This is a genomic window from Undibacterium sp. WLX3042 (assembly GCF_049544825.1).
GTDB lineage: Bacteria > Pseudomonadota > Gammaproteobacteria > Burkholderiales > Burkholderiaceae_D > Undibacterium.
Window position 1 is genome coordinate 3,342,626 of the sequence record NZ_CP186698.1, and the last position, 461,373, is coordinate 3,803,998.

The 461,373-nt window shown below is 48.8% G+C and carries 423 protein-coding genes, 11 tRNA genes, 2 rRNA genes, 3 other RNA genes and 29 pseudogenes (2 of these 468 only partly in view); 262 read left to right on the top strand and 206 right to left on the bottom strand.

The window, feature by feature from the left end:
• The 7 genes and pseudogenes from aceB to ACPAOP_RS15135 all read left to right on the top strand — a co-directional run.
• A protein-coding gene (gene aceB / locus ACPAOP_RS15105; RefSeq protein ID WP_423679954.1) for a malate synthase A crosses the window boundary here: on the top strand, positions 1-1,141 show its 3' portion. 446 nt of this gene lie to the left of the window's left edge; 1,141 of the gene's 1,587 nt are visible here — the last part of the coding sequence; its start codon lies off the left edge, out of view; it ends in the stop codon at positions 1,139-1,141.
• 215 nt (positions 1,142-1,356) lie between these two features.
• Positions 1,357-1,923, top strand: coding sequence for a DUF1415 domain-containing protein (locus ACPAOP_RS15110; protein WP_423679955.1), 567 nt, complete (start codon positions 1,357-1,359; stop codon positions 1,921-1,923).
• A 487-nt stretch (positions 1,924-2,410) separates the two neighbouring features.
• The gene (locus ACPAOP_RS15115; RefSeq protein WP_423708557.1) at positions 2,411-3,661 is read left to right on the top strand and encodes an aspartate kinase; all 1,251 of its coding nucleotides are present in this window, start codon (positions 2,411-2,413) and stop codon (positions 3,659-3,661) included.
• Between the two features lie 118 nt (positions 3,662-3,779).
• Positions 3,780-3,871 (top strand) — tRNA-Ser (locus tag ACPAOP_RS15120).
• 533 nt (positions 3,872-4,404) lie between these two features.
• A complete protein-coding gene (locus ACPAOP_RS15125; protein WP_423679958.1) occupies positions 4,405-4,608 on the top strand; it encodes a helix-turn-helix transcriptional regulator in 204 nt (67 codons plus the stop codon).
• 341 nt (positions 4,609-4,949) lie between these two features.
• Positions 4,950-5,279, top strand: coding sequence for a hypothetical protein (locus tag ACPAOP_RS15130; protein WP_423679959.1), 330 nt, complete (start codon positions 4,950-4,952; stop codon positions 5,277-5,279).
• Between the two features lie 1,242 nt (positions 5,280-6,521).
• Positions 6,522-6,782 (top strand): annotated as a pseudogene (locus ACPAOP_RS15135) (IS3 family transposase); the annotation flags it as partial.
• A gap of 1,366 nt (positions 6,783-8,148) precedes the next feature.
• Here the strand turns inward: ACPAOP_RS15135 and ACPAOP_RS15140 are convergent.
• Complete coding sequence (locus ACPAOP_RS15140) at positions 8,149-10,314, bottom strand: EAL domain-containing protein (protein ID WP_423708558.1); 2,166 nt, start codon at positions 10,312-10,314, stop codon at positions 8,149-8,151.
• Between the two features lie 83 nt (positions 10,315-10,397).
• Entirely contained in the window at positions 10,398-12,062 is a 1,665-nt protein-coding gene (locus ACPAOP_RS15145; protein WP_423708559.1) for a methyl-accepting chemotaxis protein, read from the bottom strand.
• Between the two features lie 415 nt (positions 12,063-12,477).
• Here ACPAOP_RS15145 and ACPAOP_RS15150 point away from each other — a divergent pair, with 415 nt between their 5' ends.
• Complete coding sequence (locus ACPAOP_RS15150; RefSeq protein WP_423708561.1) at positions 12,478-12,747, top strand: ATP-binding protein; 270 nt, start codon at positions 12,478-12,480, stop codon at positions 12,745-12,747.
• 134 nt (positions 12,748-12,881) lie between these two features.
• Positions 12,882-15,116 (top strand): TonB-dependent receptor plug domain-containing protein, encoded by a 2,235-nt coding sequence (locus ACPAOP_RS15155; RefSeq protein ID WP_423708562.1) that lies wholly within the window; start codon positions 12,882-12,884, stop codon positions 15,114-15,116.
• A 63-nt stretch (positions 15,117-15,179) separates the two neighbouring features.
• Here the strand turns inward: ACPAOP_RS15155 and ACPAOP_RS15160 are convergent, their stop codons facing one another.
• On the bottom strand, positions 15,180-15,668 hold the full coding sequence (locus ACPAOP_RS15160; protein ID WP_423708563.1) for a pilin: 489 nt from the start codon (positions 15,666-15,668) through the stop codon (positions 15,180-15,182).
• Positions 15,669-15,818: 150 nt separating this feature from the next.
• Here ACPAOP_RS15160 and pnuC point away from each other — a divergent pair, with 150 nt between their 5' ends.
• A complete protein-coding gene (gene pnuC / locus ACPAOP_RS15165; protein ID WP_423708564.1) occupies positions 15,819-16,427 on the top strand; it encodes a nicotinamide riboside transporter PnuC in 609 nt (202 codons plus the stop codon).
• Positions 16,415-16,951, top strand: a complete 537-nt coding sequence (locus ACPAOP_RS15170) for an AAA family ATPase (RefSeq protein ID WP_423678798.1) — start codon at positions 16,415-16,417, stop codon at positions 16,949-16,951. Before pnuC ends, ACPAOP_RS15170 begins: the two co-directional genes overlap by 13 nt.
• Before the next feature lie 70 nt (positions 16,952-17,021).
• On the opposite strand, the gene rpoD (ACPAOP_RS15175) is transcribed toward ACPAOP_RS15170, so the two are convergent.
• A complete protein-coding gene (gene rpoD / locus ACPAOP_RS15175; protein WP_423708565.1) occupies positions 17,022-19,913 on the bottom strand; it encodes an RNA polymerase sigma factor RpoD in 2,892 nt (963 codons plus the stop codon).
• A 482-nt stretch (positions 19,914-20,395) separates the two neighbouring features.
• Between rpoD (ACPAOP_RS15175) and ACPAOP_RS15180 the strand changes: the two genes are divergently transcribed.
• From ACPAOP_RS15180 to ACPAOP_RS15205, 6 genes are all read left to right on the top strand, one after another.
• Positions 20,396-21,112 (top strand): c-type cytochrome, encoded by a 717-nt coding sequence (locus ACPAOP_RS15180; protein ID WP_423708566.1) that lies wholly within the window; start codon positions 20,396-20,398, stop codon positions 21,110-21,112.
• Positions 21,113-21,311: 199 nt separating this feature from the next.
• Positions 21,312-22,637: a cytochrome c gene (locus ACPAOP_RS15185; protein ID WP_423708567.1), complete on the top strand. Its 1,326-nt coding sequence runs from the start codon at positions 21,312-21,314 to the stop codon at positions 22,635-22,637.
• Positions 22,638-22,737: 100 nt separating this feature from the next.
• Positions 22,738-23,634, top strand: a complete 897-nt coding sequence (locus ACPAOP_RS15190; RefSeq protein WP_423708568.1) for a hypothetical protein — start codon at positions 22,738-22,740, stop codon at positions 23,632-23,634.
• A 255-nt stretch (positions 23,635-23,889) separates the two neighbouring features.
• Complete coding sequence (locus tag ACPAOP_RS15195) at positions 23,890-24,249, top strand: hypothetical protein (RefSeq protein WP_423708569.1); 360 nt, start codon at positions 23,890-23,892, stop codon at positions 24,247-24,249.
• A gap of 193 nt (positions 24,250-24,442) precedes the next feature.
• The gene (locus ACPAOP_RS15200) at positions 24,443-25,204 is read left to right on the top strand and encodes a GNAT family N-acetyltransferase (RefSeq protein WP_423708570.1); all 762 of its coding nucleotides are present in this window, start codon (positions 24,443-24,445) and stop codon (positions 25,202-25,204) included.
• Between the two features lie 5 nt (positions 25,205-25,209).
• Positions 25,210-26,079: a UDP-2,3-diacylglucosamine diphosphatase gene (locus ACPAOP_RS15205; protein WP_423708571.1), complete on the top strand. Its 870-nt coding sequence runs from the start codon at positions 25,210-25,212 to the stop codon at positions 26,077-26,079.
• Positions 26,080-26,151: 72 nt separating this feature from the next.
• On the opposite strand, the gene ACPAOP_RS15210 is transcribed toward ACPAOP_RS15205, so the two are convergent.
• Positions 26,152-26,631, bottom strand: coding sequence for a SixA phosphatase family protein (locus ACPAOP_RS15210; protein WP_423678806.1), 480 nt, complete (start codon positions 26,629-26,631; stop codon positions 26,152-26,154).
• The gene (gene ppk1, locus ACPAOP_RS15215; protein ID WP_423708572.1) at positions 26,631-28,841 is read right to left on the bottom strand and encodes a polyphosphate kinase 1; all 2,211 of its coding nucleotides are present in this window, start codon (positions 28,839-28,841) and stop codon (positions 26,631-26,633) included. Before ppk1 ends, ACPAOP_RS15210 begins: the two co-directional genes overlap by 1 nt.
• A gap of 198 nt (positions 28,842-29,039) precedes the next feature.
• Here ppk1 and pstS point away from each other — a divergent pair, with 198 nt between their 5' ends.
• From pstS to ACPAOP_RS15260, 9 genes are all read left to right on the top strand, one after another.
• Positions 29,040-30,083, top strand: coding sequence for a phosphate ABC transporter substrate-binding protein PstS (gene pstS, locus ACPAOP_RS15220; RefSeq protein ID WP_423678808.1), 1,044 nt, complete (start codon positions 29,040-29,042; stop codon positions 30,081-30,083).
• Between the two features lie 217 nt (positions 30,084-30,300).
• The gene (gene pstC / locus ACPAOP_RS15225) at positions 30,301-31,245 is read left to right on the top strand and encodes a phosphate ABC transporter permease subunit PstC (RefSeq protein WP_423682287.1); all 945 of its coding nucleotides are present in this window, start codon (positions 30,301-30,303) and stop codon (positions 31,243-31,245) included.
• Entirely contained in the window at positions 31,245-32,117 is an 873-nt protein-coding gene (gene pstA, locus ACPAOP_RS15230) for a phosphate ABC transporter permease PstA (protein WP_423678809.1), read from the top strand. The genes pstC and pstA overlap by 1 nt, the downstream gene beginning before the upstream one ends.
• A gap of 13 nt (positions 32,118-32,130) precedes the next feature.
• Positions 32,131-32,910 (top strand): phosphate ABC transporter ATP-binding protein PstB, encoded by a 780-nt coding sequence (gene pstB / locus ACPAOP_RS15235; protein ID WP_423678810.1) that lies wholly within the window; start codon positions 32,131-32,133, stop codon positions 32,908-32,910.
• A gap of 38 nt (positions 32,911-32,948) precedes the next feature.
• The gene (gene phoU, locus ACPAOP_RS15240) at positions 32,949-33,659 is read left to right on the top strand and encodes a phosphate signaling complex protein PhoU (RefSeq protein ID WP_423708573.1); all 711 of its coding nucleotides are present in this window, start codon (positions 32,949-32,951) and stop codon (positions 33,657-33,659) included.
• A gap of 17 nt (positions 33,660-33,676) precedes the next feature.
• On the top strand, positions 33,677-34,363 hold the full coding sequence (gene phoB / locus ACPAOP_RS15245; RefSeq protein ID WP_423678812.1) for a phosphate regulon transcriptional regulator PhoB: 687 nt from the start codon (positions 33,677-33,679) through the stop codon (positions 34,361-34,363).
• A gap of 177 nt (positions 34,364-34,540) precedes the next feature.
• Positions 34,541-35,836, top strand: a complete 1,296-nt coding sequence (gene phoR / locus ACPAOP_RS15250; RefSeq protein ID WP_423708574.1) for a phosphate regulon sensor histidine kinase PhoR — start codon at positions 34,541-34,543, stop codon at positions 35,834-35,836.
• A 163-nt stretch (positions 35,837-35,999) separates the two neighbouring features.
• Entirely contained in the window at positions 36,000-37,046 is a 1,047-nt protein-coding gene (locus tag ACPAOP_RS15255; protein WP_423708575.1) for an HD domain-containing phosphohydrolase, read from the top strand.
• Between the two features lie 158 nt (positions 37,047-37,204).
• Positions 37,205-40,783 carry a PAS domain S-box protein gene (locus ACPAOP_RS15260; protein ID WP_423708576.1) on the top strand — a complete coding sequence of 1,193 codons (3,579 nt, stop codon included), beginning with the start codon at positions 37,205-37,207 and terminating at the stop codon, positions 40,781-40,783.
• Position 40,784: 1 nt separating this feature from the next.
• Here ACPAOP_RS15260 and ACPAOP_RS15265 read toward each other — a convergent pair whose 3' ends face one another.
• On the bottom strand, positions 40,785-41,849 hold the full coding sequence (locus ACPAOP_RS15265) for a YeiH family protein (RefSeq protein ID WP_423708577.1): 1,065 nt from the start codon (positions 41,847-41,849) through the stop codon (positions 40,785-40,787).
• Between the two features lie 129 nt (positions 41,850-41,978).
• Here ACPAOP_RS15265 and ACPAOP_RS15270 point away from each other — a divergent pair, with 129 nt between their 5' ends.
• Complete coding sequence (locus tag ACPAOP_RS15270; RefSeq protein ID WP_423678817.1) at positions 41,979-42,896, top strand: LysR family transcriptional regulator; 918 nt, start codon at positions 41,979-41,981, stop codon at positions 42,894-42,896.
• 48 nt (positions 42,897-42,944) lie between these two features.
• Here the strand turns inward: ACPAOP_RS15270 and ACPAOP_RS15275 are convergent, their stop codons facing one another.
• The 4 genes from ACPAOP_RS15275 to ACPAOP_RS15290 all read right to left on the bottom strand — a co-directional run bounded on the left by ACPAOP_RS15275 (position 42,945) and on the right by ACPAOP_RS15290 (position 48,640).
• Positions 42,945-44,783 (bottom strand): aminopeptidase P family protein, encoded by a 1,839-nt coding sequence (locus tag ACPAOP_RS15275; protein ID WP_423708578.1) that lies wholly within the window; start codon positions 44,781-44,783, stop codon positions 42,945-42,947.
• Between the two features lie 78 nt (positions 44,784-44,861).
• Positions 44,862-45,341, bottom strand: a complete 480-nt coding sequence (locus ACPAOP_RS15280; protein WP_423708579.1) for a GNAT family N-acetyltransferase — start codon at positions 45,339-45,341, stop codon at positions 44,862-44,864.
• A gap of 12 nt (positions 45,342-45,353) precedes the next feature.
• On the bottom strand, positions 45,354-47,399 hold the full coding sequence (gene metG, locus ACPAOP_RS15285) for a methionine--tRNA ligase (RefSeq protein ID WP_423708580.1): 2,046 nt from the start codon (positions 47,397-47,399) through the stop codon (positions 45,354-45,356).
• A 200-nt stretch (positions 47,400-47,599) separates the two neighbouring features.
• Positions 47,600-48,640, bottom strand: a complete 1,041-nt coding sequence (locus ACPAOP_RS15290) for a hypothetical protein (RefSeq protein WP_423678821.1) — start codon at positions 48,638-48,640, stop codon at positions 47,600-47,602.
• Between the two features lie 274 nt (positions 48,641-48,914).
• Here ACPAOP_RS15290 and ACPAOP_RS15295 point away from each other — a divergent pair, with 274 nt between their 5' ends.
• Positions 48,915-50,156: a flippase gene (locus tag ACPAOP_RS15295; RefSeq protein WP_423678822.1), complete on the top strand. Its 1,242-nt coding sequence runs from the start codon at positions 48,915-48,917 to the stop codon at positions 50,154-50,156.
• A gap of 73 nt (positions 50,157-50,229) precedes the next feature.
• Positions 50,230-51,204 (top strand): glycosyltransferase family 2 protein, encoded by a 975-nt coding sequence (locus tag ACPAOP_RS15300; RefSeq protein ID WP_423708581.1) that lies wholly within the window; start codon positions 50,230-50,232, stop codon positions 51,202-51,204.
• A gap of 37 nt (positions 51,205-51,241) precedes the next feature.
• On the opposite strand, the gene ACPAOP_RS15305 is transcribed toward ACPAOP_RS15300, so the two are convergent.
• On the bottom strand, positions 51,242-51,691 hold the full coding sequence (locus tag ACPAOP_RS15305) for a thiol-disulfide oxidoreductase DCC family protein (protein ID WP_423708582.1): 450 nt from the start codon (positions 51,689-51,691) through the stop codon (positions 51,242-51,244).
• A 225-nt stretch (positions 51,692-51,916) separates the two neighbouring features.
• Between ACPAOP_RS15305 and apbC the strand changes: the two genes are divergently transcribed.
• Both apbC and ribD read left to right on the top strand, forming a co-directional pair.
• Positions 51,917-53,005, top strand: coding sequence for an iron-sulfur cluster carrier protein ApbC (gene apbC, locus ACPAOP_RS15310; RefSeq protein WP_423708583.1), 1,089 nt, complete (start codon positions 51,917-51,919; stop codon positions 53,003-53,005).
• Between the two features lie 18 nt (positions 53,006-53,023).
• A complete protein-coding gene (gene ribD / locus ACPAOP_RS15315; RefSeq protein ID WP_423708584.1) occupies positions 53,024-54,133 on the top strand; it encodes a bifunctional diaminohydroxyphosphoribosylaminopyrimidine deaminase/5-amino-6-(5-phosphoribosylamino)uracil reductase RibD in 1,110 nt (369 codons plus the stop codon).
• A gap of 125 nt (positions 54,134-54,258) precedes the next feature.
• Here ribD and ACPAOP_RS15320 read toward each other — a convergent pair.
• From ACPAOP_RS15320 to ACPAOP_RS15330, 3 genes are all read right to left on the bottom strand, one after another.
• Positions 54,259-54,335 (bottom strand) — tRNA-Pro (locus ACPAOP_RS15320).
• An 88-nt stretch (positions 54,336-54,423) separates the two neighbouring features.
• A tRNA-Pro gene (locus ACPAOP_RS15325) sits at positions 54,424-54,500 on the bottom strand.
• Between the two features lie 72 nt (positions 54,501-54,572).
• A complete protein-coding gene (locus ACPAOP_RS15330; RefSeq protein ID WP_423678827.1) occupies positions 54,573-55,457 on the bottom strand; it encodes a pseudouridine synthase in 885 nt (294 codons plus the stop codon).
• A gap of 59 nt (positions 55,458-55,516) precedes the next feature.
• Between ACPAOP_RS15330 and ACPAOP_RS15335 the strand changes: the two genes are divergently transcribed.
• The 16 genes from ACPAOP_RS15335 (at position 55,517) to ACPAOP_RS15410 (ending at position 68,325) form a co-directional block, all read left to right on the top strand.
• Positions 55,517-56,044, top strand: coding sequence for a DUF3305 domain-containing protein (locus ACPAOP_RS15335; RefSeq protein WP_423678828.1), 528 nt, complete (start codon positions 55,517-55,519; stop codon positions 56,042-56,044).
• A gap of 1 nt (position 56,045) precedes the next feature.
• The gene (locus tag ACPAOP_RS15340) at positions 56,046-56,675 is read left to right on the top strand and encodes a DUF3306 domain-containing protein (RefSeq protein ID WP_423708585.1); all 630 of its coding nucleotides are present in this window, start codon (positions 56,046-56,048) and stop codon (positions 56,673-56,675) included.
• Between the two features lie 28 nt (positions 56,676-56,703).
• A complete protein-coding gene (locus ACPAOP_RS15345; RefSeq protein WP_423708586.1) occupies positions 56,704-58,707 on the top strand; it encodes a 4Fe-4S binding protein in 2,004 nt (667 codons plus the stop codon).
• A 42-nt stretch (positions 58,708-58,749) separates the two neighbouring features.
• Positions 58,750-59,358 carry a TorD/DmsD family molecular chaperone gene (locus tag ACPAOP_RS15350; protein ID WP_423708587.1) on the top strand — a complete coding sequence of 203 codons (609 nt, stop codon included), beginning with the start codon at positions 58,750-58,752 and terminating at the stop codon, positions 59,356-59,358.
• 272 nt (positions 59,359-59,630) lie between these two features.
• The gene (locus tag ACPAOP_RS15355; protein WP_423708588.1) at positions 59,631-59,822 is read left to right on the top strand and encodes a hypothetical protein; all 192 of its coding nucleotides are present in this window, start codon (positions 59,631-59,633) and stop codon (positions 59,820-59,822) included.
• A gap of 15 nt (positions 59,823-59,837) precedes the next feature.
• Entirely contained in the window at positions 59,838-62,798 is a 2,961-nt protein-coding gene (locus ACPAOP_RS15360; protein ID WP_423708589.1) for a formate dehydrogenase subunit alpha, read from the top strand.
• A gap of 17 nt (positions 62,799-62,815) precedes the next feature.
• On the top strand, positions 62,816-63,451 hold the full coding sequence (fdh3B, locus tag ACPAOP_RS15365; RefSeq protein ID WP_186898039.1) for a formate dehydrogenase FDH3 subunit beta: 636 nt from the start codon (positions 62,816-62,818) through the stop codon (positions 63,449-63,451).
• A 3-nt stretch (positions 63,452-63,454) separates the two neighbouring features.
• Positions 63,455-63,688, top strand: coding sequence for a hypothetical protein (locus ACPAOP_RS15370; protein WP_423708590.1), 234 nt, complete (start codon positions 63,455-63,457; stop codon positions 63,686-63,688).
• 14 nt (positions 63,689-63,702) lie between these two features.
• On the top strand, positions 63,703-64,842 hold the full coding sequence (locus ACPAOP_RS15375; protein WP_423708591.1) for a formate dehydrogenase subunit gamma: 1,140 nt from the start codon (positions 63,703-63,705) through the stop codon (positions 64,840-64,842).
• A 17-nt stretch (positions 64,843-64,859) separates the two neighbouring features.
• Positions 64,860-65,219: a hypothetical protein gene (locus ACPAOP_RS15380; RefSeq protein WP_423708592.1), complete on the top strand. Its 360-nt coding sequence runs from the start codon at positions 64,860-64,862 to the stop codon at positions 65,217-65,219.
• A 138-nt stretch (positions 65,220-65,357) separates the two neighbouring features.
• Positions 65,358-66,221, top strand: coding sequence for a formate dehydrogenase accessory sulfurtransferase FdhD (locus tag ACPAOP_RS15385; RefSeq protein ID WP_423708593.1), 864 nt, complete (start codon positions 65,358-65,360; stop codon positions 66,219-66,221).
• 153 nt (positions 66,222-66,374) lie between these two features.
• Positions 66,375-67,775, top strand: coding sequence for a glutamate--tRNA ligase (gene gltX / locus ACPAOP_RS15390; RefSeq protein WP_423710030.1), 1,401 nt, complete (start codon positions 66,375-66,377; stop codon positions 67,773-67,775).
• 72 nt (positions 67,776-67,847) lie between these two features.
• Positions 67,848-67,923 (top strand) — tRNA-Ala (locus ACPAOP_RS15395).
• 48 nt (positions 67,924-67,971) lie between these two features.
• A tRNA-Glu gene (locus ACPAOP_RS15400) sits at positions 67,972-68,047 on the top strand.
• 68 nt (positions 68,048-68,115) lie between these two features.
• A tRNA-Glu gene (locus ACPAOP_RS15405) sits at positions 68,116-68,191 on the top strand.
• A gap of 58 nt (positions 68,192-68,249) precedes the next feature.
• Positions 68,250-68,325 (top strand) — tRNA-Glu (locus tag ACPAOP_RS15410).
• Positions 68,326-68,342: 17 nt separating this feature from the next.
• Here the strand turns inward: ACPAOP_RS15410 and ACPAOP_RS15415 are convergent.
• A complete protein-coding gene (locus ACPAOP_RS15415; protein ID WP_423708594.1) occupies positions 68,343-68,525 on the bottom strand; it encodes a hypothetical protein in 183 nt (60 codons plus the stop codon).
• Positions 68,526-68,635: 110 nt separating this feature from the next.
• Between ACPAOP_RS15415 and ACPAOP_RS15420 the strand changes: the two genes are divergently transcribed.
• The 8 genes from ACPAOP_RS15420 (at position 68,636) to ACPAOP_RS15455 (ending at position 75,594) form a co-directional block, all read left to right on the top strand.
• A complete protein-coding gene (locus tag ACPAOP_RS15420; RefSeq protein ID WP_423708595.1) occupies positions 68,636-69,169 on the top strand; it encodes a hypothetical protein in 534 nt (177 codons plus the stop codon).
• 317 nt (positions 69,170-69,486) lie between these two features.
• Complete coding sequence (locus tag ACPAOP_RS15425) at positions 69,487-70,668, top strand: hypothetical protein (protein ID WP_423708596.1); 1,182 nt, start codon at positions 69,487-69,489, stop codon at positions 70,666-70,668.
• Positions 70,665-71,702 (top strand): hypothetical protein, encoded by a 1,038-nt coding sequence (locus ACPAOP_RS15430; RefSeq protein WP_423708597.1) that lies wholly within the window; start codon positions 70,665-70,667, stop codon positions 71,700-71,702. Before ACPAOP_RS15425 ends, ACPAOP_RS15430 begins: the two co-directional genes overlap by 4 nt.
• 89 nt (positions 71,703-71,791) lie before the next feature.
• Entirely contained in the window at positions 71,792-72,409 is a 618-nt protein-coding gene (locus tag ACPAOP_RS15435) for a hypothetical protein (RefSeq protein ID WP_423708598.1), read from the top strand.
• Positions 72,410-72,499: 90 nt separating this feature from the next.
• Positions 72,500-73,498, top strand: coding sequence for a hypothetical protein (locus ACPAOP_RS15440; RefSeq protein ID WP_423708599.1), 999 nt, complete (start codon positions 72,500-72,502; stop codon positions 73,496-73,498).
• 40 nt (positions 73,499-73,538) lie between these two features.
• Positions 73,539-74,876, top strand: a complete 1,338-nt coding sequence (locus tag ACPAOP_RS15445; RefSeq protein ID WP_423708600.1) for an SPFH domain-containing protein — start codon at positions 73,539-73,541, stop codon at positions 74,874-74,876.
• An 18-nt stretch (positions 74,877-74,894) separates the two neighbouring features.
• The gene (locus ACPAOP_RS15450; RefSeq protein WP_423708601.1) at positions 74,895-75,260 is read left to right on the top strand and encodes a DUF4339 domain-containing protein; all 366 of its coding nucleotides are present in this window, start codon (positions 74,895-74,897) and stop codon (positions 75,258-75,260) included.
• Entirely contained in the window at positions 75,250-75,594 is a 345-nt protein-coding gene (locus ACPAOP_RS15455) for a hypothetical protein (protein WP_423708602.1), read from the top strand. The genes ACPAOP_RS15450 and ACPAOP_RS15455 overlap by 11 nt, the downstream gene beginning before the upstream one ends.
• A gap of 1,089 nt (positions 75,595-76,683) precedes the next feature.
• Here the strand turns inward: ACPAOP_RS15455 and ACPAOP_RS15460 are convergent.
• Positions 76,684-78,405 carry an ArnT family glycosyltransferase gene (locus ACPAOP_RS15460; RefSeq protein WP_423680062.1) on the bottom strand — a complete coding sequence of 574 codons (1,722 nt, stop codon included), beginning with the start codon at positions 78,403-78,405 and terminating at the stop codon, positions 76,684-76,686.
• Positions 78,406-78,501: 96 nt separating this feature from the next.
• Positions 78,502-78,768 carry a type B 50S ribosomal protein L31 gene (locus ACPAOP_RS15465; RefSeq protein ID WP_423680063.1) on the bottom strand — a complete coding sequence of 89 codons (267 nt, stop codon included), beginning with the start codon at positions 78,766-78,768 and terminating at the stop codon, positions 78,502-78,504.
• A gap of 314 nt (positions 78,769-79,082) precedes the next feature.
• Between ACPAOP_RS15465 and ACPAOP_RS15470 the strand changes: the two genes are divergently transcribed.
• Positions 79,083-79,712 carry a trimeric intracellular cation channel family protein gene (locus ACPAOP_RS15470; RefSeq protein ID WP_423680064.1) on the top strand — a complete coding sequence of 210 codons (630 nt, stop codon included), beginning with the start codon at positions 79,083-79,085 and terminating at the stop codon, positions 79,710-79,712.
• Between the two features lie 38 nt (positions 79,713-79,750).
• Here the strand turns inward: ACPAOP_RS15470 and ACPAOP_RS15475 are convergent, their stop codons facing one another.
• A complete protein-coding gene (locus ACPAOP_RS15475) occupies positions 79,751-80,395 on the bottom strand; it encodes a TetR family transcriptional regulator (protein WP_423680065.1) in 645 nt (214 codons plus the stop codon).
• 429 nt (positions 80,396-80,824) lie between these two features.
• Here ACPAOP_RS15475 and ACPAOP_RS15480 point away from each other — a divergent pair, with 429 nt between their 5' ends.
• The 3 genes from ACPAOP_RS15480 to ACPAOP_RS15490 all read left to right on the top strand — a co-directional run bounded on the left by ACPAOP_RS15480 (position 80,825) and on the right by ACPAOP_RS15490 (position 86,837).
• Positions 80,825-82,138 (top strand): efflux RND transporter periplasmic adaptor subunit, encoded by a 1,314-nt coding sequence (locus ACPAOP_RS15480; RefSeq protein ID WP_423708603.1) that lies wholly within the window; start codon positions 80,825-80,827, stop codon positions 82,136-82,138.
• Between the two features lie 101 nt (positions 82,139-82,239).
• Positions 82,240-85,407, top strand: a complete 3,168-nt coding sequence (locus ACPAOP_RS15485; protein ID WP_423680067.1) for an efflux RND transporter permease subunit — start codon at positions 82,240-82,242, stop codon at positions 85,405-85,407.
• A 2-nt stretch (positions 85,408-85,409) separates the two neighbouring features.
• Complete coding sequence (locus ACPAOP_RS15490; RefSeq protein WP_423708604.1) at positions 85,410-86,837, top strand: efflux transporter outer membrane subunit; 1,428 nt, start codon at positions 85,410-85,412, stop codon at positions 86,835-86,837.
• Between the two features lie 153 nt (positions 86,838-86,990).
• On the opposite strand, the gene rho is transcribed toward ACPAOP_RS15490, so the two are convergent.
• Both rho and trxA read right to left on the bottom strand, forming a co-directional pair.
• Positions 86,991-88,253 (bottom strand): transcription termination factor Rho, encoded by a 1,263-nt coding sequence (gene rho / locus ACPAOP_RS15495; RefSeq protein WP_212679292.1) that lies wholly within the window; start codon positions 88,251-88,253, stop codon positions 86,991-86,993.
• Positions 88,254-88,468: 215 nt separating this feature from the next.
• The gene (gene trxA / locus ACPAOP_RS15500; RefSeq protein WP_423708605.1) at positions 88,469-88,795 is read right to left on the bottom strand and encodes a thioredoxin TrxA; all 327 of its coding nucleotides are present in this window, start codon (positions 88,793-88,795) and stop codon (positions 88,469-88,471) included.
• 441 nt (positions 88,796-89,236) lie between these two features.
• On the opposite strand from trxA, the gene ACPAOP_RS15505 reads away from it, so the two are divergent.
• The 5 genes from ACPAOP_RS15505 (at position 89,237) to ybiB (ending at position 91,581) form a co-directional block, all read left to right on the top strand.
• Complete coding sequence (locus tag ACPAOP_RS15505; RefSeq protein ID WP_423708606.1) at positions 89,237-89,458, top strand: DUF904 domain-containing protein; 222 nt, start codon at positions 89,237-89,239, stop codon at positions 89,456-89,458.
• Between the two features lie 11 nt (positions 89,459-89,469).
• Positions 89,470-89,781: a cell division protein ZapA gene (locus tag ACPAOP_RS15510; RefSeq protein ID WP_423682348.1), complete on the top strand. Its 312-nt coding sequence runs from the start codon at positions 89,470-89,472 to the stop codon at positions 89,779-89,781.
• Between the two features lie 77 nt (positions 89,782-89,858).
• Positions 89,859-90,038: non-coding RNA, 6S RNA (ssrS, locus tag ACPAOP_RS15515), on the top strand.
• Positions 90,039-90,128: 90 nt separating this feature from the next.
• Entirely contained in the window at positions 90,129-90,584 is a 456-nt protein-coding gene (locus tag ACPAOP_RS15520) for an EVE domain-containing protein (protein WP_423680071.1), read from the top strand.
• Between the two features lie 4 nt (positions 90,585-90,588).
• Complete coding sequence (gene ybiB / locus ACPAOP_RS15525) at positions 90,589-91,581, top strand: DNA-binding protein YbiB (protein WP_423680072.1); 993 nt, start codon at positions 90,589-90,591, stop codon at positions 91,579-91,581.
• 104 nt (positions 91,582-91,685) lie between these two features.
• Here the strand turns inward: ybiB and ACPAOP_RS15530 are convergent, their stop codons facing one another.
• On the bottom strand, positions 91,686-93,932 hold the full coding sequence (locus ACPAOP_RS15530; protein WP_423680073.1) for a TonB-dependent receptor: 2,247 nt from the start codon (positions 93,930-93,932) through the stop codon (positions 91,686-91,688).
• Positions 93,933-94,406: 474 nt separating this feature from the next.
• Here ACPAOP_RS15530 and ACPAOP_RS15535 point away from each other — a divergent pair, with 474 nt between their 5' ends.
• The 4 genes from ACPAOP_RS15535 (at position 94,407) to dnaG (ending at position 98,532) form a co-directional block, all read left to right on the top strand.
• Positions 94,407-95,603, top strand: coding sequence for an NAD(P)/FAD-dependent oxidoreductase (locus ACPAOP_RS15535; protein ID WP_423708607.1), 1,197 nt, complete (start codon positions 94,407-94,409; stop codon positions 95,601-95,603).
• A 298-nt stretch (positions 95,604-95,901) separates the two neighbouring features.
• Positions 95,902-96,114, top strand: a complete 213-nt coding sequence (gene rpsU / locus ACPAOP_RS15540; protein ID WP_005877634.1) for a 30S ribosomal protein S21 — start codon at positions 95,902-95,904, stop codon at positions 96,112-96,114.
• A 127-nt stretch (positions 96,115-96,241) separates the two neighbouring features.
• Entirely contained in the window at positions 96,242-96,688 is a 447-nt protein-coding gene (locus tag ACPAOP_RS15545) for a GatB/YqeY domain-containing protein (protein WP_212679297.1), read from the top strand.
• A gap of 50 nt (positions 96,689-96,738) precedes the next feature.
• Positions 96,739-98,532: a DNA primase gene (gene dnaG, locus ACPAOP_RS15550; RefSeq protein WP_423708608.1), complete on the top strand. Its 1,794-nt coding sequence runs from the start codon at positions 96,739-96,741 to the stop codon at positions 98,530-98,532.
• A gap of 234 nt (positions 98,533-98,766) precedes the next feature.
• Here the strand turns inward: dnaG and ACPAOP_RS15555 are convergent, their stop codons facing one another.
• Complete coding sequence (locus ACPAOP_RS15555) at positions 98,767-99,363, bottom strand: hypothetical protein (RefSeq protein WP_423680077.1); 597 nt, start codon at positions 99,361-99,363, stop codon at positions 98,767-98,769.
• Between the two features lie 136 nt (positions 99,364-99,499).
• Here ACPAOP_RS15555 and rpoD (ACPAOP_RS15560) point away from each other — a divergent pair, with 136 nt between their 5' ends.
• The 3 genes from rpoD (ACPAOP_RS15560) to ACPAOP_RS15570 all read left to right on the top strand — a co-directional run bounded on the left by rpoD (ACPAOP_RS15560) (position 99,500) and on the right by ACPAOP_RS15570 (position 103,439).
• Positions 99,500-101,749, top strand: coding sequence for an RNA polymerase sigma factor RpoD (gene rpoD / locus ACPAOP_RS15560; RefSeq protein ID WP_423708609.1), 2,250 nt, complete (start codon positions 99,500-99,502; stop codon positions 101,747-101,749).
• Positions 101,750-101,918: 169 nt separating this feature from the next.
• Positions 101,919-101,996: transfer RNA gene (locus ACPAOP_RS15565), tRNA-Ile, on the top strand.
• A gap of 6 nt (positions 101,997-102,002) precedes the next feature.
• A complete protein-coding gene (locus ACPAOP_RS15570; RefSeq protein WP_423708610.1) occupies positions 102,003-103,439 on the top strand; it encodes a DEAD/DEAH box helicase in 1,437 nt (478 codons plus the stop codon).
• A 73-nt stretch (positions 103,440-103,512) separates the two neighbouring features.
• Here ACPAOP_RS15570 and ACPAOP_RS15575 read toward each other — a convergent pair whose 3' ends face one another.
• The 5 genes from ACPAOP_RS15575 to ACPAOP_RS15595 all read right to left on the bottom strand — a co-directional run bounded on the left by ACPAOP_RS15575 (position 103,513) and on the right by ACPAOP_RS15595 (position 106,460).
• On the bottom strand, positions 103,513-104,478 hold the full coding sequence (locus tag ACPAOP_RS15575) for an ornithine cyclodeaminase family protein (RefSeq protein WP_423708611.1): 966 nt from the start codon (positions 104,476-104,478) through the stop codon (positions 103,513-103,515).
• Positions 104,479-104,585: 107 nt separating this feature from the next.
• On the bottom strand, positions 104,586-104,777 hold the full coding sequence (locus ACPAOP_RS15580; protein WP_423680081.1) for a helix-turn-helix transcriptional regulator: 192 nt from the start codon (positions 104,775-104,777) through the stop codon (positions 104,586-104,588).
• Positions 104,774-105,166, bottom strand: coding sequence for a hypothetical protein (locus ACPAOP_RS15585; RefSeq protein WP_423680082.1), 393 nt, complete (start codon positions 105,164-105,166; stop codon positions 104,774-104,776). The genes ACPAOP_RS15580 and ACPAOP_RS15585 overlap by 4 nt, the downstream gene beginning before the upstream one ends.
• A 282-nt stretch (positions 105,167-105,448) precedes the next feature.
• The gene (locus ACPAOP_RS15590) at positions 105,449-105,868 is read right to left on the bottom strand and encodes an organic hydroperoxide resistance protein (protein WP_423680083.1); all 420 of its coding nucleotides are present in this window, start codon (positions 105,866-105,868) and stop codon (positions 105,449-105,451) included.
• A 139-nt stretch (positions 105,869-106,007) separates the two neighbouring features.
• Positions 106,008-106,460, bottom strand: coding sequence for a MarR family winged helix-turn-helix transcriptional regulator (locus ACPAOP_RS15595; protein WP_423680084.1), 453 nt, complete (start codon positions 106,458-106,460; stop codon positions 106,008-106,010).
• A 158-nt stretch (positions 106,461-106,618) separates the two neighbouring features.
• Here ACPAOP_RS15595 and pyrF point away from each other — a divergent pair, with 158 nt between their 5' ends.
• Both pyrF and ACPAOP_RS15605 read left to right on the top strand, forming a co-directional pair.
• The gene (gene pyrF, locus ACPAOP_RS15600) at positions 106,619-107,461 is read left to right on the top strand and encodes an orotidine-5'-phosphate decarboxylase (protein WP_423680086.1); all 843 of its coding nucleotides are present in this window, start codon (positions 106,619-106,621) and stop codon (positions 107,459-107,461) included.
• A 624-nt stretch (positions 107,462-108,085) separates the two neighbouring features.
• A complete protein-coding gene (locus tag ACPAOP_RS15605; protein ID WP_423708612.1) occupies positions 108,086-110,575 on the top strand; it encodes a bifunctional diguanylate cyclase/phosphodiesterase in 2,490 nt (829 codons plus the stop codon).
• 123 nt (positions 110,576-110,698) lie between these two features.
• Here the strand turns inward: ACPAOP_RS15605 and ACPAOP_RS15610 are convergent, their stop codons facing one another.
• The 7 genes from ACPAOP_RS15610 to ACPAOP_RS15640 form a co-directional block, all read right to left on the bottom strand.
• A complete protein-coding gene (locus ACPAOP_RS15610) occupies positions 110,699-111,451 on the bottom strand; it encodes a LytR/AlgR family response regulator transcription factor (RefSeq protein WP_423680089.1) in 753 nt (250 codons plus the stop codon).
• Positions 111,448-112,524, bottom strand: coding sequence for a sensor histidine kinase (locus ACPAOP_RS15615; protein WP_423708613.1), 1,077 nt, complete (start codon positions 112,522-112,524; stop codon positions 111,448-111,450). Before ACPAOP_RS15615 ends, ACPAOP_RS15610 begins: the two co-directional genes overlap by 4 nt.
• A 23-nt stretch (positions 112,525-112,547) precedes the next feature.
• Positions 112,548-113,243 (bottom strand): LiaI-LiaF-like domain-containing protein, encoded by a 696-nt coding sequence (locus tag ACPAOP_RS15620; protein ID WP_423680091.1) that lies wholly within the window; start codon positions 113,241-113,243, stop codon positions 112,548-112,550.
• A gap of 36 nt (positions 113,244-113,279) precedes the next feature.
• Positions 113,280-113,633 carry a LiaF transmembrane domain-containing protein gene (locus ACPAOP_RS15625; RefSeq protein WP_423708614.1) on the bottom strand — a complete coding sequence of 118 codons (354 nt, stop codon included), beginning with the start codon at positions 113,631-113,633 and terminating at the stop codon, positions 113,280-113,282.
• A 328-nt stretch (positions 113,634-113,961) separates the two neighbouring features.
• The gene (locus tag ACPAOP_RS15630; protein WP_423680093.1) at positions 113,962-114,333 is read right to left on the bottom strand and encodes a hypothetical protein; all 372 of its coding nucleotides are present in this window, start codon (positions 114,331-114,333) and stop codon (positions 113,962-113,964) included.
• Between the two features lie 189 nt (positions 114,334-114,522).
• Positions 114,523-115,452, bottom strand: coding sequence for a methyltransferase domain-containing protein (locus tag ACPAOP_RS15635; RefSeq protein WP_423708615.1), 930 nt, complete (start codon positions 115,450-115,452; stop codon positions 114,523-114,525).
• Between the two features lie 22 nt (positions 115,453-115,474).
• Entirely contained in the window at positions 115,475-116,320 is an 846-nt protein-coding gene (locus tag ACPAOP_RS15640) for a hypothetical protein (RefSeq protein WP_423708616.1), read from the bottom strand.
• Positions 116,321-116,567: 247 nt separating this feature from the next.
• Between ACPAOP_RS15640 and ACPAOP_RS15645 the strand changes: the two genes are divergently transcribed.
• Together ACPAOP_RS15645 and ACPAOP_RS15650 are read left to right on the top strand one after the other, a co-directional pair.
• The gene (locus ACPAOP_RS15645; RefSeq protein WP_423682350.1) at positions 116,568-116,813 is read left to right on the top strand and encodes a hypothetical protein; all 246 of its coding nucleotides are present in this window, start codon (positions 116,568-116,570) and stop codon (positions 116,811-116,813) included.
• Positions 116,814-116,829: 16 nt separating this feature from the next.
• A complete protein-coding gene (locus ACPAOP_RS15650; protein WP_423708617.1) occupies positions 116,830-117,675 on the top strand; it encodes a PA4780 family RIO1-like protein kinase in 846 nt (281 codons plus the stop codon).
• Positions 117,676-117,778: 103 nt separating this feature from the next.
• Here the strand turns inward: ACPAOP_RS15650 and phaP are convergent, their stop codons facing one another.
• Positions 117,779-118,777 (bottom strand): TIGR01841 family phasin, encoded by a 999-nt coding sequence (gene phaP / locus ACPAOP_RS15655; protein ID WP_423708618.1) that lies wholly within the window; start codon positions 118,775-118,777, stop codon positions 117,779-117,781.
• Positions 118,778-119,092: 315 nt separating this feature from the next.
• Here phaP and ACPAOP_RS15660 point away from each other — a divergent pair, with 315 nt between their 5' ends.
• The gene (locus tag ACPAOP_RS15660) at positions 119,093-119,479 is read left to right on the top strand and encodes a nucleotide pyrophosphohydrolase (protein WP_423708619.1); all 387 of its coding nucleotides are present in this window, start codon (positions 119,093-119,095) and stop codon (positions 119,477-119,479) included.
• A gap of 36 nt (positions 119,480-119,515) precedes the next feature.
• Here the strand turns inward: ACPAOP_RS15660 and ACPAOP_RS15665 are convergent, their stop codons facing one another.
• A complete protein-coding gene (locus tag ACPAOP_RS15665; RefSeq protein ID WP_423708620.1) occupies positions 119,516-119,986 on the bottom strand; it encodes a hypothetical protein in 471 nt (156 codons plus the stop codon).
• Between the two features lie 136 nt (positions 119,987-120,122).
• The gene (locus ACPAOP_RS15670; RefSeq protein ID WP_423708621.1) at positions 120,123-121,394 is read right to left on the bottom strand and encodes an MFS transporter; all 1,272 of its coding nucleotides are present in this window, start codon (positions 121,392-121,394) and stop codon (positions 120,123-120,125) included.
• A 473-nt stretch (positions 121,395-121,867) separates the two neighbouring features.
• Between ACPAOP_RS15670 and ACPAOP_RS15675 the strand changes: the two genes are divergently transcribed.
• Positions 121,868-122,443 (top strand): outer membrane beta-barrel protein, encoded by a 576-nt coding sequence (locus ACPAOP_RS15675; RefSeq protein ID WP_423708622.1) that lies wholly within the window; start codon positions 121,868-121,870, stop codon positions 122,441-122,443.
• Between the two features lie 28 nt (positions 122,444-122,471).
• On the opposite strand, the gene ACPAOP_RS15680 is transcribed toward ACPAOP_RS15675, so the two are convergent.
• The 19 genes and pseudogenes from ACPAOP_RS15680 to ACPAOP_RS15770 form a co-directional block, all read right to left on the bottom strand.
• Positions 122,472-122,684: a hypothetical protein gene (locus ACPAOP_RS15680; RefSeq protein ID WP_423708623.1), complete on the bottom strand. Its 213-nt coding sequence runs from the start codon at positions 122,682-122,684 to the stop codon at positions 122,472-122,474.
• A 71-nt stretch (positions 122,685-122,755) separates the two neighbouring features.
• The gene (locus ACPAOP_RS15685; protein WP_423708624.1) at positions 122,756-123,265 is read right to left on the bottom strand and encodes a DUF4124 domain-containing protein; all 510 of its coding nucleotides are present in this window, start codon (positions 123,263-123,265) and stop codon (positions 122,756-122,758) included.
• A complete protein-coding gene (locus ACPAOP_RS15690) occupies positions 123,265-123,672 on the bottom strand; it encodes a hypothetical protein (protein WP_423708625.1) in 408 nt (135 codons plus the stop codon). The genes ACPAOP_RS15685 and ACPAOP_RS15690 overlap by 1 nt, the downstream gene beginning before the upstream one ends.
• Before the next feature lie 13 nt (positions 123,673-123,685).
• Positions 123,686-124,084, bottom strand: a complete 399-nt coding sequence (locus tag ACPAOP_RS15695; protein ID WP_423708626.1) for a Mor transcription activator family protein — start codon at positions 124,082-124,084, stop codon at positions 123,686-123,688.
• Positions 124,081-124,512: a gp16 family protein gene (locus ACPAOP_RS15700; protein WP_423708627.1), complete on the bottom strand. Its 432-nt coding sequence runs from the start codon at positions 124,510-124,512 to the stop codon at positions 124,081-124,083. The genes ACPAOP_RS15695 and ACPAOP_RS15700 overlap by 4 nt, the downstream gene beginning before the upstream one ends.
• Positions 124,513-124,520: 8 nt before the next feature.
• Positions 124,521-124,591: hammerhead ribozyme type II (locus ACPAOP_RS15705), an RNA gene on the bottom strand.
• Positions 124,590-125,024, bottom strand: coding sequence for a hypothetical protein (locus ACPAOP_RS15710; protein ID WP_423708628.1), 435 nt, complete (start codon positions 125,022-125,024; stop codon positions 124,590-124,592). The genes ACPAOP_RS15705 and ACPAOP_RS15710 overlap by 2 nt, the downstream gene beginning before the upstream one ends.
• 10 nt (positions 125,025-125,034) lie before the next feature.
• Positions 125,035-125,105, bottom strand: an RNA gene (locus ACPAOP_RS15715) — hammerhead ribozyme type II.
• 8 nt (positions 125,106-125,113) lie between these two features.
• Positions 125,114-125,389 (bottom strand): HU family DNA-binding protein, encoded by a 276-nt coding sequence (locus ACPAOP_RS15720; RefSeq protein ID WP_423708629.1) that lies wholly within the window; start codon positions 125,387-125,389, stop codon positions 125,114-125,116.
• 135 nt (positions 125,390-125,524) lie between these two features.
• A complete protein-coding gene (locus tag ACPAOP_RS15725) occupies positions 125,525-126,142 on the bottom strand; it encodes a DUF3164 family protein (RefSeq protein WP_190481023.1) in 618 nt (205 codons plus the stop codon).
• Positions 126,143-126,193: 51 nt separating this feature from the next.
• On the bottom strand, positions 126,194-126,850 hold the full coding sequence (locus ACPAOP_RS15730; protein WP_423708630.1) for a hypothetical protein: 657 nt from the start codon (positions 126,848-126,850) through the stop codon (positions 126,194-126,196).
• Position 126,851: 1 nt separating this feature from the next.
• A complete protein-coding gene (locus tag ACPAOP_RS15735) occupies positions 126,852-127,094 on the bottom strand; it encodes a hypothetical protein (protein WP_423708631.1) in 243 nt (80 codons plus the stop codon).
• A 23-nt stretch (positions 127,095-127,117) separates the two neighbouring features.
• Positions 127,118-127,345: pseudogene (locus tag ACPAOP_RS15740) on the bottom strand (hypothetical protein); the annotation flags it as partial.
• Positions 127,342-127,839 carry a MarR family transcriptional regulator gene (locus ACPAOP_RS15745; RefSeq protein WP_423708632.1) on the bottom strand — a complete coding sequence of 166 codons (498 nt, stop codon included), beginning with the start codon at positions 127,837-127,839 and terminating at the stop codon, positions 127,342-127,344. The pseudogene ACPAOP_RS15740 and the gene ACPAOP_RS15745, both read right to left, overlap by 4 nt.
• A complete protein-coding gene (locus ACPAOP_RS15750; protein WP_423708633.1) occupies positions 127,826-128,464 on the bottom strand; it encodes a hypothetical protein in 639 nt (212 codons plus the stop codon). The genes ACPAOP_RS15745 and ACPAOP_RS15750 overlap by 14 nt, the downstream gene beginning before the upstream one ends.
• Before the next feature lie 2 nt (positions 128,465-128,466).
• Positions 128,467-129,117: an AAA family ATPase gene (locus ACPAOP_RS15755; protein WP_423708634.1), complete on the bottom strand. Its 651-nt coding sequence runs from the start codon at positions 129,115-129,117 to the stop codon at positions 128,467-128,469.
• Between the two features lie 139 nt (positions 129,118-129,256).
• Entirely contained in the window at positions 129,257-131,455 is a 2,199-nt protein-coding gene (locus ACPAOP_RS15760) for a Mu transposase C-terminal domain-containing protein (RefSeq protein WP_423708635.1), read from the bottom strand.
• Entirely contained in the window at positions 131,452-131,940 is a 489-nt protein-coding gene (locus ACPAOP_RS15765) for a hypothetical protein (RefSeq protein ID WP_423708636.1), read from the bottom strand. Before ACPAOP_RS15765 ends, ACPAOP_RS15760 begins: the two co-directional genes overlap by 4 nt.
• 59 nt (positions 131,941-131,999) lie before the next feature.
• Complete coding sequence (locus ACPAOP_RS15770; protein WP_423708637.1) at positions 132,000-132,305, bottom strand: helix-turn-helix domain-containing protein; 306 nt, start codon at positions 132,303-132,305, stop codon at positions 132,000-132,002.
• Positions 132,306-132,511: 206 nt separating this feature from the next.
• Between ACPAOP_RS15770 and ACPAOP_RS15775 the strand changes: the two genes are divergently transcribed.
• The 4 genes from ACPAOP_RS15775 to ACPAOP_RS15790 all read left to right on the top strand — a co-directional run bounded on the left by ACPAOP_RS15775 (position 132,512) and on the right by ACPAOP_RS15790 (position 135,758).
• Positions 132,512-132,967: a hypothetical protein gene (locus tag ACPAOP_RS15775; RefSeq protein ID WP_423708638.1), complete on the top strand. Its 456-nt coding sequence runs from the start codon at positions 132,512-132,514 to the stop codon at positions 132,965-132,967.
• 94 nt (positions 132,968-133,061) lie between these two features.
• Entirely contained in the window at positions 133,062-133,409 is a 348-nt protein-coding gene (locus ACPAOP_RS15780; RefSeq protein WP_423708639.1) for a hypothetical protein, read from the top strand.
• Positions 133,410-133,733: 324 nt separating this feature from the next.
• Positions 133,734-135,335, top strand: a complete 1,602-nt coding sequence (locus ACPAOP_RS15785) for a methyl-accepting chemotaxis protein (RefSeq protein WP_423708640.1) — start codon at positions 133,734-133,736, stop codon at positions 135,333-135,335.
• A 12-nt stretch (positions 135,336-135,347) separates the two neighbouring features.
• Positions 135,348-135,758, top strand: coding sequence for a bacteriohemerythrin (locus ACPAOP_RS15790; RefSeq protein ID WP_423708641.1), 411 nt, complete (start codon positions 135,348-135,350; stop codon positions 135,756-135,758).
• 99 nt (positions 135,759-135,857) lie between these two features.
• Here ACPAOP_RS15790 and ACPAOP_RS15795 read toward each other — a convergent pair whose 3' ends face one another.
• Positions 135,858-136,892, bottom strand: coding sequence for a sulfate ABC transporter substrate-binding protein (locus ACPAOP_RS15795; protein ID WP_423708642.1), 1,035 nt, complete (start codon positions 136,890-136,892; stop codon positions 135,858-135,860).
• Positions 136,893-137,119: 227 nt separating this feature from the next.
• On the opposite strand from ACPAOP_RS15795, the gene ACPAOP_RS15800 reads away from it, so the two are divergent.
• The 4 genes from ACPAOP_RS15800 (at position 137,120) to ACPAOP_RS15815 (ending at position 141,419) form a co-directional block, all read left to right on the top strand.
• A complete protein-coding gene (locus ACPAOP_RS15800) occupies positions 137,120-138,694 on the top strand; it encodes a thioredoxin family protein (RefSeq protein WP_423708643.1) in 1,575 nt (524 codons plus the stop codon).
• Between the two features lie 202 nt (positions 138,695-138,896).
• A complete protein-coding gene (locus ACPAOP_RS15805; protein WP_423708644.1) occupies positions 138,897-139,919 on the top strand; it encodes a methionine ABC transporter ATP-binding protein in 1,023 nt (340 codons plus the stop codon).
• On the top strand, positions 139,919-140,578 hold the full coding sequence (locus tag ACPAOP_RS15810; RefSeq protein WP_423708645.1) for a methionine ABC transporter permease: 660 nt from the start codon (positions 139,919-139,921) through the stop codon (positions 140,576-140,578). Before ACPAOP_RS15805 ends, ACPAOP_RS15810 begins: the two co-directional genes overlap by 1 nt.
• A gap of 31 nt (positions 140,579-140,609) precedes the next feature.
• A complete protein-coding gene (locus ACPAOP_RS15815; RefSeq protein ID WP_423708646.1) occupies positions 140,610-141,419 on the top strand; it encodes a MetQ/NlpA family ABC transporter substrate-binding protein in 810 nt (269 codons plus the stop codon).
• A gap of 113 nt (positions 141,420-141,532) precedes the next feature.
• Here ACPAOP_RS15815 and ACPAOP_RS15820 read toward each other — a convergent pair whose 3' ends face one another.
• The 3 genes from ACPAOP_RS15820 to gloB form a co-directional block, all read right to left on the bottom strand.
• Entirely contained in the window at positions 141,533-142,108 is a 576-nt protein-coding gene (locus ACPAOP_RS15820) for an elongation factor P (protein WP_423678846.1), read from the bottom strand.
• Positions 142,109-142,228: 120 nt separating this feature from the next.
• Positions 142,229-143,416, bottom strand: coding sequence for an elongation factor P maturation arginine rhamnosyltransferase EarP (gene earP, locus ACPAOP_RS15825; RefSeq protein ID WP_423708647.1), 1,188 nt, complete (start codon positions 143,414-143,416; stop codon positions 142,229-142,231).
• Between the two features lie 66 nt (positions 143,417-143,482).
• Complete coding sequence (gene gloB / locus ACPAOP_RS15830; RefSeq protein ID WP_423678848.1) at positions 143,483-144,268, bottom strand: hydroxyacylglutathione hydrolase; 786 nt, start codon at positions 144,266-144,268, stop codon at positions 143,483-143,485.
• An 8-nt stretch (positions 144,269-144,276) separates the two neighbouring features.
• Between gloB and ACPAOP_RS15835 the strand changes: the two genes are divergently transcribed.
• Both ACPAOP_RS15835 and rnhA read left to right on the top strand, forming a co-directional pair.
• Positions 144,277-145,038, top strand: a complete 762-nt coding sequence (locus ACPAOP_RS15835) for a class I SAM-dependent methyltransferase (protein WP_423708648.1) — start codon at positions 144,277-144,279, stop codon at positions 145,036-145,038.
• Between the two features lie 2 nt (positions 145,039-145,040).
• Positions 145,041-145,487, top strand: a complete 447-nt coding sequence (gene rnhA / locus ACPAOP_RS15840; protein ID WP_423678850.1) for a ribonuclease HI — start codon at positions 145,041-145,043, stop codon at positions 145,485-145,487.
• Here the strand turns inward: rnhA and ACPAOP_RS15845 are convergent.
• The 11 genes from ACPAOP_RS15845 to ACPAOP_RS15895 form a co-directional block, all read right to left on the bottom strand.
• The gene (locus ACPAOP_RS15845; protein ID WP_423708649.1) at positions 145,463-145,600 is read right to left on the bottom strand and encodes a hypothetical protein; all 138 of its coding nucleotides are present in this window, start codon (positions 145,598-145,600) and stop codon (positions 145,463-145,465) included. The genes rnhA and ACPAOP_RS15845 overlap by 25 nt on opposite strands.
• A 7-nt stretch (positions 145,601-145,607) precedes the next feature.
• Positions 145,608-146,249, bottom strand: coding sequence for a CatA-like O-acetyltransferase (locus tag ACPAOP_RS15850; RefSeq protein WP_423678851.1), 642 nt, complete (start codon positions 146,247-146,249; stop codon positions 145,608-145,610).
• Positions 146,250-146,408: 159 nt separating this feature from the next.
• Entirely contained in the window at positions 146,409-147,344 is a 936-nt protein-coding gene (gene tal, locus ACPAOP_RS15855; RefSeq protein ID WP_423708650.1) for a transaldolase, read from the bottom strand.
• Between the two features lie 22 nt (positions 147,345-147,366).
• Entirely contained in the window at positions 147,367-148,425 is a 1,059-nt protein-coding gene (selD, locus tag ACPAOP_RS15860; protein ID WP_423708651.1) for a selenide, water dikinase SelD, read from the bottom strand.
• 182 nt (positions 148,426-148,607) lie between these two features.
• The gene (locus tag ACPAOP_RS15865) at positions 148,608-150,041 is read right to left on the bottom strand and encodes a DEAD/DEAH box helicase (protein ID WP_423708652.1); all 1,434 of its coding nucleotides are present in this window, start codon (positions 150,039-150,041) and stop codon (positions 148,608-148,610) included.
• Positions 150,042-150,397: 356 nt separating this feature from the next.
• Entirely contained in the window at positions 150,398-151,516 is a 1,119-nt protein-coding gene (gene bcsZ / locus ACPAOP_RS15870) for a cellulose synthase complex periplasmic endoglucanase BcsZ (RefSeq protein ID WP_423708653.1), read from the bottom strand.
• Between the two features lie 317 nt (positions 151,517-151,833).
• Entirely contained in the window at positions 151,834-152,628 is a 795-nt protein-coding gene (gene fabI / locus ACPAOP_RS15875; RefSeq protein ID WP_423678856.1) for an enoyl-ACP reductase FabI, read from the bottom strand.
• 613 nt (positions 152,629-153,241) lie between these two features.
• Positions 153,242-154,957: an ABC transporter ATP-binding protein gene (locus ACPAOP_RS15880; protein ID WP_423708654.1), complete on the bottom strand. Its 1,716-nt coding sequence runs from the start codon at positions 154,955-154,957 to the stop codon at positions 153,242-153,244.
• 9 nt (positions 154,958-154,966) lie between these two features.
• Positions 154,967-156,073: an ABC transporter permease gene (locus ACPAOP_RS15885; RefSeq protein WP_423708655.1), complete on the bottom strand. Its 1,107-nt coding sequence runs from the start codon at positions 156,071-156,073 to the stop codon at positions 154,967-154,969.
• Positions 156,074-156,085: 12 nt separating this feature from the next.
• A complete protein-coding gene (locus ACPAOP_RS15890) occupies positions 156,086-157,024 on the bottom strand; it encodes an ABC transporter permease (protein ID WP_423678859.1) in 939 nt (312 codons plus the stop codon).
• Between the two features lie 34 nt (positions 157,025-157,058).
• Positions 157,059-158,915: an ABC transporter substrate-binding protein gene (locus ACPAOP_RS15895; protein WP_423708656.1), complete on the bottom strand. Its 1,857-nt coding sequence runs from the start codon at positions 158,913-158,915 to the stop codon at positions 157,059-157,061.
• A gap of 1,148 nt (positions 158,916-160,063) precedes the next feature.
• On the opposite strand from ACPAOP_RS15895, the gene ACPAOP_RS15900 reads away from it, so the two are divergent.
• The 3 genes from ACPAOP_RS15900 (at position 160,064) to ACPAOP_RS15910 (ending at position 161,359) form a co-directional block, all read left to right on the top strand.
• A complete protein-coding gene (locus ACPAOP_RS15900) occupies positions 160,064-160,330 on the top strand; it encodes a hypothetical protein (protein ID WP_423708657.1) in 267 nt (88 codons plus the stop codon).
• A gap of 73 nt (positions 160,331-160,403) precedes the next feature.
• Positions 160,404-161,183 carry an NYN domain-containing protein gene (locus ACPAOP_RS15905; RefSeq protein ID WP_423680271.1) on the top strand — a complete coding sequence of 260 codons (780 nt, stop codon included), beginning with the start codon at positions 160,404-160,406 and terminating at the stop codon, positions 161,181-161,183.
• A complete protein-coding gene (locus ACPAOP_RS15910) occupies positions 161,180-161,359 on the top strand; it encodes a hypothetical protein (RefSeq protein WP_423680272.1) in 180 nt (59 codons plus the stop codon). Before ACPAOP_RS15905 ends, ACPAOP_RS15910 begins: the two co-directional genes overlap by 4 nt.
• On the opposite strand, the gene ACPAOP_RS15915 is transcribed toward ACPAOP_RS15910, so the two are convergent.
• The 3 genes from ACPAOP_RS15915 to ACPAOP_RS15925 all read right to left on the bottom strand — a co-directional run bounded on the left by ACPAOP_RS15915 (position 161,342) and on the right by ACPAOP_RS15925 (position 162,897).
• Positions 161,342-162,092, bottom strand: a protein-coding gene (locus tag ACPAOP_RS15915) for an IS5 family transposase (RefSeq protein WP_423708658.1) whose coding sequence is annotated in 2 segments (ribosomal slippage) — positions 161,342-161,965 and positions 161,967-162,092 — 750 coding nt in all. Because the reading frame shifts where the segments join, the coding sequence is not laid out codon by codon here. The two genes, ACPAOP_RS15910 and ACPAOP_RS15915, sit on opposite strands and share 18 nt — an antisense overlap.
• A gap of 137 nt (positions 162,093-162,229) precedes the next feature.
• Positions 162,230-162,622 (bottom strand): type II toxin-antitoxin system VapC family toxin, encoded by a 393-nt coding sequence (locus tag ACPAOP_RS15920; protein WP_423680137.1) that lies wholly within the window; start codon positions 162,620-162,622, stop codon positions 162,230-162,232.
• 5 nt (positions 162,623-162,627) lie between these two features.
• A complete protein-coding gene (locus ACPAOP_RS15925) occupies positions 162,628-162,897 on the bottom strand; it encodes an AbrB/MazE/SpoVT family DNA-binding domain-containing protein (RefSeq protein WP_423680138.1) in 270 nt (89 codons plus the stop codon).
• A 520-nt stretch (positions 162,898-163,417) separates the two neighbouring features.
• On the opposite strand from ACPAOP_RS15925, the gene ACPAOP_RS15930 reads away from it, so the two are divergent.
• The 9 genes from ACPAOP_RS15930 to ACPAOP_RS15970 all read left to right on the top strand — a co-directional run bounded on the left by ACPAOP_RS15930 (position 163,418) and on the right by ACPAOP_RS15970 (position 174,536).
• On the top strand, positions 163,418-163,897 hold the full coding sequence (locus tag ACPAOP_RS15930) for a hypothetical protein (protein WP_423680139.1): 480 nt from the start codon (positions 163,418-163,420) through the stop codon (positions 163,895-163,897).
• An 83-nt stretch (positions 163,898-163,980) separates the two neighbouring features.
• Positions 163,981-165,420 carry an O-antigen ligase family protein gene (locus tag ACPAOP_RS15935; protein ID WP_423708659.1) on the top strand — a complete coding sequence of 480 codons (1,440 nt, stop codon included), beginning with the start codon at positions 163,981-163,983 and terminating at the stop codon, positions 165,418-165,420.
• A 206-nt stretch (positions 165,421-165,626) separates the two neighbouring features.
• Positions 165,627-167,567 carry a bifunctional diguanylate cyclase/phosphodiesterase gene (locus ACPAOP_RS15940; protein WP_423708660.1) on the top strand — a complete coding sequence of 647 codons (1,941 nt, stop codon included), beginning with the start codon at positions 165,627-165,629 and terminating at the stop codon, positions 167,565-167,567.
• 47 nt (positions 167,568-167,614) lie between these two features.
• Entirely contained in the window at positions 167,615-168,682 is a 1,068-nt protein-coding gene (locus ACPAOP_RS15945; protein ID WP_423708661.1) for an MraY family glycosyltransferase, read from the top strand.
• An 8-nt stretch (positions 168,683-168,690) separates the two neighbouring features.
• Positions 168,691-170,079 carry an outer membrane beta-barrel protein gene (locus tag ACPAOP_RS15950; protein WP_423708662.1) on the top strand — a complete coding sequence of 463 codons (1,389 nt, stop codon included), beginning with the start codon at positions 168,691-168,693 and terminating at the stop codon, positions 170,077-170,079.
• A gap of 74 nt (positions 170,080-170,153) precedes the next feature.
• Entirely contained in the window at positions 170,154-170,744 is a 591-nt protein-coding gene (locus tag ACPAOP_RS15955) for a polysaccharide biosynthesis/export family protein (protein ID WP_423708663.1), read from the top strand.
• A gap of 62 nt (positions 170,745-170,806) precedes the next feature.
• Positions 170,807-173,056 (top strand): GumC family protein, encoded by a 2,250-nt coding sequence (locus tag ACPAOP_RS15960; protein ID WP_423708664.1) that lies wholly within the window; start codon positions 170,807-170,809, stop codon positions 173,054-173,056.
• Positions 173,057-173,092: 36 nt separating this feature from the next.
• A complete protein-coding gene (locus tag ACPAOP_RS15965; RefSeq protein WP_423708665.1) occupies positions 173,093-173,866 on the top strand; it encodes a tyrosine-protein phosphatase in 774 nt (257 codons plus the stop codon).
• Between the two features lie 34 nt (positions 173,867-173,900).
• The gene (locus ACPAOP_RS15970; protein ID WP_423708666.1) at positions 173,901-174,536 is read left to right on the top strand and encodes a hypothetical protein; all 636 of its coding nucleotides are present in this window, start codon (positions 173,901-173,903) and stop codon (positions 174,534-174,536) included.
• 57 nt (positions 174,537-174,593) lie between these two features.
• Here ACPAOP_RS15970 and ACPAOP_RS15975 read toward each other — a convergent pair whose 3' ends face one another.
• Positions 174,594-175,313: a transglutaminase-like cysteine peptidase gene (locus ACPAOP_RS15975; protein WP_423708667.1), complete on the bottom strand. Its 720-nt coding sequence runs from the start codon at positions 175,311-175,313 to the stop codon at positions 174,594-174,596.
• A gap of 485 nt (positions 175,314-175,798) precedes the next feature.
• Here ACPAOP_RS15975 and ACPAOP_RS15980 point away from each other — a divergent pair, with 485 nt between their 5' ends.
• The 16 genes from ACPAOP_RS15980 to ACPAOP_RS16055 all read left to right on the top strand — a co-directional run bounded on the left by ACPAOP_RS15980 (position 175,799) and on the right by ACPAOP_RS16055 (position 192,622).
• A complete protein-coding gene (locus ACPAOP_RS15980) occupies positions 175,799-177,097 on the top strand; it encodes a nucleotide sugar dehydrogenase (RefSeq protein WP_423708668.1) in 1,299 nt (432 codons plus the stop codon).
• A gap of 14 nt (positions 177,098-177,111) precedes the next feature.
• Entirely contained in the window at positions 177,112-178,059 is a 948-nt protein-coding gene (locus ACPAOP_RS15985) for a Gfo/Idh/MocA family oxidoreductase (protein ID WP_423708669.1), read from the top strand.
• Complete coding sequence (locus ACPAOP_RS15990) at positions 178,056-178,640, top strand: acyltransferase (RefSeq protein WP_423708670.1); 585 nt, start codon at positions 178,056-178,058, stop codon at positions 178,638-178,640. Before ACPAOP_RS15985 ends, ACPAOP_RS15990 begins: the two co-directional genes overlap by 4 nt.
• A 14-nt stretch (positions 178,641-178,654) precedes the next feature.
• Positions 178,655-179,740 (top strand): DegT/DnrJ/EryC1/StrS family aminotransferase, encoded by a 1,086-nt coding sequence (locus ACPAOP_RS15995; RefSeq protein ID WP_423708671.1) that lies wholly within the window; start codon positions 178,655-178,657, stop codon positions 179,738-179,740.
• 31 nt (positions 179,741-179,771) lie between these two features.
• Entirely contained in the window at positions 179,772-181,127 is a 1,356-nt protein-coding gene (locus tag ACPAOP_RS16000; protein ID WP_423708672.1) for a lipopolysaccharide biosynthesis protein, read from the top strand.
• 5 nt (positions 181,128-181,132) lie between these two features.
• Complete coding sequence (locus tag ACPAOP_RS16005; protein WP_423708673.1) at positions 181,133-182,314, top strand: hypothetical protein; 1,182 nt, start codon at positions 181,133-181,135, stop codon at positions 182,312-182,314.
• Complete coding sequence (locus ACPAOP_RS16010; RefSeq protein WP_423708674.1) at positions 182,311-183,501, top strand: glycosyltransferase family 4 protein; 1,191 nt, start codon at positions 182,311-182,313, stop codon at positions 183,499-183,501. The genes ACPAOP_RS16005 and ACPAOP_RS16010 overlap by 4 nt, the downstream gene beginning before the upstream one ends.
• A 112-nt stretch (positions 183,502-183,613) precedes the next feature.
• On the top strand, positions 183,614-184,639 hold the full coding sequence (locus ACPAOP_RS16015; protein WP_423708675.1) for an acyltransferase family protein: 1,026 nt from the start codon (positions 183,614-183,616) through the stop codon (positions 184,637-184,639).
• 21 nt (positions 184,640-184,660) lie between these two features.
• Entirely contained in the window at positions 184,661-185,794 is a 1,134-nt protein-coding gene (locus ACPAOP_RS16020) for an N-acetyl sugar amidotransferase (RefSeq protein WP_423708676.1), read from the top strand.
• Positions 185,791-186,405, top strand: coding sequence for an imidazole glycerol phosphate synthase subunit HisH (gene hisH / locus ACPAOP_RS16025; protein WP_423708677.1), 615 nt, complete (start codon positions 185,791-185,793; stop codon positions 186,403-186,405). Before ACPAOP_RS16020 ends, hisH begins: the two co-directional genes overlap by 4 nt.
• Positions 186,406-186,408: 3 nt before the next feature.
• Positions 186,409-187,200 carry an AglZ/HisF2 family acetamidino modification protein gene (locus tag ACPAOP_RS16030; RefSeq protein ID WP_423708678.1) on the top strand — a complete coding sequence of 264 codons (792 nt, stop codon included), beginning with the start codon at positions 186,409-186,411 and terminating at the stop codon, positions 187,198-187,200.
• A gap of 12 nt (positions 187,201-187,212) precedes the next feature.
• Positions 187,213-188,241: a polysaccharide biosynthesis protein gene (locus ACPAOP_RS16035; RefSeq protein ID WP_423708679.1), complete on the top strand. Its 1,029-nt coding sequence runs from the start codon at positions 187,213-187,215 to the stop codon at positions 188,239-188,241.
• Positions 188,242-189,345 (top strand): UDP-2-acetamido-2,6-beta-L-arabino-hexul-4-ose reductase, encoded by a 1,104-nt coding sequence (gene wbjC / locus ACPAOP_RS16040; protein ID WP_423708680.1) that lies wholly within the window; start codon positions 188,242-188,244, stop codon positions 189,343-189,345.
• A gap of 2 nt (positions 189,346-189,347) precedes the next feature.
• On the top strand, positions 189,348-190,484 hold the full coding sequence (wecB, locus tag ACPAOP_RS16045; RefSeq protein ID WP_423708681.1) for a non-hydrolyzing UDP-N-acetylglucosamine 2-epimerase: 1,137 nt from the start codon (positions 189,348-189,350) through the stop codon (positions 190,482-190,484).
• A gap of 105 nt (positions 190,485-190,589) precedes the next feature.
• Positions 190,590-191,408, top strand: coding sequence for a hypothetical protein (locus tag ACPAOP_RS16050; protein WP_423708682.1), 819 nt, complete (start codon positions 190,590-190,592; stop codon positions 191,406-191,408).
• Between the two features lie 17 nt (positions 191,409-191,425).
• Complete coding sequence (locus ACPAOP_RS16055) at positions 191,426-192,622, top strand: glycosyltransferase family 4 protein (RefSeq protein WP_423708683.1); 1,197 nt, start codon at positions 191,426-191,428, stop codon at positions 192,620-192,622.
• A 579-nt stretch (positions 192,623-193,201) separates the two neighbouring features.
• Here ACPAOP_RS16055 and ACPAOP_RS16060 read toward each other — a convergent pair.
• The 30 genes from ACPAOP_RS16060 to ACPAOP_RS16205 form a co-directional block, all read right to left on the bottom strand.
• Complete coding sequence (locus ACPAOP_RS16060) at positions 193,202-193,993, bottom strand: DNA adenine methylase (protein ID WP_423708684.1); 792 nt, start codon at positions 193,991-193,993, stop codon at positions 193,202-193,204.
• Entirely contained in the window at positions 193,941-194,150 is a 210-nt protein-coding gene (locus ACPAOP_RS16065; protein WP_423708685.1) for a Com family DNA-binding transcriptional regulator, read from the bottom strand. The genes ACPAOP_RS16060 and ACPAOP_RS16065 overlap by 53 nt, the downstream gene beginning before the upstream one ends.
• Before the next feature lie 125 nt (positions 194,151-194,275).
• Entirely contained in the window at positions 194,276-194,497 is a 222-nt protein-coding gene (locus tag ACPAOP_RS16070; protein WP_423708686.1) for a hypothetical protein, read from the bottom strand.
• Positions 194,490-196,367: a hypothetical protein gene (locus tag ACPAOP_RS16075; RefSeq protein WP_423708687.1), complete on the bottom strand. Its 1,878-nt coding sequence runs from the start codon at positions 196,365-196,367 to the stop codon at positions 194,490-194,492. The genes ACPAOP_RS16070 and ACPAOP_RS16075 overlap by 8 nt, the downstream gene beginning before the upstream one ends.
• Positions 196,364-196,750: a hypothetical protein gene (locus tag ACPAOP_RS16080; RefSeq protein WP_423708688.1), complete on the bottom strand. Its 387-nt coding sequence runs from the start codon at positions 196,748-196,750 to the stop codon at positions 196,364-196,366. The genes ACPAOP_RS16075 and ACPAOP_RS16080 overlap by 4 nt, the downstream gene beginning before the upstream one ends.
• A complete protein-coding gene (locus ACPAOP_RS16085; RefSeq protein ID WP_423708689.1) occupies positions 196,747-197,109 on the bottom strand; it encodes a hypothetical protein in 363 nt (120 codons plus the stop codon). Before ACPAOP_RS16085 ends, ACPAOP_RS16080 begins: the two co-directional genes overlap by 4 nt.
• A gap of 1 nt (position 197,110) precedes the next feature.
• The gene (locus ACPAOP_RS16090) at positions 197,111-198,274 is read right to left on the bottom strand and encodes a hypothetical protein (protein ID WP_423708690.1); all 1,164 of its coding nucleotides are present in this window, start codon (positions 198,272-198,274) and stop codon (positions 197,111-197,113) included.
• A 17-nt stretch (positions 198,275-198,291) separates the two neighbouring features.
• Positions 198,292-201,936, bottom strand: a complete 3,645-nt coding sequence (locus ACPAOP_RS16095) for a hypothetical protein (RefSeq protein ID WP_423708691.1) — start codon at positions 201,934-201,936, stop codon at positions 198,292-198,294.
• Between the two features lies 1 nt (position 201,937).
• Positions 201,938-202,339 carry a hypothetical protein gene (locus tag ACPAOP_RS16100; RefSeq protein WP_423708692.1) on the bottom strand — a complete coding sequence of 134 codons (402 nt, stop codon included), beginning with the start codon at positions 202,337-202,339 and terminating at the stop codon, positions 201,938-201,940.
• Positions 202,336-206,289 carry a hypothetical protein gene (locus ACPAOP_RS16105; RefSeq protein ID WP_423708693.1) on the bottom strand — a complete coding sequence of 1,318 codons (3,954 nt, stop codon included), beginning with the start codon at positions 206,287-206,289 and terminating at the stop codon, positions 202,336-202,338. The genes ACPAOP_RS16100 and ACPAOP_RS16105 overlap by 4 nt, the downstream gene beginning before the upstream one ends.
• Positions 206,290-206,438: 149 nt before the next feature.
• Positions 206,439-206,927: a hypothetical protein gene (locus tag ACPAOP_RS16110; RefSeq protein WP_423708694.1), complete on the bottom strand. Its 489-nt coding sequence runs from the start codon at positions 206,925-206,927 to the stop codon at positions 206,439-206,441.
• Positions 206,928-207,032: 105 nt separating this feature from the next.
• Positions 207,033-207,788 carry a hypothetical protein gene (locus tag ACPAOP_RS16115; protein ID WP_423708695.1) on the bottom strand — a complete coding sequence of 252 codons (756 nt, stop codon included), beginning with the start codon at positions 207,786-207,788 and terminating at the stop codon, positions 207,033-207,035.
• A 47-nt stretch (positions 207,789-207,835) separates the two neighbouring features.
• Positions 207,836-208,012: a DUF7210 family protein gene (locus ACPAOP_RS16120; protein ID WP_423708696.1), complete on the bottom strand. Its 177-nt coding sequence runs from the start codon at positions 208,010-208,012 to the stop codon at positions 207,836-207,838.
• Complete coding sequence (locus ACPAOP_RS16125; RefSeq protein ID WP_423708697.1) at positions 208,009-208,470, bottom strand: phage tail terminator protein; 462 nt, start codon at positions 208,468-208,470, stop codon at positions 208,009-208,011. The genes ACPAOP_RS16120 and ACPAOP_RS16125 overlap by 4 nt, the downstream gene beginning before the upstream one ends.
• A complete protein-coding gene (locus ACPAOP_RS16130) occupies positions 208,464-208,877 on the bottom strand; it encodes a gp436 family protein (protein WP_423708698.1) in 414 nt (137 codons plus the stop codon). The genes ACPAOP_RS16125 and ACPAOP_RS16130 overlap by 7 nt, the downstream gene beginning before the upstream one ends.
• A gap of 20 nt (positions 208,878-208,897) precedes the next feature.
• Positions 208,898-209,140 (bottom strand): hypothetical protein, encoded by a 243-nt coding sequence (locus tag ACPAOP_RS16135; RefSeq protein WP_423708699.1) that lies wholly within the window; start codon positions 209,138-209,140, stop codon positions 208,898-208,900.
• A 93-nt stretch (positions 209,141-209,233) separates the two neighbouring features.
• Positions 209,234-210,127, bottom strand: coding sequence for a Mu-like prophage major head subunit gpT family protein (locus ACPAOP_RS16140; RefSeq protein WP_423708700.1), 894 nt, complete (start codon positions 210,125-210,127; stop codon positions 209,234-209,236).
• Between the two features lie 66 nt (positions 210,128-210,193).
• On the bottom strand, positions 210,194-210,613 hold the full coding sequence (locus tag ACPAOP_RS16145; RefSeq protein WP_423708701.1) for a hypothetical protein: 420 nt from the start codon (positions 210,611-210,613) through the stop codon (positions 210,194-210,196).
• Positions 210,614-210,685: 72 nt separating this feature from the next.
• A complete protein-coding gene (locus tag ACPAOP_RS16150) occupies positions 210,686-211,786 on the bottom strand; it encodes a phage protease (RefSeq protein WP_423708702.1) in 1,101 nt (366 codons plus the stop codon).
• A 233-nt stretch (positions 211,787-212,019) separates the two neighbouring features.
• A complete protein-coding gene (locus tag ACPAOP_RS16155; protein WP_423708703.1) occupies positions 212,020-212,556 on the bottom strand; it encodes a phage virion morphogenesis protein in 537 nt (178 codons plus the stop codon).
• A 121-nt stretch (positions 212,557-212,677) separates the two neighbouring features.
• Entirely contained in the window at positions 212,678-213,676 is a 999-nt protein-coding gene (locus tag ACPAOP_RS16160) for a phage minor head protein (RefSeq protein WP_423708704.1), read from the bottom strand.
• A 134-nt stretch (positions 213,677-213,810) separates the two neighbouring features.
• The gene (locus ACPAOP_RS16165) at positions 213,811-215,355 is read right to left on the bottom strand and encodes a DUF935 domain-containing protein (RefSeq protein ID WP_423708705.1); all 1,545 of its coding nucleotides are present in this window, start codon (positions 215,353-215,355) and stop codon (positions 213,811-213,813) included.
• 10 nt (positions 215,356-215,365) lie between these two features.
• Positions 215,366-217,024 (bottom strand): phage terminase large subunit, encoded by a 1,659-nt coding sequence (gene terL / locus ACPAOP_RS16170; RefSeq protein ID WP_423708706.1) that lies wholly within the window; start codon positions 217,022-217,024, stop codon positions 215,366-215,368.
• 3 nt (positions 217,025-217,027) lie between these two features.
• Positions 217,028-217,528: a DUF1804 family protein gene (locus ACPAOP_RS16175; RefSeq protein ID WP_423708707.1), complete on the bottom strand. Its 501-nt coding sequence runs from the start codon at positions 217,526-217,528 to the stop codon at positions 217,028-217,030.
• 3 nt (positions 217,529-217,531) lie between these two features.
• The gene (locus ACPAOP_RS16180) at positions 217,532-217,741 is read right to left on the bottom strand and encodes a hypothetical protein (RefSeq protein ID WP_423708708.1); all 210 of its coding nucleotides are present in this window, start codon (positions 217,739-217,741) and stop codon (positions 217,532-217,534) included.
• Complete coding sequence (locus ACPAOP_RS16185) at positions 217,738-218,040, bottom strand: hypothetical protein (protein ID WP_423708709.1); 303 nt, start codon at positions 218,038-218,040, stop codon at positions 217,738-217,740. Before ACPAOP_RS16185 ends, ACPAOP_RS16180 begins: the two co-directional genes overlap by 4 nt.
• Positions 218,037-218,264, bottom strand: a complete 228-nt coding sequence (locus tag ACPAOP_RS16190; RefSeq protein ID WP_423708710.1) for a TraR/DksA family transcriptional regulator — start codon at positions 218,262-218,264, stop codon at positions 218,037-218,039. Before ACPAOP_RS16190 ends, ACPAOP_RS16185 begins: the two co-directional genes overlap by 4 nt.
• Positions 218,257-218,826 (bottom strand): hypothetical protein, encoded by a 570-nt coding sequence (locus ACPAOP_RS16195; RefSeq protein WP_423708711.1) that lies wholly within the window; start codon positions 218,824-218,826, stop codon positions 218,257-218,259. The genes ACPAOP_RS16190 and ACPAOP_RS16195 overlap by 8 nt, the downstream gene beginning before the upstream one ends.
• Positions 218,823-219,446 (bottom strand): transglycosylase SLT domain-containing protein, encoded by a 624-nt coding sequence (locus ACPAOP_RS16200; RefSeq protein ID WP_423708712.1) that lies wholly within the window; start codon positions 219,444-219,446, stop codon positions 218,823-218,825. The genes ACPAOP_RS16195 and ACPAOP_RS16200 overlap by 4 nt, the downstream gene beginning before the upstream one ends.
• A 13-nt stretch (positions 219,447-219,459) precedes the next feature.
• The gene (locus ACPAOP_RS16205; RefSeq protein WP_423708713.1) at positions 219,460-219,813 is read right to left on the bottom strand and encodes a putative holin; all 354 of its coding nucleotides are present in this window, start codon (positions 219,811-219,813) and stop codon (positions 219,460-219,462) included.
• Positions 219,814-220,776: 963 nt separating this feature from the next.
• Between ACPAOP_RS16205 and ACPAOP_RS16210 the strand changes: the two genes are divergently transcribed.
• Positions 220,777-221,280, top strand: coding sequence for an HAD domain-containing protein (locus ACPAOP_RS16210; protein ID WP_423708714.1), 504 nt, complete (start codon positions 220,777-220,779; stop codon positions 221,278-221,280).
• Here ACPAOP_RS16210 and ACPAOP_RS16215 read toward each other — a convergent pair.
• Positions 221,277-221,360 carry an H-NS family nucleoid-associated regulatory protein gene (locus ACPAOP_RS16215; RefSeq protein WP_423710031.1) on the bottom strand — a complete coding sequence of 28 codons (84 nt, stop codon included), beginning with the start codon at positions 221,358-221,360 and terminating at the stop codon, positions 221,277-221,279. The two genes, ACPAOP_RS16210 and ACPAOP_RS16215, sit on opposite strands and share 4 nt — an antisense overlap.
• Before the next feature lie 271 nt (positions 221,361-221,631).
• Here ACPAOP_RS16215 and ACPAOP_RS16220 point away from each other — a divergent pair.
• Positions 221,632-221,709: pseudogene (locus ACPAOP_RS16220) on the top strand (Tn3 family transposase); the annotation flags it as partial.
• 242 nt (positions 221,710-221,951) lie between these two features.
• A pseudogene (locus ACPAOP_RS16225) lies at positions 221,952-222,029 on the top strand (Tn3 family transposase); the annotation flags it as partial.
• Here the strand turns inward: ACPAOP_RS16225 and ACPAOP_RS16230 are convergent.
• Positions 222,025-222,300: a site-specific integrase gene (locus tag ACPAOP_RS16230; protein WP_423710032.1), complete on the bottom strand. Its 276-nt coding sequence runs from the start codon at positions 222,298-222,300 to the stop codon at positions 222,025-222,027. The pseudogene ACPAOP_RS16225 and the gene ACPAOP_RS16230 sit on opposite strands and share 5 nt — an antisense overlap.
• 150 nt (positions 222,301-222,450) lie before the next feature.
• A complete protein-coding gene (locus tag ACPAOP_RS16235; RefSeq protein WP_423708715.1) occupies positions 222,451-222,681 on the bottom strand; it encodes a hypothetical protein in 231 nt (76 codons plus the stop codon).
• 885 nt (positions 222,682-223,566) lie between these two features.
• Between ACPAOP_RS16235 and ACPAOP_RS16240 the strand changes: the two genes are divergently transcribed.
• The 3 genes from ACPAOP_RS16240 to ACPAOP_RS16250 all read left to right on the top strand — a co-directional run bounded on the left by ACPAOP_RS16240 (position 223,567) and on the right by ACPAOP_RS16250 (position 225,932).
• Entirely contained in the window at positions 223,567-223,983 is a 417-nt protein-coding gene (locus ACPAOP_RS16240) for a hypothetical protein (protein ID WP_423708716.1), read from the top strand.
• 565 nt (positions 223,984-224,548) lie between these two features.
• Entirely contained in the window at positions 224,549-225,220 is a 672-nt protein-coding gene (locus tag ACPAOP_RS16245; protein WP_423708717.1) for a DUF6088 family protein, read from the top strand.
• Positions 225,204-225,932 (top strand): Fic/DOC family protein, encoded by a 729-nt coding sequence (locus ACPAOP_RS16250; protein ID WP_423708718.1) that lies wholly within the window; start codon positions 225,204-225,206, stop codon positions 225,930-225,932. The genes ACPAOP_RS16245 and ACPAOP_RS16250 overlap by 17 nt, the downstream gene beginning before the upstream one ends.
• A gap of 208 nt (positions 225,933-226,140) precedes the next feature.
• On the opposite strand, the gene ACPAOP_RS16255 is transcribed toward ACPAOP_RS16250, so the two are convergent.
• The gene (locus tag ACPAOP_RS16255) at positions 226,141-226,656 is read right to left on the bottom strand and encodes a hypothetical protein (RefSeq protein ID WP_423708719.1); all 516 of its coding nucleotides are present in this window, start codon (positions 226,654-226,656) and stop codon (positions 226,141-226,143) included.
• Between the two features lie 145 nt (positions 226,657-226,801).
• On the opposite strand from ACPAOP_RS16255, the gene parA (ACPAOP_RS16260) reads away from it, so the two are divergent.
• From parA (ACPAOP_RS16260) to ACPAOP_RS16270, 3 genes are all read left to right on the top strand, one after another.
• Positions 226,802-227,431, top strand: coding sequence for a ParA family partition ATPase (gene parA / locus ACPAOP_RS16260; protein WP_423708720.1), 630 nt, complete (start codon positions 226,802-226,804; stop codon positions 227,429-227,431).
• On the top strand, positions 227,428-227,658 hold the full coding sequence (locus tag ACPAOP_RS16265; RefSeq protein WP_423708721.1) for a hypothetical protein: 231 nt from the start codon (positions 227,428-227,430) through the stop codon (positions 227,656-227,658). The genes parA (ACPAOP_RS16260) and ACPAOP_RS16265 overlap by 4 nt, the downstream gene beginning before the upstream one ends.
• A gap of 274 nt (positions 227,659-227,932) precedes the next feature.
• Positions 227,933-228,202, top strand: coding sequence for a hypothetical protein (locus ACPAOP_RS16270; protein WP_423708722.1), 270 nt, complete (start codon positions 227,933-227,935; stop codon positions 228,200-228,202).
• Between the two features lie 57 nt (positions 228,203-228,259).
• Here ACPAOP_RS16270 and ACPAOP_RS16275 read toward each other — a convergent pair whose 3' ends face one another.
• The 6 genes from ACPAOP_RS16275 to ACPAOP_RS16300 are packed head-to-tail and all read right to left on the bottom strand — an operon-like array spanning position 228,260 to position 233,906.
• Complete coding sequence (locus ACPAOP_RS16275) at positions 228,260-229,747, bottom strand: efflux transporter outer membrane subunit (protein ID WP_003056103.1); 1,488 nt, start codon at positions 229,745-229,747, stop codon at positions 228,260-228,262.
• On the bottom strand, positions 229,734-230,207 hold the full coding sequence (locus tag ACPAOP_RS16280; RefSeq protein WP_003056106.1) for a cytochrome c: 474 nt from the start codon (positions 230,205-230,207) through the stop codon (positions 229,734-229,736). Before ACPAOP_RS16280 ends, ACPAOP_RS16275 begins: the two co-directional genes overlap by 14 nt.
• A gap of 28 nt (positions 230,208-230,235) precedes the next feature.
• The gene (locus ACPAOP_RS16285; RefSeq protein ID WP_186886022.1) at positions 230,236-230,946 is read right to left on the bottom strand and encodes an ABC transporter ATP-binding protein; all 711 of its coding nucleotides are present in this window, start codon (positions 230,944-230,946) and stop codon (positions 230,236-230,238) included.
• Between the two features lies 1 nt (position 230,947).
• Positions 230,948-232,153: an ABC transporter permease gene (locus ACPAOP_RS16290; RefSeq protein WP_423708723.1), complete on the bottom strand. Its 1,206-nt coding sequence runs from the start codon at positions 232,151-232,153 to the stop codon at positions 230,948-230,950.
• Entirely contained in the window at positions 232,150-233,301 is a 1,152-nt protein-coding gene (locus tag ACPAOP_RS16295) for an efflux RND transporter periplasmic adaptor subunit (RefSeq protein WP_186886024.1), read from the bottom strand. Before ACPAOP_RS16295 ends, ACPAOP_RS16290 begins: the two co-directional genes overlap by 4 nt.
• Complete coding sequence (locus tag ACPAOP_RS16300) at positions 233,298-233,906, bottom strand: TetR/AcrR family transcriptional regulator (RefSeq protein WP_423708724.1); 609 nt, start codon at positions 233,904-233,906, stop codon at positions 233,298-233,300. Before ACPAOP_RS16300 ends, ACPAOP_RS16295 begins: the two co-directional genes overlap by 4 nt.
• 271 nt (positions 233,907-234,177) lie before the next feature.
• Here ACPAOP_RS16300 and ACPAOP_RS16305 point away from each other — a divergent pair, with 271 nt between their 5' ends.
• Positions 234,178-234,738 carry a hypothetical protein gene (locus tag ACPAOP_RS16305; RefSeq protein WP_423708725.1) on the top strand — a complete coding sequence of 187 codons (561 nt, stop codon included), beginning with the start codon at positions 234,178-234,180 and terminating at the stop codon, positions 234,736-234,738.
• 49 nt (positions 234,739-234,787) lie between these two features.
• Here ACPAOP_RS16305 and ACPAOP_RS16310 read toward each other — a convergent pair whose 3' ends face one another.
• On the bottom strand, positions 234,788-234,937 hold the full coding sequence (locus ACPAOP_RS16310; RefSeq protein WP_423708726.1) for a hypothetical protein: 150 nt from the start codon (positions 234,935-234,937) through the stop codon (positions 234,788-234,790).
• A 918-nt stretch (positions 234,938-235,855) separates the two neighbouring features.
• Between ACPAOP_RS16310 and ACPAOP_RS16315 the strand changes: the two are divergent.
• The 7 genes and pseudogenes from ACPAOP_RS16315 to ACPAOP_RS16345 all read left to right on the top strand — a co-directional run.
• Positions 235,856-236,320: pseudogene (locus ACPAOP_RS16315) on the top strand (integrase core domain-containing protein); the annotation flags it as partial.
• A 197-nt stretch (positions 236,321-236,517) separates the two neighbouring features.
• Positions 236,518-236,787, top strand: a complete 270-nt coding sequence (locus ACPAOP_RS16320) for a type II toxin-antitoxin system Phd/YefM family antitoxin (RefSeq protein ID WP_423680265.1) — start codon at positions 236,518-236,520, stop codon at positions 236,785-236,787.
• Positions 236,787-237,116: a type II toxin-antitoxin system RelE/ParE family toxin gene (locus ACPAOP_RS16325; RefSeq protein WP_423680263.1), complete on the top strand. Its 330-nt coding sequence runs from the start codon at positions 236,787-236,789 to the stop codon at positions 237,114-237,116. The genes ACPAOP_RS16320 and ACPAOP_RS16325 overlap by 1 nt, the downstream gene beginning before the upstream one ends.
• Before the next feature lie 283 nt (positions 237,117-237,399).
• Positions 237,400-240,876: a DEAD/DEAH box helicase gene (locus tag ACPAOP_RS16330; protein WP_423708727.1), complete on the top strand. Its 3,477-nt coding sequence runs from the start codon at positions 237,400-237,402 to the stop codon at positions 240,874-240,876.
• A gap of 15 nt (positions 240,877-240,891) precedes the next feature.
• Entirely contained in the window at positions 240,892-241,668 is a 777-nt protein-coding gene (locus tag ACPAOP_RS16335; protein ID WP_423708728.1) for a hypothetical protein, read from the top strand.
• 300 nt (positions 241,669-241,968) lie between these two features.
• Positions 241,969-243,053: pseudogene (locus tag ACPAOP_RS16340) on the top strand (IS3 family transposase); the annotation flags it as partial.
• 1,174 nt (positions 243,054-244,227) lie between these two features.
• Positions 244,228-244,419 carry a hypothetical protein gene (locus ACPAOP_RS16345; protein ID WP_423710046.1) on the top strand — a complete coding sequence of 64 codons (192 nt, stop codon included), beginning with the start codon at positions 244,228-244,230 and terminating at the stop codon, positions 244,417-244,419.
• A 78-nt stretch (positions 244,420-244,497) separates the two neighbouring features.
• Here ACPAOP_RS16345 and ACPAOP_RS16350 read toward each other — a convergent pair whose 3' ends face one another.
• A complete protein-coding gene (locus ACPAOP_RS16350; RefSeq protein ID WP_423680150.1) occupies positions 244,498-244,638 on the bottom strand; it encodes a hypothetical protein in 141 nt (46 codons plus the stop codon).
• A gap of 336 nt (positions 244,639-244,974) precedes the next feature.
• Between ACPAOP_RS16350 and ACPAOP_RS16355 the strand changes: the two genes are divergently transcribed.
• Entirely contained in the window at positions 244,975-246,816 is a 1,842-nt protein-coding gene (locus tag ACPAOP_RS16355; protein ID WP_423680151.1) for a DEAD/DEAH box helicase, read from the top strand.
• Positions 246,817-246,863: 47 nt separating this feature from the next.
• On the opposite strand, the gene ACPAOP_RS16360 is transcribed toward ACPAOP_RS16355, so the two are convergent.
• A complete protein-coding gene (locus tag ACPAOP_RS16360) occupies positions 246,864-247,118 on the bottom strand; it encodes a hypothetical protein (RefSeq protein WP_423680152.1) in 255 nt (84 codons plus the stop codon).
• Between the two features lie 2 nt (positions 247,119-247,120).
• On the opposite strand from ACPAOP_RS16360, the gene ACPAOP_RS16365 reads away from it, so the two are divergent.
• From ACPAOP_RS16365 to ACPAOP_RS16375, 3 genes are all read left to right on the top strand, one after another.
• Entirely contained in the window at positions 247,121-248,746 is a 1,626-nt protein-coding gene (locus ACPAOP_RS16365) for an ATP-binding domain-containing protein (protein ID WP_423708729.1), read from the top strand.
• Between the two features lie 79 nt (positions 248,747-248,825).
• A complete protein-coding gene (locus ACPAOP_RS16370; protein WP_423680154.1) occupies positions 248,826-249,407 on the top strand; it encodes a hypothetical protein in 582 nt (193 codons plus the stop codon).
• Positions 249,408-249,996: 589 nt separating this feature from the next.
• Positions 249,997-250,269, top strand: a complete 273-nt coding sequence (locus tag ACPAOP_RS16375; protein WP_423680155.1) for a hypothetical protein — start codon at positions 249,997-249,999, stop codon at positions 250,267-250,269.
• A 15-nt stretch (positions 250,270-250,284) separates the two neighbouring features.
• Here ACPAOP_RS16375 and ACPAOP_RS16380 read toward each other — a convergent pair whose 3' ends face one another.
• The 4 genes and pseudogenes from ACPAOP_RS16380 to ACPAOP_RS16395 all read right to left on the bottom strand — a co-directional run.
• Positions 250,285-250,869, bottom strand: coding sequence for a hypothetical protein (locus ACPAOP_RS16380; RefSeq protein ID WP_423680156.1), 585 nt, complete (start codon positions 250,867-250,869; stop codon positions 250,285-250,287).
• Between the two features lie 95 nt (positions 250,870-250,964).
• Positions 250,965-251,162, bottom strand: coding sequence for a zinc ribbon domain-containing protein (locus tag ACPAOP_RS16385; protein ID WP_423708730.1), 198 nt, complete (start codon positions 251,160-251,162; stop codon positions 250,965-250,967).
• 187 nt (positions 251,163-251,349) lie between these two features.
• Complete coding sequence (locus ACPAOP_RS16390; RefSeq protein ID WP_423708731.1) at positions 251,350-253,506, bottom strand: tyrosine-type recombinase/integrase; 2,157 nt, start codon at positions 253,504-253,506, stop codon at positions 251,350-251,352.
• 93 nt (positions 253,507-253,599) lie between these two features.
• Positions 253,600-253,746: pseudogene (locus ACPAOP_RS16395) on the bottom strand (type I restriction enzyme endonuclease domain-containing protein); the annotation flags it as partial.
• A 203-nt stretch (positions 253,747-253,949) separates the two neighbouring features.
• On the opposite strand from ACPAOP_RS16395, the gene ACPAOP_RS16400 reads away from it, so the two are divergent.
• From ACPAOP_RS16400 to ACPAOP_RS16435, 8 genes are all read left to right on the top strand, one after another.
• A complete protein-coding gene (locus tag ACPAOP_RS16400; protein ID WP_423708732.1) occupies positions 253,950-256,307 on the top strand; it encodes a type I restriction-modification system subunit M in 2,358 nt (785 codons plus the stop codon).
• On the top strand, positions 256,304-257,323 hold the full coding sequence (locus ACPAOP_RS16405) for a PDDEXK nuclease domain-containing protein (protein WP_423708733.1): 1,020 nt from the start codon (positions 256,304-256,306) through the stop codon (positions 257,321-257,323). The genes ACPAOP_RS16400 and ACPAOP_RS16405 overlap by 4 nt, the downstream gene beginning before the upstream one ends.
• The gene (locus ACPAOP_RS16410; protein WP_423708734.1) at positions 257,320-258,588 is read left to right on the top strand and encodes a restriction endonuclease subunit S; all 1,269 of its coding nucleotides are present in this window, start codon (positions 257,320-257,322) and stop codon (positions 258,586-258,588) included. Before ACPAOP_RS16405 ends, ACPAOP_RS16410 begins: the two co-directional genes overlap by 4 nt.
• Positions 258,589-258,629: 41 nt before the next feature.
• The gene (locus tag ACPAOP_RS16415; protein ID WP_423708735.1) at positions 258,630-258,782 is read left to right on the top strand and encodes a hypothetical protein; all 153 of its coding nucleotides are present in this window, start codon (positions 258,630-258,632) and stop codon (positions 258,780-258,782) included.
• Positions 258,779-259,117: a DUF1016 N-terminal domain-containing protein gene (locus ACPAOP_RS16420; protein ID WP_423708736.1), complete on the top strand. Its 339-nt coding sequence runs from the start codon at positions 258,779-258,781 to the stop codon at positions 259,115-259,117. The genes ACPAOP_RS16415 and ACPAOP_RS16420 overlap by 4 nt, the downstream gene beginning before the upstream one ends.
• 94 nt (positions 259,118-259,211) lie before the next feature.
• Positions 259,212-260,240, top strand: a complete 1,029-nt coding sequence (locus tag ACPAOP_RS16425) for a PDDEXK nuclease domain-containing protein (protein ID WP_423708737.1) — start codon at positions 259,212-259,214, stop codon at positions 260,238-260,240.
• A 65-nt stretch (positions 260,241-260,305) separates the two neighbouring features.
• Positions 260,306-263,554 carry a type I restriction endonuclease subunit R gene (locus ACPAOP_RS16430; protein ID WP_423708738.1) on the top strand — a complete coding sequence of 1,083 codons (3,249 nt, stop codon included), beginning with the start codon at positions 260,306-260,308 and terminating at the stop codon, positions 263,552-263,554.
• A gap of 132 nt (positions 263,555-263,686) precedes the next feature.
• Positions 263,687-263,818, top strand: coding sequence for a hypothetical protein (locus tag ACPAOP_RS16435; protein ID WP_255423076.1), 132 nt, complete (start codon positions 263,687-263,689; stop codon positions 263,816-263,818).
• On the opposite strand, the gene ACPAOP_RS16440 is transcribed toward ACPAOP_RS16435, so the two are convergent.
• Positions 263,815-264,081 (bottom strand): hypothetical protein, encoded by a 267-nt coding sequence (locus ACPAOP_RS16440; RefSeq protein ID WP_423708739.1) that lies wholly within the window; start codon positions 264,079-264,081, stop codon positions 263,815-263,817. The two genes, ACPAOP_RS16435 and ACPAOP_RS16440, sit on opposite strands and share 4 nt — an antisense overlap.
• A gap of 83 nt (positions 264,082-264,164) precedes the next feature.
• Between ACPAOP_RS16440 and ACPAOP_RS16445 the strand changes: the two genes are divergently transcribed.
• The 4 genes from ACPAOP_RS16445 (at position 264,165) to ACPAOP_RS16460 (ending at position 267,051) form a co-directional block, all read left to right on the top strand.
• Positions 264,165-264,842, top strand: a complete 678-nt coding sequence (locus ACPAOP_RS16445; RefSeq protein ID WP_423708740.1) for a hypothetical protein — start codon at positions 264,165-264,167, stop codon at positions 264,840-264,842.
• Between the two features lie 57 nt (positions 264,843-264,899).
• The gene (locus ACPAOP_RS16450) at positions 264,900-265,382 is read left to right on the top strand and encodes a hypothetical protein (protein ID WP_423680267.1); all 483 of its coding nucleotides are present in this window, start codon (positions 264,900-264,902) and stop codon (positions 265,380-265,382) included.
• Positions 265,383-265,782: 400 nt separating this feature from the next.
• A complete protein-coding gene (locus tag ACPAOP_RS16455; protein WP_423708741.1) occupies positions 265,783-266,097 on the top strand; it encodes a hypothetical protein in 315 nt (104 codons plus the stop codon).
• Positions 266,098-266,421: 324 nt separating this feature from the next.
• Positions 266,422-267,051: a glycine zipper 2TM domain-containing protein gene (locus ACPAOP_RS16460; protein ID WP_423708742.1), complete on the top strand. Its 630-nt coding sequence runs from the start codon at positions 266,422-266,424 to the stop codon at positions 267,049-267,051.
• Between the two features lie 228 nt (positions 267,052-267,279).
• Here ACPAOP_RS16460 and ACPAOP_RS16465 read toward each other — a convergent pair whose 3' ends face one another.
• Entirely contained in the window at positions 267,280-267,765 is a 486-nt protein-coding gene (locus tag ACPAOP_RS16465; protein WP_423710033.1) for a hypothetical protein, read from the bottom strand.
• Between the two features lie 364 nt (positions 267,766-268,129).
• Between ACPAOP_RS16465 and ACPAOP_RS16470 the strand changes: the two genes are divergently transcribed.
• A complete protein-coding gene (locus tag ACPAOP_RS16470) occupies positions 268,130-268,564 on the top strand; it encodes an Hsp20/alpha crystallin family protein (RefSeq protein WP_423708743.1) in 435 nt (144 codons plus the stop codon).
• 146 nt (positions 268,565-268,710) lie between these two features.
• On the opposite strand, the gene ACPAOP_RS16475 is transcribed toward ACPAOP_RS16470, so the two are convergent.
• The 5 genes from ACPAOP_RS16475 to ACPAOP_RS16495 all read right to left on the bottom strand — a co-directional run bounded on the left by ACPAOP_RS16475 (position 268,711) and on the right by ACPAOP_RS16495 (position 272,540).
• Positions 268,711-269,136 carry a DUF6691 family protein gene (locus ACPAOP_RS16475; protein ID WP_423708744.1) on the bottom strand — a complete coding sequence of 142 codons (426 nt, stop codon included), beginning with the start codon at positions 269,134-269,136 and terminating at the stop codon, positions 268,711-268,713.
• A 13-nt stretch (positions 269,137-269,149) separates the two neighbouring features.
• On the bottom strand, positions 269,150-269,578 hold the full coding sequence (locus ACPAOP_RS16480) for a YeeE/YedE family protein (RefSeq protein WP_423708745.1): 429 nt from the start codon (positions 269,576-269,578) through the stop codon (positions 269,150-269,152).
• A gap of 118 nt (positions 269,579-269,696) precedes the next feature.
• Entirely contained in the window at positions 269,697-270,071 is a 375-nt protein-coding gene (locus tag ACPAOP_RS16485) for a glutathione S-transferase N-terminal domain-containing protein (protein WP_423708746.1), read from the bottom strand.
• Between the two features lie 255 nt (positions 270,072-270,326).
• On the bottom strand, positions 270,327-270,680 hold the full coding sequence (locus ACPAOP_RS16490; RefSeq protein WP_423680106.1) for a hypothetical protein: 354 nt from the start codon (positions 270,678-270,680) through the stop codon (positions 270,327-270,329).
• Positions 270,681-271,079: 399 nt separating this feature from the next.
• Positions 271,080-272,540, bottom strand: coding sequence for an aminoacyl-histidine dipeptidase (locus ACPAOP_RS16495; protein WP_423708747.1), 1,461 nt, complete (start codon positions 272,538-272,540; stop codon positions 271,080-271,082).
• A 124-nt stretch (positions 272,541-272,664) separates the two neighbouring features.
• Between ACPAOP_RS16495 and ACPAOP_RS16500 the strand changes: the two genes are divergently transcribed.
• A complete protein-coding gene (locus ACPAOP_RS16500; RefSeq protein WP_423708748.1) occupies positions 272,665-272,853 on the top strand; it encodes a hypothetical protein in 189 nt (62 codons plus the stop codon).
• 167 nt (positions 272,854-273,020) lie between these two features.
• Here the strand turns inward: ACPAOP_RS16500 and ACPAOP_RS16505 are convergent, their stop codons facing one another.
• Together ACPAOP_RS16505 and ACPAOP_RS16510 are read right to left on the bottom strand one after the other, a co-directional pair.
• A complete protein-coding gene (locus ACPAOP_RS16505) occupies positions 273,021-273,596 on the bottom strand; it encodes a hypothetical protein (protein WP_423708749.1) in 576 nt (191 codons plus the stop codon).
• A gap of 13 nt (positions 273,597-273,609) precedes the next feature.
• Positions 273,610-274,674 (bottom strand): DUF4157 domain-containing protein, encoded by a 1,065-nt coding sequence (locus ACPAOP_RS16510; protein WP_423708750.1) that lies wholly within the window; start codon positions 274,672-274,674, stop codon positions 273,610-273,612.
• 233 nt (positions 274,675-274,907) lie between these two features.
• Here ACPAOP_RS16510 and ACPAOP_RS16515 point away from each other — a divergent pair, with 233 nt between their 5' ends.
• Positions 274,908-276,407 carry a DUF4157 domain-containing protein gene (locus ACPAOP_RS16515; RefSeq protein WP_423708751.1) on the top strand — a complete coding sequence of 500 codons (1,500 nt, stop codon included), beginning with the start codon at positions 274,908-274,910 and terminating at the stop codon, positions 276,405-276,407.
• Between the two features lie 101 nt (positions 276,408-276,508).
• Here ACPAOP_RS16515 and ACPAOP_RS16520 read toward each other — a convergent pair whose 3' ends face one another.
• Entirely contained in the window at positions 276,509-277,444 is a 936-nt protein-coding gene (locus ACPAOP_RS16520) for a phytanoyl-CoA dioxygenase family protein (RefSeq protein ID WP_423708752.1), read from the bottom strand.
• A 288-nt stretch (positions 277,445-277,732) separates the two neighbouring features.
• On the opposite strand from ACPAOP_RS16520, the gene ACPAOP_RS16525 reads away from it, so the two are divergent.
• The 3 genes from ACPAOP_RS16525 (at position 277,733) to ACPAOP_RS16535 (ending at position 282,558) form a co-directional block, all read left to right on the top strand.
• Complete coding sequence (locus ACPAOP_RS16525) at positions 277,733-278,914, top strand: GGDEF domain-containing protein (protein ID WP_423708753.1); 1,182 nt, start codon at positions 277,733-277,735, stop codon at positions 278,912-278,914.
• A 257-nt stretch (positions 278,915-279,171) separates the two neighbouring features.
• Positions 279,172-281,376 (top strand): OsmC domain/YcaO domain-containing protein, encoded by a 2,205-nt coding sequence (locus tag ACPAOP_RS16530; RefSeq protein ID WP_423708754.1) that lies wholly within the window; start codon positions 279,172-279,174, stop codon positions 281,374-281,376.
• A 690-nt stretch (positions 281,377-282,066) separates the two neighbouring features.
• Positions 282,067-282,558 (top strand): M23 family metallopeptidase, encoded by a 492-nt coding sequence (locus ACPAOP_RS16535; protein ID WP_423710034.1) that lies wholly within the window; start codon positions 282,067-282,069, stop codon positions 282,556-282,558.
• A 370-nt stretch (positions 282,559-282,928) separates the two neighbouring features.
• Here the strand turns inward: ACPAOP_RS16535 and ACPAOP_RS16540 are convergent, their stop codons facing one another.
• On the bottom strand, positions 282,929-283,465 hold the full coding sequence (locus ACPAOP_RS16540) for a hypothetical protein (protein ID WP_423708755.1): 537 nt from the start codon (positions 283,463-283,465) through the stop codon (positions 282,929-282,931).
• 339 nt (positions 283,466-283,804) lie between these two features.
• A complete protein-coding gene (locus ACPAOP_RS16545; protein ID WP_423710047.1) occupies positions 283,805-284,074 on the bottom strand; it encodes a hypothetical protein in 270 nt (89 codons plus the stop codon).
• Between ACPAOP_RS16545 and ACPAOP_RS16550 the strand changes: the two are divergent.
• Both ACPAOP_RS16550 and ACPAOP_RS16555 read left to right on the top strand, forming a co-directional pair.
• A pseudogene (locus tag ACPAOP_RS16550) lies at positions 283,971-285,175 on the top strand (DDE-type integrase/transposase/recombinase); the annotation flags it as partial. The gene ACPAOP_RS16545 and the pseudogene ACPAOP_RS16550 overlap by 104 nt on opposite strands.
• Positions 285,176-285,252: 77 nt before the next feature.
• Positions 285,253-285,884 (top strand): annotated as a pseudogene (locus ACPAOP_RS16555) (transposase); the annotation flags it as partial.
• A gap of 307 nt (positions 285,885-286,191) precedes the next feature.
• Here the strand turns inward: ACPAOP_RS16555 and ACPAOP_RS16560 are convergent.
• Positions 286,192-286,509, bottom strand: coding sequence for a hypothetical protein (locus ACPAOP_RS16560; RefSeq protein WP_423680232.1), 318 nt, complete (start codon positions 286,507-286,509; stop codon positions 286,192-286,194).
• 86 nt (positions 286,510-286,595) lie between these two features.
• On the opposite strand from ACPAOP_RS16560, the gene ACPAOP_RS16565 reads away from it, so the two are divergent.
• The 4 genes and pseudogenes from ACPAOP_RS16565 to ACPAOP_RS16580 all read left to right on the top strand — a co-directional run bounded on the left by ACPAOP_RS16565 (position 286,596) and on the right by ACPAOP_RS16580 (position 289,118).
• The gene (locus tag ACPAOP_RS16565) at positions 286,596-287,201 is read left to right on the top strand and encodes a type IV toxin-antitoxin system AbiEi family antitoxin domain-containing protein (RefSeq protein ID WP_423680231.1); all 606 of its coding nucleotides are present in this window, start codon (positions 286,596-286,598) and stop codon (positions 287,199-287,201) included.
• The gene (locus tag ACPAOP_RS16570; protein ID WP_423680229.1) at positions 287,198-288,088 is read left to right on the top strand and encodes a nucleotidyl transferase AbiEii/AbiGii toxin family protein; all 891 of its coding nucleotides are present in this window, start codon (positions 287,198-287,200) and stop codon (positions 288,086-288,088) included. The genes ACPAOP_RS16565 and ACPAOP_RS16570 overlap by 4 nt, the downstream gene beginning before the upstream one ends.
• Before the next feature lie 130 nt (positions 288,089-288,218).
• Positions 288,219-288,453, top strand: a pseudogene (locus ACPAOP_RS16575) (IS3 family transposase); the annotation flags it as partial.
• Positions 288,454-288,530: 77 nt separating this feature from the next.
• Positions 288,531-289,118 (top strand): IS3 family transposase, encoded by a 588-nt coding sequence (locus ACPAOP_RS16580; RefSeq protein WP_423682358.1) that lies wholly within the window; start codon positions 288,531-288,533, stop codon positions 289,116-289,118.
• Between the two features lie 11 nt (positions 289,119-289,129).
• On the opposite strand, the gene ACPAOP_RS16585 is transcribed toward ACPAOP_RS16580, so the two are convergent.
• Complete coding sequence (locus ACPAOP_RS16585; protein WP_423680228.1) at positions 289,130-289,570, bottom strand: phage integrase N-terminal domain-containing protein; 441 nt, start codon at positions 289,568-289,570, stop codon at positions 289,130-289,132.
• A gap of 1,293 nt (positions 289,571-290,863) precedes the next feature.
• Between ACPAOP_RS16585 and ACPAOP_RS16590 the strand changes: the two are divergent.
• Positions 290,864-291,103: pseudogene (locus tag ACPAOP_RS16590) on the top strand (IS3 family transposase); the annotation flags it as partial.
• Between the two features lie 370 nt (positions 291,104-291,473).
• On the top strand, positions 291,474-291,683 hold the full coding sequence (locus tag ACPAOP_RS16595) for a hypothetical protein (protein WP_423680227.1): 210 nt from the start codon (positions 291,474-291,476) through the stop codon (positions 291,681-291,683).
• 2,596 nt (positions 291,684-294,279) lie between these two features.
• Here the strand turns inward: ACPAOP_RS16595 and ACPAOP_RS16600 are convergent.
• On the bottom strand, positions 294,280-295,281 hold the full coding sequence (locus ACPAOP_RS16600; protein WP_423680192.1) for a ParB/RepB/Spo0J family partition protein: 1,002 nt from the start codon (positions 295,279-295,281) through the stop codon (positions 294,280-294,282).
• A complete protein-coding gene (locus ACPAOP_RS16605) occupies positions 295,278-296,357 on the bottom strand; it encodes a ParA family protein (RefSeq protein ID WP_423680193.1) in 1,080 nt (359 codons plus the stop codon). Before ACPAOP_RS16605 ends, ACPAOP_RS16600 begins: the two co-directional genes overlap by 4 nt.
• Before the next feature lie 1,040 nt (positions 296,358-297,397).
• Between ACPAOP_RS16605 and ACPAOP_RS16610 the strand changes: the two genes are divergently transcribed.
• From ACPAOP_RS16610 to ACPAOP_RS16625, 4 genes are all read left to right on the top strand, one after another.
• Positions 297,398-298,720, top strand: a complete 1,323-nt coding sequence (locus ACPAOP_RS16610; protein WP_423680194.1) for a replication initiation protein — start codon at positions 297,398-297,400, stop codon at positions 298,718-298,720.
• A gap of 484 nt (positions 298,721-299,204) precedes the next feature.
• Positions 299,205-300,209 (top strand): tyrosine-type recombinase/integrase, encoded by a 1,005-nt coding sequence (locus ACPAOP_RS16615; RefSeq protein WP_423680195.1) that lies wholly within the window; start codon positions 299,205-299,207, stop codon positions 300,207-300,209.
• Between the two features lie 377 nt (positions 300,210-300,586).
• Positions 300,587-300,904: a FlhC family transcriptional regulator gene (locus tag ACPAOP_RS16620; RefSeq protein ID WP_423710035.1), complete on the top strand. Its 318-nt coding sequence runs from the start codon at positions 300,587-300,589 to the stop codon at positions 300,902-300,904.
• Positions 300,905-301,096: 192 nt separating this feature from the next.
• On the top strand, positions 301,097-302,191 hold the full coding sequence (locus tag ACPAOP_RS16625; RefSeq protein WP_423708756.1) for a CAP domain-containing protein: 1,095 nt from the start codon (positions 301,097-301,099) through the stop codon (positions 302,189-302,191).
• Between the two features lie 821 nt (positions 302,192-303,012).
• On the opposite strand, the gene ACPAOP_RS16630 is transcribed toward ACPAOP_RS16625, so the two are convergent.
• Entirely contained in the window at positions 303,013-303,234 is a 222-nt protein-coding gene (locus ACPAOP_RS16630; RefSeq protein ID WP_423710048.1) for a hypothetical protein, read from the bottom strand.
• A gap of 120 nt (positions 303,235-303,354) precedes the next feature.
• Between ACPAOP_RS16630 and ACPAOP_RS16635 the strand changes: the two are divergent.
• Positions 303,355-303,516: pseudogene (locus ACPAOP_RS16635) on the top strand (IS6 family transposase); the annotation flags it as partial.
• 58 nt (positions 303,517-303,574) lie between these two features.
• On the opposite strand, the pseudogene ACPAOP_RS16640 reads toward ACPAOP_RS16635, so the two are convergent.
• The 3 genes and pseudogenes from ACPAOP_RS16640 to ACPAOP_RS16650 form a co-directional block, all read right to left on the bottom strand.
• A pseudogene (locus ACPAOP_RS16640) lies at positions 303,575-303,721 on the bottom strand (class II glutamine amidotransferase); the annotation flags it as partial.
• Positions 303,722-303,796: 75 nt separating this feature from the next.
• On the bottom strand, positions 303,797-304,150 hold the full coding sequence (locus ACPAOP_RS16645; protein WP_423680251.1) for a carboxymuconolactone decarboxylase family protein: 354 nt from the start codon (positions 304,148-304,150) through the stop codon (positions 303,797-303,799).
• Between the two features lie 340 nt (positions 304,151-304,490).
• A complete protein-coding gene (locus tag ACPAOP_RS16650; protein ID WP_423680250.1) occupies positions 304,491-307,559 on the bottom strand; it encodes a Tn3 family transposase in 3,069 nt (1,022 codons plus the stop codon).
• Between the two features lie 288 nt (positions 307,560-307,847).
• Between ACPAOP_RS16650 and ACPAOP_RS16655 the strand changes: the two genes are divergently transcribed.
• Together ACPAOP_RS16655 and ACPAOP_RS16660 are read left to right on the top strand one after the other, a co-directional pair.
• Positions 307,848-308,855 (top strand): ISL3 family transposase, encoded by a 1,008-nt coding sequence (locus ACPAOP_RS16655; RefSeq protein ID WP_423710036.1) that lies wholly within the window; start codon positions 307,848-307,850, stop codon positions 308,853-308,855.
• Between the two features lie 210 nt (positions 308,856-309,065).
• Positions 309,066-309,305 carry a hypothetical protein gene (locus ACPAOP_RS16660; RefSeq protein ID WP_423708757.1) on the top strand — a complete coding sequence of 80 codons (240 nt, stop codon included), beginning with the start codon at positions 309,066-309,068 and terminating at the stop codon, positions 309,303-309,305.
• Between the two features lie 54 nt (positions 309,306-309,359).
• Here ACPAOP_RS16660 and ACPAOP_RS16665 read toward each other — a convergent pair whose 3' ends face one another.
• Positions 309,360-309,758 (bottom strand): MbcA/ParS/Xre antitoxin family protein, encoded by a 399-nt coding sequence (locus ACPAOP_RS16665; RefSeq protein ID WP_423680247.1) that lies wholly within the window; start codon positions 309,756-309,758, stop codon positions 309,360-309,362.
• A 93-nt stretch (positions 309,759-309,851) separates the two neighbouring features.
• Positions 309,852-310,936, bottom strand: a pseudogene (locus tag ACPAOP_RS16670) (IS3 family transposase).
• Positions 310,937-311,184: 248 nt separating this feature from the next.
• Here ACPAOP_RS16670 and ACPAOP_RS16675 point away from each other — a divergent pair.
• Positions 311,185-312,477 (top strand): type II toxin-antitoxin system HipA family toxin, encoded by a 1,293-nt coding sequence (locus tag ACPAOP_RS16675; RefSeq protein WP_423708758.1) that lies wholly within the window; start codon positions 311,185-311,187, stop codon positions 312,475-312,477.
• On the top strand, positions 312,478-312,759 hold the full coding sequence (locus ACPAOP_RS16680) for a helix-turn-helix domain-containing protein (RefSeq protein ID WP_423680245.1): 282 nt from the start codon (positions 312,478-312,480) through the stop codon (positions 312,757-312,759).
• A gap of 67 nt (positions 312,760-312,826) precedes the next feature.
• Here the strand turns inward: ACPAOP_RS16680 and ACPAOP_RS16685 are convergent, their stop codons facing one another.
• From ACPAOP_RS16685 to ACPAOP_RS16695, 3 genes are all read right to left on the bottom strand, one after another.
• A complete protein-coding gene (locus tag ACPAOP_RS16685; protein WP_423680244.1) occupies positions 312,827-313,069 on the bottom strand; it encodes a hypothetical protein in 243 nt (80 codons plus the stop codon).
• Between the two features lie 263 nt (positions 313,070-313,332).
• Entirely contained in the window at positions 313,333-315,744 is a 2,412-nt protein-coding gene (locus tag ACPAOP_RS16690; protein WP_423708759.1) for a VIT and vWA domain-containing protein, read from the bottom strand.
• Positions 315,745-315,819: 75 nt separating this feature from the next.
• Positions 315,820-316,242, bottom strand: coding sequence for a MerR family transcriptional regulator (locus tag ACPAOP_RS16695; protein WP_423708760.1), 423 nt, complete (start codon positions 316,240-316,242; stop codon positions 315,820-315,822).
• A gap of 75 nt (positions 316,243-316,317) precedes the next feature.
• Here ACPAOP_RS16695 and ACPAOP_RS16700 point away from each other — a divergent pair, with 75 nt between their 5' ends.
• From ACPAOP_RS16700 to ACPAOP_RS16710, 3 genes are all read left to right on the top strand, one after another.
• A complete protein-coding gene (locus tag ACPAOP_RS16700) occupies positions 316,318-316,737 on the top strand; it encodes a hypothetical protein (protein ID WP_423708761.1) in 420 nt (139 codons plus the stop codon).
• A gap of 6 nt (positions 316,738-316,743) precedes the next feature.
• On the top strand, positions 316,744-317,079 hold the full coding sequence (locus ACPAOP_RS16705; protein ID WP_423708762.1) for a hypothetical protein: 336 nt from the start codon (positions 316,744-316,746) through the stop codon (positions 317,077-317,079).
• A gap of 264 nt (positions 317,080-317,343) precedes the next feature.
• Entirely contained in the window at positions 317,344-317,673 is a 330-nt protein-coding gene (locus ACPAOP_RS16710; RefSeq protein WP_423708763.1) for a hypothetical protein, read from the top strand.
• Positions 317,674-317,908: 235 nt separating this feature from the next.
• Here ACPAOP_RS16710 and ACPAOP_RS16715 read toward each other — a convergent pair whose 3' ends face one another.
• The 6 genes from ACPAOP_RS16715 to hsdR all read right to left on the bottom strand — a co-directional run bounded on the left by ACPAOP_RS16715 (position 317,909) and on the right by hsdR (position 328,130).
• The gene (locus tag ACPAOP_RS16715; protein WP_423708764.1) at positions 317,909-318,982 is read right to left on the bottom strand and encodes a dsDNA nuclease domain-containing protein; all 1,074 of its coding nucleotides are present in this window, start codon (positions 318,980-318,982) and stop codon (positions 317,909-317,911) included.
• A 413-nt stretch (positions 318,983-319,395) separates the two neighbouring features.
• Positions 319,396-320,397: a DUF5655 domain-containing protein gene (locus tag ACPAOP_RS16720; RefSeq protein ID WP_423708765.1), complete on the bottom strand. Its 1,002-nt coding sequence runs from the start codon at positions 320,395-320,397 to the stop codon at positions 319,396-319,398.
• On the bottom strand, positions 320,394-321,854 hold the full coding sequence (locus tag ACPAOP_RS16725) for a restriction endonuclease subunit S (RefSeq protein WP_423708766.1): 1,461 nt from the start codon (positions 321,852-321,854) through the stop codon (positions 320,394-320,396). The genes ACPAOP_RS16720 and ACPAOP_RS16725 overlap by 4 nt, the downstream gene beginning before the upstream one ends.
• Positions 321,851-323,308 (bottom strand): N-6 DNA methylase, encoded by a 1,458-nt coding sequence (locus tag ACPAOP_RS16730; RefSeq protein WP_423708767.1) that lies wholly within the window; start codon positions 323,306-323,308, stop codon positions 321,851-321,853. The genes ACPAOP_RS16725 and ACPAOP_RS16730 overlap by 4 nt, the downstream gene beginning before the upstream one ends.
• Before the next feature lie 55 nt (positions 323,309-323,363).
• Complete coding sequence (locus ACPAOP_RS16735; protein ID WP_423708768.1) at positions 323,364-324,524, bottom strand: Fic family protein; 1,161 nt, start codon at positions 324,522-324,524, stop codon at positions 323,364-323,366.
• A 117-nt stretch (positions 324,525-324,641) separates the two neighbouring features.
• Positions 324,642-328,130 (bottom strand): type I restriction-modification system endonuclease, encoded by a 3,489-nt coding sequence (gene hsdR / locus ACPAOP_RS16740; protein ID WP_423708769.1) that lies wholly within the window; start codon positions 328,128-328,130, stop codon positions 324,642-324,644.
• A 748-nt stretch (positions 328,131-328,878) separates the two neighbouring features.
• On the opposite strand from hsdR, the gene ACPAOP_RS16745 reads away from it, so the two are divergent.
• From ACPAOP_RS16745 to ACPAOP_RS16755, 3 genes are read left to right on the top strand one after another with little or no spacing between them, the layout of a single operon-like run.
• Positions 328,879-329,328 carry a hypothetical protein gene (locus ACPAOP_RS16745; RefSeq protein ID WP_423708770.1) on the top strand — a complete coding sequence of 150 codons (450 nt, stop codon included), beginning with the start codon at positions 328,879-328,881 and terminating at the stop codon, positions 329,326-329,328.
• Positions 329,328-329,663: a hypothetical protein gene (locus tag ACPAOP_RS16750; RefSeq protein WP_423708771.1), complete on the top strand. Its 336-nt coding sequence runs from the start codon at positions 329,328-329,330 to the stop codon at positions 329,661-329,663. The genes ACPAOP_RS16745 and ACPAOP_RS16750 overlap by 1 nt, the downstream gene beginning before the upstream one ends.
• A 33-nt stretch (positions 329,664-329,696) precedes the next feature.
• Entirely contained in the window at positions 329,697-330,689 is a 993-nt protein-coding gene (locus ACPAOP_RS16755) for a DUF2569 family protein (RefSeq protein ID WP_423708772.1), read from the top strand.
• A 187-nt stretch (positions 330,690-330,876) separates the two neighbouring features.
• Here the strand turns inward: ACPAOP_RS16755 and ACPAOP_RS16760 are convergent, their stop codons facing one another.
• Positions 330,877-331,344: a hypothetical protein gene (locus tag ACPAOP_RS16760; RefSeq protein WP_423708773.1), complete on the bottom strand. Its 468-nt coding sequence runs from the start codon at positions 331,342-331,344 to the stop codon at positions 330,877-330,879.
• A 7-nt stretch (positions 331,345-331,351) separates the two neighbouring features.
• Positions 331,352-331,768 (bottom strand): helix-turn-helix domain-containing protein, encoded by a 417-nt coding sequence (locus tag ACPAOP_RS16765; RefSeq protein WP_423708774.1) that lies wholly within the window; start codon positions 331,766-331,768, stop codon positions 331,352-331,354.
• 108 nt (positions 331,769-331,876) lie between these two features.
• On the opposite strand from ACPAOP_RS16765, the gene ACPAOP_RS16770 reads away from it, so the two are divergent.
• From ACPAOP_RS16770 to ACPAOP_RS16820, 11 genes and pseudogenes are all read left to right on the top strand, one after another.
• Positions 331,877-332,077 (top strand): DNA-binding protein, encoded by a 201-nt coding sequence (locus ACPAOP_RS16770; protein WP_423708775.1) that lies wholly within the window; start codon positions 331,877-331,879, stop codon positions 332,075-332,077.
• A 226-nt stretch (positions 332,078-332,303) separates the two neighbouring features.
• The gene (locus ACPAOP_RS16775) at positions 332,304-333,071 is read left to right on the top strand and encodes a Tn7 transposase TnsA N-terminal domain-containing protein (protein WP_423708776.1); all 768 of its coding nucleotides are present in this window, start codon (positions 332,304-332,306) and stop codon (positions 333,069-333,071) included.
• 16 nt (positions 333,072-333,087) lie between these two features.
• Complete coding sequence (locus tag ACPAOP_RS16780) at positions 333,088-334,899, top strand: hypothetical protein (protein ID WP_423708777.1); 1,812 nt, start codon at positions 333,088-333,090, stop codon at positions 334,897-334,899.
• Between the two features lie 4 nt (positions 334,900-334,903).
• On the top strand, positions 334,904-335,761 hold the full coding sequence (locus ACPAOP_RS16785; RefSeq protein ID WP_423708778.1) for a TniB family NTP-binding protein: 858 nt from the start codon (positions 334,904-334,906) through the stop codon (positions 335,759-335,761).
• On the top strand, positions 335,761-336,720 hold the full coding sequence (locus ACPAOP_RS16790) for a hypothetical protein (RefSeq protein ID WP_423708779.1): 960 nt from the start codon (positions 335,761-335,763) through the stop codon (positions 336,718-336,720). The genes ACPAOP_RS16785 and ACPAOP_RS16790 overlap by 1 nt, the downstream gene beginning before the upstream one ends.
• Before the next feature lie 3 nt (positions 336,721-336,723).
• Positions 336,724-337,290, top strand: coding sequence for a TniQ family protein (locus ACPAOP_RS16795; RefSeq protein ID WP_423708780.1), 567 nt, complete (start codon positions 336,724-336,726; stop codon positions 337,288-337,290).
• A 195-nt stretch (positions 337,291-337,485) separates the two neighbouring features.
• Positions 337,486-338,041, top strand: a pseudogene (locus ACPAOP_RS16800) (recombinase family protein).
• A 20-nt stretch (positions 338,042-338,061) separates the two neighbouring features.
• Entirely contained in the window at positions 338,062-339,027 is a 966-nt protein-coding gene (locus ACPAOP_RS16805; RefSeq protein WP_423708781.1) for an ABC-three component system protein, read from the top strand.
• Positions 339,011-339,259: an ABC-three component system middle component 8 gene (locus ACPAOP_RS16810; RefSeq protein WP_423708782.1), complete on the top strand. Its 249-nt coding sequence runs from the start codon at positions 339,011-339,013 to the stop codon at positions 339,257-339,259. The genes ACPAOP_RS16805 and ACPAOP_RS16810 overlap by 17 nt, the downstream gene beginning before the upstream one ends.
• A gap of 64 nt (positions 339,260-339,323) precedes the next feature.
• Positions 339,324-341,042, top strand: coding sequence for a DUF2326 domain-containing protein (locus ACPAOP_RS16815; protein WP_423708783.1), 1,719 nt, complete (start codon positions 339,324-339,326; stop codon positions 341,040-341,042).
• 321 nt (positions 341,043-341,363) lie between these two features.
• Positions 341,364-341,921 (top strand): annotated as a pseudogene (locus ACPAOP_RS16820) (IS3 family transposase); the annotation flags it as partial.
• Between the two features lie 170 nt (positions 341,922-342,091).
• Here the strand turns inward: ACPAOP_RS16820 and ACPAOP_RS16825 are convergent.
• Together ACPAOP_RS16825 and ACPAOP_RS16830 are read right to left on the bottom strand one after the other, a co-directional pair.
• Complete coding sequence (locus ACPAOP_RS16825) at positions 342,092-342,454, bottom strand: winged helix-turn-helix domain-containing protein (protein WP_423708784.1); 363 nt, start codon at positions 342,452-342,454, stop codon at positions 342,092-342,094.
• Positions 342,455-342,470: 16 nt separating this feature from the next.
• Positions 342,471-342,887: a GNAT family N-acetyltransferase gene (locus tag ACPAOP_RS16830; RefSeq protein ID WP_423708785.1), complete on the bottom strand. Its 417-nt coding sequence runs from the start codon at positions 342,885-342,887 to the stop codon at positions 342,471-342,473.
• A 369-nt stretch (positions 342,888-343,256) separates the two neighbouring features.
• On the opposite strand from ACPAOP_RS16830, the gene ACPAOP_RS16835 reads away from it, so the two are divergent.
• Positions 343,257-343,538: a type II toxin-antitoxin system RelB/DinJ family antitoxin gene (locus ACPAOP_RS16835; RefSeq protein WP_013124611.1), complete on the top strand. Its 282-nt coding sequence runs from the start codon at positions 343,257-343,259 to the stop codon at positions 343,536-343,538.
• Positions 343,510-343,839 carry a type II toxin-antitoxin system YafQ family toxin gene (locus tag ACPAOP_RS16840; protein WP_423708786.1) on the top strand — a complete coding sequence of 110 codons (330 nt, stop codon included), beginning with the start codon at positions 343,510-343,512 and terminating at the stop codon, positions 343,837-343,839. Before ACPAOP_RS16835 ends, ACPAOP_RS16840 begins: the two co-directional genes overlap by 29 nt.
• 93 nt (positions 343,840-343,932) lie before the next feature.
• Here the strand turns inward: ACPAOP_RS16840 and ACPAOP_RS16845 are convergent, their stop codons facing one another.
• Genes ACPAOP_RS16845 through ACPAOP_RS16855 form a run of 3 tightly spaced genes read right to left on the bottom strand, consistent with a single transcriptional unit; the run spans position 343,933 to position 345,548 of the window.
• Positions 343,933-344,343: a Rap1a/Tai family immunity protein gene (locus ACPAOP_RS16845; protein ID WP_423708787.1), complete on the bottom strand. Its 411-nt coding sequence runs from the start codon at positions 344,341-344,343 to the stop codon at positions 343,933-343,935.
• Complete coding sequence (locus ACPAOP_RS16850; protein WP_423708788.1) at positions 344,327-345,142, bottom strand: abortive infection family protein; 816 nt, start codon at positions 345,140-345,142, stop codon at positions 344,327-344,329. The genes ACPAOP_RS16845 and ACPAOP_RS16850 overlap by 17 nt, the downstream gene beginning before the upstream one ends.
• A gap of 22 nt (positions 345,143-345,164) precedes the next feature.
• Positions 345,165-345,548, bottom strand: a complete 384-nt coding sequence (locus ACPAOP_RS16855; protein ID WP_423708789.1) for a type ISP restriction/modification enzyme — start codon at positions 345,546-345,548, stop codon at positions 345,165-345,167.
• A gap of 36 nt (positions 345,549-345,584) precedes the next feature.
• Here ACPAOP_RS16855 and ACPAOP_RS16860 point away from each other — a divergent pair.
• Positions 345,585-346,768, top strand: a protein-coding gene (locus ACPAOP_RS16860; protein ID WP_423708790.1) for an IS3 family transposase whose coding sequence is annotated in 2 segments (ribosomal slippage) — positions 345,585-345,852 and positions 345,852-346,768 — 1,185 coding nt in all. Because the reading frame shifts where the segments join, the coding sequence is not laid out codon by codon here.
• Positions 346,769-346,774: 6 nt separating this feature from the next.
• Positions 346,775-346,990 (top strand): annotated as a pseudogene (locus tag ACPAOP_RS16865) (cupin domain-containing protein); the annotation flags it as partial.
• A 166-nt stretch (positions 346,991-347,156) separates the two neighbouring features.
• Here ACPAOP_RS16865 and ACPAOP_RS16870 read toward each other — a convergent pair.
• Entirely contained in the window at positions 347,157-348,473 is a 1,317-nt protein-coding gene (locus ACPAOP_RS16870; protein ID WP_423680296.1) for an ATP-binding protein, read from the bottom strand.
• Positions 348,474-350,208: 1,735 nt separating this feature from the next.
• On the opposite strand from ACPAOP_RS16870, the gene ACPAOP_RS16875 reads away from it, so the two are divergent.
• From ACPAOP_RS16875 to ACPAOP_RS16885, 3 genes and pseudogenes are all read left to right on the top strand, one after another.
• Positions 350,209-350,616 (top strand): hypothetical protein, encoded by a 408-nt coding sequence (locus ACPAOP_RS16875; RefSeq protein WP_423708791.1) that lies wholly within the window; start codon positions 350,209-350,211, stop codon positions 350,614-350,616.
• 154 nt (positions 350,617-350,770) lie between these two features.
• Positions 350,771-351,097 (top strand): annotated as a pseudogene (locus tag ACPAOP_RS16880) (fasciclin domain-containing protein); the annotation flags it as partial.
• Between the two features lie 81 nt (positions 351,098-351,178).
• Positions 351,179-351,322 carry a hypothetical protein gene (locus tag ACPAOP_RS16885; RefSeq protein WP_423710049.1) on the top strand — a complete coding sequence of 48 codons (144 nt, stop codon included), beginning with the start codon at positions 351,179-351,181 and terminating at the stop codon, positions 351,320-351,322.
• A 628-nt stretch (positions 351,323-351,950) separates the two neighbouring features.
• On the opposite strand, the gene ACPAOP_RS16890 is transcribed toward ACPAOP_RS16885, so the two are convergent.
• Entirely contained in the window at positions 351,951-353,297 is a 1,347-nt protein-coding gene (locus ACPAOP_RS16890) for a sigma-54 interaction domain-containing protein (RefSeq protein WP_423708792.1), read from the bottom strand.
• A gap of 78 nt (positions 353,298-353,375) precedes the next feature.
• Between ACPAOP_RS16890 and cydP the strand changes: the two genes are divergently transcribed.
• The 11 genes from cydP (at position 353,376) to ACPAOP_RS16945 (ending at position 363,724) form a co-directional block, all read left to right on the top strand.
• Entirely contained in the window at positions 353,376-353,651 is a 276-nt protein-coding gene (cydP, locus tag ACPAOP_RS16895) for a cytochrome oxidase putative small subunit CydP (RefSeq protein ID WP_423708793.1), read from the top strand.
• A complete protein-coding gene (locus ACPAOP_RS16900; RefSeq protein ID WP_423679964.1) occupies positions 353,648-355,216 on the top strand; it encodes a cytochrome ubiquinol oxidase subunit I in 1,569 nt (522 codons plus the stop codon). The genes cydP and ACPAOP_RS16900 overlap by 4 nt, the downstream gene beginning before the upstream one ends.
• Before the next feature lie 12 nt (positions 355,217-355,228).
• The gene (gene cydB, locus ACPAOP_RS16905; protein WP_423708794.1) at positions 355,229-356,365 is read left to right on the top strand and encodes a cytochrome d ubiquinol oxidase subunit II; all 1,137 of its coding nucleotides are present in this window, start codon (positions 355,229-355,231) and stop codon (positions 356,363-356,365) included.
• Between the two features lie 78 nt (positions 356,366-356,443).
• Positions 356,444-356,566 (top strand): cytochrome bd-I oxidase subunit CydX, encoded by a 123-nt coding sequence (gene cydX, locus ACPAOP_RS16910; RefSeq protein WP_423679966.1) that lies wholly within the window; start codon positions 356,444-356,446, stop codon positions 356,564-356,566.
• A complete protein-coding gene (locus ACPAOP_RS16915) occupies positions 356,563-356,850 on the top strand; it encodes a cyd operon YbgE family protein (protein ID WP_423708795.1) in 288 nt (95 codons plus the stop codon). Before cydX ends, ACPAOP_RS16915 begins: the two co-directional genes overlap by 4 nt.
• A gap of 5 nt (positions 356,851-356,855) precedes the next feature.
• On the top strand, positions 356,856-357,461 hold the full coding sequence (locus tag ACPAOP_RS16920; RefSeq protein WP_423708796.1) for a hypothetical protein: 606 nt from the start codon (positions 356,856-356,858) through the stop codon (positions 357,459-357,461).
• Between the two features lie 128 nt (positions 357,462-357,589).
• Positions 357,590-357,979 carry a group II truncated hemoglobin gene (locus ACPAOP_RS16925; RefSeq protein ID WP_423679969.1) on the top strand — a complete coding sequence of 130 codons (390 nt, stop codon included), beginning with the start codon at positions 357,590-357,592 and terminating at the stop codon, positions 357,977-357,979.
• Between the two features lie 324 nt (positions 357,980-358,303).
• Positions 358,304-360,040: a type I restriction-modification system subunit M gene (locus tag ACPAOP_RS16930; RefSeq protein ID WP_423708797.1), complete on the top strand. Its 1,737-nt coding sequence runs from the start codon at positions 358,304-358,306 to the stop codon at positions 360,038-360,040.
• Positions 360,033-361,472 carry a sterol desaturase family protein gene (locus tag ACPAOP_RS16935; protein ID WP_423708798.1) on the top strand — a complete coding sequence of 480 codons (1,440 nt, stop codon included), beginning with the start codon at positions 360,033-360,035 and terminating at the stop codon, positions 361,470-361,472. Before ACPAOP_RS16930 ends, ACPAOP_RS16935 begins: the two co-directional genes overlap by 8 nt.
• A complete protein-coding gene (locus ACPAOP_RS16940; protein ID WP_423680211.1) occupies positions 361,469-362,068 on the top strand; it encodes a hypothetical protein in 600 nt (199 codons plus the stop codon). Before ACPAOP_RS16935 ends, ACPAOP_RS16940 begins: the two co-directional genes overlap by 4 nt.
• A 108-nt stretch (positions 362,069-362,176) precedes the next feature.
• The gene (locus ACPAOP_RS16945) at positions 362,177-363,724 is read left to right on the top strand and encodes a transposase (protein WP_423708799.1); all 1,548 of its coding nucleotides are present in this window, start codon (positions 362,177-362,179) and stop codon (positions 363,722-363,724) included.
• Positions 363,725-364,137: 413 nt separating this feature from the next.
• On the opposite strand, the gene ACPAOP_RS16950 is transcribed toward ACPAOP_RS16945, so the two are convergent.
• The 3 genes and pseudogenes from ACPAOP_RS16950 to ACPAOP_RS16960 all read right to left on the bottom strand — a co-directional run.
• A complete protein-coding gene (locus ACPAOP_RS16950) occupies positions 364,138-365,583 on the bottom strand; it encodes an OmpP1/FadL family transporter (protein WP_423708800.1) in 1,446 nt (481 codons plus the stop codon).
• Between the two features lie 158 nt (positions 365,584-365,741).
• Positions 365,742-366,656 carry a putative bifunctional diguanylate cyclase/phosphodiesterase gene (locus ACPAOP_RS16955; protein WP_423710037.1) on the bottom strand — a complete coding sequence of 305 codons (915 nt, stop codon included), beginning with the start codon at positions 366,654-366,656 and terminating at the stop codon, positions 365,742-365,744.
• 30 nt (positions 366,657-366,686) lie between these two features.
• Positions 366,687-367,931, bottom strand: a pseudogene (locus ACPAOP_RS16960) (putative DNA modification/repair radical SAM protein); the annotation flags it as partial.
• Between the two features lie 52 nt (positions 367,932-367,983).
• Between ACPAOP_RS16960 and ACPAOP_RS16965 the strand changes: the two are divergent.
• A pseudogene (locus tag ACPAOP_RS16965) lies at positions 367,984-368,379 on the top strand (transposase); the annotation flags it as partial.
• Between the two features lie 47 nt (positions 368,380-368,426).
• On the opposite strand, the pseudogene ACPAOP_RS16970 reads toward ACPAOP_RS16965, so the two are convergent.
• The 7 genes and pseudogenes from ACPAOP_RS16970 to ACPAOP_RS17000 all read right to left on the bottom strand — a co-directional run.
• Positions 368,427-368,528: pseudogene (locus tag ACPAOP_RS16970) on the bottom strand (IS6 family transposase); the annotation flags it as partial.
• A 4-nt stretch (positions 368,529-368,532) separates the two neighbouring features.
• A pseudogene (locus ACPAOP_RS16975) lies at positions 368,533-370,293 on the bottom strand (DUF3141 domain-containing protein); the annotation flags it as partial.
• A gap of 85 nt (positions 370,294-370,378) precedes the next feature.
• A complete protein-coding gene (phbB, locus tag ACPAOP_RS16980; protein ID WP_423708801.1) occupies positions 370,379-371,125 on the bottom strand; it encodes an acetoacetyl-CoA reductase in 747 nt (248 codons plus the stop codon).
• Positions 371,115-371,576: a phasin family protein gene (locus ACPAOP_RS16985; RefSeq protein WP_423708802.1), complete on the bottom strand. Its 462-nt coding sequence runs from the start codon at positions 371,574-371,576 to the stop codon at positions 371,115-371,117. The genes phbB and ACPAOP_RS16985 overlap by 11 nt, the downstream gene beginning before the upstream one ends.
• Positions 371,577-371,625: 49 nt before the next feature.
• Complete coding sequence (locus tag ACPAOP_RS16990) at positions 371,626-372,756, bottom strand: ABC transporter permease (protein WP_423708803.1); 1,131 nt, start codon at positions 372,754-372,756, stop codon at positions 371,626-371,628.
• 1 nt (position 372,757) lies between these two features.
• Positions 372,758-375,520: a ribosome-associated ATPase/putative transporter RbbA gene (gene rbbA / locus ACPAOP_RS16995; protein ID WP_423708804.1), complete on the bottom strand. Its 2,763-nt coding sequence runs from the start codon at positions 375,518-375,520 to the stop codon at positions 372,758-372,760.
• Positions 375,521-375,523: 3 nt separating this feature from the next.
• Positions 375,524-375,802: pseudogene (locus ACPAOP_RS17000) on the bottom strand (hemolysin D); the annotation flags it as partial.
• Positions 375,803-376,340: 538 nt separating this feature from the next.
• Here ACPAOP_RS17000 and ACPAOP_RS17005 point away from each other — a divergent pair.
• The 6 genes from ACPAOP_RS17005 to ACPAOP_RS17030 all read left to right on the top strand — a co-directional run bounded on the left by ACPAOP_RS17005 (position 376,341) and on the right by ACPAOP_RS17030 (position 386,545).
• On the top strand, positions 376,341-377,891 hold the full coding sequence (locus tag ACPAOP_RS17005; RefSeq protein WP_423680189.1) for a type I restriction-modification system subunit M: 1,551 nt from the start codon (positions 376,341-376,343) through the stop codon (positions 377,889-377,891).
• Complete coding sequence (locus ACPAOP_RS17010) at positions 377,881-379,263, top strand: restriction endonuclease subunit S (protein ID WP_423680188.1); 1,383 nt, start codon at positions 377,881-377,883, stop codon at positions 379,261-379,263. Before ACPAOP_RS17005 ends, ACPAOP_RS17010 begins: the two co-directional genes overlap by 11 nt.
• 2 nt (positions 379,264-379,265) lie before the next feature.
• Complete coding sequence (locus ACPAOP_RS17015; protein ID WP_423682356.1) at positions 379,266-382,346, top strand: type I restriction endonuclease subunit R; 3,081 nt, start codon at positions 379,266-379,268, stop codon at positions 382,344-382,346.
• Between the two features lie 812 nt (positions 382,347-383,158).
• Positions 383,159-384,217 (top strand): ParA family protein, encoded by a 1,059-nt coding sequence (locus ACPAOP_RS17020; RefSeq protein WP_423680217.1) that lies wholly within the window; start codon positions 383,159-383,161, stop codon positions 384,215-384,217.
• A 16-nt stretch (positions 384,218-384,233) separates the two neighbouring features.
• Entirely contained in the window at positions 384,234-385,229 is a 996-nt protein-coding gene (locus tag ACPAOP_RS17025; protein WP_423680216.1) for a ParB/RepB/Spo0J family partition protein, read from the top strand.
• 341 nt (positions 385,230-385,570) lie between these two features.
• A complete protein-coding gene (locus ACPAOP_RS17030) occupies positions 385,571-386,545 on the top strand; it encodes a hypothetical protein (RefSeq protein ID WP_423680215.1) in 975 nt (324 codons plus the stop codon).
• A gap of 73 nt (positions 386,546-386,618) precedes the next feature.
• Here ACPAOP_RS17030 and ACPAOP_RS17035 read toward each other — a convergent pair whose 3' ends face one another.
• Positions 386,619-387,749: a tyrosine-type recombinase/integrase gene (locus tag ACPAOP_RS17035; RefSeq protein WP_423680214.1), complete on the bottom strand. Its 1,131-nt coding sequence runs from the start codon at positions 387,747-387,749 to the stop codon at positions 386,619-386,621.
• A 117-nt stretch (positions 387,750-387,866) separates the two neighbouring features.
• On the bottom strand, positions 387,867-388,229 hold the full coding sequence (locus ACPAOP_RS17040; RefSeq protein WP_423680213.1) for a hypothetical protein: 363 nt from the start codon (positions 388,227-388,229) through the stop codon (positions 387,867-387,869).
• Positions 388,230-388,713: 484 nt separating this feature from the next.
• On the opposite strand from ACPAOP_RS17040, the gene ACPAOP_RS17045 reads away from it, so the two are divergent.
• From ACPAOP_RS17045 to yjjJ, 3 genes are all read left to right on the top strand, one after another.
• Positions 388,714-390,039, top strand: coding sequence for an McrB family protein (locus ACPAOP_RS17045; protein ID WP_423708805.1), 1,326 nt, complete (start codon positions 388,714-388,716; stop codon positions 390,037-390,039).
• A complete protein-coding gene (locus tag ACPAOP_RS17050) occupies positions 390,036-391,331 on the top strand; it encodes an McrC family protein (protein WP_423708806.1) in 1,296 nt (431 codons plus the stop codon). The genes ACPAOP_RS17045 and ACPAOP_RS17050 overlap by 4 nt, the downstream gene beginning before the upstream one ends.
• Before the next feature lie 792 nt (positions 391,332-392,123).
• Positions 392,124-393,482, top strand: a complete 1,359-nt coding sequence (yjjJ, locus tag ACPAOP_RS17055; RefSeq protein ID WP_423680253.1) for a type II toxin-antitoxin system HipA family toxin YjjJ — start codon at positions 392,124-392,126, stop codon at positions 393,480-393,482.
• Positions 393,483-393,891: 409 nt separating this feature from the next.
• Here the strand turns inward: yjjJ and ACPAOP_RS17060 are convergent.
• From ACPAOP_RS17060 to ACPAOP_RS17085, 6 genes and pseudogenes are all read right to left on the bottom strand, one after another.
• Positions 393,892-396,766: ribosomal RNA gene (locus tag ACPAOP_RS17060) — 23S ribosomal RNA — on the bottom strand.
• A 389-nt stretch (positions 396,767-397,155) separates the two neighbouring features.
• Positions 397,156-397,232: transfer RNA gene (locus ACPAOP_RS17065), tRNA-Ile, on the bottom strand.
• Between the two features lie 5 nt (positions 397,233-397,237).
• Positions 397,238-397,313 (bottom strand) — tRNA-Ala (locus ACPAOP_RS17070).
• Between the two features lie 108 nt (positions 397,314-397,421).
• Positions 397,422-398,952 (bottom strand): 16S ribosomal RNA (locus ACPAOP_RS17075).
• The 16S and 23S rRNA genes sit together here with 2 tRNA genes alongside, the layout of an rRNA operon.
• A gap of 137 nt (positions 398,953-399,089) precedes the next feature.
• Positions 399,090-400,007 (bottom strand): annotated as a pseudogene (locus tag ACPAOP_RS17080) (HlyD family secretion protein); the annotation flags it as partial.
• 14 nt (positions 400,008-400,021) lie between these two features.
• A complete protein-coding gene (locus ACPAOP_RS17085; protein ID WP_423680165.1) occupies positions 400,022-401,509 on the bottom strand; it encodes an efflux transporter outer membrane subunit in 1,488 nt (495 codons plus the stop codon).
• 451 nt (positions 401,510-401,960) lie between these two features.
• Here ACPAOP_RS17085 and ACPAOP_RS17090 point away from each other — a divergent pair, with 451 nt between their 5' ends.
• The 8 genes from ACPAOP_RS17090 (at position 401,961) to ACPAOP_RS17125 (ending at position 408,965) form a co-directional block, all read left to right on the top strand.
• Complete coding sequence (locus ACPAOP_RS17090; protein ID WP_103738602.1) at positions 401,961-402,599, top strand: TetR/AcrR family transcriptional regulator; 639 nt, start codon at positions 401,961-401,963, stop codon at positions 402,597-402,599.
• 8 nt (positions 402,600-402,607) lie between these two features.
• On the top strand, positions 402,608-403,642 hold the full coding sequence (locus ACPAOP_RS17095; RefSeq protein ID WP_423710038.1) for a DUF4105 domain-containing protein: 1,035 nt from the start codon (positions 402,608-402,610) through the stop codon (positions 403,640-403,642).
• The gene (locus ACPAOP_RS17100; protein ID WP_423708807.1) at positions 403,639-403,881 is read left to right on the top strand and encodes a hypothetical protein; all 243 of its coding nucleotides are present in this window, start codon (positions 403,639-403,641) and stop codon (positions 403,879-403,881) included. The genes ACPAOP_RS17095 and ACPAOP_RS17100 overlap by 4 nt, the downstream gene beginning before the upstream one ends.
• Positions 403,882-404,332: 451 nt before the next feature.
• Positions 404,333-406,258 carry a bifunctional diguanylate cyclase/phosphodiesterase gene (locus ACPAOP_RS17105; protein WP_423708808.1) on the top strand — a complete coding sequence of 642 codons (1,926 nt, stop codon included), beginning with the start codon at positions 404,333-404,335 and terminating at the stop codon, positions 406,256-406,258.
• Between the two features lie 192 nt (positions 406,259-406,450).
• Positions 406,451-406,816, top strand: coding sequence for a hypothetical protein (locus tag ACPAOP_RS17110; RefSeq protein WP_423680260.1), 366 nt, complete (start codon positions 406,451-406,453; stop codon positions 406,814-406,816).
• Positions 406,817-406,929: 113 nt separating this feature from the next.
• Positions 406,930-407,014, top strand: a tRNA-Leu gene (locus tag ACPAOP_RS17115).
• A gap of 172 nt (positions 407,015-407,186) precedes the next feature.
• The gene (locus ACPAOP_RS17120) at positions 407,187-408,392 is read left to right on the top strand and encodes a tyrosine-type recombinase/integrase (protein WP_423708809.1); all 1,206 of its coding nucleotides are present in this window, start codon (positions 407,187-407,189) and stop codon (positions 408,390-408,392) included.
• A gap of 300 nt (positions 408,393-408,692) precedes the next feature.
• Positions 408,693-408,965: a hypothetical protein gene (locus ACPAOP_RS17125; protein WP_423710050.1), complete on the top strand. Its 273-nt coding sequence runs from the start codon at positions 408,693-408,695 to the stop codon at positions 408,963-408,965.
• Positions 408,966-409,186: 221 nt separating this feature from the next.
• On the opposite strand, the gene ACPAOP_RS17130 is transcribed toward ACPAOP_RS17125, so the two are convergent.
• From ACPAOP_RS17130 to ACPAOP_RS17140, 3 genes are read right to left on the bottom strand one after another with little or no spacing between them, the layout of a single operon-like run.
• Complete coding sequence (locus ACPAOP_RS17130) at positions 409,187-409,543, bottom strand: cupin domain-containing protein (protein WP_000215515.1); 357 nt, start codon at positions 409,541-409,543, stop codon at positions 409,187-409,189.
• A complete protein-coding gene (locus ACPAOP_RS17135; protein WP_423708810.1) occupies positions 409,533-409,934 on the bottom strand; it encodes a DUF86 domain-containing protein in 402 nt (133 codons plus the stop codon). Before ACPAOP_RS17135 ends, ACPAOP_RS17130 begins: the two co-directional genes overlap by 11 nt.
• Entirely contained in the window at positions 409,931-410,221 is a 291-nt protein-coding gene (locus tag ACPAOP_RS17140) for a nucleotidyltransferase family protein (RefSeq protein WP_044396754.1), read from the bottom strand. The genes ACPAOP_RS17135 and ACPAOP_RS17140 overlap by 4 nt, the downstream gene beginning before the upstream one ends.
• A 159-nt stretch (positions 410,222-410,380) precedes the next feature.
• Between ACPAOP_RS17140 and ACPAOP_RS17145 the strand changes: the two are divergent.
• From ACPAOP_RS17145 to bla, 12 genes and pseudogenes are all read left to right on the top strand, one after another.
• Positions 410,381-413,182, top strand: a pseudogene (locus ACPAOP_RS17145) (Tn3 family transposase); the annotation flags it as partial.
• Between the two features lie 327 nt (positions 413,183-413,509).
• Positions 413,510-415,036 (top strand): IS21 family transposase, encoded by a 1,527-nt coding sequence (gene istA, locus ACPAOP_RS17150; protein WP_423680284.1) that lies wholly within the window; start codon positions 413,510-413,512, stop codon positions 415,034-415,036.
• Positions 415,026-415,814 carry an IS21-like element helper ATPase IstB gene (gene istB / locus ACPAOP_RS17155; protein ID WP_423680285.1) on the top strand — a complete coding sequence of 263 codons (789 nt, stop codon included), beginning with the start codon at positions 415,026-415,028 and terminating at the stop codon, positions 415,812-415,814. Before istA ends, istB begins: the two co-directional genes overlap by 11 nt.
• 124 nt (positions 415,815-415,938) lie before the next feature.
• Positions 415,939-417,459 (top strand): tetratricopeptide repeat protein, encoded by a 1,521-nt coding sequence (locus ACPAOP_RS17160; RefSeq protein ID WP_423708811.1) that lies wholly within the window; start codon positions 415,939-415,941, stop codon positions 417,457-417,459.
• Between the two features lie 657 nt (positions 417,460-418,116).
• A complete protein-coding gene (locus tag ACPAOP_RS17165; protein ID WP_423708812.1) occupies positions 418,117-418,353 on the top strand; it encodes a helix-turn-helix transcriptional regulator in 237 nt (78 codons plus the stop codon).
• A 97-nt stretch (positions 418,354-418,450) separates the two neighbouring features.
• On the top strand, positions 418,451-420,868 hold the full coding sequence (locus ACPAOP_RS17170; protein WP_423708813.1) for a DUF3987 domain-containing protein: 2,418 nt from the start codon (positions 418,451-418,453) through the stop codon (positions 420,866-420,868).
• 2 nt (positions 420,869-420,870) lie between these two features.
• On the top strand, positions 420,871-421,290 hold the full coding sequence (locus ACPAOP_RS17175) for a hypothetical protein (RefSeq protein ID WP_423708814.1): 420 nt from the start codon (positions 420,871-420,873) through the stop codon (positions 421,288-421,290).
• A 652-nt stretch (positions 421,291-421,942) separates the two neighbouring features.
• A pseudogene (locus tag ACPAOP_RS17180) lies at positions 421,943-422,137 on the top strand (hypothetical protein); the annotation flags it as partial.
• Entirely contained in the window at positions 422,134-422,634 is a 501-nt protein-coding gene (locus ACPAOP_RS17185; RefSeq protein ID WP_003100856.1) for a hypothetical protein, read from the top strand. The pseudogene ACPAOP_RS17180 and the gene ACPAOP_RS17185, both read left to right, overlap by 4 nt.
• Positions 422,631-423,002 carry a hypothetical protein gene (locus ACPAOP_RS17190; RefSeq protein WP_003100853.1) on the top strand — a complete coding sequence of 124 codons (372 nt, stop codon included), beginning with the start codon at positions 422,631-422,633 and terminating at the stop codon, positions 423,000-423,002. Before ACPAOP_RS17185 ends, ACPAOP_RS17190 begins: the two co-directional genes overlap by 4 nt.
• Positions 422,996-423,553, top strand: a complete 558-nt coding sequence (locus tag ACPAOP_RS17195) for a recombinase family protein (RefSeq protein WP_423708815.1) — start codon at positions 422,996-422,998, stop codon at positions 423,551-423,553. Before ACPAOP_RS17190 ends, ACPAOP_RS17195 begins: the two co-directional genes overlap by 7 nt.
• Positions 423,554-423,558: 5 nt before the next feature.
• Entirely contained in the window at positions 423,559-424,440 is an 882-nt protein-coding gene (bla, locus tag ACPAOP_RS17200; RefSeq protein ID WP_011270171.1) for a class A beta-lactamase, read from the top strand.
• Positions 424,441-424,462: 22 nt separating this feature from the next.
• Here the strand turns inward: bla and ACPAOP_RS17205 are convergent, their stop codons facing one another.
• The 5 genes from ACPAOP_RS17205 to ACPAOP_RS17225 all read right to left on the bottom strand — a co-directional run bounded on the left by ACPAOP_RS17205 (position 424,463) and on the right by ACPAOP_RS17225 (position 428,584).
• Positions 424,463-425,542 (bottom strand): ATP-binding cassette domain-containing protein, encoded by a 1,080-nt coding sequence (locus ACPAOP_RS17205; RefSeq protein ID WP_423708816.1) that lies wholly within the window; start codon positions 425,540-425,542, stop codon positions 424,463-424,465.
• Positions 425,543-425,883: 341 nt separating this feature from the next.
• Positions 425,884-426,288: a hypothetical protein gene (locus tag ACPAOP_RS17210; RefSeq protein ID WP_423708817.1), complete on the bottom strand. Its 405-nt coding sequence runs from the start codon at positions 426,286-426,288 to the stop codon at positions 425,884-425,886.
• Between the two features lie 345 nt (positions 426,289-426,633).
• On the bottom strand, positions 426,634-427,242 hold the full coding sequence (locus ACPAOP_RS17215) for an RES family NAD+ phosphorylase (RefSeq protein WP_423708818.1): 609 nt from the start codon (positions 427,240-427,242) through the stop codon (positions 426,634-426,636).
• Position 427,243: 1 nt separating this feature from the next.
• Complete coding sequence (locus ACPAOP_RS17220) at positions 427,244-427,999, bottom strand: hypothetical protein (protein WP_423708819.1); 756 nt, start codon at positions 427,997-427,999, stop codon at positions 427,244-427,246.
• A gap of 252 nt (positions 428,000-428,251) precedes the next feature.
• Positions 428,252-428,584, bottom strand: coding sequence for a DUF3085 domain-containing protein (locus tag ACPAOP_RS17225; protein ID WP_423708820.1), 333 nt, complete (start codon positions 428,582-428,584; stop codon positions 428,252-428,254).
• Positions 428,585-428,663: 79 nt separating this feature from the next.
• Between ACPAOP_RS17225 and ACPAOP_RS17230 the strand changes: the two genes are divergently transcribed.
• Positions 428,664-428,807, top strand: coding sequence for a hypothetical protein (locus ACPAOP_RS17230; protein ID WP_423710049.1), 144 nt, complete (start codon positions 428,664-428,666; stop codon positions 428,805-428,807).
• Between the two features lie 288 nt (positions 428,808-429,095).
• Here the strand turns inward: ACPAOP_RS17230 and ACPAOP_RS17235 are convergent, their stop codons facing one another.
• Entirely contained in the window at positions 429,096-430,859 is a 1,764-nt protein-coding gene (locus ACPAOP_RS17235) for an SIR2 family protein (protein WP_423708821.1), read from the bottom strand.
• A gap of 924 nt (positions 430,860-431,783) precedes the next feature.
• Between ACPAOP_RS17235 and ACPAOP_RS17240 the strand changes: the two genes are divergently transcribed.
• Genes ACPAOP_RS17240 through ACPAOP_RS17255 form a run of 4 tightly spaced genes read left to right on the top strand, consistent with a single transcriptional unit; the run spans position 431,784 to position 434,537 of the window.
• A complete protein-coding gene (locus tag ACPAOP_RS17240) occupies positions 431,784-432,692 on the top strand; it encodes an HAD family hydrolase (RefSeq protein ID WP_423680236.1) in 909 nt (302 codons plus the stop codon).
• On the top strand, positions 432,689-432,901 hold the full coding sequence (locus tag ACPAOP_RS17245; RefSeq protein WP_423680237.1) for a hypothetical protein: 213 nt from the start codon (positions 432,689-432,691) through the stop codon (positions 432,899-432,901). The genes ACPAOP_RS17240 and ACPAOP_RS17245 overlap by 4 nt, the downstream gene beginning before the upstream one ends.
• Positions 432,898-433,635 (top strand): HAD domain-containing protein, encoded by a 738-nt coding sequence (locus ACPAOP_RS17250; protein ID WP_423680238.1) that lies wholly within the window; start codon positions 432,898-432,900, stop codon positions 433,633-433,635. The genes ACPAOP_RS17245 and ACPAOP_RS17250 overlap by 4 nt, the downstream gene beginning before the upstream one ends.
• The gene (locus ACPAOP_RS17255) at positions 433,632-434,537 is read left to right on the top strand and encodes an exonuclease domain-containing protein (RefSeq protein ID WP_423708822.1); all 906 of its coding nucleotides are present in this window, start codon (positions 433,632-433,634) and stop codon (positions 434,535-434,537) included. The genes ACPAOP_RS17250 and ACPAOP_RS17255 overlap by 4 nt, the downstream gene beginning before the upstream one ends.
• Here ACPAOP_RS17255 and ACPAOP_RS17260 read toward each other — a convergent pair.
• The gene (locus ACPAOP_RS17260; protein ID WP_423708823.1) at positions 434,534-435,745 is read right to left on the bottom strand and encodes an RNA-guided endonuclease InsQ/TnpB family protein; all 1,212 of its coding nucleotides are present in this window, start codon (positions 435,743-435,745) and stop codon (positions 434,534-434,536) included. The genes ACPAOP_RS17255 and ACPAOP_RS17260 overlap by 4 nt on opposite strands.
• A gap of 21 nt (positions 435,746-435,766) precedes the next feature.
• Here ACPAOP_RS17260 and tnpA point away from each other — a divergent pair, with 21 nt between their 5' ends.
• The 3 genes and pseudogenes from tnpA (at position 435,767) to ACPAOP_RS17275 (ending at position 437,049) form a co-directional block, all read left to right on the top strand.
• A complete protein-coding gene (gene tnpA, locus ACPAOP_RS17265) occupies positions 435,767-436,183 on the top strand; it encodes an IS200/IS605 family transposase (RefSeq protein ID WP_176804534.1) in 417 nt (138 codons plus the stop codon).
• Positions 436,125-436,685 (top strand): annotated as a pseudogene (locus tag ACPAOP_RS17270) (HD domain-containing protein); the annotation flags it as partial. The gene tnpA and the pseudogene ACPAOP_RS17270, both read left to right, overlap by 59 nt.
• A gap of 91 nt (positions 436,686-436,776) precedes the next feature.
• Positions 436,777-437,049 (top strand): hypothetical protein, encoded by a 273-nt coding sequence (locus ACPAOP_RS17275; RefSeq protein ID WP_423708824.1) that lies wholly within the window; start codon positions 436,777-436,779, stop codon positions 437,047-437,049.
• Between the two features lie 371 nt (positions 437,050-437,420).
• Here the strand turns inward: ACPAOP_RS17275 and ACPAOP_RS17280 are convergent, their stop codons facing one another.
• A complete protein-coding gene (locus ACPAOP_RS17280; RefSeq protein WP_423708825.1) occupies positions 437,421-439,061 on the bottom strand; it encodes a GAF domain-containing protein in 1,641 nt (546 codons plus the stop codon).
• Between the two features lie 314 nt (positions 439,062-439,375).
• Positions 439,376-439,834: an acyl-CoA thioesterase gene (locus ACPAOP_RS17285; protein ID WP_423708826.1), complete on the bottom strand. Its 459-nt coding sequence runs from the start codon at positions 439,832-439,834 to the stop codon at positions 439,376-439,378.
• A 272-nt stretch (positions 439,835-440,106) separates the two neighbouring features.
• Between ACPAOP_RS17285 and ACPAOP_RS17290 the strand changes: the two genes are divergently transcribed.
• The 6 genes from ACPAOP_RS17290 (at position 440,107) to ACPAOP_RS17315 (ending at position 443,606) form a co-directional block, all read left to right on the top strand.
• Positions 440,107-440,775, top strand: coding sequence for an energy transducer TonB (locus ACPAOP_RS17290; RefSeq protein WP_423680273.1), 669 nt, complete (start codon positions 440,107-440,109; stop codon positions 440,773-440,775).
• A gap of 192 nt (positions 440,776-440,967) precedes the next feature.
• Positions 440,968-441,834, top strand: a complete 867-nt coding sequence (locus ACPAOP_RS17295) for a MotA/TolQ/ExbB proton channel family protein (protein ID WP_423680275.1) — start codon at positions 440,968-440,970, stop codon at positions 441,832-441,834.
• A gap of 96 nt (positions 441,835-441,930) precedes the next feature.
• Positions 441,931-442,368 carry an ExbD/TolR family protein gene (locus ACPAOP_RS17300; protein ID WP_423708827.1) on the top strand — a complete coding sequence of 146 codons (438 nt, stop codon included), beginning with the start codon at positions 441,931-441,933 and terminating at the stop codon, positions 442,366-442,368.
• Positions 442,369-442,383: 15 nt separating this feature from the next.
• Positions 442,384-442,836, top strand: a complete 453-nt coding sequence (locus ACPAOP_RS17305) for an ExbD/TolR family protein (RefSeq protein WP_423708828.1) — start codon at positions 442,384-442,386, stop codon at positions 442,834-442,836.
• Positions 442,837-443,074: 238 nt separating this feature from the next.
• Positions 443,075-443,338, top strand: a complete 264-nt coding sequence (locus tag ACPAOP_RS17310; protein ID WP_186886053.1) for a type II toxin-antitoxin system RelB/DinJ family antitoxin — start codon at positions 443,075-443,077, stop codon at positions 443,336-443,338.
• A complete protein-coding gene (locus ACPAOP_RS17315; RefSeq protein ID WP_186886052.1) occupies positions 443,325-443,606 on the top strand; it encodes a type II toxin-antitoxin system YafQ family toxin in 282 nt (93 codons plus the stop codon). The genes ACPAOP_RS17310 and ACPAOP_RS17315 overlap by 14 nt, the downstream gene beginning before the upstream one ends.
• 136 nt (positions 443,607-443,742) lie before the next feature.
• On the opposite strand, the pseudogene ACPAOP_RS17320 reads toward ACPAOP_RS17315, so the two are convergent.
• Positions 443,743-443,811 (bottom strand): annotated as a pseudogene (locus tag ACPAOP_RS17320) (recombinase family protein); the annotation flags it as partial.
• A 103-nt stretch (positions 443,812-443,914) separates the two neighbouring features.
• Here ACPAOP_RS17320 and ACPAOP_RS17325 point away from each other — a divergent pair.
• Together ACPAOP_RS17325 and ACPAOP_RS17330 are read left to right on the top strand one after the other, a co-directional pair.
• On the top strand, positions 443,915-444,745 hold the full coding sequence (locus ACPAOP_RS17325; protein WP_423708829.1) for a hypothetical protein: 831 nt from the start codon (positions 443,915-443,917) through the stop codon (positions 444,743-444,745).
• A complete protein-coding gene (locus tag ACPAOP_RS17330) occupies positions 444,742-444,864 on the top strand; it encodes a hypothetical protein (protein ID WP_423682383.1) in 123 nt (40 codons plus the stop codon). The genes ACPAOP_RS17325 and ACPAOP_RS17330 overlap by 4 nt, the downstream gene beginning before the upstream one ends.
• Here the strand turns inward: ACPAOP_RS17330 and ACPAOP_RS17335 are convergent.
• The 7 genes and pseudogenes from ACPAOP_RS17335 to ACPAOP_RS17365 form a co-directional block, all read right to left on the bottom strand.
• A pseudogene (locus tag ACPAOP_RS17335) lies at positions 444,841-445,263 on the bottom strand (ABC transporter ATP-binding protein); the annotation flags it as partial. The gene ACPAOP_RS17330 and the pseudogene ACPAOP_RS17335 sit on opposite strands and share 24 nt — an antisense overlap.
• A gap of 425 nt (positions 445,264-445,688) precedes the next feature.
• The gene (locus ACPAOP_RS17340) at positions 445,689-445,898 is read right to left on the bottom strand and encodes a hypothetical protein (RefSeq protein ID WP_423708830.1); all 210 of its coding nucleotides are present in this window, start codon (positions 445,896-445,898) and stop codon (positions 445,689-445,691) included.
• Between the two features lie 24 nt (positions 445,899-445,922).
• Positions 445,923-446,552 (bottom strand): ParA family partition ATPase, encoded by a 630-nt coding sequence (gene parA / locus ACPAOP_RS17345; protein WP_423708831.1) that lies wholly within the window; start codon positions 446,550-446,552, stop codon positions 445,923-445,925.
• A 75-nt stretch (positions 446,553-446,627) separates the two neighbouring features.
• A complete protein-coding gene (locus ACPAOP_RS17350; protein WP_423710039.1) occupies positions 446,628-446,936 on the bottom strand; it encodes a type II toxin-antitoxin system RelE/ParE family toxin in 309 nt (102 codons plus the stop codon).
• Between the two features lie 5 nt (positions 446,937-446,941).
• Positions 446,942-447,424, bottom strand: coding sequence for a hypothetical protein (locus tag ACPAOP_RS17355; RefSeq protein ID WP_423708832.1), 483 nt, complete (start codon positions 447,422-447,424; stop codon positions 446,942-446,944).
• A 921-nt stretch (positions 447,425-448,345) separates the two neighbouring features.
• On the bottom strand, positions 448,346-448,642 hold the full coding sequence (locus tag ACPAOP_RS17360) for a helix-turn-helix domain-containing protein (RefSeq protein WP_374316195.1): 297 nt from the start codon (positions 448,640-448,642) through the stop codon (positions 448,346-448,348).
• 96 nt (positions 448,643-448,738) lie between these two features.
• On the bottom strand, positions 448,739-450,343 hold the full coding sequence (locus ACPAOP_RS17365; RefSeq protein WP_423708833.1) for an esterase/lipase family protein: 1,605 nt from the start codon (positions 450,341-450,343) through the stop codon (positions 448,739-448,741).
• A gap of 315 nt (positions 450,344-450,658) precedes the next feature.
• Between ACPAOP_RS17365 and ACPAOP_RS17370 the strand changes: the two genes are divergently transcribed.
• The 3 genes from ACPAOP_RS17370 to tnpC are packed head-to-tail and all read left to right on the top strand — an operon-like array spanning position 450,659 to position 452,975.
• Positions 450,659-451,057, top strand: a complete 399-nt coding sequence (locus tag ACPAOP_RS17370; RefSeq protein WP_423710040.1) for a transposase — start codon at positions 450,659-450,661, stop codon at positions 451,055-451,057.
• Entirely contained in the window at positions 451,054-451,401 is a 348-nt protein-coding gene (gene tnpB, locus ACPAOP_RS17375) for an IS66 family insertion sequence element accessory protein TnpB (RefSeq protein WP_070346880.1), read from the top strand. Before ACPAOP_RS17370 ends, tnpB begins: the two co-directional genes overlap by 4 nt.
• A 29-nt stretch (positions 451,402-451,430) precedes the next feature.
• A complete protein-coding gene (tnpC, locus tag ACPAOP_RS17380; protein WP_423708834.1) occupies positions 451,431-452,975 on the top strand; it encodes an IS66 family transposase in 1,545 nt (514 codons plus the stop codon).
• Between the two features lie 175 nt (positions 452,976-453,150).
• Here the strand turns inward: tnpC and ACPAOP_RS17385 are convergent, their stop codons facing one another.
• A complete protein-coding gene (locus tag ACPAOP_RS17385) occupies positions 453,151-453,495 on the bottom strand; it encodes a hypothetical protein (RefSeq protein WP_423708835.1) in 345 nt (114 codons plus the stop codon).
• A gap of 474 nt (positions 453,496-453,969) precedes the next feature.
• Here ACPAOP_RS17385 and ACPAOP_RS17390 point away from each other — a divergent pair, with 474 nt between their 5' ends.
• From ACPAOP_RS17390 to ACPAOP_RS17410, 5 genes are all read left to right on the top strand, one after another.
• Positions 453,970-454,815, top strand: a complete 846-nt coding sequence (locus ACPAOP_RS17390; RefSeq protein ID WP_423708836.1) for a hypothetical protein — start codon at positions 453,970-453,972, stop codon at positions 454,813-454,815.
• Between the two features lie 126 nt (positions 454,816-454,941).
• Complete coding sequence (locus tag ACPAOP_RS17395; RefSeq protein WP_423708837.1) at positions 454,942-455,133, top strand: hypothetical protein; 192 nt, start codon at positions 454,942-454,944, stop codon at positions 455,131-455,133.
• A gap of 562 nt (positions 455,134-455,695) precedes the next feature.
• Complete coding sequence (locus ACPAOP_RS17400; protein WP_423708838.1) at positions 455,696-456,475, top strand: hypothetical protein; 780 nt, start codon at positions 455,696-455,698, stop codon at positions 456,473-456,475.
• A gap of 107 nt (positions 456,476-456,582) precedes the next feature.
• A complete protein-coding gene (locus ACPAOP_RS17405; RefSeq protein WP_423708839.1) occupies positions 456,583-456,789 on the top strand; it encodes a helix-turn-helix transcriptional regulator in 207 nt (68 codons plus the stop codon).
• A gap of 39 nt (positions 456,790-456,828) precedes the next feature.
• On the top strand, positions 456,829-457,428 hold the full coding sequence (locus tag ACPAOP_RS17410) for a hypothetical protein (protein WP_423708840.1): 600 nt from the start codon (positions 456,829-456,831) through the stop codon (positions 457,426-457,428).
• Between the two features lie 963 nt (positions 457,429-458,391).
• Here the strand turns inward: ACPAOP_RS17410 and ACPAOP_RS17415 are convergent.
• Both ACPAOP_RS17415 and ACPAOP_RS17420 read right to left on the bottom strand, forming a co-directional pair.
• Complete coding sequence (locus ACPAOP_RS17415) at positions 458,392-458,697, bottom strand: hypothetical protein (RefSeq protein WP_079437282.1); 306 nt, start codon at positions 458,695-458,697, stop codon at positions 458,392-458,394.
• On the bottom strand, positions 458,694-459,320 hold the full coding sequence (locus ACPAOP_RS17420) for an AAA family ATPase (RefSeq protein WP_423680234.1): 627 nt from the start codon (positions 459,318-459,320) through the stop codon (positions 458,694-458,696). Before ACPAOP_RS17420 ends, ACPAOP_RS17415 begins: the two co-directional genes overlap by 4 nt.
• Before the next feature lie 193 nt (positions 459,321-459,513).
• Between ACPAOP_RS17420 and ACPAOP_RS17425 the strand changes: the two genes are divergently transcribed.
• Both ACPAOP_RS17425 and ACPAOP_RS17430 read left to right on the top strand, forming a co-directional pair.
• Positions 459,514-460,077 (top strand): hypothetical protein, encoded by a 564-nt coding sequence (locus ACPAOP_RS17425; RefSeq protein WP_423680235.1) that lies wholly within the window; start codon positions 459,514-459,516, stop codon positions 460,075-460,077.
• A gap of 1 nt (position 460,078) precedes the next feature.
• On the top strand, positions 460,079-460,282 hold the full coding sequence (locus ACPAOP_RS17430) for a hypothetical protein (protein ID WP_136774625.1): 204 nt from the start codon (positions 460,079-460,081) through the stop codon (positions 460,280-460,282).
• A 101-nt stretch (positions 460,283-460,383) separates the two neighbouring features.
• On the opposite strand, the gene ACPAOP_RS17435 is transcribed toward ACPAOP_RS17430, so the two are convergent.
• Together ACPAOP_RS17435 and ACPAOP_RS17440 are read right to left on the bottom strand one after the other, a co-directional pair.
• Complete coding sequence (locus ACPAOP_RS17435; protein ID WP_423708841.1) at positions 460,384-460,869, bottom strand: hypothetical protein; 486 nt, start codon at positions 460,867-460,869, stop codon at positions 460,384-460,386.
• Positions 460,866-461,373 carry the 3' portion of a hypothetical protein gene (locus ACPAOP_RS17440; RefSeq protein ID WP_423710041.1) on the bottom strand. The gene runs 326 nt beyond the window's last position, so only the last 508 of its 834 coding nucleotides appear in the window; its start codon lies off the right edge, out of view — the gene reads right to left on this strand; the stop codon is at positions 460,866-460,868. Before ACPAOP_RS17440 ends, ACPAOP_RS17435 begins: the two co-directional genes overlap by 4 nt.

The following is a 461,373-nucleotide window of genomic DNA, read 5'->3' on the forward strand; positions in this document are numbered from 1 at the left end:
TAAGTCTTACAAGCTCAACGACAAGATCGCAACGCTGGTTGTCCGTCCGCGTGGCTGGCATCTGGATGAAAAACATGTGCTGGTCGATGGTAAGCGTATTTCCGGCGGTATCTTTGATTTTGCGCTGTTTCTGTTCCATAACGCCAAGGAGCAACTGGCACGCGGTGCTGGCCCTTATTTCTACCTGCCAAAAATGGAATCGCATCTGGAGGCGCGTCTGTGGAACGATATTTTTGTCATGGCACAAAATGAAATCGGTATTCCACAAGGCACAATCAAAGCGACTGTCCTGATCGAAACCATCGTTGCTGCATTTGAGATGGATGAAATTCTGTATGAACTGCGTGAGCACAGCTCTGGTCTGAATGCCGGTCGCTGGGATTACATTTTCTCTTGCATCAAAAAATTCAAGAATAACAAAGATTTCTGTCTCGCAGACCGCGCGAAAGTCACGATGACGGCACCATTTATGCGTTCATACGCGTTGCTGCTGCTGAAAACCTGTCACAAGCGTAACGCACCGGCAATCGGCGGTATGGCTGCGCTGATCCCGATCAAAAATGATCCGGAAAAAAATGACATCGCGATGGGTGGCGTACGCAACGATAAAGCGCGTGACGCAACCGACGGCTACGATGGTGGCTGGGTTGCTCATCCTGGTCTGGTGGATCTGGCGATGGCGGAATTCAAAAAAGTGTTGGGCGATGCACCGAATCAGATTTCCAAGCAGCGTCCGGATGTTGAAGTAACGGCGAAAGACTTGCTGAATTTCCAGCCTGAAACACCGATTACTGAAGCAGGTCTGCGTTACAACATCAACGTCGGTATTCATTACCTCGGCGCATGGCTGGCAGGCAATGGTTGCGTACCGATTCATAATCTGATGGAAGATGCGGCAACGGCAGAGATCAGCCGTTCCCAGGTCTGGCAATGGATACGTTCAGCCAAGGGTAATCTGGAAGATGGCCGCAAAGTCACAGCCGACATGGTGCGCGCGATGATTCCTGAAGAATTGGCGAAGGTTAAAGAAGTGGCTGGTAACGGTGCAACGTATGACCGCGCAGCACAGATTTTCGAAGAAATGTCGACTTCTGCAGATTTTGCAGAATTCCTGACACTGCCTTTGTACGAAGAAATTTAATCTGCCTGTAATCGCTGATATGCCGCTGAATATACAGTCGGATATGCGGCAGATAATGCGACGAATCCTTGCCTGATGGCAGCGCATAGTCGCACATTGAGTAAGCGGCCCGGGACCTTTCCGGGCCGTTTTTTTGGGTGTTTCTTGTTGGCGCTCACCTGCTGGCATCTTGCTGCGTGCTATCCTTGCGCTCTTTCAGACGATCAAAATTTCCTATGTCACAAGCAAACCCTCTTACCCACGACGACATCATTGCGCAAACCACCGAGTGGTTAGAAAAAGCGGTGATCGGTCTGAATTTATGCCCGTTTGCAAAATCCGTTCATGTTAAAAAACAGATCCGTTACGTCGTCAGTGAAGCGACAACACCGGAAGCTTTAGTCGAGGATCTGCAACGCGAGCTGGAGGTGCTGGCTGAAGCGAATCCGGAAAAAATCGACACCATTCTGTTAATTCACCCGTATGTACTGAAGGATTTTCTCGATTTCAACGATTTCCTTGATGTCGCCGACGGCTTGCTGGAAGAGCTTGATCTGGACGGTATTCTGCAGATTGCGAATTTCCATCCGGATTATCAGTTTGCCGACACCACTATCGATGACATCGAAAACTATACCAACCGTGCGCCATTTCCGACTTTGCATTTATTGCGCGAAGAAAGTATCGATCGTGCCGTGGAGTCGTTCCCGGAAGCGGAAATGATCTATGAAAAAAATATCGAGACCATGCAAAAACTTGGCATAGAAGGCTGGCATCAGCTGTTTTCCGGAAGCAAAGATTAACTGGGAAGGGCGTGTAGCTGTATTGTTTGTGCCGCGCTGCCGCAGTCGTCGCTGCGATATGACTATTTTCTACAATCAGCCACCTTCCTCCACAGCTAGATACACCGTTGTGGTTCTCTTTCAGCCAGATGGCTTCGCAGCGCTGGCAAGTGCAATTTTCGGTGAAAATATACTCCCCGGAGTATATTTAAAGCCCTATATTTCATGCTGAGGTTAAGGCAATATCGGCACATACTCCCCTGAAAATGTAAATTTCAGGATGCAAAAGTAAATTTTTTTAAGTCGTTGATGAAAACGCTGTGCATATGCATTATTCGGTTTTTAGTTGATTTTTTTTCTTGAAACGATAGAAAATTTGTCGGAAATAACGTGATTGCCACGTATTCTTCAGCATTCATGTCGCATCGCTCCTTGTTATTTTGCAGAGCAGCATGTACAGTAAGGGATTGATTTACCTCATTTTTTACTCCTTCAGTCTTATATATCTATGGCTTTAATCGTCCACAAATACGGCGGGACTTCGATGGGTTCAACTGAACGCATCAAGAACGTCGCCAAGCGCGTCGCCAAATGGCATGATGCCGGTCACCAGATAGTCGTGGTGCCCTCAGCAATGTCCGGCGAAACTAATCGCATCATCGGTCTCGCGAAAGAGATCATGGCGCAACCTGATCCTCGTGAGCTCGACATGATTGCGTCGACTGGTGAACAAGTGTCAGTCGGTTTGCTCTCCATGGCATTGCAGGCTATCGGCAAACAAGCCGTGTCTTACGCTGGCTGGCAAGTCCCGATCAAGACCGATTCCGCTTACACCAAAGCGCGTATCGAATCGATTGACGATGCCAAAGTCAAAGCCGATCTCGCTGCTGGCAAAATTGTCGTCATTACCGGTTTTCAGGGTGTGGATGAGCAGGGCAATATCACAACGCTGGGACGTGGTGGTTCAGATACCTCGGCCGTCGCGATTGCGGCTGCGCTGAAGGCACAGGAATGCCTGATTTATACCGACGTTGATGGCGTCTATACGACTGATCCACGTGTGGTTTCCGACGCGCGCCGCCTGAACACCGTGACATTTGAAGAAATGCTGGAAATGGCGTCGCTCGGTTCTAAAGTTTTGCAGATACGCTCTGTTGAATTTGCCGGTAATTACCGCATGCCTACCCGCGTTTTATCGTCGCTGACAGACCCTTTAATTCCGCTGGAAGAAGAAGCGAATTCCGGCACCCTGATTTCGTTTGAGGAAGATACAAATATGGAACAAGCCACCATCACTGGCATCGCGTTCAGTCGTGATGAAGCAAAAATCACCGTGTTAGGCGTACCTGATAAACCAGGCATCGCTTATCAGATCCTTGGCCCGGTCGCGGACGCGAATATCGAAGTGGATATGATTATCCAGAATCAGTCCGTTGAAGGTAAAACCGACTTTACTTTCACTGTACCGCGCGGTGAATACGCCAAAGCGATGGCGGTGCTCGAAGGCAGCGTGAAGGCACACATCGGTGCGGCAAGTATTGCCGGCGATACCAAAGTTTCTAAAGTGTCTGTGGTCGGCGTCGGTATGCGCAGCCATGTTGGTATCGCATCGCAGATGTTCCGTACTTTGTCAGAAGAAGGTATCAATATTCTGATGATCTCGACATCCGAAATCAAAATCTCAGTGCTGATCGACGAGAAATATATGGAGCTGGCAGTGCGTTCGCTGCATAAGGCTTTCGGTCTGGAAAGTGCCTGATTATTTAGTTAGCGAAAAAACTGTTTTTGTTTATCTGAGTAGTTGACCAAAAGCAGTTCAGCAGCTATGATCTTGGTCTCGATTGCAGCCAAGTTGTATGACTTGGTTGTGAAAGTGTGGAGACGTGGCCGAGTGGCCGAAGGCACTTCCCTGCTAAGGAAGCATCTGGGGTAACCTGGGTCGTGAGTTCGAATCTCACCGTCTCCGCCAGTAATATAACAAAATCAATGACTTATAGCACGTTTTTGATTTTGTCCCACTTAAAAACCCACAATAGATTTTCTGTTGTGGGTTTTTTTCTATCCATGGTTTTGTGTGGTGATCGGTAGTTCGTCCAGTCTTTATTTTTGTGTGTGGTTTCCATTTGAAGCATCCTTAATACTATCTCTCCAAGAGAACTGATGTCACCTCGAAAGCCGAATTCTTTCTGCATACGTTTAACTTCTGGTTATTACGTCGTACACTTCGTTAAAAAATAAGTCCAAGAAAGATGTTTTGTAAATTTGTTATGTGATCAGATGTATTGGTGTTTTAGGCGTGCATTTACCTCAATGAAGATGCTCATTTCTTTGGCTGTCTGCAGGCATCTAATCCTATCGAAAAAATAAATCAACCATTCTTAATAGTTTTAACTATACGTTCTTAGACATCATTTGCTGTCTCCGGACTTGGTAGGACGACCCATCTGCCACTACTGATTATTTCAATCAAATTCCGGCTTGACCACTGGGGATGGAATTATTATGGAATCCACTGCAAAAAAATTCATACGCTTGCGTCGTGTGCTCGAGATCATGCCGGTCTCTCGCTCGACTTGGTACGCAGGTATTAACTCTGGCCGTTTCCCCAAACCTTTCAAGATAGGCCCTCGCGCCGTAGCTTGGCTGCAGAGCGACATTGACAAACTGGTCGAATCCCTGTGCCTTCAATCTGACAGAGGGCACTAATCTTCTGCCGCTTGCAGTGAGAGAAAGTGCCTATGAAAGATGGGAGCAAATTCATCTTCATGCGGCACTCTCTCAGAGACTGTAGCGCGTAGGAACAGGGTCTTCATTCTGGTGAAATGATCGATATAGCACTGGCGTCATCTCGTTATTTGTTTAAGTCAATTTGCTGCTGACCTGCGCCCAGAAAAAACTGTCTGCAAATTGATTTGCTGTCATATAACGTCTTTTTGACATATCAAACACTTATTTTCAGACTATTTTATAGATGAAATCTGGGCTTCTGATCAGGCAGATGCTTTATTCTTGCAAGACATTACTACAACCTATTTTGGAGATACTGAATGGCAATCGAACAAAAAATACGCTCTCTGCATTGCGGGCTACAAGCCGGATTAAATTTCGAAGATATTTTAGGAAAAGACGGCAATATTATGAAAGTTTTGAACTTTTCTCACATTCCATACGAGCTTCAATCTATCGTTGAACGATGGCTTTACGCGATACCTGACGATCTACGCGTCGAACTGATTTATGAAGAAAAATTGACAGAAATTGGATGGAGTGCATTCGTGTCGTGGATGATTTCTACGCTTGATGAAGTGCAGCGCAGCGAGTCTTTTGAGAACGAAACACAAACACAGTTGCTTGAATGGCTCAGTCATCTGTCTTAACCATAAATAATACTAGATGTGACTCGCGACCAAGAGCGCGTAGAACTGGAACTAATATTTGAACAGACGAACTGCTTCCTTTCATTTTAGATTGCTTTTGGCGAAGCGTGATTAGCTGCCTACTTGGTCACCTGCCTGGTAGACTCTTGAGCACCTGGCTTGGCGACTCGGGAGGTGCCTCATGGGTTCCTAAACGCGCCATTTGTCGATCCCTGTTGGGTGCCCGCGTCACTCTCTTAGGTAACCACTTCAGACGTCACTTAGGATTCGCCGCGCTTGCTACCTGTGTCAACAGAGTGGCTCCTTGAACAGCGCCTTGACCAGCGCCTGTAATGATGTGAGCAGGGGAGACAACACTGGAACCATGAAGTCAGCACACTGATGCCTTTCTGTGACGACTCGTCAGGCACTTAGTCGTAACGAGACCCCAAACCTCCTATTGACCGACTTTTGTATTTTCCATTGCACAGTGTTTCTCCTACCAGACATGCCTTTGCTGTACTCCGCCTTCTGTTATTCAGATTGCTTGTGTCGTAGTTTGTGACGGGCAGCCATGAAGAGGTTTGTCGTAAAATGAATTCATAATTATTATTTAATTGATAATTATATAATCTCAGCTCGTTTCACTTTATTACCAACTTTTATGAAGTCGGACAGCGACCAGGGGTTACATGACTCTTCTCTAACGTCGGAGAGCCCACCCATCCTGCACAGAAATTTGAATTTTTAAAATTAACTTATTGATAATTTATCCGTCGCTGCTTGATAAAAGTGGAATAAGAGGGGATTCTGGCTCAATGACGTATGAGCATGGTCCTCTCCAGGGCTTCGCTAGTCCAACTCGTGGCGGCGTCGACCTTCTGGTCTGTATCTGCTTGCCACTGTGTAGGCATTCATTTTTCGCATTACTCACTTGTACAGTCTGTCCCCTAGGCAAAAAAATTCAACAGGCCTAACGCACTTCAAGCTGACAAATAACGAGCTTGTCTGAGACTATAAAACATCAACGTTTCGCACAAATGTGAACCAGGTTAATCCGAAACACAAGACGCAATTTGGCTAAAACACTTCAGTGGAACACGTGTTCAATGAAAAAGCTGGATCTCAGCGGCGTGACCTTTTTCATTAATTCGCTGAAGTGTTTTCGTAGGACACTTTGCTGATGAGGGCAAAAAACGAGAGTGTCAGCACCAGTGACTTCATTGGTCAATGGCGATGACACTCAATAACAAATGGTGTTGAGGGTGGCTGTCGCGGATCGAAAATACGAAGCTGATTCGCTCCATGTCGCACAAAGGATATTCGCCTGACAATGCTGCATGTGAAAGCTTCTTCGGGCGGTTGAAAACGGAGATGTTCTATCTTTGGGACTGGCGAACAGCAACAATTGAGTAGTTCATTCAGGTACTCGACTCCTACATTCGCAGGTACAACGAAAAACGGATTAAAATCTCCTTTAGCTCTCGCAGTCCACTAGAATACCGAGATAGTCTCGGATTAACGGCATCAAACAGTCCAAGTTTTGTCCGCATTCCCCAGCACCCCCAAAGACAGGTTTCACGCGTGAAAGTCAAATACAAGACCTTCCAATCACCTCTAAATCGAACTAAATTACAAGAAAAAGACAATTATCCCAAACGAGGGAAGCATGCCCCGAACTGGTCACATTGCCTGACTTTCGGTGATTATAAATTGGGTCTACTCAGCCACGTGCCTAATAGGTCTTAATTGCAAAGAAACAGGCATAGTTTGCAGCAAATAAAACAGTTACAGATATGATCCGCTTCCCGGTCGATCAATTTTCACGGGTGAAAGTTGATCAAGGTAATAAGCGGGCAGTAGAAAACTGCGACTTATAAATTTAAATCTTAGGCTACGTCACGGCAGACATCCTGCTAAGCGGAGCGTGTCATTACAAATTACAAATGCACGCAGATGAATACAGTATGATTGGCTTCGCGGTTGATCTACTTTCACGGGTGAAAGTAGATCAAAGTAAAAATAGGATATTAAAAAAAGCTACGACCAACAAATTTAAATCTTAGACTGCGTCACCACGGACATCCTGCTAAGCAGAGCTTGTAATTACAAATGCACGCAGATGAATAACAGTATGATTGGCATCCCGGTTGATCAACTTTCACGGGTGAAAGTTGATCAAGGTAATAATCGGGCAGTAGAAAACTGCGACTTACAAATTTAAATCTTTGACTACGTCACGGCAGACATCCTGCTAAGCGGAGCGTGTCATTACAAATTACAAATGCACGCAGATGAATACAGATATGATTGGCATCCCGGTTGATCAACTTTCACGGGTGAAAGTTGATCAAGGTAATAATCGGGCAATAGAAAACTGCGACTTACAAATTTAAATCTTTGACTACGTCACGGCAGACATCCTGCTGGGCGGAGCGTGTCATTACAAATTACAAATGCACGCAGATGAATACAGATATGATTGGCTTCCCTGTTGATCAACTTTCACGGGTGAAAGTTGATCAAGGTAATAATCGGGCAATAGAAAACTGCGACTTACAGATTTAAATCTTAGACTACCTCACCGCATACGTCCTGCTATGCAGACCTTATAATTACAATAATAAAGTATCTTTTACTTTTACTGTATCAATCAATGTTGGGAATCGAACTCCTTTCTAGTACGAAGCGTTGGACTTGAAGCTGGATCGAAAAACCTGACGCATCTCCGTTAGAACCATTTTATAGGCAAGAATAAGACTCACTCACCCAAGGATTAAGGAGGGCGCAGTTTCCTGGTGATCTTCCTGATGAGGTGGCAAAGCTCAGCCGAAATTTTCCTTTGGCTTATAAGTTTGTCTCATGAACTCTGTTTATCTGCGGCTCGATTTTAAGGGAGGGTTATGCCCGGAAACGCGAGACCTTTGTCGAGCAGTAATGACTGCTGCCGGTTATTCCACTCTTTGCACCATTGTTCAAACTTATCTTCCGGCATTGGCTTAGCGATTCCATAACCTTGAATTACACGGCATCCAAGATTGACCAATAAATTTGCCTGGTCGTACGTCTCTACACCCTCAGCAATCACTTCTCTGTTGAACGCACTGGCCAGCCCGAGAATGGCTTTTACAATCAGGAGGTCATTCTGACTTTCGTTCATGCCGGTGATGAAACTTCGATCTATTTTCAGAGTCTCGGCAGGGAGTTCCTTGAGGTACAGAAGTGAGGAATAACCAGTGCCAAAATCGTCAAGAGAGAACCTAGCTCCCATTTCAGAGCATGAATGCATGATGTTTGAGACACTGGAAAGATCGAAAAATTTCTGAGTTTCGATAATTTCTATTTCAAGCAAGCGTTTTTCGATTATAAATTTCTTGCGGGAATTTAAAATATCACGCAAGGTTTCAGGGAAATCTTTTTCCAGAAAATGTCTTGGAGCGATGTTGACGCTGATTGGAAATTCATATCCGACTGCCTGCAGCCTTTCGAGTAAATTAAGAGTTTTTTCGATAACCCAATATCCCACCGTATCAATGATAGGCAAGTCCTCAATTGGTCTGATAAATTCATTAGGATAAAGTGTTCCTCTTTCAGGATGTGCCCACCTTATCAATGCTTCAGCCCCAATGATATCTCCATTCGTGACATCAACTTTTGGCTGGAATTCTAAAAATAATTCATCATTTTCAATTGCCTTTGAGAGCCCGTTGATCAGCGAGTAGGTTTTTTGGACCCTTTGATCACGTTTAGTATCGAAGCACTTGATTTGATCCCTGCCGGCTTGTTTTGCTTCATACATAGCCTGGTCAGCGTGCCTTAATAACAGATCAGGACTTGCATCGTCGTTCGGATAGACGGTGACGCCTCCGCTTACAGAAAGAACGACTTCGACTCCATCCACAATGACGGCTTGCTTACATACCGTTAAAATTCGATGAAGCGCAGTTAAATACTCTTCTGAGCCATGCTCGAACTCGATGAGAAGAACGAATTCATCTCCTCCGATACGAGCTAATGTATCAGTTTCCCTTATTGTGGCGGACATGCGACGTCCGATAGCCTCCAGTACCTCATCACCAATAGAATGACCGAGCTTATCGTTGATCTCTTTGAAGCCATCCAGATCAAGGTACGCTACCGCAAGTTCGGCTTTATGCCGGTCGCACTTCTTGATGCTTTGCTCTAATCGTTCCGCGAGAAGAATCCGGTTCGGGAGATTGGTCAGCAGATCATAGTGCGCCATTCGTTCCAGCAATTCTTGTTGCTCGCGAATCGTTGTGATATCTGCGAACATGGCGATGTAGCGGCCTGGCGAACCATCTTGCTCGTCCACGCGGCTGACGCTGACAAGCGCTGCAAAAGCCTCTCCTGTCTTTCGTCGGCTCCATACTTCACCTTGACAATGTCCCTGAGATTTTAAATCTGCCAGCATCTGAACCGACACATCCGGTCCCTGCCGACTTGATTTAAAAAGTGTAGGGGTCTTACCAATGACATCTTCCAGGCCATAACCAGTTATCTCTGTGAAAGCTTTGTTCACGTGAATGAACTTGCCATCGTTGTCGGCAACAATGATCGCTTCATTTGCGTATTCAAAAACTTTCGCAGAGAGCCGCATCTGGTCTTCCAGTGCACGCCTCAAAGAGACATCTCTGACAATTTTAGAGGCGCCAATTATTTGATTATTTTTATCAACGATTGGAGAGACAGTGACGGATGCAGGAAATACGCTCCCGTCTCTTCTTTTGCGAATTGTCTCGTAGTGCTGTAATTGCTCTCCGAGCATAATGCGGGAGATGATTTTTCCTTCCTCGCCTATAAGATTATCAGGAAATAGTTTCAGAACGGATTGACCAAGAATTTCGCTGGATTTGTATCCGAACATTCTCTCGGCTGCCGGATTCCATCCTGTGATTTTGCCGTCAAGTGATTTCGAGATAATGGCGTCGTTGCTTCCGTTAACCAAGGACTGGAGGAATTCAAAAGATGCCTCCGGCGTAAATCCTGGCAACCTCTCATTTTTTTCTATTTCAAGGTGATCTGAGTAGTTTTTCATTTTTTCGATAAGCGAGCTGGTATCAAATTAATTAGTATTTTTGAGTCTCTTCGGCACCTCCTCACTGGTTGTGCCTTCTGCTTTTATTCAACGAGAAGTGGAGATGGGGAAATGATCGAATTGCTTTTGGCAATATACCGTGAGCTCTTGCTGTCAGATATTTTGAAACTCGACACTGCAACCACCAAATCTTGTGCTTCTGTGTTTAGGCTGGATGTCGCCGCGGCTAAGTGCTCTACCAAAGCGGCATTTTGTTGGGTAGCTTGATCTATCTCTGAGACCGCCTCTCCGACCTGATTCACTCCGAGACTCTGCTCTTGAGTGGATGACGAAATTTCTGCAACGATCGCGCTCACTCGCTTAATCGACTCGACGACGTCGTACATGGTTTTACCCGCCTCGTTGACGAGCCTGGAGCCATCGCTGACTCGCTGGGTGCTGGCAGAGATAAGCGCTTTGATTTCCTTCGCTGCGTCCGCACTTCTTCCGGCAAGGCTCCGCACCTCTCCGGCCACCACCGCAAAACCACGCCCTTGCTCTCCCGCTCTCGCTGCTTCAATAGCGGCATTCAAAGCAAGAATGTTGGTCTGGAATGCGATATCGTCAATAACCGAAATAATCTCGGTGATCTGCTCGCTCGCCGCCTGAATCTCGTTCATGGTCTGCACGACATCACCGACAACTTTTCCGCCTTGGCCGGCGACTAAGGAGGCTGCTTGTGCCAACTCATTGGCGTGATTGGCATTCTCAGCGTTTTGCCGCACCGCAGAACCCAATTCGTCCATAGACGCAGCGGTTTCTTCAAGAGAGCTCGCCTGACTCTCTGTATGGTCAAACAGTTCAAGGTTGTCCTTAGCAATTACAGAGCTTGCTTTGGCAACGGTGTCTGCCCCGTGTATAACTTTCTTTACTAAGGTGGAAAGACTATGTTGCATCATATCTAACGCGGAGAGCAGTTTTCCAAATTCATCCTGACGCTTTAAGCTTATTTCTGATACGAGGTCACCGTTCGCTACCCTAGTGGCAACCGTTACAGCATCTTTCAATCCGTCAGATATGGAGCGTGTGATAAAGAGGCCGGCAGCGACTGCAATGCCGATCGCGAGGAGGCAACCAGCAATTAACAAGTTCCTTCTCTGTTCATAATGTATTTTTGCCTCGGTCATCAAGTTTTGTGATCGTTGACTGGCGTATTGTGCATAATCCTGCTGGGCGAGTGACAGAGCTTCTAAGAGAGGGCGACAGTTCGTAACAATTTTTTCGGATGCTTCCTGCTTTTTGCCTTTCAGAACCAAGTCAGCAATCTCAGTGGCAACAACGGCATATTGCTTTTCTATTTCCCCGATGCGTTGAATTTTTTTCTTGGCTTCAAGATGGACGTCATCGCGCTGGGCTAAGGTATTCAGCTTTGAGAGATTGTCATTTACTTCTTGAAATGCCCGGTCTAAAGCTTGCTTTTCTTTGGCTATTTCTTCCGGAGACGAAACGAGAACCAGGTTTCGCGCTGCAATGGCCCGCGCATCCGCCGCAGTTCTGACACTGGCAACAGCAAGTGCCCTAGCATTTACGCCTTCGACGTAAGCGACAAACTCGGAGCTTCCTTGGGACAATGAAAATATCGAAAAAATGGAAATAGCAAACACAACTGCACTTGTGATACCGAAACTCAAGAATAACTTCGTTTTAATTGTTATATTGAAGCCATTCCTATGATTCTTATAAGCCGAAATTTGTGATGGTGTTTTCATATTTATGATATGTAAGATCGTTTCGATAGAGTGTCTTGAACCCTAGTAATGCCGGAATTACTTTTCGTTACTATTTGTTACAATTGCGCCGCATTGTATCTTATTTGAATGATGTGCATTCAAGGCACGACGGACTGCGCCAGTGGATCCGCTTAACCTTCAATATCAACTAGGCTCGTGCGTGAAATCTCATTGCTAATAGGAATATTTTATAGTTCTCTTTTGCAGGAGCCTGTAAGAATTTCTGTGTGAACCGGGGTCATGAAATAATACCGAAAGGGATTTGCCATGACCGATACGATGACCACGAAAAAACCTCGCAAAAAGAAAGAACCATACTTTGCCAAAGCTTTCAGTTTTTCTCTATCCATTAAAATGTCCATCGGTAATTCCTCGCTCGAGAGGTTAATAGACCGTGGACATTTACACAAATTTATTTACAGGCTCTATTTCTGATGCAGACCAGAAGCGTGTTTTTGATCCTTTTTTTACCACCAAGCTCGGACAAGGTGGATCAGGCCTGGGTATGCATATAGTTTATAACCTCGTCACTGACGTCCTCGGTGGTGAAATTCGTCTGCAAAGTACACCTGGCGCAGGCACCAGCTTTACTCTGCGAATCCCCCTCGTCGCCCCTCATATATCACCTGAATCACGTGAAACTGATCTCATTACTAACGTGTGACAGGTATTTATCTGTTTGTGAGCATGCAGTTTAAGACAAAGATATGCAATTTATCTTTGCGCTGAACTTTATTTGTTGATAATGGTCAGAGCAGTACTTTTTTATTTACCGCTTCCTTAATTTCCCCTATTTCTATGCGTACTCCAGGTTTCCCATTAAGCATTATTGCTGTTTCTATTTTGTTAGGTTTTCACACCCTTGCCAGCGGCCAGGAAACTGGTAATGCTGCCCCGGAGTCCGATTCTTCCAGACTGCCTAAAAAAGCACCGGTCAAAGCCCAGGAGGCGCCTATACAGAAGGTGGAAGTGCAGGGAGCTCGCAATTATGATGAGCGTCGTCAGGATACCGCGACCAAAATCGTCGTCACGCAGGAGGACATTGTTCGTTATGGCGATACTACGGTCGGTGATGTGTTAAAACGTTTGCCTGGCATCACCGTCGGAGGCGTGCAGGGACGTGGCGGCGAGATCCGCATGCGGGGGCTGGGCTCTGGTTATACTCAGATCATGCTCAATGGAGAACCCAGTCCACCGGGGTTTTCGCTGGATTCGATCTCGCCGGATCTGATCGAACGCATAGAAATTATTCGTGCCGCGACGGCCGAACTCAGTACGCAGGCGATTGCAGGAGCCATCAATATTGTACTGAAGCGTGCGGTGCAGACCGCACAGCGCGAGATTAAGTTTGGCGGATCGGAGGATGGAGGAAAGTTTGCCGAGAATGTGAATCTGCAAATTTCGGATAAATCCGGGCGTTATTCTTATTCTGTATCCGGTAACTTCAATCATGGTCAGTATGAGCGACCATCGACGATAGTAGAGACAGGTACGGATGTCAGCGGCAAACCGAATAAGCTGACCAGAACCGATCAGCTGGGGTGGGGAACGTTCAATGGCATAGGCCTGTCGCCGAGAGTGAATATTTCGTTGGCGAATGGGGATACGCTGACCAGTCAGAGCTTTGTGAATGCCAGTCGTTTTGCAGGCTACACCAGCGAGGTAAGTCAGCCTTTACTTGAGAAGTTACCGACTTATTTCAGTGATTTACAGCGTATAGAGTCCGATTTTGCAATGATCCGTAGTGATCTGAACTGGATACACAAACTGGCTGACAGCGCTAAACTTGAAGTGAAATTTGGCGTGAACGTTAACCGCCGTAATTCCGACGTTGGCTTGCTGGGATATGACAGGAATAAAAATCAGATATTGGACAGGAAAAGCACATCCGATGCGTCGGATAAAGGGCTGACTTCGAGTGGTAAATATTCTGCTCCGTTCATTGAAGATCATGCGTTTGTTTTCGGATGGGATGGCGCTTACAGCAAACGTAATGAGCATCGCCTGCAGACGGATGTCGTTACACCCGGCAGCGGTCTGGTCGCTTTGCCGCTGAATGAAAATTATGATGCAGATGTGACGCGTATAGCCTTGTTTGCACAGGATGAATGGAATGTGACGAAACAATGGTCGGTCTATGCCGGCTTACGCTGGGAGGCAATCGAGACACGAAACGAAGGAACCGGCTACGCTGAAGTTACAAATAAATCGAGTGTGGTAAGCCCGATATTGCAAACCCTGTGGAAAATTCCGGGTAGTAAAAATGATCAGGTACGTTTAGGGCTGACACGTACTTACAAGGCGCCAAGCAGCGGTCAGTTAATTCCACGTCGCTATCAATCCAATAACAATAGCGAGACCAGTCCCGACAGCATCGGTAATCCAAATCTGAAACCTGAGCTGGCATGGGGTATTGACGCTGCGTTTGAACACTACCTCGCTGATGGCGGGATGCTGAGTGCCAGCGTTTACATGAGAAAGATTGACGATATTATCCGCACCAAACTGGATCAGATCAATGGGATCTGGTTTACGTCCCCTGCGAATGACGGGCAGGCGACGACAAAGGGAATAGAACTCGATGGTAAGTTTCCATTACGCTCTTTGATCAGCGATGCGCCAGCGATCGATTTCCGTGCCAATCTCTCGCTGAACTGGTCAGATCTGAAAACTGTACCAGGACCGAATAATCGTCTGGACTCACAAACGCCTGTCAGTGCAAATATCGGGATGGATTACAAATTATCGAAAGTGCCTCTGACTATCGGTGGTAACGCCAGTTATCAGAGCGGCGGAATGGTGCGGGTATCTGCGGAACAGACCAGATACTCTGTGCCCAAGCGGGTACTGGATTTGTATGCGTTATGGAAGTTTGATCCTAAGACCAATTTAAGAATTTCGGTAGCGAACCTGCTGCATCAGGATAACGTTTCATCCAATACAGTGGTTAACCAGTTGAGCGGAACATCGCAGCAAATCACATACACGCCAACGACGGTCGCAGTCCGTGCGATGCTCGAGCATAAGTTCTGAGAGCGCTAACGATCTGAATTTGCTTTTGTGGAGAAAAACGCCGGAGTATTTAGTCGGCGTTTTTTATTTTGCTCTACTGCGGCAAATCAGGGGCAGATATTGTGTCGGCAGCGTTGTTTTGTCTGTGCCTTTGACTATCATTTTGTCAGGTGCCTGTGCATTGGCGCACACCCAGGTCACCGGAACGACATGTGCATCTTCAACGACAGCCGGGCGCAAGGAGAGCACCTTACCTTTAATAGAGTTACTGGCACGATTGCCGAAGGTGATGTGAACGACACCATCTTCGACACTGACGGCGCTGACGAAATTATTGACGATTTTGTCGGAGGACGGTAAGCCTGCGGCTGCATTATCCGCAGGGAATTTCTGTCCGGCCAGCCATGCCAGTTCTACCGGTTTTTTTGCAACATCAGCCAACGGTATCGCTGCATCGATTTGTTCACGGATGACTTTGTATAAATACGATGGGGCGGCCATCACTGCAAGTATGCCGATGATCGCAACAACGGCCAGAACTTCTAACAAGGTGAAGCCAGATTGTTTTTTCATATTGCATGATAAGAAGGATTTTTCAGCAATATAAAGGAAAAATGCAGATCCGCGTGATGAATTCAAGCCTGATCGCGGTATTTTTATGTTTTTGCCTGATCAGCATGACACGAATTTTTCTATCGTTGATAATGCGGGCTCTTATTCATAATGAAGTTTCTCCTGCCTATGAACGACGCTGTGCAGTTTTTTGGTTTGACGACAAGTTTGCTTGAGCTGCTGTCGTTCATCTTGTCGGTGATGACTGTTGTGCTGAACATTCGTCAGATACATTGGGCTTGGTTATTTTCAATCTTATCTTCAGGGTTGTACGCCAGCGTTTTTTTCGAAGCCAGGTTGTACGGAGATATGGGTTTGCAATGGGTCTTTATCATTGTCTCCGTTTGGGGCTGGTTTTTGTGGTGGCGCGGTATTGACGGAAGCAGTCAGTTACCTGTATCTGCGCTGGCGAGTCGTGAGCGCGTGGTTGCGCTGATTGCATGGGGGCTGGGATTCATTGCCTTAGCGTGGTTTTTAAAGAAATTTACGGATACCGATGTTCCTGTGGCGGATGGTTTTCTTACCGCTGGCAGTTTGCTCGGGCAAGTTTTGTTATCCAGAAAAAAAATTGAGAACTGGCTTATCTGGATTATTGTCGACGTCTTGTATGTTGGTTTATACCTATATAAAAATCTGATGCTGACAGCAGCCTTGTATGCGGTCTTTGTCATCATGGCAATCATGGGGCTGCGTGCCTGGAGTAAAACATGTCAGAAGTAAAATCCAAAGTCCAGCGTGTCGCTATCCTGGGGGCAGAATCTTCTGGCAAGTCTGCACTGGCAGAGGCGCTGGCGCAACGCTATCAGACCTTATGGGTACCCGAGTATTTGCGCGAGTTTGTTGAAACTCAGCAGCGCGTTCCGCGTGAAAGTGAACAGATAATGATTGCACGGACGCAACTGGAACGGGAACATGCGATGGCGCTCAAGGCGAATGGCTGGTTGTTTTGCGATACGACGCCGTTAATGACGGCCATCTACAGTGAATACTATTTTTCGGCTGCCGGTGATGATTTGCTGGCACTGACAGATCAGCACTATTATGATTTCACTGTGGTGACCGCACCCGATTTGCCGTGGATTGCTGACGGCTTGCAAAGAGAGTCACCGGCAGTTCGTCAGGCCATTCACGAGCGCGTCTTGGTGGAACTGGAAGAGCGTGACATCTCCCATTTGCTGGTTGAGGGCAGTCTTGCCCAAAGAATAGAACAGGTGGAGTTCGCTTTGACTTTTTTGATGGCATAAAAAATGCCGCTGGTATCAGCGGCATTTTCCATGTAACGTCTAAGGTATCAGTATCTAAACCAGATTCTGCTTACTGATTTTCCATCAGACCTTTCAGGTGATCGGCTTTTCCGGGATGGCGTAACTTCTTCATTGCCTTTGCCTCGATCTGGCGTATCCGTTCGCGTGTGACTTCAAATTGTTTACCGACTTCTTCCAGGGTAAATTCACTCGCGGTTTCAAGGCCGAAACGCATACGCAATACTTTGGCTTCACGCGGGCTTAATGAGTCCAGTGCTTCTTTCAGTTTTTGCTGCACAGAGGCCTGCATTGCCGCAGCCATCGGTGACATCGTCATACTGTCTTCAATGAAATCGCCGAGCTGTGAGTCACCATCGTCACCGATAGGCACATCCAGAGAAACAGGTTCTTTGGCGATTTTCAGAATCTCGCGTACTTTCACTTCCGGCAAACCCATTTTCTCTGCAATTGCGGCTGGCTCAGGCTCCAGTCCGCTGATTTGCAAGAGCTGACGTCTGACGCGGTTCATCTTGTTGATGGTTTCTATCATGTGTACCGGCACACGTATTGTCCGCGCCTGATCCGCGATGGCACGTGCGATTGCCTGACGTATCCACCAGGTTGCATAAGTGGAAAATTTATAACCGCGGCGGTATTCGAATTTATCCACTGCTTTCAGCAGACCGATATTACCTTCCTGAATCAGATCGAGAAATTGTAAACCTCGGTTCACATATTTCTTTGCGATGGAAATCACCAGACGCAAGTTCGCTTCCGTCATTGCGCGCTTCGCTTCGCTGGAACGTTTTTCACCGGCGATCATCTGTTTATTGATGTCGCGCAGGGAACTCAACGGCAGCTCGACACGCTCTTCCAGTTGAATGAGCTTTTGCTGTAATTCTCGGGCAGCGTGGATGTGACGTGATAAGGCAGTGGCGTATGGCTGGGCCGATTGCATTTCTTGTTCGAGCCAGGCAGTATTGGTTGCATGTGTACGCAGCATCTCGACGAAATACGCACGGGGCATACCGCATTTATTCACCAATAATTCCAGCATCTGCTTTTCAGTATTGCGCAGATCTTTCATTTGCTTACGCAGCGTGTCGCAGAGTTTTTCTGCTGTTTTTACCGTAAAACGCATTCCTTGCAGTTCGCGGGAGATCGCCTGTTGTGCTGTGACATATGCAGCTGAGCCATAGCCGTCTTTGGCTCTCGCTGCCTGCATATCATCAAAGCGCTTCGCCACAACTGTGAATTTTTGCAGCGATCCGGTCTTTAGCTGTTGTAATTGTTCATCGCTGATACCACCAACGTTGTCACTGACAGAGTCATCATCGTCATCGACTTCATCCGTGTCATCGCTATCGTTGATCAACAAGACCGGAGCTTCATTTTCTTCAGGACTGATCAGACCATCAATAATGTCGTCTATCCTTACTTCGTCTTTTTCAATTTTGTCTGCAATCTGCAGAATTTCCTTGATCGTGCCAGGACAAGCGGAAATCGCCTGCACCATGTCTTTCAGGCCGTCTTCTATGCGTTTTGCGATTTCGATTTCACCGGTTCTGGTCAGTAGTTCGACGCCACCCATCTCGCGCATATACATACGAACCGGATCCGTCGTACGACCGAAGTCAGAGTCCACCGTCGCCAGCGCTGCCGCAGCCACTGATTCAGCTTCATCATCACTGACGACGATCGTGACATTATCAGTCAGTAACATCATTTCAGCGTCAGGAGCTTTGTCGTACACCGCAATGCCCATGTCATTGAGCGTGCTGATGACATCTTGAATCATTTCCGGATCAGCGACTTCTTCCGGTAAGTGATCGTTAATTTCAGCATGGGTCAGATATGAACGGTCTTTACCGAGGCGGATTAACTTGGTTAACTGCTTGCGATAATGTTCCAGTTGCTCTTCGTTGACAGCACCACCTGATTTTTTACTTTTTGCTCTGGCCGCCCGTTTCAATTCTGCAGACTCAGCAGCATTCAATGCCTGAATTTCATCATTTTCAAACTGAAATTCTGATGGCTTACGCCCCCTCTTTGCAGGTTCTTTGCTGCCGGACAGGACATAAGCTGAGGTATCGATATCGCTGAATGGGGTCGCGATATTGGCCGCCGGCTCTGATTTTGCCGATGCAGGAGCTGTCGTCGCAGGCCGGACCTGAACCGGTGCTGCAGACACAGGAGCCTGACGTGCCGGGGACGTTGCGACTCGCGGTGCATCAGCTAAGACAGGCTTGTCAGTAATACTGGCTGCGCGCGCAGCAATAGCCACGGGTGCTGGAGCAGGTGCGACGGGCTTCAGTGTTGTAACAGGGGTCGCTGGTGCAAATTTTCCCGAGCCTATGCGTGCTTCGCGTTTGACGGTCGCTACTGCAGGTTTTGTGCCTGGCTGATCTGATAGTAGTAACTTCTTTGCGACTTTCGGTTCTGTTTTACGAATGACAGCCGCGCGCGGCTTTGCGATGTCGGCCCCCGATAATGTTTGCAATCCGGCTTTCAAATCAGCACGAATCTCCGTTTTCACTTCTGGCTTTACCGGCGTTTCTGCTGTTTGCCCTGTTTGTTCAGTCAGGGCTTCTGTGTTTTCACTGACGCTCAGTGATTCTGTGACGACGTTCGCGTTATCCGGTGTTGTCTGCGCAGTTTCATCGAAAGGCATATTACTCATCGCCTCGATATCTTCTGCTGTTAAGGCTTTTGCGGGGGCGATAATAGCCTCCGCTATGATGGGTTGCATGCGTGAACGACGTTTCGTCACGACCATGACCGGTACTGCAGTTGCGCTAGTTTGAGGTTCTTCCATTTTTTCCGCTGTTGGCGTCGCGGGCGTGTCTGCGTTGGATGGCGCAGCCGCCGCAGCACGATTCAACTGCAGGGTCTTTTTACCCAGAGTGAGCGTGGCGCCAGTTTTTTGAGCGGGAATAGTTGAGTCAGTTAAGCTGGTTTTCATGTAACAAAGTCGATTGTGACAACAAAATCTTGTCAATAGTGTATGGCGATGGCAACGGTGATAGGCTGTTGATTATCTGCATGGTTAATCAATGGCATCCCGGATGAAAAAGCCCGCTGGTAAAAGCGGGCTACGCTGGTGAAAGCGATTCAATCATGTTTGCTCAAACTGGTTCTCGGAACGAGACGCGAGGGCGAGATTATCCTCGGCTTGGCACCGCTTGACAAGTTTTGTATGCGTTTCCTGAAAATAAAAATGAGGTGCGCATTGTAGCGTTTAATTTGTACATCATGGGGGAGCCTTATGAGTAAAGGCTTTGCGGATGGGTAAATAAAATGAAGAAAGAAAAATCAGACATATTTTTTAATTAATACTGATAATAGAACTGCAGCTTTATGAGGTCTCAGGGCAAGCGGAAATACGAAGTGGCCGGCATGCGGCTTAAGCATAAAAACGATGACTAAACTATTCAGAGATACACCATGTTCAATCACCGGAATTTTTTAAATTGCATTTTGCTGGCGGGAGGAATGGTTTCGTTCTCTTTGCAGGCGCAGAACATTCCCGACACACTTACTCAGCGTTTGAAAGCTTGCACTTCGTGTCATGGAGCACAAGGCAAGGCGACAAGTGATGGCTACTATCCGCGTATCGCCGGAAAGCCAGAAGGATATTTACTGCATCAGCTTAAAAATTTCAGAGACGGCAAACGCCGGTATCCATTGATGAATGCCTTGCTCAGCAACATGAGTGATGACTATTTAAAGGAAATTGCAGCTTTTTTTGCAGATCAGCATCCGCCTTATGCACTTCCGCAGAATACCGATGCCAGCCGGGTATTAATGGCACGCGGACGTGAGCTGGTAATAAGCGGTGATCAGCAGAAAAAGTTAGCCGCATGTGTGTCGTGTCACGGTGAAAAGCTGACCGGGGTTGCGCCCTATATTCCCGGTGTGCTGGGCTTGCCTCGGGATTATATTGTCGCCCAGCTTGGCGCCTGGCAGACCGGAAGCCGGCGTGCGAAGACGCCGGATTGTATGCAGCAGGTGGCAAACAAACTGACACCGGTTGACATTGCGGCTGTGTCGGCCTGGCTGGCCTCTAAAACGGTGCCGGACAACGGGATTGCGATAAGTGTCGTGAATATTCCTCAGTTTCGCCTGCCGATGCAATGTGGCAGCGTTTCTGATATGCAGTAAATTAAATCCATCCCTCCGCCTGTTGAATTGGTGATTGGCGAACAATGTCGGATTCCGCGTTATATATCATTGAATGCTAAAAAATACTCAGTGAAATTGTGACTGGTGTTGAATATGACAAGATATAGACGAGATAGCTCACTTATTTGCTGATGCGTAATGTTAAAGCAGTCCCGGAGGTCAGATCTGAATGAAGAGAATGTTTATCAGAATTTTTGTTTTCGCACTGTTTCTGCTGATCGGAGTCAGCTTATACGCATATTTTTTTGGTTACAGGGTTGATGAGGGGGCGTCGTCACTTTCTGCAGTGAAGACCAGAGATACTGCGTCGGATCAGGCTGCACTCATCAGGCGCGGTGAGTATCTGACCCGCGCTGCAAACTGTTTCGGCTGCCATACAGCCAGAGGTGGCGCAGCCTATGCCGGTGGGCGGATATTGCGTTCGGAATATGGCAATTTTGTTTCGCCGAATATTACCCCGGATATTGTGAGTGGCATCGGAAGCTGGACGGCGGATGACTTCTGGCTTGCTTTGCATTTTGGTAAGGCGAAAGATGGTCGCCTCTTATATCCTGCTTTTCCTTATCCGAATTACACCCAGATACGCAGGCCAGATGCGGATGCGATGTACGCTTATCTGAAAACGATTCCTGCGATCTCTCAGAAAAATCCGGATCATGAATTACGCTTTCCCTATAACCAGCGGCGTTTGCTGGCATTCTGGCGTGCCATGTATTTTAAGCCTGCGGAATTTGCAGAAGACAAAACAAAATCACCTGAGTGGAATCGTGGCGCTTATCTGATACAAGGATTAGGGCATTGCAGTGCATGCCATAGTCAGCGCAATAGTTTCGGGGCAAATGGTGGTGGTACCAGCGATTTTTCCGGTGGAGAGCTCGCACAGATGCAATGGTATGCCCCCTCACTACAGCACGCCAGCGAAGCGCACTTGCTGAACTGGACGCAGAATGAGGCGGCGGCTTTGCTCAAAGCTGGCGTTAATCGCAACGCTGCCATGAGTGGGCCGATGGCGGAAGTGGTTTTTGACAGCCTGCAATATCTGACTGATGCAGATATCAGTGCTATGACCAGTTATTTGCGAGCCATTCCCGTGAAGAAAGCGGGTGAGGACAGCTGGCTTGACCAGATCTTGAGCACGGCGGATAGTAATGAAGCGATGCAAAAGGAGATCATGCTACAGGGTGGCGTGTTGTATAAAACCCATTGCATGGATTGCCACGGCAGTCAGGGTGAAGGATTTGCTCTAGCTTATCCATCACTCAGAGGTAATCACAGCCTGCAGACGAATTCGATTACTAATTCATTGCGGATTATTCTTGCTGGAGGGTTTGCGCCAGCAACGCAGTTAAATCCCAGGCCTTACAGTATGCCGCCGTTTGGGCCTGTCTTAACGGATGCAGAAATTGCCGCTGTTCTCAGTTATGTAAGGAATAGCTGGGGAAATAAAGGCGCCATTGTGACGTCGTCAGAGGTGAATCATTACAGAACCGTGCCTTTGGATTAAGCATGCCCCCGCATCAATCCTCTGTTGTTTTAATAAAAAGAATGAGACTAAAGAGTATGAAACTGGCGTCTTCACATGAAGTGATTATTGAAAAATGAGTATGCTGCATTCTTTTCTCTTATTCCTTGCCGTTGTGATCACTGGCATTCCTGTTCTGCATGCGGAAACGGCTGATCAGGTGGGGATCATGCGTTCCAGCGCTGCCGGTAAAGAAATCAGTCTCGATACTACGCTGAATGCTCGCCAGATCGTCAGTGCGATTCCTGCCGAGTTTTTGCGTGAGCGCTTTGAGGTCATTGATACGAAAGGCCATACTATTGCCTACATGGCTTTAACTGAGGGTGATATTGGTGGTTTGATTTTTGTGGACAACAAACTGAGTGCGCAGGTATCCAGACAAGATGCGATGGCATTCTACAGTTGCCGCGGCTATGCAACCGCGGTTCAGCACCATTGGGGCAAGGATGCTGACGGCTGGACGGCAGGTTTGTTGCAGGCCAGTACTCCGGTCAGTACGGTTGAGCTGCATTTCACCGGTAAGTCCAGTCTGCGCAGTATCGTTGAGGTCGTCAATGATCCTACGCTGTCACAGGTAAGTTCTCTGGTGGATATGGGGACTAATCCTCTGAGTATTTTTAAGAAACTAAGTTCAGCCTGGGATTCTTCAGTCGATCGTGAGAATTTTCAAAAGACCTTGTTGCGCTTAAAAAATGTACTGACCGGAGCGACTGAAGCTGAGGTTGCAGAGATTGTGAAACCAGAGGATGTGTCATTTGTAAGCGGAGGACTGGTGATGGCGTATCCTCGATTTTCGCTGGAATATTTTGTCAGTAATGGTGTGGTGAAGGTAGTCCAGCAACCCTCTTTTTATCATTTGTCGAGAACCCAGGCAGCATTGTTTTACGCCCCGAACGTGCGCTGGGAGTTATGTACTCCTGCAGACTGGCGGAAGGCGATGCCTGAATTATCCCTTTCAGAGAGTGGCACAAAAAAATAAGCTGATAATCATGATTAAAGACAGCGACCTTGTTTGTGACTTGTCATCAAAAGAACGCTGATGCCAGCAGTTATCAGACATGTCGCATATCGGTAATGCCCTTGTCATGTCCGGAAGTTATTCTTTACCTTTCTTGTTTAACGATATATTGTTTATATTATTTTTTTAAGTATTTAATTGGGGGCTGAAATGGCAACGGTTACATCTAAAAAAGCAGTAAGTACTTCGCGAACCTCTGTTACTAAGAAAGTCCCGGTGCAAAAGCTCGCTGCCGCAGCGACAGTAAAGAAAGCGGTGAATGTAAAAGCACCCGCAAAAGCAGAAGCGGTAACGCTGCCAGTGAAAAAGCCAGCGACAGCGAAATCGCTACCGCCGGTAGAAGAAAAATTGAAAAAGCCGAAACTGGTACGTGACAGTTTTACCATGCCAGAGGTGGAATACGCCGTGCTCGGTCAGGTTAAAAAAGCCTGTCTGAAGGCTGGTATTGAAGTCAAGAAGAGTCAGTTGTTGAGGATAGGTCTGGTTTTACTCAATAATACCGATATCCCCAGCCTCAGAAAACTGATCAATGATTTATCTCCTTTGAAGGCAGGACGCCCTAAAAAAGAGAAGTAATTTCTGCTTCTGGCGGACGATTTCCCCCTTTTTTCTGAGTTGAGCAGCGCTGAAGATGACAGGTTTGTCTTCAGCGCTGTTGTATTTTTGTCTGTCATAAAACCGACATCTAACTGTCATCTTGTTGAAGTAATCCTCCTCTATTCTTCGTTCGTCGGATGAATGACATCTTGAGACTACACAAGGACGAGGAATGCGATTACTCACGATACCAGCGGATGCTAATCCCAGCTTTTCTAAACTCAATCTGAGTTTGGCGACGACCGCAGAAGAGGTCAAAGAAGTTCAACGTTTGCGTTATAAGGTATTCATTGAAAGCATGGGCTTGTCGGCGTTGTCCAATCCCGAAGGGCTGGATAAAGATGAGTTTGATGCCTATTGCGATCACCTGATTGTTCGTGACAGCAAAACGCTGAAAGTCGTTGGTACATACAGAATTCTTGGCCCCAATGCTGCACGCGAGATGGGACGTTATTACTCCGAAACCGAATTTGATTTATCGCGTTTGCAGCATATCCGCAGCAGTGTTGCAGAAGCAGGGCGCGCCTGTATTCACCCTGACTACCGCAGTGGCGCTGTTATTATGATGTTATGGGCTGGGCTGGCCGCTTATATGCGCCGTGAACGTTGTTCTCATCTGATCGGCTGCGCAAGTATCAGTCTGACTGATGGCGGTCAGAACGCGGCAGCAATTTACCGTAGCTTATCAGCAGGTGATTTCTGCCCGCTTGAATACCGTGTGACTCCGCATGTTCCATTTCCTTTAGATGAAATTGACACCAGCAATGTTGTTGCCAGAATTCCTCCGCTGCTCAAAGGGTATTTGCGTGCAGGTGCGTGGGTATGCGGAGATCCAGCCTGGGATCCTGATTTCCACAGCGCAGATTTGTTTGTGATGCTGCCATTGTCCAATCTGGATAATCGCTATGCTCGTCACTACGGTACTGAGGAGTAAGCAGATTGAAACCCGCTGACCAGTTCCTGAATAAGAAATTACATCATACGAAAAAGCGTGATATCAAGCATTTCCGCACGATATGGATTTCAGATCTGCATTTGGGAACTAGCGGCTGTCAGGCGGCAAAACTCCTGGAATTTTTAAAAGCGACAGAATCAGAAACACTCTATCTGGTTGGCGACATTATTGATGGCTGGCAGCTGAAACGACGCTGGTACTGGGATCAGACGCACAATAATGTCGTACAGACTGTATTAAAAAAAGCGCGTAAGGGAACAAATGTCATTTTTGTTCCAGGTAATCATGATGAATCTATCCGTCAGTTCATTGATCTGGATTTCGGCGGTATCAAGGTGCGCGACGAACTGGTACATACAACGGCGGATGGCAAACGTATGCTGGTTTTGCATGGCGACAGATTTGACGGTGTGATCGCTTGTGCCAAATGGCTTGCGTATGTTGGCGACAGTTTGTATACAGTGATTTTGAAGTTCAATCAGGTCTATAACAACTGGCGTGCCAGAGCCGGGCTGCCATACTGGTCACTGTCGCAATATCTTAAATTAAAAGTCAAAAACGCGGTAAGTTATATCACTCAGTTTGAAGATGCTCTGGCTGATGAAGCACGCAGAAACGGTGTCGATGGCATTATCTGCGGACATATTCACAAACCAGAAATACGAGATATCGGTGGTATTCTGTATTGTAACGATGGTGATTGGGTTGAGAGCTTATCTGCTTTAGTTGAAGATGCAAAAGGGGAGTTACGCCTGATTACCTGGCATGACGTGATGCATCCGACAGATACTGATGCAGCAGAACATATCGACAATATCCAGCTCGATGTCAGCGTGACGAGTGTAACTGCCTGATGAGCTGAGCGTCGATTGTCGCTGTGATAATTACTGCTTCCCCTCGGGATATTTATTCACTCATCATTTCATTTATTTGACAACCAGATCAGGCGACATGATAGCCTTAAGATAGGTCGTCACTTCTTCTGCTTCACGTTGTTTCTGTGACAGCCACCACACATTTCCTTTTCGTATGCTGTATCCCGGTGACGTTTGACCCAATACCTGGCTGACGACTTGGCCCAGACATGGTTGATGAGCGACGATGACGACCGGTTCCCGGCTATTTGGCCAGTTGGCAATACGCAGAATATCCTGCGCTGAAGCCTGTGGCCCTAATTCAGGAATAATCTTGATTTTTCGGCCGCGCGAAACAAGGGCATCGGCAGTATCTCTGGTACGTATGGTCGGGCTGACGAGAATGCGGCTTGTTTCCGGAAGCGTACTATCGAGCCAGTAAGCGATTTTGCCAGCCTGTTTAATCCCTTTGCCTGTCAGTTTTCTGAATTCATCTGTTATTTCTTCAGTTGCCTGTTCGGCTTCTGCGTGACGCCAGAGTATTAAATCCATTATTCATCTTCCGAAGCTGACAATGAACCAAGTTGTTGCATCAGGTATTGTTGTGCACCGAAACTGGCTTGCTTGCCACGTGCCTTTTTGCGTTCATACTGACCGTCAGAGTCAAGTATCCAGGCGTTGGTATTGTCTTTTAAATAGGGATCGAGTCCCTCTGAAATAACGCGTTTTTTCAGAGATTTTTCCAACACAGGAAATGCAACTTCAATGCGCCGGAATAAATTACGGTTCATCCAGTCGGCGCTGGCGAGGTGAACATCGTGCGCGAGGTCGTTACGGAAATAGTAAATCCTGCTGTGTTCAAGAAAACGTCCGATGATGGAGCGAACGCGAATATTCTCCGATAAGCCGGGTACTCCCGGACGCAGTGCGCATGCACCGCGGATAATCAGGTCAATTTTTACGCCATCTGCGGAAGCAGCGTAAAGGGCGCGTATGACAGATTCGTCGAGCAACGCATTCATTTTCGCGATAATGCGCCCCGGCCGGCCTTCGCGTGCAATACGCGCTTCGTTGCGAATGGCTTTGATAATTTGTGGTTGAAGGGCAAATGGTGCCAGCCACAGGTACTCGAGTTTTTTTGGTTTGGTCAGACCTGTCAGGTGAATGAATACTTCGTTCACCTCTGCCGCGATGCCCGGATGCGCCGTCAACAGACCAAAATCTGTATAAAAGCGGGTGGTTGAAGGGTGGTAATTGCCTGTCCCTAAATGCGCGTAATGTCTGAGTGTGCCGGCTTCCTCACGACGGATGACCAGAGCCAGTTTTGCGTGCGTTTTTAATCCCACTACGCCGTACACCACCTGCGCGCCCGCACGTTGCAGTTTGTCCGCCCAGTTGATATTCGCTTCTTCATCAAAACGCGCCATTAATTCGACGATGACAGTCACTTCTTTACCTAAACGGGCCGCTGTGATCAGCGACTCCATCAGATCTGAGTTCATGCCGGTACGATAAATGGTTTGCTTGATCGCGACCACATTCGGGTCCAGAGATGCTGAGCGTATAAAATCAATAACAGTCTGGAATGGCTGAAAAGGATGATGCAGCAAAATATCCTGTTTGCGCAGCAAGGTGAAGATATCTGTGTGGGAATACTTACCGATAGCTTTTGCGGAGAATGGCGGAAAGCGCAGACTTGGTTGTTTGACATGATCGACAATTTCTCCCAGGCGAACCATATTCACTGGCCCATCAACAGGGTAAAGCCTGTCATGGTCGAGAGAAAATTGTTCGAGTAAAAAACGCGACAGGTCTTCAGGGCAGTTCTTTGCGACTTCCAGCCGAACTGCTGCGCCAAATTGTCTGGTTTGTAACTCGCCCTGTAAGGCCTGACGAAGGTTTTTCACTTCTTCTTCATCTACCCATAAGTCGCTGTCGCGGGTAACGCGGAACTGCGAATAATTGATGACATCTCTGCCATTGAATAAATCCGCAATGTGGGAGTGAATGACGGAAGAAAGCAGACAAAACGACAGTCCATCGACCGACAATTCATCCGGAAGTTTAATAATGCGGGGTAAAACCCGTGGTGCTTTCACGATGGCGATGGCTGTTCCGCGCCCAAACGCGTCTTTGCCTGCCAGCGAGACTATGAAATTCAGACTCTTATTGACGACCTGAGGAAAAGGGTGGGCCGGATCCAGACCTATTGGTGTCAGTAAGGGACGAACTTCACGCTCAAAATAAGATTTCACCCACGCTCTCTGCGCTTCATTGCGCTCGGAGTGGCGAAGCAGATGTACACCTTTTTTGGATAACTGCGGCAGAATTTCCTGATTCAGAAGTTCATACTGCCGCTCAGTTAATTGGTGACATTCGGAACTGATCCGTTTCAGTGTTGACAGAAAAGCAGGGTGCTGGACCAGTTCGCCGTCAATTGTATTTTGTGCCAGCAAACTGGCGACCCTGACTTCAAAGAATTCATCTAAGTTGCTGCCGACAATACATAAATATTTGAGCCGCTCAAGTAATGGAATGCTTTTGTCTTCCGCCTGGGCCAATACACGCCAGTTGAATGCAATCTGCGACATTTCCCGGTCAAGAAAAATCGCGGTTCTGGCAAGTTCAGAAGAGGCGGATTTGCCTGTACGGGCAATCCGGGGCAGTTTTGTACCCGGAGCAGCGTTTTTCAGAGGATTGACTGTGCTGGCCTCGTTTGCATCACCGTCATTTGCGGGGTTAATTACATCTTGATTCTGCATGTCGTTTGCATGTCATAAAGACTGTCATATATATGTAATTTCTGATTCTATTGGAACGGTATTACAAGTTTATGACATAAAATCACTGCGGAATTAAATATTTCAGCGTTATTTTTGCAAGTCATTATCTTGTCATAATTCGATTGTAAAGTCCGTCTCGTAGTAACGAATACCTGTTATTTAACCTTAGAGGTGAACATGCAAATCAATCGTGTCATTAAATCCCTGGTCGCTGCAGTTGGTTTAGCTGCAACATTCTCCGCTGCTCACGCAGCTGATATTACTGGTGCGGGCGCTACATTTCCTTACCCAATTTATGCGAAATGGGCGGAAGCTTACAAAAAAGCGACTGGCGTTGGTCTGAATTATCAGTCCATTGGCTCTGGTGGCGGTATCAAGCAAATCAAGGCGAAAACTGTTGATTTCGGTGCCTCTGATATGCCTTTGAAGCTCGAGGAACTGGACGCAGAAGGTTTGATGCAGTTTCCAGCGATCATCGGTGGCGTTGTGCCTGTCGTGAATATCGACGGTATCGCTCCTGGTAAATTGAAGATGACCGGCGATCTTCTCGCGGGTATCTACATGGGAAAAATTACAAAATGGAATGCGGCTGAAATCGCTGCGGTTAATCCAGGTGTGAAATTGCCAGCGGAAGACATCACAGTCGTTCACCGTTCTGACGGTTCTGGTACTACATTCTTGTGGACTGATTTCCTGAGTAAAGTGAATGCTGAGTTCAAGACCACAGTTGGTTCATCCACTGCAGTTAAATGGCCAGTTGGCTTGGGTGGTAAAGGTAACGAAGGTGTTGCAGCCAACGTTCAGCGTATTAAAAACTCAATCGGTTATGTTGAGTATGCTTATGTGAAAAAGAACAAAATGACTTACACCACATTGAAAAATGCGGAAGGTCAGTTTGCTGAGCCTGATGATGAGAACTTCAAAGCAGCGGCTGCTGGTGCGGACTGGAGTAAAGCGCCAGGTATGTATCTGGTGTTGACAAATCAGCCAGGTAAAATTACATGGCCTATCACTGGCGCATCTTTCATCCTGATGCACAAAACTCAGGCTGACGCAGCCAAAGGCAAAGAAGTGTTGAAATTCTTTGACTGGGCGTTTAAAAACGGTGGTGCAATGGCCGCTGAGCTGGAATATGTTTCTTTGCCAGCGCCAGTTGTCAAGTTGATTGAAGATAGCTGGAAAGCGAAAATCAAAGACGCTTCTGCAAAAGCTATCTGGTAATTTACGCAGTAAATGAAGTAGTTCAGGTTCACTGATTCGGCTGATGAATCAGTGAACTATTTTAAGTGAGGCGATCCTGCTTTTCTGCGGATCGCCTTTCGGTGGAAAGACACCTATGCCTACACCAACGATTTCCGTCAATATGACAGCACCATCATCAAGCCAGAATATATCGAACGCTGAGAGCACTCAACCAGCACAACTGAGTGCAGCAAGAATGGCGGCAGTTATGCGTCGTCAGCGCTGGCAGGATTTTTTCTTTCACAAGTTGACTCTGGGTTTTGCGGCTCTCGTTTTAGTCGTTTTGCTCGGTATTATCGTCTCCTTGTTTTTGCGTGCGATCCCTGCCATGCAGGAATTTGGTTTCGGATTTATCACCACGGTAGAGTGGGATCCTGTGAACGATAAATACGGCGGTCTGATTGCTATCGTCGGAACCCTGGTTACCTCGGTTATTGCGTTGCTGATTGCTTTTCCCGTTAGTTTCGGCATTGCACTGTTCCTCACTGAAATATGTCCTCCATGGCTGAAGCGCCCGCTTGGTACTTCAATTGAACTTCTGGCCGGCGTGCCTAGTATCATTTACGGCATGTGGGGCTTGTTTGTTTTTGCACCTTTGTTTTCCGAATATATACAACCTGCGCTGGCCGCCACTCTCGGTAAATTGCCAGTGATTGGTGTTTTGTTTTCCGGGCCTATGATAGGCCTGGGTATCTTATCTGCCGGTGTCATCCTGGCGATCATGATTATTCCCTTTATTTCTTCCGTGATGCGCGACGTTTTTGAAGTTGTTCCTCCGGTACTGAAAGAGTCAGCATATGGACTCGGATGCACGAAGTGGGAAGTGGTCAGAAAAATCGTTTTGCCTTACACAAAAATCGGCGTTGTCGGCGGTGTTATGCTGGGCTTGGGACGCGCGTTAGGTGAAACGATGGCAGTGACTTTTCTGATCGGTAACGCACATAAACTGTCATGGTCCTTATTTGCCGCTGGTAACAGTATTGCCTCGACGCTGGCGAATGAATTTGCAGAAGCTGAGACAGTTCTGCATACATCCTCTTTATTTCTGTTGGGTTTAATTTTGTTTGTGATTACCTTCATCGTGTTATCTGCTGCTAAATTGATGTTGCTCGGTTTGAGCCGGAAAGAAGGTACAAAATAATGGATATGTCTAAAGCTCAGGCAGCGCAAAATCCTGTCTATCGCCGTCGCTTACTGGTACACCGGCTTGGTATTACCTTGTCTTCCATTGCGATGGTGTTTGGCGTATTTTTCCTGATGTGGATACTCTTTACATTGTTAATCAAAGGGTTTTCTGCAATTAATCTTCCTATGTTCATCGAGTCCACGCCGGCCCCGGGCAGCGATGGCGGTGGTTTGATGAATGCGATCGTCGGTAGTTTTCTGATGGTTGGTTCAGCAACATTGATATCCACTCCTATTGGTATCCTCGCCGGCATTTACCTTGCTGAATACGGTGATAAGAGCTGGTTTGGCGGTCTTACTCGGTTTGTGACCGACATTATGTTGTCGGCACCTTCTATCGTGATCGGTCTGTTTGTTTATGCAATTTATGTTGCCAACGTTAAACATTTTTCCGGTTGGGCTGGCAGCGTGGCGATTTCACTGATTGCGATTCCCGTCGTCGTTCGCACTACCGACAATATGTTGGGACTGGTTCCGGCAAGTCTGCGTGAAGCAGCATTCGCACTGGGTGCGCCGCGATGGAAAGTCGCGCTGCTGGTCAGGCTGCGTGCAGTGAAGGCCGGTGTTGTGACTGGTATTTTGCTTGCTGTGGCCAGGATTTCCGGTGAGACCGCGCCCTTACTTTTCACTGCGTTGAATAACCAGTTTTTCAGTGCCAACATGAACAGTCCGATGGCAAATCTTCCGGTCGTCATTTATTCGTTTGCAATGAGTCCCTACGATAACTGGCGTGAGCTGGCGTGGGGTGGTGCACTGCTGATTACGTTCAGCGTTCTGCTTCTGAATATTTTGTCGCGTACCTTGTTTAACCAAAAGACACAGCATTAATCCGAGTATCGATATGACAACCACTACAGCAAATACACAGAAAAAAGCAATCGAGATCGACGGGCTGAATTTTTACTACGGCGCCACCCGTAGCCTGCGCGATATTAAACTGAATATTTTTGATAAAAAGGTCACTGCATTTATCGGACCTTCCGGTTGTGGCAAATCAACTTTGTTGCGTACATTAAATCGTATGTACGATTTATATCCTGGTCAGCGCGCGGAAGGCAGAATCATTTATAACGGTAAGAATATCCTCGACCCTGATCAGGATATTAATTTGCTGCGCGCTAAAGTTGGCATGGTATTTCAGAAGCCGACTCCTTTTCCCATGTCCGTTTACGACAATATCGCTTTCGGTGTGCGTTTATATGAAAACCTTTCCAAAGGTGAGATGGACGAACGCGTTGAATGGGCTCTGAAAAAAGCGGCGATCTGGACAGAAGTCAAAGATAAGTTGAATAAAAGCGGCTTAAGTCTGTCTGGCGGTCAGCAACAGCGTTTGTGCATCGCACGTGGCGTTTCGGTTAAGCCGGATGTACTCTTACTTGATGAACCAACTTCTGCGCTCGACCCGATCTCAACTGTAAAAATCGAAGAGCTGATCAATGAGTTGAAAGAGGAATACACGATCGCCATCGTTACGCACAACATGCAACAGGCGGCACGCTGTTCCGACTATACCGCATACATGTATCTGGGCGAGTTGGTTGAGTTCGGCGAGACGGATCATATTTTCATGAATCCGGTGAAAAAAGAAACTCAAGACTATATTACCGGTCGTTTCGGTTAATTACATCCATAGCGATTACAAGAATTCAGGAGAAACCTGTGACAGGCGAACACTCTTCAAAACAATATGACAGTGATCTGGAAACAATCCGTTCCAAGGTCTTGTTGATGGGCGGTTTGGTAGAAAGTCATTTCCATGATGCGATGTCATGTTTTCGTACAGGCAATGCAGAACAGGCTGAGATCGTGATTCAGTCTGATCTGGAGGTGAATCGCTTAGAGGTTGCACTGGATGATATGTGCAGCCAACTGATTGTGAAGCGTCAGCCAGCGGCAAATGATTTACGTACTGTCGTCGCTACCGGCAAGGTGATTACCGATCTTGAGCGCATTGGTGATGAGTCGACAAAAATCGCCCGCATCGCAAAAGAAGGTCAGCTTAACCGGCGCAGTATTCCTATGTTCAACGGCTATGACACCGTGCGTGTACTGGCGGCCAGCGTTGCGGACATGCTGCATCAGGCGCTTGATGTTTTTGCCCGTCTTGATGGCGAGAAAGCGGTCCAGCTGATCGCTCAGGATGAAATCATTGACAATGATTTCCGCTCCATTATGCGTAATCTGATTACTTTCATGATGGAAGATCCAAGCACAATTTCTTCGGCGCTTGACACTTTGTGGGTCGCAAAAGCGATAGAGCGGATTGCTGATCACGCAAAGAATATTGCTGAATATACGGTCTACATCGTTGAGGGTAAAGATATCCGTCATTCAGACTACGTCGCCGTCAAACAAGATCAGAAAAACTGAGAAACAGATTACAAATAATGGCTGCTGATACCACAATATTAATTGTCGAAGACGAACCAGCAATCGTTGAACTTGTCAGCTTTACTTTGCGTGCGGCTGGCTGGAATACTTTTGCCGTCAACAACACAGCTGAAGCTTGGGATTTTATTCAACGCCGGACTCCTCAGTTGATTCTGCTCGACTGGATGCTGCCCGACCAGAGCGGTTTGCGTTTACTTTCCAAAATCCGCTCTGACCGCCAGTTCAATGAGATTCCTGTCATTATGCTGACGGCGAAAAGTATGGAGGAAGATAAGATTGCAGGACTTGATCATGGTGCAGATGATTACATCACAAAGCCATTTTCTCCACGTGAACTGACCGCACGGATGAAGGCCTTGTTGCGTCGCAAGAGCCCTGAGCATGCACAAACCGCGCTGTCAGCAGGTAACGTCGTACTGGATCCGGTCAGTTGTACCGTCAAAATCGATGATCAGAAGGTCGATATCGGTCATGCCGAATATAAATTGCTGAAGTTTTTCATGGCGCATCCCGAACGCGTTTTTTCACGTAGCCAGTTGCTTGACAAAGTCTGGGGCGATCACGTTGTGATTGAGGAGCGTACTGTCGATGTACATGTGCTGCGCCTGCGTAAAGTATTGAAATCTGCGGAATCACTGATTAAAACGGTACGTAGTGTGGGTTACATGCTGTCTGAAAAGTAATATGCTCTTGTTGTGGCAGCAGTACTGAAATATAAAAACAACCACATTCAAGATGTTATGGATGTGGTTTTTTTATGTTCAGATGTATTGGTGTCAGAGATCAGTATACGTTTTGACCGGCTTGAATATTGCTCGCCATAATTTATACCCAAAATTAAAAAAATATCAGGGATTTTCATGTCTCCACGTCTCATCTTCTGGATTTCCAGCTCTGTTCGCGCCTTACTTATTTTGATGGCTACTGGCGTCGCCGCATATCTGTGGGGACCGGTTATTGGATTATTACTCGGCTTTATTGCGATGTCCGGGCTGGTTCTGCTGCAACTGTTTTATCTGCAAAGGCTGGCAGACTGGCTCGATAACCCCAGCAGCTCCCGTTTGCCGGATGGCTGGGGCGCGTGGACGGATATTTTTTCACGACTCTACAAATCACGGCGGGGCGATGAAAAAAATCAGGCAGAGCTGACGGAATGGCTGGCACGTTTTCGTCAGGCGATGACATTGTTACCGGATGGCGTTGTCATTATGGACGACGTTTTATTTCTGGAGTGGTGTAATCCTGCAGCCGAAAATCATCTGGGCCTGAGTCTGGAGAAAGACAAAGGCATGCGTGTCACGAATCTGGTACGCACACCTGAGTTTATGGACTACATTATTCTGGGCCGTTACGAAACGCCGCTGACTTTGTCATTTCGTGACCGCAAGCTGATCGCACATATTATTCCGTTTGAAAACCGTCGCCAGATTCTGGTAACGCATGATATTACCGAATCTGAACGTATTGATATGATGCGTCGCGACTTTATTGCCAATGCATCGCATGAGCTACGCACACCGTTAACTGTCATTAACGGTTTTTTAGAAATCGCTTCTTTACAACCGGATCTGGACATCACGATCCGGCGTTCGCACCTGAAACTGATGACGGAGCAGGGTGAGCGTATGCAGCGTCTGGTTGAGGACATGCTGACGCTGACACGTCTGGAATCGATGGACTATCTGTTACGTGTCGAAACCGTTGATATGCGTGGCTTGCTGGAGCAGATTTTGCAGGAAGCAGAGGCGCTTTCTGCTGGACGCCATCAGATTACGCTGGAAATTGATGGCCCTGATATCCGTGGCAGCAAAGATGAGATACGCAGTGCACTGACCAATCTTGTCACTAACGCGATCCGTTACACACCGGAAAAAGGGACGATTCACATCAGTTGGATCAACACCCCGCAAGGAGCCAGATTTTCTGTCACGGATAATGGCATAGGCATTAGTCCGGAGCATATTTCCCGTCTGACAGAGCGGTTTTACCGGGTTGATAAAAGCCGCTCGCGTGAAACGCAGGGCACCGGTCTTGGACTCGCCATTGTTAAGCATGTATTGTTGCGACACAAAGCGCAACTGCTTATCGATTCCACACCTGGTGCTGGCAGCAAATTCACTGTGCAGTTCCCCGCAAATATCGCCATTGAAGAGTAGCAGTCTGTTTGCTTTTGTCGTCTGAATTATTTATCCCGTGAAAGGATAAATTTTGTTATTCCCCATTTGTCCTGAGGACAGATAAGTTAAACTCGTCTGTATTGCTGCTGACATAAGTTTCGCAGAGGGTTTACTGACCAGATATGCTCTGGGGGGATGTTGAATGGAAATGAACGTATTGGTGCTGGATGATGCACAAATCAACGTTACATTGCTGTGCTTGCTATTAAAAAAAATAGATAAATGTAAATCGGTGAGTTTCAGTGAGCCGGAAGCTGCGCTTGCATGGTGTACCAGTAATGTGCCAGACCTGATTATGGTCGACTATATGATGCCGGACATGAATGGCATTGAGTTTATCCGACGTTTTCGTGAGTTGGACGGATGTCACGACATTCCCGTCCTGATGATCACTGCCAACAATGAGCTGGAATTACGCTACCAGGCACTCGATGCCGGAGTGAACGATTTTCTGATCAAGCCGATTGATAAAATAGAATTTCTCGCCAGAACCCGAAATATGCTGGCCTTACGCAAAAGCCAGCGTTTTCTCGAGGATAAAGCGATCTGGCTTGATGAGTCAGTAAAAAAAGCAACGGCTGAAATTTTGGAACGGGAAAGAGAGACGATTTTTCGCTTGTCAAAGGCAGCGGAGTCCCGCGATCCTGAAACTGGCGCACATATTGTCCGTATGGCCAATTACTCGAAAATCATTGCCGAGCAATTAGGTCTTTCTGCGGCTGACCAGCAGCTCATTCTGGAAACGGCACCGATGCACGATGTCGGTAAAGTCGGTATCCCGGACAGCATTTTACTGAAGCCGGGCAAGCTGACAGCAGATGAATTCTCTGTTATGAAGCAGCATACCCGTCTTGGTTATGAAATTCTGGCGGGAAGCTCCTCGAACTTATTGACCGCTGGTGCCGAGATAGCATTGGCACATCATGAAAAGTTTGATGGTAGTGGTTATCCCAATGGACTGGCCGGTGAGAATATTCCGCTGTTTGCGCGCATCGTTGCTGTTGCTGACGTCTTCGATGCGTTGACATCTGAGCGTCCGTATAAAAAAGCATGGGATAACGAACTGGCGCTCGCCCATTTGCGGGAAGGGGCTGGCAAGCATTTCGATCCATTATGTGTCGATGCATTCTTTGCCGGATGGGACAAGATATTAGAGATCAAGAATCTGTATCAGGATGACCAGTATTAGGAATCAATGTTTTTACACGGCCACATGCTCGATGCACAGTTGCATTAAAAATAGCGGTCAATGTTTATTTCAGAAAAATACTGTTCTACCTTTTCAATAAAAATTTCCCGGATCCACAGTCAGATCATGATCAATACGGCTATCGCAGAGAGCATTTGATGCGACATCAATTATCTTTGCTTCAATATAAGAACTCGCTTGGCATACAAAGTGAAGAGCAATTAGAAAAACTGCTGACGGAACTGGAGCAGTTATCGCAACAGTCTGATTCGTCCGTGATGAGTGACAGCACGAGACAGGCATTGCGCGGGATGAGGAATTTATTTACTCAGATTGATCAGGCGTATCAACGCTCAGAGCAGGATTTTTCAGAGTGCAGACGCAGGCTCGCGTCAAGTTCAGAAGCGCTGCAACAGGCGAATGATCATTTTCATCCGGGGAGTGGTGAGCGTGATCATGTGCTGGCAACCCTGAAAGCAACGACAGATCAGCTGCTTTTCTCTCTAGGAAAAACTTCTCAGGAAGAAATTACTCTGGATAAACTGAGTTATTTATTATCCGATCTGGTTTCTGAACTGGTGGCTGCCAGAGCGGATCTGGAATCAGCCCTGGCGAAGCTGCAGAAACAGAAGTTTGCTTTAGATCAGCATGCGATAGTCAGTGTCGCAGATGCGAATGGCGTGATTTTGTACGCCAATGAAAAATTTTGCCAGATCAGCAAATACAGTTCTGCTGAACTGGTCGGGCAAAATCACCGTATCGTGAACTCTGGTCTGCATACCCCCGCTTTTTTTCAGAATATGTGGGATACGATTACCAGTGGCCGTGTCTGGCATGGCGAAGTGCGTAATAAAGCGAAGGATGACAGCTTTTACTGGACGAATGCGACGATTGTTCCTTTTTTGGATAACAGTCAGCAGCCATATCAATATATTTCTATCCGCACTGACATTACAGAACAACGACGCTTACGTGAAAAGATCGAATCCAGTCAGTCTCTGATGGAAAGCATGATGCGTAATATCGGGCAGGGCGTGTACACATTGGATGCGCAAGGAGTGTGCACGTTTTTGAATCCTGAGGGAGAGCGTATTCTCGGACGAAATCTGGTCGATTTAAAAGGAAAAATACTGCACGACCTTGTGCATTCTATACGTCCTGACGGCGCGCATATCAGGAATCACGATTGCCCTATAAATAACGCTATCTTATCCGGTGAAGTTTTTCGTTCTGATCTCGAATACTTCCAGCATCAATCAGGTAGTTTGTTCCCGGTTTCGATTGTTGCCTCTCCGATTGTTGACCAGGGAAAAGTGGTCGGTTCCGTTGCTGTTTTCCAGGATATATCGGAACGTCTGGCAATCGACAGGGCGCTGCGCGACAGCGAGGCAAGGCAAAGAATGTTGCTTGATAACGCCGCCGATGCGGTGTTTGTTGCTAACGCGAATCAGCAATTAGTTTATGTCAATGATCTCGCTTCTGACATGCTGGGCTACTCCAGAGTCGGGCTGCTGGGCAGCAGCATGTATCACTTACTACCTCTGGCGGATCGGGATCTGGCGATGCAGAATTTTTTATGCCATATCCAGGAGGAGAAACGTTTCCGCGCCGAGATTGCCCTGCTGAAAAAAGACGGTGATACCGTTCCTGTTGAATTGAATGCCGCGCTGTTGCCAGATGGCAGCATTTACGGATCTTGTCGTGACATTACTGAGCGATTGCGGTTTGAGACGGATTTACTGCAGGCGAAGAATGATGCGGAGGCAGCGAATAAAGCCAAAGGTGAATTTCTGGCGACCATGAGTCATGAAATCAGGACGCCGATGAATGGCATTATTGGCATGACTGAGCTGACGCTTGATACCGATCTGAGCAGCGAACAGCGGGAATATCTCGAGCTGGTGAAATTATCTTCTCAGTCTCTGATGAGTATCATCAACGATATTCTGGATTTTTCCAAAATTGAATCGGGGAAAATCGAGCTGGAAAAAATCGAGTTTTCTTTGCGGGAATTAATTGCTTCATCCTTGCGCGCACTGTCAGTCAGAGCATCGGAGAAGGGTATAGAGCTTGTTTATAAAATCGATGCAGCAATTCCGGAAATTGTCGTGGGAGACCCCGGTCGCTTGCGTCAGATCATGACGAATCTGGTCGGTAATGCGATTAAATTCAGTGAAAAAGGTGAAGTGATCATCGATGTCCAGCTCGCGCATGAGAGCGCAACCCGGCTGGATATTTATTTTGCCGTGACGGATCATGGCATTGGTATTCCAAAGGCAAAGCAAAGCAGTATTTTTGAAGCTTTCAGCCAGGCAGACACATCGACAACACGTAAATACGGAGGCACAGGCCTCGGTCTGACAATTTCTTCCCGGCTGGTACAGTGCATGAACGGTCTGCTGGCACTCAATAGTGAACCCGGAAAAGGCAGTACCTTCTATTTCACGATAGGATTGGCAAGAGCCGAAAAAGACAATTCTGCAAAACGGCCGATGGATTTTTCCGGCGTAACGGCACTGATTGTTGACGATAATGCCGTTAACCGCTTATTTTTTTCCGACACATTAAGAAAATGGAAAATAAAACCAATCGTTGCCACATCTGCCACTGAGGCTCTGCAGTTGCTGTCGCAGATGCAGTCGGACGGGATATACATCGATTTGATTCTTCTCGATGTTTGTATGCCTGGTATGAGCGGATTTGAGTTTCTGAACCGACTGGCCCCGGAACATGAAAAATTAAAGTCAAAAACTGTCTTGCTTTCGTCTGCCGGTTCGCGTGAAGACTTCCTGCATTTGCAGGAACTCGGGATGAAAAATTACGTTTTAAAGCCGGTGAACCAGTCGGAACTCTATGATGCCATTACGACAGTCGTGAGTGGTAAGAAAAAAATAATGACGCATGACACTCAGGTCTGGCCAGATACGCGACAATTTACAGCGGCGTTACGAATCTTGGTCGCAGAGGATAATCCGGTGAATCAGAAACTGATTCTGGCGCTATTGAGTAAGTGGAATCACGTTGCAACTTTGGCGGAAAACGGACTGGACGCGCTTAAGTATTTTTCACGAGAGCCGTTTGATGCCATTTTGATGGATATGCAGATGCCCAAAATGGGAGGTATCGAGGCGACGCAACATATCCGCGAAGCGGAACGTGCGCTGGGCAATGGCAGACGCACGCCGATTATTGCAATGACCGCCAATGCTATGCCAGGCGACTGGGAACGATGTCATGAAGCAGGTATGGATCATTATTTGTCCAAGCCGATCAAGGCAGAGTTATTGCGTGAATTGCTGGAAAAGTTAGCGCAGAATACCGACCTGACCTCAGATGGTCTGAAGCCAACTGCAACGACTGATATGAATAACCCACCTTTAAAGACAGATATGTCGACAGAAAACACATCATTCGATTATTCGGCCGCTTTGCTGAATGCCGACACAGAGATCGTCAGTATTATCGGACATTCTTTTCTTGATGCCTGCGATCAGTATAAGGACGAAATTGCCGATGCGGTGGCGCGGCAGGATAGCGAGTTGCTCTACCGTTCCGCACACACTATGAAGGGGCTTGTTGGTAATTTCTGTGCAGTTCCGGTTGAGACGCTGGCAAGGGAGCTGGAGCATTTCGGTAAGACCAATGATTTGAGTCTGGCCGCAGCAAAGCAAGCGGAATTATTCGTGCAGTTAGAGCAGATGAATGCGGCGCTGAAAAAGTTTCTGGCGTCAAATTAGCCTAAAAAAGCGGAGTACTGTTCACCAGATAGTTGATGGCGGCTCCGCCAGCGACCAGCCACAGCCACAGGCTCATGGCGAGCAACACGGGTTTTATTCCCGCTTGCCGCACGCTGCTGATATTGGTAGTTAAGCCCAGAGCAACCATAGACATTGCAAGTATAAAATTGTCCGTGCTTATCAGCAGGGTTCTGATTTCTGCAGGGATATGTAATGCAGTGTTGAGTAAGGCGGTAGCAATAAAAATGAACGCAAACCAGGGAATCGTGATTTCTGTTGTCTCATCCATGTCTGCTTGCAACGATGGCTTGTCATGACGCTGTTTCAGCAAGCGCATTACCATTGGCAGTAGTAGCAGAAATGGTGCCAGCATCATGACCCTGAGCATTTTTGTGATGACAGCAGCATCGCCCGCAGTATCACTCACCGCCTTGCCGGCCACGATTACTTGTGCAACTTCATGCATAGTTGAACCAACATACATGCCGAAACCGGATGTTGGCAGCGGAATGAATTGAACATGCTTGTTCCATTCAAAAACAACCGGATAGAGCAGCATGCTCAGCGTGCCAAATATCATTACCCCGGAGATTGCAATACTTGCGTCATCTGATCTGCTTTTAATTACGGGGCTCGTTGCCATGATTGCTGCTGCACCGCAGACAGAACTGCCTGCGCCTATCAGGATAGTTAATTTATTATCCAGTGCAAAGACTTTTTTACCCAGAAATAAGGCAATAGCAAACGTTGTGCTGAGGACGAGCGCATCAATCGCGACAGCCTTAGTACCAAGCTGTTGAATGTCGTGCAAGCTCAGACGCAGGCCATACAGAATAATTCCTGTTCGTAATAAGGCTTGCTTGGATATCGACATACCATGCTCGAACCGATGATGCTGAAATACAGAATGGCTGTTCCCGGCGATTATACCCAGCAAGATGGCCGTAGTCAGACTGCTGAATCCATGTGTCTGCATCCAGCTGTGTTGGCTGAGTAACATGGAGATGACTGCCAGTAATGCACATAAGAGTAAGCCGGGAAGATAGCGACGCAAAGAAATTTTCATGGACGGGATTGTGGAATTGTAGTGGCTCATCATGTTCTTTTTTTTTGAAGTGAGCGCAGCATATCGATTTTCAATAAACTAATAAAACGAATTAATTTTGTATAATTAAGCAAAAAAACAGGTTAATTTATGAAAATCAGTCTGCGTCAATTACAAGTATTCATTGCTGTCGCCGAACAAGGCAGCACGATGATGGCGGCGAATGTCGTGGCTCTCTCTCAGTCGGCAGCCAGTGCTGCGTTGAATGAACTGGAAAATATACTTGGTACGCAGTTATTTGATCGTATCGGTAAGCGCCTGCTGTTAAACGATAATGGTCGCTTATTATTGCCACAGGCACGCCTGATACTCGATGCCGCACATTCGATAGAACTGCAGTTTTCATCGGCGGACACCAACTGGTCCTGTATCCGGATCGGAGCCAGCACCACGATAGGTAGTTACTGCCTGCCGGCTTTGCTGGCCGCCAGACCTCTGGCAAATATGCAGACATCATCTGCTCATCAGGCGATGTCTCATCCCCAGATGACAATTGCCAATACAGCCGATATCGCCAGCGCTGTAGCGAATTACGATGTTGATTTTGGCTTCATTGAGGGACCATGTCATCGTGCAGACTTGATGGTCGAGCCCTGGTTTGAGGATGAAATGGTAATTGTCTGCTCGCCGCAGCACACGTATGCCCAAAAAGATGGTGACGTCAGCATCAAGGAGTTGCGATCTGCAACCTGGTTGCTGCGGGAACGCGGTTCCGGTACGCGGGAAAATGTCGAGCAGGTGTTACTACCGCATCTGAAAAACTTCAAACTGGCGGGCGAGTTCGGCACATCGGAAGCGATCAAGCATGCCGCTGCTGCGGGTCTTGGCATCGCTTGTCTGTCACGCGTGGTTGTTGCAGACTTGCTGGCGCTGGGCAAGTTGTGTGAATTAAAAACGAAACTTCCGCCATTGAAGCGTCGTTTTTATCTGATTTACAGTCCGCACAAATTACTGTCCCGACATATACAGGATTTTTTGCAGTTTTGCCGTGGTTGGCGACCCGGATAAACGAAGGCCACATCATCTGACGTGGCCTCCATTCTTCATATTCAGGTTTTATTTACTGATTGCCTTGGTGCGCTCTTGCAGCCAGTTGAGCGCCGCACCGGTGACTCTCGATGCCAGTCGCGCATACACCGTCTTATGATAATCATTGAGCCAGTCGATTTCGTCATCACGTAACAAATGAACGAGAATGCAGCGTGTATCGATAGGACATAAAGTCAGGGTTTCAAATTTCAGATACTCCCCGAATTCGGTTGTGATTGCAGGTACGGTCAGTAAGAGATTTTCAATTCGTACACCCCATTGACCTGGACGGTAAATACCCGGTTCGTTGGATGTGATCATGCCGGCTTCCATTGCGGTGTGCGCCTCCGCTAATGCACCTGAAATTGATTGTGGCCCTTCATGCACATTCAGGAAGTAGCCGACTCCGTGACCAGTTCCGTGACCGTAATTGATGCCTTCCCGCCATATCGGTGCGCGCGCGACGGTATCCAGCATAGGGGAGGGCGTACCGCGAGGGAATTGCATTTGCGACAGATTGATCATGCCTTTCAGTACCAGCGTGAAATCACGCTTTTGCGCTTCCGATACCGATCCTATCGGCATCACCCGCGTGATATCCGTAGTGCCATTCAGATATTGCCCGCCTGAGTCAATCAGCAATAAACCATCACCTTTTATTTCAGCATGCGATTCTGCTGTTGCGCGATAGTGCGGCATCGCGCCGTTGCCATTAAAGCCGGCGATCGTACCGAAGCTTGGTGAGATGAAATGGGGCTGACGAGCGCGTGCCGCGCAGATTTGCTCGTCAATCGTGATTTCTGTGATCGTTTGTTTGCCCAGACTGGCTTCGAGCCAACTGAAAAATTCACACAAAGCGGCACCGTCCTGCTCCATGGCTTCTCTGACGAATTGTGCTTCTTCCGCTGTCTTTCTCGACTTGGCAAACACCGACGGATTAATTGCTTCCACAACGGTGACGGAAGCCGGAATCGCTTCACGGAAGCCATATGTGATACGGCGCGGGTCGATCAGTATGCTGTCTGTTGCAGGTAAATTCCGCAGGGCGTTTTGAGCCTCGGAATATTCTGCAATTTCTATGTGATCAAGCGCCAGAACCGCAGCCAGATCAGGGCTGATCTTTCCGTTAGAAACAAACAAAGTCGCTTTGTCTGTACCGATCAGGGCGTGTGCAACAAACACCGGATTGTAACTGACGTCGGCACCGCGTAAATTGAATATCCAGGCGATATCATCAACCGTGGAGACAAAATGCCAGTCGGCCGCTTTCAATCGCATTTGTTCGCGTATCTGCGTCAGCTTAACTTTACGGCTGATCACAGCAAATGGTGCTTTGTGTTCATATACTTGTGAGAGCGGCAAGGCGGGGCGATCCCGCCAGATTTCTTGCAGCAGGTCTTTGCTAGTATTGAGTCTGATCGCTTTTGCCTGGAGTGCCGACGTCAGCGCACGGGCGGTTGCCAGCCCGAGTACGAAGCCGTCTGCACCGACGGTTTGTCCGCTTGTCAGGTTATTTGCCAGCCACTCAATATGCAAGGCAGACGCGGCAGACGCGATTTTCATCATCTGTATGCCTGTTGGTACCAACTCTTTTTCGGCCTGACTCCAGTAGCGGCTGTCGACCCACAAGCCAGCGAAATCAGCCGTGACCACCAGTGTACCGACAGAACCCGTAAAGCCTGAAAAATAGGTACGGCTTTGCCAGTGTTCGGGCAGGTATTCGGATAAATGCGGATCGGCAGAAGGGATGATGTAGGCATCGAGACCATTTGCCTTCATAGCGCTACGGAGTTGTTGCAAGCGTGCCGGAACCGGGGAAATTATTGTAGATGCTGGATTGCTGTTTGTGCTGATGATGCTGTTCATGAAGTTATTTCCGGGTAGGGAGATGTATCAAGACATCAGATATTGGTAAAAGTTCTGAATTGGCATAGTTAAACGCGGTCAGCTCTTCAAAAAGCGACGCATGACATAAGGTGCAGGCTCGTTGGGATTCGCATGCGCATAATCGAGTTCAGGTGCCAACTCGAATTCGTATGCCGTGTACAAATCCAGTAAGCGTGGCTGATCGGTCCTGACGCCTAATCTGAGTTCAGTGACGCCAGCGTTTTGCGCGGCATGAATGACTGCTTCCAGCAGATGTTGTGACAGCGACTGATTGCGAAAGGCAGGCAATATGCCCATACGCCGGATTTCCCATACATTTGTATCGGTATCGAGAGCCGTCCAGCGCACGGAGCCAACTGGATTTTGATCGATTAACAGCAAAAAGCCGCCACCATGGCAAAGATCAGCAATTACATCTTCCGTATTTTCATGGTGGCCGGCAGAGCTGACGGCGACTTTATTTGCCCAGCAACTACGGGTCAGATGCGCAATCAGCTGCGCATCTTCTGGAACTGCTTCACGTAGGGCTATATTCATGCTGGCAGAAAATTAACGTACGCGCATTCCTGGTTGAGCGCCCGGCCAGGCTTCAAGAATATACAGACCGGGATTAGCTTTTTCATCAGCCGCTGAAGCTGCCAGCACCATCCCTTCGGAAATACCGAATTTCATTTTTCTTGGCGCAAGATTTGCCACCATGACAGTGAATTTGCCTATCAGTTGTTCTGACTGATAGGCGGATTTGATGCCGGAAAACACATTGCGGGTGCGGCCTTCGCCGACATCGAGCGTCAGTCGCAGTAATTTGTCTGAGCCATCAACGTGTTCGCAATTAACGATTTTAGCGATACGCAGATCCACTTTGGCGAAGTCATCGATCTTAATTTCTTCTGCGAGTGGTTCGATAGCGGATGCGGTGGTGGCGGCATCAGTGGTCGGAGCTGGTGGATCGAACAGGTTGTCGAACACTTTAGGATCAACACGCTGCATCAGGTGTTCATACGGATTGATCTTGTGCTGATCCGGCAGCGGACGGCTGACATCCGCCCATTTCAGCTCGCCGATATTCAGTTGCGCTTCGACTTTCGCCGCCAATGCAGGCAGTACCGGTTTCAGATAAATTGTCAGGATACGGAAGGCTTCCAGCAGGCGGCTGCAGACTTCCTGCAAGCGTGCATTGTTGTCCGGGTTTTTGGCCAGTTCCCACGGTTTGTTGGCGTCCACATAGGCATTGATGTAATCAGCCTGCTCCATCGTGGCGCGCAGGGCGCGACCGTATTCACGGCCTTCATAGTACTGGCGGATATCGGCAGCAGCGCTGCGGACATGGCACAGGAATTCATCGCTGTCGCTTGCCCAGGTGCCTGACACTGCTCCGTCGAAACGCTTGGTGATAAAGCCGGCGGCGCGGCTGGCGATATTGATGTATTTGCCGATCAGATCAGAATTCACGCGTGCTACGAAATCGTCCGGATTCAAATCCAGATCTTCTACCTTGGCATTCAATTTTGCTGCGAAATAGTAGCGCAGCCATTCTGGATTCATGCCGATGTCGAGGTAACGCAAAGGTGAAATACCGGTTCCGCGTGATTTCGACATTTTTTCACCGGAAACAGTGACGAAACCGTGGGCATACACATTATCCGGCGTTTTGTAGCCGGAAAATTTCAGCATCGCAGGCCAGAACAAGGTATGGAAATACGTAATGTCTTTGCCGATGAAATGGATTTGTTCTGTGGTCGGATCGGCCATGAACGCATCGAAATCGCGACCGGTTTTGTCGAAATAATTTTTCAGCGATGCCAGGTAGCCGACTGGCGCATCCAGCCAGACATAGAAATATTTACCCGGCTGATCAGGGATTTCAATCCCGAAATACGGGGCATCACGGCTGATATCCCAGTCACCTAAACCACCATCGCCCTCCAGCCATTCTTTACATTTATTGGCGACCTCCGATTGCAGGCGATTATCTTGCAAAGCCCAGCCACGCAGGAAGTCCACGCATTTTTGATTCGATAACTGAAAGAAAAAGTGCTCGGATGATTTCATCACCGGCGTCGCACCAGTGAGAGTGGAGTATGGGTTTTTCAGTTCAGTCGGCGCATACACAGCACTGCAGACTTCGCAGGAATCGCCGTACTGATCCTTGGCGCCACACTTAGGACATTCGCCTTTGATGTAGCGATCCGGCAAGAACATGTTTTTGACCGGATCATAGAATTGCTCAATAGTTTTGCTGATGATGAAGCCCGCAGCCTTGAGTTTGCGGTAAATGTCCTGTGAAAAAGCATGATTTTCCGGGCCGTCAGTTGAATGCCAGTTATCAAACCGAATATGAAATCCATCGAGATATTGCTTACGACCAGCCGCAATTTTTCCAACGAACTCTTGTGGCGAAATACCGGCTTTTTCTGCCGCAATCATAATCGGCGCACCATGCGCATCGTCAGCACCGACGAAATGCACTTCGTTACCCGACATTCGCTGATGCCTTACCCAGATATCAGCCTGGATGTATTCCATGATGTGACCAAGGTGGAACGGCGCATTTGCGTAAGGAAGGGCGGTGGTAACGAAGAGCTTGCGAGTCATGGTTGATGCACTTTTTTAATTTACGGACAAGGACATTATTCTACCAGCGAAACTCTGGCTGAATGCGGCTTTGCCGGAATGCATACGGAGCCTGAATGTATTTTCGCGTTCGTTTCGCTGCATCCGGGCTTACCGGCATTCTCATTTTCAGCTAATTTTTGCCGAGACGGGCCGCTATTGCTGATTATGTGCCTGCCTGGTCAGACGACCCAGGTGCCATCCCGGTACACCTCCTCATCGCCCAGTCTGACTGATTCGGTAATGGCGAATACGTCAACGTGATGTCGTCCCTCGCCCCGTTTGATATGCGGCTTTGCATAGCTGCCGTGTTTGGAGCCTAAGGAGAGATGAATGCCGCGCATACGTTCATAGGTCCCGATGTCACGTACGGTGCGGTCTTTAGAAAAAGCCGGGTTCATGCCCAGGCCTAACTCTCTGACCCATACTACGCCATCGTCAGCACGTATATTGGCTAATACTCGATCAAATTCCGGCGTGGAATCAAGCGCATCGATGACCTGACCTTTGTTGATAACGAGCGTGATCGGTTTTTCCGGCCGGTTAACAGTAAATGTGGTGTCTCCGAACACAAAAATCCGCACACGTCCGTTCACGGCTTCGAGATCCACGGATTCCGTGAATACCTCACCGATAGGAAACTGTCCGCCGATATTTTTCATCTCACGGTAGTCGCCGATATTCATTTTTGCTGGTTCAAACTTGCCACTGAAAATAAGTTGTTCGCCACCACTGTCAATCACGCCACCAGCGGCTACGTCAATTTTTGCCTTGAGCGCAGGGCCGACCATCCGGTAATAGCCGGGGTCGTATGCCAGAGAGTCAATGTAATAATCCACTTCTTTACCATCCATGCGTCCCAAGTGCGGATGTTCTATCACTTTCAGCCCTTTTTTAAACAGCTCCACACGCAAACGGTAAGCTTCCAGCCGGAAATTTGTTGATTGAATCAAAATAACCAGATCCGACGCCTGCAAATGTTCCAGCGTTTCTAAAATAAATGCCGGTGCAACCGCGTCAAAGTTGATGCAGGTTGCCGTTGGCAGGCATGTACGGTAAGCCTCTGTCAGTATGCTTGCGAGGGCGGAGTTATGGTCGTAAACGATGACGGCGGTGTGTGCCGGGGTGTGCTCAAACGCAATGGACAGGATATTTTTTAAGTGGCTGGCAGCGATATTGACAGCGCTAATCAGCGAGAGAGGCAACGTGGACGGAGTAGACATAAATTTGTAGCGACAATCCGGCGCTAATGTGTGCGTCCGGTGTGGTGAGTGCGTATGAATGGCGTATTTTAGCAAGCTGCCTGCATCCTCAGCATTTTTTCCGTTTGCTTTGCAACAAACCGGTGTCAATTATTTCGGGGTAGAAAAAAATCCTGCTTTTTTTGCCGGCGGCAATATTACCGGCACCGTGACAAGGTATGATCACGTCTCTCATGAGACGCTTCTATCTAATATGCCGCGAGGTCGGTGATAGTCCGGTGCGCGAAGCTTAATAATGACATCAATAACAAAAAATATACTTTATCTTGTTTTTGTACAGGGCTTGATTTATCTGGCGCCACTGGTGACTCTTCCTTATCTCACGAGGGTGTTGAGCGTGCCGGATTTTGCAGCTCTGGGTTTTGCGCAGGCAGTCATACAGTATTTTATTTTGATTACCGATTATGGTTTCGGAATCACTGCGACCAGACTGATTGCAATCAACAGTGGTGACAAGTTCACCGTGTCTGGTGTTGTCGCCAATACGCTGGCCGTGAAACTGATTTTGTCTGCCGCAGGTGGCTTGGCTTGTCTGCTGCTGATTCTTATTTTTGCAGACGTGCAGCAGCACGCAGTGTTGTTTCTTGCATGTTTTATCGGCGTTTTAGGCAATGCACTTTTTCCGACCTGGTTATTTCAGGGCTTAGAGAGAATGCGGGCACTCGCCTTGATTACGGCAGCATCGCGCCTGTTGCCTTTGCCACTGGTTTTTATCTTGGTGAAAACCAGCGATGATGTGGTGATCGCGGCTGTACTGCAAAATATCCCCGGCTTGATTGCCGCTCTCATGTCTTTTTACTATGCCCGGCAGACCCAGATTCTGGTTCGTGCCAGGATTAGTCTGAGCAGCATAGGTTCTATGCTGAAAGAGGGCTGGCCCGTCTTTTTGTCGAATATTTCCACCAGCTTTTATACGACGATCAATATCATTTTATTGAAGTTATTTGCCGGTGCCGATCAGGTCGCTTATTTTGCCGCGACCGATAAAATCCGTGTCGCCGCACAAGGATTCATTCAGCCTGTTGCTGCAGCATTATTTCCGCGTATCGCTGCACTGCACCAGGAACCCGGTAAACGTGAAGAGTCGCGCTCACTGATACTACGCGGCTCCTGCATGCTACTGGGAGTACAACTGGCAGGAGGCCTTATCCTGTTTTGTTTTGCCGATGTCATCGCGTTGCGCTATCTTGGGGGCAGCTTTGCGCCGGCAGCAATATATCTGAAAGCACTGGCTTTTCTGCCACTGGTCATTGGCTTTGCGACGATTATTTCGCAGTGGCGTTTTCTGGCGATGGGTGAAAGTCGTGTTCTGAGTAAGATTTACCTGATCGCGGGGCCGCTGCATGCGCTGTATGCCTGCTATCTGACCTATCACTATCAATCGACAGGTTTAATTGCCAGCCTGTATTTAACGGAGATTCTGATCACCGTCGCGATGATAGTCGCAGCGAAAAAAAAGGGCATAGACTTATGGTGATGCTTTTCTTACGGATGCATCGCTGCACCTTAGTCCCGTTGTTTGTTGATTTCACCTCACCCCGCGCCGCCTTATGCCGACGATAGATATTGCTTTAGCTTCTTACAACGGAGAGAAATATATCTCTGCACAGATTGCTTCAATTTTTGCCAACGATGTATCCGGTGCGGAAGTCTCGCTTGGCAAACTGATTGTCTCCGATAATGTTTCGACCGATAAAACTGCAGAAATCGTGAGTGACATCTGTTGCGCTCACCCTGAGCTGCGATTACACATTAATCACCGGCGTGGAGTCATTCATAATTTCAATTATGCTCTGGCGCAGACGGATGCAGGCTATGTCATGCTGGCAGATCAGGATGATGTCTGGCACAACAATAAAATCGCCCTGAGCTTACAGAAAATGCAGGAACTCGAGCGTCAGTTCGGCACAAACGTACCGCTGCTGGTATTTACTGATCTCGCGGTCACGGATCATCAGCTTACTGTGATTTCACCGTCTTTTTTTGCGTATCAGAAAATTGATCCGGTCGCTTACGTCAGACCTGAGTCCTTGTTTCTGTATAACGTGGCACCGGGTTGTACCATGATGTTGAACCGGCGCTTATTGGAAATGGCTTTGCCTGTACCTGATGGTGCTGTGATGCATGACTGGTGGCTGATGCTGGTGGCGGGCGTTTTCGGACATATCGGCCATGTCGGTCAGGCGACGATGTATTATCGGCAGCACGACAATAACCAGATCGGTGCCAGTGTCAGCAGTTTTTGGGAAAAGCTCTTTTCTCCGCGCAGAAAATTACAACTGGCACAAAAAAATTTACAGGATGCGGTGCGCCAGGCAAGGCTGTTCAGCGCGCAATTCCCGGTGATTCCTGTGGAATTTTCATCGACACTCGGATTTCTGACTGAATTTAATCATCTGTCTCGCTGGCGGCGTGTGCGAGGCTTGATGCAAGAAAAAATCATCGGCCCGACGTTCTGGGGGCGAGTCTTACTCTATGCAGTAGCGGTATTTTCTCCGGTTCTCAGTCGCGTGTCGCAGCGATGATGCGTTGCATTCAGCTTGCCCGTCTCGTGCCGCTTTGTTAATGTATGTCCTGTTTTACTTCGCATTGATCATTTTTGCAGCGACGGCTGCGTTTTTCCGCACGTCTCGCAGCCACCTCGAATAAGTATCCGGTAACGCGGTTTGAAAGCCGGTAACGATTGTCTGCAAAGCGGAGATACAGCCAGTCAAATAAGGGCTTCAGCAGTGGCCATCCGGTTGGTGCGATGATCCAGCCCAGCCCGATAGCTTCATAAGCCAGCCGGAACACGGCAACCCCGGTCACGATGCTGTTATCAGGTTTTATGGCGTGGATAATCCGCATTAGTTCTGCCTGTGGTATCCCGTAAGTGCGGGGGTCGAAATCTTTGCCGGAGATATCAACAAATCTCAGCAAATTTTTTTCATTACGTGCTCTCAGATTATCGATTTCGAGTTTGCATAAAGGACAGGATTCATCGTATAGCAAAGTCAGCGGGTAATTGCTCATCGGCTTCTCAGTGAAAACGGATTGGTACTTTAAATGCGCTAAGCATACCCTTGATCAGTTGTATCTGCAGAGCAAGCGCATCTACTCCTTCCTCACGAATTTTTTAAAAGAGTTTTATCTTTAAACGGGATTGGGCAAGAGCGCGAAAACTCAGTCTCTGCGCAGGGCTATCCGCAGTCTTTTCCCGTTTTGCGCTAGACTTGCGGACATTGAATGGAGAATCACATGACACTTACTGTTGAAGATATAAAAAATGCTTTATCAAAAGTTATTGATCCTAATACTCAGCTGGATCTGATCAAAAGCAAATCCGCGAAAAATATCAAGCTTGACGGCGATGCTGTGAGTCTGGATGTGGAGCTCGGCTATCCTGCGAAAAGTCAGTTTGATCTGATACGCAAAAACGTGATTGCTGCGCTGCGTGCGTTGCCGGGCGTAGGTAATGTCAGCGTCAATGTGACGTCGAAAATTGTTGCGCACGCGGTTCAGCGCGGTATCAAACTGATGCCGAATGTGAAGAACATTATTGCGGTAGCGTCAGGCAAAGGCGGTGTCGGTAAATCGACAACGGCAGTCAATCTCGCGCTGGCGCTGGCTGCAGAAGGCGCTGCAGTCGGTATTCTGGATGCGGACATTTATGGGCCGTCACAACCGATGATGATGGGGATTAATGGTCGCCCTGAGACGGTGGATGGCAAAACCATGGAGCCTCTGGAGAATCACGGTCTGCAAGTGTCATCCATCGGTTTCATGATTGATCCGGATGAGCCTATGGTCTGGCGCGGCCCTATTGTGACGCAGGCTTTGCAGCAATTGCTGGAACAGACCAACTGGCGCGATCTGGACTATCTGATTGTCGATATGCCACCAGGTACAGGTGACGTGCAACTGACCTTGTCGCAGAAAGTACCCGTGACCGGAGCCGTGATAGTGACAACACCGCAGGACATCGCGTTGCTGGATGCGCGTAAAGGTTTGAAAATGTTTGAAAAAGTCGGCATTCCAATTCTGGGCATTATCGAAAATATGAGTACGCATATCTGCTCTAATTGCGGACATGCTGAAGCGATTTTTGGTGAAGGTGGCGGACAAAAAATGTGCGCCGATTACGGTGTTGATTTTCTGGGCGGTCTGCCATTGACGATGGTGATACGCGAACAGGCGGATTCCGGTAAGCCAACTGTGGTTGCTGATCCTGACGGAAAAATCGCGCAGATTTATAAAGAAATCGCCCGTAAGCTGGCCGTGAAAGTCGCTGAGAAGGCGAAAGACATGACCAGTAAATTTCCGAATATCAGCATTCAGCACACCTGATCACATTGGTGACGATGGATGTCTTGTGTAGATAAACAAACTGACAGGTACTGGCTGGAAGTGGCGCTGGATCTTGCTTCCCGCGCCACGATAGAGACTTCGCCGAATCCTAAAGTTGGCTGCGTTATTGTGTGCGACGGTGTTGCCATTGGACGTGGCTGGACGCAACCAGTGGGGCAGGCACATGCAGAAGTGCAGGCCTTACGCGATGCTGCTGCCAATGGCATGGATGTTCGCGGTGCGACGGCGTACGTCACGCTGGAGCCTTGCAGTCACTTCGGGCGCACGCCTCCGTGTGCAAATGCGCTGGTTGATGCCGGGCTGGCGCGGGTCGTTGCAGCGATTAGTGATGCCAATCCGCAGGTAGCTGGACGCGGGCTGGCGATCTTGCAGGCTGCGGGCATTGAAGTAGAGTGCGCGACCCACGCTGACTTAGCAAATCGTGCCCGCGAGATGAATATCGGTTTTTTTACACGCATGGAAACTGGCAAGCCTTGGGTGCGCATGAAGGCGGCCGCAAGCCTTGATGGGAAAACAGCATTGCCGAACGGTCAGAGTCAGTGGATTACCGGAGCGGAAGCCAGACACGATGGTCATGTCTGGCGTGCTCGGGCAGATGCGATACTGACGGGTATAGGCACGGTATTGGCAGATGATCCCTTACTTAATGTGCGCGGCATTGATACGCCGCGTCAGCCCTTACGCATCGTGCTGGATTCGAATTTAAGAATCCCCGTATCTGCAAAAATATTGCAAGGCGGTGTGCTGGTGATCTGCGCTATCGACGACCTGCCAAAGCGTCTGGCGCTGGAGGCATCGGGAGCGGAAGTGCTTTGTCTGCCAGATTCCAGCGGGCGGATTAGTCTGCCCGCATTGATGCTCGAGCTGGGGCGACGACAAATCAATGAATTGCATGTGGAGGCTGGTGCAACACTCAACGGCGCGATGATTGCGGCCGGTTGTGTTGATGAATTGCTGGTCTATCTGGCACCTAAATTACTAGGTGAAGGCTCTGGAATGTTCGCTCTGCCAGTGTTGTCACATGTTGATCAGGCGTTGAAACTGATATTTCATGATGTTGCGAAAGTCGGTGACGATGTCAGGCTGCTGGCGAGATTTTCCAAATAACATGTTTGCTTGCAAGTGAAATGCCGGGCCGTGGTGCCCGGTCATTAATGTCGTTCGTTATAAGCGAGAGTTAGCCGACGCAAAACGAAAAAAGGATCGTTGAAATTCAACGATCCTTTTTTAACTGGTCGGAGTACAAGGATTCGAACCTTGGACCCTCTGCTCCCAAAGCAGATGCGCTACCGGGCTGCGCTACACTCCGAAAAAACTGAACTGCATTTATCTTTTTGCTGACAGGTTAATATTGTCTGCTTGAAGATGAAAAACCAAATATATGATTTTTAAAATTCTGGTCGGAGTACAAGGATTCGAACCTTGGACCCCCTGGTCCCAAACCAGGTGCGCTACCGGACTGCGCCACACTCCGAAGACCAACATATTAGCCTTGTGACGCCTTGATGTCAATAGATTTGTCCCTGAGAGACTATCCGTTGCATGCTTAAAGTTCTCGATGGCTGAAGAATTCGCGGTGTTCGCCTGTTAGTGGATCATCAAAAGCGATGCTCTTTGCCAGTAATTGCAAAGGTGTAGAGAAATCGTCGCCTTTACATGCTTGTGCAGTCGGATAAAAGCTGTCATTGCAGATCGGTGCTCCCAGGCTTGCCATGTGGACTCTTAGCTGGTGTTTCTTGCCGGTGACTGGCATTAGCCGGTAAAGGTTAATGTCGCCGCGCTGCTCCTCAATGTCGATCAGGGTTTCCGAGTTGATTTCGCCTTCGCTTTCACACATCGTGAAAAAGCGTTCACCCTCTGTCATGCAACTTCGGTGGATCAGAGGAAATGTCAGGGCAGGTAAGGCTGGTGCCAGCGCATGGTAGATCTTTGTGATGCTGCGTTTCTGAAATAGTGACTGATAATGTCCCCGTGTTTCCGGGTTATGAGAAAACAGGATGATGCCAGCGGTTTCCCGGTCGAGCCGGTGAATGGGGGTCAGATGTGCCAAACCGGTCTTCTTTTTTAGCCGGACCAGCAGTGTTTCGTGCAAAAATCGTCCGCCTGGCGTGACCGGTAAAAAATGCGGTTTGTCAACGGCAAGTAAGTGTTCATCCTGATGCAAGATCTGCTCTTCAAATGGAATAATGCTTTCGTTATCGATTTCGCGATAGTAAAAAATACACATTCCACGCTTGGCTGAACTGTTCTTCCGTAATGGGTTACCATGCGCATCGACCACTTCATTTCTTTCCATGCGGGACAGCCAAGTCGCTTCCCCGATATCAGGGAAATGCGAGGTCAGGAAACTGATCATATTACTCCACTGGCCTTCAGGTAACCATAAATAACTTGGCGCGATGCCATCGCGCACGGGGAGTGGTGCTTGCATGGAAGATGATGGGTCTTTATTCTGGAAACTTAACTCTGTTTTTCTATAATACCAGCACGATGGAAAAAAATACCGAGCTACCTTTTACGCTGAGTGTGATCATGCAGCGTGTGCCGATGAATAATCGGTGGCAGCCATATCAATGGAAACCACTGGAAATTCTGGCAGACACTCCGGGCGCCAGAATACATCAGTTGATGAGTGGTGATGGTGAACAGCGCTGGCTGTTTCCAGGTTTTTCCGCAAGCCTGCATGTTGATGAGACACCCGGGTATTTTCTGAATCTCAGTTCTGAAACGCCATGCTGGTTTGTCATGTGGCGCATGGAAGAGATAGATGGTGTCGAGCTGGCTGTGCCTAAATCCGTTTCCCTTTCGTACGATGAGGCTGCGCGCCAGATTGATGGCGGCGAACAGGTAGATATTTTGCCTTTGTCAGAAGATGTGGCCGCCTGGCTAGCAGAATACACGCAACAGTATTTCCGATACGAAGGCAAGAAGCCACGAAAGCGTCCTTCGTTTGAGGGAGGTGAAGGCGTACAGAAAATGGCTCTTGCGGAAGCGGCTTTGCACAGGAAGGCGAACTGATATGGCAGCCAGCGATTTTTTCAGCCGCTGGAGTAAGCGTGCTGCTGAAAAAGAGGCGCCACAGGAGCCCGCATTGGACGAGCCTGCAGAACAAGTTGTCAGACATCATGACGAGGCCAGTACCGCTGCTAGCATACCTGACAAGGTACCGGATATGGCTGATGTGGCGGCCTTAAGCAATGAATCTGATTTCTCGCGCTTCTTGGCAAAAGATGTGGACGAGTCCGTGCGACGTTCAGCGATGAAAAAACTGTTTTCGAACCCGCATTTCAATATTATGGACGGCCTCGACATTTATATTGATGATTACGGGAAAGCCGATCCTTTGCCGCTAGGCATGCTGGAATCTCTGACCCATGCAAAGACTTTACTGAATCCTTTGGCGCATCTGGAGCAAGATCTGCAGCGTTTGCTTGATCCTGATCCTGTCGAGGAGGAGGTGGTAGTTGGTGAAGCGGAGAGCGGAGCAAGTGCGTCGGCGGAAGAACCTGTGATTGATGCAGAAAATATCAGATTGCCCCAGTCAGAAGAAATGCCGCAGTTGCGGCAAGCCAGCGTTTTAAATCAGCAAAAAGACGCCGTAAAAAATGATGAGAACGATCAGAATGAATCCACAAATAAAAATCTGTAGTTGCAATAAAACCCTGCCTTTAAATTCCATGGCAGCCGCGCATTTGGCGCAGGCAATTGGCGCGGAACATGTGCAGGTCAGTGACATGCTATGCCGCCGCGAAGTGGGAAATTTTTTAAGCGCGGTGGAAGGCGTTGATGACGTGATCGTCGGTTGTACTCAGGAGCGTGCTTTGTTTTCTGAGTTGGCGCAAACCAGTGTTGCACCGATAAAATTTGTGAATTTACGTGAGAGTGCCGGCTGGTCCGAGGAGGGTAAGCAGAGCCTGCCAAAAATGGCCGCCTTGCTGGCGGCGGCCAGCTTACCCGCGCCCGAGCCAGTACCCACTGTCAATTATGAGTCGCAGGGAAATCTGTTGATTATCGGTTCAGCAGATGTTGCTTTGCCTTGGGCGCGTCGCTTGTCTGCTCAAATGGCGGTGAGTGTGTTACTGACAGACGGCGCGGCACATGGTGAGCGACTTGCAGACAGGACATTTCCGGTCTGGTCCGGTAGTTCGATCAAGCTGCGTGGCTTTCTTGGTAAGTTTGAAGTGAGCTGGCAGCAAAGCAATCCGATTGATCTGGAGACCTGTACCCGTTGCAATGCCTGTATTGATGTTTGCCCGGAAAATGCGATCGACTTCAGTTACCAGATCGATCTGGATAAATGCAGTAATCACCGTGATTGCGTCAAGGCTTGCGGTGTCATCGGTGCGATTGACTTTGAGCGTATGGCTGTCACGCGAGATACTGCGTGCGATCTGGTATTGGATTTGTCACGACAAGCCTTGTTGTCAATGTCGGATAAACCGCAAGGATATTTTGCGCCGGGCAACGATGTGGCGGCGCAGTTTGATGCGGTATTGAAATTATCACAGTTGATCGGTGAGTTTGAGAAACCAAAGTTTTTTGTATACAAAGAAAAACTCTGCGCGCACAGCCGCAGCGGCAAGCTGGGATGTAATGCCTGTCTCGATGTTTGCTCTACGGATGCAATATCGGCTGCGGGCGACAAGGTATCGGTCAATCCTAATTTGTGTGCCGGATGCGGTGCCTGCACCACGGTTTGCCCTACCGGAGCGATGAGCTACGCCTATATGCGGGCGCCGGATACCGGTCTGCACATCAAGACCATGCTGGCAGCGTATACCAAAGCGGGTGGTCAGGAAGCGGCAATCCTTTTTCATAGCAAAGAAGCTGGCGCCGATTTATTGCAGCAGACGGGGCAATCTGTGCAGGCGGGCGGGCGTGGTTTGCCTGCGCGGGTGATTCCTATGGCGTTGCATCATACGGCATCGACAGGCATTGAAGTCTGGTTGTCCGCGATTTGTTATGGCGCGACTTCCATCGTGATTCTGATGACGGATGAAGAAGCGCCGGAATACAGGCTTGCCCTGCAAAAGCAAATACAGATTACGCAGACGATTTTGTCCGGACTTGGTTATCGGGGGGTACATATTCATCTGTTGGAAGCAAATACGTCTGCTGAGTTGTCGTCGTTTTTGTATGCGTTAAAGCCGGCACAAGTGCCGCCGCCGGCATTATTTAACGTCGCTCAGGATAAGCGGGTCAGTATGGACTTTGCGCTTGATCATTTACTCAAATATGCGCCGGAAGCAGTGCAAGAGGTCGCGTTACCGGCTGGTTCTTTATATGGCTCGGTTGCGATCAATAAGGATGCCTGTACTTTGTGCATGTCATGCGTTGGAGCATGTCCTGCTTCGGCGTTGATGGATAACGCGAATTCTCCACAGATACGTTTTATTGAGCGCAATTGTGTACAGTGTGGCTTATGTGAGGATACCTGTCCGGAAAGTGCGATAACACTGACGCCAAGATTATTGCTGAGCGATGCTGCCAAGCAGGTGCGCGTGTTAAACGAAGCGCAACCATTTCACTGCATACGCTGCAGTAAGCCGTTTGCAACGGCACAGATGATAGAGAATATGCTGCAAAAACTCGGCGCCCATAGCGCATTTGCGGGGCATCTCGATCGTATACGCATGTGCCCGGATTGCCGTGTTATCGATATGATGAAAAATGCTGAATGACAGCGTCCATACTCAACGTGGACGATAAACGGAAATAGATCAATGGAAACACAGATTAAATTTGAAACTGCAGATCAGGGTGAAGAGACAGCGAGAGCTGATTTATACGGCTTGCTCGCGACCCTGATGTATGCGCCGCCATCACAAGATTTACTGCAGGTGCTCAGCAACGCAGAAACAAATGGCGAGGGAGTGCTGGGTGAGGCCTGGACGCATTTCATTGAAACTGTAAGAAAGTCCGATGCAGACGAGGTCAGGGATGAATATGAGCAGTTGTTTGTTGGTACAGGCAAGCCTGAGATTTTGCTTTACGGATCCTATTATCTGAGCGGCTTTCTGATGGAAAAGCCGCTGGCGGCATTAAGGACTGATTTACAGAACCTGGGCCTGGAGCGTGCCGAGAATATTGTCGAATCTGAAGATCATATCGCTTCGCTCTGTGAAGTCATGCGTTACCTGATTGCTTCGGACGACATATTGCAGGCAAATCTGGCAACACAAAAACAGTTCTTTGCAACCCATATGCAAAGCTGGGTTGTGACAATGTGCGACATCATTATTGATCATCCACAAGCCGTTTTTTATGCAAGTCTCGCTCAGCTGGCAAAAGTTTTTTTTGATGTGGAGATGCAATCTTTTGATATGGAATAAGGGTTACTACTTATTTTTCTGGTGTAATCAAAAATTTTTGCGTCACGATTGTTAAATTGTATTAAATATTGATTTTCCTGCCGGGAATCTTTTTTTGGGATAGAGTAGACTACTAAAAGTTCGGAGACGCGCGCACTTCATTTGCTCCAATTCAAAGAGTAAAGAAGCTGCGAAACTGGTTGCAGTATTTTTTACGATACCGGTTTCAGCGATCAGTGTTTGATCGCCTTTCAATCAGTCTCCAGGTTTAGTTGTCGACATCGGAGACGAACATGGATCAAAAAATTAAACGTCGTAGCTTGCTGGGTGGCTTAGGTGTAGCTGCAGCAGGCTTGTTTGCGCTCAAAGCTGCGCCAGTGGTACAGGAGAAGGTCGAAGCGCTTGCTGCTCCGGCTGAGCCTGAAGGCACAGGCTACCGCCTGACCGAGCACGTTAAAAAATACTACCGTACCACGACCATTTAATCCTGAGGTGAAGATATGTTGTTAACTCGTAAAGGCGATGCGGCGACGCGCGCGCAGACACGTTTTTCTTCCGGCCTTGCAGATTCCCTCGCCCGTGCGTTACCTACGATGGATAGACGCGGCTTTCTGAAGCGGTCAGGGATAGGCGTTGGTGCAGGCATTGCGGCATCACAGTTAGGTCTCATTAAAAAAGCCAAAGCATCCGCTTCCGGTGCTGCATCTGGTGGAAAAATTGAAGTGCGCCGCACGGTTTGTACTCACTGTTCCGTTGGCTGTGCAGTCGATGCAGTGGTTGAAAATGGCGTATGGGTCAGACAGAATCCGGTATTCGATTCACCGATTAATCTTGGCGCGCACTGCGCGAAAGGTGCGGCTCTGCGTGAGCATGGTCATGGTGAATATCGCCTGAAATACCCTATGAAGCTGGTCAATGGTAAATATCAGCGTATCAGCTGGGATCAGGCATTGACTGAAATCGCCGACAAATTGCTGGAAGTTAAAAAGACATCCGGTCCGGATTCGACTTTCTTTGTCGGTTCGTCGAAACACAACAATGAGCAGGCGATGTTGTTGCGTAAGTTTGTGTCTTTTTACGGTACTAATAACACCGATCATCAGGCGCGTATCTGTCACTCGACGACGGTTGCAGGTGTCTCGAACACCTGGGGCTATGGCGCGATGACCAATAGCTACAACGATATGCAGAATGCCAAGGCTGCGCTGTATATCGGCTCAAATGCGGCAGAAGCGCATCCAGTGTCAATGCTGCATTTGTTGCATGCCAAAGAAAACGGTTGCAAAGTCATCGTAGTCGATCCTCGCTATACCCGCACTGCGGCAAAATCAAATCAATATATCCGCATTCGTTCCGGCTCAGACATTCCGTTTTTGTACGGCATGATGTACCACATTTTCAAAAACGGCTGGGAAGATAAGCAATACATCCATGACCGTGTGTACGGCATGGAAAAAATCAAAGAAGAAGCGCTGAAGTGGACGCCGGAAAAAGTAGAAGAGGCATGCGGCGTACCTGAAGATCAGGTTTACAAAGCGGCGGAAACGATGGCCATGAATCGCCCTTCGACCGTCGTCTGGTGTATGGGGCAGACTCAGCACACTATCGGTAATGCGATCGTGCGCGCATCCTGCTTGCTGCAGTTGGTGTTAGGGAACATCGGTAAGGCTGGTGGCGGTACGAATATTTTCCGTGGCCACGACAACGTGCAGGGTGCGACAGACGTTGGCCCAAATCCAGATTCGTTACCGGGCTATTTTGGTCTCGCAACGGGTGCTTGGAAACACTGGTGTAATGTCTGGGGTGTGGATTACGAATGGGTCAAGAAGCAGTTTGCTTCCCAAGCTATGATGGAAAAATCCGGGACCACGGTATCGCGCTGGATTGATGCGGTTCTGGAAAAAAATGAACTGATCGATCAGGAAAACAACGTCAAAGCAATGGTGTTCTGGGGTCATGCTCCGAACTCCCAGACCCGTGGTCTGGAGATGAAAAAGGCGTTCGATAAGCTGGATCTGCTCGTTGTGATTGATCCTTATCCATCTGCGACTGCTGCGATGGCTGCGATGAAAACGGAAGATCAGCAGCTGAATCCTAAGCGTCAGGTTTATCTGCTGCCAGCAGCAACGCAGTTTGAAACATCGGGCTCTGTCACCGCATCGAACCGTTCGATTCAATGGCGTGAAAAAGTCATCGAACCTCTGTTCGAATCCCGCACTGACCACATGATCATGTATCAGCTGGCAGAAAAACTTGGCTTTGCAAAAGAGCTGGTGGCGAAGCTGAAAATGGTGCCGGGTAAAGGTGGCATGATGGAGCCGGAACCAGAATCCATGTTGCAAGAGATTAACCGAGGAACCTGGACGATAGGTTACACCGGGCAGTCACCTGAACGCTTAAAGGCACACATGCGTAACATGCATCTGTTCGATGTGAAAACGCTCAAATGCAAAGGCGGAAAAGATCCGGTCAGCGGTTACGATATGACGGGCGATTATTTCGGTCTGCCATGGCCTTGTTACGGCACGCCGGAACTCAAACATCCGGGCTCGCCTAATTTGTACGACACGTCCAAGCATGTGATGGATGGCGGCGGTAACTTCCGTGCGAACTTCGGTGTTGAGCGCGAAGGCGTCAGTTTGCTGGCAGAAGATGGTTCACATTCTCTCGGTGCTGAGATCACGACCGGTTACCCGGAATTTGATCACATCCTATTGAAAAAGTTGGGTTGGTGGGATGACCTGACAGAAGCAGAAAAGAAAGCAGCAGAAGGTAAAAACTGGAAAACTGACTTGTCCGGCGGTATTCAGCGTGTGGTCATGAAAGTGCATGGTTGCCATCCTTTCGGTAATGCGAAAGCACGTGCGGTCGTCTGGAATTTCCCCGACCCTGTTCCTCAGCATCGCGAGCCTTTGTTTGGCACGCGTCCTGATCTGGTTGCGAAATATCCTACCCACGATGACAAGAAGGCGTTCTGGCGTATGCCGACGCTGTATAAGTCTGTGCAGCAGAAAAACATTGAAGCAAAACTGTATGAAAAATTCCCTATCATTCTTACTTCAGGTCGTCTGGTGGAGTACGAAGGTGGTGGTGAGGAAACCCGTTCCAATCCGTGGCTGGCTGAGTTGCAACAGGAAAATTTTGTTGAACTCAATCCGAAAGCAGCGGCTGACCGCGGTATCCGTAATGGTGAATATGTGATTGTTTCCACGCCGACTGGTGCGCGCATCAAAGTCAGAGCATTGGTGACACCACGTGTAGCTGAGGACACGGCGTTTATTCCATTCCACTTCTCAGGCTGGTGGCAGGGCAAGGATATGAAAGAGTTTTATCCGGAAGGTGCGATGCCTATCGTGCGCGGTGAGGCAGTAAATACAGCAACGACATACGGCTACGATTCGGTCACGATGATGCAGGAAACCAAGACCACGATTTGTAATATCGAACGGTTTGCAGCGTAATTTCACAGGAGAAAAAAATGGCAAGAATGAAATTTATCTGTGATGCAGAGCGCTGTATCGAATGCAACAGCTGCGTGACAGCATGTAAGAATGAACACGAAGTACCATGGGGTGTTAATCGCCGCCGTGTGGTAACGGTTAATGACGGTGTGATTGGTCAGGAAAAATCGATTTCCGTCGCCTGTATGCATTGCTCTGATGCGCCTTGTATGGCGGTATGTCCGGTCGATTGTTTTTACCGTACCGACGAAGGCGTGGTTTTACACAATAAGGATATCTGCATTGGTTGCGGCTACTGTTCTTATGCCTGCCCGTTTGGCGCGCCGCAGTTCCCTTCGAACGGAACTTTTGGTTTGCGCGGCAAAATGGACAAATGTACTTTCTGCTCCGGCGGACCAGAAGAAGACGGCTCTGAAAAAGAGTTTGAAAAATATGGTCGTAATCGTCTGGCTGAAGGTAAGTTGCCTTTATGTGCGGAGATGTGTTCGACCAAAGCCCTGCTTGGTGGCGATGGCGACGTGATCGCCGACATTTTCCGTACCCGTGTGGTCAAGCGTGGCAAAGGCAGTGAAGTCTGGGGTTGGGGCACCGCTTATGGCAAGGGCAATAATCCAGAAGCGAAACCTGAGTTGCAGCCAGCTACGGAGAAATAAATCATGAAAAAAACAGTGATGATTATTTCAGGTTTGCTTGCGCTGATGAGTTTGTCCGCCTGTGGCGAACGTGATCAGGCAACTACAACCAAGCGTGGTCTGGTCGATGAAAAAGCGTGGAAGGGTGCGCACAACGGTTTCGTTGCGAAGGAGTGGACTCCCGGCGATAAAACGGCGTGGGAAAATCAGATCCGTGCCCGTAATCAATACCAGAACGAGTATGTCAAAACCAATTAAACCAAGGAGTTGACATGAGATCTTTGATTCTTTCGCTGACTCTGGCGCTGGCAGCGACACTGGCATCCGCGCAGAATGCCGGGCAGACCGCTGCACCGGCGAATGCGGTTACGGCGACTGCACCCGCAGAAAAACTGCTGGGCGTTGAGTCGGTTGATATTCTGAAACAAAATCAGGCCGAACGTACCCAAACGCAACCTGGCAATCTGGCGCCGACATACCGTCTGGTGGCCGATGGCACCAAGCACTATTCGAGTCTTCCAGCGCTGGAAGCAGGCGTGCTGATACAGGGGAAAACGCAATTCCCGGGTCAGGCACGGGCGACGACCGCAGGTGAGGCATGGCGTCAATACCGGAACGGTCCACTGACGATGATCGGTGGAGGTATTTTGTTAGCGGCTCTGGCGGCGACGGCGGCGATGTATTTCTTCCGAGGACAGATTCGTCTCGACGGGCCGCGCACCGGTCGCCTGATTGAGCGTTTCACACCGACCGAACGCACGTTGCACTGGAGTATGGCACTGAGCTTCGTCACGCTGGCTCTGTCCGGTATTGTGATGCTGTTCGGTAAGCATGTCCTGTTGCCAGTCTTCGGACTGACGCTGTTTGGCTGGCTGGCCTTTTTATGCAAGAACATTCATAACTTTGTCGGCCCCATTTTCACTGTGTCCATCATTCTGTTTTTTATTAAATTTGCCCGCGACAATTTACCGTCGGCATCTGATATTAAATGGATGTCGAAACTCGGTGGATTGCTGAGTGGTTCACACGTGAGTTCGCATCGTTTTAATGCGGGTGAGAAGATCATTTTCTGGGGTGGTGTGGTCGGTCTTGGTCTGATCGTCAGTGCGTCCGGCTTTGTGCTTGATAAACTGGTACCGGGATTTGAATACACCCGTGCTTACATGCAGATTGCAAGTGTGGTGCACATTGCCGCTGCCATGCTGGCAGCCGGTATGGTGATCGGTCACATCTATCTTGGTACGATAGGGATGGAAGGAGCTTATGAATCCATGCGTACCGGCTATGTTGATGACGTCTGGGCGAAAGAGCATCACGATCTCTGGTATGCCGATATCGAGCAAGGAAAAATTCCGCGCGTGCGCAGTACAACGGCGTCGCCGGAGTCGAAGGCGACCGTGGTTAACGCCTAGTTGAGTGGGAGAGAAAAATGAAGTCAAAGAATGTATTGTCTGTTTCATCGCTCTGCATAGCGCTGCTGTCATGCTTGTTGGCAACGTCCAGCTTCGCTAAATTGCCTGAGCCTTCTGCAGAAGCCAAGGCAAAGGCGGCGGAAGCGAAGGCGAAGGCTGCCTGGTCTGATAAAGTGGCTGCATATCAGCTGTGCAAGGCGCAGGATAAAGTTGCTGCAGCTTATCTGAAAGGAAAAGACACCAAGGCGGTGGTGGCAACACCAGCATGTACCGATCCTGGTCCGTATGTGCCTGAAGTTGCTGCGGCTCCAGCCGGTGCATCTGCTGTTGCAACGACAGCGCCTGCAAGCACTGCTCCTGTTGCAGTCAAGAAGTAAGTCCTGCCTTATAAAAAACACATACTCCCCCTCGAAAATGGCATTTAACCCTTAACGTCCTTATAGATGTTGGGCTGCCAGATATACTCCGGGGGAGTATATTTTTACCGATTTATGCCCTTCTGGCCGGAAAAAATAATGTCTGACCATCCGTATATGCCAGTATTGTCCAGATCGTCCGTCGCGCTGACCAAAGAAGTGCTGGTTACCGATGAGCGTGGTCGCGTTAATCTGATCTCCATTCCTGCTGAGCGCCCGTTAACCGTTTATCTTGATAAGCGTGAATTGGTGACGCTGATGACCATGGGCGGCAACCCGGAAGCACTGGTACTTGGTTATTTGCGGAATCAGCGTTTGCTGCGCCGGATCACTGATATCGCCTCGGTACAGGTGGACTGGGAAGTGTCTGCGGCGGCGGTCGTCACGCATACTGGCGTGACCGATATTGAAGAGCGCACATCGAAACGTGTTGTGACGACGGGGTGTGGTCAGGGCACCGTGTTTGGTGGGCTGATGGATGAGGTTGATCAGATTGTGTTGCCGGACCACGCCCGTATCCGCCAGTCCGCACTGTATAAAATCATCGATACCATCCGCACTCAGCAGTCGGTGTATAAAAAAGCCGGCTCGGTTCACGGCTGCGCTTTATTCTCGAATCAGGGGGAACTTTTATACTTTGTCGAAGATGTCGGTCGTCATAATGCAGTCGATGCGATTGCTGGAAAAATGTGGCTAGATAGGGTTGATGGCGGCGACAAAATTTTTTACAGCACCGGTCGTCTGACTTCTGAAATGGTGATTAAAGGAGCGCAGATGGGTATCCCCATTTTATTGTCGCGCTCCGGAACCACAGAGATGGGGCACCAGGTCGCTTCGCAGATAGGCATGAGCTTGTTTTCCCGTTGCTCTGGGCGACATTTCCTGTTGCTGACGCATCCTCATCGCCTTGAGTTCGAGCCGGAATTGTTTGCTGATACAACGCCGGCTCCCATTTCTGCCTGAACCTAAGGCTTCCTCTTCAGTTTTTGAAGCGCGGCGCGGCCGTTGCCGGTATCCTCGTTGCGCTGAAAACGGTAAAATGCTGGTTTTAACTTTATCCGCATACTGGTGTTGCTTCTGCGATCAGCAGATGCTGCACGCGGTGCAATTCATCTCATGACTGTCGTCCGTACCCGTTTTGCTCCCAGCCCGACTGGCTATCTTCACGTTGGCGGTGCCCGTACCGCTTTGTTCAGCTGGGCGTTTGCGCGCCATCATGGCGGCACCTTTGTTTTACGTATTGAAGATACCGATCTTGAACGTTCCACTCCGGAAGCGGTGCAGGCGATTCTGGATGGCATGAACTGGCTGGGTCTGCAGCATGATGAAGGTCCGTTTTATCAGATGCAGCGTATGGAGCGTTATCGTTCAGTGCTGGCGGAAATGCTGGCCAACGGCACAGCCTATTATTGCTATTCCTCACCCGAAGAAGTCGAGGCGATGCGCGAGCGTCAACGTGCTGCCGGCGATAAGCCGCGTTACGACGGTACATGGCGTCCGGAAGTCGGTAAAACGCTGCCAGCGATACCGGCAGACCGTAAGCCAGTGATCCGTTTTAAAAATCCGCTGGACGGCGAAGTCAGCTGGAATGACGTCGTCAAGGGAACGATCACGATCAGCAATAAAGAGCTGGACGATCTGGTCATTGCGCGTCCGGATGGCACGCCAACTTACAATTTTTGCGTCGCTGTGGATGACTGGGATATGCAGATTACCCACGTCATTCGTGGCGATGATCACGTGAATAACACGCCGCGTCAGATCAATATTCTGAATGCGCTCGGTGCGACACTGCCGCAATACGGGCACGTTCCTATGATTCTGGGGACGGATGGGCAAAAGTTGTCCAAGCGCCGCGATGCGGTCAGCGTGATGGATTACTTCGACAAAGGTTACCTGCCTGAGGCCATGCTGAACTATCTTGCTCGGCTGGGCTGGAGTCATGGCGATGATGAAATTTTCTCGATGGAGCAGATGTGCAGCTGGTTTGATCTGACCCACTTGTCGGGTTCTGCGGCGCAGTTTAATCCTGAAAAACTGGCCTGGATTAATAACCACTACATTAAAGCAGCTGATAATCAGCGCCTTGCTGATTTAATTCGTCCACAGATGGAAAAAGATGGCGCCGTGTTTACTAATGCGCCGGCTTTACCTGCAGTGATTGCCTTGCTGAAAGAGCGCGCGAATACCACGGTAGAGCTGGGGCAGGCAGCGATGCTGTTTTATCGCCAGCCAGCGGCGGACGCTGCTTTAATGGCGCAGCATGTGACTGCTGCAGTATTGTCTGCATTGCGTCAGTATGCGGATGCTTGCAAAACAGTCGAATGGAATAAAGCTGCTTTGTCTGCTGCACTGAAGCAGGTGCTGGCAGATCATGCGCTGAAGATGCCGCAACTTGCGATGCCATTACGTCTGCTGTTAACCGGGCAGTTGCAGACGCCATCCATTGATGCTGTTGTCGAATTGTTTGGTCGCGAAGTTGTTTTACAGCGTCTTGCTGTGATCGCTGCTGATTAATCGATAGTGAGAGTGGGTGAGGGCTTTACAATAAAGCGTTCATCCCCTATAATCTCGCTTCTATTCTGTGTCGGGGGTATAGCTCAGCTGGGAGAGCGCTTGCATGGCATGCAAGAGGTCAGCGGTTCGATCCCGCTTACCTCCACCAAAAAAGTGCACTGTCATTAGGCAGTATGCGAAACAGAAAATACTTGCTGTCCCCATCGTCTAGAGGCCTAGGACATCACCCTTTCACGGTGAGTACAGGGGTTCGAATCCCCTTGGGGACGCCAATAAATTTAGTATGTTTATTGTGGGCAGCAAGTAAAGCAGTATCAGGTCAGTAACAAGGACAGAATATGTCCCCATCGTCTAGAGGCCTAGGACATCACCCTTTCACGGTGAGTACAGGGGTTCGAATCCCCTTGGGGACGCCAGCTTTAAATCCACTTCCTGTGGTCAGGTAAGTGCGGGTCAGTAACAAGGACAGAATATGTCCCCATCGTCTAGAGGCCTAGGACATCACCCTTTCACGGTGAGTACAGGGGTTCGAATCCCCTTGGGGACGCCAGGTAAAAGCCAGCTTAATCAATTAAGCTGGCTTTTTTTTCGGAATTTACCTGCACGCTGAAGTGTACCGTCGCGGCGAGTTTGTCCCTCATTTGCAGTTATTTTGTCGCCGCCTACAATGGTTTGCTTTGCAAGAGATTTGTCGCTTAATGGGCAAAATAACGTTTCAACACCTTCCAATATCCCCGTAACAACATCCATCCGTAAAAACGCGTTAAATTAATTCAATTTCAATTCAATTTAAATATGCATAAGTTACAATAAAACTTCTACTTACCAGTGATTAACTCTACTAGGGTTAGCCGTGGAAAATGAAGAATACACTAGCAAAAAGAAATAGAATTACAAGACGCAATAATCTCGCTTCAACTAAATCGAAGCAAAAAGATATCGCTCAAACTTCCTTTCAGCTAAAGGACGTCGAGTACTATGCAGCAAGTACAAACGCTTGGTACAACACATCCTTAGAGCATGATAAAGGGCTACTTTCCCTTTCTTCAGGAGGAATCGGTCTACTGATAACGTTATTAACCACGATTGGTATCACAACGTTTTTAATATTGATTTTATATGGCTTAGCTCTAATATCGTTTCTAGTTTGCGTTGTATCGATATTAAGAATTTTTAACAATAACAAGAAACATTTAACGGACATTATTGAAGAAACGCCGGAGGAAGATAGTTCAGCGAAATCTCTCCGAAGGTTAGATGGAATAGCATTTTATTCATTTTGTTCTGGCGCAACTTTATGCGTAGTGATTGGAATAGCATCAGGAATTATTTCGCTTAACAAGAAGGAAGATGAAATGGCAAAGAAAAATGAAAATCAAAAATCGGACGTGTAAGAAATTCTGTGTGTGCGGGGCCGGGTTTTAGTTAATCGCGTTGGTGAAGCGTTCGCCAAACATGATGGCAAACTGATTGGCCGCCAGCTTCCAAGTGCGCTCTGTGCCGCACAGCTCCCCTCAGCCTAAACAACACGCCGCTTCCCAGCGGTGTGATGCCATCATCTAGCAAATCAACATCCGGCTCAAGACGGCGTTGGCTTTACGCTTACCATTTACATTTTGTTGCTTAAATATATTTTACTAATTAGACTACCAAAAGAGAGTTACATAAGTTCAACGATAGCAATCTATTTATAGTTAAAGGAGAAGTGTTTTTGCGTCACTATAAATTGGTATTTTTAAAAATAATTGGTGTTTTAATTAGTTTATCTTATTGCACTTTACCAGCTTACGCGATCGAAGTCTCAATTGCAGGGTTCGCTTTTTCGGGTGATTTTCAGAGTGCTTCTGAGAGATTTCCATACACTTTCAAACAGTTTAGAGATCAACAAAAAAAAGAAGATGGCGCAAATACGTTTTCACGCCTAGTTGTTGACCAAGCGAACAAAATCAAAAATCTTGAGTATGAGTTTAAACCTGGGTCAAGCATGACCTTGGCAAATGATCGCGCTTTGATGGCAGTGTTAGTTTTGACGGGTGAGACCGTAGCAATTGAAAACTATGGAAACTATTACAAAACCTTTGTTAATTTAAGAGGCGACACTCTTATTTTTGATTACAAAAGTCAAGTTATTGTTCGCAGTTGTCCTATAAGTGTAGCCCTATTCGATGCAACCCCAATCCAGCCATCTAGTGAACGAATTTCAGGCTTTGTAGATAATCTGATTCGTAGACCAGATACGAAAGGATTGATTACACAATTCGCCAAGTGCCTAGAGCAGGCAACACCTCCACATGAAGGTCATCACACGGTACAGATCCGGAAAAGTGAAATTAGCCCAGAAGCGTTGGCTCTATTTCCCGAATCATTGCGTGCCAACCCAGATGCAATTCAAGCAATGCTTGCTGATTCTCTTGGGTCAATATTAGCATCCAGACTAGGGATATCCATGTTACCGAATAACATTGGACATGCGATAGGTGGCGTAATGTCCATGCGCTTAGAGAATGGAGCCGATATCAAGTTGAAGTTGAGTGAAGGCGATTATGTATTCGATCTCAAACTAAATAAATTTGCAAAGATAAAAACCGCAGAAACAAACGTCAGCTCTACTTATGTGTACGGCGCTTATATGAGCCTAAATTTTTTAGAGCCTCAGTTGAATACGTCGTTCATTGCGACGGATATAAAGAATGGCGAAACCGCAGTTTTACCAACTGGTCAGACCAATAGCGATGATTTTGCAGCATATCAAGATGCTATTCGTGGCTTATTCACCAAATTTTCAGATGCTTTGAAACAACCAGGTTCTAAGTGGTTGGAAACTGCCGCATCTGTCAAACCAATCGAACCACAAATGGCATCTGCCAGAGAAACGCTGAGGAACTGTAAATGAAAAAAATAATGATATTGGCTATCTTGCTAATGAGTACGCTATTAGCACAAGCGCAGGTTGTTCAAGTAAAAGGTGTCGGCACCCTCTCGTATAGCGGGACACTGCAGCAAGATGTTAAAGATAAGGCCTATGTAAAAGCACAACTTGCAGCGGTAGAGCGCTATTTTGCAGAAAATGGCGAGGCTGAATCGCAGAATTTTGAAAACATTGAAGCTAAGGTTCAGGAAAATCTTGATAAATTCATCCTTAATACGACGGTTATTAATGAACAAGATCAGGCAAGTTTGCACAAATATTCAGTAGCCGTGCGCGTAGATTTGAATGTCGCAAAACTTCGGAATACATTGCGTAGTTCTAGCAATGTCAGCAAAGCAAATCAAGCCGCTAAATCTCAATTGGTTTATATATTTGTGGGGCGGGAGCTTGCTAGCGCTACATCGTATGACGCTCGCTTATTCAAACGCTCAGCGGCAGAGGTGGAGTCTACAGCGTCAACTAAAAGTGGAACACAAAAGGCAGCAATTCAAGTTGAAACTGGTGGAAGCTCCACCCAGAAAACCGATGAACTTGCTTATCGCCTCCTACCAATTACTAATGTTGCCACATCCATTACAAGTTTATTTTCTCAAGGTGGTTTTATAGTAGTTGATCCTGCCTACTCTATCGGGGATAAGGATTTTAAATCAATTAATAAAGACTTCTCTTCAGGCAATGACTTACTTCCATCAACTATGCGTTCAATTGTTACGACGCTTAAAAAGGCCCAAATACCACTACTTGTAATTGCAACACTTGACGTAGGTACGCCAGGAAAAGATCCTGCTACCGGTATGGCCCGCGTGGCTGTGAATGTAACTGGTCGGGTGTTAGACCTCAGCAATACAATGCCCCGTGAAGTGGCATCCGTGCCATTGACCCAAGTTTATGGTATCGCGGCAGAAAATATTGTGGCACGTGACAAGGGATTAAAGGATGCAGCTTTGATAGCAACTCGTGAAATTATCAGTCGACTCAATGCATCGGGTATCCAATAAACGCACCTAGTATCTTCATAGATATTTATGGATATGTTTTTATGCTGACGGGATATATCTAATTTTTTTAGTCGGTAGGAGAATCAAATATGAGTAAGAAGTTTATTGGAACAGTTCTGTGTTTGGCTATCACTACACTCACTACTCCGTCGTTCGCACAATTTGGCGGACTGGGAAATGTCCTCGGTGGTAGTAGCAATAGTAGCAACAGTGTTTCAGCAGAGACACTTGTCCAGAGTTATGTTGGTGGTACTCAGCACGTAATGAGTGCAGATGTAAACTTACTCAAAGCTATGGGCTTGAAAGAGCAAGCAGAACGAGAAGAGCTCGCTGCAAAGAACTTGACCCAGGGTGCTACTGCATCAGGACTTGAGGATGCTGCAAAAGTGCAAACGGATAGCAGTAAAGCACTTGAAGAAGCTATGGGTGCAAAAAAAGTTACTATGAGTGCAGATAGTAAAAAACTCTATGTTGCTGGAGTGGTTGACCTTGTTAAAGGTATCAAATCTTATACGGGTATGGCCAATGATGTGAAGAATTTCAAGCCAAGCATTACATCCATTGGATCTTCAGCTGGTGCTGCTTCGTATGTTATCAAATCGTTGCCAAATTCAATCACTGGTTTAAAAGATACCCTGAAGCGAACAATCGATTTCGCTAAGGAAAATAAAATCGCTCTCCCTGCCGACGCGACTAGCGTGCTGTAAAACAATGAATGTGCCATTCGACCATTCTTCGATGGTCAAATGGCACATTGTTATTTCTACTCATCTCCCTGTAATACCAGGATATTCGACATGAACCAATCTTCAGATACACCTACCTTTCAAAAAAAAGGAACAGTTAATAAATGCCCTAGCTGCGGGGCACAATTAGGTGCTTTTGCTTCCGCTTGTGAAGCGTGCGGCCATGAATTTACCGACGTTGATGCCAATCGCTCAATTACCTCACTGGTAGCACGCTTTGAAGAGATTGAACAAGAAATCGATGCCAAGGGAATTAAAGGAAAAAACAGAGAAAAAGCCATTATCGACAAACGTGCGCGAGTGATCCGAGATTTTCCGGTACCCAATTCAAGGGAGGATCTGCAGCAACTAATGTTTTTTATTCAGCCAAAAATTGTTCAAAGCGTACAGCCAGATCCAAACATCGAAGACTGGCGTAGTAAATTCATGGAAGTATTGAATCGTGCAAAGCATGCCTATAAAAATGACGCAAATGCACTGGCCGAATTCGATCGGATAGAAAAGAGTTTAAGCAGTACAGTTGCTGACACCTTACAAATTAAAGCAAGGCGTAATCCATTATTCGTTGTTCTGGCTGGTGGTGCTATTGTGTTAGCACTCATTGGTTTCGTGAACTCACAAATGGAGCAGCACAAGCAGCAACAGTGCGAAGAACAATATACATTGAGTGCTCAGACAGAAAAGTCGCGACTAGAAAAACTTATTGAAAGTATTACTCAAGTCTATCAAGGTAAACGCTATTCAGAAGCACTCGCCATGATAAGCAAAGTACATTGGGATCTTCCGGATGCGGCTTGTAAAAACAATGACAGTCAACAGGCCCGGTCTGCGTGGGATGTTAAGCGTAATGAATTGACTGTGTTAGTTCAAAAAGCCATCGATACTGAAGCAGCAGAAAAATCTGCGGAAGCTGATCGTATTTCAGCTGAAAAAATGGCGGAAGCTAACCGAATTTCCGAAGAAAAACAGGCTACCGAACGTAAAGTTGCAGAAATTGCGCGAATCGCAGCCGACAAGGAAAAAGCAAAAGCACTTGAAAAAAAATGGTAAGTACAACAAGTGCGATAACGAATATCTAGAAGGAGAATAGATGGGTATCTTTGGAAAAAAGAGCGAGGGTGGCATGTTAGATGTCATTCGTTGCGATGAGGAAAATTACCTTATTTGGAAATGGCGCCCAAGTGGAGGCGCCAACAGCACTAACAAAGAAAATGCGATTCGTTGGGGTAGCAGTCTGCGTGTCAAAGACGGTGAAGTCGCCGTTTTTGTTTACAAACAAAAAGACGGTGCGAATCAAGACTTTATTGAGGGACCGTTTGATGACACTATAAAAACATCAAATTTCCCGATTATTTCAAATATATTAGGCCTCGCCTATGCCGGGCAGTCACCTTTTCAGGCTGAAGTTTATTTCATAAATTTGCAAGGTCAGCAAGACATGCCGTTCGGCGTGCCTTACTTCGATGTATTTGATAATCGTTTTTTGGATTTTCCAGTGCGTATGGCTGCTCGTGGTTCTATCAAATTCAAATTGACGGACTATCGCGCTTTCATCAAGCTTCACAGATTAATCAATTTCGATTTACAAGAGTTTCGCGTTCTAGTACGAGATGCATTACTGAAATATGTCAAGGGAATCATTAGTAACGCACCGGCTGATCACGGTATTCCTGTATTGCAAATCGAGCGAAAACTACTCGAGGTAAACGACTTGATTGAGCCACGCATTGCAAAGGCATTTCGTGATGACTTTGGTGTGGAATTGGTTCGTTTTGATTTGGCAACAATTGAAGTCGACAAGACCACTGAGGAATACCAACAACTGCGTAGCATTACAGCAGACCTCGAGATAGCGACTCGTCAAAAACAAAATGAAATCAATCTTCGTAACCTGGATCAAACTCAGGAAATTAACGCAGTCAACTTGAGTGAGACGCTACGTATTCAACGCGAAGCAACTGAAAAATTCCAAGCACTACAAACAGAGACTCAGCACCTGGCTGCACATCAAATTAATCAACAAACGCAAGTATTGACTGCAGCGGCCAATAATCTTGGCGAGATGGGCACTATGAACTTGGGTGGTGGAAGTGGAGCCTTTAATCCAGTCGGGATGATGACTGGTATGGCCGTTGGTGGAGCTATGGGCGGACAAATGGCGAATATGATGAACATGGCAGGTCAACCAATCCAACAGCCCCCCCCACCTCCACAGGTACAGTATAACGTCAGTGTTAATGGACAAAGTACGGGACCGTTCGGCTTCGCTCAGTTGCAGGAGATGGCGAGAAATGGGCAACTAGTGGCGTCCACCCACGTATGGAAGCCTGGTATGGAAAACTGGAATATGGCTGGTAATTTACCGGATCTTGCTGAGATACTTGAAGCAGTGCGTCCACCACCACCACCACCACCACCCGCAGCTTGAAATGAAAGGAGCACAAAGATGAACGATGATAATTTTTTCTCTATTAATCGACTTGTAGAGTTTGGGTTAGGGGTAGCCGTTGCCAAGCAAATGACTAACTCAATGAACCAAGCCTTGAACAATACTCATATTGCGGGCGTGCAGACTGCTCAACTTGAGACTCAGCATCACTACCATGTCATCTTGGATGGAAAAACCGCTGGTCCTTTTTCGGCGCCAGAATTATCTCGCCTGATTAACGAGAATAAGGTTACAAAGGATAGTTATGTTTGGCGTCCAGGTATGAGTAAGTGGCAAACAGCAGAGAATTTGCCAGATGTTCTTAGACTAGTTGCGCTGGCTCCACCGCTGTTTATACCAGGGGGCAATAATAATGAAAATTAATTCGCTAAATTGTTTGATTGCCTTAATAATTGGAGCGTTACTGACCTATGGCTTAGTCGCCCTTGACAGCAATACGATGAAGGGAGCGATTGGAATTGGTGCATTTATCTTTCTTGCTTCTACGCTTACTGGCGCGATTGGAATAACCTTTAGTGAAGCGCGAATAGGCGTAAACGTGCGTATTCTGTCATTTGTTTTCTTTATAGTTGCTTTGTTTATCAACCTGTTTTTCGCGATATTGACCACATCACAAACTGGATACGTAGTAACCTGTGGGATAGTATTTTTGATATATGTACTAATAGCGCAGGCAATTTTTTCGGCTAAGCAATAAAAAAAGATTACTTAATCTACTTAGTTTGGAACAGGTAGACACTCGCTTGAAACGAATACTCCTCAACTCATAGATAGCTAGACATTTCCAATGTGTACACATGAATTAAAGTAGTTTTTTGGTATCTCTACATATTATTTATAAAGCGGTTCAGCGTATTAAAGTTGGTTCGTTTACTGATACGCGTACGACCCAACAACTGCTCGGCTTGTGTAATTCTGAATATAGAAGAAATGTGAATGTGAAAATTGAATACGGTACCTAAATTCCAAGTACATTGCTCCCCGTCGGCTAAGGCATAAGTGGTGCGAATGACACCAACGAAGAACTACCGCACCTACGAAGCTAATTTTTTTGCAGGGATCTGCGACCTTTCGAAGGTACGCAGATAGTACGCACAGAAAATGATTGATAATTTGCGCACTTTGCAACGTTGTAAAAATGAACCCATCATTCTTGAGATGGACTTTTCATAAGTAAGCTGATCCGCTTTAACGCTCGGACGAGTAATTAAAACGATGAACTGATTTTATGTTGTAAATTCATAACAAACAGGTGCAGTTAAATTTTTGTTGGTACATTTGTTGGTACTTATATTTTTAATGAAAAATAATTCATTTAATATCAATAACTTATATTAGATTTTCGATTCCGGCTCTCGCACCAAAAGCTTGTTTAAAGCAGTACAAAGTAGTCCAATGACCCGTGTTACTCACTATGAGAACGCGGGTTTTTTGTTTTGTAATGCTTCAATCTATTCATGACCATCCGAGATTATCATCGGCAATCCCGCTGCGCTGCAAACTTGTATAAACGAGGTGCAACAGAGAGGGGTATTCTTTACCTCGGGTTTTTAGAGGCTGATGTGAGCTTCAAGGGTATCGCAGAGTCACACAGTCTCACGAAAGGCTTATTGCAGGGATGGTATTGATCGGAGTATGTTTATGTTCTGATTCTTTTGTCTACCGCATTTCTCAGATTCTAACTTGAACCTTTCCTTGTGAATCTCTGGTTAAGTCTTCCGTGATTGACGCTGCGTCATCTCAATCATATCGGGTCGTCACAGACCCGATATACGCATTTCTGCAATTACTGCAATTTACGACGATACAATATAAATAATTCATCTTTGTCGGCAGCCCTGTGTCCTTTCCAGACAGATTCCCATTGTTCCGGATCAAGATGGGCGGGCATGACGGCTGAGGCAGATTGTTTTCGGCTATTCTGAATCATCAGATAACCACAGTCGTGATCTGAAAATCCGGCAAATTGAATTTTTCCGAAATAAGCAAAAGCGCTTCTCTGCGAGGGGCCTATATACCCATCAATACAGTATGATTTGTTTGGTAGTTGCTGGGCAAGATCTTCTGCAACACTGGCATAAGTTATCCTGTGATTTATCCAGGGCAGCCATAATGTCAGCAGTAATAGCCAGCATAAAATAAGCCCGCCGCTTGACAGCACAACCGCTCGCCAGAGAACCGATGGTTGCCGCGAAATACGCCAGTAAACAAGCAAAAACCACGCAAGCGTTGCAATCGATGCAAGTGCAAATACGAATGGATTGAAGCTGGCTTCAAAGCCGGGTGCGAGTCTCAGAATTTTCTCGCCCAACTTTTCAGGAAAGCCGGTTTGTTCTGCTATCCAGCCCAGCCAGATGAAGCCGGCAGTACCGGTGAGCACTGTCACGGCAAACCAGTCTACGGCGTTGATGGCACTGCGTTTCATTGTAGGCAGGCCGAATGCAGCGAGAATCGCTATCGGTGGCAGCAGAGGTAATAATAAGCTTTCTTCTGAGTTTTGACTCATCAAGGCCAGAACGATAAATCCAATCAGGAATGCTGAGGGTAGCGCTATATGTAACGCCCTTTCTTGTCTGCGCCATGCATAAATAGCCCATGCAGCAAAAGGCCAGGCCGGCCACGCAAACCAGATGCTGTATTTGAAAAAGTAACTGATACTGTCGAGGCTGGGCCAATTAATCTGGCGGTAATTCCACAACATCCAGGCGGGGATTGGGCTGCTGTCGTAGGGATGGTTGATTTTTATTGCGAGCAGCCAAATTGCCACCGGAATTAAGGCAACAGGTAACCCCAAAAAAATAAACTTGATATGCTGAGCTTGTTGACGATAGACACACAATGCGATCAATACCAGAAATAGGGTCGCAGGCAGTACCCATCCTTTTGTCAGGACAAGCAGACCGAGGCCTAGTCCCAGTTGTGCACTGAGAGAAATTTTCGGCTTATCGAGCAGGCGGACGCAAACATACAGAGTGAATGCCACCAGTGAAATTTGCAATGTTTCAGCACCGGTTTCATGGCTGCGTACCAGCAAACCAAGACATCCCAGGTAGATCAGTAAAGCACCGTCTGCAAGTGTCCGCCCGAAATCTTTAGGGTCGGGTTGACCGCCAAAAGCGAGTTTGAGTGGTTGGGCTTCTGCTCGGCGCCCAAGCAGATAGGTTGCATACCAGACCGAAACTGATCCTAGTAAAAAGAAAAAACCGGTTGATAGCCGCGCTGCCATCGGGTCGCCAAGAATACCGCCGAACAATTTGATGCAGATGGCGCCCAGCCAGAACGCTAACGGTCCTTTTTCTGCCATGGGTAACCCAACAATGTGTGGCCACAACCAGTCGGAAAGCGTGCCCTGTGCCATTGTCCACATGATGCCGAAACTTGTCGCATCATCGCCTTTCCAGGGGTCTCGTCCAATCAGGCCTGGCAGGATATAGAGCAAACAGAGTGCCAGGATTCCCCAGCGGGGAAGGGCAATTGTGGCAGAGGCAGGAAGACGAACTGGCTTCATAGCTTTAAGTGTGGGTGGAAAGCGTGCTTATTGTAAGGAAAGAAGAAGTAAAAAAGGCAGCCTGAGCTGCCTTTTTTATTTAAATCATTGCACGAATTAGTTAGCAACAGAAGTCTTGGAACCAACGCTGCCGAACTTTTTACGGAATTTGTCAACGCGACCAGCTGTATCAACGATTTTATGCTTACCAGTGTAGAACGGATGGGATTCTGCGGAAACCTCAATTTTCACCAGTGGGTATTCTTTGCCTTCAAATTCAGCAGTATCTTTAGTGCTGATAGTTGAACGTGTGATGAATTTGAAATCGTTAGAAACGTCGTGGAACAACACTTCACGATAGTTTGGGTGGATGCCTTCTTTCATGCTTGCCTCAATATAAAGTTTGGTAGCCAATAAGCACTTCGTCGGTCGGCTTGCTTCTTGACCCGATTGCGTATCACTTGCCAGAGTTAAAGTAATCATGGATCTTGCGCGTGCAAAATACCAAGCCCGCGATTATACAATAGGATTGGTAATTGATGCCACACGGCTTGTTTCACAATGTTTGCCCGATGACACATTCAGATACTGTTTGCAGATTTCTGCATTGTATTGATCCGGATGATCAGGCTGTTTTAGTTTCGATGTACGGAGACAGCAGTTAAAATTCAGCATTATTGAATGACATGAGAAAAAATATGGCGGCAAGCTATGCAGGGATGAACGCAATGTTGCACACGATTGAAGTGGCTGGCGTCGTGGCTTTTGCCTGTTCCGGATTTATAGAGGCCAGGCGTAAGCGTATGGATCCTGTCGGCGTATTCACAGTAGCCTTCATTACCGCATTTGGAGGTGGAACCCTGCGTGATTTATTACTTGATCGCCGGCCGTTATTTTGGGTCGAAAATCAGGAATATCCTATATTGATTTTCCTGCTGGCTTTGATCGCGACACCTTTATTCCGTCATTTGCGCCATGCTGTGACTGAAAGTGTGATTGAGTGGGCCGATGCTCTGGGGCTGGGATTATTCAGTGTAACAGGTACCTCGCTGGCACTGGAATTGAATATGCCGGCTTTTGTCTGCGCCATGATGGGAGTGATCACCGGTATCTTTGGTGGCGTGCTGCGGGACGTACTCTGTAACGAGATTCCCATGGTATTCCGGCGTGGTCAGTTGTATGCCACCTGTGCTTTCACAGGCTGCTGGGTTTATCTGGGGATGACATACTTTCAGTTCAACGATGCCGCCGCTTTGTTTGCCGGCATCATCAGCACTTTCACGCTGAGGATGTTAGCAGTGAAGTTTGACCTGAAGTTGCCAGCCTGAGCAAGCTGGTAGCGGATGTGTCTTGAGTTGTCCTGCGCTCAGGTTGTCGCACGATTTTTTTTGAGTGGCGGGCGTGTCAGCAGGCCGCTTAAAAACATATCCACCATATCTTCTGCATGTGTATTGATACAATAGGCATCGGTGTCTTCCAGCCATTCACTGATGAGTCCGACCAGAAAGCTGTGATTCGCATGCATCGCAATCCATGTATCGGTTTCTGCTGGTAACTGGCCGGAAGCCACAGCGTTGTTGATAATGATCTGTACTTTATTCAGGCATTCGGTGCGCTTTTCTTTTTCAGTTTCGAAGTAAGGAAGTTCAGCATTACGCTCACTGCGATGAAAAATAATCTCGAATACCTTACGCTGACGGGGGTCGCTGGAAACGAGTTTCAGAAAATGTACGTTCAGCTGTCGCAACGCTGCAATCGGATCTTTCTGGGGCGCATCACTGATTTCGTTTAATAAAGCTTCCATCGGCAGGAAAGCGCGGTCGCACATGGCCTGGAACAGCGCGTTTTTATCTTTGAAGTGCCAATAAATCGCGCCACGCGTCATTCCTGCTGCACATGCAACATCATTCAGCGTTGTGTTGGTGACGCCTTTGGTGGAGAAGACATCTTCCGCAGCATCTAACAGTGCCGTATAGGTTTCCTGAGCTTCTTCTTTCGTCTTTCTTGCCATGATTTTCCTTACTGCTTACCAAGTGCATGTCTTTGAGTTACGAAGGCAACCCGAAGCGCTGATATCACTTTGCTGATACGTTTTTCTCTCTCGCGTTTGGTCGGCATCTTAAGAGGGGTAAACAAATATCGCAATACCAGAATGACTCTATTTAAACGAAGTTTGCGGTAGTACACTTCTTTTACTAAAACTCCATAGTTTGTTACAGCAGGATGAACGCTGTCTGGATGATAATAAGAGTACCTAAGTTCGCACCACAGTTAAGCAAGAGTCATCGTGAATGCCAATGATTTAACTATTCGTAATCAAAATGTCATCGTTATCTGAATATCCCTTGCTAATCTGATAGTCATTTCATAAATTTATTTACAAACATTCGTGTATGTATATAATACCACACCGTCCTTTCATCAATAAGAAAGAATTTCTATGTACTCTTCAGGTATCTCTTCGTCCCGGTCCACAACCCTGTCATCCCAGATATCGCAATTATTTTCTCGCCGTGCCGCCAGCGCGCTGGTGATCACTTTGTCTTTAATGGTGCTGACTGCCTGTGGTAAACAAGGCGGACAAAATGCAGGTCCAGGTAATATGCCTCCGCCAGAGGTTAATGTTGTCACGCTGGAAAGCCGTGATCTGTCGGTTGATTTTGAATATGTTGGGCAGACTGCGGGCTCGAAAGAAACAGAGATCCGGGCGCGTGTTCCGGGTATTCTGGAAAATCGTTTATATGAAGAAGGCTCCCGTGTAAAAGCGGGTACCGTCTTATTTCAGATCGATCCGGCTAATTATCAGACGCAACTCGCTTCTGCTGAAGCTGCCGCCGGCGTTGCAGAAGCAAAGTTGAATCAGGCAAAACGTGAATATGCGCGTCTGGCTCCTCTCGCTGCTGAAAAAGCGATCAGTCAGAAAGAATTTGATGATGCCAAGTCGACGCTGGAAACGGCGGAAGCCAGTTATAAACAAGCGCGGGCACAGGCAAATGAAGCAAAGCTGAATTTGAGTTATACCAAAGTAGTGGCGCCGATAGATGGTGTGACCGGTATGGCGGCGAAATCGAATGGTAGTCTCATTACCAGTGCCGACAGTTTGTTAACGACCATAGTGCAGACAGATACTTTGTATGTGAACTTCAGTATCCCTGAGTCGGATTACCTGAAAATCTCCAAAGAAGTATCGAATGGCAAGGTCGCTGTACCAGGAAAAGCCGGTAAGAATGGCAGCATAGGTTTTGACGTGAAATTGAAACTGGCCGACGGTAGTACGTACCCGACGACCGGCAAAATGAATTTTGTCAGTGAACGCATTAATGCTGCCAGCGGTGGCTTTGACGCGCGTGCGCAAGTGGCCAATTCTGACGGTACTCTGCGTCCGGGACAGTTTGTCCGTGTCATGTTATCGGGTGCGAAGCGCTTAGGCGCGCTGGCGGTACCGCAACGTGCGATTATTGATGGTCCTATGGGCAAGATGGTTTTCGTTGTGACTCCGGATAACAAACTGGCACCACGTCCGGTTGAACTTGAAGGCTGGTCGCACGGAGAATGGATCGTAACCAAAGGACTCAAAGCCGGCGAACGCGTGATGGTTGATGGCGTGATCAAGGCACATGATCCTGGTATGACAGTGAAGCCGGTCGCCGTTTCCGCGCAGGCAGCAAATGCTGCATCAGCGCCGGTTGCCGCTCAGGCGCCTGCAAAAGAAGCGGTTTCCGCTTCCGCAGCTTCCGCAACCGGCACCAGGTAACAGTACCGATAAGCTAGTGAGTTGCAGCGCTGATTATTAATGGCACTCCTTTCTTTATGAACATCCCGCTTCTATGAGAAACGGGCGACAAGGAATCATTCATGTTCTCTAAATTTTTTATTAACCGGCCGATTTTCGCGACTGTCGTCTCGCTGATTATCGTGCTGGCAGGTCTGGCCGCATTACGCGTCCTGCCAATTTCGCGCTACCCGGAAATTTCTCCGCCGGTAGTCAATGTGACGGCGATCTATCCCGGCGCTTCAGCCGAAGTGATTGAGCGCACCGTCGCAGCACCGATTGAAGAGCAGATCAATGGTGTTGAACACATGTTGTATATGGATTCTGTTTCATCTGCTGACGGTCGCGTATCAATTAACGTGACATTTGAAGTGGGGACGAATCTCGATATTGCTGCAGTGAACGTGAATAACCGCGTACGGCAGGCTGATGCTAAGTTGCCACAGGAAGTCCGTCGCCAGGGTGTGACAGTCTCTAAGAGTTCGTCGAATTTCCTGGTGGTTGCCGCTTTGTATTCACCTGATAATCGCTACGATGCATTGTATTTGTCGAATTACGCGACCCAGAATGTACTGGATGCGATCAAGCGGATTCCGGGAACGACAAACGTACAGATTTTTGGTGCGAAAGATTATGCGATGCGGATCTGGATGCGCCCTGATCGTATGGCGCAACTGGGTGTTACCGTAGCCGATATATCAAATGCGGTGAACGAGCAGAATGCGCAGTATGCGGCAGGTAAGATCGGTGCGACACCGAATAATACCGAAGAGCTGACCATGACAGTGACTGCCAAAGGGCGCTTGCTGGAGCCCGAACAGTTTGCCAATATTATCGTGAAGACGGATAAAAACGGTGGAACTATCCGCATTAAAGATGTGGCACGGGTGGAACTGGGATCGAAAGATTACAACCTGTATGGCCGTATTAACGGACATCCGTCCGCCAATATCGGCGTATTTTTACAGACCGGCGCAAATGCGCTGGAAACACGTAAGGCTGTTGAGAAAACCTTGCAAGAGCTGAAGGCAAAATTCCCGGAGGGAATGAGCTACGCAACGCCTTACGATACGACACCTTTCGTGACTGAGTCGATTGCCGAAGTGTTGAAAACGCTGGCAGAAGCGATGGTACTGGTGTTTATTGTGGTTTATCTGTTCTTGCAAAGCTGGCGGGCAACCATCATTCCTACGCTGGCGGTTCCTGTCTCTCTGATTGGTACGATGGCAGGTTTGCATCTGCTGGGGTACAGCATTAATACACTGACCTTATTCGGTATGGTGCTGGCGATCGGTATCGTGGTGGATGATGCGATCGTGGTATTGGAAAACGTTGAGCGCTTGATTAACGAAGAAGGAATGACCCCGAAAGATGCGGCGATTGAAGCAATGCATGAGGTAACGGGACCGGTGATTGCGATTGTACTGGTGCTGGTCGCTGCGTTTGGTCCGATTGCTTTCCTTGGTGGTCTTGCAGGTGAATTATATCGTCAGTTCTCGGTCACGATTTCTATCGCGGTGGTGTTATCCGGTATCGTTGCGTTGACTCTGACACCGGCTTTGTGTGCACTTTTCCTCAAGCCAGGAACAGAAAATCATCATCCGTTTTTTCTCTGGTTTAACGCGGCTTTCCTGCGTTTTACAAAACACTACACCAACGGCGTCAGCTTTTTCCTCAAGAGGGCTCTATTGGGCGTTTGTCTGGTAACGGGTATGGTGGCGTTGACAGGAGTACTGTGGAAGACCGTGCCCGGTGGGCTGGTGCCTGATGAGGATCAGGGCTATTTCCTGGGCGCGACCATTTTGCCTGATGGTGCTTCTCTTGACCGCACTGATGCTGTTGTCAAACAGGTTGAATCGGTGATGAAAACCAATCCGGAGATCGACACAACCTTTGCGTTGGTGGGGCTGGACTTCCTCGGTGGCGGTGGTTTGAAATCTTCCTCTGCGACGATGTTCTTCCCTTTAAAACCATGGGAAGAACGCAGTAAATCAGCGCAACAGCTGGTTGGTGAAAGCTATATGAAAACTGGTCGCATTAAAGAAGGCTTACCTTTGTTTTTTGCTCCGCCAGCGATTCAGGGCTTAGGTCAGACCGGTGGCTTTGAGTTTTATCTGCAGAATGCGGGTGAGGGGGGGGTTAAACGTCTCGCACAGATTTTGCCTTTGCTGATTGCAGAAGCGAATAAGCAGCCAGAGCTGGCCGGGGTAAAAACATTGTGGCAAGCCAATTCACCGCAATTGTATGTCGACGTGGATAATGAAAAAGCCAAATCGATGGGAGTCGCGTTAGCAGATATCTACAATACGCTGGCAGCTACGATGGGTAGTTACTACGTTAACGACTTCAATAAAAACGGTCGTATCTACACCGTGCAGTTGCAGGCTGAAGGCCAGTTCCGCGCGAAACCGGATGATATCGGTGCGATGTATGTACGCTCTGCCAATGGTCAGATGGTACCTATCCGGGCGTTCACTACGATCAAGTTCATCACAGGGCCTGACTCTGTGGAACGTTTCAATGCCTTGCCCGCGATTAAACTCATGGGAGATGCTAAACCAGGCTTCAGTTCCGGTCAGGCGATTGCAGCGATGGAGCGCGCAGCGAAAAATGTGTTGCCAGCCGATATCGTGTATGACTGGGGCGGTGCGTCATTCCAGGAAAAACGCAGCAGCAATGCCGCGGGTCTGGCATTGGGTGCGGGTGTTCTGATGATTTTCCTGATTTTGGCAGCACAGTATGAAAAATGGTCGTTACCATTTTCTGTACTGCTGGCGATGCCTTTCGGTATCTTTGGTGCGCTGCTGGCGGTATATCTGCGTCACTTCAACAACGACGTGTACTTCCAGATCGGTTTGGTCACCTTGCTCGGCTTGTCAGCAAAAAATGCGATTCTGATTGTGGAGTTCGCGGTGATGAAAGTGCATGAAGGTTATGCGCCGGTTGCCGCGGCAGTGGAGGCGGCGCGTCTGCGTTTCCGCCCGATTCTGATGACTTCGCTGGCATTTATTCTGGGGGTGGTACCACTCGCCTTCTCGCATGGTGCGGGTGCTGCGGCACGTCAATCCCTGGGAACCGGCGTTCTGGGTGGCATGCTCGCAGCGACTTTCCTCGCGATCTTTTTTGTGCCTTTGTTCTTTAAGCTGATTAACGATAAACGCTTTAAAACATACCCTGAAGACTTCCATCATCCGGATCACATCCCTCTGGGGCAGCTGATTAAAGAACAAAAAGCAGAAGGGAAGGAATAATTATGTTGAAAACACAATTTGCCCTGAGCACGATCGTTGCCAGTCTGGTGTTGGCAGGATGTGCATCGGTAGGACCAGATTATCAACGTCCTCAGCTTGATGTTCCTGCTAAGCTGGCAGTATCTGGAGCGACGACGAAAACGGATTTTGTTGAATGGTGGAGCACATTCCGTGACCCTGTCCTGCTTGAACTGATACAGGAAGCGGCAAAAAATAATCAGGATTTGCTGCTGGCAGCAGGGCGCATAGAAGAAGCACGTGCCCTTGCTGTTGGTGCAAAATCTAACCGTTATCCCAGCGTGGATGCGACACTGAGTGGCTCTAAAGTCCGCACCAGTGAGAATGCAGGTAAGTTGGCCAGCGGTGCAAATCCTGTCAGTAAGGATTTTCAGCTTGGGCTGACGGCTTCGTATGAAGTCGATTTCTGGGGGAAATTGTCGCGCGCGGATGAAGCGGCGAAAGCCCGCTTATTTGCACAGGAATACAACCGCACGACGGTACAAACCAGTTTGTTCAGCAATCTTGCACAGAGTTATTTCGCGCTGCGTGCCGCTGATGCACAACTGGCGTTAGCTCAGTCAACTTATCAGACACGCGTAGAAAATCTGCGTCTGCAACAGAAGCGATTTGCATCTGGTGCGACTGGAGAGCTTGATCTTCATCAGGCGGAATCTGAAGCTGCTGCAGCAGAAGTCAGCGTATCGCAAGCGAAGCTGGCTGTTTCTAATCTTGAGTCAGCCATTGCCGTGTTGCTGGGCCGCAGTCCGGCTGCCGTCGCCCAGCCAGTGATTGCACGCGGTAAGGATATTCAGGCGTTGTACCAACATCTGAGTCTGCCTGCAGATTTACCCTCCGATGTATTGAATCGTCGTCCTGATATTCTGGCGGCGGAACAAACGCTGATTGCTGCGAATGCTGATATCGGTCAGGCGAAGGCAGCGTATTTTCCCAGTCTTAAGTTGACGACAGGCATAGGCTACGAGTCGCGTGTGTTCAAAGATCTGGTTGATCCTACCTCTTTGTTATGGAATCTCGGCGCCAATCTGGTTCAGCCGGTATTCCGTGCCGGAGCAATTGGTGCCGTGGTATCTGGCGCTGAAGCTCGCAAAACGCAGGCGACTGCGCAGTATGTGCAAGCGGTGCAAGGGGCTTTCCGCGACGTGCATGATGCGTTGAGCAGTGCTGAATCAAATGAGCAGATTTATCGGGCGAACCAAAAGCGCGTTAAGGCATTGAAAGACAGTCAGCGACTGGCGGAGTTACGCTATAAAAATGGTTACAGTAGCTACCTCGAAGTGTTGAATGCGCAACGTGATCTGGCTGCGGTTGAAACTGCGTTGATCGATACTCAGCGTGCCCATCTCAGCGCAGTGGTCAGCCTGTATAAAGCGGTTGGTGGTGGTTGGGAAGTGAAAGCTATCTCACAGTAAATTGTTCGCTTAAAGAAGAAGGCTTCCTGATGTAATTCAGGAAGCTTTTTTTATTTTGGAGATGTGCGTCAGAAGCGTAACTGCAAGGCGTTAAAAAAGCTGACAATTTTCATTGACAGCTTTTTTTAGCACATCCATCAACTATGGACGTACTTAACCACCACGACGCATCATTTCAAAAAACTCCGCATTATTTTTGGTGGCTTTCATTTTATCGAGAATGAATTCCATCGCTTCGATTTCATCCATCGAATACAGCAACTTACGCAGAATCCAGATTTTCTGGAGCTGATCTGGTTTGATCAGTAATTCTTCGCGACGTGTGCCAGATTTATTCAGGTTAATTGCCGGATAAACGCGTTTTTCCGCCAGGCGACGTTCCAGATGTACTTCCATGTTACCCGTGCCTTTGAATTCCTCGTAGATCACGTCGTCCATACGGCTGCCAGTCTCAATCAGCGCCGTGGCGATAATCGTTAACGAGCCGCCTTCTTCGACATTACGTGCTGCACCGAAGAAGCGTTTTGGGCGCTGCAATGCATTAGCATCGACACCGCCTGTCAGCACCTTGCCGGATGCCGGAATAACGGTATTGTAGGCACGCGCCAGACGGGTGATCGAGTCGAGCAGAATGACCACGTCTTTTTTCATTTCGACTAAACGCTTGGCTTTTTCCAGTACCATTTCAGCAACCTGAACGTGGCGTGTTGCAGGTTCGTCGAAAGTGGAGGCGACGACTTCACCACGCACGGAACGCTGCATCTCGGTCACTTCTTCAGGGCGTTCATCGATCAGTAAAACGATTAATGTTACATCCGGATGATTGGTTGTGATGGCATGCGCGATATGCTGCAGCATCACGGATTTACCCGATTTCGGAGAGGCGACCAGCAAGCCGCGCTGACCACGTCCGATAGGGGAAATCATGTCGATAATCCGGCCTGTCGTATTCTCTTCGCCGCGCATTTCGCGTTCCAGCGTCAGCACTTTGTTCGGGTGCAGAGGTGTCAGATTTTCAAACAGAATACGGTGTTTGGATGCTTCCGGTGATTCGCCGTTAACCTTGTCTACTTTCACCAGTGCGAAATAGCGCTCGCCATCCTTAGGAGTACGTACTTCCCCCTCAATCGAGTCACCGGTATGCAAATTGAAACGGCGGATTTGCGAAGGAGAAATATAGATGTCATCTGTCGATGCCATGTAGCTGGCGTCGGGAGAGCGCAGGAAGCCAAAACCATCAGGTAATACTTCAAGTGCGCCATCGCCAAAAATTTGTTCGCCTGCTTTTGCACGTTTTTTCAAAATCGCAAACATCAATTCTTGTTTGCGCATACGCGCAGCGTTGTCAATATCAAGCCCGATCGCCATTTCCAGTAATGCGGATACGTGTAGGGCTTTTAATTCAGATAGATGCATGGTGAGTGTCCCGGGACGGGAATATGAGGTGGGGGAGTGAACAGAGGAACTGCGGAATAAACAGAATCGTTATTTGTCTCTTGAGGTCAGCGACCTGTTAAGTATTCTTTATGTATGTGTACGGTGTGCTCATGACGCATGATGCGCCGGAATTCAATTTCACAGGATTGTACACCATCAGAAAAAGCATCCAGCGCAACAGGCGGAGCAAATGATCAGATATTGCTATCGATAAAAGAAATCAGCTGACCTTTTGCAAGTGCGCCGACTTTTTGTGCCGTAACTGAACCGTTTTTAAACAGTATCAGTGTCGGGATGCCGCGGATACCAAATTGAGCAGGAACTGCTTGGTTAGCATCAACATCCATTTTTGCGACAATAATTTTACCATCGTATTCTTTGGCAACTTCTTCCAGAATCGGCGCGATCATTTTGCATGGACCACACCATTCAGCCCAGAAATCGACCAGCACGGGTTTGTCAGATTTTAATACATCAGCTTCAAAAGAAGCATCGCTTACGTATTTGATGTTTTCGCTCATGGAATCCTCATCGAGAGGGAAAAAATTAAGGGGTAACAGCGCCACAGAATATCGGTCGGGCAGTTGGGAACTCGCCGTATTCAGAGGTTGGATCTGGCGGCGATTTGCTTAATTTCAATAGCGGGAATTTATTCACACCTTGAATATGCCAATGAAGAACCAAGCGTGGTCAGCTATGCGACAAATAATAACCTATTTTCAAAAAAAGTGTGACGCTCAGCGCCAATTTGTATAATTCAGCGCCTAAAATGCCTGGCCGCATACTGATTTCTTTGACGATACGTAGAGTGACACCCGTTTTAGAAGATGTATCCCGATACGGAATAATCCACCCATACACGCAATTTATTGCTTTGACCGCAGATCAAGATGTCAGTGCCGGGGGTTTGCTCGTATAATAAGAAATCAGGTTTGTTGCGCCCCAAAATACATAGACATATGATGATTTCCGATTTCGAATTGCTTGCTGAAAAAGTGGCTAAGCTCGCAGAGCTCACTCATGCCTTGCGTGTGGAAAATGCTGCTTTACGTAATGAAGTAACCGCGTTGACAACGCAAAATCAGGATGCGAAGGAACGTATGCAACAAGCGCACGAACGGATTACTGCTTTACTGATGCAATTACCTGCCGAAGTCCTTAAAGACGAAGAGGTGTCAGTATGAGTGATAAAAAAGTGATCCAGGTCGATGTCACCATCATGGGACAAGCTTATAAATTATCATGCAAAGAAGGTGAAGACCGCGCATTGCGGGAAGCGGCTGCTTATCTCGACGCAAAGATGTGCGCGATTCGCGATTCTTCCCGCGTCAAAGGAACCGACAGGATCGCAGTGATGGCAGCTCTCGGTATGACGACCGAGTTGCTGGCGACCAAATCTCCGGAAGGTCCTTTATCTGGCTTATCTTTGTCAGAGGTGAAGCAAAAAATGGCGCAGATGCACGAGATAATGGACCATGCACTGACTCCGCAAGAAAACCTATTTTGAATTTCAGGATTATTGTTTAATTTAATCAAAATTATTCAAAATAGTTCTCGCTTCAGTCACATTTGGGAGTAAACTTCAGTTCCCTGCCGTGTTCGCCAATGCCATATATTCCTTGAACCATTTATGTGCATAGGCTGTGGGATATTGTTCGATAGGTGTGAGCGTCGCTAGTTCGATGAACCCGAAATTGAACTAACTGCGGCCAACTTGAACCGCTAGGTTCAGGATGCCGGCATAGCGGCATCGGTGGGGACTCATTCTGAAACGACTGTCATTTCTGACAGTCGTTTTTTATTTGGCGCGTCTGAATGTGCGACAATTTACTTTTCTCTTTCACTCAAACGACGATGAATTATTGGCTAATGAAGTCAGAACCTGATGAGATCAGTATCGATGATGTGCTGAAAATGAAGAGCGTGCCGTGGTTTGGTGTTAGGAATTATCAGGCGCGGAATTTTATGCGCGACGCTATGCGGATTGGTGACGGCGTACTGTTCTATCATTCAAGTTGCGCTCAGCCCGGTATTGCCGGAATCGCTGAGGTCAGCAGTACCGCTTACCCTGACCATACTCAGTTCGACGAAGAGAGTAAGTATTACGATCCGAAAGCAAGCAGAGAAAATCCCCGTTGGATGATGGTCGATATAAAAGCCTTGAGGAAAACGCGTTTATTAAGCCTGACAGAGTTGAGATCAGTACCTGAGTTAGAGAGTATGCTGGTGCTGCAAAAAGGTAGCCGTTTATCGATCACGCCAGTGACTCCGCATGAATGGGAAACCATATTAGCCATTCTGGATAAATAAACTGATGACCGACAACCTGACGACAACCTCCGCAGTGGCGTTTCCGTGTGCCAGATTCATCAAGGAAATTGGCCGCGGCAAAGATGGTGCACGCAGCATGTCATCCGAAGATGCTGCGACCTTATACACTGCGATGCTGGACGGTCGTGTCAGCGACCTTGAGCTGGGAGCGATTTTGCTGGCGATGCGGATTAAGGGCGAGTCGATCGATGAGATCGCCGGCTTTTTACGTGCAGCCCGTCCGTTTATGCTGGAGCTGGAGGCGCCTGCCAGCAACAGCTTCGTTCCGGTGCTGATACCGAGTTACAACGGCGCACGCAAAAAACCGAATCTGACACCGTTACTGGCAATCTTGTTGGCCCGTCGTGGCATACCTGTGCTGGTGCATGGCGTTAGTCATGACCCTGGTCGCGTGACGACTGCCGAAATTTTTTCTGCTCTGCATTTTCCAGTTTGCAGTAATGCCGCCGACATCAGCCGTGAAATAGCTTTATCGCGACCAGCATTTATTTCCATAGAATTGCTATCTCCGGCCCTTGCACGTTTACTGGCTTTGAGAAAAATACTCGGTGTCCGTAATTCCACTCATACTTTGGTGAAGCTACTGCAACCATTCACAACACCGGCTTTGCGTCTGACTTCGTACACCCATCCGGAATATCAGCAAATGTTGCAGCATTACTTTAGTCAGCGCGCGCCACATCATGCGGGCGACGCGTTTTTAATGCGCGGTACCGAAGGAGAGACGGTAGCCAGTACCGGTCGTGCGCAGCAGATAGACTGGATACACGAAGGTGAGACGACGACCTTGGCTCATACTCAGTCTGTGATTGTCGGCGAGATTGAGAACATTCCGGAACAATTGGATACCACGACTACCGCAATATGGATACAGCGTGTGCTCAATGATGAGATTCCTGTTCCGGTGAATATTGCAGCACAGGTCGAGCATTGTGTGTTGGTCTCTCGCCTGATCCACCAGCGCTTGCCTGGATAACTGTCGACAACATGATTGCCGCAGACGGCAGAATAGTCTGTCGGTGATACGGATAAAAAAAACGCCGGACGATGAATCCGGCGTTTTTTATGTACGACGGTGTATCAGAAGTTTGCTTTGAACTGCACGCCATAGCTGCGTGGTTCGTTCACGATACCTGTCAGATTGTTGAAGTCGATGGCGGCGATGACCTGTTGCTTATTGGTGATGTTACGGCCATATGCAGCGAGCTCATATTTGCCATCGGCCCAGACGTAACCTACGCGCAGACCACCTTCCAACATCGACTTTGCTTTGTACTCTTTTGCTTCGTACAGGAACATGTTGTAGCTGTCTTTGTAAGCCCAGTCTGTATTAGCGTACAAAGTACCGGCACCGATTTGTGTCGAATATTTCAACGAGAAATTACCTACCCATTTAGGTGCGCGTGGCAACGGGTTGCCGCCGATTAAAACGGTTCCTGCGACAGGGCCTTTCGGATTAGTTACTGTGCAACCGTTACCGCATGGGGCAACGAACAGTTTGTCATCCTTGATCTCAGTATCGTTATAACTCACGCCAACTGTCGTTTTCCAGTTGCGGTTCAAGTTTGCTTGTAAGTCCAGCTCAAAACCCTGACCAACGGCTTTATCTGCGTTAACCAGTTTGTTCTGATTCACACTGCCGCTACCTGCGGTGAGCTGCAAATCCTTCGCGGTGTAATGAAATACTGTGGCACTTACGCGAGCTGTGTTATCCAGAATATCTTTTTTGATACCCGCTTCAAACGACAGCGTTTTTTCTGACTGAGCAACGGAAATCGAGTCGCCGAAAAGAACCCTGCCTTGAACACTAGGGGCGCGATAACCGGTTGCTGCACGCGCAAACAGGGATGTTTCTTTATCCAGGGTGTAATTGGCACCCAGATCCCAGCTGACGTTCGTGGAGGAAGGATGCGCTTGCAAGAAGTCGGTATTTTTCCCGCCAAATGGTGTCTGCGTTCTCTGTGCGTCAAAATCTTTTTTATCGCTGGTGTAGCGTACACCGCCACGCAGCTTCAGTTTGTCGTTAACTGCGTAATTCAGTGTGCCGAATGCAGCCCATGATTTAGCATTCTGATGCTGCACGGCATAGCCATTTTGTGGATTGCCTGCGCTCATGGAATCAAAGTTAAAGCTGTCGACCTGCAGGTCTTCACTGAAGTAATACAGACCTGTGATCCATTGCAGCGGATCTTTGGTATTGGACTCAACGCGCACTTCCTGGGTGACCTGCTTCAGATTCGGCAGGCCATCGGCAGTTTCTGATGCGAACGGAATAAATCCCGGGCCGGAAGTCGCTCCGGCGCTGTAACCGCCGTCAACGTCAGCACGGCTATAAAATTTTGCTTTATCGTACGCCGTGATGGAGTGAACGCTCATTCCCGGTAAATCCCAGCGCAGACGCAGGCTGGCACCGGAAGAGGTCAGTGTTTGCGTATTCAGACCATCGGTAGGGTAGGTGCCGTAATCGAAGCCAGGTACAAGATTATTCGTGCCTTTCTGGATGATATTGGCGCGGAATAAGGTCGCGTTACCAGACATGTCGCGACCATGGAAATTCATCAGAGCGCTGAAGTCAGATGTTTTGTAAGAGAACTGCAGGCGCGCAGCATTGTCGCGGTAACCTTCCAGATTTTTTTCACCAGTAGAACGTGGATTGGTCACGCGGTCATCGCGGCTTTGCGCCTGACCGGAAAAACGCATCGCCCATTCTTTGCTCAGTGGCACATTAATGGCACCTTCCAGATTGACGGCATTGTAATTGCCGTAACCGAGGCTGCCGTATCCTTCAAAGCGGTTGGTTGGTTTTGCCGAGTCAAATTTCAGCACGCCAGCCGGTGAGTTGCGTCCAAACAGCGTGCCTTGCGGGCCGCGTAACATCTCGACCTGATCGACATCAAAGACCGGGAAGCCTTTGAGAATAGGGCTTTCCTGCACAACATCATCAAAAATCAGTCCGACAGGTTGCGATGCATTCAGATCGAAATCAGTATTGCCCAGACCACGGATATAAAAACGTGGGAAAGACCGGCCAAAATCGGATTCAATATTCAGACTGGGAACGCGCGCTGCAAGGAAACGGATATCCTGACCGCTGGCATTGTAAGTATCAAGCGCCTCGCCTTTAATCGCGGAAATCGCCATCGGGACTTCCTTGATGTTTTCGGCGCGGCGGTTTGCGGTGACGATGACTGTTTCCAGTTTGGTTGTATCGTCTTTTTTAGCTTCCTGTGCCCATGCTGTCTGCATGGGAAATGCAGACGCGATTGCCAGTGCAATCAGGCTGCGGACTTGTACTTGTCGAGCAGATTTCGAAGTAAAGGTTGGCATGAAGAGAGTCCCCGTAGTGGTTGATCGGTGATCAGATTGAGTGCATAAGTGAGCCAGAAGTGTGCTTGGCGATGATGATCTTGTTTGTCTTATCGTCGCTGCGCAAACGTTTGCTTGAGGCTGTGATCAGTTATCTCTTTTGATGTAAATCAAGTCAAGTATTAAGTCTTTTATGACAAAAATAAGTTGAGATATACGCAAAATCTTGTGGTGAATTTCAAACAGTTTGTCCGACGAAACAGAAATATGATTCCAACAGGAAAGAGATGTTGTGCATCGCGACGTTGCTGGTGCAGATCAGCCGCCTGCACCCAAAAGCAGCACACAGTTTATTGAAGCAGCGCAAAGTTCCATGTTGTTGATATGTGCCTTATCCTGAGCAGCATGACATCGGTACCGGTGTGCAGCAAATTTGTTTAGTCGGTCATGGACAACGATTCCGTTACAATCACGCCTGAATTTTTTGAGGCTGCCATGAATAAACAAGTTGATGTTGCTGTAATCGGTGCCGGCGCGGCTGGCATGATGTGCGCTGCAGTCGCAGGGCAGCGCGGCAAACGTGTCGTATTAATTGACCATGCCAGCCGGCTCGCAGAGAAAATTCGTATCTCCGGTGGCGGGCGCTGTAATTTTACGAACCTGCATGCAGGTCCCGCCAATTATTTATCAGAAAATCCGCATTTCTGTAAAAGCGCTCTGTCGCGTTACACGCCGCAGGATTTTTTATCTCTGATGAAGCGCCACAACATCGCCTGGCATGAAAAGCACAAGGGACAGCTGTTTTGCGATGACAGTGCCGAAGACATCATCCGCATGCTGAAAGCAGAATGTGATCTGGGTAAGGTGCAGTGGCGCATGTCTTGTGCTGTCAGCGATGTGCAAAAAACGGATGCAGGTTTTGTGGTGCAGACCGCGCAAGGCGGCATCATGGCGGATCAGGTGGTCGTTGCTACGGGCGGGCTGTCGATACCCAAAATCGGCGCCACTGATTTTTCACACAAAATTGCCCGTCAGTTTGGCTTGAAAATCATAGAGACTAGACCGGCTTTGGTGCCATTGACGTTCGATGCCACTGCATGGGAGCCGTTTGTGCCGCTGTCTGGGATTTCTCTTGAAGTCGATATTGAAACCGGCACCAAGAAGAATAGAGCGCTGTTCCGGGAAGATTTACTGTTCACGCATCGTGGTTTGTCAGGCCCGGCTGTCTTGCAGATATCGAGTTATTGGCAGACAGGTACGCCGATCCGGATTAATCTGTTACCCGAAGTCGATCTGGCAGAAGACCTGGTCGCGGCGAAAACGACGACAAAAAAGAACCTCGCCAATTATTTATCGCAATATTTACCGGGACGACTGATTGATGGCTTGCTCACCGCTCATGCATTCGACGGCAATCTGAAAATCGCGGATATGCAGGATAAGCGTCTGCGTTTGCTGGCTGAAAAAATCAATCGTTGGGAGCTGACTCCTGACGGTTCTGAAGGTTATCGCAAGGCCGAAGTCACTCGTGGCGGTGTTGATACGCGGGAGCTGTCGCAGCAGAGCATGATGGCAAACAAAGTGCTGGGGCTGTACTTTATCGGCGAGGCGGTCGATGTCACTGGCTGGCTGGGCGGCTATAACTTTCAATGGGCGTGGGCGTCGGGCAATGCAGCCGGAACGGCTGTCTGATCGTTGTCATCCTCATCATGATGCAGACGAAACGAAGGGCGTCCGCGTGGCCCGGGAGCCTGAAAAATACTGGGGGGAGTATATTTAAAACCCTAGTTATGACGCTGACATTCGGTCGTTTTTGTCGGATACTCCCCCACTTTTCTTAAAATATCCGGTTTGGGGAGTTGACTTCCTGTTGTTTTTTGCTAGGGGTGAGTAAGTTTTTTGCGTAAGATTTAATCATCGTCCTTCCCATACTCGCAAAATCCTGCTAATATCTCGTTCTTCTATAAATCTTTCATTGGTTTGAACTTACATGACCACAATTCGCCTTAAAGAAAACGAGCCGTTCGAAGTCGCCATGCGCCGCTTCAAGCGCACTATCGAAAAGACCGGTCTGTTGACCGAATTGCGCGCTCGCGAGTTCTACGAGAAGCCAACTGCAGAGCGTAAGCGTAAGCTGGCAGCAGCAGTCAAGCGTCACTACAAACGTATTCGTAGTCAGCAATTGCCTAAGAAAATGTATTAATTCCGATCGTGTGTCTGACTTGGTCAGATACCCTCGGTATTGCATTGCTCAGGTATTGCATGCCCGCTCCGGTCAACCGCAGCGGGCTTTATTATTTTGATCTGATTCAGTTATTCAGGGGTAAGTCATGAGCTTAAAAGAGCAAATCACCGATGATATGAAAGCCGCGATGCGCGCCAAGGAAGCTGGCAAGCTGGGAACTATCCGTTTGCTGACAGCAGCAATGAAGCAAAAAGAAGTCGACGAGCGTGTTGAGCTGGACGATGGCATGATCCTCGCCATTATTGAGAAGATGATCAAGCAGCGCAAAGACTCGATTCAGCAATTTGAGGCCGGTGGTCGTCAGGATTTGGCTGATATCGAAAAAGCGGAATTGGCAGTGTTGTCAACCTATATGCCAGCAGCTTTATCGGATGAGGAAGTTCAGGCTGCAGTCGCCGCTGCAGTTGCCGAGACTGGTGCAGCAGGTCCGCAGGATATGCGTAAAGTGATTGATGTGCTGAAAGCAAAGCTTGCCGGCCGTGCGGATATGGGAAAAGTATCTGGCTTGGTAAAAGCAGCTTTGAGTCGTTAATTTTGTATTGTATTTGTCAATTGCGGCGGTTCATAAGCCCCTAAGCAGACTTGATTCCACAGAGTTTTATTCAGGATTTACTTGCCCGCGTTGATATTGTTGACGTGGTGGGTAAATACGTCCAGCTGAAAAAAGGTGGCGCAAACTACATGGGTTTGTGCCCCTTTCATAATGAGAAATCTCCGAGTTTTACGGTCAGTCCGACCAAACAGTTTTACCACTGCTTTGGCTGCGGCGCGCATGGCACTTCCATCGGTTTTTTGATGGAGTATTCAGGCCTGAGTTTTGTTGATGCGATCCGTGATTTAGCGCAAAGCAATGGCATGGTCGTTCCCGAAGAAGATCACATGCTGCCGGCACAAAGGGCGGAGGTGCAGGCGAAAAGTCTGGCATTGTCAGAAGTGATGTCGAAGGCCAGTGAATTTTACAAGCAGCAGTTACGCTCTGCGCCAACTGCGATTGCGTATCTTAAAAAACGTGGGCTGACCGGTGAGATTGCTGCTCGTTTCGCCCTGGGTTTTGCACCTGATGCATGGGATGGTCTGCGTTCTGTTTTTGCTGACTATCAGGCACCGGAGCTGGTTGAGGCCGGGTTGGTCATCGATAAAAGCGACGAAGAAGGCGGCGGGCGCAAGCGCTACGACCGTTTCCGTGATCGTGTGATGTTTCCTATACGGAATACAAAAGGACAGGTCATAGGATTTGGCGGTCGTATTATGGAGCAAGGTGAGCCTAAATACCTGAACTCCCCTGAGACGCCGCTGTTTCAGAAGGGCTACGAGCTCTACGGTTTATTTGAAGCGCGTCAGGCCATTCGTGATGCCGGTTATGTCCTGGTGACCGAAGGTTATATGGATGTCGTTGCGCTGGCGCAAATGGGTTTTCCGCAGGCGGTTGCGACACTGGGAACCGCTTGTACGCCAACGCATGTGCAAAAATTATTGCGCCAGACAGATCACGTTGTATTCAGCTTCGATGGCGATAGTGCAGGGCGGCGTGCCGCGCGGCGTGCACTGGACGCGTGCTTGCCGCATGCGAATGACGATAAATTTATTAAGTTTCTGTTTTTGCCGGCTGAGCATGATCCTGACAGCTTTATTCGCGAATTTGGTGCGGATGCGTTCGAGCAGCAAGTGCATGATGCGATGCCGCTGTCCCAGTTTTTTATGCGGGAAATGATTGCTGACAATGATCTTAATTCCGCGGAAGGTCGTGCGAAAACACTGTTTGACGCGAAGCCATTGTTGCAGACCATGCAGCCTTCCGGATTGCGTTTGCAAATTGTCAGAAGTCTGGCGCAAGTAACACAGACAACGCCGGCTGAGATTGAGGCTTTATTTGAGCTTGCGCAACCGGTTGCTCGTCAGAAGCTGGCTCCGCCGCGAGCGAAGCGCAGCGCTCCAGTTGGGCTGGAGCGTCAGATTATGCGGATACTTGTTGCCTATCCGGGGTTGGCGCAGATGCTGGATGATGTTGCTCTTGCAGAGGCAGCATTATTGGCCCCGGATGGTGCGGAAATGCTGATGCAGCTGGTCGGCATCGCCAAAGAAATGGGCGAGAATGCGCAATTTGCGGCTCTTGCCGAGCGATTGCGCGCTGTCAGTTCGGATTTTGACGGCTTGATTGCTGAAGTGGCGGGGCAGACTGATGCAGATGCGGAGTTGGTCAGGCTGGAATTGCTCGGCGCGATCCGGCAGATCCGCTCCCAGGCACTCAGGTATGAGGCGGAAAGGCTTGTGTCATCCGGCTTAAGTACCGAGGTTGAAAAGGCGCGCTGGCGTGAAATTATGCATTTGCAGGAAGAGTTGCGGAAAGAGGCTGCCACTGAAGCGGGTAACAGGTAGTGAAGTATTACTACCCTTTTAGGCAATTATTTTGCAAGTTTTTCATCAGAATTTGATTCTGGTATGTCTGTGACAATGAGTGGTTTGCCTATTTTTTTATCAATTTAGTTGTCGTTACTCAGGCTTTGGACTAGAGAAAGCGACGTTCGCGTGGTATAATTTAAGGCTTACGATTCAAGGTCTTAGGTTGTTTCATTTTGCGTAAAATCGTTTTATTTTCGCAAAATGTGTTGTTTAGGTGAGCATAACGCTCCTCCGAGTAACCCAAAACACTGGCGCTGAGACTCGGGAAGTCTGAAGCAAAAATGGTTTGCACCGTGGGCGGATCATTTGACCCGGCATACGGCTGTGTCTTTTTGCGAAATTGTCAGCAGGCGACTTCCTCAGTTCCGGATGGTTTGATTCAATGGCTAGCGCAATGAAGAAACCCTCGAAAACCCTGATGCCTACAACGGTTAAAAAAACTACGGCAAAGGCATCTAAAAATGCAAGCGTCAGCACCGCAGTAAAAACGGTGAGTAAGACAAGCGTAGCTAAAGCAAAAAATACCAGCCCGAAAGCACCGCCTAAAGCCGCGAGCAAACCTGTCGCCGTCAAGGCCGCAAAAGCAGCCGCACCAGTAAAGGCAGCCGCAAAAGCGAAGGCGGTAACAGCTGTTGCTGCAACCGTTAAAAAAACAGGGGTAAAAGATATCAAAGCAGCCAAAGTAACTAAAGCAGCAGCGTCTGTGACAAAAGTGTCCGCTGCCAAAAAGCCTGCTGTGAAAACCGATATCAAGAAATCAGCCAGCGTCCCACCTAAAAAAGCGGCTGTGAAGCAGGTTGCAGTCAAGGCAGCCCCCAAAACCAAAAAAAATGCTGAAAAGCAGGCAGAGGCTGCAGTTCAGCAGACTGAAGTTAAGCAAAAGCGAGTGACAACGGAATCGTCCCGAGCAAAATCAGTATCATCCGCAACACCGAAAGCGCCCGTGACAACTAACAAAACCGATTCAAAGATAGTGACCAAACCGACCAACAAATCAGCGAAAGCTGCCGCTCCTGAAGTGCAGGAAATTAAGACCGGATCTGCACCTACCGTTAGTCAGACCACAGACGCTGCCGTGCTCGCTGCTATTGATACGTCTGGATATGTTTTGCCCGGAGTGAAAGTTCCCGGACGCCGTGGCCGTAAGCCTAAAGAATATCAGCCGGAAAATGAGGAAATTGCAGCATTGAATGCGGTTGAACGCGCAGAAATGAAGGCAATTGACAAGGCAAAGGCAAAAGATCGCAAAGCAAAAGAAAAGGCTTTGTTGAAAGATGCATTTTCATCCGATCCTGAGGCGACAGAGGAAGAACTCGAACGCCGCCGGCAGAAGCTGAAGACACTGATTAAGCTCGGTAAGGATCGTGGTTACCTGACGTTTGCCGAAATCAATGATCACCTGCCGGAAAACGTTGTTGATCCTGAGGCGATCGAAGGCATCATCAGTACCTTTAACGACATGGGTGTTGCTGTCTATGAACGCGCGCCTGATGCCGAGACATTGTTGTTATCTGATAACGTCGTGACTGTCACTACGGATGATGATGAGGTTGAGGCGGCAGCGGAGGCTGCCTTGTCAACCGTGGATTCTGATTTCGGGCGCACCACCGATCCTGTGCGTATGTACATGCGCGAAATGGGTTCGGTTGAACTGCTGACGCGCGAGGGTGAGATCGTTATCGCGAAGAAGATTGAAGAAGGTCTGAAGGACATGATTCAGGCGATTTCGGCTTGTCCGACCACAATCGCAGAAATTTTGGCGACGGCGGACAGAATCGCTGCAGACGAAATAAAAATTGATGAAATCGTCGACGGTCTCGTTGATCCGAATGCGACCGAAGATACTCCTCCTGCACCTGCTGTGGTCGCCGCTGCTGCGGAAGACTCTGATGAGGATGAGGACGAGGAAGAAGAGGAAGAAGAAGAGGATGAGGAAGGCGGTGCTGCCGCTGCTGCCGCGATTTCTTCAGAACAACTGGAACAAATGAAGCGTGAGGCACTCGCCAAGTTTGAGGTCATTGCTTCGAATTTTGAAAAAATGCGCAAGTCTTATGAGAAAGAAGGTTATAACTCTAAGACTTACGTCAAAGCTCAGGAAGCAATTTCAAATGAGTTGCTTGGCATTCGTTTCACTGCCAAAGTAGTTGAGAAGCTTTGCGATACTCTGCGTGGTCAGGTTGATGAAGTCCGTCATATTGAAAAGCAAATTCTGGATGTGGCGGTGAATCGTTGCGGTATGCCCCGTTCGCATTTCATTAAAGTTTTCCCTGGAAACGAAACCAATCTGAGCTGGGTTGAGGACGAAGTTAAAGCCGGGCATTCATACAGTGCGATTCTCGGGCGTAACGTTCCTGCAGTTCAGCAATTACAGCAGAAACTGATTGATTTACAGGCGCGAGTCGTATTGCCCTTACCAGATCTGCGTGGCATTAATAAAAAAATGTCAGCTGGCGAGATGAAAGCGCGTAAAGCCAAGCGGGAAATGACGGAAGCAAACTTGCGTCTGGTGATTTCTATAGCGAAGAAATACACTAACCGAGGCTTACAATTCCTGGATCTGATCCAGGAAGGAAATATCGGTCTGATGAAAGCTGTCGATAAGTTTGAATATCGCCGCGGTTATAAGTTTTCGACGTATGCGACATGGTGGATACGTCAGGCGATTACCCGCTCGATTGCTGATCAGGCGCGTACGATTCGGATTCCTGTGCATATGATAGAGACGATTAATAAAATGAATCGTATCTCGCGTCAGATTTTGCAAGAGACAGGCGCTGAGCCGGATCCGGCAACTCTGGCGATCAAGATGGAAATGCCGGAAGATAAAATCCGTAAGATCATGAAAATCGCGAAAGAGCCGATTTCGATGGAAACGCCGATTGGTGACGACGATGATTCTCATCTTGGCGATTTTATTGAGGATAATCACACGCTGGCTCCGGCAGATGCAGCGTTGCATGCTTCCATGCGCAATGTTGTTAAGGATGTGCTGGACTCTTTGACGCCGCGTGAGGCGAAAGTACTACGTATGCGTTTTGGCGTTGAAATGTCAACTGACCATACTTTGGAAGAAGTTGGTAAGCAGTTTGACGTAACACGTGAACGGATTCGTCAGATAGAAGCAAAAGCATTGCGTAAATTGCGTCATCCATCACGTTCGGATAAGCTGAAGAGCTTCCTTGAAGGTAATTAATGTTATATAATTGGCGCTGTTTTTTTTCAGCGCCCGTTAATATATTGAGCTGAGTTTTCAGCGCAATGTTTTGCAGGCAGCAGCATCGGGCTTTTCCTGCAAATCCTGAAGTGAATTTCAAACTTGGATTTACCTCAGATTACAGCAGGCAGAGCTTGCAGAAAGAATTGGGCCTCTAGCTCATGTTGGTTAGAGCAGCGGACTCATAATCCGTTGGTACCGTGTTCGACTCACGGGAGGCCCACCATTTACCATGACTGATATTAAGTCCATCCCCAATTCCCCTTCCGACCAGACTGAACACAAAGTGAAGTTTGAAGATTTCGGCTTATCTCCTGATATTCTGCGTGCTTTGACTGAGCAGGGTTACGTCCACCCTACGCCAATACAAGCGGAAGCAATTCCTGTTGTATTGCAAGGCAGGGATGTGATGGGCGCCGCACAAACGGGCACCGGTAAAACAGCAGGATTTTCCTTGCCGATTATTCAGCGTTTACTCGCGCATGCGAATACCAGCGCTTCGCCGGCGCGTCACCCGGTGCGCGCTTTGATTCTGACTCCAACGCGGGAACTCGCGGATCAGGTCGCAGAAAACGTCAAGGCATACTCTCGTTTCACACCTTTACGTTCTACAGTCGTCTTTGGTGGTATGGATATGGCGCCACAAGTTGCCGCGTTACGTTCAGGTGTGGAGATTGTGATTGCAACACCGGGGCGTTTGCTTGATCACGTTCAGCAAAAGACCATTAACTTGTCGCAGACGCAGATTCTGGTAATGGATGAGGCGGATCGTATGCTGGATATGGGATTTTTGCCTGATCTGCAACGCATCATCAATCTGCTGCCTAAGCAGCGTCAGAACCTGATGTTTTCGGCGACTTTTTCTCCTGAAATCAAAAAGCTCGCGGCCAGCTTTTTAAATGATCCGCAAACGATAGAAGTTGCCCGCAGTAATGCAACATCCGATAACGTTACGCAGATTCTTTACAAGGTTACCGAAGATGAGAAACGTGATGCAGTTTCCTTCATTATCCGCGAGCGTGGATTGAAACAAGTGATTGTTTTCAGCAACACGAAAATCGGTGCATCACGTCTTGCTGTGCATTTAGTCAAGCAGGGTGTGAAAGCGTCCGCGATTCATGGTGATAAGTCACAGAATGAACGTATGGTCGCCCTGGAGGATTTTAAGCGTGGTGAAGTTGAAGTCCTGGTGGCGACGGACGTCGCTGCGCGTGGTCTGGACATATCCGAAATGCCTTGCGTGATCAACTACGATCTGCCTTATAACGCAGAAGATTACGTTCATCGCATTGGTCGTACAGGTCGGGCCGGTGCGAAAGGTGACGCAATTTCTTTGTACACGGATCAGGATGAACGTCTGCTGATCGACATCGAAAAGCTGATCAAACAGAAAATTGTAAGGTTAACTCTCGCTGGTTTTGTTCCCTCTGCTCACCAGGCGGAACGCCGTCCGGTACGTGATAGGCCTGAGCGGGGCGAGCGAAATGAAAAGTCTGTACGTGGTGGTTATCAGCCACCGAGAGAGAAGGTAGATCCCTGGTTCCTGAAACCGTACGAGCCAGCAATATCGTCATCTCCGAAAGCAGGTAGCTCGGCTAAAATTACTGAAAATCCAGCCGCAAAACCGCAAAAGCGGGCTGCATTACTGGGTGGTATCCCGAAAGTCTGACGACTGTTTGATGGCGACTGAGTTCATGTCTGTATGAGCTCAGTCTGTCTTTTTAGTGCAGATAAAATCAGTCTCAGATTTTTGGCGTTCGTTCCCGTGAATGGAAATGCCAGACAAGGTTTGCAGCGCATAAATCTTCCAGTGCTGTTCCGACGGACTTGAATACGGTTATTTCCTCGTCTGATTGGCGGCCTGTATGTTTTCCTGAGCACAGGTCGGCAAGTTCGGCAACAATCGCTTCTTTTTTTAAGTGACCATTTTGTAGCGTCTGCAAAATATCACCAGCCTCTGCGAGTGCGCCCGCGAACGTATCTACGAAGACGACAGCCTTCGCCATCAGTTCATCATCAACTTCGCGCATATCCGGTTTGAAACCTCCGACCAGGTCAAGATGTGTACCTGCTTGTATCCATTCACCTTTGACAATGGCCTCTCTGCTCGTTGTTGCGCATGTGATGATGTCTGCCGACTTGCAGGATTTTGCGAGGTCGCTGCTGACTTCAATGTTGATGTGCTCAGGCAAATCCGGAAAGGATAATAAGGTCTGAAGGCAGTGTTCTGACTTTTCTGCCGACCGCCCCCAGATGCTGATTTTATTGATTGGTCTGGTATGGCAATGAGCGAGTGCCATATGTGGTGCGAGACTGCCGTTGCCAATCAGAAGCAAATGGCTACTGTCCTTTCTGGATAAAAAACCGGAGGCAAGTGCTGATGCTGCAGCAGTTCGTTTTTGCGTGATCTCTTCGCCGTCCATGAGTGTCAGAGGCATGCCTGTGATGGAGTCAAACAAAATGAAAATTGCATGCACTGTCGGCATGTCTTTATTTTGTGGTGCAACCGTGACTAATTTCACGCCGGTATGGCCTGATGGATTCCATGCCGGCATCAGAAGTAAACTCGAATTGACCTGCTCCGACAGTTGATGAGCATGTCGTCTGGGTGTAACGATCTCTTGCTGAAAGGCTTCCCGTAAAGCCCTTAACAACTCTGGGTATTGCAACGCCTGGCGCACTTTTTCTTTGCTAATAAACGGAATCATCAAGATCTTCTTGTAAGAATCGGATAGGTATCATATCCAGTCAGCAAAGAAGATGAGATGAAAAATTTGCATTCACCCTGTCTTCATTTGCGCAAACATGTCTCGCCTTATTCTGCGTCAAAAATCTTCTCTATTGGCATTCTGAATAATTTTGCAATAGCAAAAGCGAGCGGCAAACTGGGGTCGTATTTGCCGGTTTCTATGGCGTTGATGGTTTGCCTGGAAACCTCAAGCAGATCGGCGAGTTGCGCCTGGCTCCATTCCCGTTGAGCACGCAATTCTCTGAGAGAATTTTTCATGCCGATTTCTCTTTCCAGCAACGTACAGCGTCGGTCATCCCCCAGCCCGCCATCAGTAATCCCCACACAACAAACATGCTTAATTTCGGAAATCCGGCGGCTTCCATAAAGCCGTAAGAGAGTGCAAAGACGGCGGTCATCGCTGCGGATATGCCGACATTTTCCAGCTGGCGACGTTTGATATATTCATCCATACGCTGGAAATGCCGGATGATTGCCCAGATCATCATGATGGCTGGAAAGACTGGCATTAGGATAATCAGCGTGCGGAACGGCGCAGGTACCATCCTGTCGGCGAGGAAATTGCTGAGGAATATGACGATAAAATAAAGCAGAAGAGCTCCCAGCAACTCTTTGAAATATATTTGATTCGCTTGTTTCTCACGCATTATGTTCTCCATGTAAAGTTTACTTAACACGCATGGTCAGAAAAATGGCCTTTCAAATCCAGGCTTTGTTACCTTATTTTTGACGAATATTGGCTTGATCCATCAGCAAGTAAAGTATGCTTTACATATTAGCGTCGATATAAATAATGTCAAGTAAGCTTTACATTGAAAACTGAAAAAATACCTGCGCCTATCTGTTGAGAAAAAAGAATGGTGCAGGTAACTTGTTTGTGGTTCTATCTTTGATAGTCAGGAAAAATTTCCCGACAATAGCGGATGGAATTACAGTATGTTCAGAGCAACGTCAATGTTGTCGCGAGTCGCGTTCGAATATGGGCAGACTTCGTGCGCTTTGTTGACCAGTTCTTCTGCAAGCTGACGATCCAGTCCCGGTAAAGAGATATTCAGTGCGACCTGAATGCCGAAACCACCCTTACCATTTGGGCCGATACCGACGTCCGCTTTGATTGAAAGATCTGCAGGCAATGCAGTCTTACGCGCTGCTGCGACAAATTTTAGTGCGCCAATGAAACACGCAGAATAACCGGCGGCGAACAATTGTTCCGGATTGGTGCCTGCACCGCCGGCTCCGCCTAATTCTTTCGGAGTGGTGAGTTTAACGTCGAGCTGATTGTCACTGGAGACAGAGCGGCCATCACGACCACCAGTAGAAGTAGCGCTTGCTGTGTAAAGAATTTGCATATGATTTCCTATTTGAATTGAGTGCGTCAATATTATTTCCATCACGACCAGATCAGTCGATGGAAGAATGTTATCGCACAATTCAATTGTGTGCAATTGAATTGACATTGTTTTTTTCTATGCATCCGATTAAAGAATTTTATTTTTCTGTGAGGTTCGCTCTTAATTCTGAGAGCTGGCTGCGTAGCTGCTTAAGCGTTTTTGGATCTTGCCCGCTGGCGCATAGAATCTTTAGCGGAATTCTTTTGGCGGCTTTTTTCAGGTCTTTACCGCTATCCGTCAGGATAATCCTGACCTGACGTTCATCCGATTCATCGCGGTGCCGCTCCACCAAACCTGCTGTTTCCAGACGTTTTAACAACGGCGTCAGCGTACCTGAATCAAGAAATAAGGCCGCTCCTATATCCTTGACGAAGATATTATCCTGTCCCCAAAGCACCAGCATAACCAGATACTGCGGATAGGTCAGACCGAGTTCGTCCAGCAGAGGTTTGTAACTTTTGGTGAGCGCCAGAGATGCAGAATACAGTGCAAAGCAAAATTGGTTATCAAGTGCCAGTAAGTCCTGTTCTTTGTTTGCAGAGTCGTGCATTTCAACACTCAAATAATGAAAATTAATAAGAAAAAATTGTGTGTGACATGATAATCAAATTCGGTGCCACTTGTCTTTGATCTTCGTTTCTATCCGTCTGAGTCCGCAAGGTATAATGCCGGGGTTATTTAAAAACCGTATCTGCGCAGAGGGAAGTTGTGACTTTTATAAAAAAATTAAATGCCGCCTGGGCTGAAAATCAATCTCTGCTGTGTGTCGGACTTGATCCAGACGTCAGCCGTTTCCCGGCTGAGTTAGCCGGAAAGCCCGATGCTATTTTTACCTTTTGCAAAGCGATGATCGATGCCACTGCCGACCTCGCTTGTTCATTCAAACCGCAGATTGCTTATTTTGCTGCATTACGCGCAGAAGATCAGCTGGAAGCGCTTTGCCGTTATATCAAAACGACTTATCCTGCTGTCCCCGTCATACTGGACGCGAAGCGGGGAGATATCGGCGCGACAGCCGAACAATACGCACGCGAAGCGTTTGAACGTTATGGTGCCGATGCTGTGACAGTTAATCCTTACATGGGATTCGACTCTGTTGCTCCGTATATGGAGTGGAAAGATAAGGGGACAATTGTTTTATGCCGTACATCGAACGCTGGCGGATCTGATTTGCAGTTCCTTGATGTCGGTGGCGTACCTCTGTATCAGCATGTTGCCAAACTGGTGGTAGAAAAGTGGAACACCAATGGACAATGCGGTTTGGTCGTTGGCGCGACCTTTCCTGATGAGCTGGCGCAGGTCCGTAATATTGTCGGTGAGATGCCATTGCTGGTACCTGGCATTGGTGCACAAGGCGGCGATATTGCTGCAACTGTCGCGGCCGGAAAAACAGTGAACGGAACGGGGATGATGATTAATTCATCGCGTGCAATTTTGTACGCAAAGGGTTCCGGTGATGAAACATATACAGATGCAGCCCGCCGTATTGCGATGGAAACACGTGATGCGATCAATCAGTACCGGTTTTCGTTGAGTAATGATTCTCAATGAGTTGTATATAAACTTTGCGGCTTGTAATTCAGACATAAGAGAAATTATTCTCAACGAAAGAGATGAACCGAAGTTAGTAAAATAACGCGCTGGGCGGACCTCATGATTTTCAGATTTGCACGTACGACTGAATGTCCGTTCACGTATTCCTCACTTATCAGCATATAAAAACCTTAGCCTACACAGCGCAGTCCCTTAGCCGAGCAGAGATGTCATACAAAACGAACTTTGCCACCTCACTGTCTAACTGAAACGTATAGCAACGTTAATTCGAAGATAACCCGTAGTCTCCCAACTATTCGGAAGAATTGCATCCTTCTCAAGATAGTAAATTCGTCAGTTATCGCTACATCGTAATATTTTTTAGCGGCTGACACCTAACGCATCTTAAAAAATCAAAAATTAGCTAGTTAGTAATAAGCGATAAGCTGATTGTAACTAGATGTTAATATAATACCTATTAGGTCAATACTTAAAAACAATTTCAGCTTTTTTCATTTAAAAAGCTCGCAGATGCGTGAAAGTACATCCGAAAATAATAACCATTAATTTTTTTGTTTAAGTTTACTCTCAACGTTGAGCATAATTTTTTGATAATGGTAGCTATTTTGTTCGGAGGTATTAATGCCAAATATAGATTTAGCAAATTACTGGCGACAGCAATATCGCCAGTTATTAACATGTATTTTGTTATTCTCTATTCTTCAATTTAATCCGGCGTTTAATTTATTTGAACAGAGTTCACAGTACATGCTGGCAGCACGTTTGCTGCTAGGTGTGCTTGCTGTAACCGCAGCCTTATTGATTGCTAACGTGTCGTGGTATGAATATGAGACGGATAAATCTTCTAACTCCAATATATATTTAATCGGATTCAGTACGATTGCTTTATTGGAATTAATGCCCGTGCTTAATTACGCTGAAGTATCTGGAATTTGGGATGAAAGTTCTATTCAGCGAATACTTTTTTTTGGATTGATCTGTCAGATATTTGTGATATTGGCACTTATTTCGGAAATCTATTCCTTAAGAGTCAATTTTAACAAGTGGATCGCTGTAGTTTTATCTGGTGTCCTTGGAATTGTCGTAATCTGGCTTTCTTCCTTGCAAACGGTTTTTGTTCCCCAAATATGCATATCGGGAGTGTGCTCCACTACTACAATAAAATTTTTTGAATATGCGTTGTTTAGCGCCGATATTTTATTGGGTATTACTTTTATTTCTTTAGCTAAAGATAGGAATAAAAAACGATATTTTTCGTTGGCCACATCCTGCCTTTTCTTGGCGATTGGAGAGTTGTTTTTTGTTGAATTTCAATCCTCTCCAGACCTTCTAAATAACTTTGTTTTTGGATATCTTTTTAAAGTTATATCTTATGTGGTTCTTTATCAGACACTTTTTGTTAATGCGTTTAAGGACCCGTATACAAAAGCAAAGGAAAGTGAAGAGCAGTTCCGGGCTTTAACTGGTCTGTCATCAGACTGGTTCTGGCAGCAGGATCGTAATTTAAGATTCACAGTTATATCAATTGGTATCTCACCTTTAATCAATCAATTTTTAACTGGCAAAGCTCCTTGGGAAGTCGCTGAATTGACCTCGATAAGTTGTGATTGGAGTGAGTTTCGTGAGCAGTTATATCGTCATGAGCCATTTAAAGATCATATTTCCAAATTGGAATATGCGCCTGGGCAGTTTTATTGGATATCTTCATCTGGAACTCCAATTTTTGATGAGTTCGGCGTAATGACAGGGTACAGAGGTGTATCGAGTGATATCACCAAGCGGAAAATGACTGAGATGGAAGTTGAGTTTCTAGCTTTTCATGACCCTCTCACTGGATTACCGAACAGAGTGATGTTGCAGGATCGGTTTGAGCAAGTGAAGACATTTTGCCTGAGAGAGAAAACAAAGCTGGGTTTGCTATTTCTTGATTTGGATCATTTTAAGAAAATTAATGATTCGTTAGGCCACGATATTGGCGACCTTCTTCTTAAAGAGGTTGCTAAAAGACTGGAAGAAAGTGTTCGAAAATCTGACAGTATTGCTCGGATTGGCGGCGATGAGTTCTTGATTATTGCTCCAGGGCTTACTAAATCTGAAGATGTTGTTCAAGTTGCGGAAAAAATTTTAGATGCTTTACAAAGGCCTTTTTATTTAGAGGATCGTGAGATTTATACGTCCACATCCATAGGTATGTCCATATATCCAGATGATGCTGAAACCTTTGAGGTTTTGAGAAAAAATGCTGACATGGCGATGTATCATGCGAAGGAATCAGGCCGTAATTTATATCGTTTTTTTGATCAGAAAATGGACGAGGATGTTTCTAATTACATGAAACTTAGAGATGACCTCAGACACGCAATTGTACGAGATGAATTGTGCATACACTATCAACCTCAATTGAGTTTGACAAACGGAAAAATTGTTGGTGTTGAAGCTTTGCTGAGATGGAACCATTCAGAAATGGGTGAAATTCCTCCAGATTATTTTATTCCATTGGCTGAAGAAAGCGGGCTGATTGTTGAAATTGGAGATTGGGTCTTGTTAGAGGCCTGTCGTCAGGCTGTTGAGTGGAAGAATAAGAACCTTACGATCATGCAAATGGGTGTTAATTTATCTGCTGCTCAGTTTAAGCGTGGTGATGTGGAACAATCAGTACTGTCCGCCTTAAAAATTTCTGGACTCGATCCTGAAATGCTGGAGTTAGAAGTAACAGAAAAAATGCTATCTGATAATAATATCGGTGCGCTGGACTGCCTAAAACGTTTACGACATGTAGGAGTGAAGATATCTATTGACGATTTTGGAACAGGGTATTCGAGCTTAGCATACTTAAAAAAATTCAACATTGATAAGCTTAAAATCGATCAGTCTTTTGTTAAAGACATGATTGATGATGCAAATGATGTCGCCATTGTTCGCGGCATTATTCAAATGGCACATTGTTTGAATTTGGTTGCTTTGGCTGAGGGTGTTGAGTCCCACGAGTTACTTGCAAAACTCAGATCCTTCGGTTGCGACGAGGCTCAAGGATATGATTTCTCTCGACCAATGATATCTGAGGACTTTGAAATTTTTTATTCTCAATTCAATCATTTAGTCAGCGGTTGAAATTTCACTAACTTTCTTTTATGTTGTCATTTGAGCAGAGAGTGCGATTCGGTTGAGTATCTTACATAATCGCTTATCCTTACCATTGAAATTGATAGTTAGAGAGTAGGGATCAAAGGCGGATTAATTCAATCGTGTTTTAAGACGCTCGTAGCCGGTACGGCTGACTGGAATCTTGATACCACTGCGTAACACGGCCACCTGCGTGTCTTTACTCTGGCGTTCTATCCCTGTTAGTGCTTTGATATGTAACAGATAAGAACGATGGACTCTGACAAAATTGGCTGAAGAAAGTTGTTCTTCAATATCTGACAGGCTCTGTGTTTTCATGAGCGTTCTGCCTTGCGTATGAATCAGAATGTAGTCATCCTGCGCCTCAATAAAATCGATGTCTTCTGATTGAAGTACATGCACCTTTCCTCTGTCGCGTATCGTCACACGCTGCGACTGCTGCATGTTCGATGCAATCAGTTGCTGAATACCAGAAGACTGAGTAACTTCTGATCGATCTTCCCGTATCAGTTTTGTTGCTTTATTCAGAGCCTCATCAAAACGCTGTTGTGAAAATGGTTTTAAAAGATAATCTATTGCGTGTAAGTCGAATGCCTTTACCGCATATTGGTCATACGCAGTCGTAAAGATAACGCCAGATTTTCTGCCCGTAACATCTAATACTTCCAGACCGGTTAATTCCGGCATCTGTATGTCTAAAAATATCAGATCAGGTTGATGTGTCAGTATCGCATCGACGGTTTCAGTCCCGGTCTCACATTCACTGATCACGATAGTACTCGGATGACGACGCAGATACTCGCGGATCAGGCGGCGGCCAAGTTCCTCGTCATCTGCAATCAGGACTCTGAGGGAGTGATTCATATCGTATCGGCTCGTTGGTTGCATTCTGTTGGTAGCGATATTTCTACAAAGAAGAGTTCATCGGTGCGTGACCAGTGTACGCGGGAACGGTCGCCATAAAGCGTATGAAAGCGTTCCCGTAAATTTGTTAATCCCAGCCCGATACCATTATCCGTCGCGACTTTGTCTGAAACCGGATTTTGTACACGAATGTGTAACCAGTCATTCCGGCGGCTAATACTGGCGCTGATGACGCCGCCCTCAGATAATTGTCGGATGCCATGTTTGATTGCATTTTCAAATAATGGTTGCAAACTCATAGGTGGTATCAAAGCGAGCTCAGTGTCGCGGTCTGCAGTAATGCCGACCTCTAGCTTCTGGCCGTAGCGAATTTTTTCTACCGCCAGAAAATGACTGCACAGATCCAGTTCTTCTCTGACCGTGATCATCTTATGTTCAGATAAAGTCAGTGTCTTCCTGAAAAAATCTGCTAGAGAAATTGCCATGTTTCTGGCTGCTGCCGGATCAATACTTGTCAGTGCGCTGATGGAATTGAGACTATTGAACAAAAAATGCGGCTCAATTTGCGTACGCAATACCTGCAATTCTGCTTCGCGTGCGTGCAACAAGGAATGAGCTTCCCGTCGTTCAGCATCACGCAGATTTTCAAAGGTGATCAGCACATCATATGCAAGCAGTGAGATCAGATAGACAGCGAGTCCGGTAATAAAAATAATGATGGCAAGCTGGTTCGAGATTGTCAAAGCCTTACCTTGTTCGGTAACCGACATCAGCAGCATATTCCATGCTTCAGAGATCGCCAGCAACAACAAACCCGATACGATGGAGCTGCTGCCGAAAATCAGAAAGACGAGAAAGAAGGTCCGCTTTGTCAGTGGGAAGGTGCGACAAATGTAGTACGGGGAAGTCACTATAAAACCGAACACCAATACAACTGGCAAAGTAAATGTCAGCGAGTAACCCCAGCCAGCGTAACCCGCACTGAACAGGAGCCTCGAAAGCAAAACTCCTGTCATCAGCCATGCTGCAAGATACCAGACAAATCGGCGGAAGTCGGACAGAATAGGGTGCATTTTTTGTCACCGGGTATAGTGGTTCAGTTCTTTATTTCTACCGCACCCATAATCGCATAGCCCTGAATATACAATTTTTTTTCACGCATCAAAGGTGGCGCAGTTTTGTCTTCAAATCCACCTAACACCGGAATACCCTGAGATATGACAGTCCAGTCATTGGGTATTTTCAGTTCTATTCCTCCCCACATTGCAAAAACGTTTAATGTTGCCTCTGTCTGAATACTGGCGTTTCGCAGATCGAGTTCTATCCCTCCCATGACCGCGGTTAATTCACCGCCGCGAAAATCCTGCGTGGAATTTTGTAATTTTGCACCGCTCATAATGGCCGAAACATTACTTTCTGAATGCACATTTTGAATGCCATCCGCTGCGTTTAAATACGATGTTTGTGTGTTGACTTTATCTTTGAAAATGATCATCAGACCGGCGATAATAATCAAGACCGGCCACCAGTCACGTAATCTGAAATAGACGATACCCATATGTTGCAGTGTCAGCAAAGTACCGACTGCAATAAAAGCCCCTCCAATCAAGCGACCGGATGTTTGTTGGCTACGGGAGATTTTCAGCAGGCCAATGAGTATGAAGACGGTTGGCCAGAATTGGAAAAACTGACGCGTATTGAAAATATCTAAATTGTCGATCAGCGCCAGTGCGCCAAATATCAGTAACAGCACACCGAAAAAAATCTGTGCTTGCGGTTGACGTTTGCTCATAATGCTGCCTCCGGATATGTGATGAAATGATGGAAATTATTTACGTGCAGACAGGAATCCAGCAATGATGCTTCTGGCACCAAAGGCGATCAGAATGACAGGCCAGCTGGTACGGAAGGTCCAGCCCCACAGATGTTCAACAGACGCATAGAGCCAGAAGGCGAGAATGATATTGAAGCATCCCTTGGCAATATTGTCAGGTTGACGCGAGCTGATGATTTCAATCAATCCGGAACAAGCGATCACAGCCGGAATCAGGTACCAATAATCTGTCGCATCCGCAATATTGACTTTGTCGATCAGAAACAGCGCCCCGACGCTGATCAGTAATAAACCGACGAAATAGTTTTTTCTGTTTCTGGTCAGAGGTTCTTCATGATTCTGATTCATAGCAGCTCCTTCAAAAAACATAGTTAAGGTGACAGAAGAACGATAATGCAGACGCATCAGCTTGTCGTGTATTGATCGGTGAATTCCGGCTGGTTGTCGGTAAATGACGAACTGAGACTATTGTTCTGACAGGGGAGGGCAAGATTACACTAATGCAGGCAGGCTGATATTGCACTGTTTTCAGTAAGCTTCAGTGGAAAGTGTTACAAAGACACAATATGAAGAGAGCACAAGGCTATTGCTACAGGTAAATAGATTGGTGGTGGCGACCCGAGTGATAATACTGATGCGTCGCGAAGGTTAATGGGGCGTTGTCGATGGGTAAGGATTAGCTGAGCAACTGATTGAAATCGTCGGCCTTTCTGACAACACGCTTCGATTCTGTTCCGAACACATTGTGCGTCTCTTCAACAACGTACTCGTTAGAACCTCTGGTGCAATACAGCAAGCCACGAAAATTTGTACCCAGATAAGCGAATGGTGTGATCTTTGTTTTTACCGGAATATCACTACCTAGTAATGCGCGCAGTTTCCGTTCGATATCGTATATATTTTTTTCATTCAGGGATACTTTGCCGCCTTTGGGATTGGGGAAGCTTGTCTCGAAGGAAGGATTTTGTCCCATCGGGTTTCTGAAGGTGATTTTAATTCCTAATTTTAAAAATTTAGAAATAGCAAAAAAATCATTTTCATCAAACATAAAAACTCTCCCTGAACTTGCGTTCTACCCTTATTTTTTCTCAAGTGACGCGTCAAGCTTGCCAGAAACCATCTGCTTTTACAATCTGGATGCGGTAAAACTGAATAACAGTCTGACATACCGCAGATGTTGTGACTACGGTATATGAAAAGCCAGAAAACAGAGCACACGCCGTGTCGTAAGGAAGCCTCAGAGGAAAACAGATGCTTTCCATTCAGCATAGGTCTGCGGGACGTTCGGGTCAGCTACCAGAACACTGCGTAAATGATCTGTGATGACGGCAAATTTATTGTTTGCCGTCGCGCCATTAAATTCAATCGTATGCCAGTTTTTGATCAGTTCAGGTAAGGCCAGAGCGGTGTGTTGTGCTGATACGACCTCAGCATTCTGCAACAACCGGGTTTCAGAGACTTCGTGTTTGCAGGCAAAGACAATGAGGTTATAGCTGTCGTAGGATTTAATCCAGTTCACCTGTTGTAAAAATTTATCTTGCAGATGAATTAGCATCGGCGCAATCGCGCTGGGCTTGCCCCATACATTGGCAACCAAGATGCCGCTTTTATTCAGATTACGATAGCAGTCGGCATAAAATTTCTCTGTATTCAGAGCCGGAACCAGCCCTTCTTCATTGTAGGCATCCAGAAAAATCACGTCTGCCTGTTGGTTTTGCAGAGGCAACCATTCAGCGGCATCCGCATGAATCACCGTCAGACGCTCGTCGTCGGGCGGTATAAAAAATTGTTCCCGCATGGCGATCACGTCGGCGTTGATGTCGATTGCCGTAATGCGGCAGTCTGGCAGGTGGTGGTAGCAATACCTGACCAGCGAACCGCCGCCAAGACCAATCAGAATAATATGTTGTGCCGCAGGATTGAACAGCAGAAATCCCATCATGATTCTTGAGTAAGCGCAGAGCAAGCGATCAGGCTCATCCAGCTTCATTGCACTTTGCATGCATGCCGGGGTCAGATACATCATGCGCAGACCATCATCGTCGAGAATAAAAGGCTTACCGTGATGCTGATCTGAAAGTGCTTGCAAACGTTGGCGATGGATAGATTCATCCGCTGGCAGCTTATTCAGAAAAAGGCGGGACAAGCTCTGACGTGGCTTAGACATGACTATCCTGAAATTCTCTGCGTTAGTTTTGCGTCGTTGCGGCCGACAAGGCTGCATTCAACTGTGCGATTTTTTCTATCAATGCCGCATTTTCCGCTTCGAGAGCCGTAATTCGCTGTTGCAAAATGACAGATTCGTTGATCTGATCCATCGCATTATTTGTAGTCTCAGACTGATTTGCTACTTCGGGTGATTCAGGGATTTTGTTTGCTTTTGTAGGTGCTTTTTGTTCACGTATTTTTTCGCGAACTTGTTTAGCCGCTTGTTGTAATTCTTTACGACCACCAGCAACTGCGGCAGCCTGCTCATTGCTTGGCAATGTCGCTACGGCAGCCGCAGCGCTGATGGAGATAGTGCCGTCGCGCACAGCCTGAACCAGTTCCGGCGCAGCTGCACGCTGAATTTTTTCTATCTGTAAAACAGCGTTGCTGCTGATACCTGCGATCCGCGCAATTTCCTGACGACTTTGGGTAGGTTTTACTACGGGAATAGCGACTTCTGTTTCTTCATTACCAGATGCAGCATTTTCATCTTGCGCTTTGATGCGCATAGAAATAATTTCTTTTTTCCGCAGCGCTAACATGCCGCGCTGAAAATCAGAAACGCTGCGGCGTGCCAGATGATTATCGATCATCCATAACTGTACATCTTCGATATCTTTGAAATGATCGTTTTGTATGGTCTTAAAAGGAATCTGATGGCGCTGGCAGATAGCGTAGCGATTGTGCCCGTCAATTAAAACGTCGCCCCAGAGTACCAGCGCATCGCGGCAGCCTTCTGTGAGTATGCTGCGTTCCAGCGCCGCATATTCATGTTCTGTCAGGGGATCGATATAGGCGCGCAGCCCTTCGTGAATAATGATGCTCATACAAATTGCCTTGCAGTGTTTCAGGGAAGGTCGCATTGTAGCTGAGAAAAAGTAGGGATTTCAGCTCGCACCTCAAGTTCTGGCGGATGCCCGAAATGTCTCGCGTGTACAATGCGCTCTGAAACAGTTGTTACTCCGAGGCAGTGCTGCGCCAGTGTCAGATGCAGCGCCATTCCGCTGCCATTCTGATGCGGAGCAAATAAATTAAATAAGGCGCGACAGGCGCTTTTCTCAAGGATTTCCTATGATGACCTATGAAGACTATCTGGATGAAGTTACCACGCTGATGACAGAGAAATTTGATCTCAGCGATGAAGCTGCGATTAAACACGTGATGCGTGCACAAGCGAATGATTTCTTTACGTTGCACGACGATCATCCGGAGATGCGGACGCAGGAACGTGCTGAACAGGACGCTCAGACGATTTACGATATGCGTAACAAATCACGTCCGCATACACCGCCGCAACGTACCGGCAAACCGCGTAAGTGAACATGATTGCGATGGCATGAAAACACCAAAAAGACTACAGCCTCTGATCGAAGAGGGGCTGATCGATGAAGTGCTGCGGCAGTTGATGAGTGGCAAAGAAGCTACAGTCTATGTTGTTCGTAGCGGCGACGATATTCGCTGTGCAAAAGTCTACAAAGAGGCGAGCCAGCGCAGTTTTAAACAGGCCACCTCTTATCAGGAAGGGCGTAAGGTAAAAAACAGTCGCCAGGCAAGGGCGATGGAAAAAGGCACGCGCTATGGCCGTCAGATGCAGGAAGAAGTCTGGCAAAACGCCGAAGTCGATGCCCTTTATAAGTTAGCGGCCGCCGGTGTGAAAGTCCCAACGCCTTATATTTGTTTTGAAGGTGTATTGCTGATGGAGCTGGTGACCGATGCGGAGGGTAAGGCAGCTCCGAGGCTTAACGATATTAGTTTGTCGGCAGAGCTGGCGCTGCAATATCACGCGCAATTATTGCATCAGGTGGTGTTGATGCTGTGTGCCGGTATTATTCATGGTGATTTATCCGAGTTCAATATTATGGTCAATGGCGATGGTCCTGTCATTATCGACTTACCGCAGGCGATTGATGCTGCCAGTAATACCGAAGCGGCGGCGATGCTGGAACGCGATGTCGCGAATCTGGCATCGTATTTCGGACAGTTTGTACCGCAATTAAATGATACTCAATATGGTAAGGAAATCTGGAAATTGTATATTGCAGGTCAGTTGACACCAGAAACGCCATTGACTGGACATGTCGCCGCCGATACGCGGCCAGTGAACGTGGACGAAGTGATGCGTGAGATTGAGTCTGCTATTCTGGAAGAGCAGGAGAGATTAAGACGGTTGGCTGAAATATAGAATTCTGCATTTAGTCGGATAAAGTCCGATAAAAAAATCCCGGTAGTAATCTATCGGGATTTTTTTACGCGCTCATTAATTGCACAGAGCTGGCATATGGCTGTTACTGGCGTACCCGTTTTTTCGCGCCTGTTGCAGGGCTGGCTTTACCTTTATAGGCTGGTCTGCCACCTGCTTGGGGGAAGGCAGGTTTATCACCTTGCAGATTCTTCGTCGGCGGAAATGGGAACTTCACCGCCGATTTTTTTTGTGTCACCGCTACCTCCGGGGAGGCCGCGGGTGTCGTATTTTCCGGTGCAACAGCTTCTTTAATTGGAGCAGGTGTGGCTGGTACTGCGGCAGCAGGGGAAACTGGCTGCACCTCTGTTACAGCGGTTGCTGATGTTGCTTCAGCTTGAGCCGTGATCGTTTTTTTTACTGTTTTCGGTGCAGTCGCTTTTGTTCTTTTACCAGCGTTTTTTGCCGATGTCGCGGAAACTGCGGGCGTGCTGGCTTTTACCCCGGCTTTAACGGTTGCCTTTGCTTTGCTGGCGGGGATCGTGGCTTTTTTCGATGATGTTGCGGTTTGGCTGACGATCTTCTTGTCTGCACTTACTTTCACCGTGCTTATTTTCACATCCGTCTCAGGTAAAAGTGAGATTTGTTTAGTGCCGCTGATGCTTTTAACTTTTGCCGGTGATACCTTTTTTTTACTGGCAGGGCTTGCGTTCAGTGATTTTTCTGCAACGACTGGTGCAACTTCCGTCTTTGTTATATGCACTGAAATCAGATGATTGTTATCAGCATTCGCTAGATGCAGAAATGCCTCGCGCGTATCACAGGAAATAGTTGCCAGTTCTTTGCCGTAGGCAAGCAGGCTGTGGATCTGAGGTTGTCTCTGGGTTTGCGCCAAAGCGAATAATTCTTGTGGGTCATTACTTGAAAGCACCTGACGAGAACTCGCCGTAACTTTGTCGACGGCATCCCTGATTGTTGCAAAGTTGAGAGCAATCATTTTTTCCAGACCTTGAAAAGCGGTATCTGAAAATGACTGTAAAAGTTCCAGTTGTTTGCTCAGCTGTTCTTGCGCAACGACAGAAATCTGTGTTTGAATCAAAGCCATGAATCTCTCCTTAAAAGTGGATAAGACGTTTCAAGCGTTAATTTTTGATCAGGAACGCCTGGTAAAGCGATTACACAAATGAATCTTGCAATGACAGGCAGCACCTGCCGTTAATATTCGCCGGTCAAAGTATTCACTGACAATCATCGGTGAAAACCGTCCCGGGATATACGGCTCCGTTCGATATCATGACCAGCCTTAAATCTGGTGCTTCAATGTTCAGAAAATGCTGCATTGCCGCATTATGTATTTTAACCTCGGATTTATGCTCTTGCGATAAAAAATATTGCAACGCAATAAAACATCTTTTTACGTATGATGAAAACTCAGATGGCGAATGAATTAGTGAGTACGGACAGTTTGAACGATCTCCGTGCACGATTGCGTCAATTTACTGCGGAACGCCATTGGGAGCAGTTCCACACACCAAAAAATCTGGCGAGTGCACTCATTGTTGAGGCGGCGGAATTACTGGAGCCTTTTCAATGGCTGAGCAGTGGCAGGGCAGATGAGCTCGGCGCAGAAAAATTACAGGCGGTGCGGCACGAAATGGCGGACGTGATGGCTTATCTGATCATGCTGGCAGAACAGTTGAACATTGATCTGATCGCCGCGACGAATGAAAAAATTCACTTGAATGCGCTGAAATATCCATCTGACATCGTCCGTGGTGATGCTCGTAAGTACGATGAATATAAATAGGTGGGCGAAATGTCGTAAATCTGAGTGGAACAGGCGCTACGCTACCCTGAAGAAGGTGCTGGTCGGGTCATTCTCCAGTCTTCTTTTCGCTTTTTCTAAAAACGCATGATGTTGAAAATCGTCGATAGAGAATGGGAAGCCTTTGGCAGTTAGCCACGCACAAGCCTCTTCAGTTGTGGCGCAGACATAAAGATCATCGCCAGGAACAACACCGGCATTACGTTTCACGATGTCCAGATGAAACCGGCTTGGACAGACGAACGCAATACATTGGCAGCCATGCGCAATTGCCCATTCACGCATATGCGTATAAGACTGCAGGGCAGCTGCGGGTGCCATTTCCCAGTATTCTCCCTGTGCCATACTTGCCCAAGGAGCCCCGACCGGCGCGATTTTCTTAAATTCTTCAAACATGGCATTAAAGCCCTGTTCATTAAAACTGCCTGCAAAAGCCCGCACGACCACGTTGCGCACTTTGCTGATTTCCCATTCGCCGTGTATCTTCATGATTTCACCTGTGTTGCCAGCCACGATTTTAATGTCGAATGGCGATGATCGGGTGAAAACAATCGTTAACTATCGGAATAGGTTTCAAAAGAACTGACAATACTATTTTTTTGTTCCTGCTGGTAACAATTTTTCCTCATGTTGAAGATTGTATATTTCCAGCCTGACGATACAGCCGGGGAATTTTACTTTTACTCAGTATCACCATGATCACACTGGCAATCGCCAGCAATAACCAGTTGAGACGAGGGCTGTTGAAATGTTGCGACAGGTCGAACAGTATCCCGCCGGTCAGACTGCCTACCATATTTCCCATGCTCTGATACAGCATCTGTTTCGACATCAGTTTTCCGGTATCAGCACTGGTTTTATCGGCAAAACGTGCGGTCAGCACGTCTAATGAAGGACCGTAAAATACTTGTCCGAACGACAGTAATATCGCAGATGTGATCACAGCAGAAGAAGAGCGCGTGAAAACAAACATCAGCAAGAAACTCAGAAAAAGACAGGCGTAGCCAATTTGTAAAAAACGGAAATGATCTCTGATTCTGATCGCACGTTTCGAAATCGGAATCTGAAAAAAGATGATTACCAGCGCAGATATCCAGAATGGTGTGGATACCGGAATATCCGGTGTGAATTTAGGAATATGCAGGCTGAATCCTATCATCGGTTGTATTGCAAAACACCAGAACATGGCGTTTGAAAGATAGAACAAAATTGGTAATTCATGTGCCCGGTGATTTGCCGCAGCGATGTTTTTATTGATGGAATTTGTCTTTAATTCACCTGCTTGTATTTCTTGCTGTACCGTCGCTGTGTGCATGGTCAGATATTCTTTTTCGTGTTTGGAAATTGCCCGCATCGCAATCAGCATAAAAATGCCGTAAGCAATGAAGGTGATCAGAACGATCAGAAATACCAGGCGCAAACTTTCATGCGGCACCCAGCTGGCCAGCAGATAACCGCTGACCAGCCCCATTCTTATCGCAAAGGCGAGGCGGCTGAACAAGGAAGACTGGTCGAGATCACGGAGTTTCAGCAGATAATTTTTTAAGCCGGGAAACGACAGCCCGCTGCCGAATCCGGCGAGTACCGCAAACAGTGCGAGCGCCCACGCTTGCTGCAGGAATGCCATGCAATACAGCGCAATCCCTTCGAGAAAAATATTCCCACAAACCATGAGCGGATGATTGACTGCACGTGAAAACCGGCTACCTGCAAATGAGCCTATGACGCGGCCCAGATTCAAGCCAAACAGGATGGAGGCAGCCCAGAAACCGGAAAAATTTTTTCCTGTTTCTGAAACGATCAGTGGCGTGTACAAAGCGACACCGCCGGAAGCGATAGCGACACCCACGTAGATTAAATACGAATTGGCCAGCGAGTTAAATTTCTTGTTATGCATACAAAGAGGTGCAACTTTGAGTCGAGGATTTCAGCCTAGCAGAAATTCTTTTTCAGAAGAGCAGGATGTGTGGCACTGCTCTATGCAGCGGTGCCTGACTAAGCCGTCATTGTACGATGTCACTGATCAGAATATGGGGACAGATGTTTCGGAAATCAGCGATAGCCACTGATTTCCTGGGGTGACGCCGTGAAAGTAAGCGCCTGTCGCACTCTATATGATGGATGCACTCATCCGCTGGCTGATGAGTGTTGATGTCGTTTGCCCAGCCTTTTGTAACGAATTGAAAGGTGTCAGATTCCGGTACTTGCTGTTTCATCTCGGAAGACTATCAGAATTTTCATTTAAAAATTTTTTTCCCGCTGCCAGACTGCAGCCACACTTTAAGCACATCTTGCTGTGCTGAGGCTGAGCTACATAGTCATTGTGTAGCATTGAATGTTAAGACGTTGGATAACCTGAGGAGTCACATAATGCTGAATAAAAAATTAGTTGTTGGAATGATTGCTACCGTTGGTTTTATGCTGAGTGCAGCTGCATCCGCACAAGTGTATGTCGGTGGCACTGTCGGTAAAGCGCATTGGAATGATGATTGTAAAAATGTCGTTTCATGCAGTACCAATTCAAACACATACAAGTTATTGGGCGGTTACAACATCGACAAAAACTTTGCAGTTGAAGCAAGCTATTTTTCTCTGGGGACGATCTCTGCAACGACCAGCATTGCTGGCGCCAATGCATCTGCGGACGTGAAAGGTACAGGCTTTGAAGTCGCAGGTTTGTATAAATATGCATTTACTCCTGAACTGAACGGGTTTGCTAAATTGGGTCTGGCCAGCATCAAGGCCGAAGGCAGCGGAGCAGTTGCAGGTGTTGGAGCCTATAACGACAGCACAACATCGACACAGCCCGTATTTGGTTTTGGTGCAAGTTATCAGCTGACAAAAGAGCTAGCTTTGCGTGGCGAATTTGAAACCCGCAAAATCAAATTCAATGGTGACAAAGAAGCAGTCAATAACGTTTCAGTAGGTTTGCAATATTCGTTTTAATTCGTTACGGAACGCAGTCATGTCGCCGTTATGGCATGACTGCTGCTTGGCAGAACAATGTTTTTTCCTGATGTGATCTCTTGATGAGCCTGTAAGAATTTCTGTGTGAACCGGGGTCATGAAATAATACCGAAAGGGATTTGCCATGACCGATACGATGACCACGAAAAAACCTCGCAAAAAGAAAGAACCATTCCTTTGCCAAAGCTTTCAGTTTTTCTCTATCCATTAAAATGTCCATCGGTAATTCCTCGCTCGAGAGGTTAATAGACCGTGGACATTTACACAAATTTATTTACAGGCTCGCCTTTGTTAGTTACTCATTAATATCTGTTTTTCTCTTTGAAGCCGATCAATCTCATTTTTTTGAATGATTATTTTATTGTTATAACTGGCAGTTACTGCATTCATTTCTGAGCTGATGCTTTGTTCATACACAGCGCCTGCAAGATTATTGTTCGCTGATCTTTTTTTATTTTTCAATGCTTTCAGTTCAGATTCCATCTGGCTACTTAACATTCTCAACCTGACTTGCGCATTGTCGATTTCTTCGTCAAGTTGTCTTACCTTCAGACGATTATCAAGGTTTTGCCGGATTTTCTCATTCGATTGTATCCGATCTCTATCACTCTGAATTACCTGCATTTCGGCATCGCTACCTGGGCCACTCGGAGGAGAGACTTTAACATCGATGGCTTTCCCTGCACCTGGACAGGCTTTATCTGAAAAACTAACCTTGCCATCAATAACGCATCGATATACTTCTGCATTTGCTAAATTACACAGCAAAAAACCTATCGCAATGACGGTAATCTTTTTCATTATTTGCCCTTGGTTAGCGATGGGATATCACTTGGTTTAACACACTCATTTTTAACTGCGTACTCTAAAAACTTATTTCTTTCACTCATACATTCAATCTGGCTCGTAATAGATCCGATATTGCATGAGTCACCGCGCATAATGATGGCACCAGAGTCAGTAGCAACAAATGGCTGATATCCGCCGTATGCACCAAAGCCATTTTTTGCGTTAACTTCGCCACAAAGTGCAGTTTTGGCCTTGTTCAGCTTTACCTCTCTGAATTTTGCTGATTCAGGATCTTTTAAGTTATGCGTTACCTGTTGCTTTAAACTTTCTATCTTCTTACTTTCTGCCATATTGCGGACTACAAAAAATCCCAACGCAGCGACGGCAATAGCGGCAGAACCAATAATCAGCTTATTCATATCATCCTTGCAATTAAAACAGACTGACCTGTAACTCACTGTTCATATCTGTCGTTTTCAAAATTTCCCTGATCCAGCGATCTGAAATTTCATATTCTTTGACTAATTCTGCAATACTAGTGCCATTATTATAACTTGCAACAATTCTCTTATTTCGTTTTGCGATGAAATGGTTATGGAGATTTGGTATATATAAACGCTCGCCACCGAATTGCTTACTCAAACGTTTTGCTTTGTCATGTCCGATGACTTCTGCAATTCGTGCAAACGCTTGTTCGCCGCGTCCCGTCTCTTTCTTTGGAAATTCAACTGTCATTCCGCCGAAATTTTTTGCATCCATCATCCGTAGTGCAGCGGCTTCACCGATTATCTCTATGAGTAATTTAACGGTGCTATCAGGTGTTGATGTCATCCCTCATACCTCCCATGTCTCTTGGCGTCATAGCTCAGTGCCGCAATGATTTTCATAAGCTGATCTGGCTTACACCAATCAATCCTGTCTACTTTGCAAATACGTTTCGCCATCGCGTCTGCATACCCCCACGGACGGCCAGCCTCTGCCAACTGTGCTTCAATCTTTCCAATTAATTCCTGCCGATCTGGCGTCACGTTAGGAGCACTCCGGCCAGCAGCTTTCGCTTTAACCTTGAACCCAACTTTCTTAAAGTGATCGAGCAGCGCTTTACGTCCTTGCCATGTCAGGTCTTTTGATGATGTTTTACCAGTGACCTGCATCAGGATTGCGCGATAGGCGTCGTCATCCAGTGCCAGTTGTACTTTGGCAATATGGATTTGCGCCAGCTCTGCTTTGCGTAATTGATCTGCTGTTTTCGGTATCACTTGTTTTCCTTTGGCTGCTCATCAGTACCAGGCAACCACGCCTGGCAGACCAAACGGCTTGCGCCGTCTGGTTTCGCTCAGGCTGCAAGTTCTGTGGTGTCCTCCGTACTCTCTGGAGCAATTTGCACAGATTCGCAAACCTTGCACAGATGGTTGATCGCCGCTTTTCCACTTGGCCAGTCGCAAGAAAAATAGGTGATTGTTTTATTCCAAAATGGATCTTTGGCAACATGCCGCTTACCCAGCATCTTTTCTGCTTCTTTTCGCTTCGCTGGACTCCATAGCGCTCGTACCGCTTTACGCAGAAATTTTTGCTCTGGAAATTGCTTTTCGCTACTGAACCACTCGCCTCGCCATGTACCATTGACGTAAGTAGCTACGCGATAGCTCAAACCTTTATTGCGTTCAACATTCAGGGTTATGGCGTATCCATCGCAAATCAATTTCACGCAACTCCAAGGGCTATTCAGCTTTAGTGCTAGTTCATCTTTCTGTTCTTTAGTGAGTTTCATCTTGTATCCTCTCTGGCTGCTCATCAGTACCAGGCAACCACACCTGGCAGACCAAACGGCTTGCGCCGTCTGGTTTCGCTTATGTCGCTTTATTTGTTGACCAGATCTTTGAACGACTTGGCCGGGCTAAATTTCGGCGCACGTTTCGCTGGAATTTCAATGTCTTCACCCGTTTTAGGATTACGACCTGTACGCGCTGCGCGTTCGGTTGCGCTGAATTTTCCAAGCTCGGTAATAGTGATTTCATTGCCAGCGCGGACGGCGTCTTTAACGGTTAACACCAGTGCTGTCAGGACTGATTCCGCTTGTGCTTTGGTGACATCTGCTGATTCCGCAAGGTGTTTAACGAGTTCGGCTTTGTTCATGATTGCTCCGTAAAAATTAAATTGAATGAGAGGTGACCCGTATCGTGGGTCAGGCGGCACACTCACATTGGCTAAGGTGGCCTATGCATGTGCTGTCGCCGTTACCCGCCACCTGCGACTGGGCGCGGCCAACAATTAAACTGAGGCGAAATCCATGCTGATTGCGTCGTATTGATCGGTACCATCACGGCGCTGATAGAAGCGGACATACTGCTTGCTGCCAACGACCTGGACAGATTCACCGATGGCAACCATCGCGCGCTGCCAGCGTTCGTCCTGGATGTCCAAGCGGCGCAGGCCAAGAATGCGCCCGTGGTTCAGATTGCCTTCTTTATCTGTTTTGAATGCGTCTTGAACGAGGACTTGAATCTCAGGGCTAGAGCCTTGACTCCATTCCTTAATGCACTCGTCGATCAGCTCTTTTGCGGCTTGCAAACGTTCATCAAACTGGATGTTTTCGGAGACGGCAAACTGCACTTTGTATTTGCCGTCAAAGGAAAACAGCGTGACGTTGCCTTTTTTCCCGCCCAGCTTGACGTCGTATTGCTCGACGCTCAGATCGATAAAGGCATTGATGTTGTTGAATGTGGCTGTCTTAAAGTCTGCAAGCGTCTTATTGACTGCGGCAGCTTTATTGATCAGTTCACGTACCAGCGTGTCACGTTCACGGTCTATCGGTTTAATTAAGGCTTCTGGTATCAGGCGACCTTGTGCGTCTTGCTGGTATCCAGCCGGGATGGTTTGGTTTGTCATGGTTTCTCCTGTTAAATATCAGTAGGGCCGATAGGAATACGGCGTGGTTTTTCAGAGGCTGGCGTTACTGGCCGTGGTTTCTGTGGTGCCTGGTTCTGCGGTTGAAATACTTTCATGCTGTGGCTTTCTTTTTAAAAACTGATCAAGGTGCTGACGGGCGCTGGCTGGCATTGCTGTACGAGGCTGTTCTGCAATTTGCTGTATCGATGCCGGTACGCCGACAGTCGTGGTTTGTGGGCGATGACTGCCTGTACCTGCATGGCCTGCGCGTTGCTGCTCGTTGCGTGTTTCTGCCTGTGCTTCTGTTTTACTGGCATAGCCGGTGATAACTTCCAACAAATAGCCATGGCTGTTTAGCGGCAGGCGCAGACCTGTATTGCTGTGGGCGCGTTGCACCACTTCTTCAAAGCCCTGGCGCCAGTAGTCAGCCGGGGCTGGCCAGATCCGCCCACCACGTTGAATAGTCGCTGGGGCGATCAGTGCGACCAGTTCATTCGCCAAGCTGGCAACACGCTCATAACGCATCGCTGTTTTCGCTGGGGCAAACAAACCAATATAGGCAAGCATAGGGCGCAGCAATTTGCGGCCTTCTGCATGTGCATTGACCAGTGCAAGCATGGTGTCGCGGACGCCCTGATGCGCAAAAACGATGTCCCAGCTCAATGGATTGCGGCAGACTGGGCAGTCGAACGTTGGCAAAGTTGACATCTCAATTGCCTCCGACCTCAAGCATTTCTACGCGCAAGTCGCTCCGTCGCATTAACAACTCACGACGTTTTTTTTCTACGTCGACCTGATTAGCCTTTAAATCATCGACATAGTCACCGAGCGCCCGGTATTGGCAATCAATACGCCAGATCGCGTATGCCTTTGTGAGGCGTTTAACGCTGTTCAATAATTCGCCCAGCAAAATGTGGTTGTGCGCTATTTCATTGAGTTTGGCGATTTTCATGCTGCCTCCTGACCATTGTTAAATCCAAGTACATCTTTCATTTCACGGATACTGAGACCGCTTTCTTCATGAGCGCTGATCAGCATCGATGCGCCGACAGGCAGTCGGCCATGGCGGATTTTGCTGATGACTGGTGGCGCTACTTCAAGTACGCGTGACAGCGCTGCATCGTTTTTGAGTGTCATGGTGTCAATCAACAGGTCGATAAAGGCGCTATTGCGTTTCGCTTGTTCTGTATTGACTGGTTTCATGCTGCCTCCTGGTTATCTGCAATTTGTGGTGCGCCAACTTCTGGCAGTGGCAGGGTTACTTTGTCGATGATTCCTGCTTGCTGGACTGGTTCTGTACTGACGTCAGATGATGTTTTTAACGCTTTCTTTTTTGGTGGCATCACCTCGATCAGTGGCTTAGGCTTGTGTGCACATTTTTGGCATGCTTGCCACTGCATCATCTGGCGCGGGTTATGGGTCGGAGCAGAACACAGAGCAATTTCCCGACAAAATTCAATACGAACGGCATTTCCGTTAAACGGACACTCGACGTTTTCAAATGTCCGGCGGTACTCTTGTTCGATATTTACTGTGCTGGCCTTACCGGTGCCGTATGCGCCAAGGCCGTTCATCACACATGAAAGCCGTGATCGTTTGATCCCCATTTTTCGAGCGACATCGGCTTTAGTGCTGTTGGATATTTCACGCTCCAGACCTTTGAACCAGTCACTATTCATGTATTCACATGTCTTCATCTTCAGCTCCTTTTTCTTCTACCCACATCACTTCATTTCGGTTAGGGTCATAGACTTGTTTTGTACGCTGTATCATTGGCGCTCGTGGTCCAGTGTCCATTTGTGGCCGGAAGCGATATCGCCCTGGTTGCGCACGCCTTCCAAGTACGGGCGGTTTAACGCATTCGAGATACTTCGCTCCGGCCAGCATAAAAACGTAGCTCTTTGCTGTTTCCTCTGATACTTCCTGAGTGCTGGTGCTGGCAAATGAGGCAAGCTCCCGGTAGTTAAATGTTTGTCCCTTTAAGACCCGGCGCAGTGTTCCCCACATAGCTTCATTGACGCTACCTTGTGTCACCACTTCGCCTTTTTTTGTCAGGCGTGGTGCTTCAATTCCACTGTCTTTGATAAGAGCGTAGACATTGCGCTTACACATCGTTCCTACTGGTTCACTATCAATGACTGCGATAAAGCCCGCCTTCAGAAGGACTTTGACGTAGTCTTTGACTGCATCTTCAGACACTTTGGCGCGTTCAACGACCTGTGCCTGGGTGAATCTGTCGGCGTTCTTACGCATTTGTTCCCACACCTTTTGACGGGGCGACTTTCCACCCTTAATTTCATATTGAGCAGGTTGTCTGGCCATCGTTAAATCTTCCGTTTTGGGTGAGTTGCAGAAGGCAATGCGATTTTTTGCAATGCAGCCATATTCAGGCTATCCAAACCTTGCGTTAAACAGCTTTCATAGATCACGTTTAAGCACTTGACGACTGACGACACAGATCCTTTGGAAAATGACGTCAGGGCAGAAATGGCATCGGGTGCAATATCGATGTCCGGGCAATAGATTGGGGCCAGCTTTTTCGTATCTTCAACAGTCACGTCCTGCGCTTCTGCCCATGCGGAGACGCGGCGATACAGCTGCTTGAAAGCTGGTTTAGCAAGTTCACCTGGAAGCTTTTCTTCACCGACCAGGAGAATAGGTGACTGAGTGCAGTCGAAAATTGCGCGGGTAATCTGCGCCAGAACTGGTCTTTCAATAGCACGATTAAATTCATCAAGTATCAGAGTGCGTTGGGACGCAGCCAGTTGCTGGATCACCATGTCAAACAGGTCAGGGACGCTACAGCTGCGATCCCAGTCCACTTTCATTTCGTCCAGGATCTTTTGCAGGAAAGTTTTCTTCGTCCAGACGGGCTGCAATTGCACGAAATAGGCGCGGGTTTCCATGGCCAGAACATTGCTGGAAAACGTTTTTCCCCATCCACTTGGGCCAAACAGGCAACCGATGCCATCCATGCCAAATCGACGATTGGTCAACTGATCCAGCGTGGTTGCTACCAGATCAAATGTCGCAATAGCTGCAATACCTCCTTTTGGTCGATCTGCCGCTGGCTTGTTTTTTTGTTGGTTTGTACTCATAATTTAGTCTCTTTCTTTAGTTGTTCATGACCAGCACGGTTGCCGCCGTGCTGTTTTCTTGTCCAGTTTGTCCTTGGTGCCTTCTGTAAAACATTCTGAATTCCGATGACATCTGATAGCTCTGATGCCAGTGTTTTAGTCGCGGTTCTATGTGTTCACCTCCCTCATTAAGTTGTTGATCTAATGTCAGCCATTTGGAAAACCGTGCCTGTGGTGTTTCAGGTATGGCGACGACATTGCTGGCTGGTGTATCTTGTGGTTCTTCGACTGGCGCGGCTTCTTTGACACAGTCCACGTCGATAACTTTGTGTGACACAACCTGCAGCAATTGTTCGGTTTCACGTTGTTGCGCCCATTTGGCACGTAGTTGTTCGATGTCCGCTTGAATGCTGATGCCGTGGCTAACTTCCAGCGCTGGCATGCCTTCGCGCTCTGCTCGGACTTCTTCCAGCTTCACTTCCAGGCGACGTTCGCGGCCTGCAGCACGTTTGTCACGTGCGCGTTCCACGAACGATTGCGGCATGTAGTCAACTTTGTTGCCGTCCAGCTCAGCGGTGCAAATCAGACGGCCATCGTCTGCATAAATCCAGACTAGATGTGGGTCGTGCAGGTCATAGCCGACACGAACCTCAGTACCGTGAAATTCTTCCAGTGCTGCGCTGTAGTAGCGGTTCGTGAATAATTCGATTTCACAGCGACGGACGCTGCGCATGACCTGTGGCCGGAACAGTGGTCGCGCTTCATCGTCAGTGATGCGGTGTGCGTTAAAACCGTTTTCTTCGGCAAGTTGCCATGCTTCGTCCGGACTCATGTGACGGCGACGGCCTGTCGTCGGGTCAATGATCTTTGGCAGCGTTGAATGTGGCGCAGCGTTGTACTCGGAGACTTTCTCTTTGCAGAACTGTAAAAACAAGTCCCACGGCATCAGTGGCATGACTGTGGTTTCACCTGTTTTTTTTGCGATAGCCTGACGTGACAACTTGAACACCTGCAGCTTGGCCTGGCGATCCATGTCTTTACCGATATAACCCGGAACTTCCTTGGCAGCTTTTACCCAGATCGTTTGATGCAGTCGCTCAATGACACCACGCGCCTGGGATGAGTACGGTAAGCTGTTGACCATTTCTGTGCCGAGTCTTGCCATCAGGCCAGTTGCGGTATCAGTCATCATCTGATTCACATAGCCGGAACCGTTATCGACATACAGAATGGCAGGTACACCGCCGACCATTGTCGAGACGCGGAGCGCGTCCAGTACAGCCAATGCACTCTCGGCCAGATCTACCGACCATCCCACAACTCGACGGGTAGCGACATCAACGACGCTGGTAATTTCTGGCCGGAAAGGGCGACCATGCATAGGATGTTGGACTTCTGCATCGAATGTATGACCGTCGGCACTGTAAATATCACTTGGTAGCAATTTATCGAAGGCGCGGCGTACAAAGCCTTTGATGGTTTTGAGTTCATGGCTACCCATGCGTCCAACCTGCACGGATACCGCACCGACTTTAGACAGAAAACGGCGTACTTTGTGGATGCTCGGCAGATCTCCCTGGTAGCTTTGGCAGAACAGCTTGTATGCATGTTCGACTGTCGGCTTTTCAGGCCGCTGGTAATAAGACATGAAAGCCTTCGCCCATACGGGAACATTCATGTCGCGTTCACGCACTTTGGGTACGAGTGATGCAGTCTTCTGGTACTCAACAAAGCGGGTCAAGCTACGGTCTGATGGCAAACCATCGTCGCTGGAGCGGCCACGGCCATCCCTGGCGAGTTTCAACATGGCGACCAGTTGTGGACTGGCATCACCATTACGGGCGATATCAATCAAATATTTTGCCGCCCGTTTTAACGGATAGCCAGTGCGCTGCATAACAGCGTTTAACGCATCCAGTACACCTTTACGTGCGTCTGCTGTTAAATTCTGTGCTTCGGTGTGCGCAAGGCTGGATTGCGGTGCAATCGCAGGCATATTTTGCGGGGTAATTGTCGCTGCTAACTGTTTCGTCGCAGCGCGGCGAATCAATTCCATGACTTCCGCTGGCGGTGTGTATTCACGACGTAGACCACCACGGCCTGATACTTCTGTGTAGCTCCAGTTTTGGCGATCTGCGAGTGCAATGATGCTGACCTTTGAAGTCGGCAATCCTGTTAAAAGCATTGCCGCAAGTTCAGCAGCGGTGTACTGAGACTTGACGATAACGGTACTCATCTATCGCTCCCAAACAAAGCAAGCTCAGGTTGAGATACCTTGATGACGTTATTACGTTGATATCCTAGTTCAGAGAGTGTTCTGGTTAAAACAGAAACTGTCTTTTCAACATCGTCACCATTCTGGTAAAAACGGGCCAGTAAAGCGATTGCTTCTGCAAAATTGGCTTGTACTTCAGCCAAATCAGTAACATTGGATTTTTTCCCTGATGGGATGTCTATGACAATCTTGTCGCCGTGGGCAGTGCAAAGATATTCACTGATATACGATGCTCCGCAAAATGTCTCAAACTGACGGATACGATTTAACGGCATGGAGCTGTCTGACATCCAGCGGTACAGCAGCTTGACATCAATCCCCATCAGATCTGCCAGCACTTTTGCTGGACGACGATGGTTTTCTGTTGCGTAGTCCAGGCACAGTTCAGTCGCATCACTGATACTTGTGGCTCTGAGTGACTTCCATTTTCTTTTTCGCAACGACATTTTTTTACTCCACGAAATTCATCACTAGCGTTAAAAACAACTGCAAACTAAGATTCAGTTCAGGCAGCGCACTGCAACGACTGTGTTGAATTAGGGGAGGAAAGCGTTAAAACTGGCGTAAAATTCCGCTTTGCATAACGCTCAGGCCAGATTTCCTCTGGTGCCACACCAATCGCTGCAGCGATGATTCGCTCTGCTTTTGGATAAGGGCGGTTCAATGCTTCTTTAACGGTGCTTGCACCTAAGTTGCTCTGCAACGATAAGGCGCGTAATGACCAGCCTTTTTTATGCAGGGCGGCAACGATGTCCGCACGATGCCAGTCTTTTGGTAGTGTGGATTTTTTTGGTGCTGGTTGTGTGCTCATGGCTTTTCCTTTTAAGGGTAGTCGGTGAGCACATCTTATAAAGTGTTAAGTGTAAAGTCAATACTTAACACTTAAATCTTGTTGAAGTTTTTCGAATTTACGTTCGATTTGTATTTAAGTTCTTGTTTTTAAAAGCAAAATAACCGCTTAACAGATTCTCTTTAAGTGTTTTGTTTTGTTAACAGTTTTTTGAATGGAACCGTTAAGTGGAAAAGCTATTGTCAGCTAGTGAAATTCTGCGGATGAATTTACCTGGATTGCCCAAAACAAAACCTGCTCTTCTTGCAAGAGCAGAAAAGGAGGCATGGCAATATGAAAGCAAAATCGGTTTAGGCGGTGTTCGTAAGGTGTTTTTAGTTCCACGTGCCTATCTGCCTGGTAATGTACCTTTAAGGACAGAAAATACCGATTTGGTTGACCCTGCATCGCAGTCGGAAGCTAAGGCTGAACGCATAGCAAACAAAGCGCTGGATACTTTTGGAGAAAAAATCGATGGTGAGCGTCTGGCATACGCTATACGCTTCCTGGATAACTATCTGGAAGAGAAGAATATCCATGTTGATGCAAAGCGTAAGAGTGAAATTGTTGTTTCCTTATATAACCTCATGAAAACCAGTGAAAATGAGGCCGATATTAAGAATTTATTGAAATTGGTCGCATAAAATTATAAAAAAGTAACTATTCATTTCTATTTGTAACTAATTTTGCATTTACAATTCTGACACCATTATATAAAAGTCAAGGTGTCAGCAGTTCGTGGGCAAGCGGTTTAATGATGAAGCATTGGTGCAGTTACTTGAGAATGAGTTCAGACAAGATGCTGATTCATCTGTGGTTGCCTACAACGCTAAATTATCGAAAATAAAGCCATGGCTTTATGCTGCCAATGATCCTAGTTATCCACAATTATTTAAACCCGAACCGTTTATCTATCGATCCAGCGACAATAAACGTGCAAAAACATATCGTTTTTTGCTAATTATCGCCATTTTTTGCATTTGGCTTTTTCTTGGGACTTTTCGTCTAATTTCCGCGCTGGTATTGAGTTTTGTAGTTTTTATTGATCGTCTTAACGAGGGACAAAACAATCACTCCCCCACATGAAGGTGGGGCGAGCACGGATGAACCGTATCCTCCTCTGTCAAAAAAGTTGGTACGGTTATGTACCTTGGTTTGCATAATCCACCGTAAACACAACACTGATTCAGCCTTACACCTCCGACATATTCAGTCGCTGTGCATCGATATGCAGCGGCATTCCTGCGCGTAGTATCAATCTCCGTCCGGTAAAACAATGTCTGCTTAGTTCAACACATTGTCTATAGTAGTTCTATTGATGTATATCGGGTCCAATCCGGGGCCATTAAAATCATTTTTACAGAATTGAAAATTCCGCCGTGAAACTATCTGGAAAGAAGGAGATAGGTAATGTCCGCATTTGCAAATTTAAAAATAGGTGTTCGTTTGTCGATCGGTTTCGGCTTGCTGATTTTAATGATGCTGGGCATGGGCGTAGCGGGCTTGCAACGTTTTGCAGAAGTCAATGCTGTCAATACCCGAATCATTGAAAAAGATTGGGTAAAAGCCGAGGCGGCGAACGTCATTAATGCCAGTACGCGTGCGAATGCGCGAAACACCATGGAGCTTCTGATCGCTGAGGATGCTACTCATGCAGGTAGAATCAAACAATCCATTGAGACGAATAAACAGGTCATCAGCGCGGCGCTCGATATGCTAAAGCTATTGATTTATTTGCCTGAAGGCAAAGCGTTACTGGCAACTCTGGCGGAGCGGCGCGGGATATATGTTGCGTCGTTTTCTAAAGTACTGAAACAAATTGACGCTGGAGATAAAACCGGTGCAATCCGGACGATGAATACCGAGACATTGCCTGCATTGGATGCACTGCAAGAGCCTATCGTCGCCCTGACAAATTTACAGAAAAAAATTGTGATCAACAGCAGTGCAGAAGTGCGCGATCGTATTGCATCTGCGACGGCAATGCTGACGTTGCTGATCGTTACCGGCCTATTTGCGGGTATTGCGCTGACCTGGTTTATCTCGCGCTCGATTACCCGTCCACTCAGCGAGGCGGTACGGATTGCCCGTACGGTAGCATCCGGCGATTTAACAACAAAAGCACAGACCTGTACAAAAGATGAGTGCGGGCAGTTGCTGCAGTCTATGCAGGAGATGAATGATAGTCTGGTACGCATTGTCAATCAGGTACGTGGCGGCTCTGATCTGATGGCGGCTGCTGCGCATGAAATCGCAGACGGGAATATGGAGTTATCTTCCCGTACCGAAGAACAGGCCAGTGCGCTTGAGGAAACAGCTGCTTCGATGGAGCAACTGGCATCGACAGTAAGAGATAATTTTGAATCGGGTATGCATGCAAACCGGCTTGCCGAGTCGGCCGCTCAGGTTGCTGCAAAAGGTGGTGCTGTTGTTGGTGAGGTGGTGCAGACGATGGAAGCCATCAACGTATCCTCGCGCAAGATTGCGGACATCATCGGCGTGATTGATGGCATTGCGTTCCAGACGAATATACTGGCACTCAACGCCGCTGTCGAGGCGGCTCGTGCCGGTGAGCAGGGGCGAGGCTTTGCGGTAGTGGCATCGGAGGTTCGTTCGCTTGCAGGGCGATCTGCGAATGCCGCAAAGGAAATCAAAGCCCTCATTTCCACCTCAGTGGGAAATGTAAGGGATGGCTGCCGATTGGTGGAGCAGGCTGGCAGCACGATGGATGAAATCGTTGTGCACGTACGCCGTGTGGCCGATCTGATGGGTGAAATCACAATGGCAAGTAAAGAGCAGACGACAGGGATTGAGCAAGTGAATCAGGCCGTTGCCCAGATGGATACGGTGACTCAGCAAAACGCCGCATTAGTGGAAGAGGCTGCAGCAGCAACACAGTCACTGGATCATCAGGCGAAGTCTTTGGTGCAGGCTGTCAGTATTTTTAAGCTGGATGCCTCACATTCTCCGCTTGCTTTGAGAGCCACCTCACCTGCGTTGCTCAACGTTTAGTCTGGATACAATATGGCGTATTTTGAATGGGCCGACGATATGGTGATCGATAACGGGCCTATTGATGAAGATCACAAAAAATTAGTTCATCTGGTCAATGAATTGCATACTGCGACCAGCGTAGGGCGTGGTCAGGAGGTAATAGAGGCGATCATGAGTGAGCTGATTACCTATACAAAAGACCATCTTCATCGTGAAGAGCAAATGATGACCACACTGAAGTTCCCGAATCTGGAGCGCCACAAGGTGGGACATCATCAATTTACGGAAAGACTGAATCAATTGCAGAGCCAGTATGAAGCTGGCAGTATTACCGTAGCATCGCAGTTGTCTGCTGTGTTACGGGACTGGTTATCTATACATATCCGTCGTTCCGACAAAGAAATGAAAGTGTTTCTGCAAAAAAGTAAGAAAAATTCCTGAGGTGTGAACGCGTTGATTTCAGGATATCGCGATGCTTATCACTAAAAAATAAGCCCTGCTGATGCAGCAGAGCTTATTGGCAAAAATGTGTTTGTTAATTTATTTTTTGCTTTGATAGAGTTTGTCGAATTCAGCGCCATCATCAAAATGCTTTTTCTGTGCCTGTTTCCAGCCACCGAATACTTCGTCGACAGTAAAAAGAGTGATAGGTTTGAAGTTGGCTGCATATTTTTTAGATGCGACTTCGGAGCGCGGGCGGAAGAAGTGTTTGGCTGCAATTTCCTGGCCTTGTTCGCTGTACAAAAATTGCAGATACGCCGTTGCTACTTTGCGTGTACCGAGTTTATCAACAACTTTATCGACCACAGCAACAGGTGACTCTGCAAGTATCGATATTTTGGGATAAACGACATCATAGTGATCGCCAAATTCCTGTTTAACCAGTTGCACTTCATTTTCAAAAGTGACTAAGACGTCGCCGATTTCTCTTTGCGTAAAAGTAGTGGTCGCGCCGCGCCCGCCGGCATCGAGTACCGGGACATTTTTAAACAGACGATCAACTAACTGTCGCGCTTGTGCTTCGTTGCCACCGCTTTTAATGACAGAGCCCCACGCAGCGAGGTAGGAATAGCGTCCGTTGCCGGAAGTTTTGGGATTGGGAATGATCACTTTGACGCCAGGTTTGCCAAGATCGTCCCAACTGGCGATGCGTTTAGGATTCCCTTTGCGCGTCAGGAACACCATGGTCGAATAAAATGGCGCGGAGTTATTAGGGAATGATTTTGCCCAGTCTTGCGGAACCAGACCTTTCTCCGCAAGGATATCGATATCGTTTGCCTGATTCATCGTAACTACTGAAGCTGTCAGGCCGTCGATGACAGAGCGTGCCTGCTTGCTGGAGCCGCCATGTGACTGATTAATCGTAATGGCTTCTCCGGTTTTCTTTTTCCATTCTGCGATGAACGCTGGATTAACTTCTTTAAATAATTCACGGGTGACATCGTAAGACGCGTTCAGCAGCGGCTCGGCTGCCCGTGCACTGAGTGAGGGCGCAAGCAGGCTGGCACCAAGCATCGCTGCGATTGCGGCTATGCTTAAACGGCGTTGCGCTTGTGAACCGGTATTCGTTTTCATGTGCGATCTCCCAAATATAAGTTACCGCTATCTTCCATAAATTAAGCACAGAAGGAAACGATAGTATTCTTCTTTACTTAGATGAAAAATGCATTTGTCGAAGAAGGAGCAATGATTTTTCTGTATATCGTTTCTTGAAAACAATCTAAGTGCTCAGTCTTTTTGAGTCGAATTTGTTCATATTATTTTGCTACACTCAATGCCTCATTTGTATTTTTACTTACTTTATGAAAACAAATTCTTCATTCTCTGTCCGTACGCTGGTCATGCTGATGTCCATTGCGTTGGCTGTACCGCTGGCCGTAGCACAGGAAAAAACCGCAAGTGCCTCTGCGCATGCTGCGCAAGCGGGTGGTATCGAATGGCGCAAAGATAATAATGTGGATGCGGCTTTCGCGTTGGCAAAGTCCAGCAAAAAACCTTTATTTCTCTACTGGGGAGCGGTCTGGTGCCCGCCTTGCAATCAGGTCAAGGCAACGATATTCAATCGCCAGGAATTCATTGATAAGTCAAGGCATTTTATTCCCGTCTATCTGGATGGTGATAGCCCGGGAGCGCAGAAATTCGCTGCACAATTTAAAGTACGCGGTTATCCGACAATGATACTGTTCAGACCGGATGGCACTGAAATCACCCGTTTACCCGGCGAAGTGGATTCTGAACGCTATCTTCAGGTGCTGACGCTGGCATTGAATACCTCGGCATCGGTGGCGGATTCCTTAAAACTGGCATTAGCGGGAAATAAGTCGCTGAAGCAGGATGACTGGAGCCTGTTGGCGGATTATTCATGGGATGATCCTCAGCAAAAGCTGGTGAGCAACAAAGATTTGCCAGCGACGTTATTGCGTTTGTCCGAGTTAAGTCCGGCTGGATTAAATGCAACGCGTCTGTATTTGAAAGCCTTATTTGCGGCTGCCAACGCCAGACCCGGGCAGACAGTTCCTGCCATCGACAAACAGCAGGCAACTGAGCGCTTAATCAAGTCGCTTGCAGATGCGAGAGTTGCGCGTGACAACCTTGATCTTGTCGCTGGTTCGGCGGCGGAGCTGACGGAATTTTTAACTTCCGCAAAATCAGAGCAGCGTGGCAAACTCACTGCAGCATGGAATGTCGCCCTCAGTAAGCTCGCTGACGATAACAGCATATCGAAAACAGACAGACTGAGCGCCATCATTGCGCAGATTGCGCTAGCTAAGCTTGATAATGGTAAACCGTCGGCAGCCTTGCAAAAAGATGTGCAGAAGCGTGTGTCGCAAATCGAGCAGGCCACCAGCGACGCGTATGAGCGGCAATCGGTGGTCAGTTCCGCTGCCTATGCATTAGGCAACGCAGATTTGCCGGATGCCTCTGATGCTTTGTTGACAGCAGAATTAAAACGCTCGCATTCGCCGTATTATTTCATGTCAACCCTGGGCTCGAACGCGAAGAAGCGTGGCGATAAACTGGCTGCAGTGAATTGGTATGAACAGGCATATAACGCAGCAAAAGGGCCTGCAACCCGCTTGCAATGGGGTTCGAATTATGTGGCTGGTCTGATCGAACTGACGCCAGAAGACGATGCGCGTATTGAAAAAGCAGTTTCAAGTGTCTTTGCTGAATTGTCGAAAACAGAAAATGCTTTCTATCAGCGCAATCATGCATATCTTGAAAAAATGGGTAAAAAATTAGGCGAGTGGAATAAAGATGGAAAGCATCAGGTGACTTTCCAAAAAGTGCATGCACAGCTGGATAGCATATGTGCAAAATTACCGGCAAACGATGGCCAGAAAGCGACTTGTCAGGGTGTCTTGTCGAAATCCTGATTTTCGTTAATCGAAAAAAAATGCGGCTGAGGCCGCATTTTTTTTGCTACGTCAATCTTGAATAAGAATTTCTGAAGTACTGGAAACACGCGATTGCATCTCTTATACGAATTTTTGTATATACAAGTTACTTTATATGATTGGAGCGAATTTGGTATCTTCGATAAAATCCATCATTCGTTATTTATTGGTTTGAAATTCAGTGATTCATATTGAACAATTAGAAAAGCATTACTACGTTGGTGGGCGCGAAGTGCATGCGTTGCGCAACATACATCTGGCTGTTCGCAAGGGGCAGATTTTTGGCATCATCGGACGTTCAGGCGCAGGCAAGAGCACGTTGCTGAGGGCGTTGAATTTGCTTGAGCGACCAAGTAGCGGCAAGGTGCTGATTGAGGGAGAGGACATCACTCAATTTAATTCAGAACAGTTGCACAGCTTACGGCAGCGTATCGGCATGGTGTTTCAGCATTTTAATTTGTTGAACGCAAAAACCATTGCTGAGAATATAGATTTTCCTCTCAAGCTCGCGGGTGCTTACAGCAAAGATGCACGTCAGAAGCGCGTCGATGAGTTACTGGAACTGGTCGGGCTGAGTGATCAGAGACATAAATTTCCCTCGCAATTATCGGGCGGGCAAAAGCAACGGGTAGGTATTGCCCGTGCGCTGGCAAATTACCCGCATCTTTTGTTGTGTGACGAGGCAACCTCGGCGCTTGACCCTGAAACGACGCAGGCCATTCTGCGCCTGCTGTCAGACATTAATCAGAAACTGGGATTAACGATCGTGCTGATCACGCATGAGATGCAGGTGATACGCACAATCTGCGATCAGGTTGCGGTGATCAACGCTGGCGAGATTGTTGAGAGTGGTGATGTTGCCGATGTATTCCTGCATCCACAACATGCGGTAACGCAAAGTCTGGTCGCAGAAAATCAGGCACTTGATCTCGACCTGTTGCAGAGAATTCAGCGTCATGAAAACAGTCAGTTGCTGCGTCTGACCTACGTCGGAGCAGCAACGCATGAACCGATACTGAGTCGTATCGCGGCGCAGACCAAAGCAGACATCACGATTTTGCAGGGAACAATTTCCCGCATCAAGAACACGCCGTATGGTCAGCTGTTAGTGGAATTGTCGGGAACACTGGATCAAATTGCGGTGGTATTGAATTTGTTACGCGACCTCGATGTACGTACAGAAATCATTGAAGGAGCGCACTGATGGAATTTTCAAACATAGACTGGGAAGACATCGCACAGGCGACACTGGATACCTTGACGATGACGGGTTTCTCTTTATTTTTTACCGTGCTGTTGGGCTTACCTTTGGGGGTGTTGCTATTCCTGACCGGTAAAAATCAACTGTTAGAGCAACGCGGTGTTTATGCATTGCTGTCGTTTATCGTCAATATTCTGCGCTCGGTTCCTTTCATCATTTTGCTGATTGTGTTGATCCCGTTCACGCTGTTTCTGGTGGGAACTTCGCTGGGCGTGCCGGGCACGATTCCGCCGCTGGTGATAGGGACTGCACCTTTTTTTGCGCGTCTGGTAGAAAACGTTTTACGTGAAGTCGATCGCGGCATTATTGAGGCCTGTCAGGCGATGGGGGCGAAAACACATCAGATCATTATTCACGCTTTGTTACCCGAAGCCTTGCCTGGTTTGCTGGCTGCTGCAACCGTGACCACAATAACCCTGGTGTCGTATGCCGCGATGTCGGGTGTGATCGGTGGCGGCGGCCTTGGTGATCTGGCTCTGCGTTTTGGATATCAACGATTTCAGACCGATGTGATGGTCGTGACCGTAACGATACTGATCGTGCTGGTGCAGTTATTACAATTCTTCGGAGACAAGTTGGTTTTACGATTTACCCGTAAGTAATTCATTTGTATAAATTTAAGGATAATAAATTATGGCTCTTTCTTTTAAACGTCACTTCTCTGCTCTGCTGGCAACAACGTTCAGCGCAGCCTTGTTTGCTTCCGGCACAGCATCCGCTGCCGATACTCTGACTATCGCTGCAACACCGGTTCCGCACGCGGAAATTCTCGAATTTGTGAAACCACTGCTGGCGAAAGAAGGTGTGGACTTAAAAGTCAAAGTATTTACTGATTATGTACAGCCTGCCGTTCAGGTCAACGAAAAACATCTGGATGGGAATTTCTTTTTACATCTGCCTTATCTGAATGAGTTTAAAAAGAGCCACAAAAACGACATCGAAGTCGCTGTCGCCAAGGTGCATGTCGAGCCGTTCGCAGCTTATTCTGCCAAATATAAAAAAGTAGCGGATATTCCGAATGGCGCGACTGTTGCAATTCCGAATGACCCGTCCAATTCCGGTCGTGCGTTGTTGTTGCTCGCTAAGCAGGGATTGTTGAAATTAAAAGATCCAGGCAATATTTCTTCGACCAGAAAAGATATAGTCGAAAATCCTAAAAATCTGAAATTTAAAGAATTGGAAGCAGCGACGCTGCCACGTGTGTTGAATCAGGTTGATCTGGCGCTGATCAATACAAACTATGCGATCGAAGCGAAACTCAATCCTGTCAAAGATTCCTTGTTTATCGAAGATGCCAATTCACCGTACGCGAATTTGCTGGTGGCCCGCGAAGATAATAAAAACAGCCCGGCATTTAAAAAACTGATTGCGGCTTTAAACTCGCCAGAAGTGAAGAAGTTCATTGAAGAAAAATACAAGGGAGCGATTGTTCCTGCGTTCTGATTTGTGATCTCAGTTTCCTGTGCTGCGTCAATCTAGTCCGGAAGCTGAGAACAGCTGTCTAAGGCGAAAAAAAAGCTACTCAATGAGTAGCTTTTTTAGTGGTTATGACTGAATTAGTTACGAACGATACGTTTGTATTCGTTTGTACGTGTATCGATCTCGATAACGTCATCCTGGCTGACGAACAGCGGTACTTGTACAGTATGCTGATGCGCTTCGATCGCGTTTTCGATCTTCGCTTCTTTCAATACGTTACCGGAAGTATTGCCTTTGACCGCAGGCTCAGAGTACACAACCTGACGTGCAATCGTCGTTGGCAACTCAACAGAGATCGCTTTGCCATCGTAGAACACAGCTTCGCATTCCATGCCGTCTTTCAGGTAATGCAATGCATCGCCCAGATTTTCTTCTTCGATTTCATACTGTTCATAGTCAGCATCCATGAATACATACAATGGATCAGCGAAGTAAGAATAGGTGACTGGTTTTTTGTCGAGAACAACAACGTCGAATTTGTCGTCGCCACGGAAAACGCTTTCCAGTGGGCTGTTTGTCAGAAGATTTTTCATCTTCCATTTGTAAGTAAAGCCAGTACGGCTTGAACCGTTAACATCAGAGCGCAAGACGATCATAGGCTTGCTATCGACCATAATAATGTTGCCAACACGAATTTCTTTTGCAGGTTTCATAGCGAATAATTATAAAAAGTAGGTTGCATAAAAATCATCTGTCGCCTACTGGCAGAATGCCCCGCAAGCCCGTTTGATTCAATTTGAAAAACACACTAAAAAATAACCGCATATTTTACCTTATTTTTGTTCATTATTGACACTTTGCTGATGAACTGTGTGAGCAAACTTCAGTAAATTGGATGTCATGTCGCCATTCGCGATCAATTGTTGTTGCCATTGAAGCGCCAGATCTGCAATTTGTGGCATGTCTGCTGCGAATGCCTGCCATATGCTGTCCCACTGGATAGGGAGGCTTGTCACGGCATTCCACGCAAGCATCATTGCGGCAAGATGTTCTGTATTAGGCGTGTAGCATTTTAAAAATGCATTTAGCTTTACATGATGTAAATTTTCATCTTGTGGGTAAATATGCCAGACAAATGGTTTCGCTGCCCATTGTGCACGGACAAACGAATCTTCTCCGCGGACAAAATTCAGATCGCATGCCCACAGCAGTTTGTCATAGTCAGGTTGCGGTACAAACGGCAGTACGCGTATGGTCAGTGCACCGATCGTGGTAACGCTGCCAGCTTTTGCGGGTTGGCCTGTGAATGCCTGAACCGCTTCCATAGCAACACCTTCCGGCACCAGGCAAGTGATGGGCGTTGCATTTTTTTTCCATGCCTCAAACAAGGCAGTGGCAGGAGCATGTGGGTAGCAGAACAATGAAATTTTCAGCGCGTCAATTTCATTTCTGCTTAATCCTAAACCGGATAGAAACTCCGCGATCGTCGCCGGGTCTGAAACAAATTGCTGACGCCGTTGCTCTAATTCTGACTCTATCAGTAGGCCGCCGGTTTTGCTATTAAAACCTGGGAAGAAAAAATATTTTGTGACCGGAAGTGAGCCGTGAGGCGATGACAGCGTATGGCAGCCTTCCACCCATGCTTCCGCACTTAAGCCCTCCAGATTCAGCCATACCGCACGAGGCTGTCGTTGCGCCATTGCCTGAATGTAGGAGGGGGGGATGTCACAGGCGAAAAATTCAATGACGATGTCGCTGACATCTTCCGGCGTAAATGTACCGTTCTGGTCGCGCCAGTGATGCACGATGACGCCGGCGACGTTCTGTGTATTGATATTCAGTTTCACATCAGGACAAATCCGCTGAAAGCTGCGCAGATCATCGACCCACAAGTGGACGTCGATGTGATGTTCTCGCTCCAGTTGTCTTGCCAGACGCCAGCAGATACCAATGTCGCCGTAATTGTCGACGACCTTACAAAATAAGGTCAGGGATTTTAAGGATTGAACTTGTTCAGACATGAAAAATCAGTAACGTTGTTGAGGCCGCACTGAGTGACAGATGCGGCTTCTCGATATTGTCGGTAATTATCGGTAATTGTTTTTCCACTCTCGCAATGCGGCGAAAGTGGAAGCATCATCTTGATGGGCAGATATTTTTCCGGTACTGAGTAAGCGTGCAATAACAGCAGGTTCGCGGCTGCGCAAAAACGGATTGCTATACTTTTCCAGTCCTATCTGTCCCGGCACGGTCGGTATGCCTTCGTCTCTTTTGCGTTGTTCGCGGAGTAAGCGTTCTGCGATGGCTGGATTATCTGGTTCAACTTCTTTAGCAAAGCGTAAATTAGACAGAGTGTATTCATGCGCGCAATAAACCGCCGTATCATCGGGTAGGGCAGCCAGTTTATCGAGTGACGACAGCATTTGTGCTGGCGTTCCTTCAAACACGCGCCCGCAACCACCTGCAAACAGTGTATCGCCGGAAAACAACCAATGCTGCGCAGATGCAAAATAGGCGATATGGCCTAGTGTATGTCCCGGCACCGCGATTACTTGCAGCGCCCAGTTCATCTCAGGAATATCAACGATGTCGCCTTCTGCTAATCGATGACTGACAGCCTGAATGCCATCATTTGCAGGGCCATACACTGGCACGTTAAAGTGCTGCAATAACGCAGGAACGCCACCGATATGGTCACTATGATGATGCGTCAGTAAAATGGCTGACAATGTCAGTTGATGTGCTTCAAGAGTCTTTAAGATCGGGGCCGCATCTCCGGGATCCACGACTGCCGCATGTTTGCCGTCGTGGATGACCCACAGATAATTGTCGTCAAAAGCGGGCACAGTCAATATACTCAGGGAATTCGTCATACGCACGCATGGAAGCTGTGGAAAAGAACATTATAGACCTCGACACCTGGCTGGAGTTACCTGCGGGACGGTATATTCGCGACTGGGAAGAAGCCTTGCTGGCGAAAATCACGGTCGATATCTTTGGTTTTAATGCATTACAGATAGGCTTGCCACAAATTAACGCGCTCGCTGCAAGCCGCATGCCGCATCGATGGTGTTCGAATCCTGATTTGACGAATCTGATGAAAGAAAATGCGAGCAGGGTCGTGGTGACGCATGATTTTTCTGAGCTGCCTTTTGAAACGCAGAGCATAGACCTCATCGTTTTGCCGCATGTACTGGAATTTGCTGCTGAACCACATCAGATGTTGCGCGAAGTGGAACGAGTGTTGATTCCTGAAGGCAGGTTGATCGTGACGGGTTTCAATCAGACCAGTTTGTGGGGCGCAAGGCAATTTGTCGGGCGTCTGAATAAAAACTATTATCTGCCGCATGAAGGCGAGTTCATTAGTCCCGCCCGTTTGAAAGACTGGCTGAAATTATTAAATATGGAAATCGGGCAAGTGCATTTCGGTTGTTACGCGCCGTCGTGTCGTTCAGAAAAATGGCTGCATCGTTTTAAATTCATGGAAAAAGCCGGACAGCGATGGTGGCCGTATTTCGGTTCAGTCTACGTCATGCAGGCAATTAAGCGGGTGCGCGGTATGCGCATGATAGGACCTGCATTGAAGCAGAAGCGCGTTGTACGCGGTGCCGCTATTCCGGTCGCAAATAAAGCAAAAAAATAAATATGGATAAGATAGAAATTTATACAGATGGTGCTTGTAAGGGCAATCCGGGTGTCGGTGGTTGGGGTGCTTTGTTGGTTGCAGGGACGAAAGAAAAAGAGTTATTCGGCGGCGAACGGGAAACCACCAATAATCGCATGGAGTTGATGGCGGTAATCCGCGCGCTGGGCGCGCTGAAGCGACCATGTCATATCGTTTTGCATACAGATAGTCAGTATGTGTTGAAGGGGATTACAGAGTGGATTACCGGTTGGAAAGCCAAGGGCTGGAAAACCGCATCGAAGGCCCCGGTTAAGAATGTCGATCTTTGGCAGGAACTTGATGCGGCACAGATGACGCATCAGATTGAATGGCGCTGGGTACGTGGACATACCGGTCACCCCGGCAATGAACGCGCTGATCAGTTAGCGAATCGTGGTGTTGATCAGGTCTTGTCTGGTGGGGCTTGAGACATTTTGCGATCCATCCATTCCCATTCCTGATGTGCCATTTGAAGCTGGTGCTGGTGGGTACGGGCTTGTGCCTTGCCAGCCCGCATGGAATACAGGCTGTAGTGAGGCATGCTTGAATTATGCCTCTGGTAGTTCGTTCATGGCCTGTTGCAACCGGCTCAGAAATTGATGGATGTGGTAAGCGTCAACTAGTCCGTGATGAACGAAGCTGGCGATAGGCAGCTGCATTTTTCCATTTTGCAGATGACATTTTCCTGCTGATATTTTCGGGACACTATCCATGCCGTCATGACGGCGCGCATGTGTGATGCCCGTAAAATGAATCCACGGCATCGCAGAAAAATGAATCGCATCGTTGCGTTTGCATTCTTCTGTAAAACATAGTCCCGAACTGTTTTTGACTATCTCCATTGCACTGCCGGCATGTGTTGAAAATGCCGCGAAATCCTCATCAAACTGTATCGGGCAGAATCCGAATGTATGGTCTTCGCGACTGATAGTGGCGTTTGCGTGTATCTTTGCATACTCAACGACTTGTCCTTCTTCAATGCGATAGCGCATCGCATCAGTATCGTTAATCGCCTGTAAAACGCGGTGCAGATAAAACAGGAAGAAGGACGTTTTTGTCTGCTTGCAATAATGATAGGCAGCGTCACAGTCAATATCGGCGACGATGCCATGGAATGGTTCATCGCAGCGGGAAAAGAAAGCAAAGTGTTCGCGCCGGTTCCAGCTCGTCAGTTCAATGACTTTTTTCATAAAGATATCGATATAAAAACAGGGATAGAAAATTCTATCCCTGCGATGGTTTTGTTGCTGTGCTGTAGATCAATAATGAACAAGAGCGCTGCAATAATCATTCAACTTTCGTTCAGCTTTTCGCACGTGCAATACGCATGTTAAAGCGCCGATGTATTTTCAACGTAGCGCCGCAATCATTTGTTCCAGCTTTACCGTATCTGCGCAAAATGCACGTATCCCTTCCGCGAGTTTTTCGGTTGCCATCGCATCTTCATTGAGTTGGAAGCGGAATATTTTTTCATTCATACTGATTTTTTCCAGATCAGAAGAGGCCGCCATTTCTGCGCTCAGCTTTCGTGTGATGACCGAGTTGGTATCAGCCAGCTTTTGCAGCAAATCCGGGCTGATCGTCAGCAAATCGCAACCTGCAAGTTCGAGAATTTGCGAAGTATTGCGGAAGCTGGCACCCATGACTTCGGTCTTGTAACCAAATTTACGATAGTAAGTGTAGATTTTTTTGACGGATAACACGCCCGGATCATCGGCACCAAAAATTTCCTGACCGGTTTTTGCTTTGTACCAGTCGTAGATACGGCCGACAAATGGTGAAATCAGTTGCGCTCCTGCTTCTGCACAGGCAATCGCTTGTGCCAGTGAAAACAGCAAGGTCATATTGCAACGGATGCCTTCTTTTTCGAGTATTTCCGCGGCGCGTATACCTTCCCAGGTCGAGGCAATTTTAATCAGTACGCGTTCGCGTGATACGCCAGCGGCTTCATACAACGCGATTAACTGGCGGCCTTTAGCGACGGTTGCTTCGGTGTCAAAAGAGAGGCGGGCATCGGTTTCAGTTGAAACACGACCGGGAATTTCGTTCAGAATTTGCAAGCCGAATGCAATCAACAGGTGGTCGATGGTTTCATCGATGGATTTGCCTGCCGTATCTTTGACAGCTTTTTCCAGGACGTGTTTATATTCCGCTTTTTGAACAGCCTTCAGAATCAGCGATGGATTAGTGGTGGCATCGCGCGGAGTGTAGGCTTTGATTGCCTGAAAATCACCGGTATCGGCAACGACAGTCGTATATTGCTTCAGTTGTTCTAATTGATTCATATTTTCGGGCTATTCAAAAAAATCAGGGGTTAACGTCAACTGCAGGTGAGCCTGCAACAATATCACCAATGGCGGCAGCTTCAAAGAAACCACCTTCTCGGAAAATCGTTAAAACCGCATCTACCGCAGCCGCGTCACAAGAGACCAGCAGGCCGCCGGAGGTCTGCGGGTCGGTCAGTAAGGCCTGTTGTGCTGCACTGATGTCGGCATGCAGCCGGACTTCATGCCCGTACGCAGCCCAGTTTCTGGCAGACGCGCCGGTAATAAAACCTTCGGTGGCAAGCCGCTCTACTTTGTTCAGCAGAGGAATGTTCTGCATACTGAGTCTGGCCGTGACATTGGCACCACGGCAGACTTCCAGTAAATGCCCGAGCAGACCAAAGCCTGTGACATCGGTCATCGCGTGTACACCATCGAGCTTCGATAACTCTTGCCCCGGGCGATTCAGTTTGGTGGTGCTGCTGATCATGCTGGCATAACCAGCCTCATCCAGCGCTTGTTTTTTGAGTGCGGCAGACAAGATACCGACACCAAGTGGTTTGCCAAGGATGAGCTTATCGCCAACTTTGGCATCCGCATTGCGTTTCACTTTTGATGGATGTATCAGGCCCATGACGACCAGACCGTAAATTGGTTCAACCGAATCTATCGTATGGCCACCGGCAATCGGAATGCCGGCGTCGGCACATACGGATTCTCCACCCTGAATAATTTTGCCGATGACATCAAGCGGCAGTTGGTTGACCGGCATGCCGACCAGTGCCAGTGCCATGATCGGCGTACCACCCATGGCATAGACATCTGAGATGGCATTCGTTGCCGCTATGCGGCCGAAATCAAACGGATCATCGACGATGGGCATAAAAAAATCGGTAGTAGCGATCAGCGCTTGCTCGTCATTCAGCTTATACACAGCCGCATCGTCGGCAGTTTCTATGCCGACCATTAAAGCGGGCGGTACCGGGAACCCACTGGATTTTTTGAGAATTTCAGCAAGCACACCGGGAGCGATTTTGCAGCCACAACCGCCACCGTGAGAAAACGATGTCAGGCGTACAGCAGGTTCATTGTTGGAGGTCATAGATCATCAGAAGAGTGCGTTCATCAAGCCGATGATTATACGCCGGCGGGCTCAGTATAAAAAAAGCGACCACCGCAGTGATCGCTTTTTTGTGATATTGCTTATCCGGCAAAAGCTATATCAGATGAAACAGGTAAACGGAGCGCACTGTTCCCTGATCAGTTTTTTGCGCCGGCCGGTGATTAATAGTCGCCAAATGAGCGACGTGTGCTGCCTTCGTTGGAACGGCTGCCTTTGTAGCCACCGCTGCCTTCTTTGCGTGGGGTGCCAGTGCCTGCACCAGCAGGTTTGCTGAACGAGCGTTGACCTGGTTTGCTGTTACCAAAGCCACCGCCTGATTTGCGGTTATCGCCCGGTTTCCAGCCGCCCGGTTTGCGCGCAGCTGAACGTGGTGCAGATGCTGTTTTCTTAGGTTCAAAACCTTCGATCACATCGACAGGAATCAGTTGTTTTGTGAAGCGCTCGATACGTTTGACATGCATACCTTCCGCGTGGTTGACCAGGGAAATAGCCAGACCTTTGCGACCTGCACGGCCCGTACGGCCAATGCGGTGTACGTAATCTTCAGGAAATTTAGGCAAATCGTAGTTAAACACGTGAGTAATGCCTGGCACGTCGATACCACGGGCGGCAACATCAGTTGCAACCAATACGCGGATCTGACCACGACGCAAGCCGTCGAGTGTGCGGTTACGTGCGCCCTGATGCATATCGCCATGCAGTGCTGCAGCCGCAAAACCAGCGATATTCAGACGATCTGCAATCGTATCTGCATCACGTTTAGTTGCAGTAAACACGACAGCCTGATCCAGCGATTCATCGCGCAGCAAATGGTCGAGCATACGGTTTTTGTGGGACAGATCATCCACGAAATGCACTTTTTGCTGGATGTTTTCATGTTTGCTGGCGGAGCTGGCAATCTGAATCACCATAGGGTCTGTCGTGATGCGTTTTGCCATGTTGCCGACAACGCCGTCGAGCGTCGCAGAGAACAGCATGGTTTGACGAGTTGCCGGAGTGGCAGCAACGATTTTTTCGATATCGTCGATGAAGCCCATGTCGAGCATACGATCTGCTTCGTCAAGAACTAACATTTGCAATTCGGAGAAATCGATCTTGCCGGATTCCATATGGTCGATCAGGCGACCAGGTGTGGCGACCAGGATTTCAGGATTGCGCGACAACAACTGCATCTGTTTCGGGTAAGGCATACCACCCAGAATGGATACGGCTTTGATACGGCGTGAATAGGCGCTGTATTTGTCGGTTGCGGTTGTGACTTGCAAAGCGAGTTCGCGTGTTGGAGTCAACACCAGCATTTTGGGTTTTGCTGCGACGAAACGTGGACGGTCGCCGCGTGAGCGGGCGGATTGGCGTTCCTGATTGGGCGTTTTACCGTTGGTATAGCTGACGACTTCAGCCGTTGCTAATTTGTGCAGCGCAGGCAGCATGAATGCCGCCGTTTTACCAGAACCAGTCTGGGAAGAAACGAGCAGGTCGCGTCCGTTGATCGCAGCAGGAATTGCCTGCTCCTGTACCGGCGTTGGCTTAGTGTAGCCTGCATCAGTCAGGGCGCGGATGATATTGACGTGGAGACCTAATTCTTCAAAACTCATGGAATACTTTCGTAAAAATTTAGCGCGATGAGAAACTAACGCGCGCAAAAATGCAGCGCCAACCAAACGAAATAAACACAGAGAATCCAACAACGGACGACAATGAGATTTCGGCACAAAAGCTTTGCGCCAGGATGATGTCTTTGATGCGACCAGACATGCAGGGCGGGAGGGCTTTTACATGCTAACTCCACTACGGAGATGCACAGGCTTGCGATGCTACAGTTTTATTGACCGCGTTTTATTGCAGTGCAAAAACGAAATGATACATGATTTTACGAAAATTAGCACCCGTTTTTAACAATTCTAGTCGCTGGCCTCTCGTCAGGTTATTAATTTCATGAGGTGCAGGCAACTTATCCTGATTTTTTACAGGCTTTCTGCCATGCCATTTCTGCCTTGCCTTTTGCAGAAAAGACGTAGCGCTTTTCGCGCCATCCCAGCGCGAATAAAGACAGCACCTGATCGTAATACGCATCGGCTTTGATGGCTTGGGCCTGTAGTCGCAGTTCCTGCTGTTGCAGCGCTTTACTCGCCTTGGCTGCCTGCAGGAAGGGCAGCAGCGCAGCGGAAAATCCGGATGAGCCCGGGCCTCTCACTTCGCCACTCTGGATGTTGATGTATTCCGGTGGATAACCCTTGGTCTCAGTCAGTTTTGCCATCGGCAGCAATGTTTTGATTAAGGCGGCGCGATCCGGATCGCGCTCATGCATCATGCCTGCCCATAAATAAACACGGATGGCGTTGTAGCCGCCATCGCCTTTTTCTGCACCGTTGATGTCAGGGGTAAAGCCTTTGTCAGGATGAAACAGTATCCAGTCTGCGGCATAGCCTTTCGGTGACGAGCCGGAAATAATTTGCATGGATGAAGCCAGCAGTTGCTTCCAACGCGGATCTTTCTCTGTGTGATCAAACCAGCGCAAGACTTGTATCGGCAGATAGCTGGCATTGAGTTTCCACGACTTGTCAGCGAGTACAAATCCTGTCGGCGCAGGCAATAGCGTCAAGCCAAGTTTAGGGATATCTGCCGTTTCTTCATTCAGGATACGTTTCGCGAGTAATGCCGAGAGCGCCGTGTAGCGTTTTTCATTCCAGGCATCACCTGCCAGATTGAGTGTGTATGCTAACCATAAATCGGCATCGGATGCCGGGTTTTTGTCAATGATGCCCCAACTATCATCTGTACGTTTGCCCCATTGCCAGGCGGGCAGATGGGCGGTCAGATCACCATAGGCGAGATTGTTTTCGGTCCAGCGCAGGAGCGAGTCAAAACTGGCTTTGTCGTTGGCAATCAGTGCGAAAAACAGTGCATATGCCTGGGCTTCCGAAACGGTAGGTTTGATGCTGCCACTGTGATCAATCACGCGACCGTCGGCGGTGATAAATGTCTGTTTGAAATTCGACCACGCCGGCCATGCGGGATGACAAGCATCGCTCTGCGCCTGTGCATGATGACTGCTGATAAGGCTGGTCAAGAAAATTATCAGGCTGGTCAGTAACAGAGTCAGTTTTTTTGGAGTCTGAAAGACGGCGCGCATGGTATTGATGGGATACATTGCGAGTAATGAATAAGGGGACCGCATTGAATCCGGCTAAGTGTAATCGATAGTGAAAGTCTTGTTGAGGTGGATTATCGGTATTTGCTTACCCGGGTGTGCTCTTAACCGAGCGTATGAATCATCACGATATGGCGGACGATAAAAAAGGTGCAGTCATTGCACCTTTTTAAATGTCAGCGAACCTGTCAGCTGAGCGCCTGTAATTGCTTGTTTATAGCAACTACTTCCAGCAATTACAGATGATAAGAATCGGCATTCAGACCCATCACATGCGAGAAGCCGCCATCGACGTAAGTGATTTCACCCGTGATGCCGTTCGCCAGATTCGACAACAGGAATGCTGCCGTATTACCGACATCTTCAATAGTCACATTGCGGCGCAGTGGCGCATGGTCAGCAACGAAGCCCAGCAGCTTACCGAAGTCTTTAATGCCGGATGCTGCCAGCGTTTTGATCGGGCCGGCAGAAATACCATTGACGCGTATCCCTTTTTTGCCGAGATCTTCTGCGAGGTAGCGCACGGAGGCTTCCAGCGATGCTTTAGCCAGACCCATTGTGTTGTAATGCGGGATCGCACGTATCGCACCGAGATAAGACAGCGTCAGCAATGCTGAATCTTCGCGCAACAGTGGCAGTGCCGCTTTTGCCATTGCCGGGAAACTATAAGCAGAGATGTCATGCGCAATGCGGAAGGCTTCGCGTGAAAAACCGTCGAGGAATTCACCGGCAATCGCTTCGCGCGGTGCAAAGCCGATTGCATGAACCAGACCGTCAAGGCGGTCCCAGTGCTGTGCCAGATCTTTAAAGGTAGCGTCGATTTGTTCGTCGCTGGAGACGTCACAATCGAAAACCAGTTTACTGTCAAATTCTGCTGCGAATTCTGTAATTCTGTCTTTAAAGCGATCGCCGACATAAGTAAATGCGAGTTCCGCGCCTTCGCGTTTGCATGCCTGTGCGATGCCGTAAGCGATAGAACGATTCGACAGTAAGCCGGTGATCAGAATTTTTTTGCCTTGCAGAAATGCCATGTTGACTCCAGGTATTGTCGTAATGCAGATGCGGCTGATAGCCTGAAATGCCCTGAAAGGCCGCATCAATATTACGATGTGGTTTTCGGTCATTTTTAAAAACCTGTTTTTCGTTGAAGCAGGTTTTTAAAAATTTCCCTTTACTGATTGCTGACGCCAGTTTGATAACACTGGCTGTTGTTGTCTTCCCGACAGCGGGCGACGACAACAGGTCGGAATTGTAGTTGCTTCGCGCGAATCGGGCAAATACTAACTTTCATTCCGCAGATGACAATTGTGTGACAAGGAAGTGCCGGATAAATGTCACGCTGCGTTATCTTGCTCCATGCTGCCTGGGCTTTCTTGCTGCAGTGTAGATAACGTCCCGCTTTCACGCTGCTTCATCAGCAGAGTTTGTGTTAACGTCGTCTAACATGCCAGCCTGATGCTGATGGGAAATATATGCCGTCAACGCGTATTTTTGCCGTAAATATACTCCCCCCCAGTATGTTTTTTACCCCCTGTATTTATTCGGACTATTCATCTGTTTTTAAACATACTCCCCAAAAATCCATAATTTACAAGGATGTGCGCTGAAATCTGCCGGGCGTGGCATGGTCACTCAGTCGCCAGATCAGAGGATAGCGTTCGCATGCCCGTGTTGCAGCCCGCGCGGTATCGCTTGCAACAGGGTCTGGGTGTAGGGCTGTTGCGGATGCAGATAAAGTTCGTCCGAATTCGCCAGCTCCACCACCTTGCCTTTATTCATCACCATGACCTGATCGGCGATGTATTTCACGACCGCCAGATCGTGCGAAATAAAGATATACGACAAGCCGAATTCTTCCTGCAAATCCTGTAGCAGATTTAATACCTGCGCCTGTACCGAGACATCCAGCGCCGATACCGATTCATCGCAGATCAGCACTTCGGGTTTCATCGTCAGACAGCGTGCAATCGCAATCCGCTGACGCTGGCCGCCGGAAAACTCATGCGGATAACGATGGAAAGCGGCGGCAGGTAAGCCGACCTTGTCGAGCAGCTGCATCGCCATCGCTACTCTTTCAGTGTTGTTCGCACCGATCTGATGTATCAGCATCGGCTCCATCAGGATCTGTCCAATCGTAAAGCGCGGATTGAGCGATGCGTAAGGATTCTGAAAGATGATCTGGATCCGGCGCTTGTACGGTAAAAACGCTTTGTCCGACATGGACAGGATATCTTTGCCATCAAAGATGGCTTGTCCGCTGCTGGCCTGGTGCAGGCGCATCAGCGTTAATCCGACCGTGGTTTTACCGGAACCGGATTCGCCGACTACCCCCAGCGTTTTACCACGGGCGAGTTTGAATGAGACATTCTCGACGGCTTTGAATTCTTTTTTGCCAAACAGACCTTCTCGGGTATAAAAACTTTTCCCCAGATTGTTAACTTCCAGCACGATATCTTCCGTACCATCAATGCCACGTTTTCGTTCTTTTTGCTCAGGCAAGGCGCCCTGATGGTGGATGAAATCGGCGATCACTGGCAAGCGCCATGGGCGGGTATCGAGCGAAGGGCGGCAATGCAGCAGCGCCTGCGTGTAAGTGTCTTTCGGTTGCTCGAATATCTGTTGCACCGTGCCGGCTTCGCGGATCACGCCATGCTGCATGACGATGACATGATCGGCAATTTCACCGACCAAAGCCAGATCGTGTGTAATAAACAGCACTGACATTTTGTGTTTCACGCGCAGCGCATCGATCAGATCAATGATTTGCTTTTGTATCGTCACATCCAGCGCGGTGGTCGGTTCATCGGCGATCAGTAATTTAGGCTCGCAGGCAATCGCCATCGCGATCATCACGCGTTGTTGCTGACCGCCCGACATCTGGCTGGGATACGCATCGACTTTCGATTGCGGGTCGGGAATGCCAACTTCTTCCAGCAGCGCAATGGCTCTGGCTCGCGCCTGTTTGGCATTCATGCCCATGTGCAGGCGCAGGACTTCGGCAATCTGAAAGCCGACCGTGAAGACCGGATTCAGGGAAGTCATCGGCTCCTGAAAAATCATGGAGATATCTTTGCCGCACAGCTCGCGACGTTGTTCCGTGCTGAGGTTCAGCAGGCTGCGGCCTTCAAACAGAATTTTGCTGTCAGGTGCAATGCTGGAAGTGTCCGGCGGCAGCAAGCCCATGACGGCCAGTGAGCTGACCGATTTGCCGCTGCCCGATTCACCTACCAATGCGACGGTGGCGTTGTGCGGAATCGTAAAGGACACGCCTTTGACGGTTTCCACGCTGTCTTTTTTATTGATGCGAAAAGAAACGCGTAAATTCTCGACCTGAAGTAATGGCGAAGTAGAGTGAGTCATTGTGCTTCCTTATTTCAGCTTAGGATCAAGCGCATCGCGCAGAGCATCGGTGAACATGGAAAATGCCGTCACCAGCACCGCCATTGCGGTCGTCGCCGCCACCAACTGCCACCATTTACCGAGGATCAGTTCATTCTGAGCTTCATTGAGCATGCTGCCCCACGATACGGTGCCGACAGGAACGCCGAAACCGAGGAAGCTCAGTATCACTTCTGATTTGATGAAGCCGACCACCAGTATCGATACCTGTACCAGCGCAACGTGGCTGACATTCGGGAAAATATGGATGAACATTTTGCGGAAATGCGTCGCACCGATGGCATCGGCAGCCCACACGTATTCACGCGCTTTGTGCTTCATGTATTCGGCGCGCATCAGGCGGAAAGGACCAGTCCAGCCGGTGAAGGCCAGAATCAGGATGATGGTGGAAACGCCTTTCTGCTGCAAAACGGCTGCCACCGAAAGTACCAGCAGCAAGTATGGAATAGACGTGAAGATGCTGTAAAACCAGTTAAAGAAGTCGTCAGTGCGTCCGCCGAAATAACCGGCAAATGCACCGAACAAAGTGCCGAGTAAGGTTGCCAGTACAGCCGCAATCAGGCCAACCACGATCGAGGTCTCTGCACCTTTAATTGTTTTCTTGATGATGTCGTGTCCCCATTTATCGGCACCAAATGGCAGAGTATTTGCCCGTTCTGCGACGGTGGTCTTGCCTGATTTTGCCAACTCGGCGTTGATGTCGGCCATCTCCTTTGCCAGCGGATCACTGATGCTGTAGAAATCCAGCGGCTCAGTTTGCCCTGCTGTATTTCCTGCTGCTGTCTGGCGCAATTCACGCAAGACATCCTTTAACGGATCGAGCGGGTTTTCTGTCGGGCTTGTCTGAATCGCGTCCGCTTTTTCTGCTGGTGCATCAGCGCCGATAAAATGCGGCGGCGCATAGCTGACACCGGTTTCCTGTTCCCAGTCTGCGGCAATCATGCCGCTGGCTGACAAAATGAGCATCAGCAAAAATGCCGTGACGATCGCCAGAGAAACCATGGCAATTTTATCGGCACGTAAGCGACGCCATGCGAGCGTCCATAATCCCGGGGAAGTCTGAGTTTGCATAGTCATCTTGTGTGATCCTTATTTCAACTGCACGCGTGGATCAACCGCCTGGTACAGCAGATCGGTCAGTAAGTTAAAAATCATAGTGGCTGCGGCGACATAAACGGTAATCGCTTTGATGACGGGGAAGTCGCTGCGTTCGACCGCCAGTATCACTTCGCGGCCGATGCCCGGAATCGAGAAAAAACGTTCGATCAGAAACGCGCCTATCAGCAGGGCAGGTAAGTTCGACATGACGTGAGTGATGATAGGAATCGAGGCATTCCGCAGCACGTGTACCCATTTCACGCGCCGCTCAGGCACGCCCTTGGCACGTGCGGTACGCACATAATCCTGATTCACTTCGTCGAGAACAAAACTGCGGAATAAGCGCAGATTCGGCGCGACACCGACGGCCAGTGCAATCAGAATCGGCAGGGCAGAGTATTTGAATAAATTTTCGCCAAAGCTGTTACCCCAACCTTGTACCGGAAACAGGCTTAACTGATACGCGAAGAAATACTGGCCGACGATGATGTACACCAGAATACTGATGGACATACCTACCGTGCACGCAATCATGACAGTGCGGTCAGTCAGCGAGCCGCGTTTAAATGCGATTCCCAGTGCGAGGGCTATCGCGATGACGGTTTCCAGGATTGTCAGCGGAATCAGCACTGTCAAAGAAGGCCCGAGGCGACTACCGATAATTGACGATACGGCTTCGCCGGTACTCCAGCTGTTACCGAAATTAAACGTCAGAATTTGTTTGATGAAAATCCAGAGCTGCACGTAGTAAGGCTGGTCTATGCCAAGCTGGGTGCGGATATTCGCAATTTGTTCTACGTTCGACATTTTGCCTGCCAACAAGTAGGCCGGGTCGCCGCCGACCCAGTTAAACAAAAAAAATACCAGCAGAATCACACCCAGCATAGTGGGTGCCATCTGCCATAAGCGGCGCAGGATATAGGCGGTCATAAGATGTCCCGGGAAAACGGATGAGGATGGTGTGTTATTTGTTTTTATCGATGTCGATATAGGTCCATTCGACATGCATTACAGGATGCTTTTTATAGCCGATGACCCGCGCCTGCGAGAGCATATTTCGGTAACGTGCATAGCCGATTCTCTGCGCCGAATAAACTTCCATTACCCGCGCCATCTTGTGATACAGCGCGTCACGCTCTTCACCTGCCGGTAATTTTTGCGATGCTTCATACAGCTTGTCGTATTCAGGAATCGCAGCGCAGCCATTGTTATTCATGTGAATATTCTTGCTGTAAAACAGCTGCATAAAATTATCGCCATCGGGATAATCAGCAATCCATGGCGAAATACGTTGTGTGAGCTGGCATTGCTTTTCTGCTTTCAGAATTTCAGCAAAGGGCCGGAAATCGACTTTCATACGTATGCCAAGGCTGTCGTAAGTTTTTTTCCAGACTTCCGCCTGCAATTTGCCGCGTGATTCGGTTTGTGCTGTATAAGTGATTTCCAGAGGCTGACCATCTGGCAGGGTGCGGTAACCGTCTTTTCCCTTTTTGTAGCCAAATTTGTCGAGCAGGGCGTTTGCTGCTGCCGGGTTATATTGAATGCTGCTGCGGTATTTCGGGTCGTGCCCGACCACACTCGGGGGGATAGGATATTCCAGCGGAACAGCCTCACCGTTATCAACAATGCGGATTTCATCCTCGACTTTATGCGCCATCGCAACGGCGCGACGCAGGGCGATTTTTTCTTTACTCAGACCGCCCCAGACCGGATCCTGCATGTTCCAGTAGTAGATTGTCAGCTCGGGATCGATAATGCGTGAGAGTTGTACGCCTTTTTTTTCAAATTCCGGTTTCAGTTTGCCGTTTTTCATGACTTGCGGCGCAAGTCCGCCGTAAAGCTGGAATAAATCGACTTCATCTTTCTGAAACGCGAGCAAGCGGGACTGATCTTCGAGGATGACGTTGACGATGACTTTGCCGATTTGCGGCATACGCTTACCTTTCATCGCCTTAACAATTCGCTGGTCCGCGGGATCGGCGCTGGCGGCATAGTCCCAATAGACTGAGCGATAGTCCGGATTTGCTTCCAGTACCATTTTCGAGCCGCGCACCCATTCTGTTAACTTATACGGACCGGTACCAACCGGATTGGCCATCGCCAGACCTTGTATGTCCTGATATTTTTCTATGACTTCCCGTGCGACTGCCGACATTGCGGCATACGATAAAATCATCGGTAAATTGAAATCAGGGCGGCTGAGATGAATGCGTAAGGTGTACTTGTCGACGATTTCCAGTCCCGGAATTTTGACGTCGTAGTCGAATTTCCCGGTTTTCTTCGCTTTGGCGGCATAGGCGTCGAGACCAATAATCTTATCTTCCAGTAACCAGCGGTGGCTGGACGCGATTTTCGGATCCATCAGACGCTTGAAAGAGTAAACATAATCCTCCATTGTCAGCTCGCGCTTTTTTCCTTTAAATGCGTCATCCGGCGTGAAGTAAATGCCTTTTTTCAGACGTATCGTGTAGTTTTTTCCGTCGGCAGATATTTCCGGCAATTCAGCAGCCGTTTCCGGAACGACTCTGGCCGGGCTGGCGAGGTAGTCGTAACTGAATAAGCGTTCGAATACAACTTCGTTAATTGTGTTGGAGTACAAGTCGCGCGTTGCGGCGGGGTCAAATCCGGTCTCGGCGACAGGAAAGATGGTTCTTAGCACTTTTGCCGGGTCGGCGAAGCCTTCGTCTTTGGCCGGCGTAGCGGCGGTGCTGATTTCACAGCTAAGAACAAAGAGAAAAAAACTACCAATGGCGCAAATTCTTTTGCATCTGCGCAGATCAATAGCTGCGGCAGATTTAATTTTTGCGAACGTAAATTTCATAAAGCAATGTCTCCGACTTCCAGATATGAGCAACCTGAGCAGCACTGATTCTCGCCACCTGATACAGTGATTTGTTAAAAAGATAAAAAGGCAGAGGAATTTATTTTCAGTGCGCCGTAACCTTATCTTAAGTTTCTGAAAATAAGGAGATGGGAAGAAAATTTTTATCGCTTTTTATTGCACCTTAATGGTGCAATCTGACTGATTTACGAGCGGTAGTCGTGATTTGGCTGCAGCAGGATAAAAAATTTTTGCTGTTATGCATTAAAAGTCCCACAAAAATTGACGCAACTTTTGTGGGATTTCGGTCCGTATTTGCGGGGAAAGTAAATTTTATTCAGTCGGGACTATTTGCCGGCAAATAATTCTGTGAAAGTTTTTCAGAGGGGAGATGGTGCACTAAATTTATGCTGCGAAGCACAAATTAATGCATTTCCTTTATTTTTCTTTTTTTGGCAGAATAATTGCTGTTGTTTTTCTGTGGAATACTATTTGCTAGCTATTGACAGTTAATGGTGAGAAATGGTTTTATGCGCCTTCGGAAAATTTTGGCGGATAAATTTACATATTTTTCTGTAAAATATAAGTTTATTTACACGAAGTTACCGCAGATAAAAATATTTACATGAAGTTGGCTTTTTTACTTCACAGTCTGATAAATTGATTCATGTAAATGTGTAATGTTTTTGAGCAACGGATGCTTGGATAGTCGCAGTAATGCGCTTTATCTGAACGCGGACCTGCAATCGCATAAGTGATCAACCGTAGTGGCGGCAGTTGAAACTGCATAACGGGTTAAAATTCTGGTCTCTATTTTGCTTAAGAAAAATTGAGTACGCCCTGTGTCAGGTCTTATTGGCCACAGGCTGTATTTATAATCGTTTTTGTTTGAACCGTTTTGACGTGAGTCAATAGTAGACCTTGTGGGGTTGGAGGAGTATTAATGGATTTTTCAGATCGCCAGCAAGAGCCGGGCAAGAAGTTCCTGGGCATAGGGCTGGTCATAGCGTTTCACGTAGTGCTGGTGTACGCACTGCTCAATGGCCTGGGTACTTGAATTATTGTGTCCATAAATAAATTTGTGGACACAATCAATTTGTGCCCCAAATTCAATCATGGCATCGTGCGGTACCCAAGGGTAGACGGCGGTGGGCGGACGCTTACAAAATAATAGCGCTGTAGGATGGTTTTTTATCATAGGTGTAACTGCCTCAATCATCATGTTCGGTTGGTGGTCAATTCCAGTTATTGGCGCTGGTGTCGCTTTAACGTGGAAGTGGATACCATCGGTGGCCCAGAAAATTCGATCAACTGAAAGCAAAGCGATTGCGAAAATCGCCCCTCTCAAGGAACAGATTGCAAGACATCAAGTTATCGTTGATGCTTACGATATGGGAGCAAAATCAAGTGACTGAAATGGATATAGTATCTCTTAGATTTAAAGGCACTTCGCCCGCGCCCTGAAAATTAGACCAAAGGAAAAATTAGATGGCTCATTCGATCGAATCAAACAGTTCCTTAGCTGTTCTTATCGACGCCGATAATGCAAGACCTTCAATTGTTGAGGGACTATTGGCTGAAATCGCGAAACTCGGAATTGCGAGTGTAAAAAGAATTTACGGGGATTGGACAACTCCAAATTTGGGACAGTGGAAGCAGGTATTGCTTGAACATTCGATTCAACCGATTCAGCAGTTTAGATATACAACTGGAAAGAATGCAACTGATAGCGCAATGATCATTGATGCAATGGACTTGCTGTATATGGGGCACTTTTCTGGTTTTTGTTTAGTGTCAAGTGATAGTGATTTCACTAGGCTCGCGGCCCGTATTCGCGAGTCAGGTCGTCGTGTTTATGGTTTTGGCGAAGAAAAAACTCCGCGTCCATTTGTTTCAGCATGCGATCGATTTATTTATACCGAGGTGTTTACTAAGAAACCTGAAGATGAATCTGTCGATGTTATTTTGGCGTCTAAATCTGTAAAAGAACTGCGCCAAGACACCAAGCTCATCAACCTTATTCGCGGTGGAATACAAGCATCGTCAGATGATGATGGTTGGGCTCACCTTGGACCGGTTGGATCTTATATCACCAGAATGGCAAACGATTTCGACCCAAGAAACTATGGTTACGCCAAATTAAATGAACTAATTGCTGCGATTGGACTTTTTGAGTTGGAGCGGCGCGATACACGCATGTACACGCGAGATGTACGAAAAAAACAGCTACTTAATTTACTAAGGACTACAAATGAAAAAACTTTATGAATCATCTTAAATCAAAAATTGTTTTGAATATTTCACTTTGTATTGTTGCGCCTCTTTCTTTGGCGCTTCCTCAGATTGGTGCCGCCCCTAAAGGAGAGGCGAAAACTATAGCATCAAAAATTATTAAATATAATTTCCCACTAGGGTCTGTTGACGTTTCACATAGGCAGCCATAAAAAAGCACAGGCCATGGCGACGACACTTTCATAATTTCGCTTCAATTTATCAAACCGGGTTGCCAGCGCCCGATACTGCTTTAAACGCGCAAACGCATTTTCAACCAAATGGCGGTAGCGATACAGCCCTCGGTCAAGATCAGCGTTTCCCTTGATTGAGTTACGTTTTCTCGGGATCACCGCGCGACTGCCTTGACTGGCAATTTGTGCCCGGATTGCCTCGCTGTCATAGCCTTTGTCGGCAATCATGGCACCCGCCTTTGGTAATTTCGCGATCAATTCCGGCGCGGCCTTGCAGTCATGGATCGCGCCACTGGTGATATCAAAGTCGATGGGTAACCCATACCCATCCACCGCCAAATGAATCTTCGTGGTATTGCCAGCACGACTTTTTCCTATGCCTTCATCGCTATCGCTTGCCGCTCCCCCGCTGTGCTGATGGGCTTTGGCGTAGCTGCCATCGATAAAGATCCACTCCACATCCGGCGCAATCACCAGGGCTTTAAAAACCTTGAACCACTTGCCGCTGGCTGACCAGGCATTGAACTTTTTATAGATCGAGTACCAACAACCAAAGGCGGCTGGCAGGTCTCGCCATGGACAGCCCTATTCTCATGCGATATAGCATGCCTTCGACCATCAGGCGTAAATCTCGCTTGTTATAAATACGTTCTTGAAGCAAACTCTTTCGTAGCTTCGACCAGAGCTCGTCATTGAGCAGTAATCGGGGCATGGCAAACTCGTGTTGGATCGGTGTGAAAACCTTAACAATACGAGTTTGCCTTTCTTTTTCAAAGGCTTACGTTCAAACGTCAACAGACCCTAGCCAGAAACCCTTTAATCATAAGGCTTCCCATCAGTTGGGGAAATTCAAGGTGCGCTAACGTCAGGATATGCACTCACATTTTTTGCAACCTTCACAAAGGCTTTGTCAAATGTCTTAAAACCAGTTTCTTTTGCACTCATAGCCAAATGTAATGCATCACCAAAATCCATCCCGCCTTCATACCAATGCAGTGCATAAGCAAGGGCATCCAGATTTTGTGGTTTAAAATTTTCCATGCCGCAAAGCAGTCTGATCGACTTAGCGATTTCCGGGCGCTCACAATCACAAGATTCCAGCACCCAAACCAACTCCAGAAAGACGGTTATCGGTGCGGTACATGGCTCAGCGCCGTTTAACAGCTTTTCTGCAATGTCTGCTTGTGCTGGAGAGTCATTCATCAAATAACGGACAAGGATGTTGGTATCAATTGCAATCATGCCGCTCATTCCTTGCTAGCATCGTCTTGTGCCTTCAGCCTAGCCTTGATTCTGGCTTTGATGTCTGCATCATCAGGTAAAGCGCGACCTCGCTTCGCTAAAAAACCCCGCACTTCCCTACCTGACGTTTTAGGAAATAATGTCTTCGGTGTCAGGGTCAAGCCAGTTGCAGTCATACTGACGACAAACTCTGTACCCGGAGGCAAATGCATATCATCCCTCATTGCTTTTGGGATAACAATTTGACCTTTGCTAGATAATTTGACGGTTTCCATATTGAGCCCTATATGCGGTAAGTCTCGCCATCTTACCTTACCGCAGTATCCAATGGATACCAAAAAAAGCCGTTTTAAATACGGGAAATCGTTCTACAAAACAAAAATACTCCTTACTGGTAAAGGTCTGTAAAGCTTTTGTGCAGCATAGTTTGTAGAATTACTTTTCGTTAAGCCATTGATTCAGATGTAATTAATTCAAATGTATTTACCTAAGTTGACTCTAAAAATTCCGCACAGATGAATGTGGCGGGAAATCCGATATGTGATGACTCACAAAAAAATGAAACGTTTCCCCAAATAAAGCAATCAATTCATTTCATGCATGATAGTAGGGATGTTTTTTTAATTCTTAAATTAATTATTAAAAAGAATGTCAAAATAAACAACATTCATCAAAAAAACCACAATTTAACTGCTTAAATTTTGAGCTTTTTCTTTTTTAAAAACCATTTTTAATCTATACTTGCGTTAAGTTTGTTTTATGTAACTAGTTCCCTATGAAGGGTAAGGAGAAGAAATGAATAAGTTCGTAGCTAAAGCGATACTTGCCCTGGCAGCTGGGGTAGTTATTCCTGGTGGTGCTGTCATGGCGCAAAACACACAGGCGGTTCAACCATCCGCATCGGTTATTGCTGCTATGCAAGCCCTGCAAAATGTGAAAGCTGACGGCGTTGCTGATGCAGTTAAAGCACTGGAGTCCAAGTTTGATGCAGCGACACTGGCTACTGCTGCCGGCGCGCTGGGTTTCGACCAGACTACCGTAATTAACGCGTTGACTACAGATTCTTCCACCAAGGCAACATTGGCGGCAGCGTTCAACACTGGCGCAACTAACGCAGCTAACTTTGCGATTGCTTCTGCAGCAGGTCCTGCAGCAAACAATAACAACAATAACCAGATCGCAGCTAACCAAAACAGCGGCTTCTCTGGTTCTAACAATTCGTCCTTCAGCGGCGGCGGTAGCGGTGGTTCTACTACTAAAGCGAGTGGTAGCTAATCTCCGGACCGGGTTTTACTAAAAAAGGTAGCGCTGCTACCTTTTTTTGTTCTTGAAATATTATCAAAAAGTTACGAATGAAATTGAGCACTTCAGCAGACAACGCCGATCACAGCGAGATTGCCGACAGAAGAGTCTTTGTCGCCTTACTTGCTCTATTGGTGTACGCACCTTTGCCGCTGGCCAGTAACCGTACCTGGGCAATTGCCATACTAGTGCTGGGCGTGACATTGATTTTCTGCTGGGGTATGTTTCACTGGTTAAGGCAGTGGGACTGGCTGTGCAAACGGCTGGCAACATTTGCCTTGCCAATCGGCCTGTTTTTTGTATTTGTGCTGATCTCCGTCCTACAAGTCTTGCCCTTGCCGGATGCGCTGGTTGCGAGTTTCTCACCGGAAGCCTACCGGGTCCAGAGCCTGGCTGGTCTGCAGGGGGCGATGCATTTATCGCTGGACGTTTATCAGAGTCGCATCATGCTGGCCTTGACCTGCTCGTATTTCATGGTGTTCATGATGTGCATCCTGATGGTCAGGGATAGCGAACGTATCAATACCCTGGCGACAACCCTGGTCTGGAGCGGACTGTTTCAGGCCATGCTGGGCATTATTCTGTTTTCTTTCGGCGCCCATTACAGAATCTTCTTTAATGAGATTTTGCATGAAAACGTCATCGGTACCTTCGTCAATCGCAATCACTTTGCCGGCTATATGGAGATGACGCTGGCGCTGGGCATCGGTTTGATGATTGCCAAGCTGGGTAATCATCGTGCGAGTAACCCAGGGTGGAAACTGAAAATTGTGGCTGCGCTGAATTTTATGATGAGCAGCAAAATGCGCTTCAGGCTGATGCTGGTTGTTATGGTAATTGCGCTGGTGTTAACACGCTCCAGAATGGGTAATACGGCCTTTTTCAGCGCCATGCTGGTGGTAGGCATACTGACCGTACTGATTTCCCGCAAAAACGCGCCGGCAACTGCCGCATTGATTCTGAGTCTGGTCATTGTTGACGTGTTTGTGATCGGTACCTGGGTCGGGCTGGAAAAAGTGGTCAGCCGGATTCATGAAACCCAGCTGGTGGCAAGTGATGTGCACACCGAAGAGACGATAGAAGAGCGTACTTTACCGGCCAAGTACAGCCTGAACCTGATCCGGGATTTCCCGTTGTTTGGCACCGGCGGCGGTAGCTACTATGACGCTTTCATTCGTTATCGCAGCTCCGAAATGACGGCATTTTTCGATCATGCCCATAACGACTATGCAGAGATCACAGCCGATATGGGGTTAATCGCTACGGCCAGTATGTTGTTGCTCAGTCTGAGCTGTCTGTTCGTTGCCATTAAGACTATTTACACGCGCCGTTCCAGTATGGCGAGAGGTGTGGCATTTGGCTCGGCCATGGGCATTGTTGCGATCGCCATACATAGTTGGGTTGATTTTAATTTGCAAATTCCCGCAAATGCACTAACTTTTGTAGTTGTCATCAGCCTTTCATGGTTGGCCTATAAATTACCTTCCAGAGCTTAAGGAGTATCAATCGGGGGATACCTTCTGCATAAAAAGCATGCAGAGGGTCTGATTTTATAAGATAATTGTAAAAAATTAGTAAATTCTGTAATTCAAGTAATTAGTTGTAACCGACGATATAGCTAGAAAGACAGATTTACTTTTTTTTTCGCAAACAATATTGTTTTTATAATAACTTAGTTCCGTTTTGCAACCCTGGTGACACCATGACTTTGAGAAGACAGCTTCTGATCGCAATTTCCATTATTTTTGCAGTCGTATTTTTCGGCTTGCAAACCCTGTCGGTGCTGTCGACCAAAGACTTCCTGAAACAGCAGCTGGCCTCCCATGCGCAGGATGCTGCCACCAGCCTTTCCAAATCGCTCGAAGATGCACTATCCAAACAGGATCTGGTGCTGGCAGAGATTCAGATTTCATCGATGTTCGATCGTGGTTATTTTCAGAAAATCATGGTGATTTCGCCGCGTGGCGAAACCCTGATCAGCAAAGAAATGCCGGTTGCCATCGAAAATGTGCCCAGTTTATTTTCGCATGCTCTGCCGCTCGATACGCCGCCAGGCGAAGCGCTGATTTCTTCGGGATGGCGTCAGTTAGGCAAACTGGTGGTGGTCAGTCAGCCTACTTTTGCGTATCAGTATCTGTGGGCCAGTTTCAAGAACGCGATGTGGTGGATGATCTCGATGTACCTGATCTCAATTGTGCTGACGATTCTATTGCTGCGCCTGATTCTGAATCCCCTGCTGCAAATCGAAAATGCTGCACTGGAAATTCGAAACAAACGCTTTACCAGGATCGAAGTGCTGCCTTCTGCACGTGAACTGCGCCGGGTGGTCACTGCAATGAATGCGATGTCCGGCAAAATTTCCGAGATACTTGATGCTGAAGTTGCCAAAGCCGAAGACTATCGCAAGCAAGCCTATACCGACAAGGTAACCGGTCTCGATAACCGCCAGGGCTTTGATCTGCGTTTCAATCATTTATTGGACGAAAAGAATTTTTCCGAAGCGGTTATTTTTGTACTTGAGATCGATGGCCTGAAAGAGTTCAACAATGCGCGCGGCTATCGCTCTGGCGATGCCGTATTGGCCACCATTACCAGGCAGGTTGAGGAAAGTTTCGGCAGCCATATCAGCATTTCCGGTCGTATTGGCGGTGCAGCATTCGCGTTTGTACTGCTCGAAAAAGATCTGGGGTGGGTACAGACCAGTCTGCTTGAGCTCAGCAGCAGTTTGCAGGATTACTTCCAGCTGAACGATATTCACAAGCTGATGAGTTTCTGCATAGGCGGCAGCGAATTTACTCCGGATAAGATCCGCCCCGAGATTTTTACCAAAGCGGATATGGCCATTGAAACTGCGCGTCAAAGTGCAGCCAGAGAACCCGTCCTGTTTAAAACCAGCGACACCACCGTGGTAGAGGGTTCCGGCGCCTGGCGCTCGCTGATCGTTGATGCGCTGGCCGAAAATCGCTGGGCCTTGTTTGTGCAATCTGTTGTTTCTTTGGCAGACGGTAAACTGTTTCAGCATGAAATATTTTCACGTCTGGTCGATAAGGATGGCAAATATGTGCCGGCTGGCAAATTCATGCCGATGGCCCTGCGTCATCAGTTGATGGAAGACATCGATAAGGCGGTGATCAGTGCGACGCTCGATATGCTGGCCGCCGCAGGCAATAAATATAAGGAAGTGGCAATCAATATCTCTGTGCAGTCAATTGCCAATCCGCAGTTTATTGAATGGCTGACAGACAAACTGAAGCATGCAAGGGAGTTTGGTCGCATGCTTAGCTTCGAGCTCAGTGAAATGGGATGCGCCCGTGATATTGATGTCACCAGCGATTTCGTCAATGTGTTGCGCCAGCACCACGTCAAATTCGGTATTGACCATTTTGGACTGGATTCGCACTCTCTAGAGGTTTTGCGTGAAGTACCGCCGGATTACATCAAACTCGACGGCGGCCTGGTGAAAGGCATTCTGGATAACCCGGTTGCTCACGATCACCTGCGTTCCATCATCAGACTGGCGGCTTCGCTGGAGATTCCTGTGATTGCTCAGAATGTGGAATCGCAGGAACTGAAAATGCAGTTGTTTGAAGACAGTGTGAATTATGGCCAGGGATATTTCCTTGGTGAGCCAGAAAAAGCATAGAGAGAACCAGGAAGAAAAAAATGATTCTTGATATTGCTCTAATAAATGTGAGATACTTACTCGCGGTTGTGGTTGTGTTTTTTGCAACCATAGCTGCATTAAAGAGCCTTAAGCCGTTCGCGCAGGCCTTATCGTTGCAGGATATCCCCAGGGGGAGAAAGCAACATAAGGAGCCCACGCCGGTGATTGGCGGAATAGGTGTGGTTTTTGCTTTTATCGCTGTCGTGTTCGGATTCCGGTACGCTTCAGCATTGCATCCCTCGTTTTGGGTTGCCGCTTTATTCCTGTTTATCGTTGGCGTACTGGACGATATGCGGGAATTCAGTTCCAAGATTAAATTCATTGCCCAGGCAATGGCGGCTTTGCTGATGATGTTCTGGGGACATGTCAGGCTGGTCGACCTGGGTAATTTGTTTGGATATGGCGATGTCGCGCTGGGGCCATGGGGCGTGGTCATTACGATCATCGGTGTGATGGGTGTGGTCAATGCCTTTAACATGATTGATGGCATTGACGGACTGTGCGGCACGCAATCGATTGTCCCGCTGCTGGTTTTTGCTGTCGTTTCAATGGTGGAAGGTAATACGGCATTAGCCGGCGTGCTGGTGATACTGATCGTTGCGATTATCGGGTTTCTGTCGTTGAATTTGCGAACTCGCGACGGTAGGCACGCAGTCGTATTTTTAGGTGATGCCGGTAGTCTGTTTCTGGGATTTGTGATTGCATGGATATCGATTCAGGTCAGCGACAGTACAAACAGAATCGTTAAACCGGCTGCAGTGTTATGGTTTTTGGCGATTCCTCTGTGTGATACCGTTGCCGTCATGTTGCGCCGCATACTGCACAAACAGAGCCCGTTTAAAGCAGACAGAACGCATATTCATCACGTATTGCAGGATTTAGGTTTTGACGTACCCGTTATTGTAAAAATATTATTTTTTGCTTCGTTGAGTTTTGCAGTGTTTGGTATGGTGGCCATTTTGATGATGCATATACCGGATTCCATACTGTTTTGTTTATTTTTATTATTGTTTATTACGTATTACTTTGTGAAACATGTAATGTTTGTGTCATTGCACAAAAAATCGCTTAAAGTAATAAAGACTATTTATTGAGGTTAATCATGGAAAAAAAATTCGGTTCATTAGCAAAATGCTCGACGCTCGGTTTGCTGGTAGTTGCCAGCCAAATGGTGAACGCACAAGTTGCAGAACCAGTTAAATCCGAGACCTCAGAAAACAAGCCGGTAACCAACCAGGTGAACGAAACCCCGGTTAACACCACCTCCTCGCTGAACAGCTCGAATGTGTTGAGCAATACCACCAGCCTGTCGCAACAAGCATTTACGCCTAGTTATGAGCTGAGCGGTGGTCGCCTCGGAAGCGGTGAGGCTGGTCTGATGACCGTGCCGGCGAAAGGAGCCCCGATTGTTTATGGCGGTCTGTACGTTTATCTGGATGCCGGGTTCTACGCAGGTCGTAATGATAATGTCACAGGCTCCACCAACAATTCGATTTCCAGCGCGCTGTACAGCCTTCAGCCAGAAATTATCGGTGAACTGAAAAATCACGGTGACCGTTACACAATTAGTTACCGGGGTGATTACACCCGTTATCAGGATAGTTCTGCCGATAATTTCAACCACCATGATTTCAAATTGGCGGGCGACAATATCTTCGACGCGCGTACTCGTTTTGGCTGGCTGGTTGATTATGTTAAAAGCACCGATCCACGTGGCTCGACTGACCGAGCTTTGACTGCAACACCAGATGAATGGCATGCACCAACCGTAGCTGGTATTTTTACCTATGGTGCAAAAGATGCGCAGGGCCGTGTAGAGGTTGATGGCTCTGTACAGCACAAACGTTACGACAATAACGACACCGCTACACTCGGTTCGAATGTTAACCTGTCTACTGTATCTGCACGTTTCTTTTATCGTGTAGCGCCAAAAACTTCGTTGCTGATCGAAGGCAAACAGATCAAGGCTGATTACGTTACCGATATCTCTTCCAACAGCAATACTGACCGTCGATTAATGGTTGGTGCTACCTGGACAGCGACTGCAGCGACGACTGGTATTTTTAAAATCGGTTATCTGAAAAAGAATTTTGACTCTGCTCTGCGTTCCGACTTTAGCGGTGTGGCATGGGAAGGCCAGGTTCGCTGGAGCCCGCTAACTTATAGTACCGTTGATTTGCTAACTTCTAAAATGCCATCTGATTCTACTGGTATTGGCGACTATGTGATGAATACCAATTACAGTGCTACATGGACCCATAAATGGACCAGTTTCATGGCATCCAGAGTTAATCTGGGTCTGGTTAAATCGGATTATGCCAATGGTGGTCGCCAGGACGATCTGCACAATGCAGGTATCGGTTTAACTTACGACCTGCGCCGTTGGCTGCGTTTGTCTGCACAGATTAACCGTACCAATCGTAGCTCCAATATTCCTGGCTTTGATTTCACCCGAAATGTGTTTATTATTGGCGTAGAAAGCACGCTATAATCCAATAATTGTATTTTTTATATCTGGCCGGTACTCCCAGTGTGGGATGCTGGCTGTATATATTGAGAATCTCTATGAAATTTCGATCTGTAATCGGTTTTTTAAGCTGTCTGATCATGTCGTTTGCCGTACAAGCTCAATCAACATTTACTTCAGACCCTGTACCGCAACAAGGCAATGCTCCCGGAAGTAGTTCGGCATACTCTTCATACCGGTTGGGTGCTGGCGATGTCGTCAATATCCGTGTGTTTGGTGAAGATGATTTAAGCAAGGAAAAAATCCGTTTGACTGATGCCGGTACTGTTCCTTATCCGGTATTAGGTGAGTTACGGGTATTGGGTATGACGGTCGGCGATCTCGAGCGGCTGATTACCGATGGCTTGAAAGGTCGTTATCTGGTGAACCCCAGAGTATCGGTTCAGATCGATGAATATCGGCCATTTTATGTGAATGGCATGGTGGAAAAACCAGGAGGCTATCCTTATCAACCCGGACTGACAGTTCGCAAGGCAGCCTCGATTGCAGGCGGCTTCAAAGAACGCGCCTCTTCCTCAAAAATGTACGTGATCCGTGAAGGTGACAAGAGCCAACGTCCAACGAAAGTCGACCTGAACTCTATCATAGGTCCAGGTGACATTTTGACAATAGAAGAAAGTTTTTTTTGAAGCCTTGTTGCCTTCGACATAAAACTTCTTGTTAATTAATACTAAATTCTTTCTTACCTTCAATGGATACCTCTGTCATCCCGGCAAACTCAAGTAGCGAAGTAGCAATTCCAAAAGAACTTCACGAGCAAGAAGCAAAATTGGATTTTGTGGAGTACTGGAAAAGTATTTCTAAACGGAAGTGGGCAATTTTTTCGTTCGCTCTTTCCCTAGCGATGGTCGCAACTGCAGTTGTTTTTGTTTTAACACCGGTTTACAACTCGACCGTAACTTTACTGATTGACACAACAAAATCTAAAGTTGTTCAAATTGATGAGGTTTATGGTGGTTATTCGGAAAATCGTGATTATTATTTAACGCAGGTTGAGATTATCAAGTCCCCAGACGTAGCGTTGAAAACAATTACGAAGCTGAAATTGTGGGACACCCCGGAATTTGACCCTCGGAAGAAAGAGGGTACTTTGTTCAATGAATTTTTGGTGGCGATAGGTTATTTAGAGGCTACTCCGAAGAAATGGGATGATGAAGCACTTGCAAAGGCCGTATTACCAAAATTCAACAAAAAGCTGAAAATCGAACCGATCAGATTAAGTCTTTTGGTAAAGATTACATTTGAGTCGACTGATAAAGAACTGGCTGCCAAAGTTGCTAATACTATGGCAAATACTTATATCGATTCCGATCTTGATGTTCGTTTCCAGATGACGCAACGAGCCAGCAGCTGGTTGCAAGAGCGCATGAATTCTGTTCGTGAAAAATTGGACGCATCTGAGAAAAATTTACAGGCTTATCGTGACCAGGCCGGCATTGTTGATGTTAAGAGTGCAGCTCAAAGCGGCGCAGGCAAGCAGATTGAGGAAGTTACTCAGCGTCTGGTTGAAACACGTTTGCGTCGCGCCGAAGCAGAAAATGCATACAATCAGATCAAAAATGCGTCCAAGGGTGCAGATCTGTCGTCCATTCCTGCTGTCGTCCGTAACCAGGTTGTTGGTGAGGCAATTAAAGCCCAGGCGGAAGCTGAGCGAAAATTATCTGAAGTTTCTCAGAGATATGGTCAGGAACATCCGAAGTATGTACAAGCAGAGGGCGAGGTTAAAACAGCCCGAGAAAATGTACGTCGTCAAGTTGATACAGTAGTGCAAAGTGTGACTCGCGAATATGAGGTTGCCAGAGGCACGGAACGTATGTTGGAAGCGACTTTGAACCAGGCTAAAGGTTCTGTTCAGAATATCAACAAAAAAGAATTTCAGTTGAACATTCTTGAGCGTGAAGTAGACGCGAATAAGCAAATTTATGATTTGTTCCTAAAAAGAGCGAAAGAAACGAATATTTCGGCCGATCTGCAAAATCCGGTTGCCAGAATTGTGGACGTTGCAAAAATTGGAACTATTCCTGTAAAACCTCAAAAGATTTTGATCATTTCAGTTTCATTTGTACTCGGTGCATTAATTGCTATCGGGGCATCTTTGCTGATCGATTTGCTCGATAATACTTTGAAGAGCACGACTGACGTTGAGACAAAATTAAAGCACCCGTTAATTACGACATTGCCATTACTCGATAGAAAAGAAGCTGATCGTACTTCGTCTGCTCACATTTTTATCGATGACCCTCGTTCGATTTACTCAGAGGCAATTCGTACCGCCCGAACCAGTATTTTGCTGTCTGCAATCGACCTCGATAACAAGATTGTGCTGGTGACTTCGAGCGTGCCTGGTGAAGGTAAAACAACTTTCTCGATCAACCTGGCGGTTGCACACTCGCATACCAAGAAAACCCTGCTGATCGATGCCGATATGCGTCGCCCTGCGGTAGCTAAGGGGCTGGATCTGGAGCCAAATGCGAAAGGTTTGTCAGATTTGGTCGCCGGCACTGCAAGTTTGACAGAATGTGCTAAAAAGGTAGATGGCACAGATCTGCATGTGATTCCTGCAGGTACTTCCGTATTGCAACCTTTGGAATTGATTCTGTCTCATCGTTTCAAAGACACCATAGACTTTTTGTCGAAAGAATATGAAATCATTATTATCGATTCGCCACCTGTGGAATTGGTGAGTGATGCGCTGGTATTGTCTAAAATGGCAACCGGGGTTGTGTATGTGGTAAAAGCACTGGATACGCCTTATCAACTGGCAAAAAAAGGTCTGATGCGCTTGCGTCGTTCTGAGGGTAAGATTCTTGGTGTGGTGCTGAATCACCTGGACTTCAAAAAGGCGGAGAAGTATTACGGCGAGTATTCTGGTTATGGCAAGTATGGCTATGACAAGTATGGCTATGGCGAAGGCTATGGCGCCAAGGTTGAAAAAGCCTGAACCATTTTTGGCTTAGATTTTAAGTAGTGATCCATCATGATTGATTTACATTGCCATTTTTTACCAGGTGTGGACGATGGGCCGGAAGAGGCTGACGAGGCCTTGGCTCTGGCCGCAACTGCCGTAAAGAATGGCATTCGTGTAGCAGCGCTGACGCCGCATGTTCATCCGCGACGTTACCCTAACACCAAAACCAGCCTGTTAAAGACGTTCGTAAAATTTCAGCACTTGTTGAAAGTTAACGACATCCCACTCAAGCTGTTTCTGGCCGGGGAAGTTCGTCTGTCTATCGAGTCGCTCGCGTTGTTTGAGCAGGATGAAGTGCCATTTCTGGGTGAAGTCGACGGCTATAAGATCGTGCTGCTCGAATTCCCACATGAAGCCATTCCAGTAGGCAGTCAGCAATTTGTCTCCAAACTGCTTAGCATGAAGGTAAGGCCACTGATCGCCCATCCCGAACGTAACAAATATGTGATGGATGACCCGGATAGGATTCGTCCTTACGTCGATATGGGTTGCTGGTTGCAGATTACGGCCGGCTCCATCTATGGGGCTTTTGGCAAACAGGCGAAAAAAGTTGCGACTCAGTTGCTGGAACAGGAAATGGGCTGGATTATTGCAACCGATGCTCACAATGCCAATCATCGCCCCCCAGATCTGGCTAAAGGCCGTGATGCCGTGGCCGATATTCTCGGTAACCGCCTTGCTAAACGAATGGTTTTGGACAGGCCTGCAAAAATTCTGGGAATCGACCCGGAAACACTGATGCCTCTGGCATCGGCTTCGAGCATTCCTGCAAGCATTCAGTAATTAACGATAACGACGAATTTACTCACTGCGGTTCATGCCCAAAATTACAATCAGACAAATCGGCACGGCCGGAATGCTGGCAACAGTCAGTGTGCTTGCGGCGATTAACGCTGTGTATATGATGGATGTCGGCCGAGCAGATGCGATTAATCTGAAAGCACGAGATACCTTAATTGGCGTCAAAAGCCAGGGTGGGAAAATTGATGAACAAAGCTGGCAGAATTTGTTCGATCAGTTTAATGAAGTAGCGAGTATCGCACCCGGCTCACCACAATTGCACGAAGACCTGGCTTACATGTACGCGATTCGAAGCTCGGTGAAAACGACAACATCAGAATCTGCCGACTTGGCTCAGCAAGTTCATGCAAATCTGGAAAAAGCAGAGGCGGAATACAAAACCAGTATCCGCTTGCGTCCAATGGCTTCTGCTGCCTGGGCTAATCTGGCTTTGGCATCATTTTTGTTGCAAAGAGATGATAGCGCCATTGCTACTCAAATTGATCGGGCCCTCGATCTTGGGTCAAACGATGCGGTGACGCTGATTCCTTTGTTTTTCATCATGACGCATGGCGGTAATCAGCGCTTTGCATCCCAGCAAAGCAGATTAATGGAAGCCTTCCGCGGTTTGAGAAGCGCAGCGCGCCAGGATGTATTGAAAGCCATGCACTGACTACACCCGGAAGCCGCCCACATGTGCTTGGCATGGTTGCGTAGGCCGCCAGATTTGTTACATCCTGCTTTCTTTATCCATTTTTTCAATGACGCCGCGCCACAGACGGACTGTGGTTGCCCCGCCTTTGCGCGTGGCACCATTCGGTAGCCATAAGTCATCATCGTTAAAACTGTAAACAGGTATCAGATCTTTTCTTTGAGAGGCGGGTTTTATTTCAGGGATTAAATTATCGAGGATCCACGGATCAGCGTCTGGGGTGGGGTAGTAGGCCAGAACCATATGGGTTTCACCAATATTGATTGCTCGAACATAAGTAATTCTGAGTCGCTCAACCGGAATGCCAAGTTCTTTCAAGGTCATGTATTTGGCAATGGCGTAGTCTTCGCAATCTCCGCCAAACGAGGCGACAAATTCGACAGGCGTCGCCCAATAGTCATCTACTCCCCAATGTTCAAGATCCGAGAAGTACGGCACCTGATTATAAAAATCATTGGTTTTCCGTATGAACGGAAACTCAATATTGCCGTTTGTCGATTTTTGAACGTTGCTGATGAAATTTGGGCCGCCGGCCGTTTTCATTTCCCGTACTGTGGTTTGCATGATTTTCAGGCGACCAGGCGCTTCCCAGCCAAATTTTTTGGCTACATAGTCGTAGAGGTTATTGCTGAAATCCGTCAGTCCCGCCTGAGTGCCGGGAACATACAAAAGACCCACGATACAGATAGTGATGCTTTTTACGGCATGTCGAACAGAATTGGTGATTTGTGCTGACATTGGGGTCTCAGATGCTGAGAGGGTAAGCCAAATTATTTAAAAAGCAATTAATCACGTAGATAACGAAAGAGGTGGCGGGTAAGTGAGGATAATAAAAAAATGGCCACAGTATTTGGTATTTATGGTCAGAAACAGTGCAGCAATTTAAATATTTTCAGTTCTTCTTTTGGGGCGTTTGATGGCTTGCAAGATGCAAACTATATGAATGCGTATCTTACTAAAAACGGTACTTAGTCGCAAAAAAAGAATTTAATCGAAAATGTTGCAATACGTAAAAATTGAAGCCGATAGCGTCAATATCTGGTAACAAAACCCGTGAATACTATAGCCTTTGTGTACTTTTTCTGATGATAGTAACGTATAATTGGGGAAAAATGGTTGCAATATTTTTAATTAAATTGATATGATCAATTCGAAAATGTTAGCAGCAGCCAAAATTATCTAACTAATCTGAATTTCTTAAATTACTTTTAATCTTTGAAGATATGACATCCTTTAGCGCTGCTCGAATTGCTATCATTGGCCTTGGATACGTGGGTCTTCCATTGGCGGTAGAGTTTGGAAAAAAACAAAATGTTGTTGGGTTCGATATTAATTCGAAACGTGTCGAAGAGTTAAGTTCTGGTGTTGATAAAACACTGGAAGTCGATTCAAGCGAATTGCGCAATGCAACAGGCCTGCGATTTTCTACCGACGTTTCTGATCTGGCATCGTGTAATACCTTCATTGTGACAGTGCCGACCCCGATCGATAAGGCTAACCGGCCCGATTTGACCCCGCTGACCAGTGCAAGCAAGACTGTCGGCAAGGTACTGAAGAAGGGGGACGTTGTCATTTATGAGTCTACGGTGTATCCCGGTTGCACTGAGGAAATATGCGTTCCGATTTTGGAGCAGGAATCCGGATTGAAATTCAACCAGGATTTTTTCTGCGGTTATAGTCCGGAGCGTATTAATCCTGGTGATAAGGTCAATACCTTAACAAAAATTAAAAAAATCACGAGCGGTTCGAATGCTGAAACGGCTAAGTACGTGAATGAACTGTACTCGAGCATCATTACCGCAGGTACTTATAAGGCCAGCTCGATAAAGGTTGCGGAAGCGGCGAAGGTTATTGAAAACTCTCAGCGAGATCTGAACATTGCATTTGTCAATGAACTCTCTGTTTTATTCGAGCGTCTGGATATCGATACCATCGAAGTTCTTGAAGCTGCAGGCAGCAAATGGAATTTCTTACCATTCCGTCCAGGAATGGTTGGCGGACACTGTATTGGCGTAGACCCCTATTACCTGACACACAAGGCAGAGGCCGTGGGCTATAACCCTCAGATTATTCTTGCCGGCAGACGTCTGAACGACAATATGGCCCGTTATGTTGCACGGAATCTGATTAAGCGAATGCTAAAGAATGGCATCGATGTTTCTAAGAGCACGATTGGAGTGCTAGGCATTACTTTTAAGGAAAATTGTCCGGATATTCGGAACAGTAAGGTCGTGGATCTGGTCCGTGAACTGGAATCCTGGGGCGCAAAAGTTGTAGTGGCGGACCCCATGGCTGAGCCAGACGAAGTGAAGCACGAGTATGGTTTTGCTTTAGGTAACGTAAACGCGGAGTGCAAGGTGGATTCTTTAGTGGTGGCGGTTGGTCACGACATGTATCGATCCCTGTCGATTCCGGAACTGCGGACATTCTGTAAATCTGCCACTCCGGTTTTGGCAGATGTGAAAAGCCTGTATAACAAAGAAGATGCCATCGCGGCTGGCTTTACCGTTTTTCGTTTGTAATGAAGATTAATAATATGAAAAATTTTGCATTGATTGGTGCCGCTGGATACATTGCACCACGACACATGAGAGCAATTAAAGACACTGGAAATCGTTTGTCGGTTGCGTATGACATCAACGACTCAGTGGGAATTATTGATTCCATCTCGCCGCACAGCGACTTTTTTACAGAATTCGAAAGATTTGAAAACCATGCCTACGCGTTAAAACGTAATCCTGAAACTGCTCTGGATTATGTCGCGATTTGCTCGCCGAATTATTTGCACCATGCTCATATTGCTGCGGGTTTGAGACTGGGTGCCGATGTCATTTGTGAGAAGCCGCTGGTACCGACAGTCGACATGATCGACGATTTAAAAATCATCGAACGGGAAACTGGCGGTAAGGTATTCAATATTCTGCAATTGAGGCACCATTCGTCCATCCTGAAACTGAGGGAAAAAGTGATGGCTGCTTCGGCGGATCAAAAATTTGATGTCGAGCTGACCTATATTACTTCGCGCGGCAAATGGTATGCCCAAAGCTGGAAGGGAGACCCGAGAAAATCATTCGGCATCGCAACCAATATTGGCGTTCATTTTTATGACATGCTGCATTTTATTTTTGGCAAGCTCCAGCAGAATGTCGTTCATCTTCATGCGGAATCCAAGGCTGCCGGTTATCTCGAATACGAGCGGGCCAGGGTTCGCTGGTTCCTCTCTATTGATGAAAATGATCTTCCCGAGGATGTAAAAGGGAAAAAAACGACGTATCGGAATATCGATATCAGCGGCGAGCAACTTGAGTTCTCCGATGGATTTACCGACTTGCATACGGTTAGCTATCAGGAAATTCTTGCTGGTCGTGGTTATGGCCTGGATGATGCTCGCCATTGCATCGAAACCGTGAGCACAATACGCACGGCAGTTATTCAGGCGCCTACTGCTGACGCACATCCTTTTATTCTGAATAAATCTTTATGACATATACCGTACATCCAAGCGCTATTGTTGACGATGGCGCCATCATCGGAGAAGGTTCAAGGGTTTGGCACTTTGTGCACGTGTGTGGCGGCGCAAAGATTGGTAAGGGTGTGTCATTGGGCCAAAACGTTTTTGTCGGAAATAAAGTTGTCATTGGCGATAAATGCAAAATACAAAACAACGTAAGTATTTATGACAACGTAACTCTTGAAGAAGGGGTGTTCTGCGGGCCTAGCATGGTTTTTACCAATGTTTATAATCCGCGCTCACTGATTGAGCGAAAAAATGAGTACCGCGACACGCTGGTTAAAAGAGGTGCAAGCCTCGGTGCGAACTGCACAATCGTGTGCGGTGTAACTATCGGTGAATACAGTTTCATCGGTGCTGGCGCAGTGGTCAATAAAGATGTCAAACCTTATGCATTGATGGTGGGTGTACCAGCAAAACAAATTGCCTGGATTAGCGAATTTGGAGAGCAATTAGATCTACCACTTACTGGTAATGCAGAAACAGTATGTCAGCATACTGGACAGAAATATGTGTTGTCGGACGGATTTTGCTCCCTAGTTAAAAACAACTAAATTTTCAGATGATTATGGAATTCATTGATTTGAAATCTCAGTATCGGGCACTGAAGTCTGAGATCGATGCGCGTATCCAGCGTGTGCTTGACCATGGACAGTTCATTTTGGGTCCGGAAGTGGCTGAACTGGAAGAAAAACTAGCGAACTATACTGGTTCCAAACATTGCATTACCGTAGCTAATGGGACGGATGCATTGCAAATCGCCCAGATGGCGTTGGGGATAGGGGTTGAGGATGAAGTGATCACTCCTGGTTTTACTTATATCGCAACGGCAGAAACAGCAGCGTTGCTGGGTGCCAAACCGGTATTTGTCGATGTGGACCCAGTGACTTGCAACCTCAATCCAGAATTGTTGGAGGCTGCAATAACGCCAAAAACAAAAGCAATCATTCCGGTTAACCTGTATGGTCAATGCGCTGATTATGATCAGATAAATCAGATCGCTGCCAAGTTTGGCATTCCGGTTATCGAGGATGCAGCACAAAGCTTTGGCGCAGAATACAAAGGTAAGAAAAGCTGTAATTTATCTCTGATTTCTTGCACCAGTTTTTTCCCCAGCAAGCCGCTGGGCTGTTACGGCGACGGCGGCGCGATTTTCACCAACGACGATGAACTCGCAAAAGTAATCAGGCAGATTGCCCGGCATGGTCAGGAAAAACGATATTTCCACGTCAGGGTCGGTGTGAACAGCCGCCTGGACACTATTCAGGCGGCGATATTATTGCCAAAACTGGCGGTGTTGGATGAAGAAATCAAATTAAGACAGAAAGCGGCTGACTTCTATACAGCCAGTTTACGGTCTGCCGGTATTGGTATGCCCGAGGTGGAGTCATTTAATATTAGTGCTTGGGCGCAATACACGATTAAAGTCGAAAACCGTCAAAAAATGGTTGAGCAGTTGAGCGTTGCGGGTGTTCCGACTGCAATTCATTATCCAATGCCGCTTAATCAGCAGCCTGCGCTGGCTGACATAAGCTGTGCGTTGCCAGTTGGTGATGCTTTGGCACAGAAAGTTTTGAGCCTACCTTTAAGCGCACATATATTGGCTTCAGACCAAAAGATCGTTATCGATAACATCATTAATGCTCTTCAATAATAGTTATTGGTAATAAGATTGTCTTGAATTCATGAAATCCAAATTCGCTGGTTTCCTCAAACCTGTTTCTATTTTAATAGGCGGTGCGGTCTTTGCTCATCTGATGACCGCGTTATCAATGCCGGTTCTGACCAGGCTTTATAAAGCCGAGGAGTTTGCAGTTCTGGCAGTTCTGACCAGTGCGACAGCAATTATCAGTGCATTTGGATGTCTGCGATTTGATGTGGCGATTTCAATTCCGGAGGATGATGAACAGGCAAAATCATTGCTGATACTGGCGTTTATCAGTTCTTTTTTTGTTTTTTTGTTGTTTGTTTTGGTTAGTTTACTTATTCCGCTGCATATTTTCTCTTTATTCGGATTGCAGAGAATCGGTCATATCGCCTGGTTAATCCCCTTAGCAGGCCTGGCTGCTTGTTGGAGTAGTGCACTACAGAACTGGTTTATCCGTAATAAAAGCTTTTCTGTCATTTCAAGGAATAAAATCTACCAGACTGCTTCTGGGATCGGAGTGCAACTGGGTATGGGTTTTACGCCAATCCGGTATATTGGCTTACTGACGGGCTATTTTACGAATTTGTTTGTTTGTTTTACCGGGCTGATGTTGATATTTCTGAGGCATACAAAAGGCACTTTTCGGCAGACGCATTTTTCTTTAAGCGGGCTAAGGGCTACCTGGCTGCAATTTTCGGATTATCCAAAATATTCTACGTTTTCTGCACTATGCAATGCTGCTGCGATTCAGTTGCCAGTGATTCTGATATCGTCATTTGCTGAAAAACCTGAAGTTGGTTACCTGGCATTGGCTACCACCGTAATGCAGGCCCCGATGGCTCTACTCGGTGCAGCGATAGGCCAGGTTTATCTATCCAAGGCACCAGGTGAATTTTCTGCAGGAACACTGCGGGAGTTTACCGTTGAAGTATTCGGCGGACTTGCAAAAACCGGAGTAGGGCCTCTTTTAGCCCTTGGCATTATTGCGCCTAATGTGTTTGGTATTATTTTTGGCCCTGGTTGGGAACGATCAGGGCAAATTGTTGCAATTCTCACTCCGTGGTACGTGCTGCAGTTTTTGGTAACACCTGTATCTATGTCACTATATGTGACAGGGCATCAACGTGCTGCAATGTATTTACAACTATCGGGCCTGTGTTTGCGGGTTGGGTCAGTATTTCTACCTGTTATTTTCAGTAATCAGTATTTTGTAGCATTTTATGCACTATCAGGAATTGTATTTTATTTAATTTATTTGCTTTTGGTAATGAGACTTGTGCACATTAAAGGTGGGCAGATATTTCATTCATTAAAAAGATCGTTGCCAATTGTTTTTGCATGGGTATTAGTGGCGATATTAATTGTTGCCATTAAAGTAGTTATCAGAGTTTAAGTAAAATGACCGAATCTATCCGTCTGGCTCGCCGGATGAACCTTGTATATCTGGTTCTGTTCCCCGGTTTTTTTTTGTATCACACCTTGGCCACATTGGAATATATACCTAGTTTTTTAGGTGGCTATTCTTCTTTGATGGCACTACTTGTTTTGCCGGGAATCTTTTTTGTCTACTTACACCGATATTCAAATTCGGTACGTCCGGCGTTCACTCTCAACATTATCTATTGGGTATTTTTACTTTATTACTTGTGTATTGTTGCGCTTAATATCGCTATCGGTACCGACATGGAAGTGGCTGTGCCGCAGTTAGGCATTATTTTGCAATTCGGCGTACTTTACATCTTTGGATCTCTATATCAGCACACCAGCGAAAAAGCTTTGCGCACGCTGCTGATTTCATTTTCGGTGATGACATTAATTGTTTTGTTAAATATCGAAGATGGTGCATTTCGCCTTGTGCCTGCTGAAATAGAGCTGCAAGACGATAAGCTCGCAAATCACCAAAATTACGCTTTCGTTTACAGCCTTGTATTTTTGTACCTGTTATCGACGATCCCTTCTGCAAAAAAACGCTTCCTGACCTTCCTGGTCGGGGGATTTATATTATTCGTGATTGGCGCGCGTTCGGAATTTATTGGCGTTTTTGGGGCATTTGTCGTGCTGGAGGTCGCAACGTCGAAATATCGCGGAACCATTTCGATCATTTTCGTCGCAATGCTTGTTGGCCTATATCTGGCAAGTGACTGGATTGCTGAGGAATTTCCGAACAACAGAAACGTGTTTCTATTTGGCGATTTTGAGGGGGACGTCTCGCGTCTGGCTCGTGCTTACATGTTTGAGCAGGGTATGAAGACAATTTATGATAACCCGATTTGGGGCGATTTCGCTAGCTACGAATTGGGACACCATATTCATAATGGCTTGTCTGCTTGGGTTGATTTGGGAATTATCGGATTTATCGTTTATGCCGGATTAATTGCAGTTCCATTGATTTATTTGCTAATGAATTTCAAACGGAAAAGTGTTAACCCCGATTATCGTCTGGCTTTGTATTTGTTTGTATTAACAGCATTTCTGGCATTGACTTCCAAGCACTTTACTCACCAGATTTTTCCGATCGCACTCGGCACTTTTGCACGCTATTTGAACGTAACTATTCCTCGTTTGGGCCAATCAAAATGAAAATTTTTATGCTTTGTGAATTCTATAACGAGAATTTGGAATATCAGGAAAATTTACTGGTTAAGTATTATCGAAAGCATGGTCATGAGGTCACAGTTGTGACTTCGACATTTGAGTCAATTTTCGATTACTACAATGATAAACATGATAACTCGGTACCTGAGAAAACATACTATGATCATGGCGCCAAAATTATCAAGTTACCGTACAGATATAACCTGCTTAATCGCCTCAGAGCCTACAAAAAATTAGACCAGATTCTGAAGGAAGAAAAACCGGACCTGATTTATCTGCATTGCATCATGTTGAATCTTCTGGAGTGTATCGACTATCTGAAGCGTAATCCTGGCTGCAAGATGATTATGGATTACCACGCAGACTATAGTAATTCCGGAAAGAATTTTCTGTCTTTGAAAATTTTGCATGGAGTAATTCGCAAATATTTTCTCGACCGGGCGTTACCTTATTTATCCAAGATTTTCCCGATTGTGCCGGCCGGAGCAAAGTTTTTACACGAGGTCTATGCAGTACCGTATGACAAAATGGATTTATTACCGCTTGGTGCAGATACGGATCTCGGGTCTGCAGTTCGCGAAGCGGGCGCTCGTCGAAAGCTGCGGGAAAAGTATCAAATAGGGGACGATAAAATTGTGATTGTTTCCGGAGGAAAACTAGACCCACTTAAACGAACCGAAGAGCTGATAGATGCGGTATGTAAGATAAACAATCCGAATATCTATTTAATCATTCTTGGCCAGGCCTCAGGAGTGCACGCCGCATATGGTGCAATGCTGGAAGAGAAAGCCTCTCAAAACAAAAACATAAAATTTGTTGGATGGCAAAATTCAGTTGGTGTCTACGAGCATTTCGACATGGCGGATTTCGCTGTTTTTCCGGCCAGCCAGTCGATATTGTGGCAGCAAGCTATCAGTATGAATTTACCTTTGGTGGTCGGTGAGTGGAGTTCATTTACCAATTCCAGGCAAGAGGTATCGTATTTGAATGAAGAAGGAAATATTTTAATTATCAACCCTCAGAAGAATATGCAAGACGAGTTGATTGAAAAAATTAACTATTTAGCCCTGAATGATGGTGTGCGTTCAGATATGCGTGAAGCTGCAGGGCGGGTTACAAATAAAATGTTGAACTGGAATAATTTGATAAACAAAACACTAGCATTTAACTAATGTAGTGGTTTTGAGGTATTCCATCATAAGTTTACCCCGATCATGCCTCAAAATTACTTTTATTGAGGCTATTCTCTGAAATATTTATGATTCAGACACAAATTAATAAAAAATGAATGATGCAATGAAAATAAGGGTTAATAATTTTGACCTTATAAGGTTATTGGCAGCATTGCAAGTTGCAGTCAAACATTGCTTGGTTCATTTTGAGGTCGGTACTAACTATATTGATTTCTTAAGCATATTTCCTGGGGTACCCATATTTTTCTTTATTAGTGGTTTTTTAATATTCACGTCATACAAGAGAAGTAAGCTACTTTATAATTTTGCGGTTAACCGAGTACTACGGATTTTTCCCGCACTCATTATCTGTTGTTTTGTATCTATTGGCCTCGCCGCAAGTACTGGGTTTCTGACCACGGAAATTATTTTCAACCAGAAGTTTTTTATATGGGTGTTAGCACAGTTGAGTATCGTCCAGTTTTATAACCCGGATTTTCTGCGTCAATATGGTGTGGGGGTTATGAACGGAAGCTTGTGGACAATTTCCGTTGAATTACAGTTTTATATTATTACGCCAGTACTTGCTTTTCTGGTGTTGAAAAAAAAATGGGTGTGGGCAGCATTGCTAGTGACGGGTGTTGCCGCAAATTTAGCCATGCCATTTGTACCTGGTGAATTTTTTGCTAAATTATATTCAGTGAGTTCGATACCCTGGATATATATGTTTATCGGAGGAGCCTTATTTACTGAGTTGCCTAAATTGCAGGAAAAAATTCTGAATGCAAACTTATGGCTTTTGCTATTTTTGTATTTGCTCAGCTGTTTTTGCACAGTCCGTTTTGGTTTGGGATCTTTGGGAAACGATATCGGGCCGGTGAATTATCTGCTTCTGGTTTTGCTTATTTTTAAATTGGCATTTTCACAGCCGGGCCTATCTGAAAAAATCCTTAGAAAAAATGATATCTCCTATGGCATTTATATTTTTCACATGCCGATCTTGAACTGGGTGATGTACAAGCATGCATATTCCAATCAGGCATCAGTAGCATTCGTATTATTACTCACTATTTGTGTGGCCATACTTTCATGGTTTTTGATCGAAAAACCAGCTCTTTCATTAAAAGAAAAATTATAGAAGTAACTTATCGGCAGGAATATGTCTAAGAACTACTGTATTTGCAGTAATTGCATTATGGATACTAGCGATTCAAATATAACCTTCGACGAGAAGGGATTGTGTGATTATTGCAATAATTATTACAAAGAAATTCTTCCTCATTGGCACCCGGATGCTACTGGAGAAAAAGAACTTCTAGGGATAGTCGATAAAATCAAGCGGGATGGTAAAGACAGGGAACACGACTGTCTGATCGGGCTCAGCGGTGGGGTCGATAGTTCCTACGTTGCCCATGTCGCAAAAAAATATGGGTTGCGTCCATTGCTGTTTCATGTTGATGCAGGCTGGAACTCCCAGGAAGCGGTCAACAATATCGAAAAACTGGTCGATGGTCTGGGTTTTGACCTTCATACCGAAGTCATTAACTGGCAGGAAATGAAGGATTTGCAACTGGCTTTTTTTAAAGCACAGGTGCCTCACATCGACACACCGCAGGATCACGGTTTTTTTGCTTCTACATATAATTTTGCCGCGAAAAACGGCTTTAAATATATTTTGAATGGAGGAAATTATTCTACCGAATGCGTACGTGAACCACTGGAATGGCACTACCATGCGTCTGATTTACGACAATTAAAAGATATACATCAAAAGTTCGGCAAACGACCCCTGAAGACCTTCCCTTTATGTGATATTTTTACATATAAAATTTATTATAGATTTGTAAATAAAATTCAGGTCATCAAACCACTCAATTGCGTTCCGTTCATTAAGGAAAAAGCAATGCAGGAGCTGGTGGATTTGTACGGTTGGCAGAAGTATGCCCATAAGCATTATGAATCGAGATTTACCCGATTCTACGAAGGTTATTGGTTACCGACAAAGTTTGGTTTCGACAAAAGAAGGGCGCATTTTTCCAGTCTGATTCTTACCGGCCAGATGACCCGCGACGAAGCGCTGTCAAAAATTGCTGTTAAGGCTTATGACGATGAAACCTTAGCCCAGGACTTTGAGTACGTTGCGACAAAGCTGGATTTAACGGTTGATGAGTTGAAAGAAATTATGCACGGTGAGAATAAAACTTATCGTGATTACAAATCCAATATGGCGGTAATTGATTTGGGGGCGAAGGTATTGCGCGCTCTTGGAATTCAACGGGCGATTATCCGATGATCAGAATCATTGATTATGGTTTGGGTAATGTGAGTGCGTTTGTCAATATGTACAAGCGCATGAACATACCCGCGCTGCCGGCAAAATCTGTTGACGATTTACGCGATGCCAGCAAGCTGATTTTGCCTGGCGTCGGTGCGTTTGATCATGCCATGTATTTGTTAACAAATTCAGGTATGAAAGACATGCTCGACCAAATGGTAATGCATGAAAAAGTGCCAGTACTCGGGGTTTGTGTTGGAATGCAAATTTTAGCTAACGACAGTGAGGAAGGTATTTCGAAAGGACTAGCTTGGGTGCCCGGACATGTAAGGAATTTTAATACGGCTTTGCAGGATCGTTGTCCTCCTCTTCCGCATATGGGCTGGAATAACGTTGTTCCCAAAACCGACGATCCATTATTTGATGGCATGGCGGAGAGCATGCGGTTTTACTTTCTGCACTCATTTTATTTTGATTGCCTGGATCCGGAACACAGCATTGCTACTGCAGAGTATGGAATCAAGTTTAGTTGCGTAATCCGTAATGAAAATGTGTATGGCACCCAATGCCATCCGGAAAAAAGCCATCATTTTGGCGCGGCGTTATTGAAGAATTTTGCAAACGTGTGAGCTATGCTGAGACCTCGAATTATTCCCTGTTTGCTCGTGCATGAAGGTGGACTGGTTAAAACTGTTGGATTTAAAAATCCTAAGTACGTCGGTGATCCCATCAATGCAGTCAAGATCTTCAATGAAAAAGAAGCCGATGAGCTGATTGTCCTGGATATTGATGCATCAGGAAACGGCGTTGAGCCTGATTACAAACTGATTGCAAACCTCGCAGCAGAATGTCGCATGCCGCTGTGTTATGGCGGGGGCGTCAAGACCAAGGAACAGGCAAAAAGAATTATCAGTCTCGGTGTAGAAAAAGTAGCCCTGAGTTCCGTTTTTTTTGAAAATCCCAGTCTGGTGTCGGAGTTGGCAAAAGATGTCGGCAGTCAGAGTGTTGCCGTCGTTCTGGATGTAAAAAAACATATTTTTGGAAGTGATTACAGCGTATATACCCATAACGGGAAAGTAAATACGAAAAAAAATGTTATCGATGTCGCCTTGCAGATTCAGCAACTGGGGGCGGGCGAAATCATCATTAATTCCATTGATCACGATGGAAAAATGCACGGCTATGACTTGGCATTGGCAAAGAAAATCCGAGATATTGTGAAAATACCAATCACTATTCTGGGCGGGGCAGGCACTTTAGCTGATATTGAACAATTGATTGAAACTTGCGGTGTTGTCGGTGCTGCTGCCGGTAGTCTTTTTGTGTTTAAAGGCCCATTTAAGGCTGTTTTAATCAATTATCCTAATATCAGCCAAAGAGATGAATTTATCCGGCGAGCTCTTAAACGAGATCTGGACTCTTAACGCGATTTGACTATGTTTAAAGACAAAATTTTATTGATTACCGGTGGAACCGGTTCGTTCGGTAATGCGGTGCTGCGCCGTTTTCTGGAATCCGATTTGAAAGAAATCCGTATTTTCAGTCGTGATGAAAAAAAACAGGATGATATGCGCAAGCGCTATAACAATCCGAAACTGAAGTTCTATATCGGTGACGTGCGCGATTATCAGTCGGTATTGAATGCCGTGCGTGGCGTGGATTACATCTATCACGCAGCAGCACTGAAGCAGGTGCCTTCCTGTGAATTCTATCCGCTGGAAGCGGTTAAAACGAATGTGCTCGGTACTGAGAATGTACTCGAGGCTGCGGTCAGCTCCGGTGTTAAACGGGTAGTCTGTCTGAGCACCGACAAGGCCGTATATCCGATCAATGCCATGGGTATTTCCAAAGCCATGATGGAAAAGGTTGTGGTTGCCAAATCGCGCGGCACTGAAAGTACAGTGATCTGTGCAACCCGTTACGGTAATGTGATGGCTTCCCGAGGCTCTGTTATTCCATTGTTTGTCGAGCAGATCCGCGACGGCAAGCCGATTACCATAACCGACCCGGAAATGACGCGGTTCATGATGACGCTTGATGATGCGGTCGATCTGGTTTTGTATGCATTCGATAACGGAAACCCGGGTGATATTTTTGTACAGAAAGCACCTGCCGCAACAATTCACACTTTGGCTCAGTCCCTGGTGCAATTGGTTCATAAACCTGAGCATCCAATTAATGTGATTGGTACCCGTCATGGCGAAAAACTATTTGAAGCCTTGCTGAGTCGGGAAGAAATGGTGGCTGCTGAGGATCTGGGTGATTACTACCGTATTCCTCCGGATTTACGCGATTTGAATTACGGCAAATTCGTTGAGCAGGGGGAGCACAAGATTTCCGGTGCGGTCGACTACAACTCTCATAATACAACTCGCCTGGATGTTGAGGGCATGAAAAAGCTGTTGCTGAAATTGCCGTTCATTCAAGCTCAAACCCGTGGTGAATACCTTCCTCCGGAGGCGTAAATGCGTGTTCTGATTACCGGAGCCAATGGATTTATCGGCAAAAACCTGTTGGTGCATCTGCATCAAAAAGGGATTGAAACGCTCAGTTTCACGCGTGAGATGAAAATCGCAGATTTGGCGTCGGATATTGCCGCGGTCGATTTCATCTTTCACCTGGCTGGCGTGAACCGGCCAAAAGACCTTTCTGAATTCGAAACCGGAAACACAAGATTAACCGAAGAACTTTGTCAGCTCGTCGAAGCGTCCGGAAAACAAATCCCGATTCTTTACACATCTTCGATTCAGGCGGATCTGGAGAACCCTTACGGGCTCTCCAAGCGTGGTGCTGAAGATGTGTTGAAAGCATTTGCGCTCAAGACTAACTCGCCAGTCTATATTTATCGCTTGCCGAATGTATTCGGCAAGTGGAGCCGGCCCAATTACAACTCGGCAGTAGCGACCTTTTGCCACAATATTGCCAATGATTTACCTATTCAGATCAATGATCCGAATGCGCGTATTTCTCTGGTGTATATCGATGATGTGATTTCGAGTTTTGTTGCCAATCTGGATCAGCCAAATTCCGGTGTTCATTTCCCGGCAATTCAGCATAACTACTCGATTACAGTCGGCGAATTAGCCGATCAGATCAGATTATTCAAGGAAAGCCGCAACAGCCTGGTGTCAGAGGCCGTAGGCACCGGTTTGACGCGTGCATTGTATTCGACTTATCTGAGTTTTTTAAAGCCTGAACAATTTGCATATCCTCTGGTCACGCATGCCGATCCGCGCGGGCGGTTTGTGGAATTTTTGAAAACCAAAGATTCTGGTCAGTTTTCTTTCTTTACAGCTTTCCCTGGCATTACGCGCGGCGGACATTATCATCATTCCAAAAATGAAAAATTCCTGGTTATTCAGGGAAAAGCCCGCTTCGGTTTCAGACACATTGTAACCGGTGAATATGTTGAAAGATTCACTGATGGTGCTGTACCGGAAGTCGTAGAGACAGTTCCCGGATGGTCGCATGACATTACCAACATTGGTGATACCGAGATGATCGTTATGCTGTGGGCCAATGAAATTTTTGATCGGCAGGCGCCTGATACGATCAGTCACAAGGTTTGATTATGAAAAAATTGAAAGTGGTTTCTGTGGTCGGAACCCGGCCAGAAATTATTCGTTTGTCTCGCGTTCTGGCGCAACTGGATCAGCATTGCGAGCATATTCTGGTTCATACCGGCCAGAATTATGACTATGAACTGAATCAGGTATTCTTTGATGATCTGGGGATTCGCAAGCCTGATTATTTCCTGAATAGCGCAGAAGGCAGTACTGGTGCTGCGCATACGATCGGCAATCTGATTATTGCGGTCGATCGTGTGCTGGACGAGGTCAAACCGGAAGCGGTGCTTGTGTTGGGCGATACCAATAGCTGCCTGTCGGTTATTCCTGCAAAGCGACGGAAAATTCCTATTTTTCACATGGAAGCTGGTAACCGCTGTTTCGATCAGCGTGTTCCTGAAGAGACCAACCGGCGAATTGTAGATCATACTGCCGATATCAATCTGACCTATAGCTCGATCGCAAGAGAGTATTTGCTGCGCGAAGGTTTGCCGCCAGATCAGGTTATCAAGACCGGTAGTCCTATGTTTGAGGTACTGAACTACTATCGCCCTCAAATCGAGGCATCTGCAGTGCTGAGCAAACTGGACCTGCAGGCTGGTCAGTATTTTGTGGTAAGTGCACATCGTGAGGAAAATATTGAGTCCGCTCAGAGTTTCTCTAAACTGGTCGCCGTATTGAATGCGGTTGCTGAAGAATATGGTTTGCCGGTGATTGTTTCAACGCATCCTCGGACTCAGAAGCGGATTGACGCTACCGGCAGCAAGTTCAATGCACTGGTTCGTCTGATGAAACCGCTGGGTTTTCACGACTACGTCAAATTGCAGTTATCTGCCAAGGCGGTTTTGTCCGATAGCGGAACGATTAACGAAGAGTCCTCGATCCTGAATTTTCCTGCGCTGAATTTGCGCGAGGCTCACGAGCGTCCGGAAGGCATGGAAGAGGCCGCTGTCATGATGGTGGGTCTGGAAGTAGATCGGGTAAAGCAGGGTCTGGCGATTTTGAACAGTCAGTTAAGCGGCACGGAACGCAGCCTCAGGCTGGTAGCAGATTACAGCATGCCGAATGTATCGGAGAAGGTCGTACGGATTATTCATAGCTATACCGACTATGTGAATCGAGTTGTTTGGAAGAGATATTGATCTTCCAATAAAAAATCAGGCACACTGAACTCTCCAGTGAGAGATCGTACAATTTTTGTCGTTGCAACAAAGGGCGGCGATTTCGAGAATTTGGAGAAGATGATGATGAGTAAAAAATTTATATTTTTAACCTTGAGTTCTTTTATTGTTTGCAATTTAAGCTTGGCCGCCGATCATCAGCCGGGTTTTATTGTTACTCAATCGTTAAATTACAAAAATAAAGTGGACTTGAGTGAGTTTGGAGTTCCTTACACTCCAATACTTTATGAGTCTTCAATTTTGCCTTCAGTAAAATCGGATCAAATGGTGTCTGACCAAGAGTTACGAACGCTCTTGGAACAGACGCCTGCATCGAAATTACCAATAGTCATCGATATCGAAAGATGGCCTGCAAAGTTTGGTGATGTTGGTGGCAACAAGTCGTCTTTGGCCAAAGCTACAGATGTGATTCAGAAATTGAAATCGCTGAAGCGTGATCTGAAATTCGGATATTACGGCGTGGCACCAATGCAAACTTACTGGCCGCTGGTCAACCCAAGACAAGCGGATCAACATCAAAAGTGGCGAGAATATAACGAACTTGTCAAAACGGATTTCGCTCCGTTCGTAGATGCTATTTATCCATCTTTGTATACCTTCTACGAAGATCAAAATGGCTGGAAAACCTATGCTGTTGAAACTTTGCGCCACGCTAGAAAATTCAATAAACCGGTTTATTGCTTTTTATGGCCAAAATATCATGAAAGCAATCGCCGTCTGAAGGATTCTTACATTCCCGCCGATTATTGGCGCATGGAATTGGAAACTTGCAAAGCGAATGCTGATGGCATGGTCATCTGGAATTATGAGCCCAAGAAAGAATGGGATCCGAATGCGGACTGGTGGAAGGAAACATTGAAATTTCTGAAAACCTTAAATCAATAACTTGAATTGATTGTTAAATGAAAATTGCTTTAATCGCCGATGTTTTTCCGCCGCTTCGCTCGTCTGGTGCCGTTCAGCTACGTGATCTGTCGATAGAGTTTGCTCTCCAGGGCCATGAGATTGTGGTAATGATTCCTTCGTCGGATATTTCAGCACCCTGGTTGTTGGAAGAGTTGCAGGGAGTGAAGGTACTTCGTTTGCGGGCACCGAAAACCAAAGATATTTCTTACGTCCGCCGGACTATTAACGAATTCCTGATGCCGTTCTCAATGCTCAGAAGTTTGAGGGGGAGTCCGTATGCGAATACAAAATGGGATGGTGTGGTCTGGTATGCACCAACCATTTTTCTTGGGCCTATCGCCAAAGCGCTGAAAATTGCCAGCAATTGCAAAAGTTACCTGATCATCCGAGATATTTTTCCTGAGTGGGCGGTTGACATGGGCTTGATGGGGCGCGGTTTGCCTTATCGCTGCTTCAAAATGATCGAGCGTTACCAGTACAGTGTTGCAGATATGATCGGGGTTCAGACCCCTGCCAACCTGCCGTATTTTGACCGTGAACTTGGTCGGGCCCATGGGAAGACCGAAGTTTTACAGAACTGGCTATCTCCGGCAGACAACACCGGCTGCACCATCGACATTGCCAAAACATCGCTGGCCGGCAGAAACATCTTTGTATACGCCGGCAATATGGGAGTTGCACAGGGGATGATGACTTTGCTGGAGCTGGCAAAAGATGTGCAGGACCGGAAAAATATCGGCTTCCTGTTTGTCGGGCGCGGTTCGGATGTGGTGCAGTTGAGAGAGTATGCTCAGCGAAATGCCTTGGAAAACGTCTTGTTTTTTGATGAAATTGATCCGACCGAAATTCCTGGCCTATTTGCCCAGTGCCATGCCGGTATAGTCGCCCTGGACCCGCGCCATAAGACCCATAATATCCCCGGCAAATTCCTGACCTATATGCAGGCCGGATTGCCTGTAATGGCTTTGATTAATCCCGGTAACGATCTGGAAACCCTGATCAGGCAGAACCGGATCGGCAGCGTTTGTCTTGACAGGTCTATTCCAAATTTGAAAATGAGTTTGTTTGCGTTAGTGGACGAATTGAGTAATGCAAACGAAATTGCCGGTCGTTGCAAAATAATTTCGGAAGAGTTGTTTTCTACGGATGTCATCGTCAGGCAAATTGTTTCGAATTTAGGTCAAAATGGCTGAAGTTTTCGTTATGCTGCGAGTTTGTTAGGGGAGGGGGATACTGCCCCAAATCAAGTTTCAGCTAAGTACTGTTTTTTCAAATTGACACTTAAAACCGGCATCTCCTATACTTGTGTAAACCTCCCCCAATCAGTGCCAGGTATTACTAGAGTTTTGAGGTTGATGAAATAATCGGTATTCAACAGGTGTCATCCCGTTGAGCGAATCATGTGGACATTGCTCGTATGGTTCTTTCTTTTTGCGAGGTTTTTTCGTGGTCATCGTATCGGTCATGGCAAATCCCTTTCGGTATTATTTCATGACCCCGGTTCACACAGAAATTCTTACAGGCTCCAAAAATCTAATGTAGTTCCTTACGGAATCGCGCAAGATAGTTTTCTAGGTGCCAAACCGCTTAAACCAAAACCTCCTGAGGGTGGATCGTCAACGACGCCAGCTAAAGCACCGAATCAGACGAAAACAACTAAGTAAGTTACTAGAACAAAATAATCTTCTAACTTCCACAGACTCTACGACATGATGTCGTTTTTAATAAATGAGAAAAGCTACTTCTTGTGGCTTTTCTCATTTCTATATGAATTAAAACAAGCTATCCATAATAGATGGTTCCCAGTTCATAATCACCAGCTCCTGACTTGTTTGAGGTGTGCCGTGGGCATTAGATACGCTGTACTTGATATCCAGCTCCATCATCGTTAAACCGTTAAATACTTCCCTGATCGCCGGATGGTCATTGATACTGACCATCACTTTTCCTTTACAGGTACGCATGAACTCCGCCATTTGCTCATACTGTTCAAAGCCAAAGTCGACACCATATCCCTCGGTCTCCCAGTATGGCGGGTCACAATAAAAGAACGTGTGGGCGCGGTCATAGCGCTTCATACAGTCTTGCCAGCTCAGGTTCTCGACATACGTTCCTGACAGACGCAGGTGCGCGGCGCTCAGATTTTCTTCAATCCGGCATAGGTTGATCGGTGAGCCAGTCGTGGCGGTGCCGAAGTTCTGGCCAGACACTTTACCGCCGAAGGCATGCTGTTGAAGATAGTAAAACCTTGCTGCTCGCTGAATATCTGTTAGCGTCTCTGGCTTCGTCATCTGCTGCCATTTAAATATCTGACGGCTGCTGATCGCCCATTTAAACTGCCGGACGAACTCTTCCAAGTGGTGCTGTACGACGCGGTAAAGATTGATCAGCTCACCGTTAATGTCGTTGACCACCTCGGTAGCTGCTGGCACCGGCCTCATAAAATACAATGCTGCCCCACCGCAAAAGACCTCAACATAGCACTCATGCTTAGGAAACAATGGGATCAATTTATCGGCTAAGCGGCGTTTGCCGCCCATCCATGGGATTATCGGACTTGTCATACGGTATTACTCCAATTGGCGCTCTCGGCTGCTCTGGATCGGCGCTCTCGGCGCTCAATTGGTTAATTACTTTACAGCGTGGACATTTGATAATAATCCGGCTGAATTTACCTATTCCTAACTTTTTGTGGCAATTACCACAACGAATATCCTGCATTTAACGCCCCTGTGCTAAGATTCGCCGCCTCCGTACGGGGTGGCAGAGCCTTTGGTTTGTGCGCAGGTAGTGCTGCAATCAGATGGCTTGGCCAGTGTTCCCGCACTGACCAGGTCGCTCTGTTCTTAAACTTCAATCACTTGCACCGTTAAATCCGGTGCCTGTCCCTCAATTACTCCATCACGGATAAATACCTTTTGTCCGACTGCACCATCACCACGTACCGTTAAATACGCTCCGCCGGGCAACTGAACGACGCATTTTCCGGTTTCTACAGTAACAACAGTTCCGACAAATAATGGGTAGTCTGGTATCAGGTCTTTGAATACCTTGAATAAGTTAGCCATGAGTACGTACCTCTATCGTTTGCCGCACCTTGGCATCATTTCCAGATGCATTGATTGCAACACCTTTAACGATGCCCCTTACCGTATTTGAGTCAACGTATCGGACAAAACTGCCGGGTTCAATAATTCCTGTTTCTGCGAGCACCGGCAGGCTTAACGAATAGAGCGCGTTACGTCCGGTTTCTGCTAATGTAACTATTCCTCGTTGTCTTGCTGCAATTGGGCTGGTAATCAAGGCATCCGTGATCATCGGTGCTAACTTATCACCCGCTGTACCTTGGCGTTTAACGTAGCCAAGAATACCGGCGCTGTTCGATCCACTTATATAAACAGAGTTATAAACCGGGTTATCTGTCCAACTGACTGCTTCTTTTGTCACAACGGCGGATGGCAGTTCAATGTCGGGCGTCGTGCTATTCCAGTTCCATGGCGCACTCGGATACTTGGCACGGACTCTCAATATTTGAGCGACCGGATCAGGCTGGATAAATGCTCCGGCAGCAGCAGCTATTTCATTCACGGCAGACATATACGTACCGTAGTGGCTCCAAGCTCCGGCAGGAACCAGCCAATCTTCAATGCGCCAGTCAACTTCCCAACCCAGTGATACACCATTGAGTTTTAACGCATCGTTCATCAGTTGCTGTGCAGTTCTGTCTGTACTATTGGCAAACGTTAAAGTTGGACTATATTTATCCGACAGCTGCGCGGATATTCCACGGCCAGACACAGAAATAGTCGCTTGACCAAACTGCCTGTCACTTTGGATATCTTCCGCGATCAATTGATAATGCTGTCCATTCACTTTGGCGTCCAAAATAACAATGTCGCCGTTTGAACCTGGTTCGACCAGCGACATAGCTGATCGCGGTAACGATGCCGAAAACGACCACGTCCAGCTGTCCATATCGATTTTTAACTGCAACGATGTCGCTGGCAGCAAATAGTTTCCGTCTACACGACGTAATTCAACTTCATTTAACACGATATAGCTCCGTTTAACAGGGACAACAATTGTTTGAACAAATGTTGGCGTCCGGCGAAAAATCAGATCCCGATAATCACCAAACGTTTCATAAAACAGCAGTAGCCCGGATGGTGTATAGTCCGGCGTTACTACCGGTGGCACGGCGGGCTTTGATTTACCGAGCGGAGCCTTTCTTGCATCCTGGTGTCTGGCTGACGCTTGATCATTTAACGTAACAGCGACTGACATCCGCTTACCAATAACCTGCGCATGTCGTATCGTTTCTGCATGGCGGTGGATTGATTGCGGACGCGACTGCGTTAGCATGACCTGGTGCGATACCGTTACTTTTTCTGCAATGGCAACTGCATTTTGGCTTTGGCTAGAGATTGATAAGCGTGACGAACCGAGCATTTGCTGCCACCGGCTGATAGCCCGATTAATGGTGTGATTGGCATTTTGAATAATGATATTGTTGTCGGTACGGGACGCGGCCAAGCTATGTTTAATCGTCGACTGCATACCTGAGATAACATGGCTGGCCGGATTCCACGTCACATGGCCAACAGACCGTTCTGGCAGATTTTCTGCATGTTGGCTGCGGTTGCTGACTGTATGACGATCTGCTACTGACCAATGATTCGCAGCTTTACCGACAACTGGCCTCGACACACCGGACACATACTGCAAAGTACAGTCGCTCGACAGCGGGGATAACGTGATGTCTGCCTGTGCTTCATATTTGATGGTCTGCTTGAATAAAATCTCTGCAGACAATGCTGGTAACGTCGCATCAATGACAACAGAAACATTTAACGCCGGATCTGTTTCATCGTTAAACAGCAGCTCCGCCGGGTTACCGATCGGAGGTTTTCTGAATACGAAATTACCATCAATGATCATCGCAATTTCGCAGATAAAACCGACACTTCACCGCCTTCGTACAGCGTCGTTTTTGACAGCCGTATATCACCGGTGCCGTTCTGATCGCTCACGTCAGCATCGAATGCAATATCGCCGTTTGCGTTGAAAATTCGCGCCCATGTCGCCGTACCAGTCTTCAATACCAACCCGGCATTACTCGCGCTTAATGTCAAAACGCGAGTATCGACAACGCCTGACGGTTTATTCAGGACAATTTCGACCAGCACGTTACCCGCAGCGATTCCCCAAAGCGGACGCGCCCCGTCATATACACGGATTCGCGCATTGCCAGCGCCGGTGTCCAAGTTGGTCAATACTGCAGTTAGTCTGGCATTGGCAATATCTGTCGATATTTCGATCATGTCATCAGCTCCGGCACCAACCCATCGGCAATCACAGCACGGTAATTCTTGGTGTGGTCGTATGTGACGACGGTATAAACGACCGCAGGATTGATGTTTAAAAACTGATATGCGCCAGTGACAGGGTTGCTCCAAACCTCACGAATGCAGATACTGTCTCGCTCCCGTATCAGCCTGACACGGCGACTGACAGCAACGTCAGGAGATCCCTTGACTTTGGTAGTTCCGGTGATTTTTCCATTTCCTCCATCCTGCATGTCCGCAATATTTTTAACATCGTCCATCAGTATGAATTTCGGGACAGTAACTACTGGCAATCTGACTGGCGTAAAAAGCTGGATCATTGAAAATAGCGCCATATCATCTCCACGGGCCAGTAATGTCGACCGCTGCGTATCCACCATTATTATTGGCATAGTGCAACAGCATCGTCTTACCGATCATGCCAACAACACCAGTGATTTGATCCTTATTTGCAAACGTATTGGTCGTGACATTATTTGCAATAAAGTAGTAACCAGGGCATATCCCGCGCAGTGCGGTACCACTATTTTCTAAAAAATACAGTGGGCTGAAATACACACCGCCATCGACGGGATTGGGATAGGCTGGCGTGTAAGCAAGCGCATTATTTCCAGATATCCAACTGGTGTTATACATCGTGAACGCGGGTGAGGATTTTGACATCTGTACAGCAGTACCAATACCAGTGTACGAACGTGGCATGTACAACTCATTTTTTGTAATCTCACTCAGCCATAAATTAGCATTGTTCGTTGGGCTGTTAGCAGCCTGATCAGATGGCATCCCAGTTAAAATACACGCATACGGATCTGGCGTTTTTAGCGTTGAAATATCACCAAACGTGGTCACCTCATTCGCCATCGAACCAGCTGAATACGTCCTGATAAAGATAAATGACCGTGCATCTCCAACTAAGATCCACGATCTGGTCACCGCATCTGCAGAACTACTTTTTGTCCAATATGACCCGCCGGTGCGCTGTGCTGATGTTGGAAATGGGCCAGTTCCTGTATTAATGTCAGTCATCGTTTCATAGCCAACGACGCGGCTAGATCTGGTCGCCGTATCATCCACACGTAATACGCAACCTGTCGCTGCCAGATCGGGTGATTTATATGTAGCGAGGTTCGTACCCACAAATGGCGATACCCAACCTGCTGGAGCCTGTTTAACAGTGATCGTGCCGGTCGCAGACTGATCTGTCACCGATGTTGCAAATGAGATCGATGTCGTTGTAGTTGCAGTGACGCGCTGCTCACCGTTTAACGCCGCTGGCGTCGCCCCGGCGACCAGGATAACGCTTCCAACTACTGCGGAGTGCCCGGTACTGATGTTGAGCTTTGCAACACCACCAGTGACAGTACAGGTGTCGACGTTTTTCAAACCAAAGCCATTAATCAGGCAGGCGTTGAGCACATTAATCAATGATCCGGCCAGTCCGTTTAACGTCGGTGCGCCAGTCATTTCAGAGTGAAAAAATTTTACGGATGTATCAGCCATGTTTGCTCTCGTTTCATTTATGGTCTATCGATATCGCCACGCACAATCAGCGTGAATTTGTCGTCGGTCGCTGTCGCAGGTCCTTGCAAAATGGTACGGACGACCCACACCGGAAACTGCGCCCCGACGGTGTTAAACCGCAGCACATTGCCGATTGCCCAGCCGCTTCCCCAGCCCAATGCGCGGATCGTGAAATAAGGGGTATTGGATGATGGGTTTATCGGTGCGCAGTCTGTTCCGGTCGTACCCACAGCGATAACACCGACGTGTTCACCGATTACCTGGAAGGCGGTACTTCCTGTGAAACGGATTGCCCAGCGCTCGGTTAAAGCACCACGGTTCGTCACTTCGATGGGTGCCAGCACATTGTTGTAGTTCGCAACGCTGCTGTCGCCAATTGGGGTGTCTGACCATTTATCTGTCCATGTGACCTGATCGAACAGTACCGGTACACGCGCCGCTATATCACCGACGACCAGCGCACTGGAGATATAAGAACCGATGGGGTATGCGTGCGTCAGTGGGCGTGTCAGGGCAATCGTGCCGTCGATATTGACTGAGCGGATCAGTGCCATGTCTTCAATACGATCTTCAATCGTGATCGGTTGGGCGTAACCGGCGACATCGTTAAATGTGACCGTACCGGCATCCAGATCGGTTGTGAATCCAGTTATTACCGGCGCATTGTTTTTATCTGTGATCCGTATGCGGGACAGTCGTACACGGCCAGCGTTATATACCTGGCCGTTGCTGACGGTAACTGGGCCGCTGTTATGCGTATGTCCGACCACAGCGAAACCACCAGCTCTGAAAATCGGTACACGTCCGTCGGATGGGAGCCGCACAGGGTTGAGGCCGAGGATGTTCTGATCAAGCGGCAAGTATGAATAGCCGACAGCGTTATATCTGAACGTATCGGCCTTCGCGGCCCTGGCAGCAACGTAAGTCAGACCAGCGATGCCAAGATAGCTTAAATTAATCACGCCGGGCATATTTGCTGATGTATCCGGCACTTTCACACCGAAGCGCAATGTCGCAACACCGGTGGTGTAGTTGACTGTTCCGTAAATGCCGAGAGCATCGTTGATGATTTTACCGTCGGCATTCGGCGTGACGCTGAATGTCGTATCGTCTTGCAATGTACCGTTCAGCGTGAATCCGCCGTTAAACAATGGTGATATGGCGGTTCGGAATGTAATTGCGTCCACGAGTGACGATATTCCAACTGTATTGACACCCAAGATATTAGAAACGACGGGCGAAGTGTTGGCGTCCCATGACGTTAACACCATACCGTATCGCTTACCGATGACGCCCATCGTCCCGCATACGGTTCCGGCACCCGTTGACGGGATAATATCTTTGACGATAGTGGCATCGGCTTTGACCATGTGGCGCTTACCATTCAGAATAAAGCCGTCTGGTACGTAGTCTGATTGCAGAAATAGTTTGTTGAATGGGAAGGTAATGGTCGCTGCAGATCCTGTGCTTCCGGAGTAACTATATTTCGCAACGCAAATATCGCTTGTCGTCCACCACGGATTTTTGAAAGCGTTGAAATTTTCAGGGTTAGCCAGAATAGTTAAATCAGCAGAACCTAATGCAAAACCGGCGCTGACATAGGTTGATACAGATGTCGTTGTTCCGGATGACTGAATATCGCCAACCTTAATAACACTTCCAGTTTGTTGAAGCGCTTTGTAATTAGGAGCCTGTTTAACCAGCGTAACGACGCCTGTTGAGTAGTTGATAGAACCGACGTTAAGAAACTGGTTCACAACCGGAACATGGACACGGACATTACCGTTGCCGTCATCGGTCAGTATTTCTGTACTTTTAAAGGACAGTGCACTATTTAACGGTGCGTAGTAGCCATCCCATGGAATGCTCACATACACTGCCAACATCAGCGTTGCTGGCGTTACTGCGCCTGGCAGTGCGATAGTCCAGTGGTCACCGCCGTCCGTCATCCCGGCAACATCACCCTGTACCGACACAGTCTCAGTATTAGCCAATGTGATCACAGTGCCGGCAGCTGGTAATATGTTCGGTGAAAACTCAAAACGACCGGTTGCATAGTCCACCTTACCGGCAGCATCACCCGTCAGTTTTCCGTCCAGATCGATAGCGGACTTACTCGCCCCAGAAACATTCCACGTTAAATTTACAGTACCAGGCTTGATTGCGGTGCCGAGTTCAACTACGCGAGAAAAGCGTTTCTCTATGGGAGTCATACCAGTCGGCACCAATTCCGCGATGCTGGTGTCACCGTTGCTAACCCACTGTACAATCAACTCACTTCCCACGTCAGGCAATGCGCCCAATGTCGCTGCAACACTACCCGTCGCATAATTCACCTGGCCAGCGCCGACAGAGCTGTCAAAACCACGTAACGCGCCAGTACCGTCATCAGTCAGTACATACCAGCGATCCAGCGCCCGGTAACTGACAGATACTGATCCTGCAGCTGGTACCGCATCGATGGACATGACGTAATTAAGTCGCTGACCGGCTTTTGTCACTGGGATACCGATAGACATCGTGACTTTTTCAGTTGATGACGCCGGTGTATAGGTGTAAGTGATCTGTGTTGCAGTGGTACCAAACACGTCATTCGACAGCGATAAAATGCCATTGTCGTAATCAACGGTTCCCACAGATACTGTGCCGTTTTTTAACGTCCCACCTGCATCTTTGAGCGTGATCGGTCCTTGTTTAACGCTTAATGATCCGGGCAGTATTTTCCCGCCGATATACAGTTGATTGGCCGATGAAAAAATAGTATTTCTGGTTTCGGTAATGTCTGATCCTGCTTGTGCCAACGTCGTTTTGCGCTGATTCATACGTGAATCAATAATCGGAACCTCGATTTTTGTACTCGGCACCAGCTGTGTAAAAATTGTTGAGGCATTGATGACTGAATCGCCAGTGCTGACCGCGCTGGTCGACAAGGCTGTACCGTAGTACCGCGCCGCGTCAGCAACAATCGTTGAATAGATTTTTGTCGCCGTTAAATATGCCGTTTTGTCAGGACCTTTGCGCGATGCTTCAAAGCCAATGTAATCGTTTATCAGCGAGTCGCTGATTGTCATCAGTATTTCAGCTTTTTTATATGTGCCATCGGAATCTATAAATGTGCGAATACGAGAAGTGACATCGGTCACACGGACAAACTGTTCATAGGTATTGGCACTACCTTCCCGCATCGTCAAACAGAATGTGTCCCCAACCACGGGCAAGGCTGCATCGACATCTTGCAACACTGTGACCGTCTGCTGGCCCCCAATATGATCGCCAAACAGATACCCAGCCAATGCCTGAGCTTTTGATAAATACGATTCAATCCGTCCTTTAGCGCTTGTACGGGTATCAAACATATCCCCAGTTGAAAACAAACTGACGGAGACGCGCGGATCTGCTGGCGGCTCTGCAACGATGATGTTTGCACCGTAATAGCCGTCGGTATTGTCTGTCCTGATAGACGGAAATACCTTGCGCATATTGACGCGGCCACCCGCTCTGTCCAGCTCTGAAATATCAGTAAATATCCCGTTGCTATTACCATCATTAATGACGACGGCCGTTGGTGATCCGCCTCCTTCCGGCACATCTGCCATGACTTGAGAGGCAATGATCTGAACGTCGCTTGAAAGAATTGTCATATTAAATTTCCATCATCTTTAAATTCACTACCCACCAGCTATCCATGTCATAGCTCGCCATTTCCGTTACCGGCGTTGCCTCTAATGCAGGCGGCTCATCGTGTCGAAAAACGACGTTAAATACCCGTTCATCGTCTAAAGTCAGTTGCAATTGCAATCCCGGAATTGCTGCCCACATACGCAGCTTTTCAACAATTGCTCTGGTAATCCATGCCATCTCGGCACTGGGCGGTTGTAACGTGATTGGTCGTCCTGCCTGGCGTACCGCGTTATCAATAATCAGCGTACCGGTTAAGCTGTACTCTTTGGCAGATGAGACTGGTGACCAGGAATGCTCATCTGTCCATCGCATATCGTGCGATAGCGTTAAACCTTCATTGGTCGTTAAATTTTTCAGGATCATGATGCAACGCCTTTGGCTTTTTTCAGTAAATCCAGAAACGCTTGTTCGTTCCCGGCCTCCATCGTCATCGGAATATTTTTACCGGCACTATCTGTAAAGTTGACCTGAATTGTTTTACTTGGCATGGTCGATCCCTGCGTAACCATTTGCTCTGATATTCTGGGTGACATGCTTGTATTGCTGATTTGCTGGATCAGTTGTTTTGACAGATCGGAAACAGTCGGAGCGCGTCGATATTGATCTGCCTCTTTTGCTGTTAAGACTTTTTCATCTTCATGCAGCTCTGCGACGTAACCGTCATAAGGCACACGATCTAATCCTGTTTTATGTGATCCGACTATTTTCATGCCAAAGCCGTAGCGTGTACCGCCACCGAAGCCACCGGTACCACGGTCACTGCCGTCATTCAATCCGCCGCCTTGCATCTTGTCTAACAGGACTCTTGCGCGGTTATATGCCCGCATGATCGAATCCGCACCAGCATTTGAAAAAGCACCAGCATTCATCTGATACATCTGCAGATTAGCGGCTGCTGCTTCATACGCGGTCTGTGCGCGTTTCAGGTTTTCTGCTGTGACAGGGATATTGACGCCGTGATCAGAGTCCCAGAGCAGAGTCGCAATATCGTTATCTGTGACACCCGCAGTATGATTAATGGCATCATTTTTACTTTGCTGAGCCTGAATTTCACTGGTAATACGGCTATTTCTTTGCGATACTGATTCATACGGTTCAACGCTTCTCACGCCATCGACACCACCTGTTTCGCGGCCACTACCTCCTACGGTTGTTACTCCTTTGGATACGCCTTGTGCAGAATCCAACCTGTCTTGAGCCGTTTGAATACCTTGCAGTGCTTGTTCTGTACGTTTCGCTTCAGCAGCAAATTCAGCCGCTGCGGCAGCCGCTCTTTTTTGTTCTTCTGTCATACCAGCAAACTTCTTCGTCAATTCGTCCGCTGATTTATTAGCATCGCTCAATGATGTAACGAGCGGTTTAATTGCATCTGATGCAGTACGAGCACCGGTTGAAACATCACCTGTATTTTTTGCCAGATCCTTAGCTTGCTCAGAAGCGACTTTCACGGTATCGACAACCAGCTTTTGCTGCACTACCTGCTCTTCGACACTGAGCGTTATTTTTTGCTGTTCTGAAAGCGCTTGTCGCGCCCAATTGACAGAGTTCTCAGATTCTCTAACCTGGTCAGCCAGTGCTTGTGCTTTTTGCTTTGCTTCTTCCGCACCTTCTTTCCCAATCTGTAACTCCAACTCTTTTTCTGCATTTAATTTTTGCTGCAACGAAATTAGCAATCGATGCGATGCGATAGCAACATCGTAGGATGCCTTGGCTTCCCGCGCTTTTTCAGTAGCTAAGTCTTTATTGAGTTGTGCCAGTTTTAATTCTTCTTTGGCTAATGCCGCTCCTTCTTTCGAGTAATTGATCTGTTTTACCATCACATCTAGAGATGCACGGCCAACTTCTGTCTGTGCTTTGATCATATCCAGATGCGAACGCGCAAGATCGACTTCTGATCTGGCGATCTCTGCTGCCCGTTTTGCCAGCCTTGACAGTGCAGCTTCTGCGCCGTTGGCTTTTTCTTCTATTTCACGCAATGCGCGAGACATCGCATCGCCCGAAATCACGCCTGCTTTTTCCAGGCGTTGAACTTCAGCGATCAGATCTGCGTAGTCTTTATCTGTCTTTGCGACTTTTAACGATTTCTCAAACAGCTCGTCAAATTTAATGCCTGCTTCGATCAGCGCAGGCTTAATATCGCCGGTGACTTTTTTAACGTCTCCCAGCGAATCACCGATTTGCTTGAGTTCGGCCAACGTTTTGGCAGCATCAATGCCTTTTGAAAATGCATCGCTCATGACCGATGCCGTGGTTTTTGTACTGCTGCCCAGGGCAATGACACTGGCTTTTGCAACGTCAAATTCTTTATTTAACGGTGCAAGTCGATCCTTGCCAGCCAGCTCGACTAATTTCAAACCGGCATCATTGATTGCTTTGGTAAAGTTGGCAGCATCATCACTAGAGAGTCGCTGTAATTTGGCTTGCAGTTGCCCCAGTTGCGCTGTACTGAGTTGGCCAGCGGCCTGCATATCCTTTAATTTGCCATTGAGAATTTCAGATTGATCAGCGAATTCTTTGGTATAGGAGCCGTTTTTTCTGACGGCCTCTGCCATTTTTAACACCTCAGCTTCGGCTTTACTGAAGTCAGTCACTTGCTTTAACTGTTGTGTGTAAAGCTCGGCTTCACGCAATGATTTTCTGTATTTGCCAACAGCACTTTCACCACGGGCGAATTGATCAACGGTCTGATCCGCAAATCCGATCATATTTTTACCAGTCTCTTGCAGACTATCGCCCACGCCCTGGATCGCTTTACCCCAATCTTTATTTATATAGGAAACCATCTTACCGAACGCAGAAATGATTCTCCCTACGATGTCGATAGCAGCACCGCCCAGACCAAAGATTGCAGCTGTAATAATATCGATGCCGTCTTTTAATCCAGCCAGCGCCAACGCAACTGTTCCGATCAGCAACTTAATTATCTGACCGAGTAGAGTAAATTTGTTACCAGCTTCATCGGTGTAATGACCCAGCGTTAAAATCTCAGATGCCACATTGATGATGTAACCAAGTAAATCAAGAAAGCCTTTACCCAGCGCAGACAGAGTCGGATAAATCTCTCCGATCATGCCTAAAACGGTATTGAGCGCATTCCCCATAGCAGAGCCAAACGTCGTTACACCCTCAGCAAAGAGGCGTGACGATGCACCAGACCTGTCAATTCCCTGGGCTGTGGTATCAGCGACTTTGAGAAAGTTGGTAGCTGAATCAACTAATGCTCCATACGCAGGAAGTAGTTTGGAGCCGATATCATTAGCCAACTCTTCTTGGTAACGCTTCAAGGACTGAACTTTTTTACCGACGGATTCCATTGAGGCTTCATACGCGCCGTTCAACTTCTCAGCTTGTCGCAATGATTCATCCATCACTGCTTGTGCTTTTTGCTTCTGCGTCAGCTGGTCGACCGTTTTGCCAATTGAAATAGCGAATTGCTGTTCTGCGGCCTCAACATTGACCGTTAAACCCATATACCGCAGACCGACCGTATCAAGTTGAGAGATGTTGGTGATCAGCCGTGTCAGTGTCGCTGATGAATTTTCACCGGTCACCACGGCCAGATCCTGCGCTGCCCGCGCCAGTTTGGCCACTTGAGACACCTGACCTTCAGCAGTCGGTCCGATCTCTAAACCAGCCTGGATCATTTGCGTAATAGATTCGCGGGTGCCTTGGGTCGTAATGCCTAAGCCTTTGACTTCTTTTTCGTATTTCCCTATCTCTTCTGCGCTGTATCCTGCATTTTTAGCGACAACGTTCATTGTGATGCCGAGTGTCTCGGTGCGGGCGGCATACTCTGCGGACTCTTTCAACCCATAAGCGACAGCCAGCGCTGTAAATGCTCCGATCAAAGCGCCGACGTTATCCTTCACAAAACTCAATCCAGTCGATACAGCAGCGGCCTGCGGCCCCATAACGCCGAGCGCTTTATTGAATACGTCGCCACTGCCAGCGGCATCCGTGTTCTTTTCTGCGACACCGCGTAACTCGGCATTGAGTCCGGCTAATTTCGTCCTGGTGGCATCGGTGACGGCTTGCTGTTCTTTTGCTGATAATGTGCCTGCATTGGTCAGTTGCTGATGCGCTGCAGTGACCTTGGCAATTTCAGCGCGAACTTCTGCGAATGAGCGAACGCCTATGGTTTTATAGGCATCGGCTTCAGTTCGCAGCTCGGTGAATCCCGCTTTGCCAGCTGATGCGCTTTTGCCAGCTGCCTGCGCAGACTCTCCGACCTGACCAAGCTCTTTAGCTAGGGCGGTGACATTTTCCAGCCCTTCAACAAAGCTCTTGATTTTGAGTTCAAGTACCGATGGCATTTAATCTTCCAGATTGTTCAAGACTTGTTTAACACCGTCTTCTGTACCGCGATTGGCAATCAGCATGAACAGAAACGACTCTTTACTTTTCCTGGTCGCCAGCCGGTCGGCAGCTTCGCTAAACGCAATGAATTGCGACCAGGTGTAGTTCAGGATGTCGTCGTAGCGGTGCCCGGCACTGACGAGTTGCTGGAATTTATCCGACCAAGCATGCTGGTCAGCAGCGTGTTTTCTTTGATCGTCTTGCCTGTTGTGTTTAACGCTTCGATCAGTTTTGGCAAGACGCGCTGGACGAAAAAATCAAGATTGACCTCTATTAGCATCGTCAGCAGTGCAACGGCATCATCGATATCTAATTGATCGATCCAGGCACGCGGTCTGTCGGCCAGCACGGCCATGAGCTTCAGGCAATCGTCCGAGTACAGCATCAGCATGCTGCTGATATCTAATGGAGAGTTCTTATCGCGGTTCAGCAGCATGTGCGCCATCGGCTGCACAGCATCTAAAACCATGGGCAGTTTGCCAATTTTGAATTGTTGGATGTGAATTTCTTCACCGTTAATAACGATGACATTGTTCTTTGGAATGACTTTTTGCAAGTCATCAGTAGATTCTTGCTGGGTGGGTGTCGTTGACATCTTCGCTCCTGGTGTATCGCTGAATGGATGTCATCCAGTGTACGGAGCGCATGAAAAAAGCCCCAGTTGAGGGGCTTCAGTGGGATGAGTATATGGTAGGCGCGTTTAAGTTTGTGCGACTTGGATAATACGTCCAAACTGACCGATTTCATCATCAGCGGGTTTGCTGGAGTCAATCAGCACCGCCGATGAGATAGCCATATCTGCATATTTATCAGTGATCAGAGCGAGATCTTTTAACGGTTCTGTGTTGACTTTATACAGTTCCACGACAATCGGTGTACCGCCTTCGGCCAGATTAATGCCTTCGTAACGGATGAAGACCTCGGACTGCTGCGCGGTGAACATCGACACGCTTTCCAGCGGAGCATGCGTGTAGGCGACCTTCAACGGTTGCGTTACACCAGCGACATCTTTAAACGTGATGGCACCAAAATCGGCATCCACATCATATTTTGCAGGGTCCAGCGTCACAGATGGGGTTGCTGAATCCGTGATGACGACGGACGACACTTTAGGATATTTCAGCGATACACGGTCACCTGCAACAAGAGCAAGAGGCAAGACCTCGCCAGTGACTGAACCGCTGACCAGGCTAGTCGGTTTACCCGACAAAGCCAGCGCCAGATTGTCTTTGCTGACTTCTTGCAGGGTCATGTCAAACGTGGCTTCTTTGCCGACCACAATGCTTTTAACGGTAGAACGTTGACCTGAGTAGGATTCTTTCAGATCGGCCTTGGTTGCTTTCAGGCCAACTTTAGCTGCAGAGACATCGCCCAGCCAGCGCTGCGCTTTGGGCTTTCCTGCAGCATCGCGGGCGGCAATATACACTTTGCCCTGTCCTAATAAATACTGTGTCATGTTGACTCCTATGTTGAGTTACTGAGTGCTGCTATAAAAAAGCCGGATTACGCTTTCTTGCCTTCGCGCTTGGCTTCGGGTACCGGCTCAGCCTGACGATCTGCAATTTTGTTATCGACCAGCCAGTCGGCATCTGCCTGGGAGACGTTCAATACACTGTCTGCTTTGTATTTAACGCCTTCATGCGTATGTTCTTTCTTCAGTTTGACGTTTTGATTACTCATGATTTTCCTATCACAAAGGTTGTTTTAAAGGCGAACGGATAGTATGCAAAGCCGTTGTCATATCCGACTTTTGGTGCGTTGATACGACGCAGTGTTGAAAAACTCTTATTGGGTGGTTGCCAGCCACTGAGCGATTTCAATAATTGAGTGATCAGTGGTCCTGCGATTTTGCGATTGCCTTTGCCAGTCGTCGGTGTTCCTGCAAATTTAACGACCAGCACTACCATCCAGTGTTGTGTCACGACCTGCGACGCGCCGGTGCTACCCTGACTCTGACTGCCTTCACCGATCTGGTCACCGATGTAAATCACATGCGCAGCAGGTTCGACTTGCCGTTTTTCCTGGACACCGGCTAAGTCTGTGGCAGTCATCACTGCTCGTAAGCTAGTCATATCTGTTTTAAGGCGATCAACTAGTAAGTCTTCCAGCTGCAGATAATCATTGGGATCAATCACCATCTGCTCCTGTCGCCAAAATCGTTACGCCCCTGACTGATCTGCACGGTGTCGACCGCTGTCGTTTTCACGCCTGCGCTATCGAGACCTAGCGATGCCTGACCACGACTGATCGCATGCAATAGCTTGGTTTGCTCGGCATAACGACGGGCGACTGGATGATCCCCATTGATGTCGCCAGAAAGAAAATAACGCGTCATATCCATCGCTATACGGCGTAACACCTCCGGGACAGAAGGCAATGGCAGTGAATAGCGCCCCTCAAGCCAGACATTAATTTCCGCTTGTGCCGTAGTGATTGCGGTATCTAATACTGCATCGTCAATCACACCGGTGTTTTCACGATCAGTGATCTGGATCAGCTCAGGCTCACCAAAGGTCGTGATCATGTCGGTTTTTGTGCAATACATCATGGCTCAGGGGCTTTCGCTTATTTTTTACCGGAAGACGTTGATTTCTTGTTTCCGTTTTCCGTGTCGTCGCTTTCGGTGCTGATCACGTCGTCGACTTCGGTTTCTAAGCTCAGCAGCGCTGATTCAGCCTGGATCGCGTCGCGCACTTCTTTTTTAATCCCATCCAGCGGAATATCTGTGGGGTCAGAAGTGAATTGATAACCGGCGCGACGAAAAGAGCCGGACTTGGCTACGACGCGCAGAACTTTGATTTTTGCCATGTGAAACTCCTGATCAAGAATGGTGGCGATAAGAACTCAAATACGAACTCTCACTGGGTGAAGCGCTTGGCTTCACCCGGATAAAAAAGCTACTTATGAGAGCCAAGGGGTGCACAGAATCTGTGCAGTGTTTTGGTAAATGTTGCTTGAACCGTTGGCGTTTTTCTCAGCCTGCAGGATCTGCAAAGCAGTGCCTTCCAGATTTGGCGGTACCACCAGCATGGTTGGACGTACACCCAGCGGTTTGCCGTTATCGCCTTTCAAAGACATCATGGCTGCACGTGCTGCACCGTATGTTGCTGGCGTTAATTCCTGTTTGGAGGCATACGCCAGCTGCCATAAACCAAATCCAACATTGCTGCGGGCATCAACGCCGTAGATGTACTCTTTAGCGTTAAAGACGTTGTCGTCCGTTTCTTTATCCATGGCGACAAAGTTGTAATCCTTACGCACCTGGTAGATGATCGGCTTAACGACTTTGCTGGTATCGAGCAAATACCATGCTGCACCAGAGCCACCGCCGAAGTTGGAAACCGAAGACGTGGAGCCATCTGCATTTAACACTGGGTGATCGGTATCGAAGAAATACTGATTGTCGTAGCATAAGGATGCAAAACCTTGTGCCAGCAGCGTAAAAATCATTTCGTCCGGATGTTGTTTGGCATCTTGTCCCAGCTGGGCAAACAAGGGCTTGAATAAGCCATAGGTATCATCTTCAATCGTTTCTTTTGGGACACCGACGGTGTTTTCCCATGACAGATTTTTAATTGAAAAATCATGTGTCATCAGGTTTTGAACGACGCGATCACCGATCCACTGACGGAAACGGGTGTTTTGACCCAGCCATGGATAGACCTCTTTCGCCGTTGACGATGGCACCATCATGGCAATCTTGTCCCAATCGACCTGTGTGTTATTGAACGTTTGCTGAAAAACCATCTTGAACGCCTGGAACAGCGCACCTAAATTGCTTTGACTAATAATCATGGATTTCTCCGGTATGGTTTGTTTGTAATGAACTGAATGCGTGAAACCGCGTTAAATCAATTCGTCTTAGAACTCGACCCAGACGCCACCAACGTCGACATCGCGGATTTTCCCGGCGACGGAACGTGTGTTCGTGCCGCTGGTCTTAGCGACAGTAGAGTCGTCAACGATGTAACAGTCGGACTGGATATCGCCCAGGGTGATCAGGTCAGCACCACCGGAATTAGAAAAGCGATAAACGTTTTCAGGGCCACGGAAAACACGCACCCGGATATCACCGTCTGCACCGGCGGTGTTATCGGTGAATGCCTGGGCTACGCCAGCTGCCTTGAGGCCGACAGCAGTTTTGCCTGCAATAGCCAGATTGTTGGCTGGATCGATAGCGACGATAGTGCCGCCGTAAATTTTTGCACCAGCCTTTACTGGGTGCTCATATACCGAGCCATCGCGACGGATGGTATTGCGGTCTGACATTGCTGCTGTCATGGGAAACTCCTTTATTGATAGAAATAAAAACTACTGTGTGTCCGCGTTTGAAACAGTCGCTTCGTCGGTTGCTTATTCAGCCAATGATTTTTTGTAGTCTTCTTTAGATAAACCGAGGGATTTACAGATAGCGATTTGCTCATCACTCAGCTCGGCATCAGGATCGCTCACAGGCGCTTTGCCTTGCGTCTGCGTTTGTTTTAACGCGGCGATGGATGGTGCACTGGCAACGAAGGCTTTCAGCGACGCCAAGTCTTTATTGCCCAATTCACGCGCCCAGGATTCTTGTGCTGGCAGGAGGCGACCTTCTTTTAACGCGACAGTCACCACATCATTGACCTCGCCAGTCTGGAACTTTGCGGTCAGTGCAGCGATCTGCGTTTGCATCGCCGTCATCGCTTCAATCGGTACAAATTTGGCAGGGTCTGGATTACCTGCATTGCCGGCACTAGTCGCTTTGAGTGAGGCGATCTCCGCATCTTTTTGTTTCAGCTCTTCTGCCTTGGCTTTCAAACCCACGATCTCTGCATCTTTGGCATCGATCTGGTCAGCTTTTGCTTTGAGCGCAGTGACTGCAGTCATAGCGTCGGCTTCAGATGTTGTTTCTGGTAGGCCGAGTTTGGCCAGTAAGGCTTTCAATACAGGATTCATAGTTTCCTCAATAGGTAGTTGCAGGGAGGTTTCGAGATTTTTCAGCGCAACTGCTTGCATGCCGTCCAGCGCTGGCGTATTGGTTAATGCGACATGCAGCATCTTGATGACTTCACCCGTGGTTTTGCTGTAAGAGAAAACTGGGCTGATGTATTTGTATTCTTTAGCGGCAATGAACGCTTTGGCTTTCTCTGTCCATTCGACGTTGATAGCGAACAAGCCAACACCTTCGCGCCATTCCATGTTTTTAAACCAGCCAGCAGCGGGCGCTGGCTGGCCATTGGCTTCTGCATTCAGCGTCTGATGTTCATAGTCGATGACCAGACTATTTGCTGCGGCTGATGCCAGCTGGATTACTCTGGCGGCGACATCTGCGTTAATGAACCAGGCAGCTACGTCAGTCGGGCGACCATCCCTGGCGCGAAAGGCACCGGATGGCGTCAGCTGCAAACCTGCCGAGCTATCAGTTGATAACTCAAACGACAGTGCAGCGATAGCGATATGGGTAGATGGATTAGGCATGCCATCACTTTGCCGACTAAATCAGCTGGCAACGAGTGGATGCACTTCAGTGGGGTCGTGATGCTTCTGGCACCAGTAATATGGGTAAATCTGATCTGGCGAATCAGATCATCATCAGACTATGCGCTTTGCAGGTAATTTAACGCCTATTTAACGCTATCAATCATTGAACGATGCCCGAATCTATATGCATGGCAAATTAAATGGCGTGGCGGCGCTGATTTTATGATTGATTATCCGCTGATGATGTCGTCCAGATAGTCTTGCATGACCTGAACAATTTCAGCCTCGGCTTGTTGCATCATACTGCCATCTGTTGCAACGGGCATAAAAGGCCGCGCAGGGATATTTCCCCATAAATGTGGAAACTGCTGCTTCGTCCCACCAAACTGCTGCATCGCTGCATAGACCATGCTGTTGCTAATCGTCACGGAATCAGCTGTAGCGACGTAACTGAATTGTCGTTGTAAGTCTCTGGACTGTCCGATCAGTGGCCGTTTATTGATTACGCGGGTTTGCCCTTTCTTTGATAAGGTCCCGTCTTTTTTATAGTTTCCACCAGTCTTTTCCAGATACTGCAGTATCGTGGCTTCGCTGTTCGCGGCCCACGGTGTGCCATCAGGCGAAGCAGAATTGTCAAAGCTGCGCTTGCTGATCTCCGTAACGACTTCACCAATGGCTCGCATCGCTGGCTCGCTGTTGCCAGTCTCCGCCATGATGCGTTTAAGCATCGTTTGGATATTGCCGTCGTTGTAGGTGATTTCTAACATGACTTGCCTATTATTTGTGCTATATTGTCTATTAAGGGTGAATGATCGTCAGGCTGACTTAGCCTTGCGCAAGCATGATGAGCTAATACGGGTAGCCAACCGTGGATCAGTTACCCCACCTTTATTTAACACGTACAGCATTAACAGGAACTTGTTTTCTGTCATTCCTGAACAACGTTAAAAAATAATTCTTTAACTTGTCGTTGGTTCGCTTCAATACCGCCCTGTACTGAACGTCATTAAAGTATAAGTACATCAACCGTGTATCGCCTTGTTTATAAATTTCCGTCTCTTCGCTATCGATAATCTGTTGAACCTTCAGATAATCATCCAGCGTTATTTCTGGATGTTTAGCAATATGATCTGCAATTGAGACATCAGAAATAAGTACCGTCGCATTGTCTGATTGAATTAAATCCTGATCTGCTTTACTTAACACAGCAAACGGGAATTCTCCTTTGATTTCTCCGTTAAAGAAGCGCTTAAATAAGTTGCTGCGAATCAGATACTGCACATTCTCTTTAGCAATTTCCCTATCCCAGTTTTCTAACTTGTTACGCTGTACTCGCAAAAGTTGCGTTGCAGATGACTCTCCTGGTGCATACTCAAACCCGACATCGATGCCTTCAGTGTCTCCAGCTGGCGGCGCATTGGCAGGGCCACGACCATTGGCGACGGCACGCATAAATGCTGCTTTGGTTACTGGAATGACACGGCACTGACAGCCCCAGCCATTGGGCGGATAGTGTTGTTTCCAGAATGAATGATCTGGTGGTAGCGTTAAACCGTCCCAGCTTTGATGCAGCGGTCGGGGATAAACCACGCTGTCGCTATGCTTGTACTGCCAGTACGGCATGGCTTTTAACAGTTCCGGATCATTCAACTGCTGCCAGCGGCCAGCGGCGTAACTGGTGGACATATTGGTTTGGTAGATCACTTTGGTACGCCATGCGGTACGTGCTGCCGATTCTTCACCAGTCCAACCCGTCCAACCATGTTTGGCGACGATCTTTTTAAAGTCTTTTCTGAATGCTTCTATACCTGTACCGGATTCAATCGCCTTGGTGATTGCGCCTCGCAGATCAACCAACAGATCCGCACTTTGCGCACCGGCAACCATAAACGCCTTATCGTGCGCTTGGCGCATGATGTCATCCCACGCTTCACTCGGCAGATTCAGTTTGCGTTTAAAAAAAGCCAATTGCTCTGCAAACGGCTTATTCCAAGGTGGTAGCGCTTCGTAGACTGGCATGGCTACTGACCAGTTTTAACGTCAAACATGCCTGCCAGCTGCGCCAAGGCGAAGCCTTGCGCCATCACTGACTGCAGATCTTCCAATGGCAAACCACTATACGCAGCCAATAGTTGATTTTGCAGCGTCGGCAGGTCTGGTGCCTCAGCGACCATTTGCTGCACGTGGTCGACAACTTGCGACCAGGCATCATCGTTTTCTTGTTCAGCACGTTGTTGCAGCTGTTCTTGTGGATTGTCCTGCGCTTTTAACGCCACACGATTCACAGCGATTACATCTGCCTTAACCGGCGTTTTTGTTGCTACCAGCACCGGCTCACCGTTTTGTGCCGCTGGAATAGATAGCTTACGCTGCGCCCATGAAACGGGGATTTGCATACCGACATTGACCAGATTTGGTAATGCTGATGCAATTTTCTGGAAGTCTTCTTCTTCACCCAGATCGAAATGGAAACGTGGCATCCGCCGTGGGTCGTTGATCTGCTTACCATTGAGCATTGCCAATGGATATAACAGATCACGCGTCAATGTTGCCGCCAATTGTCGGGCATCCGATGCCAGGATCTCGCGGCGTACTTCATTATGTATCTTACCGAGTGCATTAGTAGATGATTTACCATCTGCCTGACTGGTCAATGTGGCACCGAGAATCGCTTTAGACTCTGATTGCTCCGCCCAGGTAATCATCGCCTGGAACGGATCATGACTACCAATCGAGGCGTTTTGGAAGTCGATGGACATGCCTTCCGGAATAATGCCAGCTGCAGCATGACCCAGCATTGTCACAGCGCGTAACAGTGTCGCCTTTTCAGCATCGCCGGTGCCGGGTGGATATTTACCCAGTCGAATAGGCAGACCGTGTATCTCCAGTAGCTCGGCCAAGTCTCTGACGGCATAGTTTTTAAACAAAAATGGCCATGCCAGCATCCGATGCAGGCCAGTCCGTGCTAATGGCCCCGTTCTGGCCCGGTGTTTATGTACGATCCAGCCGAACGGAATTAACTCAGCGCCATCGGATGAATTGTCGCGCAAGCGCAGCTCATTCTGATTAAAGCGACTAACGTTAAACCAGCTTGGTGGACGATGAGTGATTTCCTTGGTTAGCCACTCTTTCCCCAGCATCTGCCATTCAATCTCCAAACAAGCATAGCCGTGACCAACGCCGTCCAGCGCATCAATCATGGTCGTATCCAGCGATGCAATATCCTGCACCATCTCCGTTAAATACGCAGCAAGGCTTTTTTCTTCGGCACTGGGATTACGTGGTGGCCGTATTTCATACTCAATTGACAGTATCGCGCCTTTACGCTTGCTCATTTCCGCATAGATATGAGCATCTTTTTCTTCCATATCTGCGAACAGCTCGGCCTGCGCAGTCAGGTTACCTTGCTCTGCCTGCTGCATGATGGATGCCAGACGTACAGGCGTTAAACCGCGACTTGGATGATTGGCATACTCCATGTGTAACTGCTGCAGCTTTGCTGTTTGCGGTTCATGCAGGATCTCGCTTTGAATCGGCTTACCCCATTGATCAACTATATTCGCCATATTTTTCTCTCTACCAGGCACCATCGCCTGAATCTATGTCGTCATCATCTTGACTGCCTGATGCCTCATTGCGACCACGCTTACCAGCTGCCTCAAATTCAAATGACGCAAATCCAGTCGTCGCCAGCATCCACAGCATTTGCAGGGCATCTGGTCCATCATCGTGATCTGCTTTAGGAAAATGTCTAAGCTGATCAATCAGCGTCGATTGGCTGGTGTGTAAGCGAATCAGGCCATTGGCCATGTGCGGTTGCATTGATTCAATCCGGAGGATCTTGTCTGTCGATGGGATCAATGCCCGTGCTGGTACGGGTATCTTTCGCGCTGCAGAGCGCTTGACCAGTTCCGTTCGCATGAATTCCTGGAACTGGACGGATTCGACACCCCAGATCAAGCAGCGATAGATTTTCTGGTAGGCGATCACGTCTTCTATGATCTTGTCCGGTAAGCGCTTCTTGATGCTGGCTTCGACCACATCCAGCACGCCCGTCTCGCGGTTCATACCGCCGACCAGGATAGCGGAAGGGTCACGGCTGCGGCCTTGTTTTCCCAGGGATGGATCACATGCTCCAAAGAACAGCCATTCGGCAAGGCGATTTACCCAAAAGTGAATACAGTTGGCAAACGGTGCATCTTCGCCGGACACTGGATCATTCTGCTGCTCGGAATCGAACGCTTCTTTGCCGTCACGCGCCCGTTTGACCATCAATTTGTAAAAACTGGTTCCGCCTGGCCAGCAGATCTTTGCACCGGCATCCATACCAGGATTTGCTCGGTAGAAGTCCAGCGCCTCTTGTTCACCGTCGTTTAATAGTATTTCGGTCCACGTATCCCAGATAGCCATGTTCTCTGGCCACTGTTCAACTGCGCGGAATTTCTTGCCGCGCCAGAGTTTGTTATTGATCAGTCTGGACAGTACCGAGTCGTAGTGAAGAATGGTACCGATGATGAATACGTCCAGACTGTCATCGGCATAACCGAGCGACAGCAGACTTTTTAACACCCACGTCATCAGCTTGTCGCGCTGTTCCGGAGAGCGCACGTTTTCGTCATTCTCGAGATCGTCACCGATCACCAGATCCGGACGATACGGTCCATGACGGCGACCCCGTATCTTTTTACCTGATCCGAATACTTCAACCTTGATATCGTTCCTGGTAACGATCACACCTACTTGCCATACACGGCCTTGGCCTGTCGCCTCCGGAAAGTCAATCAGCAAGCGCGGGTTAAACTCCAGCTCGGCTTTGATCGCTTCCAGCATTGGCAATGCCTGGTCAAGCGCATCCATAACGATCAGCGGGTATTTCTTACGGCCTGTGACGATGCACCAGAGCGTACCGATCTGCGTGATCAGCGTTGATTTAGCATGGCCACGTGGTGCGGCTACTGCATCGTGATCGCCAATGTCGTTATCAACGACCTCCTGAAAGCGGTCGTATAGGTACTCATGCACGGTCGCTGGCGAGTGCTTGATGTAGTGAGGAAAATAGGTTTGCGCAAAAAAGCGAAAGGAAGCCATTGCCTGCAGGCGTCGCTCACCAATTCTGGCCGGATCAGGATCAAAGCCATCACACTGCGATTCAATCGCCAGACGCATGCCTGCCGCCAGATCAGCGACCTGGTTGCGGAATTCCTTTTTTGTGAGTGCCGGGGTTTTCTTTGCCATACTTTACCCGTATGTTTTCGCCAATTCATCACCGAAAGGCTCCAGCACCTCTGTGAAGGCATTGGCATGTTGTGGGTAGTGGGTACGAATGAAACTAGCCAGCTTTTGCACGACTTCCATTGCTGTTGCCAGCTCAGATGTCTCAGGCATGATGCGTTTGCTGGCACTGATCGTTTTATTAAATGCATCAGCAAGGCTGGCAAGTAATTGCACTTTTAACGCTGGTGCTATTTTGTCGTTACGTGTCAGCTCATCCATTGATGCCTGGTACTGCGTGACCAGTCCTGCCAGCATCTGGCGACCAATGTCCTCAATGCTTCCGCCTGATAGCAACTGTGCTGACTGTGCTTTGTCCCAGTTGTCACCACTCTCTGCAGACTGATTTTTCCAACGACTGGCCGTACCATAAGAGACACCACATTTCATCGCCGCCACTTCCAGTGACAGACGATCAAAGACGTAGGCACGTCGTACCTTATCGCGGGTTTCTTGTGGGTGTGCCATGTGTTACAGACCCAGCTTGATTTTTGCAAACGAGATAGCTGTAGCAACAATGCCGCCAGAAATGGCACCTCCGACAGCACCATGAATGGCAGCAGTCTTTTTCATTGTTTCAAAACCCTCATCGAGAGCATCAACTTTCTTGTCGATTTTGCGCAGCAGACGCAGCTCTTCACTGACTTCAGTATCGACGGTTTTGTTTTCTGTTGGAGTCATGGCTTATCTGCTTTCATATCAAGTTTGTCAAAAAGACGATCTACTTTTGCGGCAACAACATGGATGGCATCCATCATCTCTGCGCGGCCATTGGTCACATCTGAACGTTGTGCGAAGTTCATCGCACACTGCAACTTGTACTCGTGGAGTTCCCTGGTCAATGCAGATATCTTTGATGCAGCAGCATCGATGTCGGATTGTTGCCGCGTCATCCATTGCCGGATAAAAAACGCCAGGCAAATCAGTAGCAAGTTCAGAACGATCGAAAATATCTGTGCACCGGTTAAATCAATTGTCATCGTTTCCCCCTACGTTCTTGACGAGACTGACAACTGATGCAGCGAACACAACCCGGCATTGCTTTACGACGTTTTAACGGTATGTTGTCACCACAGTCTTCACAAAACTCAGCACTGTCTACCAGAGTCTTACCCGTTAAATTCGCCCGCCGTGCCTGTTCATTTAACGCACGTTCACGCTCTTGCTGCTCTAATTCTGCTGCGTGGTCAAAAACATCAGTCATGTTGTCCGGCTCCGGCTGGAAGATGCCAGGCGATTAATGCGTCGAGTCGCGCTTTGCAGGTGCCGTATTGGGTGATGACGATGTTTGCCCAGCTTGCGATGTCGGTATCGGTGGCTGCTTCGTCTTCGATGTTGGTATCGCTGGCAATGGTTCCACTGGCCGCAACAGGCTCGCTGATGGGCGTGGACATGCTTGCAGTTGTACTTCTTTCGGCGGTACGGTTGTTGAGCATGCTGACAGTGCGCTGATTAAGACAAGCGCGGCCAGTCGTGTTGCGTTGGATTTCACGTTGCATCTCCGATTGTGTAATGGTTAAACGTTGTGCCGTTATATCCAGCTCTGTCTGCAATGCATCAGACCTGTCATTGGCTTTCTGAATGCGGTTCAGAGCAGCTGCATTGGTTGATTCGATGTCAGTGCTACGCTGCAGTTCTAACGACTTGATTGTGGTTCGTGCATCTGCAAGCTCAGCGACATAAAACCCGTGCGTCATTAAAATTCCTATGACGAGGCCGATCAGCAGGCAAATCGTTGCGGCGACTTTGTCGAATACGGGGATCATTGTTCACTCACTGTTCTGCCCCACGTCGCATATTGTTGCTGCAGGCGATTGAGGATGCGTTGTGGATAGCCTAAGTTTTCAGGGCAATGGATTTTGCTGCGCCGGGCATTGCCGCAGGCGGCATCGATGGCGGCGTGATTTAACGCTGGCGTGACAGTGGCCGCTTCTTTTTGCCAATGCCCCAGACCGCCGTTGTAAGAGCGTAAGGTCGCCCACCACTTGTCGTACTCAGTATTGCCAGCAACCCGCTGGTATAGCCAGTAGTCATACCCGACCAGGGCGCGTAGTGACCATATTGGGTTGGTTGGCTGGCAATCGATAGCAGATAGTTTATTGAGACTGCACCACCACTGTGCCGTTGCTGGCATAAATTGCGCCATACCTTTGGCTCCGACAGGCGACATTGCAGTGGGATTCCAGCCGCTTTCCTGGTGCAACTGGGCTGCAAAGACAGGAACCGGTGCATCCAGCCCAAACGTCTGCCGCGCAATACGCGTTAAATCGCCCCGGTGTTGATGCGCTGCCTGCGGAATTTCCTGACAATGGGCAGATGCTGCACCTAAGACGGCCAACGTGAAGATATAGGCAAAGAAGAGCAGCAACGCTAACAACGCTTTCATGCTGTCGCGCATATTACGCACCCAGGCCAACAGCAATCATAGCCGCCGCCACGATGACAGCACGTCGTAGCATTGATGCAGCGAGCAGCAGATCGTTTTGCAGGAACGTTTCTAACTCGAATTGCAGCGGTGCGTCTTCTACTTCGACGGTGTTTTCAATCGTTTCCAAATCTGTGGCCATGAATGAGTCAGGGCGAGCATACGGAAACAAGCTACGATCCAGCCAGTAGCCAACTACACCAGCGATGGCGATCAGATTGATTTTGTAAATAGAGACAGGGATTTGTTGCGGCGACAGGGCTAAGATCAGCAACGACAGCACCAGTGCGCCGAGTAGCCAGTCGGTCATGCGGGGGAGAGTTTTCATAGCAATCCTTGGTAGTGGTTTAAGTCAATGTCTGACGTACCAAGGATATGTATTTAATACTGTAGCAACAGTTGGATGGTGTTCATGGGAATAACAAAGGCCGCTTGATGCGGCCTTTGTGAGCCTGTAAGAATTTCTGTGTAAATGCCACGGAACAAGTCAGTGATCGTATTTTTGAATGCGATCACCAAACTCAATCATAAAACGATTTAAGGCCATACGCCAATTGTGCTGTGCCGCACAGCTCCCCTCAGCCTAAACAACACGCCGCTTCCCAGCGGTGTGATGCCATCATCTAGCAAATCAACATCCGGCTCAAGACGGCGTTGGCTTTACGCTTACGCTTAATCGATTAAGAATCGATGCTTATTTAATCTATTTCATCGCAAATCGATCGTATTTTTTCCGCAAATTTATCGTGAAGTAATCGTAGCTTGACCATAAATCGGCCGCAAATCTATCTCAAATTTGCAGCACTTTTTACACCACGGCAAAGGACAGGATGCCAGATATGTGCCTGTGGCACATATCCAGGGTTTCGCCAGCTTGGTCGCTGCGCGCCCGTCGCAGTCAACTCAGGGCTTCGCCCCGAGACCCGTTGTGCTGCCGCAGGCTTTGCGACAAGCGAGATCTACCTGGCGGCATCGGCCAGGTGTGCAAGGAACGATTACAGGCCCATGGTGGCGTTTTTGGGGTCTAAGGTGCAACGGAACGTAAAACCGGGTTAGCCGGTGAGGTGAAGAGTGAAGGCCCGGAAAACGGAAAAATAGTACGCTAAGAAGGGCTCGTGTTGGCGCCGATGTAAAATTGATCCAGGCTACCGATTTCAACTGACCCAACTCAAAACATTTGGAACCGTTGCTGTACGTGGGTTTGCTGACCATTGACGTGGATCACCGAAAATCGGCAGCTTGGATCAATTTTACGTCGGCGCCAACACCTTGTCCCAGCGATAGCAGCCACATGTTAATTTTTCTCGACTACGACGGCGTGTTGCACGACTATGGCAGCACAACTCAAGACCTGTTCCGCCACGCGCCACGGTTTGCTGCGGTCCTGCGCGATCACCCGAATATTGAGGTCGTCGTTTCGTCAGATTGGCGCAAGGACGCCGGCAGCGTGGCCGAACTGGCGGCATATTTCGCGGTGGACGTGCGCCATCGCTTCGTTGGCCGAACCGGCATCGACAGCGGCGCCACGCAGCTACGCAGGCGCGAACGCGAGTGCTGGCAATGGCTGTGCGTCCATGGCCGAGAGCATGAACGCTGGATTGCCATTGACGACTCGCTGGATAACTTTGGCCAGGACTTGCCGGGCGCTGGGGCAGTGCTGTTCACCGACCCTGGTGCCGGCCTCGATGCCGAGGCGGTGGCGATCCTGTGCGCCATGATCTTGGAGTCGACGCCGGTAACACGGTTTTGCTACGACCGTGCAAGCCTGCGCGGTTGGCCTCTATGGGTAGTTTAGACGCGCACCAGGTCTAATGATTTTCCCGATTCGATCCATTCTTTAATCCACTTCGGCTGTCTAGACCCAAACGAGACGATCTACGTGGCCTTCTAATGCTCGCAGTTAGCGCGAGCAACCGTTTCAACCGCCGTGTGCGGACCCGTATTCCGGGTGATGTGGCAGGAGGCACTACAGGCCGCACATGACGCCGCGATGGACAACGCCCTCGACTGGATGAACTCGCACGCTGACCAACTGCAGGGTGTGGGTGCAATCACGAAGATTCATCACACCGGGCGGCCAGCCGCCCCTTGCAGAGCCGCGAAATAGGCTGACTGTTGGCGCAGACTTCGTCATTTCACCCACACCCGCATCGAGCGCACGCTGTTCATCCTGGACTGGCTGCAGAACGTCGAACTGCGCCGGCGCGTGCACGCAGGGCTCAGCGCGGAAAGTGGGCAGCGGCGTGTTCCTGCCAGTTGAAGGCATCGCCGATGCGGAGGAGGCACTACAGGTCGCACATGACGCCGCGATGGACAACGCCCTCGACTGGATAACTCGCACGCTGACCAACTGCCGGGTGTGGGTGCAATCACGAAGATTCATCACACCGGGCGGCCAGCCGCCCCCCCTGTAGAGCCGCGAAATAGGCTGACTGTTGGCGCAGACTTCGTCATTTCACCCACACCCGCATCGAGCGCACGCTGTTCATCCTGGACTGGCTGCAGAACGTCGAACTGCGCCGGCACGTGCATGCAGTGCTCAGCGCGGAACTGCGCTTACAGCTCGTCCAGCCAACGTCATCTTGTCCGGACGCAGATAGTCGAACAACGATGATAGCGCCGCCAGCTTGCGCCGGATCGTCGCGCCGGCCAATGACCGGCGCTCCAAGTCGCGGCGCCAGGCGAGCAGATGAGAACGCGTGAGGCTACGGAACTGCTCGGGCTGGGCAATCCCCGTAAAGGCCATGAACTCGCCCAAGTCCGCTTGGTAGGCGCGGCGCGTTTGCGTGTTGTCGATGTTGGCGAACCAGGTCATCGTCGGCGGCACGTCGGCCAGTTGCTGAAAGTGCTCGGCCTTCAACCGTCCCGGCCGGCCTGACTGCAAATCGCTAGACTCGGCTGGGCGCGCAGACCTTATCAATTCGTTTTCCTGATCTATTCGTGCTGGTAGAGCGGGCGATATGAATTACAACTCAGCGCCAAGATGTTTCAGGGTCCACTGGTTTGCCTCTTCCAAGGTCTTGAAGTGCAAGCTTCCCATGTTCATTTGCTCAGCAGAGACAAAACGCACATTTACCCACTGCTCTCCTTTCGCAGCGTCCACCCTGGATAACTCGGCTATGGCTACCAGATCAAGATTAAGCATGACGACCTCTTTCGGTTTCTTTCCCTGGTCAATACGAACGAATTTGCTCATGTACGGCCCTTATCAAAATGCACACTCTACACCAACGCGTAGCTTGCATCTACTATTGATAACGGTTTTATCAATAGTAAAAGCATGCGCGTATCTTGTTGTGCTGCTCGATTGTTGGCGCTGACGCAGAATTGACCCAGACTGCTGGAAATCGTTGACCCACCCCAACACCCTGTAGACGTAAGCCCAGTGCAAGTCTGAGCGGGAAAGACTTGGGGCAGTCAACATCAGCGCCTGGGTCAATTCTGTGCCAGCGCCAACAGGGCAATGTGCCATGCCGGGAAAATTCCGCCGTTTGATCAACAATGCGACAGAACCGATCGAGAGCATAGTTTGGCGATGCCGGTCAGGAATTCATAGATGGGACGGCTGGACGCTTACGGTTGAAAAGTCAAAAATTTATTTTTTCAACAGTCTGCTAGATGTTATATATAATATAAATCTTGCCAATTAGGTGAACTAGATAATAAAAATTATCTGTAAATATAAACCAAAAAGGAAGTCAAATGGAAGTATTGATTGGAGTAGTTATTTTATTTTTTATTTTATTTTATTTATAGTTTACAGAAATTATTTTGGGGAAGAGGCAAAGGAAAAATCTTTAAAATCGATTGTTGAGGCTACCGTAAGATTGGGCGTTCCTAGGGTTGATGTTAGTGTCATACTAGCTACTGAAATGCCACAACTTTCTGTGTTACTAGCAGGCACAGCGCTCCCACATTGCACTATAAGCAATCTGCCAGTGCATGAGCGCATGGCACACTGTATAAAGATTATTTATGACAAAGAAATTAAAACGAAATAACCAGACAACTGGCTGGTTGGGTAAATTCGGAGCTAGCGCCCACACTCCAGTTAAATTTTCCTCTAAATGACAGGTAATCCATGTTTCAACTTCGTCTTATTCGCATCAGCCTGATACTTACTGCTCTTGTGATAAACCCTACGCATGCTCAGATCACTTGGAAGAACGTGACAAGCAATCCACTGCCAGATCCATCACGCCAAATGGAGGCGGCTCGGGGCTCTATGAACGGTGGGTTCGACCAACTTAGAAACATGGTTAACGATCAAGAAAATATCGATCGCGACAATTGGAACATCCGGAAGAACAACAATACTCAAGATTATTTGGATGCCTTGTATCGCTACAAAACTGTAAAAGATCTGCTGGCTAACCAAGAAGCCCTCGATCAGAAGCGCATAGGTTACGGTGCGCAGATCGACCGGGACGTAGCACGCAGTGCCTTCGACGGCCGCTTATCCACCCTAATGCAGCAGGAACGGTCTTCTGTGAAGTAGGGGTTGACCTTGTTCGCCCACGCGTGCAGACAGCAACTGCAGAAAAGGTGATTGATCAGCGCTTCCTTAGGGGAGCAAACAGGATGCGCATCGGCTGCGCTTTGCTTTGCGTCTAAAGTGAACTTTAAGCGTGCCGACGTGTAGCACAAGACCTAAAACCTGCGACGCCCGGAGCGGCCGCGATGTCCCGGGCACTGGCGTGTCGCGCATGTTTGTTGCAGAATGGCAGGTAAAACATGAGGCACCATGCGCGATCCGAACGACCCCGGTACTCTGGACCTGATCAGCGGCCGCTTGCTGCTCGGCTATCGTCTCATTGGGGTCTAGACAATCGGGCGACGATGTCTCGAATGTGCCGTATCAACCCATGTGAGACGCGGAAAGTGTCTCGATGGCAGCGCCTCGCATGGGTGTACTTCAACAGTACAGTACCGTACGAACGGATCTAGGTAGAGGTAATGGTTTGCTTGCGATTCGGCATATTGAGTTTTTGTAATCGATTGATTATAAATGACAAAATCAGACTTTGCTATAATGTGTATATGCCACTCAACAGGTACATATCGTGAAAATCCAAACTCGCATCCTGTCGTCAATCAGACACCGTCAGGGATCCGTCGTCTTGCGGCGCGATGTGGCTAGCCTTGGCAGTGCGTCTCAGGTGTCCAAGTCGCTCAATGCGCTGCTGATGAAAGGTGTCATCGTCCGCGTTGGCGTCGGGATCTACGTGAAGTCGTTCAAGGATGCTGCGACCGGAGCGATAACGTTGGCAGCCTCGGCTGAAGACATCGCGCTTGAGGTTTTTAGCAAGCTGGGAGTGACCGTACGCATCGAACAGAATAGCGTTTCTGATGCTGCTGCCACCAATGTCTTAAAGCTTGACACCGGTTCACACCGAATCAACCGACGCCTGTCGATCGGGCGCACATCAGTCACTTACGTACAGCCGCACTCGTACAAGTCTGCACATTCCCTGACTGCGCCACTGCACATCCCCAGAGAAGGGATCAGCAAGTTTGTGAAGCTCCTGGCTCGCAAACACCATATTTCCTATACGCGTACCGCCGGCGACGAATGGGCTGAGGCGGTGACGCGCCTAGCGGGCGACGACGTTCGCTCCGACGGGACCGGTGACCTGCTCGTTGCGCTCAAGCGCGCTCACAAGTTGAGCGACCGCGAAATGACCACGCTGCTCATCAGTCATCAGCGGGAGATACGCCGTGTTCGATCCATTTAAGGATTTCGACGCGGCAGGTTACCTGCGCAATTTCGAAGGCGAGAAGGACCTCAGCATAGTCAAGGTGATCGAGCACGATCTGTTCCGTGCCAATCTGCCGGAAGCGGTAGCCTACCTCGCACGACAAAAAAACCTTACGTACCTCAATTTTCTTAAGGTTCACCATATCTTGTTCCAGGGCTTCTATCCCTGGGCTGGCAAAGATCGGAAAACAACGGCACCTGAAAGTTCCATCAACAAGGGGGAAACCATATTTTCTCATCCATTTCACGCGGTGCTGGCGGTCGACCAGGGCCTGCGACTAGGCCAGGACAAGAAGACTATGAGTGCGCGGCCAGGCGAGGTGATGGGCTTGTTTGCATATGGCCACCCATTTCTTGATGGCAATGGACGGACTATGCTACTTGTGCATGCGGAACTGTGCCGGCGAGCTGGTTTTTCTATCTCATGGGAAAGTACGCGTAAGAACGACTACCTGCTTGCTCTAACAAACGAGATAGCCTCTCCAGGCAAGGGCATCTTGGATCGCTACCTGCTTCAGTTTATAGGACCACCGCAAATCAGTGAGGCGTGGATCAATACCGCGACGACGCTCCAGGGCTTGGACGGCACAAGTACGCAGGACGAAATTGGTGGCACCTTTAACGATCCCGTCGTAGTTGCCGAATACCAGCAGTTTGAGCGGCAGCGCGGCTACGAGATCAAGGCGTAGTGTTGACGCCGATGCCAAATTGACCTAGGTGGCCGAAAAGCGCTGCCCCACGTCAATGCTAGGAAAACCTAGGCCCCATGCGGCTTACGGCCAGCGTACATGGGTCAGTCAAAGTCGGCGCGGTGGGTCAATTTAGCGTCGGCGTCAACAAACGATAGCCGCCGGCTCCCTAGTGGGAGTCAAAACCCGACGTCCCGACAGTGCGCCGTTAGCCTCGCACAGTGATTTCGATGTCCGATGGTTCGACGCCGAAAGTCTGAGCAAGGCCGGCTTTGGCCTCTGCCATCGTGAGCGGTCCAACTTGACGCTTTGCCTCTGGCACTGGCTCTTGCTCTGGCATCGGGTGGAATTCAAGCTCATCCGGTTTGATGCCGAACTGTTCCAGGTTGGTGTACAGGACAGGGTTACGGTTGCCTGGCCAGGCATTTTCAACGTCAATTTCTGCATACTCGCTAAAGACCAGACGCCAGCGGTTTTCGCAGTCGTCTTCCTTGGAGCGCGCCACTTCTTTGAGCTTGCCGACCACGAACGCCGTGTGATGCGGGGCCGAGACGTGGCCCCAGTCATCGGTGAATCCTCGGTTTTGGATGCAGACAACGTACTGGCACCCGCGTGCGCGCTTCGCATCCAGCACCCAAGCCTGGGAGCCACCTTCTTCCAAAATTTTCTCAATACCACGTGCGGTAAGCACGCAAACGACACTGTTTTTATCTATAGTTTCCATCAAATTTCCCTTTAAAGTAAAAAAAGTATGATTAAACTATAGCAAAAGTATAGATACTTTGCAAAAAATTTATTCGTGGACGGTATTGACTGTTTTGTGTTTTTCTGTGAAATTACAGTGTCGCAAAAATACAAAAGGGTAAAACATGATTTTCGGAATTCTGAATCAGAAGGGCGGCGTAGGGAAAACGACTCTGAGCGTCAACCTGGCCGCATGCTTGGCCCGCGCCGGCCACCGCGTGCTGCTGATCGATGCCGATCCGCAAGGGAGCGCCTTGGATTGGGCGGCTGCTCGCCAGGGTGAACCGCTCTTTACCGTTGTCGGCTTTCCTCGGCCGTCCATCCACAAGGAAATCGGCTTGATGGGGAAAGGTTACGACCACATCGTTATCGACGGACCGCCCCGCGTCACCGACCTGGCCCGCTCTGCCATCATGGCGTCCGATATCGTTGTTATCCCGGTCCAGCCTAGCCCCTATGACATTTGGGCCGCCGATGAAGTGGTCAAGCTGATCGAGGAAGCCCGCGTATACAAGGAGAGCATTAAATCTGCTTTTGTGGTTAATCGTAAAATTACAAACACGGCAATTGGCCGTGACGTGCGCGAAGCGCTGGCGGCCTACCCCGTCCACGTCCTGCAGGCGAGCGTCACACAGCGCGTGGTATTCGCGGAAGCCGCCGCCCAGGGACAGGCCATTTTTGAAATCGACGCAGCCGGTCCGGCCGTGGCCGAAATCGAGGCCGTCGCTGCTGAACTGATGGAGTACGCAAAATGAATAAGAAAATCGCCTTCGGCACCAAGCCGACCAATAAACCAGCTGTAGCAGCCGATGCCTGGGTCGATGACCGCTCGACCGCCGGCGAGGCCGAGGCTATGAAGCGCCTGACCATCGACATCCCGGAAAGCCTCCACCGTACGATCAAGACTCAATGCGCGATGCGCGGGTCGAAAATCGCGGACGAAGTGCGCGAGCTACTTTTGCAGAAATACGGTAATGCGTAAAACATGAAATACAGTTATACGATTGAGCAACGTGCCGCCGAGCTGGGCGGCGGCTGATCGAGGACGGCGAGGAAGTGGGCGGCGGCGTGTTTCCGCCGGTTGAAGGCATGGAAGGGGCGACCACAGGATTCGGAAAAAATAGTACGCTAAGCTCAAAAAATCACAGCTGAGCACCTGGGGTTCCAGGTGCAACGGAACGGAGAACCGGGTTAGTCTTGGTTTGATACACCCGCGTGTTAGGATTTTACTTACCTCAATCTCAAAAAACTATCTCATGACAACTACAGTCCCTACCACGCTGGACCTTCAAGATATCGCGGAAGTAGCTACCTTCATCTCTGCTAGAGAGGTGAATCGCCACTTAGCCCTTGGCTGGTTGTTGTTGGGTCTGTCCAGCGATCAACACTCTGAACATGGTTATACGATGAAGTACCATCTTGGCTGGCGTCGCAGCTTGGGCGAAACCAAGCGAGCTGAGTCGGATATGGACGTTTGGTTGAACGAGCAAGACAAGGCTGTCGAGTCTGCGCAAGAACAGAAATAGTTCCAAGAATTCGTTTAAGGGACGGCAGGCTACTCAAAGTCAGGATGAAGTATAGCCTTAACTGACACCACCTCCCAGGGCCTGATATAAAGCAACACTATCGACTAGGCGTTGTGCCTGGGCCGCAACCATATTGATCCGGATTGACTGTGCCTGTTGCTGCGCGATGAGCAGTTGCAGGTAGCTGGCCGCGCCCAGCCGGTATTGCCGCTCGACCGACTGCAAGGAGGCCTGTGCAGCCATATCAGCGGCAGCGAGGGCAGTCAAAGTTTGTGCATCGCTTTCCACCGCGCGCAGGGTGTCGGCGACGTTACGCAAAGACTCCAATACGACGCTCTGGTAATTGGCTGCGGCGGCATCAAAAGCGGCGAGCGCCGCTCTTTTTTCAGCGGGTAGCCCTGGATTAAAAAGAGGCTGGGTGAGCTGCGCAACCAGGCCCCACACTGCCGAGCCACCACCGAACAGGGTACCGGTGGTCAGCGCTTGAGAGCCAAGGTTGGCGCTCAGGTTGATCTGTGGGTAGAGCTTGGCGACAGCCACACCATAGTCTGCATTGGCCGCATGCAACAGCGCCTCTGACGCCTGGATATCCGGTCGGCGGCGCACCAGTTCTGAGGGCACGACGAGCGGCATCTCGACGGGCAGAGTGAAATCGGCCAGAGTGAAGGCCGGGATGCCACCCGTGCCTGGGGCACGACCGGCTAGCACCGCCAGTAGATGTTCGGTTTGTTGCAGTTGTTTACGCAGCGCAGGCAGTTCTGCCCGCGTTTGCTCCGCCTGAGCTTGTAGGCTCAACGCTTCATCAGGTGAGGCCTGACCGATACGCACGCGTTCATGGGCTAGGCGCAGTTGCTCATCCTGCACGCGCAAAATGGCAGTAGTGGCTTCTAGTTGCGCGGCGAGGCGTGCTCGGGTAATGGCAGCGGTTGCCATGTTGCCGGCAAGGGCCAGGCGCGCAGCATTCAGTTCGAAGCGACGGTAGTCGGCGCGAGCAGCCAAGGCTTCGAGTGCGCGCCGGTTGCCGCCAGCCAGATCGAGGTTGTAATGCACGCCAACGCTGGCGTTGTAGAGGCTGAATTGACGTGCGTCTCCGCTCAACCCTTGGCTACTGGGACTCATTTGCTGGCGCTGAGATCCCAGTGCGACATCTACCTGTGGATATTGCGTCGAGCCCGCCTGTGCGGCAAGAAGCTCCTGCGCCTGTCGCAAATTGGCGCTGATGCTCGCCAGCGTCGGGCTGACATGGAAAGCTTCGTTGATCAGTCCGTCGAGTGTGGATGAACCCAAGCTTTGCCACCATTGCGTTTCGATCGGAAGCCCTTCGACTAGACGTTGTGTTTCGCCGAACTGCGTGGGAGCGGACGCGGTTCTATCAGCCACCGGTGTTGCAGTGTAGCGAGCCACATCGGGTGCGGTGGGACGCTGAAAATCAGGGCCGGCGGCGCAACCGGCCAGACCGGCGGTGACCAGACCAGCTACCAGGTAAGTTGCCGCAAGCCGTCTTTCGAGGCTGATGGGGCGCTGGCATGTTTTAGCGTGCTCCATAAAAATGCTCCACGAAAGGTTTACGGAAAGCTTGGTGGCAGCCCAAGCAGCTTTCCTGCACGTGGGCGAATGATTGGATCACCGCCTTGCCGTCGCTGCTCGCAGCAGCCAGCTTCATGGCCAGCGCCGCCTCGTGAGTCTGCGCGTCAAAGTTTCTGAACTTGGTCGCATCAGCGCCGAGGTAAGCAAGGATGCGCATTTTTTCAGTAAGCGGTGGCTCGGGGTGTGCAGCAACTTTTGGGGCGAGCTGAACGACCTGAACCCATTCCTCCTGCGAAATCGCACCGGTAATAGCCTGCATGTTGCGCCCGAGTTCCTGCATGATCTTGCGTAGCGCCAGTGGCTCAACCTGGGTAGCGTCACCAGCCCAAGCTGGCAACTGAAAACCCCATAGAAGCAGGCAGGCCGTAACGGTCAGGGTGATAGTTCCAAATGCGTGGCTGTGTTTGCGGTGGGTCATGAAATTCTCCTGTAATTCAATCGTTCTCTCATTCGAATCCTCGCCCTTCGCCCGCTTCCTCATGGGTCACGCCGTCGCGGATGTGGTAGATGCGCTTGAAAGTGGGGATGATTTTTTCGTCATGGGTGACGACGATGATGGCGGTCTCGAACTTGCGGGCCATGTCGTTGAGGATGCGGATCACAGCCATGGCGCGCTCACTGTCGAGGGGAGCCGTGGGCTCATCAGCCAGAATCACCGGCGGGCGATTGACCAAGCCTCGCGCAATGGCGGCTCGTTGCTGTTCACCACCGGAGAGTTGCGAGGGCATGGCACGAGCCCGGTGTTGCACATCGAGCGCGGTGAGCAGTTCCAGTGCCTTCGCGCGCGACTCCCCATTCGCGACGCCTGCAAGCATCGGCAGTAGCGCCACGTTGTCGGTGACATCGAGAAACGGAATCAGGTATGGTGCCTGGAATACGAAACCAATCTTGTCCCGTCGCAAGGCACGCAAGTCGCGGACTTTCCAGCCATCGTCGTAGATCACTTCATCGCCCAGCGTCATGCGACCAGCGGTCGGTTCGATCACCGCACCCAGACATTTGAGCAGCGTGCTCTTGCCGGACCCGGAAGGGCCGATCAGCCCCACCACTTCACCTGGCGCAACATGCATATTCACGTCTTTCAAGGCAAAGACAGCGGTGTCACCATCGCCATACCGCTTGCTCAAACTTTCGATGTGGATGCCTTTGCCACTCATCTCAACCTCCAATGGCTTCGGCCGGATCGACCTTGAGTGCCATGCGAATGGCGACGATGCTGGCTAGAACGCAGATCACGAGCACGGCGAAAAAACCGGCGATGGAGTCGAACGGCATCAGCAGTACGTACTTGGGAAACAGCGGCGCTGAGAAAGTGGCTGTGATCTTGCCGACCACGAAACCAATCACGCCCAGGGCGATCGCCTGCTGCATGATCATCGCGGCGATGGTTCGGTTGCGTGTGCCGATGAGCTTCAACACCGCGATCTCGCGGATTTTGTCCATCGTCAGCGAATAGATGATGAAGGCAACGATGGCCGCGCTAACGATGGCCAGAATCACTAAGAACATGCCGATCTGCTTGGCCGAGGTGGCGATCAACTTGCCGACGAGGATGTCTTCCATCTGTGCCCGGGTGTAGACCGTCAAACGCTTCCAGCGCCGGATGGATTCGGCAACCTCGTCCGGCGCATGGCCAGGTTTCAGAGTGACCAGCACTGCATTGACGAACGCGTTGGTGCTCTGTGAAGCAATCACGGCATCCAGCAAACCAGTAACACCGGGTCGATTGAAGGCCGGGTTGGCTTCGGTGCGACGCCGGCTTTGCCAAATGGCGTCGTTGTCCTTGAGGAACTGAGCCTCTTGGGCATCCTTGAGCGGAATGAATACCATCGGGTCGCCGCTGGACGACACCATGCGCCGTGTCAGCCCCACGACGGTGTAATGATTTCGGCGAATGGCAAGACGATCTCCCAGTTTGAAGCCGGTGGCGATGTCGGCCACCGCCTCATAGTGACCGCGCGTGATCTGGCGTCCAGCGACGAGATAAGGAGGCCATCCGGGTGTAGCCCCCAACGCACCGGGCGCGATGCCGACCACCATGGTGCGTACATCACTCTCGCCCTTGCGTACCTGCATGGTCAGGTAGGTCACGTTCGCTGCCTGTGAGACTCCCGGCATGGCGAGAATGGCGCGATACACGTCATCGTTGAGGCTGGACGACTCCGCATAAGGACCCAGAGTATCCTTTTGCACCACCCAAAGGTCAGCGCCACTGTTGTCGAGCAACGCCTTGCCGTCGTCCACCATGCCTCGGTACACCCCAGCCATGACCAGGGTGACGCCGATCAGCAGACCCAGACCGATGCCGGTGAAGACGAATTTTCCCCAGGAATGGAGAATGTCACGGCCAGCCAGACTGATCATCGTGATACTCCGGGGATGCGCTCGACCACCTGGATTCGGCTACGCGAAGTTAGCGCCTTTTCGCTGTAAACAATGAACTGGTCGCCGTTCTTGAGTCCGTCACGCACCTGCACACTGCCATCAAGGTCGGAAGCGCCGAGCGTGACGGGCGTGAAGTGCAGATCGCCATTGACGATTTGCCAGACGCCGAGCTTGTCGCCTTCACGTTGTACAGCGGCGTTTGGTATCACCAGAGCGACGGAGAGCGCCGGCATATCGAGCGTGACTTCGGCCAGTTCACCTAGTGGCGGCGTGGGTTCGGGGTGGGTATCGAAGATCACCTTGGCCAAGGTCTCCTCGGTCACCGCATCGGCCTTGGGTTCCATCCGCAGCACGCGGCCCTTCAATACTTGTCCGCTGCGTGAACGCAGCGCGATGCGCGCGGGCAGTCCTGCAACAAGTCCTGATGCACTGCTCTGATCGAAGCGTACATTGATCCACAAACTCTTGGGGTCGATCACCTCCACCACGGCTTGGCCTGCGACGATGGTCGTGCCAGGATCAGCATCGCGCACGGTGACTACACCGTCAACGGGGGAAATCAAGCGCAGATTGTTTCGCTGCGCCACCAATGCCTCGCGATCAGCTCGGGTACGGGCAAGGTCTTCGCGCGCTGCAGAAAGTGAGGCATCGGCGATCATCAGTTCCTGCCGTTTGGTAGCGACGATTTCCTCGCTGGTCGAGCGCACCGCAAACAATTGCTCATAGCGGCGCGCCTGGGTTTGCGCGTAGGCTTGCCGGGCTTCTGCCTCGCGCAAAGCCGCTTCCGCCCGCTTGAATACAGACTCCTGTGAGCGCACCCGATCATCAAGGTCGACCGGCTCCATCTCGCCGAGCACCTGTCCGGCCTTGACCTGGTCGCCTACATGCACCTCCAGGCGTTTGACGCGCCCGGCAAACGTCGGCCCGATCTTGTAGGTGTAGCGCGCCTCCACCGTGCCGATGCCGAACAGCGCCGGTGTGATAGCCCGTGATTCCACGCTTGCCACCGTCACAGCGACCGGGGCGAGCGGCCCTGATCGCAGACCGACATAAATAAAAAGCACCAGCAAAGGAATGATGACGGCAAGCAGCGCCAGGGTGCGGCCTTGCAAGGGTAACTTTTTCATTGCGCACTCCTTATGCCATGCCGATAAATTGCAAAGACGCGCGGCGCATCGCGGTGCATACGTCCCACATCACCCGCCAACAGCGATTGCATGACCAAGCCCTGGATCGTGCCAATGAACAGCGTTGCCGCCGCCTCGTTGTCAAGCGAGGGAGACAACTCGCCGCTGGCCTTGCCTTTCTCGATGAGACGATGCAAACGTTCGCCGTAGCGCTGAATCAAGGTTTGCACCATGCGCTTGGCCGGTGTCGATTCGGCACGCTGAAGCTCACCAAACATCATTCTTGGCACGCCTGGGTGCTCAGCTACGAATTCGATATGACTCATGAACATCGCCTCCATGGCTGCCAAGGGCGACTCGATTCCTTGTGCGGATCGATCGATTCTGGCTAATAGGCGCTCTGCTACCCACTCCATGACCGCCTGCCAAATGGCTTCCTTGTTCGGGAAGTGCCGAAACAGCGCACCCTGGGTCAAGTTCATGTGTTTAGCGATAGCCGCAGTGGTTATCTCGCTTGGGTTTTGTGAACCGGCAAGCGCCACGACGGACTCGACAGTTACGGCACGACGTTCATCGGCCGGCAGATGCTTTGGATGGGTGTCCACGAGCACTCCTTGTAAGATAGTAATTGATTACTATCTTACCACAAGAGGCAACTCAAACAAGAGAAAACCCGACGTACTCGTCAATATCTAGAGTCTGCAATGGGCTTAACGTGCTTTATTTTCCGTTTTCTGAGACGTCCCCAATATCGCATGTTGTAGGACTTACGGGACACTTTATACACCGAAAGACATCGTTTAAATAAATTACATGACATCATCTAATAAGTTCAGTATGATATCAAGTATCTTGTTAAAAAATGGAGAAATTATCATGCAACAGATGAAAGCCGCAAAAAAACTGATTGAAGAATGGGCAGAGTCGTTAAATTTATCTAATACACTTGGTGCTATGCCTTTCCACCTAAAAAAAATTATTGATGGGAAAACATACAACACAGAAACAGCGACGCTGTTAACAACGTATAGTTACGACAATACGCGGGAGGACTACGCGCATTTTTGGGAATATCTTTATCAAACAAAAGCAGGGAAGTTTTTTTTGGTAGGCGAAGGCATGAGCGAGTGGACGCCGTACTGTGCCAGGATACCTGGCTGCAATGAATATGCAAGGGGATACATCTTACTTCCGCTTGAACTTGATCAAGTTAAAAAATGGTTAGAATTTAGAGGCTTAGTAGACGACTATGAATACATTTTTGGCTGTCCTACTGAGGCCGAGGGCGATAGATCTGCAACATATACTTTTACTTTGCGTATGCCCAGTTTGCTGTCGCAAAACTTAAAAGATTCACTGCAAGAAAAAGAGTCGATTCAATCTTTCATTCAAAAATCGATCGAGTCAGAAATTTTAAGGCGTCGGCAAATTCGTTGATGCTACTGATTATCGACAATTGGCCGCTGTATAGCAGCGGCCAATTGGATTAGTTGTTGCCATTCTTGACGACCGATAAACCGCTGCCAGGCGTGTTGCTGTCGTCGTGGGACACAAAAATGGCCGCAGTGGTCGGCGATCTGAGAGCGCGCAGACGGTCGCTGTTTTTCGATAATACGGTGCGGATAGTCGTTTGCAAGCTGTATTGGCCGCAATCGTCATAAATTCCGGAATGCCAACATTAATCAATTGACCTTGTTTGAACTGCTCAACCGTCGCTTTAGCGTATGGACTTCCCCTAATTTTGTAGAGAGCACTTAACTTCCAAATTGGCGTTGCTCGAATGCTAGGGGACTCATTTGATTGAGATAAGCGGCCAAGGCCAATTTCTGTATCGGCGTGATGCCGCCGATGGAGATTTGAGGTGATAAAAAACAATAGATTTATGCAGAAATCATCGAGAAATACACGGTGTTTAACTACAAAGCTGTGCCTATCGGTGTGAAAATGGAATAGGCAAAAGGCCAAAATTTCCTCTGTCGCCGGTTTGCGGTGATAAAAAACAATAGTTGTTTGCAGAAATTGCGAAATGGGTGATGAAAGTCCCCACTTGTGCTTGTGCTGGTTAGACTTGCGGCGATAAAAACCAATAGGTTTATGTAGAAATTACGGAAACGGCTGTCAAAATGCCCGCCTTTCGACACACTAGTCAGAACTGAGGTGATAAAAAACAATAGATTTATGCAGAAATCATCGAGAAATACACGGTGTTTAACTACAAAGATGTGCCTATCGGTGTGAAAATGGAATAGGCAAAAGGCCAAAATTTCCTCTGTCGCCGGTTTGCGGTGATAAAAAACAATAGTTGTTTGCAGAAATTGCGAAATGGGTGATGAAAGTCCCCACTTGTGCTTGTGCTGGTTAGACTTGCGGCGACAAAAACCAATAGGTTTATGCAGAAATTACGGAAACGGCTGTCAAAATGCCCGCTTTCGACACACTAGTCAGAACTGAGGTGATAAAAAACAATAGTCTGTTTGCAGAAATATGCAAGTGGTGTGAAAAAACAATAGGTGTTTTGCAGATCGGTGATAAAAACCAATAGTTAAATTGCAGATCAATGGACTTTGTCTTCGATCGGACTGCCGAAGGCCGTGCGATCAAGTGTTTGACCATCGTGGATGATGCTACGCATGAGTCGCTTGCTGTCGTGGCAGAACGCGCTATTGGAGGATATCCTTTGACACGGATGTTGGATCGGTGAGGTTTCAAGCGAGGTCTTCCCAAGATAATTCGAACTGACAATGGCAAAGAATTCTGCGGTCGTGCCATGTTGACCTGGGCACACCGTCGAGGAGTGCAACTTCGACAGATTGAGCCGAGCAAACCGAATCAAAACGCGTACATCGAGTCATTTAATGGAAGATTACGGGATGGATGTCTCAACGAACACTGGTTCGTCAGCTTGGCCCATGCCCGCACTGTAATTGAACGCTGGCGGAGGGAATGCAACGAGGAGCGACCGAAGAAATCCTTGGTGGGGCTGACGCTAGGCAACTGGCCACGAAAGCGGCTACATTAACCCCTGACTCTAAAGCTGGTTGCTACTGAATACGGGGAGACGTCGAACTCCGAGAAATGCTTTTCATCTCAATGAGATATTAGTCAGCAACTCTGAGATCCCACGGGATAAATAGTTGGTGAATTTACATTAATGCTGTACGTAGGACTGAATTAGAACTAAAATTAGTCCAATTCATTGGTAATAGAGGTCGAATCATGAAATTCTCCACACAGGTAAAGCCTATCAGCTACCTCAAGAGTCACGCTGCTGAAATCATCAAAGACATTACAGAAAATCGTGAGCCAATGCTCATTACGCAAAATGGTGAAGCCAAGCTGGTGGTTATGGATGTGAAGAGCTTTGAAGAACAAGAAGAGACGCTCGCACTGTTAAAAATTCTGGCACTCGGTAATCGTGAAATTGAACAAGGCAAATTCCGCGCCGCTGAAGATGTGTTTGCTGACCTGGATAAGGCCGATCACTGATGGGCTTTAAGGTCGTTATCCTCGATTCGGCTGAGCAAGATCTGAAAGAACTCAGAGCCTATATCCTCAAAAATTTTTCTGTTGAAACCTGGCGCACTACCTACGCCAAGATAAGAGAAGCGATCCGCAATCTGCAAAATTTTCCGCAGGCGGGATCTGTTCCAGAAGAAATTGAAAAGCTCAACCTCTCGCAATACCGGCAAGTTGTATCTGGTATGAACCGGGTTATTTACGAAGTACGGCAGGATGTTATTTATGTTCATGTCGTTGTCGATACCCGGCGCGATATGAATGCATTGCTGACGCGACGACTATTGCGAATCAACTAATAATACGCAATTCTTGTAATGAACATATTTCAATACGAATCAAAAATTTGGGCAACCGCTGACTTACATCGCAGCTTTGGCATTAAGGTGGACTTTCTCTAATTTATTATCCATTTAATACTATCTAAAAATGAGATGAATTTCCAAGTTGACATGAAGGTTCTAGGTAAATGCAGTGATTGACTCTAAAGTCCAGATCAAACAGGCGTCGGTGGGGCGTTTATCGGCACTCCCATGTTTTTTTAAATCTCCCGGATTTTGGAAGGGAGCACTAGATCCGCGCTTGTCTATAGAAGAATCAGCACGGTTCAAGGCTCTCAGGGAATTCTCCTCCAGTCACCAATGGGGTGTGATCAATCCTGCTGGTCTCTCATCGTCACTCCCAAGTGGTACCGAGTTGACGGTTATCGAATTAGGGCTAGGTCTTCTACAGAGAGGCGCTTGGACACCGTGTAGCTGGATGGTGGAGCAGGACATTGCACATCGAATGCAAAAATCTGGTTTGTGCCAATTTAGTGATTATCCTAGCCGCTCCGGCCTCCTTGGTTTTGAACCTAAAGAAATTCAAGCCGAAAGACTAAAACTCACTCTTACGTCTGGCAGACTCCAAAGTGAAGTTGAGCCTAGTGCAATTGACCATATGTGGGTCATGGCAGAAAAAAATACGGGAGTAGAGGGAAGTTCAGCCGAGCGGCAATTTTTTGACGAAGTTCTAGTCCCGGTTTTGGGGTTTCCGCTTTTGGATTATCTCCAGTTCCAAAGTAACCTCAGCGACTTAGGTGTAGAGAGTTCATTCTTCATACGCCAACGGACGGATTTCTCAATTGATACCGGGCGCGGTCTTAGGTTAGTAATCGAAATCGATGGGAGGCAGCACTACGAGCAAGAGGCGCAAAGGCAACTAGACCACGCCCGCGATGCTGCAATTAAAAAATGCCAGTGGAAGATCTGGCGGGTTCCAGTCTCAGAAATGAGAGATATTCATGCTCTTCGACTAAAGCTAAAAGAGCTTTTACGTTCGGTTGAAGGTGGAATATGGGCAACAGACATCAGTACCGCTGCTCGGAGAGACGTAGAGGTCATGAGTTCCGTTTGGGGCGCTACTATCATAGCGCGTATCCAATTTTTGCTGCTGGTCGCTATAAAGCAAGGTGTACTGAATTCGGATCGTCCATGGAAAATATATGTTGAGGAAGCGGAGACAGATGTTGCGGAGTTAGCGGTTCGCGATTTCATTGGATGGTTCGGTCGAATGCGGGGTTTGTACGGCCTCGCGGACCTTCCCCACATCGAATTAGTTACTTCAATTTGTGATGGTATAGATTTGTGTATCGCTATCTCTTGCACAAATCCGTACTTCGAAGGTTCATTGAATAATCAGTTTAACGCGTTCTCGCGACCGATGAATCGGGATGTCGAGGAGCCCAGATTGATTTTTCATTCAAGGGGATATTTACCTTTACCACCTGAGCAAGAACTACTTCAGTCATTTGCACAAGACTTCTTTCGAAAGAGTGAACTGAGAGAGGGGCAGTACGAAATATTAAGTCGAATTTTGATGGGGCAGGACGCTGTTGGTTTGCTTCCAACCGGAGGAGGAAAAAGCCTTACCTATCAGCTAGCATCATTGCTTTTACCGGGCGCAACTCTATATGTGGCTCCGTTAAAGTCGCTGTTGCAAGACCAATATGAACGCCTAAAAGTAGATGGAGTTGATAACTGTGGCTTTATCTCAAGTGCTCTTAATACCGACGAAAGGAAGCGTCAAGAAGTTAGGTTTATATCGGGTAGCATGCGAATGCTACAAGTTGCCCCTGAGCGCTTCCTCATGGCTAACTTCCGGAGTTTATTAAGCGATTACCAGTCTAACTTCGGACCAATTGCTCAAGTTGTTGTAGACGAGTGTCATTGCGTTAGCGAGTGGGGACATGATTTCCGACCTTCATACCTCAGCCTGAGTCGCATAGTTCGCGATAGGACTGCACGATTAAACAATTCTGCGCCGGTTGTTGCATTAACAGGAACTGCGTCAAGCATCGTGTTGGATGACGTTTGTCGTGAGTTAGGTATTTCTGAATCTGCCGCAGTTATCCGGGCCAAGAGACTCGACCGACCAGAATTGGAATTGCAATTTAAGAAAATTCCGTTGTCCGAAAAATCAGTTGCGCTCGGCGAAGCAGCGGCTAATTTTCTCGATGAATTCCGAGAGGCCACCGACGGTATGTTGGTGTTTACAAGACATGTGAACGGTTCATACGGTGTGCTTGAAATTGCTAATAATTTGGCGAAGACGCTTCAACTAAAAGTAGGCGATGGAATTAGGGTATATTCAGGTGAACGACCTAAGGCTATGCTTAATGTTGTTACGGCTAGTGATTGGGATAAACAAAAATCGCAAGTGCAAAGGGATTTTATTAGCCTTCGCGATAAAAATAGCTTCAAGATTCTCGTAGCGACATCAGCTTTTGGAATGGGAATTGACAAACCATCAATTCGTAAAGTGATTCATTATTTAGCACCACCGTCACCGGAGGCTTACTACCAGGAGGTTGGGCGTGCTGCGCGTGACAGGAAGCCGGCAGTCGCGCTTATGCTATTTTCTGATGAACTAGCTGAGAAAACAGACATTATTCTGTCGCCGCAGACAGAAATTGAACAGGCGAAAAAAATATATCATGCCATTCCAAGGCATGCTCCAGTCGGCGATTTCATAACTATGTTTTACTTTCATTCTGCTCGCTTTGCCGGCGTAGACGAAGAAGTTAATGCCGCCATAAAAGCTCTGTCTTCACTTAAAAAATTGGTAGACGCTAGCAAATCGGTCGTCCTAGGATACAGCTCTGACAAAGCAAATAAGACGTGGAATGCGCAGGCTACGCTTGAATATTCCCTTGTTCGGCTAATTCACCTCGGAGTAGTCTCGGACTATACAAAAGATTTCAATTCAAAAACGTTCGATATAGCTGTTTCAAAAGATTGGCGCGAGGCAAGAGAAGATTTGGACGCCTATAAAGAATACTTCTTGAATAAATTCGAAGCCTACGTAAAAAGATATGAGACTCGAAGAGTTGGACCATTGGTGCAGGAGCTACTTTCCTCTGTTACCCACCATGAAGTAGAAAAGTCTGTGATGACTGCTATCGTTCGTTATCTCTATTCGCAAATTGAACGTCGTCGTCGAACTTCTACTCGGTCAATGTTGGAGCTTGCGCGTGAAGGTGTTACGAATATCGAAGAAGCACGGAAAAAACTTCTTTTTTACTTGCAAGCAAGTGATAAATTTACGCACGAGTTAGAGCAGATTGCGAAAGGTGGAGAGGATGCGCTGAATTGGGAAAAAATTTCAAGTTCAGTGGAGGCGCCTGTTGAAGTTGACGAGCTGCATGGCGCGGTATCAAGGGTGCTTGAAAGTTATCCAACACATCCGGGACTCTTATTTCTAAGTGCGATTTCCCGACGGAATCCTTCATTTGTAGAAAAAGAGCGATCGAGGGAAGAGTTTGAAGCCAGCCTGAAGATTCTTACGGAATTATCTCCTGATTCAGCAGCTGACGCGGCAGAGGATGCTCTCACTGCTTGTAGTAATTTTGATGTTGAATTGGCTGTTTATTTGAAGGTTGTTTATGGTGCTTGGTGCTACAGACACTTCGGTGCACGATTCGCTCTATTGCATATTGGCAAGGATCCAGTTGCAACGATGAGCATTGTTAATGAAATGCTTTCAAAGGCAAACCAGGGATTGCCAGAGATGCTAATTTAATAGTAAGGATACATTTTGGAAAACGAAGTGCAAATTTTGGTGGAAGCAGCTGAGCAACTTGAAGCACTTAAGGTGACCCTTGCGGAGCAGCAAGGGCTTTCGACTACGTTACGCGGTTTAACTGAGTCGGTAGGAAATGTAGCCTCACAAGTTTCTATGATTCCTGACGCATTAAAGCTAGTAGTAACAAAGGCGGAAGAAGTTGGAAAAAAAATCATAGAGGCAGGAGGTAAAGTTGATGCGCTAAAGGATGGCATCCCTTCTGTGATTGAAAGAATCGAACGTTCAGATGTCGGGAGGTCGATTGACGCATTAACGGCTGATATTTCTGGTAGTCGAGATGACCTAATGAAGTTTCGTGAGTCGGTGCGTGATGTTGAAAACGTTGTTGATCAGTTTAGAAGCGCGAACGATGCTGTTATTTCGCGTCTGTTGTTGGAGTTGGAGCAAAGTAGGGCATTGCAAGAAAAGGTTGATACATCTGTAACGGCCTTGAGTTCAGCGCTTATTCCCAGATTAGAAGTAATGGAGAAGCTCGTAGCAAACACAGCGTTGGAAGTGAGAGAAAGCGCAGAAACGACCTGTAAAATCATGGCAAGTGCAATTGGCTTGTTAAAGGGAATCAACGAGAACCAAGCGACTTCATTTAAGGCTATTGAGAAGCGGCTCGATATGTTAACGCGTCAAGAGATGTCTCAAGTTCACCAAGAGTTAGAGGTTATTGTGGATCAGATAAAGCGACAAGGGGAAAGTATCATTGCGTTATCCAAGAAGAAAGGCTTCTCTTTCTAACTTGCCTATTCAGATTATGTGCTGCCTATTTGGTAGCATTGACCAGCTCTCCAAATTAGGAGGGTAGCACGGCACCGATAATTCACTTGATTGAAAAAGCCACCTAGCGCGAGGCGCGGTGGCTTTTTTTGCCTATCGCCTTTGTGCGAAATTATGTTTGAATGCATTTACAGCTGCTAGATGACCTATGGTTTTCCTGCTCGCAATTCGTAATCGAAGTCTCCCATTGTAGTGGCATACTGAATTTGGCCACCTGATTAGAGGTGTTATGCTGCACCTCGTAAGCAATTAGGTGACATGATGAATAAAAAAACACGACCAACATTCAGTCCTGAATTCCGTCTCGAATGTGCGCAGCTTGTACTGAATCAAGGCTATTCCGTTGTCAAAGCCGCTCAAGCAATGAATGTGGGCAAATCGACCATGGATAAGTGGGTTCGGCAATTACGTAAAGAGCATGCTGGAGTAACGCCCAAAGCGACACCGATGACGCCGGACCAACTCAGAATTCGTGAATTAGAAAAACGTCTGAAGCAGGTCGAGCTGGAGAAAGAAATATTAAAAAAGGCTACCGCTCTCTTGATGTCGGACTCGCTGAACAATTTAAGATAATTGCTCAGCTCAAAGAGAGCTACGCTGTGGCACAGTTGTGCCGTACGTTTGAAGTCCATCGAAGCAGCTTTAAAGCCTGGAAACGCACTAAGCCAATCAGGCCAGAGCAGGTGCAGCGTTTAAGTAAAGTGCGCGAATTGTTTAACGCCAGCAATGGTTCTGCAGGCTCACGCAGTATTGCCACGATGGCCAGTGCGCAAGGCATCCAAATGAGTCGCTATCTGGCAGCCAAGTACATGAAGCAGCTAGGGTTTACGAGTTGCCAGCAGCCGAGTCATGCGTACAAAAAGACTGGGCGTGAGCGCATTGAAGTACCTAATTTGTTGGCGCGTCAGTTTGCAGTTGTTCAACTCAATCAGGTTTGGTGCGGCGATGTAACGTATATTTGGGTGGGCAACCGTTGGGTGTATCTGGCGGTGGTGATGGATTTATTTGCCAGAAAGCCAATTGGCTGGGCCATGTCGCTCTCGCCCGATAGTGATTTAACCTGCAAAGCGCTCATTCATGCATTTGAAAGCAGAGGTCGACCTGAAGGAGTGATGTTCCATTCTGACCAGGGCAGCCATTACAGCAGCGTAAAGTTCAGGCAATTATTATGGCGATGCCAAATTCAGCAAAGCATGAGTCGACGAGGTAATTGCTGGGACAATAGCCCGATAGAGCGTTTCTTCAGAAGCTTGAAAACGGAATGGGTGCCAGAGATTGGCTACAGCTCTTTTGCGCAAGCTGAGCGGAAAATACTGGATTACATACTGGGCTACTACAGCCAGCTCAGTATTACTAGAGTTTTGAGGTGATAAACAACAATAGGAATTTGCAGAAATTGCTGAAAGGGCAGTAAAAACCCAGTCCTTTCGATGTCCAGCGACGATTTGAGGTGATAAAAAACAATAGGTTTATGCAGAAATCATCGAGAAAGTTATAGAAATCGCAATCCTAAGTGATGTCGCATATATTCCGGCGATAAATAACAATAGATTTATGCAGAAATCATCGAGAAATACATGGTGTTTAACGACGAAGCTGTGCCTATCGGTGCGAAAAAACAATAGGCTGTTTGCAGAAATTAGCCTGAGGTGTGAAAAAACAATAGGCTGTTTGCAGAAATTTGCCAGGGGTGTGAAAAAACAATAGTTTCTCTCGTTAATCATCTCTTCCACTCAGAAATTTGGCTGCCCTCCTATTTTTTACTTTAAAATCAAGTTGATTATCCTAATAATCAACATAGTAAAATTAGTTCATTTTTGAGCTATACTTTTTCCGAGGTAAATGTCGCAGGGTCTCTTTTCCATTGAAAATCAAACACTTAATTTCGAAATTCACTTAACTCTGAATTTTGTTCAGCTAACTCTGAATTTTTCTGTTGAAATACATTTCGTCCCTTTTTATCGGAGTTCATCTATTGAAGTAAAACTCACCCAATTTGGGAAGACAAAGTATCCCACTTCAGTTCACTCGAGTGTTCTAACGATAAAAATATCGGTTATTGCCACAGAGCCCTCAATTGCCAAAAAGGTGAGATGAAGGATTAAATCCTATAAATTGTTCAATGAGATGTTAAATTTTGAGTTTTTTGGAATTCTAAGAAACTAAGTCTTAAGAACTCTACGCGTTACAAGTTATTTTTACTTTTATCTGACACCTGTGTCTGAAGTAGTTAAGTATGGATGACCACAAAAATCCATCAAATCTCGCACCATTGCAGCGTGGGCCGGACATGGACTGAGGCCGCCAGAAGGCGATAACAGCTTTTTGGAATATGCGGTGGCGATGATGGATACGAGAAGCTTGGAGTTGAAAGATATTTTTTCGGATGAGAACAACCGCCCCTCTCGGGAAGATTTCAGGCAAGCAGTGAAAGCGGAATTTGACGCACTTTGCAACAAAATTAAAGATTTATAGTGCGTTATCTCCTGCACTATTCTGGCTTCTAGTGAATGCACACCATTGGATCATTCATCCTGTCCGAATAGCATCGAGGTATTGCCGTACCACGAACAAGTCGGACACATTGCCAGACAACATTCTGGCCAAGGCCTGATGCACCGGTATAACTGGATACGGCCACATCAGTTCAATCAAGGACTGGCACCGGCCGTCACTGAAGAAAAACTTAACGTAGTGTCCGGGATGGGTTGACCACTACACCAAAATTTCAGTGTCAGATGAACAAAATTCAGATTTAAGTGAATTTCGACATTTGTTCTACTACCGAAGTCAGGAAATTTTGTGATCAGTTTTATTCAAAACTGAATCGGTGACGCCACAGAGAAGTCTCCAAACAGCAATTAAAGGCGAAAAAAAACCGCGAGGAGTTTCTTTTGCCGCAGAAATAAAACCATCCCAAAATTCTTTCATTTTGCTATCTCCCTTATCGCCAGGTAGCTAGATTAAATTACTCACCGAACGATAAATACAATATCTGCGCAGAATACGGCCTTTTTCAGCATTTTCATAAGTCACCGAATATATCATCTGTAATACACTCCATACTATTAAATACTTTTCTTTATAAGACGGCGAAATGCTATCAAACGGAAATGCTCGATACGTCACATGCAATAAATTGACATATTAAATGCGAACAAAAATGTCTTTCCATTCTTGATACACACTTGTTCGAATAACATTTCCAAAAAGTGTTAATTTTATAATTACACGTGTAATATGGTCTGTCTGAATGAAAGCTTTTTTATGGCAACTCTTATTCCTGCGATAGGTTCATGTTCCTCCAGAATGACACCAGGCGAACGACGATTTGCGTTCCGGCTTGAAGAAAAATTGGAGGCTGATTACCTGTGCTGGTATGACGTCTCCATTGGGGAAAAAACCAAACACCCAGATTTTATCGTCTTTCATCCTAGTCGCGGATTGTTAGTGCTAGAAATAAAAGACTGGAAACTCGATACCATACAGAGTATCGATAAACAAAATGCCAGCATCCTCACCAGTCAAGGACTAAAGCATGTTTTGAATCCGCTAGTGCAAGCTCGTCAATACATGCTTGCAGTCACAAACCTATTAGAACGAGACCCACAGCTAATATGGCCAAGTGGATCGTTAAAAGGGAAAATTGCTTTTCCATACGGACACGGTGTTGTATTGACCAATATCAGTCGCAAGCAATTCGACAGTACCGATATCTGCGAAGTCGTTCCGCCCCATCTTGTCATTTGTCAGGATGAAATGACAGAGAGCGTTGATGCTGAGACATTTCAAAATCGCCTTTGGGAAATGTTTCCAATCAAATTCACCAGAAAACTCTCGCTACCTCAAATTGACCGTATTCGTTGGCACATGTTTCCAGAGATCCGAATCGACGCCCAGCAAGATATGTTTGAAGTTACGGGGCAAAAGATGACTGAGATTCCTGACTTATTACAAGTGATGGATCTGCAGCAGGAGCAGTTGGCTCGCAGCCTTGGCGAAGGTCATCGGGTCATACATGGAGTAGCAGGATCAGGAAAAACAATGATATTAGGCTATCGAGCAGAACACCTTGCGAAACTATGTCAACGTCCGATTTTGGTTCTTTGCTATAACAAGACCTTAGCTACAAAACTTGGCAGCACTATTAGGCTAAAAGGATTACAGCACAAGGTTAGCGTGGTTAACTTCCACGCTTGGTGCGTTCGCCAACTGAATGCGTATCACGTTGGAACACCACCTCAGAACGAAAACAAAACCGACTTTTTTGAAGCATGCGTTGAAAGGCTCATAAAATCGGTCGACAATAAACTCATCCCGTCCGCGCAATATGATGCGGTATTAATCGATGAGGGTCATGATTTCAAGCCTGAGTGGTTCAAGCTGATTGTACAAATGATTCACCCAGAGTCGAATTCCTTACTTGTGCTCTACGATGATGCTCAATCAATTTACTCTAAAAAGAAAAAACTACGATTTTCTTTCTCAAGCGTTGGTGTGCAGGCTAAGGGGCGGACCACCATACTTAAGCTAAATTATAGAAATACAGCTGAAATTTTATCTGTGGCACGGGCATTTGCAGATGACTTACTATCGGAAAATGATGCAGAAGACGATCAAGCTCCCACGCTTCTACCAATGAGCACGGGGCGCAGGGGGCCAAAGCCGTTGTTGATCAAACTTCCATCGTTAATTGAAGAAGCAGACTATCTTGCAGAGAGGTTGATTGAAGCGAACAAAACAGGAACTGCATGGAACGATATTGCCATTATTTGCAGGCACTATTACATCGGTAACATGCTCATAGATAGGTTGAAGCGAAGAAATATTCCATATGAGTCACAAATGGGTAGAAGTAACCCGTTTAATCCCGAGAAAAACAGCGTAAAGCTGATCACAATGCATAGTAGTAAGGGACTTGAATTTCCGATGGTTTGTATTCCTGGACTTGGATCAGGCACTTTTTCTGAGGAAGATTTACAAGACGAGGCGCGCTTAATTTACGTTGCAATGACTAGGGCGACGCATGAGTTAATCATGACGCATGGTGAGTCTACTGTATTCATTGAGAAAATGCAGAAAGCCATGCAAACGCTGCAATACGTATAAAGACATTGGTTGACCACTGCATAAAAAACGATAATTAAATGTCTGATTCATTTTGATTGGTGAAAAAAAAACAATAGGTGTTTGCAGATGGACAGGCAATTTATTGACCACGCTGCTCGACCGAGATTGAATGCGAGCACAGTGGCGTTGATGCCATGAGCATCGCCTGCGATAGGGCGGCTGGCATTTAGCTGCTGACCACCTTGCACTTCAAGTTGTTTTTTCTCCAGCGTGCAATCGATAGTTGCAATCGGTAAGTGAATATGTTGATAATGGAAAATATTGCATTTTTTATTCAGCATTCATGGCCGACCTCACTCCCAGTAATCTCCCTCCCCTACGCACCGACGCCGGACGTTACCGCGAGTTAGAAGTGCTGGAGCGTCTGCGCGACTACATGCCGGCAGGATTCGAAGTCTTTCACGGCGTCGAGCTCCACTCGGTTCACGATGACCGAGACAGTTATGGCGAGATCGACCTGATCGTACTAGCGCCAGATGGCTGCCTGCTACTACTGGAAATCAAGGCCGGTCCCGTGCTCCTGCGCGATGGCGAGATCTTTAAGATCTACGCCGATGGCATCAGCGATGTGGCGCGCCAAGGCAAGTACCAGCGTAGTGCAATCCTGCATCGCTTGCGTGAAGCCAAGCTCGAAACACCATTGCTGTGCTGCTTGGTGCTACCCGATTACGATCTGGGTGACAGCCAGGTGGTGTCTATTCCGCGTGAGCGCATCATCGACGCGCCCCGCTATCCGGAGATGGTGTCGACCGTGTGTAGCTGGCTGGGAGCGGTACACAGCCAGGTCGACCGTCCTGCATTGCGCCGCCTGCTGCTCAACCAGTTCCGCGCAGTCCCGACAGTCGATGTGCTGCGCGATCAGTTGCAGGGAACTGTGCGGCACTTGGCCGATGGCCTTGCTACTTGGGTGCCGCGCATTGGTTCGCCGTCAGGCGCCTTTCGTATACAGGCCACTGCTGGTTCGGGCAAGACCCAGCTCGCCCTGCAACTGCTGGAGAACGCTGCCGCGGCTGGTAAGCATGCCAGTTACGTTTGCTACAACCGTAGCCTTGCAGACCATGTCCGCCACATCGCCACAGCCCGCGTGGAAGTGCTCAACTATCACGAACTGTGCGTTGACCATTACCGCCGCACTAATGGAGAGCCGGTCTTCAACGCAGAGGGATTCGAGGCCGTGACTCAGGCCTACCTCAACGCCAGCTCGAACTTTGCGCCTTCTCTCGACCTGCTGATCATCGATGAGGCCCAGGACTTCGACGCAGACTGGGTGGCAAGCCTGTGCAGCCGCCTTAAGCCCGGCGGACAACTGTATGTACTAGAAGACCGCGACCAGCGCCTTTACCAGCAGCGCGAATTCGAGATTGGCGACGCCGTCACCATCGATTGCCGCGACAATTTCCGCAGCCCCCGCATGATCTGCGACCTGATCAATGCACTAGCGCTGGTCAGTCCGCCCGTTCGGAGCATGAATCCGTACAAAGGCCATGTGCCCGGCATCCAGACTTATAGCTCGGACGAGCAACTGGTGGACGCTACGATCGCCGCAGTGCAAAACCTGCTGGGACGTGGATTTTCCCTGCAGGATATCGTCGTCGTGAGCGGACGCGGACGCGAAAAGTCAGTTATGACCAGGAAGACGACGCTGGGTCCTTACTCCATTAGGCATTTCACCGGCGAATACGACAGTAATGGCGAGCCGTGCTGGAGCTCGGGAAATCTGCTGGTCGAATCCGTGTATCGGTACAAAGGACAGAGTGTGCCCGCGGTCGTCATCACGGAGTTCGATTTCGCCGAGCTTGACGACACGGCGCGGCGCAAGCTGTTTGTTGCGCTAACGCGGGCACAAATGGCGGCAGAGTTGGTGTTATCAGTCACGGCAGAGCGATGTCTGGTGGCTGAACTTTCTTAATAAAATCAAGGTGTTGTCAGAGTGTAAGAAATGACAATCCCGTCAAGTCTCAGAACAATTCAATCATGGGAGTTTTAATTTGAAACTTTACAGAGCCGTCGCGCGTCAACTTTACGAAGAAGGCAAAATAATCCGGCGCAATCCAGGAAGGCGTTTACCCAGTAATATCCCCTATCTCGTCGATAATCTGCTGGAGTTCGCCCGGCCATCGGACAAGCCATCGCGCCGCCACTCAGTCTACGCCAGCCCAACACCGCAGCTTGCCTTGCAATATGCTGTGGCTGGCGGAGCGGACCGAGCAGCTTATCTTGTCTGCGAGTTGCGGTGCAAAGCACCACCGGCGATCATGCAATTGACGAGCCAGGACGCGAAACTGCACACCGATGTCCTTCATCTGCAGCAGTTCGTCAACGATCGGGTGCGCGACATGAGCATGTCGTCGATCGAGGACAAGCTCAACCTGGCGCCACTTTGTTTGCCGGGCGTATTAAAGGAAGAATTGCTGGCCGCGATGGAAAAGTCGCCCTTTTTACATTCGCTGGTCACCGACGCGGCTGAGACAGTGACTTTCTGGAATCCAGCGCCGCAAGATGTCAGCCCCGACGGTGAGTTGTTTTTCGAGCTTACCGACGACAACTATTTTACTCAACACCCAGTCTGAAGGTTGTGAGAGAAAGATGCGGCGCATTCATAAGTGAAGCGGTAAATTGACTCGGAAGGGTGAGGGATTTGGCGAGATCCCCGCCCTGACTTACGACAACTCTTTGTCTGCAAGTTGTGTGAGTAGTGTTTCAACATCGACTGGCTCGGAAAAATCTCCATCCGTCAGAAGAAGAACTTCCAGGAGCAGTTCGGGATCGAAACCATCCGCCTGATGGCTGATATTGTCAACGAGTTCTTCCTAAATATTGATCAGTGGAATCAGAGTTTTCATGTTTTGTTCCCGAGCTCGTTTCTCTGCGCTACGCAGGCGAAACGAGAGATGAGTGGCGTTAGAAATTTAATGAGCAACGACAGTAAAGCTGGATAGGCCATCTAACGCCGAATCAATTTATAGACAGTTTATTAATGTGGGCTCTAAATTGGTTTCGTACTAATTTGGGGGGGGGCAGGTCAGCATCACGCCGATACAGAAATTGGCCTTGGCCGCATAGTCTCTACTTTTAGCGCCTGCTAAAAATGGGGGGGTACCGTGCGGCAATACCTCGATGTAGTACGGACAGGGTGGTCGTGCTGAATGAGGCGAAGTCGTGCATTATCACCATGCTAGTGAAGCGCAAAGACTAAATTTTCAGCAACACTCATACATTTTTTGTGTTCGTGGTAAAGTATTTGCACGGAATGCGTCAATATTTGTAGGAGATTTTGAGATGAAACGCGTTATTCAACAAATCCTGATTGCTGCGAAAGAAACACCTCGAGGTATGTTTGCTCCTATCATTGGTGCTTACAAGGGTATCAAACAAGAATATAAATTGCTGGCAGAGCTTGAGGCGAAAAAAAAATCATCACACTCGATTTAGTAAGCATTTTTTGAATCAATTTAGCTTTATTTTCATTTCTGGGCGTTGATCCAGAGAGCCAATTTTCCACGAATAATCACCTAAAAGACCGAAGAATTTTGGTTGGCTGGTAGTATTGTGAGAAATCACAGTCGCATTTCTTGGAAGACTGACTTCCAATGTCCCATCTATCTTAATCCCAAGTTTGGATAATTCCTGTACATCTTTTGTGGTTAGCTTTGGAGAAGAAATAGTGATGATCCCATCGTTTGCATAAGTGACAGAGAAGAAATCCATCATTTTTAGGTTTTCACCGGCTTTTTTCTTCGCTGAGAGTTTTAACTGATAGCGACCATGTCCTAGATAGTCAGCCGACTGGACCGTTTGATTACTCTTCATCTTGTCAACGTCTGCCTTTAGCATTTCCTCATCCTTTGCTCGCAGAGAACCAGTCCGCCTTTCTTCTGCAGCAGCTAAGGCCTGCATTACCGTTCCCTCGTAGCTAAACGTGTAATTTCCATTCTTGTCAAACTCGGCCTTTGCCTTGAACGATTCTGGAATCAAGCAAGCTGATAGAAGTACGACGCAGGTGGTTACAGTTGCCAATAATTTCTTAGACAAAACATTCCCCTGATTTATAAAATAATAACAATAGCGATGATTATAATTTAATATTTTCTATTTTGACATCCTCCCCTCCCTGAAGGAAGGGACTCCTACGGCGCTACGCAGTAATTTGCGCAGTCGCTTCGGTGGGTTCCTGCTTCATCGAGCTGCCCGACTGCAGCGGCGTGATTTTCGTAACCGCAATCGATGCACAAGAATTTCGCTTGTGTTTGCCGATTGTCTTTCGATACATGAACGCAGCACGGGCAAGTGCGACTGGTATTGTGTGCCGGCACGGCCAGAAGCATGCCGCCGTTCCACGTCACCTCGTAGTCGAGTTGCCTCCTGAACTCTCTCCAGCCTTGGTCGAGAATGGCACAATTCAGGCCGGACTTCTGTTTCACGCATATTGAGGAACGCACGGCACTGGTACTGCGCCCGTGAAATCCCTGCTCAAACGGCTTTCAGCGTTGCAGCAGGGGAGAGTTGATCAGATCACTTATTTTTGACCGTTTCAGAAAACTGGTTGAATGCCTTGAATTTGTTATCCCGCTCCGTCGTCACGTAAATCGTCGTAGTGTCGATCGATGCATGGCCGAATTGATCCTGAATAATCTGAACAGGTACCCCATTGGCAATTGCATGAGAACCACAGGTGTGACGTAACCAGTGTGTACTGGCCCGGTGCATGTGCCTTGCGTCTTCCTTCGATTCTTTCGCCATACAGTACGCAGCCTCAACAAAGAACGCTTTGAGGATATCGAAAATCCTGCGCGATGAAAGTGTGCGTTCCGGCTTTCTCAATTCGGTCGATTTCTCTCCATTTTCACCCGTTTCGTACAAAGTGAAGCCGGGCACCACATCGATTAAAGGGGTTTCCGGTGGCACGTCTTGATACGAAGTCATTCCACGATGAGCAAGATAGGTGTTCAATTCTTGAATAACGTTGTGACTCAAAGCGACATCACGCGGTTTAGATCCTTTGCCGATGACGTGGAGTTGATAGCCCATCTCTGACGAACCAGACAGAGGAAAACTCTGGATGTCCCCGGCCCGGGCGGACGCCATTTCTGATAGTCGCATGCCCGTTTCATACGCTAATGTCAACATGAAACGTAGCCTGAAATATCGGCTATTTTTTTCGTATGTCTCAAGGTGCTGGATTAAGAAATCCCATTGTTGCTGTGTGAATGACCTGGTTGCATCCGACTTAAACACGCCAAACTTGCTGGCCTTTACCGTCTCAAAGGGATTGCTGTCAAGGTAGCGTTGACGCACCAGTGTTTCGCACAGCATTTTGACGATCGTGATTGCCTGTTTCTGCGATGCGACGGAGAGCACGCCTGTCTTTTCGACGGAGAGATCCGGAGGCTGGCCATCGAATTGTTTCAGAATTTTAGAGGGCAGGGCTTTCTTCGCGCGCACCGGATTCTCAAACGGACGCCACAGCGGGCTCCAGCGGACGGTATGTCGCTTTCCAAGCCAGTCCTGTTGTGGAATACAGTATTTGCTTGACCATGCTTCGGGTGTGAGTCGGCCCAGGTCGTTTAAGAAGCTTTTATACGCGATGCAATCGTCAGCCATCAGGGAGGAGAGGGCTTTACCGCGTTCTAAGACAGACCACAGCAGAAAACGTTCGGCTTCTTTTCTGTAATTGCGGTAGGTGTTGGCATTGTCTTCAACGAGTTTGAGCCAGGACTGAATCGCATCATAGTCATTATTGACGCCACTGCGATTGCGTTCCGCACGGTTTTCTCCCACGCTGCCGTCCAGATAAGGATGGGGCTGGAAATACTCTAAAGGCACGATACCAAACTCTTTGGGACGACTGGCTTCCATCGCTGCGACATCGAGGTCACGGTGCTTGACCATGGCGAATGTACTGACCGATTGTCCTAGATCTTTTTCATACAGCTGCAGCCATTTCACCAAGCGAGCCGCGGTCACTTCACCGACCTGATTCAAGTTCCGGTACCAGAGGCGTCCCTTCAGGTTAATCGTATTCAAGAGGTCCCCCACGGTATCAATCTGCGCGGCGATCAGCCGCTGCGCCACTGCCGGAATAATCCAGGCACCGACCGGATCATTGAGGTGCGGGGCAATCGCTACTTTGGCTTCCAGCCAGTTCAATGCTTCATTCTGCTTTTTTAAGAGGCTCGCTTTTCTTTTTTGGCGTGGATCCGGCTGGACATCACCATATTCTTCTTCGAATAGCTCGATCAAATCCGCTTCGGAATACATCTCGTATGGATCGCGTTCTTCACGATACGCCTCCAGAGAGGGAACTTCGACAGTCGAGACTGGCTTTAATTGCTCTGGTTCAATATTAATAATGCGGGCATACGCGAATTTACCGTGCCGCTTCGCGATAACAGACAGATCCTTTCGAATCCATTGCAATGTGGTGACAATTTCTTTACTCGATATCCTGGTCGTGGTGGCATTTTCTAAATAACGCTTGGCCATCTCATATTGATCGAGGCCTTCAAGGTAAGCACGGAAAAAGGCGAAATGATGCCGGCCAGCGCGCTGCAGTATCCGGTCAATGGGCGAATGGTTCTGGGACTCAGACCGGCCCGGGGCAAGTCGCTGTATGTTATCCGGATCGGTGGGCACGGCATCGTTTTCCTGATGATGGAGGTTTTGACTCATGGCGGCATTATTTCTTTGATTATTGTCGCAACGCGATTCTCACTGCAATAAATGCCCGCCTCTTTTATGTCCTTGTGAATGCGCGGACTAATGTTAACTCCATTCAGCACTTAGACTTTCCGCCTGTTGCAAGACAGTTTGAATGGCGTCTTCTTGTTGATCCGGCGAATATTTGTATTTCCGCAAAATACGCTTCATCATCAGCCGCAATTTTGCCCGGACACTTTTACGCTGCGACCAAAAGGCACGAGCCAAAGACGTAAATCATTTATCGCCAGTGAGTAAAGGGAGAGGGCACTTATTATTGGCTATGGGTTTTGTGTGGTGCATGGGTTATTATCACATTTATTACAAAAGAGCATAGTGACCCATCGTTGCCATCACTGACATCAATAAAAAATGATGTGTATCCAGCATTTTCCCGTAGCAATCTTAGCCGAATAATGACTCAAACTTCAAACAACCTTGCCTCAGATTCATGGGCCATCGCCGACCTTCTTCGTGGAGATTTCAAACAAAGTCAATATGGCCGCATCATCTTGCCGTTTTGCTTATTGCGCCGCTTAGAGTGCGTGTTGGAAGCGACGAAAGACGCGGTACTGGCCGAATACGAAAAAGTGCAGGCGATGAATTTGCCAGAAGAAGCGCAAGAAAAATTGCTCTTGCGCGCCACCAAAGTGGGCGAGCATCAACTGAGTTTTTATAACACCTCCAAGATGGATCTCTCGAAACTAGGTGAGAGCGGTATCAAGGCCAACTTAGAAAGCTATATTCAAAGCTTCTCCAAAGATGCGCGTGAAATATTTGAATACTTCAACTTCGCCGAATTTATCGGCCAATTGAACGACGCCAATTTGCTCTACAAAGTTGTGCAAAAGATTCGCACTGTGGATTTAACGCCCAAAGCCGTCTCTAATCACGACATGGGCTTGGTGTTTGAAGAATTGATCCGCCGCTTCGCTGAAGGCTCGAACGAAACTGCCGGTGAGCACTTTACTCCGCGAGACATCGTGCGCTTGACGACGTCGCTGGTGTTTATGGAAGACGACGAAGCGCTGACCAAGTCCGGCATTATCCGCACTATTTACGACCCGACAGCGGGTACAGGCGGCTTTTTGTCAGCGGGCATGGAATATGTGCATGAGCTCAACCCTAATGCCGTGATGCGCGCTTACGGTCAGGAATTGAACCCCGAAAGCTACGCGATCTGTAAAGCCGATATGCTGATCAAAGGCCAAGAAGTTGGCAATATTAAGCTCGGCAATACGCTCTCCAACGATCAGCTTCACGCTACCAAGTTTGACTACATGCTCTCTAATCCGCCTTTCGGTGTCGATTGGAAAAAAATTGAAGACGATATCGTTAGGGAACATACAGAGAAAGGCTTCGACGGACGCTTCGGGGCTGGTTTGCCAAGGGTGTCCGATGGCTCTTTATTGTTCCTGCTGCACCTCATCAGCAAATTGCGCGATGCCAAAGATGGTGGTGGTCGCATCGGCATTATTCTCAATGGCTCGCCTTTGTTCACAGGCGGCGCAGGTTCGGGTGAATCAGAAATTCGTCGCTACATTTTAGAAGCCGATTTACTCGAAGCCATCGTCGCCTTGCCGACCGATATGTTCTACAACACCGGCATCGCAACCTATGTCTGGGTGCTGTCGAATAAAAAAGCGCAAGAACGCAAAGGTCAGGTGCAGTTGATTAATGGCAGCAACCTCTGCGGCAAAATGCGTAAATCTTTGGGTAGTAAGCGCAATGAAATGAGTAGCGACGACATCGCCACCATCACCAAATGCTTCGGCAATTTTGAAGTAGTGGATGCGCGAGAGCTTGATAAACCCGCAGAAGCCAAGAGTAATCGCGGTCGCCAATCGGCTAACCCGAAAACAGAGGCCGCAAAAACCTTCGCCGCCAAGATTTTTAAAACGCATGAATTTGGCTATCGCCGCATCACCATAGAACGCCCACTGCGCCAGTCTTACCAATTCTCAGACGAACGCATCGCCACACTGCGTTTTGAATCAGGTGGCTTAAACAGCGTCATGCAATGGGCTTATGCGGAGTTTGCGAATCTACCCAACGCGATCTGGAGCGATGCGCCTGATTGCGCGCACTATGGCGACCTCAGCAGCCACGAAGAAGCAATCCGTCGTTACATCAAAACCCATTTCGCCGACCTCAAAGAAAAGCAAATCAAAGACCTGCTAGACCGCAGCACGTGGACTAACGCCAAAGCCATCATGCTCAAAGCCAAAGCCTTGCAAGCACAGATAGCTACAGCACAGAGCGATGATATGAACGGCTACGAAGATGTGGTCAGCAAAGCAGCAAAAGCTGCGAATATCAGCCTCGACGCCAAAGACAAAAAGGCGATTGAATCCGCAGTGAGTTGGAAAAACCCAGAAGCGCAAGCCGTCATCAAGAAGGTTCACAAAACCAAAGCCGATCCTGTTTACGGCCTGTTTGAAGGCGTGGGAGAACATGCGGGCAAAACCATCGAATACAAAGCCGATGGTGATTTACGCGATTTTGAAAACGTCGCACTTGACCCTAGCCGCAGCGTCAATGAAGTCAACGAAGCCTACTTCAAGAAAGAAGTACAACCGCACGTGCCCGATGCATGGATAGACGCCAGCAAGAAGGACGATAAAGACCAGCAGGTCGGCATCGTTGGTTATGAAATTCCGTTCAACCGCCATTTCTACCAATATCAGCCACCGCGCGATTTAGCGGAAATTGATGCCGATCTCGATGCGGTCAGTGCAGAAATCATGAAGCTGCTGCAAGAGGTGCATTCATGAGTAAAAACACCGCTGTGAAGACTGAGCAACCCGACTTCACCGAAGTCGTCCACCTGATCACCGCCGCCCGTCAGCACGCCTATCAAGCCGTCAATACCACATTGATTGACTTGTACTGGCAGGTCGGTGCTTACATCAGCAATAAGATCAAGGCTGCAGAATGGGGCGATGGCGTGGTGGATGCCTTGGCTAAACATTTAGCGGTGACGCAGCCAAATTTACAAGGCTTTACTCGCCGCAACTTGTTTCGTATGCGCCAATTTTACGAAACTTATCAAGATGATCAAATAGTGTCACCACTGGTGAGACAATTGCCGTGGACACATAACTTAATCATTCTCAGCCAATGCAAGCACGCTGAAGAGCGTGAGTTTTATTTGCGTATGGCCATTAAAGAAAGGTGGAGTAAGCGCGAACTGGAGCGGCAATTTAACACCGCCTTGTTTGCCCGAATGGTTTTGAATCCGGTAAAAGTGTCACCGGCGGTGACACAATTACACCCAGACGCCCTGAGTGTTTTCAAAGACAGCTACATCGTCGATTTTCTGAATTTGCCAGAACAACACAGCGAAGCGGACCTACACAAAGGCTTACTCACCAAGCTCAAACATTTTTTATTAGAACTAGGCCGCGACTTTTGCTTTGTCGGCAGTGAATTCCCTGTGCAAGTCGGCAAACAAGACTTCGCGCTTGATCTGCTGTTTTTTCACCGAGGCTTAAATGCGCTGGTCGCGATTGAACTCAAGGTCGATAAATTCCAACCAGAACACCTAGGCAAACTCAACTTTTACCTAGAAGCCCTGGACCGCGACCATAAAAAGCCGCACGAAAACCCTGCCATTGGCGTCTTGCTGTGCGCCAGTAAAGACGATGAAGTGGTCGAATATGCCTTGAGCCGCAGCCTGTCTCCCGCCATGATCGCCGAATACCAAACCCAGCTACCCGATAAGAAACTACTGCAAGCCAAGTTGCATGAGTTTTATATGTTGAATCTGGCGCAGGAGGGCGAGGTATGAGTCGGTATAAGGCTTATCCTGAGTATAAGGATTCTGGAGTTGAGTGGTTGGGGGATATTCCAAGTGACTGGGATTCTGTACGATTAAAATTTGCAGCAGAATTGTGCGGCAGTAAAGTCGATGCAGGAGCGAATGAGCGATATGTTGGTCTCGAAAATATAGAGTCAGGAAACGGCATGTATTTAGAGAAGGAAGCTGTAACGCCTGAAGGCCAGTCAACTTCATTTTCAAGCGGAGATGTTCTTTTTGGGAAATTACGGCCGTACTTGGCAAAATCTTGGATGGCAGATTTTTCTGGTATCTGCTCTTCCGAATTTTTGGTCTTGAAAAGTAAAAAGGTATGTCCCCGGTTTTTGAATTATTACACGCTTACCGATGAATTTATTAGTCAGGTAGATTCTTCAACATATGGTTCAAAGATGCCCAGGGCAAGCTGGGATTTTATCGGTTTACTTGAAGTACCGATTCCGGTTAATGAGTCACAAAAAATCGCCAACTTCCTCGACCACGAAACCGCCAAGATCGATACCCTGATCGCGAAGCAGCAGGAGTTGATCAAGCTGCTGAAAGAAAAACGGCAGGCGGTGATTAGTCATGCCGTCACCAAAGGCCTCAACCCCAACGCCCCCATGCGCGACTCCGGCATAGAGTGGTTGGGTGAAGTGCCTGCGCATTGGGTAGTCTGTTCTCTAAAGTACAAACTAAAGAGTCTTGACTTCAGGCGAGTTCCACTAAGTGCTGAAGAACGTGGAAGTTTGCAAGGCGAATATAGATACTATGGGGCGTCTGGCGTAATCGACCATATCGATGATTTTATTTTTGACGAACCCACAATATTGGTTGGTGAAGACGGTGCTAATTTAGTTAATCGTAGTACTCCTTTGGCTTTTCCCGTACGTGGTCGATATTGGGTGAACAATCATGCACACATCTTGAAGCCTGACGACGGTCTAGTCGAGTACTGGGCAGAGACAATCGAACACATTGACATTAATCCTATCGTAAGCGGTTCTGCACAGCCCAAGTTAACAGCGGAAAATTTGAATAACTTAAAAATCGCGTTTCCTCCTTCAATCGAGGAAAGAATAGCAATCACAGATTATTTAGAAATTCAAAAGAAAAAATTTAATGAATTGATCGAAAGGTCGGCTCAAGGAATTGATCTTCTCCATGAACGCCGCACAGCCCTAATCTCCGCCGCCGTCACAGGAAAAATCGACGTGCGCGATTGGCAGCCGCCCAGCGATGCTGCGATCGCTGCCTGATTCTGTTTAATTGATTGAAGCATCCTTCAGAGATTTGATTCATGAGGAAAGCCAACGAACTCACCTTTCAAAACGACATGATTCGCCAGCTACAAGCCCATGGCTGGCTGCTCGGCAAAGCAGAACACGACAACCGCGAGCTGGTTTTGCCTCCGGTGTCGTCAGAAAACGATACAGGGGCGTTAGCACTATGAATCAGATCGCCCCGCAGAACCCCTTGTTACAAGCCATTCGTGCGCTAGTTCAACAAGCGCGCCAACAAGTTGCTCGCAGTGTGAATAGCGCCATGGTGCAAACCTATTGGCATATTGGCCGCTTAATTGTGGAAGATGAACAGCAGGGCGAGGCGCGGGCGCAATACGGTGCGCAACAGCTTGAGCAATTAAGCAGCCGTCTAACCGAGGAGTTTGGCAAAGGCTTTGATGTGCGCAATCTCCGTAATATGCGTGCCTTTTTCCAAGCTTTTCCAATTCGGAACGCACTGCGTACCGAATTGAGTTGGACGCATTATCGTTGCTTGATTCGGTAAGAAACCATCACGCAGGGATGGAGTGCCAGGGCCTCGGCTGATCGACAGCTTGCCGTCGGTGCAAACTTTGTCGCCTGATTTTAAGGAGAAGACCATGAATTTACCAGCCACGATGGATGCGGCATTCATCACCGAAGTGAAACAACTCATTCATGCCGCGAAACAGCGTGCGGTGGTGGCGGTGAATGCGGAGTTGACCTTACTGTATTGGCAGGTGGGACGGCGTATCGCCGATGAAGTGTTGCAAGGCGAACGAGCGGAGTATGGTCAGCAAATTGTCTTGGAATTGTCGAAGCAGTTGACGCACACGTTTGGTAAAGGCTGGAGTAAGCAGCAGTTACATCATTGCATGCGTTTTGCGGAAAGTTTTAGTGAGCCGCAAATTGTCTCGACACTGTCGAGACAATTGCGCTGGAGCCATTTTTTAGAATTGATTTATGTGAAAGAGCCATTGGCGCGCGATTTCTACGCCGAGCTTTGTGCTGCCGAGGGGTGGAGTGTACGAGTATTACGTCAACAGGTAGGAAGCTTGTTGTTTGAACGTACCGCCTTGTCCAAGCAGCCCGACGAGTTGATTGTGCAGTCTTTGCAAAAGTTGCGCAACGGTGACGGCATTGAGCCAGCATTTGTTTTGAAAGATCCTTATGTATTGGATTTCTTGGAGCTAAACGATCAGTACATAGAAAAAGATCTGGAAGATGCGATTTTGCGTGAATTGGAGCAGTTTATTTTGGAGTTGGGGGCTGGGTTTACTTTTGTGGCACGACAAAAACGATTGCAAATTGATAATGATGATTTCTACCTTGATCTCTTGTTCTATAACCGAAAATTAAAACGTTTGATTGCCATCGATTTAAAAAACGATCACTTTCGACACGCTCATAAAAGTCAAATGGAATTGTATTTGCGCTGGCTAGAAAAATATGAGCTGGAGCCTGGTGAGCTAGCGCCTATCGGTATTATTTTGTGTACAGGCAAAAAACATGAACAAATTGAATTACTAGAACTCGATAAGAGCGGCATCCACGTTGCTGAATATTTGACTGTATTGCCACCCAAAGAAGAATTTGAAAATAAACTGCGTACGGCAATTGCGCAGGCGAGAGCACGCAGGCTTGAATAACAATGTTTGGAAAAAGCTCCTTACCCAGTATTTTTGGATGACTCATTACTTAATAACGCCAACTCATGAACAAAGCCAACGAACTGACCTTTCAAAACGACATGATCCGCCAGCTGCAAGCGCATGGTTGGCTGCTCGGTAAAGCAGAACACTACAACCGCGAATTGGCATTGTATCCGGAAGACGTGATTGGCTTTGTCAAAGACACGCAAGACGAGCAATGGCAAAAGTTTTGTGCCTTGTATCCGGTGCAGCCTGAGCAAAAGTTTTTGGAGCGCTTGGCGCAGCAGTTGAACAAAGCAGACCCGAATGCGGCGAATAAAGAGATGCGCACCTTTGGTACTTTGGGTGTCTTGCGTCATGAATTGAAAGACCGTGGCACACGTTTTTCTTTGTGCCAGTTTGCGCCTGAACATGATCTGAATCCCGATACGTTGGCGCGCTACAAAAAGAATCGTTTGCGCGTGGTGCCGGAACTGACATATAGCCCGTGGGCAACGGCGGAGCATTTGGCGGAGACCGGTGTTAAAGCCAAAGAATGGCGTATTGATTTGGTCTTGTTCGTCAATGGCATTCCCGTTGCCACGCTGGAACTCAAATCGGAATTTAAACAAGCGGTACACAATGCGATGCGTCAGTATCGCACCACACGTTTGCCGGTGGACCCGGTGACCAAAAAGCCTGAGCCTTTACTGACCTTCAAGCGTGGCGCGTTGGTACATTTTGCGGTGAGTCAGTACGAAGTGTATATGACCACGCGACTGGAAGGTGAAAGCACCTTCTTCCTACCGTTTAACAAAGGCACGCATGATGGCGGCGCGGGGAATGATGCGCCTTTGGACGTGAACCAATACGCGACCGACTATTTGTGGAATGAAGTCTTAGTGCCAGACAATCTGCTCAAGATTTTGGGCCGCTTTGTGCATTTGCAGATTGAAGACAAAGAAGACTGGGAAGGGCGCAAGTACAAAAAAGAAAGCCTGATCTTCCCGCGTTACCATCAATGGGATGTGGTGAGCAAATTGTTGGCTGCCGCAAAGAGCGAAGGGCCGGGGCAAAAGTATTTGATACAACACAGCGCGGGTTCGGGTAAATCAAATTCGATTGCGTGGTCAGCGCATCAGCTTTCGTCTTTGTACGATGCCAGTGGTAATAAGCTATTTCATTCTGTGATTGTGGTGACGGACCGCACTGTGCTCGATGCGCAGTTGCAAGACACGATTGCGCAGTTTGAACAAACCGACGGCGTGGTTGGGCGTATCAATAACCAAGAAGGCGATGGTTCTAAATCAGAAAAACTCGCCAAGGCTTTAGAAAGTTCGCAGCCGATCATTATCGTCACCATACAAACCTTCCCGTTCGTGCTGCGTGCGATTGAAAACAGCGTCAGCCTGAAAGAGCGTAACTACGCCATCATTGCCGACGAAGCGCATTCTTCACAAACAGGTTCGACCGCTCGCCAGCTTAAAGAAGTGTTGATGGTGGATGGTACCGCCAGCGATGAAGAAGAACTCACGACGGACGATATTCTCGATGCCGCCCTTGCCTCACGCCGCGCTTCAAAAAATCTCACTTACCTTGCCTTCACCGCGACACCAAAAACCAAAACGCTAGAACTGTTTGGCCGCCTACCTAAGCCCGACGAGCCAGCATCGAAAACCAATAAGCCAGAAGCCTTCCACGTCTACAGCATGCGCCAAGCGATAGAAGAGGGCTTCATTTTGGATGTGTTGAAGAACTACACCAATTACAAAGTTGCCTATAACCTGGCGATGAAAATGAAAGATGCCGACCAAGAGGTGGAAAGCAAAAAAGCCAAGGTCAAGCTCAATCAATGGGTGCGTCTGCATGATCACAATATCAGCCAAAAGGTGATGGTGATCGTCGAGCATTTCAAAACGCATGTGATGGGTTTGCTCGGTGGGCAAGCCAAGGCCATGGTGGTGACGAGCTCACGCAAAGAAGCGGTGCGCTATAAGCAGGCTTTCGATAAATATATAACCCAGCAAGGCTACCAAAAGATCCACGCCATGGTGGCGTTCTCGGGCGAGGTCGAATTTAGCGACAAAGATCCGAATTCAGATTTCTTGGTGGGCGAGAAATTCACCGAAACCAATATGAACCCCAACCTCAAAGGCCGCGACATGCGCAAAGCCTTTGATACCGACGATTACCAAGTAATGATCGTCGCCAATAAGTTTCAAACCGGTTTTGACCAACCCAAACTGTGCGCCATGTATGTGGACAAAAAGCTCGGCGGTGTGGAGTGTGTACAAACGCTGTCACGCTTAAACCGTACTTATCCCGGCAAGGCAGAAACGGGTACTTTTGTGCTCGACTTCTTCAACGAGCCGCAAGAGATTCTGGCAGCATTTCAACCGTACTTCCAAACGGCAGAACTGGCCGATGTATCGAATCCGAATTTGATCTTTGACCTTTACGATAAGCTACGCGCCGCCGATATCTTTACGTGGACGGAAGTAGAGCAGTTCTGCGAAGCCTTCTTCGTGAAAAGCAAAAGCAACGCTGCCATTGCCAACATCTGCAAACCCGCAGTAGAACGCTGGCAGAAACGCTATAAGCATGCGGTAGACGCCTACAAACAAGCCAAAGAGATGTTTGAACGCACCAAGAAATTTAATGACGCCGTGTTACTCGCCAATGCAGAAAACAGCTTCAAAGACTGCAAAAAGGCAAAAGATGCATTAGAGATTTTCAAAAAAGACTTGGGCACTTTTGTGCGCTTCTACGAATTCATGTCGCAAATCGTCGATTACAGCGACAAAGACCTGGAAAAGCTCAGCCTCTATGCGCGCAACCTGCGCCCGATGCTGCGCGAGACGGTAGCCGATGAAGACGACATCGATTTGTCCAGCATCGTCCTCAGCCACTACCGCGTCTCGAAAATCCGACAGCAACATTTAACGCTGCAAGAGAATAGTGAAGAATACAAGCTGGAGCCGGGTGAAGGCTTGGGAACGGCGAAAGCAAAAGACAAGCAAACCGAATTCCTATCGCAAATCGTGCATCGCTTAAACGAGCTGTTTATCACCGACCAACTCACTGAAAAAGATATGGTGAATTACGCCTATACGATCAGCGACAAGGTGCGCGAGAACGACATCGTGATGCAACAAATCGCCAACAACAGCGCAGAACAAGCCATGTTAGGTGACTTCCCCCGCGCGGTAGACGACGCCATCCTTGGCAGCGGCGACGCGCATCAGAATCAGATGATGCAGTTATTGTCTGATCCAGGTAAGGCTAAGTTATTTTCTAAGGTTATTTTTGATATCTTAACGGGATCACGATAACGTTTTGGACTTCCCCTAATTTTGTAGGCAACACTTAACTTCCAAATTGGCGTTGCTCGAATGCTAGTGGACTCATTTGATTTAGATAGCTATAGTTTACTCAACGTACTTAGCGATAGGGGAGCCAACAAAATGAAAGAATTTTTAGATGGTTTTATTTCAGCTGCGAAGGAGACGCCGCGAGGTTTTTTCGCGCCTTTAATTGCTATTTGGAGACTTTTCTGCGGTGTCACCGATTCGGTTTTGAAAAAAAACGATCACTAAATTTCATCATTACGTTGAAGCCCATTTTTAAATTGAATCGCAATTTTGGAAAGTCGGTACGCAGGATAACTGATGCATCGCAAGTCAAGTTGGAAATCAATCAGCTCAAATACAGGCTCTTGGGGAGCCGTATAGACCGTCTGCGGAGCAAGCTCGCCTGCACTTAACAAATTCCATTTCTCATGTGTTGGCTCAGCCCCCGTTGCAGGGGAAAGCGCAGTTAGCACGACTGTTGACTTTAATAAGTTCGAATTATTTTCCACAAGACCATGCATTTGCAGTGACCCAACTTAGAGCCTCTGCGCTCGGGCGGGCAAGTGATGCTCTGATAAACAGTTTCGTGGACATGACAATATTCGAATTTTTTAAAGAATCGAGCCCCTTATATTGGAAACCTCAAGCTAGTTCAGCGCTAAATGCAATAATTGAGATGTATCGTCCTCAAGGTGAGACACGAGTCGCAAAACAGATCAATCGAGTCTTTCAAGACGCAACAGACGCCGAACTTTCGGCTGTCGCAGCTCTGGTGACAGCGATCACTTCCTACTGGGGCTTGCTCCTTCAGCCTGCCCGCGACAAGCTCGCGCAATATATCCGGAACACTCCAAATCAGTTAGTTCTTCCTGGTTTAGCGACGTTAGCGCTGACTGCTGAACTCGCGCCAATCGTGCAAGAGAAAATCGCGACACTTAACCTCGAAGAGCTTGCTATAGCAATTAACACATTTGGTCTCAAGTCCCCAGCAAAAGAGAGGGTGTTGCAACTTATTTTTAAGGTGCGTAGCTTCAATTCCGCCAATGATGTATTAAACCGTACATTTTTACCATTGTTTGACGAGTTCACAAAAGACGATTTCGTGCGATTGATTCGATCCCCTACAAGCAACGGCGCAGACTTGATTGGAGCCACCGTGTACACCAACGTGCTTAAGCGTCTGCAGGGGACTTCAATATTTGAGCGAGTTGAACTAAATCAGCTGTTGGACGAGAACAATGCGCTTTTTCTACTCCCTGATTTGCAATAGTAGAGAGCGCGGGTATTGTTGGCGATCGATTTATAGAAACACCAAAGGAAAAATACTTTGAACCACTTGGAACAGCTGGTCGCCGAATGGCATGAGTATCGCGGGTATTTTGTTCGTCGGAATGTGCATGTTGGGAAGAGAATCGGCGGCGGATACGAGTGTGAACTGGACGTTGTTGCATTCCACCCAGGGTTGAAGCATTTGGTTCATATTGGACCATCAATGGACGCCAACTCTTGGAACAAAAGGGAAGAACGTTACTCAAAAAAATTTGGTGCAGGGCGCAAATTCATCCCAAAGTTATTTGACGGACTTGATGTTCCAATTGATATAGACCAGATCGCCTTGTTCGGATTGGGAAGCCGAGCTAACTATCCAAAAATTGGTGGTGGGCGCGTGATGCTGATGTCAGATCTTTTGTTGGATATAACCGCTGATTTGCGAACTAAGCGCATTGAGAAGGAGGCCGTTTCTGAACAATTCCCACTTTTGCGAACTATTCAGTTTATGTGCCAGCACGAGAAGATACTCGCACGCTGATCGAATCCGAAAGAAAAGTCGAAAAATGAAAAAACTCCGCACCTCCGCCAAAGCTAACTCTATCCTACAGAGTGCAATAAATGACCTGTCTATAGAGTATGTGGGGTCATATACAGTACCGCGCACGTGGGGCGTATATCAATTGAAACCGCAGCAGAACACCCTAACAAAGAGAATATTTCGTATTGGGAATCATCCCGTTCGAAAAAATGAACTCGAACGAGACTTTGGAGCCGTTGACGTAATCGCTTTATTTACATCAAGGTATTTGGCTAATGAACTCGCGGTAGCATTAAACGAAAAATCTCCATAGGATAAAACGTCTAAACATTCGTGCTGCCCATCAAACGGCGATGAACTATCTAAAAACAATTAATCGAATAACGTCACGGGACAACAAATGAAAGTTTTTTCATTGATATGTGCATGCTGCGGAGCCGCTGTCGAAGTGGAAGAGTCTGCAAATCTTTATAAGTGCAGCTACTGTGGGGCACAGCAGGTAGTCGAACATAGCGGGGATGTTATCTCATTGAAAAAAATCGAGACGCTACTGGACGATGTTAAGGTTGGAGCAAACCGGGCGGCCTCGGGGCTCGCATTGCAGCGGCTACTCAACGATATTGCGATAATTGAAAAGAGCCGTGACCAGGAGTTGGCGCAATTAAAAGCTGCGGATGACCAAAATAATGTAAGCGTAAAGCCAACGCCGTCTTGAGCCGGATGTTGATTTGCTAGATGATGGCATCACACCGCTGGGAAGCGGCGTGTTGTTTAGGCTGAGGGGAGCTGTGCGGCACAGAGCGCACTTGGAAGCTGGCGGCCAATCAGTTTGCCATCATGTTTGGCGAACGCTTCACCAACGCGATTAACTAAAACCCGGCCCCGCACACACAGAATTTCTTACACGTCCCTCTTGATGTGACTGACCTGCTGTTGTTACATGTGCTTACGATTGATACAGCAGCTGGGTCAACTTCATACACACATACTTCGTTGAGATATCCATACTGCTGTTTTAATTTTTTAATGGATCCGAGCTATGTCAGATAATCAAACAAATAAACGTATTCATCCACTCGTTGCCGGTGCTGCAGTATCTGTGATGCTGGTCAGTCTGATTGGTGTTGCTGCGATGACCGGCGTACTGCCGAACTCTAACAGCAAGACCGTACCGGACAACGCAAATAGTGTTGCGGCAAAAGATGCCGGCACGAATAATCAGGCCGCATTGTCGTCAGAATATCAGCCGCAAAGTGCAGTTAAACCAGCGTCCCGTTCTGCTGGCTACGATAATGCAGGTGCTATAACAACAGCAGAGCGTAAGCCTGCCGTTTGCGATAATTGCGGCGTCGTCGAATCGGTACGGACAATTGAGCAGCAGGCATCTCAGGGTAGCGGTGTTGGTGCGGTTGCCGGCGCTCTGCTGGGTGGTGTACTGGGTAATCAGGTCGGCGGTGGCGATGGTCGCAAACTGGCAACGGTGGCGGGGGCGGTTGGCGGTGGTTTTGCCGGTAACGCGATTGAAAAACGTACCCGTACCACGACCGTGTATGAGGTACGCGTCAGAATGGAAAACGGACATGTCCGTACCTTTCATCCATCGGCACAGCCAGGATGGCAATCTGGCGATCGCGTCAGAATCATCAACGGCAGTCTGCAATCGGCATAAATTCAGAAACTATTTGAGTGCGGTTTCCATCTCTCAGTATCCATGCGCTTGCTGGCACCAAAATGGCCTGGCAAGCGCATCAGACATCAGGGAAAGAATCAGGGAAGCATGAGAATCTGGCTGCAGAGCTGTTCAGTGCAGGCAAGTCGCAAAATTGACATTAAGCATCAGCGGCACAGTGTCTCAGAAAAAGCTTGCAGCAGAATGTATGGCTGTTTCTGGTTCAGCTTAATCAGGCCGGCGAAATTCATTTTCTATCCACTGTAAGGCATTTTTTCTGTCCAGCCTGAAGTTCGCTGCCACTTTCACTTTCGCCAGTTCTGCGCCGTCGCTATTCCACGCACTCAGATATGCATACGGATCATCTTCATCCGGCACAATATCGAGCATGACTTTATAGTCCGCTTCATCTGTGCTGACTAGCAGATGTTTGTGCAGCAACGCGTGTAATTGTTGTTCATGGCGGCGGATCACTTCGGATGCTGTTTTTACCAGTGTCCCAAATGCATTGGCATCCAGCGGCTTAGGATTTTTTTTGTCTCGCCCCATCGTCCAGGGGCCAACCAGTGCCGGTTCAGGTTCACCATCTTTGAACATCGCGACGGCCCACCCTTCATCGTCATCGTTTTTAATGACTTTTGCCGTCCAGCCTTTATCGCGCCAAAGACGTGGTTCAAAAACGGGTTGGCCTTGTTCTGGAATGGTACCGGTAATGTCACCGAAGTGACCTCCGGCATCTGATTCAGTGTGTGACAAAAGAAATTCTCTACAAAAAGCTATACAGCCAATATCCTACACGGATACCGCCGGTGTCGCAGGCGTGATGTGCATATTGATCTGATTTGATCTGAAAATTCTTGCTACGGTTGATTCCAGTTTTTATATACAGATCTGACCGGAATTGACTGATCCCGGCGTTTGAGACAGATCAAAACAAAAATGGTCCGGGCTTGTCATTTGCACAGTTTATTCCTATCTTATTAACGTAGTCAGGGCGGATGTTGTCTGAAAATGTCGCAGACACATTTTTTCAAGTAACTTGCAAATACGATGGTAATGACGCAAAAAGGAGAGAAATATGGGTGCACTAACACCGCGTGGCAGTGGCTTCTTTGATGATTTTTTCCGTGATTTAAGTCCTGCTTTTTATGTCCGGCCACTGCACGGCGATCCGCTTCCCAGCCCGTCGCAAATTAAGATCGACGTCAAGGAAAATGATGATGCCTACACTGTACAAGCCGAGGTGCCGGGTGTTCCTAAGGACGATATACACGTTTCTCTGGATGGCAATGTCGTGACCTTGCGCGCTGAAATTAAGCAAGAAGACAGCAGCCGGAAAGACGACAAAGTGCTGCGCAGTGAACGTTATTTCGGCGAAGTGTCACGTAGTTTTCAATTGCCGGTTGAAATCGAGGCTTCGTCGGCAAGTGCAAAATATGATAACGGTGTCCTGAGTCTGACGTTACCGAAAAAGCGCGCCTCTGGCGGTGTGCAGAAGCTCAAGATCGAATAATCCCTGCTTGTGTGGAGACCTGTAGGATCAGGGTGCGATTGCCTGTTGCCTGATCTCTGTTTGTCAGCTCACTATGTCAGCTTAAAAAAAGGCCTGCACAATTTGCAGGCCTTTTTGTATGAAATTTCTCAGCAAACCGTTTGCTTTCAGGACGTCTTTCTATTTTTATCGAAGCCGTCAACCAGCAACATACCGCCAATCATTGCCAGTAAAAATGCCGCACCTTTGGCGACGCCAGCGCCCAGCAAGACCACAGCAGGGCCAGGACAGATACCAGCCAAGCCCCAGCCTATGCCAAACAACAGGCTGCCACCGATCAGGCGCAGATCAATCACAGAGATAGTCGGGAACTGCATAGGTTCCCCCAGCAATGAAAACGTGCGCCTGCGTAACAGCGTGAACGGGATGATAGCGACACCGATGGCGCCTCCCATGACGAAGGCCAGCGACGGGTTCCATACGCCTGCCAGATCAAGAAATGCCAGTACTTTTGCCGGATTGGACATTCCCGCAAGGATCAGCCCCAGACCGAATATCAGTCCACAGATTGCGGCAGTGAGCAGTTTTTTCATGTTTTCATTTTCCCTAGAACAGATGACGCACCACATACACTGTCAGAAAGCCGCTGCTCATAAAAGCAAGCGTCGCAATCACGGAGCGCGGGGACATGCGTGCCAGACCGCAGACGCCATGGCCACTGGTACAACCGGAGCCGAGGCGGGTACCGATGCCCACCAACAGTCCGGCGATCAGTAAAGTAATCCAGTCTGTATCGAGCGTGATTTCCGGCAGCGCAGAAAACTGACTATAAATCAGTGGTGCGGCGATCATGCCCAGCGTGAATAACGCACGCCAGGCCCAGTCTCCACGCTCAGGATGAAATAAGCCCGCAACAATGCCTGTGATACCTGCGATGCGGCCCAACCCGGCCATCAGCATGACTGCTGCCAGACCGATCAGTACGCCTCCTGCCAATGAGGTGATAGGAGTAAATTCATTCCAGGCAATATGCATTATCATTCTTTCAATAACCGAGTTTAAAACCGCATCCCTTTATTTTATTCGCCAGCTTGCAGCAAAATGGCTGAAAAGCCTTATAGGGATTCAGACTTCAAGTACCTTACTTCTTACATCAGGCAAACTGTTGCCGCAGATAGCGGATGATATCCGCCGATTCGTATAACCAGCGGACGTTGCCCTTGTCATCAGTGATTCGCAGACACGGTACCTTAGTGCTGCCACCCTGTGTCAGTAAGGTCTGGCGGTGTTGCGCTGAATTTTGTGCGTCGCGAAATTCCACAGTCAGCGACAGTCGGCGCATTTCCTGACGAACCTTGATACAAAACGGGCAGGTCGTGAATTGATACAAGGCCAGTTTCTGGCAGGCTGCATCGACTTTCGCCTGGTCTTGAGGAACGCGGACGATGCCTTGCGGTCTGCTCAGACGTTCTTTGAGCAACATGAAAGGGCCGAGTATGGCCCGCAATAATCTGAAAAAAAGCTTCATGGATTCTTTCTGTGACGGTTTGCTGGCATGCAGCAAGAAGAGCGTCATTGTAAGTCAGAACGGCAGGTATCTGCTGAGGCGTACTGGCTGAAAAGAGTGAGTTGGATGCTGACTCTTGCGGGGGGGGGCAGGGCGGAATGTGGTCGATACAACAAATTTAAGGCAGTGAATTATCCGGCACAGACAAATGCGCTGACACACCGCCGGTTGTTGCCGCGATCTCTTACTGCATCGTTTTAATCGACTGTGGGCAGATTAAATGTACTGATCGATACGGTTGCCCAGCGTTTCCGTCGGATGTACGGCAGGCGTCGCATTCTGGGTATCCTGGATACTGGCGGTGGCGCTGTTGTTTGTCGCCTCATTGAGCGCTTGGGACTGCTCCAATTTCAGTCGGGCTATTTTTTGTTCAACTTCAGCAATTTGCAACCTGAGTTGCAGCATTTGTCGTTGCGATGCTTCGGTCGACGCTGTTTTTTCTGCATCAGTCAACTCTTTTTGTAATGTGGCAAGTTGTCTTTGCAGTGCAGCGATTTGCGCATGGCTGGCTGCGCTGATGGCTGAGGTGCTGCCGACCGCGGTGGCGGCATCGACTGGATAGACAGGCATATATCCCTCCGGCGAAATTGAACTGTATTTCGAACAGTACGCGTTGCTGGTTCATTGCAGAGTCGGTTCGCAAACCATCGACTGTCCGCTTAATGACATTAACGGCACAAAAAGCGTCAACCTCAGGGTAGGGAGCAAAATAATCAAAAAAACAATACCGCAGGCGAACAGCTTGGCTTATTTGCGGGATCGTCGAAGGTTAATTTGTGGGATAGATGCGGGAGATATATGGAATAGCAATGGGAGGATACTCCGTCTTCTATATTTAATGCGGCTTCTGGCCTGAAAACCGGCTGCAAGCCACAATCAATAAGGAGGTGAAAAAACGAAGCGATGCCAGTTAACGCAGACGCATGCCGGGCGGATGGCATGCGTCTGTTGCGGCAGATTTGCGGCAGATTATTTTGCCGGGATGCGTTCCAGTACCGCCAGTAACAACGTCCAGTATTGACCGACGGTCTCGATATTCACCATTTCGTCGGGACCGTGTGGATAACGGATGGTCGGGCCGATGGAAACCATATCCAGTTCAGGATAATGCTTTTTGAACAGACCACATTCCAATCCCGCATGAATCACCATGATCACCGGTTCTTTGTGATAAATGCTTTGGTAGGTGTCTTTGACAATCGCCATCACCGCTGAGCTGGTATCAGGCTTCCAGCCCGGGTAGCAACCGGAAAACGCGATTTGTGCGCCGGCCAGATCACTCAGCGATCGCAAAGTGCTTTCGATATTTTCACGACCGCTATCGATCAGCGAACGGATCAGGCACAGGATGCTCACTTTGTCTTGTGAGGTACTGATGACGCCGACATTCAGCGAGCTTTCGGTGACGCCGGTGATTTCATCGCTCATACGGATCACGCCGTTCGGGCAACTATTGATCAGATTGATCAGTGTTGCCTGCGTTGCAGTTTGCATGACTTGTGCTGGCAAGGCAGTACTTTGCAGGCTCAGTGTTAATGCGGGTTCTACGACGGCCAGTTCAGCTCGCAAAAGTGCCAGATATTGCGCAACACGTTGTTCCAGCAATGCGATCTGATCTGCTCTGATCGTAAAGCTGCATTGCGCTTCGCGTGGAATCGCATTGCGCAGCGAGCCGCCTTTGATGTCAGATAAAGAGATTCCGAGTTCCTTTGCATGTCCGGCAAGGAAGCGGGCGATCAGTTTATTGGCATTGCCGCGTCCCAGATGAATATTCACACCCGAGTGGCCACCTTTCAGACCCGCAATACTGAGCGTGAATGCTTGCTGCTCTGCTGGCGCTGGCTGCCATTGCAAAGCAAGGCTGATTTCTGCATCGACACCACCAGCGCAACCCATGTAGATTTCGCCTTCCTGTTCCGAATCGGTATTGATCAGGATCTCGGCATCCAGCATGCCCGCCTGTAAGCCAAAGGCACCGGTCATGCCAGCTTCCTCATCGACTGTCAGCAGCACTTCCAGCGGGCCGTGGCGAATATCATCTGAACCCAGAATCGCCAACGCGGATGACATACCGATACCGTTGTCGGCACCCAATGTTGTTCCGCTTGCCTTGACCCATTCGCCATCGATCCAGGGCTGTATAGGATCAGTCGCAAAGTCATGCACTTTATCGGCATTCTTCTGCGGCACCATATCCAGATGCGCCTGTATCACGACGGTTTTACGGTCTTCCATACCAGCAGTGGCTGGCTTGCGGATGATGAGGTTGCCGACATGATCGACCACCACCGGCAAGCCGCGCTGCTTTGCCCATTGCTGGATAAATTCGCTGAGTGCAGCTTCGTGTTTAGATGGGTGCGGAATCGCACAGATTTGTTCAAACCATTGCCATAAAGGCTGAGGGAAAAGTTGGTGAATTGCAGTTGTCATGATTGTCCTGTGAAGCCATGTGCGCTGGTACGCGCGGCTGAGGGCAAAAGTTTAACATAGGCACCATTCTCATCTGATGTTGGCTTTATGCTCTGTAGCGCTGCGCTAGTTGATGCAGGATGACATGATGCTGAAGTGGATGGTCGATGAGAACGGCAAAATAAAGACGTTTCAGTCAGTCCTCAGCAGTGGTTGGGAAATGCCTGATCTGACCTTGATGAATTTGATTATTGGTTACCAGATATTGCCTGAGGAGCGGCAGGAGTATGGTGAAATTCATACTGCTTACCGGCGTGAGTTTAATCATGGCTAAATCTGTTTCTCTGTACCGGAAGCGGCATCCGGTAAATCCCCGTATAAATGACGAATCTCCGGTGACAGAGATAACAATGAAAAAATCCGGGCATTGTCGTCTGCATTTATACGTCTGAAACAGGAAAACTACCGGATGACAAAGTGCAGTCGAATAACAATATCAAATCAAGGGAGTGCTGCTTGACCAACAATAACTCCGGCATGCATTACATTGTGGGTCATTGCTGGGTAAACTGGTGCGCCAGGCAGTGCCGCTAGTGTGTATCCTGCAGTTGCATGGGTGACGGGATCTAATCCGTATCCTGCGTTAACCAGTTCCTCGTTCACGCTACCATCCTGATCCATGACTACCGTATTCAATGCTCCGGGCGCATTGGGATCATCTAAGACCCCGAGGGCATCGGTATAAGCTGCCTGCACCGTGAAATTACAGCCTCTAACATGAGCCGCTCCAGTAAATTGATTTCCTGCCGGTAGTCCTCCTGTGTGAACTCTGTAATGCACACGTCTCCCCATAGCGTTTGCATTACCAATCGTTTGTTCTGTACCGAGATTCATGACCATCCACTTTACGTGACTTTCAACTCCTGCGTGAATTGCATTCATAGAAGGAGTAATCGGGAACAGATTGTACTCTGCACCTTCACCTCCTAGTCGTGCATTCAGAAGGTGACCTTTAGTAAATCCTCCATAGCGTAAGTAAATTCCACCAATACCTGTGTCTGGAGTGGATCCTTGCATCGGGGCTTGTGGATCAATCCACGCCTCCATTTGATCGCCAACCCGTTGTTGGCGGTAATGCCCCCCCACCGACGTGATAACTTATATTCTGAGCTATAAAGTTTTTTTCTGATAATAATTGGACGGTGGTGGATGGACTAAAATAACCAGCTCTGCGTTGTTTTAGTTGGGTATTGTTTTGACTTTCATGGTTACCGGCCATTTGACTCGGGCCAATCTTTAATGCCTTCGCCCCCATCACATCCGCTTCTGTTTCCAGCCCCGCATCATCATTGACCGGTATGCCCTCTTTCATTTGCATCGTCGGCCTCACACGTCCCTGTGCTTGCTGAACGACATGCCAGGCTTCATGTGGTAAGTGTTGTTCCTGCCCCGGTGCGACGTGAATATCACTGCCTTGTGCATAAGCGAGTGCATTCAGTTGGGCGGGCTGGGATGAGTTGTAATGCACCTTCACATGATCCATGCTCATACCGGAAAGAGATTCGATTCCGGATTTGAGTTGATCCGGCAGGCCGGTATTGTTAGGCCTGGCAGTGACCTGCTCCTGCCTTTGTATGGTGTCGAATTTTCCTTGCAGCAGTTCGTCTTCTTCAACCCGTTGCACAGGCAGGAATTTCGCTTGTAACAGTTCTTCGTCTTCGACTCTTTGTGCAGTCATCAGCTTATTTTGCAGAGGCTCATCTTCTTCCACCCGCTGTGCGGTGTTGAATTTGCCTTGCAGCGGTTCATCCTCTTCCACGCGTTGCGCCGTTGTGAACTTTGCTTGTAAGGGTTCTTCATCTTCGACTCTTTGCAGTGTTGCTCCGCTCGCTGTTGAGCCCATTTTTTTGAGTTGCACCGCGCGTTCGCTTGCTGCGGCCATGCGCTGCAAGGCTCGCAATTGAGCAGATTGCAGGCTATCGGCGGCTATGTCTTGCAGGCGACGTTGGATAGCCGTTTGTGGCCTTGAGTCAGCAAACTTATTGTGTGTTTCACGACCAGGTGCTGCTGAGTTCAGTCTGAGTTGACGAGGTTTGCTCCTTACTTCGGATTGTGAGTCGGCCCCCGTTTGCTGCAATGGCGCTGCGGAATTCATGATTGACCTCGCTTCGTGGAGATGCTGTGAGGAAAATGATGATATTAGCTAAAAAGTAGCTTAAATGTAAATATTTTGGAAATTTTAGCGAAATAAGCATACATTGGTAATGCATAATTTGTCGTGTTGATGATGAAGTTCCGCAGTGCTATCCGGCCAGGTGAATCAGTCGTGATGCAAGAATTTCAGAAGACGTTGCGCAATCAGATCATGTTCAAACGAAAGGATTTACGATGCACTTACGTTCATCAATAGCAGCAGAGCAAACATTCCCCGGGAAACAGACAAAAACGACGCAACTCAGGCATGAGAGTGCGGCTCAGATGACGGACGTAAGACCACAGCAGCGAACGCTGCAGCGCTTGCAAGAAAAGGCAGATTCCAGTCATTCAGCTTTGCAACTCAAAGTGATGCAGGAAAAATTGACAAACCAAACAAAGGCTATGTCAGGGACAGCGACCCTTCAAGGCAGATTTGACGCATTGCAACGGGTTGAAGAAGACGAACTGCTGCAAGGAAAATTCGACACCATACAAAGGCAGGAGCAGGTCACTGCCAGGCCTAACAATACCGGCCTGCCGGATCAACTCAAATCCGGAATCGAATCTCTCTCCGGTATGAGCATGGATCATGTGAAGGTGCATTACAACTCATCCCAGCCCGCCCAACTGAATGCACTCGCTTATGCTCAAGGTAGTGATATTCACGTTGCACCGGGGCAGGAACAACACTTGCCACATGAAGCCTGGCATGTCGTCCAGCAAGCACAGGGACGTGTGAGGCCGACGATACAAATGAAAGAGGGCATACCGGTCAATGATGATGCGGGGCTGGAAACAGAAGCGGATGTGATGGGGGCGAAGGCATTACAGGCTAAGGCGGTACAGTTAAAAGAAATTGATGCGGTCGGAGATTACAACAAACTTGGATTACATGTTACGGGAGATACCTTTTCCGTCGTTGATCAGGTAAGCAAATTAGACGCAAAGCTGCACGGTGGGAATGAAGAGCCAGAAGTGGTCGAGAGCAAAGCGCAGGCATTAACTGCGATTGCACAGGTGGCAGGGAACACCATGAAAGAAGTAAGAGATGTCGTAGCAAAAAATGGTGGTTATACCGTGGTAGCTAAAGATATGAACAAGCCTGACATAAAGACGATAGATCCATTCACCCATGGGCATGTTCAGGAGTACGGTGACAATAACTATGTTTGCCTCATGTATCAACACTCTGCGGGCTTAGACGGCTACGTCAATGGCGTTGAAGAAGGGGTTGTTAATAGTCCTGGTCAATATGGGCGAACTTTTGTTGAGGCGATGTCGTATCGCAAAGGCGAAAAGGCAGAGTTGGGAACAGAAAAAGCGAACAAAATGAAGAGCTATAAAAGTCAGCATGACCAGTCACAGCCAGATAAAAGCCTACTGACGGTGGTAGAGGAGGGCGGAGAGCACAAGTCGGATGCGATTACCAAGTTGGCCGGCGAAGGTGCGAGATTTTTATGGGTAAGGAACAATATAGGGACAATTAAAGACTCAACGAAATTTGAAATTGATGAGAATGAAACGCACAGATTTTCTATCACCTTCAGAAATTTATGGTGTACATGGAAAGATTGGTTTAAAGGCGCCTACAATATTTCCGAAGAGTCGCAAAAAGCAACTTTGCTCGGCAAGGTCAGAACGAATACGTTGTCCCTGAAAGGAATCTCCAGAATTGATAGCGTAGCAAAGTAATTGCGCAAGAGAGCCCGATAAAGTCTTTTTAATTTTAGGCCGGGCATGTGCCGTAAGCCCCATCCAAAGAACAAACGCAAAAAAACACAAGTTGCCCAACCTCACATCCAGACACTGTGTTCCACATGATTTGTCGGAATATAAGTCAGGTACTGCACCATGCGCGGTGTCAGTCCGTGATTCGGGGTTGCGCAATGGGGCAGGGCCTGATGCCAGATGAGGAAGTCGCCCGCCTTTCCAGGTACCGCGCGCGGCTTCAGGGTTTCTGCTGCAATTTGCCGGATATTGTCTGCTGGGCTGAATTGTCCCAGCCAGTCTCTGATCTGGTGGTGAAAACCAGGTACGCAATGAAAGGCACCATCGGTTTCGCCGCAATCTGTTAAATACAGTAATCCCTGATAGCGTTCCGGTATAGGCTGCGCGATACTGACATCCCAGTGCAGGGCGCTGCCGCGAAAAGAAAAATGCTCTGTTTCCGGCGGATTGAAACTGACGTGATCTATCGTTTTGTAGAGTGAGTCGTTACCGTAGAGCTGTGCATAGGCAGCACGTATACGTTTTGATGCGCGATTGTTGTTTAACTGCGGATGATTGTAGAAGGGTAGCATCAGACCATGTTGTATGCATTGCGGCAGATACCAGCTCGACGGATCTTGCAGCGTCGCACCTGTGTATTCCCAGATTGCATCACAACTGGCAGTACACGCCGCGCTGTCGATGATATTGGGTAAAATCAGGTAACCGTTTTCCTGCCAGAAGGTAAGTTGTTCGGCTGAAAGACGATAGTTATTGTCATCAGTATCCGTCTTGTCTTCGGTGAACACATACTGCTTGCTGGTATATGCGATCCAGTCGTGGAATTCTTCCAGAGTCGGACGTTCTTGCAGAAGAAATCTGAGTGCAACCGGATGTGCGATCTGATTGGCGTATAAGGCTTGGATCTGTTGTTCCCATTTGACGGATTCGCGCGCACTCGTTTTATAAGCCGGGTCGCAATGGCGCTCCCAGAGTGTTTTCAATACAGACCAGTCTTGCATGGATTTCCTTCGTCATGAATTTCTACGTGCTATTTATGAGAATTTTTGCTCAGAAGACCAGTGTAAATCGACATGATCAATGATGCAAAAAAGAGGCTTACACGTCAGCTACTTCATGCAATGCAGAGCGTTCCGAAGGTCCTGCTGTTGTTGGGCAACAGAAGTCGCCCATGCTGAAGACGCGGGAGGTTGATCAATAAAAAAATTGCATTAAGGAAATTTTTTGAGTCTTATCCACTATAATTGCGCCCACAAAAACGACAGCCTGTTTCCATTGATAAGAGCACGATGAAACCACTGGATTTATACACCTTAGTCTTGATGAGCGCGTTCATATGCATAGGTATGAGCACTATCATGTTTTCGGTGCATCGTACTTTTAAGTCGGAAGTGCAGGGAGTGGGGCATTGGGCGTGGGCGCAATTAATGACATTGATAGCGCTGCCCATACTTGCGACGCAAGGGATACTCAGCGAATACATTGCGATTCCCGGATTCAATGGCGCGATGCTGTGGGGACAGGGAATGACTCTGATTGGCACCCAGTTGTTCTACGGTCAGAAACCGACCTGGCGTCTGTTTCTGCTTATATGGAGCATCACCATCGCAGGCTTGCTGTGGTGGTTGGTGGTGACGCCCAATTTCAGCATACGTGTGGCGATTTATTCGCTGACTGCTTTTGGTATGTACTGCGCACTGATACGGCTCGTCTGGCTATACGGCGAAAGGCATTTCAGTAGCTATTTTTTTATGGCGCTGTTACTGGTTCACGCTACTCTGACTTTGTTGCGCGGTGGTTTTGCTCTGGTATTCGGCGGTACGAGCGTGAATTTGCTGAAGACCAGTAATCTGACAACGACTTATCTCGCAACCTCGACAATACTGGTGCAGTTGTTAAGCGTCGTTTTTCTCGTCATGGCGTCACGTCGTTTAAAGGACGTACTTGAGCAACGTGCAATTGAAGATCCTTTGACAGGGGTGCTCAACCGTCGTGGTTGTGTTGCCTATTATGCGCAATTGCAATTACACGCCCGCCAGACAGACTTTCCAGTGACGGTGCTGGCGATAGATCTGGATCACTTTAAACGCGTCAATGATCAGTATGGTCATGCCGTCGGCGATCAGGTGCTGGTGTTTATTGTAGAAAAATCCTGTCTGCTGTTGCGTGCGTGTGACCGGATGGCCCGTTTTGGTGGTGAAGAGTTTGTCGTAGTATTACCGGGAACGACGCAGGCAGAAGCCCGCCAGATAGCAATACGTATTCAGACAACGCTGAAACATGCGCAAACTGATTTACCACTTTGTACCCTCAGTATAGGTATTGCCAGCAATACCAGCGCGGATGATGATTTGGATCACTTACTGGTTCGGGCCGATGCTGCTCTGTATCGTGCAAAGAATAATGGGCGTGACCGTATCGAAACGGACGACATCATTCCTGCTGATAACGCTACTTCTTCTGCCTCATAACCCAGTTTAATCATTCAGTTTTTTCCGGAGCTTGATCTCAGGAAGGCTGCGTCTGCATTCTTTGAAGCTGGAGCCGGTATACGCTAAGGCCGTAACAACAGGTTTGCTGTCTGTCATTACAAGTCATGACTTTGTCCCGAAGATACCCGGATTGCAAGGGGATGACGAGTACACAGTGCGTACCGCCCTAAAAGAACGGATAATGGCGCCTGATTTACTTTTAATGCGCTTTCAGCCGCTTTTTTGGAACACTCCTCATGGAAATTAAAGTCAACTTTCTCGATAAGCTTCGCCTCGAAGCCAAGTTCGATGATTTCACGGTGATCGCTGATCAGCCTATCCGCTATAAAGGCGATGGCTCAGCGCCAGGGCCTTTCGATTACTTTCTGGCTTCATCGGCATTGTGCGCGGCGTACTTCGTGAAGTTGTACTGCAACACGCGCAATATTCCGACTGAGAATATCCGCCTGTCGCAAAATAATATCGTTGACCCGGAAAACCGCTACGCGCAAATTTTCAAAATTCAGGTTGAATTGCCTGCTGATATTTCTGAAAAGGATCGTCAGGGTATTCTGCGTTCGATTGAACGTTGCACCGTCAAGAAGGTCGTGCAGGAAGGTCCGCAATTTGTGATCGAAGAAGTCGAGAGTCTTGATGCCGACGCACAAGCTTTGCTGACCTTAAATCCAGATGCGGATGCGGCGACCTATATTCTCGGTAAAGACTTGCCCTTAGAGCAAACCATCGCGAATATGTCCGGTTTGTTGGCGGGTCTCGGCATCAAAATCGAAATCGCGTCGTGGCGCAATATCATTCCGAATGTGTGGTCTTTGCATATCCGCGATGCGCATTCACCGATGTGCTTTACCAATGGCAAAGGCGCGACCAAAGAAAGCGCCCTGGCATCGGCATTGGGCGAGTATATTGAGCGCCTGAGTAATAATCATTTTTACGCCGGTTCGTTCTGGGGTGAAGATATTGCGAATGCAGATTTCGTGCATTACCCGAATGAAAAGTGGTTCAAGCCGGGCAAAAAAGATGCGCTGCCAAAAGATATACTGGATGCCTACACTCTGGCGATTTACAACCCCGATAAAGAACTGCGTGGCTCGCATCTGATCGATACCAATTCCGGTAACAGCGAACGCGGTATTTGCTCATTACCATTCGTGCGTCAATCCGATGGCGCGACCGTTTATTTCCCATCAAACCTGATCGAAAACCTGTTCGCCAGCAACGGCATGAGCGCGGGTAATACTCTGGCCGAAGCAAAGGTGCAATGTTTGTCAGAGATTTTTGAACGCGCTGTCAAACGCGAAATTATCGAAGGCGAAATCGCCTTGCCTGATGTGCCGCAAGATGTATTGGCAAAGTATCCCGGCATCCTGGCTGGCATACATGGTTTGGAAGAACAAGGCTTTCCAGTGCTGGTCAAAGACGCTTCGCTTGGCGGGCAATATCCGGTAATGTGCGTGACCCTGATGAACCCGCGCACCGGTGGCGTGTTTGCTTCGTTTGGCGCGCATCCGAGCTTTGAAGTTGCGTTGGAACGCAGCCTGACAGAATTACTGCAAGGGCGTAGTTTTGAAGGCCTGAATGATTTACCGCAACCGACTTTCGTCAGTCAGGCGGTGACGGAGCCGAATAACTTTGTTGAACACTTCATCGACTCCAGTGGCGTCGTGTCATGGCGCTTTTTCAGTACCAAAGCCGACTACGAATTTGTGGAATGGGATTTCTCAGGTCACGGCGAAAACTCGAATGCCGACGAAGCCGCCACCTTGTTCGGTATCCTTGCAGATATGGGCAAAGAATCCTACGTGGCGGTGTACGACCAGTTAGGCGCCACCGCTTGCCGCATCCTGGTGCCGGGTTATTCAGAAGTCTACCCCGTCGAAGATCTGATCTGGGATAACACCAACAAAGCCCTATTGTTCCGCAAAGATATTCTGAATTTACATCAGCTTGATGACGATGCACTTGAAGACTTGCTTGATCGTTTAGAGAATAATGAGCTCGACGATTACAGCGATATCGCCACCCTGATTGGCATCGAATTTGATGAGAATACGGTGTGGGGACAACTCACCGTGCTGGAATTAAAGCTGCTGATTCATCTCGCCTTAGAGCAACTCGAAGACGCGCAGGAGTTGACGCAAGCCTTCCTGCAATACAACGACAACAGCGTCGAACGCGGTCTGTTTTATCAGGCGCTGAACGTGGTGCTCGAAGTCACGCTGGATGACGACTTAGAGCTGGCTGATTACGAAGCCAATTTCCGCCGCATGTTTGGCAACGAACGTATGGATGCAGCAATCGGATCGGTCAATGGCAGCGTGCGCTTTTACGGCTTAACGCCGACGAGCATGAAGCTGGAAGGGCTTGAGCGTCACCAGCGTTTGATTGACAGCTATAAAAAATTGCACGTGGCGCGGAGCAGATTTGCTGAGAAATCCAGCTAATTTTTTTGCTACGAAAGACACGTGGCTACGTATTTTGCTTCCGACAACATGAAAATGTTAAAAGTCGGAAGGAAATTTTTAAAAAATAATCGAGTCTTTGTCCGTATAAAAACTGCTCCTTAAGCTACATTGCTGGCATTGGAGCAGTGAAATATTATTGGCGGTGTTAAACGACTGATATTTGTAGAGAGAATTATCTGGCCTGCAGTACGATAATTTTGAACTGAAATTCGCAATGAGAGACGCTCGAAATTTATATCCTCAATTGTGCGTGTTGTTAATCGTGTGGCTGTGGTCTTCTTGCGGCTTTTCACAAACCACGCTGGTGTCAGTAGAGAGTGTCAAAAAAGCGAATTCGACACTGGTTGTTGCGAATAACCGAAGTCGTATTCCTCTGACCTTAAGCCTGAATTTAGTTCGTTCCAACAACATCGCCTCCAGCGCGAGCTGGCCGATAGTGCGCTATATTGCACCCGGACAAACGCTGGAGTTAGTCGAAATTTCCGCTTTCAATAAGCAGCAGAGATACGAGTTTTTTTATAAATTTAATTATGTGATTGGCTCGCCAGTTGCACAGCATGATCCGACTGCGAAATACAGATTGCCTTTTATTTCAGAGCAGCCAGTTTTCGTTAGTCAGGCACCAGATGGACCGATTTTTTCTCACAATGCAGTTCAAATAAAAATGCCATCGATCTCGTCATGCCTATCGGTACGCCGATTGTTGCGGCCAGATCTGGTTATGTCATCGAAAATGTAAACCAATTTGCAGATAATGGACTGGCGAAGCCTGAGTTTATGGATAAGGCAAACCTCGTGCGGATTCTTCATGACGATGGCACTTGGGCTGACTATGCGCACCTGAAACAATATTCGTCTCACGTCTTTCCGGGGCAACGAATTGAAGCTGGCATGTTCATTGGGCTATCGGGGAATAGCGGTTTTTCTACGGAACCCCATTTGCATTTCCACTTACAAAAAAACACGAATGGCGTCATTGTTTCGCTACCCATAGAATTTTGGCATCCAGTCAAAGGCAAGATAACACCCCGCTATCACACCTGGCTTGCTGCCGAAAAAAATACTTCAACGACAATCGTGCCTACAAAAAAATTAAAGGAATGTGTGAAAAAAGATTCGATCATTGACGACGCTGTGTTGAAATGTATGAAGCAAGGGTAATCTCGTACGATATAAAAGCCACGAAAATGAAGAACGATTGGCTTCAAGTTTTGACATGCATCGCCATGTTCCCCACGTGCAATGCGGCTCACTATACGGCCATGATGCGGTCAAAACAGGCCGATGACGAAAACTATTCACGGTGAAAAATGCGTGCCGACAGAGATATTTGAACGGCGGTTTTAGGCATGAGAAAGGTGTGAGAAATAAAATCATCGCGTGCCCAGAAATCGACAATTCGTCAATATCCGTAAAAACGAAACCGCAATGAATACGCGTCTCGTAGCACAAAAACATGCCACAAGCCGCACAGATATCAGGTGGTTTGCGTTATGCACACCCTACGGAGGTACGCACCCTAGAGACTTGCTCATTTTCGTTGCCGCATATTGATTACCCGCGCAATTCTTGGCCGGTTGTATCGTTGCAAAATCACAGGGTAGAGATTCAGTAAGATATTTAAACCAAACAGCCACATTGATTTCATCAAACCAAATCGCATCGCGACAACAATGTTAAAGGCCAGCACGATAAAGAAAATAACGAAATGACCGAGTTCTGATTTTTTAGTCTGATGGTACAAGACTACTAAAGCCGAGGCGTTTTTTTCGATAGGCGTCGATTTTCTGATGACCTTTTCCCATCCAATTAACACCAGCATTTTTCTGAAAAAATTGATGCCCAGATATTCGTAAATTTTCCCTCGTCGTTCCCAGGTTTTTTCATCAAAGTAAGACGATTGAAGCGGGCTCTTCATTATCTCGATAAGTGCGGAAACCCAGATCATCAACAGAAAATTCAGAGCCCATGCAAATGCAAAACTATCCAGACGTATGAAATAAACCAGCGCCAAAGTAGAGCCGATTGCCGCGAGGCCGATAGAAATGAATGCCCAAAATTTTTTCATTGCATGTCGTCGCCGAAGTTTTAAAAATAGCTTTCCGCGCCTTACCGCTGGCGCAAGAAGTCATTTGTTGAACATGATGATGCATCTGCGCAGCGCAAGATAATGCCGTATTTCAGTTTGAATATCCACCGACAGATGAATGAAAACGCGCGGCTTGAAATTACCAAAACGCCGATGATGCATTGTGTATGGTGCTACCTGCGGCAGGTATACACGCTACGCTTGCTGTGATAACGATCCCCCAATAAAAATGCGGCTTGCAGGCCGAAAACACGCCACAAGCCGCATAAATATTAGGTGGTTTGTACGATGAACACCAATGGTGAAAAAAAGAACGGCTTAAAAAGTGACGATATCCGGTGAAACGGTGTGCATGTCCCATCCTACGGAGGTACGCACGCTAGGCTTACGTGGATTCACTTCCCCCACGCCAGCCCCCTGTGTCAGGATAGTTGTCGCCCAGATAGAACCGAGAATAAAGGGGGTGAGAACATGAGAGCGCAAAGTGGCCCGATACGGACAAGAATTCATGAACAGAGCAGTGGCAAGGCTGCTGCCGCCTGAGAGTACGTCAGTCGATGACCTCTCACGGGAGATTGGTGTGAGCACCTCGACGCTGGAGCGCTGGCGCAGTCAAGCGCTCAATGATGCAGGTCGAGCGCAGGTTTGGACGGCTGCTGCTCGCTTTGAGGCAGTGCTGACGACGGCGGCCATGGACGAGGCCGCCAAGAGCGCCTGGTGCCGAGCCAAAGGGGTGTATCTCCATGAGCTGACGGCCTGGAGGCAAAGTGCCACGGATGCGCTGGCCGACCCTCAGGAGACGCGGGCAAGCCCCAAGCAAACCAAGCTCGACCGCAAGCGCATCAAGGAGCTGGAGCGGGATCTGCGGCGCAAGGAGAAAGCCCTGGCCGAAGCTGCAGCCTTGTTGGTGCTGTCAAAAAAAGTCTCGGCGATCTTCAATCAGGACACAGACGAGGACGCATGACCTCTCTGGAAGATCGCCGCGAACTGTCCGATGCCATTGGTCAGGCCTGCCTGGCTGGTGCTCGCTTGAGCCCGGCTTGCCAGGTGGTGGGCATCAGCGTTCGCACCTTGCAACGCTGGCAGGGCGAGCAAGGTGTGAAGGTCGATGGCCGCCCCGCTGCGGTGCGGCTGACACCAGGCAACGCCTTGAGCGAGCAAGAGCAAGAGAAGGTCATGGCCGTGGTCAATGAGCCCCGATTTGCAGACGTGCCACCAGCGCGTATCGTGCCTATGCTGGCCGATGAGGGGGTCTACCTGGCCAGCGAATCGACCATGTCCCGCCTGCTGCGCCAGCATGGTCAAAACAGCCATCGCGGCCGGGCCAAAGCGCCAAAGGTTCAGCGCATGCCCACCACGCATGTGGCCACGGGGATCAGGCAGGTGTGGTGCTGGGACATGACCTACCTGCCTGCCATCGTGGTGGGGCGCTGGTTCCATCTGTACCTGATCATGGATCTGTACAGCCGCAAGATCGTGGGCTGGGAGGTGCATGACAGCGACGACAGTGAGCATGCCAAGCAATTGCTCAAACGCACGGCCCTGGCCGAGGGCATTGCCGAGCTCGATCACAAGCCCGTACTGCACGGCGACAACGGCGCCACGCTCAAGGCCACCACAGTGCTGGCCATGCTTCATTGGCTGGGCGTCAAGCCATCTTACTCAAGGCCGCGTGTGAGCGACGACAACGTGTAACCCTCCCGTAAAATCAAGCCATGCATAACTAGAGTTCTTGAGGCAAACTTATATGCCAAGGGAGAACAGAAATGCGTAAGAGCAGATTTACAGAGACACAGATCATTGGAATATTGAAAGCGGTTGAAGCTGGTAGATTAGTCAAAGATGTTTGTCGGGAACATAGTGTTTCTGAAGCGACCTATTACCAATGGAAATCTAAATATGGCGGTATGGAAGCAGCCGACGTAAAGCGCCTCAAAGACTTGGAGGAAGAGAATCGTAAGCTCAAAATGATGGTTGCTGATTTATCGTTAGAGAACCAGGCGTTTAAAGAGGTGATCGGTTTAAAGCGCTAACCCCGAACCAGAAACGGGATTTCGTCAAACAACTGCAAGAGGTTGGACTTAGCCAGCGTCAGGCTTGCAAAGCGATGCAACTCTCACGTTCAAGCATGAGCTATCAGCGGCGGATGGTACCGGATGACGACATCATTGCAGTTTTGCAGGAATTGGCAGAACGTTTTCCGGAACGGGGATTTGGCAAGTATTTTCAGTTAATAAGGCGACGTGGCCACATCTGGAATCATAAGAGGGTTTATCGCGTTTATTGTGGACTAAAGATGAACCGGCGCCGCATTGGTAAAAAGCGACTTCCAACAAGAGACCCGCAACCATTGGTAGTGCCCGACGAAATCAACAAGAGTTGGTCCATTGATTTTATGAGCCTGCAGTTTGAACTCAGGGGAAAATGTACGTCTTTGCTTGTTCATCAAACACCTCTCCATGACGAGTATTCTCGCCTAAATCAGTGTCCGGGTACATTAGACCACTACATAGACACTCCTGAACTAACTCGGCTTGTCATGCCTTAACAGTCTGGTACTTAATTGAAGAAGACAGTCCTTGCGCCTATTGTCTTCCAGACTTTCGAGAACCGAGCTTGAAATGAGATAATAAAATCTCCAAAATAAAGCAACTGCATCATTAAGATGTCAAATTGCAATATGTCTGAGCGGTATATTTTGCGGATTAGTGTTGCCTTGCAATAGGACCTGCAAGAACCCCTACTTCATCCGAAGTCAATTGTTTACGTGTGCGTTCTAGATTTGCCAAGTATTGAGCGCGAGTTGAAGCTAACAACATAGTCGCTTTAGCGATCCGTTGCTGGCTGTCACTTTCTTTACCTGTTCCATGAGTCGAAACAGATTTTAAGGCCTTAATTTTCTTTGAGATCGAACTTTTCATCATTTTTCCCCTTTTTTGAATATAACGCCTTTTGAAAAATCGTTTGGTTTTGGTGAATTCAAAATTGGACAAGTGAGTGCCAATACCAGCCATGCCATTCATATTTCGCGAATTGTCATTTCCTAAAAGTTCCTTTTATTCGTCACTTATTTGTATTCGACGAAAAAAAGGAACATACTGACTGTATTATGCGCACCGAAACCCATACCCAACGCGTCCTTGATCTGCTTAGTCGGAAGGGAACGCTGCGCCCCAGCGATCTTGACGACATTGGAGCTCCCCGAGTGGTGCTAACGCGCATGACGGCAAGCGGACAACTGGAAAAGATTGATCGTGGCCTGTATCGCCTGCCTGACAACCAAGGCTCCGAGAACGAAAGCCTGACCGCAATCGCTATCAAGGCGCCACAGGCCGTGTTTTGTCTGCTCACGGCCCTGCAATTTCATGAGCTGACTACCCAACTGCCACGCCAGGTCTGGATCGGCATGCCTCGCGGCAGTCATGCACCCAAAATCGACTATCCTCCGCTCAAGATGGTTCAATTCACCGGCGAGGCTTATTCAGGTGGCATAGAGGTGTTCGAGCGCGATCAAGTCACGCTGCGCGTTTACTGCGTTGCCAAAACCATTGCCGACTGCTTCAAACACCGTAACAAAATCGGACTGGACGTGGCGTTGGAGGCGCTCAAAGATGCAAGATCGCAAAAAAAGGCCAGCCCTGACGACCTCTGGCACTTCGCAAAGGTCTGCCGTGTTGCCAATGTGATGCGTCCCTACCTCGAGGCAATCGAATGAACAAGAATCTCGCCGCATCGGTACGGACTCGTCTGCTCAACATTGCCAAAGCAGAGGAGTCGGATTTCAATCAGCTTCTGGTGCGCTTTGCACTGGAGCGTATGTTGTACCGCTTGAGCCAGTCCGAGCATGCAGATCTATTTCTGCTAAAGGGCGCCTTGCTCTTTACGCTATGGTATGACATGCCGCATCGGCCAACACGGGATGCAGATCTACTCGGTTTCGGGTCAAGTGATCTTGAATCCATCGCACAAACATTCCGCGACATCGCCGGCGTCGAGGTGGAGGATGGTATTACCTTCGACCCGACAACGGTCAGTGTTGAGGAAATTCGTAAAGAGGCTGGTTACGCCGGCGCACGGGTGTTTATCACAGCCGAAATTGCCAAGGCACGCTGCAAGACGCAAATTGACATCGGATTCGGCGACGCAGTCACCCCTGGGCCGGTTCAAGCGGTCTACCCAGTGTTGATCGAAGATTTGCCAGCACCTCGCCTGCGAACCTATCCCGTCTATACCGTCATCTCGGAAAAGTTGCACGCCATTGCCTTGCTTGGCATGACCAACAGCCGGCTGAAGGATTATCTGGACATCTGGGTGTTGCTGAGTCGGGAGACGATCAATACCCATACGCTGGCCAGAGCGATCGCTGCGACCTTCGTCCGGCGGGGCATGCCAGTCCCAACTTCTTTGCCTATTGGGCTAACGGATGAGTTTGCCACCGATCCTTCACGGCAAGCCATCTGGCTCACCTTTCTCAGGAAAAACCAGTTGGCAATAACGCCGCTGCTTGAGGTAGTCGCAAGGCTGCGAGCAATACTTAGACCGGCGCTCGACCAAGCCGCCGCGATATCGTCTGCGACCGGCGTGACTGATGCCGACACGTAGAATTCCTCACCTATCTCATCGCATGGCGGATGGTTTTGTGCGGTGGTGAACGCCGGTTTGATTGTATGATTCGGTTCTTATCAAATATCAGTTTAATAATGTAGTAATGTGATGACTGGTTGAATTTCCCCAATTTGGCAGTGATGATTTTGCTCGCTTGTGTAAGGAGCATACCCTTGTTCCAAGTATCAGTCGACGCGGCAATTGTTATGGCAATGCTGTCGCGAAATTTTTTTAGTAGCTTAAAGAAGAAGCGAGTTAAACAGAAAATATACTCAACTAGAGAGGATGCCAAAGCTGATATTTTTGACTATATCGAATTATTTTATAATCGTCTGCGTCGACATAGTCTGAGCTTCCCCTGAAATTTAGTTTGCCATAGGTGACGTAAAATTAACGTTACTTTGGAAAGACTAGAAATGAAAAAGATACTGAAACAGGCATACACGACCGAGTTCAAGGAACTTGCCGTCAAGCGGGTCACGGACAGTGCTTCAATCGCAGCTGTAGTCAATTTGCGGTATCGGCACCAAACCGCGCCTGGGTGACGGACATCACGTACATCGCAACCGATGAAGGCTGGCTTTACCTGGCAGGCATCAAGGATTTGTTCAATGGTGAACTGGTTGGCTATGCCTTGGATGAGCGAATGACACAAAATCTCGTGATGCAGGCGCTCTTCCGGGCCATTGCCGCCAGACGACCGGAAAAAGGGCTTGTCCACCACTCGGACCGCGGCAGCCAGTATTGCTCGCATGCCTACCAGCGATTGCTGCGCCAGTTTGGCATGCAGGTTTCCATGAGTCGCAAAGGGAATTGCTGGGATAACGCGCCGATGGAAAGTTGCTGGGGGTCACTCAAAAACGAGCTGGTCCACCACCGTCGTTTCGCGACTCGTACGGATGCCAAACGTGAAATCACCGAGTACATCGAGATCTTCTACAACAGAATTCGCAAGCAGGCTCGCCTTGGCTATCTGTCGCCTGCCGCGTTTATGCAACAACATTATGAAAAACAGATAGCCGCCTAAACCGTTGGACTCTACTGTTTACAACCGACCTCAGTCGCTCCAGTACGATTCTCCAGCGACTTCAACTGTTCGTACTCTTCCGCAGACTTCACGATATTTGCCTTACCGAGCCAACTTGCCAGTGTTGCAAGATAGGTGATCTTGTTTTCCAGCGTTCCTCGGGTGTGGTTTTTACTGATCCAGTGCTCTAACAGGTAGTGAATGTGCTTTTCTTTTAATGCAGACAGACTTTCGAATCGAAAATTGCCGACGTTCTGCAAAATCTCTATTGCTGCAATCATGCATAACGAGCGCATGCGCTGTGTTTTCACGCCGAGCGACTGATGCGAAATCCGACTCTTGCTGTGTGCTTTTGCAAGATTGTCTCTAAACAGCGAGCGCAGTTCGTCTTTGATTCGGTTATTGAGCTTCGCTCCCGCTATATCCACCTCAAAATCGTAGATTAACGCCATGACTACTCCTTTTTGTTTTTTGCTTCTTTAACGAATTCTTTGACCTGTAACGTCGGTCGGACGGCTTGCAGCGTGGCCAGGGCTCTTTAGCGATAAATTTGGCACTACCGAACCCAGCTGGCACTAGGTTTGGTGTAGGTCACATCCCTTTCACAACGATGCTCCGACTACTTTTCCAATCTACAAACAACTTCTGCTGGCGCGCGTTTTCACACTGAGGTGTCGCAACTGCACTGCAAAGCTGTCTGAGTTTTGGATAGAAAGTCGATACTTCTGCATCGCTGTGAATCCATGCGTTTTGTGTCAGGTACGCGGAACCCGGTATGGAATGTTCACATCAGTCGTTTTAATCGGACCGACGTGCAGGATGAGTGAATTGAAGTTTGTCAGAGCACGCGATTGTGTCCAACCTCCCAACAATTTCGCACTGAAGCGAATGTCATCCTGTGTTTTTGTGACTGTAGTGTGTAGTTGGCTTGTGTATTTACAATTTCGAGAATTCCGAAGAATTCTTGAAAACACACCGGAGAGCCAATATTTATCACTGTCTTGGTTCCCTCACTCTTTGCTTTTCTAAGTTCTTGTTTTTTTTTAAAAATCCGCTGCCATTTTTGGAGCGGAAAACAAGACGAGAAGCAAAACAACGAGAGACTGAAAATGCGGCATTGAGCCCTTGACGATGCTAGTTTCCCAGCGAGAATTCTGTACTGCAATCTGGATAATAATGAACAGTAATGCATTTGTCATGCGAAATCAGCACTTTATTTTCATGCCTTTCGACAAATCATCTGCTATCGCGACTTTGAATCGTCATACATCACAAACGGTCAAAATTTAAAAAAGCAGCATGCACTACCAACCCATGAAGTAACCATGACTTGCGGTTTATTTATCGACTCCAATCGATTGCATCCATGACCTGTCCATGAAGTAACCATGGAGTAACCATGACTTGCATTTTTACCATCAACTCCAATCTATTTCATCCATGACCTAACCATGAAGTATCCATGAGTTCTCATGGTTAGCGAGAAATGATGCAATAAATAGTGTCCGATACCAAAAATTTAAGGCAAATCTAACTGGTTTAATGGGTGTTATCAGGTGGCGGTAAAACAGCGTCCAATAGTTTCCACCTTAGAATGTAACCTTTCGGTATTTTTGCCGGGGGTATTTGGTGTTTTTTACATGGACTGAATCGCCACGAGTAATGTAGACACTCTCCAGCCTATAATTTAGGCTAATAGGAGAAGTGATGAGTAACAAACGATATACCGACGAATTTAAAATTGAGGTAGTCAATTCAGCAGCTATGATTGGCAGGACTTCCTCAAAGCGCATAACCTGCAGCAGAGTATGAGCCGACGTGGAAACTGCCATGACAACGCGGTGGCTGAAAGTTTTTTCCAGTTACTCAAACGCGAGCGGATACCCAGAAAAGCGTATGAAACACGGGAAGATGCAAAGTGAGATATCTTTGATTACATTGAGATGTTCTACAATCCGAAACGTCGGCATAGTTTCTGCAAGTAGCTATCGCCGATGAATGACGAAAAGCGGTATTTCGAACGGCTGGCGAGTGTCTAGGGAACTCGTGGCGATTCAAGTTGCTCTTTAAGGTATGGTATGACATACCGCATCGGCCAACACGGAATGCATATCTTCTCGGTTTCGGGTCAAGTGATCTTGAATCTTAGAATATGGTTCAACAATTGTCCTTCGCAATTCAATCAGACAATGTTCAGGACACATCGAATTGGCTCTTCAAAAGATAGAGCTAACCGAATAACGAACACCATTCTGCAAGTAGTTTTATTATTACTTTGGTAGCTATTGAACTCATTTGACAAGGAGTAGCTATTTGCTACGCTTGGCACCAGCTAATGAAAAACGGAGTAATGAAATGCTAGTGACGAATGGAACGGTCCAATTTGAGGACAATGAAAAGCAACTCTGGGAAAAACTACTGGAAAGAAAACTGGATGCAATTACGCCACAATTGCTACGCGAGTTAGGTGAAGCAAGAGTCACTGAACTGACAGATGAGGGAAACTATGTCTGTGCAAGAATGGCAGCAGAGCATGTCCGGGATATTCCAAAAGTACTGCACTAACGATGGAACATAAGTTCTGCATTTCTAAGTGTTGAGTGGGCGATTTTCATCGCCTTGACGAGATTTTGTGAAACGAACTCACGGTGACCGGTCTGATCAATATAAGGTGCGTCTCAAGATTTGTGTAAGCGTATTTCTACGTTAAAGCCCATTCCCATAAGCCGAGAAGCGAATTTCTGAGTAGTCTCGGCGCCGAAACTAGTCTCGGACTCCGAGACTAGTTTCGGAGTCCGAGACAAAAGTTTCCCGTAAAAGCTCACCTTTCAAGGTATTAGTCTTAAAAAAAGTTCATAGTTAAATTAAAAGCTCCCCGTAAATACTCACCTTTCGAATTGTGAAAGCTATTTATTGCAAATTTAGTATTTAAATATCTTATATTTTGCGTTTTAAATAACTTTTTTCACTAAAAGGTGAAATAATCTCAACATCCGATCTCACCTTAGTATTATTAGACTCGCAGAGGTGAGATAAAACAGGGATGTCATCTCCTTTTTCATTGTCTTTTAGGCATTAAAATTAACTAGAGATTATTGATCTTAGAATCAAAAGGTGAGGTTCAGCAGGTATCTTTAAAAAAATCAAACAAAATAGTAACTGATGCCATGCCGTAGACATGAGCATCAGCGAAGCTCATTTACTAAAACTGAAAAGCTAATTTGGGAGACATGAAAATTGATAAAAATATTCACGATTAAAGTGATGAATGAGAGTCATCGAAAAAAGTGGTACGCGTAGAGGCCTCACTGAATCAGGGGGGCTACGCGATAAGTCGAGATATTCCGCAACGACGAGCCTGTGTACTGGCTATTGTAGAATGCTTAGGTCTTTATTACGATCTCAGGTTGCCCAGTTAATATAATCCAATTGTTGAGACGATTCTGCATCTGTCAGCTCAACTTCCTCGCTTTGGATCGCGTCGAATCGGGCTCTTTCTAACAAAGGAATGAATTGAGCTAGGTGATGAACGTCATTCTAGGATTTTGGACATTATCCAGCTGCAAGTTACGACAAAGTGTAAGCATCCAAAGCTAAAGATACCGGACAAGCGCAATATTATGTGAAGCTACTATTTCGTCTTTGACACTTGCACTAATAACCAGGCATTGAAATTTCTGACAGTAATGGATGAATACACGAAAGAATCCTGGCGAAAGGCGTAGCGGGTAGTATTAGGTCAAAGCGGGTCATTGATGTACTAAGCAAGTTGATCAGTATCCTAGGTACACTAACATGTCCGCGTAGCGATAACGGGCCGAAACTTTTAGCGACCCAATTGTTGTAATTGGTAACAGAATAATAAGCTGGAAATTGTATTAATCGAGCTAGGCAAGCGATGGCAGAACAGCGTGACAGAGAGTTTCAACGGGAACTCCGCGATGAATTTTTATCAACAGAATGGTTCAGAAACCGGATTTAAGTCCGCATCATCATTAAGACTAGCGGCAGCATTACAATCAGATTAGGTCAAACCCGGTCTGAATTATTTAACCCCAAACGAGCTTGTGAAAACAATACTCAAAGATTTACCAACCTAAGCTGACGAATTAAGATATCTGCAACAGAAAGTTTAACGGTAAGTCATTTGCAAAATCCCACTTTATCGATCGGGAATACCACAGCAAAATTCTTGCATTGCGAATTTGTAGTGAAATTTTTACCCTAAGACTCTAATTCGGTTTCGTTCTATTTTTGGTAGAAGATCAGCTACAACAGTAGAGTTAACTATATTTAGGTAGGATATCGGCTAAAAGTCTTTACAGATTTTTTCTGATGAACTTATTCTCCAATATCAGTACAACAATTCTATTGAAATCTGTAACATCGTCTAGCAATGGGCCCGCGCTCGAAAAAGAAGCGACAGATACAAGCTACGCTTATCAAGATCACGAACCGAAGGAAAGATTTCAGACAGGAATTCCGCATTGAACTTGTTCGCCAGTTCAGTGGGATATTCGTTGGTAACGTCAATGCATCTGGCCTGGCAAAATGCAGTATGACAAAGTCCACATTGATTTCCTGTTGGTTATAGTTCAGTACCATGCTTCCGTGCAAGTGCAATGAGTCATACATGTGATTTGTAAAAGTCAATGCAGCAGATTTCGCCCACGTATATTCTTTTGCAGTACTGTAATCTACAGGTTAGCAAAAGATTGTGAGTCTCTTAGAGTAAGAGAATTAAATTAAGCTGGGAGTGCACTATAAATAACTGTAAGCAGATATGAATATTCTTCGTCACGGATATTGGACACTAGCAGAAGCCACCATCCTTTAGCAAAGAACATCAAGACATTAAATAGTGATTGAAAAGAGGGCAAGACTCTAAATAACGTAATAAAACATTAGTAATTTCGATTCGAGACAAAATCGCCCCCCAAAAAGACAGCCTGACTTTCTTTTATTGACTTAATCATCGACAAGAACTATGTGCTTATCTTTTAGTCGAAAACGATGTCTAACTTGGTTCTCTTGTTATTATCCAAGCTCACTTGGAATTTAATATTTAATTATAAGCAGCTTATAAATTGTTTTTAGGAATATTTTATAAGCTGCTTATAAATTGCTTTTTTGAAATATTTTATAAGCTGCTTATAATTTTTTAGCTTTCTTCGATAGATAATGCAAAATCCCGAAGAGCGGCTAATGTTTTCTTAGAGGCTACTTCTGGATCAACATTTTCTTTGATATCAATGATTATTTGTTTTTCAGTTACTTTTACCGAAAACAAAGAGACTCCATTTGAATCAACAATTAATGTAGGCTTCTTTGGAAGTTCTCTAGTTCTTTTAACCAATTGCTTCTCTACAAAAGCTCGTAGATCATCTCCATTAAGCTCGTGGTTATCAATTAATTTTTCGATACCTAGTATGATGGTTTCCAACCCATCAGGAAATTCTTTAAGTAGATCAGCAATGACGCGGCCATAGCGATATCCAAATAGACCTGGATATTTATCTAAAATCGACTTTATGGGATCAGGTAGATTTAGTAGTCCCAAGCACTGTGCCACACGAGCCTGCGTGCAACCGAACAATCTTGCGACCTCTGCCTGCGTTTTAGCGAAGCCACGATTCATCGCCTGTTTATAGGTTTTTGCTTTTTCATAGTCAGTTAGATCGATGCGTCCCTCATTGCTAACCAAGGTAGCAAGCTCAGCACTTCGATCATCTAAAGAATTCACTTGAGCACTGATCGTGCTCCAGCCTATCATCCTGGCTGCCCGAACTCTACGATGTCCAGAAATCAGTTCATATCTGCCAGTAGGCATTAATCTGACGTTAATAGGATCATCCTGACCGCGATCAACTAACATTTCGCCTAATGCTTGGATATAGCTTTCATCATATTTAGTGCGTGGTTGCCAAGGGGAATCATCGATTAAATGGACAGGGATTTTTTGAATTGTCTTTTCTTCAGACGCGATTGATTGTGAGGTAGTGGGTTGTTCGTTTGACTGAAGCAACTCTTCAAGTGACTTCGAAGGGCCAGTTGGAGGTTTTGTCATTACCATATTTGGCATGGATAGTGGTTTGTTAATGTTACTTAACTTTGCCGCAAGCGAAGCTTGAAATTCTGCCTCAGTTTGATGTTTATTACTCATAGAATTCCCATTTTTTCAATTAATGCTTGTGCAACTGACCTTAACTCTAACGCCGACTGAGCACTGGGCTTAGCCAGGGCAAGTGGTAATTCATAATCATCAGAAGACAAGACTTTTTTAAATTCTTCACTAGAACCAATTGTTTTGTTCAACCAGGCATTTTTATATTGATTTGTTAAAGCCAATACTTGCGCTGCCACTCGAACCCTTGTCGCATCAAAAAAGTTTCCTAAAATAATGAGCTCAGGATATTTTCCTAAGCTACTTTCCATCTCGCTGAGGACTTTAGACAAGTAAGACACTGACTTGGTACTATATTTTTCCATCGACACGGGGGCTAATACAAAATCACTTGCCAGCAAAGCTCCCCTTGTAGTTTGATTTTTTGCAGGAGGTGCATCAAAAATAATGATGTCGTATTGCGAAAGATCGAGATTTACATTTTGCCCAGACCGACCTTCATGTAAGAACTTTGCTATTGCCAATTCCGGCTGCTTACTCATAATGGCGTCTAAAGTAAACAAGGCTTCCAGCCTATCAAGTGATACTTCTGCTGGAATTAGATGAGGTCCAAATTCTCCATAAGGCTTTTTCAACACTGAGTCTAGGGAAGGAGTCGTGCTTTGTTGCCACTGAGGAAGAAGATTTCCGAAGTGAAAATCTACACACGTTTCAACAGGTTTGTTTACCTCAATCGCCTCTTCATGAGTCATTTCGGCATCATACCCAAATGACATAGATAGGTTTGCTTGAAAGTCGAGGTCAATAACTAGGGTTTTTAAACCAAGCAATGGAAAAATAGAACTGAGATTTGATGCGATCGTTGTTTTGCCGACTCCGCCTTTAGGGGCGTATACGGTCATAATGACCTTTTTTTTGGGCTTAACGAGTGTCTTTTTTGCTCGAAAAGCTGCTAACTCATAAATATTTTGTATCGTAAATAAACGTGTTTTGGGTCCATCACCAGCTTGTCTCGCCACTTGTATTCCCGCCTCTTCGGAATCGCGTCTAACGGCATCGACTGTGATGCCAAGTAAATTAGCAACGGCTTGTACCTTAAAGGGTTTGCTAGACAAGATTAATCTCCAGAATTAAATTTTTTTCATAATATTATACGTACAAGCTGTTTGCAAGGATTTTTTCTATTTGTAAGGTTAAATCCTTGCATTTAATCTATGGAATAATTAATAGGTAAATTTTTGATTAGTATTCACATAGGAGTAATTTTGACTTTGATTAACCCCTAATGAATTCGCAAAGGTGAGTATCAACAGGGATTAAATTTGAAAGGTGAGCTTTTACGGGGTTCTTTTCGAGATTTACTGCTTGAGAAGTATGCTAGTCGCTATCCAAATAATTTTTTGTTGATAATCATGGTGTTACCTCATTAGTTGCGAGAATAATTGTGTATTTCAGAACATAAATATCTGTATGGAAACAAAAGGGTGAGCTTTTACGGGGAGGAAAACTTGCTGTTTCAATGTAGAGAATTGATAGTTAAAATTTATTTGAATCTTCGAAAGCTACTTTTATCCCTTGAAAACCAGTAAATCTCATAGGTAAAGAGATTTGAAATCTCTTTACCTAGGTTTTTGTAAAAAAACTTAAGATAGTTTTTAGAAGTTAGGTTCTTTCTTTGGCGGTTATTTTTTCTAAAAATACACACAGGATCAAATTTATTATCTTGAGGGTTTTATTAATAAAAAACCCTATTAAAACCTTAAAACCAAATTAAGCAACACTAGACCTAGTATTCATGCGGGTCTCAGTCCGATTCGGTGAGTGAATACAGGTACTATGGTGAGTGCATACAGGTTCTTTCGTGAGTGTGTACAGGTACTAACGTCGATACAGGTGAGTATTTACAGGGACTTAGTGTGAGTGCATACAGGAACATTGGTGAGCTTCCACAGGTATCTTTTTGAGGTGATTCTAATTTGTAGTTGAAACTCACTTAAATAAGGTGAGGTTGTGGTCAATACGATTAAAAGGTGAGAGAATCAGAAAACAAATTTTTCACCTTTTGGAAGGTGATTTCCTATTTTCACCTAAAAAGGGTAGGTAGTGGCTAATGGTAACTAGAAGATCAAAAAAGGAAATCGTTGCTTTTGATACTATGCAATTAGAAGCTACCGAGACTACCGAATCAAAGGAATTTCGAAAGACCAATGAAGCAATTGGTCTAAGAGTAACGGAAGGCAAACTGACACTACTCACTCGGAAAGTGTTTAATGTCATGATGTATCACGCTCAGGCAATGAAGGTGCCCGGTATCAATGCACCGATTGATACACCATCGGCAAAGAAGTATTACTGGATTCCTCTCTCTGAACTCGCGAAAGATGCCTCTTACGATAGTAAAGACACCGAATTTCTAAAACTGCAATTAGAAGAGTTACAGAATATAAAACTCTTGATGGAAAATGAGACGCAATGGACAAGCGAGCGCCTCGTATCTTCGGTAACACTGGTGAATCCGACAGGTTTTAAAAAGCATGGCGGCCAGGTCTGGTTTGGTTTCGCATTTCCCCCAGAAGTGCATGAACTTGTTATGGCGCCGGGGACTTACACTCGCTTAAATATTATCTATCAAGGGTTATTGCGATCGGGAACGGCTTTAGCTTTATATGAGATATGCCGACGCTATGCAACGAATCCGTCAAAGAGAACGCATATCGAAACCTACGAACATTGGTACGGTGCATTAACGGGAAATGCGGTTTCGAAAGATGACCCCCCACCATATAAGTATTTTAAGCGTGATGTTATTAAACCTGCTGTTGCTCAGATAAATGCGCTCACAGATATTAATGTCGAGCTAATTGAACATAAAAATGGTCGAAAAATCGATCGTCTTCAATTCAAAGTTGATCATGCTCAGCAGCCACAGTTAGCATTCCCAGCTCCGCCAGTAATCGACCTAGAGTTAATAAACCGGATCATGAAATTAGGATTTAGCCAGCAGGAGGCAACGGACTTTGTCGCACAGTATGCCGATGAAAATATTCAAGCAGCTATCTCTTTTGTTGAAAATCGTCAGAAACAAAAAAATAGTCCTCCATTAGACTCTCCAGCCGCCTATTTCCGTTGGACCCTGAAGAAAGGATTGAACGCAGCAAATGAGCAGCTACAGAATAACGCTGCAAAATTACCAAAACCAAAAGCCAAAGATGGGCAGTCGCTAATGGATCGTTTCCTGGCAGCACGCTCGCAAGAGGCATTGGACGTGTACCATGAGGTTGATGAGGCCGGTAAAAAGATTTTATTTGAACGGTTCAAAGAAGCGAACCAAAGTAGTGCTTTGAATCTAAACAAAGGTATTGAAAGCCCGACTGTCAAAGCAATGTTTTCTTCTTGGTATGCTGATGAGTTATGGGGCGAGCCAACTGCTGAAGCGCTTGCACGGTTCCTGGAGCAAATGGAAGTTATCAAGAAATAAAAGATGTCAGTGCTGACGCTGTCTGACTGACCGAGTGGAAAACACGGGTTACTGGGCCGCAAATAATATTGCCCATTGTGCCAATAACGAATCACTTTACCAACGGGGAACGAGAGTGATGCATGATTCCATGGGTGAACCAAGCTGAATTGCCAACACCCGTCTAATCAACCAGGTATTGCAATCTAATGAGGTTTCTTGTGCTTGTCCAGCCAGCTTGTCGGTGTGGAGTGGGCAGTTCTAGCTTGTATATAAGGGCTATATCACCTGACTCTTATAGCTATTCGAAATCAAGGTAAATTTCGCCAAAAACGCAATTAACACCCAGCGAAGCGGAATAATAAGAACCTATTTGTTGTAGACATTCTTTTTCTTTATGTCGTGCAATTTTAGTAGTATGGCTAGCTTTGATTCGCTTAATTCGAGAATGCATTCGTTTGTTAATTGCGTTTTTGGTTTTTGTTTTAATTTTATTCTTTTCCTTATGAAACAATCTAACGAGTTACCAAGAAAATTTTGGATAGAAACACCCCTGGAAGCATTCTTGCATTTTGTTAGGTCGCCACAGTATGTTGAATCATCACTTAGACCAATAGGTAAAGAAATAATTTCTGAGTCTTCAATTGAAGTCTACAGGGCCATGTTCACTCGATTTTTACTTTTTATATCCACACGAAGTCTGAATTTATTTACAGTATCCGCGACAGATATTTATGCATTCCTAGTAGCAGAGGAACAGGTAGGTGAGGGTTCACAGTTGATTTTACAAAGTGATATTCAATTCCGCTATATTCGCTTGTTAGAACGTGTCTTTACCCACTTACAGATAATCCCAAGGCCGACTGACGATTTACTATTTGGGAAGTTGAAGGAATATTATCGTTTAGATGGGCGCAATCATAAAACTGTTACGCTGACGCAAAGCGAAATCAAACAATTCCTCTTTGCTTTACCCGTACCTCAAGCAAAGGAGCGAGTCGGAAGACTAAGTGCGAATTGGAAAAGGCGTCGTGATCGTGCAATGCAGTGCATCGTTTTAGGTGCTGGCCTCACAGTATCAGAAGCCATTTCTTTGAACATAAATTCCATTGAAAAAATTCGTCAAATTGATGGCACGCTCAAAATATATGTAAGCGATCACTCCCAGCTAGATCAACCACGTGTACATGAAACTTTTATGCATGCTGAGTTAGTTCCGGAATTATTAGATTGGCTGAATGAAAGAAACAAACTATTCCCAGACAACCCAATTGTTTTTCCAGGTACAACAGGAAAAATGCTGGATAAGGCCACTGTGTATCGACAAATCAGAAAAACTTTTGAAGCGGCTAAAATTGAACTGCCGAGGAGAGGAGGTCGGACCTTGCGTAATACTTTCGCTGCTCAAGAAATTAGAGCAGGTGCTAGTAATGCTGAGCTGATCGAAAAGCTTGGGCTCAATGAGGAGCGTTCTTTGGAAATATATTCACATGCTGCGAAAGCAAAATAAAAATTATTGCCTCGTACATTTTGCATGTGTTCATTAAGTACAAAATTTGAACCATTGTTTTAGCAAGACCTAGCCAAAACAACCATACATTGATTATTTCGCAATCATAGCAGGCTATTCAATTTGAAGAAATGGACGTCGGTATTGATTGGTGCAAGACAAATAAGAACCACCTATCAGCAAAATAGGCGATGTCTCAAGAAAGCAGTTCTAGGTCAGTAAACGGAGCTCGTTTAATGAAAATTTATCAGGGAGACTATGACCCGCATTTTATTGCCAAATTAATACGAATAGAAAATCCGTGCTCTTTAGAGCAGCTATTGTCAATTTGTTTATTATAAAGTAAATTGCCAAGTTCTTTCACTTGGTATTTTTCTGTGGAAAGAAGGCGTACTCACAGTTCATTTTATCTGCTGTTGTACCGCTTGGCGCAACGCTCAGGGCTAGAGCATATTCATAGCATCATCGCAGCATACAGTTGGTATCTAGCACTGGCACCGGAGGATCCTATGTCTATAAATCGTCTGGCAATCTTGGTTGCGACTGCACAATCGGGGAGCGGCACAGTTTATGTTTCAGCATGTCGAAGTTGTACCGCCAATTATTTGCTCTGCAATACGGATGAAAAGAAAGAATTTGCTCATAGTTTTCACTGTGAACCCTGCAGGAAAAAGAGACAGCTTGCGGCCGCGTAAATTTTCAATCTTCAGCACGGCATCAGTCGTGCTTTTTTTATTTCCGGTCACTTTCATTTCAATTTCGAGTGATTTGACATTAATTTTTAATCGGTAGAATGAAGTCATGGTCGTCGCAAATGCGGTGATTAACTACGAACTCTGAGTACTCTTCCAGTGTCACTCGGAACATTTTTGAAAGAGGTAACGAACATGCAAAACACTACAATCTCGGCTTCATCCGTATTTCGTTTGTCTGCTTTGGCTGCTGCGCTGGCATTGGCTGGCTGCGGTGGCGGCGGCGGTTCAGACTCCCCATCCGGTTCTAATACAGGTACAGGCGGCACAGGTACTCCGATTACCTGCACAGCACCGCAAGTATTAGTTAATGGCGTATGCACGACACCATCACCAACAGTAACGCCTCCTGATCTTCAAACAACGGTTCCTACGCCAACTTATGCGCCTGGTTCGCCTGAGTTGAACGCCTTTAATGAAATTAACGCGGTTCGCGCTTCATTAGGCTTGGGTCTGGTCGCACAGAACGCCTATCTGGATCTGGCAGCAAAAAATCATGCCACCTATATTGCACAAAACTTTGAAACTGATCGCAGTGTCTGGGGACATATCGAAAATGCGGCTTATCCTGGTTTCACTGGCATTACTTCATCTGACCGCGCCCGCTTTGCAGGTTATGGTGGGAATGCGGGGGAAATTCTCACGCAAGATGCACCAGATGCTTATTCTCTGACACCGGTGCAAGGTTTTCTGAACTCGGTATATCACCGCGTCGGAATTATTGATAATTGCACTCGTGAAATTGGCATCGGTGAGTTTACAAAAGTATTAAAGAATAACATTCCATTTGTTCCTTTTGTTATCAACGGTGGGGGTAAAACATGCCAGCGTAATGCGTCTGATTTTGTGATGCACTACCCTGCAAGTGGACAGACGAACCTGCCTGTTACGATGATGGCGGAATCACCGAATCCGATTAAGGACTTGCCGTTGAACGCTGATGGGTCTTTGGACTTTTTGCAAACATCGTATCCGATCTCTGTTGCATCCGTACCGGGGACGACGATTGCTGTCACCTCGATGACGGTAACAGCACAGGGAGAAACAACTCCATTGCCGATGACGACGATCACTGCAGCGACCGATCCTAACCCAGGGTATCTCAGCAGTAATTGGATATTCTTTGTCGGTAAAGCCCCGTTTAAGGCTAAAACAACCTACAACGTGGCATTTGTCGGTACAGTGAATGGTGCAACAATTACGCAGAACTGGTCTTTCACAACACGTTAAGCCAGGTATCAAGATCAGAAACTTCTGCTCACCATTAAAAAAGCCACGGTAAAACGTGGCTTTTTTGCTACTTTTCCTTAAACCTTCAGCTAATGATGGTTGGAGGATGTTAAGGACACTCTGACGGAACCATCGAATCCGGATAGCGTCCTAAACCTTGTGTTGTCGTGGTTGGGACACACGAAGGAGCTGTATAAGTCACTGTATTCAAAGTCCAGATCGCGTCGCCGCCGCTTGCTAACTTATAGGTGCAAAATTGCTCCGTCGCCGGACAACTTACTGGTTGTTGTGGGATGCATCCGGAAGTGTCAGTTGTCGTCGTCGGAGTACAAGCAGGTCCTGAATATGTGGTCGTGATAGTAGTGTTTCCTTTTGCCGGTGAAGGGCAAACACCTGTGGTAACAGAGTTTGCCGGACACACAACCGCACACGCACTGGTATCCCACGCTCCATAGGTTGTTGTGCCATCGCAGTTTTGGGTCGCTGTCCGTGTTGCCGTTCCAGTTTGCCCCGCTGGACAAGCACCAGTCTGCGTAAAACTATTAGGAGTACAACTAACAGGAGTCGTACTACAACCGCTGCTATCGGTCGTAACAGATGAACTACAAGCACCATTTACAAGGGTGTAATTGGTTGTCACAACCCTCTGACCAGTTTGACCAACCGGGCAGGCAGTGTATTGCGTTGTAGGGCCAGGACAGGACACGGGCGTGACGCATGTATTAGCGATCTCAACTGTGTTCAACAAATTGTTGTTGCAATCGTAGGTATTCTGATTGGTGATATAGCCAGTTTGACCCGCTGGGCAATAGGCATTTGCGTTACTGATATACGAGTTGCAAACCGGAACGACACATGACGACCCATTCCACACCGGCAAGCTGGCAGGACAAGCGCAAGAAATACCATCCGATTGCAATACCTGGTTGCTCGGACAGGTATTGGTTGTGTCGCAATAAGCGGATCTGGTAAAGTTTGGTATGGACGATTTTCGCAAAAGCCTCATCAAAAGTACCCTCTGCAAGGTTCTTAAACGACTGCATTATCCGTTGGACCAACGGATAATGCAGTCGTTTAAGAACCTTGCAGAGGGTACTTTTGATGAGGCTTTTGCGAAAATCGTCCATACCAAACTTTACCAGATCCGCTTATTGCGACACAACCGAATAACCCGACCCATGATGGGGTTCAAAAATTTCCATTGTGCACAGGCTATCATTGCGGGTATTGAAACCATGCATATGATTCAGAAAAGGCAAATGATACCTGCCTCCAAAGGTCAGCCTTTGTCCAAAGCTGAACAGTTTTATAGTTTAGCTTTTTAATTTTCCGGACTCTCGCCACATTTTTTGTCCGTTCTACCTTATTGCGACACAACCCTCGAAATAAAGCAACATCTTGATCTTGATAATATGCCACTCCCCAACCATCATTCGTTCCATGCTGCTTATCGCCATGGGATGCAAGCAATTGCAGGGACAAGTTAAGTCGTTCAGGTACCGAACTAGACATCGCCAATAATTCGCACATCACGCCATCCTACATTTTCAGAAGTAATTACCAGTTTAATTTTTGATTCACTACTCTGTTTTGTTAGCCTCTTTATTAACTTACGGTGGGCGTCGACATCTGCTCGAATGCGGTCAAAGCATCCGCCGCATACATTAATGATGGCCCACCACCCATATAGACTGTCATTCCTAGCATTTCTTCAAACTCAGCACGACTCACGCCTAGTTTAATTAAAGCCTGCACATGAAAGCCGATGCAGCCATCACAATGGGCCGCAATGCCGAGGGCAAGTGCGATTAATTCCTTAGTCTTTTTATCCAAAGCGCCATCCTTGCTTGCTGCTTGTGCCAGCATCGAGAAGGCTTTCATGACATCCGGCGTATCTGTCCGCAATGTCGCTAATGATGCAGAAATTGACTTTGTAATATCTTGAAAATTCTTATCCATAAATTGCTCCTTAATTGATGTTGGTGACGTCATTATGTCTCAACAGTAAATAAAAGCGGTCAGCCATTTCGCTGATATTGAGGCATCGCAAACTGCTAAATAATCTCATCAAAAATCACTTGAAAAGGCTGCTCACTCTGTTAAGATAGTAATCGATTACTTACTTTAATTAAAGATATTTACCAATAAAGGGTGCGTCTAAACAAACGGAGCTAAAGTTCCACAGAAATGATAAATCAGCCGTTTTTTAAGGTCGGCAGACATATTCTATCCACCGACCATCAGATCGTTGATTGTAGCGCCTTTTAAGAGGTTGATTTTTTTGTGCAGGCTCAAATTTTCAACCTCCATTTGGTGTCAAATTTCTTGGCGCAGTCAATCCAACCGAATCAACCATTCGATCATCTGAGAAATCAAATTCGCCATGCAAATTGAAATGCTGCCAAGTGACCACTGAACCGTTGCGAATCGCTTCAATCAATTCCGCTTTGCGCGCCTCATCTGATTCATCCTCCAAAGCGCGCGTCAGAAAAAGATAGTTCCAACAGATGATCGCATTCTTGATCAACCGCCTGCAACCCTCTGCGATTTCCTGATCTTCTTTTTCACTTTGAATGAACTCATGATTGTGGCCAAAGGAAATCGCCTTGGCAAATTTGTGTGATCCTTCAACTTTGTTGAGCTGCTTTTCGATCGATTGTCTAAGCATCGGATCGTCAACGTATTTTAAAATAAAAATTGATTTCGGTAGCTTACCAAATTCCTTTAATGCCTGGTACAAGGGATGTTGTCTGGAATAAGAATTTAGTCGTTTAAAAAGTTGTGATGCGGTTGCTACTTTTAACCGAATGGTCGCAATGAAGCGCAGAATTTCATCCCACTGTGGCTCAATTATCGTTTCACGAATCGCACGGTGCGGTAGCAGCGCGGCATATCCTTTATCCTCGTAAAATTTACGATTCTTGAACGCATATAGACGTTGTCGACCGATGCCCTTGATACGTGGCGCGAACATGGTGTTCAACAAATAGGTCGATCCAAAGATCACTTCTGAATAACCATGCGTGTCCGTGGAATGAATGTCACTCTTGATGACATCATTGCGCATCAGACCATCGATCACGTAAGCTGCTTCGCGCTCGGCGGAAGTGATGACGGTAGAGTGCCATAGCAAGTGGCGCATGTCGATGAAGCTTATGACACTCACACCTTTATCTTTTCCAAAATATTTGAATGAGTAGTTGGTATTCAAGGAGTCGACAGCGACTTCAAATTTTTGCCCATCGCTCGAGGTATGCAACACGTCTGCTTGTTGTCGATAAAGATTGGGTAATTCCATCTTATCGACAAACTGCAAAATACGATCATTGGCACTATGAATATTAGTCGAAGTAAAGTACCAATTGACTGCAGTATCAAGTTCATTCTCGTTAATTTGTTTGGAGATTTGCGCAAGCTTTCTGTGACCGATGTCGCATCCATAGCCGATGATACCGGCGAAGAAGACTTTCTTTTGGGGCTTGGCTGGTTGATGCTTTGGTTGCCAGTGTTCGAATTCATCGAGAAAGCCTGTTGTTTGATCTACCGTTGCCAATACTTCGAGCAAAGAAATGTATTTGCGTTCTGGGAAAAAGGTAGAAAGAGAAAGTGCTTCTGTCTCCTCAAGCTTCGGTGTGCTGATCTGAAAGCTGCCATCCGGGCGAAGACTGAGCAGTGGATTGTCGCCGGCAGAAAAATGCCTATTCGTTTCCTCATACTGGGCGTCGAGCGCCTCATTAAGTTCCTGTAACGTGGCTCCGCAATCAACGAATTGTTCCAACTGCGCACGGCGTATATAGGTTTCGCGGTTCGCGTCCCAATCGGACTTCGCAATCAGGTAGTCATCCAAAGAACGGTACTTCTCAGAGTGCACCAAGTTTAAGGTGCCGGATTTGATCGCATCGGCGATCGCAATATAAAGCAGTACTTTATAGAGCGAGATCCGAAATTTTCCGTCAACTCCGACGACTGCTGCCCGCTCTTCGTAAGAAAGAAAATTGGTGGGTGCATGCTTATCGATGGCACCTGCATTGCCTTGGTAATGCAGTACGGCCGCAAATAATTCTGGCTTGCGGCAATGCGAATCAAATTGCACTTTGCGCACAATTTCCGCAATGCGATTTTGCAGCTTCAACGATTGCTGTTCAAGAAGCACGTAATAGTCCTGTCCATGATGAATGGTAGCCATGTTCTGTTTGAAGTCATTGATCTGTTGCTCAACCGGTGCTTCTCTTGGTGTCTTCAAAGATAGCATCGTGTCGATAGCGATGACTTTCTGGCTGTCCGTTAATGCATCATCGGCGATGATATGTCTGATCGCCGATACGGTTCCGATGATGGTCTGTCCAAGGCGATCTGCGAGCGTGAAGAATTTTTGCTCGCGCTGTTCTCGGTCTTGATAGTACGATTCTTTATGTGCTTTCTCAGCGATGTTACGAGCCGACTGCACTGTGAACAACAAGGTGTCAATCAGCGTGTCATGCAATTTATAGGTCTGAAAAATAATGAATGCGATCAAATGCAAATAGCGATCTTCCGCCGAACGGCGAGAGACTTGCGGCACTTGAAATTTGATCACAGAATAGGCGTAATGACGAACACACTCATAACGCAAGGAAAGTGAATCGATGATCGGTTTCAAATCAAGATAAAATGCGAGCAAGGTTCCAAAGTCGTTTAGATTAGCTTTGATTTTCGAAGGCTGCGTCGACTGAAATGGCTTCTTCAATAACGTGAGCGAATAACATCGACTATCATCTGTGCCGTACTTAGTCTCTTTCAACAGAAGAGAATCGAGTTTCTGGCGCTGTGACTCGGTAAGACTAGCGGTAATAATGTGCCCTAGCTCACGCTGATAATCGTTGATCGCTGCGACAATTAGATCGGCGAGAATGGCGTAGCTAGGCATTGCAATTTTTTTGGTGGTTAGCTGTTCGATGATTTCCAGGAGAACTAATTTTGGTCGGAATTGAACGCGCACCATCATCGCGATTTCGTTCGCTGTGAATACTTTCGCGGCATCGTCAAAAGCACTACAACCGAAATAACGTAAGATCAAATTTTGGTGCCGAAGATAGGTTACTTTGCTATAAGCTTCAGGCAGAATATCGCTTGGATTTAGGCCAATTTGTTTGGCGACGAATTCGATGTCCGCTTGGTGGAATTGTCGTGCGAAAAATTTTCGGCGCGCTTTAAAATAGCCTGCGGTTACGATGAAGCAAACCTTGTTGGTCGGCGTTCGCATCCCTTCCATCAGATCAGTGAACATGAGAGGTGCAAAAAAGAAATTATAGCGCTCAGTATTATTAAATACAGGTGGAGAATCGAAGGCCGCCTGCTCCAAGGCATTAAAAATAGTCATTCTTGGCATTGGAGACCTCTCGTGAAATGAAAAATGCGGGCGGGCATTCTATCCTGAATAACCGACTGCAATTCGAGAGGCGATATGCTGGAATGGTTGATAAAGCGCTGGAGCCGTGCGTCGCGGCCATAAATAATCGCGATTTAAGTGCTGGGGAGGGGGCGAGAGATCGGCCTGTCAGAACGCGCTACATTCAACGATTTGATGGTCGAGGGATAGAATATGTCAACGGACTTTAAAAAACGGCTGATTTATCATTTCTGTGGAACTTTAGCTCCGTTTGTTTAGACGGACCCCATCTTCCGTGATTATGTTGCTGAACTCGAAAAGACAATCAAGTTCGATACGCCAAAGTGGTTGGGCATTGATGAAATTTACCTCATCAAACCGCGCTGCGTCATCACGAACATTCAAAACCGCACGATCGTTGATATGCTGGTCAATCGCAATAAAGACACAGTAGCGAAGTATCTGTTTAGACTTGAAGAGCGAAAGAATATTCAATACGTCGCGATGGACATGTGGCAACCGTACAAAGAAGCCGTCAGGGCGGTGCTGCCGGATGCCCGGATCGTCGTTGATAAATTCCACGTCGTGCGTATGGCGAATGTGGCAATGGAAAGCGTACGCAAGGCGACACGCGCTGAACTAACACTCAAACAGCGCCGTGGTCTGATGCATGACCGGTTCGTGCTGCTCAAGCGCGAACACGACCTGAACGACAAAGAAGCGTTGCTGCTATCCGGCTGGACATCAAACTACCCACTGCTAGGCATGGCGCACAGGCTCAAAGAAGAATTCTATGGCATTTGGGATGCGCCAGATCACTACGAAGCGCTACAAGCCTATAAAGACTGGACGCGATCCATCCCGACTGAGCTTGAACCGCACTTCCAGCCTATTCTGACCGCATTCAACAACTGGCTACCGGAGATTATGGGTTACTTTGAGCATCCCATTACCAATGCCTACACCGAAAGCTTAAACAACCTGGTGCGCGTCATGAATCGCAGTGGCCGTGGTTATAGCTTTGAAGCACTACGTGCCAAAATGCTGTTCACGGAAGGATTGCACAAACATAAGCAGTCACGGCCTAAGTTTGAAAAACGGCCAGTGAAAGAGAAAATTCAGATCGAAAACGATGAACTGATGCTCATCCCGTCACTTGCTGCGTATAGCATGTCGGCACCAGCTAAACCATTGCAACTGCACCAGCCTAAACCACCCAAGCCGTACGTACCAGAAAAGAACTATGGGGTGGATATGGAGTCGTTGATTGCGATGCTGGAGAGAGGTGAGATTTGAAGTGCGTCAACACGGGAATGAAATGGAGTAAGGATTCATATTTACACCATTTCAATCATAAAATCCGCATACCCTTAAACTCTATAAATTGTTCAATGAGATGTTTAATTTTGAATTTTTTTGTAATTCTAAGAAACTAAGTCTTTTGAACTCTGCGCGTTATAAGTTATTTTTACCGTTATCTCACACCTATGTCTGAAGGAGTTAAGCATGGATGACCACAAAAATCCGTCAAATCTCGCACCAATTGCAGCGTGGGCCGGACATGGGCTGAGGCCGCCAGAAGGCTATAACAGCTTTTTGGAATATGCGGTGGCGACGATGGATACGAGAAGCTTGGAGTTGAAAGATATTTTTTCGGATGAGAACAACCGCCCCTCTCGGGAAGATTTCAGGCAAGCAGTGAAAGCAGAATTTGACGCAATTTGCAACAAAATTAAAGATTTATAGTGCGTTATCTCCTGCACTATCCTTGCTTCTAGTGAATGCACACCATTGGATCATTCATCCTGTCCGAATAGCATCGAGGTATTGCCGTACCACGAACAAGTCGGACACATTGCCAGACAACATTCTGGCCAAGGCAGACTCTCCTCCGAATATAGCTTCTACGTTTGGCTTTGAAATCCATTCGTCAGCTGCTTTAGGATCTGGCAATAGAATCTGCAGTGCTTTGTATATTCCTAAAATGTAAGAAATACGCTCCAGTGTATCTCGGCTGAGATTGGCAGCAGACGGATTGCGTTTCCAGTTATCAAAATTGGAGCGACTTGGCGAACCCAGTAAAATCATCTCCTGATCACTCTTCAACTTCCATGCGGATGCGATGTTGAAAAAGGTCTTGAGACCAATAGCAGATAATTGTTGTGCTTCTGGTTTTGGATTAACTGCAGTTGTGCTCATAGAAAGATCCATATTTGTTCTTTATATTTATTCTAGTAGATATTTGGATATTGAATCGCCACGAGTTCCCTAGACACTCGCCAGCCGTTCAAATTATTGTTTTTCATAATTCATCGGTGATAGCTGCTTGCTGAAACTATGCCGACGTTTCGGATTGTAGAACATCTCAATGTAATCAAAGATATCACGCTTCGCCTTTTCCCTTGTTTCATACACTTTTCTGCGTATCCGCTCGCGCTTGAGTAACTGGAAAAAACTTTCAGCCACCGCGTTGTCATGACAGTTTCCATGACGGCTCATACTCTGTTTCAGGTTGTGTGCTTTGAGGAAATTCTGCCAATCATAGCTGCTGAATTGACTTCCCTGATCTGAATGCACCATCACGGTTTGTTTGGGTTGACGCCGCCAGACTGCTATCAGTAAGGCATTCAACGCCAGCTCACGGTCGATACGCGAACCCATCGACCAGCCGATGACCTGTCGCGAGAACAAGTCCAGTACTACCGCGAGATACAGCCAGCCTTCATGGGTGCGAATATAGGTGATGTCGGTGACCCACACGCGATTCGGTTCGGTCGGTGCAAACTGTCTTTGCAGATGATTGGGCGCATGCACCGAAACTGGGCCGCTACGGGCGCGTGGACGGCGATGGTAGCCAGTCTGCGAACGCAGATGTGCCTGACGCATCAGTCGGTGTACACGATTGACGCCGCAGACTTCACCCAGCTCACGCAAGTCTTGCCAGACTTTGCGATAGCCATAGACAGAGCCGCTTTCCAGCCAGGATTGTTTCACTTGTCCTAGCAAGCACTGGTCTTCGATGTGTCGTTCTGACTCTGGCGTGTGCAGCCAGGCGTAATAACCGCTCGGGTGAATTTCCATCACTTTGCACAGTCGGCGCACTGGATAGCCGGACTGGTGTGCTTGCACGAACGCCTTTTAAGATATCGCGCTCCTCGCTGACCCGTTTCAATTCGGCTTTGAGGCGGCGGAGTTCGGCTGGCTGGTCATCGGCTGCTTTGCGTTCGGCTGGCGGTGCGCTAAAGCGTTTTACCCACTGATAGAGGCTATGGGAACTGACATCGAGTCGCTGCCACATCCGTGACCGCATGGCCGCGCTCAGTAACTTGTTTGACTGCCTCAATTTTAAATTCGTCGGTATATCGTTTGTTGTTCATCACTTCTCCTGTTGGCCTAAATTATAGGCTGGAGAGTGTCTACATTACTCGTGGCGATTCAACTCTCCTACCGCAGATCAGGAAAGTTTCACAGCGAAATCAATACAGCCAGGTCAATCTGGCCATGCAATTGCAAACATAGTCTCGACTAAGTAACAAAATTATTTGTGGACAGAGAGCATAAATACACACTTTAGTAGCATATATAAATCCATTGCATTACATATTTATACCACTATAATGTGCAAATGGAATTAAATGACTGCACTATACAAATTTTTATCGAGAATGCCTGGCATGACGCGGCAGTACTTGAGCTGACCGGAGATTCAGCCTTTGGCATGAAGGCATCGACCTATTTGGTTTATCTGCAAGAGTACATCCTGAAACATTGGGAAAAATGCGATGCAAGTGCGCTTTCAGTCAATATGCCAGTTAATCTGGATTCTTATGCCTTGAATTCGTGGCCGGCGTTTCTGATTGATTTACTTCCACAAGGCTTTGGACGAATTGAATTATTGAAACAGCTTCATAAAGACATAACGGCTGGTTCTGCTGCCGATTGGGCACTGCTTTGTTCGGGTGCAGGAAATCCTATTGGTAATCTCCGAATTAAAGAGGCACATAGTTGGGCTTCGGAGAGAACATCTGGCTTGCCTCGTGGATTTACCCTTGATGAAGTTGCGTCCAGAGCCGGCGAGTTTAATGAATATCTGGCACAACACGGTTTGTTTTTAGCGGGCTCCTCAGGTGTTCAAGGCGAATGGCCGAAAATTTTACTGACCAGAGCACATGATGGACTGCTTTATCTTGATCACACACTCGCTGACGATCAGGCAGAACAACATTACATCGTAAAGTTTGGACGTGGCACCGATCCATCCCTGGCAAATATTTTGCGTTTGGAAGCCCCCTACATGCGACTGGCAAAGTATTTAGGACTGAATGTGTATGCAGAATTGATCTTGCGCGAACGTGCATTGTTCATTCCCCGTTTTGATCGCCAGATTCAGAATGGAAAAGTCATTCGCTTCGGTCAGGAAAGTATTGCTTCTCTCTGTGAAATCACAGGATTTTCTGGGCTACCGAATCACAACCAGATTTGCCAGAAACTGAGCAAAGTCGTCACGGAACCCGAAAAAACCATTATTGAATATATCAAGCGAGATATCGCCAATATCGTTTTGGGGAACAAGGACAACCACGCGAGGAACACCGCAATACAACGAGGCATAGATGGTCACATTGGATTGACGCCTTTATTTGATTTTGCACCTATGTGGCTGCATCCAGACGGTATTGCCAGACGTATTCGGTGGCAATCCGATGATGGCGGGCTGCCAAACTGGAGAAGTGTGATTCAGCAAGCCAGTGAAGCAACAAACCTCGATATCTCAACACTCAAGTCCGGCGTACAAGCCATGGCTGCGCCAATGTCTACGTTACGCAATTATGCGAAAGAATGTGGGATAGAAGAAGAAATGTTGCATCCATTTGAAAACACCTTGAAAAACGTGCGTACGCAGTTGGAGGATTTGTAAATGGATAAACGCTATAAACCTTTGACTCCGATGGAGGAGCTACAAATTCGTCGCCATTTGCTAGAAGAACTCACCGCAAAACCGACGACCCCTATTCCTGCCGTCATCCGGAAAATACGTACAGGATTACGCTTCACGATTCCCGAATATGCGAAGCTGTGCGGTGTATCTGCCCGAACATTGCAAGATATCGAACGCGGGGAATCAAGTCCGACTTTAATGACAGCAGAAAAACTACTGCATCCGATTGGCATGACACTAGGTGCCGTGAAAAAATTGTAAGCCCATGCCTGTAGCGATGGAGTTCGCTTGGTATTTATACGCTTTCGAATGGAACGATTTGCGTTATTTAGTCCTTAGTTCTGTCTAAAATATCTAGCGCAAATGTATTCAGTAATGCCTCACGATCGTGGTGATCAGCAACCATATTTGATGAAGCATCGGCTATCGCTTCGAGCAAGATAGAAATGGTCTCGGCTGAGTCCGGCTCAGAAAATGATTCTGATTGCATTGATGTGAAAAAGGCAGTAAAGGTTTTTTCCATCATGTTCCTCAATTGCTTGCGCACTTCTGGATGAAACTTTGTTGCCATCAGGCTCTCCTCAGGTTTGTCTAAATTTTTCGTATCTAGGGTAGTTTTTGTCTTGCGTCTGCGGTTAATAATTCACTTCATTCCGCAGTAGTATGGAAATTTAATTAGGGATGGGAGATATCACTGAGCAAATCACGGAAGTATTCATTCGGCGTTTCCCTCCCTTTTTACTGAACGGACAAAATCACGGTCGTCGTGATTTTGTCCATCGTTTCGTTATCCGGCAATCGAATGAACAACAATTGTGTCGATTAAACAAGGATTTAATCATCAACAAAATCATTAAACTCCACCGGCCATTGTTGTGGCTTAGCTCCTTTCAACAGGAGCTGTATTTCTCCGACGATCTTCATATCGACATCTGGACTGATATTCTGAGGTAAAAGCTGTTCGTTTTTCTTGAAGAATCGCTTGAAGATTGAACGGGTATCTGCTTTCTTTTTTGCTTGTTCTGGCATAACGCGGCAGACATTCATCGACGCCACAGCACGGATGAAACTGGCCACGACGATACTTTCGGTCGCCCACGGAAATTCAGGCATGACGACGAACTCCAACCATTCAATCAGGCTTTCGCTCAGATCAATATGACGCAGATCATCAAAGCAGATCGGCCAATTTCTTTCCGGTGTTGTGTCTAATAAGGTCAACAACCCCAATGGCGATAATTTTTCTTTTCCTTGCAGCGTTGATCCGGCCACAGCGTCATCCTCATCCACTGATTCAGGCGCTGTTACTACGTCATCTGGTTTTTTTCGGAGAAAGGCCGGGATATCGTACATTTCCATTCCATTTTCTACCCGGTCGCTGCTTGACGCCAAACGAATCCGGTCGCTGCTCGTCGCCATACGGTACACAGCTGGCTTGCAACTCGCGGAATCGAAAACCAAAGGATCGATCGTTCTCAATCTTGTCTGCCCCATTCCGCTATGGCCAGCCGGTATCATATGTTTCACTTGATAAAGAGCCGGCATGTCACTTGCTTTTTCTGACTCGGGCCGCTCATGAATTAACAGGAAATTAGTTTGCTCCGTGACCAGTTGGTAATCTAATGCGATTTTTTCTGCTTCAGTACTGTTAGGGCCGATCAATGATGACGCATTCAGTCTGGCGTTAGCGGCGACTCTGGATAATTGATGATCGGACGTTGTCGCAGATGACAGATCGATTGTGCCAAGTTCGTCCACCGATGTACTTCCCGCTCGCTGCCCCTGCAGTCGGATAACGCCCTCAGGCTTTTGCTCAAACAGTGCAAACACATGATACGTATCTCCTTCAAACACACTGCTTGTGCTTTCCGAGGTCCAGACCGGGGTGCAGTTTTCCGGCCAGACACAGCGTACATTGTCGACATGCGGTGACCGTAAGCGGTTAAACATCCGCAGAACTGCTGGCTCGACTGCCTCGCTGGTGGCAACAAAGTCACATGCGCCTTTGGTTGCATCCGCAAGCCGACGCAAATGGCTCTCAGCTGGACTGTTACCCACACCTACAATGAATAAACGGTGTCCTGATTTTTCAGCAGCAAGAATGACACTCTGTATATCTGTGATATCCCCATCCGTAATCATCAACACATCACTCCGGACCTTCTCATTCAATTTGAAAGTGGAACTGAGTGCTGCCTCCATTTCGGTACCACCTAAATCCGCCTCAAGTCTTTCTATCCATTGCTGAGCGGCAGCTTTACTTGCGGGGGCTGACTTCCACATCGCACGCGAACGATGTTCTGCATGAGTACCAAAACGACTGAGACTAAAGTGATCACCCTCAGTTAAATTGTCCACAATCGTCTTTAATGAACGACGTGCTGCAGCCATGCTGTCCCCGGCCATTGAGCCGGAACAATCAACCAGAATTTTTACCGAAATATGGGTGTCCGTATTTTGCGTGATCTGAGGGTAAAAGCTGGCAAGCATAACCTGGCGCTCAGGGTTGAGATAATCTGGCCCGGTAGCGACAACAGCATTAGCTGAAAGCTGATCCAATACCAGTACGAAATCTCTATCAAGAGTTCCTTGCCGACTCAGTGATACGTAAGCAGTACCATCCTGGTGTTTCAGCGCGACCAGATGACTGGGTGACGCAATTCGTGCCTGTGCGAGCACGTCGTGCAGCCGGACTTCGATGTCGAAGGGATAGTCAGCCGCCAAAGTATGCCGCGGGATCAGATGTTCAGGAATGTCAGATCTCTTAGGCACATAAGCCTGACTGCCGTCATACCTTGGCGCAATCACAGTTGGGATCAACAAGCGTAAGCCATGTTGTTCAAACTGCAGCGTTTGCGCATAGCGGATAAAGATACTGCAACGCTCTTTTGGTGCAAGATTACCGAGATTCAGGCTGTAACTATCATCGGAATTTTTTTCCAGCATAATTGCTGTATCTCCGGAAGACAGCGCCCCCTCGTACTCCGCTTCAGCCTGCTTTTTACCGACCACCATACCCGTCAGCTTTTTATCTCCAAGAGTCACCTCAACACTCAGCAACACCGCGCCCCACGGCAAAGGGAAGGTATAAATCACTTCAGTATGAGAAGACAGGTGATTGCAAAATTCCTGAGTTACCTGCATATCAAGCATCAGTCCCCGCACATCGCCCGTCATACGAATACGTTCCAATATGAACTCTTTACCACTCGTCGTTGTCAGGCAGGCATGTTGAAGTGTATTCATCTCTTTCCCTTACATACAAATTGATATTTATTGATATTCAGCAGCGCAACAAAACCCTCGGTTAAGGGAAAGAACCTATTTTTTTTCAGTTAAATCAGCGTAGATCTGCATTACACCAAGGGCGAATTCCCTGAGCTGTTCTGGCGTTAAGCCGGCGCGCCCCGGCTCAATCACGATCTCAATACCATCAGCGACAGTCAGATGACTGCGCACTTCGATGCTGCCGGCAACCTGGGGCTTTGCCGGAACAGGCGGATCTTCGCCATGCAAGAGTTCACGAATCCGATCGAGCGAAACTCCCGCAGCAGTCCACTTTTTAACAAGCAGCAGTTGCTCAAGATGATGAGTGTGGTATCTGGCGGCGCGTGTTTCCCCGTGCGGCTTATCCACTAAACCTATCTGCACGTAATAACGCACCGTGCGAACTGGCATATCAGCCAGAACACAAAGATCTGCGAGCGTAAACTCTTCTGACGAGGTAGGAGTCGTTTTATTCATACACAACATTAAAACACTTTAACTGTATATAATCAAGTTTCACAAAACCTACCCGATTTAAGTGAAAGCAATGCGATGAATCAAACCTTGTACCTTGCAGACTTGCTACGCCCCTGGAAACTGCTCACCTTTGCAATAGGTATGAGCTGGCTGATCTGGGGTGCGATTCACTATCAATTCAGCGACTGGGATATCGGCATCTGCTTTGTGATGGGTCTTTCCACGTACCTGAGCGCTCCGTGGTGTATCAGGACAATACTAAAGAATTACAGCGAAAGAAAATTATCATGGTCGATAGTCGGTGCCATTTTTGCCTGGTATTGGTCGGTAGATGGCTGTTACTGGGTTTATCACACACTTCTTGGCAACACCATGATCCGTTATGAAAACCTGCTGGCATCCACAGGCTTGTACTTCAGTTGCGCAATGATCTGGGGATTTAATGGAACACTGGCAGAACTTTGGCGTGCCATCTTGAATGCAAGAATGACGTAAAAAACTATGAACTATTTAAAAAATATATCTAAAGGTGTGATTGTCATCTTCAGCGTGTTTGCTGCGCTGGTAGCGCTTGGCATTGACCAAAAGCGACAAGCAAGCAAAGCGAGTGCGGCGTTTTGCCACTCCGTAGCGATCAACTCATCAGCAAGTGGCATAAAAGAAAAAGCGATCTCTTTCGGCGCAGATCCAAAAATGTCAGTTTACTTTGAGGATGCCAACAATCAGCACAAATTTATTGCTGCATTCCATGGCATTTTTGCTTTTGACAGGAGCATCTGCGAAATCACAATGGAGAATAGTCTTGTGCGATCAGCCAGACAGTGGAAACTGGATTAAATTGTTCAGGTAAAAACTGAGCATTAACACTGAAATTTAACAACATCACCCGATCTCTTTTATGCCGTTTACTCCTTTTCATTTAGGCGCAGGAATTCTCGCCAAATCCGTATCTATTAATACATGCACTGATTGAGGGAGGTTTACAATATCTGCTATTACACAAAGATCCGTTAATGCGAGTTCTGGTTACCAAATGGTGTGTACATTATTTATGCACATCAAGTGACATCGACTATTAAATTAGAACTTATTAAACACAAAATGAACAAAATAGAACGAAAAATCTTGGGGCCCTTAGTGTCGAGAGTTAGACTTTCTCACACGAATGCTTGGTGGGAGTTGAAATATCAGACATACCATAACGGCTTCCAATTGTATTATCCCGCTCAAGATGAATTTGATTATGGTATTAAGTATCAGCTGAATAATTTGTCAGCATCTGATTTCTCATCGCTGGAAAAAGAATTCCAAAAGGCAGAAACCAACAATCCTATCGAACGAGAAAGAATTATTAATTACTACAGTAAAGTAGTAATTGAAGAGTTAATACGTAGAGCTCAAATAGCAGGTTATCGAACTGTAAATTGGTGAAATTTTTAAATTTTAAATAGCTAACAATATTTATTTAAAGTAACTTCCTATAATCTGTACTAGTTGGGACGTGTAAGAAATTCTGTGTGTGCGGGGCCGGGTTTTAGTTAATCGCGTTGGTGAAGCGTTCGCCAAACATGATGGCAAACTGATTGGCCGCCAGCTTCCAAGTGCGCACAATAACGAACGTCCGAACAAAGCCGTTGGTGGCGTACCACCGAAATACAAAAAGGCATTAACAACCCCGTCTTCTACTTCTATCGTCCATTAAAAAGGGGATGATTACCGGCGGCGGCGCTAGCTGTGACAAACGATTGTATGCGCACAATCCGTCCTTTATTCTTGCGGTTACCTTTGGAAAACCGGATGAAAAAATTGGCAATACATTTTCTTTACTACTAAATTTTTCTTCTAGATAGTCAATGAGTCGGCTCTCCACTGCCCTCCGTGGGCGAATGGCCAACAAATATAGCGGGCCGGAACGTTTCCATCCGACCGAGTCAAAATCAGTCTGTCCGATTGGCTTCAATTCCATTGGATTGCTGGTGTGAGCGACTATCAACTCGGCTATCCATGGTATTCGCTCTGTGCTTGGCGACGGCTGTTCAGTTTCCTGTCGCAGGAGTTCCGTCTCATAGAGGCAATTCTTCAATACATCAGCTGTAAGTAAACTTGGTACGTGCAAATCTTTGCATTGATGGTCTTTCACCAACTTCAGCAGCGTCTCCAAGGCACGATCTGGGTCTTCGGCATAAGTAGACAGCCTATCCAAAATGAGACTCTTCCATTCTTGTAACCTGTGGCGGGCCCCAAATGTAAGTTGCCGCACATAGCCAAATGCAGATTTTTCGTTTAATTTCGAAAGTTCACAAAATTCGTTCAACCGATCCTTTGCGGCCTTTGAACCGTTTGCGTTCAACGCGGTGACATCATGAAATTTAATGTTATCGTTCCAGAGCTCTTCCAGATCACCGAATCCATGAGGGCAAATAAGTTCTACCGTGTCTCCTGCATTCAATTTTAATTGCTGAACAATCTTCTCAAGTTCCCCCTTCTGCTGCAGAGATTTCATGTTCCATGTCGTCATACCTTCCGCAGTCATCTTTATCTGTACAAATCTCTTACGCCCTGTACGATAGCTCACAATTACATCGTCCACGTGAAGTTCATTTTCACTCTCCGGCAATCCAGTAGACTCTACCTCGACCGATAGAAGATCGCTGTCCCTGAGAAGCTCCAGGGTATAGTACAACGCCACATAATCTTGAAATCGATACCCACGTTGTGCTGACACTCCAGGCGCAGACATTTTTCACCTCCAAAAACGATCGCAATAATAATTATGAAATTTAACGTAAAACCAAGGTATTGGCATCACCATATAGAGTCCATTCCGTTGGAAGCCGTGTGGTAACCATATGTAAGCATAGTGTCAAGGACTGCTCCAATTCTGTTCCATAGCAATTTCTATATGACTAATGAGTCGTGTTAAAAGTAAATCGGCATTTATATCTGAACCCTCATATCTAAGTTTGATAACGCATCCAGGTTCGCGCACAGTCCGCTTTTGTGCCGATATCGGCCTCTCAGAACTCTAACTCATCTGACAGTTCGTGTTAGGTCAAGTCTGAGCTAGTGCAATTTAAACACAGAAGCAACCGTTCATAAGCTCACATTCTTAGTCGTTGCTGACTCGCTTTTATATCAGCGTTGGGCAATAAATTAAACCGTTCTTCCCTCATAAGCCAGTTGAACCAGAGGTTTGACTGCTTCAAAATCTTCGGCGCTGCTGATGGGAAGTTCTAAATCACCCGTTCCCCAATGCCCGATATGAGTGACATCACGAGCATTCGCTGGCAAATTGTTTTGTTGGACTGGGTCGAGATGAAGGTAAAGTAAAAAGCGGTTTTTTGTTGGCACGATAGTGGCAAAATTCTTGAGGCGTTTGAAAGCACAATAGAGTTTAAGCTCTTTCCGTTGCACGTCATCCCCCAGTGAGAGCAGGTAATCCTCTAACGAGCTTAACAGATCTTGCTTTGACGCAGACATCTCTGCGAACCATTCTGCATAGCTCTTGTCTTTGCTCTTTGATTTGGCAATATCGGCGACCAGTTCCGTTTCTGTATCTGAATTCACCGGCTCAACTTCTGATCCGCCCTCTTCCAGATTTCTGCTGTTCCGACTACCGGACTGCCGTGCGGAATGCCGTGGGCGTTCAGATGCCAGAGTATTCGCCTGCTCCAGCAACAGCAATTCATGACCGAATAAACGGTAGCGTATCAATTCAATTTGATGGTTGATTTGCTGTACCGCGTGGGCGTCGTAGCGGGTGAAATCTGCGGCAATACAGATGACGCGTGGAACGCTCCAATCAATCGCAGCGGCAGCTACTTGACCTAACTTCTTATGCACCAGCAATTCGAATTCGGCTTTGTGATCCATGAGCCAATCCAGATAAAACAACCCCTGGTTAATCACGTTTTCTGACAAAGAACGTTTGTATTCAAGAATCACTGGGCAATTGTTTTCATCCAACCCCAGTGTATCGATACGACCTGCATGGGTTTTGCCGGTGGAATACTCAGACGCAAGAAAACGGATACTCAGCAAGGTCTGCAGATTATTTTCGATCAGGTTTTGCAAGGATTTTTCCAGCCCGGAATTTTTGTGTTGCAGCTCTCTTGCTTTTCCCTCAGCCAATTGGAATAAATTGATCTCGCTCATGCTGGCATTTGTCCTTGAGTGACTTTGCTGGCTTGAGTGCCGCGCTTGGCACGGGGCGCTTTCTCTTTGCCCGCATTCGCTTGCGCCAGGCGCTGCAATAAGGCGGAAGCAGGCTCATCATTCGGGTCTTGCGGCACCAGTTCGCCTCGGAAGGCTTTGGCAAGAAAGGCCGGTGTGAGCTTATCCGCCGCCGCACTGGCATTGGCCAAGCGGGTTTCGAGGCGGTCGGCAAACGCGAACAGGGTTTCTACGCGGCGCACGATTTCGGTTTGTTCTGCGATTGAAGGTCTTAAAATTTTCAACTCTTTTAAAGCTGGCATATAAATTGTTGTAACAGTTGTCCCTTGTCCTGACATCGATAAAAAATTCCTGCCCGCCATAAACACGTACATTAAAAATTTTGGGAGAAGATTTTCATTACAAACCCAATTTGCAAAATGTTGGGTTGTTGCCATAGGTCTACCCATGATAGTCACATAGCCAAACGAAATATCTCTACAAAAACAAACCGTACCTTTAGGTAATATTCTCGCACTAGAATTATCGATTCCAATTTGGGTGGGCTTATACTTTGTATCGAAAAGCTCACGCCCATCTGCATTACGTATATCTTGCAAACTAATCCAAGGAATATCTCCATTTTCCCAGTATTCCGGGACAGTTTTTCTTGGTGTATGTCCCGACTCCAATTTTGCGAGCTTTGTTAAATTGATCCATTCCCAACCAGATGGAGTATTTCGTTTGTCCGATTCATGAATGACAATTGGAGAGAGGATGGCTTCAATAACGTTAGGTTCATCGATAACCGAAATATTTAATTTACGCCAATCCTCAGTCAACTTACCCGAAGTCGCAGCAGCGAGGACGGATTGGCGGAATCGTTTGAGGATGAGGGGGACGCGGTTCAGGCGTTCGCGGCATGCATCCACGCGCGCGAGCACGGTATCGAGTTTATCGGCGATGCGTTTTTGTTCATCACGAGGTGCAAGTGGTAACGGAATTTCCTTAAAATGTTCCCACTTTAAATTATTTATATTTGTTCCCCGTGCCAAATTTGAGATTGTTCGTCTGTAAAGATCAGACTTTAAAAACAGCCCAAGATATCTCGGATCAATAATTGAATGGGGCCGAAGAGCACCACAAAATGCACCAAATGAAGCATTCAAATTACTTGATACTTGCGCACTTTTACCAACCACTGACAAACTTCCACTGGACATTGCAATAACAACGTCGTTCTTCAGTAGTCTTTGGAGGGGATTGATATTTGCGTCCGGAACGAACACCAAATCTTCCAGTAGAATTTTATTTTCTTGTATGTTATTGGCACGCAGGACAGCCGTATAACCAGCTTCTGAAGCAAATCTCACCTGCTCCTTCTTATAGCTTACCCCCCTTACTGGCTCAGCGATTTCAAGTGCATTAGATTCAACCCACCCCTTCGGCAACCCACTCATCCCACCACCTCTTCACCCAACTCTGCCAAAATCGCCTGTAATTCCGCCACGGCCGCTTCCAGTTCTCCGATTGCTGATTGCGCCAGCACCGCAGGTTCCGGCAAATCGGCGGCATCTTCGGCGCTGTCGTCTTTGAGCCAGGCGATGTCTAAGCTGTCATTCCGTTCTGCGATCCAGGCGCGGCTGAATGCGCGCCAGCGCCCTGCTTCGCCCTCGTCGGTTCTGTTGCTGTTGCCATGCGGGTCGCTGCCATAGGCTTGTTCAAACGCTTCAAAATAAGTCCGGGTGAAAGGCGTGCGCTTGCCAAACTTGGGCATATTGGCGCGCAGGTCGTAGACCCAGACGTTTTGTGTGCTGGCTGTGGCTTTGTTGCTGACTTTGCTGAAAAACAGCACATTGGTTTTGACACCGGCGGCGTAAAAAATGCCAGTGGGCAGACGCAGGATGGTGTGCAGATTGCATTTATCCATCAGGTCACGCCGTATGTCTGCACCGACACCTGCTTCAAATAACACATTGTCTGGCAAGACCACGGCGGCACGGCCACCGTCTTTCAGGCTGCGATAGATATGCTGCAAAAATGCAAGTTGTTTATTACCGGTGCTGAAAGTGAAATCATCACGAGTCGGGCCGCCACCGCCTTTGGCTGTGCCGAATGGTGGATTGCTGAGGATGATGTCGGCCGGTGGCAGCGTCGTGCCCGGTGCGCCCAGCGTATTGCCCAAGTGGATGACGCCCTGCTCATCGCCTTCCATGCCATGCAAGAGGCAATTCATCAGCGCCAGCCTGCGTGTGCCTGAGACCAGCTCCATACCGACGTAAGCATGATTCTTTTGGAAGCTGCGTTGTTTGTCATTGAGCGTGTACAGGTCGTCGGTATTGCTGCGGATATAGGCATCAGCCGCAATCAAAAAGCCTGCGGTACCGGCAGCGGGATCTTGTATGGTTTCACCCGGCTGTGGTTTGATGAGGGTGATGATGCTGTCGATCAAAGGGCGCGGCGTGAAATATTGGCCTGCGCCGGATTTGGTTTCGCTGGCGTTTTTTTCTAACAAGCCTTCATACAAATCACCGAGGCCGTCTTGTTTGGCACTGAACCAATCGATGCTATCCAAGCTTTTGATCAGTTGTTCGAGGTGGCGCGGTTCCTTGAGGCGGGTTTGCGCATCGGCATAAATGGCGCTGATGAGCTGGTCCTCGCTCTTGCTAAGATTGAGCAAAGTTTCGCGGTAATGATTGAGCAAATTCAGTCCTGACAGGCTGGAGATCTTTTGCCAGCGTGCATATTCGGGCAGTTTATGGGTTTGCAGGACGCCGCTTTCGGTGTTCTCATGTTCCATTTTGATGAACAGCAGCAAGACCAACTCGGTCACGTAATCGGAATAGTTGATGCCGTCGTCGCGTAAAACGTCGCACAGGTTCCAGAGTTTTTGCACGATATCGTTATTGTTCATGGTGTGGGTCTTTGTCGATGAATTTTTAGTGTAATGACTTTGTTTGGTATTTTTTTTACTGCGTTTCCTGATTCAGGATGTCGATGTAGGCGCGATAGGCATACACTCGATTGCGTTTTTGGCCTGTGAGTTCGTGCACTATTCCCAGCTCCAGTTGCAGCGCATCGAGTGCCTTGCCTATGGTGGCGGGCGTGAGGCCAGTTGCAGTGACCAGCGCGCCTATGTTGGCAATTGGATGAGCAAACAAGGCATCGAGTATTTGCGTCGCAGAGCCAGACAACCGCCCCAATGCGGCAAGACGCAATTTGTCTTGCGCTAACAGTTGATTCAAGGCTTGGGCTGTTGCGACCGCCTGATTCGCGGTGGCGGCAATCGCATCAACAAAAAATAATAGCCAGGCTTCCCAATCGCCATCGGTACGGACTTGCTGCAGCAAGCGGTAATAGGTGTCGCGATGGCGCTTAAAAAAGACTGACAGGTAGAGCAAAGGCTCTTTCAAAACCCCGGCTTCGACCAATATCAAGGGAATCAGCAAACGGCCGATACGGCCATTACCATCAATAAACGGATGGATGGTTTCAAACTGCACATGGGCTAAGGCAGCTTTTAAAACGGGCGCGGTTTGTTCTGGCACATCGTTAATGAATTGCTCCAAGGCCGCCCAGCAATCGGCAATGTGATTGGCTGGCGGCGGTACGAAGCTCGCTTCGTCGGCGCGATGACCACCTATCCAGACTTGATTGCGACGGAATTCGCCGGGGCCACGTTGCGTGCCTCTGCCGGAAGTCATCAAGGCTTGATGCACTTCTGTGAGTAATCGAAAACTGATGGGATGGCCTTCGCGTATGCGTTGCACCCCCAGGGTCAGTGCATTCACGTAACAAGAGACTTCTTGCACATCATCCATAGGAACGCCGGGTACGCCTTCCATTTCATACAGCATCAAATCACTCAAGGAAGATTGCGTGCCTTCGATTTGCGAAGACATGACGGCTTCTTTGCGGACATAGCTATACAGAAATAATTTCGCATCCGGCAACAAGGTGCTAATCGCATCGAGTCTGCCTAGCGCAATCAGGGCTTCATTGAGTCTGGTTTGAAGCTTGCCGCTGATGTCCAATGCGGGTTGTGGCGGCAGCGGCGCGGGCACAAAGGCCTGACAAGCAATGCCACCAGCGATGGTTGGGGTATAAAAACCGGTGATGCCACGGTGCATGATGAGGAGCTAACTGTGCGTAAAGTAAATTAAGAATAGGCATTATTTTAACTTATCAACAAAGTTAAAATAAGGTGTTTTCTTAATTTAGGTTTGGGAATTGCGCCAATTCATACTTTACGCAGCTTGCGACCAAATGCGGTCAGCCAGCGAACTCAGCACTTCGTCAAGCTGATTATCTAACATCGTATTGAGGCGTTTAGCACCGCCATCACCGCTAAAGGCGTAGTTAACAAATTGGTGATCCAGCACGACTTCATGCACCAGTTGTTTTGCCAATCTGTCGAGCCATTTGCGTTGAACTGGTGTCCAGGCGCGCGAGGCATAAATGCTTTGCATCGCCAATGCCACGCGTTGCTCGAAAGGCAGCAAGGCTTCGCCCAGTGCGGCCTGACGAATATAGCCGATGATGCTGGCGGCAATATCCTGATTGGTTTTATTGCGCCATGCGGTGCGTAAGGTTACTTCGTTGTATTGATGGGTATCGAGCAGCATCTTGACTTCTTTTAGTTGCTCACGCGTCAGGTCTTTGGGCTGATTGACGACAACAGACAGGGCTGCCGATTGGTTCATCTGCTGACGTACAAAATCATTGAAACTTTGCAGATAGTCTTCTGGTTTGTTATATGCGCCATAGCTTTGCTCACGAACCATAAATCGATCCTGATGCTCAGAAATGATAGGCATGTATTCGCTGCCGATTAATTGTTTTACCTCGGCGATATGTTCCAGAATTCGCGCATGTTGTTGCAGAAAATCTGCGGCTGCCTGGGGCCCAATTTGATGCAAATGCCGGTGCAGCTGGCTGGGTGGCACACCCCATTGCTGTTCTAATTGCTCCAGTTTCGCTTTCACAGCTGGTTTGGATTCTGATTGTTTCTGCGCTTTACGTAATACCCGCATGACCTTTTGGCTAATCGCGGCCAAGACATCATGGGCGTGCGTCTGGCCGGGTTCAGCGCCAGGCGCCTCGTAACTGGCTGGCTGATTCAACTCGTCCACCAATTGCTCCAGCGTGATATTGGGGTCTTTGACCAGCGGCTTCATCGTATTCACATCTTGCAAGGCGGCATAGATGCCGACTGGATCGTAAATCTTAAACACGGTTTTGCCAATTTCATCACAGCGACGGGTAGCGCGGCCTATCATCTGCTCATACAGGATACGCGACCGGACGCGGCGCATAAACACGAGGTGACAGATCTTGGGCACGTCGATACCTGTCGTCAGCAGATCAACGGTGATCGCAATGCTGGGGTAATGCTCATTCTTGAATTGCTTGATCAGTTGTGACACTTTGTCGGATGCACCGGTAATTTTGCGCACCGCGGCTTCGTTGTAGTCATCGCCATACACCTCTTTAAAAGCATCATCTAACAAGCGCTTGACCATATCTGCGTGAACATCGGTCGCGCAAAAGATCATGGTTTTTTCATCGCCAAGAGGGTCGATTTCTTTAGCCAACTGGTCGCAGATAACTTTGTTAAACGATTCGGTAATGACGCGTTTATTGAAATTCTCTACATTGAAATTCAATTCGTCTTCAAGTTGTGCGGTTTCGACTTCACCTGTACTGAGATTGATGGCACTGACGGCTTCGCCCTGATCAAAATGTATTCCACTCTGGGTCAGCAAGGTTTCGTAACGGATTGGCGGCTCATGATCGATCAGCCAGTCATCTGCCACTGCTTCACGATAGGAATAGGTAAAGACAGGCTTACCAAAGATATCACTGGTATGTTTGGCAGGTGTCGCGGTAAGACCTACCGTGAACGCATCAAAATAATCCAGCGCCAGTCGGTACGTTGATTGGTATTGGTTTTGATCGCGCACTTGCAATTCGCCTTCGGTCATTTCCTGATCCAAGGTGTAACCGCGGTGCGCTTCATCAACGATGATGCAATCAAATTCATCCACGCCGGGCGGATTATCGGACTGAAAAATACGTTTGACCATCGCTTGTACGGTGGCGACCTGAATGCGCGTTTCTGCCTCCGCCGCCATATCGCCAAGCTCAGCGATGTTATACAGTTTGGATAGAGGAAGATTTTGCTCCAGCGTCGCATCATTGAAGACATCGATTGCTTGCTCGCCCAAGGCGGTGCGATCAACTAAAAACAAGATGCGTTTAAACCGTTCCGCCTTCAAGAAGCGATACATCAAACCAATGATGGTGCGGGTCTTACCGGTACCAGTTGCCATCGCCAATAAGCATTGCTGGCGCTGTGCCTCTAATGCCGCTTCTACTGCTTGTATTGCCTTTTGCTGATAATCGCGTAAGCGTAAATAGCCAAAGCTCTCGTTATGCAACGTCAATTCGGCATGACGAATATCTCTTTGCAAAAGATCGATTAAGCCCTCTGGACGATGAAAATCAACCAAAGGTCTAGCTAGATTTGACGGTTTGCGCACATCACGAAACCAGGTCCCGCAGGATTCCGCGTGTTGCCTTAAGTAAGGGCGACCGTTACACGAATAAACGAAAGGGATCTGAAATAAGCCTTGCTCACCGTCTGGCCAGGCAGTTTGTTGATTCGCCAACTGCCAGGCAGGTTTATGGTCTGCATGAATATGAAAACCACGTGAATACCGTTGGGCTTGAGGAATTTTTCCAGCCACGTTCACATTTTCACGCTTGGCTTCGACAACCGCAATCGGCGTTAAACCTGCAAATAAAACATAGTCAGCAAACTGTTGATTAAGGCAAGGCCACTCTGCAATCGCCTTATTTTTGCCTTTTTCCGGGCGTGCGCCACCGGCATAACTTATTAGCTGCGTGTCTGCATCCCAACCGGCCTGACATAACTGCTGGTCAATTAAGATGCGCGTGAGATCTTCGTTAGGAGAAAAGCTGCGACTGGCTTTCTGAGTACTGGCTTTGATTTGCTGTACTTGTTTGTTGAAAACTGTACTTGTTTTATCCTTCAACTCTTGCTGCAGTTGAAGAATTTGCGCTTGAAACTCTTTTTGTGCCGTCTGTAGTTCTATGTCTTTTTGCTTTGCCAACGCTTCGAATTGCCGTGCCTCGCTATCCATTTGCAAAGCCAGAACAGAAAATTGCTCTTTTTCCTGAGCGATCAACGATGCGAGTTGCTGATTGTTTTCCAATGCTTGCGATTTATCCCCAAGATCAGCTTTCAATACCTCAATCTGGGCTTGTAGCGTTCGCAATTCCGCACTAGGGTCAACAGGTGGAATGAATGGTCCAGGCTTAAATGATTGATCCGCTTTACCAATAGCTTGATGAAACCAAATTGCTAACGCACGAGCGACTTTCAAGCCGTCCATCGCATCTTTATGTTTGGTGTGGAATTGGTGGGTGGCCTTATTACCCTCTATTCGCAAAGTATGAAAAAGCTGGCGTATCTCTTGGGATAATTGAATCTCACGCTGAAGTTTATTCAGCAATTCTGCTTGTGTTGTGAACTCGTCGAATTCCACCCCTGCTCTGGTGGCAAGATCTTGCGCGATTGCCTCACCGAGCTGCCGTAATTTAATCAACGTGGTATTCGGGTCACTTGAGAAAACTAGTTCTGCACTTCTGCCCAACTGCGCCAGCAAAGGAGAATGTCCTGCGAGAAAACAAAAATTGTCTGATTGAGCCACGATGAAATTGTTCTAATTTCTATTGTCAATTACTTTACGTTAATCTATTAAAAATTAAAACAACAATATTTGTCAAAGTGAAAATGACCGACATAAGAGGTTAAATTTTGGTTCTACATTCCTAATCGTTAGCGATACTAAAAAAAAAGAAATCTTAGGGTGTTTTCATGGTCAGATTCAAGAGTTCCGCCAGAAGATCAGCTTTCTGAGGAGTTTTTGCTTCATCTTGTTGATTCTGAGCTTTCTTTCCTCTCGAACCCGCCGCCAGTGTTCATCCATGATAGCGTCAACGGATCGCATTTGGTTGGGGTAGGTGAAGTGCCAGCGGGGGGCATGCAAGGCGGCAAGCTTTTCTTGTTCCTCGATGGCATGTCTAGCGCAACAAGCGCATTGGCAATTATTTTGCATTAGGCTTTTATCTTCTGAATTTAAATACGTAAAACACTGAGTTTAATAAGTGTTTTACGATTGTTTCAAATATTTTTTAACCAATTTCATAACTCTTTTTACAAGCCAATGCAGTACATATCCTGAGCAATCAATGCAAACCCAGAAAAACTAAACCGTTTTGGCGTAACTACCTTGGCAAACGCGCCAAGTCAAAAATGAAAGGGAGTAAAGGGCATAGAGGTGTTCAATGTAAAACTTTGTTTATGCATTCAATTCAATCGAGCACATTTACAAAAAGAACAAAATTATATTTTTATAATGTAATATATTGTATATATTATGTAACATTGTTTCATTCATGAAATTAAAATTATGTCTTTCTGACTTGCTGCGCCCGTGGAAACTCACCACCCTCCTCATCGGAATGGGTTTGTTGATCTGGGGTTCGTTTCATTATCAAGCGAGTGATTGGGACATCGGCATTTGCTTTGTAATGGCCTTTTTCACCTACCTTACAGCACCCTGGTGCCTTCGAACATTCCTCAACGCCTACCATTACCGAAAATTAACATGGCCCGTCCTCGGCGCGCTATTCGCTTGGTACTGGTCGGTCGATGGTTGCTACTGGATTTATCACACCTTGGCTGGTAACGAGATGATCCGTTACGAGAATTTTTTAGCTTCGACAGGTCTTTACTTTGCCTGCGCAGTGATCTGGTTGCACAACGGTACGCTGGTGGAACTCTGGCAGGTAATTCTCCATACCAAAATCACACTCACACATAACAAAAATACCGGCGAGCAGTAATGCGTCTGAAATCAAAAATCCTAAAATCGATGCTCACAATCGCACTGATGTTCATTGCGCTGATTGTGTATGGCAGCTACGACAGCCGCAAGGCACATGAAATGGAAAGGCAGTTTTGCGCTTCAGTGAGCGCGGGGATGCCGATAGCGGGTTTGCAAGAAAAAGCTATTGCAATGGGGGCAGACAAGAGGATGACGAAATTCTATGAAGGTGAAAAACACGAAAGCACCTTCATGGCCGTGTTCCATGGCATTTTTATCTTTGATCGATATATCTGCGAATTTTCAATAACTACTGACAAAGTGAATGCTATAAAAAATTCACACCTTGATTAAATTCAAACAAATAAATTGAAATATTTATAAAAAATGAGCATCTTTTCTAACTTAGTATTTTTCCTCCTCATGCTTTTCTCTATGGGGCCAGCAATTGCTGACGACCCTTCGGGATTTGCAAATTCACAGAGTAATTCGTTAGTCAGCAACGATCAAGATAGTACTCGTACAGAAACGCGAATGGAAGAAGTTCGCAGGAAGTTGCCAGATTTAAAGAATCTTGATGACGAGGCTTTTGTCGATGCGGTTCATAAGCTCTATTATCCAGAAATTGATAAAAAAGAATTTGAAAAATTGATGGGCTATTCACGACCATCGAAAGTGTCTACAAATTTATTGCATACCATTATGTTTTGGCTAGTATTGATTGGTGGCTTTCTTGGATACGCTTACATGTATCGAAACGAGAAAATGAACAAAGATGCAAACCTGATAATTTCCAATGAGGAAATTGGAATAAAGGGATGGTTAAAATTTTTTATTGTAATGCTAGGAATATTTTCCCCCGCGCTTAATTTCGGCAGTACAGCCAATTCGTTCGTGGAGTCAGAGTTAGCCTATGAAACATTGGCAGGTTCACAAGTTTGGGAAAACTACAAAAATGTTGTCTGGCTGATAATTGCTGTTTTTTCTGGTTTCAATATTTTTGCTGCGCTTCAGTTACGGTTCAAGTGGAAACCAATGTCCGTCACATTTGCAAGAATTGCAGTTGCCCTAACACCGATTGGTTGCATACTAGTGGGAGTAGTGGCTCCCAGACTGTTTACCGGTGGTCAATATGCAATCGACAATAAAATTGTTGGTCAAATTATATACTCGATTGTTATATCCGCGATATGGTTAGTATATTTGCATATGTCAAATCTAGTACATGCAACTTATAGCAACTCTCATGAGAAAAAGTCGCCACATGCCAACAACACGGATATGCCCGTTGTTACGTCCAATCAGCATGAATCTATTTCTTCTATTAATGGTGCTTCTGTAAACCTCCCCCAATCAGTGCCAGGTATTACGAGCCTGTAAATAAATTTGTGTAAATGTCCACGGTCTATTAACCTCTCGAGCGAGGAATTACCGATGGACATTTTAATGGATAGAGAAAAACTGAAAGCTTTGGCAAAGGTCCTTTGCCAAAGCTTTCAGTTTTTCTCTATCCATTAAAATGTCCATCGGTAATTCCTCGCTCGAGAGGTTAATAGACCGTGGACATTTACACAAATTTATTTACAGGCTCAACCGGCCTGATTAAACGAACTTCGATATTCCCCTTTTTATTCACATATAAGTTTGCATCGCTTAGAATTTTTTTTATCTGTTGTTCTTTGAATTTTCCTTCAAGCATTAACCAAATTAACTTCGCAGTAACTAATTTATTTAATTCTCGTCCAAACTTTAATGAAGCATAAGCCGCTATCAATTTGGTTGACGTCCAATCGTAAACATCGCTTTGTTCGCCGTCAGGAAGAATTAAACTGTAACGATTTTTCCAGTAGAGAAACTTCAACGACTTCATTGGATTGACGACATAGTCCAGCGCGTCAGGTGAATACATTACTGCTCGATAAAGTCCAATTTCTTCAGATTTTCCAACTTTCATTGTGGGGAATGACATTCTCAAGGTCACAATTGATAGGAATAAAGATTCTTTTTTATTCTTTATGCGTTCAAGTATATTCATATCACCATCAATCAATAGACGTTAAAACAGTCCTTTTGCTTTCTGCTTCAATATTTCGTTGACTCTGATCATTTAGTATCGATCGATAGAAGTGAATTAATGCTGTTGTCATCACTCTTGCATCTGGACTGTCACCGAGGTCACGGACCATTTCTAACATCAGTCCAACAGCTTTCTGCATACATTGAAAATCAATTTTTTCCTCGGATTTGCTGCCTGAAAGAACGAAATAAATGTCCACGCCGTTCTTTTCACATTCAATTAAATAATCAGCGTTTGGGCATCTGTCACCGATTTCGTATCTCATAACAGAAAGTCGTCCGACGCCAATTTTTTTCCCAAACTCGGCCTGGGTCAGTCCCAAACGTTCGCGCTCACTCTTTAATCGAGATCCGACAGAATTACTATTATTTAGTAAGCGCATAGATATTAAGAAGAATATTAAATAAGAAATAGTAACATCGTATACTAAATAAAAAATTTAGTTTATGATATGTATCAAATGAAACCATTTGGATACATGAATTTCACCATGTGTGATCTTGACCCTGAAATTATTAGTAGCACAAAAAATAACTTTGCCGCGCGCGGCGAAAGCATTGCGGAGTGGGCGCGTCAAAATGATTTCAATTTGCAATTGGTTTATAAAATCTTGAACGGAAAGAGCAAGGCTCTTCGTGGCGAAAGCCATCGAATTGCAGTAAAACTGGGAATAAAACAAAAATTTGAATAATCTTGTTCAAATAACAGTTATCAAACGCAATCTTTAAAAAAGGAAAAAAAATGAGCAAGAAATAGAAAACGCCACTCTCCAAAAAGGCTGAGTGGCGTCGAGTAGATAGAATATACCTACGTGTGGTGCGTCAAGTATCTCTCTCTACTCCTCCCCTGTCAAGCCTCAATTTTCTGATTTTTTAAAAATCGGAAGCCCTTTTTTTGCCTAAATTTTGCGAGGCTCTATGAAACCAAGCAGAAAGGTAGTCACGCGCTCGCCTCACCGAGTTGTTGGACTTATCGCATGCAATTGGCTACAAAAACAACCGATCGAGTACGAGAGTCAACTCGAGAAGCGATTTATACAAAAAATTCTACTGACGCAGGGTGTCACAGAAGTCATTCACCAGCCGTTTCAAATTGAATATGGCGATGCATTAGAGAAAAAGTACACGCCAGATTTTCTGATTACTTTTCAAGACGGAACAAAGATTGTTGTGGAAGTAAAACCAGAAAAATTCATCCCCAAATTTGCGGATACGTTTGACGCTGCCGGAGACATTCTGCAACAAAGAAATTTCAAATTTTGCGTTGTATCGGAATTGCAAATTGACATTAACGATGAACCGGAGAGTATCGATTTATTACTACGTTATGCAAAAGGTTCATTTCCTCGGTCAAATATCGAAGCAGTAAAGCAATTCATTTCCGGCACTACTACGCGTGAAATCAGCATTAAAGAAGTTTGCGACTGTACAAACAGCAGCATCCATCTTCTATTTCACTTACTTGGAAGAAGGTCACTTCGTTTTAGTAAAGAAATTTCTACGTCACCCAACACACTTATTTTAGGAAATGCAGGAGGAGAATACTATGACAATGTTTTCATTCCAGATTGGCTTAACAATACGCAATGGACTGCAAACTCTCGAGTTCGTCAGAATGATAACGGAGTCGGAAGTTCAATTCGAAGATCCCATCACACGCCGAATCTACACGTGGGCCATTTCTAAAATTACTAGTGAAATTTTGACCGGAAAACTGCAAGTGGTTGGCGGAGTCGAACGAAAAAATCATGACGTCGATTCAAGCAGTGGATTCATTTCATCTATTGATTCACTACCTGAAAAATATAAATTAGATTTTGAATTTAAGATTAAGTTAATTAAATGGCTGCAAAAATGTGGTGTGTCTCGCGGTCGAAGGAAATTAGTCGACGAAAATATAAAAAAATTTTTTGAACTGCACCCCGATATAAAAGTAAAACGTCCATCAGCCTCGGCCGTAATGGGTTGGATGCGCGAGTGGGAAATCTCAAACAACAACCCCGCTTGTTTAATTTCAAAAAATTTCCAACGCAAGCGAGTTACCAATTTATCTGATTTCATTGAACAAGAAGTTCAGAAAGTTTTAAAAGAAGAATATTTTGTACGATCACGTCCAAGCTTAGAGCGTGCTCATACGATGCTAGAGCGTCGCTTGCAAATGTTTCGCTCAAAAGAGCAACGCGATGAAAAAATTCCAGAAGTCAGTATTTCTTCATTAAGAAGACGGGTACAGGAAGTCGATCCATATATAAGGGACACGTTACGCTATGGTGCGTTTTATGCAAAAAATAAGTGGCGCTATTCGCTTCATGGAAACTATACGAATAGAGCTTTGCAAAGACTAGAAATTGATCACACGATATTAGACTTGGTTGTCATTGCGGACGCTAGCGGCATGCCACTTGGACGTCCAGTGATAACAATCATTGTAGATAGCTTTTCTGGCTATCTCGTCGGATTTTACATTTCGTTCGCTGGGGCTGGTCTTGCTGCAGTCCTAAATTGCATGAAAGTCGGCTTAATGCCCAAAAATACTTTTACCGATCACGTCAACTTCCTTAAAAATCCTTGGCTAGGCTATGGCGTAGGAGAAATGTATGTTGTTGACAATGGTCTCGAATTTCATTCAAAACAATTTGTGAATGCCGCACTAGAATTGAACACCGATATTCAATACTGTCCAGTGCGACAACCTTGGTTTAAACCTAGCGTCGAACACTTTTTTCGAGAGTTGGGATTTAATCTTCCAGCCGAAGGAAACGTACAAAAGCCACTTGCAAATTATCTACCGATCAATCCCGCAGAATCCGCAAGAATCTCATTCTCCGAGCTTTGCAACGGATTGCTAAAGTACTTTGTCGACGTCTATCCCACAAAAATAAACTCGAAGACGCTTGAAATACCGTTCGACCTATTCAAGGAAAGTTTTGAATCTACGCCTCCCCCGCTTCTTCCAACGAATCTACAAAGTCTTGGTCTTATCGCTGCACATCAAAAAACTCTTAGTGTCGGTAACGAGGGAATTGTGACTAACTATCTCCGTTTCAATTCTCATGATTTACAGTCAATGAGAAGAAAAATTTCTCCATCATTTAAGACAACTATTAAATATGACCCGGAAGATCTCGGTTATTGCTATGTGCAAAATCCAGTCGATTTAACCTGGCTTTATGTTCCGAATTGTCACCCTGAGTACGCGAACAATCTATCAATGCTACAACACAAAGCAATTCGCGATAGGCTCAAGCAATCTGCCATCCAAGGCGACAAGTACGAGTCACACTTAAGGGCAAAACTAGAATTCATTGAACTATGGGAAAGCATTACGAAGGGGCGAAAAGTCACTAAGGATATTAAAAGTGCTTTGCGATTTGGAGATCTGACCAGCACAAAATCACTAAGTGTGCCAGAAGTAGTTGAACTCAAAAACAAAAATGATCAACTATTTACAAAAGATGAAATGAAATCTGAGGAAACATCAATACCGAGTTTTTCATCTTACTTCATGGACTAACAGAATGACCGAAAAAGATATTGAAGATACGTTAAATCAGATTCGCCTGATTACGATTATGCACCCTCAATTTAATAATACGTATTCTGGAATTCGCGCTTTGGTCAAACAAAGCCAGCGCTCAGGTTGCCCGACGGGAGGAAGTGTCACGGCACCCACAGGAACTGGAAAGTCTCATCTGATCTCTGTCATTAAGAGAGAATATATCCAAAATTCAGATCTAATTGATTCGAGTAGCGCAGTCATTGTGATATCGGCCTCAGCTTCACCAAACATCGGTTCAATGATCGATAGAATGTTACAAGAGCTTGGTCATCCACCAGGAGTTCGCGCGACCCGGCTACAAGACCTTCGCTTATCTATCCTCATTAAAGCTTTGATTGATAGAAATGTACAACTCATCATTATTGACGAATTTCAACATCTTTTTCGAGGAAGGCGTGATTCGAGTGCCAGTGAAATTACAGATTTATTGAAGGAAATTACTGACAAAACTCAAATCCCAATTTTTGTGTTTGGTACAGATGAACTTGGAGATCTTTCTCAAATTGATGTGCAATTCGCTTCGCGGCTACCTGCTCGTTTTCAAATACGTCCATTTGTGCGAGGAGTTGAATGGCAAGCATTTCTGCGAGCCTTCCATACGGCTTGCTCCCCCATCAACCTGTCTGTCATTTCAAGTGTAGAAGCCAAAATTCATCTAGCAACAAATGGATCACCAAGAACCTTAAAATTTTTGCTAATCGCAGCAGCCACAGTTGCAATGACTGAAGGACGCACAACAATTGAGACTAATGATTTAAAAAATGGATTTAGCCATATCTTCGGAACCGCAGCCCCAAATAACAATCCATTTAATTGATGCGCCCATATCACCGTTTACCAGTGCAATCCCCGATTCTTGAACAAGAGTCACTCATGGGGTATGTATTGCGAATGTCTGAAAAGAATCATTTTTCTGGCACTCAGTGGTTATCCAAAGTATTCAAAGTTGAGCGCATTCACCATCTATCGAGAAAGCACGTACCAACCATCGCCTGGCTGTTCGGCGAACAATCAACATCGATGGAAAATCGCTATATTGAAATCAGAATGAGTTCTTCCATGCCGTACGCAAATTTTTATGGGCATTGTGTCAGTCGCCCATTTTTTATCCGACTACGATGTCCACAGGTATGCGCAAGGTGTATCGAAGAAGAACAATTTACTAAAAAGTGGTGGGATGTCAGCCTTGCGACAGCCTGCTTCAGACATAAACTTTTTTTAATCGAAAACTGCCAACGATGCAAAAAAAATCTTAATTGGAACCGACCTGGAATAGCAATCTGCCAGTGCGGCTTTGATATTAGAGAGTCACTTGTCATTACGTCGACAACTGAAGCGGAAATGGTTTCTGAATGGATCGCCGCAAAAGTTGAAAATATCTATTCCAACATGATCAATAGTGATTACGATCCCCTGAAAAATTTTAGCAACTTATCTCTGGACGGTGCACTTCGGATTATTTTTGCAACTGGTTTTCGTGAGAATAAAGATCATCAATTAAGTGCAGGAAAAGCAAAGAAAATCCTTTCCATTGACGAAGCAAGTGCATGCGTTGAACGGAGTTTGCACCGATTAAAACAATCTGAAATGACAAGAGATCTACCACTAATTAGAAAGGAGTTTGTCATTTCGGGCCTGGAGCTACTTGCAAAAGAATTTCAATCCATCAATGACGCAAAGTTAGCGATGAATTTGTTAGATATCAGCAGAAATAAAAATAGCCATCAAGCTTCGCTGACAAATTTCAACCCACGGTCACAGCTACAACTGTTTTAACGAATGAACATTTATCTTTACGGAATTCCACCCTTACAGCAGCGCGAGTCACTATATTCGTGGCTACAAAGACTAGCTCAATCCCAAGGCATGAGCTATACACAAATCACACAACTGCTTGAACTCAGTCGGATCAAAGATATGGATGCACCGAAGCTTCCCATCCATAAGAATACATTTTCGAAAATATCTAACTTCAATGAAGTTTGGTTTCAGGGTCTATTTGCGATCAATAAATCTATTCGCCAATTCAAATCCGTAAAAAAACAACTCCGAATAAATCACGATAAAAAGCCGATCACTTCTGTTTGTTGTGAATGTTTAAAAACAGATGTACTCCCATATTTTCGAATTGAATGGCGTTTCAATTTTTGGAAAGTATGCCCACTTCACGCTATCGAGTTGAACACTACATGCCCACTGCGTATTCGCATAAAAAGAGCCACCTATTCGCATCTCAAAAAAGCCACCCATTCGCATTTCAAAAAAACCAGTTTTTCGTATGCAAAAGAGCCACTTATTAATGCTACAAATACAGGGTTAATGGCATGGTTGAAAATCGTTTCATAAATATCTGCACAGCAAAATCATAGGTAAAGCTAATTTTCCAACATCGACGATGAGCAGAGTAATTCATTGACAATGTGTTGATTTTTTTCAAAAACCGGTCGTTTTTCGGCCGTTTCCAAGTGACAACTGTATCGCTGGCCGATCTCCTCTCTAAGTGTTAAAATTCTTGTTCACTTTTCTATGGTGTGGAAACGCATGGAAAAGTTGCGTTTGGGCTATGCCCGCGTATCGACTGACGATCAAACTACCGCACTTCAGTCCCGACGCTTTGCCGCAAGCGAGGTGTCATCGCGTCTATTAGGGGGCCAAGTCTGGTGTGGCCCGCCCGCGGTTGGAGGAATGCATGACTGATTTGCGCGAGGGCGACACCCTCGTCGCTTGGCGACTGGGTCTGCTTGGGCGAAGCCTGCCTGACCTTGTACGTATCGTGACTGAGTTGGTTGAGAGCGGTGTTGGCTTTGAGTCGCTGACAGAGAAGATTGAAATAACGAACGCATCAGGCAAGCTGATGTTTCATCTCTTTGCCGCGCTGGCTGAGTTTGAACGAAATCTGATCCGGGAGCGTACCAAGGCCGGTCTTACCGCAGCACGTGCGCGTGGCCGCGTGGGCGGCAGGAAGCCCAAGCTGGATGCCAAGCAGATCAGGCACATTAAAGCGTTGCTGAGTGACCCGAAGACTAGTGTCACTGAGTTGGCGCGCGACTACGGAGTGTCGCAAACGACAATCTATAAGCACTGCGGTGTTAGCTAGCTGAGGGAAATGGGAGCCCAATGAAATTCGCATACGAAGACATGAGCGATGGTCAGTTCGAGACCTTGATCGTTCTTTTATGTCAGCGGTTGCTTGGGGCTGCGGTTCAGGGCTTCGCAAAAGGGCCTGATGGTGGGCGCGATGCCAAGTTCATTGGGACAGCGGAACTACACCCGAGCAAGTCGGCGCCGTGGGTCGGTACAACCATCGTCCAAGCCAAGCACACCAACGGCTATAACCGTAACTTCTCCGAATCCGACTTCTTTAGTACGACGGCTGCGAACACTGTGCTGGGAAAAGAAATTCCCCGCATCAAAAAACTCCGTGAGGCCAATCAGCTCGATCATTACATGCTGTTCGCCAACCGTCGGCTGGCGGGCAATGCCGAAACTGAGATACGCGAATACATCGCGTCTCAGTGCGCCGTTCCGGCCTCATCGATTTATCTCTGCGGGCTGGAGCAACTGGAAATCTGGCTTAAGCGATTCCCTGAGGTCGCGAAAGAAGCGGACCTTGACCCTGTCGATTCTCCGTTGATTGTCAGCCCCGATGACCTGGCTGAAGTAGTACAAGCACTGGTCCGACATCAAGATGGCGTGGTCGCACTGCTTGACGATCCACCGACAGCGCGCGTGACCTACGAGCAGAAGAACGCACTCAACAACATGAGTGTCGATTACGCCAAAGCGCAGCGGCGGAAATATCTGAAGGAGACTGCTCAAATTCGGGCTTTCCTGGCAGCACCGGAAAACCTTGACCTGCTGCGCATGTACGAGTCGGTGGTCGATGAGTTCCAACTCAAGATCATCGCCAAGCGCAAGGACTACCAGACCTTCGATGAGGTTATAGAGTATCTGGTGGACCTGTTGTTCAACCGCGATCCCGTCTTGCGGCAGCACGCCCACAAGCGCTTGACGCGTGCAGTGCTGTTTTACATGTACTGGAACTGTGATATCGGGGAGGTGGGCGATGCTGCGGCCGACTAAGCACTCTCATCCTGATCGCACTGTCATCAACGTCTCGTTGCTGCTGTTGGCTCGCTTGAAGGTCCGACGCGTAGATGAGTACGACGTATTGCGCAAATTTGCAAAAAAAAGTGTCGTCGGCGGGGATGTGCTGTTCTTGCCGGCACTGAATTTTCTGTATCTCATGGGCTTGATTGAATATCGCCCCAAGACCGATGCCGTGGAGTACATGGGGCCAAATGAAACTGTCTAGACTTTACTCCAGCAAGCCTGACTTATTCGAGCCCGTGGAGTTTGTCCAGGGCTTGAACGTAGTCATGGCTGAAATTCGCCTGCCGGAGAACCGAAACAAGGATACTCACAACCTCGGCAAGACCACGCTTGGGCGCTTGCTCGACTTTGGCTTCCTTGCCAAGCGCGATCCCAAGTTCTTTCTTTTCAAGCATGCTGAACTGTTCCAGGACTTCATCTTCTTCCTGGAGATCGAACTGGAAGATGCTTCGTTCGTGACGATCCGGCGCGGCGTGGAAGAAGCCACCAAGATTAGCTTCAAGCGTCACGAGGCCGGGCATCAGGACTTGTCTGGGTTGCCGCTGACGGAGTGGGATCATCAGGACATGCCCTTCGAGCGGGCGCGTGACCTGTTGGATGGATTGCTTGACTGGCGCACACTCAAGCCTTGGGCGTTTCGCAAAGGCTTGGGCTACCTGCTGCGCTCCCAGGACGATTTTCGCGACGTGTTTCATCTGCGCAAGTTCGCGGCTGCACATTCGGATTGGAAGCCTTTTCTGGCTCACGTTCTCGGCTTTGACGCTCAACTCGTGGCGCAGCACTACGAGAAGGAAGAGCAGCTCGCGGAGAAGCAGTCCACCGCGCAGACCATCAAGAATGAGCTGGGCGGGTCCATCGAGGACATTAGCAAAATTGAAGGCATCCTGTTGCTCAAGCAGAAAGAAGCTGAGAAGAAGCAGAAGCTTCTCGATGCGTTCGACTTCCGCGCCCAGGACAAGGACAGCACCAAGCAGCTGGTCGATGATATCGACGAACGCATAGCGTCGCTCAACGCTGAACGCTACTCGCTTAACCAGAATAAAAAGAAGATCATCACCTCGCTGGAAGAGGATCAGATCCTTTTCAACCCTGACGAGGCGCAGCGCCTGTTCGAGGAAGCTGGCGTTCTGTTCAAGGGGCAGATCAAGAAGGATTTTCAACAGTTGATTGCCTTCAATCGGGCGATTACCGATGAGCGCCGTGGCTATCTGCAGGAAGAACGCGCAGAGGTCGAAGCTGAGCTTAAACGCATCAATGCAGAACTGAATACTCTGGGCAAGAAGCGCTCGGAGGTGCTTTCATTCTTGAGCGAAACCGATATCTTTGGCAAGTACAAGCAGGTCTCGGACGAGATGGTGACGCTACGTGCCGACATTACTTCGCTGGAACGTCAACGCGGTTTCCTGCATCGTCTGCAGGAGCTGCGTACCGAGATTAGGGCATTGACCGAAGAGCGTGGACATCTACAGACCCAGATCGAGGCGGATGTCGAGAAGCAAAACTCTGATCAGAACAGCTTGTTCTCGGCAATCCGTGTATTCTTCAGCGAGATTGTCGAAGAGGTGATCGACCGTAAAGCGCTGCTGAGCGTATCGCCGAACCAGGTGGGACATCTGGAGTTTAGGGCGGAAATTCTTGATGAATCAGGCAACGCAACCAGCGCAGACCTTGGGCACACGTATAGGAAATTGCTGTGTATTGCCTTTGACTTGGCTATTTTGCGAGCCCACTTGAACGACAAGTTTCCGCGCTTCGTTTATCACGATGGCGTGTTCGAGTCCCTAGATGATCGCAAAAAGGAGAATCTGCTGGCGGTCGTTCGTCGGTATGCCGAGCTGGGGCTGCAGCCAATTATCACGCTCATCGATTCTGATCTGCCAGCGCGTGCTGCAGATGAGGAGCCGGTGTTCTCATCTAATGAGGTCGTTATCACGTTACACGATGAGGGACAGCAAGGGCGACTCTTCAAAGTAAAGGCGTGGTAACAAAGAAGACATGGGGCGTTTGGTATTTACTTGGCCTTTGCCGATTAAGACATCGGCAGGAATGGTGCAGCGTTTGGTGGTTGCTTACAGGGGGAAAAATGGGTTGTGTCGCAATAAGGTAGAACGGACAAAAAATGTGGCGAGAGTCCGGAAAATTAAAAAGCTAAACTATAAAACTGTTCAGCTTTGGACAAAGGCTGACCTTTGGAGGTCCAACGGATAATGCAGTCGTTTAAGAACCTTGCAGAGGGTACTTTTGATGAGGCTTTTGCGAAAATCGTCCATACCAAACTTTACCAGATCCGCTTATTGCGACACAACCTCGGCGAAATAACTCCAGCCCCGGAAAACATCGTCAATCGTGATTTCCATGCTGAAGCACCAAACGAGAAATGGCTCACAGACATATCTGAATTCCATATCCCTGCAGGGAAGGTTTATCTATCACCCATGATTGACTGTTTCGATGGCATGGTTGTGAGTTGGTCGATTGGTACAAGCCCGGACGCAGAACTGGTGAATGGAATGTTGGATGCTGCTATCGAGACGGTTGCCAATAACATTGACAAACCGATCGTCCATTCCGATCGAGGTGGTCATTACAGATGGCCAGGTTGGCTAACACGTGTTGAGAAGGCTTGTATGATCCGTTCCATGTCCCGCAAAGCATGCTCGCCGGATAATGCCGCCTGTGAGGGATTCTTTGGAAGGTTGAAGACTGAAATGTTCTATCCGCGTGATTGGCGTTCGACCACAATTGCACAATTCATTGAGGCGCTTGATGCCTACATTCGCTGGTACAACGAAAAGCGTATTAAAATGTCCCTAGGCTATCTCAGCCCAATTGAATACCGAGAGCACCTAGGTTTAACAACGTAAATCAGTCCAAGAAAATATCCGCACCCCCGAGAGTTCTTTTTTAATGGATTATCAACAGGAAAACACCATGCCAGACTCTATCGCACATCCTGTTTCGTTAGGTCAAAATTGACATAACGAATAGCATAAAGCATTTTACTCATCAAAAACATAACTAAAATCAAGGAAAATCAATCTGCCAACCTGCGTATCGCTTCAAGTTCCTGTGTCGCCTCGGCATTGAGGCGCCGCTCGAGCGCGTCATAACAAATAACAAGCTGTTGTCCTAACGTGGTCAAGGTGGCTCCGCCACCACCTTTGCCCCCGCTTGCCGTTTCAATCACCGGTTGGCCAAAACCTTCATTGAGAGAGACAATCAGCAGCCACGCGCGTTTATAAGGAACTCCCAGTACTCTTGCTGCGGCTGCAATGGAGCGCGTGTGACCAATTTGCCTCAATAGGTCGATTTTCCCGGGGCCGATGGCAATACCTTCGCCAATATAGATACGTGGACGAACTAAAATAGCGAGAGGTCTAGTTGTTGAAATTTTCATGTCGATTGAGAATGCATTATTTTTTATTGTGAAGCTCAAACACGCAACTTGGCCTCGATTTTTTGAAACCCAATGACTCATAGAATAAATGCGCTTCAACACGATGTACGCCCGAGCCTAGTCGTACACGTGAAAAGCCTTTTTTAAATACCCATTCTGCAGCGTGTTGCACAAGGGATCGCCCGACTCCGAACCGCTGACAGTCTGCCTTTACGACAACCGTCAATATTTCGCCATAACCCTCACTGTCAATTCGTCGAATGCCTTTAACATGACAAAATCCGACGACCTCATCAGTCAACTCTGCGACAAATAAGTAATCACTTGAGCCGGCAGGAATATCCCAGAATCGACTTCTCACTGCTGCTGCAGTGGCAACATATCCGAGAACGGGCATTAAACCTGAAATGGATTCGGCATCTTGTTCGGTCACAGGTCTGATATTTAATTTTTTTTCATCTTAAGCTAAACGGATTGTCAGCAGAATTCAGGGGGGAGTATAAGCTGAGATTTTTGGGGTATCGATAATTCCATTTCCTTAAGATTTTTCAGATTGAGAAATGTGCGTAATTGGTTAAATTTGCCAGTCCCCCAAAAATGTAAAAGGCGCGCCTTATGGTCGCTTTAAAGTGTCGAAAAATAACGCTCAGCGAACTGCCCAACAATGGTTTTTCCGGCTAATTTTACATTTTTGGGGGACTGGCAAATTTAACCAACAAGGAAACCGGGGGGGGGTGCCGCCTTGCGAAAGCTGACCGCCTGCGATACAATGTATCTCAATCAGTCGCAACAGGAGGCCGTCATGGCTGCTACCACCACTATGGTTCACGTGCGCGTGGACGAGAACGTCAAGGCGCAGGCTGCGGAAACGCTGGCCTCGATGGGCCTGACCGTCTCCGATGCGATCCGCGTGTTCCTGACCCGTGTCGTCGCCGACAAGGAACTGCCGTTCGCACTCAAGGCACCGAACGCCACCAGCCGTGTCGCCATCGCCGAGGCCAACGAGATCATCAAGAGCCGTCGCGCTCGCTTCGCCACCGCTGACGCTCTGCTGAATGACCTCGAAGAAGCCAGCCGCAAGTAAGCGGGCAAACCTGCCCCGAGCGTCGGACTACACCAAGGACTTCCTCAAGGACTGGCAGCGCCTGTCCCACTCCGGCCGGTACGACATGAACCGGCTGAAAGAGGCCATGACGCTGCTGATCGCCAACGACGGGCCTCTGCCGCCTGAATGGCTCGATCACGCCCTCACGGGCGACTGGGCAGGCCATCGTGAGTGCCACGTCGGCGGCGACTTCCTGCTGATCTACACGCTCGACGACTCGGGCAAAAGCAGCTTGGTCGTATTCGTGCGCAGCGGGACGCACTCCGAGCTGTTCTCGTAGCCCGGAAAGAAAGCCGCCTCGCATGGCGAGGCGGTGAAAGACTGCGGGCTGTCAGGGAGGAAAACGCCGCTACGAGGCAGTCACCCCGGATTATCAGGGCGCAAACTTGGGCGGCTGGCCCGGCGTGCAGTTGTAGAGGACGGGCAGCAGCGGGCCGATGAGGCTCACGGCCGCCACCTTCATGTCGTCGGCGTCGGCCTTCTCCCTCAAGTACCACACCACCTTCTGCACCACGTCATTGCTGGTTGTGCCCTTCGGGATGCACACGCGGACACGGCTGATTTGCTCGTTCTGCAAGGCGCTGGCCACGCCCGTGATGAAGCCCTCGCAGTGGGCGCGATCCGTCTGGTGTTGGCTCGTGCACAGCTCGTAGAGCTGGCTGGTTTTCCAGAAGCTGGGGCCGACCATTGGCGGCTTGGCTGGGTCATCGGCGGCCATCGCAGGGCCTGCCAGCAGGCACGCCAGTACAGCGCTGGCCAGCACGCGGTCAGAAGGGCACTTCATCATCTTCCCAGCTCGCTTTCTTCGCCGCCTCGGCCTTCGTCTTGATCTTCAACTCAAGCGCCTTGATGAAGCGGATCGACGCCGCAACGTGGTTGAAGATCAGCAGGCTTTCCTCGTAGTTCAGGATGGGGTTGTCGTGCGCGAGGCTCTTGTTGTTGCGCACGTCATTGAAGGATTCCAGCACTGAGATGCTGGATTTCAGGATGCGCTCGGCCATCTGCGATTCAAGGTGGCCGCCTTCTCGCAGCGCCTTGACGTACTCGCCGAAGATGCTGTGAAGGGCCTTGTCCCGGTTCACCTCGATGCCATGCGGCTCGCAGGCGATGCGGATGAATTTGATGACGAAGGTGTGCAGGCGATCCAGCGCGCCCTCGGGCTGATTTTTCTCGATGGCTTCGCGGACGTGCTCTGCCACCACCTCGAAGTCGCGGTCATCAGAGTTGGCCGTCAGGGAGTCCAGCTCGGCCACCGGCTGGTCGGCGAGCAGGCGCTGCGCGATCACACGGCAAGCGTCGATCAGCTCATGGCTGCTATCACCCAAACAGCGCTCGTCGATGCCGTAGGCGATCAGGCCTTCCAGCACGCGGCCGACTGTGTGGTTCGGCGCGACGGCCCAGAAGGTGCGCATCCGCTTCGCCTTGGAGTCGCCGCCCGTGCGGTACTGGGCCGCGTCGATGTCGATGCGGTAGTCGATGAAGAATTCGCTGTAGGTGCGGTCGGAAAAGTTCAGCACGTAGCCGCTGCCCATGCCAAGCAGCTTTTCCAGCTTGCGCCCCTCGAACGCGGTTAGGTCGGACATTGTTCTTCTCTCCCTTCTGCCGTCACTGGATCGACGGCAGGCCTCCGACGATCTTGACCGTCTCCACGCTGACGCGGATCACGCGCTTGACCAGATTCAGGATGTACGCCGGATCGTTGTGCTCGCGGCACCATTCGTTCGGGTCGTTCTTGATGCCGCTGTCTTTGTCGGTGTAAGGCTCGTAGCGCTCCATCACCCACTCAAGCGCGCTCTTGCCGTTGACCACGTATTCGTGCGTCTCTGGCGGGATGTTCTTGAGGGTGATGCGGCCGTTGAAGATCAGCACGCTCTTGTCTTTCTCCCGGCCACCTGCCGAGGCAAAGCGCATCTTCTCAACTCGGTAGTACGCGAAGTCGTTGAGATCACCCTTTTCCTTGATCTGTAGTGGTCTAATAAAAACGGACACCAAGATAGGTGGATAATTCACCTATCGAGGGAAGAAATGACAAAGCAAAGAAGAACATTTGACACCAATTTTAAACTGCAAGTTGTCCGCATGATTCATGATCAAGGTTTGAGCGTATCGCAAGTCTGCAAAGATATGAACTTAGGCGAGACCGCTGTACGTCGCTGGCTCAGCCAGGTGCGTGCGGAACAACGCGGACTGCCTGGAGTTGGTAAGCCACTCACAGCCGAGCAGATCCGCATCCGCGATTTAGAAGCCCCAAACCGCCAGCTGCACATGGATGTCGATATTTTAAAAAAAGCCTCGGCCTTCTTTGCCCGGGAACTGAAATGAACTACCGGCTGGTTCAACAGTTGCAAAAGGAGGCCATACCAGTGCTGCAGGCATGTCGCGTATTGGCCGTTTCCCGTTCAGGATTCTATGCAGCGCAACAACGGCAGAAACGTCCGGCAACGGTCTGCAGCATCGGCGTTCATTTGCAAGCGAGTTTTACTGCCAGCGGCAGTACTTATGGCAGCCGGCGCCTGCAAACCAGCCTGAGACACCAAGGCTGGCAAGTGGGACGTTATCGTGTGCGCAGCTTGATGAATCAACATAACATCACGCCGGTATGGAAGCGGAAATTGATCCACACGACTGACAGCAAACATGATTTACCTGTTGCCGAGAATATTCTGAACCGACAATTTGAACCGGCGCAGCCAAATGCTGCCTGGGTAGCAGATATGACCTATATCCGCACGCGCAGTGGCTGGCTGTATCTGGCAGCGGTGCTGGATTTGTATTCCCGCAAAATCGTTGGTTGGGCAATGGCTCCCAACATGAAGGCAGAGCTGGTGTGTGCGGCGTTGCAAATGGCGATGATGCAACGCAAACCAGCCAAGGGCATGATTGTCCATTCGGATAGGGGTAGTCAATATGCCAGTGAAGCCTATCAACAACTGCTGGCAAAAAATGGCTTACGTTGCAGCATGAGCCGCAAGGGAAACTGTTGGGACAATGCGGTGATGGAGCGTTTCTTTTTGAACCTGAAAATGGAGCGTGTATGGCGTCAGGACTATGCCAATCACGCTGAGGCGACGAAGGATATTGCAGACTATATCGTTGTCTTCTACAACAACGTCCGATTGCACTCCACATTGGGAAATCTGCCTCCCAATACTTATGAACAAAAAATGGCAGATCAAAAACAACCTATCTTGGTGTCTGAAAATACTTGACCACTACAGTGTGAAGGAGAGCCGATTGTCGAGATCCGGGCGGGAGACGTGATATGGTGTCCGCCGGGTCATAAGCATTGGCACGGTGCCACACCGACCACTGCAATGACGCATATCGCAGTTCAGGAGGCGCTTGACGGAAAGAACGTGAACTGGATGGAAAAGGTCACAGATACAGAATACTTTGCAGGCTCTTCCGCACTAGAACAGAACGTTAAATAATTTTTCCCAATCCATCATAGTCGCCGATACGACTTTGAAAGACGCTAACCTGCAAAAGGTATCTGTTTGATCGCTTCAGCTTTAAGCTCATCGATAAATCGATTTTTTCTCATGCTTGCCTAGTGATTTAGGGACAAATGGTCAACAACGATACCTAGTTCTTGCATCATGACCATCGAGCTGGTAAATATTGTGCGTAATAAAGCGGCATCACGATATGAGTTTTCTCGATTTCTGTAGAGCCCTGCGTACCAGTGAGCTTAATGGTTTTATGTGGTTTGCATTTTTCAACATATGATTGCAGCGACTTTGCACGCGTGCGTTTGCCGCTTTTAACTTCAACCGGAATGATTTGGCCTTGATCATTGGTGACAATGAATTCAATTTCTGCACGTGCGTCATTCCATGAAAAACTAGGTTCTATGCCTATTGCGGCCAATTCTTGTTGGACGAAATTTTCAGCAATGTAACCTTTATATTCGAATGCTTGTTGTTTGATTTCGAGATAGCCGACACCAAGCATATTGTTGAGTAGACCGATGTCAAACATGAAGAGTTTAACTTTGTTTTCTTCTTGGTAAGCGGCCAGCGGTGTTCTCGGCATTCCTTCTATCGGGTGATTCTTCAATGCGAGGCGACATCTGTGCAGCCAATTGATCGCTGTTTCAAATTCGCCGTAGCGTGATTTTTTTCCATAGACACCTTTGAATTTGAAACGATTAACAGACTCATCGACGACCGCGGACAATTGCGCGGGAATTTGATTGAAGACGGCTTCAATCAATTGAGCGTCGCCTTTGTTTGAATACTTCCCAAAATCGCGACGGTACCCTTCTACTAAATTCTGGTGAATATGGGTAACGTTTGATATACGTTCGAGTATGCTTGCAACTGGGTTCGCAAACCATGCGGCTACCGCCTCAGGCAGTCCACCAGTGAAATAGTAATCGGTAAGCTTATCTAATAATATGCTGTGTGCTGCGGGGCTATTAACTTGTTTTTCGAAAGCCTTGATCAGCGCGGGCTCATTTGAAGCAAGTAGAAATTCGTAAAACGTCAGTGGACGCAAATTATATTGCTCGACTTTGCCAACGGGAAAAGAATTGAGTAATCCGATATTAGAACCACTCGCAGCAATGTAATAGTCTGGAGTTTTTTCCGCAAAATATTTTAAGGATGAAATCGCACGTTCACACTCACCAATTTCGTCGAGTATTAATAAATCGGTAGCTGGATTAAAAACTTGCCCAGTGAGCAATTCAATATTTGACAGAATATCGTTTGGCGCTAGTGATCCCGCAAATGCTTGGGCAAGATCAGGGCGTTCCAGAAAATCGAGATGAAGCGTGCGAGTAAATTCCTGTCCGAATAATTGTTTCAGCAGATACGTTTTTCCGGTTTGACGCGCCCCATCAATCAGCAACGGCTTGCGTTGCTGCTGCGATTTCCAATTGATTAGCTTGTCAAGTAATTGTCGTTTCAATTACGTCCCCTCAGAATATGGCAATAACAGCGGTGTTGTCATATTTTTACAGTCATATTTTAAATCTGATTATACTTAATTTTTCATTTTTATGCGCGTAACAATGGTATTTTATACATTTTTACGCGCATAAAAATGCATTTCATTTCTCTTATATGCGCGTAAAAATGATGGTTATTGTGTTCAAGAGTAACCGATTGCACTACTGGCATCATTCAAATTTGAATGACTAATCGACAGTATAGTCATAGAGCCAGTCAGTTATTTCACCTTCACTTCAGTTATAAATCGCTCCCGAAAGAACTTGTCTACCTATTATGGTTAGGCGAATTTCATACTCTTTGCAAATGAGTTCTTGAAATATTCCTAGGGGGCCATTAACAATCAAGCACCCTAGATGTAAGCGCAAACGAAGTGAAGGAAAGACAAGTAGTTAACCTGCAAAAGATACCATTTAAGAATCCACTTCAGATGCCGATAGTCGGCTACCGCATCCATTAGATTCCCTATCGCGCAGAATGCGAACACTGTGTCATTGATGCCATCGGAGCCGACTAAAGGTTGATCGATACCGCAGCCTCTTATATGAACGAAGAGGCCGTCGGCAATGCGTGACGTTCCGCAAGGAGAAATGACAGTGCGGTATATGTTAGGTCAACTGGTGATCCACCTGAAAAAGTGCCATGCTGTTTTCCACATTTCAATGTTGTTCTTTTGACCAAGTGTTACTGTATTACTTAATTTTTGACAAGTAACGGTTGTCAGTCGGCCTTAGGCAATCCAGGTTTCTTTAGCGAAAAAGTTGGCACAATGAAAGCGGCTGGTCACTTCCAGTGTAGTGATTACACTTTTACAACGGCGCTTAGAATCTACTAACAAATTCCCATCAGGAGGGAGCTCGCAGCTTATTGGCTGGCGCAGCTACAACCTAGATTTTCCATTGTTGGCGTTCTTTAATTTTGCACTGCTGTAAATCCATTTGGCATTTTTTGCAGGTATGCCGACCTGAGTGGGTTGTACATACCCCTAAACTGACGTGGCAGTTCGAAGAAGCATGCAGGACTTGACGAATGGCAGTTTGTCGGCGCGCTCGATTGCGGCTGACTTCCCTGACATTTGGCCTTTGGGCCATGAGTAGTCCTGAAATGTAGGTGATTTGAGAGTGAGGAGTGTCTTCAAACGGTGTGTTTCAAATTTTCAGAATAACTGAATAAACTTGAAAACACTGTCCAAAGCCAGTATTTATCACTGTCTTCAGTTCCTCACTCTGGCTTACTCTATCTCACTGATTTTTTTTAAAAAAATCACATCCAATTTGGAAGTGAAGACAGAGCAAAGCTAGAGCTGGATTAAATGAGGCGTTAGAGCCTGAACGATGTGAGTTTCCCCACGAGAATTTGGTGCTGTGAGAGGAATGATAGGAAATTTTTTCATCTTTGTCATCATAAATTTGACGAAAATAATGGTCTAATTTAATCCGATCAATTACTGGATAAGGAAGTCGTACTTAAGTCCTACTGAAGTACGACTTAAGGCTTTCTGATGATTTTTAGATGGAAATATCCGGCACTTTTTATTCAAGTCGTACTAATGTCGTATTTAAGTATGACATTAGTACGACTTAGGTTTTTGGCGTCAAAATGACTATCTGATTAAAGTTTAAAGGAAGAACATGCTCGTTTTTCTTGACACCGAGTTCACCGATTTTCTTGATCCGAGATTAATCAGCATTGGCATGATCGCAGATACAGGTGAGATATTTTATGCAGAAGTGCCGTTTCCCGATGCGGCATGCAGCGCTTTTGTGCGGGAGGCGGTCATTCCGCTATTGAAGCAGTATCCTCACGCTTATTGCCCGTTTACAGAAATTGGAACGCGTATCACTGCATGGTTGGAAATCATTAAGCGCAGCGATGAAAATATTGAGATTTGCATAGACTACCAAACAGATTGGGATTTGTTAGCTGATGCGTTAGAAAATCGGGTACCACCCTGGTGCAAGCCGCGCCATGTCGGCCGCAATATAAATGAGTTGCTGCGCTATTCATTCCACAAAAACAATAATTTGCCGCAGCATCATGCGCTCCACGATGCGCAAGCAAATCGCTACGCATTTCAGGAAAGCCCCCTGTCACAACCTTAAAGGAAAGCTGTGTAGCAGTCTAATAAAAACGGATACCAAGATAGACTGATAATTCATCTATCAAATTACATCATAGAAAAATAATTGAAACCGATTTGATTATTCCTCCGTAGAACTTGATGCGATATCGCACTTATCTTAAAAGGAAATGATCATGCGCAAATTTAACTACGCTCTTGTCTTCACCGCAGCCATAGCTGCAACTTCTATCGTTAGTGCTGCTGATGTCATGGTAGGAGGCCAAAGCATGTTGCCATCCAAAGACATCGTTGATAACGCCGTCAATTCTTCTGACCACACAACACTGGTTGCCGCAGTCAAGGCTGCAGATTTAGTAGATACGCTGAAAAGCAAAGGTCCGTTCACTGTATTTGCACCAACCAACGCCGCATTTGCCAAGTTGCCAGCTGGTACGGTAGAAACTCTAGTCAAACCAGAAAACAAGGCAACACTGACCAAGATACTGACGTATCACGTCGTACGTAAGCGCCTCACTTAAGCCGTCTTGCAAGCTGTTTATTTTTTGGTTGTGTCGCAATAAGCGGATCTGGTAAAGTTTGGTATGGACGATTTTCGCAAAAGCCTCATCAAAAGTACCCTCTGCAAGGTTCTTAAACGACTGCATTATCCGTTGCGCACTTGGAAGCTGGCGGCCAATCAGTTTGCCATCATGTTTGGCGAACGCTTCACCAACGCGATTAACTAAAACCCGGCCCCGCACACACAGAATTTCTTACACGTCCTTTTGCAGCGATGGCAGCCAATACAGATCGCGCAACGATAATTAACATTGTTCGACGATTTCGATCCCCTGTTTCATGGAAGAGAATATATGTGACGTCAGTCACCCCCACGCGAGTCAAGTCCAGTATTCGTTATGACACCCCTACTGCAAGAATGACTGGCATCTTCGATGAACTACAAAAGAGCCAACTCAACAAAATTCACAATTAAGTGAGTTTCGGCATTTAGCGTAATGTCGAAGTTCAGATAACTCTGAATTTTTATGGATTTCGTTCAGCTACCTTTGAGTTTTTCTAATAGGACAAACACAGGACTAAATTTCGGTAAAACATCTTTGGGTGTCATTTGTGTCGTAATTCAATGCAGCAAGCGCACGACTTAGTTCTAACTTCCGAACTCCTTTTACATGTTAGGTTTCATCAAGAACCATCGCTATTTGTGGATCATTTTGGCGGGATGGTTACAGTGAAGTTCATTCAATTTAAGAAAATCACACATCGCTTCAAGTGTAGTAGTCGCGATCTGATCTGATAGTCACCCAGTTTGAAGTACGGAATTGTCAGATCAAATCGAAACTAATACAGTTGAGTTCATAGGTATCCGAAGGTGCGTAATTTTCGATAGAGTGACCGTTCGCTAATACCGAGTTTCTCCGCTAACTGCGAACGAGTTCCACGATGAGCTTGTAATTGCATCCGGAATGCTTCTTCCTCAATTTGAAGTAATGATCGCCCTTGGCTGCGTTCCAAAAACGGAAGACTATTTGTGCCATCACTTTTTTTTGTACTTGCAAGAGTTCCAGTCCTCAGGATAGAGCCGAGTGCTTGCTCTATGTGTTCTTTCTCAATCACTGTTCCATCGCATAGTAGTGTTGAACGTTCCAGAACATTGCGTAGTTCTCGGACATTGCCTGGAAACGTATGATCTTGAAGTGCGTCCAGGGCTTCTTTCGATATGGTTAAATTTCGCTTAGGGGCAAGCTTGGAGAGAAGCGAGTGTGAGATTAATGGAATGTCATCTAAGCGCTCACGCAAAGAGGGTAGGTGAATCGGAAAAGTGCTCAGTCGGAAATAGAGATCCTCACGAAAACTCTTTTCTTTAACCATTGCCTGTAAATCTCGGTGAGTAGCCGAAATAATACGCACATCTGAACGCCTTAACTGGGTACTGCCAACACGTCGATATGTTCCGTTTTCAAGCAAGCGCAGCAGTTTGACTTGCATGGGCAAAGGTATATCGCCCACTTCATCCAGAAATAACGTGCCGCCACTCGCTGCTTCCACTAAGCCTGCTTTGCTGGAACTTGCTCCTGTAAAGGCGCCTCGTTCATGGCCAAAAAGTTCACTTTCAAACAGAGTATCCGTCAGGCTGGCACACTCCACCACAACCAGCGGCGAGTGCGCGCGCGAACTTGATTCGTGAACTGCGTACGCGACCAACTCTTTTCCTGTACCCGATTCTCCTAATAACAGCACATTTGCCTCCGATGGTCCGACACGGGCAACCAGTTCTAACATTCGCCTAAAAGCAGGCGCACGACCAATCAGTTTTTGTGCCGCCGGTTGCCCTTTGGCCATGGGTAATGGCTCCATCTTCTCAACAAAATAAGCTTGTTCCCCTTTTTCATTGAGCAGCGGTATCAGTTCGATATTGATGTATTCCTCACCCTTAGGTGTATGGTGTAAATGCAAAATCCGTTCTCGTTGTCCAGATTTACTCGCGAGCGCTAATGGGCAGCTCTCTCCCGACTGGTCACAAGGGGCATTAAAGTGATGTGATACTTCATAGCATGTCCTGCCGATAACGGAGCCTTGTGGGCTGAATTGGCGTCGGTATGCAGCGTTGGCGGCAATAATCCGGTATTGGCGATCAAACAGAATGTGGGGCTCGGTCAGCCCTTCAAGATAAGAGCTTAACTCTGGCAATGGGCTGGACATGATATCTCTGTAAGTAAAGGTGATGAGTCACTGCCATTATGACATACGCTGCCATAATGGCAGTAATTGAGTGTCATTGTGGCAGTATTCATTTTGCGACTATTACTTAACATACTGATTTTAATAGTATTTATTCATATTCTTGATATGGCACAGAATCTGCATAGTAAGGTAACCATGATATCTAGTGAACGACGCCTTCTTTTACATTTAGCGATCGCCATAGCGGTCAAGCTTGTATTGCTGATTGGCTTATGGTTTGTTTTTGTCCGAGATAATCGTGTTGTTGTAGATAGTGAAAAAATAGCCCAAAAATTAAGCGGGACAGCACCTTCACAAGGAGTACCAAAGTGATTTCAGAGCAATTAGTTGATTTATCCCGGTTGCAATTCGCTGCAACCGCTTTATACCATTTTCTATTCGTACCACTCACCATTGGCATGGTGTGGCTACTGCTGATAATGGAGAGCGTCTATGTCATGACGGGAAATATTATCTGGAAAGATATGACTCGATTTTGGGGCAAATTATTTGGGATTAACTTTGCTCTTGGCGTAACAACAGGCATTACCCTGGAATTTCAATTTGGTACCAATTGGGCTTATTACTCTCACTACGTAGGCGATATCTTTGGCGCACCGCTTGCCATCGAAGGCTTAATGGCATTTTTTCTGGAGTCGACCTTTATTGGTTTATTTTTCTTTGGATGGGATCGCTTGAGTAAACCTAAGCATTTGCTGGTGACTGCACTTATGGCAATTGGCACCAATCTCTCTGCTCTTTGGATATTGATTGCAAATGGATGGATGCAAAATCCTGTCGGTGCCGAATTCAACTATCAAACTATGCGAATGGAAATGGTCGATTTTTGGGCGATTGTTTTCAATCCCGATGCTCAGGCAAAATTTGTCCATACGGTCTCAGCTGGATATGTTACCGGAGCTATGTTTGTCCTGTCGATTTCCAGCTGGTATCTATTGAAAGGCCGGGATATTGAATTTGCCAAGCGAAGTTTTCGCGTTGCGGCAGCTTTCGGTTTGGCTTCAGTTCTCAGCGTCATTGTTTTGGGTGATGAGTCCGGCTATACCGTTGGTGAAGCGCAAAAAACGAAGATGGCGGCGATTGAAGCAATGTGGGAAACCAAACCAGCTCCCGCTGGGCTGACGCTGGTCGCCAAGATTAATGAAAAAGAAGCAAAGAATGATTGGGAAATTGAGATCCCGTGGGTAATGGGATTGATAGGCACCCGTTCAATCAGTAAAGAGATTCCGGGTATTCACGAAATTAAGGCCAAGAATCGCGAAAGAATTATTCAAGGTATCGTCGCAGTAAATGCCCTCGATGCGCTACGAAAAAACAGACAGGATGCAGTCGCGCTTCAGGTTTTCGATCAACATAAACTGGATCTGGGCTTTGGGTTGCTGCTAAAAAAATACGTCGTGGATGTGAACCAGGCGACACCGGAAATTATAGAAAAAGCGGTCAACGATACCGTACCTAAAGTGACTCCCATGTTCTGGGGATTCAGAATTATGGTCGGGTTAGGTTTCGCAATGCTTTTATTGTTTTTAATCGCATTCTGGAGCACATTAAAAACGAAAGCTCAACATAACCCTATATTGCTGAAGACGGCCTTATTCATGCTTCCAGCCCCCTGGATTGCATGTGAATTGGGTTGGTTTGTTGCAGAGTATGGTCGGCAACCTTGGACCATCTATGGCGTACTGCCAACGCACATGAGTGTTTCAACACTGAGTGTCAACAGCTTATACGGCTCTCTCGCTGGCTTCATCGGCTTTTACACAGTGCTGCTCATTATTGAAATGTATCTGATGGTGAAGTTTGCCCGGCAAGGCCCCGGCAGTCTTGGTGTTGGTCGCTACGATCACGAAGCACACCACACATCAGCGCACGCTTAAAAGGAGATTATTGTGTTGGATTATCCTACTCTTAAAATTATCTGGTGGTTGTTGGTTGGAGTGCTATTGATCGGTTTCGCGATCATGGATGGGCACGATATGGGCGTTGGTACTCTGTTGCCATTTGTCGGGAAAAATGACATTGAGCGAAGGGTTGTCATCAATACTGTCGGGCCGCACTGGGATGGAAATCAGGTGTGGTTTATTACAGGTGGCGGTGCAATTTTTGCCGCATGGCCATTAGTCTATGCAACCGCTTTCAGTGGTTTTTATTGGGCGATGCTGGTGGTGTTGTGGGCACTATTTTTCAGGCCTGTCGGTTTTGACTACCGCAGTAAAATTCACAACCTAACCTGGCGTAAGACGTGGGATTGGGGACTGTTTGTGGGTGGTGCAGTTCCACCAGTGATTTTTGGTGTTGCGTTCGGCAACTTATTGCAAGGCGTTCCATTTCAATTTAATAATTATTTAATTTCAACGTACACGGGTAGTTTTTGGCAACTACTCAACCCTTTTGCGTTATTAGCTGGGGTAGTGAGTAGCGCGATGATCACCATGCACGGTGGCACTTACCTTGCTCATAGAACAGAAGGCGTCATTCAAACACGAGCAATCAGGGGTGCAAGTATCGCTGCACTGATTTTGGTCATCACTTTCGTTGCAGCAGGATTTTGGTTGCAACATATTGACGGCTTCCGTATTACTTCTGCTGTCAATTCTGCATCACTTCCTGATCCGCTTAATAAAACGGTCATTCGTGAAGCTGGAGCGTGGATGTTGAATTATCAACGTCAGCCACTTCTCTGGATACTCCCGGCATTGGGCATTGCTTGTCCTATGGTTGCTGTCGCATTAATGAAAATGCGTTACACCTTATCTGCTTTTGTTGTGTCATCGTTGTCACTGATCGGTGTCATTGGAACTGCTGGTGCCTCAATGTTTCCATTCATTATGCCTTCTTCAACAATGCCTTCGGCAAGTCTGACTATCTGGGATAGTGCCTCCAGCCATTTGTCTCTTGGGATTATGTTTTGGGCGACATTGATTTTTATGCCGTTAATTGTGCTGTACACGTCATGGGCCTATCGCGTCATGCGAGGCAAGGTAACCACGACACAAATTGAAGCAAATGAACATTCTGCGTATTAACAGGGATTAACGAGGTAAGACACTCGTCAGCGATGGTCAGACATTCATCGTGTTTAATGAAACTACGAAGGAAATCATATGTGGTATTTCGCTTGGGTATTAGGAGTTGGTTTTGCGGTATTGCTTGCAATCCTCAACGCAATGTGGGGTGAAAATGAAGAGGCGAGAAGTAATACTGCTGCAGATCGGATAAGTAAATGACTCCCGATTTGCGACCATCTGAACAGTCTTTTAGAACTCATTGGCTGAGTTTGTTCGTCGGACTATTCATCATGCTCACTGGCACGTTTTACCCCCCGTTACTCACAAACCGTAGCGGGGAAGTCGACCATACACTACTCATGCTGTTTTTTTGGTCAATGAGTGCGGGCTTCGTTAATGGGGTGGGGTTTATTCCTCGATTTCCCATTCTCAAAATGCTGTTTTCCGGATGGGCGTGTTTGGGGGCTCTGGCGGCAAGTGTATTGATAAAATTTTCTTATTGAACATCATGTATTTTCGTATGCTCTTCAATGAAGCGGGGTGCACTACAAGTTACCTGCTTGCTGACATGCAGTCCGGGGAGGCGGTCCTTATTGACCCGAGAAGTACAGATATTCCTGTATTTAATGCGATTCTCAATGAGCACCGCTTGCGATTGAAATGGGTATTACGTACCCATGAACACGATCTTCTGATACCAGGAGAATCTGAGGCGTTAGATGCCTTGAACGCACCGCGCATACAACATCAGATACCTGAATATATGGGTGGGCGGATACTACTAGGAAATGAACATCTGCAGATCATAGCAACGCCGGGGCATACAGAAAATTGTCTGAGCTTTCTTTGGCAGGATCGTTTTTTTTGTGGAGATTTACTTAACGTGGATGCTTGCCCTTATCAGCCACGTCCCGCTTTGCCGGAAGCACTCTGGGATAGCGTGACACGTAAGGTATTCACTTTGCCAGTTGAAACACTTTTGTTCAGTAGTCACGCCTATCAGGCTAGGTCAGTCAGTAATGTTCTTGAGCAAAGACGTTGGCATCCTTGGTTTGCGGATGCAAGTCGTGACGATTTCCTATCTCGCCTGCTGCCTCCCAGTACATCTCTGTAATTCATTGATTCGTTAAACAAAGGCACGCTGGTGTGGCGGACACAAAACTATAACGTCGTTCTTCCATCGATGCGTATATTCCATTGGTTAAAGCGCGCGTTTGAACTCCTTTACCTGAGAAAATATAAATGAATACAGGCACAACCTTAACGCCATATGATTTATTAGGCGGCGAAGTCGCAATAAGAAAACTTGTCAAACGTTTCTACGAACTAATGGATGAGTTACCCGAAGCTTACAAAGTACGCAGCATCCATCCCGAAAGTCTGAAAGGCAGCGAGCAAAGTTTATTTGAATTTCTATCTGGCTGGTTCGGGGGGCCGCCTCTTTATATAGAGAAAAACGGTCACCCCCGCTTACGTATGCGACATGCTGCTTATTCGGTAGGACAAGTTGAACGTGACGAATGGATGTTGTGTATGGCACAAGCGTTAACAGAGCAAGTGGAAGATAAATCATTGCGGGATAGTTTGATCAACACGTTTGCACAAATGGCCGATCATTTGATTAATGCTTAATCTGTAACCCTCCCGTAAAATCAAGCCACGCATAAGCAGAGTTCTTGCGGCAAATTGAGATGCCGAAGGAGAATAGCAATGCGCAAGAGCAGATTGACAGAAATACAGATCATCGGAATATTGAAAGCCGTCGAATGCCTGCTTGCGGGTCTTCTGGTTCATTCCTGCCATCAGATCTGGTTGTGCATTGAGCTTTCCGTGATGGCAATGAGCGTAATTAATTGAATTGTACGTCTCCACAGAAAGAGGCAGCCATATCACTTGCCAGTATGTTTGATAGTCCTTATCCTTTGTCTCCTGGATAATAAATAAGGCAACACCAGCATGTCTCAAACACTCACCCCAAAACTCACTCTGCAACAACTAGAATCCTACTTATGGACCGCGGCCGACATCTTGCGCGGCAATATGGATGCCTCTGAGTACAAAGACTATATCTTCGGCATGATGTTCTTAAAGCGTCTGTCTGATAGCTTTGAAGAAGAACAAGAGCGCGTGATTGCGCATTACATTGGCATTGGCAAAACACAAGCGCAGGCGGAAGCCTTGGCGCAAGATGAAGACGAATACCACGATACTTTCTTCGTGCCAGAGAAAGCGCGTTGGAATGTCTTGAAAGATCTCAAGCACGATATCGGTGCCGAGCTGAATAAAGCCACCGAAGCCATTGAGGAACACAACACAAGTTTAGAAGGCGTGTTGGTGTCGATTGACTTCAACATCAAGAACAAGCTCTCCGACAAAAAGCTCGCCGACTTGCTCTCGCACTTTTCCAAATATCGTTTGCGTAATGCAGATTTTGAATCGAGTGATTTGCTCGGCACCGCTTACGAATACCTGATCAAAATGTTTGCCGACTCTGCCGGTAAAAAAGGTGGTGAGTTCTATACGCCGAGTGAAGTCGTGAAGTTGCTGGTGGCTTTGTTACAGCCCCATGCAGGTATGCGTATCTACGACCCCACCGTGGGTTCGGGCGGTATGTTGGTGCAAACGCGTAACTATCTCGTTGCGCATGGTGAGAACCCCGCCAACTTGTCTTTGTTCGGGCAAGAGATGAATCTGAACACCTGGGCGATCTGTAAGATGAATATGTTCTTGCATGGCGTCTTCAATGCCGATATTCGCAAAGGCGACACGATACGCGAACCGCAGCATGTGCAGAACGGCGAACTCATGCGCTTTGACCGCGTCATCGCTAATCCCCCATTCAGCCTTGCCGCTTGGGGTAAAGATAGCGCTGATAACGATGGCTATGGCCGCTTCCCTTATGGCACGCCACCAAAAGATTCTGGTGATCTGGCCTTTGTACAGCACATGATTGCTTCGCTCAATAACGAAGGCATGGCCGGTGTGGTGATGCCGCATGGCGTCTTGTTCCGAGGGTCTAGTGAAAAAGAAATCCGTAAAGGCATACTCAAAGACGATTTGCTCGAAGCAGTAATCGGCTTACCCGCAGCCCTGTTTTACGGCACCGGTATTCCTGCCAGTATTCTCATCATTAATAAAAACAAGCCTGCACAACGCCAAGGTAAAGTGCTATTCATTAATGCTGAACTCGACTACCAAGAAGGCAAAAACCAAAACAGCCTGCGTGAAGAAGACATCGCCAAAATCGTCGCGACTTTTAACAACTATGCCGATGTTAAACGCTATGCCAAAGTGGTTAGCCTAGAAGAGATCGCAGAGAACGATTACAACCTCAATATCCGGCGCTATGCCGACACTTCACCACCACCAGAAATCTATGACGTGCGCGCCTTACTGCACGGCGGTGTGCCAGTCCGTGAAGTGATGGACGATTATATCCAAGAAGAAATCCTACAAGGCTTTGATCTCAGTGCGGTGTTGGTACAAAGAGATGCCGACTATTTTGATTGGAACCCATCGATAGAAAGCAAGGAAGCACTGCGTCAATTGCTACCTGCCGACAAGCCAACGGTGATCGCGCAGTTTGAGCGCTGGTGGGATAAGTATCGCGTATCTTTACATGAACTCGATGCGCAAGTGGCACAAGCGGAAGCGGCAATGAGGACTTATTTGGTGGAGTTGGGGTATGAGTGATCGAGTCCCTAAGTCTTGGTCTGTAGAAACCTTGGGTGCTCTTTGTAAATTTACTGGAGGAAGTGCGTTCAAAGAAATCTATCAAGGAAAAAGCCATGGTGATTACCCGTTCATAAAGGTAAGTGATATGAACTTGGAAGGAAACCAGAAATTCATTACTTATGCGAATAACTGGATAGATCAAGAAACTCGAGCCTGTAAGAATTTCTGTGTGAACCGGGGTCATGAAATAATACCGAAAGGGATTTGCCATGACCGATACGATGACCACGAAAAAACCTCGCAAAAAGAAAGAACCATCCAACGGATAATGCAGTCGTTTAAGAACCTTGCAGAGGGTACTTTTGATGAGGCTTTTGCGAAAATCGTCCATACCAAACTTTACCAGATCCGCTTATTGCGACACAACCCCGAATGGTCCATGAGCAGTATTCCGCTGTGGATTCTGGCCCTGGTGCTGTACGACCTGTGTTACTACTGGGCGCACCGCATGGGCCACGAGGTCAATGTCATGTGGGCCTCGCATGTGGTGCACCACTCCTCGGAGTACTACAACCTGTCTACCGCACTGCGGCAGACTTCCACCGGTGCGTTGTTCGGCTGGGTGTTTTACCTGCCGCTGGCGGTTCTGGGCATCCCGTGGCAGATGTTGGTTGTCGTGGGCCTGATCGACCTGCTGTACCAGTACTGGGTACACACCGAGTTGATCGGCCGCATGGGCGTACTGGACCGCATCTTCGTGACACCCAGCAACCACCGCGTGCACCACGGCCAGAACGACTACTGTATCGACAAGAACTACGGCGGCATCCTGGTCCTGTGGGACCGCCTGTTTGGTACCTTTGCCGAAGAGCGCGATGACGAAAAGATTTGCTACGGCATCCGCAAGCCGTTGCACAGTTTCAGCCCGATCAAGGGCAATCTGCACTACTACGCCGACCTGTGGGAAATGTCCCGCGCGGCGAAGGGCTGGCGTGCCAAGTTGGGTGTCTGGGTGGCGCCACCGGGCGGCTGGACCGACGAACCCATCGAACATTTCGAGCCCCGCACCTTTACCCGCTTTGATGTGCAAACCCCCGCGCCGCTGCGTTGGTACGTGGCGCTGCAGTGCGCGGTGCTGGTGCCTTTTGTTTCGCATTTCATCGGTGTGGCCAAGGGTCTGGACAGAGGCACGGCCGCGGTGTACGCGCTGGGCATTCTGGTCACGGCGGTGGCGCTGGGGGCGCTGCTTGAGCGTTTTGTCTGGGGCAAGTGGCTGGAGCAGGTGCGTCTGCTGGCGCTGGGTGTGTCGTTCGCCGCCGTGCCGCAGTGGTTTGGCTTTGAGGCGCCGCTGCTGCTCAAGGGTGCATTGCTGGTGTTGTGTGTGGGCAGTGTGGTCTGGCTGAATCGCCAGTCCGTCGCCCCTGCCAACGCGGTGGGAGTGGCAGCATGAACCCGGACGCCTTGTCGGATCTGGTGCTGCTGCTGGTGTGTGCTGCCATCCTGTGGTTTCATCTGCGCCAGCGGCCTGCTGTGGCAGTGGCTGCCGGCCTGATCGGTTTGGCGGCCTGCCTGGGTGTGCTGCGGTATTCGGGCTGGGCCGAGATGCTGGGGCCACACCGTTTCACCAGCCTGCTGGCCGCCTGTGCTGCGTTTCCGTTGCTTGCATCAGGCCTGCGCTGGCCGGATGCGCCGCTGGCCACACGTGGCGCGGCGGTCGGGCGTTTTGTGCTGGTCGTGGGGGGCGTCGGCATCGTGCTGACGCTGGCCGGTCTGGCGCTCTGGTCGCAGGTGGTGCCGGGCGTGTGTGCGCTGGTGATTGCCTGGACGGCGGTGCAGCAGCGCAATACCTGGGGCTTGGCGGGCACGCTGGCTTTGCTGGGCAGCTTTGTGGTGGCGGCTACTGGCAAGGCCGACAGCAACTACCTGGGCTTGTTCAACACCGTGCAATTGATGCACTACACCCTGGCGCTGGCCTTGGCGCTGCTCGGCATGGCGGCGGAAGTGGCGCATGGCAGCTGCACGGATGTGCCGCCTGCGCGCAAGTAAGTCCGCAGCCAAGCTACCCTGACAAGGCCCGAACTGGCGACGGTTCGGGCCTTGTGCTTTGCGTACCCAAACAATCGCCGCAGAATACTGTGCATTTGTACAGTATTCATGTCAGCCACTTCCAAGCCCAAGCTCTACAACCCACGCCACCCCGAACGCACGCTGCTCTACCAAATGGTAGCCGAGCACTACGAGACCTGGCTAGAGTTGGCCAGCGCGGGTCAGTTCGACGGCCAGGGCGACCACCACACCCCCAAGCCCTTCGTGCGCAAAGCGTTTGCCAAGTATCTTGAGTGCGGCATCTTTGCCCATGGCTTTGCCCGCGCTCGCTGCGGCGACTGTGGGCACGACTACTTTGTAGCCTTCTCCTGCAAAGGCCGGGGAGTCTGCCCCTCGTGCACCACGCGGCGGATGGTGGAGACGGCGGCACACCTGAGCGACCACGTTTTCCCCCGCCTGCCGGTGCGCCAGTGGGTGCTCTCCGTGCCCAAGAGGTTGCGGTACTTCATGCAACGCGACGGAGCGGTGCTGAGCATGGTGCTGCGCATCTTCCTGCGGGTGATTGCGCAAAGCCTGCAGGCGCACTGCATTGGCGCGGCCAATGCAGACAAGGAAAGCCTGCACATCGGCGCAGTGGCCTTCATCCACAGGTTCGGCTCCAGCCTCAATGAACACGTCCACTTCCACGTTTGTGTGGTGGACGGGGTGTTTGAGGAAGTGGAGGGCGAGGGCGATGCTGATGCGACCCCTCGAATCTCATCGCCGGGTGTCATCTTTCACGCGGCCACCGGCATCGATGCGGCTACCGTGGCCCCAGTGCAGACCACACTGCAAAAACGCATCCTGCGCGCCTTCGTTGCTCGGGGCCTGCTGGAGAACTGTGACGCCAAAGACATGCTGGGCTACAAACACAGCGGCTTCTCGGTGGATGCGGGGGTGTGCATCGAAGCCCACGACCGCGCTGCGCTGGAGCGGCTGCTGCGCTATTGCGCGCGTCCACCGTTTTCCATGGAGCGCCTACGCAAAGAGGGAAGCAAACTGGTGTACCGCTGTGCCAAACAGCGCAGCGAGCCCACCAGTGACAAGCGTGGTGCCAAGGCAGATGAGCTGCACCTCACACCGCTGGAACTGATCGACCGCATCGCCGCGCTGGTGCCACCGCCACGCACCCACCGGCACCGCTACTTTGGTGTGCTGGCACCAAACTCGCCGCTGAGAGCGGCGGTAACGGCGCTGGCTCAGCCTGCTGCGTCGCAACCAGCCACGGTGGAGACTGCACAACCTGGCGCGGGCGTACCTGGGGTGGCGGCGCCGGGCAACGCGGCCACACCCACACCCGAACCTGAAGCACGCCCGAAGCGAGCGGCGCATTACTTGTGGGCGGTGCTGATTGCCCGCATCTACGAGGCATTTCCGCTGCTGTGCCCCATGTGCGGTGGGCAGATGCGCATCATTGCCTTCATCACCCACAGCGCCGAAATCCGCCACATCCTGAACCACATCGGGGTGGAGTCTGCCCCCCCGCACATCACCCCGGCACGCGGGCCACCGCTGTGGGAGGGCTGCGACGCGCCGGTGGATGATGGTGCGCAAGGCGAGCCGGATTGGGATCTGGCAGCTCAACCCGACGAGATAGACCAGCGCGTCAATTGGTGACCCAGTGAAGCGGCGGTATCCATCGCTGCGGGGAAGCAGCTGCGCGCGCGCCAGGCCCAAATGCATACTGCCTCCCAAGCTCTTGCCATTGAGCGGCAAGCGAGCGCTCAACCTTCCTTGGCCGAACGTGTTTCGAGGCCCAAAACTCGCGCCATACTTGGCCTCATGCGGTTGAATTTCCTATCCGTGGCCTGAGCGGCGTAGGTCGCAGTAGGTCGGCTTAGCGCGCAGCGCGTAAGCCGACAACACCACGGACACATCCGAAAACCCATAAAAGGCTGGGGTCGGTCCCTGCGGGATCGGAATGTCCGCCATTGGCGCACATTCCCCCAGCGGGTCTGACCCCGAAAAAAAAAAGCGCCCGAAGGCGCTTTTTTCATTTCATGGCGGCCGGGTCGGCCGCCACTACCTGCTTAAAACTTGTAGTTGTAAGCGAGACCAATCAACTGCATGCGGGTCTTGAACAGGCCCTTGGTGGTTTCACCATTGCCGGTGCAGCCTTTGGTCACCGGCGAGCAGTTATTCGTGTAGTTGACCGAAGCGTCCTTGAAGTCGATATAGCTGTAGGCCAGATCCAGCGAGGAGTTCGCGTTCAGCTTCCAGTTCGCGCCGATCGAGTACTGCATGCGGTCGCTGTCCGGCAGAGCCGGGTGACGCAGCTCGGCGCTGCGCACCGGCGCCTGGTCGTGGGCGATACCGGCACGCAGCAACAGCGCTTCGCTGTACTTGTAGTTGGCACCCAGCGAGACGCGGTAGGTATCCTTCCAGTTCTGGCGGATGCGCTCAGCACCTTCGGCCGTTGGCGGGAACTGGATGTCCAGGTTTTCCAGGCGCGAGGTGCGGGTCCAGGTGACGTCGCCCATCAAGGCCCAGCGCTCATCCATCTGATGGAAGGCGTTGACCGACAGGGTTTCAGGCGTGCGCACTTCCACCAGCGCCTTCGAATTGACCTTGCCCGATGCGGCGGAAATGAAACCGTTGACGGCCGCATTGTTCGACACTTGCGAGAAGTCCCAGATCGTGTCGCCTTTCAGCTTGTGCGAAATCGACGAACGGTAGGAGATACCGAAACGCGTGCCTTCGTTCAGCTGGTACAGATAGCCCAGGTTGAAGCCGAAGCCCCAGTCATCGCCATCCATCGAGGCGTGGCCATCCTTGGCGCCCTGCAGCGCGGCACCGGCGGCTTGCGCGGCGGCCAGGCCCTGCGTCTTGGCGATATTCGCCAGGAAGGCTTGCGATGCGGCTGGCGCATGCTGGCCCAGGAAGGCAACCGTGCCAGGCACGTCGACGGCCTGGCCCAGTTCGGCCTTCATGTGTTCCGCGGTAACGCCGAAACCGAACGAGTGATGCTCGTTCAGCTTGAAGGAAACGGAAGGATTCAGGGCGATGGCTTCGAGCTTGATATTGGTGATCGCATAGCGGCCGCTCCAGTCATTGCCGTAATCGAGCTTGGCGCCGTACGGCACGAACATGCCCATGCCGACGGTCCATTGATCATTGAGCTTCTTGCTCGCGTACAGGGCAGGCGCGAAGACGGCGTCCGGCGCGTAGTCCTTGGTCGTGCCGCCAGGATTGCGGCCGGTGAAAGTCTTCGAACCCGTGTCCTGGTAGGTCGAATGCGGCACCACCAGGGTACCGCCGCCGACGAACTGCGTGCCTTCCAGGCGCGACATGCCGGCCGGATTGTAGAAAATGGTCGATGCGTCGGCCGCTTCGGCGCCGTTCGCGTCAGCCGAACCCTGGCCGGAGACGCTTTGCGAACCGAAACGGTAACCCGATGCTTGTGCGGTGGAAGAAATGCCGGCGAATGCGGCGATGATCAGGAGGGGCAGATAGCTATGTTTAAAGTTCGGTTTCAAGTTCGTCTCTCTTTATATTAGTGTGTACTTCGGCATATTGTCTCGGGCGTCTCAACCTGACCCGTCCTGCACATTTCTTGCCGCCGTGAACTCCAATTCACGGACGGCATGAGCGAAGCATATAATATTTTTGAAAAAAAAGCGAACGATCGCTCTTTTTATGAAACGACGTTGTTTTCCGCGCTATGAACGGGGCTGTAGGGTGGCAGCACGGGGGCTGGAAGTGGTATTAAAAAACGCTTGCGCATCAGCGCCAGCATGTGTTCGGCCGGCACGGGACGCGAGATGAAATAGCCCTGCACCTCATTGCATTGCAGGGCGCGCAGGATGTCGAGCTGCTCGCGCGTTTCCACCCCTTCGGCCACCACGCTCATGCCCAGCGCATGCGCCATCGACAAGATGGCGCGCACGAACACTTCGCCCTGCTCCGAGCGGCCCAGCTCCATGGTGAAGGCGCGGTCGATCTTCAAGCCATCCATGGCGAACTTCTGCAGCTGCGACAGCGACGAATATCCCGTGCCGAAATCGTCGACCAGCAGGCGCACGCCCAGCGCGCGGATGGCCGACAGCTGCTCCACGGCGCGGTTCTGTTCATCCATCATGGCCGATTCCGTGATTTCCACCTCGATCATGCGCGCATCGATGCGGTGACGCGCCAGCGCGGACGCCAGCACCTGGTGCACGTCGCCGCGGCCGAACTGGCGCGCCGACACGTTGATGGACACGGGCACCAGCTCCTGGCCGGCCGCCTGCCAGTGCGCCATCTGCTGGCAGACCTTCTCGATGACCACTTCGCCCAGCTGCGAAATCAGGCCGCTGCTCTCGGCCACTTGAATGAATTCCAGCGGCGGCACCATGCCGTGCTGCGGATGGCGCCAGCGCACCAGCGCTTCCATGCTGCACAGCTGCCCGCTCATGGCATCGACGCGGGGCTGGTAGACGACGAGGAACTGGTCCTGCTCCAGCGCCGCCACCAGGCTTTGCTCCAGTTCGCGGCGGTTGCGGATGGTCTCGAACAGTTCCGGCTGGAAGAATCGGTGGTGGCCCTTGCCCGCCACCTTCACGGCGTACATGGCGATATCGGCGTTCTTCAGCAGCACGTCCGTCAGGTGCGCAGCCAAATCAGCAGCCTCCAAAGCCCGGCCGGGGCGGTAGTCGGCCGCCTCCACAAACGGCAGCACCTTTTTGAGCGGCACATGCAGCCGCGCCAGGTCGGCATGCCGCAGGCGTCGCACGCGGCGGGCGGCCAGCAGACGGTCTACCGTCTGCACACCAAAGCCTGGCACGCGCAGCAGCAGCTCGCGCGGGGCGGTGTTCAGGTTCACCGGAAAACGCTCGCGGTGCGCCAGCGCCCAGGCCAGCTTGGGGTCCATGTCCAGCGCCAGCATGCCCACCTGAGAGGGGGGAACGATCTCATCGTGGGTGAAGCCGTAAAAGCGCATCAGCCAGTCGGCCTGGTACAGCCGGTGCTCGCGCACCGTGGGCGGCGCGGCCAGCGGCAGGGCGCGCGCGGCGTCGGGGATGGGGCTGAAGGCCGAGTAGTACACCCGCCGCAGCCGGTGCACGCCATACAGCCGTGCGCTGGTGGCGAGGATGGTGCGGTCGTCCGTCGCATCGGCCCCCACGATCATCTGCGTGCTTTGCCCGCCCGGCGCAAACAGCGGCGCGCTGGCCCGGCGCGTGGTGCGCGATTGCGGCATCGAGACGATGGCCTGCGCGGCTTGTTCCTTGCGCGCTGCACGCGATTCGCCAATGTGCACGGCCATGCGGGCCATGGATCGGTCGATGGCGGCGCTGTTTTTCTCGGGCGCCAGGGTCGTGAGGCTCTCGGCCGTGGGCAACTCGATGTTGATGGACAGCCGGTCCGCATAGCGGCCCGCGCGCTGCATCAGCTCGGGCGATGCGTCGGGAATGGTCTTGAGGTGGATGTAGCCGCGAAAGTCGTGCGCCTCGCGCAGCACGCGGGCCACCTCCACCACTTGCTCCATGGTGTAGTCGGGGCTCTGGATGATGCCGCTGGAGAGGAACAGCCCCTCGATGCAATTGCGGCGGTAAAAGTCCAGCGTGAGCTGCACCACCTCACCGACTGTGAAGCGCGCCCGGGGCACGTTGCTGGTCACGCGGTTGACGCAGTACAGGCAGTCGTACTGGCAGAAGTTGGTGAGCAGAATCTTGAGCAGCGAGATGCAGCGGCCGTCCGGCGCGTAGCTGTGGCATATGCCCATGCCCTCGGTCGAGCCCATGCCGCGCCCGCCCACCGAGTTGCGCGGCGCAGCGCCGCTCGATGCGCAGGATGCGTCGTACTTGGCCGCGTCAGCCAGGATGGCGAGTTTGGATTGCAGGTTCACTGTATGAATTTAAGGGGTATCTATTTAGCTCCAGTGACGTGAGAATAGCTGGATGGAAACCCAGATGCTAACGCCAACTCCTGGACGGGACTACCCCCGCACCTGGAACGAATTTCTTGACTGGTTTGCCACCGAAGAGGCTTGCCAGGCGTTCCTGGAGAAGCTTCGGTGGCCCCAAGGCTTCGTCTGCCCGCGTTGCGGCAACGCTGGCGATGTGTACCGCGCCAGCCGCACCCGCCTGATGTGCCGCTCATGCCAGTACCAAGGCACAGTGACATCTGGAACCATCTTTGACAAGACGCGCACACCGCTGCGTGTCTGGCTGGCTGCAGCTTGGTACCTGACCAATCAGAAACAAGGCGTGAGCGCCCTGGGGCTGCAGCGCGTATTGGGTTTGGGGAGCTACCAGACCGCCTGGACCATGCTGCACCGGTTTCGACGGGTTGTGTCGCAATAAGGTAGAACGGACAAAAAATGTGGCGAGGCTCCGGAAAATTAAAAAGCTAAACTATAAAACTGTTCAGCTTTGGACAAAGGCTGACCTTTGGAGGCAGGTATCATTTGCCTTTTCTGAATCATATGCATGGTTTCAATACCGGGGTCGCGGCGGTGCATCGTCGTGCAGGCTCTGTCCAGTCATGGCCTGCACCAGCGGCAGGCTGTACAGCGTGTCAAACGCCTGTGCGTAGATCTGGTCGCGGCAATCACGGAATTGATCCAGCATCTGTTCGACGGCGGTGGAAAACTGCGCCTGCAGTTGCAGGAAAGGGTTGGCCTCGGAGACGGGCTGACGATGGTCGCGCACGTGTTGCGCAGCCTCATGTACTGCGGCGGCGAGCGGATGCCTGTCAGACCACAATTCATAGCCCATGCGCAGCGGATGCAGCTGCTCCAGCCACTTCGCACCCTGGTCCGTGACCAGGGCACGCATCCATGGCTGCACGAAGCTGCGGTAGCAAGCCAGGTTGACCTCGGAGATCCGCGCAACGGCGGCGAACCGGCGATCGTTCTCAGGGTCGGGACGGACGATCTCACGGACTTCATCGATGCTGCTGCGGCGAATCCGCGTCAGGAAGACGTCACTGGTTGGGTCTCCTTCCTGCACTGGGTCGGGATGCTCATCGATTTGCATGTGGTGAATGCCTGCCGGCAGCACGTCGATGATGTCGATGTTCTCAGCGAACTCCTGGTGCTCTTTACGCCCGACGCTGCCGGAGACGAAGATTCCCAGATGTCCGATGCTGTCATGGGTAGCGTAGACGATGGTCTGGTCATGTCCCAGCACGTCCAGGTCGTTGCGGTACAGGTCGGTGATCCAGCCCAGGGCCTGGGGCGGTGGCGTGATGTTGTCCCCATAGGAGCAGAACACCAGGATCGGCGAGCGAATATTGCGCAGGTCGATGCGCACGCCATCAGACGTCACCAGCTGCGCCGTACTCAGTTTGTTGCCGATGAACAGGTTATCGACGATGTACTGTATTTCCACATCGTTCAGGAACACGTGGCCGCCCCAGTACTTTTCGAACTGCAAGTAGCGCGGGCCTTCCGTGTCGACCTTGGCGTACAGGTTGTACTGTTTGCTCCACAGCGTATTGGCCGGGTCCAGGTTCTCGAAGTTCTGTACCAGCCAGGCGCCGTCGAACCGACCGGCGCCCAGATCGCCGGTCAATGCCGTCAACCAACTACCGCCGGTCAGGCCGCCTGCATAGCGCATCGGCATGTCGCCCGCCCAGTACGACAGCGGCGCGCCGGCGACGATGATCGGTCCGAACAGTTCGGGCCAGACGGCAGCTGCCATCAGGATCTGCCAGCCCGCCTGGCAATTGCCGATGACCGCAGGCTTGCCGCGGCTGTCGGGGTGCAGCTCGCCGACCTTGCGCACGAAGGCCGCTTCGGCGCGCATGACGTCTTCGACGGTCTGGCCGGGAACGGGATCGGGCAGAAAGCCTACGAAGTAGCAGGGATGGCCAGCCTTGAGGGCCGCGCCGACCTCGCTATCGGGTTTGAAGCCGCCGATGCCTGGGCCGTGGCCCGCTCGTGGATCGACCACCACGAACGGTCGCTTGTGGGGATCGCTCGGCGTGTCGGCTGGCGGCAGGATACGTACGAGGCCATAGTTGACCGGCTGCGGAAGGTCCAGCCCGGACATGATGACCTCAGAGGCGAAGTCGAGTACGTTCGGCGTCTGCTCCTGCAAATGCTCCTGGTACTGGTTGCCGCGTTGGCGGCGAACGTCGGCATACAGAATGGACCGCTGCCAGGCATCCACTGCATACTCGTTTGCCATCGCCGATAGTCGCAACGGGTCCCGCAGCAACTGCCCCCAAGCGGCCGTTGGTGATGTCGTGGTGTCTTGATTCATGGCGATGGGCACTCCGTCTATGATGAAACTGAAAAATTGAATGAAAAGGGGCCGCAGGCACATCGTCTTGCTGGCCCTTCCTCACTCAGTACATGTGCTGGCCACCATTCATCGACACGTTGCTGCCGGTCATGAACCCCGCAGACTCGCTGGCGATGAATGCAACCAGTGCGGCGATTTCCTCAGGCCGTCCCAGACGACCCACGGGAATACCGGCAGTCACTTGCTTGACCACTTCCTCCGACATGCTCGTCACCATCTTCGTATCCAGATACCCCGGCGAGACGGTGTTGACTGTCACACCCTTGCGCGCCACCTCTTGCGCAAGGGCTTTAGTGAAGCCATGCATGCCGGCTTTTGCGGCGGAGTAGTTGGTCTGGCCGAACTGCCCCTTGGAGCCGTTGATCGAGGAGATGTTGACGATCCTGCCCCAGCCGCGTTCGAGCATGCCGTCGATGAATGGCCGGGTGACGTTGAAAACGGAGTCGAGATTGACCCGCAGGACCGCATCCCAATCGGCGTAGCTCAGCTTGCGGAACGTAGCATCACGCGTGATGCCCGCGTTGTTGACCAGAATGTCGATGTGGTGACCGTCTGCTTGAATGAGGCCGGCCAGCTCCTGGCAGGAGGCATGGTCGGCCACATCCGCGCCGTAGGCGGCGAAGTCGTAACCTTCGCCGGCTTGGGTTTTCAGCCACGCGCCAATGCTGGCATTGCCCGGCGAATGGACGACGATCACGGTATGGCCCGCATCGTGCAAGGCCCGGGCGATGGCTTCGCCCAGGCCGCCGCTGCCGCCGGTGACCAGTGCAGTGCGTTGCTCAGCCGGCATTGCGACCACCTGTCTTGGCTGGTGCGTCCTTGTCCTGTGCCTTGGCCCACACCGCTCCCCATTGCTTGAAAATATCCTGGAACGGCAATATCGCATCGCCCTGGCCTACGGCCTGCGTAACCGATTTCTGCCAGTCCTGAATGGCTTGCTGCAGGCCTTGAGTGAAGGTGGTCTGATTCTTGATTGCGACTTGCGTTAGTGCCTGCGCGCCACCCATCTGGTGCTGAAACTGACGCCAGAAGGCCTGCGCGGGCAGCGTGGCCAACTCCTGCCAGTTCTGGGCCTTGAGCAGGCTTTCGATCTCAGTGCCGGACTCGGCAATGTTTTCGCTGCCCGCGCGCGTGGCGTTCTCCAGCCATTGCTGGCCGTTTTCCTGCATCAGGCGCTGCAGGCGCAGTTGCAGTTCCAGGTTCGCCTTGAAGAGGTTGAGGGGGATGGTTTCATTGCTCATGGTCAAACTCCTTGCTTGGGTTGAAATGCCCAATCGGGCGGTCAAACGATCAGGCCATCTGGCCGATCGTTTTGCGAAAGCGTGCCAGCGACAGGAAAAACAGCACCGCGCCGATCAAGGCCAGCGCCAGGAAGGGCTGCCACACCGTCTCCAGCCCCGCGCCCCGATAAAGGATGGCCTGGCTCAGTTCCACGAAATGGGTGGTGGGTGCGATCAGCATGATGTTCTGCACGATCTCGGGCATGCTTTCGCGTGGCGTAGTGCCACCCGACAGCATCTGCAGCGGCAGGATGGTCAGCATCATCAACATACCGAACTGCGGCATGTTGCGCGCCAGGGTGGCGAGGAAGATGCCCATCGACGTGGTGGCGAACAGACTGAGCGCCGCGCCAGCGAAGAACAGTGCAATGGAACCCTCGACTGGAACGCCCAGGACGCCGCGCACCATGAGATTGAGGGACAGGAAGGAGGCGATCAGCACGACCAGGGCCATCGACCAGACCTTGGAGAGCATGATCTGCGCGGGTGTGACCGGCATCACCAGCAGGTGCTCGATGGTGCCGTGCTCGCGCTCCCGGATCAGCGCTGCGCCGGTCAGGATGATGGACAACAGCGTGATGTGGTTGATGATCTGCACCACCGAGCCGAACCAGGCCTTGTCCAGTGCCGGGTTGAAGCGTGCGCGCAATGCCAGATCCACGGGTGGCGCGTCGGTGCCGCGGTAACGCTTGACGAACTCATTGACTTCGCCGGTGAAGATCTGCTGTATATAGCCACTGCCGGTGAAGGCCTGGCTCATGCGGGTGGCGTCGACATTGAGCTGCACGGCAGGCGATCGCCCCGCCAGCACGTCGCGCTGGAAGTTGGGCGGAATGACCAGAGCGAAGGTGTACAGCCCCGCGTCCATGCCCGGGTCCACGTCCCTATAGTCGATCATGGCCGGCTGGGTGAACTGCGGGGGGTAGAAGGCCGAGGCAACCCGCTGGGACAGCGCCGAATTATCCTCGTCGACGATGGCGATGGGCGCGTTGTGCAGCGTCTCCGGCATGGACGTGGCCCTGGTGTAGACCGACGCGGTGAACACATAGACGATGAGTACGAGCATCATCGGATCACGCCAAAGACTCCATAGCTCCTTGACACCGAGCTGGTAGATGTTGGCCAGGTTTCGTCTGCGCATCTCAGCGCTCCTGCTTCTTGAGTAGCAAAACGGCCGCACCGAGAATCACCGGAACCGACAGCAGCATCGACCACAACGGCCCCGCCAGATCGGCCAGGCCGAGCGCTTTGCTGAACACGCCACGGCTGATGGAGATCATGTGCGTGGCGGGGTAGATCTCGCCGATGAACTTGCTGGAGCCTTCAAGCGAGGACACGGGATCGATCAGGCCGGCGAACTGGGTGGCCGGAATCAGGGTGCCGATCATGGCAAAGAACATGGCCGCGATCTGGCTGCGCGTGACGGCCGAGGCGAGCAGCCCCATGCCTGTCGCGGCGAAGGAGAAGATCAGCGCGGCCAGCGCCAGGGTCAAGAAGCTGCCCTTGACCGGCACACCGAAGATGGTGACCGCGAGCAGGCTCATCAGCAGGAAGTTCATCATGGCCAGGCCGACATAGGGCAGTTGCTTGCCAAGCAGGAACTCGATGCGCGTCACCGGCGTCACGTACAGATTGGTGATCGAGCCTGTCTCTTTCTCGCGCACCACCGCCAGCGCGGTCAGCATCGCCGGCAGCATGAGCAGCAACAGGGGAATCACGGCGGGCACCATCGCCGGCAGGCTCTTGACATCGGGGTTGTAGCGAAAGCGCGTCTCGACGCTCGCATTGCCTGCTGCGCTGGCGCCGCCGCGCTCGCTGGCCTGTACCAGCAGCCAGTGCTGGTGCATGCCCTGAACGTAGCCCTGCACGGTTTCGGCGCGCTGCGGCATGGCGCCGTCGAGCCACGCACCGATCTGCACGTTCTGGCCCCGCAACACATCGCGGGCAAAGCCAGCGGGGATTTCGATGGCCAGCGACAGTTCGCCGCTGCGCATGCGCCGGTCGAGATCCTCGTAATCGACGATAGGCGGGTGCTCTGTGAAGTAGCGCGAGCCGGCCAAGTTCAGCGTGTAGTTCTGGCTGAGCGTGGTCTGGTCGCGATCGAGCACCGCATAGCTCAGGTCCTCGACGTCCAAGGTGATGCCGAAGCCGATCGCGAACATCAGGAGCAGCGAACCGCCCAGCGCCAGGGTGGCGCGCACCGGATCGCGCTGCAGTTCCAGTGCTTCGCGCCACAGATAGCTGAGCATGCGGCGCAGGCTGAAGCCTTCAGCGTTGTGCCCGATGTGCTCAGTGTGTGTCGCTGGCGTCTGAATCGCCGTATTGGCGGCCTCGGTGGGGCCGGCGGGAGCGACCGTGCCGCCCTCCGCCTCGATGAGGTAGCCGATGAAGGCCTCTTCGAGGGTTTTAGCGCCGCGCTTCTCGACCAGCTTGGCGGGCACGTCGCTGTCGAGCACCTTGCCCGCATGCATCATTGACATGCGGTCGCAGCGTTCGGCCTCGTTCATGAAGTGGGTGGAAATGAAGACCGTCACCCGGTCGCGACGTGACAGCTCGATGAGCAGCCGCCAGAATGCATCGCGCGCTACTGGATCGACCCCGGAGGTCGGCTCGTCCAGAATCAACAGTTCGGGCTTGTGCACCATGGCGACTGCCAGCGACAGGCGCTGGCGTATGCCCAGAGGCAGGCTGGCCGGCAAGCTGTCGATGACTTCCACCAGGCCGAAGCGCTCCACCATCTCTTCGACGCGGCCCGGAATGTCCTTCGGGGGCACGCTGAACAGCTTGGCGTGCAACTCCAGGTTCTGGCGTACCGTGATTTCGCTGTAGAGCGAGAATGCCTGCGACATGTAGCCGACGCGGCGGCGGGTGTCCAAGTCATGCGGGTCCACCTCATGACCGAACAGCCAGGCTCGTCCCTCGCTCGCCGGCAGTAGCCCGGTGAGCATCTTCATCGTCGTAGACTTGCCGCAGCCGTTGGAGCCGAGGAAGCCGAAGATTTCACCGCGCCGGATGCGGAAGGACACGCTGTCGACGGCAACGAAGTCGCCAAAGCGCATGGTCAGCCCCTCGGCTTCGATGGCGATATCGTCCGCGCCGTCCTCAGGCAGAGGCGGAATGACAACCGCTTGGTGTCCGCGCTTTTTCTCTTCCGGGAGCAGGCGGATGAATGCCTCTTCCAGGTTCGGGCTGTTTGTTGTCTCCAGCAATTCCTTCGGCGTACCGGTGGCGAGGACCTTGCCGTCGTCGATGGCGGCGAGCCAGTCGAAGCGCTGTGCCTCATCCATGTAGGCGGTAGCCACGATCACGCTCATGCCGGGGCGATCGGCGCGGATGCGTTCGATCAGATCCCAGAACTGTGCGCGCGCCAGCGGGTCCACGCCAGTCGTCGGTTCATCGAGAATCAGGAAATCCGGGTCGTGAATCAGCGCGCAGCACAAGCCCAGCTTCTGCTTCATGCCCCCGGAGAGCTTGCCTGCCGGACGTGCTAGGAATTTGAACAGGCCCGTGGCCTGGGTCAGCTCATCGATGCGCTGGCGGCGCTCGGGCGCGTCATGGCCGAACAGCCGCGCGAAGAATTGCAGATTCTCCTCGACCGAGAGCGTCGGATACAGGTTCTTGCCCAACCCCTGCGGCATGTAGGCGATGCGCGGGCACACCAGCTTGCGGTGGGCCTTGCTGGCCATGTCGCCACCGAGCACCTCGACCGTGCCTTCCTGGATGATGCGCACACCGGCCAGCAACGAGAGCAGGCTGGACTTACCCACGCCGTCGGGGCCGATCAGACCGACCATCCGTCCAGCGGGGATGTCCAGGTCAATGCCATCCAAGGCAATGACGTCGCGGTAGCGCAGTCTTACCTGGCGGACACTTGCAACGGTCGCGAGCTGCGCGCTGTGGCTCATACCTTACTCCGGCACACGAACGGAGAGGTTCTGAGGCCACTCGGCCTTGGCGTCGAGCTTGACCCAGGCTACGCCGGGCAGACCGGTCTTGACCTGGTTCAGGTGCTCACGCAGCAGCTCCTGCGAGATCTGTGCGCGCACGCGAAACATCAGCTTTTGTCGCTCACTGGCGGTTTCCACCGTCTTGGGGGTGAACTGCGCTGCGCTGGCGACGAAGGAAACGGTGGCTGGAATCACATACTCGGGCGCGGCATCCAGAATGATGCGAACCTCCGACTCCAAAGGTCAGCCTTTGTCCAAAGCTGAACAGTTTTATAGTTTAGCTTTTTAATTTTCCGGACTCTCGCCACATTTTTTGTCCGTTCTACCTTATTGCGACACAACCCTTAAGACCAATAGCAGATAATTGTTGTGATTCTGGTTTTGGATTAACCGCAGTTGTGCTCATAGAAAGATCCATATCTGTTCTTTATATTTATTCTAGTAGATATTTGGATATTGATCTCACATTCTCAGATGAAAAAACACTACCGTTGCCATCAGATGGTCTGTACTTCCGCAGATTTTCTGCGGTACAACCAAACCACGAGTGAAGCTCACTTCTTGGCGATGAAAAATAAATACTCCCCCATTTGATTAACCGACCAATATTCGATTTTTATTTGATCATTGAAGCATGAGTACAGATAAATCCTAAAAAATTAACAATGCCTCAGTTGAACAAGCGATATTTGCGAAATCAATAATAAAATGACCGCGAATATGAATGATAATGGTACAAAATACATGCAAACTTACAGCAAATTAACTGAATAGCTCAATGATTGACGACATAAAAAAAACACTCTGGGCGACGGCAGACAAACTCCGCGCCAACATGGACGCCGCCGAGTACAAACATCTGGTTTTAGGTCTGATCTTTGTTAAATACATCTCTGATACCTTTCAAAGCCGCCGCGAAGAACTGACCCGCCGCTTTGCTGATCCGAAAGACGACTACTTCCTGCATGACGCTGACGCCGCATTGTTGGCAGAAGAACTGGAAGATCGTGACTACTACCGTGAAGTGAATGTGTTCTGGGTGCCAGAAGCGGCACGATGGGAAAGCATTCGTGCCAATGCCAAGCAGTCCGACATTGGCAAACGCATTGATGATGCGTTATCACTGATCGAAATTGAAAATCCAAAGCTGAAAGGCATTCTGGATAAACGCTATGCCCGTGCTCAGCTACCGGATGGCAAGCTTGGCGAGTTGGTCGATTTGGTATCGCAGATTGGTTTTGGTGTCGATGCCAGTGCCGCCCGTGATGTGCTCGGGCAGGTTTACGAATACTTCCTTGGCATGTTCGCCAGTGCAGAAGGCAAGCGTGGCGGACAGTTCTACACGCCTGCCAGCATAGTTAAAACGCTGGTTGCTGTGCTGGCTCCACATCATGGCAAGGTGTATGACCCATGCTGCGGGTCCGGCGGTATGTTCGTGCAGTCTGAGCGTTTCATCGAAGCCCATGGCGGCAAACTTGGCGATGTCAGCATCTACGGCCAAGAAGCAAACCCCACAACATGGCGGCTGGCGGCAATGAATCTGGCGATTCGCGGCATTGACTACAACCTTGGTCGTGAGCCGGATGATACGTTTAGACGCAATCAACACCCTGACCTTCGTGCCGATTTCATACTTGCGAATCCGCCCTTCAACATCAGTGACTGGTGGCATGGCAGTTTAGAAGGTGATCCACGCTGGGTGTATGGCACGCCGCCGCAAGGCAATGCCAACTATGCATGGTTGCAGCACATGCTGTATCACCTGAAGCCTACCGGTCGTGCTGGTATCGTACTTGCCAACGGCAGCATGAGTTCCAGCCAGAACAGCGAAGGCGATATTCGGCGTGCAATGGTGGATGCCGATGTGGTCGAAGTGATGATCGCACTACCCGGCCAGCTTTTCTTTAACACACAGATTCCGGCTTGCCTGTGGTTCCTTGCTAAGCAAAAGACCACACGCAAAGGCGAAGTGCTGTTCATCGACGCTCGCAAGCTAGGCAGCATGATCAGTCGTGTGCAGTGTGAATTTACCGATGAAGTGATCGACCGTATTGCATCCACGGTTGCCGCTTGGCGTGGTGAATCGGCAGAGGCTTACGCAGATGTCGCCGGATATTGCCGCAGTGTGCCGCTGACAGAAATTGCAGAGCACGGCCATGTGCTCACCCCAGGTCGATTTGTTGGTGCCGAAGAAGTCGAAGACGACGACGAAGCCTTTGCCGACAAGATGCAGAAGCTAACTGAGAAGCTTGGCGAGCAAATGGCAAAGGGGGGGGAACTGGATGCATTGATTCGCCAAAAGCTGGGAGGTCTCGGGTATGAGTTCTGAATGGCAATCAACCACCCTTGGAAAAATATGCGATAGTCAAGGCGGTGCAATTCAAACTGGCCCTTTCGGTAGCCAATTACACACCTCCGATTATAAAGACTCGGGAATCCCAGTAGTCATGCCAACAAACATTGGCGATGGTGGCATTTTTGAAAATGGAATTGCTCGGATTGATCAGAGTGATGTTGAACGCCTTTCACAACACAAATTGCGTTCAGGTGACATCATTTTTAGTCGGCGTGGTGATGTCACTAAAAATGCATTGATTACCGCTCGTGAAGCAGGATGGCTCTGTGGCACTGGGTGCCTCAAAGTAAGGCTCGGTGACGAATCTATAGCAGTTGCCAGATTTATTTCATATTGCTTGAGGCTTCCAGAAATTAAGGATTGGCTTATACGGCATGCAGTAGGTGCCACGATGCCTAATCTAAACACTGGAATTCTCTCAGCGGTGCCGATCAATTTGCCACCACGAGCGATACAAATAGAAATCGGAAAGATATTAGGCGCGCTCGACGACCGCATTGCACTGCTCCGTGAAACCAACGCCACGCTCGAATCTATTGCCCAAGCCCTGTTCAAGTCATGGTTCGTAGATTTCGATCCGGTTCGTGCGAAGCTGCAGGGCCAAATGCCGGAAGGCATGGACGAAGCAACGGCGGCATTATTTCCAGATAGCTTTGAAGAGTCTGAATTGGGGTTGGTGCCGAAGGGATGGCAACTCATTCCGTTCGGAAAGTTGTTAAGTCACACTATCGGTGGCGATTGGGGCGATGAAGAGTCAAATGATAAGAACGACACCAAGGTAGCAATCATTCGCGGAACTGATATACCTGACCTGCAAAGCGGCAACTCTGCCCGGGTCCCTATTCGATACACATCAAAAAAGAAGCTGAATACACGCCAATTAGTGGATAGCGATATTGTCTTGGAGGTTTCAGGTGGCAGCAAAGACCAACCAACAGGCAGATCAATTTTTATTACACATCAATTGCTTGCACAATTTGACTGTCCTGTTGAGCCAGCAAGTTTTTGTAGGTTGCTGAGACCTATCAGCAAGGACATAGGTATTGTATTGAGTCAGCACATGACTGCAATTTACGCCGCTGGAAAAACTTGGGAATATCAAAATCAAAGCACCGGAATTGCAAACTTCCAAACTACACATTTCCTTGAAAGCGAGCTGGTAATACTACCTTCGAAGGAAGTACTGGAAGCTTTCGCAGAAATCGTTCGCCCAATAATTGATCGGTCGCATCTAACACAGATAACGCAGCTTTCAGCACTTCGTGACGCCCTGCTTCCCCGCCTGATTTCCGGTCAGCTACGGATAACTGAAGCTGAAGATGCCGTTGAAGAGGCCGCAGCATGAGCATGACCGAAGAACAGCTTGAAAACGAAGCTTTGGGCTGGCTGCAAGAAGTTGGCTACCAATATGTCAATGGCTATGCAATTGCCCCTGATGGCGAAACGCCAGAACGCAGCAACTATCTGCAACCGCTGCTGATTGAGCGTCTGCGTGTTGCAATCGACCGGTTGAATCCTGCGATTCCGCTTGCCGCCCGTGAAGATGCACTCAAGCAGGTAATGGATTTAGGTATTCCCGCCCTACTGTCAGCTAACAGGCACTTTCACGGCTTACTGGTCAATGGCGTGCCAGTGCAGTATCAAAAAGATGGCGAAACACGCGGCGACTTTGTGCGACTGGTGGATTTTGTTGATGTTGCTGCCAACGAGTGGCTGGCAGTCAATCAATACACGCTCAAAGGCCCCAAGCATACCCGCCGACCAGACATCATCCTGTTCGTCAACGGCTTGCCGCTGGTGCTGTTGGAACTGAAGAACCCAGCCGATGAAAACGCCGATATCTGGAAAGCATTTGACCAGATACAGACTTACAAAGAGCAGATTCCCGATGTCTTCAATTACAACGAAGTGCTGGTCATTTCGGATGGCAGCGAAGCACGGTTAGGCTCACTGTCGAGTGACGCTGAACGCTTCATGCAGTGGCGAACCATCGATGGCGTCGCTATTGACCCGCTTGGGCAGTTCAACGAACTGGAAACGCTGATTCGTGGTGTGCTTGCTCCGGCATACCTGCTCGATTACCTGCGTTTCTTCGTGCTGTTTGAAGATGACGGTGGCCTGATCAAGAAAATCGCTGGCTATCACCAGTTCCATGCTGTCCGTGCCGCCATTGAACAAGTCGTGTCCGCTTCAAGACCTGGCGGCAGTCATAAAGGCGGCGTGGTCTGGCATACGCAAGGCAGCGGCAAGAGCATCACCATGACCTGCTTCGCAGCCAGAGTCATGCGTGAATCCGCAATGGAAAACCCAACCATTGTTGTCATCACAGACCGCAATGATCTGGATGGCCAGTTGTTCGGCGTGTTCTCACTGGCTCAAGACTTATTGCGTGAGCAGCCAGTGCAGGCAGAAACCCGTGGTGATTTGCGAGCCAAGTTGGGCAACAGGCCATCGGGCGGCATTGTGTTCGCCACGATTCAGAAGTTCATGCCGGGTGAAGACGAAGATAGCTTCCCCGTGCTGTCCAACCGCAGCAATATTGTCGTAATTGCCGATGAAGCACACCGCACCCAATACGGCTTTGAAGCAAAGTTCAAGGGCGACGACAAAGGCTATCAGGTCGGCTATGCCCAGCATCTCCGTGATGCACTGCCCAACGCGACATTTGTAGCATTCACCGGCACGCCGGTTTCCGGCGAAGACCGCGATACCCGTGCTGTGTTTGGCGACTACATCCATGTCTACGACATGCAGCAAGCCAAGGATGATGGTGCAACTGTCGCCATCTTCTACGAATCACGCCTTGCCAAGCTTGGGCTGAAAGAGGCACAGCTTGACGAACTGGATGCAGAAGTCGATGAGCTTGCCGAAGATGAAGATGGCGATGAACAGTCAAAACTGAAAAGCAAATGGGCAGCACTGGAAAAAGTTGTAGGTGCTGAACCACGCATTCGCCAAGTTGCTGCTGATCTGGTTGCACACTTTGAAGAACGAGCTAAAGCACAGAGCGGCAAAGCGATGGTAGTCGCGATGAGCCGCGACATCTGCGTTCATTTGTATAACGAAATCGTCAAGCTACGCCCAGACTGGCATGACGACGATCCGGCCAAGGGTGCTATCAAGATCGTGATGACTGGCTCTGCCAGCGACAAGCCCTTGCTGCGGCCACATATCTATTCCAAGCAGGTCAAGAAGGAACTGGAAAAGCGATTCAAGAATCCTGCTGACCCACTACGCTTGGTCATCGTGCGTGACATGTGGCTGACTGGCTTTGATGCTCCCTGTGTGCATACGCTGTATGTTGATAAGCCCATGAAGGGTCATAACCTGATGCAAGCCATTGCACGGGTTAACAGGGTGTTTAAAGACAAGCAAGGAGGACTGGTTGTCGATTACATCGGCATCGCCAACGATCTCAAGCAGGCATTGAAGGAATACACCGCCAGCAATGGCCGTGGCCGTCCTACAGTCGATGCTCACGAAGCGTACTCTGTTCTTGAAGAAAAGCTGGAAGTGCTGCGAGCCATGCTGCACGGCTTTGATTACAGCAACTTCCTAACAGGGGGTCACAAGCTGCTGGCCGGTGCTGCCAACTATGTGCTGGCGGACAAGGACGGAAAGAAGCGTTGGGCTGACCATGCCTTGGCAATGAGCAAGGCATTTTCGCTCTGCTGCACACTGGATGAAGCAAAGGCTGTGCGTGAAGAGGTTGCGTTCTTCCAAGCCGTCAAAGTGCTGCTGACCAAGCGTGAAATAAGCAGCAAGAAGAAAACCGACGAAGAACGCGAACTGGCAATCCGGCAAATCATCGGCTCCGCAGTGGTGTCCGAACAGGTCGTGGATATTTTTGATGCGGTCGGGCTAGACAAACCCAATATCGGTTTGCTCGACGATGATTTTCTGGCGGAAGTGCAGAACCTGCCAGAACGCAATTTGGCTGTTGAACTGCTGGAACGCTTGCTTGAAGGGGAAATCAAGAGCAAGTTTGGCGGCAATGTCGTGCAGAACAAGAAGTTCTCTGACTTGCTGGCTGATGTCATCAAACGCTATCAGAACCGGTCAATCGAGACAGCACAGGTCATCGAAGAACTGATTCAAATGGCGAAAAAGTTCAAGGAAGCTGCGAACCGCAATGAATCGCTTGGACTGACTGACGATGAAATCCGGTTTTATGACGCCCTTGCCAACAATGAATCCGCTGTCCGCGAACTCAGCGATGAAACGCTGAAGTTGATCGCTCACGAACTGACCGAAAATCTCCGCCAGAATGTCAGTGTCGATTGGTCACAGCGTGAAAGCGTCCGCGCAAAATTGCGGCTGATGGTGAAGCGGATTTTGCGAAAGTACAAGTATCCGCCAGATCAGCAAGAAGATGCGATTCAGACCGTCTTGCAGCAGGCGGAAAGTCTGAGTGTTGAATGGAGCTGACGTTAGCCGAATTAACTTTAGTTAGGTCAATCACAACGTGCGGGTTAGCAATCTCGATTTTTTTTGCAATGCAACATCAATCAGTTCAATGAATCGCAAAGACACCAAATTTTCTTGTTTCGAAACCCAATTTTTTTCCCGGACCAAATAAAAATACTCGAAATCAGCAATAATTCAGTCGCTCCAGTAATAGCGCAGGTAGGAGTACATCTATCGCTCAGCAAGAAAACCGCTAATGAATAAACGCAAAAGATTGCAACCAACAAAAAAAATACAAAAACAATTAACGCTGTGATTTTTTGAACCGGCCGAGCCTGTAAGAATTTCTGTGTAAATGCCACGGAACAAGTCAGTGATCGTATTTTTGAATGCGATCACCAAACTCAATCATAAAACGATTTAAGGCCATACGCCAATTGTCTCCAAAGGTCAGCCTTTGTCCAAAGCTGAACAGTTTTATAGTTTAGCTTTTTAATTTTCCGGACTCTCGCCACATTTTTTGTCCGTTCTACCTTATTGCGACACAACCGTTTGGAGCAACCAAAGCCCGACCCCCACACCGAAGCCGGAAATCGTCATCGTCCAGCAGCCAGCGACCGACAACCAATGCCTGCAGCACCTTTTTGTTGAGAGTGATATGGAGAAAATACGACGCCGCATGTGCTCAAGGGGTAAAAAATAATCAAAATACGGAAAAGCAACGGCGGCACGTTTTTTATTCGCGTTGCCTATTTTTCGTGAAAATTGGTTGCAAATGTTCCGCCGCCCATTTAACATTCGTCGAAATGCTCGATATTACGGGAGAAATCTGCATGGAAGCGAAAGCGGGAATACGGCAGCACCAAGGCATCAAACTGAAGCTGGCGAAAGAGTTTGTCGGCTTCACTGACACAGATAAAAAGTTCCGGGAACTGGCAAAAGAAGCCGGAGTCGGAACGAAAGACGCCACTGACGCCAACCGGCACAAGCTGTACCTGCCTTATGAAATCCGCAAAATCCGGCAGACAGTCATGAACATCGCGCCCACTTCAGCGCGAGACATGCCCCCGCTTATCCCATTTCGCATGTCAAAAGGCGGAGTAGGAAAGACAACGATATCGACCAACGTCGGGACATGCTTTGCACAATTCGGACACCGAACGCTGCTGATCGAAGGCGACCCGCAAGGCTCAATGAGTAAGCAGCTTGGGTTCGACATTAACCAGCCGCTGACGCACATAGGCAACCTCATGGAAAGGCTGGCCAAGGGGCAGCCAACCCGCATACGCGAGGCCGTTGTGCCGATCTACGACCAAGGCATGCTCGACCTGATACCTGCCGACATTACCCTGAGCAACGTCGAATCGTGGATGATCGGAGCGATGAACCGAGAGCACCTATTCGCCCGGCTGATGGAGAAGGAAAGCGACTTCTTTAAGCAGTACGACGTTGTCATTATAGATTCAGCACCGAACACGTCGATTTTGACCACGTCCTTCTTAGTTGCCAGCAAGCTGGTGACGGCGGTCGTCATGCCGGAAGCACAATCTGTGCTGGCGATTGAAGGGCTGGAATCCAACATCGAAGAAATTAACCGATCATACCCAGACCGCAAGCACCCGCTCGGCCTTCACATTATTGCGAACCGATACAGGCAGTCGTACCAGAGCCACGTCGAAGCAATCGAAAAGCTCGGTACCGATTACGGCAAGTACATGAACGACACGATAGTGCGAGATTTTGTAGGATTCCTGCGGGAAACCGACCTCGATGACATAACAAAGTCCGCGCCTGTTTTGGAGAAAGAGCCGAACAGCGTAGGAGCGAGAGACATCATCGATGTGACGAAATCACTCGCCAAACTTTACAACGTCAAACTGACCGCACCATGATGATGAAAGCGCAAACATGAACAACAAGACCGGCGCACAGAAGAAACAAATCAAGTTTTCAGGCTTAGTAAGCACCGGAGCGATTCCGGCACTGGATACTGCCAGCGACAAGAACTTCATCGCCACCGTTTCAGCGGAAGATAACCCGCTGCCGCTAGTAACAGAAGCCCACCACGCAGCCACCCCAGAGCCAGCACAAAGCACCCGACGGAGAATCCGCCTCGACCAGATCGATGACAGTCCGTACCAGCCGAGGATGGTGTACAGCGCAGAAGAAATCGACAACCTAGCGCACTCATTCGCGGCCGCTGGCCAAGAGGAAGTCATTACCGTGCGCGAAAAACCGTCCGGTCGCTTCGAGTTAATCAAAGGCCACCGCAGAACACGCGCAGCGCGGAGTATAGGCTGGACAGAGATTGATGCCGACGTAGTCATCAAAGACGACAGGGCCGCAAAGCTCTCGGCCATGGTGTCGAATGAAGGCAGCGTCACCCTGACCGACTATGAACGAGCGAAAATGTACCAAGAAACGCTCGCAGACCGGTATGCCAGCACACAGCAAGAAGTCGCCAATATTTTCAGCACCAGCCAAGCGCTGGTGTCGATGCGAATGAACATGCTGAAGCTGCCCCAGAACATCTTAGACATGCTCAACCATAACCCTGAGTTATTTAATGCAAGCTGCGGCCAAACAATCGCCGCGCTGCTGAAAGCGTACCCAGAGGAAGGAGCACTGATTGAATCCGCCGTAATGAGATTGCAGGACGGAGCAAGCCAGAATTCAATCAAGCCATGGGTTGAGCAAATGCTCAAGGCAAAGAGCAAGGCCATCGCAAAAAATGATCAGGCAGTCATTACCGACCGCAGCGGCCGTCCAATATTCACGACAAAGACGACCGGCAAAGAGATTGCGATCAGGATAAAGGCGACCGAAATCAGTGCAGAGGAAATCGAAGAATTGATACTCAAGGCATTAAGAAGCCGAGCAGAAGAAAATATAAAAGTTTTATAAAGCGAGCGAACCAGGTAAATATAAAAGTTTTATAAACCGCCCGAAGACAACATTTATAAAAGTTTTATAAATGCACCGCCGAGAGGGAATATAAAAGTTTTATAAACCGATCGGTCTGAGCAGAATATAAAAGTTTTATAAATTGGAGAGCGAGATGAAACAGTAGGATTCAGCACCAGAAAAGTAAAAAGCCACAATTGGCGTTGTGGCTTTTTGGATCTTTTCACTAAACACATACACCAGACACGCTCTGGGGAGAAAAGAAGTCAGAAACCTCAATATATCTCCCCTTAGTGTTGCCGTCAATGAGATTTTTGCGAAAAACGCAGAAAGGCAGCACCATGCACGTACAAGCACTATCCAAAGGGGAAGCGATCAGCATCTCAGCACCAAAGTCACGCAACCTGCCAGTCAGGATACTGAGAGCATTCGATAACGCAAAGCACATCATCGGCCTGTCACGGGGAGTGAAAGACACACTCGCGGAGATTTGCAGGTACGTTAAGCAGAGCGACCCACTCGCGCCAATTTTCCCGCACAAAGCACACATCGCCAGCCGAATAGGCATCGACGAGCGCACGGTCTATCGCCACATGAGCGCCATCAAGGAACACGGGCTGATCGAAGTCATGAGCCAGGAACGAAAAAGCCGGAACGGACGATTTGCGGTTGCGCGCATTCGCCTGACCAAAAAAGCGGCAGAATTGCTGGGTTTGATCGAGGCAGAAAACAACGATATCCACAGGGAGCCGGATGATAATTTGTCAGACGGCCATACGTTAACTGAACCAACTATCCCAAAGAAACAACCAGCGACGCGAGGAAGCATACTGCCCGATGATTTGAAATGGCTGACAGGAAACGGACTGAGCCTCGCTGGAGTTTTTAAGTTAATGAAGATTGCAACCCAGAAAGGCAAGCGCCTCAGCGACATCGCAACAGCCTGCCGAGAATATCTGGCCAAGCTCAAAGGCGAACACCTTTTCTGCACGTTGCGGAAGCTGGCCAACAGCACAGTCGATTACTCGCACATCGCAGCAGAAGCCCTACGGCGCGAGAAAGGCAGGGAAGCAGAGCAGCTTGCCAAAGCGAAAGCTAAAGCCTTCCGTGAACGGTTTAAAGGCGTTTCCCTGACGAACAGAAGCGGAACCCTGCTCTACCAGATCGACAGCGCCTGCCGATTTGCCCAAGTGACCGGAGCCAAGACCGGCACGGTACCGCTCAACGATTTAACCGATTGGATAGCGGGAATTGAAACAGGCAGACTGGTTCTGGCAACAGCGGAACGCGAGGCTGCGATTTTGACGGGAGCCTAAAAATTGACATCACCGACCGGAGCCACGCCCCATGCGGAAAGAGCAAAAGTTACCCACAATTTCGGTGGATAACTTACCGCGCCTTTTTCTGAGCCGCGACTGTTTCAGCATGACGGTCGTCATCAGTTTTGTGGATATACAGCGATGTGGTGGTAATCGATGAATGCCGCGCATTTTTCTGTACCGTCTTGAGCGACGCACCCGCGTCCAGCTGATGAGTGATTGCAGAGTGGCGCAGCCAATGCGTAGAAGCGCTGGCTAAGGCAATACTGAGGCGGTCATCGCCGGCGAGCTCGGCAAGGCGCGCAGCATCGGTCATAACAGCTTTCACCTCTCGATGAATTGAGCAATCAGCGACAGGGCGAACCGCGCCAGTCACTGGCAAAATCAGCGGAGTCGTGTCGCCAGGCTTAGGCAGTGGAGGAAGTCCAAACGCAGAGCGGTACCGCTTGAATTCACTAAGCAGATCCAGCGAGACAGGGATACTCCCCTCGATGCCACCCTTGCCCATGACGTGCAGCCACCACATACCCTTATGGTCAGGGCGGAAGCTATCCATCGTTGCGCTGCTGATTTCGTGCAGGCGAGCACCGGTACCGTAATAGACATGGATGAGGAAGCGAGAACGGGCGACCTTGAGAATGTCACGCCAGCTTTCTTGCGGCCGACCATCGCAAGCGTCCAGCAATAGGCCTATTCCTTCCGCCGGCAGGTACCGCTCGACACTGCTCCGGCGAGGCGCACTTATCCGGCCGAGCAGCACCGCAGGATTCACCTCAAGGTACCTCGCCAGCGCGCACCACGAAAACAGGCTCTTGATTGTTTCCAGCGTTTTCTTGTGCGACGCATCTGACAGTGGCCCAGAGAACGGCCGCCATCTTGGATCATGCCGCGGCCACTTCGCGGTAGAAATCCAGAGATCGGCCGGCTGCGGATTCATTACAAATTCAGAGTACGCAATCAGGTCTTCAAAGCGAACATCACGCAGACCAAGGCCGCGCGATTCTATCCAAAGCAAAAAGCGGCCGGCATCTTTGCGCAGGTTTTTTACCGTCGCATTTGATAAGCCAGGACGAGACAGCCAGGCATCGATAATCTCGCGGTCATTGCGCGCCAAGATTAAAGGGGGGGGAAGGGGAGGATGGGACGATTGCGCCAAGGCAGGCGAAGTGCTGTCTGAACGCAAAGCAGGCAAGGTATCCATGGAGAGGCTCCAAGTCAGGGTAAGGGGTTCCTGAAGTATAGAACAAGTCCCTGTTTAGACACCAGAGCAAACATACGAGATTCATGACGGAATCTCGTATTTTGAGCAGGAAGGCGGTTATTTCGGTCGCCGTTCTTCCGTCCGGTTGATCGCGTCCACCGAGATGCGCCAGTCGTGCAGCGTTTTAATTTCAGCAACTGCCCACAGCAACGCGGCAACAATAAACGATTGAAAAATAGCCGCGCAGATCGATGCGACAAACCATGCTCCCTTACCACGATTCACCCAGCCGTCCAGATCGGCGCGAACATTTCCCAGATCCCGCGACATTGACTGGTGTTTCTCATTCAAGGGCCGAATCGCCTCTGCAATTTGCGAGCCAGTCTCTGCCTTAAGCTCGTCTAAGCGTTCGTGAACTTTATCCACTTGCTGTACTAAGCGCGCGAGCGCCTCCGTATTTCGGTCTTCAGATTCGACCATGCGCCGGTCGGGTTGTGTCGCAATAAGGTAGAACGGACAAAAAATGTGGCGAGAGTCCGGAAAATTAAAAAGCTAAACTATAAAACTGTTCAGCTTTGGACAAAGGCTGACCTTTGGAGGGCCTGCAGTTTGAACTCAGGGGAAAATGTACGTCTTTGCTTGTTCATCAAACACCTCTCCATGACGAGTATTCTCGCCTAAATCAGTGTCCGGGTACATTAGACCACTACAAAGCGATGCTCAATTTACGTTAATTTTGCCCAATGGTGAGTCAAGAAAAACGTGCGTTCTAAGCAATTACAAACGAATACAAGCTCGCTTTACTTCCCTTTTTGCACAACTTAATCTTCGTTCCGGTGATTCCGCAGTGCTCTCTGTAAGCAGCGAGCGGCCCGAAATTTATCAACTAAGTTTTGAACGCGGTGAAACAAAAAAAAATCTGTCAATTGACGTACCTAAAGTGACGCCAAATTTACGCTCTGATATGAAATCATCTAATTCACTTAATCAAATTCTCTTTGGACCGCCTGGAACGGGTAAAACCTACGCAACGGTAGACGAAAGTTTGAAAATTCTTGACCCCGATTTCTTTGTTGCGAACCAAAATGATCGGACAGCATTAAAGAAACGCTTCGATGACTTCATTAATACCGAACAAATTCGCTTCACCACTTTTCACCAAAGTTTTAGCTATGAGGATTTTGTTGAGGGATTGCGCGCCGAAACATTAAATGGTGCAATTAGCTACTCAACCAAGTCTGGTATTTTTAAAAAACTTTGTGAAGATGCAGTTGAACTTGGTGTCAATACATCTCATACATTCTCTGACGCGATTAAGATCTTCCAAAAAAAAATTGAGGACTCAAACGATAGATTGACGTTAAAAACAAAAAATGGAAAATCGTTTGATGTCGAATATGACGGAGGAAATACTTTTAAGGTTTTCCCCGAGCAATCTGTAAAGGACGGCACAACCTATTTTGCCAACATTGAAAACGTAAGAAAATTGTATGTCACTGGTGATAAAACGAAAATCTACAATCCCTCTTATGTCGTAGGCCTGTTATCGTATCTTCAATCAGAGTGCGGGCTTCCACTTGAGGTGGAAAAATTAAGCGAATCCAACAAACAACAAAAATTCGTTCTAATCATTGATGAAATAAATCGTGGGAATATTTCAAAGATTTTTGGCGAATTAATCACCTTGATTGAACCGTCCAAACGTGCGGGCATGCCCGAAGCGTTGTCAGTCAAATTACCGTACACGCAAGATGATTTTACGGTGCCGAGCAATGTATTTATTATCGGTACCATGAACACCGCCGACCGGTCGCTGGCTGGACTAGATATCGCCCTGCGTCGACGTTTTACCTTTAAGGAAATGGCACCTAAACCCGAATTACTTGATGAAATAATCGTCGAAGGCATCAACATTGGCCAGATGCTAAGAAAAATGAATGAACGCATAGAGGTATTACTGGATCGCGACCATTGCCTAGGCCATGCGTATTTTATGCCACTCAAAGACAATCGAGATCTTCGTGGCTTGAAGCATATTTTTCGCCAGCAAATCCTGCCGCTGTTGCAGGAATATTTCTTCGAGGACTGGGAGCGTATCGCGTGGGTGTTGAATGATCAAAACAAACCCAAAGAGTTATGCTTCATTGCGCAAACGCAGGGAAATCTGGCCGCTTTATTTGATGCGAAAATTGCTGAGAAATTGCAAATGGTGGATAAGCGTTGGCATATCAACGACAATGCCTTTGATGACATACGAAGCTATCAAGCCATTATCGGGGTCGCGCCATGAAAACAGTAGTCGTGCGCGAATATGCACGACTGACGACTGAGCAGGTAGAAAACACGCTGGATCAGGCCACGGTCACGTCTTCCGCATTTGAATGGCTGTGCAGTTTGTCAGCTGGTTTTAACAAGAGCGGCGCTTGTCTACTACAGATAGAGAACAAACGCTGGCTAAAGCTGGATAGCTATGTTGGGGTGGTGCAAACGCCTTGCGGTACCTTATTGGAGATACTGCCTAAGCATACCGAGCAATCGGATGCAGCGGCAGCCAGTAACTCGCGTGCCTTGCTGATTAAGATGCTGAAAGTGGCTTTGGATCTGCCGGTGCGCACGACCGATAAAACAGATATACAGACCTTTGATCACTCCTTGCTGGAATGGGTGATGAAGCAATTTGTGTTATCCCTGGATCATTTGCTCAAACGTGGCTTACGCTTTGATTACCAGCGTATAGAAGAAGAACAACGCTTCTTGCGGGGCCAATTAGATGTGGTGAAGCAGATTCGCCAGCCACCGGGGCGTGCGCATATTTTCAATATCCGCCATGATCTCTTCTTGCCTGATCGTCCTGAGAATCGCCTATTAAAAGCTGCCTTGATGCGGGTATGCAAGACGACCCAACAGGCGGACACTTGGCGTCTGGCCCTTAAGTTGGCGGGATTGCTGGCAGAAATCCCAGACAGCCGCGATATACAAAATGATTTCCGCTTATGGCGCACGGACCGTTTAATGGCGCACTACCTGCCAGTACGGCCTTGGTGTGAATTAGTGCTGGGACAGCAGATGCCGCTGGCGCTAAGGGGGAAAACCCAAGGCATTAGTTTGTTATTTCCGATGGAAAAACTTTTTGAACGTTATGTGGAGACTCAACTACGCAAACAATTGCCTGCGCCTTACTCACTCAAGGTACAGGCATCTTCTCATTCTCTTTGTGAGCATAATGGCGAACAAATGTTCCAGTTACGTCCTGATTTTCTCATTCGAAATGGCAAAGAAAATCTGGTCGTTCTCGATACTAAGTGGAAGATTATTTGTTCATCAGATAAAACCAATAAGTACGGATTAAGTCAGTCTGACTTCTATCAACTGTTTGCTTATGGCCATAAACATCTCAATGGTATTGGCAAGATGCTACTGATTTATCCGCAGACGGATAAATTTTCCGCTGAATTACCGCCCTTCGATTTTTCAAGTGATTTACGTCTCTGGGTAGTCCCATTTGATCTGAAGAATGACAAAATGCATTGGCCTGCAGCTTGTATTGACTCTCGTTTTTCACCAATGCGTTTAGTGGGATAGATCTTTAATTCCCTAAAATGGCAATGCTGTCGAAATTTTTGATAAAAAAACCTCAAATTTTGTGCAAATTACCCCTGACATGTATAAATATTGGTATTTTCTATACATGTCAGGGGTAATTTATATAGATTATCGACATTTATATGCCCGTCTGATGAAGGCGAACCAATAGGTGAACACCATACACGCCATTTTCCCTCTTGAGCAATTAGAGCCCAGCCGTTTTGATTCACCTGCGACGACGTCTCCCCACATTTGAGTAGCACACGGAGTTAGAGTCTAATCCCATCCAGTAAGGCTAACGAATGTCTGTCATGGCGATGGGCTTCTAAATTTGGTCGCCCAACTGCTCGGTCTATCCTCATTGTGTCGATAAAGCGCACATTCAGGTCAGTATTCACAACCAATGACGTTGGAACTATCAATTCAATTCTGCGTGGCAAACTGAAGTCAGGACGGCGTCCGTTGTTAACGGAGAGCGCGTACCATTAGCATCGTCATTTCAGCGCCGAAAATGGACGGCGAACGTCTCTCCTGCAACCCGGGTGATTTATTCCGGAGCAAATTCGGCTATATGACTTTCCACCTCACTTACACTTCGAAGATGAGGGCGTATGAAGCCAATTTACATCAGCCATGGGGTGAGATTAAGCCATTCCTATTCTTACTTTGACATAAGTAAAGACATCTTCTAAAATCAAAATAAACGTTACATAAATCGTTACATAGTTAATTTATTATTTTAATATTGCTCTATGATATTTTAATAATTAACTAAAAAAGAATCGTTACATGTCAATCGCTAAAATAGTTTTGGAAACGCTTCGGACCTGGCACCGACAGCAAGCTGGCGAGTTGTTAAAGCGACTTGGGGTAAGTCGTCCGTCCTTGATGCGAGCGATTGCCGAACTGGACGGTCAGGTTATCTCGCGTGGCCGCGCGCGACGCACGGCGTATGCAGCGCGCCGGTCGATTCGAGGTAACTCAGCTCCACTGCCACTGTATCGCATTGACGAGTCGGGGCGGGCGCATGAGGTAGGACTGCTGGAGCCTGTTTATCCTGCAGGTTGCGCGATGACTTTTATCGAAGCATTTCCTTGGCCGCTGGATGATGAGATGGCTGATGGCTGGTTCCATGGGGTGCCATATCCATTGGGCGACATGCGACCTCAGGGTTTCTTGGGTCGTAACTTTGCACACCAGTTTGCCGCTATCCTCCAAGTAGATGATGCCGTGAATCGCTGGAGTGAAGACGATGTCCTGCATGTCTTGAGCGTGGTCGGCTGGGATCAGCCTGGCAACTACATTCTGGGTGAGCAAGCACTGCGCCGCTTCTTGGAGGTGCAGCAGCACGGCATTCATTTTCTCAGTGATGATGAGGTTGAAACCGACTATCCGCAGCGCGCCCTGCAAGCGCTCAAATTTGGAGAGGCGGAGTCCTCAGCCGCTGGAGAATTTCCCAAATTCACGGCACGCCGTTGGCGGGGAATGCCAACCCATGTCATCGTCAAGTTCTCAGGTGCCGACGGCTCGCCACAGGAACAACGTTGGGCCGATTTGCTGGTGTGCGAGCACCTGGCTCTGACCACCATTGCTGACACACTCCAGCTCAGAGCCGCACAAAGTCGCATCTATCAGTTCGCCGGTCGGGCCTTCTATGAAGTCGACCGTTTTGACCGCCATGGCGAATTTGGACGCTCCGGCGTTTGCACCTGGTTCGAATTGAATGCGGCGCTGTTCGGCGGTACAGGTTCATGGTCGGACGGTGCAAAAGCACTTTTTGAAGCGAATTATATTTCTGAAGAGACCGCACAACAGATAAGACTATTGGAGCATTTTGGTCGACTAATTGCGAACTCTGATATGCATGACGGTAATCTTGCGTTCTTGCCCGACCTTAGCTTGGCACCGGCCTATGACATGTTACCTATGATGTATGCCCCTTCGCGAGGCGTGGAGCTGGTAGAGCGCAAATTCGCGCCCACCTTACCGGTACCGAGAGAGCGCAATACCTGGGTTCAGGCAGCAGCAGCGGCCGTTGTGTTCTGGCGTCGTGTGGAGAGCGATAATCGTATCAGTGAGGAATTCAGGTCTATTGCTAACGCCAATGCGGCTCAGGTCGAACGCTTGCTTGACGCGCAACGCGATTGACCATGCTAGGTGTTGGTCCGGCTAGGCGAACCATACCCACTGATAAAGACAAACAGCAGCATGAGGCTCCAGAACAGGGTCAGTGTCCACAGAAACCGTTTGGGATTACGCATGATCATGATTGTCGATTTCTTTCAGTCGTTGGTACAAATAGGATCGGGAGCATTTGAGTGGTTGTGTCGCAATAAGCGGATCTGGTAAAGTTTGGTATGGACGATTTTCGCAAAAGCCTCATCAAAAGTACCCTCTGCAAGGTTCTTAAACGACTGCATTATCCGTTGGAGAATGTGCGTCGTTTTTCACTCGCACCAATCTCAATTTATTATTTATTCCTGGTTATGATTTGTACCAACATTCATTGGCTCACACTTCATATTGCTCACTTGCAGCCTATACCTGCTAAGGTTATAGGGACAAGCCTTACGGGCAATTAGTACTGGTTAGCTTAATGCATTACTGCACTTCCACACCCAGCCTATCAACGTCCTGGTCTCGAACGACCCTTTAAGGAGATCAAGTCTCCGGGAAGTCTCATCTTAAGGCGAGTTTCCCGCTTAGATGCTTTCAGCGGTTATCTCTTCCGAACATAGCTACTCGGCAATGCCACTGGCGTGACAACCGATACACCAGAGGTTCGTCCACTCCGGTCCTCTCGTACTAGGAGCAGCCCCCTTCAAACTTCCAACGCCCACGGCAGATAGGGACCAAACTGTCTCACGACGTTTTAAACCCAGCTCACGTACCACTTTAAATGGCGAACAGCCATACCCTTGGGACCGGCTACAGCCCCAGGATGTGATGAGCCGACATCGAGGTGCCAAACTCCCCCGTCGATATGAACTCTTGGGAGGAATCAGCCTGTTATCCCCAGAGTACCTTTTATCCGTTGAGCGATGGCCCTTCCATACAGAACCACCGGATCACTATGTCCTACTTTCGTACCTGCTCGACTTGTCAGTCTCGCAGTTAAGCACGCTTATGCCATTGCACTATCATCACGATGTCCGACCGTAATTAGCGTACCTTCGAACTCCTCCGTTACACTTTGGGAGGAGACCGCCCCAGTCAAACTGCCTACCATGCACTGTCCCCGACCCGGATAACGGGCCAAGGTTAGAACCTCAAACAAACCAGGGTGGTATTTCAAGGATGGCTCCACGAGAACTGGCGTCCCCGCTTCAAAGCCTCCCACCTATCCTACACAGATTGGTTCAAAGTCCAATGCAAAGCTACAGTAAAGGTTCATGGGGTCTTTCCGTCTAGCCGCGGGTAGATTGCATCATCACAAACACTTCAACTTCGCTGAGTCTCGGGAGGAGACAGTGTGGCCATCATTACTCCATTCGTGCAGGTCGGAACTTACCCGACAAGGAATTTCGCTACCTTAGGACCGTTATAGTTACGGCCGCCGTTTACTGGGACTTCAATCAAGAGCTTGCACCCCATCATTTAATCTTCCAGCACCGGGCAGGAGTCACACCATATACGTCCACTTTCGTGTTTGCATAGTGCTGTGTTTTTATTAAACAGTTGCAGCCACCAGTTTATTGCAACCCCTTCATCCTTCCCCCGCAGGGGGGTCAAACTACAAGGGCGTACCTTATCCCGAAGTTACGGTACCAATTTGCCGAGTTCCTTCTCCCGAGTTCTCTCAAGCGCCTTAGAATACTCATCTCGCCCACCTGTGTCGGTTTGCGGTACGGTCTCGTATGACTGAAGCTTAGAGGCTTTTCTTGGAACCACTTCCGATCGCTTCGTGAACAAGTTCACTCGTCTCAACCCCTTGAATTACGCACCCGGATTTGCCTAAGTGCCTTCTACAAGTCAAGAACAGGCTCTTCCAACCGCCTGACGACCTTCTGTGATCCGTCCCCCCATCGCATCATACGACGGTGCAGGAATATTAACCTGCTTCCCATCAGCTACGCATCTCTGCCTCGCCTTAGGGGCCGACTCACCCTGCTCCGATGAACGTTGAACAGGAAACCTTGGGCTTACGGCGTGGAGGCTTTTCACCCCCATTATCGCTACTCATGTCAGCATTCGCACTTCTGATACCTCCAGCAACCTTTACAAGTCACCTTCGCAGGCTTACAGAACGCTCTCCTACCATATCCTAAAAGGATATCCGCAGCTTCGGTGTATAGCTTAGCCCCGTTACATCTTCCGCGCAGGACGACTCGATCAGTGAGCTATTACGCTTTCTTTAAAGGGTGGCTGCTTCTAAGCCAACCTCCTGACTGTTTTAGCCTTCCCACTTCGTTTTCCACTTAGCTATACTTTGGGACCTTAGCTGGCGGTCTGGGTTGTTTCCCTCTTGACACCGGACGTTAGCACCCGATGTCTGTCTCCCAAGCTCGCACTCAACGGTATTCGGAGTTTGCAATGGTTTGGTAAGTCGCGATGACCCCCTAGCCATAACAGTGCTCTACCCCCGTTGGTGATACTTGAGGCACTACCTAAATAGTTTTCGGAGAGAACCAGCTATTTCCAGATTTGTTTAGCCTTTCACCCCTACCCACAGCTCATCCCCTAATTTTTCAACATTAGTGGGTTCGGTCCTCCAGTGCGTGTTACCGCACCTTCAACCTGGCCATGAGTAGATCATCTGGTTTCGGGTCTACACCCAGCGACTAAGACGCCCTATTCGGACTCGATTTCTCTACGCCTTCCCTATGCGGTTAAGCTTGCCACTGAATGTAAGTCGCTGACCCATTATACAAAAGGTACGCAGTCACGGAACAAGTCCGCTCCTACTGTTTGTATGCACACGGTTTCAGGTTCTATTTCACTCCCCTCCCGGGGTTCTTTTCGCCTTTCCCTCACGGTACTGGTTCACTATCGGTCGATATCGAGTATTTAGCCTTGGAGGATGGTCCCCCCATGTTCAGACAGGATTTCACGTGTCCCGCCCTACTTGTCGCAAGCTTAGTTCCACAAAGATGATTTCGTATAAGGGGCTATCACCCTCTATGGCCGGAGTTTCCAATCCGTTCTACTATCAAATCTGCTAAATCTTGCAGGCTCTTCCCATTTCGCTCGCCACTACTTTGGGAATCTCGGTTGATTTCTTTTCCTGTAGCTACTTAGATGTTTCAGTTCGCCACGTTCGCTTTTAACACCTATGTATTCAGTGTTAAATGACCTTACGGCCGGGTTTCCCCATTCGGAAATCTGCGGATCAATGTGTGTTTGCTCACTCCCCGCAGCTTATCGCAAGCTACTACGTCCTTCATCGCCTGATATCGCCAAGGCATCCACCATGTGCACTTAGTCACTTGTCCCTATAACTTTAGCTTCTGGTGTCTGGGTCGATTGCTCAACTCAGGTTCATCACCAAAAACGGTTATAGTTCTTTACTACTTATGAGTATTACTTTAGCGTTTGCCGTATCTCAAGAATTTATTTTTTCTAAAACTGCCTTTCGGCTGCTTTTGATCAAACTCTTTTAATACTTTGTTTGTTCGATACAATCATAACCCTTCCATAAATCTGATCAGTATTACTACCAATCTCTTTACAGAAATAAATTTTGATTATTTCTACTTTACTTCTTCTGAATTGTTAAAGAACGAGAACTTCTTGTTACTGAGTCTTCCGACTCTCTTTCGATTTGAAAGAACAAACCTAAACAGCGCTCGCGCCATTTGCGTTTGTTTTCTCAACATACTTTTGGTAGGGCTGGTTGGGCTCGAACCAACGACCCCCGCGTTATCAACACGGTGCTCTAACCAGCTGAGCTACAGCCCCAGTATTGGTGGAGGTTGACGGGATCGAACCGACGACCCCCTGCTTGCAAAGCAGGTGCTCTCCCAGCTGAGCTAAACCCCCATTCAGGCACTACTTCCTACTTCAAAGCAGTTTCACTACTCTTACTACTCTTCTCGTCTCTTTTTAACAGTCAATAAAAGTGAACACTTAATTACGGCGCTACTCTAGAAAGGAGGTGATCCAGCCGCACCTTCCGATACGGCTACCTTGTTACGACTTCACCCCAGTCACGAACCCTGCCGTGGTAAGCGCCCTCCTTACGGTTAAGCTACCTACTTCTGGCAGAACCCGCTCCCATGGTGTGACGGGCGGTGTGTACAAGACCCGGGAACGTATTCACCGCGACATGCTGATCCGCGATTACTAGCGATTCCAACTTCATGTAGTCGAGTTGCAGACTACAATCCGGACTACGATACACTTTCTGGGATTAGCTCCCCCTCGCGGGTTGGCGGCCCTCTGTATGTACCATTGTATGACGTGTGAAGCCCTACCCATAAGGGCCATGAGGACTTGACGTCATCCCCACCTTCCTCCGGTTTGTCACCGGCAGTCTCATTAGAGTGCCCTTTCGTAGCAACTAATGACAAGGGTTGCGCTCGTTGCGGGACTTAACCCAACATCTCACGACACGAGCTGACGACAGCCATGCAGCACCTGTGTGCAGGTTCTCTTGCGAGCACTTCCAAATCTCTTCGGAATTCCTGCCATGTCAAGGGTAGGTAAGGTTTTTCGCGTTGCATCGAATTAATCCACATCATCCACCGCTTGTGCGGGTCCCCGTCAATTCCTTTGAGTTTTAATCTTGCGACCGTACTCCCCAGGCGGTCTACTTCACGCGTTAGCTGCGTTACTAAGTCAATTAAGACCCAACAACTAGTAGACATCGTTTAGGGCGTGGACTACCAGGGTATCTAATCCTGTTTGCTCCCCACGCTTTCGTGCATGAGCGTCAGTGTTATCCCAGGGGGCTGCCTTCGCCATCGGTATTCCTCCACATATCTACGCATTTCACTGCTACACGTGGAATTCTACCCCCCTCTGACACACTCTAGCCATACAGTCTCAAATGCAGTTCCCAGGTTGAGCCCGGGGATTTCACATCTGACTTATATAACCGCCTGCGCACGCTTTACGCCCAGTAATTCCGATTAACGCTTGCACCCTACGTATTACCGCGGCTGCTGGCACGTAGTTAGCCGGTGCTTATTCTTCAGGTACCGTCATTAGCAAGCCATATTAGGACTCACCGTTTCTTCCCTGACAAAAGAGCTTTACAACCCGAAGGCCTTCTTCACTCACGCGGCATTGCTGGATCAGGGTTGCCCCCATTGTCCAAAATTCCCCACTGCTGCCTCCCGTAGGAGTCTGGACCGTGTCTCAGTTCCAGTGTGGCTGGTCGTCCTCTCAGACCAGCTACTGATCGTCGCCTTGGTGAGCCTTTACCTCACCAACTAGCTAATCAGATATCGGCCACTCTTATAGCACGAGGTCCGAAGATCCCCCGCTTTCCTCCTCAGAGCGTATGCGGTATTAGCTATCCTTTCGGATAGTTATCCCCCACTACAAGGTATGTTCCGATACTTTACTCACCCGTTCGCCACTCGCCACCAGACCGAAGTCCGTGCTGCCGTTCGACTTGCATGTGTAAGGCATGCCGCCAGCGTTCAATCTGAGCCAGGATCAAACTCTTCAGTTTAATCTCTGTTTAAAGACATTTCTGTCTGTCGCTCACTCAAAATACTGACAGTTCAGATTCCATTTCTGAAATCCGTCTTGCTTTATTTCTTGTGAAGCATTTGATATTTTTTAAGCATGCCAATCAGTTCAACTGATACTGGCGGTTTCCACCGTCTTGGGGGTGAACTGCGCTGCGCTGGCGACGAAGGAAACGGTGGCTGGAATCACATACTCGGGCGCGGCATCCAGAATGATGCGAACCTCCGAACCCAGCGCAACGCGGCCGGCCACGGTTTCGGGCAGGAAGAAGGTGATGTACACGTCCGACAGATCAAGGAGGTTCAAGACACGTCCGCCCGCTCCAAGCACCTCACCGGGTTGCGCGACACGCACCTGAACCCGTCCGTCGCGCGGAGACCGCAGTTCGCTGTCGCGGATGTCGGCTTCGATGCGGCTGATACTGGCCGTAGCGGCGGACACACTAGACTGCGCGCCGACAAGCTGCGCCCTGGCGGCTTCGACCGCGGCGCGGGCAGCGGCGGCCTGTGCCTTGCTGGCCGCGAGGGTCGCTTGGGCGCCCCGTACGCGCGCCCGGTCATCGTCCAGTTCCTGGATCGAGGCGGCTCCCTCACTCGACAGCGTGCTGGAGCGTGTCAGGCGCCGTTGCGCGGCGTCCAGTTCGGACTCGCGCTGACCAACCAGAGCCAAGGCGGCAGTCACGTCGGCTTCACGCAGCGCCACCTGTGCCTGCGCCGCGGTCACCGAATGCTCAGCCTGCTGACGCATGGCCAGGGCCTCGTCGCGCTGCGCTTCCAGCGTTTCCAGCCGCATCTTGGCCAGTGGCTGGCCGGCTGTGACGAAATCGCCTTCACGCACCAGGATGTCTTCGATGCGGCCGGGAAGCTTGGTGGCCACGTCGATCTCGGTGGCTTCGATGCGGCCATTGCCGTTGACGAATCCTTCGCCCGGGCCGCTGTCGGTAAACCTCGTCCAGCTCCACCAGGCCAGCGCGGCAACAACCGCTGCAGCGAAAGCGACCAGGAGTTTTTTCTTGAGAGAGGGGGAGATAGTCATGGGTTCGGCGTGCCTTAACGGGTTGATGGGGTGGAAGCGGGAGTCGAGGCCGCACCCTGTGCCTCGCCGGCTGCGGCGAGGGTGCCGCCGCCGAGCGCGGCATACAGCGCCACCTGGCTGGACAGCAGCGCGCGGCGCGCCTGTACCAGTTGTTGCTGTGCTCCCAGCAGATCGCGTTGGGCATCCAGCACTTCCAAGAAGGCGGCCGAGCCGTTGTCGTAGCGCAACTTGGCCAGGCGTGCGCGTTCGCTTTGCGCTTCCAGGTTGGCTCTCTGGATCGTCAACTGCTCAGCCAGCCAGTGCTTTGCGCTCAGCGCATCGGCCACCTCGCGGAAGGCCGATTGAATGGTTTTTTCGTATCCGGCGACGGCGATGTCGCGGCGCACTTCGCTCAGCTCCAGATTGGCGCGGCGGCGCCCGCCATCGAAGATGGGCAGCGACAGGGTGGGCATGAAGGTCCAGGCGCGACTGCCGGAATCGAACAAGCCATTCAAGTCGGAGCTGGCCGTGCCGAAGCTGCCGGTCAGCGCAATGCGCGGCAAGAACGCCGCGCGGGCCGCGCCGATGTGGGCATTGCTGGCACGCAATTGGTGTTCGGCGGAAATGATGTCCGGGCGACTGACCAGCAGCTCCGAAGGCAGACCGGCCCGCAGCTCAGCCAGAACCGTCGTTTCATCGAAGGGTGCCTTGGCGGGCAGCGGGCCGGGATCAGCGCCTACCAGCAGTGCCAGGGCGTGCAGTTGCGTGGTGCGAGCCTGCTCAAGCTGCGTCAGCAGCGCCTGAGCCTGGTTCAGCAAAGTTTGGACTTGAGTGAGGTCCAGCTTCGAGGTCGAGCCGACTTCAACGCGGCGCCGGAAAATGCGATAGGACTCCTCGCGGGTCGCGACGGTTTGACGGGCGATCGCCACGCGTTCGTCTATCTCGCGCAAGCCAAGATAACCGTCGGCCACCTGGGCGATCAGCGCCAGGTGGACGGCCTGGCGGGCCGCGTCGGAAGCCAGCCAGCTTTGCAGGGCGGCGTCTTCCAGGTTGCGGACCCGGCCCCACAGATCCAGCTCCCAGGTGCTCAAACCCACCTCGGCCCGATATTCGCCGCCCACCTGCGACCGGCCCGACATGTTCAGATCGCCAGGGACGCGGGCGCGTCCACCCTGGGCACCCACGCCCACGGCAGGAAATCGATCCGAGCGCTGAATGCGGAATGCGGCGCTGGCTTCCTCGACACGCAGCGCGGCCAGGCGCAGGTCGCGGTTGTTTTCCAGCGCAGTCTCGATGAGGCGTTGCAGCAGGGGGTCGGTGAAGTACGCCTGCCAGGCAAGCTCTCCCGCGTGGGCGCCGTCGGTGCCTGATCCAAGATGCGCGGGCCAGGCTTCGGGCACGGGCAATGGCGGGGTGTCTGGCGCCGGAGCGAGCGACATGCAGCCGGTCAAGACGACGGCGCTCAGGGCCAACGAGGCAGCGCGCAATCTGAACGCGGGAAACAACGGGGAAGTTGGGAGCATGGTCACGTTCCGTACAGGTATCGGGCTGAAGAGGGTCTGGTCGCAGAGGAGGGAATGGCTGCCACCCCCGCAATGCGGGGTTCGTGGCTGGTGTCCGCAGGCCCTACTTTCTTGCTTGCAAGTGCTGTCAAGCCCACTTCATCTCCTTGTTGATATGTGCATCCCCGTGTTCCCCGGCTGGTTGATAGGGCGCTCTTCCTGTGTCGTAACCCGATGTGCCGGGTTCACTCGCGCCCTGTGTTGATCTGCATTGTGAAATCTGAAAACAAACGATTGGACGGTTGCTTTCAATTATACATTACAATCCAAGAAACGCAATCAGCGGGCTCGTCGGTCATTGACGCAGGTCAATTCGAGCTGCCGGCTTGGGTTCAAGGAAGGCCCTGATTCTTGGTAGAGCCGGTGACAGGCCCATGGGAACACCCCTCAGATCTTTGAACAGAGCCTTTGAATGCCACCCAAGAAAGATGACGCGCCAGACAACAAGCGCCGCTACCTGTCCTCTGCCGCCAGGAAAGAGGAAATACTCGACGCGGCCCTGGTCGAATTCGCGGATCGGACATACAACGCAGTGTCGATGGAGCGCCTGGCGGAATGCGCGGGCTTGTCCAAGGCTGGCATCTATGCCCACTTCAAAAGCAAGGAAGAAATTTTTCACGCCTTGCTCGAACGTACGACGAAGCAGATTTGTGATTTCCAGGGCTGGCTCCCGGATGAGGATCTGACGTTGCCAGAGCTGGTAGATGTCTACCTGGATCGCCTGTACGCGACCTTCAGCTCCCCTGCCACGATGTCGATCTACCGGCTGCTTCTGGCCGAAAGCGCCCGAACTCCAGAGCTGGTGCAGCGTTGGCACAACGAAGTTGCGCTCGGGCTGAAAGAGCGGGCGCAGACCATCATCCACCGCAACATACGCCGAGGCGTCATTCGCCCAGGCGTCTTGACCGAACACTTCTTCCCGTTGGCGCTCGCGCCCGCAGTGCTGTGGCTGAGTTCCTCGATGCTGTCCAAGGGGAATCCTTCCATCTCGCTGGTGCAGTTACGGGATGCGCACCGGCAACTGTTGCTTGAGCTTTTGCAGCCTCAATGAGCGGAGTGATGCACAGAGTCCTGCGCGCCCTTGCAGGCTTGGCGATCGGCTTTGTGGTACTGCTGCTGACTGTGTGGGGTGCGCTGGCTCTGTGGCATCAGATGCCGGGACCTTCGGTGGTGCGATGGTTCGTCATTGCCATGTGGTCCACATTGGGTGTGACCGTTGTCTTGTCGCGGGCGGGCTTGCTTGGGCGGCGCAATCGCAACATCGCCGGATTCGCATTTGTGATCGCAGCCGCCTCCCTGCTCATGTGGTGGGGGACGCTGCAGCCGTCACACCAGCGTGTATGGGCTGACGATGTCGCTCAGTTGCTGGAGGCCAGGATCGACGGCAACCATGTTCACCTGAATAATGTGCGCAACTTCCAGTGGCGCAGCGAAACCGACTACACCCCGCAGTGGGAGAGCCGCACATACGACCTGGATCGTCTGCGCAGCGCCGACTTGGTGCTTTCCTACTGGAAGGGGCCGCACATCGCCCACACCCTGGTGTCGTTCGGCTTCGATGGCGGTGAACGCGTGGTGTTCTCGCTGGAAATTCGCAAGGAACGCCATGAGTCCTTCTCGGCGGTAGGAGGATTCTTCCGTCAGTTCGAGCAGATCCTGGTAGCCGCCGATGAGCGAGACATTGTGCGTACGCGCAGCAACGCGCGAGGCGAAGATGTTTATCTCTATCGCTTGCAGATGAATCAGGCGAGTGCCCGCGCGTTGTTTCTGGAGTATCTGAACGCGGCCAATGAACCGCGGCAGAAACCGCGCTTTTACAACACGTTAACCAGTAACTGCACGACCATCGTATTCGAGCTGGCCCGGGTCATTGCGCCCGCATTGCCAATGGACTATCGCCTGCTGCTGTCTGGATATTTTGCGCGGTACGTCTACGACCTGCATGGATTGACGCCTGGCTATCGTTACGATGAATTGCAGGCACTGGGGCATATCAACGAACGTGCCCTTGCTTCCGATGTGTCAGAGGATGACTTCTCGATGTCGATTCGACAAGGCGTGCCAGGCATCCCTGCCAACGAGGTGAATCCATGAGGTTCCCGCAGGCCTGCCTTCTCATTGCATGCGCCGCTCTTGCTCCGCTGCTGCTGGGGGGCTGCTCGATCCTGCGCGAGTTCGGCCCAGTGGTTGAAGTTCATACGCTACCTGCCAGGGAGGCCATCGAACTCAAGCGCGGCGACATCCTGACACGTGGCAAGCTCAGCGATGCGACTGTCCAGACCATCAGGGTGGCGGCATTGGATGGGTTGTGTCGCAATAAGCGGATCTGGTAAAGTTTGGTATGGACGATTTTCGCAAAAGCCTCATCAAAAGTACCCTCTGCAAGGTTCTTAAACGACTGCATTATCCGTTGGATGATAGTGCTGCAACCAGTGTGAAAGTAGGTTATCGTCAGGCTTGTATTCTGCGAACCCCCCGTTACCCAGCGTAACGGGGGGTTTTGCTTTTAGGCTTTGCTTTGAATGCATTCATCTGATCGCCGATGTCCTTACGCATTGGCGGTGCTGTGATGGCAGTTGATCGGCACACCGCCAACGCTCATGCCATCACCATGGATTATTACCGGTATATATGCAAATGCAAACAAGAATAAAGTGAATTTTTCTTAACAAATTCTGAGCGGTATAAGATAATGTTCCTGAGTATTTAGAATTTATAGTTAGTTGTATTTAAAATAAATTTTGTTAGGATTTGGTGTTAAATATGACTCTAAAAAGGCAGCTTTTGGTAGCTATTTCGATAATGTTTTCTATTGTCTTCGCAGGGTTGCAGTCATTATCCGTCAACGCTACCAAAGAATTTTTACAACGGCAATTAGCATCTCATGCCCAAGACGCCGCAACTTCCATGTCTATCTCTTTAGGCCAAGCTTTAGAGAAAAAAGATCTGGTTCTTGCGGAGATCCAGGTCGCATTGATGTTTGATCGTGGATATTATCAAAAAATAATTTTGTTTGACGTAAATGGTAATCAGATTTTAGTGAAAGAGTTACCCAAAAAAATAGGAGAGGTTCCGGTATTATTTTCGTCTTTGTTTTCGTTACAAACGCCCGCTGGCGAAGCATTTATTTCTTCTGGTTGGCGACAGTTGGGGAAAGTTGTTGTTGTTAGTCAACCAACATTTGCATACGAGTATTTATGGAGCTCATTTAAAGATGTTGCTTGGTGGATGATTGCGACTTATCTATTAGCATTGGTACTTACCATATTGCTGTTGAGGTTGATTCTTAATCCGTTGTTACAGATTGAGCAAACAGCAATTGAAATACAAAACAAGCGATTTACTCAGATAAGTGTTTTGCCGAGAGCTCGGGAGTTGCGGAGAGTTGTTGTTGCCATGAATGTGATGTCTCGAAAGATATCTGAGACTCTAGATGTTGAAATTGCAAAGGCTGACGCGTATCGCAAGGAAGCATATATCGATAAAGTTACAAAACTTGAAAACCGTGCTGGATTTGATCTTCGGTTCAATCAATTTTTATCGGAAAAAGGCGAGTTTAGTACAGCTGCACTGGTTTTATTAGAGTTAGAAGATTTACGGGAATTTAATAATAAATTTGGTTATCAGCAAGGGGATGCGGTTCTTTTTGGTATTTCTAATGTAATTAAGGATTTGGTTTCAACTAAGGCTAGGTTTGCAGGTCGTATAGGTGGTGCGGCCTTCGCCTTTGTTGTTGCAGATGTTAAAAAAGAAACAATTGAGATTGCTTTGAATGAGTTTCATCGCAGAATTTCTTCCTTGTTTGAAACTCTATCGATAGAAAAAAATCTCAATTTTAGTATTGGTTGTGTTGAGTTCACTTCTTTGCAAACAAGAGCTGAAGTTTTTGCGAAAGCAGATTTAGCTATAGAAACGGCAAGGCATCAAGGTGCTGATAACTACGTATTGTTGAATTTCTGTGATGATACGTCTATCGTCACAGGGTCTTCAGGTTGGAGAACATTAATTCAAAATGCTCTATCAGAAAATAGATGGGCTTTGTTTGTGCAGCCTGTAGTGTGTTTAAGAGACCGTTCAATTTTTCAACATGAAATATTTTCCCGGCTTGTTGATCATCAGGGAAATTTTGTATCTGCTGCAAAATTTTTACCTATGGCTCTGCGGCATCATCTCATGGAGGATATTGACAAGGCTATCGTAACTCTCATTTTTGAACTATTGCTGTCGCCGGTGAATCGTTTGAAGGATGTTGCAGTTAACGTTTCAGTACAATCAGTTCAAAGCCTGCCATTCCAAGAATGGTTGTTTGAAAAACTGGAACGCTCTAAAGCAGTAGCTAATAGATTAGCTTTTGAACTGAATGAGTTTGGTTACTCGAGAGATCTTGAACTGACTCGAGAATTTGTTACTCGTTTGAGGTCGTCTAATGTTCGAATTGGTATTGACCACTTTGGACTAGATTCAAAATCTCTAGATGTTCTTAAACAGGTTCCTCCTGATTACATCAAACTTGATGGTGGATTAGTTAAAACTATACTTTCTAGTGAACAAGGACGTGACCATTTAAGATCTATCATCTCACTTGCAAAATCTCTGGAAATTTTGATTGTTGCACAAAATGTCGAGAGCGAAGAGCTGGTCACTACTCTGTTAGAGGATAACGTTATTTATGGTCAGGGATATCATTTAGGCTCGCCTGAACAAGCTTAAGTTACATTTGGCAATCTTTCCTGAAAGTCGTTATTTTCAGAGGGGAGTGTCAGACCCGATTGCGGCTGGTGGGATGACATTTCTATGCTGATTGGTTATGACTTAACTGCTTTTATAAATTCTGAAAGGAATTGATTTCTAGTTTCTTATTTAAAATGGTGCTTGAGATTAAGGTTATTTAAAAAGGTAACAATGAACAAATCTGAAGCCATATTGATTGCGAACGAGTCTTTACGTGCGAACATACTCAATGACATGAATACGCAGTTTTCGAATGTTGTCCGCTACGCGGGCGATGAAGGCTGGTGGCTCAATATTCCTCTCACTTACTTTCGCAAAGAAATTCATTTTCTGATTTGTAGCGATAAAGCGAGAATCATTCGTCACTTAACGATTAAGGCGAATAACATCCTCAGCCCTGCGACCAAGTTTCGTGTTAAAGATGGTGTCGCCGATATTTTTATTTCGGCGGCAAATCCAAAACGATTGGTTGATGCGTTACAGGGCGGGACAAAGTACAGCTTTAACAAGCACCTTGTCGATGAGTATCGATATTAATCGAGAGTGATTCAGCTTGAGCTAAAGACATTTATTTTGCAGATCATAACAAGGCTGACTGACCTTCGTATTGCAAGTTTTGCCTATTAATGTCATAATTCGGCTTATGCGTTGCCGAGATGGCGGAATAGGTAGACGCACGGGACTCAAAATCCCGCGCCGCAAGGCGTGCCGGTTCGATTCCGGCTCTCGGCACCAATCACACGTTTTACCCAGTATCACATCATCTCAGAACCCGCATGCTTCCTAGTATAGCGGGTTTTTTGTTGTCTCAAGCAGTCTCAGGCGGTAACATCAGATACCAACATTTTATTGGTATCTATGTTGGTACTTACAAATACCATCAAGTTAGATACCAACACTGAGAATTATGCCCTTAACAGATACATTCATACGTCAAGTCAAATACTCTGGCGCCACTGCTGGCGATAAACATTCCGACGGACACGGACTATTCCTTTTAGTAAAAAGCGCAGGGAAATACTGGCGGCTAAGCTATCGATACCTTGGTAAGCAAAAAACTCTTGCATTGGGAGTATATCCAGAAGTTTCACTCGCTAAGGCGCGCCAACGACGAGAGAAGGCTAGAGAGCAACTTGCTGACGGAATTGATCCAGGTGAAGCAAAAAAATCTGAAAAACAAGCTCAATTGATGGATGCAACGAATACGTTTGAAGCGGTTGCATTGGCATGGCTCTCAAAAACAGCATCGTCGCGCGCCGAGACAACTCAGGAAAAAGTAACGAATTGGTTAAATAAAGATGTCTTTCCATTTGTCGGTAAGACGGCGATATCTTCCCTCAAGCCTAGAGATATCTTATTTCTCTTGCAGAGAATCGAGGCCAGAGGGGCGATTGACTCTGCACATCGCATAAAGCAAGTATGCGGGCAGGTAATGCGTTTTGCTGTAGCCGCTGGTTTGGCGGAGCGGGATATTACTGCTGATTTACGAGGCGCACTAACAATCGCTAAGAGTACTAATTACGCAGCGATAACCGAGCCATCCGAAGTCGCAAAATTAATGCGCGCCATATATTCCTACTCTGGTCACCCCTACGCAAAAGCTGCGTTGCGTCTCGCCCCATTGGTTTTTGTCAGGCCAGGTGAGCTGCGGTCAGCAGAATGGTCAGAAATCAACTTGGAACTTGCTGAATGGCGAATACCCGGTGCGAAGATGAAAATGGGACTTGATCATATCGTTCCCCTTTCAACGCAAGCCGTTGAAATTTTACAAGGTATGCATTTGATCACGGGACATGGAAAGTACGTATTTCCAAGCATTCGAACGGGTGATCGTTGTATGAGTGAAAACACGATTAATGCAGCGCTCAGAGGATTGGGGTATGCAAAAGAAGAGATGACTGGTCACGGTTTCAGGGCGATGGCTAGGACCATTATGGATGAGGTGCAGGGTGAGAGAGTTGATTTAATTGAGCATCAATTAGCACATGCGGTCAAAGATCCAAATGGACGGGCATATAACAGGGCAGCTCATCTACCTGCGCGCCGAGAAATGATGCAGCGGTGGGCCGATTATTTGGATAAATTGAAGGGGCATGAATTTAATAGCCGATGACCCTAACTTGATGTTGAATTGCATTGTTAGGGGGCATTACATAGGTAGTTAACTCTATTTGTATCTATTTTCGATAGTTGAATGAACGGCTTTTTTGAGAATACGCAATAAAATTTGTCGTTCTTATGGTTGATAATTTTTTATAAAAGCATGAGTGAAATATTTGCATATTGGGACACTGTAAACCTCCCCCAATCAGTGCCAGGTATTACTAGAGTTTTGAGGTTGATGAAATAATCGGTATTCAACAGGTGTCATCCCGTTGAGCGAATCATGTGGACATTGCTCGTCCAACGGATAATGCAGTCGTTTAAGAACCTTGCAGAGGGTACTTTTGATGAGGCTTTTGCGAAAATCGTCCATACCAAACTTTACCAGATCCGCTTATTGCGACACAACCCTCAGGGCTTCGGGCGACGCGCTGGTCAGCGCCGTGCGCTCACGGGTGCGCCAGCGCTGATGCCAGAGCTTCTTGTCCTCGCGCTCGCTGCCGCAGGTCGTGTGCCCGACGATGGGTGTTTTGCGGCGGCTGCGGCTCATAACGTAGTGGTCTCCAAGAACATTCAGGACTGATCCCAGGCGTCGATGGTCAAGACCTGATCGGCAGGACAGGCGGCTACGCGGTCGGGAACTGGATGGTGTTCAGTCTCATGCCGACCCCATTCGATTGATCGCGTCGCTTGCGGCACGCTGCGACGCAAGGAGGTTTGCGACCTGGTTTAGCAGCCGTGTCCGCTGCATGTCTGTTACCTATCTCCCCGACCGCTCATTGGACCAACTCCAGAGATTGGGCTCTATCGCTCAGCCAATACGAAACCGGCATTGGCTGATGCCACAACCGAGACTAACACAAATGGCTCGGTACCTGTATTTCGCGCCCCGTGCACTTGGCCCGGTCTTGCCACGGCTATCTCACCTTCCCTGAGGGCACGAACAATCCCATTGCCCTGAAAGTAATCAGCCATTCCCGACAAAACAGTCCACGTGTCTTGGCCGTGAGGATGAATGTGAGCCGCAATTTCCTGCCCGGGATGGACATGCCAAACCACGATAATTGAGTCTCGGGTTTCAAGCACAACGGAACGAATAGGCTCGCCTTCGGACGGCTGAACATACTCGGCTACAGAAAATATTCTCGATTCAACAGTCATCGGAGATCCCTCTTTCACAGTTGTCGTTACGGTCTTCATCGTCGGCATCCTGACGCACGGCGGGCAATTGCTGGAGCAACGCCGGCAGCCATTCCTGTACCGTCTCCCACACCACATCGAGGTTGATGTCGAAATAGCCGTGAGCCATGCGATTACGCATATTGCGCATGCTGCGCCACGGCACGTCGGCATGCGCCTGGGTGAACTCGACGTAGCCATCCATCACCTTTGTGGCGGCCTCGCCGATAACGATCAGGCTCATGATGACGGCCTGCTGGGTGCGCTTGTCCGCCAGGAAGTCGTCCTTGACCATCCCTTCCACGAAGCTGCGCGCATCGGTTGCGGCTTGCTGGATGTGGTCGAGGTAATCGGGCAGGCGGTTCTCGTTCATACCGGCCGTGCTTCCGCGAGCACCTTGGCCCGGAACTTCGGCGGCAGGTCGCCTGGCGTCAGTAAATCGACGTCAACGCCGAGCAGCGATTTCAGTTCTTCTTCCAAATCGCCCAAGTCCAACAACGTGGCACCGGGCAGCGCGTCAACCAGCAGGTCGATGTCGCTGCCATCCCGGTCGGTGCCATGCAGCACAGAACCGAAGACGCGCAGGTTCGCTGTTCGGAAACGGCCCACCGCTTCGCGCACCGCGCTTCGCTTTATGTCGAGCACAACGGACGGTCGCATGGGCATCCTTTCTTATCGAAACTCGTTGAAATGATATGCCGATAAGAATAGAGTTTCAAGAACTATTTTCGAGAATTGCAACACCTTGATTTCCCGTGCCGCGCCGGTTGCCTTGGTGGGCTTGTCACAAACGAACGTTTTCAAGAAGAAGGAAACCGCATGCCCCGCCGTTCAATCCTCTCCGCTGCCGAGCGCGACAGCCTCTTAGCTCTGCCCGATACCCAAGACGAACTCATCCGGCACTACACCTTCAGCGAACCCGACCTGTCGCTGATCCGTCAGCGGCGCGGCGACGCCAACCGCCTGGGCGTCGCGGTGCAGTTGTGCTTGCTGCGCCTCCCCGGGCAGGGCCTGCTGCCCGGCGCTGAGGTGCCGACGCCCCTGCTGCAATGGATCGGGCGGCAATTGCGGCTCGATCCGGCGTGTTGGCCGCAGTATGCAGAGCGGGAGGAAACCCGGCGCGAACACCTGCTCGAACTGCGGGCATACCTGGGCATGGAGCCGTTCGGCCTGGCGCATTACCGGCAGGCCGTCCATGCCACGACCGAGTTGGCCTTACAGACCGACAAGGGTGTCGTGCTGGTCAGCGCTATCCTCGACTCGCTGCGCTACCGACACATCATTTTGCCGACGCTGGACGTTGTCGAGCGCGTCTGCGCCGAGGCGATCACCCGCGCCAACCGGCATATCTACAACGCCTTGGCTGAGCCGCTGTCGGACGTGCATCGTCGCCGCCTCGACGATCTGCTCAAGCGCCGTGACAACGGCAAGACGACCTGGTTGGCTTGGCTGCGCCAGTCACCGGCCAAGCCGAATTCGCGGCACATGCTCGAACACATCGAACGCCTCAAAGCCTGGCAGGCGCTCGCCCTGCCTTCCGGCATCGAGCGGCTGATTCACCAGAACCGGCTGCTCAAGATCGCCCGCGAGGGCGGCCAGATGACACCGGCTGACCTGGCCAAGTTCGAAGCGCAGCGTCGATACGCCACCCTGGTGGCGCTCGCCATCGAGGGCACGGCCACCGTCACCGACGAAATCATTGACCTGCATGATCGTATCCTGGGCAAACTGTTCAACGCCGCCAAGAACAAGCATCAGCAGCAGTTCCAGGCGTCCGGCAAGGCGATCAACGCCAAGGTGCGGCTGTTCGGGCGTATCGGTCAGGCGCTGATCGAGGCCAAGCAAGCTGGCCGCGATCCGTTCGCCGCCATCGAGGCCGTCATGTCCTGGGACGCCTTCGCCGAGAGCGTCACCGAAGCCCAGAAGCTCGCGCAACCCGAGGATTTCGATTTCCTGTACCGCATCGGCGAGAGCTACGCCACGCTGCGCCGCTACGCGCCTGAATTCCTCGCCGTGCTCAAGCTGCGTGCCGCGCCCGCAGCCAAGGACGTGCTCGACGCCATCGAAGTGCTGCGCGGCATGAACAGCGACAACGCCCGCAAGGTGCCCGCCGACGCGCCGACCGATTTCATCAAGCCGCGTTGGCAGAAGCTGGTCATGAACGACACCGGTATAGACCGGCGCTACTACGAGCTGTGCGCGCTGTCAGAACTGAAGAACGCGCTGCGCTCCGGCGACATCTGGGTGCAGGGTTCGCGCCAGTTCAAGGACTTCGAGGACTATCTGGTGACACCCGCGAAATTCGCCAGCCTCAAGCAGGCCAGCGAATTGCCGCTGGCCGTGGCCACCGACTGCGACCAGTACCTGCATGAGCGGCTGACGCTGCTGGAAACGCAGCTCGCCACCATCAACCGCATGGCGCTGGCCAATGAGCTGCCGGACGCCATCATCACGGAGTCGGGCCTGAAGATCACGCCGCTCGATGCGGCAGTGCCCGATACCGCTCAAGCGTTGATTAACCAGACGGCCATAATCCTGCCGCACGTCAAGATCACCGAACTGCTGCTGGAGGTGGACGAATGGACGGGCTTCACCCGGCACTTCGCACACCTGAAATCGGGCGACCTGGCCAAGGACAAGAACCTGCTGCTGACCACGATCCTGGCCGACGCCATCAACTTGGGCCTGACCAAGATGGCGGAGTCCTGCCCCGGAACGACCTATGCCAAGCTGGCGTGGCTGCAAGCCTGGCATATCCGCGACGAAACCTACTCGACGGCGCTGGCCGAGCTGGTCAATGCGCAGTTCCGGCATCCATTCGCCGAGCACTGGGGCGACGGCACCACGTCATCGTCGGATGGCCAGAACTTCCGCACCGGCAGCAAGGCCGAGAGCACCGGCCACATCAACCCCAAATACGGTAGCAGCCCAGGGCGGACGTTCTACACCCACATCTCCGACCAGTACGCGCCGTTCCACACCAAGGTCGTGAACGTCGGCGTGCGCGATTCGACCTACGTGCTCGACGGCCTGCTGTACCACGAATCCGACCTGCGCATCGAAGAGCATTACACCGACACGGCGGGTTTCACTGATCACGTCTTCGCCTTGATGCACCTCTTGGGCTTCCGCTTCGCGCCGCGCATCCGCGACCTGGGCGACACCAAGCTCTACATCCCGAAGGGCGATGCCGCCCACGACGGGCTGAAGCCGATGATCGGCGGCACGCTCAACATCAAGCACGTGCGCGCCCATTGGGACGAAATCCTGCGGCTGGCCACCTCGATCAAGCAGGGCACCGTCACGGCCTCCCTGATGCTGCGCAAACTCGGCAGTTACCCACGCCAGAACGGCCTGGCCGTCGCGCTGCGCGAGCTGGGCCGCATCGAGCGTACGCTGTTCATTCTGGACTGGCTGCAAAGCGTCGAGCTGCGCCGCCGCGTCCATGCCGGGCTGAACAAGGGCGAGGCGCGCAACGCGCTGGCCCGCGCCGTGTTCTTCAACCGCCTGGGCGAAATCCGTGACCGCAGTTTTGAGCAGCAGCGCTACCGGGCCAGCGGCCTCAACCTGGTGACGGCCGCCATCGTGCTGTGGAACACAGTCTATCTGGAGCGTGCCGCGAAGGTTGTGTCGCAATAAGCGGATCTGGTAAAGTTTGGTATGGACGATTTTCGCAAAAGCCTCATCAAAAGTACCCTCTGCAAGGTTCTTAAACGACTGCATTATCCGTTGGTCATAAAATCAATGGACCAACTCTTGTTGATTTCGTCGGGCACTACCAATGGTTGCGGGTCTCTTGTTGGAAGTCGCTTTTTACCAATGCGGCGCCGGTTCATCTTTAGTCTGTTGATTTGCATTTAAAACTGACCCACCAAACGGCCTAATTTGCATCGAATATTGACCCACGTTTAAACGCTATCCTGCTTATTTTGCGAGCAGGAGAATGGAGTGATAAACGTGTCAATATTAAGTAAGATCCGTCGCTGGCATTTCCGTGAACAAATCTCTCTGCGGGAGATCGCCAGACGTACAGGACTATCCAGAAACACCATACGCCACTATCTCAAAGAAGAGATAGTCGATCCCGTCTATCCACAGCGGCATACACCGAGCAAGCTCGACACCTTCGCCGACAAGCTCGCTCAATGGCTATTTGACGAAACCAAGAAGTCACGCAAACAGCGCCGCTCCCTGAAGCAAATTCACTCGGATCTCTGCGCACTTGGCTATGACGGTTCTTACGACCGCATTGCCGCGTTTGCCAGACACTGGCGAGAGGAACAGATTGAACGTAACAAGGGTGCCAGCAAACACACCTATATTCCCCTGCAATTTGCCGCTGGTGAAGCATTTCAATTTGACTGGAGCGAAGACTGGGCGATGATTGCCGGGGAGCGCGTCAAGCTCCAGGTTGCCCACTTCAAGCTCAGCCATAGTCGCGCCTTCTTCGTGCGCGCTTATCTCTTGCAGACCCATGAAATGCTCTTTGATGCGCACCATCATGCCTTCGTGGCCTGGGGTGGCATTCCCCGGCGCGGCATCTACGACAATATGAAGACCGCTGTCGATAAGGTCAAACGGGGTAAAGCACGCGATGTAAATGCCCGCTTTGCAGCCATGGTCAGCCATTACCTGTTTGATGCAGAGTTCTGCAATCCTGCTTCCGGCTGGGAGAAAGGACAGATAGAGAAGAATGTTCAGGATGCCAGACGCCGTCTGTGGCAGAAGGTGCCGCCACAATCCTCCTTGGTTGCATTAAACCAATGGCTGGCAGAGCGTTGCAGAGCACTCTGGGAAGAAGTCACGCATCCCACCGAGTCAATTCCTATTCATCAGGCCTGGCTCAATGAACAGAAACACCTGATGCCTGTAGGGCAGGCGTTTGATGGCTTTGTCGAGCACACCAAGCGCATCTCACCAACTTGCCTGATCACCTTCGAGCGTAATCGTTATAGTGTTCCAGCATCATTTGCCAATCGTCCAGTTAGTCTGCATGTGTATGCTGATCGGTTGCTCATCATTGCGGAGGGAAAGGTCATTGCCGAACACCAGCGATTGATCAACCGCCATCATCTGCCTGGCTACACCATCTATGACTGGCGCCATTACCTCTCCGTGCTGCAAAGGAAGCCTGGTGCCATACGTAACGGAGCCCCATTTGCCGAACTGCCGCAGGCATTTCAGTCATTGCAGTCGATCCTGCTAAAACGAACTGGCGGCGACAGGGAAATGGTCGATGTCCTGGCTTTGGTACTGCTACATGATGAACAGACGGTACTGACAGCGGTACAGTTAGCGCTAGAAACCGGTGCCGCATCCAAGCAGATCGTCCTCAATATTCTGAGCCGTTTGCTCGAAGGCACTCCCATTGCTCCCGTGGATGTACCTCAGGCATTGGTATTGCAAGTCGAACCCAAAGCCAATGTGACGCGTTATGACAGTCTGAGAAATCAAGGAGAATCACATGCAGCATGACATCATGATTGGGATGTTCAAATCCCTCAAGCTTTATGGAATGGCGCACGCTGTGGGCGATCTGGCAGAACAGAACGCCCCTGCGTTTCAAGCAGCCACACCCGTTTTAGATGGCCTGCTCAAGGCAGAGCTGTCGGAAAGAGAAGTACGTTCTGTCGCCTATCAACTCAAAAGTGCTAAGTTTCCCGCCTACCGAGATCTGACGGGATTCGATTTTAAACAAAGCATGGCCAATGAAGCCTTAGTGCGACAATTGTGCAATGGCGATTTTATGGATACGGCGCAGAACGTCGTGTTGGTTGGTGGGCCAGGAACAGGCAAGACACATCTGGCAACGGCGATCGGAATTCAGGCAATTGAACAATATCACCGGCGCGTACGTTTCTTCTCAACGATAGAATTGGTGAATGCGTTAGAACAAGAGAAACAGGCAGGTAAGACGGGGCAACTGGCAACGCGCTTAATGTATGCCGATCTGGTAATTCTCGACGAGATGGGGTATTTACCCTTCAGTCAAACCGGTGGTGCCTTGCTGTTCCATTTGATGAGTAAGCTCTATGAGCGTACCAGCATGATCATTACGACGAATCTGAGCTTTGCGGAATGGTCTACCGTCTTCGGGGATGCCAAGATGACGACGGCTCTACTGGATCGGGTGACACATCATTGCCATATCGTTGAAACGGGCAATGACAGTTATCGCTTTAAGGAGAGTTCTGCCAAACCAAAAAAGGAGAAAAAAACAACTAGTTATCCACAACCTAAACCAGTAATATGAACATCTAGGGTGGGTCAATATTCAATGCAAAAGGTGGGTCAGTTTTAAATGCAAATCAACAAATCCGCTTCTCATCAAGTGGTTCGTTGCCAGTGTTGGGCGTGGAGCTGATCCAGCTATTTTATTGAATCCCAAAGGTGAGAATTTTTCTAATGCACTTTCTTTTTGTTTTGAGAACCTTTTTGAAAAATTTGGCGAGGAAGAAAAAATTGTAATTTATTGCCTCGTATGTGCTCGAAAGCCACTCACTATCGCGGAAATTCATTTTCTGTTGCCCGCACTTACTGATCAAGATGCGGAAATTGCTCTTAGTGCGCTTCACAATTCAAGCATTGTCTTGAGAGAGAAAACGGAGGGGAATTCCCTAGAATATTCTCTGTCAGATTCTGCGTCGAGATTTCTCAATGACAAATCACCACCAACTGATGTTTTTTTTAGGAATATTCAATTAAAGTTACGTGAACTTAGGACAATTTATACTAAGGAGAGCAAGAAGGAAGCAATTTATGATTACAACCCTTATTTCGTAAGGGTTGAGTCAAATCGCGATGGGATGATCGCTGCTAATTATTTACGATCTGCGTTAAATTTCTTAAAGAGTGGAGACATCGGTAATGCTAGACTTGCGGCCCATGAAGCTAGAAAACTTACTCAAAATAGTAGTGAGGTATGGCGAATTTGTGGGCTAATTGAAGCTCAGGCACAAGAATTGTATAAGGCCCTCAGTTGTTTTGAGCATGCAATTACATTGGCTCCGTTATCGAGAATTACAATTTACTGTTATGGCATGTTCCTATTTTCCGACATGGATGATTTTGAGGGGGCATTAGAACAATTCGAGACACTAGAACGTGTTGACCCTAGTGCGTCTCCGGCACTGACTGCAAAAGCCATGTGTTTGACCCGATTAGGTCGCTTAGCGGAAGCTGCAGTTATTCATGAGGAATTACTAAAGTCCATCGGCGAGCGAGAGAGGCGTTGGCGGCTGACGGGTTTCGACCAAGCCGTGGAAACATATCGACGATTATTCGTTTTAGATTGCGATCAAAAGGAATATATCCTAGCTAAGTCGCACGCAAAACGATCATTAGCAATCCTAATGGATGCTGTTAAACGGTCAGATTGTGACTTCAAAATGGTTAAAAAACTTGCAAAAGTTGTTATTACAGTACTTTCAAAGTCTGAAATTAATATCGACAGTCAATATGTTGAAAGTATCATAGATGTGACTGAAGAAATCTGTAAATTTGGTAATGGCATTTTATTGACACTTGATCATGGAACAGATTGGTTGCCTAAAAATACACCTGGGTTTGAGGGGTATCAAGCGAGATTGATGGATTTAACCTTTAAGAACAAAAATCAAATTATGCTAGAGGAGAAAAAAACAAGTTCTGCGTTACGGTTGCCAGATTTAAAGAGTCAGGATCGAGAATTTGGTAAGATTCACAACATCACTGAAATCGGCCATTATGGATTTATTGTTAGTTCGAATGGCGATCGTTACTTTACACATTTAACGTTTATGCGCGATCAGGCTGAATGGTCGTTGTGTGTGCCAGGTGTGCCAGTTTCATTTTGTATCGGGCAAAATGAAAAAGGACCCTGTGCGGTTGATGTTTGCTTAATGGTTCAATCTGATTAAGTCCAAAATAAGAAAAACCAACTAAGCGGATCCTGATGTCTGTGATCGACATCAGAGTAAGTCCCTCGCAGTTTTGGTAACTTTCCTACCAAAGCTATCTAAACAAAAAAGGGTTAATGCTTACCATAGCTCTAACCTTTGATGTACTTGGTGACCCAGGGCGGAATCAAACCATCGACACAAGGATTTACAATCCTACATGAGCCTGTAAGAATTTCTGTGTGAACCGGGGTCATGAAATAATACCGAAAGGGATTTGCCATGACCGATACGATGACCACGAAAAAACCTCGCAAAAAGAAAGAACCACCTTTGCCAAAGCTTTCAGTTTTTCTCTATCCATTAAAATGTCCATCGGTAATTCCTCGCTCGAGAGGTTAATAGACCGTGGACATTTACACAAATTTATTTACAGGCTCGATTTATCGAATCCTCACAAAGCCGCAGTAGCTTTGCAAGTTATTCTCGAGAGAAATGGACATGTTATAAGCACTCAAACAATTTCTGCAAAATTACGCCTTGCTCTAAACATCTAATTAAAAAAAATTTTGCTAATTGACTATGACGTAATTCTAATTAGCAAAAATAAATAAATCATTGGTCTATCTTTGCATCTTTCCGCTGTAGTTAGGCGGTAACTCGCAAAGGTAGTCAAAAATGAAAAATCTGTTAGACCCTGTTTCCATTAAAATTCTCCCTGCCGATGGCATGAGCCGTTGGAATCAAATAGCTCCTTTCGCACCCATGTGTAAGGAAACGTTCCGTCAGCTAGTCAAGGCAGGACGCGCCCCCCAACCAATTAAATTCTCCGAGCGCTGTACCGCGTATTCAAATCGTGAGTTGCACAAGTTCTTTGCTGACCCTTTAAATTACAAAGTGGATGTGAGCAAATGAATGACCGTCTTTTATCGATTTGTCTTTTTTTAGAGATCGCGCCAGATCTTGCGCCAATGGCTTTAGTAGCGGTAAGCATTTCAATAAGAGGTGGCGTGTGAGCTTCGTAATTTCCGAACGTGCTTTGGGCTTTATGGATGCTATGGCTGCACAAAAACTGCAGCCATCAGAGATTGTTAGCGATGGTAACTTGCACAGATTCTCCACAGCTGAAGATAAAGGCACCTCCAAGAGTGGGTGGTATGTTTTATATGATGATGGAAGTATTGTTGCTGGCGCTTATGGTGACTGGCGTACAGGAATTTCAGAGAAATGGTGTAGCGAGCGTAAAGATCAAGTCAGCCCTGATGCCTGGTTACGTTATGCGGAGCTCGTACAGCAAGCCAAGGCGCGAGCTGATGTAGAACGGATACTGGCGCAAGAAGCGGCCGCAAAATCTAGTTTAGAGATATGGGAGATGGCGAAACCAGCGCCAGCAGAGAATCCATATTGCCATCGAAAAGGGATTAAACCTTTTGGGGTGCGAGAGCTTACTGATAAAACCTTGCTAGTACCAATACGTGATGAGTTCGGAAGCCTGACCAGTTTGCAATTTATTGCACCTGACGGTACCAAGCGTTTTAAGTCTGATGGGAAAATCAAAGGTTGCTATCACAGCATTGAAGGTAAGCCGACTTCTAAATTATTGGTATGTGAGGGCTTTGCAACTGGAGCTAGCTTACATGAAGCAACGGGGTACCCGGTTGCGGTCGCATTCAATGCTGGAAACTTGGAAACAGTAGCGGCAGTCTTACGTTCCAAGTTAGGCGACGCAATCATGATCATTATCTGCGCCGATAATGACAATGCTACTGAACACAAGACAGGAAAAAATACGGGGATCATTGCCGCAACCGCCGCAGCAATCTCAGTATCTGGACATATTGCCATTCCTCATTTTCAAAGTGGGGATCGTCAACTCACAGACTTTAATGACCTTCATCTTTCAGAAGGTTTGCAGGCAGTGAAAACCGTCATAGAAAGCGTTAGTGGCACCCATGTGTGGCATCAACCCGAACCGTTGGTCAGAAGCGCAACTGCGGTACCGTATCCGGTTGATGTTTTACCTGAAGTAATTTTAAACGCAGTAAAGGAAGTGCAGGGCTTCACCAAAGCGCCAATGGCTATGGTGGCATGTTCAGCAATGGCAAATATTAGCCTAGCGGCACAAGCACATTATGATGTTCAAAGAGCTGAAAAGCTAACTGGTGCAATTAGCCTTTATTTTTTAGTTATTGCCGAAAGTGGTGAACGTAAAACAACTTGTGATGGCATGTTTAGTGTTGCTATTCGTGATTATGAAAATCAACAACAGGAGGAAGCAAAGCCAGCATTACGCGAATTTAATGCGCAAAAAGCAATATGGGACGCAACTAGATCAGGGCTGCTTGATGCAATTAAACAAGAGGCTCGCGGTAAGAAGCAGGATGGTGTTAATGCACAACAGTTAGAGCATGAATTACACAATCATGAAAAAAGTGAACCGCAAGCTCCGAGGGTACCACGCCTGATTTATTCTGATTTCACTCCTGAGGCATTAACCTATGCCTTGGGAACTAAGTGGCCGTCAGGTGGTGTTATATCCTCCGAAGCTGGAGCAGTTTTTGGAAGTCATGGTATGGGAAAAGACTCTCAGCTGCGTACACTTGCTAACTTGAATCAGCTATGGGATGCCGCGAAACTCACATTTGACCGTAGAGGAGAGTCTTATATTGTTGATGGCGCACGCCTGACGATGTCCTTGCAGGTACAAGAATCTGCTTTGCTTGATTTCATTAATCGAACAGGAACTTTGGCGCGCGGTACAGGATTTTTGGCTCGCTTTTTATTGGCGCATCCAGAATCAACTCAAGGCACTAGGCTGTTCACTGAGCCACCCGTAGATATGCCGGCGCTAACCAAACTGCATAAACAGATCACTCGCATTTTGCAAACGCCTGCACCTATCAATGAACGAGGCGGGCTAGAGACGACAATGCTTCCTTTATCGCCGGATGCAAAAGCTGCTTGGATTAAATTTCACGACGAAATTGAAAGCGCGCTAGGGGCTGGAGGCGAACTTCAAGATGTGCGCGATGTGGCGAGCAAAATTGCTGACAACGCCGCAAGAATCGCTGCTTTATTTCACATTATTGATGCTGGTGCCGGAGCGATAAGTCTTAGCCACTTCGAGTCAGCAAGTGTAATCGCAGCGTGGCATTTGAACGAAGCACTAAGGTTTTTGGGAGATCTTGCTTTGCCTGAAGAATTGACTGATGCAGCAACGTTAGATGATTGGCTCATTAGATATTGCAAGGCTAATAGAGTGGACAAAGTTTCGACCCGAACCATTTCTCAATATGCACCTAACAAACTAAGAAATAAGGCTAAGCGAGATACTGCCATTCAAGAACTCATTCATCATGGGCGTATTGTCTTAGTTCAAAACAGCAAGAAACAAGAGATTCAGATTAACCCGCAATTATTAGAAGGGTAATCATGGCTCTGGCAGATTTAATGAAAAAAGGATTTTTATCTTCTGCTACTGCTACATTTGCTACACCTGCTACACACGAAATTTTTAGCATTCATACTGTAGCAAAAGTAGCAGATGCAGCAGTAGCAAACCCCTCTCTTGTCAAATCCAAATTTGATGAACAGCGACATATACCAACCATTTTAGAATCGCTCGCATTGTTTCGGTTTGACTTGGTAAAACAAGAAATAGCAGAGGGATATCCTGAGGCTGAAATGAGGCGATTTCATAACTTGGCTCATGTACTTATGCGTGATGAAAATTTGCCGTTTGAGGATGCTGTAAAGGTGGCCGCACAAATTGTTATTCATTGCCCTATGGCTGAGTGTGAGTTGACTTATGTTGATTTGATCGAGTTATGGAGTGAGATCGATAGTCGATAACATCGAAAAGATACTTGCTGGCGCTGACAAGACTTTCCTGGCAATTTTAATAAAATTGTACAAATTATCATTTATACTTACAATGTAGGTCTCTGTAGAAGATTGCCAATAGTCGTTTCGGACGTTAGCTGATTGGATAAATTAACGGGCATTTCAGCGTTATCGTGCGTCTTCTGCAGGGATTCCACTAACATGAAACGGTTAATGCAATGTTTGCGGTTCTTTCTGACTGCTAATTGTTGGCTTAACGTAGGTGGTGCTGGATGTTCGTTACAGTGTTGCCTGCAATGAGCGAGATAGGCTGAGTGCTGCGAGAAGAGGAGTACATGACTCGCTTAATTGAGTCATGTACATTAGTAACTATAATCCCAGTTCATTTCACGTAAACACAACATTTGGACGCTTAGTGTTTTTTGCATTGCGCAAATATAAGGAGCCTGTAAGAATTTCTGTGTGAACCGGGGTCATGAAATAATACCGAAAGGGATTTGCCATGACCGATACGATGACCACGAAAAAACCTCGCAAAAAGAAAGAACCATCCTCCAAAGGTCAGCCTTTGTCCAAAGCTGAACAGTTTTATAGTTTAGCTTTTTAATTTTCCGGACTCTCGCCACATTTTTTGTCCGTTCTACCTTATTGCGACACAACCGCCCTGAGCGCCCATCTGCCCCTGCTGGAAAACCAGGCCAGCAGCGTCTGGTCGATGGGCAAGGATGGCCGCTCCTACTGGCCCGTCAAGCGCCAGGCCGCCACGGCGGATCGCATCGCCAATCACAAGGGACGCAACCCGCAAGAACGCGCCTCCCTGAAAAAGCGCCTGCTGCGCAAGTGGATGAGCAAATGAAGCTCTCCTTCCATCAGCACATTGCGCTGTTCTGGATGATCGGTGCTCCGGGCGTCTTCGCGCCCGTGATCGAGAACGCCAAGCGGCCCGATGCCGGCGCCGTCATGGCGTGGGGTGTCGCGATCGTGGCGGTGATGATCCTCTTCACCCCTTTGCTGCTGCGCTGTCCACCATTCCGGCGCTGGTATGGCCGGACGGATGCGCTGTCGGAGCGGCAGCGCCAGGCGCTTGCCGAGCGCGGCCTGCGCCGCTACTACCAGACCGCTTTCGATGACGGCTACGTGCCCCGCGTGATGCCCTACGTGTGGCGCATCATCTGGACGGTCGGCGGGTTGATGGCTGTGACCGCCGTACTGCCTACCAACACCGGACGGCCAGCCTTCGATGCCTTGGTGGTCTTCTCGACCTGGTATCCGATAGGCGTGATGCTGCTGGTTTTCGCGTCGAGGCCCCTTGGCCGGTTGATTCGCCAAAGAGCACAGGAGCGGCGGAAATGAGCACGTCAACCATCGAGGCGCTGGCCAGCGCCTGGGCAAGGATTGCCGAGGAAGCGGAATTCCCCGCTGACTACGAGGGGACTGCCACACCACAAGCGCATCGGGCTAGCGAAGCTATTCAGGAGCAGATTCGGGAGCGCATCGTCGCCACCAACGACATGCGGCTGTTCAGCCTGCTGCACCTGCTGGGTCAGGCGTCGCTGCGCATGGAGCAAGCGCTGTGGCCGGAGGATTACGAGCGGATGACGCGCGAGGTTGAGGAAGCCCTGCGGCAAGCCACCGACGCCAACGCCAGATCGTACACCCACGAAGAAGTGATGCAGGCGATGCAGGAACGCATCGACCGGGCGCGAGACAAGCCATGTTGATTGGCTATGCGCGCGTCTCGACGCAGGATCAGAACCTGGAGCTGCAACGCGAAGCCTTGAGCAAGGCCGGATGTAAAAAGGTCTTCGAGGACAAGGTGAGTGGCACGCGGGCAGACCGGCCTGGCTTGGCCAAGACGCTCGAAATGCTGCGCGAAGGCGATACTTTGGTCGTCTGGAAGCTCGACCGGCTGGGCCGGTCGGTCAAGCAACTGGTCGATCTGGTCGGCGATCTGCACAAGCACGGTGTCCAGTTCAGGAGCCTCACCGACTCCATCGACACCGGCACACCATCCGGGCGGTTCTTCTTCCACGTCATGGCGAGCCTTGCCGAAATGGAGCGCGAGCTGACCGTCGAGCGCACCCGCGCCGGGCTGGAAGTCGCCAAGCAGCTCGGCCGCAAAGGCGGCCGCAAGCCGAAGATGACCGACAGCAAGATCGAGTCGGCCAAGAAGCTGCTGGCTAGCGGCGTGCCGCCGCGGGACGTGGCCAAGAACCTCGGCGTGTCGATTCCGACGCTGTATCGCTGGGTGCCGGCGTCGCTACAAATCTAATGCTTATGAAATTTCAATGTCATTTTCTCTCTGTCCCTGTGGCGATACTCGGATGTGTTGGCCTCATCTGCACATCCGCATATGCCATGGATACGGGAATCCTCGACCTCGCTGTAACCCAAGAGGAGACCACGCTTCAGGCTAGGGTCGGAGTGGCGGTGATCGATACGGATTCCGGCCTGACGTGGCAGCATCGTGGCGACGAACGCTTCCCGCTGAACAGCACGCATAAAGCCTTTTCCTGCGCGGCCGTTCTGGCCCAGGCCGACCGCCACAAGCTGAACCTGGAGCAGGCGATACCGATCGAGCGCACAGCGCTGGTCACATACTCACCCGTGACGGAAAGGGTGCCACCTGGCGGCACGCTGACCCTGCGTGAGCTGTGCAGGGCCGCCGTCAGTATCAGTGACAACACAGCGGCCAATTTGGCGTTGGATGCAATCGGCGGGGCACGGACATTCACCGCGTTCATGCGGTCTATCGGTGACGATAAGACACGCCTGGATCGGCGAGAACCCGAACTCAACGAGGCCACGCCGGGGGATGCACGCGACACGACAACGCCAATTGCGGCAGCGCGGAGCCTGCAAACACTGTTGCTCGACGGTGTCCTCTCCGCTCCGGCTCGGAACGAACTGACACAATGGATGCTCGGGGATCAAGTTGCCGATGCCTTGCTACGCGCTGGCTTGCCGAGGGATTGGCAAATTGCGGACAAGTCGGGAGCAGGTGGTCACGGATCACGTTCCATAATCGCCGTTGTCTGGCCGCCCAAGCGTTCAGCCGTCATTGTGGCGATCTACATCACCCAAACCGCAGCGTCTATGTCGGCAAGCAACCAGGCGGTGTCCAGAATCGGATCAGCCTTAGCAAAGGCGTTGCAATGAGCGTTCCCGCCTCAGTGCACACTTAGCGTGCTTTATTTTCCGTTTTCTGAGACGACCCCTTTTCGGTCAGGGTGATCAGCGTGGTGATGCCGCAGCGGCGCAGCAAGGCCAGGTCGTGGCCGATGGCGTTGACCACCCCCGGCATGGGGGTGCCTGCCAAGCGCCCCGGCACCAGCCAGGCGAAGCCGTTGGGGCCACGGCTGGCCGGGGCGCAGGGCGGGGCATCTGCCGCATCGTCTGCGGTGTTCAGGGCCGTGGTCGACACCGCCGCAAGGGCTGCGGGCGGCAGCGGCGGCGGCAGGGGTGCGTCGTCGGCCAGCATGGTGGGGTCGGCATCGGGGGCGGGCAGGGCGCAGCTGCCCGTGGCCACAAACTGCTGGCCTGCGGCGGACTGCGGGGCCAGCAGGAAGTCCTCCATCGCGCGGGCCTCTTGCACGCGGCCACCGGCCAGCAGCAGCATGTGCTGGGCGGCCTGGTGGGCGTGCTTTTGGTTGTGCAGCACCAGCAGCACGGCGGTTGCTTCGCCCACCTTGCGCAATAGCTCCAGCAGCAGATAGGCCTCGTAGTCGCTGAGGTCGGCGGTGGGCTCGTCCACCAGCAGCAGCGCGGGGGCTGCGGCTGCCTCGCGCAGGATGGCCACGGCGCGCTGGTGCAGGGGCGAGAGCTCCATGGTGGGCTGCCCCAGCAATGGGGTGAGCTCTGGGAAACCCATGCGCTCGACATACGCAGCGCACCAGGCCCGCAGTTCGCCAGGGGCCAGGCCCAGGCGCGTGCGCACATGCTCGGCCAGCGCATCCAGGGTGGATGCCATCATGAGCCGCGCATGTTGTTGCACCAGCCGCGGGCGGGGCGCGGCCCCCAGGGGCTGGCCTTGGTAGAGAACCTGGCCCCAGTGCTGAAAACGCGGGTGCGCGTCGTTCAGGCCGGCCAGCGTGCGCAGCAGCGTGGATTTGCCCGAGCCCACCGGCCCCAGCAGCGCAGTGACTCCCTGGGGTGGCAAGGAGAAATCCAGCTCCGCCAGAATGACGCGCTGCCCAAAGGCAACGCCAAAACCATCAGAAACCAGGCACGGTGAGGAAAAGGCGGGTGAGGTGTCTTGCATTCAGGTGGGTGTCAAGGGTTCAGGCGTCCAGCAACTGCTGAGGGTGCGCAGCGCGGCGCAGGGTTGTGTCGCAATAAGCGGATCTGGTAAAGTTTGGTATGGACGATTTTCGCAAAAGCCTCATCAAAAGTACCCTCTGCAAGGTTCTTAAACGACTGCATTATCCGTTGCCTCCAAAGGTCAGCCTTTGTCCAAAGCTGAACAGTTTTATAGTTTAGCTTTTTAATTTTCCGGACTCTCGCCACATTTTTTGTCCGTTCTACCTTATTGCGACACAACCACTGATCTCTCTCTGTCGGCGGGCTGATAATTCCCTTTTGTTGACTGCGTTTCTACCGCTGTCAATCATCGTTGTACTTCCCGACTTCAACCTGACGCATCAATTTGTCCAGCACTGCAAGCCGAAAATCCACCATAAGCTGGGGTTGGTCCAGCATCGATAAACAAGCTGCATCCATCAGCGTTTTCGCCCCGTTGGGACCGTCGATCAACGGATGCTCGTACAAATGAGCCCCCTTATATTCTGACTCAGGGATGCCGCTTTCTTGGGCAAATTTCTTCGCCTTGTCATTTCCCATAGATGCGCCATCCAGCTCGGCAAGAATGAAATTGAACATATACCCAGTCTTACTCAGTTGCCGCATCAACCCGCCAACAATGTCGCTAGCAACTTGATCGAGGCCCTTTAATTCAATTTGCTGAACGATATGCGATTTAGGTTTTTGCCGCTTAAAAAATCCGAACATATTTACTGACCTTCACAACTGAGTGAACATAGAAAAATTCTAATAGAGAAAAGATTTGCCAATTCGATAACGTGATTGTTGCCTCTTGGCCAAGATACATAGATTTCATGGTAGTTGCAATATCTGCTGAACAGTTTCCGCTAATCACACTATGATCGTGCGACGCCCCGCACCGATGCGGGAGTGTGTCCGGCGGTGTATTTTCCATAGATGCCCTGGTGCTTGCCCCGCCCCGGTTGCACCGGCGACGGCAGCTGGGGCAGACCTTCCTACTTTCGCGCGCGAAAGTCACTTCAGTACTGGAAAATGTCGCGCGGCTCAGGGACCGTGGCAGGCCCGCCATAGCTATGTCAGCGTTATTCCAAGATCATTTATGACGTCAACGAAGCTGGTATGGTGATGCAACTGCACAGCGTGCTGCAGCATCATCGGCGAGGGGGCACTGCCGGGGCGATGAAATAACACCACGGCCAGCTCATTGTTGACACGGCGGGACATATACAAAAAGCCATCCACCGCATCCGGGTGCGCTTCGATGGCTGCAGACCACGCCTGCGGCAGGCGGTACCGTGCGGTCCCGCTCAGTTCGCCATTGCCGCCCAACCGTAACAGTGATGTGCCGTACAGTTTGGCTAATTTAAGTTTTGGCCCTTTAAACGCTAACGCGAATCGACCGGAAACCTCAGTGACCGGTACGCGGAACCCGCCGCGGACGGGGGATAGGTCATGTAGTACGGACTCGGCAAAAGCCACAGTAAGATTGAATCCGAGATAACACGTGCCGAATGACTTGAGCGGGTCATCAAACCGGCACCCTCCACTGCGTCCGAAGTATGGCTCACCGGTGTCATGGCGCGAGACGCGCACCAGGGCTGAAGGATCAACGTATTCAATATCCAGTTTGACAGTGCTCAGATGCTTGGACGGCGCGGTTAGTCTTGAAGTATGGGCCATTTCACCGTTCCGCGAAGGCGGCAGCTGCGGTCAGTACATCACTCACACGACCTTTGCGCAATGTCTCTAGCGGGGTCGCTCCGAGCAAGGTCGACCGAGCAGTAAAGAAGTGATGCTTGGACAAGGCTGGCAATGCACCAAGTGTCTTCGACACCTTTTCCAGTGCTCGGCGATCAAGGGTCTCATCGGCGAAGTAGGCGGGGTAGTAATTGTCTCCTGAAGGCCCGACGACGGCAAACATCCGTCCCGCTTTGACGGCGCCGCTGATCGAGGCCCGCTTAATGTCGAGCAGCCGCTGCAACTCCCCCGATGTAAGGAATTCGCCATTGGCGATTCTGCTGGCCACCGTCGCATTCGATTTGGCGCTGGCCTGCGCGATCAAAGCATCGCCTTCGCGTACGGACTCCGAGGTGCTCATGGTCTCGCGCGAATGGGTCTGCGCTGTTCGCAGTGCTCGCGCCGCGATCTCATCTTCTTTGCGAGCGGCCGCCAAATTAGCCGTCTCAAAGTCTGGCGCTGCTTCCGATGCATCAGGCTCAATTTTGTCGATGAACAAAGCAAGCGATCGCACAGTCTCCCGCAGCGCTATCAATTCTTCCAGGCTGACTCGGCCATGCAATCTCGAGAGTGATTTTTGAAGCTCCGCCGAGACACGGCGAGTCGTCGGCACTTTCGGACTGGTAAAGAGTGCGCCCAATTGGCCGAACAATTCGGCACCGGCTGGCCCCCTTGCCTTGGATTTGAAAACCGCAGTCATATTGCCTCCTGTTCGAAGATACCAGTATAGATCTGCATGTATGGCATGTCAACCATGTATGGTAAGTTCGTGAAATTGAATCGTCAACTGCGGAGTCGGCTGACCTCGACAGCGTGACGGTAAGTTTGCCGGGCCGAAGTCTGGATGTTGCCCCTACTTTCGCGCGCGAAAGTCACTTCAGCGCCCTAAATCACCTTTGCCATGCAGCTGCCAACGGCCGGGAATTGCCAAAACAGTTCCCGGCCACAAAGATCAGCGGAAGCACTCGACTTTCATCGTCGTCGCCGTAATCGTGAATTTCAGCGACTTCACGCGTCCATCTGCGGCTGCGGTAGTGACAGCTTTCGCGTCGAGGTGTTCGCCAAAATCATCGCCACCAAATTTGGAGTGCGACGTGTCGTAGTAATCCTTGTCTTTGTTGGGGTCGCATCCGGCGAAGTAGAAAATGCAGTTCGCTTTTTCGCCGATGCTGGCGCCGACATAGGCGCCATGATCCTTGGCGATGAAAATTTGCTTGATCGCGTGAGCGTTGATAAATGCGGCGAATTTTTCGATGTCGGCGCGGTTCAAGGTCAGGCTTGGCATAGTTTTTCCTTTGTGGGATGGGATTCGGTCAGTCGATGAATTGGTTGTGTCGCAATAAGCGGATCTGGTAAAGTTTGGTATGGACGATTTTCGCAAAAGCCTCATCAAAAGTACCCTCTGCAAGGTTCTTAAACGACTGCATTATCCGTTGCGCACTTGGAAGCTGGCGGCCAATCAGTTTGCCATCATGTTTGGCGAACGCTTCACCAACGCGATTAACTAAAACCCGGCCCCGCACACACAGAATTTCTTACACGTCCTCCTACATGTCATCAATACTTCATTCAACTATACCCGTCAAATCAAGTGTTTACCAAGCCACACCCAAAAATAAACTATCGTTATCTCACTACGTTGTTGACAGTTGGTTGAAATGACTATCGCAATTGTCACTTATCACAAAATTCACGAACTCTCTTCAACAAAAAAATATTAAAGAGTGGCTGATTAAATACCGTTTGTATGTCGCTACCTCGTCCGATCATTTTTTGTCTTGCTTGCGTGCCGCGCCTTACCAGCGATGGCGACTCCATTCGACAGCAACTGGTTCAATCTTGTCTAGAATCTCCACGCACTGCTGAGCCGACGTTCCGAAGATTGAGGACAGGACGTAGGGCGACTGGTCCCCTGCCTCCGTAAGCGAATCACGAAACTCCTTCATGAGCTGGCTATACTTGTCCGAGCGATAAAAGAAATTTCCAAACGGAACCCAAAAATGACAGTCGTTGGCACGTATCGAATGGGCATACGCGAGCGACCAAAGGAATTCCAGCTCGTCAAAGCCATTTCTATATTCTTGATCGCTCTGAAAAAGGCGATCGCCAAGCGGAGCAAAATAGTCTTCAAGCCATGAGTTTAATGGCAGATAGTGACGTTCTTTTCCTGGAAGGAGCTTTGCGGTCGCCGTGCCACGCTCAAACATTGCAATCGGATTGAGGGCGACGACAGCAAGTACGTCATTCCGGTGTTCCTTTACAATTCTAATGGAAAATAGTTCGCGAAGGACGTTTAGATTTCCTGAGGCGACTGCTCCTAGTCCCAAAGCATAAGCGATTAAGCACGCTGGGTATCTTTGAAATTCGATAAGCGCCGTCAAGCCACTGTCATGCTTGCGTTGTGCGATCTTGGCGATGGATCGCAACCAAGGTTTTAACTGGTCTGGTTTTGCCCAATAGCCAGCGACGGCCGCCATTTCAACCAGCGTCGTTGATACAGCTTCGTAAGCATAGACGCGATCACCCAGCGATTTGCTATCTAGGTCGCGCTGACTCATGTCGAATTTTTGACCATGTATAACATTGAGAACTCGATTCGTCTCTTCTGACACAAGGTCGTCAAGCTGAATGGCATATTTCTCTTCAGATAGATACTTTTTCAAGCTGGAGACGGCGGCGGCTGTAGATAAGGGATGCGGCTGAGAAAATGATTCAAGTATGGTTACCAATTCGCCTAGCTTTGAAAAAAAAGCGTCCGCGCCGCCGATTGGAACGATATGTGCGGCTCGGCGTTTAATCAGGTCTTGCGCTTGTATGCCAGGATCACCGCGAGTCGCCCAGTACGTCGAGAACCGCCGATAGGGTGCGCGAACAAGCGCGGCGCGCAACGCATCGTCCCATTCAGCAGACCATCCACAAACAATTAGGCCGTACTCATCAAATACGCGGTCAAGCAGGTGCTTGAATTCCTCTGGATACTCCGCAAGCTCACTGGCTGTATTTCGAATCCGAGTGTCAAGGTAATCGCCGTGAATTTTTATAATTGTGCAAGCTGTGTGTACGAGCGGTAAAGCACCTGCAATATGATCTACAGAACTTAAGACTGTAGGAACGACGCCAACGTCATGTAGAGCAAGTTCAGTCAATTTGTCAAAATTTGTCGTCAGAATTACGCGGACGAAGCCAGCCTTTACAAGATTCGCGATGGCCCGATGCGCTGGCGTGGGTTGTTTATCCCCTTCAGCCCGCTCCTCATCTGAGGGCTCCAAATATGCTCGGACAAGCTGCTGGCGTTCTGCAGGGCTCTTACACAACACATCAAGTAGTTCAGAGTAGTCTGGTTGTTTCCCAAACGTCGCAAAATACCATGCTGATGGATCAGGTTCGCATTCCGCACCTCGCAATGCTGCGACCTTTCGTACTAGGTCCAATGTAATTTCCCAACCGGTTGGAATTTTTGATGAGCGGGAAACACCGGACCCTAGTAGAAGCGCATAAACTCCTTTGTTGGCAGAAATTGAAAATGCGAGTGAACTGATGGGATCGATTTCTGTGGGCATGTCTTGCTCGTGGCGGCCGTCATAGATTGCATAACTATACGCCGTTTGACAGGAGTATCGCTGCGCAGCCTAGCCAATTAAATTTGATCTCATAGTCGGTCTCGGATGAGAGAAGGAGGGAGAAGTGAAGGAGCGAGTTCGATGGAGGGACGACACCGGAAATAGGCCGGACACAAGGGCGCATTGCGCCGGAAACAAAAATGCCGATCTGCATGGACCGGCGTTTCCTCAAGGATGTTCTTGGTAGCCGTGGCGGAATCGAACCACCGACACAAGGATTTTCAATCTCAGCTCAATAAAATTTGAAGATTTGATTTCCACAAACAATAGAATGATTGTATGAATTTTACATTTTCGATTATAAAAATAGGATCTTGATTGTAGTTAACTTTGACTGCCTCCATGTCTCCAGTTGTTTATTCGAAATTTTTGCACCATATGAGAATATTTGCAGGAATTTTGAGAACCTACACAACAGAAAAATTCAGAGTTAGCTGAACAAAATTCAGAGTTAAGTGAATTTCGAAATTAAGTGTTTGATTTTCAAGGGAAAAGAGACCCTGCGACATTTACCTCGGAAAAAGTATAGCTCAAAAATGAACTAATTTTACTATGTTGATTATTAGGATAATCAACATAGTTTTATAACAAAAAAAAGGGCGCGATGCATTCGCACCTCTAGAGGTTGTGTCGCAATAAGCGGATCTGGTAAAGTTTGGTATGGACGATTTTCGCAAAAGCCTCATCAAAAGTACCCTCTGCAAGGTTCTTAAACGACTGCATTATCCGTTGCCGACGTGCAGGTCATCAGCGATCACCAGCCGCCCAAGCGCTGGCCCAGCGGCGAGCCGCTGGTGGTGGCTGGCGTCGAGTTCGAGCGCGAGTTGTTCGAGTAGGTATGTATATAGGTAGGTATATACATATATGAGAACAACCAAAGCCATCATCTTCGACGCCTTCGGCACACTGATCCGCTACACAACGCGCACGGCCCCCTATGGCAGCCTCGTGGATGCGGACGGGCGGCCGGTGGATCGGCTCGCCTGCCTGACCCGCAATGTGCCGCTGGCGACCCTCGCCACTGAGATTGGCGCGGGGGACAACCTCGACCTGATGCTGCCCGACTTGGCCGAAGAGCTGTCCGGCCTGCGCCTGTTCCCCGAGGTGGCGGACGTGCTCGCCAAGGCACGGGCAGCAGGGCTGCGTTTGGCGGTGTGCTCGAACCTCGCCTATGAGTACGGCGCGGCCGTGCGCGGCCTCGTGCCCGAGCTGGACGCCTACGTGCTGTCGTATGAGGTCGGGGTGGCCAAGCCACACCCGACGATGTACCGGCTCGCGTGCGCCGAGCTGGGCTGCGCTCCGGCCGAGACGGTTTTCGTGGGTGACAGCAAGCGCTGCGACTTCGATGGGCCGCAGGCCTTCGGGATGCAGGCCCGGCATCTGGACAGAAGGGGAGGGCAGTCGCTGCTCGACGTGCTCGCCGATGTCCTGCCGACCGGCGACGAGATCGCGGCCGATGCTCGCGCCCGGCTCGCAACAAGCGGCGGTCAGGCACCAGACATTGCCGCTACTCCACGTCGCCGCGAAACCATGACACACGACGAGCTGATTGCAGCCGTGCCCGTGCGCCACATGGGCACCAGCACCGCCTACGCCTACATCGCACTGGCTGACATTCCAGCACCTTGGCGTCACCAGTTCGAGCAGGCACTGCGTGGCAGTGCAGCCCCCGCTGTGCCGGACGTAGGCCCTTGCGCATGGCTGACCGACTGGCAACAGTGGGTGATGGGTAGCTGGCACCGCGACAGCCGGGCGGAGGGCCTGCAACCATGACCGATCCCGCCGCAATGCACGCGCTGTATCGGTTGGCCGACTTCCCTGTGCTTGCCTCGCTGGCCCAAGGGCGCACCGAAGCGACGAGGCTGGACGGGCGAGCGTGTCGGTACATCTACGAGTCGGCGCTGGCCAGGATCGACTGGCCAGCCGTGTCGGAAGGCGAACGGGCATTGATGCGCTCGCTGGGGATCGAGGTGACTCCGTGATCCTCTTTCTCGACTTCGATGGGGTGCTCCACCCCGACGCGGCCTACCTGGAGCGCGGACGGCCTGTGCTGCGCGCCGATGGCGAGCTATTCATGTGGGCTGGCTACCTGGTGGACGCGCTGGCCTGCGCGCAGCATGTTCGCATCGTTCTGAGTACGAGCTGGGCGCGCGAGCTGCGGTACGCCCGCGCCCGAGACTACCTGCCTGCCGAGTTGAAGCAGCGGGTTATTGGAGCCACTTGGCACTCGGGGATGGCTACCGACGAAGAGCACCGCCCTCTGGGCAGAGACACATGGTGGGACACGTCCACGCGCTACCAGCAAATCCGCCGCTACGTGGATCGCGCGGGCATCACTGACTGGATCGCCGTCGATGACCAGCCCGAAGGCTGGGCCGAGACTGACCGGGACAAGCTGGTGGTCACTGACAGCAATCTTGGCCTGTCCGCGCCTTCGGCGCGCGTTCGCCTCACGGCGGCCGTTGGCAACATGACCGCCGCGTTGGCCGTGGCCGACGCGATAGCTGACGTGCTGACCATTCCGCAGGTCGCGCGTAGCGCGTCCTGCGCTGACTTGATGCAGTGGGTCGATTGGTGGCAGTCCTCATACCTCGATGCGATCCAGCTAACACCCGGCCACATTGCGCACGCGAAAGCCGGTCGCTGGTGGCCACCAGTGTCAGAGATGCAAATCGGAAAAATGCCACCAGCAATCGCTCAGAGGCGCATCCCATGACAGCCCGCGACAACGAAGCCGCGATGCTGAAATGCTGCGCCATGATCGCGACTGGCGCTCTGGACTCGCCGCGCACGCCAGCGGAAGCGAACGTCTGTCGCGTAGCCGGAATGATCCTGGGCCGACACCTGCATGACGCCCGTCAGCGCCTGTCTCAGGCCGCCGATGCATACTTCGCTGTTCATCCCTCCGAGCTGCTGGAGTCCGCCGAGACGGTGCGGCGCGGCTGGATCATCAACCTGCCTCGGCTACGTGACCGCTTGGAGCGACGGCTACGGGAGGTCGGGCCGGGAGAGGAGGGGCAGCAAACGACCCTTGATGCGATTGCCGAACTGGAATCCGGCAACGGACAGAGTTTGACAACGGTGGATGGGTTATTCGCAGACCTGCAAGCCAACGATGGAAACGCAGGCTTGCAGCCAATCCTCGTCATCGACCTTGAGGCCACCTGCGACGAGGGCGATGGCCTCCCAACAATGGACATGGAGATCATCGAGATCGGCGCGGTGTGGGCCACGGCTGAGGGCACCGTACTCGACCAGTTTCAGGCGCTGGTGCGCCCGGTGGTGTGGCCTCAACTCACCCCATTTTGTCGGCAGCTCACCAACATCCAGCAGGCCGACGTGGACGGTGCTGAGTTGTTTCCAGCGGTCGCGGCACGGCTGGCCAGCTTCGCCCAACGGCATCAGGCTCAGGGCGCAACCTGGGGGAGCTGGGGCCAATTCGACGCCAAGCAGCTTGCGCGTGACTGCGAGCGACACGGCATCGAAAGCCCGCTCGCAGCCTTCGAGCATGTCAACCTCAAACGCCGGTTTGCCAAGGCCCGCAAGATCAAGGAAGTGGGAATGGCCCGCGCGTTGCAGATGGTGGGCCTTCCTCTAACGGATAATGCAGTCGTTTAAGAACCTTGCAGAGGGTACTTTTGATGAGGCTTTTGCGAAAATCGTCCATACCAAACTTTACCAGATCCGCTTATTGCGACACAACCCTCTAAAATATTGATCGCACCGACCATATCGGCGTGATTTTCGTAACCGCAATCGACGCACAGGAATTTTGCTTGTGTTTGCCGATTATCTTTCGACACATGGCCGCAAGCCGGACATGTCTGGCTGGTGTGGTGCGGCGGCACGGCCAGCAACATACCGCCGTGCCAAGCCACCTTATACGCCAGTTGACGTCTGAATTCACCCCACCCCTGATCGAGAATGGAGCGGTTCAGGCCGGACTTCTGCTTCACCATCTTGCCTGGCTGTTCGCTGTTGCCCTTGGAAGACTTGGACATGTTCCGTACCTGCAAATCCTCAATGCATACGAGCGCGTGGTTTTGGCTGATCGTCGTTGTGGTCTTGTGCAGGAAGTCTTTCCGGGCATTGGCGATACGGGTATGAATCTTCTGGACGCGGGCCTTCGCCTTCTTCCAGTTGCTGCTGAACTTGACTTTGCGGCTCATGCGGCGCTGGTAGCGCGCAAGGCGTTGCTGATGTTTCTTGAAGCTGTTGAGCGGCCCGATGAAAGCACCGTCGCTCATCGTGGCAAACCGGGAGATGCCGACATCGATGCCAATGGCCGTCGTCGCGGTTGGCAGCGGCTGTTTGATTTCGCGTTGCGTCTGAATCGACGCGAACCACTTGCCGCCCGATTGGCTCACGGTGACATTGCGCACCTCGCCCAGCACATCGCGGCTGTTGCGGTAACGCAGCCAGCCGAGCTTGGGAAGGAAGATGCGGCCATTACCCTGATCGAGCTTGATCTGTTTCGAGTCGGGGTAGCGAAAAGTATCACCGCTACCCTTGCGCTTAAATTTTGGAAAGTCGGCGCGTTTCTCGAAGAAATTCTTGTATGCCTTCTCCAAGTCCTTCAAGGCATGTTGCAGCGGATGACACGGCGCTTCCTTCAGCCAAGGTGTGTCAGGACCATTGCGCCACCCGGTCAATTGCTTCGCCATGGCGACGTAGCCAATGAACTTGTTGCCCGCCTCGTGGTTCTCCTGCTGCATTGCCAGCGCTTTGTTGTAGACGAACCGGCATGACCCGGCGAAGCGGCGCATATCGCGCTCTTGTTCGCCGTTGGGCATCAGTTCGTATTTGTAGGCTTGTAAGCGTTGCATACTTCAATTATAGTTTGGTCTATGAGCAATGACAACGATATCCGACACGGAAGACACTGCGTTTTCCTGATGCACGTGCATTTGGTCTTTGTGACAAAATATCGCCGCGAAGTCTTCACAAAAGAGATTCTTGACGACCTGCGCCCCATGTTAGCCAGCGTCTGCAGGGACTTTGAAGCGGAGCTGGTGGAGTTCGACGGCGAGGATGACCATGTACACTTGCTGGTGAACTACCCGCCCAAGGTTTCCGTTTCCAATCTGGTCAACAGCCTAAAAGGCGTTTCCAGCCGCATGATTCGGAAGAAGAACTACCCGAGCATCCGCAAGAAGCTATGGGGCGGTGCGCTATGGTCGCCTTCCTACTTTGCCGGTAGCTGCGGTGGCGCACCGATTGCCGTTATCCGGCAGTACATCGAACAGCAGCAAACACCACACTAGACGCACCAAACCGGACGGCTTCGCCGTCCGCGCTCTTGACCCCGCCCTGAAGGACGAGGTTTGCCGCGCAACCGATCACCCGATTGCATTAGCCCACATGCTGGCGACCGTTGGCGCAGTAGATGACTTGGATGTGTTGCGTGCTGCCATTCTTCACGACACGTTGGAGGACACCGAGACCAGCGAAGTCGAACTACGTGAGCGGTTCGGTGATGCGGTGACGAGCATCGTTATGGAAGTTACGGATGATAAGGCGCTCCCAAAGAGTCGGCGCAAAGAGCTGCAAGTGGAGCATGCGCCCCACAAGAGCCTAGGAGCCGCATTGGTGAAGTTGGCAGACAAGACCTGCAACCTTCGGGATATCGCAGCGGCCCCGCCTGCCGACTGGCCTCTGGCGCGGCGACAAGAGTATTTTGATTGGGCCAAGCAGGTGGTCGATGGTTTGCCGAAGGTCAGCCACCAGATGCTTGCTGCCTTTGATGAGGCCTATGCTGCAAGGCCGGGGAGTGTAATAACCGCCCCCAAGGCGCGCGAAGGACATTGGTTGAACATACAGGGGGGCACTGCGCGGAACGTCTGGATTCGTCCGAGTCATGGACAACGGAGATATCGAGGTCGAGCTATACGACCACAGTGAAGCAGCGCAAAGCTCGTTTGGAGGCGATGTATCCACCATCTACACCGTCGACAAGATTGATCTGCCCGAACTCGCCAAGCAATTGGCGGTTGGATTTGGGGGCGATATTCCCAGCAAGGCGACATTGCCTGACCATCTCACGAGATTTTTTGACGTTCAGAGCCTCATTGAGTGGCTGACGAGCAAATCAGGCCTAGATGTCCGCAAGCGGGTTGACTTTGAGGTCTGACGTGAAGTTCAAGCGTGTTGGCGTGCACTCAATATTGACCAAGGGGGGGGGGCGGATAAAATCTTGGACTCCTTTTAGGAGTGGTTCATGTACTCGTATGAAGACCTTCTTCGGGCAGTGAACCGTTCCGACTTTTTGGGATAGGGTATAGCTCAAGCTGACGCATTAGCGCTTGAACGCCGGTTGTGTCGCAATAAGCGGATCTGGTAAAGTTTGGTATGGACGATTTTCGCAAAAGCCTCATCAAAAGTACCCTCTGCAAGGTTCTTAAACGACTGCATTATCCGTTGGTAGCCAGTATCTGGCTGTCACTGAATTTGGATGTTTTCATCAAGAATCTCCTGCGTTGATCATACGAGAAAATTCTACTTTTAGCGTCTGTTAATTTTCGGGATGATTACCAGATGTTCTATCAGCAAACGTCTGTTAGGTAGCTGTGTCAGTGTATCGAGATAGGCGAGTTGCTGAATTTTTTCGTCCATCAGCTTGCGATCATGTATATCTGTCAGAAAATTCAGGCTGGCATTCTCACCGTGCCAATCGAACGCAACACTACTTAATTCAAACCAGCGAACGCCCCGGTGTCTGGTCGAAATGCGAATGGCATATTTCAGATCGCTGACTGTTGTAAGGCGTAATTTCTTCTGATTCTCCAGAACCATCGCCTGATCTTCGTGATAAACGACGTCGATAATAGATTTGTCTGTCAGTATGTTTGCGTCATACCCGGTCAGTTCGCAGAGCTTGGGGTTGGCGTAACGCAAGATGCTGTCGTTGATGACGCAAATACCTTCGTTCGCAGTTTCGATGAGCAAGCGATAATGTTTTTCACTTTCTCTGAGTTGCTCTAAGGCGGAACTGCGTTCAATAGCAACGCTGGCTAGTTTTGCAACTGCCTCGATAAGCTCAATATCATTACTCTCAGGTGCATGTTCTTGCCTGTGATAAATGGCAAACGTTCCAAGTACATGCTGATTTGAGGATAATATCGGCTGCGACCAGCATGAAGCCAGTCCTGCTTTCAGCGCCAGTTCTTTGTAGGAAGCCCAGTAGGGATGCGTTGCTATGTTCTCTGCGATGACGCGTTGCTTGGTGTATGCAGCAGTACCGCAAGAGCCAACGCCTAAGCCTATTTCAACACCTTGAATCGCATTATTGTAAAACTGTGGCAGACTGGGCGCGACAATGTGATGCAGAAATTTGCCCCGCTTATCAAGCAGTAGGATGCTGCATAACATTTCTGGATGCAGCTGTTCAATACCATTTACGATCGCATTCAGAATCTCATCCAGAGGACGGTTGAGTGATAGCAAATCAAGTATCTTATTACTGAATTTTGTGAAGGCCTGATTATCCAACGCCCGTTTTTCTGCATATTCGTGCGTCATCAGGACAAACCCGATTGAGAGTAATAGCAGACTCGCCAGCACCGTTATAAACGTATAGCTTTGGAGAGAGTTAGATTCTGCGATGGATGTTAATTTGATCGTTCCCATCACAAAACTGACCTCTCGCAACATCATCGCAGCAATGACAGAGATCAGCCCTGTTTCAATAATATATTGACCTCGTCCGATTGTAATACTCCGCATTTTTATGGCGAATACCAGCAGCGTCGCACTTTGCAGGGTGAAGACGAGGGCGCTGAGAACCAGACGAATTTGCTGTTGTTCCAGCAGTATGCTGAAACTTATAGCGATAAATACTACCGGCGCCCATAAGCTCCAGCGATTTGGTTGCTTATCGTGAAACCGGTAAAGTGCCTCCCCGAACAACGCAAAGCCAGCAGAAAGAAATGAATTACCGACAATAATAGAAAGTGCTTCATTGATGTTGTTGCGCACGCTGAATAATAAATAGGCTGCGCCATGAAGAGCCAACGCTGATGACCATATGAACAGCGGATTAAACAGGGCATTATTCTTGCGGTACGAAATCCACGCGATTGCCAATGCCAGTGTAAAGCTGGTCGTTACGATCACCAAAAACATTGTCGGTGTGTGAATCAACATAAAAAAACCTTAAAAAATGTTTACTGAGGTATATGCGCCGATTCAGTTACTTTTCTGTTTCTGTCTGCATCTGTGTTGTCGGGAGTCCTCTTTTTATTGTTTTCTGTAGTGAGCAGTGTGTTATTGGGCGAAATAATTTAAATAAAATTCGTTTCACCAAGCAGCGTATCCGTATATCTGAACTGAATCTAACAACTGCGTCCAGAATTTGTTTTGATCAATAGCAAACCTCTGCAGTGCTCTTGATCATCAATTTCTTTCAGGATTACATAGAATACTTTTGTAAAAAGTAAATTTATGTGAAATTGATAATTTTATTTAGTGTCGTTGCCATGGGTAACCATTTTTGTGACTGCCGGCAAATAGATGTTGCAAAATTCCGGTGGCATACGCTTCGGTTTGCCGGTGCTGATTTCTATGCAAACCAGATGCCATGAGGCGCGCATAATGATCGCCTGATCTGCTTTCCTGATTAATTGAAAACGTCTTTCCATGTTCAATTTCCCATCGCTGGCAACAATCCAGGTGCCGAGTATGAGTTCGTCGCCTATAACTGAAGGTAATAAGTAATCGTATTCAGCATGGCGTATCGCCATTGCGCGATTCAATTCCTGATAGTTGCTGAGGCTGAGTCCTAATTGTTCTGAATGAGCCCAGCCGATCACTTCACACCACTGAACATACACAGCATTGTTTGTGTGCTGAAGACCATCTATATCGTCACTGGCAGGAGTTAATTTCAGAGTAAACGGTTGTGGGTGATCCCAAATCATCATATTGCCTGTGTCTGCTTTCGTCAGCGACATAGTTTAATGCATCTGCCCAGATTTCCGGTGCGGCTATTCTCAGTGTAGTGTCAGTCTTGTATGTAAAGCACGAATCCCTTTGTCTTTGTAAATACTGGAATTGCGAGACAGCAAAATTACATCCGGCAGAAAAAGCGGATCTGAAGCGTGAAGGGAGTTGACAGTGAGAGTGAAGTGCTTCATAATCTCGTTTCTCTGCTGCTGACGCACACAACGATGCGAAGCAAAACTCGGAAGAAATGGATTTTTCAGATCGCCAGCAAGAGCCGGGCAAGAAGTTCCTGGGCATAGGGCTGGTCATAGCGTTTCACGTAGTGCTGGTGTACGCACTGCTCAATGGCCTGGGTACCCAGCTCATCGAAATCGTGCAAAAGCCTTTAGAGACAAAAATCGTCGAAGAAGTGCCGCCGCCGCCACCACCGCCAGATACGCCACCGCCACCACCGCCGAAACTGCTGGCTCCACCGCCACCATTTATTCCGCCGCCGGAAGTGCAGGTGCAACCACAGGTACAGCCGCAGAACACCATCTCTGCCGTATCCAACGTCAAACCTGAAAACCCGGTCTTCAGCAAAGCACCACCGGCTCCTGTGGCAGAAGCACCGAAAGCAACCGGCCCAGTGACCGTACCCGGCGTCATCGACTTCAACGTCGCTGGCTGCAAACCCGAGTACCCACGCGCTTCGTTGCGCAATGAAGAAACCGGTACCGTCGTTCTCTCCGTCCTGATCGGCGCCGATGGCTCCGTAGCAGACGTCAAGATCGACAAATCGAGTGGCTACCGCGGTCTCGATAACGCTGTCCGTACCCAATTGCTGTCTGGTTCCTGCAAAAACAAACCAGGTACCGTCGATGGCAAACCACAACAGACCTGGACGAAAGTGCAGTACGTGTGGAAACTGGATTAATCCGGATCTCAGGCAAAAGCAAGAAGTCAGCGTCCCCGGCTATACCTCTCTGACTTCCTGCTTTACCCGGAAAACAGCATGAATTACAAACGTCATCCTCGTCCAGGGCCACACAGACCTGAATGAGGTGACAACAAAAACAGTCGTAAGCAACACCAACCTTCTATATTTGTTATTAAAGGAAGCACCATAATGAAAACCCGTTTCTCCGCATTTCTGGCTGCAGCTCTCCTGGCATTGACTGCCGCTGTTGCCGTCGCTCCAGCCTCCGCACAAGAAGCTTCCGCTGCTGCCTCCGCTGCACCTGCTGCTTCCGCACCTGCTGCTGACGCCGCTGCTCCTGCAGCCCCTGCCGGCGACATCGCTGCTGCACCAGCCAAAGAAGTGATTGAAAACCCATACGGCTTAGACGCACTTTGGAAAACAGGTGACTTCGTTGCCAAAGGCACACTGATCATCATGGTCATCATGTCCATGGGCAGCTGGTACATCCTCATCACCAAAATCATCGACCAGGTCAAACTCTCCGGCCAGGCCAAAGAAGCTGCTAAATTCTGGAAAGCTGCTTCCGTACAAGCTGGTTCCGCTGCACTCAAAGAAGGCAGCCCATTCCGCTTCATCGCCGATTCCGGTATCAAAGCCTCAGAACACCATGAAGGCGCCCTGCTGGAACAAATCGATCTGAACACCTGGGTCTCCATGTCCATCCAACGCGCTGTCGACAAAGTACAAAGCCGTCTGCAAGATGGTCTGGCCTTCCTGGCGACTGTTGGCTCTACTGCACCATTCGTTGGTCTGTTCGGTACAGTCTGGGGTATTTACCATGCGCTGACAGCGATCGGTATGTCCGGTCAGGCATCGATCGACAAAGTAGCGGGTCCTGTGGGTGAAGCGCTGATCATGACCGCGATCGGTCTGGCAGTGGCGGTTCCAGCAGTTCTGGGCTACAACTTCCTGGTTCGCCGTAACAAAACTGCGATGGAAGAAGTGCGCTCCTTTGCAGGCGATCTGCACTCCGTCGTTCTGTCTGGCAGCATGAGCAAAGTTGCCAAGAAATAAGACGGCACACAAGACACACAGTCACAGGTAATAAAGACTCAAGTCACAACGCCGGTAGCCCAGCGCACCGGCGTGTAATCTGAAAGAGAACACACTATGGCAATGGCAATCGGCAACGATGGTGATGGCGAAGACGAAGTCAACAGCACCATCAACACCACCCCGCTGGTCGACGTCATGCTGGTCTTATTGATCATCTTCCTCATCACCACCCCGGTGATTACTGACACGGTCAAACTCAAGCTCCCGGCAGAACGCAACCAGATTTACAAAACCAAACCAGAAAACATCACCGTATCGATCAGCAAAGACGGCGACATTTACTGGAACGGCGGTATGAGACCGCTGCCAGGCGGCACCGAAGGTTTGTTTGACAAACTCAAGGTCGAAGCCGTCAAAGTACCGCAACCGGAAGTCCATATTCGTGGCGACCAGAATGTGCGTTACGAATTCGTTGGCAAAACCATCCTGACTGCCCAGCGCGCCGGGATCACCAAGGTCGGGTTCGTGATCGAACCGCCACCACGGAATTAAGGAAAAGGACCAGATATGGGAATGCAAATAGGCTCCGGCAGCTCCTCCGCCGATCCTGAAGTGATGATAGAGATGAACATGACGCCGTTGATCGACGTCATGTTGGTACTGATCATCATGCTCATCATCACGATCCCGATTCAGAATCACTCCGTGAATCTGAACATGCCGACGAACACCCCGAGTAAGCCGACAGAACCACCGGTCGTGATCAATATCGACGTTGACTTTGACGGTACGGTATTGTGGAACGGTGTGGCGGTAGCGAGCCGCAACGAACTCGAAGCGAAGCTCAGTGAAGTGGCGGCACAGCCGAATCAACCGGAAGTGCATCTGCGTCCGAATGCGGTGGTGCCGTACAAGTCGGTAGCGGCGGTGATGGCTTCGGCACAGCGTCTTGGTGTGACCAAGATCGGTATGGTCGGCAATGAGCAGTTCTTGAAGTCAACGGATAATGCAGTCGTTTAAGAACCTTGCAGAGGGTACTTTTGATGAGGCTTTTGCGAAAATCGTCCATACCAAACTTTACCAGATCCGCTTATTGCGACACAACCCACAATTTTGAGGCCATCCAGAGGTTGGTGCATAGGACTGTTGCAGATATGTCGCAAAACATTTGTTTTACGACATGTCGGGCAAAGTATGCCTACTTCGCTCTGTGCAAATATGGGCTACAATGTAGCTCATTAATCCGGAGGATCAAACCATGTCTGCAAATGCAGTAGTCCGTGCCCGCATCGACGAGCACATCAAGGAAGAGGCCACCGCCGTGCTGGCGGCGATGGGGCTGACCGTGTCGGACGCCTTTCGCATCATGCTGACCCGCGTCGCCCGCGAGAAAGCCTTGCCGTTCGAGCCGTTGGTGCCAAACGCCACCACCATCGAGGCGATGAAGGAAGCGCGCCGTGGCGGCCTGAAGTCGTTCGCTACCGTCGAGGACTTGATGGCGGACTTGAATGCGGACGATTGAACAGACCGGCCAGTTCAAACGCGACTACAAGCGCGAAGCCAAAGGCCCGCATCGGCAGACGCTGGCAAGTGATTTCGTCGCCATCGTGACCGACTTGGCGAACGACCAACCGCTGGCCGAGAAACACCGTGACCACGCGCTGACCGGCGATTGGAAGGATCACCGGGACTGCCACGTCAAGCCCGACCTGGTGTTGATTTATCGCAAACCGGACGACGCTGTGTTGCAACTCGTCCGTCTCGGCTCGCATAGCGAGCTTGGGCTGTAGGCAGCCAGGCTCCATCACAAGGAGAAAGACACCTATGGAAATCACCATCACTGACGAGGAATGGAACGTACTGGGGGTCGTCTCAGAAAACGGAAAAAATCGTACGCTAAGCATGCGCGGAGGCTGGTATCCAGCGTTATAAGATCGGAATGGACACGCCGAGGTTTTTGGCCACGTCCTTGGGCAGAACTCCGCTGGGCAGCAGGGAGTTTCGATGCACTGAATTGACGCCTAAAAATCCGTCGTCATTTATGGCGTTATGATATTATCGGTCTGGATTGCTAGATCCTAGGCTCACGGAGGCAGTTATGATCGGCTCAATTAGTTCGTATTCCACAGCCCAGATAGGCAACGCGGCAGCATTCAAGGCGGCTTCGGCAACCGACCCGATTTCCGACGCTACGGAAAGTTCGGGCACATCGGGCACCCAAGGTGGCTCACTGACGATTTCCACACTGGCCCGACAACTGGCAGCGAGCGCCAGCCGTGCCGAAGAGCGGGATAAGACACTCACCCGTTCGGAATTGGCGGACAAGGCAAAAACCGCTTTGAGCCAGATACAGGGTGATGCTTACTTCGCCAACAAGGCCAAACACGACAGTGAAGTGCCTAAGACGAGCGACCCAGAATTATTGGCCAGAGCCAAGCAGGCGACGGAGTACGTTAATAGTGCGGCTAGAGGCGGAACCTCTGAGAAAAATCCATTTGCCGGTTTATCACGAGAGCAATTGGCGAACATCATTTATGACGATAGCGGGACTTATACAGTCAATGAACGAAGAGCGGCCTCCTATGAAGCCGATCGTCAAGAAGAAGAATGGCGTGTAAAGGTCACAACCCAAGCCATGGCCGAATACAACAGCACGGGAAAACTGACCAATTTCTTCAAATCCGTACTTGACCACTTCAAGGAACTGCCTGCCATCGAGCAGGCGCAATATCCCAAAGATTATGCCAGCGACCTACAGTCCAAGATCGATCTGGACTTTAACTACCGCACCCACCAGGCAGAAGGTAGAGGCAAAGACCCCATGAGCTTGATCGAGATGCTATTCGAGCAAAGCCCGCAACAAGCCAATGAACTCCACCAAAAATCAGAAAACACTACTAACTCACCAACCGTAAGGAGTAATCCATGAAATTGTTGCCGAAACTGCTCGCCGCCACCTCCATCTTCGCCGCCACAGCAGCAATTGCTGGGCCGCCCGGGCCGGTGCGCAGCATGGCCTGCCAGACCTACTCGCCGCATTTGGTCTAGTGCATACGCATGTGCCTCGTGACGCAACATTCCACGATATGTTAACGGCAAGGCCACATTGTCCAATGCGGTAAGGTGCGGCAACAAATTGAATGACTGGAAAACAAACCCGATCTCGCGATTGCGAATCGTAGCCAGTTCATCCACGCTTGCAGTAAGCATGTCCTGGCCGGCGAACTGGAATCGACCGGATAGCGGTCGATCAAGCAGCCCCAGAATATTAAGCAGCGTGCTCTTGCCCGACCCTGACGCACCGAGTAGGGCGCATGTTTTACCCCGCCAGAGAGTTAAGGAGATATTTCTTAAAATGGGAATTATTCGATCCCCAATACGGTAAGTCTGGCTGACGCCTTCCAGCGTCATCAGGGCTTGCGCTTGACATTCTGGTGAACTGTTCATTGGGGAATTCCAGGTCGTCTCGAAAAACAGATCACAACTGCATTACGCACGCATCGAGGCCGGAATCCAGCGGTACAGGGTCGGCACCGACACCCCCAGGTTTTTGGGTTGTGTCGCAATAAGGTAGAACGGACAAAAAATGTGGCGAGAGTCCGGAAAATTAAAAAGCTAAACTATAAAACTGTTCAGCTTTGGACAAAGGCTGACCTTTGGAGTCCAACGGATAATGCAGTCGTTTAAGAACCTTCCAGAGGGTACTTTTGATGAGGCTTTTGCGAAAATCGTCCATACCAAACTTTACCAGATCCGCTTATTGCGACACAACCGTTAGTTTTGGTTAGGTTAAATAGTGTGCTCCAACACACTATTTAACCGCTTTTAATACGCCCTCAAATACTCACAACATCATTTACTCATTTAAGTATTCACTCATCTAAATCAGCGATGAATTTTTTGAATAAATCTGTGATCGTCGTACCTTTTTTAGCTGCGTAAATCTTAATTTTGCTGCGTTCTGCAGGTGTAACTTGAATGTTAATTCTTACTTCTTTTTCTATCTCAATTTCATCTGCCATATTGATTTTCGACAAATTTTGAGATGGCCGCCCAGCCGATAAACCTGTTTTGTTTTTCATCATTATACACCTTTACTCAAATACTCATTTCATCAATTGAGTTATTTCTTCCGCTAAATCAAAGAATTCTATTGATGCATCAGATTTTGGATCAATATCAAACGCAGTTAAGCCCGTTGCGGCCGTCGAAGGGAAAACAACTCGCTGGTGAATTCGACTCGAAAGCACTGGCAATCCATATCCTTCCAAAGCTTCAGCGACCTCCGCACCCAATTTCGTGTTTGAGATTGCCCGCGAAACCACAAATGCAGCTTTGAGAGCACCATCTGTTATTTCAATTCTTTGCTTGACCAGGTCAACCAGGTCATTTGCGGCCCAGATATCGTAAGGTGAAGGCTGGACAGGAATTAAAACAAAATGAGCCGCTTTGATAGCTGATGCGGCTAAATCCGCTGCTTGTGGTGCTCCGTCGATAATCGCAAAGTCTGTTTTCGCTAAACTTTTCAGATCTTTTTCGATTGTTGGTCGGTCAATGCCGATGACAGAAACAACTTGGTTCGCGTTAGACGCAGCCCAGTCTCTAGCAGATCCCTGCGGATCGCTATCGATCAAAACAACGGACTTGCCCAGCAGCTGTAAGGATCGAGCCAGGTGCGTTGCGATGGTTGTTTTACCAGATCCACCTTTCTGGTTCAAAACAGCGATGACCTTCATACAATCCTTTGGAATATTATAAGCTTCATATACTCATTATATTCTAAAACTCAAATGAGTATAATTATACTTACTTCATATTTTCTTGATTAGCGTATCTAACATTTCTTGAATGTTGGTTGGCCATTGCTGCGCGCCATGCAGCACCCGTAAAATTTCAATCCGATCATCTTTCACGCGATACGCGACAACAAAAGATGTTCGTCCAATCACCAACTCACGGGTTGTTTTGATTCGTCCTGGTCGCCCCATCTCAGGGTGCTTCAATAACAAATCAACCTGTTTTTCTATCTCTGCATCCTGGCTAATAGCGGCTGTTAGGCTTTCCTTGGCAATGTAGTCCAGTTGTGCGTCTCTGGTTATGCTGGCAGAAGGCAGCCACACCAGAATCAAGCGTCACTCCCTGCAGCTTGCTGAGCGCGTTTGAGCCATTCTGCGCGACGCGCTGCACTGTTCGCTTTGACTTCTTCATTCGATAGCCAAATCGTCTTAGGATCGTCCGCCTCCTGTAAAGCCTGTTCGACTTGCGCACGAAACCATTTATCATGCGCTGCGGCCTGATGTGCCAGGCGCATACGGTCGGCAGCATCACCACGGAAACGCTCGGCTTTGACGGTCTTTGAATCATATTGGGTAGCATCGACTTGATACTTGGCGATCCCTATCTTCTTCAAATAACTGACCAGGGTTTCAAACCGCGCAAAATTACGGATAGCACCACGTTTGGCGGCCAGTGCACGCTCAGTCATGCCATACTGGATCACCACACCCCAGCCACCTGGCTGACCGATGATCGATGCACCACGTACAGCCCCGGCCTCGACGAGGCGTTCTAATGTGGTTTGGTCGATAGTATTTTGATTCGTTCCCATTTTTTCACCTTTAAGCATGCTTTTACTAAATAATAGATTAAACGATGACTAGATAAATGGGAAGCAAAGAGAAGAAAAAGAACAAGGTAATTAGACATAACGCCCAGTATACAAATTACTGACACTGACGCCCGCTGGTTGTCTCCGTTCAAATTTGCTGCGCAAATCGCTACGCGCCCCTGCGAAGCAGGGGTTAATACGGGTGTATTTCTACGCGCTTCGCTTGTGTTTTTTAAAAACTCTTTTAAAAGCGAAATTCAAAAATAACCCCAGACCTCGGCTAACTCTCCTTCATGCAAGCCAATTCGGACGGGGTGAAACAACGAGAGAGAGGGGGCAATCCGCACGTTTTCGTAGAAAACGGGATGGCGGATGCGAGCGTATAGCGAAGCACCCCTCGCGGTTCACCGCCCGCCTAAAGCGGGTCGGCGGGTTGGCTTTTGGATAGGCTCAGCCTAGTTTTTCTTGTGCGCCCCTAGGCGCAGTCTAGATTTTGTTTTTTTGACATTTAAAATCACGTTAACAATATATAGGGCAATTATTGGTTGTGTCGCAATAAGGTAGAACGGACAAAAAATGTGGCGAGAGTCCGGAAAATTAAAAAGCTAAACTATAAAACTGTTCAGCTTTGGACAAAGGCTGACCTTTGGAGGCAACGGATAATGCAGTCGTTTAAGAACCTTGCAGAGGGTACTTTTGATGAGGCTTTTGCGAAAATCGTCCATACCAAACTTTACCAGATCCGCTTATTGCGACACAACCCAAATGGGTGGGGGCTGCCCTCAAGGTCAGCAGAGGGTGTCTTAATATTCTGAACAGACACAGGGAGACCAATGAAACTCGATCGCATCAGCAAGATTCGTGGGCATCGCATCTTTGACCATTTCGCATGGCCAGCTGACTTGGAACCTTTCGGCCGATTTAACCTGATCTATGGTTGGAACGGTAGTGGCACACCACATCGAACAACAAGGCGTCAGCATGGAGCTTGATGGCAGGGCGGGCAGCCTTGCGCCGCTGGGTGCTTTGCTCACGCGCCTGGGCGCTGGCGTAGCCCTCTGTGCCACTGTTGCGGCTCAACTCGCGGCTGATGGTGCTCGGAGACCTGTTGAGCATCCCGGCCATCTCTCTGATGCCGAACTTTTGCTGGACCAGACTGGCCAACGTCACGCGCTCTTCAGGCTGAAGTTGCTGGTAGTGTCTTGGGGTGCTTTGCATCTGCGGACCTTACAGGGTTGCAGGTGTTGCACTTCACTTTTGAATCCGCCAAGCTTGCCCAAATCAGCTCGGCTGCGTACAGCAGATGGCAGTTGTCTATGGCTGTAAATGCGCTTCCCGCAGAGCCATGTCCTCTCTCAGAATACGCTGGATCTCCAGTATCGCGGCCGCGCTCTGTTGCACGCTGTGCCCCGAAATAATGACTTTCTCGGACTGTGCGCCGGGAAGATGTGCGCTGCGATAAGGCACAAGACCGTCATCGGAATCATCGAGGGCCACTTCGGAATTGGCTTGGGCCACGATCGAGTGATAGCGCACCTGGGATGAGATGGGAAAGCCCGCCGCCGTACGCACGAACGGATCGTTTTCGTCGAGATTGTTCACGCTATTGGGAATGGTTGCCAGGCTTTCACGGCTGCTGGCGGCCGCATTGGGTGTCAGTGTATGGGCGAGTTCTTCGAGCACCGTAATGGGAAAGCGGATAAATCCCGCCATCCAGCGCCCCAGGCGTCCACCCGCGACCGATGTGCCCCGATGAGGCGCCGCGATGAAGATGGCACTGCTGACATTCGGGAAGGGCTCGAAGCGCAACATGGGATCAATGCGCCTGATCTGCTGCGGCGTCAACCGACTGTGATCCGCAGCCAATTGCACCAGCGATTGATCGGTTGACGACACCATCAACCGCGCGATGACCCCGCCCATGCTATGCCCCACCAGCACGAGGTCGGACGACGCCGGCGCTTGGCCGGATGGGTCGAAATGCGTCAGCGTATCCCCGAGCGCCCTGCGAATCATGGCGTGGTTCAACGCGACTGGCATGTTGGTCGGGTAGTAGACCTGCCAGATCTGGTAATGCTGGCGCAGGGCCTCATCGCCCAGGATTTCGTTGGCGAGTTCCACCCAGGCTTCAGGGCTGCTGGCCAGTCCGTGCAGCATGACGATGATCCGCCTGTTCGGATCGTAGGGCTGCATCAAGTAGACGTGCGGGCGGTCGATGCCACCCTCGCGCCCGAGCAGGCTGCGCAGCGACTGGCGGTTGAAATTGGCACGGGCCAGCCATACGCCATAGCCGGCCGTGAAATTGGCCGCCAGCGGCACACGTTGGCCGCGCAGCATAATGGCCGATTCCACATAGGGGTCATGCACCGTCAGACGGGCTGTACGAGCATGCAGCACGCTGTCCAAGTTGTCTCCGTCGGGATGCAGCAGAACCGTCATGGACGGCGCGGGCATCTCGCTCCAGGGCAGCGGTTGCTGATCATGTTTTGCCGCTGGGCGACCACCCCGAGTTGGGGCGGCGCTCAGGGACTCGTCCGGAATGACCGCCACAAGCTCGGCGCCAAAGCCGTCGCGCCGGTAGAGGCTACGCAATCCACGGAAAGACAGGGACGAGGCTGGCAGGAGTTCGGCTGGCACCGCCGTACTGCCCGGTAAGCGCGCGCCGCGCATATCCAGCTTCAGTTCCCAGCCTGCAATGTTCCAACTGGTCTGGTCGGGCAACTGCGTCGGCATTTGTTGCCGAACTTCGAACATGCCGGTGGCCGCATGCTCGACGGCATAGTTATACCAATCCCGCACTTGGGTCTGGCGATCCTCGAAGGCCCGCTCTCCCGGAGTATGGTCACCAAGGAACAGATAAGCATAGGCATAGCGAATCGTCTCAAGCCAGGCGGCTTGCTGCGCTGAGCCGGGCTTCATGGCCTGAGCCTGCGCCAGCCATAGTTCGGACAGTGCAGCCAGGCGTCTATCCGTGGCGACCCCCGTCACGGTAGCCAAGGCCTCCGCGCACTCCGAGGAGATCGGCTTTGCGCATGCCTGCTCATCCAATGGTTGTGTCGCAATAAGGTAGAACGGACAAAAAATGTGGCGAGAGTCCGGAAAATTAAAAAGCTAAACTATAAAACTGTTCAGCTTTGGACAAAGGCTGACCTTTGGAGGGTAAGCGTCCGCCCACCGCCGTCTACCCTTGGGTACCGCACGATGCCATGATTGAATTTGGGGCACAAATTGATTGTGTCCACAAATTTATTTATGGACACAATAATTCAACCAGTTACAACCAAGGCGAAACGCGGGCCATATCGCCGTCACAGCGATGAATTCAAGCGTGCCGCTGTCGCACGTACGCAGATTGATGGCGCCTCCGTCTCGCTGATCGCCCGTGAGCTCAAGATCAACACCAATCAGTTGTTCAGTTGGCGCAAGCGTTTCGGTGACCAGGCGCTTGCCGGCGGCAATGCGCCAAGCCAGCTGGTGGCCGTCACAGTGCTCGACACCTTGCCCGCAAGTGCACCGGTCGCCAGCGTCCCGCCCGGCGTGATCGTGCTCAGCGTGGGCCAGGCCCAGCTGCGCCTGGAGGGCCAGGTCGATGCGGCGACGCTGACACTGTTGCTGGCGCGGCTACTGCCATGATCGGTTTGCCAGCAGGCACGAAGATATGGCTGGCCGCCGGCGTCACCGACATGCGTGCAGGCATGAACGGGCTGGCCGTCAAGGTGCAGGCGGCGCTGGCCGAAGACCCGTTCAGCGGCCACGTGTTCGTGTTTCGGGGGCGGCGCGGCGACATGCTCAAGGTGCTATGGTGGAGTGGTGATGGCCTGTGCCTTCTGTCCAAGCGGCTTGAGCGCGGGCGCTTCGTCTGGCCGCAGGCCGCCGATGGCAGTGTCGCACTGACGCAGGCACAGTTATCGATGCTGCTCGAAGGCATAGACTGGCGTCGGCCAGAGCGCACCTGGCGCCCGACAGCGGCCTTGTAAACGTCGCGTACCTCGCGTAAACTCGGTCCATGTTCAACCCTGCCGACCTGCCCAACGACATCGATGCCCTGAAGGCATTGCTGTGGGCGCGTGAGGTCGAAGTGGCGGGCTTGAAAGCGCAGTTGAATACCCGCGCCGCCGAGATCGAGCATCTGAAACTGCAAATTGCCAAGCTGCGACGTATGCAATTCGGCCGCAAGTCCGAAAAACTCGACCACCAGATCGAACAACTGGAGTTGCAGCTTGAAGACTTGCAGGCCGACGACGCCGAGGCCGAACGGGAGATGCCGGCAGCGGACCAGGCGCCGCGCAAACGGGCGGCACGCAAGCCTTTGCCCGAGCATCTGCCGCGTGATGAACAGCGCTACCTGCCTCCCGACGAAGCCTGCCCGTCCTGCGGCGGCAAGCTGCATCAACTGGGCGAGGACGTGGCCGAGCAACTCGAGTTCGTGCCGGCCAGCTTCCGCGTGATCCGTCACGTGCGCCCGAAACTGGCCTGCGGCTGCTGCGACACCATCGTGCAGGCGCCTGCCCCAAGCCGGCCGATTGCGCGCGGTATCGCCGGTCCGGGCCTGCTGGCGCATGTGCTGGTTGCCAAGTTCGCGGATCACCTGCCGTTGTATCGGCAGTCGGTGATCTACGCCCGCGAAGGTGTCGAGCTGGACCGGGCCCTGCTGGCCAGCTGGGTCGGCGCTGCCAGCGCGCTGCTGCGCCCGCTGGTCGATGCCATCCGTAAACACGTACTGGCTGGCACTAAATTGCATGCCGATGACACGCCGGTACCAGTGCTCGCGCCTGGCAACGGCAAAACCAAAACCGGGCGCCTGTGGACCTATGTGCGTGATGATCGGCCAGCTGGCGACAACACGCCGCCGGCGGTGTGGTTCGCCTACTCGCCGGATCGCAAGGGCATCCACCCGCAAAGCCACCTGGCCCAGTTCAAGGGCGTGCTGCAAGCCGATGCCTACGCCGGCTTCAACGCTTTGTACGAAAACGGCGATATCCACGAGGCAGCCTGCTGGGCGCATGCTCGGCGCAAGTTCCACGACCTGCATGCAGCACGGCCATCGCCGCTGACAACCGAAGCGCTGCGGCGCATCGCCGAGCTGTATCGGATTGAAGCAGAAATCCGTGGCAAACCGCCGGACCAGCGCAAGTCAGTGCGGCAGACAGAAGCATGCCCCTTGCTCGACGACCTGGAGCGCTGGCTGCGCACGTCTCTGGAAAAGCTGTCCCGCAAGTCGGACACGGCAGCGGCCATCCTGTATGCCCTGAACCTGTGGCCGGCCCTGACGCGCTACTGCGACAACGGCGCCATCGAGATCGATAACTCGGCAGCCGAACGGGCGCTGCGCGGTATCGCCATCGGCCGACGCAACTACCTGTTCGCCGGCGCCGACAGCGGTGGCGAGCGCGCTGCTGCCATCTACTCGCTGATCGGCACCGCCAAGCTGGGCGGTGTTGACCCCGAGGCTTGGCTGCGCCATGTACTGGCAAATATCGCAGAGCATCCGGTCAACCGGGTTGGCGACTTCCTACCCTGGAACTGTGCCGCACAGCTCCCCTCAGCCTAAACAACACGCCGCTTCCCAGCGGTGTGATGCCATCATCTAGCAAATCAACATCCGGCTCAAGACGGCGTTGGCTTTACGCTTACTCCAAAGGTCAGCCTTTGTCCAAAGCTGAACAGTTTTATAGTTTAGCTTTTTAATTTTCCGGACTCTCGCCACATTTTTTGTCCGTTCTACCTTATTGCGACACAACCCTTGCCCCTGCACCACCCAGTTCTAATAGTGCTTTGCCAGTTCCTCCACATTCGCTACAAACGGTAGGCTGCGGTTCGCCATTACAATACGGGCAGGACGTGTATTCATCGTCAATCGCATTGAGAATTGCTGACAAACGTTCTTCTGGAGTTCCGCGTCCACCTACGAAGTCACGCAGTGCGGCGTCTGTACTCCAACAAGACTCCTCAATAAGGTCGTTAACGACTGCCGCCTGTTCTACATTAAAAACTGCTTCAAGAGCGCGTAGTGCTTCACCTGATGCACGAAGAATTTTTACTTTATCGTTACCGCTTTCTGGGACTGTCATAATTTCTCCTGTAATTACTGACTTCCAGCCAGCGCGGATTTTTCTTTAACCGGTAATAAGTGTGGGGACTTCAACCTTGCCTGAAGTGCTTTTTACGTCACCACTGGAACGGTATCGAACCGTTAAACCCCCACACTTATTACAGCCCATACAAATAGTGATTGCCTCATTATAGATCGAATAATTTAAATATCAATCATAATTTCCGAAGTTAGGCTAGAATTACATTAATTTATTTCAATCATAAAATCCGCATACCCGAGTTTAATCCTTCGTCTCACCTTTTTGACAATTGAGGGCTCTGTAGCAATAGCCGAAGCGGAGTGTGCAGCTGTGATGAGCTAACTCCAGAGCTGGGACCGTCTATGAAAAAGATTAAAGAGTTAATGAAATTATTCAGTTATGGGGTGAGTGATAGTATTCAGAATGCACTAGTACCGCAATTTATTATTTTCATGAGATCAAATCCTCATCATGTCCGAATTAATATTGAAACCTGGCCCTGTCCTTTTATGGCGTAAGTGGGAATACGACGAAGTGACGGAAGAAGGGGGCTATGTTGATCTCGATATCACTACAGCGGCGCACGAATACTTATTTGAATCTATCACGATTGAAAAGGATGTTTTGCTGGCAGATATTTTTCGCTTGCTCGACGCTGCCCCGATATTAATTGCGATATTACGACGAGACTTTAGCGATGAATTATTGGCTGAAGCCAGGAAAGGTGCTTCTTCGTCCTGGAGTCATGACTATGCACCTGATGGCATTGAATTTTTAGAGCTCTATCAAACGTGGCAACTGAATACTGCAACGCGTGAATATGATCCCATACATCGATTGGACTTTCATGGCGTAGGGTATCTGTTACGTGAAGACTTCGACTATGGAAATGGAAATATCTATCCTGCAGGCACGAGAATCCACTGGAGTGTTTCTACAACACATCTTCGCGAGTTACTTCTTATCCCTATACGCTACAACCAAGTCGTCAGCATTTGCGAAAACGATCTCTCTGCAAAAAAATATGGACACGAATTAGAAAAAATCCAGCTGATGGGAATCAATTTAGGACAAGTTCTGCACGGTATTTTATGGGAATTGTCCTGGCATGGAGGGCCGGAGACACAGTCTCAGTTTGTCGAAGAACTGAAAGCGCAGGCAGAGGATATCAATAATCACCGTCCAGACGCTGTTTCCGCAATAGATCCGTATGGCGAGGAAGGTATTTTTGGACAATTAGATGAGCCAGGATTTCAGGCATTTTTCCAACACCTGGGAGCACATTCCAAAAAAAGAGATTGTTTTCACTCTACGTGATCTCGACGATGACGAGCCTGTTCAGGCCGGATTGAGGGAACGTCTCAGCGATGACATTACCATTCACCCCAAATTTGCTACCATGACGGCACGAGCATTTCGAACCTTATTCCGCGAGGCAAAATAATGACTTCAGCCAACACAGTTCCTACCCGGTGGACAGCAAGCTTAATCGATACTGGCGATGGGAGCGGCGATATGATGATTGAGCTGCCAGACGATCTATTGGCGCAATTGGATTTACAGATTGGTGATTCGGTTCAGGTTGACGTCTCTGAAGACAAATCGAAGTTACTGATGAGAAAAGTAAATACGTAAATCAAATAGATAAGACGATATCTCTTTAGGAATGAACTTTTTTTAGTCTATACAAATGACAACGCTAAAAGGCATAAGGTGCAAATGACTGCACGCCAAGAGGTCAAACTTGTTTTTTGCTGAGCATTCTCATATACTGATTATATATACAGTATCCAATCATGAATGCACCCATTCCTTTTTCCCGTACAGTTTCGAGCCTGACGTTATTTGAAAGTCCGGTACACGCAGGCTTCCCATCGCCAGCTGCGGACTACGCACAAAAGGGTTGTGTCGCAATAAGGTAGAACGGACAAAAAATGTGGCGAGAGTCCGGAAAATTAAAAAGCTAAACTATAAAACTGTTCAGCTTTGGACAAAGGCTGACCTTTGGAATGATCTGTGTCTCTGTAAATCTGCTCTTACGCATTTCTGTTCTCCCTTGGCATATAAGTTTGCCTCAAGAACTCTAGTTATGCATGGCTTGATTTTACGGGAGGGTTACAATCTGTGTCTCTGTAAATCTGCTCTTACGCATTTCTGTTCTCCCTTGGCATATAAGTTTGCCTCAAGAACTCTAGTTATGCATGGCTTGATTTTACGGGAGGGTTACAACACGAAACAATCGTTTTCACCAGTTGAGGTTGCATTTCTAATTAATGGAATTGACCCTTCATCAGACTTGGCGAAAAAGGAGGGATTGCCAGAAGATACTTATAATTTAATGGAGCGCGCTTTTGAGAGCGCGCATGCTTATTATTCTGAGTGCATCATTGGTAGAGTTGAATCCGCCCGAGAACCGTTAATTTTTGAGTTATTAAGCGATGAATTTCGCCGTTTGGTCGAGGGTTATCTTGGGATTTTCCCAATTGAACATCAACCAATTCCAGGCATTTCAAGTTTAGACTTCGATAATGTATTGAGAAAAATTGATTATCTTAGGCCATTGCGTCCTGAGGAAATAAATTTATCTAAATGGTTGAGCAGCTTTGGATCAAGCATCTTTCCAAGACAAAAGCTTTCTCGTCGAGTGATGCATAAGTGGCTTGTTGATAACAATATTGGATCTGTTTATAAGTTTATAAAAAATGCGCCAATGGCTCTTGGTATTCGTGATGATGAACTGAGAATTCCTCAAAAACAAAAGCTGCCAGAACCAAAGCCTTTGGGTACAAACGAAAAAAACACTCTACTTACCTTGATTGCTGTGTTGGGGAATTATGCTGGATTAGATGTAAATGCTAGGGGTGCGGCAAAAAATATTTCCAAACTCACGGAAGAGTTCGGAGCTCCTATTACAGATGACACCATAATCAAGGTATTAAAGGCAATTCCATTAGCACTTGAATCGCGCATGAAGTAAGAGTAAAAACGAATTCGGTTTTTGGAATTCCGAATTTGGACACATGGGTAAGTATAAATTGCATAGTTCAACCCTTCGCGCTACGGCGTATTTTAAAAGGGTATCTCATGTCACCACGAATTATCAGACTCAGCGAGTTAGCAACCACCGCAAATAAGCCAGGTAAGCTTCCTGTGAGCCCGGCGACAATATGGCGTTGGGTTCGTCAGGGTAAATTTCCAAAGCCATTCAAGTTGGGTGAATCGGTAACGGTTTGGGATGCTTCTGAAATTGAAGCGTTCATAGAAAATCGTTACAGAAATAGCCAATCATGAATTTCTGGTCGTTCCATTTGATATTGGTGGGGATGGATCATGGCTAAGCAGAAGAAAAACAATGGCCAATCTGGGCGATATATCTCGCTGTACCATGATCTATTGCATTCACCAGCTTATCGTGTGTTGAGTTCAGCGGGAAAAACTTTGCTGATTGATCTGAGAATGTCGTATAACGGAAGTAATAACGGCAATATTAATGCGGTGTTCTCTGAGTTGAAGCATCGGGGCTGGAAATCACCTACTACGTTGTTTAAATCGCTTTACGAATTGCGTTCGCTAGGATTCATTGCTCTAACGAGGGCTGGTGGACTCAAACAGGGTACTCGCGTTTGTTCGCTTTATAGGTTTACTGATTTAGACGTGTTTGATATACCAAAGCACGGCATACAGGCGGTAAAGGCCACCCATGATTACAAAGCATACAAGACATTGAGTGAGGCAACGCAAGCCTTAACTGATGGGTGTCGTAAGTTAAAAGCGGAGGGTATTCAAAAGCAATCGATAAAAAAATCGCCTGTACAGAAAAAAGCATCCACCGCTTCAAAAAATGTACTGGAAATTGAATTTTCCAGTTCAAAAACTGAACATAGGTCCAGTTCATCGCTACAAAATATGAACTCTGAAATGGTCTGTTGAAATTGTGCGGAAACCTATATAAATCAATAGGTTCCGCTCAATATTCTGCCTCTCCTCCCAATTCATTCGCCTAGTTCAAAAATTGAACTGCTTTATAGCTATGCCAGGTATGTCGTTAAATCACCGCATCTAGATCTGAAAGTACTGAGTACCAATCATCAACTTTGTCAGTTTTTGATTGCGTCCATCTCAATTCAAGCTAGTGTCCTATCGAAATTCCACATCCTTAACAACCCGATGATTTGTATTTAAGTAAATCGCTTTTTCATGTTGACTGCTGATAAGCAGACTCGGCATCTTTATATGACTAATTTTTGGAGGCCGCTCAATTGCGCATGTCATACCTTTAGATATAGGCAATTAGTATTTTAAGTGCCATCGATATAAATTAAATTTGTTATGCAAATGCATTTACAGTAAGCGTCCGCCCACCGCCGTCTACCCTTGGGTACCGCACGATGCCATGATTGAATTTGGGGCACAAATTGATTGTGTCCACAAATTTATTTATGGACACAATAATTCAAGCCTCCAAAGGTCAGCCTTTGTCCAAAGCTGAACAGTTTTATAGTTTAGCTTTTTAATTTTCCGGACTCTCGCCACATTTTTTGTCCGTTCTACCTTATTGCGACACAACCTCTGGAAGTACCGAAGGCCGCCACGGGCAGCACCCAGCACTCGCTCATTCATTCCGGCTCGCACCACAATCAGAAGACCCTTATCACCGGGCTCCACGCGGGCGGCGGAAACCGACCCAGCGGCGATGAGTTCCTTCAAAACCTTCGGCGCGACCACACTAGCAGTTGTCGTCAGCATCGTTTATACCCTATTCCGCGCCCAATCGCAACGATATCAGAAAACGTCGCGCCTGTCGCTGTATGGTGTGGGTGTCGTCACTTGTATGGACTATAGTCCATACTCGAAATCGTTATGTATATACATAGATAGGTATATACATACCTATCAGCGCTTGAGGAAGGCTTCCAGCGCCTCGACCACGATGTCCTTCTCAGTGACACGGCGGCCGGTCTGCTTGGAGCGCGCACTGGCCTCTTCGCGCAGCCGATCAGCCAGCTCTTCGGGAAAGTTGAAGATTTTTTGCACCCGTGCGCGGCCATAGCGCGGGCCTTCCTCGACCACGGGCGGCGTTGCTGCCGGTGCAGGCGCGGCGGGTGCCGCAGGCTTTTCGGCGCGATCAGCAGCGCCACTTTCCAAAAACTCGTTCAGGTCTTTGCGCTGGGCAAAGCCGATGTCCGGTTTTGCCTTCATGCCATCACCTCACGGAAGAACGCTTCCATCTCGCTGATCGCTGCTTGATCGCGGCCCAGCTCCTGAACGGTCGCGCCCTCGCCGATGGCGCGGCGGAAGGCCACGCGCTCGCAGACCTTGGTGGGCAGCACAGTCAGCTTCTGCTCGGCCAAGAATTCCAGCATCTCGGCCGCATCCTTGGTGCGCGGATCGACGCGGGTCAGCAGCACGCGCACGTCCAGCTCGGGGTTGTAGTCGCGGGCCAGCTCGACGACTTCCAGCAGGTCAGTCATGGCCGCTGCGTCCAGATTGGAGGCACCGACCGGGATCACGGCACGCTGGGCCAGCAGCAGCGCGGAGCGCAGGCCCACGGAATCACGGCCGCCTGCATCCACGACGACGTGCTCAAAGCCGGTGGCCAGTTGCTTGCCTTCGGCCAAGATCGCCTTGCCCGCGAGGCAGGTGGTGGTGGGCGACGGGTCGTACTGCGTCTCACGACGCCATGCGGCCCAGCTCGCGGCCGAGGCCTGCGGGTCGCCGTCGATGAGCAGCGTCTTGCCCTGACGGGCCAGCATCACTGCTAAATGCACGGCCGTCGTCGTCTTAGAAACGCCGCCTTTGGTATTTACGCAGGCAAAAATCATGGGGTGCTCCTATCTATGTATATACCTACCGATTGCAGCAGCATAGCTGCTCACCATCGCCCTTGATGGTCTGCCGCGCATCCGGCGCGTAGGTATGTATATACCTACCGACCACAAGCGAATAGTAGCAGACTTTTGCGCCATCGCGTATAGTTTTAGTTGTACGCAACAACAAGCAGAAGAGAACGCACCCATGCAGTTCAAGATCATCCGGCACCGCGACAAGGACGGCACTTACCGAGAGGGGCACAGAGTCCAGTGCCTGCGCCGGGTGCGCGAAGTAACGCCGGATTTTCCCGAGGGGAAGAACGTGCAGCGCGTGGTGGCCAAGTTCGACCGCGAAGCGCGCGAGCTGCCTGCCGATGCGCTGGCCATCCTCACCCCGGCCGAAGTCGAAGAGTGGCGGGAGTGGCGCGTCCGGCAAGACGAAGAAGAGTTGAAGGCAGCAGCGCAGTTCGAGCTGGACACGCTGGCCGAAAGCACGCGGGTGGCTCGGGTCGGGTTGGCCAAGGGCTACGCCACCACCACCACCGAAAACGTCGCCGCCATCCGCAAGGAAATCCGGGCGCTGATACGGGTTGCCAGCGAGCTGGGCCTGATGCCGGAGCCGGTGAGAGGGCGACCGGTCATCGAAGAGGAAAGCGAGATCACCTTGCTGCCGAACTTCGCGCCACCCGGCACGCCCGCCTATGAGTCCTACCAACGGCTGCTCGATGAGCACGAGAGAAAGAAAGCACAGACCAACGAAGGAGGCTGACATGCGCTACTGGACATTCGACCCCAACACCTGCCGCTTCGAGCGAGCGAGCAAGCAAGCCGCTTTGCACGCCGCAGACGTGGCCGTGGTCAACGACGACACCGACGTGCAGGTCATCAGCGATCACCAGCCGCCCAAGCGCTGGCCCAGCGGCGAGCCGCTGGTGGTGGCTGGCGTCGAGTTCGAGCGCGAGTTGTTCGAGTAGGTATGTACCTCCAAAGGTCAGCCTTTGTCCAAAGCTGAACAGTTTTATAGTTTAGCTTTTTAATTTTCCGGACTCTCGCCACATTTTTTGTCCGTTCTACCTTATTGCGACACAACCGTGCGCGTTCTTTCAATGCGCTCAGTGGGCGCTACGACCTCTACCTGGCCTTGGAAAATCGCCACCCCCTCCTGGCTGGTGCAGGTGCAGTCCAGCGTGACGTGATGGGTGGCCGTGTCTTTGCTGCTCACCTGCATCTGCACGGTCAGCCTGTCGCCGGGCCGAACGGCTCCGAGCAAGCGCAGGTTCTGGCTGACATATTGGGTTCCAGGCCCCGGCAGGCGTGTTCCCAGCACAGCCGAGATCAGGGCGTTTGCACAAATGGCCTCCGTGGTGCCCCGCGAGGGCGAAGACACCGAAGATTCCGGATCCACATCGCCCGATTGCAGCGCGAACATGTGGATGTCTTGCGGCGAAAACGCGCGTTCGAGGCTGGCGCTGTCGCCGATGGCGATCTCGTCGAAGGTGCGGTTGCGCAGAACCTGCAATGCGTCGGCGGCGCCATCGACCGGTGCGGAGGACGTCGTCATTTGCCTTTCCCTCGCCGTGTTTGACTTGTCCGCGGGGCGGCTGGCGTCTTGGACACAGTTTTCTGCGTAGCAGTTTTCTTCTGAGGCGCCTTAGGCTTTGGAGAGGATGTCTTGGAGGTCGTGTTTATGGCCGGAGCGGAGGTGTCACTGGCGGAGCTCGGCATGGCTGGCGCCGCATTCGCATCCTCGACCGCAGCGGATGTGCCACTGGCAGAGCGTGGCATGGCGGTTGTCGACTTCGCGTCCACGACCGTAGCGGAGGTATCAGTGGCGGGACTTATCACGGCGGGCGCCGAAGCCGCCTGCGCTTGGCGCTCGGCCTGCTCGAACAAGGTAGAAACCTGTTCCAGCCTGGTTTGTTCTTGTGCGGACAGCACACCGCCGCTGCCAATCACTTGCACGATCATTCCCGCCACCTGGCGGATGTCATCAGGCGCTATGCCGTTGAGCAATCCGGGGATGGCGGACACCGTGGCGTCCTCGTCGAGCCTCATGAGCAAAGCC

What these genes read in the sequence shown, in the direction of transcription:
- ACPAOP_RS15685 (WP_423708624.1), bottom strand. Translation starts at nt 123,265, where the DNA reads ATGAAAAAGATTACCGTCATTGCGATAGGTTTTTTGCTGTGTAATTTA.
- ACPAOP_RS15960 (WP_423708664.1), top strand. Translation starts at nt 170,807, where the DNA reads ATGGATACCTCTGTCATCCCGGCAAACTCAAGTAGCGAAGTAGCAATT.
- ACPAOP_RS15260 (WP_423708576.1), top strand. Translation starts at nt 37,205, where the DNA reads ATGCGACATCAATTATCTTTGCTTCAATATAAGAACTCGCTTGGCATA.
- tal (WP_423708650.1), bottom strand. Translation starts at nt 147,344, where the DNA reads ATGAATCAATTAGAACAACTGAAGCAATATACGACTGTCGTTGCCGAT.
- ACPAOP_RS15460 (WP_423680062.1), bottom strand. Translation starts at nt 78,405, where the DNA reads ATGAAGCCAGTTCGTCTTCCTGCCTCTGCCACAATTGCCCTTCCCCGC.
- ACPAOP_RS15950 (WP_423708662.1), top strand. Translation starts at nt 168,691, where the DNA reads ATGGAAAAAAAATTCGGTTCATTAGCAAAATGCTCGACGCTCGGTTTG.
- ACPAOP_RS15620 (WP_423680091.1), bottom strand. Translation starts at nt 113,243, where the DNA reads ATGAGCAAACGTCAACCGCAAGCACAGATTTTTTTCGGTGTGCTGTTA.
- ACPAOP_RS15145 (WP_423708559.1), bottom strand. Translation starts at nt 12,062, where the DNA reads ATGAAAACACCATCACAAATTTCGGCTTATAAGAATCATAGGAATGGC.
- ACPAOP_RS16365 (WP_423708729.1), top strand. Translation starts at nt 247,121, where the DNA reads ATGGCCGACCTCACTCCCAGTAATCTCCCTCCCCTACGCACCGACGCC.
- ACPAOP_RS15595 (WP_423680084.1), bottom strand. Translation starts at nt 106,460, where the DNA reads ATGCACGACTCTGCAAACAAAGAACAGGACTTACTGGCACTTGATAAC.
- ACPAOP_RS15575 (WP_423708611.1), bottom strand. Translation starts at nt 104,478, where the DNA reads ATGATTCCGTTTATTAGCAAAGAAAAAGTGCGCCAGGCGTTGCAATAC.
- ACPAOP_RS17425 (WP_423680235.1), top strand. Translation starts at nt 459,514, where the DNA reads ATGCAGTTCAAGATCATCCGGCACCGCGACAAGGACGGCACTTACCGA.
- selD (WP_423708651.1), bottom strand. Translation starts at nt 148,425, where the DNA reads ATGACCTCCAACAATGAACCTGCTGTACGCCTGACATCGTTTTCTCAC.
- ACPAOP_RS15570 (WP_423708610.1), top strand. Translation starts at nt 102,003, where the DNA reads ATGACTGATATTAAGTCCATCCCCAATTCCCCTTCCGACCAGACTGAA.
- ACPAOP_RS16200 (WP_423708712.1), bottom strand. Translation starts at nt 219,446, where the DNA reads ATGAAAGCGTTGTTAGCGTTGCTGCTCTTCTTTGCCTATATCTTCACG.
- ACPAOP_RS15925 (WP_423680138.1), bottom strand. Translation starts at nt 162,897, where the DNA reads ATGGAAACCGTCAAATTATCTAGCAAAGGTCAAATTGTTATCCCAAAA.
- ACPAOP_RS16010 (WP_423708674.1), top strand. Translation starts at nt 182,311, where the DNA reads ATGAAAATTTTTATGCTTTGTGAATTCTATAACGAGAATTTGGAATAT.
- ACPAOP_RS16935 (WP_423708798.1), top strand. Translation starts at nt 360,033, where the DNA reads ATGAGTGATCGAGTCCCTAAGTCTTGGTCTGTAGAAACCTTGGGTGCT.
- ACPAOP_RS15625 (WP_423708614.1), bottom strand. Translation starts at nt 113,633, where the DNA reads ATGAATCAGAATCATGAAGAACCTCTGACCAGAAACAGAAAAAACTAT.
- ACPAOP_RS15455 (WP_423708602.1), top strand. Translation starts at nt 75,250, where the DNA reads ATGAAAATTAATTCGCTAAATTGTTTGATTGCCTTAATAATTGGAGCG.
- ACPAOP_RS16525 (WP_423708753.1), top strand. Translation starts at nt 277,733, where the DNA reads ATGAAACCACTGGATTTATACACCTTAGTCTTGATGAGCGCGTTCATA.
- istB (WP_423680285.1), top strand. Translation starts at nt 415,026, where the DNA reads ATGCAGCATGACATCATGATTGGGATGTTCAAATCCCTCAAGCTTTAT.
- ACPAOP_RS15330 (WP_423678827.1), bottom strand. Translation starts at nt 55,457, where the DNA reads ATGCAAGCACCACTCCCCGTGCGCGATGGCATCGCGCCAAGTTATTTA.
- ACPAOP_RS16355 (WP_423680151.1), top strand. Translation starts at nt 244,975, where the DNA reads ATGGCAACTCTTATTCCTGCGATAGGTTCATGTTCCTCCAGAATGACA.
- ACPAOP_RS15795 (WP_423708642.1), bottom strand. Translation starts at nt 136,892, where the DNA reads ATGAAAACGAATACCGGTTCACAAGCGCAACGCCGTTTAAGCATAGCC.
- ACPAOP_RS16625 (WP_423708756.1), top strand. Translation starts at nt 301,097, where the DNA reads ATGCAAAACACTACAATCTCGGCTTCATCCGTATTTCGTTTGTCTGCT.
- ACPAOP_RS16945 (WP_423708799.1), top strand. Translation starts at nt 362,177, where the DNA reads ATGTCAGCCACTTCCAAGCCCAAGCTCTACAACCCACGCCACCCCGAA.
- ACPAOP_RS15670 (WP_423708621.1), bottom strand. Translation starts at nt 121,394, where the DNA reads ATGCATAACAAGAAATTTAACTCGCTGGCCAATTCGTATTTAATCTAC.
- rpoD (WP_423708565.1), bottom strand. Translation starts at nt 19,913, where the DNA reads ATGAAAACCAGCTTAACTGACTCAACTATTCCCGCTCAAAAAACTGGC.
- ACPAOP_RS15760 (WP_423708635.1), bottom strand. Translation starts at nt 131,455, where the DNA reads ATGAGTACCGTTATCGTCAAGTCTCAGTACACCGCTGCTGAACTTGCG.
- ACPAOP_RS16505 (WP_423708749.1), bottom strand. Translation starts at nt 273,596, where the DNA reads ATGCAAGGATCCACTCCAGACACAGGTATTGGTGGAATTTACTTACGC.
- ACPAOP_RS16015 (WP_423708675.1), top strand. Translation starts at nt 183,614, where the DNA reads ATGAATGATGCAATGAAAATAAGGGTTAATAATTTTGACCTTATAAGG.
- ACPAOP_RS15820 (WP_423678846.1), bottom strand. Translation starts at nt 142,108, where the DNA reads ATGAAACCTGCAAAAGAAATTCGTGTTGGCAACATTATTATGGTCGAT.
- ACPAOP_RS16845 (WP_423708787.1), bottom strand. Translation starts at nt 344,343, where the DNA reads ATGAAGTGCCCTTCTGACCGCGTGCTGGCCAGCGCTGTACTGGCGTGC.
- ACPAOP_RS15440 (WP_423708599.1), top strand. Translation starts at nt 72,500, where the DNA reads ATGAACCAATCTTCAGATACACCTACCTTTCAAAAAAAAGGAACAGTT.
- ACPAOP_RS17010 (WP_423680188.1), top strand. Translation starts at nt 377,881, where the DNA reads ATGAGTTCTGAATGGCAATCAACCACCCTTGGAAAAATATGCGATAGT.
- ACPAOP_RS15585 (WP_423680082.1), bottom strand. Translation starts at nt 105,166, where the DNA reads ATGCGTGAGAAACAAGCGAATCAAATATATTTCAAAGAGTTGCTGGGA.
- ACPAOP_RS15475 (WP_423680065.1), bottom strand. Translation starts at nt 80,395, where the DNA reads ATGGCAAGAAAGACGAAAGAAGAAGCTCAGGAAACCTATACGGCACTG.
- ACPAOP_RS17110 (WP_423680260.1), top strand. Translation starts at nt 406,451, where the DNA reads ATGAACAAATCTGAAGCCATATTGATTGCGAACGAGTCTTTACGTGCG.
- ACPAOP_RS17260 (WP_423708823.1), bottom strand. Translation starts at nt 435,745, where the DNA reads ATGCAACGCTTACAAGCCTACAAATACGAACTGATGCCCAACGGCGAA.
- ACPAOP_RS16710 (WP_423708763.1), top strand. Translation starts at nt 317,344, where the DNA reads ATGAACAAAATAGAACGAAAAATCTTGGGGCCCTTAGTGTCGAGAGTT.
- ACPAOP_RS15300 (WP_423708581.1), top strand. Translation starts at nt 50,230, where the DNA reads ATGCCGACGATAGATATTGCTTTAGCTTCTTACAACGGAGAGAAATAT.
- ACPAOP_RS16360 (WP_423680152.1), bottom strand. Translation starts at nt 247,118, where the DNA reads ATGCTGAATAAAAAATGCAATATTTTCCATTATCAACATATTCACTTA.
- ACPAOP_RS15785 (WP_423708640.1), top strand. Translation starts at nt 133,734, where the DNA reads ATGTCCGCATTTGCAAATTTAAAAATAGGTGTTCGTTTGTCGATCGGT.
- ACPAOP_RS15360 (WP_423708589.1), top strand. Translation starts at nt 59,838, where the DNA reads ATGTTGTTAACTCGTAAAGGCGATGCGGCGACGCGCGCGCAGACACGT.
- ACPAOP_RS16350 (WP_423680150.1), bottom strand. Translation starts at nt 244,638, where the DNA reads ATGAAAGAATTTTGGGATGGTTTTATTTCTGCGGCAAAAGAAACTCCT.
- ACPAOP_RS15995 (WP_423708671.1), top strand. Translation starts at nt 178,655, where the DNA reads ATGGAATTCATTGATTTGAAATCTCAGTATCGGGCACTGAAGTCTGAG.
- ACPAOP_RS16135 (WP_423708699.1), bottom strand. Translation starts at nt 209,140, where the DNA reads ATGGCAAAAATCAAAGTTCTGCGCGTCGTAGCCAAGTCCGGCTCTTTT.
- ACPAOP_RS15355 (WP_423708588.1), top strand. Translation starts at nt 59,631, where the DNA reads ATGGATCAAAAAATTAAACGTCGTAGCTTGCTGGGTGGCTTAGGTGTA.
- ACPAOP_RS15610 (WP_423680089.1), bottom strand. Translation starts at nt 111,451, where the DNA reads ATGAATCACTCCCTCAGAGTCCTGATTGCAGATGACGAGGAACTTGGC.
- ACPAOP_RS15630 (WP_423680093.1), bottom strand. Translation starts at nt 114,333, where the DNA reads ATGTTTGATGAAAATGATTTTTTTGCTATTTCTAAATTTTTAAAATTA.
- ACPAOP_RS15790 (WP_423708641.1), top strand. Translation starts at nt 135,348, where the DNA reads ATGGCGTATTTTGAATGGGCCGACGATATGGTGATCGATAACGGGCCT.
- ACPAOP_RS17130 (WP_000215515.1), bottom strand. Translation starts at nt 409,543, where the DNA reads ATGACTGTTGAATCGAGAATATTTTCTGTAGCCGAGTATGTTCAGCCG.
- hisH (WP_423708677.1), top strand. Translation starts at nt 185,791, where the DNA reads ATGATCAGAATCATTGATTATGGTTTGGGTAATGTGAGTGCGTTTGTC.
- ACPAOP_RS17215 (WP_423708818.1), bottom strand. Translation starts at nt 427,242, where the DNA reads ATGGCCCATACTTCAAGACTAACCGCGCCGTCCAAGCATCTGAGCACT.
- ACPAOP_RS16230 (WP_423710032.1), bottom strand. Translation starts at nt 222,300, where the DNA reads ATGACCTGGTTCGCCAACATCGACAACACGCAAACGCGCCGCGCCTAC.
- ACPAOP_RS17100 (WP_423708807.1), top strand. Translation starts at nt 403,639, where the DNA reads ATGAGGTTCCCGCAGGCCTGCCTTCTCATTGCATGCGCCGCTCTTGCT.
- ACPAOP_RS17255 (WP_423708822.1), top strand. Translation starts at nt 433,632, where the DNA reads ATGACAGCCCGCGACAACGAAGCCGCGATGCTGAAATGCTGCGCCATG.
- ACPAOP_RS16445 (WP_423708740.1), top strand. Translation starts at nt 264,165, where the DNA reads ATGACAATATTCGAATTTTTTAAAGAATCGAGCCCCTTATATTGGAAA.
- ACPAOP_RS16090 (WP_423708690.1), bottom strand. Translation starts at nt 198,274, where the DNA reads ATGGCTGATACATCCGTAAAATTTTTTCACTCTGAAATGACTGGCGCA.
- ACPAOP_RS16990 (WP_423708803.1), bottom strand. Translation starts at nt 372,756, where the DNA reads ATGCGCAGACGAAACCTGGCCAACATCTACCAGCTCGGTGTCAAGGAG.
- ACPAOP_RS15375 (WP_423708591.1), top strand. Translation starts at nt 63,703, where the DNA reads ATGAGATCTTTGATTCTTTCGCTGACTCTGGCGCTGGCAGCGACACTG.
- ACPAOP_RS15930 (WP_423680139.1), top strand. Translation starts at nt 163,418, where the DNA reads ATGAATAAGTTCGTAGCTAAAGCGATACTTGCCCTGGCAGCTGGGGTA.
- ACPAOP_RS16125 (WP_423708697.1), bottom strand. Translation starts at nt 208,470, where the DNA reads ATGGTGATTGATCCCAATGATTATCTGCAGCTGGAAGACTTACTAGTT.
- ACPAOP_RS16920 (WP_423708796.1), top strand. Translation starts at nt 356,856, where the DNA reads ATGTATTTTCGTATGCTCTTCAATGAAGCGGGGTGCACTACAAGTTAC.
- ACPAOP_RS17165 (WP_423708812.1), top strand. Translation starts at nt 418,117, where the DNA reads ATGAAAAATCTGTTAGACCCTGTTTCCATTAAAATTCTCCCTGCCGAT.
- ACPAOP_RS16110 (WP_423708694.1), bottom strand. Translation starts at nt 206,927, where the DNA reads ATGTCAACGACACCCACCCAGCAAGAATCTACTGATGACTTGCAAAAA.
- ACPAOP_RS16715 (WP_423708764.1), bottom strand. Translation starts at nt 318,982, where the DNA reads ATGTCTGCGCCTGGAGTGTCAGCACAACGTGGGTATCGATTTCAAGAT.
- ACPAOP_RS16120 (WP_423708696.1), bottom strand. Translation starts at nt 208,012, where the DNA reads ATGAGTAATCAAAACGTCAAACTGAAGAAAGAACATACGCATGAAGGC.
- ACPAOP_RS16785 (WP_423708778.1), top strand. Translation starts at nt 334,904, where the DNA reads ATGACCGAAAAAGATATTGAAGATACGTTAAATCAGATTCGCCTGATT.
- ACPAOP_RS15905 (WP_423680271.1), top strand. Translation starts at nt 160,404, where the DNA reads ATGGCTCATTCGATCGAATCAAACAGTTCCTTAGCTGTTCTTATCGAC.
- ACPAOP_RS16420 (WP_423708736.1), top strand. Translation starts at nt 258,779, where the DNA reads ATGAATCAGATCGCCCCGCAGAACCCCTTGTTACAAGCCATTCGTGCG.
- ACPAOP_RS16720 (WP_423708765.1), bottom strand. Translation starts at nt 320,397, where the DNA reads ATGAGCGAGATCAATTTATTCCAATTGGCTGAGGGAAAAGCAAGAGAG.
- ACPAOP_RS15885 (WP_423708655.1), bottom strand. Translation starts at nt 156,073, where the DNA reads ATGACTATGCAAACTCAGACTTCCCCGGGATTATGGACGCTCGCATGG.
- ACPAOP_RS16610 (WP_423680194.1), top strand. Translation starts at nt 297,398, where the DNA reads ATGCAATTAGAAGCTACCGAGACTACCGAATCAAAGGAATTTCGAAAG.
- ACPAOP_RS15430 (WP_423708597.1), top strand. Translation starts at nt 70,665, where the DNA reads ATGAAAAAAATAATGATATTGGCTATCTTGCTAATGAGTACGCTATTA.
- ACPAOP_RS17045 (WP_423708805.1), top strand. Translation starts at nt 388,714, where the DNA reads ATGAAATCATCTAATTCACTTAATCAAATTCTCTTTGGACCGCCTGGA.
- ACPAOP_RS15445 (WP_423708600.1), top strand. Translation starts at nt 73,539, where the DNA reads ATGGGTATCTTTGGAAAAAAGAGCGAGGGTGGCATGTTAGATGTCATT.
- ACPAOP_RS16775 (WP_423708776.1), top strand. Translation starts at nt 332,304, where the DNA reads ATGAAACCAAGCAGAAAGGTAGTCACGCGCTCGCCTCACCGAGTTGTT.
- ACPAOP_RS16000 (WP_423708672.1), top strand. Translation starts at nt 179,772, where the DNA reads ATGAAATCCAAATTCGCTGGTTTCCTCAAACCTGTTTCTATTTTAATA.
- ACPAOP_RS16940 (WP_423680211.1), top strand. Translation starts at nt 361,469, where the DNA reads ATGAACCCGGACGCCTTGTCGGATCTGGTGCTGCTGCTGGTGTGTGCT.
- ACPAOP_RS15115 (WP_423708557.1), top strand. Translation starts at nt 2,411, where the DNA reads ATGGCTTTAATCGTCCACAAATACGGCGGGACTTCGATGGGTTCAACT.
- ACPAOP_RS16695 (WP_423708760.1), bottom strand. Translation starts at nt 316,242, where the DNA reads ATGAATAAAACGACTCCTACCTCGTCAGAAGAGTTTACGCTCGCAGAT.
- ACPAOP_RS16435 (WP_255423076.1), top strand. Translation starts at nt 263,687, where the DNA reads ATGAAAGAATTTTTAGATGGTTTTATTTCAGCTGCGAAGGAGACGCCG.
- ACPAOP_RS15815 (WP_423708646.1), top strand. Translation starts at nt 140,610, where the DNA reads ATGGCTCTTTCTTTTAAACGTCACTTCTCTGCTCTGCTGGCAACAACG.
- ACPAOP_RS16070 (WP_423708686.1), bottom strand. Translation starts at nt 194,497, where the DNA reads ATGGCTAACTTATTCAAGGTATTCAAAGACCTGATACCAGACTACCCA.
- ACPAOP_RS15200 (WP_423708570.1), top strand. Translation starts at nt 24,443, where the DNA reads ATGCGATTACTCACGATACCAGCGGATGCTAATCCCAGCTTTTCTAAA.
- ACPAOP_RS15810 (WP_423708645.1), top strand. Translation starts at nt 139,919, where the DNA reads ATGGAATTTTCAAACATAGACTGGGAAGACATCGCACAGGCGACACTG.
- ACPAOP_RS17310 (WP_186886053.1), top strand. Translation starts at nt 443,075, where the DNA reads ATGTCTGCAAATGCAGTAGTCCGTGCCCGCATCGACGAGCACATCAAG.
- ACPAOP_RS16160 (WP_423708704.1), bottom strand. Translation starts at nt 213,676, where the DNA reads ATGGTTGCCGGTGCGCAAAGTGCGGATCTGTTGGTTGATCTGCGAGGC.
- ACPAOP_RS15270 (WP_423678817.1), top strand. Translation starts at nt 41,979, where the DNA reads ATGAAAATCAGTCTGCGTCAATTACAAGTATTCATTGCTGTCGCCGAA.
- ACPAOP_RS17095 (WP_423710038.1), top strand. Translation starts at nt 402,608, where the DNA reads ATGCACAGAGTCCTGCGCGCCCTTGCAGGCTTGGCGATCGGCTTTGTG.
- ACPAOP_RS16675 (WP_423708758.1), top strand. Translation starts at nt 311,185, where the DNA reads ATGGAATTAAATGACTGCACTATACAAATTTTTATCGAGAATGCCTGG.
- ACPAOP_RS16075 (WP_423708687.1), bottom strand. Translation starts at nt 196,367, where the DNA reads ATGATCATTGATGGTAATTTCGTATTCAGAAAACCTCCGATCGGTAAC.
- ACPAOP_RS15650 (WP_423708617.1), top strand. Translation starts at nt 116,830, where the DNA reads ATGAAAACACCAAAAAGACTACAGCCTCTGATCGAAGAGGGGCTGATC.
- ACPAOP_RS17120 (WP_423708809.1), top strand. Translation starts at nt 407,187, where the DNA reads ATGCCCTTAACAGATACATTCATACGTCAAGTCAAATACTCTGGCGCC.
- ACPAOP_RS15130 (WP_423679959.1), top strand. Translation starts at nt 4,950, where the DNA reads ATGGCAATCGAACAAAAAATACGCTCTCTGCATTGCGGGCTACAAGCC.
- ACPAOP_RS16595 (WP_423680227.1), top strand. Translation starts at nt 291,474, where the DNA reads ATGCTAGTGACGAATGGAACGGTCCAATTTGAGGACAATGAAAAGCAA.
- rho (WP_212679292.1), bottom strand. Translation starts at nt 88,253, where the DNA reads ATGCATCTATCTGAATTAAAAGCCCTACACGTATCCGCATTACTGGAA.
- ACPAOP_RS16530 (WP_423708754.1), top strand. Translation starts at nt 279,172, where the DNA reads ATGGAAATTAAAGTCAACTTTCTCGATAAGCTTCGCCTCGAAGCCAAG.
- ACPAOP_RS17225 (WP_423708820.1), bottom strand. Translation starts at nt 428,584, where the DNA reads ATGCCAAGCCTGACCTTGAACCGCGCCGACATCGAAAAATTCGCCGCA.
- ACPAOP_RS15415 (WP_423708594.1), bottom strand. Translation starts at nt 68,525, where the DNA reads ATGGATGTTGTTACGGGGATATTGGAAGGTGTTGAAACGTTATTTTGC.
- ACPAOP_RS17295 (WP_423680275.1), top strand. Translation starts at nt 440,968, where the DNA reads ATGAAAACCCGTTTCTCCGCATTTCTGGCTGCAGCTCTCCTGGCATTG.
- ACPAOP_RS16615 (WP_423680195.1), top strand. Translation starts at nt 299,205, where the DNA reads ATGAAACAATCTAACGAGTTACCAAGAAAATTTTGGATAGAAACACCC.
- ACPAOP_RS17365 (WP_423708833.1), bottom strand. Translation starts at nt 450,343, where the DNA reads ATGAAGCCCGGCTCAGCGCAGCAAGCCGCCTGGCTTGAGACGATTCGC.
- ACPAOP_RS15745 (WP_423708632.1), bottom strand. Translation starts at nt 127,839, where the DNA reads ATGAAGACATGTGAATACATGAATAGTGACTGGTTCAAAGGTCTGGAG.
- ACPAOP_RS16130 (WP_423708698.1), bottom strand. Translation starts at nt 208,877, where the DNA reads ATGTATTGCACAAAAACCGACATGATCACGACCTTTGGTGAGCCTGAG.
- ACPAOP_RS16730 (WP_423708767.1), bottom strand. Translation starts at nt 323,308, where the DNA reads ATGAACAATAACGATATCGTGCAAAAACTCTGGAACCTGTGCGACGTT.
- ACPAOP_RS15735 (WP_423708631.1), bottom strand. Translation starts at nt 127,094, where the DNA reads ATGAAAATCGCCAAACTCAATGAAATAGCGCACAACCACATTTTGCTG.
- ACPAOP_RS17210 (WP_423708817.1), bottom strand. Translation starts at nt 426,288, where the DNA reads ATGTTCGGATTTTTTAAGCGGCAAAAACCTAAATCGCATATCGTTCAG.
- ACPAOP_RS17420 (WP_423680234.1), bottom strand. Translation starts at nt 459,320, where the DNA reads ATGATTTTTGCCTGCGTAAATACCAAAGGCGGCGTTTCTAAGACGACG.
- ACPAOP_RS15660 (WP_423708619.1), top strand. Translation starts at nt 119,093, where the DNA reads ATGATGAAAACTCAGATGGCGAATGAATTAGTGAGTACGGACAGTTTG.
- ACPAOP_RS15465 (WP_423680063.1), bottom strand. Translation starts at nt 78,768, where the DNA reads ATGAAAGAAGGCATCCACCCAAACTATCGTGAAGTGTTGTTCCACGAC.
- ACPAOP_RS15580 (WP_423680081.1), bottom strand. Translation starts at nt 104,777, where the DNA reads ATGAAAAATTCTCTCAGAGAATTGCGTGCTCAACGGGAATGGAGCCAG.
- ACPAOP_RS17430 (WP_136774625.1), top strand. Translation starts at nt 460,079, where the DNA reads ATGCGCTACTGGACATTCGACCCCAACACCTGCCGCTTCGAGCGAGCG.
- ACPAOP_RS15335 (WP_423678828.1), top strand. Translation starts at nt 55,517, where the DNA reads ATGGAAAAAAATACCGAGCTACCTTTTACGCTGAGTGTGATCATGCAG.
- ACPAOP_RS15730 (WP_423708630.1), bottom strand. Translation starts at nt 126,850, where the DNA reads ATGTCAACTTTGCCAACGTTCGACTGCCCAGTCTGCCGCAATCCATTG.
- ACPAOP_RS16600 (WP_423680192.1), bottom strand. Translation starts at nt 295,281, where the DNA reads ATGAGTAATAAACATCAAACTGAGGCAGAATTTCAAGCTTCGCTTGCG.
- ACPAOP_RS17405 (WP_423708839.1), top strand. Translation starts at nt 456,583, where the DNA reads ATGTCACCACGAATTATCAGACTCAGCGAGTTAGCAACCACCGCAAAT.
- ACPAOP_RS15970 (WP_423708666.1), top strand. Translation starts at nt 173,901, where the DNA reads ATGCCCAAAATTACAATCAGACAAATCGGCACGGCCGGAATGCTGGCA.
- ACPAOP_RS16835 (WP_013124611.1), top strand. Translation starts at nt 343,257, where the DNA reads ATGGCTGCTACCACCACTATGGTTCACGTGCGCGTGGACGAGAACGTC.
- ACPAOP_RS17205 (WP_423708816.1), bottom strand. Translation starts at nt 425,542, where the DNA reads ATGCAAGACACCTCACCCGCCTTTTCCTCACCGTGCCTGGTTTCTGAT.
- ACPAOP_RS17245 (WP_423680237.1), top strand. Translation starts at nt 432,689, where the DNA reads ATGACCGATCCCGCCGCAATGCACGCGCTGTATCGGTTGGCCGACTTC.
- ACPAOP_RS16735 (WP_423708768.1), bottom strand. Translation starts at nt 324,524, where the DNA reads ATGCACCGTGGCATCACCGGTTTTTATACCCCAACCATCGCTGGTGGC.
- ACPAOP_RS15350 (WP_423708587.1), top strand. Translation starts at nt 58,750, where the DNA reads ATGGAAACACAGATTAAATTTGAAACTGCAGATCAGGGTGAAGAGACA.
- ACPAOP_RS16795 (WP_423708780.1), top strand. Translation starts at nt 336,724, where the DNA reads ATGAACATTTATCTTTACGGAATTCCACCCTTACAGCAGCGCGAGTCA.
- ACPAOP_RS15480 (WP_423708603.1), top strand. Translation starts at nt 80,825, where the DNA reads ATGTACTCTTCAGGTATCTCTTCGTCCCGGTCCACAACCCTGTCATCC.
- ACPAOP_RS16035 (WP_423708679.1), top strand. Translation starts at nt 187,213, where the DNA reads ATGTTTAAAGACAAAATTTTATTGATTACCGGTGGAACCGGTTCGTTC.
- ACPAOP_RS15955 (WP_423708663.1), top strand. Translation starts at nt 170,154, where the DNA reads ATGAAATTTCGATCTGTAATCGGTTTTTTAAGCTGTCTGATCATGTCG.
- pstA (WP_423678809.1), top strand. Translation starts at nt 31,245, where the DNA reads ATGGATATGTCTAAAGCTCAGGCAGCGCAAAATCCTGTCTATCGCCGT.
- ACPAOP_RS16030 (WP_423708678.1), top strand. Translation starts at nt 186,409, where the DNA reads ATGCTGAGACCTCGAATTATTCCCTGTTTGCTCGTGCATGAAGGTGGA.
- ACPAOP_RS15490 (WP_423708604.1), top strand. Translation starts at nt 85,410, where the DNA reads ATGTTGAAAACACAATTTGCCCTGAGCACGATCGTTGCCAGTCTGGTG.
- ACPAOP_RS17285 (WP_423708826.1), bottom strand. Translation starts at nt 439,834, where the DNA reads ATGATTTGGGATCACCCACAACCGTTTACTCTGAAATTAACTCCTGCC.
- ACPAOP_RS16280 (WP_003056106.1), bottom strand. Translation starts at nt 230,207, where the DNA reads ATGACCCACCGCAAACACAGCCACGCATTTGGAACTATCACCCTGACC.
- ACPAOP_RS16290 (WP_423708723.1), bottom strand. Translation starts at nt 232,153, where the DNA reads ATGATCAGTCTGGCTGGCCGTGACATTCTCCATTCCTGGGGAAAATTC.
- wecB (WP_423708681.1), top strand. Translation starts at nt 189,348, where the DNA reads ATGAAAAAATTGAAAGTGGTTTCTGTGGTCGGAACCCGGCCAGAAATT.
- ACPAOP_RS15880 (WP_423708654.1), bottom strand. Translation starts at nt 154,957, where the DNA reads ATGACTCACTCTACTTCGCCATTACTTCAGGTCGAGAATTTACGCGTT.
- ACPAOP_RS16565 (WP_423680231.1), top strand. Translation starts at nt 286,596, where the DNA reads ATGCGCACCGAAACCCATACCCAACGCGTCCTTGATCTGCTTAGTCGG.
- ACPAOP_RS15695 (WP_423708626.1), bottom strand. Translation starts at nt 124,084, where the DNA reads ATGACATCAACACCTGATAGCACCGTTAAATTACTCATAGAGATAATC.
- ACPAOP_RS15485 (WP_423680067.1), top strand. Translation starts at nt 82,240, where the DNA reads ATGTTCTCTAAATTTTTTATTAACCGGCCGATTTTCGCGACTGTCGTC.
- ACPAOP_RS16690 (WP_423708759.1), bottom strand. Translation starts at nt 315,744, where the DNA reads ATGAATACACTTCAACATGCCTGCCTGACAACGACGAGTGGTAAAGAG.
- ACPAOP_RS17395 (WP_423708837.1), top strand. Translation starts at nt 454,942, where the DNA reads ATGACTTCAGCCAACACAGTTCCTACCCGGTGGACAGCAAGCTTAATC.
- ACPAOP_RS17025 (WP_423680216.1), top strand. Translation starts at nt 384,234, where the DNA reads ATGAACAACAAGACCGGCGCACAGAAGAAACAAATCAAGTTTTCAGGC.
- ACPAOP_RS17315 (WP_186886052.1), top strand. Translation starts at nt 443,325, where the DNA reads ATGCGGACGATTGAACAGACCGGCCAGTTCAAACGCGACTACAAGCGC.
- ACPAOP_RS15290 (WP_423678821.1), bottom strand. Translation starts at nt 48,640, where the DNA reads ATGTCTACTCCGTCCACGTTGCCTCTCTCGCTGATTAGCGCTGTCAAT.
- ACPAOP_RS16255 (WP_423708719.1), bottom strand. Translation starts at nt 226,656, where the DNA reads ATGGAAACTATAGATAAAAACAGTGTCGTTTGCGTGCTTACCGCACGT.
- ACPAOP_RS17435 (WP_423708841.1), bottom strand. Translation starts at nt 460,869, where the DNA reads ATGACGACGTCCTCCGCACCGGTCGATGGCGCCGCCGACGCATTGCAG.
- ACPAOP_RS15720 (WP_423708629.1), bottom strand. Translation starts at nt 125,389, where the DNA reads ATGAACAAAGCCGAACTCGTTAAACACCTTGCGGAATCAGCAGATGTC.
- ACPAOP_RS15990 (WP_423708670.1), top strand. Translation starts at nt 178,056, where the DNA reads ATGACATATACCGTACATCCAAGCGCTATTGTTGACGATGGCGCCATC.
- ACPAOP_RS17220 (WP_423708819.1), bottom strand. Translation starts at nt 427,999, where the DNA reads ATGACTGCGGTTTTCAAATCCAAGGCAAGGGGGCCAGCCGGTGCCGAA.
- ACPAOP_RS16235 (WP_423708715.1), bottom strand. Translation starts at nt 222,681, where the DNA reads ATGAGCAAATTCGTTCGTATTGACCAGGGAAAGAAACCGAAAGAGGTC.
- ACPAOP_RS16660 (WP_423708757.1), top strand. Translation starts at nt 309,066, where the DNA reads ATGGATGACCACAAAAATCCGTCAAATCTCGCACCAATTGCAGCGTGG.
- ACPAOP_RS16570 (WP_423680229.1), top strand. Translation starts at nt 287,198, where the DNA reads ATGAACAAGAATCTCGCCGCATCGGTACGGACTCGTCTGCTCAACATT.
- ACPAOP_RS16685 (WP_423680244.1), bottom strand. Translation starts at nt 313,069, where the DNA reads ATGGCAACAAAGTTTCATCCAGAAGTGCGCAAGCAATTGAGGAACATG.
- ACPAOP_RS16285 (WP_186886022.1), bottom strand. Translation starts at nt 230,946, where the DNA reads ATGAGTGGCAAAGGCATCCACATCGAAAGTTTGAGCAAGCGGTATGGC.
- ACPAOP_RS15140 (WP_423708558.1), bottom strand. Translation starts at nt 10,314, where the DNA reads ATGAAAAACTACTCAGATCACCTTGAAATAGAAAAAAATGAGAGGTTG.
- ACPAOP_RS16490 (WP_423680106.1), bottom strand. Translation starts at nt 270,680, where the DNA reads ATGCCTGTCTATCCAGTCGATGCCGCCACCGCGGTCGGCAGCACCTCA.
- ACPAOP_RS16510 (WP_423708750.1), bottom strand. Translation starts at nt 274,674, where the DNA reads ATGAATTCCGCAGCGCCATTGCAGCAAACGGGGGCCGACTCACAATCC.
- ACPAOP_RS16790 (WP_423708779.1), top strand. Translation starts at nt 335,761, where the DNA reads ATGCGCCCATATCACCGTTTACCAGTGCAATCCCCGATTCTTGAACAA.
- ACPAOP_RS17125 (WP_423710050.1), top strand. Translation starts at nt 408,693, where the DNA reads ATGCAGTCGTTTAAGAACCTTGCAGAGGGTACTTTTGATGAGGCTTTT.
- ACPAOP_RS16805 (WP_423708781.1), top strand. Translation starts at nt 338,062, where the DNA reads ATGAAATTCGCATACGAAGACATGAGCGATGGTCAGTTCGAGACCTTG.
- ACPAOP_RS15345 (WP_423708586.1), top strand. Translation starts at nt 56,704, where the DNA reads ATGGCAGCCGCGCATTTGGCGCAGGCAATTGGCGCGGAACATGTGCAG.
- rpsU (WP_005877634.1), top strand. Translation starts at nt 95,902, where the DNA reads ATGACCACAATTCGCCTTAAAGAAAACGAGCCGTTCGAAGTCGCCATG.
- ACPAOP_RS15770 (WP_423708637.1), bottom strand. Translation starts at nt 132,305, where the DNA reads ATGAGCACACAACCAGCACCAAAAAAATCCACACTACCAAAAGACTGG.
- ACPAOP_RS16085 (WP_423708689.1), bottom strand. Translation starts at nt 197,109, where the DNA reads ATGGCGCTATTTTCAATGATCCAGCTTTTTACGCCAGTCAGATTGCCA.
- ACPAOP_RS15985 (WP_423708669.1), top strand. Translation starts at nt 177,112, where the DNA reads ATGAAAAATTTTGCATTGATTGGTGCCGCTGGATACATTGCACCACGA.
- ACPAOP_RS16770 (WP_423708775.1), top strand. Translation starts at nt 331,877, where the DNA reads ATGTGTGATCTTGACCCTGAAATTATTAGTAGCACAAAAAATAACTTT.
- ACPAOP_RS16400 (WP_423708732.1), top strand. Translation starts at nt 253,950, where the DNA reads ATGACTCAAACTTCAAACAACCTTGCCTCAGATTCATGGGCCATCGCC.
- ACPAOP_RS15255 (WP_423708575.1), top strand. Translation starts at nt 36,000, where the DNA reads ATGGAAATGAACGTATTGGTGCTGGATGATGCACAAATCAACGTTACA.
- ACPAOP_RS16760 (WP_423708773.1), bottom strand. Translation starts at nt 331,344, where the DNA reads ATGAATATACTTGAACGCATAAAGAATAAAAAAGAATCTTTATTCCTA.
- ACPAOP_RS15125 (WP_423679958.1), top strand. Translation starts at nt 4,405, where the DNA reads ATGGAATCCACTGCAAAAAAATTCATACGCTTGCGTCGTGTGCTCGAG.
- ACPAOP_RS16425 (WP_423708737.1), top strand. Translation starts at nt 259,212, where the DNA reads ATGAATTTACCAGCCACGATGGATGCGGCATTCATCACCGAAGTGAAA.
- ACPAOP_RS16275 (WP_003056103.1), bottom strand. Translation starts at nt 229,747, where the DNA reads ATGGAGCACGCTAAAACATGCCAGCGCCCCATCAGCCTCGAAAGACGG.
- ACPAOP_RS15615 (WP_423708613.1), bottom strand. Translation starts at nt 112,524, where the DNA reads ATGCACCCTATTCTGTCCGACTTCCGCCGATTTGTCTGGTATCTTGCA.
- apbC (WP_423708583.1), top strand. Translation starts at nt 51,917, where the DNA reads ATGACACTTACTGTTGAAGATATAAAAAATGCTTTATCAAAAGTTATT.
- ACPAOP_RS16540 (WP_423708755.1), bottom strand. Translation starts at nt 283,465, where the DNA reads ATGAAAAAATTTTGGGCATTCATTTCTATCGGCCTCGCGGCAATCGGC.
- ACPAOP_RS16140 (WP_423708700.1), bottom strand. Translation starts at nt 210,127, where the DNA reads ATGATTATTAGTCAAAGCAATTTAGGTGCGCTGTTCCAGGCGTTCAAG.
- ACPAOP_RS16825 (WP_423708784.1), bottom strand. Translation starts at nt 342,454, where the DNA reads ATGAAAATTTCAACAACTAGACCTCTCGCTATTTTAGTTCGTCCACGT.
- ppk1 (WP_423708572.1), bottom strand. Translation starts at nt 28,841, where the DNA reads ATGCAGAATCAAGATGTAATTAACCCCGCAAATGACGGTGATGCAAAC.
- ACPAOP_RS16470 (WP_423708743.1), top strand. Translation starts at nt 268,130, where the DNA reads ATGGGTGCACTAACACCGCGTGGCAGTGGCTTCTTTGATGATTTTTTC.
- ACPAOP_RS16050 (WP_423708682.1), top strand. Translation starts at nt 190,590, where the DNA reads ATGAGTAAAAAATTTATATTTTTAACCTTGAGTTCTTTTATTGTTTGC.
- ACPAOP_RS16165 (WP_423708705.1), bottom strand. Translation starts at nt 215,355, where the DNA reads ATGGCGAATATAGTTGATCAATGGGGTAAGCCGATTCAAAGCGAGATC.
- ACPAOP_RS16560 (WP_423680232.1), bottom strand. Translation starts at nt 286,509, where the DNA reads ATGAATGGCATGGCTGGTATTGGCACTCACTTGTCCAATTTTGAATTC.
- ACPAOP_RS16890 (WP_423708792.1), bottom strand. Translation starts at nt 353,297, where the DNA reads ATGTCCAGCCCATTGCCAGAGTTAAGCTCTTATCTTGAAGGGCTGACC.
- ACPAOP_RS15605 (WP_423708612.1), top strand. Translation starts at nt 108,086, where the DNA reads ATGCCAAATATAGATTTAGCAAATTACTGGCGACAGCAATATCGCCAG.
- ACPAOP_RS16680 (WP_423680245.1), top strand. Translation starts at nt 312,478, where the DNA reads ATGGATAAACGCTATAAACCTTTGACTCCGATGGAGGAGCTACAAATT.
- ACPAOP_RS17015 (WP_423682356.1), top strand. Translation starts at nt 379,266, where the DNA reads ATGACCGAAGAACAGCTTGAAAACGAAGCTTTGGGCTGGCTGCAAGAA.
- ACPAOP_RS17185 (WP_003100856.1), top strand. Translation starts at nt 422,134, where the DNA reads ATGAAGCTCTCCTTCCATCAGCACATTGCGCTGTTCTGGATGATCGGT.
- ACPAOP_RS17355 (WP_423708832.1), bottom strand. Translation starts at nt 447,424, where the DNA reads ATGGGAACGAATCAAAATACTATCGACCAAACCACATTAGAACGCCTC.
- ACPAOP_RS16105 (WP_423708693.1), bottom strand. Translation starts at nt 206,289, where the DNA reads ATGCCATCGGTACTTGAACTCAAAATCAAGAGCTTTGTTGAAGGGCTG.
- tnpC (WP_423708834.1), top strand. Translation starts at nt 451,431, where the DNA reads ATGTTCAACCCTGCCGACCTGCCCAACGACATCGATGCCCTGAAGGCA.
- ACPAOP_RS16700 (WP_423708761.1), top strand. Translation starts at nt 316,318, where the DNA reads ATGAATCAAACCTTGTACCTTGCAGACTTGCTACGCCCCTGGAAACTG.
- ACPAOP_RS16265 (WP_423708721.1), top strand. Translation starts at nt 227,428, where the DNA reads ATGAATAAGAAAATCGCCTTCGGCACCAAGCCGACCAATAAACCAGCT.
- ACPAOP_RS15470 (WP_423680064.1), top strand. Translation starts at nt 79,083, where the DNA reads ATGGCGGCAAGCTATGCAGGGATGAACGCAATGTTGCACACGATTGAA.
- ACPAOP_RS16115 (WP_423708695.1), bottom strand. Translation starts at nt 207,788, where the DNA reads ATGACACAGTATTTATTAGGACAGGGCAAAGTGTATATTGCCGCCCGC.
- ACPAOP_RS15155 (WP_423708562.1), top strand. Translation starts at nt 12,882, where the DNA reads ATGCGTACTCCAGGTTTCCCATTAAGCATTATTGCTGTTTCTATTTTG.
- ACPAOP_RS17400 (WP_423708838.1), top strand. Translation starts at nt 455,696, where the DNA reads ATGCATGGCTTGATTTTACGGGAGGGTTACAACACGAAACAATCGTTT.
- ACPAOP_RS16885 (WP_423710049.1), top strand. Translation starts at nt 351,179, where the DNA reads ATGGACGATTTTCGCAAAAGCCTCATCAAAAGTACCCTCTGCAAGGTT.
- ACPAOP_RS16665 (WP_423680247.1), bottom strand. Translation starts at nt 309,758, where the DNA reads ATGAGCACAACTGCAGTTAATCCAAAACCAGAAGCACAACAATTATCT.
- ACPAOP_RS16405 (WP_423708733.1), top strand. Translation starts at nt 256,304, where the DNA reads ATGAGTAAAAACACCGCTGTGAAGACTGAGCAACCCGACTTCACCGAA.
- ACPAOP_RS16190 (WP_423708710.1), bottom strand. Translation starts at nt 218,264, where the DNA reads ATGACTGATGTTTTTGACCACGCAGCAGAATTAGAGCAGCAAGAGCGT.
- ACPAOP_RS16145 (WP_423708701.1), bottom strand. Translation starts at nt 210,613, where the DNA reads ATGACAGCAGCAATGTCAGACCGCAATACCATCCGTCGCGATGGCTCG.
- ACPAOP_RS15505 (WP_423708606.1), top strand. Translation starts at nt 89,237, where the DNA reads ATGATTTCCGATTTCGAATTGCTTGCTGAAAAAGTGGCTAAGCTCGCA.
- ACPAOP_RS16065 (WP_423708685.1), bottom strand. Translation starts at nt 194,150, where the DNA reads ATGCAGGATATTCGTTGTGGTAATTGCCACAAAAAGTTAGGAATAGGT.
- ACPAOP_RS17050 (WP_423708806.1), top strand. Translation starts at nt 390,036, where the DNA reads ATGAAAACAGTAGTCGTGCGCGAATATGCACGACTGACGACTGAGCAG.
- ACPAOP_RS16850 (WP_423708788.1), bottom strand. Translation starts at nt 345,142, where the DNA reads ATGTCCGACCTAACCGCGTTCGAGGGGCGCAAGCTGGAAAAGCTGCTT.
- ACPAOP_RS17300 (WP_423708827.1), top strand. Translation starts at nt 441,931, where the DNA reads ATGGCAATGGCAATCGGCAACGATGGTGATGGCGAAGACGAAGTCAAC.
- ACPAOP_RS16475 (WP_423708744.1), bottom strand. Translation starts at nt 269,136, where the DNA reads ATGAAAAAACTGCTCACTGCCGCAATCTGTGGACTGATATTCGGTCTG.
- pstS (WP_423678808.1), top strand. Translation starts at nt 29,040, where the DNA reads ATGCAAATCAATCGTGTCATTAAATCCCTGGTCGCTGCAGTTGGTTTA.
- metG (WP_423708580.1), bottom strand. Translation starts at nt 47,399, where the DNA reads ATGACTCGCAAGCTCTTCGTTACCACCGCCCTTCCTTACGCAAATGCG.
- ACPAOP_RS15850 (WP_423678851.1), bottom strand. Translation starts at nt 146,249, where the DNA reads ATGAAAAAAGTCATTGAACTGACGAGCTGGAACCGGCGCGAACACTTT.
- ACPAOP_RS15690 (WP_423708625.1), bottom strand. Translation starts at nt 123,672, where the DNA reads ATGAATAAGCTGATTATTGGTTCTGCCGCTATTGCCGTCGCTGCGTTG.
- tnpB (WP_070346880.1), top strand. Translation starts at nt 451,054, where the DNA reads ATGATCGGTTTGCCAGCAGGCACGAAGATATGGCTGGCCGCCGGCGTC.
- ACPAOP_RS15545 (WP_212679297.1), top strand. Translation starts at nt 96,242, where the DNA reads ATGAGCTTAAAAGAGCAAATCACCGATGATATGAAAGCCGCGATGCGC.
- tnpA (WP_176804534.1), top strand. Translation starts at nt 435,767, where the DNA reads ATGAGCAATGACAACGATATCCGACACGGAAGACACTGCGTTTTCCTG.
- ACPAOP_RS16500 (WP_423708748.1), top strand. Translation starts at nt 272,665, where the DNA reads ATGATGCTGAAGTGGATGGTCGATGAGAACGGCAAAATAAAGACGTTT.
- ACPAOP_RS16205 (WP_423708713.1), bottom strand. Translation starts at nt 219,813, where the DNA reads ATGAAAACTCTCCCCCGCATGACCGACTGGCTACTCGGCGCACTGGTG.
- ACPAOP_RS15530 (WP_423680073.1), bottom strand. Translation starts at nt 93,932, where the DNA reads ATGCCAACCTTTACTTCGAAATCTGCTCGACAAGTACAAGTCCGCAGC.
- ACPAOP_RS16385 (WP_423708730.1), bottom strand. Translation starts at nt 251,162, where the DNA reads ATGCTTCTGGCCGTGCCGGCACACAATACCAGTCGCACTTGCCCGTGC.
- parA (WP_423708831.1), bottom strand. Translation starts at nt 446,552, where the DNA reads ATGAAGGTCATCGCTGTTTTGAACCAGAAAGGTGGATCTGGTAAAACA.
- ACPAOP_RS17385 (WP_423708835.1), bottom strand. Translation starts at nt 453,495, where the DNA reads ATGACAGTCCCAGAAAGCGGTAACGATAAAGTAAAAATTCTTCGTGCA.
- ACPAOP_RS17290 (WP_423680273.1), top strand. Translation starts at nt 440,107, where the DNA reads ATGGATTTTTCAGATCGCCAGCAAGAGCCGGGCAAGAAGTTCCTGGGC.
- ACPAOP_RS16390 (WP_423708731.1), bottom strand. Translation starts at nt 253,506, where the DNA reads ATGAGTCAAAACCTCCATCATCAGGAAAACGATGCCGTGCCCACCGAT.
- ACPAOP_RS15305 (WP_423708582.1), bottom strand. Translation starts at nt 51,691, where the DNA reads ATGAGCAATTACCCGCTGACTTTGCTATACGATGAATCCTGTCCTTTA.
- ACPAOP_RS15920 (WP_423680137.1), bottom strand. Translation starts at nt 162,622, where the DNA reads ATGATTGCAATTGATACCAACATCCTTGTCCGTTATTTGATGAATGAC.
- ACPAOP_RS16095 (WP_423708691.1), bottom strand. Translation starts at nt 201,936, where the DNA reads ATGACAATTCTTTCAAGCGACGTTCAGATCATTGCCTCTCAAGTCATG.
- ACPAOP_RS16585 (WP_423680228.1), bottom strand. Translation starts at nt 289,570, where the DNA reads ATGGCGTTAATCTACGATTTTGAGGTGGATATAGCGGGAGCGAAGCTC.
- gltX (WP_423710030.1), top strand. Translation starts at nt 66,375, where the DNA reads ATGACTGTCGTCCGTACCCGTTTTGCTCCCAGCCCGACTGGCTATCTT.
- ACPAOP_RS17035 (WP_423680214.1), bottom strand. Translation starts at nt 387,749, where the DNA reads ATGGATACCTTGCCTGCTTTGCGTTCAGACAGCACTTCGCCTGCCTTG.
- ACPAOP_RS16415 (WP_423708735.1), top strand. Translation starts at nt 258,630, where the DNA reads ATGAGGAAAGCCAACGAACTCACCTTTCAAAACGACATGATTCGCCAG.
- ACPAOP_RS15800 (WP_423708643.1), top strand. Translation starts at nt 137,120, where the DNA reads ATGAAAACAAATTCTTCATTCTCTGTCCGTACGCTGGTCATGCTGATG.
- ACPAOP_RS17415 (WP_079437282.1), bottom strand. Translation starts at nt 458,697, where the DNA reads ATGAAGGCAAAACCGGACATCGGCTTTGCCCAGCGCAAAGACCTGAAC.
- ACPAOP_RS15980 (WP_423708668.1), top strand. Translation starts at nt 175,799, where the DNA reads ATGACATCCTTTAGCGCTGCTCGAATTGCTATCATTGGCCTTGGATAC.
- ACPAOP_RS16270 (WP_423708722.1), top strand. Translation starts at nt 227,933, where the DNA reads ATGACAACTACAGTCCCTACCACGCTGGACCTTCAAGATATCGCGGAA.
- ACPAOP_RS16745 (WP_423708770.1), top strand. Translation starts at nt 328,879, where the DNA reads ATGAAATTAAAATTATGTCTTTCTGACTTGCTGCGCCCGTGGAAACTC.
- terL (WP_423708706.1), bottom strand. Translation starts at nt 217,024, where the DNA reads ATGGCAAAGAAAACCCCGGCACTCACAAAAAAGGAATTCCGCAACCAG.
- ACPAOP_RS17090 (WP_103738602.1), top strand. Translation starts at nt 401,961, where the DNA reads ATGCCACCCAAGAAAGATGACGCGCCAGACAACAAGCGCCGCTACCTG.
- ACPAOP_RS15185 (WP_423708567.1), top strand. Translation starts at nt 21,312, where the DNA reads ATGTTTATCAGAATTTTTGTTTTCGCACTGTTTCTGCTGATCGGAGTC.
- ACPAOP_RS15910 (WP_423680272.1), top strand. Translation starts at nt 161,180, where the DNA reads ATGAATCATCTTAAATCAAAAATTGTTTTGAATATTTCACTTTGTATT.
- ACPAOP_RS15535 (WP_423708607.1), top strand. Translation starts at nt 94,407, where the DNA reads ATGAATAAACAAGTTGATGTTGCTGTAATCGGTGCCGGCGCGGCTGGC.
- phaP (WP_423708618.1), bottom strand. Translation starts at nt 118,777, where the DNA reads ATGGCTTTGATTCAAACACAGATTTCTGTCGTTGCGCAAGAACAGCTG.
- ACPAOP_RS16305 (WP_423708725.1), top strand. Translation starts at nt 234,178, where the DNA reads ATGCAACAGATGAAAGCCGCAAAAAAACTGATTGAAGAATGGGCAGAG.
- ACPAOP_RS16915 (WP_423708795.1), top strand. Translation starts at nt 356,563, where the DNA reads ATGACTCCCGATTTGCGACCATCTGAACAGTCTTTTAGAACTCATTGG.
- ACPAOP_RS15750 (WP_423708633.1), bottom strand. Translation starts at nt 128,464, where the DNA reads ATGGCCAGACAACCTGCTCAATATGAAATTAAGGGTGGAAAGTCGCCC.
- ACPAOP_RS17140 (WP_044396754.1), bottom strand. Translation starts at nt 410,221, where the DNA reads ATGCGACCGTCCGTTGTGCTCGACATAAAGCGAAGCGCGGTGCGCGAA.
- ACPAOP_RS16750 (WP_423708771.1), top strand. Translation starts at nt 329,328, where the DNA reads ATGCGTCTGAAATCAAAAATCCTAAAATCGATGCTCACAATCGCACTG.
- ACPAOP_RS16005 (WP_423708673.1), top strand. Translation starts at nt 181,133, where the DNA reads ATGACCGAATCTATCCGTCTGGCTCGCCGGATGAACCTTGTATATCTG.
- ACPAOP_RS16925 (WP_423679969.1), top strand. Translation starts at nt 357,590, where the DNA reads ATGAATACAGGCACAACCTTAACGCCATATGATTTATTAGGCGGCGAA.
- phoR (WP_423708574.1), top strand. Translation starts at nt 34,541, where the DNA reads ATGTCTCCACGTCTCATCTTCTGGATTTCCAGCTCTGTTCGCGCCTTA.
- ACPAOP_RS16765 (WP_423708774.1), bottom strand. Translation starts at nt 331,768, where the DNA reads ATGCGCTTACTAAATAATAGTAATTCTGTCGGATCTCGATTAAAGAGT.
- ACPAOP_RS15275 (WP_423708578.1), bottom strand. Translation starts at nt 44,783, where the DNA reads ATGAACAGCATCATCAGCACAAACAGCAATCCAGCATCTACAATAATT.
- ACPAOP_RS17280 (WP_423708825.1), bottom strand. Translation starts at nt 439,061, where the DNA reads ATGTTGATTCACACACCGACAATGTTTTTGGTGATCGTAACGACCAGC.
- ACPAOP_RS15160 (WP_423708563.1), bottom strand. Translation starts at nt 15,668, where the DNA reads ATGAAAAAACAATCTGGCTTCACCTTGTTAGAAGTTCTGGCCGTTGTT.
- ACPAOP_RS15450 (WP_423708601.1), top strand. Translation starts at nt 74,895, where the DNA reads ATGAACGATGATAATTTTTTCTCTATTAATCGACTTGTAGAGTTTGGG.
- pnuC (WP_423708564.1), top strand. Translation starts at nt 15,819, where the DNA reads ATGAAGTTTCTCCTGCCTATGAACGACGCTGTGCAGTTTTTTGGTTTG.
- fdh3B (WP_186898039.1), top strand. Translation starts at nt 62,816, where the DNA reads ATGGCAAGAATGAAATTTATCTGTGATGCAGAGCGCTGTATCGAATGC.
- ACPAOP_RS17190 (WP_003100853.1), top strand. Translation starts at nt 422,631, where the DNA reads ATGAGCACGTCAACCATCGAGGCGCTGGCCAGCGCCTGGGCAAGGATT.
- ACPAOP_RS15865 (WP_423708652.1), bottom strand. Translation starts at nt 150,041, where the DNA reads ATGAGTTTTGAAGAATTAGGTCTCCACGTCAATATCATCCGCGCCCTG.
- ACPAOP_RS16930 (WP_423708797.1), top strand. Translation starts at nt 358,304, where the DNA reads ATGTCTCAAACACTCACCCCAAAACTCACTCTGCAACAACTAGAATCC.
- ACPAOP_RS16185 (WP_423708709.1), bottom strand. Translation starts at nt 218,040, where the DNA reads ATGACAATTGATTTAACCGGTGCACAGATATTTTCGATCGTTCTGAAC.
- ACPAOP_RS15940 (WP_423708660.1), top strand. Translation starts at nt 165,627, where the DNA reads ATGACTTTGAGAAGACAGCTTCTGATCGCAATTTCCATTATTTTTGCA.
- ACPAOP_RS15675 (WP_423708622.1), top strand. Translation starts at nt 121,868, where the DNA reads ATGCTGAATAAAAAATTAGTTGTTGGAATGATTGCTACCGTTGGTTTT.
- ACPAOP_RS15640 (WP_423708616.1), bottom strand. Translation starts at nt 116,320, where the DNA reads ATGAGCATCATTATTCACGAAGGGCTGCGCGCCTATATCGATCCCCTG.
- ACPAOP_RS17040 (WP_423680213.1), bottom strand. Translation starts at nt 388,229, where the DNA reads ATGGTCGAATCTGAAGACCGAAATACGGAGGCGCTCGCGCGCTTAGTA.
- ACPAOP_RS15975 (WP_423708667.1), bottom strand. Translation starts at nt 175,313, where the DNA reads ATGTCAGCACAAATCACCAATTCTGTTCGACATGCCGTAAAAAGCATC.
- ACPAOP_RS15420 (WP_423708595.1), top strand. Translation starts at nt 68,636, where the DNA reads ATGAAGAATACACTAGCAAAAAGAAATAGAATTACAAGACGCAATAAT.
- ACPAOP_RS15710 (WP_423708628.1), bottom strand. Translation starts at nt 125,024, where the DNA reads ATGAAACTCACTAAAGAACAGAAAGATGAACTAGCACTAAAGCTGAAT.
- ACPAOP_RS17230 (WP_423710049.1), top strand. Translation starts at nt 428,664, where the DNA reads ATGGACGATTTTCGCAAAAGCCTCATCAAAAGTACCCTCTGCAAGGTT.
- ACPAOP_RS15170 (WP_423678798.1), top strand. Translation starts at nt 16,415, where the DNA reads ATGTCAGAAGTAAAATCCAAAGTCCAGCGTGTCGCTATCCTGGGGGCA.
- ACPAOP_RS15520 (WP_423680071.1), top strand. Translation starts at nt 90,129, where the DNA reads ATGAATTATTGGCTAATGAAGTCAGAACCTGATGAGATCAGTATCGAT.
- ACPAOP_RS16080 (WP_423708688.1), bottom strand. Translation starts at nt 196,750, where the DNA reads ATGATCGAAATATCGACAGATATTGCCAATGCCAGACTAACTGCAGTA.
- ACPAOP_RS17020 (WP_423680217.1), top strand. Translation starts at nt 383,159, where the DNA reads ATGGAAGCGAAAGCGGGAATACGGCAGCACCAAGGCATCAAACTGAAG.
- phbB (WP_423708801.1), bottom strand. Translation starts at nt 371,125, where the DNA reads ATGCCGGCTGAGCAACGCACTGCACTGGTCACCGGCGGCAGCGGCGGC.
- ACPAOP_RS16650 (WP_423680250.1), bottom strand. Translation starts at nt 307,559, where the DNA reads ATGCCAAGAATGACTATTTTTAATGCCTTGGAGCAGGCGGCCTTCGAT.
- phoB (WP_423678812.1), top strand. Translation starts at nt 33,677, where the DNA reads ATGGCTGCTGATACCACAATATTAATTGTCGAAGACGAACCAGCAATC.
- ACPAOP_RS16175 (WP_423708707.1), bottom strand. Translation starts at nt 217,528, where the DNA reads ATGGCACACCCACAAGAAACCCGCGATAAGGTACGACGTGCCTACGTC.
- ACPAOP_RS15265 (WP_423708577.1), bottom strand. Translation starts at nt 41,849, where the DNA reads ATGAAAATTTCTTTGCGTCGCTATCTTCCCGGCTTACTCTTATGTGCA.
- fabI (WP_423678856.1), bottom strand. Translation starts at nt 152,628, where the DNA reads ATGGCATTTCTGCAAGGCAAAAAAATTCTGATCACCGGCTTACTGTCG.
- ACPAOP_RS17340 (WP_423708830.1), bottom strand. Translation starts at nt 445,898, where the DNA reads ATGAAAAACAAAACAGGTTTATCGGCTGGGCGGCCATCTCAAAATTTG.
- ACPAOP_RS16755 (WP_423708772.1), top strand. Translation starts at nt 329,697, where the DNA reads ATGAGCATCTTTTCTAACTTAGTATTTTTCCTCCTCATGCTTTTCTCT.
- ACPAOP_RS15755 (WP_423708634.1), bottom strand. Translation starts at nt 129,117, where the DNA reads ATGGATGGCATCGGTTGCCTGTTTGGCCCAAGTGGATGGGGAAAAACG.
- yjjJ (WP_423680253.1), top strand. Translation starts at nt 392,124, where the DNA reads ATGTCAATCGCTAAAATAGTTTTGGAAACGCTTCGGACCTGGCACCGA.
- gloB (WP_423678848.1), bottom strand. Translation starts at nt 144,268, where the DNA reads ATGACGAATTCCCTGAGTATATTGACTGTGCCCGCTTTTGACGACAAT.
- pstC (WP_423682287.1), top strand. Translation starts at nt 30,301, where the DNA reads ATGGCGGCAGTTATGCGTCGTCAGCGCTGGCAGGATTTTTTCTTTCAC.
- ACPAOP_RS16630 (WP_423710048.1), bottom strand. Translation starts at nt 303,234, where the DNA reads ATGCAGTCGTTTAAGAACCTTGCAGAGGGTACTTTTGATGAGGCTTTT.
- ACPAOP_RS16495 (WP_423708747.1), bottom strand. Translation starts at nt 272,540, where the DNA reads ATGACAACTGCAATTCACCAACTTTTCCCTCAGCCTTTATGGCAATGG.
- ACPAOP_RS15645 (WP_423682350.1), top strand. Translation starts at nt 116,568, where the DNA reads ATGACCTATGAAGACTATCTGGATGAAGTTACCACGCTGATGACAGAG.
- ACPAOP_RS17195 (WP_423708815.1), top strand. Translation starts at nt 422,996, where the DNA reads ATGTTGATTGGCTATGCGCGCGTCTCGACGCAGGATCAGAACCTGGAG.
- rnhA (WP_423678850.1), top strand. Translation starts at nt 145,041, where the DNA reads ATGGATAAGATAGAAATTTATACAGATGGTGCTTGTAAGGGCAATCCG.
- ACPAOP_RS16060 (WP_423708684.1), bottom strand. Translation starts at nt 193,993, where the DNA reads ATGACAAGTCCGATAATCCCATGGATGGGCGGCAAACGCCGCTTAGCC.
- ACPAOP_RS17085 (WP_423680165.1), bottom strand. Translation starts at nt 401,509, where the DNA reads ATGCTCCCAACTTCCCCGTTGTTTCCCGCGTTCAGATTGCGCGCTGCC.
- ACPAOP_RS16480 (WP_423708745.1), bottom strand. Translation starts at nt 269,578, where the DNA reads ATGCATATTGCCTGGAATGAATTTACTCCTATCACCTCATTGGCAGGA.
- ACPAOP_RS15210 (WP_423678806.1), bottom strand. Translation starts at nt 26,631, where the DNA reads ATGGATTTAATACTCTGGCGTCACGCAGAAGCCGAACAGGCAACTGAA.
- ACPAOP_RS17275 (WP_423708824.1), top strand. Translation starts at nt 436,777, where the DNA reads ATGGACAACGGAGATATCGAGGTCGAGCTATACGACCACAGTGAAGCA.
- ACPAOP_RS15725 (WP_190481023.1), bottom strand. Translation starts at nt 126,142, where the DNA reads ATGACAAACCAAACCATCCCGGCTGGATACCAGCAAGACGCACAAGGT.
- ACPAOP_RS15110 (WP_423679955.1), top strand. Translation starts at nt 1,357, where the DNA reads ATGTCACAAGCAAACCCTCTTACCCACGACGACATCATTGCGCAAACC.
- ACPAOP_RS17005 (WP_423680189.1), top strand. Translation starts at nt 376,341, where the DNA reads ATGATTGACGACATAAAAAAAACACTCTGGGCGACGGCAGACAAACTC.
- ACPAOP_RS15680 (WP_423708623.1), bottom strand. Translation starts at nt 122,684, where the DNA reads ATGGACATTTTAATGGATAGAGAAAAACTGAAAGCTTTGGCAAAGGAA.
- earP (WP_423708647.1), bottom strand. Translation starts at nt 143,416, where the DNA reads ATGTCTGAACAAGTTCAATCCTTAAAATCCCTGACCTTATTTTGTAAG.
- ACPAOP_RS15370 (WP_423708590.1), top strand. Translation starts at nt 63,455, where the DNA reads ATGAAAAAAACAGTGATGATTATTTCAGGTTTGCTTGCGCTGATGAGT.
- ACPAOP_RS15845 (WP_423708649.1), bottom strand. Translation starts at nt 145,600, where the DNA reads ATGCCTCACTACAGCCTGTATTCCATGCGGGCTGGCAAGGCACAAGCC.
- ACPAOP_RS16875 (WP_423708791.1), top strand. Translation starts at nt 350,209, where the DNA reads ATGATCGCAGATACAGGTGAGATATTTTATGCAGAAGTGCCGTTTCCC.
- ACPAOP_RS16325 (WP_423680263.1), top strand. Translation starts at nt 236,787, where the DNA reads ATGGGCTTTAAGGTCGTTATCCTCGATTCGGCTGAGCAAGATCTGAAA.
- ACPAOP_RS15380 (WP_423708592.1), top strand. Translation starts at nt 64,860, where the DNA reads ATGAAGTCAAAGAATGTATTGTCTGTTTCATCGCTCTGCATAGCGCTG.
- ACPAOP_RS16840 (WP_423708786.1), top strand. Translation starts at nt 343,510, where the DNA reads ATGACCTCGAAGAAGCCAGCCGCAAGTAAGCGGGCAAACCTGCCCCGA.
- ACPAOP_RS15835 (WP_423708648.1), top strand. Translation starts at nt 144,277, where the DNA reads ATGGAAGCTGTGGAAAAGAACATTATAGACCTCGACACCTGGCTGGAG.
- ACPAOP_RS16240 (WP_423708716.1), top strand. Translation starts at nt 223,567, where the DNA reads ATGTTTCAACTTCGTCTTATTCGCATCAGCCTGATACTTACTGCTCTT.
- ACPAOP_RS16520 (WP_423708752.1), bottom strand. Translation starts at nt 277,444, where the DNA reads ATGCAAGACTGGTCTGTATTGAAAACACTCTGGGAGCGCCATTGCGAC.
- ACPAOP_RS16515 (WP_423708751.1), top strand. Translation starts at nt 274,908, where the DNA reads ATGCACTTACGTTCATCAATAGCAGCAGAGCAAACATTCCCCGGGAAA.
- ACPAOP_RS16100 (WP_423708692.1), bottom strand. Translation starts at nt 202,339, where the DNA reads ATGATCCTGAAAAATTTAACGACCAATGAAGGTTTAACGCTATCGCAC.
- ACPAOP_RS15590 (WP_423680083.1), bottom strand. Translation starts at nt 105,868, where the DNA reads ATGCAAATTCTTTACACAGCAAGCGCTACTTCTACTGGTGGTCGTGAT.
- ACPAOP_RS16485 (WP_423708746.1), bottom strand. Translation starts at nt 270,071, where the DNA reads ATGAAGCTTTTTTTCAGATTATTGCGGGCCATACTCGGCCCTTTCATG.
- trxA (WP_423708605.1), bottom strand. Translation starts at nt 88,795, where the DNA reads ATGAGCGAAAACATCAAATACGTAAGCGATGCTTCTTTTGAAGCTGAT.
- bla (WP_011270171.1), top strand. Translation starts at nt 423,559, where the DNA reads ATGAAATTTCAATGTCATTTTCTCTCTGTCCCTGTGGCGATACTCGGA.
- ACPAOP_RS15340 (WP_423708585.1), top strand. Translation starts at nt 56,046, where the DNA reads ATGGCAGCCAGCGATTTTTTCAGCCGCTGGAGTAAGCGTGCTGCTGAA.
- ACPAOP_RS15385 (WP_423708593.1), top strand. Translation starts at nt 65,358, where the DNA reads ATGTCTGACCATCCGTATATGCCAGTATTGTCCAGATCGTCCGTCGCG.
- ribD (WP_423708584.1), top strand. Translation starts at nt 53,024, where the DNA reads ATGTCTTGTGTAGATAAACAAACTGACAGGTACTGGCTGGAAGTGGCG.
- ACPAOP_RS16455 (WP_423708741.1), top strand. Translation starts at nt 265,783, where the DNA reads ATGAAAGTTTTTTCATTGATATGTGCATGCTGCGGAGCCGCTGTCGAA.
- ACPAOP_RS15280 (WP_423708579.1), bottom strand. Translation starts at nt 45,341, where the DNA reads ATGAATATAGCCCTACGTGAAGCAGTTCCAGAAGATGCGCAGCTGATT.
- ACPAOP_RS17235 (WP_423708821.1), bottom strand. Translation starts at nt 430,859, where the DNA reads ATGCCCACAGAAATCGATCCCATCAGTTCACTCGCATTTTCAATTTCT.
- parA (WP_423708720.1), top strand. Translation starts at nt 226,802, where the DNA reads ATGATTTTCGGAATTCTGAATCAGAAGGGCGGCGTAGGGAAAACGACT.
- ACPAOP_RS16055 (WP_423708683.1), top strand. Translation starts at nt 191,426, where the DNA reads ATGAAAATTGCTTTAATCGCCGATGTTTTTCCGCCGCTTCGCTCGTCT.
- cydX (WP_423679966.1), top strand. Translation starts at nt 356,444, where the DNA reads ATGTGGTATTTCGCTTGGGTATTAGGAGTTGGTTTTGCGGTATTGCTT.
- ACPAOP_RS16815 (WP_423708783.1), top strand. Translation starts at nt 339,324, where the DNA reads ATGGCTGAAATTCGCCTGCCGGAGAACCGAAACAAGGATACTCACAAC.
- ACPAOP_RS16410 (WP_423708734.1), top strand. Translation starts at nt 257,320, where the DNA reads ATGAGTCGGTATAAGGCTTATCCTGAGTATAAGGATTCTGGAGTTGAG.
- ACPAOP_RS15895 (WP_423708656.1), bottom strand. Translation starts at nt 158,915, where the DNA reads ATGAAATTTACGTTCGCAAAAATTAAATCTGCCGCAGCTATTGATCTG.
- ACPAOP_RS17325 (WP_423708829.1), top strand. Translation starts at nt 443,915, where the DNA reads ATGATCGGCTCAATTAGTTCGTATTCCACAGCCCAGATAGGCAACGCG.
- wbjC (WP_423708680.1), top strand. Translation starts at nt 188,242, where the DNA reads ATGCGTGTTCTGATTACCGGAGCCAATGGATTTATCGGCAAAAACCTG.
- ACPAOP_RS15635 (WP_423708615.1), bottom strand. Translation starts at nt 115,452, where the DNA reads ATGTCTAAGCCACGTCAGAGCTTGTCCCGCCTTTTTCTGAATAAGCTG.
- ACPAOP_RS17390 (WP_423708836.1), top strand. Translation starts at nt 453,970, where the DNA reads ATGTCCGAATTAATATTGAAACCTGGCCCTGTCCTTTTATGGCGTAAG.
- ACPAOP_RS17305 (WP_423708828.1), top strand. Translation starts at nt 442,384, where the DNA reads ATGGGAATGCAAATAGGCTCCGGCAGCTCCTCCGCCGATCCTGAAGTG.
- ACPAOP_RS17410 (WP_423708840.1), top strand. Translation starts at nt 456,829, where the DNA reads ATGGCTAAGCAGAAGAAAAACAATGGCCAATCTGGGCGATATATCTCG.
- ACPAOP_RS16725 (WP_423708766.1), bottom strand. Translation starts at nt 321,854, where the DNA reads ATGAGTGGGTTGCCGAAGGGGTGGGTTGAATCTAATGCACTTGAAATC.
- rbbA (WP_423708804.1), bottom strand. Translation starts at nt 375,520, where the DNA reads ATGAGCCACAGCGCGCAGCTCGCGACCGTTGCAAGTGTCCGCCAGGTA.
- ACPAOP_RS17360 (WP_374316195.1), bottom strand. Translation starts at nt 448,642, where the DNA reads ATGCAAAGCACCCCAAGACACTACCAGCAACTTCAGCCTGAAGAGCGC.
- ACPAOP_RS16705 (WP_423708762.1), top strand. Translation starts at nt 316,744, where the DNA reads ATGAACTATTTAAAAAATATATCTAAAGGTGTGATTGTCATCTTCAGC.
- ACPAOP_RS15765 (WP_423708636.1), bottom strand. Translation starts at nt 131,940, where the DNA reads ATGTCGTTGCGAAAAAGAAAATGGAAGTCACTCAGAGCCACAAGTATC.
- ACPAOP_RS16195 (WP_423708711.1), bottom strand. Translation starts at nt 218,826, where the DNA reads ATGATCCCCGTATTCGACAAAGTCGCCGCAACGATTTGCCTGCTGATC.
- ACPAOP_RS15190 (WP_423708568.1), top strand. Translation starts at nt 22,738, where the DNA reads ATGCTGCATTCTTTTCTCTTATTCCTTGCCGTTGTGATCACTGGCATT.
- ACPAOP_RS16810 (WP_423708782.1), top strand. Translation starts at nt 339,011, where the DNA reads ATGCTGCGGCCGACTAAGCACTCTCATCCTGATCGCACTGTCATCAAC.
- ACPAOP_RS16020 (WP_423708676.1), top strand. Translation starts at nt 184,661, where the DNA reads ATGTCTAAGAACTACTGTATTTGCAGTAATTGCATTATGGATACTAGC.
- ACPAOP_RS16180 (WP_423708708.1), bottom strand. Translation starts at nt 217,741, where the DNA reads ATGACTCCAACAGAAAACAAAACCGTCGATACTGAAGTCAGTGAAGAG.
- ACPAOP_RS15180 (WP_423708566.1), top strand. Translation starts at nt 20,396, where the DNA reads ATGTTCAATCACCGGAATTTTTTAAATTGCATTTTGCTGGCGGGAGGA.
- ACPAOP_RS16150 (WP_423708702.1), bottom strand. Translation starts at nt 211,786, where the DNA reads ATGCCTAATCCATCTACCCATATCGCTATCGCTGCACTGTCGTTTGAG.
- ACPAOP_RS16155 (WP_423708703.1), bottom strand. Translation starts at nt 212,556, where the DNA reads ATGTTAGAAATCACCTACAACGACGGCAATATCCAAACGATGCTTAAA.
- ybiB (WP_423680072.1), top strand. Translation starts at nt 90,589, where the DNA reads ATGACCGACAACCTGACGACAACCTCCGCAGTGGCGTTTCCGTGTGCC.
- ACPAOP_RS16210 (WP_423708714.1), top strand. Translation starts at nt 220,777, where the DNA reads ATGTTAATTTTTCTCGACTACGACGGCGTGTTGCACGACTATGGCAGC.
- ACPAOP_RS16295 (WP_186886024.1), bottom strand. Translation starts at nt 233,301, where the DNA reads ATGAAAAAGTTACCCTTGCAAGGCCGCACCCTGGCGCTGCTTGCCGTC.
- ACPAOP_RS16985 (WP_423708802.1), bottom strand. Translation starts at nt 371,576, where the DNA reads ATGAGCAATGAAACCATCCCCCTCAACCTCTTCAAGGCGAACCTGGAA.
- ACPAOP_RS15435 (WP_423708598.1), top strand. Translation starts at nt 71,792, where the DNA reads ATGAGTAAGAAGTTTATTGGAACAGTTCTGTGTTTGGCTATCACTACA.
- pstB (WP_423678810.1), top strand. Translation starts at nt 32,131, where the DNA reads ATGACAACCACTACAGCAAATACACAGAAAAAAGCAATCGAGATCGAC.
- ACPAOP_RS16460 (WP_423708742.1), top strand. Translation starts at nt 266,422, where the DNA reads ATGTCAGATAATCAAACAAATAAACGTATTCATCCACTCGTTGCCGGT.
- ACPAOP_RS17135 (WP_423708810.1), bottom strand. Translation starts at nt 409,934, where the DNA reads ATGAACGAGAACCGCCTGCCCGATTACCTCGACCACATCCAGCAAGCC.
- ACPAOP_RS15890 (WP_423678859.1), bottom strand. Translation starts at nt 157,024, where the DNA reads ATGACCGCCTATATCCTGCGCCGCTTATGGCAGATGGCACCCACTATG.
- ACPAOP_RS17175 (WP_423708814.1), top strand. Translation starts at nt 420,871, where the DNA reads ATGGCTCTGGCAGATTTAATGAAAAAAGGATTTTTATCTTCTGCTACT.
- ACPAOP_RS16320 (WP_423680265.1), top strand. Translation starts at nt 236,518, where the DNA reads ATGAAATTCTCCACACAGGTAAAGCCTATCAGCTACCTCAAGAGTCAC.
- ACPAOP_RS16955 (WP_423710037.1), bottom strand. Translation starts at nt 366,656, where the DNA reads ATGTACGCCGTGAAGGTGGCGGGCAAGGGCCACCACCGATTCTTCCAG.
- ACPAOP_RS17240 (WP_423680236.1), top strand. Translation starts at nt 431,784, where the DNA reads ATGAGAACAACCAAAGCCATCATCTTCGACGCCTTCGGCACACTGATC.
- ACPAOP_RS15295 (WP_423678822.1), top strand. Translation starts at nt 48,915, where the DNA reads ATGACATCAATAACAAAAAATATACTTTATCTTGTTTTTGTACAGGGC.
- ACPAOP_RS17330 (WP_423682383.1), top strand. Translation starts at nt 444,742, where the DNA reads ATGAAATTGTTGCCGAAACTGCTCGCCGCCACCTCCATCTTCGCCGCC.
- ACPAOP_RS15965 (WP_423708665.1), top strand. Translation starts at nt 173,093, where the DNA reads ATGATTGATTTACATTGCCATTTTTTACCAGGTGTGGACGATGGGCCG.
- ACPAOP_RS15665 (WP_423708620.1), bottom strand. Translation starts at nt 119,986, where the DNA reads ATGAAGATACACGGCGAATGGGAAATCAGCAAAGTGCGCAACGTGGTC.
- ACPAOP_RS16645 (WP_423680251.1), bottom strand. Translation starts at nt 304,150, where the DNA reads ATGGATAAGAATTTTCAAGATATTACAAAGTCAATTTCTGCATCATTA.
- ACPAOP_RS16430 (WP_423708738.1), top strand. Translation starts at nt 260,306, where the DNA reads ATGAACAAAGCCAACGAACTGACCTTTCAAAACGACATGATCCGCCAG.
- ACPAOP_RS17030 (WP_423680215.1), top strand. Translation starts at nt 385,571, where the DNA reads ATGCACGTACAAGCACTATCCAAAGGGGAAGCGATCAGCATCTCAGCA.